This is a genomic window from Streptomyces sp. NPDC032198 (genome assembly GCF_040636975.1).
GTDB lineage: Bacteria > Actinomycetota > Actinomycetes > Streptomycetales > Streptomycetaceae > Streptomyces.
Genome location: NZ_JBEZVL010000011.1, coordinates 1 through 326,075 on the forward strand (window position 1 = coordinate 1; position 326,075 = coordinate 326,075).

At 70.4% G+C, this 326,075-nt stretch carries 276 protein-coding genes, 5 tRNA genes, 6 pseudogenes and 2 riboswitches; of the genes and pseudogenes, 96 read left to right on the forward strand and 191 right to left on the reverse strand.

The genetic code is table 11. The features are described from left to right. Positions 1-246: 246 nt before the first annotated feature. The 3 genes from AB0E78_RS27825 to thyX form a co-directional block, all read right to left on the reverse strand. Positions 247-1,932, reverse strand: coding sequence for a ribonuclease J (locus AB0E78_RS27825; RefSeq protein WP_361837798.1), 1,686 nt, complete (start codon positions 1,930-1,932; stop codon positions 247-249). Positions 1,933-2,087: 155 nt separating this feature from the next. After that, a complete protein-coding gene (gene dapA, locus AB0E78_RS27830; RefSeq protein WP_361837800.1) occupies positions 2,088-2,987 on the reverse strand; it encodes a 4-hydroxy-tetrahydrodipicolinate synthase in 900 nt (299 codons plus the stop codon). 190 nt (positions 2,988-3,177) lie between these two features. After that, positions 3,178-3,918 carry an FAD-dependent thymidylate synthase gene (gene thyX, locus AB0E78_RS27835; RefSeq protein WP_361837802.1) on the reverse strand — a complete coding sequence of 247 codons (741 nt, stop codon included), beginning with the start codon at positions 3,916-3,918 and terminating at the stop codon, positions 3,178-3,180. A 190-nt stretch (positions 3,919-4,108) separates the two neighbouring features. Between thyX and AB0E78_RS27840 the strand changes: the two genes are divergently transcribed. Both AB0E78_RS27840 and AB0E78_RS27845 read left to right on the forward strand, forming a co-directional pair. Next, positions 4,109-4,348 carry a hypothetical protein gene (locus AB0E78_RS27840; protein ID WP_361837805.1) on the forward strand — a complete coding sequence of 80 codons (240 nt, stop codon included), beginning with the start codon at positions 4,109-4,111 and terminating at the stop codon, positions 4,346-4,348. A gap of 159 nt (positions 4,349-4,507) precedes the next feature. Beyond that, the gene (locus tag AB0E78_RS27845) at positions 4,508-5,068 is read left to right on the forward strand and encodes a hypothetical protein (protein ID WP_361837807.1); all 561 of its coding nucleotides are present in this window, start codon (positions 4,508-4,510) and stop codon (positions 5,066-5,068) included. A 17-nt stretch (positions 5,069-5,085) separates the two neighbouring features. Here AB0E78_RS27845 and AB0E78_RS27850 read toward each other — a convergent pair whose 3' ends face one another. From AB0E78_RS27850 to AB0E78_RS27875, 6 genes are all read right to left on the reverse strand, one after another. After that, positions 5,086-5,538, reverse strand: a complete 453-nt coding sequence (locus AB0E78_RS27850) for a tetratricopeptide repeat protein (RefSeq protein WP_361837810.1) — start codon at positions 5,536-5,538, stop codon at positions 5,086-5,088. A 19-nt stretch (positions 5,539-5,557) separates the two neighbouring features. Then, positions 5,558-6,310, reverse strand: coding sequence for a 4-hydroxy-tetrahydrodipicolinate reductase (gene dapB, locus AB0E78_RS27855; RefSeq protein ID WP_361837813.1), 753 nt, complete (start codon positions 6,308-6,310; stop codon positions 5,558-5,560). 21 nt (positions 6,311-6,331) lie between these two features. Then, positions 6,332-7,711 carry a pitrilysin family protein gene (locus tag AB0E78_RS27860; RefSeq protein WP_361837816.1) on the reverse strand — a complete coding sequence of 460 codons (1,380 nt, stop codon included), beginning with the start codon at positions 7,709-7,711 and terminating at the stop codon, positions 6,332-6,334. Then, complete coding sequence (locus AB0E78_RS27865; RefSeq protein WP_361837819.1) at positions 7,708-9,924, reverse strand: polyribonucleotide nucleotidyltransferase; 2,217 nt, start codon at positions 9,922-9,924, stop codon at positions 7,708-7,710. The genes AB0E78_RS27860 and AB0E78_RS27865 overlap by 4 nt, the downstream gene beginning before the upstream one ends. 360 nt (positions 9,925-10,284) lie before the next feature. Beyond that, positions 10,285-10,572: a 30S ribosomal protein S15 gene (gene rpsO / locus AB0E78_RS27870; RefSeq protein ID WP_160507553.1), complete on the reverse strand. Its 288-nt coding sequence runs from the start codon at positions 10,570-10,572 to the stop codon at positions 10,285-10,287. Positions 10,573-10,803: 231 nt separating this feature from the next. Beyond that, entirely contained in the window at positions 10,804-12,279 is a 1,476-nt protein-coding gene (locus AB0E78_RS27875) for a PQQ-binding-like beta-propeller repeat protein (protein ID WP_361837822.1), read from the reverse strand. A 361-nt stretch (positions 12,280-12,640) separates the two neighbouring features. Between AB0E78_RS27875 and AB0E78_RS27880 the strand changes: the two genes are divergently transcribed. Then, the gene (locus tag AB0E78_RS27880; RefSeq protein WP_361837825.1) at positions 12,641-12,943 is read left to right on the forward strand and encodes a DUF397 domain-containing protein; all 303 of its coding nucleotides are present in this window, start codon (positions 12,641-12,643) and stop codon (positions 12,941-12,943) included. Between the two features lie 10 nt (positions 12,944-12,953). Here the strand turns inward: AB0E78_RS27880 and AB0E78_RS27885 are convergent. Further along, positions 12,954-13,364 (reverse strand): annotated as a pseudogene (locus AB0E78_RS27885) (type VII secretion integral membrane protein EccD); the annotation flags it as partial. Between the two features lie 98 nt (positions 13,365-13,462). Between AB0E78_RS27885 and eccE the strand changes: the two are divergent. The 8 genes from eccE to AB0E78_RS27925 all read left to right on the forward strand — a co-directional run bounded on the left by eccE (position 13,463) and on the right by AB0E78_RS27925 (position 25,982). After that, positions 13,463-14,635: a type VII secretion protein EccE gene (gene eccE / locus AB0E78_RS27890; RefSeq protein WP_361837828.1), complete on the forward strand. Its 1,173-nt coding sequence runs from the start codon at positions 13,463-13,465 to the stop codon at positions 14,633-14,635. After that, a complete protein-coding gene (locus tag AB0E78_RS27895) occupies positions 14,635-15,399 on the forward strand; it encodes a hypothetical protein (protein ID WP_361837831.1) in 765 nt (254 codons plus the stop codon). The genes eccE and AB0E78_RS27895 overlap by 1 nt, the downstream gene beginning before the upstream one ends. A 307-nt stretch (positions 15,400-15,706) precedes the next feature. Further along, positions 15,707-19,168: an SCO5717 family growth-regulating ATPase gene (locus tag AB0E78_RS27900; protein ID WP_361837834.1), complete on the forward strand. Its 3,462-nt coding sequence runs from the start codon at positions 15,707-15,709 to the stop codon at positions 19,166-19,168. A 757-nt stretch (positions 19,169-19,925) separates the two neighbouring features. Next, a complete protein-coding gene (locus AB0E78_RS27905; RefSeq protein ID WP_361837837.1) occupies positions 19,926-21,842 on the forward strand; it encodes an ABC transporter substrate-binding protein in 1,917 nt (638 codons plus the stop codon). A 3-nt stretch (positions 21,843-21,845) separates the two neighbouring features. Further along, positions 21,846-22,928 (forward strand): ABC transporter permease, encoded by a 1,083-nt coding sequence (locus AB0E78_RS27910; RefSeq protein ID WP_361837840.1) that lies wholly within the window; start codon positions 21,846-21,848, stop codon positions 22,926-22,928. Then, the gene (locus AB0E78_RS27915) at positions 22,925-23,860 is read left to right on the forward strand and encodes an ABC transporter permease (protein WP_361837842.1); all 936 of its coding nucleotides are present in this window, start codon (positions 22,925-22,927) and stop codon (positions 23,858-23,860) included. Before AB0E78_RS27910 ends, AB0E78_RS27915 begins: the two co-directional genes overlap by 4 nt. 29 nt (positions 23,861-23,889) lie before the next feature. After that, complete coding sequence (locus AB0E78_RS27920) at positions 23,890-24,915, forward strand: ABC transporter ATP-binding protein (protein WP_361838461.1); 1,026 nt, start codon at positions 23,890-23,892, stop codon at positions 24,913-24,915. Between the two features lie 50 nt (positions 24,916-24,965). Next, complete coding sequence (locus tag AB0E78_RS27925; RefSeq protein WP_361838464.1) at positions 24,966-25,982, forward strand: ABC transporter ATP-binding protein; 1,017 nt, start codon at positions 24,966-24,968, stop codon at positions 25,980-25,982. A gap of 68 nt (positions 25,983-26,050) precedes the next feature. On the opposite strand, the gene AB0E78_RS27930 is transcribed toward AB0E78_RS27925, so the two are convergent. From AB0E78_RS27930 to rimP, 10 genes are all read right to left on the reverse strand, one after another. Further along, positions 26,051-26,299: a hypothetical protein gene (locus AB0E78_RS27930; protein ID WP_361837845.1), complete on the reverse strand. Its 249-nt coding sequence runs from the start codon at positions 26,297-26,299 to the stop codon at positions 26,051-26,053. 111 nt (positions 26,300-26,410) lie between these two features. Next, the gene (locus AB0E78_RS27935; RefSeq protein WP_361837848.1) at positions 26,411-27,358 is read right to left on the reverse strand and encodes a bifunctional riboflavin kinase/FAD synthetase; all 948 of its coding nucleotides are present in this window, start codon (positions 27,356-27,358) and stop codon (positions 26,411-26,413) included. A gap of 115 nt (positions 27,359-27,473) precedes the next feature. Further along, a complete protein-coding gene (locus AB0E78_RS27940; RefSeq protein WP_361837851.1) occupies positions 27,474-31,067 on the reverse strand; it encodes a trypsin-like peptidase domain-containing protein in 3,594 nt (1,197 codons plus the stop codon). A 276-nt stretch (positions 31,068-31,343) separates the two neighbouring features. Then, entirely contained in the window at positions 31,344-32,252 is a 909-nt protein-coding gene (gene truB / locus AB0E78_RS27945; protein ID WP_361837853.1) for a tRNA pseudouridine(55) synthase TruB, read from the reverse strand. Next, on the reverse strand, positions 32,249-32,713 hold the full coding sequence (rbfA, locus tag AB0E78_RS27950) for a 30S ribosome-binding factor RbfA (RefSeq protein ID WP_361837856.1): 465 nt from the start codon (positions 32,711-32,713) through the stop codon (positions 32,249-32,251). Before rbfA ends, truB begins: the two co-directional genes overlap by 4 nt. 32 nt (positions 32,714-32,745) lie before the next feature. Further along, entirely contained in the window at positions 32,746-33,039 is a 294-nt protein-coding gene (locus AB0E78_RS27955) for a DUF503 domain-containing protein (RefSeq protein WP_361837859.1), read from the reverse strand. A 138-nt stretch (positions 33,040-33,177) separates the two neighbouring features. Then, positions 33,178-36,372 (reverse strand): translation initiation factor IF-2, encoded by a 3,195-nt coding sequence (gene infB / locus AB0E78_RS27960; RefSeq protein WP_361837862.1) that lies wholly within the window; start codon positions 36,370-36,372, stop codon positions 33,178-33,180. Between the two features lie 145 nt (positions 36,373-36,517). After that, positions 36,518-36,808 (reverse strand): YlxR family protein, encoded by a 291-nt coding sequence (locus tag AB0E78_RS27965; RefSeq protein ID WP_351165619.1) that lies wholly within the window; start codon positions 36,806-36,808, stop codon positions 36,518-36,520. Between the two features lie 102 nt (positions 36,809-36,910). Then, on the reverse strand, positions 36,911-37,909 hold the full coding sequence (gene nusA / locus AB0E78_RS27970; protein ID WP_361837865.1) for a transcription termination factor NusA: 999 nt from the start codon (positions 37,907-37,909) through the stop codon (positions 36,911-36,913). 2 nt (positions 37,910-37,911) lie between these two features. Beyond that, the gene (rimP, locus tag AB0E78_RS27975; protein WP_361837868.1) at positions 37,912-38,412 is read right to left on the reverse strand and encodes a ribosome maturation factor RimP; all 501 of its coding nucleotides are present in this window, start codon (positions 38,410-38,412) and stop codon (positions 37,912-37,914) included. 240 nt (positions 38,413-38,652) lie between these two features. Here rimP and AB0E78_RS27980 point away from each other — a divergent pair, with 240 nt between their 5' ends. From AB0E78_RS27980 to AB0E78_RS27990, 3 genes are read left to right on the forward strand one after another with little or no spacing between them, the layout of a single operon-like run. Continuing rightward, entirely contained in the window at positions 38,653-39,195 is a 543-nt protein-coding gene (locus tag AB0E78_RS27980) for a hypothetical protein (RefSeq protein ID WP_361837871.1), read from the forward strand. Beyond that, the gene (locus tag AB0E78_RS27985; RefSeq protein ID WP_361837874.1) at positions 39,192-39,659 is read left to right on the forward strand and encodes a ferritin-like domain-containing protein; all 468 of its coding nucleotides are present in this window, start codon (positions 39,192-39,194) and stop codon (positions 39,657-39,659) included. The genes AB0E78_RS27980 and AB0E78_RS27985 overlap by 4 nt, the downstream gene beginning before the upstream one ends. A gap of 35 nt (positions 39,660-39,694) precedes the next feature. Beyond that, the gene (locus AB0E78_RS27990; RefSeq protein WP_361837877.1) at positions 39,695-40,588 is read left to right on the forward strand and encodes an aminoglycoside phosphotransferase family protein; all 894 of its coding nucleotides are present in this window, start codon (positions 39,695-39,697) and stop codon (positions 40,586-40,588) included. Between the two features lie 104 nt (positions 40,589-40,692). Here AB0E78_RS27990 and AB0E78_RS27995 read toward each other — a convergent pair whose 3' ends face one another. The 10 genes from AB0E78_RS27995 to AB0E78_RS28040 form a co-directional block, all read right to left on the reverse strand. Then, positions 40,693-42,390 (reverse strand): proline--tRNA ligase, encoded by a 1,698-nt coding sequence (locus AB0E78_RS27995; RefSeq protein WP_361837880.1) that lies wholly within the window; start codon positions 42,388-42,390, stop codon positions 40,693-40,695. Positions 42,391-42,496: 106 nt separating this feature from the next. Beyond that, positions 42,497-43,042: a GNAT family N-acetyltransferase gene (locus AB0E78_RS28000; protein ID WP_361837883.1), complete on the reverse strand. Its 546-nt coding sequence runs from the start codon at positions 43,040-43,042 to the stop codon at positions 42,497-42,499. 105 nt (positions 43,043-43,147) lie between these two features. Beyond that, positions 43,148-43,996: a GNAT family N-acetyltransferase gene (locus AB0E78_RS28005; protein ID WP_361837886.1), complete on the reverse strand. Its 849-nt coding sequence runs from the start codon at positions 43,994-43,996 to the stop codon at positions 43,148-43,150. A gap of 241 nt (positions 43,997-44,237) precedes the next feature. Beyond that, complete coding sequence (ispG, locus tag AB0E78_RS28010; protein ID WP_361837889.1) at positions 44,238-45,395, reverse strand: flavodoxin-dependent (E)-4-hydroxy-3-methylbut-2-enyl-diphosphate synthase; 1,158 nt, start codon at positions 45,393-45,395, stop codon at positions 44,238-44,240. Positions 45,396-45,558: 163 nt separating this feature from the next. Next, complete coding sequence (locus AB0E78_RS28015) at positions 45,559-46,860, reverse strand: site-2 protease family protein (RefSeq protein ID WP_361837892.1); 1,302 nt, start codon at positions 46,858-46,860, stop codon at positions 45,559-45,561. Continuing rightward, complete coding sequence (gene dxr, locus AB0E78_RS28020; protein WP_361837894.1) at positions 46,857-48,113, reverse strand: 1-deoxy-D-xylulose-5-phosphate reductoisomerase; 1,257 nt, start codon at positions 48,111-48,113, stop codon at positions 46,857-46,859. The genes AB0E78_RS28015 and dxr overlap by 4 nt, the downstream gene beginning before the upstream one ends. Positions 48,114-48,223: 110 nt before the next feature. Next, positions 48,224-50,170 carry an acyl-CoA dehydrogenase family protein gene (locus tag AB0E78_RS28025; protein WP_361837897.1) on the reverse strand — a complete coding sequence of 649 codons (1,947 nt, stop codon included), beginning with the start codon at positions 50,168-50,170 and terminating at the stop codon, positions 48,224-48,226. Between the two features lie 244 nt (positions 50,171-50,414). Then, on the reverse strand, positions 50,415-51,860 hold the full coding sequence (locus tag AB0E78_RS28030; protein ID WP_361837900.1) for an aldehyde dehydrogenase family protein: 1,446 nt from the start codon (positions 51,858-51,860) through the stop codon (positions 50,415-50,417). A gap of 145 nt (positions 51,861-52,005) precedes the next feature. After that, entirely contained in the window at positions 52,006-53,592 is a 1,587-nt protein-coding gene (locus tag AB0E78_RS28035) for a PucR family transcriptional regulator (protein WP_361837903.1), read from the reverse strand. A 218-nt stretch (positions 53,593-53,810) separates the two neighbouring features. Next, positions 53,811-56,207 carry an ATP/GTP-binding protein gene (locus tag AB0E78_RS28040; protein ID WP_361837906.1) on the reverse strand — a complete coding sequence of 799 codons (2,397 nt, stop codon included), beginning with the start codon at positions 56,205-56,207 and terminating at the stop codon, positions 53,811-53,813. Between the two features lie 301 nt (positions 56,208-56,508). On the opposite strand from AB0E78_RS28040, the gene gabT reads away from it, so the two are divergent. Both gabT and AB0E78_RS28050 read left to right on the forward strand, forming a co-directional pair. Continuing rightward, positions 56,509-57,843, forward strand: a complete 1,335-nt coding sequence (gene gabT, locus AB0E78_RS28045) for a 4-aminobutyrate--2-oxoglutarate transaminase (RefSeq protein WP_361837908.1) — start codon at positions 56,509-56,511, stop codon at positions 57,841-57,843. Positions 57,844-58,222: 379 nt separating this feature from the next. Further along, positions 58,223-58,927, forward strand: a complete 705-nt coding sequence (locus tag AB0E78_RS28050) for a phosphatase PAP2 family protein (RefSeq protein ID WP_361837911.1) — start codon at positions 58,223-58,225, stop codon at positions 58,925-58,927. Here the strand turns inward: AB0E78_RS28050 and AB0E78_RS28055 are convergent. The 8 genes and pseudogenes from AB0E78_RS28055 to AB0E78_RS28090 all read right to left on the reverse strand — a co-directional run. Then, positions 58,915-59,919, reverse strand: a pseudogene (locus AB0E78_RS28055) (chitinase); the annotation flags it as partial. The gene AB0E78_RS28050 and the pseudogene AB0E78_RS28055 sit on opposite strands and share 13 nt — an antisense overlap. Before the next feature lie 270 nt (positions 59,920-60,189). Further along, positions 60,190-60,696, reverse strand: a complete 507-nt coding sequence (locus tag AB0E78_RS28060; protein WP_361838467.1) for a hypothetical protein — start codon at positions 60,694-60,696, stop codon at positions 60,190-60,192. A 150-nt stretch (positions 60,697-60,846) separates the two neighbouring features. After that, positions 60,847-62,265, reverse strand: a complete 1,419-nt coding sequence (locus AB0E78_RS28065; RefSeq protein WP_361837913.1) for an FAD-dependent oxidoreductase — start codon at positions 62,263-62,265, stop codon at positions 60,847-60,849. Between the two features lie 29 nt (positions 62,266-62,294). Beyond that, complete coding sequence (locus AB0E78_RS28070; RefSeq protein WP_361837916.1) at positions 62,295-63,098, reverse strand: ABC transporter permease; 804 nt, start codon at positions 63,096-63,098, stop codon at positions 62,295-62,297. Beyond that, positions 63,098-64,027: an ABC transporter permease gene (locus tag AB0E78_RS28075; RefSeq protein ID WP_361837919.1), complete on the reverse strand. Its 930-nt coding sequence runs from the start codon at positions 64,025-64,027 to the stop codon at positions 63,098-63,100. The genes AB0E78_RS28070 and AB0E78_RS28075 overlap by 1 nt, the downstream gene beginning before the upstream one ends. Next, positions 64,024-65,184 carry an ABC transporter ATP-binding protein gene (locus AB0E78_RS28080; protein WP_361837922.1) on the reverse strand — a complete coding sequence of 387 codons (1,161 nt, stop codon included), beginning with the start codon at positions 65,182-65,184 and terminating at the stop codon, positions 64,024-64,026. The genes AB0E78_RS28075 and AB0E78_RS28080 overlap by 4 nt, the downstream gene beginning before the upstream one ends. Positions 65,185-65,254: 70 nt before the next feature. Further along, entirely contained in the window at positions 65,255-66,499 is a 1,245-nt protein-coding gene (locus AB0E78_RS28085) for an extracellular solute-binding protein (RefSeq protein WP_361837925.1), read from the reverse strand. Between the two features lie 62 nt (positions 66,500-66,561). Next, positions 66,562-68,064: a gamma-aminobutyraldehyde dehydrogenase gene (locus AB0E78_RS28090; RefSeq protein WP_361837927.1), complete on the reverse strand. Its 1,503-nt coding sequence runs from the start codon at positions 68,062-68,064 to the stop codon at positions 66,562-66,564. A 176-nt stretch (positions 68,065-68,240) separates the two neighbouring features. Here AB0E78_RS28090 and AB0E78_RS28095 point away from each other — a divergent pair, with 176 nt between their 5' ends. Further along, complete coding sequence (locus AB0E78_RS28095) at positions 68,241-68,822, forward strand: NADAR family protein (RefSeq protein ID WP_361837930.1); 582 nt, start codon at positions 68,241-68,243, stop codon at positions 68,820-68,822. Between the two features lie 514 nt (positions 68,823-69,336). Here AB0E78_RS28095 and AB0E78_RS28100 read toward each other — a convergent pair. Further along, on the reverse strand, positions 69,337-69,786 hold the full coding sequence (locus AB0E78_RS28100) for a DUF4190 domain-containing protein (RefSeq protein ID WP_361837933.1): 450 nt from the start codon (positions 69,784-69,786) through the stop codon (positions 69,337-69,339). 520 nt (positions 69,787-70,306) lie between these two features. On the opposite strand from AB0E78_RS28100, the gene AB0E78_RS28105 reads away from it, so the two are divergent. From AB0E78_RS28105 to AB0E78_RS28115, 3 genes are read left to right on the forward strand one after another with little or no spacing between them, the layout of a single operon-like run. After that, positions 70,307-71,365 carry an adenosine deaminase gene (locus AB0E78_RS28105; RefSeq protein ID WP_361837936.1) on the forward strand — a complete coding sequence of 353 codons (1,059 nt, stop codon included), beginning with the start codon at positions 70,307-70,309 and terminating at the stop codon, positions 71,363-71,365. 20 nt (positions 71,366-71,385) lie between these two features. Further along, complete coding sequence (locus AB0E78_RS28110; protein ID WP_361837938.1) at positions 71,386-72,084, forward strand: glycerophosphodiester phosphodiesterase; 699 nt, start codon at positions 71,386-71,388, stop codon at positions 72,082-72,084. Positions 72,085-72,113: 29 nt separating this feature from the next. After that, entirely contained in the window at positions 72,114-72,281 is a 168-nt protein-coding gene (locus AB0E78_RS28115; protein WP_361837941.1) for a hypothetical protein, read from the forward strand. Here AB0E78_RS28115 and AB0E78_RS28120 read toward each other — a convergent pair. Then, positions 72,268-72,936, reverse strand: coding sequence for an NAD(P)-binding domain-containing protein (locus tag AB0E78_RS28120; protein ID WP_361837944.1), 669 nt, complete (start codon positions 72,934-72,936; stop codon positions 72,268-72,270). The two genes, AB0E78_RS28115 and AB0E78_RS28120, sit on opposite strands and share 14 nt — an antisense overlap. Before the next feature lie 88 nt (positions 72,937-73,024). Between AB0E78_RS28120 and AB0E78_RS28125 the strand changes: the two genes are divergently transcribed. Together AB0E78_RS28125 and AB0E78_RS28130 are read left to right on the forward strand one after the other, a co-directional pair. Continuing rightward, on the forward strand, positions 73,025-73,441 hold the full coding sequence (locus AB0E78_RS28125; protein ID WP_361837946.1) for a helix-turn-helix domain-containing protein: 417 nt from the start codon (positions 73,025-73,027) through the stop codon (positions 73,439-73,441). Between the two features lie 188 nt (positions 73,442-73,629). Continuing rightward, positions 73,630-74,847: a serine hydrolase domain-containing protein gene (locus AB0E78_RS28130; protein ID WP_361837949.1), complete on the forward strand. Its 1,218-nt coding sequence runs from the start codon at positions 73,630-73,632 to the stop codon at positions 74,845-74,847. Here AB0E78_RS28130 and AB0E78_RS28135 read toward each other — a convergent pair. After that, on the reverse strand, positions 74,834-75,508 hold the full coding sequence (locus AB0E78_RS28135; RefSeq protein ID WP_361837952.1) for a class F sortase: 675 nt from the start codon (positions 75,506-75,508) through the stop codon (positions 74,834-74,836). The two genes, AB0E78_RS28130 and AB0E78_RS28135, sit on opposite strands and share 14 nt — an antisense overlap. Next, complete coding sequence (locus tag AB0E78_RS28140) at positions 75,505-76,317, reverse strand: hypothetical protein (protein WP_361837955.1); 813 nt, start codon at positions 76,315-76,317, stop codon at positions 75,505-75,507. Before AB0E78_RS28140 ends, AB0E78_RS28135 begins: the two co-directional genes overlap by 4 nt. Before the next feature lie 149 nt (positions 76,318-76,466). On the opposite strand from AB0E78_RS28140, the gene AB0E78_RS28145 reads away from it, so the two are divergent. Beyond that, positions 76,467-76,943: a hypothetical protein gene (locus tag AB0E78_RS28145; RefSeq protein WP_361837958.1), complete on the forward strand. Its 477-nt coding sequence runs from the start codon at positions 76,467-76,469 to the stop codon at positions 76,941-76,943. A 23-nt stretch (positions 76,944-76,966) separates the two neighbouring features. Here AB0E78_RS28145 and AB0E78_RS28150 read toward each other — a convergent pair whose 3' ends face one another. From AB0E78_RS28150 to AB0E78_RS28160, 3 genes are all read right to left on the reverse strand, one after another. Beyond that, the gene (locus AB0E78_RS28150; protein ID WP_361837961.1) at positions 76,967-78,157 is read right to left on the reverse strand and encodes a spermidine/putrescine ABC transporter substrate-binding protein; all 1,191 of its coding nucleotides are present in this window, start codon (positions 78,155-78,157) and stop codon (positions 76,967-76,969) included. Positions 78,158-78,313: 156 nt separating this feature from the next. Next, a complete protein-coding gene (locus tag AB0E78_RS28155) occupies positions 78,314-80,965 on the reverse strand; it encodes an MXAN_6230/SCO0854 family RING domain-containing protein (RefSeq protein WP_361837964.1) in 2,652 nt (883 codons plus the stop codon). A 191-nt stretch (positions 80,966-81,156) separates the two neighbouring features. Then, positions 81,157-82,596: a gamma-aminobutyraldehyde dehydrogenase gene (locus AB0E78_RS28160; RefSeq protein ID WP_361837967.1), complete on the reverse strand. Its 1,440-nt coding sequence runs from the start codon at positions 82,594-82,596 to the stop codon at positions 81,157-81,159. A 161-nt stretch (positions 82,597-82,757) separates the two neighbouring features. Between AB0E78_RS28160 and AB0E78_RS28165 the strand changes: the two genes are divergently transcribed. The 6 genes from AB0E78_RS28165 (at position 82,758) to AB0E78_RS28190 (ending at position 88,800) form a co-directional block, all read left to right on the forward strand. Beyond that, on the forward strand, positions 82,758-83,270 hold the full coding sequence (locus AB0E78_RS28165) for an Lrp/AsnC family transcriptional regulator (RefSeq protein ID WP_249592806.1): 513 nt from the start codon (positions 82,758-82,760) through the stop codon (positions 83,268-83,270). Then, on the forward strand, positions 83,255-84,634 hold the full coding sequence (locus AB0E78_RS28170; RefSeq protein WP_361837971.1) for an aspartate aminotransferase family protein: 1,380 nt from the start codon (positions 83,255-83,257) through the stop codon (positions 84,632-84,634). The genes AB0E78_RS28165 and AB0E78_RS28170 overlap by 16 nt, the downstream gene beginning before the upstream one ends. 236 nt (positions 84,635-84,870) lie before the next feature. Next, positions 84,871-85,755, forward strand: coding sequence for an ATP-binding cassette domain-containing protein (locus AB0E78_RS28175; RefSeq protein WP_361837973.1), 885 nt, complete (start codon positions 84,871-84,873; stop codon positions 85,753-85,755). Further along, complete coding sequence (locus tag AB0E78_RS28180; RefSeq protein WP_361837976.1) at positions 85,737-86,951, forward strand: hypothetical protein; 1,215 nt, start codon at positions 85,737-85,739, stop codon at positions 86,949-86,951. The genes AB0E78_RS28175 and AB0E78_RS28180 overlap by 19 nt, the downstream gene beginning before the upstream one ends. Positions 86,952-87,116: 165 nt before the next feature. Then, on the forward strand, positions 87,117-87,521 hold the full coding sequence (locus AB0E78_RS28185) for a VOC family protein (RefSeq protein ID WP_361837979.1): 405 nt from the start codon (positions 87,117-87,119) through the stop codon (positions 87,519-87,521). A gap of 109 nt (positions 87,522-87,630) precedes the next feature. Continuing rightward, on the forward strand, positions 87,631-88,800 hold the full coding sequence (locus tag AB0E78_RS28190; protein ID WP_361837982.1) for an LOG family protein: 1,170 nt from the start codon (positions 87,631-87,633) through the stop codon (positions 88,798-88,800). 265 nt (positions 88,801-89,065) lie between these two features. On the opposite strand, the gene AB0E78_RS28195 is transcribed toward AB0E78_RS28190, so the two are convergent. The 4 genes from AB0E78_RS28195 to rlmN form a co-directional block, all read right to left on the reverse strand. Then, positions 89,066-90,145 carry an ABC transporter ATP-binding protein gene (locus tag AB0E78_RS28195; RefSeq protein WP_361837984.1) on the reverse strand — a complete coding sequence of 360 codons (1,080 nt, stop codon included), beginning with the start codon at positions 90,143-90,145 and terminating at the stop codon, positions 89,066-89,068. Further along, entirely contained in the window at positions 90,145-91,755 is a 1,611-nt protein-coding gene (locus AB0E78_RS28200) for an iron ABC transporter permease (protein WP_361837987.1), read from the reverse strand. Before AB0E78_RS28200 ends, AB0E78_RS28195 begins: the two co-directional genes overlap by 1 nt. A 68-nt stretch (positions 91,756-91,823) precedes the next feature. Then, a complete protein-coding gene (locus tag AB0E78_RS28205; RefSeq protein WP_361837990.1) occupies positions 91,824-92,918 on the reverse strand; it encodes a thiamine ABC transporter substrate-binding protein in 1,095 nt (364 codons plus the stop codon). Positions 92,919-93,001: 83 nt separating this feature from the next. Next, positions 93,002-93,119, reverse strand: a riboswitch (TPP riboswitch). A 54-nt stretch (positions 93,120-93,173) separates the two neighbouring features. Further along, positions 93,174-94,280, reverse strand: coding sequence for a 23S rRNA (adenine(2503)-C(2))-methyltransferase RlmN (rlmN, locus tag AB0E78_RS28210; protein WP_361837993.1), 1,107 nt, complete (start codon positions 94,278-94,280; stop codon positions 93,174-93,176). 149 nt (positions 94,281-94,429) lie between these two features. Between rlmN and AB0E78_RS28215 the strand changes: the two genes are divergently transcribed. Next, a complete protein-coding gene (locus tag AB0E78_RS28215) occupies positions 94,430-94,888 on the forward strand; it encodes a hypothetical protein (RefSeq protein ID WP_361837996.1) in 459 nt (152 codons plus the stop codon). Positions 94,889-94,974: 86 nt separating this feature from the next. Here AB0E78_RS28215 and AB0E78_RS28220 read toward each other — a convergent pair whose 3' ends face one another. The 5 genes from AB0E78_RS28220 to rpsB all read right to left on the reverse strand — a co-directional run bounded on the left by AB0E78_RS28220 (position 94,975) and on the right by rpsB (position 99,644). Next, complete coding sequence (locus AB0E78_RS28220; protein ID WP_361837999.1) at positions 94,975-96,066, reverse strand: phosphatidate cytidylyltransferase; 1,092 nt, start codon at positions 96,064-96,066, stop codon at positions 94,975-94,977. Between the two features lie 41 nt (positions 96,067-96,107). Beyond that, the gene (gene frr, locus AB0E78_RS28225; protein ID WP_361838002.1) at positions 96,108-96,665 is read right to left on the reverse strand and encodes a ribosome recycling factor; all 558 of its coding nucleotides are present in this window, start codon (positions 96,663-96,665) and stop codon (positions 96,108-96,110) included. A 150-nt stretch (positions 96,666-96,815) separates the two neighbouring features. After that, positions 96,816-97,577: a UMP kinase gene (gene pyrH / locus AB0E78_RS28230; protein WP_361838005.1), complete on the reverse strand. Its 762-nt coding sequence runs from the start codon at positions 97,575-97,577 to the stop codon at positions 96,816-96,818. A 186-nt stretch (positions 97,578-97,763) separates the two neighbouring features. Continuing rightward, the gene (tsf, locus tag AB0E78_RS28235) at positions 97,764-98,600 is read right to left on the reverse strand and encodes a translation elongation factor Ts (RefSeq protein ID WP_361838008.1); all 837 of its coding nucleotides are present in this window, start codon (positions 98,598-98,600) and stop codon (positions 97,764-97,766) included. A 93-nt stretch (positions 98,601-98,693) separates the two neighbouring features. Beyond that, the gene (rpsB, locus tag AB0E78_RS28240) at positions 98,694-99,644 is read right to left on the reverse strand and encodes a 30S ribosomal protein S2 (protein ID WP_361838011.1); all 951 of its coding nucleotides are present in this window, start codon (positions 99,642-99,644) and stop codon (positions 98,694-98,696) included. 290 nt (positions 99,645-99,934) lie between these two features. Here rpsB and AB0E78_RS28245 point away from each other — a divergent pair. Further along, positions 99,935-100,519, forward strand: a pseudogene (locus AB0E78_RS28245) (M23 family metallopeptidase); the annotation flags it as partial. 175 nt (positions 100,520-100,694) lie between these two features. On the opposite strand, the gene AB0E78_RS28250 reads toward AB0E78_RS28245, so the two are convergent. The 18 genes from AB0E78_RS28250 to proS form a co-directional block, all read right to left on the reverse strand. Then, complete coding sequence (locus AB0E78_RS28250; protein WP_361838470.1) at positions 100,695-101,252, reverse strand: helix-turn-helix domain-containing protein; 558 nt, start codon at positions 101,250-101,252, stop codon at positions 100,695-100,697. Between the two features lie 131 nt (positions 101,253-101,383). Continuing rightward, complete coding sequence (gene whiG / locus AB0E78_RS28255) at positions 101,384-102,229, reverse strand: RNA polymerase sigma factor WhiG (protein WP_361838014.1); 846 nt, start codon at positions 102,227-102,229, stop codon at positions 101,384-101,386. Positions 102,230-102,557: 328 nt separating this feature from the next. After that, positions 102,558-103,724 carry a DNA-processing protein DprA gene (gene dprA, locus AB0E78_RS28260; RefSeq protein ID WP_361838017.1) on the reverse strand — a complete coding sequence of 389 codons (1,167 nt, stop codon included), beginning with the start codon at positions 103,722-103,724 and terminating at the stop codon, positions 102,558-102,560. Further along, positions 103,721-105,340 (reverse strand): YifB family Mg chelatase-like AAA ATPase, encoded by a 1,620-nt coding sequence (locus tag AB0E78_RS28265; RefSeq protein ID WP_361838020.1) that lies wholly within the window; start codon positions 105,338-105,340, stop codon positions 103,721-103,723. The genes dprA and AB0E78_RS28265 overlap by 4 nt, the downstream gene beginning before the upstream one ends. Then, complete coding sequence (locus tag AB0E78_RS28270) at positions 105,340-105,717, reverse strand: YraN family protein (protein ID WP_361838023.1); 378 nt, start codon at positions 105,715-105,717, stop codon at positions 105,340-105,342. Before AB0E78_RS28270 ends, AB0E78_RS28265 begins: the two co-directional genes overlap by 1 nt. A gap of 106 nt (positions 105,718-105,823) precedes the next feature. Next, the gene (locus AB0E78_RS28275; protein ID WP_003965949.1) at positions 105,824-106,132 is read right to left on the reverse strand and encodes a DUF2469 domain-containing protein; all 309 of its coding nucleotides are present in this window, start codon (positions 106,130-106,132) and stop codon (positions 105,824-105,826) included. A 55-nt stretch (positions 106,133-106,187) separates the two neighbouring features. Further along, entirely contained in the window at positions 106,188-106,706 is a 519-nt protein-coding gene (locus AB0E78_RS28280; protein WP_361838026.1) for an NUDIX hydrolase, read from the reverse strand. Beyond that, the gene (gene lepB, locus AB0E78_RS28285; RefSeq protein WP_361838029.1) at positions 106,696-107,463 is read right to left on the reverse strand and encodes a signal peptidase I; all 768 of its coding nucleotides are present in this window, start codon (positions 107,461-107,463) and stop codon (positions 106,696-106,698) included. The genes AB0E78_RS28280 and lepB (AB0E78_RS28285) overlap by 11 nt, the downstream gene beginning before the upstream one ends. Positions 107,464-107,543: 80 nt before the next feature. Then, positions 107,544-108,515 (reverse strand): signal peptidase I, encoded by a 972-nt coding sequence (gene lepB / locus AB0E78_RS28290; RefSeq protein ID WP_361838031.1) that lies wholly within the window; start codon positions 108,513-108,515, stop codon positions 107,544-107,546. Further along, complete coding sequence (gene lepB, locus AB0E78_RS28295) at positions 108,400-109,485, reverse strand: signal peptidase I (RefSeq protein WP_361838034.1); 1,086 nt, start codon at positions 109,483-109,485, stop codon at positions 108,400-108,402. The genes lepB (AB0E78_RS28290) and lepB (AB0E78_RS28295) overlap by 116 nt, the downstream gene beginning before the upstream one ends. After that, positions 109,478-110,197, reverse strand: a complete 720-nt coding sequence (gene lepB / locus AB0E78_RS28300) for a signal peptidase I (protein WP_361838037.1) — start codon at positions 110,195-110,197, stop codon at positions 109,478-109,480. The genes lepB (AB0E78_RS28295) and lepB (AB0E78_RS28300) overlap by 8 nt, the downstream gene beginning before the upstream one ends. A 45-nt stretch (positions 110,198-110,242) precedes the next feature. Further along, complete coding sequence (gene rplS / locus AB0E78_RS28305; protein ID WP_160507458.1) at positions 110,243-110,593, reverse strand: 50S ribosomal protein L19; 351 nt, start codon at positions 110,591-110,593, stop codon at positions 110,243-110,245. 132 nt (positions 110,594-110,725) lie between these two features. Beyond that, positions 110,726-111,547, reverse strand: a complete 822-nt coding sequence (gene trmD, locus AB0E78_RS28310; protein WP_361838040.1) for a tRNA (guanosine(37)-N1)-methyltransferase TrmD — start codon at positions 111,545-111,547, stop codon at positions 110,726-110,728. After that, a complete protein-coding gene (gene rimM, locus AB0E78_RS28315) occupies positions 111,547-112,125 on the reverse strand; it encodes a ribosome maturation factor RimM (protein ID WP_361838042.1) in 579 nt (192 codons plus the stop codon). Before rimM ends, trmD begins: the two co-directional genes overlap by 1 nt. 141 nt (positions 112,126-112,266) lie before the next feature. Further along, the gene (locus tag AB0E78_RS28320; RefSeq protein WP_030361979.1) at positions 112,267-112,506 is read right to left on the reverse strand and encodes an RNA-binding protein; all 240 of its coding nucleotides are present in this window, start codon (positions 112,504-112,506) and stop codon (positions 112,267-112,269) included. Positions 112,507-112,508: 2 nt separating this feature from the next. Then, positions 112,509-112,946, reverse strand: coding sequence for a 30S ribosomal protein S16 (gene rpsP / locus AB0E78_RS28325; protein ID WP_361838045.1), 438 nt, complete (start codon positions 112,944-112,946; stop codon positions 112,509-112,511). A gap of 208 nt (positions 112,947-113,154) precedes the next feature. Then, entirely contained in the window at positions 113,155-113,751 is a 597-nt protein-coding gene (locus AB0E78_RS28330) for a hypothetical protein (protein ID WP_160507454.1), read from the reverse strand. 271 nt (positions 113,752-114,022) lie between these two features. Next, on the reverse strand, positions 114,023-115,438 hold the full coding sequence (gene proS / locus AB0E78_RS28335) for a proline--tRNA ligase (RefSeq protein ID WP_361838049.1): 1,416 nt from the start codon (positions 115,436-115,438) through the stop codon (positions 114,023-114,025). 227 nt (positions 115,439-115,665) lie between these two features. Here proS and AB0E78_RS28340 point away from each other — a divergent pair, with 227 nt between their 5' ends. Beyond that, positions 115,666-116,529, forward strand: coding sequence for an SAM-dependent methyltransferase (locus AB0E78_RS28340; RefSeq protein WP_361838052.1), 864 nt, complete (start codon positions 115,666-115,668; stop codon positions 116,527-116,529). 62 nt (positions 116,530-116,591) lie between these two features. On the opposite strand, the gene ftsH is transcribed toward AB0E78_RS28340, so the two are convergent. From ftsH to AB0E78_RS28370, 6 genes are all read right to left on the reverse strand, one after another. Next, a complete protein-coding gene (gene ftsH / locus AB0E78_RS28345) occupies positions 116,592-118,532 on the reverse strand; it encodes an ATP-dependent zinc metalloprotease FtsH (protein WP_361838055.1) in 1,941 nt (646 codons plus the stop codon). Positions 118,533-118,636: 104 nt separating this feature from the next. Then, on the reverse strand, positions 118,637-120,193 hold the full coding sequence (gene ffh, locus AB0E78_RS28350) for a signal recognition particle protein (protein WP_361838058.1): 1,557 nt from the start codon (positions 120,191-120,193) through the stop codon (positions 118,637-118,639). A 324-nt stretch (positions 120,194-120,517) separates the two neighbouring features. Continuing rightward, positions 120,518-122,977 carry a [protein-PII] uridylyltransferase gene (locus AB0E78_RS28355; RefSeq protein WP_361838061.1) on the reverse strand — a complete coding sequence of 820 codons (2,460 nt, stop codon included), beginning with the start codon at positions 122,975-122,977 and terminating at the stop codon, positions 120,518-120,520. Between the two features lie 74 nt (positions 122,978-123,051). Further along, the gene (locus AB0E78_RS28360; RefSeq protein ID WP_249587501.1) at positions 123,052-123,390 is read right to left on the reverse strand and encodes a P-II family nitrogen regulator; all 339 of its coding nucleotides are present in this window, start codon (positions 123,388-123,390) and stop codon (positions 123,052-123,054) included. Next, entirely contained in the window at positions 123,387-124,751 is a 1,365-nt protein-coding gene (locus tag AB0E78_RS28365) for an ammonium transporter (protein WP_361838064.1), read from the reverse strand. Before AB0E78_RS28365 ends, AB0E78_RS28360 begins: the two co-directional genes overlap by 4 nt. 301 nt (positions 124,752-125,052) lie before the next feature. Further along, entirely contained in the window at positions 125,053-126,528 is a 1,476-nt protein-coding gene (locus tag AB0E78_RS28370) for a hypothetical protein (RefSeq protein ID WP_361838067.1), read from the reverse strand. Between the two features lie 423 nt (positions 126,529-126,951). Between AB0E78_RS28370 and AB0E78_RS28375 the strand changes: the two genes are divergently transcribed. Then, complete coding sequence (locus AB0E78_RS28375; RefSeq protein WP_361838070.1) at positions 126,952-127,614, forward strand: bifunctional DNA primase/polymerase; 663 nt, start codon at positions 126,952-126,954, stop codon at positions 127,612-127,614. Between the two features lie 83 nt (positions 127,615-127,697). Here AB0E78_RS28375 and ftsY read toward each other — a convergent pair whose 3' ends face one another. Then, positions 127,698-128,906 carry a signal recognition particle-docking protein FtsY gene (ftsY, locus tag AB0E78_RS28380; protein ID WP_361838073.1) on the reverse strand — a complete coding sequence of 403 codons (1,209 nt, stop codon included), beginning with the start codon at positions 128,904-128,906 and terminating at the stop codon, positions 127,698-127,700. 198 nt (positions 128,907-129,104) lie between these two features. Between ftsY and AB0E78_RS28385 the strand changes: the two genes are divergently transcribed. Both AB0E78_RS28385 and AB0E78_RS28390 read left to right on the forward strand, forming a co-directional pair. Then, on the forward strand, positions 129,105-130,559 hold the full coding sequence (locus AB0E78_RS28385) for a cytosine permease (protein ID WP_361838076.1): 1,455 nt from the start codon (positions 129,105-129,107) through the stop codon (positions 130,557-130,559). Between the two features lie 91 nt (positions 130,560-130,650). Next, positions 130,651-131,631, forward strand: a complete 981-nt coding sequence (locus AB0E78_RS28390) for an LLM class flavin-dependent oxidoreductase (RefSeq protein WP_361838079.1) — start codon at positions 130,651-130,653, stop codon at positions 131,629-131,631. A 44-nt stretch (positions 131,632-131,675) separates the two neighbouring features. Here the strand turns inward: AB0E78_RS28390 and AB0E78_RS28395 are convergent, their stop codons facing one another. From AB0E78_RS28395 to AB0E78_RS28410, 4 genes are all read right to left on the reverse strand, one after another. After that, the gene (locus AB0E78_RS28395; RefSeq protein WP_361838082.1) at positions 131,676-133,103 is read right to left on the reverse strand and encodes a sugar porter family MFS transporter; all 1,428 of its coding nucleotides are present in this window, start codon (positions 133,101-133,103) and stop codon (positions 131,676-131,678) included. A gap of 218 nt (positions 133,104-133,321) precedes the next feature. Beyond that, positions 133,322-136,882 (reverse strand): chromosome segregation protein SMC, encoded by a 3,561-nt coding sequence (gene smc / locus AB0E78_RS28400; protein ID WP_361838084.1) that lies wholly within the window; start codon positions 136,880-136,882, stop codon positions 133,322-133,324. 302 nt (positions 136,883-137,184) lie between these two features. Beyond that, positions 137,185-137,388: a hypothetical protein gene (locus tag AB0E78_RS28405; RefSeq protein WP_135333243.1), complete on the reverse strand. Its 204-nt coding sequence runs from the start codon at positions 137,386-137,388 to the stop codon at positions 137,185-137,187. A gap of 383 nt (positions 137,389-137,771) precedes the next feature. After that, positions 137,772-138,053, reverse strand: coding sequence for an acylphosphatase (locus tag AB0E78_RS28410; protein ID WP_361838089.1), 282 nt, complete (start codon positions 138,051-138,053; stop codon positions 137,772-137,774). 132 nt (positions 138,054-138,185) lie between these two features. Between AB0E78_RS28410 and AB0E78_RS28415 the strand changes: the two genes are divergently transcribed. Both AB0E78_RS28415 and AB0E78_RS28420 read left to right on the forward strand, forming a co-directional pair. Further along, a complete protein-coding gene (locus AB0E78_RS28415; protein ID WP_361838092.1) occupies positions 138,186-139,124 on the forward strand; it encodes a CAP domain-containing protein in 939 nt (312 codons plus the stop codon). 84 nt (positions 139,125-139,208) lie between these two features. Beyond that, entirely contained in the window at positions 139,209-139,613 is a 405-nt protein-coding gene (locus tag AB0E78_RS28420) for a helix-turn-helix domain-containing protein (RefSeq protein ID WP_361838095.1), read from the forward strand. Here the strand turns inward: AB0E78_RS28420 and mutM are convergent. The 9 genes from mutM to AB0E78_RS28465 all read right to left on the reverse strand — a co-directional run bounded on the left by mutM (position 139,583) and on the right by AB0E78_RS28465 (position 148,760). Then, positions 139,583-140,446, reverse strand: coding sequence for a bifunctional DNA-formamidopyrimidine glycosylase/DNA-(apurinic or apyrimidinic site) lyase (gene mutM, locus AB0E78_RS28425; protein ID WP_361838098.1), 864 nt, complete (start codon positions 140,444-140,446; stop codon positions 139,583-139,585). The genes AB0E78_RS28420 and mutM overlap by 31 nt on opposite strands. A 101-nt stretch (positions 140,447-140,547) precedes the next feature. Beyond that, positions 140,548-141,408 carry a ribonuclease III gene (gene rnc, locus AB0E78_RS28430; protein ID WP_361838101.1) on the reverse strand — a complete coding sequence of 287 codons (861 nt, stop codon included), beginning with the start codon at positions 141,406-141,408 and terminating at the stop codon, positions 140,548-140,550. Between the two features lie 7 nt (positions 141,409-141,415). Then, positions 141,416-141,589 carry a 50S ribosomal protein L32 gene (gene rpmF, locus AB0E78_RS28435; protein ID WP_003965982.1) on the reverse strand — a complete coding sequence of 58 codons (174 nt, stop codon included), beginning with the start codon at positions 141,587-141,589 and terminating at the stop codon, positions 141,416-141,418. 2 nt (positions 141,590-141,591) lie between these two features. After that, positions 141,592-142,236 (reverse strand): DUF177 domain-containing protein, encoded by a 645-nt coding sequence (locus AB0E78_RS28440; protein WP_361838472.1) that lies wholly within the window; start codon positions 142,234-142,236, stop codon positions 141,592-141,594. Between the two features lie 170 nt (positions 142,237-142,406). Then, positions 142,407-143,477 (reverse strand): ATP synthase F0 subunit B, encoded by a 1,071-nt coding sequence (locus AB0E78_RS28445; protein ID WP_361838104.1) that lies wholly within the window; start codon positions 143,475-143,477, stop codon positions 142,407-142,409. A 110-nt stretch (positions 143,478-143,587) separates the two neighbouring features. Continuing rightward, positions 143,588-144,067 carry a pantetheine-phosphate adenylyltransferase gene (coaD, locus tag AB0E78_RS28450; RefSeq protein ID WP_361838475.1) on the reverse strand — a complete coding sequence of 160 codons (480 nt, stop codon included), beginning with the start codon at positions 144,065-144,067 and terminating at the stop codon, positions 143,588-143,590. A gap of 26 nt (positions 144,068-144,093) precedes the next feature. Next, a complete protein-coding gene (rsmD, locus tag AB0E78_RS28455) occupies positions 144,094-144,687 on the reverse strand; it encodes a 16S rRNA (guanine(966)-N(2))-methyltransferase RsmD (RefSeq protein WP_361838107.1) in 594 nt (197 codons plus the stop codon). Between the two features lie 95 nt (positions 144,688-144,782). Next, positions 144,783-147,002, reverse strand: coding sequence for an ATP-dependent DNA helicase RecG (gene recG, locus AB0E78_RS28460; protein ID WP_361838110.1), 2,220 nt, complete (start codon positions 147,000-147,002; stop codon positions 144,783-144,785). A gap of 57 nt (positions 147,003-147,059) precedes the next feature. Then, entirely contained in the window at positions 147,060-148,760 is a 1,701-nt protein-coding gene (locus AB0E78_RS28465) for a DAK2 domain-containing protein (RefSeq protein ID WP_361838113.1), read from the reverse strand. Positions 148,761-148,978: 218 nt separating this feature from the next. Here AB0E78_RS28465 and rpmB point away from each other — a divergent pair, with 218 nt between their 5' ends. Beyond that, positions 148,979-149,164: a 50S ribosomal protein L28 gene (gene rpmB, locus AB0E78_RS28470; protein ID WP_160507429.1), complete on the forward strand. Its 186-nt coding sequence runs from the start codon at positions 148,979-148,981 to the stop codon at positions 149,162-149,164. 271 nt (positions 149,165-149,435) lie between these two features. On the opposite strand, the gene AB0E78_RS28475 is transcribed toward rpmB, so the two are convergent. After that, a complete protein-coding gene (locus AB0E78_RS28475) occupies positions 149,436-150,404 on the reverse strand; it encodes a thiamine-phosphate kinase (protein ID WP_361838116.1) in 969 nt (322 codons plus the stop codon). 209 nt (positions 150,405-150,613) lie between these two features. On the opposite strand from AB0E78_RS28475, the gene AB0E78_RS28480 reads away from it, so the two are divergent. Together AB0E78_RS28480 and AB0E78_RS28485 are read left to right on the forward strand one after the other, a co-directional pair. Further along, complete coding sequence (locus tag AB0E78_RS28480) at positions 150,614-150,847, forward strand: Lrp/AsnC ligand binding domain-containing protein (protein WP_351165332.1); 234 nt, start codon at positions 150,614-150,616, stop codon at positions 150,845-150,847. Between the two features lie 20 nt (positions 150,848-150,867). Beyond that, positions 150,868-151,356 carry a DUF3515 domain-containing protein gene (locus AB0E78_RS28485; protein ID WP_361838119.1) on the forward strand — a complete coding sequence of 163 codons (489 nt, stop codon included), beginning with the start codon at positions 150,868-150,870 and terminating at the stop codon, positions 151,354-151,356. 16 nt (positions 151,357-151,372) lie between these two features. On the opposite strand, the gene AB0E78_RS28490 is transcribed toward AB0E78_RS28485, so the two are convergent. Genes AB0E78_RS28490 through AB0E78_RS28500 form a run of 3 tightly spaced genes read right to left on the reverse strand, consistent with a single transcriptional unit; the run spans position 151,373 to position 154,375 of the window. Beyond that, entirely contained in the window at positions 151,373-152,551 is a 1,179-nt protein-coding gene (locus AB0E78_RS28490) for a D-alanine--D-alanine ligase family protein (RefSeq protein ID WP_361838122.1), read from the reverse strand. Positions 152,552-152,585: 34 nt separating this feature from the next. Further along, the gene (locus tag AB0E78_RS28495; RefSeq protein WP_361838124.1) at positions 152,586-153,596 is read right to left on the reverse strand and encodes an NAD(P)H-dependent glycerol-3-phosphate dehydrogenase; all 1,011 of its coding nucleotides are present in this window, start codon (positions 153,594-153,596) and stop codon (positions 152,586-152,588) included. Beyond that, positions 153,593-154,375, reverse strand: a complete 783-nt coding sequence (locus AB0E78_RS28500) for a lysophospholipid acyltransferase family protein (RefSeq protein WP_361838127.1) — start codon at positions 154,373-154,375, stop codon at positions 153,593-153,595. Before AB0E78_RS28500 ends, AB0E78_RS28495 begins: the two co-directional genes overlap by 4 nt. 211 nt (positions 154,376-154,586) lie before the next feature. Here AB0E78_RS28500 and cofC point away from each other — a divergent pair, with 211 nt between their 5' ends. Then, the gene (gene cofC / locus AB0E78_RS28505; RefSeq protein WP_361838129.1) at positions 154,587-155,222 is read left to right on the forward strand and encodes a 2-phospho-L-lactate guanylyltransferase; all 636 of its coding nucleotides are present in this window, start codon (positions 154,587-154,589) and stop codon (positions 155,220-155,222) included. 13 nt (positions 155,223-155,235) lie between these two features. Then, the gene (locus AB0E78_RS28510; protein ID WP_361838132.1) at positions 155,236-155,439 is read left to right on the forward strand and encodes a hypothetical protein; all 204 of its coding nucleotides are present in this window, start codon (positions 155,236-155,238) and stop codon (positions 155,437-155,439) included. An 85-nt stretch (positions 155,440-155,524) separates the two neighbouring features. On the opposite strand, the gene AB0E78_RS28515 is transcribed toward AB0E78_RS28510, so the two are convergent. The 4 genes from AB0E78_RS28515 to leuC all read right to left on the reverse strand — a co-directional run bounded on the left by AB0E78_RS28515 (position 155,525) and on the right by leuC (position 158,887). Next, positions 155,525-156,205: an HU family DNA-binding protein gene (locus AB0E78_RS28515; protein ID WP_361838135.1), complete on the reverse strand. Its 681-nt coding sequence runs from the start codon at positions 156,203-156,205 to the stop codon at positions 155,525-155,527. Between the two features lie 173 nt (positions 156,206-156,378). Continuing rightward, a complete protein-coding gene (locus tag AB0E78_RS28520; RefSeq protein WP_361838138.1) occupies positions 156,379-156,615 on the reverse strand; it encodes a hypothetical protein in 237 nt (78 codons plus the stop codon). A 239-nt stretch (positions 156,616-156,854) separates the two neighbouring features. Next, on the reverse strand, positions 156,855-157,448 hold the full coding sequence (gene leuD, locus AB0E78_RS28525; RefSeq protein WP_361838141.1) for a 3-isopropylmalate dehydratase small subunit: 594 nt from the start codon (positions 157,446-157,448) through the stop codon (positions 156,855-156,857). 5 nt (positions 157,449-157,453) lie between these two features. Beyond that, positions 157,454-158,887: a 3-isopropylmalate dehydratase large subunit gene (gene leuC, locus AB0E78_RS28530; protein WP_361838144.1), complete on the reverse strand. Its 1,434-nt coding sequence runs from the start codon at positions 158,885-158,887 to the stop codon at positions 157,454-157,456. 181 nt (positions 158,888-159,068) lie between these two features. Here leuC and ndgR point away from each other — a divergent pair, with 181 nt between their 5' ends. Then, a complete protein-coding gene (gene ndgR / locus AB0E78_RS28535) occupies positions 159,069-159,785 on the forward strand; it encodes an IclR family transcriptional regulator NdgR (RefSeq protein ID WP_053137572.1) in 717 nt (238 codons plus the stop codon). 118 nt (positions 159,786-159,903) lie between these two features. Here ndgR and AB0E78_RS28540 read toward each other — a convergent pair whose 3' ends face one another. Then, positions 159,904-160,362 (reverse strand): DUF4188 domain-containing protein, encoded by a 459-nt coding sequence (locus AB0E78_RS28540; protein ID WP_361838478.1) that lies wholly within the window; start codon positions 160,360-160,362, stop codon positions 159,904-159,906. A gap of 122 nt (positions 160,363-160,484) precedes the next feature. On the opposite strand from AB0E78_RS28540, the gene AB0E78_RS28545 reads away from it, so the two are divergent. Continuing rightward, a complete protein-coding gene (locus tag AB0E78_RS28545) occupies positions 160,485-161,147 on the forward strand; it encodes a MerR family transcriptional regulator (RefSeq protein ID WP_361838147.1) in 663 nt (220 codons plus the stop codon). A 68-nt stretch (positions 161,148-161,215) separates the two neighbouring features. Here the strand turns inward: AB0E78_RS28545 and AB0E78_RS28550 are convergent. From AB0E78_RS28550 to AB0E78_RS28590, 9 genes are all read right to left on the reverse strand, one after another. Continuing rightward, positions 161,216-161,288 (reverse strand) — tRNA-Glu (locus AB0E78_RS28550). Positions 161,289-161,328: 40 nt separating this feature from the next. Next, positions 161,329-161,400, reverse strand: a tRNA-Gln gene (locus tag AB0E78_RS28555). Positions 161,401-161,428: 28 nt separating this feature from the next. Further along, a tRNA-Glu gene (locus AB0E78_RS28560) sits at positions 161,429-161,501 on the reverse strand. Positions 161,502-161,563: 62 nt separating this feature from the next. Next, a tRNA-Glu gene (locus AB0E78_RS28565) sits at positions 161,564-161,636 on the reverse strand. 21 nt (positions 161,637-161,657) lie between these two features. Next, positions 161,658-161,729: transfer RNA gene (locus AB0E78_RS28570), tRNA-Gln, on the reverse strand. Between the two features lie 87 nt (positions 161,730-161,816). Next, positions 161,817-162,542 (reverse strand): HAD family hydrolase, encoded by a 726-nt coding sequence (locus AB0E78_RS28575; protein WP_361838150.1) that lies wholly within the window; start codon positions 162,540-162,542, stop codon positions 161,817-161,819. 68 nt (positions 162,543-162,610) lie between these two features. Then, positions 162,611-164,092, reverse strand: coding sequence for a glutamate--tRNA ligase (gltX, locus tag AB0E78_RS28580; protein ID WP_361838153.1), 1,482 nt, complete (start codon positions 164,090-164,092; stop codon positions 162,611-162,613). Continuing rightward, the gene (locus AB0E78_RS28585; RefSeq protein WP_361838156.1) at positions 164,085-164,873 is read right to left on the reverse strand and encodes a fumarylacetoacetate hydrolase family protein; all 789 of its coding nucleotides are present in this window, start codon (positions 164,871-164,873) and stop codon (positions 164,085-164,087) included. The genes gltX and AB0E78_RS28585 overlap by 8 nt, the downstream gene beginning before the upstream one ends. A gap of 140 nt (positions 164,874-165,013) precedes the next feature. Next, positions 165,014-165,214: a hypothetical protein gene (locus AB0E78_RS28590; RefSeq protein ID WP_361838480.1), complete on the reverse strand. Its 201-nt coding sequence runs from the start codon at positions 165,212-165,214 to the stop codon at positions 165,014-165,016. Positions 165,215-165,789: 575 nt separating this feature from the next. On the opposite strand from AB0E78_RS28590, the gene AB0E78_RS28595 reads away from it, so the two are divergent. The 8 genes from AB0E78_RS28595 to AB0E78_RS28630 all read left to right on the forward strand — a co-directional run bounded on the left by AB0E78_RS28595 (position 165,790) and on the right by AB0E78_RS28630 (position 176,425). Beyond that, on the forward strand, positions 165,790-169,695 hold the full coding sequence (locus tag AB0E78_RS28595) for a nitrate- and nitrite sensing domain-containing protein (protein ID WP_361838159.1): 3,906 nt from the start codon (positions 165,790-165,792) through the stop codon (positions 169,693-169,695). Next, positions 169,696-170,115 carry a roadblock/LC7 domain-containing protein gene (locus AB0E78_RS28600; RefSeq protein WP_098244998.1) on the forward strand — a complete coding sequence of 140 codons (420 nt, stop codon included), beginning with the start codon at positions 169,696-169,698 and terminating at the stop codon, positions 170,113-170,115. A 119-nt stretch (positions 170,116-170,234) separates the two neighbouring features. Then, on the forward strand, positions 170,235-170,639 hold the full coding sequence (locus tag AB0E78_RS28605; RefSeq protein ID WP_160507411.1) for a DUF742 domain-containing protein: 405 nt from the start codon (positions 170,235-170,237) through the stop codon (positions 170,637-170,639). Then, complete coding sequence (locus AB0E78_RS28610; protein WP_361838163.1) at positions 170,620-171,204, forward strand: ATP/GTP-binding protein; 585 nt, start codon at positions 170,620-170,622, stop codon at positions 171,202-171,204. Before AB0E78_RS28605 ends, AB0E78_RS28610 begins: the two co-directional genes overlap by 20 nt. 446 nt (positions 171,205-171,650) lie before the next feature. Then, positions 171,651-174,749 carry a nitrate- and nitrite sensing domain-containing protein gene (locus tag AB0E78_RS28615; RefSeq protein ID WP_361838166.1) on the forward strand — a complete coding sequence of 1,033 codons (3,099 nt, stop codon included), beginning with the start codon at positions 171,651-171,653 and terminating at the stop codon, positions 174,747-174,749. Positions 174,750-174,759: 10 nt separating this feature from the next. Continuing rightward, positions 174,760-175,173: a roadblock/LC7 domain-containing protein gene (locus tag AB0E78_RS28620; protein ID WP_135330751.1), complete on the forward strand. Its 414-nt coding sequence runs from the start codon at positions 174,760-174,762 to the stop codon at positions 175,171-175,173. A gap of 93 nt (positions 175,174-175,266) precedes the next feature. Beyond that, positions 175,267-175,860, forward strand: coding sequence for a DUF742 domain-containing protein (locus tag AB0E78_RS28625; RefSeq protein WP_361838169.1), 594 nt, complete (start codon positions 175,267-175,269; stop codon positions 175,858-175,860). Next, entirely contained in the window at positions 175,841-176,425 is a 585-nt protein-coding gene (locus AB0E78_RS28630; RefSeq protein ID WP_190084708.1) for an ATP/GTP-binding protein, read from the forward strand. The genes AB0E78_RS28625 and AB0E78_RS28630 overlap by 20 nt, the downstream gene beginning before the upstream one ends. Positions 176,426-176,569: 144 nt before the next feature. On the opposite strand, the gene AB0E78_RS28635 is transcribed toward AB0E78_RS28630, so the two are convergent. Both AB0E78_RS28635 and AB0E78_RS28640 read right to left on the reverse strand, forming a co-directional pair. Next, complete coding sequence (locus AB0E78_RS28635) at positions 176,570-176,767, reverse strand: acyl-CoA carboxylase subunit epsilon (RefSeq protein WP_361838172.1); 198 nt, start codon at positions 176,765-176,767, stop codon at positions 176,570-176,572. 32 nt (positions 176,768-176,799) lie between these two features. Next, positions 176,800-178,395: an acyl-CoA carboxylase subunit beta gene (locus AB0E78_RS28640; protein ID WP_361838175.1), complete on the reverse strand. Its 1,596-nt coding sequence runs from the start codon at positions 178,393-178,395 to the stop codon at positions 176,800-176,802. Positions 178,396-178,730: 335 nt separating this feature from the next. Here AB0E78_RS28640 and AB0E78_RS28645 point away from each other — a divergent pair, with 335 nt between their 5' ends. Then, positions 178,731-179,357: a YceI family protein gene (locus tag AB0E78_RS28645; protein ID WP_361838178.1), complete on the forward strand. Its 627-nt coding sequence runs from the start codon at positions 178,731-178,733 to the stop codon at positions 179,355-179,357. Between the two features lie 100 nt (positions 179,358-179,457). On the opposite strand, the gene AB0E78_RS28650 is transcribed toward AB0E78_RS28645, so the two are convergent. Further along, positions 179,458-180,066: a TIGR03086 family metal-binding protein gene (locus AB0E78_RS28650; RefSeq protein WP_361838181.1), complete on the reverse strand. Its 609-nt coding sequence runs from the start codon at positions 180,064-180,066 to the stop codon at positions 179,458-179,460. Positions 180,067-180,147: 81 nt separating this feature from the next. On the opposite strand from AB0E78_RS28650, the gene AB0E78_RS28655 reads away from it, so the two are divergent. Next, complete coding sequence (locus tag AB0E78_RS28655; RefSeq protein WP_361838184.1) at positions 180,148-181,128, forward strand: SDR family NAD(P)-dependent oxidoreductase; 981 nt, start codon at positions 180,148-180,150, stop codon at positions 181,126-181,128. Between the two features lie 372 nt (positions 181,129-181,500). On the opposite strand, the gene AB0E78_RS28660 is transcribed toward AB0E78_RS28655, so the two are convergent. From AB0E78_RS28660 to ureA, 8 genes are all read right to left on the reverse strand, one after another. Then, positions 181,501-182,436 carry an alpha/beta hydrolase gene (locus AB0E78_RS28660; RefSeq protein WP_361838187.1) on the reverse strand — a complete coding sequence of 312 codons (936 nt, stop codon included), beginning with the start codon at positions 182,434-182,436 and terminating at the stop codon, positions 181,501-181,503. A gap of 96 nt (positions 182,437-182,532) precedes the next feature. Next, positions 182,533-183,891, reverse strand: a complete 1,359-nt coding sequence (locus AB0E78_RS28665) for a hypothetical protein (RefSeq protein WP_361838190.1) — start codon at positions 183,889-183,891, stop codon at positions 182,533-182,535. Between the two features lie 61 nt (positions 183,892-183,952). Then, positions 183,953-185,557, reverse strand: a complete 1,605-nt coding sequence (gene cimA / locus AB0E78_RS28670) for a citramalate synthase (RefSeq protein WP_361838192.1) — start codon at positions 185,555-185,557, stop codon at positions 183,953-183,955. Between the two features lie 365 nt (positions 185,558-185,922). Next, the gene (locus AB0E78_RS28675) at positions 185,923-187,221 is read right to left on the reverse strand and encodes a hypothetical protein (RefSeq protein WP_361838195.1); all 1,299 of its coding nucleotides are present in this window, start codon (positions 187,219-187,221) and stop codon (positions 185,923-185,925) included. A 249-nt stretch (positions 187,222-187,470) separates the two neighbouring features. After that, positions 187,471-188,016: a TetR/AcrR family transcriptional regulator gene (locus AB0E78_RS28680; RefSeq protein WP_361838483.1), complete on the reverse strand. Its 546-nt coding sequence runs from the start codon at positions 188,014-188,016 to the stop codon at positions 187,471-187,473. A gap of 133 nt (positions 188,017-188,149) precedes the next feature. Continuing rightward, entirely contained in the window at positions 188,150-189,163 is a 1,014-nt protein-coding gene (locus AB0E78_RS28685) for an agmatine deiminase family protein (RefSeq protein ID WP_361838198.1), read from the reverse strand. Between the two features lie 52 nt (positions 189,164-189,215). Then, on the reverse strand, positions 189,216-190,904 hold the full coding sequence (locus tag AB0E78_RS28690; protein ID WP_361838201.1) for an urease subunit alpha: 1,689 nt from the start codon (positions 190,902-190,904) through the stop codon (positions 189,216-189,218). Continuing rightward, positions 190,901-191,665 (reverse strand): urease subunit gamma, encoded by a 765-nt coding sequence (ureA, locus tag AB0E78_RS28695; RefSeq protein WP_361838204.1) that lies wholly within the window; start codon positions 191,663-191,665, stop codon positions 190,901-190,903. The genes AB0E78_RS28690 and ureA overlap by 4 nt, the downstream gene beginning before the upstream one ends. 162 nt (positions 191,666-191,827) lie before the next feature. Here ureA and AB0E78_RS28700 point away from each other — a divergent pair, with 162 nt between their 5' ends. Next, positions 191,828-193,270: a cytosine permease gene (locus tag AB0E78_RS28700; protein ID WP_361838207.1), complete on the forward strand. Its 1,443-nt coding sequence runs from the start codon at positions 191,828-191,830 to the stop codon at positions 193,268-193,270. Here the strand turns inward: AB0E78_RS28700 and AB0E78_RS28705 are convergent. From AB0E78_RS28705 to AB0E78_RS28715, 3 genes are all read right to left on the reverse strand, one after another. After that, entirely contained in the window at positions 193,251-194,027 is a 777-nt protein-coding gene (locus AB0E78_RS28705) for a class I SAM-dependent methyltransferase (protein ID WP_361838210.1), read from the reverse strand. The two genes, AB0E78_RS28700 and AB0E78_RS28705, sit on opposite strands and share 20 nt — an antisense overlap. A gap of 125 nt (positions 194,028-194,152) precedes the next feature. After that, positions 194,153-195,250, reverse strand: coding sequence for a branched-chain amino acid aminotransferase (locus tag AB0E78_RS28710; protein WP_361838213.1), 1,098 nt, complete (start codon positions 195,248-195,250; stop codon positions 194,153-194,155). Positions 195,251-195,495: 245 nt separating this feature from the next. After that, the gene (locus AB0E78_RS28715; protein ID WP_361838216.1) at positions 195,496-196,536 is read right to left on the reverse strand and encodes a 3-isopropylmalate dehydrogenase; all 1,041 of its coding nucleotides are present in this window, start codon (positions 196,534-196,536) and stop codon (positions 195,496-195,498) included. Positions 196,537-196,686: 150 nt separating this feature from the next. Between AB0E78_RS28715 and AB0E78_RS28720 the strand changes: the two genes are divergently transcribed. Beyond that, positions 196,687-198,294: a metallophosphoesterase family protein gene (locus tag AB0E78_RS28720; protein WP_361838218.1), complete on the forward strand. Its 1,608-nt coding sequence runs from the start codon at positions 196,687-196,689 to the stop codon at positions 198,292-198,294. Between the two features lie 20 nt (positions 198,295-198,314). Here the strand turns inward: AB0E78_RS28720 and AB0E78_RS28725 are convergent, their stop codons facing one another. Next, a complete protein-coding gene (locus tag AB0E78_RS28725) occupies positions 198,315-198,443 on the reverse strand; it encodes a hypothetical protein (RefSeq protein ID WP_344520127.1) in 129 nt (42 codons plus the stop codon). A 222-nt stretch (positions 198,444-198,665) separates the two neighbouring features. Then, positions 198,666-199,649 (reverse strand): LysR family transcriptional regulator, encoded by a 984-nt coding sequence (locus AB0E78_RS28730; RefSeq protein WP_361838221.1) that lies wholly within the window; start codon positions 199,647-199,649, stop codon positions 198,666-198,668. Between the two features lie 101 nt (positions 199,650-199,750). Between AB0E78_RS28730 and AB0E78_RS28735 the strand changes: the two genes are divergently transcribed. Continuing rightward, positions 199,751-200,752, forward strand: coding sequence for an NADP-dependent oxidoreductase (locus AB0E78_RS28735; RefSeq protein WP_361838225.1), 1,002 nt, complete (start codon positions 199,751-199,753; stop codon positions 200,750-200,752). 37 nt (positions 200,753-200,789) lie between these two features. Here AB0E78_RS28735 and AB0E78_RS28740 read toward each other — a convergent pair whose 3' ends face one another. After that, positions 200,790-201,323 carry a GNAT family N-acetyltransferase gene (locus tag AB0E78_RS28740; RefSeq protein WP_361838228.1) on the reverse strand — a complete coding sequence of 178 codons (534 nt, stop codon included), beginning with the start codon at positions 201,321-201,323 and terminating at the stop codon, positions 200,790-200,792. Positions 201,324-201,399: 76 nt separating this feature from the next. Here AB0E78_RS28740 and AB0E78_RS28745 point away from each other — a divergent pair, with 76 nt between their 5' ends. From AB0E78_RS28745 to AB0E78_RS28760, 4 genes and pseudogenes are all read left to right on the forward strand, one after another. Then, complete coding sequence (locus tag AB0E78_RS28745; RefSeq protein ID WP_361838231.1) at positions 201,400-201,999, forward strand: CDP-alcohol phosphatidyltransferase family protein; 600 nt, start codon at positions 201,400-201,402, stop codon at positions 201,997-201,999. Then, entirely contained in the window at positions 201,996-202,859 is an 864-nt protein-coding gene (locus AB0E78_RS28750) for a phosphatidate cytidylyltransferase (protein ID WP_361838234.1), read from the forward strand. Before AB0E78_RS28745 ends, AB0E78_RS28750 begins: the two co-directional genes overlap by 4 nt. A 311-nt stretch (positions 202,860-203,170) precedes the next feature. Beyond that, positions 203,171-204,310: pseudogene (locus tag AB0E78_RS28755) on the forward strand (lysophospholipid acyltransferase family protein); the annotation flags it as partial. Between the two features lie 88 nt (positions 204,311-204,398). Further along, positions 204,399-205,106: a nitroreductase family protein gene (locus AB0E78_RS28760; RefSeq protein ID WP_361838237.1), complete on the forward strand. Its 708-nt coding sequence runs from the start codon at positions 204,399-204,401 to the stop codon at positions 205,104-205,106. Here the strand turns inward: AB0E78_RS28760 and AB0E78_RS28765 are convergent. After that, complete coding sequence (locus tag AB0E78_RS28765; RefSeq protein WP_361838240.1) at positions 205,085-206,221, reverse strand: alkene reductase; 1,137 nt, start codon at positions 206,219-206,221, stop codon at positions 205,085-205,087. The two genes, AB0E78_RS28760 and AB0E78_RS28765, sit on opposite strands and share 22 nt — an antisense overlap. Before the next feature lie 57 nt (positions 206,222-206,278). Here AB0E78_RS28765 and AB0E78_RS28770 point away from each other — a divergent pair, with 57 nt between their 5' ends. After that, positions 206,279-206,647 carry a MerR family transcriptional regulator gene (locus AB0E78_RS28770; protein ID WP_361838243.1) on the forward strand — a complete coding sequence of 123 codons (369 nt, stop codon included), beginning with the start codon at positions 206,279-206,281 and terminating at the stop codon, positions 206,645-206,647. A gap of 117 nt (positions 206,648-206,764) precedes the next feature. Further along, on the forward strand, positions 206,765-207,646 hold the full coding sequence (locus AB0E78_RS28775; protein ID WP_361838245.1) for an alpha/beta hydrolase: 882 nt from the start codon (positions 206,765-206,767) through the stop codon (positions 207,644-207,646). Between the two features lie 82 nt (positions 207,647-207,728). Here the strand turns inward: AB0E78_RS28775 and pruA are convergent, their stop codons facing one another. Together pruA and AB0E78_RS28785 are read right to left on the reverse strand one after the other, a co-directional pair. After that, positions 207,729-209,360 carry an L-glutamate gamma-semialdehyde dehydrogenase gene (pruA, locus tag AB0E78_RS28780; RefSeq protein WP_361838248.1) on the reverse strand — a complete coding sequence of 544 codons (1,632 nt, stop codon included), beginning with the start codon at positions 209,358-209,360 and terminating at the stop codon, positions 207,729-207,731. Between the two features lie 41 nt (positions 209,361-209,401). Next, entirely contained in the window at positions 209,402-210,328 is a 927-nt protein-coding gene (locus tag AB0E78_RS28785; protein WP_361838251.1) for a proline dehydrogenase family protein, read from the reverse strand. Between the two features lie 179 nt (positions 210,329-210,507). Between AB0E78_RS28785 and AB0E78_RS28790 the strand changes: the two genes are divergently transcribed. After that, the gene (locus tag AB0E78_RS28790) at positions 210,508-211,677 is read left to right on the forward strand and encodes a helix-turn-helix domain-containing protein (protein ID WP_361838254.1); all 1,170 of its coding nucleotides are present in this window, start codon (positions 210,508-210,510) and stop codon (positions 211,675-211,677) included. Between the two features lie 430 nt (positions 211,678-212,107). Here AB0E78_RS28790 and AB0E78_RS28795 read toward each other — a convergent pair whose 3' ends face one another. Beyond that, entirely contained in the window at positions 212,108-212,704 is a 597-nt protein-coding gene (locus AB0E78_RS28795; RefSeq protein WP_361838257.1) for a TetR/AcrR family transcriptional regulator, read from the reverse strand. 97 nt (positions 212,705-212,801) lie between these two features. Between AB0E78_RS28795 and AB0E78_RS28800 the strand changes: the two are divergent. Beyond that, positions 212,802-214,354, forward strand: a pseudogene (locus AB0E78_RS28800) (MFS transporter). A gap of 95 nt (positions 214,355-214,449) precedes the next feature. Here the strand turns inward: AB0E78_RS28800 and serA are convergent. From serA to AB0E78_RS28830, 6 genes are all read right to left on the reverse strand, one after another. Beyond that, on the reverse strand, positions 214,450-216,054 hold the full coding sequence (gene serA / locus AB0E78_RS28805; RefSeq protein WP_361838260.1) for a phosphoglycerate dehydrogenase: 1,605 nt from the start codon (positions 216,052-216,054) through the stop codon (positions 214,450-214,452). Positions 216,055-216,284: 230 nt separating this feature from the next. Beyond that, on the reverse strand, positions 216,285-217,283 hold the full coding sequence (gene ilvC / locus AB0E78_RS28810) for a ketol-acid reductoisomerase (RefSeq protein ID WP_344522960.1): 999 nt from the start codon (positions 217,281-217,283) through the stop codon (positions 216,285-216,287). Positions 217,284-217,392: 109 nt separating this feature from the next. After that, positions 217,393-217,920 carry an acetolactate synthase small subunit gene (ilvN, locus tag AB0E78_RS28815; RefSeq protein ID WP_361838263.1) on the reverse strand — a complete coding sequence of 176 codons (528 nt, stop codon included), beginning with the start codon at positions 217,918-217,920 and terminating at the stop codon, positions 217,393-217,395. Between the two features lie 29 nt (positions 217,921-217,949). After that, positions 217,950-219,797, reverse strand: a complete 1,848-nt coding sequence (locus AB0E78_RS28820; protein WP_361838266.1) for an acetolactate synthase large subunit — start codon at positions 219,795-219,797, stop codon at positions 217,950-217,952. Between the two features lie 233 nt (positions 219,798-220,030). Then, positions 220,031-222,910, reverse strand: coding sequence for an EAL domain-containing protein (locus tag AB0E78_RS28825; RefSeq protein ID WP_361838485.1), 2,880 nt, complete (start codon positions 222,908-222,910; stop codon positions 220,031-220,033). Positions 222,911-223,349: 439 nt separating this feature from the next. Beyond that, positions 223,350-224,300 (reverse strand): 2-hydroxyacid dehydrogenase, encoded by a 951-nt coding sequence (locus AB0E78_RS28830; RefSeq protein ID WP_361838269.1) that lies wholly within the window; start codon positions 224,298-224,300, stop codon positions 223,350-223,352. A gap of 96 nt (positions 224,301-224,396) precedes the next feature. Here AB0E78_RS28830 and AB0E78_RS28835 point away from each other — a divergent pair, with 96 nt between their 5' ends. Then, on the forward strand, positions 224,397-225,389 hold the full coding sequence (locus AB0E78_RS28835; RefSeq protein WP_361838272.1) for an aldo/keto reductase: 993 nt from the start codon (positions 224,397-224,399) through the stop codon (positions 225,387-225,389). 89 nt (positions 225,390-225,478) lie between these two features. Continuing rightward, positions 225,479-226,654, forward strand: coding sequence for a PQQ-dependent sugar dehydrogenase (locus AB0E78_RS28840; RefSeq protein WP_361838275.1), 1,176 nt, complete (start codon positions 225,479-225,481; stop codon positions 226,652-226,654). Positions 226,655-226,672: 18 nt separating this feature from the next. Here AB0E78_RS28840 and AB0E78_RS28845 read toward each other — a convergent pair whose 3' ends face one another. The 17 genes from AB0E78_RS28845 to AB0E78_RS28925 form a co-directional block, all read right to left on the reverse strand. Beyond that, positions 226,673-226,945 (reverse strand): DUF6191 domain-containing protein, encoded by a 273-nt coding sequence (locus AB0E78_RS28845; protein WP_361838278.1) that lies wholly within the window; start codon positions 226,943-226,945, stop codon positions 226,673-226,675. 79 nt (positions 226,946-227,024) lie between these two features. Then, a complete protein-coding gene (locus AB0E78_RS28850; protein ID WP_361838280.1) occupies positions 227,025-230,180 on the reverse strand; it encodes an AAA family ATPase in 3,156 nt (1,051 codons plus the stop codon). Between the two features lie 77 nt (positions 230,181-230,257). Continuing rightward, the gene (locus AB0E78_RS28855) at positions 230,258-230,446 is read right to left on the reverse strand and encodes a hypothetical protein (protein ID WP_361838283.1); all 189 of its coding nucleotides are present in this window, start codon (positions 230,444-230,446) and stop codon (positions 230,258-230,260) included. Positions 230,447-230,743: 297 nt separating this feature from the next. Continuing rightward, on the reverse strand, positions 230,744-231,364 hold the full coding sequence (locus AB0E78_RS28860; protein ID WP_361838286.1) for a hypothetical protein: 621 nt from the start codon (positions 231,362-231,364) through the stop codon (positions 230,744-230,746). Between the two features lie 35 nt (positions 231,365-231,399). Continuing rightward, positions 231,400-232,002 carry a GNAT family protein gene (locus AB0E78_RS28865; protein WP_361838289.1) on the reverse strand — a complete coding sequence of 201 codons (603 nt, stop codon included), beginning with the start codon at positions 232,000-232,002 and terminating at the stop codon, positions 231,400-231,402. Then, positions 231,971-234,244 (reverse strand): MMPL family transporter, encoded by a 2,274-nt coding sequence (locus tag AB0E78_RS28870; protein ID WP_361838292.1) that lies wholly within the window; start codon positions 234,242-234,244, stop codon positions 231,971-231,973. Before AB0E78_RS28870 ends, AB0E78_RS28865 begins: the two co-directional genes overlap by 32 nt. A 213-nt stretch (positions 234,245-234,457) precedes the next feature. Further along, positions 234,458-236,593 (reverse strand): phosphocholine-specific phospholipase C, encoded by a 2,136-nt coding sequence (locus AB0E78_RS28875; protein WP_361838295.1) that lies wholly within the window; start codon positions 236,591-236,593, stop codon positions 234,458-234,460. 144 nt (positions 236,594-236,737) lie between these two features. Beyond that, entirely contained in the window at positions 236,738-237,991 is a 1,254-nt protein-coding gene (locus tag AB0E78_RS28880; protein WP_361838487.1) for an SLC13 family permease, read from the reverse strand. 238 nt (positions 237,992-238,229) lie between these two features. Continuing rightward, complete coding sequence (gene gatB / locus AB0E78_RS28885) at positions 238,230-239,741, reverse strand: Asp-tRNA(Asn)/Glu-tRNA(Gln) amidotransferase subunit GatB (RefSeq protein ID WP_361838297.1); 1,512 nt, start codon at positions 239,739-239,741, stop codon at positions 238,230-238,232. 16 nt (positions 239,742-239,757) lie between these two features. After that, positions 239,758-240,000 (reverse strand): hypothetical protein, encoded by a 243-nt coding sequence (locus AB0E78_RS28890; RefSeq protein ID WP_361838300.1) that lies wholly within the window; start codon positions 239,998-240,000, stop codon positions 239,758-239,760. Further along, entirely contained in the window at positions 239,997-241,502 is a 1,506-nt protein-coding gene (gene gatA, locus AB0E78_RS28895; RefSeq protein WP_361838302.1) for an Asp-tRNA(Asn)/Glu-tRNA(Gln) amidotransferase subunit GatA, read from the reverse strand. Before gatA ends, AB0E78_RS28890 begins: the two co-directional genes overlap by 4 nt. A gap of 6 nt (positions 241,503-241,508) precedes the next feature. Beyond that, positions 241,509-241,805, reverse strand: coding sequence for an Asp-tRNA(Asn)/Glu-tRNA(Gln) amidotransferase subunit GatC (gene gatC / locus AB0E78_RS28900; protein WP_016642027.1), 297 nt, complete (start codon positions 241,803-241,805; stop codon positions 241,509-241,511). A gap of 120 nt (positions 241,806-241,925) precedes the next feature. Then, a complete protein-coding gene (locus AB0E78_RS28905) occupies positions 241,926-244,322 on the reverse strand; it encodes a bifunctional diguanylate cyclase/phosphodiesterase (RefSeq protein ID WP_361838305.1) in 2,397 nt (798 codons plus the stop codon). Positions 244,323-244,571: 249 nt separating this feature from the next. Further along, a complete protein-coding gene (gene ligA / locus AB0E78_RS28910; protein WP_361838308.1) occupies positions 244,572-246,755 on the reverse strand; it encodes an NAD-dependent DNA ligase LigA in 2,184 nt (727 codons plus the stop codon). A gap of 30 nt (positions 246,756-246,785) precedes the next feature. Continuing rightward, positions 246,786-247,781, reverse strand: a complete 996-nt coding sequence (locus tag AB0E78_RS28915) for a methionine synthase (protein ID WP_361838311.1) — start codon at positions 247,779-247,781, stop codon at positions 246,786-246,788. Next, on the reverse strand, positions 247,778-248,467 hold the full coding sequence (locus tag AB0E78_RS28920) for an SDR family oxidoreductase (protein WP_361838314.1): 690 nt from the start codon (positions 248,465-248,467) through the stop codon (positions 247,778-247,780). The genes AB0E78_RS28915 and AB0E78_RS28920 overlap by 4 nt, the downstream gene beginning before the upstream one ends. Before the next feature lie 31 nt (positions 248,468-248,498). Then, on the reverse strand, positions 248,499-249,044 hold the full coding sequence (locus AB0E78_RS28925; RefSeq protein ID WP_361838316.1) for a TIGR00730 family Rossman fold protein: 546 nt from the start codon (positions 249,042-249,044) through the stop codon (positions 248,499-248,501). Between the two features lie 80 nt (positions 249,045-249,124). Between AB0E78_RS28925 and AB0E78_RS28930 the strand changes: the two genes are divergently transcribed. Continuing rightward, positions 249,125-249,466, forward strand: coding sequence for a DUF427 domain-containing protein (locus AB0E78_RS28930; RefSeq protein WP_361838319.1), 342 nt, complete (start codon positions 249,125-249,127; stop codon positions 249,464-249,466). Positions 249,467-249,505: 39 nt separating this feature from the next. On the opposite strand, the gene mnmA is transcribed toward AB0E78_RS28930, so the two are convergent. After that, on the reverse strand, positions 249,506-250,642 hold the full coding sequence (gene mnmA, locus AB0E78_RS28935; protein WP_361838321.1) for a tRNA 2-thiouridine(34) synthase MnmA: 1,137 nt from the start codon (positions 250,640-250,642) through the stop codon (positions 249,506-249,508). A gap of 61 nt (positions 250,643-250,703) precedes the next feature. On the opposite strand from mnmA, the gene AB0E78_RS28940 reads away from it, so the two are divergent. Next, positions 250,704-251,381, forward strand: coding sequence for an N-acetylmuramoyl-L-alanine amidase (locus AB0E78_RS28940; RefSeq protein WP_361838323.1), 678 nt, complete (start codon positions 250,704-250,706; stop codon positions 251,379-251,381). 7 nt (positions 251,382-251,388) lie between these two features. On the opposite strand, the gene AB0E78_RS28945 is transcribed toward AB0E78_RS28940, so the two are convergent. From AB0E78_RS28945 to AB0E78_RS28960, 4 genes are all read right to left on the reverse strand, one after another. Then, positions 251,389-252,678, reverse strand: coding sequence for a cytochrome P450 (locus AB0E78_RS28945; RefSeq protein ID WP_361838326.1), 1,290 nt, complete (start codon positions 252,676-252,678; stop codon positions 251,389-251,391). Positions 252,679-252,894: 216 nt separating this feature from the next. Next, a complete protein-coding gene (locus AB0E78_RS28950) occupies positions 252,895-254,058 on the reverse strand; it encodes a cysteine desulfurase family protein (protein WP_361838329.1) in 1,164 nt (387 codons plus the stop codon). Between the two features lie 48 nt (positions 254,059-254,106). After that, positions 254,107-254,412, reverse strand: a complete 306-nt coding sequence (locus AB0E78_RS28955) for a DUF4190 domain-containing protein (RefSeq protein WP_361838332.1) — start codon at positions 254,410-254,412, stop codon at positions 254,107-254,109. Between the two features lie 77 nt (positions 254,413-254,489). Then, positions 254,490-254,645, reverse strand: coding sequence for a hypothetical protein (locus AB0E78_RS28960; protein WP_361838335.1), 156 nt, complete (start codon positions 254,643-254,645; stop codon positions 254,490-254,492). A 159-nt stretch (positions 254,646-254,804) separates the two neighbouring features. On the opposite strand from AB0E78_RS28960, the gene AB0E78_RS28965 reads away from it, so the two are divergent. Together AB0E78_RS28965 and AB0E78_RS28970 are read left to right on the forward strand one after the other, a co-directional pair. Beyond that, positions 254,805-255,434: a TetR family transcriptional regulator gene (locus tag AB0E78_RS28965; protein ID WP_361838337.1), complete on the forward strand. Its 630-nt coding sequence runs from the start codon at positions 254,805-254,807 to the stop codon at positions 255,432-255,434. Positions 255,435-255,531: 97 nt separating this feature from the next. Next, positions 255,532-256,374: an alpha/beta hydrolase gene (locus AB0E78_RS28970; protein WP_361838338.1), complete on the forward strand. Its 843-nt coding sequence runs from the start codon at positions 255,532-255,534 to the stop codon at positions 256,372-256,374. Here the strand turns inward: AB0E78_RS28970 and AB0E78_RS28975 are convergent. Then, a complete protein-coding gene (locus AB0E78_RS28975) occupies positions 256,334-257,323 on the reverse strand; it encodes a YafY family protein (protein WP_361838341.1) in 990 nt (329 codons plus the stop codon). The two genes, AB0E78_RS28970 and AB0E78_RS28975, sit on opposite strands and share 41 nt — an antisense overlap. A 52-nt stretch (positions 257,324-257,375) precedes the next feature. Here AB0E78_RS28975 and AB0E78_RS28980 point away from each other — a divergent pair, with 52 nt between their 5' ends. From AB0E78_RS28980 to AB0E78_RS28990, 3 genes are all read left to right on the forward strand, one after another. Then, positions 257,376-258,281, forward strand: a complete 906-nt coding sequence (locus AB0E78_RS28980; RefSeq protein ID WP_361838343.1) for a LysR substrate-binding domain-containing protein — start codon at positions 257,376-257,378, stop codon at positions 258,279-258,281. Positions 258,282-258,395: 114 nt separating this feature from the next. Further along, positions 258,396-258,965 carry a cysteine dioxygenase family protein gene (locus tag AB0E78_RS28985; RefSeq protein WP_361838346.1) on the forward strand — a complete coding sequence of 190 codons (570 nt, stop codon included), beginning with the start codon at positions 258,396-258,398 and terminating at the stop codon, positions 258,963-258,965. After that, positions 258,965-260,002 (forward strand): putative sulfate exporter family transporter, encoded by a 1,038-nt coding sequence (locus AB0E78_RS28990; protein ID WP_361838348.1) that lies wholly within the window; start codon positions 258,965-258,967, stop codon positions 260,000-260,002. The genes AB0E78_RS28985 and AB0E78_RS28990 overlap by 1 nt, the downstream gene beginning before the upstream one ends. 492 nt (positions 260,003-260,494) lie before the next feature. Here AB0E78_RS28990 and AB0E78_RS28995 read toward each other — a convergent pair whose 3' ends face one another. The 11 genes from AB0E78_RS28995 to AB0E78_RS29045 form a co-directional block, all read right to left on the reverse strand. Next, positions 260,495-261,364: a thioesterase family protein gene (locus AB0E78_RS28995; RefSeq protein WP_361838350.1), complete on the reverse strand. Its 870-nt coding sequence runs from the start codon at positions 261,362-261,364 to the stop codon at positions 260,495-260,497. Positions 261,365-261,424: 60 nt separating this feature from the next. Beyond that, on the reverse strand, positions 261,425-262,093 hold the full coding sequence (locus AB0E78_RS29000; RefSeq protein WP_361838353.1) for a trimeric intracellular cation channel family protein: 669 nt from the start codon (positions 262,091-262,093) through the stop codon (positions 261,425-261,427). Between the two features lie 45 nt (positions 262,094-262,138). Beyond that, entirely contained in the window at positions 262,139-263,530 is a 1,392-nt protein-coding gene (locus tag AB0E78_RS29005; protein ID WP_361838356.1) for a M1 family metallopeptidase, read from the reverse strand. A 108-nt stretch (positions 263,531-263,638) separates the two neighbouring features. Further along, positions 263,639-264,850: a dipeptide ABC transporter ATP-binding protein gene (locus tag AB0E78_RS29010; protein WP_361838358.1), complete on the reverse strand. Its 1,212-nt coding sequence runs from the start codon at positions 264,848-264,850 to the stop codon at positions 263,639-263,641. Positions 264,851-264,885: 35 nt separating this feature from the next. After that, a complete protein-coding gene (locus AB0E78_RS29015; protein ID WP_361838361.1) occupies positions 264,886-265,983 on the reverse strand; it encodes an ABC transporter ATP-binding protein in 1,098 nt (365 codons plus the stop codon). After that, the gene (locus AB0E78_RS29020) at positions 265,980-266,981 is read right to left on the reverse strand and encodes an ABC transporter permease (RefSeq protein WP_249592822.1); all 1,002 of its coding nucleotides are present in this window, start codon (positions 266,979-266,981) and stop codon (positions 265,980-265,982) included. The genes AB0E78_RS29015 and AB0E78_RS29020 overlap by 4 nt, the downstream gene beginning before the upstream one ends. A 118-nt stretch (positions 266,982-267,099) precedes the next feature. Beyond that, positions 267,100-268,869: an ABC transporter substrate-binding protein gene (locus AB0E78_RS29025; protein WP_361838365.1), complete on the reverse strand. Its 1,770-nt coding sequence runs from the start codon at positions 268,867-268,869 to the stop codon at positions 267,100-267,102. 102 nt (positions 268,870-268,971) lie between these two features. Further along, positions 268,972-269,976 (reverse strand): ABC transporter permease, encoded by a 1,005-nt coding sequence (locus tag AB0E78_RS29030; protein WP_361838367.1) that lies wholly within the window; start codon positions 269,974-269,976, stop codon positions 268,972-268,974. 354 nt (positions 269,977-270,330) lie between these two features. Further along, positions 270,331-271,104, reverse strand: coding sequence for an enhanced serine sensitivity protein SseB C-terminal domain-containing protein (locus AB0E78_RS29035; RefSeq protein WP_361838369.1), 774 nt, complete (start codon positions 271,102-271,104; stop codon positions 270,331-270,333). Between the two features lie 174 nt (positions 271,105-271,278). After that, positions 271,279-272,082 (reverse strand): enhanced serine sensitivity protein SseB, encoded by an 804-nt coding sequence (locus AB0E78_RS29040; protein WP_361838372.1) that lies wholly within the window; start codon positions 272,080-272,082, stop codon positions 271,279-271,281. Between the two features lie 60 nt (positions 272,083-272,142). Further along, positions 272,143-272,817, reverse strand: coding sequence for an AAA family ATPase (locus AB0E78_RS29045; RefSeq protein WP_361838490.1), 675 nt, complete (start codon positions 272,815-272,817; stop codon positions 272,143-272,145). Between the two features lie 153 nt (positions 272,818-272,970). Beyond that, positions 272,971-273,076: riboswitch (glycine riboswitch) on the forward strand. Between the two features lie 156 nt (positions 273,077-273,232). Between AB0E78_RS29045 and gcvT the strand changes: the two genes are divergently transcribed. From gcvT to AB0E78_RS29065, 4 genes are all read left to right on the forward strand, one after another. Beyond that, a complete protein-coding gene (gene gcvT / locus AB0E78_RS29050) occupies positions 273,233-274,414 on the forward strand; it encodes a glycine cleavage system aminomethyltransferase GcvT (protein WP_361838374.1) in 1,182 nt (393 codons plus the stop codon). A 58-nt stretch (positions 274,415-274,472) separates the two neighbouring features. Continuing rightward, positions 274,473-274,853 carry a glycine cleavage system protein GcvH gene (gcvH, locus tag AB0E78_RS29055; RefSeq protein ID WP_361838376.1) on the forward strand — a complete coding sequence of 127 codons (381 nt, stop codon included), beginning with the start codon at positions 274,473-274,475 and terminating at the stop codon, positions 274,851-274,853. A 30-nt stretch (positions 274,854-274,883) separates the two neighbouring features. Continuing rightward, positions 274,884-276,143, forward strand: coding sequence for a serine hydroxymethyltransferase (glyA, locus tag AB0E78_RS29060; RefSeq protein ID WP_361838379.1), 1,260 nt, complete (start codon positions 274,884-274,886; stop codon positions 276,141-276,143). A 171-nt stretch (positions 276,144-276,314) separates the two neighbouring features. Then, positions 276,315-277,685, forward strand: a complete 1,371-nt coding sequence (locus AB0E78_RS29065) for an L-serine ammonia-lyase (RefSeq protein WP_361838492.1) — start codon at positions 276,315-276,317, stop codon at positions 277,683-277,685. Between the two features lie 18 nt (positions 277,686-277,703). On the opposite strand, the gene AB0E78_RS29070 is transcribed toward AB0E78_RS29065, so the two are convergent. Beyond that, positions 277,704-278,363 carry a GNAT family N-acetyltransferase gene (locus AB0E78_RS29070; protein ID WP_361838381.1) on the reverse strand — a complete coding sequence of 220 codons (660 nt, stop codon included), beginning with the start codon at positions 278,361-278,363 and terminating at the stop codon, positions 277,704-277,706. 81 nt (positions 278,364-278,444) lie between these two features. Here AB0E78_RS29070 and AB0E78_RS29075 point away from each other — a divergent pair, with 81 nt between their 5' ends. After that, positions 278,445-278,657, forward strand: coding sequence for an EF-hand domain-containing protein (locus AB0E78_RS29075; RefSeq protein WP_361838384.1), 213 nt, complete (start codon positions 278,445-278,447; stop codon positions 278,655-278,657). Positions 278,658-278,724: 67 nt separating this feature from the next. On the opposite strand, the gene AB0E78_RS29080 is transcribed toward AB0E78_RS29075, so the two are convergent. Then, complete coding sequence (locus AB0E78_RS29080; RefSeq protein ID WP_361838387.1) at positions 278,725-279,522, reverse strand: ATP-binding cassette domain-containing protein; 798 nt, start codon at positions 279,520-279,522, stop codon at positions 278,725-278,727. Then, a complete protein-coding gene (leuA, locus tag AB0E78_RS29085; RefSeq protein ID WP_361838390.1) occupies positions 279,519-281,300 on the reverse strand; it encodes a 2-isopropylmalate synthase in 1,782 nt (593 codons plus the stop codon). The genes AB0E78_RS29080 and leuA overlap by 4 nt, the downstream gene beginning before the upstream one ends. 219 nt (positions 281,301-281,519) lie before the next feature. On the opposite strand from leuA, the gene AB0E78_RS29090 reads away from it, so the two are divergent. Beyond that, a complete protein-coding gene (locus AB0E78_RS29090) occupies positions 281,520-282,212 on the forward strand; it encodes an FCD domain-containing protein (protein WP_361838392.1) in 693 nt (230 codons plus the stop codon). A 128-nt stretch (positions 282,213-282,340) separates the two neighbouring features. Here the strand turns inward: AB0E78_RS29090 and AB0E78_RS29095 are convergent, their stop codons facing one another. After that, positions 282,341-282,994 (reverse strand): MerR family transcriptional regulator, encoded by a 654-nt coding sequence (locus tag AB0E78_RS29095; protein ID WP_361838494.1) that lies wholly within the window; start codon positions 282,992-282,994, stop codon positions 282,341-282,343. A 171-nt stretch (positions 282,995-283,165) separates the two neighbouring features. Here AB0E78_RS29095 and AB0E78_RS29100 point away from each other — a divergent pair, with 171 nt between their 5' ends. Then, positions 283,166-284,155, forward strand: a complete 990-nt coding sequence (locus AB0E78_RS29100; RefSeq protein ID WP_361838395.1) for a hypothetical protein — start codon at positions 283,166-283,168, stop codon at positions 284,153-284,155. After that, positions 284,152-284,619 carry an ABA4-like family protein gene (locus AB0E78_RS29105; protein WP_361838397.1) on the forward strand — a complete coding sequence of 156 codons (468 nt, stop codon included), beginning with the start codon at positions 284,152-284,154 and terminating at the stop codon, positions 284,617-284,619. The genes AB0E78_RS29100 and AB0E78_RS29105 overlap by 4 nt, the downstream gene beginning before the upstream one ends. Here AB0E78_RS29105 and AB0E78_RS29110 read toward each other — a convergent pair. The 3 genes from AB0E78_RS29110 to AB0E78_RS29120 form a co-directional block, all read right to left on the reverse strand. Continuing rightward, the gene (locus tag AB0E78_RS29110; RefSeq protein WP_361838399.1) at positions 284,574-285,710 is read right to left on the reverse strand and encodes a CU044_5270 family protein; all 1,137 of its coding nucleotides are present in this window, start codon (positions 285,708-285,710) and stop codon (positions 284,574-284,576) included. The two genes, AB0E78_RS29105 and AB0E78_RS29110, sit on opposite strands and share 46 nt — an antisense overlap. Beyond that, positions 285,707-286,348 (reverse strand): RNA polymerase sigma factor, encoded by a 642-nt coding sequence (locus AB0E78_RS29115; protein WP_361838497.1) that lies wholly within the window; start codon positions 286,346-286,348, stop codon positions 285,707-285,709. Before AB0E78_RS29115 ends, AB0E78_RS29110 begins: the two co-directional genes overlap by 4 nt. A gap of 99 nt (positions 286,349-286,447) precedes the next feature. Continuing rightward, a complete protein-coding gene (locus tag AB0E78_RS29120; RefSeq protein WP_361838402.1) occupies positions 286,448-287,374 on the reverse strand; it encodes an AraC family transcriptional regulator in 927 nt (308 codons plus the stop codon). Between the two features lie 101 nt (positions 287,375-287,475). Between AB0E78_RS29120 and AB0E78_RS29125 the strand changes: the two genes are divergently transcribed. Both AB0E78_RS29125 and AB0E78_RS29130 read left to right on the forward strand, forming a co-directional pair. After that, complete coding sequence (locus tag AB0E78_RS29125; protein WP_361838404.1) at positions 287,476-288,495, forward strand: zinc-dependent alcohol dehydrogenase family protein; 1,020 nt, start codon at positions 287,476-287,478, stop codon at positions 288,493-288,495. A gap of 93 nt (positions 288,496-288,588) precedes the next feature. Continuing rightward, positions 288,589-289,257 (forward strand): annotated as a pseudogene (locus tag AB0E78_RS29130) (NAD(P)-binding domain-containing protein); the annotation flags it as partial. Between the two features lie 27 nt (positions 289,258-289,284). Here the strand turns inward: AB0E78_RS29130 and AB0E78_RS29135 are convergent. The 7 genes from AB0E78_RS29135 to AB0E78_RS29165 form a co-directional block, all read right to left on the reverse strand. Further along, complete coding sequence (locus tag AB0E78_RS29135; RefSeq protein WP_361838407.1) at positions 289,285-289,836, reverse strand: glycoside hydrolase family 25 protein; 552 nt, start codon at positions 289,834-289,836, stop codon at positions 289,285-289,287. An 86-nt stretch (positions 289,837-289,922) separates the two neighbouring features. Beyond that, positions 289,923-291,110 (reverse strand): hypothetical protein, encoded by a 1,188-nt coding sequence (locus AB0E78_RS29140; RefSeq protein ID WP_361838409.1) that lies wholly within the window; start codon positions 291,108-291,110, stop codon positions 289,923-289,925. Continuing rightward, the gene (locus tag AB0E78_RS29145) at positions 291,110-291,889 is read right to left on the reverse strand and encodes a polysaccharide deacetylase family protein (RefSeq protein ID WP_361838411.1); all 780 of its coding nucleotides are present in this window, start codon (positions 291,887-291,889) and stop codon (positions 291,110-291,112) included. The genes AB0E78_RS29140 and AB0E78_RS29145 overlap by 1 nt, the downstream gene beginning before the upstream one ends. Positions 291,890-292,305: 416 nt before the next feature. After that, positions 292,306-292,809, reverse strand: a complete 504-nt coding sequence (locus AB0E78_RS29150; RefSeq protein ID WP_249587637.1) for an ATP-binding protein — start codon at positions 292,807-292,809, stop codon at positions 292,306-292,308. A 275-nt stretch (positions 292,810-293,084) separates the two neighbouring features. After that, entirely contained in the window at positions 293,085-293,855 is a 771-nt protein-coding gene (locus AB0E78_RS29155; RefSeq protein ID WP_361838412.1) for an enoyl-CoA hydratase-related protein, read from the reverse strand. A 42-nt stretch (positions 293,856-293,897) separates the two neighbouring features. Further along, a complete protein-coding gene (locus AB0E78_RS29160) occupies positions 293,898-295,142 on the reverse strand; it encodes an Ig-like domain-containing protein (protein WP_361838414.1) in 1,245 nt (414 codons plus the stop codon). Between the two features lie 157 nt (positions 295,143-295,299). Then, entirely contained in the window at positions 295,300-296,499 is a 1,200-nt protein-coding gene (locus AB0E78_RS29165) for an Ig-like domain-containing protein (protein WP_361838416.1), read from the reverse strand. Between the two features lie 221 nt (positions 296,500-296,720). On the opposite strand from AB0E78_RS29165, the gene glgX reads away from it, so the two are divergent. The 3 genes from glgX to AB0E78_RS29180 all read left to right on the forward strand — a co-directional run bounded on the left by glgX (position 296,721) and on the right by AB0E78_RS29180 (position 301,959). Continuing rightward, the gene (gene glgX / locus AB0E78_RS29170; protein ID WP_361838419.1) at positions 296,721-299,054 is read left to right on the forward strand and encodes a glycogen debranching protein GlgX; all 2,334 of its coding nucleotides are present in this window, start codon (positions 296,721-296,723) and stop codon (positions 299,052-299,054) included. A gap of 77 nt (positions 299,055-299,131) precedes the next feature. Beyond that, a complete protein-coding gene (locus tag AB0E78_RS29175; RefSeq protein ID WP_361838421.1) occupies positions 299,132-300,070 on the forward strand; it encodes a LysR family transcriptional regulator in 939 nt (312 codons plus the stop codon). 518 nt (positions 300,071-300,588) lie between these two features. Then, positions 300,589-301,959, forward strand: coding sequence for an alpha-lytic protease prodomain-containing protein (locus AB0E78_RS29180; protein WP_361838424.1), 1,371 nt, complete (start codon positions 300,589-300,591; stop codon positions 301,957-301,959). A gap of 75 nt (positions 301,960-302,034) precedes the next feature. Here AB0E78_RS29180 and AB0E78_RS29185 read toward each other — a convergent pair whose 3' ends face one another. From AB0E78_RS29185 to AB0E78_RS29200, 4 genes are all read right to left on the reverse strand, one after another. After that, positions 302,035-302,664, reverse strand: a complete 630-nt coding sequence (locus AB0E78_RS29185; protein WP_361838426.1) for a response regulator transcription factor — start codon at positions 302,662-302,664, stop codon at positions 302,035-302,037. Continuing rightward, the gene (locus AB0E78_RS29190) at positions 302,657-303,892 is read right to left on the reverse strand and encodes a sensor histidine kinase (protein WP_361838500.1); all 1,236 of its coding nucleotides are present in this window, start codon (positions 303,890-303,892) and stop codon (positions 302,657-302,659) included. The genes AB0E78_RS29185 and AB0E78_RS29190 overlap by 8 nt, the downstream gene beginning before the upstream one ends. 67 nt (positions 303,893-303,959) lie before the next feature. Then, entirely contained in the window at positions 303,960-304,736 is a 777-nt protein-coding gene (locus AB0E78_RS29195; RefSeq protein ID WP_361838429.1) for an ABC transporter permease, read from the reverse strand. Beyond that, entirely contained in the window at positions 304,733-305,635 is a 903-nt protein-coding gene (locus tag AB0E78_RS29200) for an ABC transporter ATP-binding protein (RefSeq protein WP_361838432.1), read from the reverse strand. The genes AB0E78_RS29195 and AB0E78_RS29200 overlap by 4 nt, the downstream gene beginning before the upstream one ends. A 207-nt stretch (positions 305,636-305,842) precedes the next feature. Between AB0E78_RS29200 and AB0E78_RS29205 the strand changes: the two genes are divergently transcribed. The 5 genes from AB0E78_RS29205 to AB0E78_RS29225 all read left to right on the forward strand — a co-directional run bounded on the left by AB0E78_RS29205 (position 305,843) and on the right by AB0E78_RS29225 (position 315,054). Then, complete coding sequence (locus AB0E78_RS29205; protein WP_361838435.1) at positions 305,843-307,852, forward strand: ABC transporter ATP-binding protein; 2,010 nt, start codon at positions 305,843-305,845, stop codon at positions 307,850-307,852. Then, positions 307,849-309,789: an ABC transporter ATP-binding protein gene (locus AB0E78_RS29210; RefSeq protein WP_361838438.1), complete on the forward strand. Its 1,941-nt coding sequence runs from the start codon at positions 307,849-307,851 to the stop codon at positions 309,787-309,789. Before AB0E78_RS29205 ends, AB0E78_RS29210 begins: the two co-directional genes overlap by 4 nt. 176 nt (positions 309,790-309,965) lie before the next feature. Then, on the forward strand, positions 309,966-310,619 hold the full coding sequence (locus AB0E78_RS29215; RefSeq protein ID WP_361838440.1) for a DUF4232 domain-containing protein: 654 nt from the start codon (positions 309,966-309,968) through the stop codon (positions 310,617-310,619). A gap of 387 nt (positions 310,620-311,006) precedes the next feature. Beyond that, entirely contained in the window at positions 311,007-313,064 is a 2,058-nt protein-coding gene (locus AB0E78_RS29220) for a M4 family metallopeptidase (RefSeq protein ID WP_361838443.1), read from the forward strand. Between the two features lie 355 nt (positions 313,065-313,419). Continuing rightward, the gene (locus AB0E78_RS29225; protein ID WP_361838446.1) at positions 313,420-315,054 is read left to right on the forward strand and encodes a M4 family metallopeptidase; all 1,635 of its coding nucleotides are present in this window, start codon (positions 313,420-313,422) and stop codon (positions 315,052-315,054) included. 114 nt (positions 315,055-315,168) lie between these two features. Here the strand turns inward: AB0E78_RS29225 and glgP are convergent, their stop codons facing one another. After that, positions 315,169-317,799, reverse strand: a complete 2,631-nt coding sequence (gene glgP, locus AB0E78_RS29230) for an alpha-glucan family phosphorylase (protein ID WP_361838448.1) — start codon at positions 317,797-317,799, stop codon at positions 315,169-315,171. 266 nt (positions 317,800-318,065) lie between these two features. On the opposite strand from glgP, the gene AB0E78_RS29235 reads away from it, so the two are divergent. Further along, the gene (locus AB0E78_RS29235; RefSeq protein WP_361838450.1) at positions 318,066-320,561 is read left to right on the forward strand and encodes a protein kinase; all 2,496 of its coding nucleotides are present in this window, start codon (positions 318,066-318,068) and stop codon (positions 320,559-320,561) included. A 91-nt stretch (positions 320,562-320,652) separates the two neighbouring features. Next, complete coding sequence (locus AB0E78_RS29240) at positions 320,653-322,935, forward strand: protein kinase (protein WP_361838452.1); 2,283 nt, start codon at positions 320,653-320,655, stop codon at positions 322,933-322,935. A gap of 12 nt (positions 322,936-322,947) precedes the next feature. Here the strand turns inward: AB0E78_RS29240 and AB0E78_RS29245 are convergent, their stop codons facing one another. Continuing rightward, the gene (locus AB0E78_RS29245; protein WP_361838454.1) at positions 322,948-323,394 is read right to left on the reverse strand and encodes a nuclear transport factor 2 family protein; all 447 of its coding nucleotides are present in this window, start codon (positions 323,392-323,394) and stop codon (positions 322,948-322,950) included. Positions 323,395-323,691: 297 nt separating this feature from the next. Between AB0E78_RS29245 and AB0E78_RS29250 the strand changes: the two genes are divergently transcribed. Both AB0E78_RS29250 and AB0E78_RS29255 read left to right on the forward strand, forming a co-directional pair. Continuing rightward, positions 323,692-324,912 carry a S8 family peptidase gene (locus tag AB0E78_RS29250; protein WP_361838456.1) on the forward strand — a complete coding sequence of 407 codons (1,221 nt, stop codon included), beginning with the start codon at positions 323,692-323,694 and terminating at the stop codon, positions 324,910-324,912. A gap of 345 nt (positions 324,913-325,257) precedes the next feature. Further along, a partial coding sequence (locus AB0E78_RS29255) for a maltotransferase domain-containing protein (RefSeq protein WP_361838458.1) occupies positions 325,258-326,075 on the forward strand: 818 nt, incomplete at its 3' end.

Consider the following 326,075-nt stretch of genomic DNA (forward strand, 5'->3'; position numbering starts at 1 on the left):
CTCTTTCGTGTCCGATTTCCTCGGTGCCTTTCCGGTTCCCGCTCCGGCCTTTCGGCTTTCGCGTTTCCCTTTCCGGCGAGTCCGACTTTATCAGAGATTCTGAGTCGGAATTCCCCCGCCCTCTTTGGGTTGCTCCGAGCACGTGAGTGCCGGGTGCTTCCCGTTCAGGCGGAGACGTAAACGTACTGGAGCGGGGCGCCCCGATGCAAATCGAGGCGCCCCGCTCCAAGTTCACGCAGTGTCGGGTCAGACCTCGACGACCACGGGAAGGATCATCGGACGTCGGCGGTAGTTGTCCGAGACCCACTTGCCCAGCGTGCGGCGGATGAGTTGCTGCAGCTGGTGGGGCTCGACGACGCCGTCCTGCGCCGACTTCTCGAGGACCTCCTGGACCCGCGGCATGACCGCGGAGAACGCCGAGTCGTCGATGCCGGAGCCGCGGGCCTGGATGTGCGGGCCCCCGGTGATCTTGCCGGTGCTGGAGTCCACGACCACGAAGACCGAGATGATGCCCTCGTCTCCGAGGATCCTGCGGTCTTTGAGGGAGGACTCCGTGACGTCGCCGACCGAGAGGCCGTCGACGTAGACGTATCCCGCCTGGACCTTGCCGACGATCTTCGCCTTGCCCTCGACGAGGTCGACGACGACGCCGTCCTCGGCGATCACGATGCGGTCGTGCGGAACGCCGGTGAGGGCGCCCAGCTCGGCGTTGGCGCGCAGGTGGCGCCATTCGCCGTGCACCGGCATCAGGTTCTTGGGCTTGCAGATGTTGTAGAAGTACAGGAGCTCGCCGGCCGACGCGTGGCCGGAGACGTGCACCTTCGCGTTGCCCTTGTGGACGACGTTCGCTCCCCAGCGGGTCAGGCCGTTGATCACGCGGTAGACCGCGTTCTCGTTGCCGGGGATGAGCGACGACGCCAGGATCACCGTGTCGCCCTGGACGATGCGGATCTGGTGGTCACGGTTGGCCATCCGGGACAGGGCGGCCATCGGCTCGCCCTGGGAACCCGTACAGACGAGCACGATCTGGCTGTCGGGGAGGTCGTCGAGCGTCTTGACGTCCACGACGAGGCCCGGCGGGACCTTCAGGTAGCCCAGGTCCCTCGCGATGCCCATGTTGCGGACCATCGAGCGGCCGACGAAGGCGACCCTGCGGCCGTACTCGTGGGCCGCGTCCAGGATCTGCTGGATGCGGTGGACGTGGCTGGCGAAGCTCGCGACGATGATCCGCTTCTGGGCGCCCGCGAAGACGCCCCGGATCACGTTCGAGATGTCGCGCTCCGGCGGGACGAAGCCCGGGACCTCGGCGTTCGTCGAGTCGGAGAGAAGGAGGTCGATGCCCTCCTCGCTCAGCCGTGCGAACGCGTGCAGGTCCGTGAGGCGGCCGTCCATCGGCAGCTGGTCCATCTTGAAGTCGCCGGTGGCGACCACCATGCCCGCGGGGGTGCGGACGGCGACGGCCAGGGCGTCCGGGATGGAGTGGTTGACCGCGATGAACTCGCAGTCGAACGGACCCAGGCGCTCGCGGTCGCCCTCGACGACCTCGAGCGTGTACGGACGGATCCGGTGTTCCTGCAGCTTCGCCTCGATGAGCGCGAGGGTCAGCTTGGAGCCGATCAGCGGGATGTCCGGCTTCTCGCGGAGGAGATACGGGACACCGCCGATGTGGTCCTCGTGGCCGTGCGTGAGCACGATGCCGTCGATGTCGTCGAGGCGGTCCCTGATGGACGTGAAGTCCGGCAGGATCAGGTCGATTCCGGGCTGCTCCTCCTCGGGGAAGAGCACTCCGCAGTCGACGATCAGCAGGCGACCGTTGTACTCGAAGACGGTCATGTTGCGGCCGATCTCACCGAGGCCGCCGAGCGGGGTGACCCGCAGGCCGCCCTTCGGGAGCTTCGGCGGGGCGCCGAGTTCAGGATGCGGATGACTCAAAAGACTCTCCTCACCACACGCGCCACGTACCTCCAGGGCACGTGGCGCGCATGACGTTCGTGCAGTAGCAGTTGTTTGTGTGTGTGCAGGACCGTGTCAGTCGATGTCAGTCGATGTCCTGCGGTGTTTCGCGTATTCAGTTGTGAAGTCTGTGGTTAGAGCTGTACCCCGCCGGCGGCGAGATCGATCTTGAGCTGGGCCGTCTCGTCGGGCGACAGTTCGACCAGGGGCAGCCGCAGCGGTCCCGCGGGGCGTCCCTGCAGGGTGAGCGCCGCCTTGGTAGTGATCACGCCCTGCGTACGGAACATGCCCGTGAAGACCGGGAGCAGCTTCTGGTGGATCTCGGTGGCCTTCTGTACGTCACCCGTGTTGTACGCGTCGATCATCGAGCGAAGCTCGGGCGTGACCACGTGGCTGACCACGGAGACGAAGCCGCAGGCGCCGACGGAGAGCAGCGGGAGGTTCAGCATGTCGTCGCCGGAGTACCAGGCGAGGCCGGAGCGGGCGATGGCCCAGCTGGCGCGGCCCAGGTCGCCCTTGGCGTCCTTGTTGGCGACGATCCGGGGGTGCTCGGCGAGGCGGACGATCGTCTCGGTGTTGATCGGTACGCCACTGCGCCCGGGGATGTCGTAGAGCATGACCGGCAGCTCGGTGCTGTCGGCGATCGCGGTGAAGTGCCGGAGCAGGCCCTCCTGCGGGGGCTTGTTGTAGTACGGCGTGACCGTCAGGAGGCCGTCGGCGCCGACACGCTCGGCGTCGCGGGCGAGCTCGATGCTGTGGCGGGTGTCATTCGTGCCGACGCCCGCCACGACGTGGGCGCGGTCTCCGACTGCTTCCACTACGGCTCGTACGAGCTCGGCTTTCTCCGCGTTGCTGGTGGTCGGGGACTCGCCGGTGGTGCCATTGATGACGAGGCCGTCATTGCCTGCGTCCACCAGGTGGGCAGCAAGCTGCTGCGCGCCGTCGAGGTCGAGTGCGCCGTCCGCCGTAAAGGGCGTGACCATGGCGGTGAGGACCCTCCCGAAGGGGGTCTGCGGAGTGGAGGTCGGAGCCATGGGTAACACGCTACTCGCTGCTCAGCGCGTGGTCCCCCCTCGGGGGATGTGTGCGGACCTGACAAGTGAGGAGCCCGGCACTGCCTGCTCGGGGGTTCAAGCAGTGCCGGGTCCGTTTGATCAGGCTAGATGAACTTCTCGAAATGCCGCAATACGGACACCTCGCTCAGCCCACCCGTACACCAGTGCCTTACGGAGCCACACGGCCGTTCTTGTTGAAGGCGGCGTGCGTGAGCGGCATCAGCCGGGCCCACTCCTCTTCCATCTTCTCGCCGACCATCTCGATCTCCCGCTGCGGGAAGGACGGGACCTTGGCGAGCTCGTGCTGCGTGCGCAGACCGAGGAAGTGCATCAGCGAACGGGCGTTGCACGTCGCGTACATGGACGAGAAGAGGCCGACCGGCAGGACCGCGCGGGCGACCTCGCGGGCGACGCCGGCGGCGAGCATCTCCTGATACGCCTCGTACGCCTGGCGGTAGGAGTCCTCCATGACGCGGCCCGTGAGCTCCTGTTGGGCCTGGGTGCCCTCCACGAAGACGTACTTCCCGGGGCGGCCCTCCTGGACCAGCTTGCGGGACTCGTCCGGGACGTAGAACGTCGGCTGGAGCTCCCTGTAGCGGCCCGATTCCTCGTTGTACGACCAGCCCACGCGGTGCCGCATGAACTCGCGGAAGACGAAGATCGGGGCACTGATGAAGAACGTCATCGAGTTGTGCTCGAAGGGGCTGCCGTGCCGGTCCCGCATCAGGTAGTTGATCAGGCCCTTGGAGCGCTCGGGGTCCTTCTGGAGCTCCTCCAGGGACTGCTCACCGGCAGTCGAGACACGCGCGGCCCACAGGACGTCGGAGTCGGTCGCGGCATGCTTCACCAGCTCGACGGTGACCTCGCTGCGGAAGCTGGGCTTGAGGTCTTCGGTGGGGGTCTCGCTCACTGGCGGGGTCCTTCCATGTGCATCACTCGGGCGGCGCCCACTCTATGGCCAGGCACTGACAATCGGCCGTTCGGTGCCCCGCCACGACATTCTTCGGCGAATTTGGCGAAACCGGGCACCGATCGGCCGTTTCGAGCGTCTGTCTAGGTAACAGAGTTCAGTTCGAGTCGCGTGAGGAGAAACGCACCCCATGTTCCGTCGGCGCGAGCCAGTCCCGTTCGCCTTCATCGCCGAAGCCGACAAGTTCCGCAGCAATGTCACTCCCCCTCCCCGGGAGCGCGCCACGGCCAGTCAGGTCGTGGGTCGCACCCTGGTCGGTCTGGTCGTGGTCGCAGGGCTCGCGGGATCCATGCTGTTCGGCATGCCCGCCCTGTCACCCGATCAGGCACCCACGCACCACCAGCAGTCCGAGGCCTCGGACGGTCGATGACGACCGTCCAAGCCCTCCGAATCTCCCTCACCGCCCCGGACCCACTGCCCTGAAAGGCGTGGAAGGTACCCCCATGGCCCCCCGTGGGTGGTAGGCGGGTGCAGGGCTCGGTAGCCTCACCGGGCACAGCCCGTGCGTGGATCGAGTGAGGATTCAGTCGTGCCCCTGCCCTTTCTGACGGCGGACCGCGCCTTTGACGAGACAGCGGACGACGCCGCGCTGCCGTTCGACGACCGCGACCACTGGCGCCGGCCCTACCGGCCCGGCCCGTGGCGGGTGGGGGCGGCCGCGCTGCTTCTGCTGCTCGCCTCGTTCGTCCTCGTCGCCGCCGTGATCATCGCGTTCGCGGACTCACTGGCGGGTGCCGCGATCTGCGCGGGGCTCGCGGTGGCCGTCATCGTGAGCGCGCTGCGGCTGCTGCGGATGGGCACCTGGGTGAGCGCGCACGGACTGCGTCGGGTGGCCTTCCTGACGACGCAGACCGTGCCGTGGGCCCAGGTCGTGGCGGTGCGTACCGCGCAGCAGCCCGTGCGGTGGCTCGGGCTGCCGCGCACCGTGCAGGGGCAGGCACTCATCCTCGTACGCCGGGATCAGCAGGCCGAGGGGCAGCCTCCGCTGCTCACCGACCGCAATGCCGACTTCCTGGCGCGGTACGAGGCGTTCAACCGGGCGGCCGACTCCATCGAGGTCTGGGCCGACGAGTACCGCCGTACCGCCTGATCGCCTGGTTCAAAACGCTAGACGTTCACCGGCCTGCCCGCGTGCAGCGCGATCGCGCGCTGCATCGCCTTTCGCGCGCGCGGGGTGTCCCGGGCGTCGTGATAGGCGACGGCGAGGCGGAACCAGCAGCGCCAGTCGTCCGGTGCGTCCTCGGTCTCCGCCTTGCGCCTCGCGAAGACCTCGTCGGCCGAGTCACGGTCGATGCGGCCGCCGGGCGTGCGCCTCAACTCGTCGACCGGCAGGCCGCCTTCGGCCTCCAGCACGGCGGCGAGGCGGTTGGCGCGCTGGACGAACTGGGTGTTCTTCCAGAGGAACCAGACACCGATGAACGGCAGGATCAGCACCGCGACACCGAAGGTGACGGTGAGCGCGGTGCCGTGCTGTATCAGGAGCACGCCCCGGCTGCCGACCAGGACGAAGTAGACGACCAGGACGGCAGCCGTGACGGCGTAAGTGATCTTTGCTCGCATGAGGGTCAGCCGGTCCGCGTCAGTTCAGGTCCAGGAAGTGTTCCAGACCGAACGTCAGGCCCGGAGTGCTCACCACACGGCGTACGCCGAGCAGGATGCCCGGCATGAAGCTGCTGTGGTGCAGCGAGTCGTGCCGGACCGTCAGGGTCTCGCCCTCGCCGCCCAGCAGCACCTCCTGGTGGGCCAGGAGGCCGCGCAGGCGCACGGAGTGCACCGGCACGCCGTCGACGTCCGCGCCGCGCGCGCCGTCGAGCGCTGTCGAGGTGGCGTCGGGCTGCGGGGCGCTGCCCGCTTCCCTGCGGGCCTCGGCGATGAGCTGGGCCGTGCGCGTGGCAGTGCCGCTGGGGGCGTCGGCCTTGTTCGGGTGATGCAGCTCGACGACCTCGACGGACTCGAAGTACGGCGCCGCGATCTGCGCGAACTTCATGGTGAGGACCGCGCCGATGGAGAAGTTCGGGGCGATCAGGACACCCGTCTTCGGCGAGGCGTCCAGGGAGGCACGCAGCTGCGCGAGGCGGTCGTCGGTCCAGCCCGTCGTACCGACCACGGCGTGGATGCCGTGCCGGACGCAGAAGTCCAGGTTGTCCATCACCGAGTCGGGGTTGGTCAGTTCGACCGCGACCTGGGCGCCGGTCTCCACCAGCGTGTCCAGCGAGTCGCCCCGGCCCAGTGCGGCGACCAGTTCCAGGTCGTCGGCGGCTTCGACGGCTCGGACGGCCTCGGAGCCGATCCGGCCCTTGGCTCCGATGACCGCCACGCGCAGCTTGCTCATGTGCCTGATTCCTTAGGGGAGTTAGGAGACCGCTTCGTGCAGGCGGGCGGCCTGCTTGTCCTTGAGCGGGCCGATGGCCGACAGCGACGGGCGGTGGCCGAGGACCTCGCGGGCGACCTCACGGACCTCGTCGGGGGTGACCGCCGCGATCTTCGCCAGCATGTCGTCGACCGACATCTGCTCGCCCCAGCACAACTCGCTCTTGCCGATACGGTTCATCAGCGCCCCGGTGTCCTCGAGGCCCAGGACGGTGGAGCCCGCGAGCTGGCCGATCGCGCGGCCGATCTCGTCGTCGGTCAGGCCGTTCTGCGCGACCTGGTCGAGTTCGTCGCGGCAGATCTTCAGCACGTCGTGCACCTGGCTCGGGCGGCAGCCCGCGTACACGCCGAAGAGGCCGGTGTCGGCGAAGCCCGAGGTGTACGAGTACACGCTGTAGGCCAGGCCGCGCTTCTCCCGGACCTCCTGGAAGAGGCGCGACGACATGCCGCCGCCGAGGGCGGTGTTCAGGACGCCCATGGCCCAGCGGCGCTCGTCCGTGCGGGCCAGGCCCGGCATGCCGAGGATGACGTGGGCCTGCTCGGTCTTGCGGTTGACGACCTCGACGCGGCCCGCCGTGCGCAGGGAGCGAGATCCCTGGCGCGGGATCATCGGGGTCGCGTCGGTGCGGTGGAGGGCGCCGGCCTTCTCGAAGGCGGCACGGACCTGGCGTACGACCTTGTTGTGGTCGACGTTGCCCGCGGCCGCGACCACGAGGTGGGTCGGGTCGTAGTGCTTCTTGTAGAAGCGGCGGATCCGCTCCGCGGTGAGGGCGTTGACCGTCTCCTCGGTGCCGAGGACGGGGCGGCCGAGAGGGGTGTCGCCGAGCATCGTGTGCGCGAACAGGTCGTGCACGCAGTCGCCCGGGTCGTCCTCGGTCATCGCGATCTCTTCGAGGATGACGCCGCGCTCTGCGTCGACGTCCTCCTGGAGGATCAGGGAGCCCGTCAGCATGTCGCAGACGACGTCGATGGCCAGCGGCAGGTCGGTGTCGAGCACGCGTGCGTAGTAGCACGTGTACTCCTTCGCCGTGAACGCGTTCATCTCGCCGCCGACCGCGTCGAGCGCGGCCGAGATGTCGAGGGCGCTGCGCTTCTTGGTGCCCTTGAAGAGCAGGTGCTCCAAGTAGTGCGTGGCGCCGTTCAGGGAGGGCGTCTCGTCGCGCGATCCGACGTTCGCCCAGATCCCGAAGGTCGCGGAGCGTACGGAGGGCAGGGTCTCGGTGACGACGCGGAGGCCGCCCGGCAGCGTCGTACGGCGGACCGTGCCGATGCCGTCCTTGCCCTTGAGCAGGGTTTGGGTACGGGCGACGGCCCGCACCTCCTCGGAGGTGCGGGCCGTCGTCGTGGTGCTACGCGACGTCACTTGTCGGTGTCGTCCTTCGTGTCGTCGCCCTCTTCACCCTCGATGACGGGGATGAGGGAGAGCTTGCCGCGGGAGTCGATCTCGGCGATCTCGACCTGGACCTTCTGGCCCACGCCGACGACGTCCTCGACGTTCTCCACGCGCTTGCCGCCGGCGAGCTTACGGATCTGCGAGATGTGCAGCAGACCGTCCTTGCCCGGCATGAGCGAGATGAACGCGCCGAAGGTCGTCGTCTTCACGACGGTGCCCAGGTAGCGCTCGCCGACCTCCGGCATGGTCGGGTTGGCGATGCCGTTGATCGTGGCGCGGGCGGCCTCGGCCTGCGAGCCCTGCGCGGCACCGATGTAGATGGTGCCGTCGTCCTCGATCGTGATGTCGGCGCCGGTGTCCTCCTGGATCTGGTTGATCATCTTGCCCTTCGGGCCGATGACCTCACCGATCTTGTCCACCGGGATCTTGACCGTGATGATGCGCGGCGCGTTCGGGGACATCTCGTCCGGAACGTCGATCGCCTCGTTCATCACGTCGAGGATGTGCAGACGCGCGTCACGGGCCTGCTTCAGCGCGGCGGCCAGGACCGAGGCGGGGATGCCATCGAGCTTGGTGTCGAGCTGGAGCGCGGTCACGAACTGCTTCGTACCGGCGACCTTGAAGTCCATGTCACCGAACGCGTCCTCCGCACCGAGGATGTCGGTGAGGGCGACGTAGTGCGTCTGGCCGTCGATCTCCTGCGAGATCAGACCCATGGCGATACCGGCGACGGCGGCCTTCAGCGGCACACCGGCGTTGAGCAGCGACATCGTCGAGGCGCAGACCGAGCCCATGGACGTCGAGCCGTTCGACCCGAGGGCCTCGGAGACCTGACGGATCGCGTACGGGAAGTCCTCGCGCGAGGGGAGAACCGGCACGATCGCGCGCTCGGCGAGCGCGCCGTGGCCGATCTCGCGGCGCTTGGGCGAACCCACGCGGCCGGTCTCGCCGACCGAGTACGGCGGGAAGTTGTAGTTGTGCATGTAGCGCTTGCGCGTCACCGGGGAGAGGGTGTCGAGCTGCTGCTCCATGCGGAGCATGTTGAGGGTGGTGACGCCCAGGATCTGGGTCTCGCCACGCTCGAACAGCGCCGAGCCGTGCACGCGCGGGATGGCCTCGACCTCGGCGGCGAGCGTACGGATGTCCGTGACGCCACGGCCGTCGATGCGGACCTTGTCCTTGATGACGCGCTCGCGGACGAGCTTCTTCGTCAGCGCGCGGTAGGCACCGGAGATCTCCTTCTCGCGGCCCTCGAAGGCCGGGAGGAGCTTCTCGGCGGCGATCTCCTTGATGCGGTCCAGCTCGGACTCGCGCTCCTGCTTGCCGGCGATGGTCAGGGCCTGGGAGAGCTCCGACTTCACGGCGGCCGTCAGGGCCTCAAGGACGTCGTCCTGGTAGTCCAGGAAGACCGGGAACTCGCCGGTGGGCTTGGCGGCCTTGGCGGCGAGGTCCGACTGGGCCTTGCAGAGCGCCTTGATGAAGGGCTTCGCGGCCTCGAGACCGGCGGCGACGACCTCTTCGGTCGGCGCCTCGGCGCCGTCCTGGACGAGCTGGATGGTCTTCTCGGTGGCCTCGGCCTCGACCATCATGATCGCGACGTCGCCGTCCTCGAGGACGCGACCGGCGACGACCATGTCGAAGACGGCGTCCTCGAGCTCGGTGTGCGTCGGGAAGGCGACCCACTGGCCCTTGATGAGCGCCACGCGCGTGCCGCCGATCGGGCCCGAGAAGGGCAGGCCGGCCAGCTGCGTGGAGCAGGAGGCGGCGTTGATCGCGACCACGTCGTACAGGTGGTCGGGGTTGAGCGCCATGATCGTCTCGACGATCTGGATCTCGTTGCGCAGGCCCTTCTTGAAGGAAGGACGCAGCGGGCGGTCGATCAGGCGGCAGGTCAGGATCGCGTCCTCGGAGGGGCGGCCCTCACGACGGAAGAACGAACCGGGGATCTTGCCGGCGGCGTACTGCCGCTCCTCGACGTCCACCGTCAGGGGGAAGAAGTCGAGCTGGTCCTTGGGCCGCTTGGAAGCGGTGGTGGCCGACAGCACCATGGTGTCGTCGTCCAGGTACGCGACGGCGGAGCCTGCGGCCTGCTTGGCCAGGCGGCCCGTCTCGAAGCGGATGGTGCGGGTGCCGAAAGTGCCGTTGTCGATAACAGCCTCGGCGTAGTGGGTCTCGTTCTCCACTGTTCTCCTACGTGTCTACGTTTCGTCTTCTCGCCCCTGGGCCCGTGTGGCCCGGGAGCGGCGCCCCATGCGTCCTTCGTGGACGGGGACTGTGTGGAGAAGCGCGCCGTGTGTGCGGGCCGGTCTTCGATCGAAGCTCCCGGGGTTTCTCCCGGGAGCCACTACCGAAGATCGGCGGCGGCTTGGTGCGCCTCTCCTTCGTGGGGTCCTACTGGGTGTCCCCCGGGCGCTGGACCATGGTGATCCCTACCCGCGGGGACGTGCTTATGTCACCAGACTACAAAGCGTCGGTGACAACGCGCACGTACAGCAAAGGGAGCGGCCCCCTCTTACGTGGGAACCGCCCCCCTTCACGATGTCTTACTTCGCGCCCGCCGCACCGCGACGGATGCCCAGACGGTCCACCAGCGCACGGAAGCGCTTGATGTCCTTCTTGGCCAGGTACTGCAGCAGACGGCGGCGCTGACCGACCAGGATCAGCAGACCACGACGGGAGTGGTGGTCGTGCTTGTGGGTCTTGAGGTGCTCGGTCAGGTCCGAGATACGGCGGGAGAGCATGGCGACCTGGACCTCGGGGGAGCCGGTGTCGCCCTCCTTCTGGCCGAACTCGGTCATGATCTGCTTCTTCGTAGCGGCGTCGAGCGACACGCTTACTCCTCGTAGTCTTTTCGTGGCCATCGAGTGCCCCTGGTCTCAATCGCAGGGGAGCTTCCGTAACTCGGGAGGCGAGGTCCGCTGGGGCTGTCTCCAGGTCCTTGGTCAGGGTCTTGACCTAGGGGGTCTGGGGGCGCTTACACATACGGCCGTTACACAGGGTACCAGTCGGGTCGTGGACAGCTGACAGGGCTCCTGTCCAGTCCGCACGCCGCTTCGGGCGCTTCAGGCGCCTTCGACTCCCAGCACGCTGAAGGCCATGCCCTTCCAGGGCCCGCTGTCCTCCGCGGACAGTTCCCTCGGGGCGAAGAAGACCCGGCCATGCTCAACGATGATCTGGCTCTCCTCCGGATTCTCCATCCCGATGCGGTCCGGCATACCGAAGAGCAGATACGGGGTCTCCTCGCCCCTACGCGGGTCAAGGCTCACCACGGCGGCCGGTGAGACGCCGTCGTCGCTCGGCCGGAACGCGAGCAGTTTGCCGCCACTCACCCGCAAGGGGTACATCGGGCGGTCCGGCTTCGAGTCGAATTTCTTGACCGTCTTCCCGGTACCGAGGTCGTACGAGACGATCCAGTTGTCCGCGGGCGAGCCCTTGGAGGCCGCCAGGAACAGCTGTTCCCGCCCGACCGCGATCGCGTCACACGTCTCGACGGCCCCGAAGGGCGATTTCCCGCAGTTGTCGAAGAAGCGGCCTTCCGGCATGTCGATCGTGGCCCGGTAGTCGCCCCGGTCATCGAGGGTGATCAAGTTTGTCACGGCGGTGCCGTCGGTCGAGACGGCCAGCACCGCAGGGTCGGACGACACCAAGTAGACGCGCTCGACCCCGCGCGCCACCTTGTAGGTCCACTCCGTCTTGCCCGTCCGGGGCCGCACCTTCTGCACCTTGAACTGGGGCTCCTCGATGTCCCCGCACTGGACGAGGGCAAGAAGGTCGCGCCCGCCCGCAAAGCCGAGGTCCCGGCACTCCGCCGAGGGCGCACCCGTCCACAGCTGCCGCCCGCGTTTCATGTCGTACGCGACCGAGCCCTGGCCCCATGCCACGGCGACCGTGCCGCGCGTCATGGTCACGTTGGTGTTCTGCGCGAACGCTCCCTTGGCGTCGGGCAACTTCATCTGCCAGAGCTTCTCGCCGGTGTTCAGGTCGAAGAAGGCCAGCTCGTTGCAGAGGTGCTCGTCGGGCTTGTCGGCCTTGGGGCTCTTGCCCTTGGCTTTCTTCCCCTTGCCCTTCTTGTCCTTCTTGCCCTTGCCGCCCTTGTCCTTCTTGCCCTTCTTCTTGTCCTTGCCCTTGGCGTCCTTGGGCTTGTCGCTCTTCCCCTGGAGGAGGACAGCCGTGCGTCCGTCGGCGGTGACGTGGCGGGTGGTGTCGCATATCGGGCCGGTCAGCTCGGTGGACCAGTCTTCCTCGAACGTGCCGAACTTGAAGCCCTTGAGCGTGCTGCCGGTTCCCCGGACGAAATTCTTCTCCGTCGCCCACGCGCCGGGCGCGTGGACGGTCTCGCGCCCGAACCTCTTCTTGAACTCTTTTTCGTTGTGGTCGACGGCGAGGTTGCCCTCGGGGCTCCGCGGGACCTTCTCGACGGTGTCCCGGATGTCGTCCGGTGCCTGCCGCACGGCGGCCGGCTTCTTCGGCTGCGGCTGATCGCCGTCGGTCACCGCCCAGACGACACCGCTGCCCACGCAGAGAACTACTGCCAGCACAACGGCCAGCGCCCTCGCGCGACGCTTCTTGTTCTCCCTCTCCGCGCTCAGGACGGACTGAGTGAAGGCGGAATGGGGCGGGCCGGGACTCACGTGGCAGGGCCTTTCTGGCGTCGAGGGATGTCGTGACGTGCGAAGTCGGGGGTGCTTTTGCGGGTGAACTCACCGCAAAAGCCCACTGGTTCAGGTTCCGCACGATGCGCGCGTCACCTTATCTCCGCGCTTTCGCCATCATCCGTTCAGGGTTGAGGGACCGCGACCGGGACCCCAGGTGACGAGGCCATTGCGCTGCGTACCTTCCGGCCCGCCAAGTAGTCTGAGCCAACGGTTGGTTCGCTCAGGTGGAAGGGGCCGTCGCGCAATGGCCGAGGCACAGCACGAGGACGTCCAGGCTCGTAAAGAGCGCGAGAAGAACGAGCTCTACGCTCTCGACATCTCCGGCGTGGAGTGGCACAGCGCGCCGGGCGCCGAGGCACACGAGGAGCGGGTCGAGATCGCGTACCTGCCGGACGGCGCCGTGGCCATGCGGTCGTCACTCGATCCCGAGACGGTGCTGCGATACACCGAGGCGGAATGGCGGGCCTTCGTACTCGGGGCGCGGGACGGGGAGTTCGATCTGGAGCCGGCGGCGGGCGAGGACAGCCGGGACGCGGCTGACGCATAGAGCGCAGCTGTCAGCTGGTCAGAGCTCGCGCCGAGGCGTACACGTCGAAGACAGCCAGGGTCAGCGGGACCAGCGTCAGCAGGACGAACCCTTCAGCGATTTCCGTGAAGCGGCCCCAGAAGGGGGTGACGCCTCGGCGCGACGTGATCAGGCCTACGGCGGTGACCAGTGCGGAGGCGACCGCGATCGCCGCGATCAGCCACAGAGTCTGGACGTTGAGAGCCGAGCTGTCGCCAAGCAGGGCATCACGCATCAGCGCGTGCGGCGGGTTGAGGCAGAGGCCGAGTCCGAGCAGCACGAGCGCCGCCAGGCCCGCGGCCAGCGTCGAGGCGACCTGAGCCGTGTAACGGAAGAGCTGGGCGCGCATCAGCATCGCGATGCCGGTGGCGAGGGCAAGCAGCTGCCCCCAGCCGTCGTCCGAGAGGGCATGCAGCGCCCGATGATGCCGACGCGTCGTCGCCCCGAGGGCCCGTCACCTTTCATCTCCGGGCGCGCCCGGCACAGTTCGGCTCGTTTCGCTTGCAACGGCTTGTACTCATCGAGGTAGCGGCAGCCCTCCTGCTGGCCGCCTGGGTGATCGACCCGTTGGCCGTCGTGCCGACCGCTGTCGTCGCCGTCGTATTGGTGCTGCTGACAGTCGTACGCCGTCGTGGCCGTGCGTGGCACGAATGGTTCGGCACCGCGCGGGCATTGCGGGCACGCAAGCGCCGGGCGGCGCATGCTCCGATACCGCCGGGCACGGAACCTGCGTTCGCCCCGGCCGTCGAGTGCGACCCCGCCCTGCGTACGCATGTGTACGGAGACCGGGACAGGCGGCAGGTCGGGATGGTCGGGGACGGGACGTTCGTGACCGCCGTGCTTCAAGTGGAGTCGGACGCCACGGCGTTGCGGGCCGAGCGTGGGCGCCACCCACTGCCGGTGGGGCTCGTGCGCGACGCCCTGGAGGTGGACGGCATCCGGCTCGAGTCGGCGCAGATCGTGCAGCACACCCAGCCGGCCCCCGCCCTGCATCTCCCGCAGCAGTCCGTGGCCGTCAGCAACTACGCCCCCCTTCAGGCCCAGACCGGAGCTCCCGCCGTACGGATCACCTGGGTTGCCCTGAAGCTCGATCCCGAGCTCTGCCCCGAGGCCGTCGCCGCGCGCGGAGGTGGGCTCGTAGGCGCTCAGAAGTGCGTGGTGCGCGTCATGGACCAGCTTGCGAGCCGGCTGACGGGGGCCGGTTTCCGGGCCACCGCACTGTCCGAGGAACAGTTGGCTGCCGCCATCGCCACATCGGCGGGCGCGAACCCGCTGGTCACCGCAGAGGCCGGACGGACCGGGCTGCCAGAGCGCAGAACGGAGGAGTCCGCACGCGCATGGCGCTGCGACAACCGACGTCACACCACCTACTGGGTACGGCGCTGGCCGCAGTTGGGGAGCGCGGGCGGTTCCTCGCTGCCGCAGCTCGTCGCGCTGCTCACCGCCGTCCCGACGCTCGCCACGACGTTCAGTCTCACCCTGCGCCACGGCGAGCGGCAGGAAGTGTCGCTGTGCGGACACGTGCGGGTGACCGGGCGCAGTGATGCGGAACTCGACGCCGCCAGGCGCGCGTTGGAGCAGGGGGCCAGGCGCGCCGGTACGGGGCTGGTCCGGCTCGATCGCGAACAGCTGCCCGGCATGCTCGCCACTCTGCCGCTCGGAGGCGCTCGCTGATGGCCGTCACGAATCCGACCACTCCAGCTGCGCCTGCCACTCCGGGCGAAGGGTTCCGCACCTCACTGCGTAGTGGGTTCGGCCTGCTCGGACCGCGTCACCGTCGCCATACGCTCTCCGCCGAGCAGGTGGACGCCCTGGCCTTGCCGATCGGTGACGACGGCGTCGTGATCGGCGTGGACGCGCAGGGCCAGCCCTCGGTTCTCGGCGTCAACCGCCCGACTCCGTACGACGTACTTCTCATCGGAGGGCTGTGGACAGCTCAGGTCATCGCGCTGCGGGCTGCCGCGACGGGGGCTCGGGTGGCCGTGGAGACCGGTCGGGCGGGGTCCTGGGCCCAGCTCGTGGAAGCCCTCGGCGTGGGGCCGAGCGGGATGTCGGTGCATGACGTGGGGCGGGTGCCTCCGCAGGGTGCCTCTGCGGGGAGTCCGGTGCTTGTGGTGCGGGACTGTGGGATGCGGCCGCCCCGCGGGCGGGTGGTGTCAGGGCCCTGGCAGTCGGTTCTGACCTTGCTGCCGTACCTGAGTCCGGTCGCGCCTCGGCTGATTCGACAGGCCCGGCTCGTCGGCGTGCAGCGGGTCTCACCCGATGAGGCGGTTCAGATCGGGCGGTCCGTGGGACTGCCGCGCGCTGACGTCGAGGCATTGCCGACGCTCTCCGACGGGGTGACGTTGTGGTGTGCCGATCGTGACCGGCAGTACGTGATGACACAGGCTACGGACGCCGAGACCGGATTGTTGGGTACGGCGCGGAGGATGGATTGAGCGGACGGGCGGTGTCGGTCGACCGAGCGATTTAGCTTGCGTTTGACGCTTGTTGGTTGATTTGTCCGTCACCGTTTCGCATATGGGGATCACTCCTGTGGGGAGCGTGACGGAAAGGACAGTATTCGTGGGGTGGGCTGCCCTGCCGTGCTGGTGGTTTTGGTGATTAGGCTGGGACAGGGCGCGACTCCAGAACCCGCGAGTGGGTCGTTCGCGTCCCAACGGGGAGAGCCATGGCGGATCGGACGACAGAAACGGTCGCCCTCCCACCACGGCACGAGGGTGCTCGACCACATCAGGAGGCATTGTGAACAGCGATCGGGACGAGATCCGCGGGGGCTGGGATTCACCCGTCGATGATCAGTCCGACGCGGAGTCCGCTGCCGAGACGACGGGCGAGTTCACCATCGACTACGCCCCGCCCGCCTGGTACACGCAGAACGCGTCGGGCAGTGCGGGTGAGACGCCCTCGGCGCCGCCCGCCCCGCCGGTCTCGCCTGCCTCGCCTGCTCCGCCTGCACCGGATTCGGCTGCGCCCTCGTCCACTCCGGGTTCGTCGGGTGTGCCGGCCTCGCCGTTTGCTGCTGCTCCGGGGCCCGTCTCTCCGCCTGCCGCTCCGGCCGAGCCGGTGGCGCCGCCGTTGAGCCCGCCTACCGGGCCTGTTTCGCCCGCTCCTCCTGTGGGGGACGCGTCGCCTGCTCCTACTGCCCTGCCGAAGCTTCCCGTGAGTGGTGGGTTCCAGCCTGCCGTTCGCGACAGTGACGATGTGGACTCCGAGACGTCCGGTGAAGCTCCTGTTTCGTCCGGGGCCTCCGACTGGAGTGGGGCTCTTGCCGGGCCTTCCGCCTCGGTTCATGTGACCGGCGTGGTGCCCAAGAACGAGGTCGATGCTGCTCTCGCCGAGGCGGAAGCCGAGGCGGAAGCGGCGTCGGAGGCAGAAGCCGACGTTGCCGTCTCTGAGGAGTCCGGCTCCGACACCCCCGACAGCTTCGGAAACGGCGATCTCGAGAGTGGCGCCACCATGCGTTTCTCGTCTCACGCCCTGAAGCGCGAGATGCGGGAGATCGAGGAGCGAGCTGCGGCCGCCCGTGAGGACGCGGACGACGCGGATACGGGTACCGATACTGACCCGGTTGTCAGTTCAGGTGTGGATGCCGGTTCTGGTGCCGCTGTCGATGGCGACGATGACCTTGATCCTGACCTTGCGGATGTTGCTGTTGCGCCTGAGAGCAGCCGTGACTCCGAGCTTGGTTCCCTTGCCCTTGATGGCGACTCGTCTGAGGACATCGCTTCTGTCGATGCCGGGCCCGATGCCGACGTCGTCGCCGATGAGGACGTAGACGCGCAGGACTCCGTTCCTGCCGATCCTGCCGATCCTGCCGATCCTGCCGATCCTGCCGATCCTGCCGATGAGGTGCAGGACTCCGTTCCGCCTTCGTGGACTCCGCCGCCGGCGCCGCAGGCCGGGCTTCCTCCCTTGCCGCCCGCCTTCCAGCCCGCGGCTCCGACCTCCGCGCCGCAGTGGCCCGTGCCGACACAGAGTTCGGCCCCTGCCCCTGCTCCTGCTCCTGCACCTGCACCTGCACCTGTGCAGCCGCAGCAGCCCGAGCCTGTGCAGGCACAGGCTCCGCAGTCCGCGCCGGTTCAGCCGCAGGCTCCGCAGCCTGGGCCCGGCGCCTGGCCCTCGCCCACCGGGCCCGTCGCTCCTGTCACCCCGGCCCCCGAAGCTCCGGCGCCGCCGACCGGTTACGGGTTCCCGCAGCCTGGGCAGCCGTATCAGCCGCCGCAGCCGCAGCCGGGTCAGCCATACCAGCCGCCTCAGCAGGGCCAGCCCAGCGTGCCCGCCCCCGCGGCGCCCGTTGCCCCCAACCCGCCTGCCCCGGCCAGCGGTTACGGCTTCCCCCAGCAGGGCTCCGTCCCCCAGCCGCCCGCCGGTTACGGCTTCCCTCAGCCGAACCAGTCGGGTCAGCCGAACCAGCCGGGTCCGCAGGGCCAGCAGCCCAACCCGCAGGGTCAGCCTCCCCAGCAGAGCAACCCGCCTGCTCCGGCCAGCGGTTACGGCTTCCCCCAGCAGCCCGCGCCCCAGGCGCAGCAGCCGCAGCCCCAGCCGCCCCAGGCCCCGCAGCCGCTTCCGGCCCAGCAGCCCCAGCCGCAGCAGCAGCAAGCGCCCCAGCCGGGTGGGCAGCCGCCCATCGACCCCCGCACCGGGGCCGCCTGGCCGCAGCCCGTGCAGCATGATCAGCGGGAGCGGACCAACCCCGGGGCGCCCCTCGGTTACACCGCCGCCGTCGAGCTGTCGTCCGACCGGCTGCTGCGTAACAACAAGCCGAAGGCCAAGAGCAGTCGGCCCGCGGCCGGCGGGTCGCGGTTCAAGCTCGGCGGGAAGAAGGAAGAGGCCGAGCGGCAGCGGAAGTTGGAGCTGATCCGGACTCCGGTGCTGTCCTGCTATCGCATCGCCGTCATCAGCCTCAAGGGTGGCGTGGGGAAGACCACCACCACTACCGCGCTCGGGTCGACGCTTGCCACCGAGCGGCAGGACAAGATCCTTGCCATCGATGCCAACCCCGACGCCGGTACGCTCGGGCGTCGCGTGCGCCGCGAGACCGGGGCCACGATTCGTGACCTCGTGCAGGCGATCCCGTACCTCAACTCGTACATGGACATCCGGCGCTTCACCTCGCAGGCCGCGTCCGGGCTCGAGATCATCGCCAATGACGTCGATCCGGCCGTCTCGACGACCTTCAACGACGAGGACTACCGGCGCGCCATCGATGTACTGGGGAAGCAGTACCCGATCATCCTGACCGACTCCGGTACGGGGCTGCTCTACAGCGCCATGCGGGGCGTTCTTGATCTTGCCGATCAGCTGATCATCATTTCTACGCCGTCCGTCGATGGCGCAAGCAGTGCGTCCACGACCTTGGACTGGCTGTCGGCCCATGGGTACGCCGATCTGGTCTCGCGGTCGATCACCGTCATCTCCGGGGTGCGTGAGACCGGGAAGATGATCAAGGTTGACGACATCGTTTCGCACTTCGAGACGCGATGCCGGGGTGTTGTCGTCATTCCGTTCGATGAGCATCTTGCTGCTGGTGCCGAGGTCGATCTCGACATGATGCGGCCGAAGGTGCGGGAGGCGTACTTCAATCTCTCCGCGATGGTTGCGGAGGACTTCGTGCGGGCTCAGCAGCAGCAGGGGCTCTGGACTTCGGACGGTAATCCGCCGCCGGTCGTGGCTCCGCCCCTGCCGGGGCAGGGGGGTTACCCCGGGCAGCAGGGGCCTGGGCAGCCGCAGCCTCAGGGTGGGCAGCAGCAGCCGCCGCCGGCTCCGTACGGGGGGCAGGCTCCTTATCCGGGGCAGGCGCCGCAGCCTGGGCAGGTGCCTCAGCCTGGGCGGCCGTATCAGCAGCCTTACGCTCCTCAGCAGCCGCAGCCGCAGCCGCAGCCCGGTGGGCAGCCGTATCCGCAGCAGCCGGGGGCCCCGCAGGGGTGGCAGAACGCGGCTCCTCCGCAGGGGCCTGGGGCGCCGGGGCCTGGGCAGCCGTTCCAGGTTCCTCAGGGTCAGCCTCAGGCGCAGCCGGGGCAGTTGGCTCCTGGGCAGCCTCAGCCTCAGGGTGGGCAGATGCCGCCGCCTGTTCAGCCTGGGCAGCCGTATCAGCCCGGGGCTGCATATCAGCCGCAGCCTGGGCAGCCTGTCCCTCCGGGGGGTCCGCAGGGGACCGTTCCGTCGGGTGAGCAGCCTTCGGCGCCGGACGTGCCGCAGCAGTAGCCTTCGTCTCCGCCGATCTTGGACGGGGCCCGCACCTACTCCTGGTGCGGGCCCCGTTCCGTTTTCCGGGCACCCCGCAGCGGCGCTGACGAACAGGCTTTCCCTCCCACCCACCCGATTACCCCGCAGCGACCAAGCGGATAAGCAAGGGGGACGGGGCGCAGGCGGGGGATGGGGCGGGGCGCAGGTGGGGGGATGGGAAGGGGTGCAGGTGAGGGGGTGGGAACGGGCGCAGGCAGGAGTGGGGTGCAGGCAGCGGGCGCGGGCTCGGTTGCAGGCGGAGGCGCGGGTACAGGCCCAGGCACGAGCCCAGTCGCACGCAGAGACACGCCACCGGCGCAGGCACGGGCCCAGTCGCACGCAGAGACACGCCACCGGCCCAGGCACGAGCCCAGTCGCACGCAGAGACACGCCACCGGCCCAGGCACGAGCCCAGTCGCACGCAGAGGCACGGCACAGGCCCAGGCACGAGCCCAGTCGCACGCAGAGGCACGGCACAGGCGCGGGTTCGGTCGCCGCGCGTGCGGTGTCCCTCACCTGCCCCTCCCCCCACCGCCACCCCCCGACCAGCCACGCTTCACAGGTCTTGACCAATGCGGATGAATTACGGGTCAACTCGTTATTTCCGCAGGCCACATGGGGTTCACCTGCCGTTGACTGACGCAGACTGGCGCTGGTAGACACACACATCAACCAGCTGGCGTTCCTTGATCAACTAGCCATCTCTGCGCGAGCGATGACGCGAGGTCACCGACCCATGGATACACAAGATCAGCACGGCAGAACACGGTCTCACCCCCGGTCTCACCCCAGCTCCCTCCCCGCCACCCCGGCGGCGCCCCCGAAGGCCCGGACCCGCACTCGCGTCCTCCTGGCCGCCGGAGCCGCCGCCTTCGCCCTCACCGCGGGCCTTGCCACTCCCCTCAACCCGGCCCCCGACCAGGCCGAGGCCAAGGCGGACGGCAAGAAGACCCTGACCGTCGCGGTGGCCCAGAGCGTCGACTCGCTCAGTCCCTTCCTCGCCCAGCGGCTGCTGAGCACCAGCATCCACCGCCTGACGTACGAGTACCTGACCAACTACGACGCCAAGGACAACCACGCGATCCCCGGCTTCGCCACCAAGTGGGAGCCCTCCGCGGACAAGCTGACCTGGACGTACACCATCCGGGACAACTCGAAGTGGTCGGACGGCAAGCAGGCCACTGCCGAGGACGCCGCCTGGACGTTCAACAAGGTGATGTCCAAGGAAGGCACCGCCACCGCCAACTCCGGCTTCGTCGCCAACTTCAAGAAGGTGACCGCGCCGAGCCCCACCAAGCTCGTCATCGAGCTGAAGAAGCCGCAGGCCACCATGGCCGCCCTCGACGTGCCGATCGTCCCGAAGCACGTGTGGGAGAAGGTCGATGACGTCAGCAAGTTCAACAACGACAAAGACTTCCCCATCGTCGGCAACGGGCCCTTCGTCCTCACCGACTACAAGACCGACCAGTACGTGAAACTGAAGGCCAACAAGGACTTCTGGCGCGGCGCGCCCAAGTTCGACGAGCTGGTCTTCAAGACGTACAAGGACCAGGACGCGGCCGTCGCGGCGCTGAAGAAGGGCGAAGTGTCCTTCGTCGCCGGTCAGCCCGCGCTGACGCCCGCTCAGGCCCGCGAGCTCAAGGGCACCGAGAACGTCAAGGTGAACGAGGGGCCGGGGCGCCGCTTCTTCGCCCTCGCCACCAACCCCGGCGCCCAGACCCGCGACCGCAAGAAGTTCGGTGACGGCAACAAGGCCCTCCTGGACAAGAAGGTCCGCCAGGCGCTCTTCCTCTCCGTGGACCGTGAGGCGCTGGTCGACAAGGTCTTCCAGGGCCAGGCCGTCGAGGGCGAGGGGTACATCCCGCCCCGCTTCTCCGAGTACGCCTGGAAGCCCTCCGCCGAACAGAAGCTGTCGTACGACCCCAAGAGGGCGGCCCAGCTCCTCGACGAGGCGGGCTACAAGAAGACCGGCGACGGCAAGCGCGTCGGCAAGGACGGCAAGCCGCTCGACTTCCGCATCCTCTGCCATGCCACCGACCCGAACGACAAGGCCGTCGGGAAGTATCTGAAGGAGTGGTGGGGCGACCTGGGGATCGGGCTCAAGGTCAACTGCCTCGATGACGTGTCCGTGCCCTGGTACGCGGGTGAATACGATCTCGCGTTCGACGGCTGGTCGGTCAACCCCGACCCGGACTTCGTTCTCGGCATCCACGCCTGCGCCGCGCTCCCGGTGAAGGCCAAGGAGAGCGCCGCGACCGACAACTTCATCTGCGACAAGAAGTACGACGAGCTCTACAACAAGCAGCTTGCCGAGTACGACCCGGCCAAGCGTGCGGAGACCGTCAAGGAAATGCAGTCCTGGCTCTACGACTCCGGGTACATGAACGTCCTCGCGTACCCGAACGCCGTCGAGGCCTACCGCACCGACCAGATCAAGTCCATCACCACCATGCCGACGGCCGCCGGCAACATCTACGGCCAGGACGGTTACTGGTCCTGGTGGTCAGCGGTGCCCGCGGATGGGAAGAGTTCCTCCAAGGATGGGAGCTCGACCGGTGTCATCATCGGTATCGCCGCCGCCGCGGTGGTGCTCGTCGGCGGCGGAGTCCTGTTCGCCCTGCGCCGCCGTTCGACCGCAGAGGACCGCGAGTAACGCATGACCGCTGACAGCAATCCCGCACTGCTCGACACCGAGGGCACCGCGGTGACCGACGATCCGGCGTTCGCCGGGCCGTCGGCCCGCGGGCCCCGGGCCCGCAACACCCGCGCCTATCTCCTGTACGTGGCGGGCAAGCTGGGCGGCGCCGCCGTCTCGCTGTTCGCCGTCCTCGTCACCAGCTTCTTCCTGTTCCGCCTGATCCCGGGCGACCCGGTGAAGCAGATGACGGGCGGCAAGCGCGTGTCGGCCGAACAGCTGGACGCGATGCGCAAGGAGTTCGGCCTCGACCAGCCGGTCATGACGCAGTTCTTCGACTACTGCGGCAACGCGCTGACCGGCGACTTCGGCACTTCCTACCAGTTCCACACGCCGGTGATGGACAAGATCACCGACGCGCTGCCCGCGACGCTCCTGCTCACCGGCACCGCGTTCGTGCTCTACACCCTCATCGGCATCTGGCTCGGCACCCGCACGGCCTGGCGCAACGGACAGCTCGGGGACCGCGTCCACACCGGCCTCGCGCTCACCCTCTACTCCGTGCCGTCCTTCTGGCTCGGGCTTCTCCTCATCATCACCTTCTCGGTGGGGGTCGGACCGATTCCCGGTCTCTTCCCGACCGGCGGGCTCGAATCGGGTGGCGAGACGGGCATCGCGTACGTCCTCGATGTCGCGCACCACATGGTGCTGCCCGTCATCACCCTGGTGGCGGTCGGATACGCGCAGACACTGCTGGTCATGCGCTCGTCCCTGCTCGACGAGATGGGCAGCGACTATCTGACGACCGCCCGCGCCAAGGGGCTGCGCGACGATCTCGTACGCCGCCGTCATGCCGTCCCGAACGCGATGCTGCCCACCGTCACGCTGATGTTCGTGAACCTCGGCACGGTGGTGGCGGGCGCGATCCTCGTCGAGACCGTCTTCTCCTGGCCGGGACTCGGCGGGCTCTTCTACGCCGCGCTCAGCGTGCCCGACCTGCCCCTCGTCCAAGGCCTGTTCTTCATCTTCTCCGCCGCGGTGATCCTGATGAACACCCTTGCCGACGTGATCTATCCGTTGCTCGATCCCCGGGTGGGCCGATGACGACCGAATCCGCACCGACCAGCCCGCCGACCACCCCGCTGAAGAGCGCGCGGGCCCTCGCCCGGGCCCGCAGACGCCACTCGGCCGCCCGTTTCTGGCGCGAGTACCGCACCCACCGGGCCGGACTCTTCGGGCTCGTGGCGCTCGTCGTCATCGCGCTCATCGCCGTCTTCGCGCCGCTCCTGGTCGGCTCGGACGCGCAGAGCGTGACCGACGCCCCGGGCGAGCCCATGGAATCGCCGAGCGGCGAATTCCCGCTCGGCACCGACCAGTTCGGGCGGTCCCTGCTCGGTCTGCTTGTGTACGGCGCGCGGATGTCGCTGACCGTCGGGCTGCTCGCCGCCGTCCTCTCGGTGACCATCGGCACCCTCGTGGGAATCACCGCCGGGCACTTCAAGGGCTGGTACTCGACGGTCATCATGCGCGTCACCGACTGGTTCCTGGTGATGCCGACACTGGTGCTCGCCATCGCGCTCGCCGCGGTGATGTCAGGATCGATCTGGACGATCATCCTGGCGATCGGCGTGACGACCTGGCCGACGACCGCCCGCCTGGTCCGCGCCCAGACACTGGCGGTGGAGTCACGTCCGTACATCGAACGCGCGCAGGCGCTCGGCGGCGGCCACGGCCACATCATGACCCGGCACGTCCTGCCCAACGTCATGCCGCTCGTCCTCGCACAGACCACCCTCGTCATCTCCAACGCCATCCTCACCGAGGCGACGCTCGCCTTCCTGGGCCTCGGCGACCCCACGGGCGTCTCCTGGGGCGGGCTGCTCCAGGACGCGCGCGAGGCGGGCGCGGTCAGCGCCGGTGACTGGTGGTATCTCGCTCCGCCCGGACTGGCCATCGCCGTCGTCGCGCTCGCGTTCACGCTGTGCGGACGCGCCGTGGAGTCCGTGCTCAACCCCAGGCTGGGGGTCTCCCGTTGAGTGATCCGACCGAGGTGACGGAGACCGGCATGCCGGAGAACGACGCGCCGGAACATCGCCTGCTCGACGTACGCAATCTCGAGGTGACGTACGCGTCCGGGGCAGCCGCCGTGCGCGGCGTGAACCTCTCGGTCGACGCGGGCCAGAAGCTCGGCGTCGCGGGCGAGTCCGGCTGCGGCAAGTCCACGCTGGCGCTCGCGCTGCTGCGGCTGCTGCCCGCCGGCACGAAGGTGACCGGCCAGGTCCTGCTCGACGGCGAGGACATCCTCACCATGAAGTGGGGCCAGGTCCGCGCGGTCCGCTGGGCGGGCGCGTCGATCGTCTTCCAGGGCGCGATGCACTCGCTCAACGCGGTGCACCGCATCGGCGACCAGATCGCCGAGCCGATCCTGCTGCACAAGAAGGCGACGCCGGCGGGGGCAAAGAAGAAGGCCGGGGAGCTGCTCGAACAGGTGGGGCTTCCGGCTGCTCGCGCGCAGGCGTATCCGCACGAGCTGTCGGGCGGGCAGCGGCAGCGCGTGATGATCGCGATGGCGCTCGCCTGCGATCCGCGCCTGATCATCGCCGATGAGCCGACGACGGCCCTCGACGTGATGATCCAGGCTCAGATCCTGCGCCTGATCGAGCAGTTGGTGGCCGAGCAGGACCTGGGCCTGATCATGATCAGCCATGACCTCGCGGTGCTCTCCGACACCTGCGACCGGCTCGCGGTGATGTACGCGGGCCGTGTCGTCGAGGAGGGCCCGGCCTCCGAGGTCTACGAGAACGCCCGGCACCCGTACGGGAAGGCCCTCTCCGCGGCCTTCCCGCGCATCGGCGACACGGCGTCCCGCTTCGCGCCCCGCGGCCTGCCCGGCGACCCGCCGGACCCGTCCCTGCTCCCCACGGGCTGTACGTTCCACCCGCGCTGCACGGTGGCCCTCGACTCCTGCACCACGGAGGACCAGGCGCTGCGGGACGCGGGCCCCCGGCACCGCGCGGCCTGCGTGCACGCGGGCGCGCAGCTTCCGGCACAGCCGACGTCGGCGCCGGCGACGGCGGAGCGGACGCCGTGAGCACCGACCCCGTGGGCACCGACCGATCACGCACCGAGGAGCGGCGACGCATGACCACCGAGGATTCCCTGCTGTCGGCCGATGCCCTGCTGTCGGCGGGCGACCTGCACATCACGTTCCCCGGCCGCCGTGGCGCGCCGCCCGCACGGGCCGTGGACGGCGTCGACCTCGACATCAGGCCGGGCGAGATCGTGGCCCTGGTCGGCGAGTCGGGCTGCGGCAAGACGACGCTGGCCCGTTCGCTGCTCGGCCTGGTCGCGCCCACGTCGGGCAGCGTGACCTTCGGCGGCAAGCCGCTCGACTACTCGGGCCGCGCCCTGAAGGCGTACCGCAAGCGCGTCCAGCTCGTGCTCCAGGATCCCAGCGGTTCGCTGAATCCCCGTCACACCGTGTACGAGGCCGTGGCGGAGGGCCTGCGCATCCACGGGTACGGCGGCGACGAGCAGGCCACGGTCGCCGACGCCCTGTCACGGGCGGGGCTCCGGCCGCCCGAGCGGTTCTTCCTGCGCTATCCGCACGAGCTGTCGGGCGGCCAGCGCCAGCGCGTCGTCATCGCGGGGGCGCTGGTCCTGGAGCCCGAGCTGATCGTCGCGGACGAGCCGGTGGCGTCGCTCGACGCCTCCGTACGCGGCGAGATCCTTGCCCTGCTGCTGCGTCTGCGGGACGAACTGGGGCTCTCCGCCCTGGTGGTGACGCACGACCTGGGGCTCGCGTGGAACATCGCGGACCGGGTGGCGGTGATGTATCTGGGCCGGATCGTCGAGACGGGGACGGTGGAGGAGGTCCTGACGTCACCTCAGCATCCGTACACCCAGGCGCTGTTGTCGGTGCTGCCGGAGGCTCCCGGTGACCCCGTGATCCTCACCGGCGAGCCGCCGGACCCGTCGCGCATCCCGGGCGGCTGCCGGTTCCACGCACGCTGCCAGGTACTCGCGTCGGGCGAGGCGGAGAGGGCGGGGGTGGCGGACCGCTGCCGGACGGAGGATCTGCCGGTGCTGTCCGGCGGCGGCGAGACGCAGGTGGCGTGCCACTGGGCGGCGGTCAACGTCGGGGCGTCGGGCGTCTGAGGCACATCGCGACGGATCGTGGGCGACCACCGACCACCGACCACCGACCACCGACCACCGACCGGCGATCAGCGACTCCGTGAACCGAACGCCCCTGCTTCGTCACGTACTTGCGCGGCCATTCCGGACCCGTGCAAGTACGGCTGCCCGCTGCTGATCAGCGAGGCCCGGGGCGCGTTGTGCGAGTTCTCGTGCGTCTCGTCCGCGTGCGCCGCGCCGGAACACAGGACGGACGGCACGGCCAGGACGGACGGCACGGCCGCCATCGCCGCGATCAGCGCCCAGCGGGATGTCGCCTGCACCCAACTGCCGTTCACTGCAGCCTTCTTGGCCCGCTCGCCGTGGCCAACCCCCGCACGATCAGGAAGGCACCGACGATCATACGAACGGGTCGTCGGACCCCCCGGGGCCATACGTCGCCCGTGCCGCTACTCGGCGGCCTCGATGAGGTCCCGGGCCTTCTTCACGTCGTCCGCGATGGCGACGAGCAGCGAGTCGATCGAGTCGAACTTCGCCTGGCCCCGCACGAAGGCGAGGAAGTCCACGGCCACGTGCAGCCCGTACAGGTCGAGCCCGATGCGGTCGATCGCGTACGCCTCGACGGTCCGCTCCGTGCCGTCGAACTGCGGGTTCGTCCCGACGGAGATCGCCGCGGGCATCGCCTCGCCCTGGGCGTGCAGCCACCCGGCGTAGACGCCGTCGGCGGGGATGGCGGTGTGCGGCAGCGTCTCCACGTTGGCGGTGGGGAAGCCCAGTTCACGCCCGCGCTGCGCGCCGCGCACGACGACGCCCTCGACGCGGTGCGGGCGGCCGAGGATCTCCGCGGCGCCCTCCACGTCACCCTCGGCGACCAGGCGCCGGGTGAGGGTGGAGGAGAAGGGCTCGCCGCCCCCGGCCGCACCGCTCACGAACAGGTCGATGACATCGACCTCGTAGTCGTACGTGGCGCCGAGCTCGGTCAGGAAGGCGACGTTGCCCGCGGCCTTGTAGCCGAAGCGGAAGTTGGGGCCCTCGACGACCAGGCGCGCGTGCAGCTTGTCGACCAGGACCTTCACGACGAAGTCGGCGGGCGACAGCTTCGAGAACTCCTTGGTGAACGGCAGGATGAGCAGCGCGTCCACGCCCAGCTCCGCCATGAGTTCGGCGCGCCGGTGGTGCGGGGCGAGCAGCGGCGGGTGGCTGCCCGGGCGCACGACCTCGGAGGGGTGCGGGTCGAAGGTGACGACCACGGCGGGCACGCCGAGCTCACGGGCGTGTGCCACCGCACGGCCGATGATCAGCTGGTGTCCGCGGTGTACGCCGTCGTAGGAACCGATGGTGACGACGCTGCGCCCCCAGTCCTGGGGGATGTCCTCCAAGCCACGCCAGCGCTGCACTGTCTTTGCTCCTCGCCGAACCTGTGTACGTGTGTGTACGTCCCATTGCCGATCGCGCAGGTCTAAGACTGCCATGCCCGCGCCATCGGGATCGCATCGGAGGGGGTGGCGGGGGTCACGCCGGGACACGTACTCCCGCGAGGTTCTCGATCATGCGGCGGGAGCTGGGGCCGACGAGGGCGGACCAGTCCTGCGGGGCCGCGCAGATCCACCTGGCCACCTGTGTGGAGAAGCCCGGCACGGAGCGGGCCAGCTCGACCAGGCGCCGGTCGAAGCAGGTCGCGCCTTCCGGGGTGCGGACGAGCAGCGCGCCGGTGCGGTGCACCAGCTCGCGGACCCGCTCCTTGTCCTCGCCGCCCGCCACGGCGCAGAGCACGGCGTCCAGGACTTCGGGGTCCCGTTCCTGGGTGAGCAGCGCCTCCAGGAGCTCGGCGCGCAGGGCGTGCGAGGCGTCGGTCCCGGGGGCGGCGACGGCCGTGGCGAGAGCGGCGCGCACCGGCGGCGGGCGGTGCCGCAGGAGGCCCGAGACCAGCGGGAGGAGGATTGCGCGTACGCCGGGCCCTTGTTCGAGGCGCAGGTCGAGGTACGCGGCCACGTGCCCCGCCAGGTCGGGGCGCAGCTCCAGCACGTCGCGTACGAGTTCGGCGACCCGCCTGGCCGGCACGGGGGCCGTCACGTCGGCCAGGGCGCGAAGGATCTCACCGGGCGCGGGGCCGGGGCCGTACAGCCGGGTCCGGAAGGCGGCGAGCACCTGCTCCGGGTGCGTGTCGAGGGCGGCGGCGAGGGCGCTCGCGGGGAGCTGCGGGTCGCCGGCGGTGAAGCGCTTCAGGGCGGGTGGCAGGTGGCGTGCGCGAGTCTGCGGGTCGCGTACGAGGAGGGCGAGGGCGGCGCCGTGCAGCGAGCTGTCGGCGGTGCGGGCCAGCAGGGCGAAGGCCGCGTACCGCAGGAGCCTGCGGTCGGCGTCCGTCGTGGCGTGCGGGGCGGCGCGCAGGCCGTAGGCGACGGCGGCGACGTGGCGCGCGGGGTGCGGGTCGTGGACCCAGCGGTCGACGGCCCGGCAGATGGCCGACGGCTCCTCCTCCGCGAGTGCGGCGAGCAGTTCGTCGGCCCGGGGGTGGGCGCAGTCGACCAGGATCTCGGCGAGGTCGTCGATGGCGCGGTGACGGTGGGTGTGGAGGAGGGCCTGGGCGGCCGACGCGACGGTGGCGTGCGGGGTGGCTTCGAGGGGGCGTTCGTCGCTGAACCAGCGGGTCAGTTGTGGCTGCACGGTGGCGGGGTCCTCGGCGAGGAGTTCCGCGACCGCGTCGAGGCAGCGGGCCTGTGGGGGGCCGGGAGGGGGGTCGTGGATCACCGCGGTGCGCAGGAGGTCGAAGCGGTCGTCGTCGCTAAGGGGTAGGCCCAGCCAGAAACCTGGGTTGTACGTGCCCTGCCGGGCGAGGTCGGTGAGCAGCTCCAGGTAGGGCTTCGCGTCGCCCACCCGGGAGAGGGTCTCCTCCAGGAGCCGCCCGGCCCACCACAGGGCATCCTCCTGACCCCTGACCTCAGCCCCCGCCTCGCCCTGGCCCCTGGCCCCCTGCCCAACCTCGCCTGCCCCCGGCAGCGGGCTGCCTTTCGCCGCGTCTCGCTGGCCCCTGGCCCCCTGCCCAACCTCGCCTGCCCCCCGCAGCGGGCCGCTTTTCGCCGCTTCGCGGCGGGTCTCCCTCCCACCCACCCGATTGCCCAAGCTCTCCCCCACAGCCCCCACAAACCCCACCAACTCCCCCAACCGCTCCCCCAGTTCCCCCGCCCCCCGCTGCCGCCCCAACAACAGCAGCGCCTGGATCACCGGGCCGATCCTGTGCCTCGGTACCGGCAGTGACAGCGCGGGGGGTGTGGAGCCCGGTGTGGTGGGGCCGTGGCGGTGTACCAGGGACCACAGTGCGCCGTCCACGTCGAGGTGCATTCCCTGGATCCAGTCCGCGAGCTCCTCGTGTGCGAAGCGGTAGCCGTCCCCGGCAGGGGCGAGGAGGCCCTCCGTGAGGACCGCGGAGGCCCAGCCCGTGCCCCACGGGAAGATCTCCTCGAAGGACGCCCGGTCCAGCTCCCCCTGCCCCGGCCCCAGGCACCGCCGCGCAGCCTCGTGCACCTGGCCGGACACCTTCGCCGCCAGGCGCCGTACAGCCGTGCCGCGCAGGCCGTTCGCCGCCGCGAGCCGTACCGCCACCCGCAGGCACAGCACATCCAGATAGGCCTCGAAGATCTCGTCCCGGCCCGGGCAGCCCGGCGGCGGGTCCTCCGGCAGAGCCGCCCGCACCTCGGCGAGCAGGCGCAGCGCGAGGGGGTGGCGCGCGTCGGCCGTGGCGAGCGCTCCGTCCGGGATGCCGTACCGCGCGCGGGCGGTCCGTGCCTGCCGCTCGGGCAGATCCCCCAGGTGTACGCACCCCGGGAGCAGCTCCTCGGGGAAGTGCGCTCCCGCCTGTTCCCAGTACTCCGCGCGGCAGGCCACGACGAGCCGCGCGCCCGTGTCCCGCAGCCACGCGGCCGTCCCCCTGCTCCACTCCGCGAGGCGGTGCGCGAGGACCGGCGGCATCTCCTCGGGGCCGTCGAGCAACAGCAGCAGCGCCCGCCCCTCGTCCCGCACGAGCCGCGCGACCCGCCCGGCGGAGATGTCCCCGAGCCCGTCGTCCGCTTCGGCGAGCGAGCCCTCCGAGCCCTCAGAGATCCCCGGGGCCCCTGAGACTCCCGAGCCCCCCGATGCTTCCAGGATCCGGCCCGCCCGTTCCAGCGCACGCTCCACCGCGTCGCCCACGTCCGTGTCCGTGCCCTGGAGATCGGCGCCGCGCAGCCACAGCGTGGGCGCCGGTTCGGCGCCTCGGGCACGGCATGCGGCGAGGGCGGCGAGTTCCGTCGTCCGGCCGGTGCCGGGAGCGCCGACCAGGCCGAGCACCTGCGCGGGCCCGGCGGTGAAGCGGGCCAACTCCGCTTTGGTGTCCGGGCGTTCGACCGGTTCGAGGAGGGCGGGGCGCGGGCCGTCGGAGCCCAGCGAGGTGGCCGCCAGGTGCAGCGCGCCCGCCAGGTTCAGGTCGCGGCCGTAGGCCGGAACGGTCGCCGCGTTGCGTGCGAGGAGCTCGGTGAGCGGCCCGCCCGGACCGGCGGCTGCCGCCTCCCGCAGCTGCACGGCGAACCCCGCCGCGCTGTGCTCGCCGTGCAGCGCGGTGCCCAGGACGGCGAGCACGGCCCCCGATGAGGCGTCGACGACCGGGCCGCCCGCGGCCCCGCCACCGAGCCGCAGCGCGTCGGAGCCGTCCGTGCCGATGGCGAGCTCCATCGCCGCGTCGATCAGATGGAAGCGGTCCGTCGCCGTGTACGTGACGGATGCGGGGCCAAGGACCCGCGCCTCGCGCCGGCCGCGCGCCATGATGCGTACGTAGGCGCCCACGGGGATGGTGTCGCGGACCGTGACGGGCAGCGGCCGCAGCTCAAGACCCTCGGTGCGGACGAGGGCCAGATCGGTCTCGGGGAGGGCCACCACGGCATCGGTGCCGACCACGCAGACGCGCTCCCCCGCCGCGTGCAGCACGAGCCGCGCGAGGCCGTCGACCGCTTCATGGCTGGTGATCACCGTGCCGTGGTCGTCGGCGGCGAAGCCCATGCCCCGTGGCCGCCCGGCCAGATCGCAGATCCGCACGAGGGCACCGTCGAGCGCCGTCGGGTCGCCCTGTCCCGCCATGCCCGAACCTCCCGCGACGCCCCGTCCCTCTGACGGTAGGTCGGCGGTGATCAGCGGGACAGAACGCGTCGCGAACGCGCCCCCTTCTGCCCCCTCGGTTCACTCCGAGCGCCTGCCCGATGGGGTGAATCGGCAGGGCGGGATGGATACATCTTGGGGTGGGGGGATTCGCCGTGGAGCGGCGTGCGGCCACGCGCACAGCTGCCGCCGCTCCACGACGGAGATCCGACGCACGGGAAGACGGGGCTCCGGCGTACGTACGGGAAGGGTGAGGGCTCAGGCGAAGACGGCCAGGCTCTTGGCCTTGCCCTTGAGCTCCTCGGCCAGGACCAGGAACCGGCCCTCCGGATCGAAGACCGCGACGGCGCCGACCCCGGCGTACTCCCCCGGCATCTCGATCCGTACGCCGTTGAGCAGCAGCCGTGCCCGCTTCTCGTCCACGTCCCAGCGCGGGAAGGCGGCCGTGGCCGCGTCCGCCACCGGCATCACCGTCAGCTCCTCCTGGAGCTGGTCGATGGTCTTCGCCGCGTCCAGCTTGTACGGGCCGACGCGGGTGCGCCGCAGGGCCGTCAGATGGCCGCCGACCCCGAGGTCGGCTCCCAGGTCGCGGGCGAGGGCGCGGATGTACGTGCCCGACGAGCAGACGACGGAGACGACCAGGTCGAGGACGGGGGTGCCGTCCTCGGCGACGGCGTCCCTGACGTCGTACACGGTGAAGGCGGAGATCTTCACCGGCCGGGCGGGGATCTCGAAGTCCTCGCCCTCGCGCGCTCGCGCGTACGACCGCTTGCCGTCGATCTTGATGGCGCTGACCTTCGACGGCACCTGCATGATGTCGCCGGAGAGCTTGGCGATGCCCGCGTCGATGGCGTCGCGCTTGATGCCCGAGGCGTCGGCCGACGAGGTGAACTCGCCTTCTGCGTCGTCCGTGACCGTGTTCTGGCCGAGCCGGATCGTGCCGAGGTACTCCTTCTCCGTCAGCGCGAGATGGCCGAGGAGTTTGGTCGCCCGCTCGACCCCGAGGACGAGCACGCCCGTCGCCATGGGGTCGAGGGTGCCCGCGTGGCCGACGCGGCGGGTCTTGGCGATCCCGCGCATCTTGGCGACCACGTCATGCGAAGTGAAGCCGGACGGCTTGTCGACGATGACAAGTCCGTCCGGCGTCTTGTTGCCGGTGTTGCTCATGCCGAGGCGTCGCCGTCCGTCTCGTCGCTGTCGTCGTCCGCTTCCGGCTTGCGGTACGGGTCGGCCCCGCCGGCGAACTCGGCGCCCGCGGACACCTCGCGCACCTTCTCGTCCGACATCCGGGCCTTGTCGAGGAGGTCCTCGATGGCCTTGGCGTTGTCCGGGAGCGCGTCCGCCACGAAGGTGAGGCTCGGGGTGAACTTCACACCCGCCGCCGCACCGACCGCCGAACGGAGGACGCCCTTGGCGCTCTCCAGGCCGGCGGCGGCTGCCGCGCGGTCCTCGTCGTCGCCGTAGACCGTGTAGAAGACGGTCGCCTCCCGCAGGTCACCCGTCACCCGGGTGTCCGTGATGGTCACATGCGTACCGAGCCGCGGGTCCTTGATCCCGCGCTGCAGCTTCTTGGCAACCACCTCTCGGATGAGGTCCGCCAGCCTTTTCGCCCGCGCGTTGTCGGCCACTGCTCCGTCTCCTTCTTCGCCTTGCTGTGCAATCAGTCTTCGTCGCCGTGGAGCCTGCGTCGAACGGAGAGCAGCTCCACCTCGGGACGGGCGGCGACCAGGCGCTCGCACCGGTCCAGTACGTCGGTGAGGTGCCCCGTCTCCCCGGAGACCAGCGCCAGGCCGATCTCGGCCCTGCGATGGAGGTCCTGGTTTCCGGTCTCCGCCGCGCTCACCGCGTATTTGCGCATGAGTTCGGCGACGATCGGGCGGACGACGGAGCGTTTCTCCTTCAGCGAGTGAACGTCGCCGAGGAGCAGATCGAAGGACAGTGTCCCCACATACATGTGTGTCCGGATGTCCCGCCGGTTCGGGGTCGTGCCCCGCCGCCACTTGGCAGGGACACAAGAACCGTACACGGAACGGCCGGGGCCGATCGACGGGATTTACCTCCCCTCGACCGGCCCCGGTTCGAGCTGCGTTGATCAGCCGCGAGGCTTCTCGCGCATCTCGTACGTCGCGATGACGTCGTCGATCTTGATGTCGTTGAAGTTACCGAGGTTGATACCGCCCTCGAACCCTTCGCGGATCTCGGTGACGTCGTCCTTGAAGCGGCGCAGACCAGAGATGTTGAGGCTCTCCGCGATGACCTTGCCGTCGCGGATGAGGCGCGCCTTGGTGTTGCGCTTGACCTCGCCCGACCGGACCAGGACACCGGCGATGTTGCCCAGCTTGGACGAGCGGAAGATCTCGCGGATCTCCGCCGTGCCGAGCTCGACCTCTTCGTACTCCGGCTTGAGCATGCCCTTGAGGGCCGCTTCGATCTCTTCGATCGCCTGGTAGATGACCGAGTAGTACCGGACGTCCACGCCTTCGCGGTCGGCCATCTGCGCGGCACGACCGGCCGCACGGACGTTGAAGCCGATCACGATCGCGTCGGAGCCGGTCGCCAGGTCGATGTCCGACTCGGTGACCGCACCCACGCCGCGGTGCAGGACGCGGATGTCGACCTCTTCGCCGACGTCGAGCTGGAGCAGCGAGGACTCGAGAGCCTCCACCGAACCGGACGCGTCGCCCTTGATGATGAGGTTGAGTTCCTGCACCAGACCGGCCTTGAGGGCCTCGTCCAGGTTCTCCAGGGAGAACCGAACACCCTTCCGGGCGAAGCGGACGTTGCGCTCACGGGCGGCACGCTTCTCGGCGATCTGACGGGCCGTACGGTCCTCGTCGACGACCAGGAAGTTGTCGCCGGCACCCGGGACGTTGGTGAGACCGAGGACGAGGACCGGAGTCGACGGACCCGCCTCTTCCACGTTCTCGCCCTTGTCGTCGAGCATCGCGCGGACTCGGCCGTACGCGTCGCCGACCACCATCGTGTCACCGACGCGGAGGGTACCGCGCTGGACCAGGACGGTCGCGACGGCGCCGCGGCCCTTGTCCAGGTGGGACTCGATCGCAATACCCTGCGCGTCCTGCGCCGGGTTCGCGCGCAGGTCGAGCGAGGCGTCCGCGGTCAGGACCACGGCCTCCAGGAGGGCCTCGATGTTCTCGCCCTGCTTGGCGGAGATGTCGACGAACATCGTGTCGCCGCCGTACTCCTCGGCCACCAGACCGAACTCGGTGAGCTGACCGCGCACCTTGGTCGGGTCGGCACCCTCGACGTCGATCTTGTTGACCGCGACCACGATCGGCACGTCGGCCGCCTTGGCGTGGTTCAGCGCCTCGATCGTCTGCGGCATCACACCGTCGTTGGCCGCGACCACGAGGATCGCGATGTCGGTGGACTTCGCACCACGGGCACGCATGGCGGTGAACGCCTCGTGACCGGGGGTGTCGATGAAGGTGATCCGGCGGTCCTCGCCGTTGACCTCCGCGCCGACCTGGTACGCACCGATGTGCTGCGTGATGCCACCGGCCTCGCCCGCAATGACGTTCGTCTTGCGGATCGCGTCCAGAAGGCGGGTCTTACCGTGGTCGACGTGACCCATGACGGTCACGACCGGCGGACGCGCGACGAGTGCTTCCTCGCCGCCCTCGTCCTCGCCGAACTCGATGTCGAAGGACTCGAGCAGCTCGCGGTCCTCCTCCTCGGGGCTGACGATCTCGAGGACGAAGTTCATCTCGTCCGCGAGCAGCCTCAGCGTCTCGTCCGGCACGGACTGCGTGGCCGTGACCATCTCGCCGAGGTTCATCATCACGCCGACGAGCGACGCCGGGTTGGCGTTGATCTTCTCGGCGAAGTCGGTCAGCGAGGCACCACGGGACAGGCGGACAGCCTGGCCGTTGCCCCTCGGCAGCATGACGCCGCCGACCGACGGAGCCTGCATCGACTCGTACTCCTGGCGCCTCTGCCGCTTCGACTTGCGACCACGACGGGCGGGCCCGCCGGGACGGCCGAACGCACCCTGCGTGCCACCACGGGCACCGGGACCGCCGGGACGACCGCCACCGGGGCGACCGGCGAAACCGCCGCCACCACCGGGACGACCGGCGAAACCGCCACCGCCGCCGCCACCACCGGGACGACCGGCGAAACCGCCGCCGCCACCGGGACCGGCCGGACGGCCTGCGAAGCCGCCGCCACCGGGACGACCGCCGCCGCCCGGGCGACCGCCGCCGCCACCGGGACCACGGCCACCGCCGGGGCCACCACCGGGACGCGGACCGGCAGCGGGACGCTGCGGCATCATGCCCGGGTTGGGACGGTTACCGCCGCCACCGGGGGCGCCGCCGGGACGCGGGGCACCACCCTGCGGGCGAGGCATGCCGCCGGGGCTGGGGCGAGCGCCGCCCTGACCCTGCGGACGAGGAGCACCCTGGCCGCCCTGGCCCTGCGGGCGCGGGGCGCCGCCGGGACCGCCGGGGCCACCCTGGCCGCCGGGACGCGGGGCGCCGCCCGGACGGGGCGCCTGCGGGCGCGCCATGCCGGTGGAGCCACCAGAGGTGAAGGGGTTGTTGCCGGGACGCGGTCCTGCCGGACGGCCACCGGGGCGCGGGGCGCCACCCTGGCCGCTGGGACGCGGAGCGCCGCCCTGACGGTCGCCGCGGTCGCCACGACCCTGGCCACCCTGACCCTGACCACCCTGGCCGGGGGCCGGACGGCCCGCGGGCTTGGGGGCACCCGGGCGAGCGCCCGGACGGGGGCCTGCCGGCGCCGAAGAGGCGGCAGGGGCAGCCGGAGCGGCCGGCGGAGCGGTGAACTCCGGGGCGGCCGGAGCCGGGCTGACCGGTGCGGCGGGCGCGGCCGGGGCAGCCGGAGCTGCCGGGGCGGCCGGAGCTGCGGGCGCCGGCTTCGGCGTCGGCGGCTTCGGACCCGGACGCGGGCCGGGAGCGGCCGGGGAGGCCGCGGGCTTGTCGGCCGCGGCGGCGGGCTTGGCCGCCGGCGGCTTCGGCGCGGCCGGACCCGGACGGGCGGCCTGCGCGGGAGAGGGGGACGCCGAGCCCGAGGGGGCCGGCGGCTTGGGGGCGGCCTGCTTGCGCGGCGCCCCGGGCTTGGCGGCGGCGGGCTTGCCGTTGCCACCACCCTGGTTCAATGCGTCAGTCAGTTTGCGTACAACGGGCGCCTCGATCGTCGAGGACGCCGAACGTACGAATTCACCAAGTTCTTGGAGCTTGGCCATGACGACCTTGCTCTCTACGCCGAACTCCTTGGCGAGCTCGTATACCCGGACCTTAGCCACTTCGCTCCTTTTAGGTCCGGGTTACGCCGGACCGTCGCTACTTCATGGGCGTACTCATCGCGTGCTCATCGAGTGCTCATCGCAATCTCGACCTACTTCCAACTCGCGGAATACCAGGGCCGCGCGGGGTTCCGCGCGACCTTCCTTACGGTGTTGCCTGCTGGGCAACTGTCTCGACGACTCGGCGCAAGTCCGCCGTGTCGAGCGGGCCCGGGGCCCGGAAGGCCCTCGGGAACGCCCTGCGTCGGACCGCCAGGTCGAGACAGACCGGAACGGGGTGGATATACGCACCCCGGCCGGGCAGCGTACCGCTTGGATCGGGGGCGCAAGCGCCCTCTTTCGCCACGATGCGCAGCAGATCGCTCTTGGCCGCTCGCTCCCGGCACCCCACACAGGTGCGTTCAGGGCATGCGCGGGCTTGCGTCCGGCCAGACACGATTAAGTCTACCTCCCCGCACCGAGCTCACCCCTTTGGGGCAAAAATCGAACGGTTGTTGTCTTGATCAGTACGGCGATCAGCGGTCGACCGGCACCCCGATCAGCCCTCCGGGGAGTCCTGCGGCTGCTCGGTGTCCGGACGGATGTCGATGCGCCAGCCCGTGAGCCGCGCGGCGAGGCGGGCGTTCTGGCCCTCCTTGCCGATCGCGAGGGAGAGCTGGTAGTCGGGCACCGTGACCCGCGCGGAACGGGCCGAGAGGTCGACGATCTCCACCTTGCTGACCCGCGCCGGGGAAAGCGCGTGGGCGACCATCTCGCCCGGGTCGTCCGACCAGTCGACGATGTCGATCTTCTCGCCGTTGAGCTCGGCCATGACGTTGCGCACACGCTGGCCCATGGGACCGATGCAGGCGCCCTTGGCGTTGAGCCCGGAGCGGGTGGAACGGACCGCGATCTTGGTCCGGTGGCCGGCCTCACGGGCGATGGCCGAGATCTCGACCGACCCGTCGGCGATCTCCGGCACCTCGAGCGCGAAGAGCTTCTTGACGAGGTTCGGGTGCGTGCGGGACAGCGTGACCGAGGGGCCGCGGACACCCTTCGCCACCCGGACGACGTACGAACGAAGGCGCAGGCCGTGGGCGTACTCCTCGCCCGGGACCTGCTCCTGCACCGGCAGGATGGCCTCGAGCTTGCCGATGTCGACGAGCACGTTCTTCGGGTCGCGGCCCTGCTGGACGACGCCCGTGACGATGTCGCCCTCGCGGCCGGCGTACTCCCCGAGCGTCGCGTCGTCCTGGGCATCGCGCAGACGCTGCAGGATGACCTGCTTGGCGGTCGTCGCGGCGATCCGGCCGAAGTCCGACGGGGTGTCGTCGAACTCCTTGGCCTCCTGCCCCTCTTCGAGGTCCGCCGGGTCCTCCGTCGCCCACACCGTCACATGGCCGCTGTCGCGGTCCAGCTTCACGCGGGCGCGACGGAAACTGCCGTCGGTGCGGTGGTAGGCGATGAGGAGGGCCGACTCGATCGCCTCGACCAGCAGGTCGAAGGAGATCTCCTTCTCGCGGACCAGACCCCGCAGGGCACTCATGTCGATGTCCACGGCTACGCCTCCTCTTCCTTCTTGTCCTTGCGGCTGAACTCGACCTCGACGCGCGCCTTGGCGATCGCGTCGAAGGTGAGCCTGCGGGCGGTGGGCTTGCGCCCCTTCACGCCCGGTACTTCAAGATTCACGCCTTCGTCGTCCACCTCGAGGATGCGGGCGATCAGATCGTCGCCGCCCTCCGTCAGCTGGAACTTCACCAGGCGGCCGACGGCGCGCAGATAGTGGCGGTGCTCCGTCAGCGGGCGCTCGGCGCCCGGGGAGCCGACTTCGAGGGTGTACTCCCCCTCGCCCATCGCGTCGCTCTCGTCGAGCTTCTCGGAGATTTCGCGGCTGATCTCCGCGATCTGATCCAGGTCCACGCCGTCGTCGGAGTCGATCACCACACGCAGCACCCGACTGCGTCCCACCGAGGCCACTTCGATCTCTTCGAGATCCAGTTCCTTCGAGCTGACGAGCGGTTCCAGCAGTTCTCGCAGCCTCTCGCTCTGGGTGGTGCTCATCCGGGTGACTCCTCGGCCGCGTGTGCTGTTGTGGGATCGTTCGCGTGTCAGGTCAAGGGTATCCGGTCCCGAGGGGTGTTGCCGCCCGCCGTCCGGCCGCGGCACGGCCCCGTCCGACCGGCACCGAGCCGCTCACGCGTACGAGGGCAGGCCGCAGGTACGGTGATCACCGGGCTCGCGCCCGGCTCGCCCACCTTCTGACTGCCTGCCTTTCTGGCCTTCCTGCCGAGGACGTCTGCTGTGCCGTCGTATCCCACCCCCTCGCACGCCCGCTCGGGGCCGCGCCGCAGGAGCCTGCTGACCGGGGCCGCCGGAGCAACCGGGGCCGTACTGCTCTCGGGCTGCTCGGACTCCTCGTCCACGGACGAGGACGAGGAGTCCTCCGCCGCCGCACGCCTGCGCGCGCGTGCCGCCCTCGACAGCGGTGAGCTGCTCGGGCACTACGACGCCATCCTCGCCGCGCATCCCTCGCTGGCCGGACGGCTCGATCCGCTGCGGGCCGAGGTGAAGCGGCACAAGGCGGTCTTCGCCGAGGGATCCGCTCCCCCGAGCCCCTCGGCCTCGACGGGCTCCGCCTCCCCCTCCGCGTCGCCCTCCCGGAAGCCCGCCGTCCCCAAGGACGAGAAGGACGCGGTGCGTGAGCTCGCCAAGGCCGAGCGAGAGCTGGCCAAGCGGCGCGGGAGCGAGCTGCTGGACGCGCCTGCTGAGCTGGCCAGGCTGCTCGCGTCGGTGGCGGCCGCGGGAGCCGCGCACGCGTATCTGCTGACGGAGGGCGACAAGTGAGCGATTCCAAGGACGAGTTGCGCGCGGTGCAGGCCGCGCTGGGTGCCGAGCACGCCGCCGTGTACGGCTTCGGGGTCGTCGGCGGCCGGATCGGCGAGGGCCGCAGGGCGGAGGCACGCACGGCGTACGACGCGCATCGCGCCCGGCGCGACGCGTTGCAGCGCGCCGTGCGCGACCTGGGCGGCGAGCCCGAGCCGTCGGCAGCCGCCTACGCGCTGCCCTTCGCCGTACCGGACTCCGCGGCCGCCATACGGCTCGCCACGGAGCTGGAGGAGCGGGTCGCGGGGGTCTACTCCGATCTCGTACGGGCTTCCACCGGCGCCCGGCGCGGCAGCGCGGCGGAGGCGCTGCGGGAGGCGGCGGTCCGTGCGGCGCGGTGGCGCGGCGGGAGCGTAACCTTCCCTGGTCTCGCAGAGCGGGCCGCCGGGTCGGACACCTCCGCACCGGCGGGACCCAAGGCGTAGGCGCTCACGACCGCCAGGAAGGGAACACCTCGCGCATGGCTTTCGAACCGCCCCGGCGCCTCGTCACCGCACTCGGCGAGGCGGCGCAGGACGGCGACGACTGGCTGGAGAAGCTGCCCGGAGCAGCCGAACAGGCCGTCGCTCTACGCGAGTTGACCGTAGAGCGGGTGCACGTGCCCGGTGGGCGCAGCAGCCTCGTCATCCTGGTGCGCCTCGCCGACGACGCGCCCGCGGTGCTGAAGCTGGTGCCGCCGAGGTCGCGGCCCGAGAGCGAGCGCGCCGCGCTCGCGCACTGGAACGGGCTCGGTGCCGTACGGCTGCTCGACCCCTCTGCCGCGGACGGCGCCCTCCTCCTGGAGCGGCTGCACCGCGATGTGTCGGTCCGTTCGCTGCCCGAGGCCAAGGCACTCCTGGAGGCGGCGGGCACGCTGCGCCGGCTGTGGGTGGAGCCGCCCACCGGGCACCGCTTCGAGACGGTCGCCGAACGGACGGGGCGGCAGGCGGACGCGATGCGGGCCGCATCGGACGGGGACGTCGCGCCGCTGGTGGACGCCGCGCTCGCCGCGCGGGACGAGCTGCTGGCCGGGGACGCGGAGGTGCGGCTGCTGCACGGCACGTTCCGGCAGAGCAAGGTGCTTCAGGGCGACCGCGTGCCGTGGCTGGCCGTGGGGCCCGACCCGGTGGTGGGCGAGTGCGCGTTCGACCTGGCCCGCCTGGTGCGGGACCGGGTGGAGGACCTCATCGCCTCGCCCTCGGGGGCGTCGATCACCCGGCGCCGGGTGAAGAAGCTGGCCGAGTCGCTGGACGTGGACCAGGAGCGGCTGCGGGGCTGGACGCTGTTCCGGGCCGTGGAGTCCGGGGTGCGGGCACGGCGCGTGGGGCGGGAGCAGGACGCGGAGCTGCTGCTGGAGTTCGCGGGGTGGCTCTAGCCGGCGCGGGCGCCTCGCGTTCCGCCATCACCGGCTCCGCCGAGTTCGTCCTCGAACGCCGGACGGGCTGAATCCTCAGCCCGTCCGGCGTTCGAGCATCGGGCTCAGGCAGTCAGCCGCGCGATCGCCTCGGCCACGGTGAGCTCCTCGCGCTCGCCGGTGCGGCGGTCCTTCAGCTCCACGACGCCCTCGGCGGAACGGCGTCCCGCCACCAGGATCTGCGGGACACCGATCAGCTCGGCGTCCGTGAACTTCACGCCGGGCGAGACGCCCGCCCTGTCGTCGACCAGGACCCGGACGCCCGCCGCGTTCAGCTGCTCGGAGACGTCGAGCGCGAGCTCCGTCTGGAGCGCCTTGCCCGCGGCCACCACGTGGACGTCGGCGGGGGCGATCTCCTTGGGCCAGCACAGGCCCTTGTCGTCCGCGGTCTGCTCGGCGAGCGCCGCCACCGCGCGCGAGACGCCGATGCCGTACGAGCCCATGGTCACGCGGACCGGCTTGCCCTGCTGGCCCAGGACGTCGAGCTGGAAGGCGTCGGCGAACTTGCGGCCGAGCTGGAAGATGTGGCCGATCTCGATGGCGCGGTCCAGCTTCAGGCCGGTGCCGCACTTGGGGCAGGGGTCGCCCTCCTCGACGACCACGACGTCGAGGTAGTCGTCGACCTCGAAGTCACGGCCCGCCACGACGTTCTTCGCATGCGTGTTGATCTTGTTCGCGCCGGTGATCCAGGCGGTGCCCGCCGCCACCCGCGGGTCGGCGATGTAGCGGACCTTGTCCAAGCCCTGCGGGCCGACGTAGCCACGTACGAGATCGTCGCGGCCCTCGAAGTCCTCGGCCGTCACCAGCTCCACGACGGCGGGCGCCAGGTGCTCGCCGAGCTTGCCGAGGTCGACCTCGCGGTCGCCGGGGACGCCCACGGCGACGATCTCGCCGTCGACCTTGACCAGGAGGTTCTTCAGGGTCGCGGAGGCCGGGACGCCGAGGTGGGCGGCGAGCGTCTCGATGGTCGGCGTGTCGGGGGTGTCCAGCTCCTCGACGGGGCCGTGCGCCGAGCCGTCGGCGGCCTCCGTGACGACGAAGGAGACGGCCTCCGTGTTGGCCGCGTAGTCGCACGCGGGGCAGTCCACGAAGGTGTCCTCACCGGCCGGCGCGGGCGCCAGGAACTCCTCGGAGGCCGAGCCGCCCATCGCGCCGGAGACGGCGGAGACGATGCGGTGGTCGAGGCCGAGACGCTCGAAGATCTTGATGTACGCGGCGCGGTGCAGGGCGTACGACTCGGCGAGGCCCTCGTCCGTCGTGTCGAAGGAGTACGAGTCCTTCATCTGGAACTCGCGGCCACGCAGCACACCGGCGCGGGGGCGGGCCTCGTCGCGGTACTTCGTCTGGATCTGGTAGAGGATCACCGGCAGGTCCTTGTAGGACGAGCACTGGTCCTTGACGATCTGGGTGAAGATCTCCTCGTGCGTCGGACCGAGGAGGTAGTCGGCGCCCTTGCGGTCCTTGAGGCGGAACAGCAGGTCGCCGTACTCGTCGTAGCGGCCCGTCGCGTCGTACGACTCCTTGGGCAGGAGCGCGGGCAGGAGGACTTCCTGGGCGCCGATGGCATCCATCTCCTCGCGCACGACGTGGGTGATGTTCTCCAGGACCTTCTTGCCCAGGGGCAGCCAGGACCAGATGCCTGCGGCGGTGCGGCGGACGTATCCGGCCCGGACGAGCAGCTTGTGGTTGAGCGTCTCTGCGTCCGCCGGGTCGTCGCGCAGTGTCTTGATCATCAATCGGGACATGCGCTGGACCTGGGCCATGGTGAACTCCTGCGAAAGGGGGTCCCCCCTGCTCGAGCTGAGCCGAGAGCTTGGGGAAGGGTGATGGCAGGAGGTTAACCGGGGCCCGGGCGCGGGCGGAAATCGGTTAGGCACCCGACCGCTTCAGCGGCAGGGGCGCGCCCATCACCGCGTACGGCTTCTGGGCGCTGGGGAACTGGACGTTGCGGGCCAGGTCCGCGTACCCGAGCGAGCGGTAGAGGCCGCGTGCGGGGCTCTCGATGTCGATCGCGGAGAGGATCGAGCGCGGCTGGTCCACGGTGTCCGTGATGGTGGTGATGAGGGTGCGGCCGACTCCGCGGTTCTGGTAACCGGGCTGCACATGGAGCTCGGTGATCACGAAGGAGTCGTCGAGCCAGTCCTCCACGCCGTGGACCCGCAGATACGGCTCGACGACCGTGGACCACCAGTGGCCGCGGCTGTTGGGCATGCCGTAGACGAAGCCGACGAGCCGCCCCTCGGGGGTGGTGGCGCCGAGCGCGCGGGCGCCGGGGTAGGTGAGGTGCCGCAGCACGATCTGGCGCCGCACGGTCACCTCGTCGTCGCTGAGCCCGAAGGCGTGGGCCTGTACCCGCAGCGCTTCGTCCACGTGCGTGGCGAGGTCCATCGGCCCGATCACGACGTCGTCAGTCATGCGCCGAACTTTAACTCGCGGACGGGGGTGCGTGAGGAGTGCGGTGTGAGACGCACAGGGGCCGGAACCGGACGTGAACCGGACGGGAACCTGACCGGAACCGGACTAGAACAGGACGCTCATGAACGCCCCGACCTCCTGGAACCCCACCCGCCGGTACGCCGCCCTGGCCGCGGTGTTGAAGTCGTTGACGTAGAGGCTGACGACCGGGGCGACGTCCGCGAGGGCGTACCGCAGGACGGCCGCCATGCCGGGTGCCGCGTAGCCCTGGCCCCGGTACTCGGGGGCCACCCAGACGCCCTGCACCTGACAGGCGTGCGCGGTGGCCGCGCCGATCTCGGCCTTGAAGATGACCTTGCCGTCGCGGTCGAGGCGGGCGAAGGAGCGGCCCGCGCCGACGAGTTCGGCGACCCGCGCCTGGTAGAGGAGGCCGCCGTCGCCGGCGAGCGGTGAGATGCCGACCTCCTCGGTGAACATCGCCACGCACGCGGGCATGATCGTCTCCATCTCGTCCTTGCGGACACGACGGACGTACGGGTCGGGGGCGATGTCCCGCGGGAGGCGGTCGGTGACCATCAGGGGCTGCTGGGCACGGACCTCGCGGGCGGGGCCCCAGGACGGTTCGAGCAGCCGCCAGAGCTGGGCGGTGGGCTCGGCGGGGCCGACGATGGAGGAACAGCGGCGGCCTGCCCTGCGGGCGCGGTCCGCGAAGGCGCGGACGGCTCGCGGGGTCGCGCAGATGGGGACGAGGTTGGCGCCCGCGTAGCAGAGGGACTCCAGCATTCCGTCCTGGTACCAGCCCCACATCTCGCCGCCGAGCCGCCACGGGTCCAGGCCCGCGACGCGGACCCGCGAGGTCACGAAGGCGTTGGCCACCGGCTCGCGGTCGAGCACTGCGAGCGCGGCGTCCAGGTCACTCGGTTCGAGGACCCTGGTGGTGGTCTGAGTCAACAACGGGGCGTCTCCATCACTCCCTGCGGGCAACGACAACCAGTCGAACACCCTGCTAGCGTCGCCGCGTGCCCTCAGGGCGGCGGTCAGGGCTTGCCCGTCGCGTCACTGCGAGAAGCCCCTCGGGGCGGAGTCACACGGTCTGCTGATCTCCGTACTTTAACCGGAGATGCCGAGTAGCACCGCACGCAAGGGACCGGGCGCCACCTCCGGAGGGGCCCGGTCCCTTGCGTCATGTCAGGCGTCAGCCCGCGATGGCCACCGACGGCTCGCCCGAGGGGACGCCGTCCTTCTCCATCTGCTCGGCGATCTTCATCGCCTCTTCGATCAGCGTCTCGACGATCTTCGACTCGGGGACGGTCTTGATGACCTCGCCCTTGACGAAGATCTGGCCCTTGCCGTTGCCGGACGCGACACCGAGGTCGGCCTCGCGGGCCTCGCCGGGGCCGTTCACGACACAGCCCATGACGGCGACGCGGAGCGGGACCTCCATGCCGTCCAGGCCCGCGGTGACCTCTTCGGCCAGCTTGTAGACGTCGACCTGGGCGCGGCCGCAGGAGGGGCAGGAGACGATCTCCAGGCGGCGCGGCTTGAGGTTGAGGGACTCCAGGATCTGGATGCCGACCTTGATCTCCTCGACCGGCGGGGCCGAGAGGGAGACGCGGATCGTGTCGCCGATGCCCTCGGAGAGCAGCGCGCCGAAGGCGACCGCCGACTTGATCGTGCCCTGGAAGGCCGGACCGGCCTCGGTCACGCCGAGGTGCAGGGGGTAGTCGCACGCCGCCGCGAGCTGGCGGTAGGCGTTGACCATGACGACCGGGTCGTTGTGCTTGACCGAGATCTTGATGTCCCGGAAGCCGTGCTCCTCGAAGAGCGACGCCTCCCACAGGGCGGACTCGACGAGGGCCTCCGGGGTGGCCTTGCCGTACTTCTTGAGGAGGCGCGCGTCCAGCGAACCCGCGTTCACGCCGATCCGGATCGGCGTGCCCGCGTCGTTCGCGGCGCGCGCGATCTCCTTGACCTTGTCGTCGAACTGCTTGATGTTGCCCGGGTTCACACGGACCGCGGCGCAGCCGGCGTCGATCGCGGCGAAGACGTACTTCGGCTGGAAGTGGATGTCGGCGATCACCGGGATCTGCGACTTCCGCGCGATCGTCGCGAGGGCGTCCGCGTCGTCCTGCGTAGGACACGCCACCCGCACGATCTGGCAGCCGGACGCCGTGAGTTCGGCGATCTGCTGCAGCGTCGCCCCGATGTCGGACGTACGCGTCGTCGTCATCGACTGCACCGACACAGGTGCGTCCCCGCCGACGGCGACCGTACCGACCTGGATCTTGCGGCTGACACGGCGGTCGGCGAGCTTGGTCGGTACGGACGGGATTCCGAGAGAAACGGCAGTCATCTGGCGTGCATCCCCAAGGTGTGGATCAAGGTCCCGAGATCGGCGGGCTCCAGGCTTCGAGATTACGGCACCCCGCGGGGCCCGAGCACATCCCGTCCCCAAGTCCACCCAATGGTGGGCGACCGGACACATAGAGTGCCCGGCCGCCGCAAACTTCGCATTACTACGAGATTCTTACCGGGTTAACTACATCCGCGATCAGCACGAGAATCGTGAAGCAGATGAAGATTCCGGCCACCACATAGGCGACGGGCATCAGCTTCGCGACGTCGAAGGGGCCCGGGTCGGGCCGCTTCAGGAGCTTGGCGGCCTGGCGGCGCACCGACTCCCACAGCGCCCCGGCGATGTGCCCGCCGTCGAGCGGCAGCAGCGGCAGCATGTTGAACAGGAACAGCGAGAGGTTGAAGCCCGCCACCAGGAACAGCATCATCGCGATCTGGTTCTCCGGCGGGATGTCCAGCGTGAAGACCTCGCCGCCCACGCGGGCCGCGCCGACGACGCCCATCGGGGAGTCCTGCTTGCGGTCGCCGTCCCCGAAGGCCGCGTCCCACAGGTCGGGGATCTTGGACGGCAGGGCGATGAGCGACTCGACGCCGTTCTCCATCATGTCGCCCATGCGGTTCACGGAGTCGCCGAAGCCCTGCTGGACGATGCCGGTGGCGGGGGTGAAGCCGAGGAAGCCCGCGTAGACGTACTTCCCCTGTACGTAGCCGCCGTCGCCGTCCGTCTTGCTGACCTGGTTCTTGATCAGGTTGGCGTGCAGGTCGACCCGCTTGCCGTCGCGCTCGACCGTGATGGTGGCCGGACCGATGGTCTCGCGGATCTTGCCCTGGAGCGCGGACCAGTCGTCGACGGGCTTGCCCTGGAAGGCCACGATCTTGTCGCCGAGCTTCAGTCCCGCCGCCTTGGCGGGCGCGACCGTGTCGCCCTTCTCGCACTTGGAGCGGTTCTCGCTCTGCTGGATGACGCAGTCGGAGACCTTGCCGACGGACGTCGTCTGCGTGCTGATGCCGAAGGTCATCATCACGCCGAGGAAGATCGCCACGGCGAGGATGAGGTTCATGAACGGGCCCGCGAACATCACGATCACGCGCTTCCACGGCTTGCGCGTGTAGAAGAGCCGCGTCTCGTCGCCGGGCTTCAGCTCCTCGAAGGCTGCCGACCGCGCGTCCTCGATCATGCCGCGCCACGGGGACGTCGAGCGTGCCTCTATGCGGCCGTCCGGACCCGGCGGGAACATGCCGATCATCCGGATGTACCCGCCGAGGGGGATGGCCTTGACGCCGTACTCGGTGTCGCCCTTCTTGCGCGAGAAGATCGTCGGGCCGAAGCCGACCATGTACTGCGGCACGCGGATGCCGAACAGCTTGGCGGTCGACAGGTGGCCCAGCTCGTGCCAGGCGATCGAGAACAGCAGCCCGACCGCGAAGACGACTATGCCGAGGATCATCATCAGGGTCGTCATGCGCGGGCCTCCGCGGTCGCCTTCGCCGTCAGTTCACGGGCCCGGGCACGCGCCCAGGTCTCCGCTTCGAGGACGTCCGCGACGGTCAGGGAAGTTCCCGCGGCCGGTGTGCCGTGTTCGGCGACGACCTTCGTGACGGTCTCCATGATCCCGTTGAAGGGCAGGGCGCCGTTCAAGAACGCGTCCACGCACTCCTCGTTGGCGGCATTGAACACCGCCGGGGCCGTACCCGCGAGCTTCCCCACGTGCCGGGCGAGCCCGACCGACGGAAAAGCGTCGTTGTCGAGGGGGAAGAACTCCCAGCTGGAGGCCTTCGTCCAGTCGAAGGCGGGGGCCGCGTCCGGCACCCGCTCGGGCCAGCCGATGCCGATGGCGATCGGGCCGCTCATGTCGGGCGGCGTGGCCTGGGCCAGCGTCGACCCGTCGGTGAACTCGACCATGGAGTGCACGTACGACTGCGGGTGGACGACGACCTCGATGCGCTCGAAGGGGATGTCGTAGAGGAGGTGCGCCTCGATGACTTCCAGGCCCTTGTTGACGAGCGTCGCCGAGTTGACGGTGATGACCGGGCCCATGGCCCAGGTGGGGTGCGCGAGCGCGTCGTCCGGTGTGACGTTCGCCAGATCGGCCTTCGTACGTCCCCGGAACGGACCCCCGGAGGCCGTGACGACCAGCTTGCGCACATCGGCGCGGGTGCCCGCGGCGAGCGCCTGGAAGAGCGCGGCGTGCTCGGAGTCGACGGGGATGATCTGCCCCGGCTTGGCGAGCGCCTTCACCAGCGGGCCGCCGACGATCAGCGACTCCTTGTTGGCGAGCGCGAGGGTGCGGCCCGCTTCGAGCGCCGCGAGGGTGGGCGCGAGCCCGATGGATCCGGTGATGCCGTTCAGGACGGTGTGGCACGGCGAAGCGGCGAGCTGCGTGGCCGCGTCGGGCCCGGCGAGGACCTCGGGCAGCGGCTCGTCGCCGTACTGCCCCTTCAGCGCCTCGCGCAGCGCCGGTACGACGTCCTCGCGGGCCACGGCCACGGTCCGTACCCGCAGCCGCCTCGCCTGCTCGGCGAGCAGCCCGACGCGGCCGCCGGCGGCGGAGAGCGCGGTGACGCGGAAGCGACCGGGGTTGCGCAGGACGAGATCGATGGCCTGGGTGCCGATCGACCCGGTCGAGCCGAGGATGACGATGTCCCGCGGACCGTCCGTGACGACGGGGTCGAAGACGAGATGCGGGTCGGCGAGGGGGGCTGGACTGTCGCTCATCCCCCCATTCTTGCCTGGGCGGCGGTGTGAGGAGACACTGCGCCCCGATCCGGTCGGCCGGAATCGTGTTCCGGGGCGTTCCCGCGAGGGGGAACGCCCCGGAAAGCACGTCAGCGGATCGGCCGGTGGACGTTCTCCCGGGTGCTGGGGCCCGGTGTGGCGTCCGCGATCCAGGGGCCTTCGCCGCTGGGGTCCACGACGCCCGACTCCAGCCAGGTGTACATACCGTTCAGGACGCCCTTGACCACCTTGCGGTCGACGTCGTCCGTGTTGGTCCACAGGCGGTCGAACAGCTCGTCGACGCGGATGCGGGACTGGCGGCAGAACGTGTCGGCCAGCTGGTAGGCCTCGCGGCCGTGGTCCTCCGTCGTCCGCAGGAGCTCGGCACGTACGCATGCCGCGCTCATCGCGAAGAGTTCGGCACCGATGTCGACCACGCGGCCCAGGAAGCCCTGCTTGGTCTCCATCTTTCCCTGCCAGCGCGACATCGCGTAGAACGTCGAGCGGGCCAGCTTGCGGGCGCCCCGTTCCACGTAGCGCAGGTGCGGGGAGAGGTCCGCGTGGCCGGCGGGGTGGAACTCGGCGTACGAGCGCGGGAGCTGGCCCGGGCCCGTGACCAGTTTCGGCAGCCAGCGTGCGTAGAAGCCGCCTGCCCGCGCGCCCGCCTTCGCCTTGTCGGACAGGGACTTGTCCGGGTCGATCAGGTCGCCCGCCACCTTGAGGTGCGCGTCCACCGCCTCGCGGGCGATGAGCAGGTGCATGATCTCCGTCGAGCCCTCGAAGATGCGGTTGATGCGCAGATCGCGCAGGACCTGTTCGGCCGGGACCGCGCGTTCGCCGCGGGCCGCGAGGGACTCCGCGGTCTCGAAGCCGCGGCCGCCGCGGATCTGCACCAGCTCGTCCGCCATCAGACAGCCCATCTCGGAGCCGTACAGCTTGGCGAGCGCCGCCTCGATGCGGATGTCGTTGCGGTCCTCGTCGGCCATCTGGGAGGAGAGGTCGAGTACGGCCTCCAGGGCGAAGGTCGTGGCCGCGATGAAGGAGATCTTCGCGCCGACGGCCTCGTGCAGCGCGACCGGCTTGCCCCACTGCTCCCGCGCGCCCGACCACTCACGGGCGATCTTCAGGCACCACTTGCCCGCGCCGACGCACATCGCGGGCAGCGAGAGGCGGCCGGTGTTGAGGGTGGTCAGGGCGATCTTCAGGCCCGCGCCCTCCGGGCCGATGCGGTGCGCCGCCGGGACGCGGACCTGGTGGAAGCGGGTCACGCCGTTCTCCAGGCCGCGCAGGCCCATGAACGCGTTGCGGTTCTCGACGGTGATGCCCTCGGCCGCGGCCTCCACCACGAAGGCCGTGATGCCGCCCTTGTGTCCCTCGGACTTCGGCACGCGCGCCATGACGACCAGGAGGTCGGCGACGACACCGTTCGTCGTCCACAGCTTCACGCCGTCCAGGACGTACGAGTCGCCGTCCGGGACGGCCGCCATCGCCATGCGGGCCGGGTCGGAGCCGACGTCCGGCTCGGTCAGCAGGAACGCGCTGATGTCCGTGCGGGCGCAGCGCGGCAGGAACTCGTCCTTCTGCTCCTGGGTGCCGAACTGCTTGAGCGGCTGCGGTACGCCGATCGACTGGTGCGCGGAGAGCAGCGCGCCGATCGCCGGGTTCGCGGAGCCGACGAGGGCCAGGGCCTTGTTGTAGTACACCTGCGTGAGGCCGAGCCCGCCGTACTTCGTGTCGATCTTCATGCCGAGGGCGCCGAGCTCCTTGAGCCCGTTGAGCACCTCGTCGGGGATCTTCGCCTCGCGCTCGATGCGCGCCGAGTCGATCTTCGTCTCGCAGAAGTCGCGGAGCTTGGCGAGGAATTCCTCGCCGCGCCGGGCGTCCTCGTCGGCGGGCAGGGGGTGCGGGTGGATCAGGTCGAGCCGGAAACGCCCGAGGAAGAGTTCCTTGGCGAAGCTGGGCTTGCGCCAGTCCTGCTCGCGGGCGGCCTCGGCGACCTGCCGGGCCTCGCGCTCGGTGACGGACGGACCGGTAGGTGGTGTGGTTGGTGCGGGCATTGAGGAGCTCACCTCGCCGCGGAGTGGGGCCGGTCGGCTCCGATTGACCCGATCTCGACCCGGTCGGTTACTGACTGGTGCTACTCGATCGTATGGATCGTATGTACCCGATTCGCCCCCAGCCCACCAGTCCTCGCGCAGCGTTCGGCCCACCGGGACGCGTGGGGCGCCCGCACACGAGAACGGCCGGAGCCCCCGCACAGTGGGCTCCGGCCGTCCGGTCCGAGAAGTGACCGGAAGTGACCTACAGGTCGAGGCCCGTCAGGACCATGACCCGCTCGTACGTGTAGTCGTCCATCGCGAAGCGGACGCCCTCGCGGCCCACGCCGGACTGCTTGACGCCGCCGTACGGCATCTGGTCGGCGCGGTAGGACGGCGCGTCGCCGATGACCACGCCGCCGACCTCAAGGGCGCGGTGGGCGCGGAAGGCGGTCTGCAGGTCGTGCGTGAAGACGCCCGCCTGGAGGCCGTACTTGGAGTCGTTGACGGCGGCGAACGCCTCCGCCTCGCCGTCCACCTTCTTGATCGTGAGGACCGGCCCGAAGACCTCCTCGACGGCGATGGTGGTGCCGGCCGGTACGTCGGCGAGGACGGTCGGCGCGTACGAGGCGCCGTCCCGCTTGCCGCCCACGAGGAGCTGCGCGCCCGCCTGGACGGCCTCGTCGACCCAGGACTCGACGCGCTTGGCGGCGTCCTCGTTGACGAGCGGTCCGACGTCCGTCTTCGGGTCGGACGGGTCGCCGGTGACCTGGGCCTCGATGGCCTTGAGGACGCGCGGCACGAGCCGGTCGTACACGGAGGCGTCGGCGATGACGCGCTGCACCGAGATGCAGGACTGGCCGCCCTGGTAGTTGGAGAACGTCGCGATGCGCGAGGCCGCCCAGTCCAGGTCCTCGTCGGAGGAGAAGTCGGACAGGACGACGGCGGCGCCGTTTCCGCCGAGCTCCAGGGTGCAGTGCTTGCGCGGCACCGAGTCCAGGATCGCGTAACCGACCTTCTCGGAGCCGGTGAAGGAGATGACGGGGAGGCGCTCGTCCTGGACGAGGGCGGGCATCTTCTCGTTCGCGACCGGAAGCACGGACCAGGAACCGGCCGGGAGGTCGGTCTCGGCGAGCAGCTCGCCGATGAGGAGACCCGAGAGCGGGGTCGCCGGCGCCGGCTTGAGGATGATCGGCGTGCCGGAGGCGATGGCCGGGGCGATCTTGTGGGCGCAGAGGTTCAGCGGGAAGTTGAACGGCGCGATGCCCAGGACGACACCCTTGGAGAAGCGGCGCGTGAAGGCGAGACGTCCCTGGCCACCTGCGTCGGTGTCGAGGCGCTGGGCCTCGCCGCCGTTGAAGCGGCGGGCTTCCTCGGAGGCGAACCGGAAGACGGAGACGGCACGGCCGACCTCGCCACGGGCCCACTTGATCGGCTTGCCGTTCTCCGCGGAGATGAGCTGGGCGATCTCTTCCGTGCGCTCGACGAGCCTGCGGCTCACGTGGTCGAGGGCGGCGGCCCGCACGTGCGCCGGGGTCGCGGCGAACTCGTCGCGCACGGCGTACGCGGCGGCGACGGCTTCCTCGACCTGGGCGTCGGTCGGTACGGACGCCTTGCCGACGACCCGTCCGTCCCACGGCGATGTGACGTCGAGAGTGGTCTCACCGGTGGTCTGGCGACCGGCGAGCCAGAAGGCGTGGATGGAAGTCATGTCGATTCCCGGCCCTTCCGCGAAGGTGTGTCTTGGGGGGTACGTTCCCCACCGTAGGGGCGGCAAGGGCGCGGGACGTTTGTCCGACGCGGAGTACTGACCCTTGGGGCCGCGCCGCTTTGGCAGGGGAACGATTCCCCCGCAGCTACTCCGTACCGCTCGATGTCGCCTTCAGGGACAGCCACAGCTCCATGCGGACGTCCGGGTCGTCCAGGGAGCGGCCCAGGATCTCCTCGACCCTGCGCATGCGGTAGCGCAGGGTGTGGCGGTGGACGCCCAGGTCGGCCGCCGCCGCGTCCCACTGGCCGTGGCGCGAGAGCCAGGCCCGCAGCGAGGCGATCAGGTCGCCGCGGCCGGTGGCGTCGTGCTCGTACAGGGCGCGCAGCAGACCGTCGGCGAACGCCCGTACGGCATCGTCGGCGAGCAGCGGCAGGACCGAGCCCGCCGCGAGGTCCTCGTGCTCGACCAGCGCACGGCCGCGGCGCCGGGCGATGGACAGCGCCTGGTCCGCCTGCTTGTACGCCGTGGCCGCCGCGATCGGTCCGGCGGGCGCGGAGAGGCCGAGGAGGAGAGCCGTCCCGTCGCCCGCACCGCCCTCCGGCGCCTCGGAACGCCCTGCCTCCAGCGTCTGCGCGTACGCGACGCAGGCCGCCGCGCCCGCGCCGCCGTCCACGACGAGCAGCACGAGCCGCTCGCCGTAGGGGACGACGAGGAGTGCCTCACCGGCGCGTGCCGCGGCCGACTCGACGGCCTCGGTCAGACCGGCGAACGGGTCGTCGTCCTCCGGGGCGGAGGCGGGCACCTCCGCGACCACCAGGCGGAACGGCGCGTCGAGCAGGCTGCCGTACAACTCCCCCGCCACCGTGCGGGCATGGTCCGGCTCCCCCGCGAGCAGCATCCGCAGCACCGCGGAGCCGACCCGCGCCTCGGCGGCCTGCAGCGAGCGGTTGCGCTCCGTGGTGAGGGTGAGCAGCGCTATGGCGGAGTGCAGGGCGTACCGCTCGGCGGTGCCGAGGGTGGAGGCCGTGCCGACGGCGAGCGCGGCGCGGGGCCGCCGTCCCGTGCCGATCGAGTGCAGCTCCACCCGGTCCTCGGCGCCCGCGACGACCGCGCTCGCGGGTGCGGCCCGGTCCCGCAGGCGCTCCACGTCGGTGGTGAGCCTGGCGGCCCGGCGGGACGCCCACTCGGGGGCCGTGGCGACGACGGCGCCGGACGCGTCGTACAGCGCGGCCCAGCCGTCCACCTGGCCGGCGAGCGCGCCGAGCAGCCCTTCGGGGCCATCGCTCAGTGCCTGCTTGGTCAGCTCGCGCTGGGCCGCGAAGCCCGCCGTCACCGCGCGGTACTGGTCGGCGGCGATGGCCGCGGAAACCGCCTTGCTGATCGCGAGGAACGGGGTGCGCCGGGGCACCTCAAGGAGCGGAAGCCCTTCGTCCGCGGCGGCCGCGACCAATGCCTCCGGAATGTCCTTGTAATGCACCCCGACCGCGAACCCGAGCCCGACGACGCCCGCCGCCGCGAGCCGCTTCACGTAGCGGCTCATGGCCTCCGGGTCCTCCGCGTCCAGCTTGAGCGCGGTGATCAGGAGGAGCTCGCCGCCCTCCATGTAGGGCACGGGGTCGGTGAGCTCACTGGCATGCGCCCAGCGCACGGGCGCGTCCAGATGGTCCTCACCGGCGCGCACGGTGAGCTTGAGTGCGGAGTGGTGGACGAGGGAGGCGAGCGTGGGCGGCATGGGGCCTTCAGGTCTGGTCAGCAGGTCAGGGCGGCAGGTCTGGCAGCGGCGGTGGGCGCGCGTCCCGGTCGGCCATTGAATCCCGGACGAGATGTGGATCTTTTGGCCGGTACGTATGAACGACCTGTGTCGATTCTGCCTCACCGTACGGTACGTACGGGACCGAATTCCCCGTACGTACATCCCTGCCTGCGCCGCCGCTGCGTACGCCCGGGTGGCTATCCCCGAAGGTCCACCAAAAGGGGTGGCGCGTGCTCGCCCCGTACGTCCGTCAGGGAGAGCACCGCGTGGCCCGGGGGCAGCGAGTGGGCCAGGTCGGAGGCGGACCAGCGCTCGCGTTCGACCTTGCGTACGGTGACGGCGTCGGTGGTGACCGCCTTGCCTGTGACGAGCTTGCGCAGCGAGTGCAGCGCCCGGGTCATCGGCTGGTCGGCGAAGACCGTGTGCTGAGCCACTTCCTTGGTCTCGATCCACTCGGTGCCCCAGGCCTCGGTGAACCGGCGCCCGTCCCAGGTCGTCACGCCGGAGAAGGCCATCCGGCAGCCGACCGCGGCGTAGAGCGGTCCCTGGAGCGGCTCCGGCACCTCGCCGATGGTGCGCAGACCGAGCACGACGCCCGCGTTCAGCGACCGCAGCCGCTGAATGGCGCGCACGCTCTCGGGGGTGAGGGTGCGGGCGGCGTCGTCGAGGATCAGGCACGCGAAGTGCGGCCGCCGGGCACGGCCGCGCGCGACGTACGAGAACTGGGCGAGCAGCAGGCGGGCCAGGAGCCGCGACGCCTCCTCGTGTCCGTGTTCGGGCAGGTCCACCCTGACGCGGAGCGGGTGGTGGGCGACGGCCCGCATCGAGAAGGGGTGCCCCTCGCCGCTGGGGTCGAAGAAGTCGGCGAAGGCGGGGCGGTCGAGCAGGGCGAGCCGGTCGGCCAGGGCGGGGCCCGGGTCGTTGGGCGAGCCGGACTGGCGGACGCGGGCGTCGAGTTCGCGGCGCATGGCGGTGTGTTCGTCGGCGGCGAGGCCCGCACGGAGGGCGTCGAGCGCGGCCGGGTCCCCCTCCAGCAGTTCGCGCAGCACGGGCACGGACGGGAAGCGGTCGTGGAGGCGGCGGTAGGGGCCGAGGAGTTGGGCGAGGGTGGTGGCGGCGCGCCGCGTGTCCACGGCTTCGAGGTCGCCGACGAGCCCTTCGGCGAGGAAGGCGGCGGCCTCGTCCGGGTCGTCGCAGTCCGCGTACAGGTCGAGGTCGTGCACGGACGCCGGATCGCCCGGCCTGGCCACGACGTCGTACGCGCTGTCGGGGCCGAGCGCCGTGCCCGCGGCGCACACGACGACGACCGCGCACTGCCCGGTCAGGGCGCCCAGGGCGAGCGACTCGGCCACCGGCCGCATGAGCCGTCCGGTCTTGCCCGCACCGGACGGACCCACCGCGAGCAGCGAAGTGCCGAGCACGGCGGGGTCGAGCGCGGCTCCGGCGTCGCGCACGGCGTAGGGATTGCGCTCGTCCTTCGCGAAGCGGCCGATCTTGACCTGGCCCACGAGCAGGTCGTGGACGGCGCTGCGGGCGGGCAGATCACGCTGACCCGAGGGGTGGGTCCAGGAGGCGGCGCCGTGCCGGGCGACCGTGTCCACGAAGGTGGCGAGCGCGCCCGGGTCGGGGGCGGCGGTGCGCCAGGCGTGGGCCACGCGGGCGCAGTCGACGTCGTTCATGCGTCCGCTGACCAACTCGGCGGAGAGCAGGTCGGCGGCCTTGTCGTGTCCCGCCGCGCGCAGTTCGGGCCAGTGGCCGCGCGCGGGAGCGCCGGCGGGGCGCGGCGGGGTGGCGCGGGGGCGTGTCGTCGCGCGCGTCGCGGTCCTGGCGGTCGTGGCGTCGCGGATCGCCTCCCACCATCCGCCGATCCGGGCGAAGGGCCACAGCACCGCGAGGGTGATCAGGATGTACAGGCTGTCGGTGAGCACCTGCGAGGTGAAGACCTCGTAACCCCCCGCGATGAGTGCGACCAGGGAGAAGACGGGGTCGACCACGGGCAGCGGGCGCGCGTCGAGCCCGAAGGCGCTCGGCCAGACGAAGATCAGGACACCGACCGCGGCGACGGAGGCGACCACGGCGCGGGAGGGCTGCGGGCGCCGCACCACGAAGTGCCGGATCGAGTCGGGCCAGGCACCGAGCCGTCCGACGGAGTACAGCACCGCGCCGAAGACAAGACCGTTGTAGACGATCCGGGCGTCCTCGGCCTGCCGCTCCTTGGGCTGCACGCTGCCGGCCCACCACCAGTCGCCCGGCGTGAACAGCTTGAGCAGGGCCCACTGATAGGGGATGTTGCCCTGCCGCCACAGCGACCAGAACAGCAGGCCGAGCACGGCGGAGATCACCATGCCGACGATCAGCCGCCGGTTGACGCCTTCGCTCTCGGCCTCGGGCGCGGGGGCCCGGTAGGCGTAGCGCCAGATGCCGGGAGCCACCTCGGGGCGGGGCGTGGCGAGCCAGTCGGCGACGGAGGGGGTGCTGTCGGCGCCGGGTGCCCGCCGGGGCATCGGCGGCGCCGCGGGGACGGCCGGCCCCGCCGGACGCGGCACCGGTGTGGCGTGCGTACCGCGAGCGTCGTGCGTGCCTTCGGAGTCCATGGCCCTTGCCCCCTGACCTGCCGGTCTGTCGGTTCAGCCGTCAATCTAGTGCCCCTGCAGGGGGAGTTCACCGGATACGCGCCCGGGACCTGCGGGAACACCCTGACGTGCGCGGGGCGCCGATGGGGACGAAAGCCGCACCCCGCCCACGGGCCGCTATGTCCATCACGGACAACCGCCACGCCGAAAAACTCCCCCGTGGAGCATGCCCGCCCCCACGCTCCGCCCCTAACCTGCGAAAGAAAGCAGCAACGAAAGCCAGTATCGAGCGTCCGCCTCGCCCCACCCCCAGGAGCACCCCATGACCGCACTTCCGCAGGAGCGCCGCGTCGTCACCGCCATTCCCGGGCCGAAGTCCCAGGAGCTGCAGGCCCGCCGTACCGCCACGGTCGCCGGCGGCGTGGGTTCCGTGCTGCCCGTCTTCGCGGCGCGCGCGGGTGGCGGCATCATCGAGGACGTCGACGGCAACCGCTTCATCGACTTCGGCTCCGGCATCGCCGTGACGTCGGTCGGTGCCAGCGCCGAGGCCGTCGTACGCCGGGCGACCGCGCAGCTCGCCGACTTCACGCACACCTGTTTCATGGTGACGCCGTACGAGGGGTACGTCGCCGTCGCCGAGCAGCTCGCGGAGCTGACGCCGGGTGACCACGCGAAGAAGTCCGCGCTCTTCAACTCCGGCGCCGAGGCCGTCGAGAACGCCGTCAAGATCGCCCGTGCGCACACCAAGCGCCAGGCGGTCGTCGTCTTCGACCACGGCTACCACGGCCGTACGAACCTGACGATGGCGCTGACCAGCAAGAACATGCCGTACAAGAACGGCTTCGGGCCGTTCGCCCCCGAGGTCTACCGCGTCCCGGTGGCCTACGGCTACCGCTGGCCGACGGGCGAGGAGAACGCCGGTCCCGAGGCCGCCAAGCAGGCCATCGACCAGATCAGCAAGCAGGTCGGCGCGGAGAACGTCGCCGCGATCATCATCGAGCCGGTGCTCGGCGAGGGCGGCTTCATCGAGCCCGCGAAGGGCTTCCTGCCGGAGATCGTGAAGTTCGCCAACGACAACGGCATCGTCTTCGTCGCGGACGAGATCCAGTCCGGCTTCTGCCGCACCGGCCAGTGGTTCGCGTGCGAGGACGAGGGCATCGTCCCCGACCTGATCACGACGGCCAAGGGCATCGCGGGCGGCTTGCCGCTCGCCGCCGTCACGGGCCGCGCCGAGATCATGGACGCCGCGCACTCGGGCGGCCTCGGCGGCACCTACGGCGGCAACCCGGTGGCCTGCGCCGGTGCGCTCGGCGCCATCGAGACCATGAAGGAGCTCGACCTCAACGGCAAGGCCAAGGCCATCGAGGCGACGATGAAGGCCCGCCTGAACGCCATCGCGGAGAAGTACGACATCGTCGGCGACGTCCGCGGCCGTGGCGCGATGATCGCCATCGAGCTGGTCAAGGACCGCGCCACGAAGGAGCCGAACGCCGAGGCGACGGCCGCGCTCGCCAAGGCCTGCCACGCGGAGGGCCTGCTCGTCCTCACCTGTGGCACGTACGGCAACGTCCTGCGCTTCCTGCCGCCGCTGGTCATCGGCGACGACCTCCTGAACGAGGGCCTGGACATCATCGAGGCGGCGTTCGCCCGCGTCTGATCACCTCCCCACGGACGTGCTCAGCGGAGCCGGGATCACCCCAAAGGGGGAAGATCCCGGCTCCGTATGTATGCGCACATGCCCTGACGTGTGTGTACGGCGCGCGGTGCGAGGCCCGTGACCTGGAGTGACCGTCAGGGCGTGTGAAGAAGGTGTGCGGGACCCATGCCGGGTTGCCGTTCCGCCTGTCGGCCCGTCACCACCTGACGTACGGTTTCTGCAGATGAGAGAAACACCCCGCCCACAGGGGACTGTGGGCGACACCGGGACGGAGCCTCCCCAGCCCCGTCTTGGTCGTGCCCTCGCGCACACACCCGGAGTCACTGGCTCCGGAACTCCTCACCGATCGGACGGCCGCCCGCCCCAAACCCCCCGGGGCGTGCGGCACACCGGTCAGGACGGCCACCTCGGAACTACCCCCCCTGTTCCGGGGCGGCCGACCACTTTCCTCTTCGGCCTCTGCGCGCTGCTCTTCGCGCTCATCACCTGGCAAGTGATCGCCGACGGCCCCCTGCGCGACGCGGACGAGCGGCTCGGCCCCTGGATCACCGGAAGCCGCCTCCCGGACGGCGCCGCCGAGTTCCTCGCCGATCTGGGTGGGGTCGCCGTCGCCGTGCCGTTCCTCGCCGCCGCCATCGCCTACACGTCGTGGCGCGGCCACTGGGCCGGTACGTTCCGCTGGTGGCCGGCCCCGGTCGCCGCCGCCGTGGCCATGGCCGCGGTCCCGGCCCTCGTGATCCCGCTCAAGGAACTCATCGGCCGCACCGGCCCGCCCGGCATGGACGGCACCGGCTACTACCCCTCGGGCCACACCGCCACCGCCCTGGTCGCCTACGGCGGAGCGGCCCTGCTCCTGCTGCCCCACCTGCGCGGCACCTACGCCCGACGTGAACTGATCATCGCCTGCGCCCTGTTGAACCTCGCGGTCGGCCTCGGCCTGGTGCGGCGCGGCTATCACTGGCCCCTGGACGTGGTGGCCAGCTGGTGCTTGTTCGGGATGGTGCTGCAGGGCGTGGCGCTAGTGGTGGCGCGGTACGGCCGACCTCCCACGCCCTGCGAAACGGACCCGGCTCAGCCGAAGTAGCCGTCGAAGTTCTTTGAGAACTCCCCGTTGTTGTAGCGGTCCCAGTTGATCGACCAGGTCATCAGGCCGCGCAGGGCCGGCCAGGTGCCGTGGGTCTTGTACGTCCCGCAGTTGGTGCCCTTCGTCAGGCAGTCCAGGGACTTGTTGACCTCGGTCGTGGGGACGTGGCCGTTGCCCGCGTTCGTGGATGCGGGCATGCCGATGGCCACCTTCTCCGGGGGCAGCGCGGGGAAGACGTTGTTCGTGTCGCCCGCCACCGGGAAGCCGGTGAGCAGCATGTCGGTCATCGCGATGTGGAAGTCCGCGCCGCCCATCGAGTGGTACTGGTTGTCGAGGCCCATGATCGGGCCCGAGTTGTAGTCCTGGACGTGCAGCAGCGTGAGGTCGTCGCGCAGCGCGTGGATGACGGGGAGGTAGGCGCCGGCGCGGGGGTCCTGGCCGCCCCACTTGCCCGTTCCGTAGAACTGGTAGCCGAGCTGCACGAAGAAGGTCTCGGGGGCCATCGTGAGCGTGAAGCCGCTGCCGTACTTGGCCTTGAGGGTCTTGACCGCCGCGATGAGGTTCACGATCGACGGGGTCTTCGGGTTCTTGAAGTCCGTGTCGTCGGCGTTCAGCGAGAGGGAGTGGCCTTCGAAGTCGATGTCCAGGCCGTCGAGCCCGTACTCGTCGATGATCGCGGAGACCGAGGAGACGAACGTGTCGCGGGCCTGGGCGGTGGTCAGCTGGACCTGGCCGTTCTGGCCGCCGATGGAGATCAGGACCTTCTTGCCCGCCGCCTGCTTGGCCTTGACCGCGGCCTTGAACTCGTCCTTGGACTCGACGCCGGGGCATTCGGTCCGCGGACAGAGGTCGAAGCGGATGTCGCCGGAGGTGGCCGACGTCGGTTCGCCGAAGGCGAGGTCGATGATGTCCCAGCTTTCGGGGACGTCCGCGAGGCGGGTGTAGCCGGACCCGTTGGCGAAGCTCGTGTGGAGATAGCCGACGAGGGCGTGGCCGGCTGCCGCCTTCGGCGCTGGAGCCGCCGAAGGGCCCGCCGAGGCCTCGGTGGCCAGCAGGCCGGATGCGGCGAGCGCGCAGGCCGTGGCCGCGGCCACCGTGAGACGTCTGATGCGGCGCGTGAGGGGACGCGGCGAGGAACGGTCCACAACTGCCTCCGGGCATGGGGGGATAGGAGGGTGGGCCGTTCAATTTGGTCCAGACCAATCAAGTTGTCAAGGTCTCGTCAAGGCCTGGTACTCGGCTGCTCCCGATCTCTTCCCGACCTACTCCTGCGGCTGCTCCCCGTCCCTGGGCGCCAACTGCGCCGCCGCCTCGTGCATCGCGAGTTCGAGAAGTGCCGGATCCGTCAGCGTGCCCGAGCCGTCGGGCGGGACGAGCCAGCGGACACCACCCGTGGAACGCCCCGGGTAAGGGACCACGATCCACGTGCCGCTGCCCGCACCGCGTACGCCCGTACCGATCCAGCGGGCCACCGTCCCCGCCGGGACGAAGAACCCCATGCGGGAGTCGCCGAAGTCGGCGAGCACGGGGCCCGGACGGTCGACGCAGCGGGTCAGTACGTCGAGCGTGGGATAGCCGAGCTCGCCGGGAAGGATGAGTACGTCCCAGAGCCTGCCCGCGGGCAGGAGCGCCACCCCGAGGGGGTTGCGCTCCCATTCCCAGCGGCAGGCGTCCGGATCCGGCGCCACCGACACCAGCCATTCGACCGCCGACTTCGCTCCCGAACCCGAGCCCGATCCAGAACCCGACCCCGAGCCCGATCCAGTCATGCCAGTCATGGCGGGACCTCCCTCTTCCTGTGCGGCAGTTGTGCCTGTCACAGGAGAGAGGGAGGTCGGGCCGCAGCATTACGCGGGTTCCGGGAACTTGTTGACGAAGAGTCGACAGGAGGCCGTCAGAGCCTGAAGAACCCCTACTGGTCAGCTGTCGAAGCCGAGGCCCAGCTTGTCCATCGTCTTCAGCCACAGATTGCGCCTGCCGCCGTTCTCGTCCGCACGCGCGAGGGACCACTTGGTCAGGGCCACGCCCGTCCACGCGAATGGCTCGGGCGGGAACGGCAGCGGCTTCGTGCGCACCATCTCCAGGGACGTACGCTCCGTGCGCTCGCCCGAGAGCAGGTCCAGCATGACGTCGGCGCCGAAGCGCGTGGCCCCGACACCGAGGCCGGTGTAGCCCGCCGCGTACGCGACGCGGCCCGCGTGGGCCGTGCCGAAGAACGCCGAGAAGCGCGAGCACGTGTCGATCGCGCCGCCCCACGCGTGCGTGAACCGGACGCCCTCCAACTGCGGGAAGCAGGTGAAGAAGTGGCCCGCCAGCTTCGCGTACGTCTCGGGGCGGTGGTCGTGCTCGGCGCGCAGCTTGCCGCCGAACGGATAGATCGCGTCGTAACCGCCCCACAGGATGCGGTTGTCGGCGGAGAGCCGGAAGTAGTGGAACTGGTTGGCGCTGTCGCCCAGGCCCTGGCGGTTCTTCCAGCCGATGGCCGCGAGCTGCTCCTCGGTCAGCGGCTCCGTCATCAGCGCGTAGTCGTAGACCGGGACCGTGTAGGCGCGGACGCGCTTGACCAGCGAAGGGAAGATGTTCGTGGCGAGCGCGACCTGCCGGGCGCGGATCCGGCCGTAGGGGGTGCGTACGGCCATTCCGGCGCCGGACGAGACGAGTTCGAGGGCCGGCGTGTGCTCGTAGACGCGTACGCCCTTCTCCAGGCAGGCGCGCTTGAGACCCCAGGCCAGCTTCGCCGGGTGGAGCATGGCGACGCCCTCGCGGTCCCAGAGGCCGCCGAGGAAGGTCGGCGAGTCGACGTGCTCCCGCAGGGCGTCCGCGTCGAGCAGCTCGGAGCCGTCCGCGAGGCCGTGCTCCGCCATCTCCTCGTACATCTCGCGCAGTTCGGCGAGCTGGTGTGGCTGGGTGGCCACGTCGATCTCGCCGGTGCGCTCGAAGTCGCAGTCGATGGAGTAGCGCTTGACGGCCGCCTCGATCTCGTCGAGGTTGCGGGCGCCGAGCTCCTCCAGCCTGGCGATCTCGTCCGGCCAGCGGGACAGGCCGTTCGCGATGCCGTGGGTGAGGGAGGCCGCGCAGAAGCCGCCGTTGCGGCCGGAGGCGGCCCAGCCCACCTCGCGGCCCTCGACCAGGACCACGTCGCGGCCCGGGTCGCGTTCCTTGGCGATGAGCGCGGTCCACAGGCCGCTGTAGCCGCCGCCGACGACGAGCAGGTCGCACTGCACGTCACCGGTGAGGGCCGGTTCGGCGCGTGGCTTGCCGGGGTCGTCCAGCCAGTACGAGACCGGCTGGGCGTCGGAAAGGGACTTGGTCCAACGGGTCATGGCGCTTGGGGCCATGATTTCCACTCCTTCGGAACGGCCGGGTATTACCGGGCCTGCTTGTTGCGGCGCTTGGAGACGATCATGCCGCCGAGCACCAGGAGAACGGCGACGAGGAACATCGCCGTACCGATCACATTGATCTGAACGGGCGTACCGCGCTGCGCCGATCCCCAGACGAACATGGGGAAGGTCACGGTGGAGCCCGCGTTGAAATTCGTGATGATGAAGTCGTCGAAGGAGAGCGCGAACGCGAGCAGCGCGCCCGCCGCGATGCCCGGTGCGGCGATCGGCAGCGTGACCCGGACGAAGGTCTGCACGGGGCCCGCGTAGAGGTCCTGCGCGGCCTGTTCCAGGCGCGGGTCCATGGACATCACGCGCGCCTTGACGGCGGTCACCACGAAGCTGAGGCAGAACATGATGTGGGCGATGAGGATCGTCCAGAAGCCGAGCTGCGCGCCCATGTTGAGGAAGAGCGTGAGCAGCGACGCGGCCATGACGACCTCGGGCATCGCCATCGGCAGGAAGATCAGCGAGCTGACCGCGCCGCGCGCCCGGAAGCGGTAGCGGACGAGCGCGAAGGCGATCATCGTGCCGAGCACGGTCGCGCCGATCGTCGCCCAGGTCGCGATCTGCAGGCTCAGCGAGAGCGAGCCGCACATGTCGGCGACGCCGCAGGGGTCCTTCCAGGCGTCGAGGGAGAATTCCTGCCAGGCGTAATTGAAGCGCCCCTTCGGCTTGTTGAAGGAGAACACCGTCACGACGACATTCGGGAGCAGCAGATACGCGAGCGTCAGCAGACCCGCGATGACGACGAATTTGCCGCGGAGCCAGCGGAAGAAGGCAGCCATCAGACGAGATCCTCCGTCCCGGACTTGCGGATGTAGAAGGTGACCATGACGAGGATGGCCGCCATGAGAATGAAGGAAAGGGCCGCGGCCGTCGGATAGTCCAGGATGCGCAGGAATTGCGTCTGGATGACGTTGCCGACCATGCGGGTGTCGGTGGATCCGAGCAGATCCGCGTTCACGTAGTCGCCCGCCGCCGGAATGAAGGTGAGCAGCGTGCCGGAGACGACGCCCGGCATGGAGAGCGGGAAGGTCACCTTGCGGAAGGTCGTGGACGGCTTCGCGTAGAGGTCGCCGGCGGCTTCGTGCAGGCGGCCGTCGATGCGCTCCAGGGAGGTGTAGAGCGGCAGGATCATGAACGGCAGGAAGTTGTACGTGAGTCCGCAGATCACCGCCAGTGGAGTGGCGAGGACCCGGTCGCCGTCCGTCACGCCGAGCCAGCTGGTGACGTCCAGGACGTGCAGCGTGTTGAGGGCGCCCACGACGGGGCCGCCGTCCGCGAGGATCGTCTTCCACGCCAGCGTACGGATGAGGAAGCTGGTGAAGAACGGCGCGATGACCAGGATCAGGATGAGGTTGCGCCAGCGGCCCGCGCGGAACGCGATGAGATACGCGAGCGGATAGCCGAGCAGCAGGCACAGGATCGTGGCGGAGCCCGCGTACATCACCGAGCGCAGGAACTGCGGCCAGTAGTCGTTCAGGGCGTCCCAGTAGGTGGCGAAGTGCCAGGTGACCTTGAAGCCGTCTTCCAGGGAGCCGGTCTGGACGGACGTCGATGCCTGGTAGACGAGCGGCAGCGCGAAGAAGACGACGAGCCAGAGGATGCCGGGGAGCAGCAGCCAGTAGGGGACGAGGCGGCCCCGCTTGCGGATCTTGCGCGGCGGCTCGTCCGGCTCCTGCGCCGGGGGCGCCTTGGTGAGGGTGATCGTCATGCGGAGGCGTCCTCCTCGACCTTCTCGACGCCCGCGTCGATGTCCTGGGCGGCGTCCAGGCCGAAGGTGTGCGCGGGGTTCCAGTGCAGGACGACCTCGACGCCGGGGACGAGGCGGGTGTCGCGCTCGATGTTCTGGGCGTAGACCTCGAAGTCCTCGCAGAGCGGGCTGTTGACGACGTACTGCGTCGATACGCCGATGAAGCTGCTGTCGGCGATGCGGCCCGTGATGCGGTTGCGGCCCTCGGGGATCTGCCCGGCCTCGTCGGCGTGCGTGAGGGAGATCTTCTCGGGGCGTACGCCGAGGATGACCTTGCCGCCGGTGGTGGTGGGCGCGGTACATCGGGCGGCGGGCAGGATGAGCTTGCCGTCGCCGGCCTTGAGGGTGAGGTCGTCGCCGCTGCGGCCCGCGATCTCGGCCTCTATGAAGTTCGAGGTGCCGAGGAAGTTGGCGACGAAGGTGGTGCGGGGGTTCTCGTAGAGGTCGGCGGGGGCGCCGAGCTGTTCGACCTGGCCCGCGTTCATCACCGCGACCTGGTCGGCCATCGTCATGGCCTCCTCCTGGTCGTGCGTGACGTGGATGAACGTGATGCCCACCTCGGTCTGGATGCGCTTGAGTTCGAGCTGCATCTGGCGGCGCAGCTTCAGGTCGAGTGCGCCGAGCGGCTCGTCGAGCAGGAGCACCTTGGGGTGGTTGATCAGGGCGCGGGCGACGGCGACGCGCTGCTGCTGGCCGCCGGAGAGCTGGTGCGGCTTCTTGCGGGCCTGCTCGCCGAGCTGGACGAGGTCGAGCATGTCGCCGACCTTGCCCTTCACGGACTTGATGCCGCGGCGGCGCAGGCCGAAGGCGACGTTCTCGAAGATGTCGAGGTGCGGGAAGAGCGCGTACGACTGGAAGACCGTGTTGACGGGCCGCTTGTAGGGCGGCAGCGCCGTGACGTCCTGCTCGCCGAGGTGCACGGTGCCCGAGCTGGGCTCCTCCAGGCCCGCGATCATGCGGAGGGTGGTGGTCTTGCCACAGCCGGACGCGCCGAGCAGCGCGAAGAAGGAGCCCTGCGGCACGGTGAGGTCAAGCGGTCGGACGGCCTTGAAGGAGCCGTACGTCTTGCTGATCCCGGTGAGGCGGACGTCGCCGCCGTGTTCTGTAGCAGTCGTCATGGTGCGTCCAGGGGGTCGAGGGGGCCGAAGAAGTCGAGGGAAGAGTGGTGAGTGGTCAGGAACCGAGTGGTCAGGCACCGGTCAGCTTGGCGAACTTCTCCTCGTACGCCGTCTCTTCCTTCGGCGTCAGCGAGCGGAACCCGTGCGACTTCGCGGCCATCTCCTTGTCCGGGAGGATCAGCGGGTTGTCCGCGGCGTCCTTGTCGAGCTTCGCGAGCGCGGGCCGTACGCCGTCCACGGGACAGACGTAGTTGATGTAAGCGGCGAGGCGCGCGGCGGGCTCGGGCTCGTAGTAGTAGTCGATGAGCCGCTCGGCGTTGGCCTTGTGGCGCGCCTTGTTCGGGACGAGCAGGTTGTCCGTGGACGTGATGTAGCCCTGGTCCGGGATGTGGAAGTCGATGTCCGGGTTGTCGGCCTTCAGCTGGACGATGTCACCGGCCCAGGCCAGACACGCGGCGAGGTCGCCCTTGTCGAGGTCCGAGGTGTAGTCGTTGCCCGTGAAGCGGCGGATCTGCTTCTTGTCGACGGCCTTCTGCAGGCGGGCGATGGCCGCGTCGAAGTCGTCGTCGGTGAACTTCGAGGGGTCCTTGCCCATGTCGAGGAGCGTCATGCCGACGCTGTCGCGCATCTCGGAGAGGAACCCGACGCGCCCCTTGAGCTTGGGGTTGTCCAGGAGCTGCGACACGGAGGTGATCTCTTCGCCGTCGGTCGCCTTCTTGTTGTACGCGATGACGGTGGAGATGCCGGTCCAGGGATACGAGTAGGACCGCCCGGGGTCCCAGTCCGGGTTGCGGAACTGGGCGGCCAGGTTCGTGTACGCGTGCGGCAGGTTGGCCGGGTCCAGTTTCTGGACCCAGCCGAAGCGGATGAGCCGGGCCGCCAGCCAGTCCGTGACGCAGATGAGGTCGCGTCCGGTGTCCTGGCCCGCCGCGAGCTGCGGCTTGATCTTCCCGAAGAACTCGACGTTGTCGTTGATGTCCTCGGTGTACTTGACCTTGATCCCGGTGCGCTTCGTGAACGCGTCCAGGGTGGGGCGGCGTTCGTCGTCGTCGACGTCCATGTACTCGGTCCAGTTGGAGAAGGTGATCTGCTTCTCCTTGGCCGAGTGGTCCTCGGACGAGACGTCGCCCTGGCCCTTGCTCGCGGCCGGGATCCCGCAGGCGCTGAGCGCCCCGAGACCGCCGACGGCGAACGCGCCGCCCGCCGAGGCCCGCAGCATGGACCGGCGGGTGAGGGAGGCCCTGCCGTTCCTGAGGCTGCGGTGCATGGCGGCCAGTTGGGCCGGGGAGAGGCGGTTGGGCTCGTACTGCTCCATGCGCGTGGTTGCCCTTTCGGGAGGATGGGCGGCCGCTGGTCGGACGGCCTTCCAGCTGTCGGCTATCGGTCCCCGAAGATCGTGCGGTGCCAGTCCTTGCGGACGACCGCCGTGTTGTCGAACATGACGTGCTTGATCTGCGTGTACTCCTCGAAGGAGTAGGCGGACATGTCCTTGCCGTAGCCGGATGCCTTGTATCCGCCGTGCGGCATCTCGCTCAGGATCGGGATGTGGTCGTTGACCCACACGCAGCCCGCCTTGATCTCGCGCGTCGCCCGATTGGCGCGGAACACGTCACGGCTCCAGGCGGAGGCGGCAAGGCCGTACGGAGTGTCGTTCGCGAGCCTGATCCCCTCCTCGTCGGAGTCGAAGGGCAGCACGACAAGAACAGGCCCGAAGACCTCGGACTGCACGATCTCGCTGTCCTGCGCGGCGTCGGCGATGAGGGTCGGCCTGTAGAAGGCACCGGGGTGGTCGAGTGCCTCGCCGCCGGTGACCACGCGCGCGTAGGAGCGTGCCCGGTCGACGAAACCGGCGACGCGGTCGCGGTGGACGTGCGAGATGAGCGGCCCGAGGTCGGTGTCCTCGGCGAAGGGATCACCGAGCCGGACACTCTCCATGAGCTCGGCGACCCCTTCCACGAAGGCGTCGTAGAGCGGCCGTTGCACGTACGCGCGCGTGGCGGCCGTGCAGTCCTGACCTGTGTTGATGAGCGCGCCGGCGACCGCGCCGTGCACGGCGGCTTCGAGGTCGGCGTCGTCGAAGACGACGAAGGGTGCCTTGCCGCCGAGCTCCAGGTGCAGCCGCTTCACGGTGGCGGTGGCGATCTCGGCGACGCGCTTGCCGACGCCGGTGGACCCGGTGAAGGAGGTCATGGCCACGTCGGGGTGGCCCACGAGCCGCTCGCCCGCGTCGCGCCCGGCCCCGCTGATGATGTTGACGACGCCGTCCGGGATGCCCGCCTCGGTGGCGGCCTGCGCGAAGAGGAGCGAGGTGAAGGGGGTGAGCTCGGCGGGCTTCAGGACGATCGTGTTGCCCGCGGCGATGGCGGGAAGCACCTTCCAGGCGGCCATCTGGAGGGGGTAGTTCCAGGGCGCGATGGACCCGACGACACCGATGGGCTCACGCCGTACGTACGAGGTGTGGTCGCCGGAGTACTCACCGGCCGACTGCCCCTGGAGGTGCCGTGCCGCCCCGGCGAAGAAGGCGGCATTGTCGACAGTCCCCGGTACGTCGAACTCCCGGCTGAGCTTGATGGGTTTGCCGCACTGGAGTGACTCGGCCTGCGCGAACTCCTCCGCGCGCTCGGCCAGTACGCCGGCGAAGCGGTGCATGGCGTCGGAGCGCTCGCCGGGGGTCGCGCCCGCCCACTCGGGGAAGGCGTGCGCGGCGGCGGCCACGGCTGCGTCGACGTCCTTCTCGCCCGCGAGTTCGTACCGGTGCACCTCGTCACCGGTGGCTGGGTCGACGACGGCGTGGGAGCGCCCTGAGGTGCCCTTGGTCAGCCGTCCCGCGATGTACTGCGCGCCTTCCGCGAAGTGGTCCTGCGCCTGGAAGTTGTGCATGACGCTCTCCTCCGCCGTCGTCCCCGTCCCAGGGGGTCGGCGTAGCTCCAGATCGATTTGAGTGCCGATCCTGACAGAGCAGTGGTACTCCAACAAGTGATTCCGTTGTTGCCTTTTGGTTACGCGACGGAATCTGTCGACCAGGTGTCGAGTCCTCCTGGAAAACCCAGGACGGAATGTCAGTGGTGCGTGCCAGACTCGCGTGCATGACGAAGATCGACTCGGTGGACGCGCTGGTCGGGGCCGTGCGGTCAGGCGAGCGAGTGAAGTATCTGCACTTCTGGGGCCACCGTCCACGGCAGGACGGGACGCTCGGTCCGAGCTGCCTGAGCCAGTGGTGGCCGTCGCCGTTCACCGTGGACGGGGTGGAGTACGGGACGGCCGAGCACTGGATGATGGCCGCCAAGGCGCGCCTCTTCTCCGACGCGGAGGCCGAGACCGCGGTCCTTGCCGCGCGTACGCCCGCCGAAGCGAAGAATGCGGGGCGCCTGGTGCGGGGCTTCGACGAGACGGTATGGGAGCGCGAGCGGTTCGGCATCGTGGTCGAGGGCAGCGTGCACAAGTTCGGGTCGGCCGACGCCCTGCGTTCGTTCCTGCTCGGCACGGGGGCACGGGTACTGGTGGAGGCGAGCCCCCTGGACCGCATCTGGGGCATAGGCCTGCCGGCCGACGACGAGGGGGCCCAGGACCCGGAGAGGTGGCGGGGCCCGAACCTGCTGGGCTTCGCCTTGATGGAGGCACGGGAGCGGCTTCGCTGAGGGGGGCGGGGGGCCTTGGCTGCCGGGGGCGGCTTTGCTGACGCGGGGGCGGTCCCGGCTGGGGGCCTCCCCTGCCGGGGGCGGCTTCGCTGACGCGGGGGCGGTCCCTCTGCCGGGGGCTTCGCTGCCGCGGGGGCTGCGTTGCTGAGGCGGGGCGGTCTCCCTGGCGGGGGCTTCGCTGCCGCGGGGGCTGCGTTGCTGAGGCGGGGTGGTCTCCCTGGCGGGGCAGCTTCGCTGGCGCGGAGGTGATTGCCCTGGCGTGGGAGCGGCCTCCCGGCTGGTCAGCCCTCCGCCCTGGACCGCCGCTTCGCGGCGGATTCTTTCCCGCCCACCCGCCCTGTCACCCCGCATCGGGTGAGTTCCTTCGCCCACCCTTCACCGCAGGGCAAACGGGTGGGTGGGCGGGGAAAGATCCGCCGCGAAGCGGCGGTACTGAAGGCGCCCGGAAGCAGCAGCGCTGCGGGCCCCCCGAAGCGGCAGCACTGGAGGCGGCCCCTGCTAGGAACCGCCGAGATCAGGAGCGGGCGGCGGCCTGCGTCGTCGAGTGGCCGGGGGTGCCCGAAGCCCCGTCCTCCTCGAACGCATCGTCCGGCACCACGATCAGCACGACCAGCAGCGCCACCCCCAGGACGATGCCCGCGATCCCGCAGATGATCCCGGCCAGCGCCTGCCCGGGATTCGTCGCCTCGCCGCGCCGCGCCCTGCCCCGCCCGATCGCCCCGAAGATGATCGCGAGGATGCCGAGCACGATCGCCAGGGGCCACAGGCAGAAGACGGCGGCCGAGATGATCCCGAGGACGAGGGCGGTCACGCCCATCCCGTTGGCGGGCGCCATCGGCATCGCGGACCAGCCGTAACCGGGAGGACCCTGCACCTGCCCGCCCTGCTGCCCCGGGTAGCCGGGATAGCCGTACGGCCCCGGAGTGCCTTGGTGAGCCGGAAACCCGGGGTAGCCGTAAGGCACCTGCCCAGGTCCCTCGGGCCCGATCGGGGGCGGCGGCACAGGCTCCCCAGCACCAGCGCCAGCACCAGCCCCCGGCTGAGGCGGGGCAAAAGGCCCCAGCTGCCCCGAAGCCATCGTCGACTGATCATGCACGGACGGCGCGGACCACCCCGAGGACTGCCCCATAGGCCCCACAGGCCCCGCAGACCCCGTAGGCCCCACATCCTCCGGCGGCGCCCAAGGATCCCGCTTCTCCAGCGACGGCGGCAGCGGCGGCGGCAGCGGCGCAGGCCCGGACCCCGCCCCCGAGGCCCCCGGGCCCCCGGAACCGCCCGCCGAGGACACCCCCGGCGCCGCTTCCTCCTCCGGCGGAGCCCAAGGGTCCCGCCCCTCGGGCGCATCGGAACCCTGGGACATGCCGCGTCACCTCTTTCGTACGTTCCGTCATGCTACGGCCACCGCTCACGCCCGAAGGCACGCCACTTACGATGATCCCCGACCCACCGATCAGCCGATCAATTCCGTTCCTGGGGAGGAAACCGTGACCGATCCGCGTACAGCAGGCCAGCAGCACGACCCACATGCCTTCATCGCCGGACTGCCCAAGGCAGAACTGCATGTGCACCACGTCGGCTCGGCATCCCCCCGCATCGTCTCGGCCCTCTCCGCCCGCCACCCCGACTCCAAGGTGCCCACGGACGTAGAAGCGCTCGCCGACTTCTTCACGTTCACGGACTTTGCGCACTTCGTCCAGGTGTATCTCTCGGTCGTGGACCTGGTCCGCACCCCCGACGACGTACGCCTGCTCACGTTCGAGATCGCCCGTGACATGGCCCGGCAGAACATCCGCTACGCCGAGCTGACCGTCACCCCCTACAGCTCCGTGCGCCGCGGCATCGACGACCGCGCCTTCATGGACGCCATAGAGGACGCCCGCAAGGCGGCCGAGGACGAGCTCGGTGTCGTACTGCGCTGGTGCTTCGACATCCCGGGCGAGGCGGGGCTCGAAGCCGCCGAGGAGACGGTCCGGCTCGCGACCACCGACAAGCTGCGCCCCGAGGGCCTGGTCTCCTTCGGGCTCGGCGGGCCCGAGATCGGCGTGCCGCGACCGCAGTTCAAGCCGTACTTCGACCGCGCGATCGCCGCCGGCCTGCACTCCGTCCCGCACGCGGGCGAGACCACGGGCCCGCAGACGATCTGGGACGCCCTCACGGACCTGCGCGCCGAGCGCATCGGCCACGGCACCAGCGCAGCCCAGGACCCGAAGCTGCTCGCCCACCTCGCCGAGCACCGCATCCCGCTCGAGGTCTGCCCGACGTCGAACATCGCGACGCGCGCCGTCGCCACCCTCGACGAGCACCCGATCAAGCAGTTCGTCGCCGCCGGGGTGCCGGTCACCATCAACTCCGACGACCCGCCCATGTTCGGCACCGACCTCAACAACGAGTACGCGGTCGCCGCCCGCCTCCTCGACCTCGACGAGCGCGGCATCGCGGACCTGGCGAAGAACGCCGTCGAGGCGTCGTTCCTCGACCCGGCGGGCAAGGCGAAGATCGTCGCGGAGATCGACACGTACACGCGGACCTGGCTCGCCCCCTAGCACGGCACCACAATGGGCCCATGCGCACCGTGACAGCCGTGGCCCATCGAGGCGATCCCTACCGCGTCCGCGAGAACACCCTCCCGTCCCTGCGCTCCGCGCTCGACCAGGGCGCGGACGCGGTGGAGATCGACGTCCGTCTCAGCCGTGACGGCGTGCCCGTCCTGCTGCACGACGCGTCCCTCAAGCGGCTGTGGGACCTCGACCGCCCCCTGTCCGCGCTCTCCGTGGACGAGTTGCGCGGCCTCACCGAGGACGGCGTACCCACTCTCGAAGAAGCCGTCGCGGCGACCGAGGGCCACCGGCTCATGGTGGATCTGCCGGGTGCGACCCCCGCGTCCGTCCGTACCGTCGTCGGCGCCATCGCCGACTGCGGGGCGGCCGAGCGCACGTACTACTGCGCGGGCGCCCGGACGATGCTGGCGGTGCGGGCCGCCGATCCCGCCGCCGAGATCGCCCTGACCTGGACGTCCCTCGCCCCGCCCCGCGCCGGTGTGCTCGACGCGATCAGGCCCCGCTGGCTCAACTACCGCTTCTCGCTCCTGAACCGCGATCTCGTTAACCGGGTACAGCACGAGGGGCTGCTCGTCTCGGCCTGGACCCCGGACACGAAGCGCTCGATGCGCCGCCTCATCGACATCGGCGTGGACTCGATCACGACCAACCGCGTCGACACGCTGCACGCGCTGCGCGGTGTGTCCGACAGCGCACTCTCGTAGCCGGGCGGTCACTCAACTAGCTTGTGGGCATGGGGAACAGAGACGACGACAGGCGGGACGAACCGCTCTTCGTGTACGAGCGTGACGCGCGGGGCCATCGGAACCACCGGCTCAATCCACGGCATCCGGCGGGATTCATGCTGACCATCGCGCTGGTGGTCGGCATCGTTCTCGTCCTTCTTCTCATGGCGACGTGAGGGCTGCCCGCCGAGGGTCGCCGGCCGCGAAGGCCAGCGGTGGTGCGATGGCCTGCGCGTCCGCCCCCTCCCGCACCCACAGCGCGATGAACAGCGCCGCCGTCGCCTCGACCAGGCCGGCCCGCTCCAGACCGCCCGCGGTGACCGGCGTGCAGCCGACGTCCTTCACCAGCTCCCGTACGAGATCCAGCGCGCCCGCGTCGTCCCCGCAGACCGGGACCGCGAGCGGCCGGCCGTCGAAGACCGGCGGGTCCATCCGCCACACGTCCTCGTGGCAGAGGTTGAACGCCTTGACGACGTGGGCTCCGGGCGCCGCGTCGGCGAGCCGCCGCGCGGCGGACGGACCGCCCTCGGTGAGCAGGACGAAGCCCGGCCCCACGGGATTGGAGCAGTCGATCAACGCCCGCCCGCGCAGGGCGGCTTCAAGTCCGCTCACCACATCCACGCCCGCCTCGTAGGGCAGGGCGAGCAGTACCGCGTCCCCGGACTCGGCCGCCGCGCGGGGCGTCCCATGCCCTGCCGCGCCCATGCGGGCGGCGAGCGCCGCCGTCCGGCTCTCGTCCCGTCCGCCGATCACCACCTCGTGGCCCGCGCGCACCCAGTGGGTGCCGAGCGCGTCCGCCATGTTGCCCGTACCGATGACGCCGATCCGCATGGCTGTCCCCTCTCGTGTCCTCGCGCCCCGGGCTTCCGGGCCGCGCATGGGAACGACAGTAGGAAAGCGCTCGGGCACCATTCGGTACGTGACGCACACGACGAAGATGACGCAGACGGCGGACGCGGTGAACACGGCGAGCGCGGCGAACACGGCGGACGACGGGCTGCTCGCCGACTGCCGGGCCCGGCTCGCCTTCGATCTGCTCGCCAACACCTGGAACGCCGTGACGCTCTGGGCCCTGCGGCACGGACCGCGCCGCCCGGGTGAACTGCGCGGCCGGATCGGCGGCATCAGCCCCAAGATCCTCACCGAGACCCTGCGCCGCCTGGAGTACAACGGCCTGGTCGCACGGCAGTCGTACGCGGAGTCGCCGCCCCGCGTCGAGTACGAACTCACCGCCCTGGGGCGTACGTTGCTCGACCCGATCGAGGCCTTCGGCGCCTGGGCCTTCGACCACGGCGACGAGGTGATGGCGGCACAGGAGCGCGCGGACGCCCCTTAGGGGGCGGACACCCCTTAGGGAGCGGACACCCCTTAGGGGACTACCCCGGCAACCTCCCTGACGAGCAAGGCAGTTGTCCCTCAGAGAACACCGGGCCCCGCCCCTCCCCAGTGAGGATCCAGGGCACCCGCCCGATCACCAGGATGGGAATCACCAGCACCCCATCGCGCCCATCCTGGAGTCACGCCGTGCAGTTCCGCGCCCGTACCGCCCTCGCCGCCGCCCTCGTCCTCGGCCTGACCGGCGCCGCGACGGCCCCGGCCCTCGCGCACGCCCCGGCCGCTCAGCACGCCACCGGGGACCCCGCTCCCGACGGAAGGCCCAACGGCAAGGCCCTGCGCGAGGCGATCAAGGGGCTCCCGAACGCCGACGCGACCGCCGCCCTGGTCCGCGTGGGCGGCTCGGACGGAACCTGGCGCGGAAGTTCCGGCGTACACGACCTGGTCACGGGGCGGAAGGCCGACCCTCACGGGCGCTTCCGCGCCGGGTCGACCACCAAGATCGTGACCGCGGCCGTGGCGCTGCAACTGGCCGCCGAGGGCAAGCTGGACCTCGACAAGCCGGTGCAGCACTACATGCCGGACCTGTTCCCCAAGCAGAACCCGAAGCAGGGGCCGGGGTCGGGGCAGGGACCGGGACAGAAGCCGAAGTTCAAGCCCATCCCCGTCCGCAGCCTCCTCAACTACACCAGCGGCCTGCGATCGGGCGACGGCTTCGACGACGAATACGCCCACCGCTACGACACGTTGGACTACCGCAAGGTCGTCGCGTCGGCCATCTCCAAGGGCCCCGAGCACGACCCCGGCGACGAGCAGCACTACCGCAACATCGGCTACACGGTGCTCGGCATGCTGATCGAGAAGGTCACCGGCGACACGTACGCCCACCAGGCCGCCCAGCGGGTCTTCAAGCCCCTGCGCATGCGCGACACGTACTTTCCCGGCGCCGACCCGCGCATCCACGGCCCGCACAACCGCGGCTACCAGAGCATGAAGCAGCCGGACGGCAGCACCCGGCTCGTCGACGTCACCGAGTGGAACCAGTCGGACCGCTTCGCGGCAGGCGACATGATCTCCTCCACGGCCGATCTGGAGGTCTTCACACAGGCGCTGTTCGGCGGAGAGGTCGTGCCCCGGGCCCAGTTGAAGGAGATGTTCACGCTGCCCGAGCTGGCGCCGGGCGTCCCCGACGCCGTCTTCGGCGCGGGGCTCCAGCGGATGGAACTCGACGACGACACGGTGGTCTGGCTCAAGACCGGTGCCCGTTACGGCTACTCGAACATGATCGCCTCCACCGAGAACGGCTCTCGGAGCCTCGCCTACTCGGTCAACGCGACGGACGCCAAGGGCACGGGCATGAACCCGGTCGCCGAGCGGATCGCGCTGGCCGCGCTCAGCCAGGGCTGACCCCCGTCATGCTCGCGAACACCGTCACGTTGTTGGGGTAGTAGTGCCGGTCCGCGTCGAAATCGCCGCCGCAGGTGATGAGGCGAAGCCCCGCGTGGTCGATGTTCTTGTAGACGTCCAGGGTCGGGAATTCCTTCTTCGGGTATTCCTCGACCCTGTCCACGGTGAAGGTGGCCGTCTTCCCGTCCTCGCGTGTCACCTCCACTGTGTCCCCGGCCTTCATCGTCTTCAGCTTCTTGAAGACGGCGTCCTCGCCGTTCCAGGTCACGTGTCCGGCGATCACCGCCGGGCCCCGGGAGCCGGGGGTGGGGCCCGGTTCGTACCAGCCCGCCAGATCGGGGTCCTTCGGCGTCGTCATCGCCCCGTCGCCGCCCTGGCCCAGCGGCTCCAACGCGCTCGACACCCCCAGGGAGGGGATGGCGACCCGCTGCGGAACCGACCGGTCCAGGGCCGCGGGGGCCGCCTTGCCCGATCCCGTCGACGGCGTGGGGGCGGCCGTCGTGCCGTCTCGCGCCGCGCTCTGGCGTGGGGCCGCGGGCGAGGCAGCCGGGCCCTCCTGACCCGCGCAGGCGGTGAGCACCAGAGCGGCCGCGACGGCGGCGACCACGGCGGCGGAGGCGCGCCGGACCCCGGTCCACATGCGCCAGGCCGAGCGGCTCACGCGGCGTCACCGTTCCGCACGGCCACGGCGGCGATCTCCCTGCGTCGTCGCCTGAGAACCAGCACGCCGGCGGCCATCGCCGCAGCGGCCCCCGCGGCCCCGGTCACCACACCGGAGGACTGACGGCCCTCTCCCCCACCCCCGGTCTCCACCCCACCGACGGGGACGGACCCGACCGCCGCGCCCTTGACCACACCGCAGTTGGTCGGGGCGGTGGCCTCCTGGGGAAGCTTCGGGTCGAGTTCGCTCTTGCCGGCGCCCTCGAAGTCGTACTTGCCGTTGTCGTTGCGGTCGACGCCGTGCTGCACGATGTGCAGGTCCTTGATGTGGTCGACCACGTCCTGCCCCACGGTGATGGTCCGCTTGTAGGAGACCTTGCCCTGCGCGTCGGCCACCGGCATCCGGTCCACGGCGAGCCCGCTGCCCGCGTCGGTGCCCCCTGATTCCGTGAGCGAGATATTGATGTCGCCGTAGTGGACGGTGGCCTCGGTGTTGTCGAGGATGCCGTCACCGTTGGTGTCGTCACCGTCGTCCGGGCACTGGAAGTCGTGCCCGTCGGTGGACCCGTGCAGGTGCTGCGCCGACGGCTGTCCCGGCACCATGCCCTCGGACTTGATCCACACGGTCAGCGCGTTGCCACGCAGGCTCAGAAGGGCTGTTCCCGAGGAACCGGAGTCGTTCAGCTGCGCCAGGTCGATCTGGTAGGCGGGAGGGTCCGCCGCGAACACCGGGGACGCGAGGGCCACGGTGAGGAGGGCGGCGGGCAGAGCGGAAAGCCCCACGAGAAGGCCGGTTCGCTTGATCATCAAGTTCGTCCTTTTCCGCGGCACCCGAACAGGAAGGCCGCACGAGCCATGCAGTTACCTATGAAACGGAACGAGACTCATGGGTGTTCAAATCGAGCACGGGCATCTACCCGCCCCCTGCTCGCATCCGGGCACAGGAAGGAGGAAGGGCCATGGCGGCCAAGTGGAACTGGGAGAGCGGCGAGGGCCTGCTGGGCCTGGACGACCCCGCCGAGTGGGACGCGGCCTACGACCGCGGCGAACGAAGCCTCGGCACGGCAGCCATCGGCCTCGCCTTCAACTGCCCCCTGACCGAGGCCTCCCCCCGCATAGTCCGGGCGATGCACCTCCCGGACCACGGCCAGCGAGGCTTCGGCTTCACCGCGGCAGGCGCCGCGGCCCGCCTCAACGGCGCACTCACCCCGGAGCTGTACGCGGCACTACGCGCCGAGGGCCCCGGTGGCTTCGCCGAGCACGCCCTCAGGGACACCCTGGGCTTCGTACCGTTCCGACGGCTTCCCCCATGGTTCAAATGGCAGACGGTACGCATGACCGTGCAAGACAAGCTGACGTACTGGTGGATGCTCCGAGAAGACGCAACCGACACCGTCCGGAGGACGTTGCGCCGGCGGCCTTGGCGCCGGTCCTGAACAGCGCGGCCCCCGAAGCCCCCCTACAACCCCGCGATCGCGTTCCACCGCTTTGCGAAATCCGTGCGTTCCTCCGACGTGATGTCCCGTGCGATCGCGAGCCGTTTGCGCATGGTGTCGTCCGGGAAGATCAGCGGGTCCTCGGCCAGGGCCGCGAGGTCCTTGTCCTTGGAGGAGGCGAGGACGTCGCGGGCCGCGGGGACCGGGCAGACGTAGTTGACCCAGGCGGCGAGCTCGGCGGCGACCTCAGGCTCGTAGTAGTAGTCGATGAGCCGTTCCGCGTTCTGCTTGTGGCGGGCCAGGTTCGGGATCATCAGGGATTCCGCCCAGAGTTCCGCCCCTTCCTCGGGGACGACGAACTCGATGTCCGGGTCGTCCGCCTGGAGCTGGATGACGTCCCCGCTGTAAGCCTGGCAGGCCAGGACGTCGCCGCTGGAGAGGTCCTTGATGTAGTCGTTGCCCGTGAAGCGGCGGATGTGCTTCGAGGCGACCAGCTTCTCCACCCGGTCGCACACCCGGTCGAAGTCGGCGGCCTTCCACTTCGTGATGTCGACCCCGTCGCCCTGCATCAGCAGCGCGAAGGACTCATCGAGCCCGGACAGCAGCGTGATCCGGCCCTTGAGATCGTCGGCCCACAGGTCGGACACCTGCTTGATCTCCCGGCCCAGCCTGCGCTTGTTGTACGCGATGCCGGTGATGCCCGACTGCCAGGGAACGGTGTGCCCCCGCCCCGGGTCGAAGTGCGGCGAACGCAGCAGCGGGTCCAGGTACTTGGTGACGTTCGGCTGCCTGGCCCTGTCCATCTCCTGGACCCAGCCCAGGCGCACGAAGCGCGCGCACATCCAGTCGCTGATGACGATGAGGTCGCGGCCGGTCTCCTGGTGGTTCATCAGGGACGGGCTGATCTTGCCGAAGAACTCGTCGTTGTCGTTGATCTCCTCCGTGTAGCGGACGTCGATGCCGGTCCGCTTCTCGAAGGCGTCGAGCGAGGGCCGCTTCGTCGAGTCATCGTCGTCGGTGTCGATGTACAGCGGCCAGTTCGCGAAGGTCAGCGACTTGTCCCGGCGCGAACGGTCCCCGGCGGCACGCTCGCCGGGCCCTATGTACGCGGCGGGCACGCCGCAGCCCGCGAGCGTGCCGACGGCCGCCCCGCCGCCGATGGCACGCAGCAGGGACCGGCGGGAGACTGAGGAGGCACTGGGGTTCGCTCGCACCCCGGCAGCATGCGCCTGCGTGTCACGTACAGGCAATGGACGCTGCGTCGAGCCGAGCGGTCGGGAAGCGACACCCTGTCGATCGCCCGCCTACGTACCCGCCTACGTACCCGCCTACGTAACGGACGGCAGCCGCGGCCGTCCGGCTACCGCCGCTCACACCGGCGCCAGCCACCCCGCCAGATCCCCCGCGGTGATCCGCTCCAGCACAGAGGCGTCGACCGGGCCCGGGTAGAGGCGATACACCGTGCCCGACGTGACCCCGTCCGTGCCCTCCAACTCGCCGTGCAGTAGCGCCAGTAGAGCGCGGCGGCCCGCCAGCTCCGGCTCGGGCTCCGCGCGCAGCTCGTCCGGCTCCCAGCCGTCGCGGACCCGCAGCGCGAAGTCGGCGCGCGGCTCGTCCCCGGCCCGGCGGTAGCCCCACAGGACGTGCCCACGGCCGCGCACGTACACCGGGCCGTCGGTGCGCGCCGCCGCCGTCCAGCAGGCGAGGTCCCACAGGGTGGCCCGGCCGCGCGGCTGGAAGGTGTCGAGCAGGTCGTTGCCCATGCGGCCCAGCTGCTTGCGGTAGCGCCACACGGCGTGGTTCCCTTCGCCCGTGGCGAGGGTGACGTCGGCCCACCAGGCCTGCCGCGTCCGCAGGTCGACGATCATCGGCACGCGCAGCGCCGCGTCCCCCGCGAGGTCGAAGCGCTGCCGGACCGTGCGCGGGTCGTACTCCGCCCGCTTCCCGCCACGTACCGCCATGAACCCCGCGAAGGCGTCCGGGAGTTCATCGAAGGGCACGTTGTTGTACGAGAGGACCGCGGGCACCACGAAGCGCACCCCCACGTCGGCGAGGCGCGGCAGGTTCAGGTCCAGATACTCGGTGGCGCCGTGCGGGGCGGGCGCCGACGTCAGGTCGCCGGAGTGCCGTGCGGCGCCGCCCGCGTACGTGAGGTGCGTGTAGTCGCACAGGCCGATGAAGCGCCACAGGTCGTCGTAGAGCGCGACGGACAGGTCGAGGTCGACGCGCACGCCCTTGGGCTGTAGCCAGTGCAGGAAGAGCCGCACGGTCTCGCTGTCCGCGGGCATGGGCAGCGAGCTGCCGCGCGGCACCGCGACCAGCGAGGCCGCCGACGCGCGCTCGGCGAACGGCACCGGCAGATCGGCGAGCGCGGCGTCGAGGACGGCCACGTCGTACCGCTCGCTCTGTCCCGCCCGCTCGCCCTCAACCGCCCGCTCGCCCCGCCCCGCGGCGAGCCGCCGCACCGCCTCCGCCTCGATCAGCTCACCGGCACGCCCCGCCACCCGGGACGGCAGCGGCGGCCGGTCGTCGTCGACCGCGTACGCCCGGGTGATGCGCCCGCGCGGGAAGAAGACGCGGCGGTGCCCCGGCACGGCACGGACCTTCATGCGGCCGTACGCACCGAGCAGCGGCCCGGGAGCGGTGTGCGGCAGGGCGTCCGCGAGCGCCTCGCCGACCGCGTCCGGCAGGGTCTCGGCGCCCGACCGGGCGAGCAACAGGTCGAGGCGGCGCAGGAGTTCACCGGGGCGCTCGCGCAGCAGCCCGGCCGCGGCCGTGGTGTCCCAGCGGCCGATGGCCTCCTCGACGCGCCCCTGCCAGGTGGAGATCCGCAGCCGGTCGCCCTCGATGCGGACGTCCTCGTGGCGTGCGGCCTCGGCGAGCAGCACCTCGGAGAGCGCGGTGTCGCCGATGCGGGTCCCGCGCAGGACGGCGAAGGCGAGCGCCACGCGCGCGTGCCGGTGTGCCTGCTCGAAGGGGTGCAGGATTTCCCCGACCCGCTTCCAGGCACGCGGGTTGCGGGCCATGTCCTCGGCGAGGCGGCGGAGGTCGAAGCCGTCCAGCAGGGCGAGGAGTTCACGGCGGACGGGACGCGGGAGCCCGCGCAGCCGCGGCAGTTCGAGCAGGTCGGGATCGCCCCCGGACCGTACGACGAGGATGCGCAGCACGTCGGTGGCGGTGTCCGCGTACGTCCCGACGAGCGCGCGCACCTCCGGCACGTCCACGTCCAGCAGCGGCGCGAGGGCGAGGGCCTTGCTCTCGCGCAGGGGGATGGCGGCCGGGAGCCGGTCGGCGGCGTCGGCCGGGTCCAGGTGTCCCAGGAGCAGCACCAGGTCGTCGTGGTCCTGGGGGTTCAGGGGCGTACGGCGGGCGAGCAGGGCGGCGAGTTCGGCGGCGGCGTCGCCCGGCGCGGCCAGGGTCAGCGCGCGCAGGATCTCGCCGCCGTCACCGCCGAGGCCGGCACCGGTGTCGAGCCACGGGTCGGTGGGCCCGTCCGTCTCGTAGCGGTTCTCGCAGACCGGGCAGGCGTACCAGACGCAGCACAGGTCGCAGCAGCCCGTGTCCAGCTCCTTGCGGTGGCAGTCGTCGCACAGCAGATGCGCGCAGGGCGCGAGCGCGCGCACGCGTGCCTTGGTGCCCGCGCAGTTCATGCAGGGCTGGTGGGGCTGGGCGGCGAGGTGTTCGACGATGAGGGCGGTGTAGCGGTCGTACGCGGGCTGGTACGGGATGTCGTCGGGGAAGCGCTGGAACAGCGGGGCGTGATGGCGGTCGGAGCCCATCAGCGCGTCGACGTCGGCGATCAGCTTCATGCCGGTCGCGGCGAGGTCGGGGACGGAGAGCGCGGTGAGCGCGCGGCGCAGCGGAACCGTCAACAGGTGCCCGCGGTCGGCGAGTTCGGCCTCAAGGACGACCACGGCGGCATCGGTCTCGGCGGACCGTCCGACAGCAGGACCGGCGGGAACGCGCACGCTCTGCCGGCGGCGCAGCAGCAGCCCGGCGAGGTCGTCGGCCGTCGTCATCATCAGGTCCCACCCCCGTAGGTACAGAAAGGCGGGAGCGGGGAGTGGGTGCGCTACGGATCTTTTGCAGAGATGAGTAAGAAGGAAGCACACCACGGAGCCGCCCCCGCGTACACAACGGTACGCGGGGGCGGAAAGGGCGTCACACGATTAATGCCGGGGTGCCCGGCGGCGAGCACCCCGGCGTACGCGAACTAGTCCTCGATGGACGTCATCACGTGCTTGATGCGCGTGTAGTCGTCGAACCCGTAGGCCGAAAGGTCCTTGCCGTAGCCGGACTTCTTGAAGCCGCCGTGCGGCATCTCCGCGACCAGCGGGATGTGCGTGTTGATCCAGACGCAGCCGAAGTCGAGGACCTTGGACATGCGCATGGCGCGCGAGTGGTTCTGCGTCCAGACCGAGGAGGCCAGGGCGTAGTCCACGCCGTTCGCGTACGAGACGGCCTGCGCCTCGTCCGTGAAGGACTGGACGGTGATGACCGGCCCGAAGACCTCGTTCTGGATGATCTCGTCGTCCTGCTTGAGCCCGGAGACGACGGTCGGGGCGTAGAAGAAGCCCTTCTCGCCGACGCGTCGGCCGCCCGCCTCGACCTTGGCGTGCGCCGGAAGGCGGTCGATGAAGCCGGAGACCTGCTTGAGCTGGTTGGCGTTGTTGAGCGGGCCGAAGAGCACGTCCTCGTCGTCCGGCTGGCCGGTCTTCGTGTCGGCCGCGGCCTTGGCGAGCGCGGTCACGAACTCGTCGTGGATGGACTCGTGGACGAGCACGCGCGTGGCGGCCGTACAGTCCTGGCCCGCGTTGAAGAAGCCCGCCACGGAGATGTCCTCGACGGCCTTGGCGATGTTCGCGTCCTCGAAGACGACGACCGGCGCCTTGCCGCCCAGCTCCAGGTGGACCCGCTTGAGGTCCTTGGACGCGGACTCGGCGACCTGCATGCCGGCGCGCACGGAACCGGTGATGGAGGCCATCGCCGGGGTGTGGTGCTCGACCATCGCGCGGCCCGTGTCACGGTCGCCGCAGACGACGTTGAAGACGCCCTTGGGGACGATGGAGCCGATGATCTCCGCCATCAGGACGGTCGACGCGGGGGTCGTGTCCGAGGGCTTGAGGACGACGGTGTTGCCCGCGGCGAGCGCCGGGGCGAACTTCCATACGCCCATCATCATCGGGTAGTTCCAGGGCGCGACCTGCGCGCAGACGCCGATCGGCTCGCGGCGGATGATGGAGGTCAGACCCTCCATGTACTCGCCGGCGGCGCGGCCTTCGAGCATCCGGGCCGCACCCGCGAAGAAGCGGATCTGGTCGACCATGGGCGGGATTTCCTCGGACCGCGTGAGCCCGGTCGGCTTGCCCGTGTTCTCGACCTCGGCCGCGATGAGCTCCTCGGCGCGCTCCTCGAAGGCGTCGGCGATCTTCAGCAGGGCCTTCTGCCGCTCGGCGGGCGTCAGGTCACGCCAGGCGGGGAACGCGGCGGCGGCCGCCTCCATGGCGGCATCGACGTCGGCCTGCCCGGACAGCGGGGCGGTGGCGTAGGACTCGCCCGTGGCGGGGTTGACCACCTCGGTGGTCCGCCCGTCGGCGGCGTCCCGGAATTCGCCGTTGATGTAGTTACGCAGACGGCGCAGCTCGGTGGTCACGTCCGGCCCTCCAGTCAGATGTCCAGTGGATGAGACACCCACCCTAGTCGGTGTACCGACGCTTTCAACATACCCAGCGGCCCAGAACTGCGAAATCCGTGACGATTGAAGCTCCAGACAACGAATTACATCGATCTGACCTTGCGGAACCGACGAGTCCTGTGCACCATGGGGTCGTGGCCAGTCGCAGCGCAGATTCCAGCAGTTCCCGACAAGGGAACGGTTCTTCGTCCATCGACGCCGTCTCCCTGGCGATCATCGAACAGCTTCAGGAGGACGGACGCCGTCCGTACGCCGCCATCGGCAAGGCCGTGGGCCTTTCCGAAGCGGCCGTGCGCCAGCGCGTCCAGAAGCTGCTCGACCAGGGCGTGATGCAGATCGTCGCCGTCACGGACCCGCTCACCGTGGGGTTCAGGCGGCAGGCAATGGTCGGCATCAACGTCGAGGGCGATCTGGATCCGGTCGCGGAGGCGCTGACGGCCATGGCCGAGTGTGAGTACGTGGTCATGACCGCGGGCTCCTTCGACCTGATGGTGGAGGTCGTCTGCGAGGACGACGACCACCTTCTCGAAGTGATCAACAAGCGCATCCGCGCCCTCCCCGGCGTGCGCTCCACCGAGAGCTTCGTCTACCTGAAGCTCAAGAAGCAGACCTATATGTGGGGAACCCGATAGCCGTGAGCAAGGACCTCAGCCAAACCGCGTACGACCACTTGTGGATGCACTTCACCCGCATGTCGGACTACGAGAACGCACCCGTGCCCACCATCGTGCGTGGCGAGGGCACCTACATCTACGACGACAAGGGCAAGAAGTACCTCGACGGCCTCTCCGGCCTGTTCGTGGTCAACGCCGGTCACGGTCGTCACGAGCTCGCCGAGACCGCGTACAAGCAGGCTCAGGAGCTGGCCTTCTTCCCGGTGTGGAGCTACGCCCACCCGAAGGCCGTCGAGCTGGCGGAACGTCTGGCCAACCACGCGCCCGGCGACCTCAACAAGGTCTTCTTCACCACCGGTGGCGGCGAGGCCGTCGAGACCGCGTGGAAGCTGGCGAAGCAGTACCACAAGCTCACCGGCAACCACACGAAGTACAAGGTCATCTCGCGCGCGGTCGCCTACCACGGCACCCCGCAGGGCGCCCTGTCCATCACCGGTCTGCCCGCGCTCAAGGCCCCCTTCGAGCCGCTCGTCCCGGGCGCGCACAAGGTGCCGAACACGAACATCTACCGCGCCCCGATCCACGGCGATGACCCCGAGGCCTTCGGCCGCTGGGCCGCCGACCAGATCGAGCAGGAGATCCTCTTCGAGGGTCCCGAGACGGTCGCCGCCGTGTTCCTGGAGCCGGTACAGAACGCGGGCGGCTGCTTCCCGCCCCCGCCCGGCTACTTCCAGCGCGTCCGCGAGATCTGCGACAAGTACGACGTGCTGCTCGTCTCCGACGAGGTCATCTGCGCCTTCGGCCGCCTGGGCACGATGTTCGCCTGTGACAAGTTCGACTACATCCCGGACATGATCACCTGCGCCAAGGGCATGACCTCGGGCTACTCCCCGATCGGCGCCTGCATCATCTCGGACAAGCTCGCCGAGCCGTTCTACAAGGGTGACAACACCTTCCTGCACGGCTACACCTTCGGCGGCCACCCGGTCTCGGCCGCGGTCGGCATCGCCAACCTCGACATCTTCGAGAAGGAGGGCCTGAACCAGCACGTACTCGACAACGAGGACGCGTTCTACCAGACCCTGCGCAAGCTGCACGACCTGCCGATCGTCGGCGACGTCCGCGGCAACGGCTTCTTCTACGGCATCGAGCTCGTGAAGGACAAGGCCACCAAGGAGACGTTCAACGACGAGGAGACCGAGCGCGTCCTGTACGGCTTCCTCTCCAAGGCGCTGTACGAGAACGGCCTGTACTGCCGCGCCGACGACCGTGGCGACCCGGTCGTCCAGCTCGCCCCGCCGCTGATCTCCACCCAGGAGACCTTCGACGAGATCGAGGGCATCCTGCGCCACGTCCTCACGGAGGCGTGGACGAAGCTCTGATCCACGGAGGTCCGCGTGGATCCACAGGGAAGCACGACGTCCCTCAGGGATCCATAGTGTGATCGAGTGATCAACACCGGCCCCGGGGGCGCCCGTTCGAGTGAGAACGGGCGCCCCCGGGCCGCGTCGTTTCCAGGCAGCGCGGCCTGGATCCCTAGCGTGCCCAGTGACCGATCGGCCCCGCCTTCGTTCCCCCGTACGGGGGAGGCAAACTGATCTGAACCGAGGTGTACGTGATGGTGGCCCCGCCGGACAACGACGTGCTGTGGGCACGCGCCCTCCACGTCTCACACAACGGCTCGCCCGCGCTCACCGGCGTATCGCTCGGTGTGCGCGAGGGCGAGATCCTCGCCGTCACCGGCCCGCGCGGCAGCGGCAAGACGACCCTGCTGCGCTGCCTCTCCGGCCAGCTCCTGGCCCAGCAGGGCGAGGTCTGGTTCAACAGCACGCCGGTGCACACGATGGGGCCGGTGGTCCGCGAACGCCTTCGCCGCGACCGCTTCGGCTGGATCGACCCGGAGCCGCACCTCGTGCCCGAGCTCACGGCCTGGGAGAACGTCGCGATGCCGCTGATGCTGCGCGGCACGTCGCACAAGGTCTCCAGGAGTTCCGCCCAGGAGTGGCTCGACCGCCTCGACATCGGTGACTGCGCCCGCAAGCGGCCGCACGCGCTGCTCCAGGCCCAGCGCCAGCGCATCGCCATCGCCCGCTCCCTGGTCACGATGCCGTCCGTGATCTTCGCCGACGAGCCGACCGCGCCGCTGCACCGCGCCGACCGCGCCCACGTCCTGCGCACGCTGACGACCGCGGCCCGCTCGCACGGCATCACGGTCGTCCTCGCCACGCACGACGCGGAGGTCGCCGCCCTCGCCGACCGGACGGTCACGCTGCTCGACGGGAGGCGCGTGAACACGGTGCACCTGCCGGGATCGGGTGGGCTCGCGGCGAGGGGCGGGGCCGAGGGTGGTGCGGGCAGCGCGGGCGCCGAGGGTGGTGCGGAGGCCGGAGAAGCCGCGGATGGCGGGGGTGGCAGGGGTGGCGGGGGTGGCTCCGCTTCCGCTTCCGCCGAGGGCGATTCCGACGATGCGGAAGGCCGGGCAGCGTGCTCGCTCTCCGTCTAGCCCGCGGGGCTCATCCCCTGGTCCAGCTGCGCAGGCTGCTCGTCGCCGCGGCGTCGGCGGGCACCGGCTTCCTGCTGCTGTGCACGCTGGGGTACGCGATGGGGCACCCGGACGCGTCCGGCGGGGCCGTGCTGCGGCTCGCCTGGTGCGCCGCGCCGGTCGCCGCCACCGTGTACTTCGCCGTCACCGTCGCGCGCACCGACCCGTCGACCAGGCCGCGCTCCGGGCTCTCCGCGGTCGGGCTCGGTCCGGCCAGGCTCTCGGTGCTCGCCGCGATCTCCACGGCCGTGGCGTGCACGCTCGGCTCGATGGTCGCGCTCCTGTTCTTCCTGCACCTGCGGGGCGATCTGACGGGCCTGCCGTTCGACGGAGCGTCAGCGGGCCTGCTCGCCGCCGGGCAGCCGCTGCCCATCGGCGCGGCGCTCACCCTGCTCGCCCTGGTCCCGCTGACCGCCACCGCGGCCAGCGCGGCCGTACTGCGGCCCAGGACCGCCAAGCCGGGCGGCAAGCCGGGAGCCAAGTCCGGCGCCAGGTCCGGTGCGCGCGACGGTGCCGGGCAGGTGGAGCCGGCGGACCCGAACGCACCCGCCGCCCCGCCGAGCGGACTGCCCTGGGGGGTCGCGCTCCTCGCCGCGGGCCTCGCCGTCGAGACGTACGCGAGCCGCTCCCCCGGCGCCTCGGACCTGAGCATGCCGGGCGGCCTGACCGGCAGCCCCGCGGGTGTGCTCGCCGGATGGGCGCTGACGGCGCTCGCCCTCGCCCTCGCGGGACCCGGCCTCACCCATCTCTGCGGGCGGATCCTGCAGGCGGTCAGGCCCGGCGCGATGCGGCTCCTTGCCGGGCGTGGGCTGCAGGAGGAGGCCCGACGGATCGGGCGGCCGCTCGGGGTGCTCTGTGTGGTGGGCTCCGCGGCGTACGCGGCGCTCACGCTCTACTCCGGTGACCGGCCGGACATCGGCCCGCTGACCACGCTCGGCTCGCTGCTCGTGGCGGGCTGCGCCGTCCTCACCCTGGCCACGGCCGCGATCGAGGCCAAGCACGCGCGCTCGGACACGACATCGGCGCTGCTCCAGCTCGGAGCTCCGGCATCGATGCTGCGCGGCACCGCCGCACTGCGGGCCGGCGCGCTCGCGGCCGTGTTCGGCCCGCTGACCTGGGTGGTCGCGCAGCTGGCGGCGCTACCGCTGGCGGGCTGAGAGCCCGCGCCCGGCACGCGGAGGGAGGCGGCCGGCGTCCCGGCGAGCTGAGGCGAAAAGAAAATCCGCGACAAGCGATGAGTTCCGCGTCGAACGTACGTCTACCCCTCCGTAAGACACGGGACGCACGCACCACGCTGAACTCACCGCAACGGGAGACACCTCATGTACCAGCAGATGATCTTCGTGAACCTCGCCGTGAACGACGTCGACAGCTCGAAGAAGTTCTTCACGGAGCTCGGCTACACGATCAATCCGCAGTTCACGACGGACGACTGCGCCTGCGTCGTGATCAGCGACACGATCGTCGCGATGATGCTGAGCAAGAAGCACTACCAGCAGTTCACGGAGAAGCAGATCGCGGACCCGAGGTCGACCAGCGAGACGCTGCTGTGTCTGAGCGCCGAGAGCCGCGAGAAGGTCGACGAGCTGGTCGACAAGGCGCTGGCGGCCGGCGGCACGGCGGGCAAGACACAGGACTACGGCATGATGTACGGCCGCGCCTTCGACGACCTGGACGGCCACACCTGGGAGATCATGTGGATGGACCCGTCCGAGGTCCAGGGCTGAGGGTCCGCGGGGCTGCGGTCCGCGGGGCTGGGGTCCGCGGGCGTGGAACCGGGATGCGCAGCTCTGGGCTGAGGTTCACCGCCCGGCATCGCCTGCTTAGCATGGGCGAATGCAGCCGACTCCCGCATCCGCATCCGCGTCCACGACGTCCGCGTCCGGCACCGCGCCCTCGCCCCAACTGCCGGGCGGTGACCGCGAGATCGAGTCGCTGGAGGAGTTCGACGAGGTCGCGGCGAGCGGCTCGCTCGCCGGGTGCCGCGTCCAGGCCATAGACCTGACGGCGCGTACGTCCGCGTTGCGGGCCTGCGACGCCACGGGCGCGGTATTCCTCGGCTGCCCGATGGAGCAGGACGCGGTGGACGCGATGCGGGCCGCCGGGGCGCTGGTGTTCCCACCCGTACCCGGCCTGCCGTTCGACCCGTACCGCGGCCTGCTCTACACGCCGGAAGAACTCTTCGCGGGGCTCTCCGACGGTGGGTACGAGGCGACTCCTGACGCCGGTGCGTACGCGTGGTTCCAGGAGACCAAGGCCGACGGCGACGTCTTCTCCTCGATGCTCCGCGCGATCCACGACGACTCGATCTCGGACGCACTCGACGAACTGCTCGTCAGCGCGCGGGTGGTGGGCGTGATGGGCGGCCACGCGATGGCCCGCGGCACCGCGGAGTACGAGGGTGCGGCCCGGCTCGGCCGCTCGCTCGCCCGCGCCGGGTTCACGGTCGCCACCGGTGGCGGTCCGGGCGCGATGGAGGCGGCGAACCTGGGCGCGTACGCGTCCGTCTTCCGCGACGAGATGCTGGACGAGGCGCTCGAACTGCTCGCCAAGGCGCCGTCCTTCAGCCCGTCGATCGCCGAATGGGCGCGGGCGGCCTTCGACGTCCGCGAGCGGTGGCCGTCCGGCGGCGCGTCGGTGGGCATCCCCACGTGGTTCTACGGCCACGAGCCGCCGAACGCCTTCGCCACGCACCTGGCCAAGTACTTCGCCAACGCCACCCGCGAGGACGGCCTGCTGGCCCGTTCGAACGCGGGCGTGATCTTCCTCCCCGGCGCGGCGGGCACGCTCCAGGAAATCTTCGACGCGGCCACCCCGAACTACTACGAGTCCCGCGGCGAACCGGCCCCCATGATCCTGGTCAACCACGACCACTGGACGAACCACCTCCCGGCCTGGCCCCTGCTGCAGGCGCTGGCGCGGGGCCGCACGATGGAGTCGAGGATCGCGCTGGTGGACAAGGTGGAGGACGCCCCGGCCACCTTGGCATCACTCCCGACGGACTGACGTCCTGTCCTATCCAGCCCCCCGCCCGGGGGGCTTTTCCGGCCCGTCCGGTGAGCTTTGCAGCCCGTCCGGCGTGAGCTTCTCCAGCCCGTCCGGTGAGCTGTTCAGCCCGTCCGGCGTTTGAGGACGAACTCGGCGGAGCCGGTGAACAGCGACTTCGGCGCACTGGCGGTCGTACTCCCCTGTCTTCATGGGCCGAACCCTAGGCACACCCCGCAGACACCCACACCTCAATACCGCCCGCCCACCCGCACCCCGCCCCGCCTCAGCCCAGAACCACGACATCCCCCGCGTCGAACGCAACCCCCACCGTCTCCCCCACCCCAGGCGCATCCCGCAACGCACAGGCCGCCTCGAGCCGCGGCCCCTCCGCAGGCTCCAGGTGAACGGCGACATGGGTCCCCCGGAACGTCCGCGCCGTCACCACGCACCGCAGCCCCTCGTCCGCGCCCACGAGCCGCACCCCGGCGGGCCGCACCAACACCCGGCACCGCCCATCCCTCACCCCCTCCGAGGCCCCCGCGACCGGCACCGGAATCTTGCCCCAGATGGTGTCCGCCACCTCCCCCGCCACCGTCGCGTCGACGACGTTGTCGAAGCCGAGGAACCGCGCCACGAACTCGTCCGCAGGATGCCGCCAGACCTCAAGGGGCGTACCGGACTGGGCGATCCGCCCGTCCCGCATCACCACGACCCGGTCCGCGAGCGCGAACGCCTCACCCTGGTCGTGCGTAACCGCGAGGACCGTCGTACCCAACTCGTCGAAGAGCTCACGGAGTTCGACGACAAGGCGTTCCCGCAGCGAACGGTCGAGCTGCCCGAGCGGCTCGTCGAGCATCAGCAGGCGCGGCCTGGGCGCGAGCGCACGCGCGAGAGCGACCCGCTGCTGCTCCCCGCCCGAGAGCGAGGCGACGGCCCGCCGCTGCGCACCCGGCAGCCCCACGAGTTCGAGCAACTCGGCCACCCGGTCGGCCTGTTCACCCCGCGATACGCCGTGCATCCGCAGCCCGAAGGCCACATTGCCCGCCACATCCCGCTGCGGGAAAAGCTGGTGATCCTGGAACATCAGGCCGACGCCCCGCTTGTGCGCGGGCACCCCCCGCTGGTCCCGGCCGTCGAGCAGAACCTGCCCGCCGTCGAGTTCCTGGAGCCCGGCGACGGCCCGCAACAGCGTCGACTTGCCACTGCCGCTCGGCCCGAGCACGCACACGATCTCGTGCTCCTCGACGTCAAGCCCGACCCCGTCGAGCACGGCCCGCGCCCCGAACCGAACGGTCGCATCAGCCAGAGTCAGCAGCCCCGCACCCTGCCCCGACCCCACACCCACACCCACACCCACACCCATCAGAACTCCCCAGTCGTGCGGTCGGTACGGAGGCGTTCGAGCAGTAGCAGCGACACCGCGCACACCACCATCAAGATCGTCGAAAGTGCCATCGCCTGCCCGTAGTTGAGCTCACCGGCCCGCCCCAGGAGGCGGGCCACGGCGACCGGCAGGGTCGGGTTGTCCGGCCGCGCGATGAACACCGTCGCGCCGAACTCCCCCAGGGACACGGCGAAGGCGAACCCGGCGGCGATCAGCAGTGCCCGTCTCACCATCGGCAGATCGACCTCACGCCACGCCCGCAGCGGCGACGCTCCGAGCACGGCGGCCGCCTCGCGCAGGCGTCCGTCCACCGCGCGCAGGACGGGAAGCATGGTGCGTACGACGAAGGGCACGCCCACCAGCGCCTGCGCGAGCGGCACCAGGATCCACGTGGACCGAAGGTCCAGCGGCGGCTTGTCCAGCGTGATCAGGAACCCGAAGCCGACCGTCACCGCGGACACCCCGAGCGGCAGCATCAGCAGCGCGTCGAAGCCGCGCACCAGGCGGCCGGCCCTCCGGGTGAGCGCCGCCGCCGCGAGCCCGCCGACCACCAGGGCGATGGCGGTGGCGGCGAGCGCGTACTGGAGCGAATTCCACACGGCCTCGATCGGCGGGACGAGGAAGGCCCCGCCCTCCGCCGATGTCAGTTCCTTGTAGTAGGTGAAGCCGTAGCCGTCGGGGGTGCTCAGTGACCGCTCGATCAGGACCCCGAGCGGCAGCAGGATCAGCACGGCGATGGTGAGCATGACCCCGCCCAGCAGCGCCCACTGCCCCGCGCCGCGCGGCCGCCGCGCCACCCCGGACGCGTCGACGAGCTTCAGCGCACTCTCCCGCCTGCGCACCGTCCACGCGTGCACGGCGAGGATCAAGCCCACCGCCACGAACTGAACGATCGTCAGGACGGCGGCCGTGGACAGGTCGAGGAGCTGGGCGGTCTGCCGGTAGATCTCGACCTCGAGGGTCGAGTACGCGGGCCCGCCGAGGATCTGCACCACACCGAACGAGGTGAAGGTGAACAGGAAGACCATGAGCGAGGCGGCGGCTACCGCGGGCCCGAGCGCGGGCAGCGTCACGGTCCGCCACGCGGTCCACCGCGAGGCGCCGAGCATCCGCGCGGCCTCTTCCTGGCGCGGGTCGAGCTGCGACCAGAGCCCGCCCACCGTCCGTACGACGACGGCGTAGTTGAAGAAGACGTGCGCGAGCAGGATCGCCCACACAGTCGTGTCGAGGCGCACGCCCCACATCTCGTCGAGCAGCCCGCCCCGGCCGAGCAGCGCGAGGAACGCGGTCCCGACGACGACCGTCGGCAGCACGAACGGCACCGTGACGACCGCCCGGAGCACCTGCTTGCCCCTGAACTCGAAGCGCGCGAAGACATACGCGCCGGGGAGCGCGATCAGCAGCGTGAGCGCGGTCGACGCGAGCGCCTGCCAGGTGGTGAACCACAGCACGTGCCGGACGTCGGACTGCCCGACGACCTCCGCGATCCGCCCGAACTGCCACGCCCCGCCCACCTTCAAGCCGCGCGCGACGATCGCGGCGACCGGATAGGCGAAGAAGACCGCGAAGAACGCGACGGGCACGGCCATCAGACCGAGCCGCGCCGCGCCCCCGCGCGAGCGCCCCTTACGGGAAGCGCTCCCCTTAGGGGATCCGCTTACTTCAGTACGAGCGAGGTCCACGACTTGACCCACTGATCACGGTTGTCGGCGATCTTCTTCGGGTCCATGGTCTCCGGGTCGTCGACCTTCACGCCGTGCTTGACGAACAGCTCGGGCAGCTCGGTCTTCTCCCGCACCGGGTTCACGAACATGTTCAGCGGCATGTCCTTCTGGAACTCGGCGCCGATCAGGAAGTCGAGCAGCGCCTTGCCGCCCTTCTCGTTCTTGGCGTTGCTGAGCAGACCCGCGTACTCGACCTGCCGGAAGCAGGTGCCGGTCGCGACGCCGGTCGGCGCCTGCTTGGGCTGCGGCTTGGCGTAGAGCACCTCGACGGGCGGCGACGAGGCGTACGAGACGACGAGCGGCCGGTCGCCCTTGGCCTTCTTGCCGCCGGCGGACCCGGAGAACTCTTCGTTGTAGGCCTGCTCCCAGCCGTCGACGACCTTGACGCCGTTGGCCTTGAGCTTCTTCCAGTAGCCCTGCCAGCCGTCGTCGCCGTACTGCGCGGCGCTGCCGAGCAGGAATCCGAGGCCGGGCGAGGAGGTCGAGGCGTTCTCGGTGACCAACAGGTCCTTGTAGGCGGGCTTGGTCAGATCCGCGAAGGACTTCGGCGGCGCCAGCTTCTTGTCGGCGAAGTACTTCTTGTCGTAGTTGACGCAGATGTCGCCGCTGTCGACGGGCGTCACCCGGTGCTTGTCCCCGTCGACCCGGAACTCCGGCCCGACCTTCTCCGAGCCCTTGGCCTCGTACGACTGGAAGAGACCGTTGTCGAGCGCGCGCGAGAGCAGGGTGTTGTCGACGCCGAAGAAGACATCGCCCTGCGGGTTGTCCTTGGACAGGATCGCCTTGTTCACGGCCGCACCGGCGTCGCCGTCCTTCAGCACGTTGACCTTGTAGCCGGAGCTCTTCTCGAACGCCTTCAGTACGTCCTTGGAGACGTTGAAGGAGTCATGGCTGACGAGCGTGACGCTCTTGGAGTCGGCCTTGTCGCCGCTGTCCGACGAGCTGCCGCACGCGGAGAGCGCGACGAGCCCGATGCTCACCGCGACCGCGGTGACCGTGACCTTCTTGGTGGTGCTCACTGAGTTCATTCCTCCTGGAGTGACCAGGAAGAGACGCGGCCCTGCCCGCGGAACAGACCGGATCGGACCGGTCCGCGGGCAGGGCGCAACAGCTTGAGTGATGTCCGAACTTCCTACCCGGAATGACCCGGGCAAGGTTCAGAGGGTCTGCGGCCAACCTGTCCTTGGCTGCCGCACTCTCAGCGCTGTGGCGCTCCCCTGTCGGAATATGAAGATGTGTTCCGGCTATGAAGATGTGTTTCGGCCAGCCTATCGCCCGGCGGGCTAGCGCTCCGACGCGGCGAGCTGACCGCACGCCCCGTCGATCTCCTGGCCACGGGTGTCACGAACCGTGACGGGCACGCCATGGGCGGCGATGGCGTCCACGAAGGCCTTCTCGTCCTCGGGCCGCGAGGCCGTCCACTTCGACCCGGGCGTCGGGTTCAGCGGAATGAGGTTCACGTGCACGGGCTTGTTCTTCAGCAGCCGCCCGAGGCGGTCACCGCGCCAGGCCTGGTCGTTGATGTCGCGGATCAGCGCGTACTCGATGGAGAGGCGACGCCCCGACTTGGCGGCGTACTCCCACCCGGCGTCCATCACTTCACGCACGTTCCAGCGCGTGTTGACGGGTACGAGGGTGTCGCGGAGCTCGTCGTCGGGCGCGTGCAGCGAGATGGCGAGGCGGCACTTGAAGCCCTCGTCGGCGAACCGGTGGATGGCGGGCACCAGACCGACGGTCGACACGGTGATGCCACGCTGCGAGAGGCCCACACCGTCCGGCTCGGGATCGGTCAGCCTGCGAATCGCCCCGGTCACCCGGTTGTAGTTGGCAAGAGGCTCGCCCATCCCCATAAACACGATGTTGGAGAGCCGAGCGGGCCCTCCAGGGATCTCCCCGTCCCGCAGCGCGCGCATCCCGTCAACGATCTGGTGCACGATCTCGGCGGTCGACAGATTCCGGTCGAGCCCGGCCTGCCCGGTGGCACAGAACGGACAGTTCATCCCACACCCGGCCTGCGACGAGATGCACATCGTCACGCGGTCCGGATAGCGCATGAGCACGGACTCGACGAGCGTCCCGTCGAAGAGCCGCCACAGCGTCTTGCGCGTGGTGTCGTCGTCACAGCTGATGTGCCGCACCACGGACATCAGCTCGGGAAGCAGCGCCTCCTGAAGCTTCTGACGTGAACCGGCGGGAATGTCGGTCCACTGCTCCGGGTCGTGCGCGTACCGCGCGAAGTAGTGCTGCGAAAGCTGCTTGGCGCGAAACGGCTTCTCGCCGGCAGCGGCAACGGCTTCCTTGCGCTCGGCGGGCGTGAGGTCGGCGAGATGCCGCGGCGGCTTCTTGGCTCCGCGGGGCGCGACAAAGGTGAGTTCTCCGGGTACAGGCATGGTCCTTCCAGTGTCGCAGACGATGAGAGCCCTCCCCTGTCCACCCACGGCGGCGCTGAGAACCGGTCGGCCGAAGGTCTGTCATGTGCCTGACATAGATCACTAGAGTCTTCCCTGACAACATCAACTTCGCTGGAGGTAATCAGCACGTGTTGAATCAAACGGGGAAGGCGCTCTTGATCGGCGCCACCGCGGCGCTCGCCGTGACGACCGCGGCACCGGCCCACGCCGGGACCGGGGTCCGGGCCGCGGCGGTCAGCAAGCACCAGGAAGTGCGCTGCGTGAAGCAGAGCGGCAGGACCTGCGCTTACTCGGTCTCCTTCTTCTACTGGAACAAGAAGGGGTCCACCAAGCGTGGCCTGAACTACGTCCAGTCGGCCAGGTCTCCGTACAAGGCGGGTAAGGCCCGCTGGCTGTACAAGCAGCCGGGCGGCTCGACCCACGTCGGCAAGAGCTGGCGCAAGGCCCACTCGGTTCCGCACGGCAACGCCGCCGAGGTCGAGTGGGGCAAGGTCGGGACCACCACGGGGCCCAAGCTCCGCAAGGGCACGCTGGTCTGTGTGCAGTGGAAGAACCTCTCGCAGAAGGCGTGCCACAAGCTGAAGTAAGCGGCGTACGGCACACTGCGCGCGGCATGCGAAAAGGGGCTCGCCGTCCAGCTGGACGGCGAGCCCCTCACGTACACAAGCGCAGGTCAGCCGGACCCGACGAAGATGACCAGCAGCAGCCAGACCACCGGTGCGGTCGGCAGCAGTGAGTCGAGGCGGTCCATGATGCCGCCGTGTCCCGGCAGCAGCGTGCCCATGTCCTTGATGCCGAGGTCACGCTTGATCATCGACTCGCCCAGGTCCCCGAGCGTCGCGCTCGCGGCGACCGCGAGGCCGATGAGCAGCCCCTGCCACCACGTGCCGCCGTCGATCAGGAACTCCATGCACAGCGCGCCACCCGCCATCGCGAACGTCACCGCTCCGACCAGGCCCTCGCGGGTCTTGCCGGGGCTGATGCGCGGGGCGAGCTTGTGCTTGCCGAAGCGCCAGCCGATCGCGTACGCCCCGGTGTCGCTGACCACGGTCAGGAGCAGGAACGTGAGCACCCGCATCGCGCCGTCGTCCGCGGTGAGCATCATCGCCACGAACGTGGCGAGGAACGGGACGTAGAACGCCGCGAAGACGCCTGCCGTGACGTCCTTCAGATAGCCCTCGGGCGGCTCGGTCATCCGCCAGACGAGCACCGCGAGCGCGGTGAGCGCCATGGCGACCCAGGCGCCCTCGGGCCCACGGACGTATCCGGCGACGACCATGGCGGCGCCGCCCACCGCCAGCGGGACCAGCGGCGCCTTGATCTCCTTGCGCTCCTGGAGCCGCGAGGTGAGCTCCCAGAGGCCGACCACGACGGCGACCGCTATGACGCCGATGAAGACGGCCTTCACGATGAAGAGCGACGCGATGATCACCGCGCCGAGCCCCACGCCGACTCCTATGGCCGCCCCGAGATCACGGCCCGCGCTCTTCTTCTGCGGCGCTTGAGGCGTCTGAGACACCTGTGGTGCCTGAGGCGTCTGAGGCGTGCGCGGCGCCTCGGGGGCGGGCTGTGATGCGCTGGGCATGGGCTCCTGGGGTACTTCAGGCATGTCAGGCACGATGGGCATGGGCTGCGTCTCTGCTGGATACAGGGCGTCATGCGCATCGTACGCGGGACCTGCCGGGGCAGCCCCTTGAGCAGGGCCCTGGTCGGGCGGCCCCCAGTACCCGGCTCTGGGAGGCGCCCCCCAGGAAGAGTCGTTCACGGATCGGATTCCTCAGTCCTCAGACTTCGAGCCCTCAGCCCTCAGACCTCGAGCAGCTCGGCTTCCTTGTGCTTGAGCAGCTCGTCCACCTGAGCGACGTACTTCGCGGTCGCGTCCTCGAGCTCCTTCTCCGCGCGACGGCCCTCGTCCTCGCCGATGTCGCCGTCCTTGATCGCCTTGTCGAACGTTTCCTTCGCCTTGCGGCGGATGGAGCGGATCGAGATCTTGGAGTCCTCGGCCTTGGTCTTGGCGACCTTGATGTACTCCTTGCGGCGGTCCTGCGTCAGCTCGGGGAACGTCACCCGGATGATGTTTCCATCATTGCTGGGGTTGACGCCGAGGTCGGAGTCGCGGATCGCCTGCTCGATGTTGCGCAGCGCGCTCTTGTCGAACGGGGTCACCACGGCCATCCGCGGCTCGGGCACCGAGAACGAGGCCAGCTGATTGATCGGCGTAAGGGCGCCGTAGTAGTCAGCCACGATCTTGTTGAACATCGCCGGGTGCGCACGGCCTGTGCGAATCGCGGCGAAGTCCTCCTTGGCGACCACGACGGCCTTCTCCATCTTCTCCTCGGCCTCGAGGAGGGTCTCTTCGATCACCACTTGCTCCTGCGTGTTGTGAGTGGGCTGGGGCGCCCCCACACGGTGAAGTAGGGGGAGTCCATGGGGTGTCGGCTGCGTCGCGTCTCTTTCCCTGCACCGTGTCCGACCGGCAGGGCTTTGTCCATCCCTCGGAGGGCGTCCCCGAGATCAGGCGCGGGTGCCCCCGTCGCCCACGAGTGTGCCGATCTTCTCACCCTTGACGGCACGCGCGATGTTTCCGGAGGAGAGCAACTCGAAGACCAGGATGGGCAACTTGTTGTCGCGGCACAGCGTGATCGCGGTCATGTCGGCGACCTTCAGGTCGCGGGTGATGACCTCGCCGTACCCGAGCGCGTCGTACTTCACCGCGTCCGGGTTGGTCTTGGGGTCGGAGTCATAGACACCGTCGACGCCGTTCTTGCCCATGAGCAGGGCTTCGGCGTCGATCTCCAGGGCGCGCTGCGCCGCGGTCGTGTCGGTGGAGAAGTACGGCATGCCCATGCCTGCGCCGAAGATGACCACACGGCCCTTCTCCAGGTGCCGGACGGCGCGCAGCGGGATGTACGGCTCCGCGACCTGACCCATCGTGATGGCGGTCTGGACGCGGCACTCGATGCCTTCCTTCTCCAGGAAGTCCTGCAGGGCAAGGCAGTTCATGACCGTGCCGAGCATGCCCATGTAGTCGGAACGGGCCCGGTCCATGCCGCGCTGCTGGAGTTCGGCGCCACGGAAGAAGTTGCCGCCACCGATGACGGCCGCGATCTGGGCTCCGTCCCGGACGACCGCGGCGATCTCCTTGGCGATGGCGTGCACCACGTCGGGGTCGACGCCAAGGCCGCCCCCGCCGGCGAATGCCTCACCGGAGAGCTTCAGCAGGAAACGACCGGCGACTTTGTCGTCACCACTGTTTGTGTCGGCCTTGGTGGTCATGGAGTTCTCGCTTCTTTTTGCTCGGCGCACATACGAAGAAGGCCACTGCCGGTGGGGTGTTGTTCGCATCCCATGCTCGGCAATGGCCTCCTCGTCAGATCCTGCGGTCGTACGTCGCGTACTGCGTGGGTACGCGGGCGACCGCTGTCGACCCTAGCGGGGTCTACCGTCGATCGCGGTACGGACTCAGATGCCGACCTTGATGCGCGAGAAGCGCTTCAGGGTGACACCGGCCTCGTCCAGAACCTTCTGGACGGACTTCTTGTTGTCGAGCGCGTACGGCTGACCGAGGAGGGTGGCCTCCTTGAAGAAGCCGTTGACGCGACCCTCGACGATCTTGGGCAGCGCGGCCTCGGGCTTGCCCTCGGCGCGGGTGGTCTCCTCGGCGACGCGGCGCTCGGACTCGACGACCTCGGCCGGAACGTCCTCACGGGAGAGGTACTTCGGCGCGAAGGCGGCGATGTGCTGCGCGATGCCCTTGGCGAGGTCGGCGTCCGCCTTGTCCAGCTCGACCAGGACACCGATCTGCGGGGGCAGGTCGGGCATGGTGCGGTGCATGTACGCCGAGACGTACGTGCCCGCGAACTGGGCGAAGCGGTCGAGGACGATCTTCTCGCCGAGGTTGGCGTTGGCCTCGTCGACGTACGCCTGGACGGTCTTGCCGGACTCGATCTCGGACGCGAGCAGCGCCTCGAGGTCGGCCGGGGACGTCTTGGCGATGTGCGCGGCCAGCGAGTTCGCGACGGCCTGGAACTTCTCGCCCTTGGCGACGAAGTCCGTCTCGCACTTCAGCTCGACGATGACGCCGGAGGTGTTGTCGTCGGCGATGAGGGAAACCACGGCGCCGTTCTCGGCGGAGCGGCCCTCGCGCTTGGCGACGCCCTTCTGGCCCTTGATGCGCAGGGCCTCGACGGCCTTGTCGACGCTGCCGTCGGCCTCGTCGAGCGCCTTCTTGCAGTCCATCATGCCGGCGCCCGTGAGCTCACGGAGCTTCTTGACGTCAGCGGCGGTGTAGTTCGCCATGATCCTGAAATTCTCTTTCGGAGGTCTGAAAGATCTACGGGTGAACGGCGGGGGCCTGCTGGCCCCCGCCGTCAACTACCGAACCTGTGAAGGTCAGGCCTGCTCGGTCTCCGCGGCGGGGGCCTCGGCGGCGGCAACCTCGGCGGGGGCCTCGGCCTGCTCGGCGTCGGCGGCCTTCTCCGTCTCGGCGGACTTCTGAACCTCGGCCTCTTCGGCCTTCGGCTCGTCGGCCTTGGCCTCGTCAGCCTTGGGCTCGTCGGCCTTCTTCTCGCCCTCGAGCAGGTCGCGCTCCCACTCGGCGAGCGGCTCGCCGGCGGCCTTCTCGCCCGGCTTCTGGTCGCCCGTGGCCACGCCGGAACGGGCGATGAGGCCCTCGGCGACGGCGTCGGCGATCACGCGGGTGAGCAGGGTGACGGAGCGGATCGCGTCGTCGTTGCCCGGGATCTTGTAGTCGACCTCGTCGGGGTCGCAGTTGGTGTCGAGGATGGCGACGACCGGGATGTTGAGCTTCCGGGCCTCGCCGACCGCGATGTGCTCCTTCTTGGTGTCCACGATCCAGACGGCGCTGGGCACCTTGGACATCTCGCGGATACCGCCGAGGGTCTTCTCCAGCTTGGCCTTCTCGCGGGAGAGGACGAGCAGCTCCTTCTTGGTGAGGCCGGACGCGGCCACATCCTCGAAGTCGATCTGCTCGAGCTCCTTGAGGCGCTGCAGGCGCTTGTAGACGGTCGAGAAGTTGGTGAGCATGCCGCCCAGCCAGCGCTGGTTCACGTAGGGCATGCCGACGCGGGTCGCCTGCTCGGCGATGGCCTCCTGCGCCTGCTTCTTCGTGCCGACGAACATGACCGTGCCGCCGTGGGCGACGGTCTCCTTGACGAACTCGTAGGCGCGGTCGATGTACGACAGCGACTGGAGCAGGTCGATGATGTAGATGCCGTTGCGCTCCGTGAAGATGAAGCGCTTCATCTTCGGGTTCCAACGACGGGTCTGGTGACCGAAGTGGACGCCGCTTTCCAGCAGCTCCCGCATCGTGACGACGGCCATGGCCGTACTCCTTGGTGTTCTCGGTTGTGCCGCGTCCGCCGGATGGCGGTCGCGCCTGACGCCCGCGATGCGCCGTGCCACAAAGGACCGAGAGGCGCTGGCATCCGGCTTTTGAGGGCCTGATGTCGGGGCGTGCGAAGTCGACCCGGTGACCCGGATCGCCACAAGAAGTGTACGGGACCCGCGAGGCAGCGGGTGACGCCGCTGTCCACAAGCGGCTGGTCATCCACAGATCCGCGCCATGATCCCCGCGGAACGGCCCGGCGCGGGACGGTTCTGCCATGTCTCACATGCGACGAGGGGTACGGCAGAGGCGGCGGATCGGGCTGAGCTTGGTGGTGCTGACCGTGGTGGTGATCACGGCGGGGGTGCTGCCGGCTGGGGCTGCTGGTGCTGGTTCTGGTACTGCCAGGGAGCCGGTGCCGAAGGTGGCGGGGGTGTGGCCCGTGGGGGTGCGGCCCCCTGTCGTACGGGGCTGGGAGCCCCCGGCGACGGAGTACGGCCGGGGGCACCGGGGCGTGGACCTCGGGGCGCCGCCGGGCTCGGTGGTCCGGGCCGTGGCTGCGGGCAAGGTCTCCTTCGCGGGTCGGGTGGCCGGCCGGGGAGTGGTCGCGGTGGAACTGACGGGCACGGGTGATCCACCGCTGCGCACGACGTACGAGCCGGTGCGGGCCACGGTCAAGAAGGGCGCCGAGGTGACGCCGGGCGAGGCGCTGGGGGTACTGGAACTCCCCAGGACCCACTGCGCGAGCAGCTGCCTCCACTGGGGCCTGCTGAGGGCCAAGACATACCTGAACCCGTTGTCGCTGCTACCACCATGGCTGCTGCGCCGCGGAACGTCCCGCTTGCTGCCGATGACCGACGTGCCGCTGCCGCGGGTGTTGCCGTGGGCGTGGGGGGGGTGGGCTCCGGGCGGGGCTGGGCAGGGGCACGTACTGCCCCGCCGTGGGTGCGAGGCGCCGCTGCGGGTGCACAACACACTGCTACGGGCGCACAGCGCCCCGCTGCGAGCACGCGGCATCCCGCTGCCCCGCTTCGGTGAGCGAGGGTTCAGCCCCGGACGCCCCGCAGGGCCATGGCGACGGCTGCCTCGGTGATGGCGGAGGGGTCCTCCGCGGCGCCCAGCTCGATGCGCCGCACGGCCGCGTCCACGACGCCCTGGAGGAGCATCGCCGCAAGCCGGGGCTCCGCGTGCCCGAGCTCGCGCAGCGCCTCGCCGATCATGGCGACGAGCCCGCCGTGCGCGGCCCGGATCTTCTCCCGCGCGCCCGCGTCCAGCTCGGCCGCGGAGATCGCGACTACGGCCCGGTGGCGCCGGTCCCCCACCAGGTCGAGCTGTCGCCGGACGTACGCCTCGACCTTGCCCTCGGCGGAGTCCGCCCCCTCCATCGCGGCGGAGACCTCCGCCGCCCAGACGGGGAAGTCAACCTCGCACAGCTCTTCCACGACCGCGGCACGCGACCGGAAGTACTCGTACACGGACGACCGTGCGAGCCCCGTGCGTTCAGCGAGGGCGGGGAAGGTCAACGCCTCCGTACCGCCCTCGGACAGCAGGGACCGCGCAGCGTCCAGCAGGGCGCCGCGCTGCATCGACCGGTGCTCGGCCACAGAGGCCGCTCGAATCCTTGGCACGCCCTCCACTCTACGGACGTGGCCGCCAGGACGGGAGTCGATCCACCCCCTGGAACCCGGCGGCCGTGCCGCACGGCACAGGCCGGGGCAGGGACGATTCAGCGCGCTCAGCGGCCGAAACTCGCCAGCTTCGCCCGCAGCTGCAGCACGGATTTCGTGTGGATCTGGCTCACCCGGCTCTCCGTCACCCCGAGCACGTTTCCGATCTCGGCGAGCGTCAGTCCCTCGTAGTAGTAGAGCGTGACGACCGTCTTCTCGCGCTCCGGGAGCGTATTGATCGCGCGCGCGAGCAGCCGCCTGAGTTCGCGGTCCTCGGCGACCTCCACGGGGTTGTCGGCCGCGGTGTCCTCGAGGGTGTCCATCAGGCTCAGCCGGTTGCCGCCCTCGCCACCGACGTGCAGCAGCTCCTCCAGGGCCACCACGTTCGCCAGCGACAACTGGCTGAAAATGGTGTGGAGTTCCTCGACGGCGATGCCCATCTCGTGGGCGACCTCGTTCTCCGACGGCGTGCGCCGCAGCTGCGCCTCAAGCGTGGCGTAGGCCCGCTCGACGTTGCGTGCCTTCTGCCGCACGGACCGGGGAATCCAGTCGAGCGCCCGGAGTTCGTCGATCATCGCGCCCCGGATGCGGGTGATCGCGTACGTCTCGAACTTGATGGACCGCTCGATGTCGAACTTCTCGATCGCGTCGATCAGCCCGAACACCCCGGACGACACGAAGTCCGCCTGCTCGACATTGGGCGGAAGCCCCACGCTGACCCGGCCCGCGACGTACTTCACCAGGGGTGAGTAGTGCAGGATCAACTGCTCGCGCAGCCGTCCGTCCCCCGTGTCCTTGTACGACCGCCACAGCTCGTCCAGCGACGAGGGGGCGGGGGGCCGCTCCCGCTCGCCGCTACGGGCAGCGGGCGGAACCGCCGCCGCCCGATCGGACCCTGAGGTGTGCTGGGGCATGTGTTGCCTTGAGCCGTTCTGCCGTGAAGTGGTGAGGTCGTGCGGGCCGATGGATTCGCCCGCGCCCGGGAGGTGGTGAGCTTGCGTGAAGTGAATGAGGTTGTCCGTCTGCTTGCCTGTGGTTGCCTGTCCGCGTCGGAATCCTTGTGAGCGTAGCGTGACTGGAGTGTCGCAGTGTGCGAACAGTAAGGGATCCCGCGTACGCAGATACGTTCCGCTGGCCGCCCCACCGAGCACCTCCCGTCGCCGTGCGTGACGACCGCAAAGCGTCAACTGCGGCCATTCCCAAGGCCATCGGGGGTTCATCCAGACGGCCGAACACGTTCGGTCACGGACCCTCCCCCTTTGGCGAGACCGACACAATCGCCTGGCGTGTCAACTGCCAGCCGTCGCCGTGTCGTTCGACGAACCCGAGAGAGCGCAACTCGTACAGCCGACCGATCGCCACGTCCACCACCGTGCCCGCTCCGAGCGCGATCTCCCGGGGCGACGCGCTGCCCCGGGCGGGCAGCGCCGCCAGGACGCGCGCGGCATCGGGGGCGAGCAGATCGCGCGGTACGACGGGGCCGTGCCGCTCCGGGGCCAGCTCGCCCATGTCGCCCACCAGCTCGACGATTTCCGCCGCGTCGGTCACCAGGACTCCGTCCCGGCGCAACAGTTCGTGCACCCCGGCGGAGAGCCCGCTCGTCGCGGGGCCCGGTACCCCCATCGTGAACCGTCCCAGCTCCCGCGCACTGCGCGCCGTGGCGAGCGCACCACTGCGGTAAGCGGCCTCGACGACGACACTCCCCCGGGTCAGAGCGGCGATCACGCGGTTCCGGAGGATGAATCTGCTCGGTGTGGGATGGTCCCCGGGCGGCAACTCCCCCACCAGCAGACCCTGTTCCGCGATCCTCCTGAGCAACTCGGCGTGTCCTCGCGGATAGGCCCGGTCGACCCCGCACGCGAGCACCGCGACCGTGGCCCCGCCGGCCCCCAGCGCTCCCCGGTGCGCGGCTCCGTCCACTCCATAGGCGCCGCCCGACACGACCACCCAGCCCCGCTCGGCCAGCCCCGCGCCGAGCCCGGCCGCCATATGCGCCCCGTACTCCGTGCAGGCCCGCGCGCCGACCACCGCCACCGACCGCAGCGCCCAGATCCGCAGGCTGGGCTGCCCCCGCACCCACAGCCCCACCGGCCGCGCGTCCCCGAGGTCGTCCAGCTGGACGGGCCACTCCGCCTCCCCCGGGCACACGAACCGCACCCCCGCGTCCCGCGCCACCGCCAGGTCCCGCTCGGGCCGCGCGTTCGTGGCCCGCGCCCGCAGCCCTTCCCACCGGGCCGGTGTCACCCTGTCGAGCCGCTCCTCCCCCTCGGCCAGCCGTCGCACCACTTCCACGGCCCCGGCCTCGCGCAGCCACCGCCCGCCCACCTCGTCCCCCGGTTCGAGGATCCGGGTCAGCGCGACCCTCGCCAGCCGCTCTTCCTCCGAGGAGGGGTCCGCAGCCTCGGTCATGTCAGCGCCCCGATCGCCATCGGAACGCCCCGCGACACCCCCGTACGCAGCTGCAGCGCCAGGGCGACGTCCTGAGCTCCTGGCCGGTCACGGCCTGCCAAATCCGCGACGGTCCAGGCGACCCGCAGGACCCGGTCGAGCCCCCGGGCGGTCAGGAAGCCACGCTCCAGGTCGAGTTCGGCGGCGTCCAGGGCACCCGGCTCGGCGGGCCACCGTGTGCGCAGGGCATGGCCCGGCACCTCGCTGTTCGTCCGCCAGCCGGTGCCGGCCAGCCTGGCCGCGGCTCGCTCCCGCGCGCCGCGCACCCGGTCGGCGACCGTCTGTGTGGAGTCCCCCGGAGTGCCGTACCCGGCCAGCTCGGATCGCGTCACCGGCTCCACCTCTACTTTCAGGTCCACCCTGTCGAGCAGCGGGCCCGAGAGCCGCGCCTGATAGCGGCGGATGACGGATGCCGGGCATTCGCAGCCGTCGCCCAGCAGGGTGTGCCGACCGCAGGGACAGGGATTGGCCGCGAGCACCATCAGGAACTTCGCGGGCAGTCGCACCACTCCCGCGCTGCGAGCGATCACCACATGGCCCGACTCCAGGGGCTGGCGCAAGGAGTCCAGGGTCTGGGTGCTGAATTCCGGCGCCTCGTCGAGAAAGAGCACGCCACGATGAGCCAGCGACACCGCCCCCGGCCGTGCGATTCCCTTGCCGCCGCCCACCAGCGACTGCATCGTCGCGGAGTGGTGCGGCGCGCAGTACGGCGCGGTGTCCACCAACGGCTTGCCCGGCGGCAGCATGCCCGCCACGGAGTGGACGGCCGTCACCTCCAGGGACTCCTCCCGGGTCAGCCGGGGCAGGATCGCCGGCAGCCGCTCCGCGAGCATCGTCTTCCCCGCGCCCGGCGGGCCCTGCAGAAAGAGGTGGTGCCCGCCCGTGGCCGCCACCTCCACGGCGGTCCGGGCGGAGGTCTGTCCGACGACGTCAGCGAGGTCCAGGGCGAGGGCGTCGTCCAGACCGCCGCTGAGCCCCGTGCCGATACCGGTCCCGGGCACACAGAGCCCCGCGAGCATCGGGTCGGGCCGCCCCGGCACGTCGGGCTCCTCCTCCGGCACCGGCTCATCGGTCAGCACGGCGATCAGCTGCCGCAGGCTGCGCACCCCGAGCACCGAGACCCCCGGCACCAGCGCCGCCTCGGCCGCCGTGCACTCCGGTACGACGACTTGCTCATAGCCCGCGTCCGCCGCCGCGAGGACCGCGGGCAGCACGCCCCTGACCGGCCGCACCCGCCCGTCGAGTCCCAGCTCGCCGATCATCACGATGTCGGTGAGGGTCCGCGGATCGATCCGCTCGGCCGCACCGAGCACCGCGCAGGCCACCGCGAGATCGAATCCGCTGCCGCTCTTGGGCACCGAGGCCGGGCTGAGGCCCACTGTGAGCTTCTTCTGGGGCCACTCCCCGCCCGAGTTGACCACGGCGGCCCTGACCCGGTCCTTGCTCTCCGTGAGGCTCTTGTCCGGGAGCCCGACCAGCGTGAACGCCGCGACGCCCGGCTCCAGATCGGCCTGCACCTCGACGACCACGCCTTCGACGCCGACCAGAGCCACGGAACACGTACGCGCGAATCCCATCAGGCCACCCCCCGCGCGTGCTCCACGACGGGGGCGCCACGGCGTGGGATGAGCACGCCGACCAGGTCGATGCGCACACCGCCGGGTGGTGGGCCGCCGCGCTCCTCGATCCAGCGCTCGGCGAGCCGCCGCAGCCGCTCCGCCTTGGCCTGGCCCACGGCCTCCATCGGGTGCTGGAAGATCCCCGGGCCGACCAGGCGGGCTCTGCGCGTCTTGACCTCACAGACGACGAGCGCCTCGCCGTCCAAGGCCACGATGTCGATCTCGCCGGTTCTGCCGCCGCGCCAGTTGCGCTCCAGAACCGTCATCCCGGCTTCGCCCAGCCGCCTCGCGGCCAGATCTTCGCCGTACCGCCCGACTGCCCCACGTGCGTTCATGTCGGAACCACCTCCGACACCCACACTGGGACTCAGCCCCGGACCTTGTGGATCTTGGTGGACGACTCACGCGTTGTGGATAACTCGCTCACCCGTGCCGGTGAACTCAGCCGCCCGGCAGCTCAAGATCGCTCTTGTTGAGCTCCTCGATATTTACGTCCTTGAACGTGAGGACGCGTACCTGCTTCACGAACCGTGCGGGCCTGTACATGTCCCACACCCAGGCATCCGCCATGGATACCTCGAAGAAAACCTCACCCTGGACGGAGTGCACCTGCATCTCGTAGTCGTTGGTGAGATAGAAGCGCCGTTCGGTCTCGATCACATATTTGAACAGACCGACGACATCGCGGTACTCCCGGTAGAGCTTCAGCTCCATCTCGGTCTCGTACTTCTCGAGGTCCTCGGCGCTCATGGCATGTTCCCCTTCAGCCGTGCGTCCCCCTATTGTGCGTCAGCCCCTGAAGCCTCTACACGATTTCCGTGTCGAGCGTCTCGGGCCGGCTCGGAGGACCCTCGTCGAGCAGCCTGCGAAGCAACTCGGCGAGCCTGGTCGGATACACCGTCTCATGTGCCTCGGTCAGTTCCTGGCACGTCCACCAGCGCGCTCCCGCGACACTCCGTCGTTCCAGCTCCGTCAGCCCAGTGGCCTGCGTGTACGTCTGAGACGTACGCGCCAGGAAGTACCGCTCGTCCTGGTCCCAGCGCCGTCCGGCGAAGGGGAAGGAGCAGAGGCGCTGCCACAGGGCAGGACCGAGCTCGACCTCGGAGATGCCCGTCTCTTCCATCAGTTCTCGCCGCGCGGCCTGTTCATGCGTCTCGTCGCCCTCCAGACCGCCGCCCGGCGTGAACCACCAGTCGTCCGCCGTGTCCTCCGGCTCGTGGCCGTGCAGCAGGAGGATACGGTCCTGCGGATCGAGCAGCACCACCCGCGCGACCCTGCGCGGCGCCTTCGGCTCCACCCCAGGCCGGGACTGCTCAGCCGACATGGGCGCTCTCCCCCGAGCGGTCGCGGCTCTGCGGACGCTCACGCCCGCGCCGCATCCGCTTGGCCACCGGGCCATACGCGGCGCCGCCCAGGACCAGGACGGCACCGGCCACCACGGCCCACACCATGAGTCGCACGGGCCCGGGCTCGGAGATTCCGCCCGGCATGTCCGCGAAGCCCGCGGGCCGCTCCAGCGTCCCGAGCCTCTCCGTCGGCCAGGCCACCGCGTCGACCCGGCCCTCGACCGCACCGCGCGGCACGGAGCCGTGGTTGGAGTCGCCCAGGTGCACGCTGGAGTCCAGGGAGCCGCTGCGCTCGTCACCGAGCAGGAAGAGGTTGCCCTTGGGGACCGTGGTGGCCGGGATTCCGGTGGCCGCGGCGCCCTCACCCTCGGGAAGATACGGTTCTGCGACGGGCTTGCCGTTGACCATCAGCTTGCCGTCCGTGCAGCAGGAGATCCGGTCTCCGCCGACGCCGACCACACGCTTGACCATCGGCAGGTCGCCCCAGCTCGCCTGCCGGAAGACGACGACGTCGCCCCGGCGCACCTCGCTGCCGTCTATCCGCTCGGCGAGGACCCGGTCGCCCGCGCCGATCGTCGGCGTCATCGACCCGGTGGGCACGGTGTACGGCTGGTACAGGACGGCGCCCCAGATGAAGCCTCCCAGGAAGAGCACACAGCCAAGGGCCACGGCCAGTCCCGACAGCACGCTGCCGAGCCGTCCGTGGCCCTCGTCCGTACGTGGTGTCCTGCTCATCCCAGTGCTCCCCCATATCGGAGACGACCCCGCGCCCCTACGAACAGGAGCACGGAAGATCGGTGATCTGGGACGGCACCCTACCCGGCGGTACCTCCGCCAGAAACCCTCGCGGCCTGGGCAGCGGCCACCGTGAGCCGACGCCTGCGCCAGAGCACGACCGGCACCGCACCCGCGAGGCCGAGGGCCGCGGGCGCCGCGCTCATCGCGGCGTTGATGCCCTGCTGGTCGAAGGTGTCCGGCTTGGGCAGCGTCGCCCAGCGGGTGGGCGGCCAGGCGATCACGATGGCGCGGCCCACGACGTTGTCCACGGGGACGGCGCCGCCGCCGGGCTGGTTCTGGTGGTAGCGGGAGTCCAGCGAGTTCTGCCGGTGGTCACCCATGACCCAGATTTTGCCTGCGGGGACGGTGACCTTGAACTGGCCGCCCTGGTCGTCGACGCTGCACGGGGTGTTGCCCTCGAAGACGTACGGCTCGTTCAGCGCCTTGCCGTTGACCTTCACCGGGCCGGTGCCCTTGCACTCCACCGTGTCGCCGCCGACCGCGATGACCCGCTTGATCAGGTCCTTCTCGTCGGCGGACGGCATCAGCCCGACCCAGCCGAGGACCCGCTGGATCGCGTTCGGGTCGGGCGTCGGCTCACCGTCGAGCCAGTGGCCCGGGTCGTTGAAGACGACGACCTCGCCGCGCTCCGGCTCCGAGCCGAACCACGGTGTCAGCTTGTCGACCAGGACGCGGTCGCCCTTCTGGAGCGTGTTCTGCATCGAGTCCGAGGGAATCGAGAACGCCTGCACCAGGAAGGTCTTGATCACCAGCGCCAGGATCAGCGCGATGCCGATGAGGAGCGGCAGCTCCTTCCAGAAGGAGCGGGGCTTCTTCGCTCCCTTGGCGGGCTTCCCGTCCGTCTCATCGGGTGCGGGACGGGCGCCCGCGGTGTCATTCCCGGGGTTCACGCCGTCCGGCGCGGCCCCGGGTTCCGGCTCGTCTGATCGCCCTGGCTGCTCCTCGGGCCCACCGTGCCCGGACCGTGCGCCGACCGCCACATCCCCCACATCCACTCCTCAGTCCGTGCCGCTGCCCGCTCCTGATGCGATGCAGGCCCACCACTCCCATAACGAGCGGGAGTTCCGCAGGGGTCGGGAGTCCGGTCAATCCGTATCGATCGCCGGGGGCCAGCCTATGCGACGCCCCGAGGGCGGTGTCCGACCCCGCACGCGCGTCGGGCACAGAGGCGTACGTATCGGGCTCTTCCAGCTTGCGCCAGTGGTCGAAGGGCCACGCGATGACGAGCGCCCGCCCGACCACGCTGTCCTCGGAGACGGTGCCGCTGAACTTCTCGGTGCGGTGGAAACGGGAGTCGGCCGAGTCGGAGCGGTGGTCACCCATGACGAAGAGGCGCCCCTTGGGGACCTTCACCTCGAAGTTGAACGATGAGGGATCGTCACCCGGGTTGATGTACGGCTCGGTGAGCGGGACTCCGTTGACCGTGAGCTTCTTGTTCTTGTCGCAGCACTTCACGGTGTCGCCGCCGACGCCGACCACGCGCTTGATCAGGTCGCGTTCGTCGTCGGAGGGCAGCAGCCCGATGAAGGTGAGGCCTTCCTTGACCTGCTTGACGCCTACGGGGTCGTCCTTCTTCTTGGCCTGCTCGTCCTTGAGCCAGTCGCCGGGGTCCTTGAAGACGACGACATCGCCGCGTTCGGGCTTGGCACCGAACCACGGGGTGAGCTTGTCGACGAGGACGCGGTCGCCGATCTTGATCGTCTGCTCCATCGAGCCCGAGGGGATCACGAAGGCCTGCACCAGGAAGGTCTTCAGGACCAGGGCTATCAGCAGCGCGACGCCTATGAGGAGAGGTATCTCCTTGATCGCCGAGCGTCGCCTGCGCCGCTTGACCTTCCGCGCGAGCTTGCGCCGCTCGGCCCTTCCGGGCAGTACGGGGCCGGTGGTGGGCCGGGAGCCGGTGGGCAGCCGGGTGTCGGTCCGGTGACTGGCGGCCCGGGTCCGCCCGCGGTTACCCATGCGCGCCGCCTGGTGCCGGCACGCGCGCGTAGCTGTCGGGACGCTCCAGGGAGGTCCAGTGGCCGATGGGCCAGGCGATCCAGTCGGCCCTGCCGATCACGGAGTCGACGGGGATCATGCCGCCGCCTGGCTGGCCCAGGTGGTCGCGGGAGTCGCTGGAGTGGCTGCGGTGGTCACCGAGCACGAACAGGGTGCCTTCGGGGACGACCGCGACGAAGCGCGCCTTTGAGGGGGTGTCCCCCGGGTACAGGTACGGCTCGTCGACGGGCTCGCCGTTCACCTTGATCCTCCCCCGCTCGTCGCAGCAGACCACCCGGTCTCCGCCCACCCCTGCGACCCGCTTGATGTAGTCGGCATCCCCGAAGTAGCCGCTGCCGTCGAAGACGACCGCGTCACCTCGCTGCGGCTCGGAACCGAAACGGTACGCCAACTTGTTGACGAGTACCCGGTCTCCGACCCGGAACGCGGGCTCCATGGAGGTGCTGGGGATCTGGAACGGCTGCATCACGAAGGTGCTGACGAGCAGCAGGGACACCATGCAGATGAGCAGCGTCAGGGTGATCCTGCCGCCGGGCACCCAGGACACGAACGACATAAAAGCGGAGCGCGACCGGTCCTCCGTCCCCTCGGACCCTCCGTCGCGCTCGGCGCTCGGGGAGTCGGTGGGTGGGGAGGAGCGGTCGCGCTCCATGTGCTGTGCTTCGGTGTCCATCGGGGCCAGATGCTATCCGGCTCCGCTGTGGACCCGTGCGCGAGCTCAGTTGTCGCGCTTCTCCTTGATCTTCGCGGCCTTGCCGCGCAGCTCACGGAGGTAGTACAGCTTCGCGCGACGCACGGCGCCACGGGAGACGAGCTCGATCTTCTCGACGATCGGGGTGTGCACCGGGAAGGTGCGCTCCACGCCGACGGAGAAGGAGACCTTGCGGACCGTGAAGGTCTCGCGCACGCCGGCACCCTGGCGACGGATGACTACGCCCTTGAACTGCTGCACACGGGAGCGGTTGCCCTCGATGACGCGCACGTGGACGTTGACGGTGTCACCCGGACGGAAGGCCGGGATGTCGGTGCGCAGCGAAGCGCTGTCGACGGAGTCGAGCAGGTTAGCCATGATCGTCTGCTTTCTTCACTGATGCCACAGGTCATCAGCGGGAAGTTCGTGATGAGGATTCGATAGCTGTTCGCGTCGGGCGGGCGTCTTTCCCCCTGTGGCAGGGGCGCACGCTGGACGTACAGCAGCGGCCTATTGTTCCACGGCCTCGGGGTCTCGCCCAAATCGGCCGTCGGGGCCCGGCCGCCACCCCAGGATCGAGAGCATCTCGCGGTCCTTCTTGTCGAAGGCGGCGGGGTCGCAGCGCTCGATCAGATCGGGCCTGGTGCGGACCGTGCGCCGCAGCGCCTCGTCCCTGCGCCAGCGCGCGATCTTGCCGTGGTGACCGCTGACGAGCACGTCCGGAATGCCGTGACCGCGCCACTCCGGAGGCTTCGTGTAGACGGGGCCTTCGAGGAGGTTCGCCATGGCGCCGGGTGCGAAGGAGTCGTCGCGGTGGGACTCGGCGTTCCCGAGGACTCCGGGCAGCAGCCGGGCCACTGCCTCGGTGACGACCAGGACGGCCGCCTCGCCGCCCGCGAGGACGTAGTCGCCGATCGACACTTCGTAGACCGGCATCCGGGTCGCGTACTCGTCGATGACGCGGCGGTCGATGCCCTCGTAGCGCGCGGGCGTGAAGACCAGCCAGGGCCGCTCGGAGAGCTCGACGGCGAGCTCCTGGGTGAAGGGCCGCCCGCTGGGCGTGGGGACGACCAGGACGGGCCCGTGGGCGCCCGCCTCATAGCCGTCGGCGAGCGCGTCGTCGAGGGCCGCGCCCCAGGGCTCGGTCTTCATGACCATGCCGGGGCCGCCGCCGTAGGGGGTGTCGTCGACCGTGTTGTGCCGGTCGTACGTCCACTCCCTGAGGTCGTGCACGTTCACGTCGAGCTGGCCACGCGCGCGTGCCTTGCCGACGAGGGAGACGTTCAGGGGCTCCAGGTACTCGGGGAAGATCGTGACGACGTCGAGCCGCATCAGGCGCCGTCCCCCGAAGGAGCCTTGTCCGAAGGAGACTCGTCGTCCCTGGCGGACGCGATCTCCGCGCGGTCGTCGATCAGGCCGGGCGGCGGGTCGATGATCGCCCGCTGCTCCTCCAAGTCGATCTCGGTGACGATCGACTCCACGAAGGGGATCATCACCTCGCTGCCGTCGGGCCGCTCCACGATGAACAGGTCCTGCGAGGGCAGGTGCGAGATCTCGGTGATCCGGCCGACCTCGACGCCCTCCTTGGTGACGATGTCGAGGTCCATCAGCTGGTGGTCGTAGTACTCGTCCTCGTCCTCCGGAAGCTCTTCCGGGTCGATCTCCGCGATCAGCAGCGTGTTGCGCAGCGCCTCGGCGCCCGTGCGGTCGCGTACGCCCTCGAAGCGCAGCAGGAGGCGGCCGCTGTGCACCCGGCCGGTCTCGATGGTCAGCGGCCCCGTGGAGGCGGGGTCGGTGGCGAGGACGGCGCCGGGCCCGAGCCGGAGCTCCGGCTCGTCGGTGCGCACCTCGACGGTGACCTCACCCTTGATGCCATGGGCGCGGCCGATCCGCGCGACTACCAGCTGCACTGCTCTCTCCTGTCATGTGCCTACGGAGGGGTCCCGTCGGCGACTACAGACGCCCGCGGACGTACTACGGATGCCTACAGACGACTACGGGCCGAGGAAGGCCAGAAGCCCTCCCCGGCCCGTGCCGGTGCTACCTGTGGTTCAGTGAACCTGGTCCACGTCGACGAGGTCGACGCGGACACCGCGGCCGCCGATGGCGCCCACGACGGTCCGCAGAGCGCGCGCGGTACGGCCGTTGCGGCCGATCACCTTGCCGAGGTCATCCGGGTGAACCCGGACCTCGAGCACACGCCCCCTGCGCAGGTTGCGCGAGGCGACCTGCACGTCGTCGGGGTTGTCGACAATGCCCTTCACGAGGTGCTCGAGAGCCTCCTCGAGCATGCTCAGGCCTCGGTCGACTCGGTGGGCGCGGCCTCGGCCGCGTCCGCCTTCTTGTCAGCCTTCTTGGCCTTCTGGGTGATGGCCTCACCCTTGGCGTCGTCGCCCTCGAGGCCCTTGGTGAAGGCCTCGAACGCGGCGCGCTTGTCCTTGGGCTCCGCGACGAGCAGCGGCGCGGGGGCCGGAAGGCCCTTGTGCGCCTGCCAGTCACCGGTGAGCTTCAGGATCGCCATGACCGGCTCGGTCGGCTGAGCGCCGACGGAGAGCCAGTACTGCGCGCGCTCCGAGTCGACCTCGATGCGCGACGGGTTCTGCACCGGGTGGTACAGGCCGATCTCCTCGATGGCCCGACCATCACGGCGGGTACGGGAGTCGGCGACGACGATGCGGTAGTGAGGCGAACGGATCTTGCCCAGACGCTTCAGCTTGATCTTGACTGCCACTGGAGTGGTGTCTCCTGGTCTTGACGTGGTTGGGCACAACGAGATGCCACGTGGGGTTGCGGTACTCGGGGTGCCCGATGGACGCGTCAGCCGGAGGCGAGAGGGTTCCTATGCGGCTGTCGAGTACAGCTAGCCATTGTGCCATACGTCGGCGGGGCGTCCGAAACCAGTCCGGGCGCCCCGGGCGACGCAGCTCCAGCTCAGCCGGTCACCGGGCCACGGCGCCTACCACTTCCGGGATACGGAAGGGCTTGCCGCAGCCGCCGCAGACGATGGGCGCCTGGGCGAGCACCGAAGGGACCACGCGGACGTTGCGTCCGCAGTCGCAGACCGCCTTGACCCGGACGCCGCCCCCGGAGGAGCCGTGCCGGGCGGCCGGGCCCCGGAAGCTGCGTGCCGTGTCGGCGGCGGTCGCCGCGGTGTGCGCCTTGAGGGCACGCTGGAGCCGCTCGATCGTCGGGCGGTAGCGCTTGCGCGCCTCGGGGTTGAGCGTGACCAGCGAGAAGCCGCTGCTGGGATGCGGCTCCTCGGGGTGGTCGAGGCCCAGTTCCTCGGCGATCGCGAGGAATCTGCGGTTGTGATAGCGGCCCGCGCGTGAGGTGTCGCGTACGCCGCGTGACGCGGCGATGCCATGGACTGCCTCGTGGAGCAGTCGCTCGAAGGAGAGTTCGGCGCCGCAGGCGGACGACGACTCTCCGATCAGGGATTCGGGCGCGGCAAGATCGGGCAGCTCGGGGTGGTGCCGCTGAATATCGGCCCACGCCTGTGCCAGCTCTGCGGCGAGAACAGGTGGTGTCGTGCTCACGTCGTGAACAACGAGCCGGAATGCCCAGGGGTTCCATTCCGGGGCATCCCAAATAATTTGCACGTACCCGTCAGTTGCCCTTGATGTGCCATTGATGCGTCCGGACGAGGGCGGGTGCGCTGATCTGCCCAGAAGCCTCGCAGCTCGTGGCAAGCCGGTACGTAGTAGCGCGTACGCGCCCGCGCGTAGAGGAACTGCGCACACCCGAGCTCGTGTCAACCGGCAGGCGTACGAGCCGGGATCGAGCGCACCGCTACCGGAGGAGCGCTCGTCAGTAGGCGCGGGCCACGACAGCGACGTTACCCGGGGTCTCGTCGGCGTCCGGCACCGCCCCGTCCTCCGTGACCAGACACCGTACGGACACCGAGTGTTCCGCGAGCTCCGCCTCGCCCTCCGGGCCGAGCGTGGCCCAGGGGATGCGGGCCCAGCCGCCGGCGGCCGTGGCCTCCACGGCCTGGCCGACGGTGGTGACGTCCGAGGTGCGGGACTCCCGGCGCTCGCGGGCCTGATCGAGAAGCAGCTTCTGGTCCTCCTCGAGGACGGTGGGCAGCAGCGTCGCCAGCGAGTCGATCGCGACCGGCTCCTTGCCTCCCCTGATGCGGCGGGCCAGCATCGCGGTGCCGTTCTCCAGGTCGCGCGGGCCGACCTCGACGCGGACCGGCACTCCCTTGAGCTCCCAGTCGACGGCTCGACGCCCGAAGGGGGTGTCCGTGCGGTCGTCGACCTGGACGCGCACGCCCGCGGCCTTGAGGCGGTCGCCGATCTCGCGGACCGTGGCGAGCACCGCGTCGTCGCCCTTGATGGCGAGGACCACGGCCTGGACCGGCGCGAGGCGCGGCGGGACCCGCAGTCCGCTGTCGTCGCCGTGCATCATCACCAGGGCGCCGATCATGCGCGTCGTACTGCCCCAGGAGGTCTGCCAGACGAGCTCCTGCTTGCCTTCCCTGGAGAGGTACTGGGTGTGGAAGGCCCTGGCGAAGTTCTGACCGAGTTCGTGACTGGTGCCGAGCTGGAGGGCCTTGCCGTCGCCCATCATGCCTTCGAGCGTGAGGGTGTTGATGGCGCCGGCGAAGCGCTCCCGGGCGGTCTTGCGGCCAAGCACGAAGTCCATCGCGAGGACGTCCCGCATGAAGGCCCCGTAGACGTCCTTGTGGATGCGGGCCGCGAAGTCGCGTGCTTCCTCGTACGTCGCGTGGGCCGTGTGGCCCTCCTGCCAGAGGAACTCCGACGTGCGCAGGAAGAGCCGGGGCCGCAGCTCCCAACGGACCACGTTCGCCCACTGGTTGATCAGGAGCGGCAGGTCACGGTAGCTCTGCACCCACTTGGAGAAGTACTCGTTGACGATCGTCTCGGAGGTGGGGCGGATGACGACCGGCTCCTCGAGCTCCTTGCCCCCGCCGTGCGTGACGACGGCCAGTTCGGGGGCGAAACCCTCGACGTGCTCGGCCTCGCGGGTCAGGTACGACTGCGGGATCAGGAGGGGGAAGTACGCGTTCTGGGTGCCCGTCTCCTTGATGCGCGCGTCCATGTCCTGCTGCATGCGTTCCCAGAGACCGTAGCCGTACGGCCGGATCACCATGGTGCCGCGCACCGGACCGTTGTCGGCCAGCTCGGCCTTGTTGATCAGGTCCTGGTACCAGCGCGGAAAGTCTTCCGCCCGGGGCGTGAGAACGGGTGCCTTAGCCATGGCGCGCATGGTACGGCGAGCCTCCCGAGAGCGTGAATTGAATTGTTCCCGGGTCCTCCCAGGGGGCGCACGACGGTGGCACACAAGCATTGCCCCACAACCTCTGGACGCCGCGACGGATGCGGAGTTCTCTGGCATACGGGGGGAGTGCGAGCGCACTGCATGGGCGCGGACGAACCGTTTGAATACGACACTCCAGCAACTCTCGTCGGATTGGGGCGCTTTCGATGACACCTACACTCGCGCAGTCGCACCTCCCCCGCGCGGGCTCGACCCCCCGCGGCGCGGACCGGTGCGCACGCGCGCGTGACTGGGCGGAAATCCAGGAACGGATGCTGGTCCCGCTCTATGAAGCGGTGTACGAACGACTCGACGTCGGCAGCGGAACACGGCTTCTCGGTCTCGGCTGCGGTTCCGGGCTCGCCCTCCTGATGGCGGCTTCCCGGGGCGCTTCGGTGACCGGTGTCGACTGCTCGGCACCCGAACGGCTCGCCCTGGCACGCGAACGCCTGCTGCCGGACGCGGGCTCGGACGAACGGCCGCACGGCGGCACCCGGCTCGTCGAGGGCGGCCCCGCCGACGTCGCGGGGCCGGACGTACCCGCCTTCAGCATGGTGACCGCGTTCCAGCCGATCGGCTGTGTGGCGGGCGACTCCGAGGGCCTCTCCGGCCTTCTGGAGGCCACCGTGGCGCTGACCGGGCGCGGCACCCCCGTGGTCCTCGCGGGATGGGGTCCGCCGGAGCGCTGCACGACCTCTTCTGTACTGAAGGTGGCGGCCAAGCTCGCCGACCCGCTCCGTAGTGCGGGAAGTTGGCGCTCCGCGCTCCGGGACGACCTGGAGGAGGTCGCCCAGCGGGCGGGCCTCAAGCCGGACGGCTCGGGGCGCGTCGCGTGCCCGTTCGGGTACGCGGACACGGACAGCGCGGTGCGCGGTCTGCTCTCCACCGGACTGTTCGACGCGGCGGTGGGCGCGACGGATCAGGTTCAGGTCGACAAGGAGCTGACGGAGGCCCTGCACCCGCACAAGCGGCGGGACGGGACCGTGTGGATGCCGAACGTCTTCCGCTACTTGATCGCGCGTACGCGGTAGCGGGCCGGCTCCCGCCCGGCGCCGTCCGCAGGCGGTCGGGGCCGTTTCGCCCGCGAAGAGGGCTAGCCGGCGTCCTTGGTGAGCCGTGTGACGCCGGCGACCCGGTAGGCGGCCTCCTCCTCCAGGGTCTCGTTCTCCAGGAGCGCGGCGGCCAGGGCGTCCAGCTGCCCCCGGTGGTCCGTCAGCTGCCGGCACGCGATCTCGTAGCACTCGTCGACGATCCGCCGCATCTCGTGGTCGATCGTGTCGAGGGTGGCCGGGGCGGCCGAGAGCCCGTACGCCTGTTGGGCGTCGCTCGGCAGCGCGGAGAGCCGGCCCACGCGTTCGCTCATGCCCCAGCGGGCGACCATGCCGCGGGCGATGTTGGTGACCTGCTCCAGGTCGTTCTCGGCGCCCGTCGTGACGACGCCGAAGACGACCTGTTCGGCCGCCATGCCGCCCAGGGCGCCGATGATGCGGCCGCGCAGATACTCCTCCGTGTACGCGTACTTGTCGGAGTCCGGGGTGGAGAGGGTGACGCCGAGCGCGCGGCCCCGGGGCACGATGGTGATCTTCCGGACAGGGTCGGCGCCGGGCTGCAGCATGCCCAGCAGGGCGTGCCCGCTCTCGTGGTACGCCGTGCGGCGCCGCTCCTCGTCCGGCATGACCAGCGGCCTCTCGGCACCGAGCTGGACCTTTTCGAGCGCCTCGGAGAGGTCGGCCTGCGTCACTTCCCTCTGCTTGCGCTTGACGGCGAGCAGCGCGGCTTCGTTGGCGAGGTTGGCGAGTTCGGCGCCGGTCATCCCCGGTGTCGTACGGGCGACCTGGGCGAGGTCGGCGTCGCCCGCCATCGGGATCTCACGGGTGTGGATCTTGAGGATGGCCTCGCGTCCGCCGCGGTCGGGCGGGCTGACGGTGACGACCCGGTCGAAGCGTCCGGGGCGGGTCAGGGCGGGGTCGAGGATGTCGGCGCGGTTGGTGGCCGCGAGGACGATGACGCCTTCGGAGCCCGAGAAACCATCCATCTCGGTGAGGATCTGGTTCAGCGTCTGCTCACGTTCGTCATGCCCGCCCATCCCGCTGCCGCCGCCACGCGCCCGTCCGATGGTGTCGATCTCATCGATGAAGATGATGGACGGCGCGACTTTCCTGGCCTCGGCGAAGAGTTCACGTACGCGCGAGGCGCCGACGCCCACGATCATCTCGATGAACTCCGAGGCGGACGCCGAGAAGAAGGGCACCCCGGCCTCACCGGCGACGGCCCGTGCGAGCAGCGTCTTGCCGGTGCCGGGCAGGCCCGCGAGCAGCACGCCCCGCGGCATCTTGGCGCCCATCTCGCGATAGGCGGCGGGATTCTTCAGGAAGTCGACGACGTCACTGAGCTCGCCCTCGACCTCGTCGATGCCCGCCACGTCCTCGAAGGTGGTGCGCTTGTCGCCGGGTTCGAGCTCCACCGGCTTCGGTGGCGCCTTGCGGCCCAGCATCCCGCCCGCGCCGCCGCCCATGCCCGAGCTCATCCGCCGGGCGATGAAGATCCACAGGAAGACCAGGAGCAGCATCGGGGCGAGCGAGATGAGCAGGTTGGAGAGGAAGCTGCGTTCCTGGACGACGGGTTCGGCGGTGACGGTGACGTCGTGCTTGGTGAGGTCGTCCCAGAGCTTGTCGTCGGCGAAGGCGGGGCGCTGAGTGGTGAACTTGGTGTACTTCCCCTTCTCGTCGCCCGGCTTCTCCTGCTCCTTCTTGAGCTGCCCCTGGATCGCGTCGCCCTTGGAGTAGATCTTCGTGACGTTCCCGGAGTCGACCTGCTTGCTGAACTCCGTGTACGAGATCGTCGGCTCGTCGCCGTCGTTGAAGAAGGACAGGACGAGGTTGGCGATGAGATAGACGATGAGCGCGGTGAGGATGAGTCCGCCCCACCCGCCCGGCATCTTCTTCTTCGGCGGCGGCGTGGGCTCGGGCGGCGGTGCGCCCTCGGAGCGCCACGGCTGGTCGGGCGCCCGGCGCGGCGGCACAGGGTTGCTCATATTCGGACGTTACGACACAAACAGGGGCTGGGCACCTGCTCCGAAAACGCCTGGGGCGCCCCTCTCGGCAGAGGGGCGCCCCAGGCGGCGTACGGGATGAGGTGTCAGCCCATGAACTTCTTGAACTCGTCCGGCAGCTCGAAATTCTGCCCCTGCTGTCCGGCGGGGAGGCCCAAGGCGCCGCCTTCCTGACCGGCCTGCTCGCGGCGGGCGGCGGCCTCCTGCTCCTCCTGCTTGCGCTTCATCGGGTTGCCCGACTTCCGCTTGCCCTTGGCCTGCTTCTGCTTCTTCTTCTGCTTGCCCGGGCCGCCACCCATGCCCGGCATCCCGGGCATACCCGGCATTCCGCCACCTTGGGCCATCCGCGACATCATCTTGCGGGCCTCGAAGAAGCGCTCGACCAGGTTCTTGACGGCGCTGACCTCGACGCCGGAACCCTTGGCGATACGAGCCCGGCGCGAGCCGTTGATGATCGCCGCGTCCGCACGCTCGGCGGGCGTCATCGACTTGATGATCGCGGCGGTGCGGTCCACGTCCCGCTCGTCGATGTTGTTGATCTGGTCCTTGATCTGCCCCATGCCGGGCATCATCCCGAGCAGCTTGCTGATGCTGCCCATCTTCCTGACCTGCTCCATCTGGGCCAGGAAGTCATCGAGCGTGAAGTCCTTGCCGCCCTTGCTGCCCTGCAGCTTGGCGGCCATCTTCTCGGCCTCTTGCTGGGAGAAGGTCTGCTCGGCCTTCTCGATCAGCGTGAGCATGTCGCCCATGCCGAGGATGCGGGACGCCATGCGGTCCGGGTGGAACGCGTCGAACTCGTCCAGCTTCTCGCCGTTCGAGGCGAACATGATCTGACGGCCGGTGACCTGCGCGATGGAGAGCGCGGCACCACCGCGGGCGTCGCCGTCGAGCTTCGACAGGACGACGCCGTCGAAGCCGACGCCGTCGCGGAAGGCCTCGGCCGTGTTGACGGCGTCCTGACCGATCATGGCGTCGACGACGAAGAGGACCTCGTCGGGGCTGACGGCGTCGCGGATGTCCGCGGCCTGCTGCATCAGCTCCTGGTCGATACCGAGGCGGCCGGCGGTGTCGACGACGACGACGTCGTACTGCTTGGTCCTGGCGAACTCGATCGAGTCCTTGGCGACCTTGACGGGGTCGCCCACGCCATTGCCCGCCTCCGGCGCGAAGACGCCGACGCCGGCGCGCTCGGCGACGACGGAGAGCTGGTTCACGGCGTTGGGCCGCTGCAGGTCACACGCAACGAGGAGCGGGGAGTGGCCCTGCCCCTTCAGCCAGAGGCCGAGCTTTCCGGCGAGGGTGGTCTTACCGGCACCCTGCAGGCCCGCGAGCATGATGACGGTCGGCGGGTTCTTCGCGAACCGGAGCCGCCGGGTCTCGCCACCCAGAATGCCGACGAGTTCCTCGTTGACGATCTTGATGACCTGCTGGGCGGGGTTCAGGGCCTGGGAGACCTCGGCCCCGGTGGCGCGCTCCTTGACCTGCTTGATGAAGGCCCGGACGACGGGAAGGGCGACATCCGCCTCGAGCAGGGCGATGCGGATCTCGCGCGCCGTGGCGTCGATGTCCGCCTCGGACAGGCGGCCCTTGCCCCGGAGGTTCTTGAATGTCGCTGCGAGGCGGTCGGAGAGAGTGTCGAACACGGCGGTCGCGAATCCTCGGGTCGAAGGGGGCGCCCCCCGCTCGCGCGGAGCTGAGCGTGGGGGAGGGCGGATGGGTCGCCCTCCAGGGTATCCGCACCACTGGGCGCTTGGGTGCGCAGCGTCCGGGCGGGACTTCCACACCCTGCGGCGGGGCGTTCCCCTGCCGCAGTCCCGCGTGCCGGGGGCAAGCCGCGCGCCCCTCCCTCGTGGCCGGTCGCCCTGCGTCCGCCTTCACACCGAACAAGCCTTTCCCACCCACCCGATCGCCCCGGGGCGCCGGGGGTGGGCAGGAAGTGCGTACGGCATCGGGGCGGGTGGGGGCAACTACCCCCTCAACGCCTCCTCCACGGCCCGGGCCACCCCCGCCGCCCGCTCCCCCGGCAAAGGTGCTCCCGAGTCCGTCACGTAGAACGCGTCCACCGCGTTCGCGCCCAGCGTCGACGCGTGGGCGCTGCGGACCTCTACCCCCGCCGACTCCAGCGCCCGGCCGATGCGGTGCAGCAGGCCCGGGGCGTCCTGGGCCCGCACCTCGATCACCGTCGCGAGGCGGGAGCCCGCCGATGCCACCGTGACGCGAGGCGGTGGCGCGACCGTGCCCCGGCGCCTGGGGTACGCCGCGTCCCGTTCGGCGAGGCGCCCCGCGATGTCCAGCGAACCCTCCAGGGCCCGCACCAGATCCGCCCGCAGTCGCGCGGCCTGCGGCAGCGACCCGTACTCCGCGGCGACCCACCAGTTCAGGAGCAGCACGGAGCCATCGCCCCCGGTGGGCACCCCCATCCCCCGGAACTCCGCGGTCCGCACCGCGAGCCGGTGCATGGCGAGCACCCCCGCGACCGCGGACAGCACGCCGGGCTGTTCCGGCACCGCGATGACCAGCTCCACGCCCAGCGGCTCAGGGCCCCCGGACGCCTCCGAAGCCGCGTCCCCCGGCCCCTCCGTCTGCGCCCGCAGCGCGAGCACCGGCCCACCCGTGCGGAACGCCTCCACCGCGAGCCGCTCCTGCTCGGCGGTCGGAGCGACGTCCTCCGTGCCCTCCGGCTCGTCCCCCGACAGCACCGCCCCGACCCGCTTCACCAGGTCGGCGACGAGCGAACCCCGCCACGTGGACCAGGCCGCGGGCCCGGTGGCCAGTGCGTCCGCCTCCGTCAGGGCGTGCAGCAGTTCCAAGGTCCCCGCCGAACCCACCGCGTCCGCGACCGACCGCACCGTGGCCGGGTCATCGAGGTCACGCCGCGTGGCCGTCTCGATCAGAAGGAGGTGGTGGCGCACCAAGGTCGCGAGGACGGCCACGTCCCCCCGGTCGAACCCGATCCGGGCGGCGACGTCACGGGCGATGATCTCCCCGGCCACCGAGTGGTCCCCCGGCCAGCCCTTCCCGATGTCGTGCAGCAGCCCGGCCACAAGCAGCAGGTCGGGCCGACCCACCCGGCGCGTCAGCTCGGCCGCCTGCACCGCCGTCTCCACCAGGTGCCGGTCGACCGTCCACGTGTGGACGGCATTGCGCTGCGGCCGGCACCGCACCCGCTCCCAGTCGGGCAGCAGCCGGGTGATCAGCCCCTCGGCCTCCAGCGCCTCCCACACCTCGACCGTCGGACGCCCCGCTCCGAGGAGCGTCACCAGCTGCTCCCGGGCCTCCGCGGGCCACGGCGTGGGCAGCGGCCGCACCGCGGCGGCCATCCTGCGCACCGCGTGCAGCGACAGCGGCAGCCCCGCCTGGGCCGCAGCCGCGGCGGCCCGCAGCGGCAGCACGGGATCCCGCTCGGGCCGGGCCGCCCGGGCGAGGACGACCTCCCCGTCCTGTTCCACGACCCCCTCGGCCAGCGGCGACCGCTCGGCCGCCGCCCCCTTGCCGCCGCCCAGCATGGCCCGCAGCCGGGGCCGCACGGACCGGGACCGCAGCACCCGGCCCACCTCGCGCCACGTCACATCACTCGCGTACGAAACGGTGCGCGCGGCCTCGTACACCTGTCGCAGCAAGGTGTCCGCGTCCAACAGGCCCAGATCGGCGGCGACTTGATCCTGCTCCTGAAGAGCGAGCCGGTCCGTGGCGCGCCCCGTGGTCAGATGCAGCGCGTCCCGCACGTCCAGCAAACGACGCCGGGCATCGGCGAGCCCCTCCCGCGGCGCGTCCGCGAGCCACGAGGCGGCGACGGCCCGCAGCGCGGTCGCGTCCCGGAGGCCACCCCGGGCCTCCTTCAGGTCCGGCTCCAGGAGATAGCTCAACTCCCCCTGCCGCTCGGCCCGTTCCTCGCACAGCTCGCGCAGCTCCGGCAGCCGCTTCGGCGCGAGGTTCCGCCAGTCGGCGAGCACGGCCGTACGCAATCCGGCGGTCAGCCCGAGATCGCCCACGACGTGCCGCGCGTCAAGCAGACCCAGCTGCACCTTGAGGTCCTCGCCGGCGGTCTTGCGTGCCTCCGCGGGCGTACGCACGGAGTGGTCGAGCGCGAGCCCGAGGTCCCAGATGGGGTACCAGATGCGGTCCGCGAGGGCCGCCACCTCGCCGGCGTCCACGCTGCCGTCGTGCAGCAACAGCAGGTCGAGATCGCTGCGCGGCGAGAGCTCGCCCCTGCCGTACCCGCCCACGGCCACCAGTGCGGCCCCCCGCGGCGCACCCGCGGCCGTGAACAGTCCGGTCAGCCAGTCGTCCGTGAGGTCGGCGAGGGCCGAACGGCGCGGCGGCCCGGACTGCGCCTCCCCTTGAAGGAGGCGCAGCCGGGCCGCCGCATAGCCGCTGGGTCCGGAGTCTTCCGAGTCCGATTCACCACGTACATCCACACTCGTCACCCAGCAGCTCCTGTCAGTCCCGCTCAGTCCCGCTCAGTTCCGCTCAGTTCGCCCAGCCCTGGTCCGACCCGGGCTCAGAGCGCATCCGGTCCGCGCTCGCCGGTCCGCACCCGGACCGCCGTCTCGACCGGGACGCTCCAGACCTTGCCGTCCCCGATCTTGCCGGTTCGGGCGGCCTTCACCACGACATCCACGAGTTGTTCGGCGTCGTCGTCCTCGACCAGGACCTCGATCCGGATCTTCGGCACGAGGTCGACGGTGTACTCCGCGCCACGGTAGACCTCGGTGTGACCGCGCTGGCGGCCGTAGCCGCTGGCCTCGGTGACGGTCAGGCCCTGGACTCCGAAGGCCTGGAGGGCCTCCTTGATCTCGTCGAGCCGGTGCGGCTTGACGACCGCGGTGATGAGCTTCATGCGTCCACCCTCTTGTTCTTCTCGTTCGCAGCCTTGCCGGCCTCCTGGACCGGGCCCGGCACAGCGGCGGTACGGGGCGCCGTGCCACCGCCCGCGCCGCTGAAGTCGTACGCGGTCTCGGCGTGCTGCACCTGGTCGATGCCCCCGACCTCCTCGTCCTCGCTGACCCGCATCCCGATGGTCTTGTCGACCAGGAAGGCGAGGATCGCGGACGCGATCATGGAGTACGCGAGGACGGCGCCGACTCCGGCGGCCTGCTTGCCCAGCTGATCGAGGCCGCCGCCGTAGAAGAGGCCCTTGGCGTCGGACTGGACGCCACCGGTGGCGAAGAAGCCGACGAGCAGCGAGCCCACGACACCGCCGACGAGGTGGACGCCGACGACGTCGAGGGAGTCGTCGTAGCCGAACTTGAACTTCAGGCCGACGGCCATGGCGCAGAGCAGACCGGCGATGGCACCGATGGCGATCGCGCCGAGCGGCGAGCAGGAGCCGCCGGACGGGGTGATCGCGACGAGACCGGCGACGGCACCCGAAGCGGCACCGAGCGTGGTGAACGCGCCGTGCCGGATCTTCTCGTAGGCGAGCCAGGCCAGCATGGCCGCGGCGGTGGCGACCTGCGTGTTCAGGAACATCATCGCGCCGACGCCGTCGTCGTTGCCCAGCCACGATCCGGCGTTGAAGCCGAACCAGCCGAACCACAGGAGTGCGGCGCCGAGCATGACGAGCGGCAGGCTGTGCGGCCGCATCGGGTCCTTCTTGAAGCCGACGCGCTTGCCGATGACCAGGATCACGCCGAGCGCGGCGGCACCGGCGTTGATGTGCACGGCCGTGCCACCGGCGAAGTCGATGACGCCGAGCTCGAAGGCCCAGCCGCCCGTGCCCCACACCCAGTGCGCGACCGGGAAGTAGACGACCGTGGCCCAGAGCGCGACGAACAGCGCCCAGGCGGTGAACTTCACGCGGTCGGCGAGCGCGCCGCTGATCAGCGCGGGCGTGATGATCGCGAACATCAGCTGGAAGACCGCGAAGACGTAGACCGGGATGGTGTAGCCGTCCCACAGCTCGGTCAGGCCTATGCCGCTCAGCCCGACGTAGTCGGACGACCAGCCGAAGAGGCTGCCGTGGTCGGTGCCGAACGCGATGGAGAAGCCGTACAGCACCCAGAGGATGGTGACGATCCCCAGACTGATGAAGCTCATCATCAGCATGTTCAGCGTGCTCTTGACGCGGACCATGCCTCCGTAGAAGAAGGCGAGTCCCGGCGTCATGAGCATCACCAGGGCGGAACAGATGAGCATGAACCCTGTGTTGGCGGCAGACAGCTGCGGGGCGTCTGCGGCGATCGTGATGCCTGGGGGCATCGGCGTCTCCTCGTCGTCGTATGCGGCCCGTGCGGGCGGGGCAAGAGGGGGTGGGCCGTTATGCGCCATGAGATTGGCCCAGCGCCGTTTCGGGGGGCGCCCCTCGATGTTTCGCCGCAGTGACGAAGAGGTCGTGCGTGTTACGCGTCCATGAACTGCCGGGTCAGGCGGGGCGCGATTTCATACCCTGCGCACACAACGCAAACCGACCGCGGCGGCCATCCGATTGACCTGGCGTGGGGGAGCCGAGTCGGGCAGTTCGGGATGGACCGGCCGCGGCCGGAGTTCTGGTGGGGCGCCGTCAGACCGCCTCCGCGGTTTCCGGCATGTCGATGGCGAGCTGGTCGGTCAGCTGCACGACCTCGGCGAGGTCGCCGAAGTCCCGCACGGCGGTGTCCACGGTCTTGCGGAGGCGGGTGTTGACCCGCTCGGAGCGGACCTTCTTGGCGATGGTGAGGGCCTCGTGCGCGAGGACCGTGCTCTGCTCGGGCTCGCGCTGGAGCAGGTGGACCGTGGCCATCCCGATGAGGTTCAGGGCATACGAACGCTGGTGCTCGGAGTCCTTGCCGAAGAGGTCGACGGCGCGCTCCATGACGGGCTCGGCGAGCGAGGCGTACGTGGGGCTGCGGCCCGCCACATAGGCCAGGTCACGGAACGAGTGGGCGTTCTCGCCGTTCAGCTCGGCCTCGGAGAAGAAGCGGATCCAGTCGGGCTCGGGCTCGTCGAAGTCGGCGGCGTCGGCGAAGGTGTCCTCGGCCATGCGCACGGCCCGCTTGCACTTGCCGGGCTGGCCCATGCTGGCGTAGGCGCGGGCCTCCATCGCATACAGCATGGCCTGGGTGCGCGGGCTCGCGCAGTCACGGCTGCCGTACTGCGCGAGATGGATGAGTTCGAGCGCGTCGTCGGGCCGCCCGAGGTGGATCATCTGGCGGCTCATGCTGGAGAGGATGTACGAACCGAGGGGCTTCTCGCCGGCTTCCTTCGCGGCGTGCAGGGCCAGCACGAAGTACTTCTGGGCGGTGGGCTGGAGCCCGACGTCATAGCTCATCCAGCCGGCCAGTTCGGCCAGCTCGCCCGCGACCTTGAAGAGCCGCTTGGACGTGGCTTCCGGCTGGGGCTCCTGCAACAGGTCCGTCACCTCGTGCAGTTGGCCGACGACCGCCTTGCGCCGCAGTCCGCCGCCGCACTGGGCGTCCCACTGCCGGAACATCACGGTCGTGGACTCCAGGAGGTCGAGCTCCGGTTTGGAGAGCCGTCCGGGCCTGCGGGACGGGACGGGCGGCTCCGGGTCGCCGACCGGGGACGTCGGCCCCGGGACCAGCCAGCGCTGCATGGGCTCGATGAGGGAGGGGCCCGCGGAGAGCGCGAGCGAGGTGCCGAGGAAGCCGCGCCGGGCCAGCATCAGGTCGCTGCGCGAGAACTCGCTGATGAGCGCGACGGTCTGGGGTCCGGTCCAGGGCAGGTCGACGCCCGAGACGGAGGGCGACTGGTGCGCGGCGCGCAGCCCGAGGTCCTCGACCGCCACGACGCAGCCGAACCGCTCGGAGAACAGCTCGGAGAGGATGCGCGGGATGGGCTCGCGAGGATTCTCGCCGTCCAGCCAGCGGCGCACCCGGGAGGTGTCGGTGGAGATGTGGTGCGCACCCAACTGCCGGGCCCTGCGGTTCACTTGGCGCGCCAGCTCGCCCTTCGACCAGCCACTGCGCACGAACCAGGAATTGAGCAGCTCGTTGGGGCGCTTCTCAGCGTTCGCACCACTTCCGCCATTGCCGCCCACTGGAACGCCCCCATCCCTCAAGACACTTATCGCGCGGTCTCACGCCAAGCCCTACCAGAATGCCGCGCGGTGCGGCTCTCCGTCCGGAGAACGTCACCCATCGAACAGGAAACCGACTTGCCTCCGGCATACCCACGAGTGCACGGCATTCGAGGTCCGTGTACTGAAAGTAATCCTACGATCACCCCTCCGGCGAGGGCGATCGCGGAAACGCCACCATTCGCCACCCCTTCGAATGAACTCCTGCCCCGCGACAAGCGATTGACTTGACAGTGGACGACCGAAGGTAGGCGGAAGGGAGCACTTGGGGGCGTGAATGTCAGGGCGCACCCCCCTGGGACCGCCGGGCGACCGCACAAGAACGCAGGGTCACGATCCGATTCCGTCACGTAACCACACTGCGCTCGACCCGTTGGAGGGGGCATGGGCTTCACGATCGGCGGCATCCGGGGAACCGACAAGCCTCGCACCGGTTCACGGCGGCGCGGCCGCACGTCGGACTGCACAGCGGTGGCCGAGTACACCGGGCTGTGGGGATGGGCCGCGGTCCCCGGTGCTCGCGCCCTGGACGGCCGCTGCTCCTGTGGTGCGGCCGCCTGCGCGGCCCCCGGCGCCCACCCCCTGGAGTTCGCGCCCGAGGTCCCCGCCGGGGCGACGCTCGACGAAGTGAGCGAGGCCTGGGCGCAGTTCCCGGGCTCCGCCGTACTGCTGCCCGTGGGCCGCGCCTTCGACGTCATCGAGGTGGCCGAGGCGGCCGGACGCAGGGCGCTGGTCCGCCTGGAGCGCATGGGCCTGCCGCTGGGCCCGGTGGCGGCGACGCCCGACGGCCGCGCGCACTTCTTCGTCGCCCCCGGCGCCGCCGTCGAACTCCCCCAGCTGCTCTACCGCATGGGCTGGGACGACGCCGGCATCGACCTGCACGGCCTGGGTCCTGGCACGCACGTCACGGCCCCGCCGTCCGACCGCGGGGGCCTCGGCCCGGTCCGCTGGCTCCGCCCCCCGGACCTCGACTCGGCGACCCATCCCCCGCAGGCACGGCTCGTCCTGGGGACCCTGGCGTACGTGGCCCACCGCTCACCGGCGTAGTCACCGCCCGCACACGGAAATGCCCCACCCCGGCTGCACCCCGGGGTGGGGCATTTCTTCGCGTACGGCGAGAAGGCGGCTGCCTACTCGCCGATCAGCGCGTCCACGAACGCCTCCGGCTCGAACGGCGCCAGGTCGTCCGCGCCCTCGCCGAGGCCGATCAGCTTCACCGGCACGCCCAGCTCGCGCTGGACCGCCACGACGATGCCGCCCTTGGCCGTGCCGTCCAGCTTCGTCAGGACGATGCCGGTGATGTCCACGACCTCGGCGAAGACCCGCGCCTGCACCAGGCCGTTCTGCCCGGTCGTGGCGTCCAGGACGAGCAGCACCTCGTCCAGCGGCGCGTGCTTCTCGACGACGCGCTTGACCTTGCCGAGCTCGTCCATCAGGCCGGTCTTGGTGTGCAGGCGCCCCGCGGTGTCGATGAGGACGACGTCGGCGCCCTCCGCGATGCCCTCCTTGACCGCGTCGAAGGCGATCGACGCCGGGTCGCCGCCCTCGGGGCCGCGGACCGTGCGTGCGCCGACGCGATCGCCCCAGGTCTGCAGCTGGTCGGCGGCGGCCGCGCGGAACGTGTCGGCCGCGCCGAGGACCACGGAGCGGCCGTCGGCGACCAGGACACGGGCGAGCTTGCCGGTGGTGGTGGTCTTGCCGGTGCCGTTCACGCCGACGACCATCACGATGCCGGGCGTCTCCAGGCCCGACTCGGTCTTGACCGTGCGGTCGAAGTCCGGGCCGACCAGCGCGACCAGCTCCTCGCGCAGCAGCGTGCGCAGGTCGTCCGGGGTGCGGGTGCCGAGCACGCGGACGCGCTCGCGGAGCCGCTCGACCAGTTCCTGGGTGGGGGCGACGCCGACGTCGGCGGTGAGGAGCGTGTCCTCGATCTCCTCCCACGTGTCCTCGTCCAGGTGCTCGCGGGAGAGGAGCGTGAGCAGCCCCTTGCCGAGTGCGTTCTGCGAGCGCGAGAGACGCGAGCGCAGCCGGACCAGGCGACCTGCCGTGGGCTCCGGGGTCTCGATCTCCGGTGCGGCCGGTTCTTCGACGACCACGGGGGCCGACGCCGACGGCTCGGCGAGCGGGAGTTCCACCTCCTCGATCGTGCGGCGCGGTTCGTCGCGCGGCGTCTCGGCCTCGTCGCCGACGTGCGGCTCGGCCGGAGGGGCGGTGATGGTGGGCGTGGACGACGGGGCCTGCGGCGGCAGCTGCTTCTTCTTGCGGCTGCCGATCACGAGCCCGCCGAGCGCGCCGATCACGACCACGGCGATGACTACAGCAAGGATGACGATTTCCATAACTCACCCAGTATCAGCCATGGGGGCAACAGGGGCCCAAGCTGTAGCTTCCTCCAAAGAACATAAGCTCATAGAGGGCACTACTCGGACTAAAGTACGATGGAGCTCTCCGCATCAACGCGCGTAGAGTCCAACCCGATCACCCCCACGGACGGATCGCGGCGTTGCGATCCGAGCGAGAGGCACGGACCCCACCCCATGAGCACCACCGCCGAAAACGAAGGCGCCCTGGAGACACGCGGCCTCGAGCCCGTCCCCGACTCCGAGCGCACCGGCCGGACCCGCGAGCTGTTCCCCACCTGGGTGGCGGCCAACATCAGCGTCCTGCTGCTCACCATGGGCGCCGGTCTCATCGTGACGAACGGCCTGAACTTCTGGCAGGCCCTGGTGGTCGCCCTCGTCTCGCCCCTCCTCAGCTACGGCCTGGTCGGTCTGATCTCCATCGCGGGCAAGCGCGGCGGCTCCCCCGGCATGACGCTCTCGCGCGCGGTCTTCGGCCAGCGCGGCAACCTCTTCCCGGGCGCACTGATCTGGGTCGCCCGCTGGGGCTGGGAGACGATCAACGCGGTCACGGGCGCGTACGCGATCATCACCGTCCTGGACATCTGCTTCGGCGTGAAGTCCAGCAAGTGGCTGACGGTCGTGACGCTGATCGCCTTCGTCGCCTGCACGTTCGTCATCAGCGGCCTGGGCCGCAAGGTGCTGCACGTCTGCAACACGTGGGCGACGTACCTCTTCGGCGCGTTCAGCGTCCTCGTGCTGGTCTACCTGGTGGCCAACACCCCCTGGTCGGACGTCTTCTCGCAGTCCGCGGGCTCCACCGCGGCGATGGTCGCGGGCGTCGGCGTGATCGCCGCGGGCGGCATCAGCTGGGTCCCCACGGGCCCCGACTTCACGCGCTACCTCCCGCGCAACGCCTCCGGCAAGGCTCTGGTGGGCAACGCGATCGGCGGCGCCGGCATCGTCGTCGTCCCGATGGTCCTGATGGGCGCCGTCATGGCGGTCAGCACGCCGAGCCTCTCCAAGGCCTCGGACCCGGTCTCCTTCCTCGGCCAGCTCCTGCCGACGTGGATCGCGGTGCCGTATCTCGTGATGGCCGTGATCGGCATGCTGCTGATCAACTCGATGTCGATGTACTCCGCGGGCTTCACCGCGATGACGCTCGGCATCAAGGTCCCGCGCGCCTGGGCCGTCTCCATCAACGCCATCATCAGCCTGGTCTTCGGCTACCTCCTGATGAACGTGGCCACCAGCTTCATCGGTTCGTTCATCTCCTTCCTGACGCTGCTCGCGGTCGCGTTCTCCGCCTGGATCGGCGTCTTCGGCGTCGACATGCTGAGCAGGAAGACGTACGACGCCGAGGCGCTGATGGACACCAGGCGCACCAGCGCGTACTGGTACAAGGCGGGCTTCGCCTGGCAGGCCATGAGCGCGTGGGCGATCGCCCTGGTGATGGGCCTGCTCTTCACGAAGGTCGACTGGTTCAGCGGCCCGCTCGCCACCTCCTGGATCGGCCGCAACGGCCTGGGCTGGCTCGCCACGATCCTCATCGCCGCCGCCCTGTACGCGGTTCTTCCGAGGACCCCGGCCGCCGTGACTCCCGAGAGCCCGAAGGGCAACGGCGAGGGCGAGACCGAGCTGGTCTCGGCCTGATCCGGAGCAACTGCCCCCGGACACTGGTCATCTGACACTGCGTCATCTAACGTCCCTCTTCGCCCGCCCATGGTGAAGGGGGACGTTTTCCATGCCCGTCACAGTCGTACGCTTCAACCTCGTCGATCCGGATGCGACGCCCGGCTCCCTGAGCGACCGCTACAAGGCCGCACTGGAGATGTCCACGTACGCGGATGACCGGGGCATCTCCACCGTGCAGACCGAGGAACACCACGGCGTCGGCAACAACTGGCTGCCCTCGCCCTTCACTTTCGCCGGCGCGGTCTTCGGCGCGACCCGGCGCATCGCGGTCACGGTCTCCGCGATCATCGGCCCGCTGCACGATCCGCTGCGGCTCGCCGAGGACATCGCCGTACTCGACCTGCTCAGCGGCGGCCGTCTCGTCACGGTGGCGGGGATCGGCTACCGGCCCGAGGAGTACGAGGCGTTCGGCGTCGACTGGAAGCGGCGCGGAAAGCTCCAGGACGAGCTCCTGGAGACCCTGTTGCAGGCGTGGACGGGCGAGCCCTTCGAATTCCGCGGCCGCACCGCGCGCGTCACCCCGCGTCCGTACACCCAGCCGCATCCGATGCTCCTGGTCGGCGGCTCCTCGCAGGCGGCGGCCCGTCGCGCGGCCCGGCTCGGCCTGCCGTTCTTCCCCAGCGCCCATCTGCCGGAGCTCGAGGCCTACTACAACGAACGCCTCGCGGAGTACGGCACCAAGGGCTGGACCATGATGCCCGCCGCCGAGACGCCGCTGCTGCACATCGCGGACGACCCGGACCGCACCTGGGCCGAGCACGGCGAGCACTTCCTGCACGAGGCCCGTACGTACGCCTCCTGGCAGTCCAAGGACATCCGCTCAGCCGTGAAGTCCGGCGCCACCACGGTCGAGGAGCTGCGCGCCGAGGGCGTCTACCGCGTCCTGACGCCCGACGAGTGCGTGGCGTACGTGCAGGACGGTGCCGCCAATCTCGTGCTGCATCCGCTCTCCGGCGGGATGCCGGTCGACGAGGGATGGCGCAGCCTGCACCACTTCTGCGAAAACGTACTGCCCCGGCTCAAGGAATAGGTCCTTGAACCGGGGCAGCTTCCTCAGAGGAGGGGCAGCGGGGATTAGCCCATCTCCTCCAGGGTCTTGCCCTTCGTCTCCTTGACGAACTTCATGACGAAGGGGATCGAGATCACGGCGAAGGCGCCGTAGATGATGTACGAGCCGGTCAGGCTCCACTCGGACATGCTCGGGAACGTCTTGGTGATCGCGAAGTTCGCGAGCCACTGGGCCGACGCGGCCACACCGAGGGCGGCGGCGCGGATCCGGTTCGGGAAGATCTCACCGAGCAGCACCCAGACCACCACGCCCCAGGAGAGGGCGAAGAAGAGCACGAAGGCGTTGGCGGCGATGATCGCGGTCAGGCCCTGCGCGTTCGGCAGCGAGACGTTGTCGCCGGAGCCGGTGCGGTACGAAAACGCCCAGGCGCAGGTGAAGAGCGCGAGCGCCATGCCGGCGGAGCCGATGATGGCCAGCGGCTTGCGGCCGATGCGGTCGACGAAGACCATCGCGATGACCGTGCCGATGATGTTCACGATCGACGTCTCGAACGAGTACAGGAACGAGCTGCTCGGGTCCTTGCCGATCGACTGCCACAGCTGGTTCGAGTAGTAGAAGATCACGTTGATGCCGACGAGCTGCTGGAACACCGAGAGGCCGATGCCGATCCAGACGATCGGCAGGAAGCCGACCTTGCCGAGCAGGTCCTTGAACGAGGACTTGTGCTCGCGGCGCATGCCCTCCTCGATCTCGGAGACGCGCGCGTCCAGGTCGATGTTGGTGCCCTCGACCTCGCCGAGCACCTTCTTCGCCTCGACGTTGCGGCCGACCGAGATCAGGAAGCGCGGCGACTCGGGGATGGCGAAGGAGAGCAGCCCGTAGAGGAGGGCCGGGATGACCATGACGCCGAGCATCAGCTGCCAGGCCTCCAGGCCAAGGAGCTCGCCGCGCTGGTCGCCGTCGGCGACGTTGAGGATGCCCCAGTTGACCAGCTGGGAGACGGCGATGCCGATGACGATCGCGGCCTGCTGGAAGGAGGCGAGGCGGCCTCGGTACGCGGGCGGGGCGACCTCGGCGATGTAGGCCGGGCCGATGACGGACGCCATGCCGATGCCGATGCCGCCGATGAAGCGCCACATCGTCAGGTCCCACGCCGCGAACGGCAGGGCCGATCCGACGGCGCTCGCCGCGAAGAGGACGGCGGCGATCTGCATGCAGCGGATGCGGCCGATGCGGTCGGCGATCCGTCCGGCGATCGCGGCACCGACGGCACAGCCGAGCAGCGCGGTCGCGATGATCCAGCCGAGCATGTTGGCGTCGACGTCGAAACGGTGCTGGATGGCGACGGTGGCGCCATTGATCACCGAGCTGTCGTAACCGAAAAGGAAGCCACCCATCGCGGCTGCCGCCGTAATGAAGATGACATGGCCGAGATGGTCCGGGTGGGCCTCTCTGCCGTGGCCGGGCTGCGGCGCCTTCGTTGTGCTGGTCACATGGACTCCTCGGGCCACCGGCAGCATCGCCGGGGGTGGGGGTGAGCACTTCAAGTGGCGCACAACTTCACGCCGCCCACCACCTGAAGGTAAAAGCAACGTTGCAGAGACTATGCCTTCAAGTTTCGAAGTCAATACCTGGGTTCCTGTGAACTTCAGGCACCCGTAGGGAGTGGTTCGTTCAAGTCTTGAAGTTATGAAGGACGGCCCGTGAAGGGCTACCGAAGCCGCTGGCTGATCACCTTTGAGACGCCGTCGCCCTGCATGGACACGCCGTACAGCGCGTCGGCGACCTCCATCGTCCGCTTCTGGTGCGTGATCACGATGAGCTGCGAGGCCTCCTGCAGCTCCTCCATGATGCGGATGAGCCGCTGCAGGTTGGTGTCGTCGAGCGCGGCCTCGACCTCGTCCATCACATAGAAGGGACTCGGCCGTGCCTTGAAGATCGAGACGAGCAGCGCGACGGCGGTCAGCGACCGCTCACCGCCGGAGAGCAGCGAGAGCCGCTTGACCTTCTTGCCGGGCGGGCGGGCCTCGACGTCGACTCCGGTGGTGAGCATGTTGTCGGGGTCGGTCAGGATGAGCCGCCCGTCGCCGCCCGGGAAGAGCCGCGAGAACACGCCCTCGAACTCACGGGCGGTGTCCCGGTAGGCCTCGGTGAACACCTGCTCGACGCGCTCGTCGACCTCCTTCACCACTTGCAGGAGGTCGGCCCGCGTCTTCTTCAGGTCCTCCAGCTGCTCGCTCAGGAACTTATGGCGCTCCTCCAGCGCGGCGAACTCCTCCAGGGCCAGCGGGTTCACCTTCCCGAGCTGCTGGTACGCCCGTTCGGCTGACCTCAGCCGCTTCTCCTGCTCACCGCGGACGTACGGCACGGGCCTGTTGCGCGGGTGCTCCGGGTCCTCGGGGAGCTCCTCGCCCTCGGCCGCGGGGGAGGGCGGCACGAGCTGGTCGGGGCCGTAGTCGGACACGAGTCCTGCCGGTTCCACACCGAGTTCCTCCAGTGCCTTGGACTCCAGCTGCTCGATCCGCAGCCGCTTCTCGGCACCGAGTACCTCGCCGCGGTGAACTGAATCCGTCAATGTGTCGAGTTCCGCCTTGAGGTCACGCCCCTGGCCCCGCTCGGCGGTGAGATCCCGCTCCCGCACTTCCTTGGCGCGCTCGGCGGAGGCACGTTCCTCCTGCGCCCGTACGAGGGAGACCTCGACGTGCGCGAGCAGCTGCCGCGCGCCACGGGCGACGGCCTCGGCGACCGCGGCCTCGTGCCGCATCCGGGCCTTGCGCTGCTCGGCACGCGCGCGTGCCTCGCGTTCGGCGCGTGCGGCCCGGTCGAGCGAGTCGGCCCGTCCCGCCAGGCCCTTGACCCGCTCCTCGTGCGTACGCACCTGGAGCCTGGCCTCCATCTCGGTCTGCCGGGCGTTGGCCCCGTCGGCGGCCAGCCGGTCGCGTACCGAGGTGTCGGGCTCCTCCTCTACCGGCGCCTCTTCCGCGACGGCGAGACGCTCGGCCAGCTCCTCGGCGTCCTCGACCGCCTTGTCCAGCGCCTCCTGCGCCTTGGCCGCGGCGGCCGCACTGCGCTCCGCCTCGCCCGCGGCGCCACGCGCCTGCCCGGCGAGCGCGCCCAGCTGCTGGGCCACGGCTGACTTCTCCCGGTCGGCGGTGCGCCTGCGCTCCCCCAACTCCTCGACGAGCGCGGCGACTTCCTTGCGGCGCTCACCGGACTCCTGCTGTACGCGGGCCAGCTCCTCGCACTGGGCGGCGAGTTGCTCCAGCTCGGCGGCCGCCTCGTCGACGGATGCCTGCACTTCGAGGAGGCTCGGCGCCCCGGCCGAACCGCCCTGCGCGAAGTGCGCCCCGAGCAGGTCGCCTTCGGCGGTGACGGCGGTGAGCTCCGGGTGGGCGTAGACGAAGTCCTCGGCGTCCTCAAGGGTGCCGACGACGACGATGCCCCGCAGCAGCCGCCGCACGGCGGGCATCAGATCCTCAGGACCGCGCACCAACTCGGCGGCGAGGGGCGGCCCTTCAGAACCACCGGTCCGTACGTCGCGCTCCCCGTCGGGCGCCCCCGTGAGCAGCAGCGCGGCCCGTCCCGCGTCCTGCTTGCGCAGCAGCCGGATGGCCTCCGCCGCCGATGCCGGTGTGGTCACCGCGATCGCGTCCGCCGCGGCGCCGAACGCCGCCGCGATCGCGACCTCGTACCCCGGTGCGATCGAGAGCAGCTCGGCCGCCGGACCGAGGAGTCCCGTGAGGCGGTCCTTGGCGGCGAGCAGCGCCCCCGAACCGTCCTTGCGGCGCAGGCCGAGCGCGAGCGCCTCGTGCCGGGCGGCGACCGCGGCCCGCTTGCGTTCGGCGGCGGTGGCGGCCTCGCGGGCCGCGGTCAGCGCACCCTCGGCCTCGGTGAGGGAACGCTTCGCCTCGTCGTGCCGTTCGCCGAGCTCCGCGTCACCGGCGTCGAGCCCGTCGACCTCCGCCTTCAGCTGCTCGTACGCCTCCTGGGCGGCGACCGCGCGCTCTCCCGCCTCGTCACGCGCCACGGCGAGCCGGTCGATCTCGGCCTGCGCGGAGCCCGCCCGCGAGCGCGCGGCGTTGACCTGGCCGTGCAGCCGGGCGAGCCCTTCGCGCCGGTCGGCGATGGCCCGTGCCACGTCCTTGAGGCGGCGCTCCTCGACCGCGAGCTCCCGCTCCAGATCGGCACGGTGGCCGACCGTGTCCTCCAGGGCGTGCTCCGCGGCCTCCAGGGCAGCCGCGAGCTCCGCCTCCTGCTCGCGGATCCGGGCGGCCTCGCGCTCCATGTCCTCGGGGTCACGGCCGCGCCGCTCCTCCGGGGGCGCCGCGGTCGCGCTCTTGACCCGGGCGTCGGCGAGGGACACCGTGCCGCGCACCCGCTCGGCCAGCTGCGACAGCTCGTACCAGGTCTGCTGCGCCCGCTGGAGCCGCGGGGTGAGGCGGCGCACCTCGTCCTCCAGCTCGGCCTCCCGCTGGAGCGCCTTCTTCAGCGCGGCCTCGGCGGTGTCCTTGCGCCGCTTGAGCTCCGCCTCGTCGGCGACCTCGGTGCGCAGCGCGTCCCGCAGGCGTACGAGGTCGTCGGCGAGCAGCCGCAGGCGGGCGTCGCGCAGATCGGCCTGGATGACGGCGGCCCTGCGCGCCACGGCCGCCTGCCGGCCGAGGGGCTTGAGCTGACGCCGCAGTTCGTCGGTCAGGTCCTGCACGCGCGCGAGGTTGGCCTGCATCGCGTCGAGCTTGCGCAAGGCCTTCTCTTTGCGCTTGCGGTGCTTGAGGACGCCCGCCGCCTCCTCGATGAAGGCGCGGCGGCCCATCGGGTCGGCGTGCAGGACGCCGTCGAGCTGGCCCTGTCCGACGATGACGTGCATCTCGCGCCCGATGCCGGAGTCGGAGAGCAGTTCCTGGATGTCCAGGAGGCGGCAGGTGTCCCCGTTGATCTGGTACTCGCTGCCGCCGTTGCGGAACATGATGCGCGTGATGGTGACTTCGGCGTACTCGATGGGCAGCGCGCCGTCGGAGTTGTCGATGGTGAGGGACACCTCGGCCCGGCCGAGCGGCGGGCGCCCGGTCGTGCCGGCGAAGATGACGTCCTCCATCTTGCCGCCGCGCAGCGACTTGGCGCCCTGCTCGCCCATGACCCAGGACAGCGCGTCCACGACATTGGACTTGCCGGAGCCGTTCGGTCCGACGACGCAGGTGATGCCCGGCTCGAACTTCAGCGTCGTCGCCGACGCGAAGGATTTGAAACCGCGCAGTGTCAGGGCCTTGAGGTGCACGCCGCCGGACTCTACCTCCCACCCGTCTCCCGCCACCGCCCTTCCAACGGGGCGCTGCGCGCCGTACCTTTCCTTCAACCGTTTCACCCAGGAACATGCAGGGCACATCAGGTGTAACGGAAACGGCTGCACGGCGACAAGAAAGAAGGGACGCCGAAGCGTCCCTTGCAGATCTGGACAAGCGGCTGACATGGGCAGCCCGACCACGTGCGTTAACAGGCATCCCACCGACCCAAGAGTGCGTGACGCGATCAGGCGTTACGCGTGGTCGTGTGAGATGAGCGCCTTGCTGAAGGTGGTGGTCAGGTGAGCGCAGGCTCCGCCTGGGGTACGTCGATGCTCTCCAGGAGCGATTCGTGAGAAGCGGCAGCCGCGAGTGCGTCGTTCTCGGCCTGGATCTTCACGAGCTCAGATTCCAGGTCCTGGACGCGCTGCTGGAGCCGTCGCATCTCGGCGAGAAGTCGCGGGTCGGAACCGCCGACGTAACCGAGAAGCGCCTTTGCCATGATGGATGGTCCTCCACAATGAGTGACCGACCGAAGCGGTGTGGGTCGTGAGGGAATCGCACCCGCGGTGCTTGGCACTCGTTGTTCGTGCTGGGTCTTGCTGGCCGTTCTCACATGCCAAACAGCTAAGGTGCGCGGGGCTTCCAGAGTCTCACCAAAAAGTTTGACGGTCAACACGATCACGCCCTGTATTGGCGGGCAACCCGGGGGTCTGCGGCCGTTGGAACGGCGGCGCTGCCTCTGCTGCGGGGCCCTGGGGGCGTGTCGATCATCCTTCACCTGGGAGCCTGCCACGACGGACCGTTCTTGGCAACCACCAGGCCTTTCCTGCCCCGGGCAGTTGCCAATACCCCACGGGGGCGGGTCCGGCCGACGGGTCTTCGTCAGCGAATCGCGAATGTGTCGTAGATGCCGCGCGGAGTGTCCCAGATCTCAGTGACGCCGTCGACGCGGCCGGGTGTGTCGCCCGTGCGCAGCCAGTCGAGCAGCCCCTGCGCACCCGCGCGAGGCCCCTCGGCGACGACCTGTACGCGGCCGTCCTCCAGATTGAGAGCAAAACCACTCAGGCCCCCGATCTCCAGAGCCTTGGCCCGCGTGAACCAGCGGAATCCCACGCCTTGCACCTGGCCACGCACCCAGGCCGTGACTCTGACTTCTTCGTTCATGGGTGCACGCTAACCGGCCAATTGCTCTCGTAGCACTTCGTCCCCATGCGCCATCGCGTACAGTCCCGACACGATGAGCCTCACCCGTATGGGTGAGCCACGTTGACCGCTGAGGACGAGGAAGGCCAGGAGATGGGACGCCACCGACGCTCCGGCGCAGGGGCAGCCGCCACCGGCCGCGCCACTGGGGTCTCCGACACATACGCGGGCGGCCACGCCGGCGTCCCGGAGCCCCGCCCCGCCACCCTGTCGCACCGCCGCAAGGGCCGTGCCGCACCGGTGCGCACCGGCCTGCTCGGGGTCTCGGCAGCCGTGGCGATGGGCGCAGTGGCAGTCGCCTCCGGCCTGGTTCCCGGCGCCGACAACTACTCCCTGGGCGGCGGTGGCGACTCGAACAAGGTGCGCGCCGCCAGCTCCCCCAGCGAGGTGTCCCCCCAGGGCGGCGACACCGGCACCGCCGACCGCGAGACGGCACCGCCGAGCCGCGGCTCGGACCGCCCCGACGCCCCGGCCCCCTCCTCCCCCTCGCGGCCCGCCGAGAAGCCCTCGGCCGAGCCGTCGAAGAAGCCGTCGTCCAAGGCGCCCGCGCCCGAGACCGGCGAGAAGAAGAAGACGACGCCCCCGCGCCCCTCGCGCACCCCGTCCGAGAAGCCCAAGGCCCCGCCGGCCACCAGCTCGAAGTCGCCGTCCGCCGAGAGTATGGCCGAGGCCACGGTGCTCACCCTGGTCAACCAGGAGCGGGCCAAGGTGGGCTGCTCCCCCGTGAGCGGCGACAGCGCGCTGGCCTCGCTGGCCGGGGACTTCAGCTCGGACATGGCCGAGCGCGACTTCTTCGACCACACCGACCCGGACGGCGCGACCCCGTGGGACCGCGCGGAGAAGGCCGGGATCTCGGATCTGGGCGGCGAGAACATCGCCCGGGGCCAGGCGAACGCGCAGTCCGTGATGGACGCCTGGATGAACAGCCCCGGCCACCGCGCCAACATCCTGAACTGCGACTACAAGACCCTGGGCGTCGGCGCGCACTTCGCGCCGGGCGGCCCGTGGTGGACGCAGGACTTCGGCTTCTAGGACAGCGGGTCGCGAGCCGGACCTGCACTAACTGCGGGTTAGCGCACCCCGTGGGTTAGCGCTGTGCAGGAGTATGCTGTCCGCATGGATTCCACCGCTCAGGACCGGGCCGAGGCCGAGGTCGCGTTCGACGTGTTCTCCAGGCAGTGCGTTTCCCGCGGCACTCTGGAGCACGTCACCGGACGCTGGGGCGCACTCACCCTGGGCGCGCTGCACGACGGCTCGTTCCGTTTCAACGAACTGCGCCGCCGGGTCGACGGCGTGAGCGAGAAGATGCTGTCCCAGACGCTGCACGCGCTGGAGCGCGACGGCCTGGTCCACCGCGATGCGCAGCCCACCAACCCGCCGCGCGTGGACTACCGGCTCACCCCGCTGGGACGGGAGATCGCCGACCGCCTGATGAACCTCATCCACTTCGTGGAGGGCCGGATGGACGGCGTACTCGAAGCGCGCGAGCGCTACGACAAGAGGGTGGCCGGCGGCCGCTGACAGCGCGGGCAGAAGTAGCTGGAGCGGTTCATCCAGGGGCGCCGGCGCATCGCGGTACCGCAGCGGCGGCACGGCTCGTCCTCACGTCCATAGGCGTCGAGCGACCGCTCGAAGTACCCGGACTCGCCGTTCACGTTCACGTACAGGCTGTCGAAGCTCGTGCCCCCGACGGCGAGGGCCGCATTCATCACATCCCTTACGTGGCCCAGGAGTTGGGCCGTGCGCGGGCGCGTGAAGGTGGCGGTGGGGCGCTCGTAGTGCAGCTTCGCCCGCCAAAGGGCCTCGTCCGCGTAGATGTTGCCGACGCCGCTGATCAACGACTGGTCGAGCAGGGCCCGTTTGATCGTCGTACGACGGCGGCGCAGCGCGGCATGGAAGGCCGCGTCGTCGAACAGCTCGTCCAGCGGGTCACGCGCGATGTGCGCGATGACGTCCGGCAGTCCGTCCGGGGTGTTCTCGTGCAGCGAGAGCCCGCCGAAGGTCCGCTGATCGACGAAGCGCAGCTCGGTGCCGAGATCGTCGGCGAACCGCACCCGGATCCTCAGGTGCTTCTCGTCGGGCGCGTCCTGGGGCTGGACCAGCAACTGCCCGCTCATGCCGAGATGGGCGAGGATCGAGGTGTCGCCGTCCTCGACGGGCAGCCAGAGATACTTCCCTCGCCGCATCGCCGTACCGACCCGGTGGCCCTTGAGGCGGAGCCCGAAATCGTCACCGCCCGCCAGATGCCGCCGCACGGCACGCGGATGCAGCACCTCGACATCGGCGACGGTGCGATGAGCCACCCACCGCTCAAGACCACGCCGGACGACTTCGACCTCGGGCAGCTCGGGCATGGACTACTCCGGGGCGATCGAATGGGCGGGAATGCCGCGACGCGGCGAAATGCTTGGTGCCGGCCACCCCAAGGGCGACCGGCACCAAACAGTAAAGCGTGTCAGGCTGACGGGGCTTCGGCGCCCCCGTCAACCTGCGCGGTAGCGGTAGCAGGAGCAGCGGCGGCGAGTTCCGCCGCCTTGATCCGCTCATCCGCGGCAGCGCTGATCTCGCGCCAGGCGGACTCCGCGGCCTGCTGCTCCGCTTCCTTCTTGCTGCGGCCGGTGCCGGTGCCGTACGAGACGCCTCCGACGCGGGCGGCAGCAGTAAAGGTCTTCTCGTGGTCCGGGCCGCTCTCCGTGACGAGATACTCGGGAACGCCGAGGCTCTCGGTGGCGGTGAGCTCCTGGAGGCTGGTTTTCCAGTCCAGGCCCGCGCCCAGGTTCGAGGACTTCTCGATCAGCGGGTCGAAGAGCCGGTGCACCAGCTCGCCCGCCGCGTCCAGACCCTGGTCCAGATAGACCGCGCCGATCACCGCTTCAAGGGTGTCGGCGAGGATGGATGCCTTGTCCCGGCCACCCGTACCCTCTTCGCCCCGGCCGAGCCGGATGAAGGAGCCGAGTTCGAGGCCACGACTGACCTCCGCCAGCGCACGCGAATTGACCACCGCGGCCCGCAATTTGGCCAGCTGGCCTTCAGGCAGGTCGGGGTGGGTGCGATAGAGCGTGTCCGTGACGACCAGACCGAGCACCGAGTCCCCGAGGAACTCGAGCCGCTCATTCGTCGGCAGACCGCCGTTCTCGTACGCGTACGAACGGTGGGTCAGTGCACGCACCAGAAGGGCGGACTCGAGTTTGTACCCGAGCCGCCCTTCCAAAAGCGTGTGGGACGAGGCCGTGTTTTCCGCCTGCTTCTTGGCGTTTGCAGCCTTTTCAGCGTTGGCGTCTTCCGCCATTTTTTGGCTAGACACGGTGCCTCTCACCAGCCGCTCAGACCTCGAGGACCTGGCGCTTGTTGTACGTGCCGCAGCTCGGGCACGCGATGTGCTGCAGCTTCGGCTCCTGGCAACGCTCACACGAAACCAGAGTGGGGACCGCAGCCTTCCACTGCGACCGGCGGTGGCGCGTGTTGCTGCGCGACATCTTCCGCTTCGGAACAGCCACGGCTACTTCTCCTGCTTCTCGTCGACGCCGGCTTCGGCGCCGCTCACGTCGTCCTTCTCGCCGTCCTGGATGGTCCCGGCGAGTCCCTGCAGTGCCGCCCAACGAATGTCGACGGCATCATGGTGGTGGTCCGGGTCGTCCGCGAGCCGTGCCCCGCACTGGGAACACAGGCCCGGACAGTCGTCCCGGCACACCGGCTGCATCGGCAGTGCGAGCACTACCGCGTCACGCAGCACGGGCTCGAGGTCGAACAAGCCGTCCTCGAGATAGAGCCTGTCCTCGTCGTCCTCGGCGTCGTCGGCCGGTTCCGCGGTGCGGCCCCGGTCGTCGGCGTCAGGGTACGAGAACATCTCCTGGAAGTCCGCTTCCACGTCAAGCTTCAGCGGCTCCAGACACCTTACGCACTCCCCCTCGGCCGACGCACGGGCGGTACCTGTGACAAGCACCCCGTCCATGACCGACTCAAGGCGGATCTTCAGCTCGACCGGGGCGCCTTCCGGCACTCCGATGACCCCGTCGATGCCGAAGGCACCCGGAGAACCGGGGGCCTCGACGTCACGGGTCAGCCGCTGCAGCGCACCGGGACGCCGACCCAGCTCGTGTGTGTCGAACACGAGAGGGTTGCGGTGGTCAAGGTGAGCACTCAGGGCTTTTCCTGCTTTCGAATCCTGGAAGTTCAAGGAGGGCCGCCCCCGTCGTGAGCTGTGCTCACTAGCCGGGCAGCCTGGATCGCGGACGTACGCGCGACCGAAGAGCCAGGATACTGGACCTTTCGCTCTCGGCCCAATCCGGTCCCGGAAGGGCCGTGGGCCGGGCGCTAGCGGCCCTGTTCGTACTGGCGGAGCTGCTCCGCCGTGATCATGCCGGTGTCGAAAAGACTGGTCTCGTCCAGCACGCCGGGGGCCGGGTGCTGATGCTGCTGCTGCGGCTCTCCGTACCCCTGCTGCTGGGTCTGGTCGTACCCCTGCTGCGGGTATCCGTACGGATCCTGCTGCTGATAGCCGTACGGGTCCTGCTGGGCGTACTGCTGCTGGTAGGCGTACTGGTCCTGCTGCTGGTAGCCGTACGGATCCGGCTCCTGCTGGGGCGGCGCGTACGGCTGCTGTTCCGGGATCTGCGGAGCCGCCTGGGGCGGCTGCGGGGCCGCGGGAGCGGGCGCCACGGCAGCCGCGGCGGGGTCGGTGAGGCCCGCGAGGTACTCGGCGTCCGTGGTGTGCGCCTGGGGGCCAAGGCCATCGGCGAGACCCGCGAGGTCGTCGGCGGGCGCCCGGCCGTGCAAGGTCTGCCGGCCGCGGCCGACCGCCTCCAGGGTCTTGGCGAGGACGGCCTCGAAGGCGCCGAGCTTGGCGTCGACGTAGGCGTCCGCGTCCCGGCGCAGCGTCTCGGGGTCGTGGCTGCGCTGCGGGGCGTCCTCGTCCTCGTAACCCTGCTCGTCGAGGCCGGGGCCGGTGCCCAGGAGCTTCTCGCGGCCGCGGCCGACGGAGCCGAGGGTCTTGGTGAGGACGACCTCGAAGTTGGCCAGCTTGCTGTCCACGTAGTCGTCGGCCTCGACACGGACCTCGTCGGCGGCCTGCCGGGCCTCGGCGAGGATGCGCTCGGCCTCGCTCTGGGAGTTGCGGGCGACCTCCGTGTCGGAGATCAGCGAACCCCGCTCGGCGTGCGCGGTCTCGATGATCCGGTCCGCCTCCTGGCGGGCCTGCTCGACCAGCTGCTCACGGCCGCCGATGAGCTCCTGGGCCTGGGCAAGGGAGCCGGGCAGTGCCTGGCGCACCTCTTCGAGCATCGACAGCAGATCGGCGCGGTTGACCACGCACGAGGCCGACATCGGCATGGACCGGGCACTGCCGACCGCGTCGACGATCTCGTCGATCTTCTTCTGCACGTCCACCGTGTGCTCGCCACTCTCTACAGCTGGTTGGAGACGGACGGCACGACTGTAAGGCCAGTCGGCCGCCGTCCGACACCGGGTGACGGACTGTCAGTACGCCCGGCGGTCCGTCACTTCTTGCCGATGCGCTCCACCAGCGCCTCGTGGACCACCGGCGGCAGCAGGTGGGTCACGTCGCCGCCCCAGGCGGCGACCTCCTTGACCAGCGAGGAGGACAGGAAACTGTAGGTGGGGTTCGTGGGCACGAAGAGGGTCTCGACGCCCGAGAGGCCGTTGTTCATCTGGGCCATCTGCAGTTCGTAGTCGAAATCGCTGACCGCGCGAAGGCCCTTCACGATGGCCGGGATGTCGCGCTGCTTGCAGAAGTCGACGAGAAGGCCGTGGAAGGCCTCGACCTCGACGTTCCCGAAGTCGGCGGTGACCTCACGGATCAGCTCGATCCGCTCGTCGATCTCGAACAGGCCCTTCTTCGACTGATTGATCATCACCGCGACGTGCACCACGTCGTACAGCTTGGAGGCGCGGGCGATGATGTCGAGGTGTCCATTGGTGATGGGGTCGAATGACCCCGGACAGACGGCGCGGCGCAACTGAAGTCCCTCGCTCTCCGGTCCGGTCATGGCGCGATCACTGAGTCGTCGCACGTAGAGGCGGCGCGACCGTACCAAAACGTGCCTTCGCCGTAACGACGGGACCTCAGTGCCTCGAAGCCGTCGGGCCAGCAGAATTCTCCGCCTCTGGTACTGCGTTCAACGGTGACGAGCGCATCGTCCGTGAGCCAGCCCCCCGCGCGGAGTGTGAGCAGGATCTCCCGAAGATCGTCATCGGTGACGACGTACGGAGGGTCGAGAAAGACCAGGTCGTACGGGGTCGCGGGGGCGCCGCCCTGGACGATCTGTGCCGCTTTGCCCGCCCTGACCTCGGCGCCGGGCAGGCCGATCGACTTCACGTTCTCCCGGACGGTGCGCACCGCGCGGGCGTCGGCCTCGACGAGCAGGGCGTGGCCGGCGCCGCGCGAGAGCGCCTCGAGGCCGATGGCTCCGGACCCGGCGTACAGGTCGAGGACGCGGGACCCGTCCAGCGTGCCCTGCAGGGCCTGCCAGGTGGAGAACAGGCCCTCGCGTGCGCGGTCGGTCGTGGGCCGGGTGCCGGTTCCTGGCGGGACGGCGAGGCGACGTCCGCCGGCCACACCGGCGATCACGCGGGTCATCTGAGTCCTTGTCGGTGAACGAACGTGCGGGAAGATCCGGCCTCAGTCTCTCAGCCCCTGGGCCCCTCCTGCCTGTCAGCCCTTGTCGCCCCTTGTCACCCCTTGTCGAGGTACTGCTCGCGCTCGTCGTCCAGGAGGGCGTCCAGGGCGGTGCGCAGCTCGGGCAGGTGCTCCAGATCCGGGTCGGCCGAGACCACCGCGACGGCCTCCTCGCGGGCCTCGGCGATGATCTCCTCGTCCTCGATGACCGCGAGCATGCGCAGGCTGGAGCGGACACCGGACTGCGCCTGGCCCAGTACGTCGCCCTCGCGACGCTGCTCCAGGTCGATCCGGGAGAGCTCGAAGCCGTCCAGCGTCGCGGCCACGGCTCCCAGGCGCGCGCGGGCGGGGCTCGCCTCGGGCATGTCGGTGACCAGGAGGCAGAGGCCGGGGGCCGCGCCACGGCCGACGCGGCCGCGCAACTGGTGCAGCTGCGATACGCCGAAGCGGTCGGCATCCATGATCACCATGGCGGTGGCGTTCGGGACGTTCACGCCGACCTCGATGACCGTCGTCGCCACCAGGACCTGGGTCTCGCCCGCGGCGAAGCGGCGCATCACCGCGTCCTTGTCGTCCGGCTGCATGCGGCCGTGCAGGACCTCCACCTTGAGGCCTTGGAGAGGGCCCTTGGCGAGCTGCTCGGCGACCTCGATGACGGCGAGCGGGGGCCGCTTCTCGGCGGTCGCCTCCTCCTCGGCCTTCTTCTTGGCCTTCTTCGGGTCAGCGGCTTCGTCGACGTCATCGCCGATGCGCGGGCAGACCACGTACGCCTGATGGCCGTTCTCGACCTCCTCGCGCACGCGCTCCCACGCGCGCGCCAGGAAGTGGGGCTTGTCCTCGGCCGGCACGACATGGCTGGCGATCGGCGAACGGCCCGCGGGGAGCTGGTCGAGGACCGAGGTCTCCAGGTCACCGAAGACGGTCATCGCGACCGTGCGCGGAATGGGCGTGGCCGTCATGACGAGCAGGTGCGGGGGCTGCTTGCCCTTGCCGCGCAGGGCGTCGCGCTGCTCGACCCCGAAGCGGTGCTGTTCGTCGACGACGACCAGGCCCAGGTCGTGGAACTGCACCTTGTCCTCGATCAGCGCATGCGTGCCGATGACGATCCCGGCCTCCCCGGTGACCAGGTCCAGCAGCGCCTGACGCCGCGCCGCCATCCCCATGGAGCCGGTGAGCAGCGTGACCTTGGTGGCCTGGTCCGAACCGCCGAGCATGCCCCCCTCGGCCAGCTCACCCATCATCTCGGTGATCGAGCGGTGGTGCTGCTGGGCGAGGACCTCGGTGGGCGCGAGCATCGCGGCCTGCCCACCCGCGTCGACGACGGCGAGCATGGCGCGCAGGGCGACCATCGTCTTGCCCGATCCGACTTCTCCCTGGAGGAGGCGGTGCATCGGGTGCTCGGTGGCGAGGTCGTCGAAGATTTCCTTGGAGACCTTTTCCTGGCCCTCGGTGAGGGTGAAGGGCAGCTTGGCGTCGAAGGCGTCGAGCAGGCCGCCGTCGCGGGGGCGGCGGGCGATCGCGGGGAGTTGCGCGTCCGCGTACCGGCGTCTGGCCAGGGCCACCTGGAGGACGAAGGCCTCGTCCCACTTCAGGCGGTCGCGGGCCGATGCGATGTCCGCCTTGGTGTGCGGGCGGTGGATCTTCAGGAGCGCTTCGGGGAGCGGGATCAGCGCCCGGCCGTCGCGCAGGCTCGGCGGCAGCGGGTCGACGGCCTCCTGGGCGCTGGGCAGGACCGCGTCGACGGACTTGGCGATCTTCCAGGACTCCAGCTTGGCGGTGGCGGGGTAGATCGGGATGAGGGCGCCCGCCCAGGAGTCCACGGCCTCTTCGGCGCCGCCGGGGGTGTCGGGGTCTCCCTTGAGGAGTTCGTACGCCGGGTGCGCGAGCTGCATCTTGCGGTTGAAGACCGATGCCTTGCCCGCGAACATCGCGCGGGTGCCGGGCAGCAGATCCTTGTGCGGCTTGTGGATGCCGCGGCCGAAGAAGACCAGCTGGAGCTGGCCGCTGCCGTCGGTGATGGTCACTTCGAGCCGCTGACCCCTGCCGCCGTTGAACGTCAGGATGCGCGCCGTCGCGACCTGGGCGACCACCGTGACGTGCTCGTCCAGCGGCAGGTCGGCGAGGCGTGTGAGCTCGCCCCGCTCCGCGTACTTCCGCGGATAGTGGTGCAGCAGGTCGCCGACCGTGTGCAGGTCCAGGTGCTCGGCCATCACCTTCGCGGTGGCGGGACCGACCACTTTCTTCAGGGGTTCTTCGAGCGCGGGCACGAGATCCATTGCACACCACGCCACTGACAATTCGCCGTACGTCCCTGAAATCCGCTGCTCAGGCGGCTACTCCACGCCGATCAGGAGCAGCGCCGACTGGCGTCCACCGCGGTAGACCACCGTGTCGACCGCCAGATGCACCTCGCGCACATGCTTCTCCAGGTCGTCGCCGAGGCTGTCCGGCACGTCGTCGCCGAGCACCAGCGTGACCATCTCGCCGCCCGCGGCCAGCATCCGGTCGAGGACGGACCGTGCGGTGCGCGTGGTGTCGTCGCCGATCAGCGCGACATCGCCGTCGATCAGGCCGAGGACGTCCCCGGCCTGGCAGATACCCGCCATGGTCCACGACTGCCGCTCGGCGACGGCCAGTTCGGCGTACCGCGTCGCGCCGGCCGCCGAAGTCATCGCGACGACGTCCTCGTCGAAGCGGCGGTCCGGCTCGTGCACGGCGAGCGCCGCGATGCCCTGGACCGCGGACCGGGTGGGGATCAGCGCGACCCGCACCCCTTCGCTACGGGCCTGTTCCGCGGCGGCGGCAGCGGTGTGGCGCAGCTCGCCGTCGTTCGGCAGGAGCACCACCTCGCGCGCGTGGGCGCGCCGGATCGCGTCGACGAGCTCTCCGCTGGCGGGCGGCTCTCCGGGGCGCGTGGGCACGGTGGTCGCCCCGGCATCGGCGTAGAGCCCGGCGAGCCCCTCCCCCGGTACGACGGCGACGATCCCGCGCTGCACCCGCTCCCGGGGCGGCTGCGCGGCACCCGCGGTGTGCGCGTCGCCCACCCCGAAGTGGGTGATGCGGATGCGGTGGGGCCGCCCCGCCTCGACGCCCGCCTCGATCGCCGCACCGGCGTCGTTCACATGGACGTGGACGTTCCACAGTCCGTCGCCGCCGACGACCACGAGGGAGTCCCCGAGCCCGTCCAGCCGCGTCCGCAGCCGCGCGACGGCCGTGTCGTCGGCCTCCAAGAGGTAGATGACCTCGAAGGCGGGGGCCGCGCCACCGGCCGGGACGTCCTGGCACTCGACGGCCTCCGCGTCGGCGAGCACACCGTCCGCGGCCTCAGCGGCCCTCAGCAGCGGGGACGCGGCCCTCCGCGGCACCGGCTCGCCCGACAGGGCCCCTACGAGCGCCCCGAGTACCGCCACGAGCCCGCGCCCCCCGGCGTCCACCACTCCCGCACGGCCGAGCACCGCGAGCTGTCCCGGAGTCGCGTCCAGGGCCCGGCACGCACCGTCGTAGGCGGCCCGCGCCACCGCCCCGCAGTCGCCGTCGGCCGGAGCGTCGACGCCCGAAGCGGCGTCGGCGGCGGCGGTGGCCACCGTCAGGACCGTGCCCTCCACGGGGTGCGCCACCGCCTGGTAGGCCGCCTCGGCGGCCCGGCGCAGCGCGAGGGCGAGCGCCCTGCCGTCGGCGTGATCAGTGTCACGGTCGACACCGAGGACCTGCGCCATGCCCCGCAGCAGCTGCGACAGGATCGTGCCGGAGTTCCCGCGGGCCCCGATCAGGGCGCCGTGTGCCATCGCCCGCACGGCCTCGGCCAGGGTGGGGTGGGTCGGGTCCAGGCCCGTGAAGGCCGCGTCGACCGCCTGGGACGCCGATTCCACGGTCAGATAGAGGTTCGTTCCGGTGTCCCCGTCCGCGACCGGATAGACGTTGATCGCGTCGATCTCCTCGCGGGCCCCTCCCAGGGCGTCCAGGGCGAGGCCGCACCAGGCGCGCACCGCGACGGCGTCGAGGTTCTGCGGCACCTGCTCGCCTCCTAAGGGCATCCGGAATGGACGCAGCGTAGACCGGGAAGGGCGAAAGGCCCGGGGCGGGGCCGGGGCGAGACATGGTAGTTTCGTTCTATCGAAGCAGTCGTTGTATGCTGCTCCGGTTGCCCGACACACATCGGGCCATTCCTCCTGGCAACGCCACCCACGATCATTGCACTGATCCCGGCATGCCGGGATTACCCGTAAGTGCATCTGAAGTCTTGGAGTGACCCGTGGCTGCCAACTGCGACGTCTGTGGCAAGGGGCCGAGCTTCGGCAACAACATCTCGCACTCTCACCGCCGTACGTCCCGTCGCTGGAACCCGAACATCCAGCGCGTTCGTGCCGTGGTCAGCGGGACGCCGAAGCGGCTCAACGCCTGCACCTCGTGCATCAAGGCCGGCAAGGTCTCGCGCTGACGCAATTCCCCAAGCTCTTAACGAGCAGGGGATGCCCCACTGCGCGGCCACCTAGCTGGTTGCTGAAAGAGCCGGTCCCCCTCGGGGGACCGGCTCTTTCGTGTGCGCAGTACTTACTGCCGAAGTACTTACTTCCCCCGGAACCGCCGGAACCGCCACCCATGATCCACCGGAAGATCCCAAGCGCCTTGCACGCCGAGGGAGTTCTGGATGCCCGCTCCGCCGCCGGAGTCGGAGCCGGCGACGGTCAGGACGCGGGGTGGCGCGTCGGTCACTCCATGTCGCCGTTGTCGCCGAAGTGGTCCCATCCCTTGCTGGTCCAGGGCGCCCCGTCAACCGTCACCTGGGGCAGGGCGGAGGGGTTGAGGACCTCTCCGATGACCTTCCAGCGGGCGGGCAGCTTCACGTCCGGCGGGAACGTCGCCACGATCGCGTGGTCCTCGCCGCCGTTGAGGACCCACTGCAGCGGGTCGACGCCGACGGCCTGGCCGATGTCGTTCATCTGGGAGGGCACGTCGACGTCTCCGGAGCGGATGTCGATGCGCACCTTGCTCGCGTCGGCGATATGGCCGAGGTCGGCGATGAGGCCGTCGCTCACGTCCGTCATCGAGGTCGCGCCGAGGCCTGCCGCCGCGGGGCCCGCGTGGTACGGCGGTTCGGGCCTGCGGTGGGCCTCCACGAAGGCGCGGGGCGAGCGGAAGCCGCGCGAGAGCACCGCGTGCCCGGCGGCGGACCAGCCCAACCAGCCGGTGACGGCGACGACATCGCCGGGCTCCGCGCCCGCGCGCGTGACGGGCTCGTGGTTGCGCAGATCGCCGAGCGCGGTGATCGCGACGGTGATCGTGTCACCGCGTACGACATCGCCGCCCACGACGGCCGCTCCCGCGACCTGGCATTCGTCCCGCAGACCGTCCATGAGCTCGGTGGGCCAGCTGGCGGGGAGTTCGGCGGGCACGACCAGGCCGAGGAGGAGCGCGGTCGGCACGGCGCCCATGGCAGCGATGTCCGCGAGGTTCTGCGCGGCGGCCTTGCGGCCCACGTCGTACGCGGTCGACCAGTCGCGGCGGAAGTGCCGCCCCTCGAGGAGGATGTCGGTGCTCGCCACGACCCTGCGGTCGGGGGCCGACACGACGGCGGCGTCATCGCCCGGGCCGAGCCGGACGGCCGGGGTGGTGGTGAGCCGAGAGGTGAGTTCCCTGATGAGCCCGAACTCCCCCAACTCGCCGACGGTTCCCTTCACCGGGACTCACCATGCCCTTTCACGCTGCTCGGCTTGCGGTCGCGAGCCGTCACTGTCATAGGTACGGTCGATATGACCGTCAACTTCTGTTGCCCGTCCACCGCGATGTGCGCGCCACAGCTCCCCCGGGTCTCCCCGCAGGAAGCGGCGACGCGGTACCGTGGCGTCCCTTCTCCCCACATGATCCTCGTGGCCGCCCTGGAGGTTCCGTGGTACAGGCGTACATCCTGATCCAAACAGAGGTCGGCAAAGCGTCGACCGTCGCCGAGCTGATCGCCAAGATCCCAGGAGTGATCCAGGCCGAGGACGTGACCGGACCCTACGATGTCATCGTGCGCGCCCAGGCGGACACGGTCGACGAACTCGGCCGCATGGTGGTCGCCAAGGTCCAGCAAGTGGACGGCATCACCCGGACCCTGACCTGCCCCGTCGTGCACCTCTAGCCCCCGTCTACCCTTGGCCGGTGAAGATTTCCCGTCGCCGGCGTCGCTGCCTCGTCCCAGCTCCCGTGCTCGCACTGCTGATCGCGTCCGCGGGCTGCTCCTCAGCAGACGAAGCAGTGAAGGCTGCGGTTCCCACCCCGGACGGCAAGGTCACCGAACTGTGCCGAAACCTGGACGAGCGGCTGCCGAAGAAGGTGGACGGTCTGAAGCGTGCCGATCCCGAGCCGAAGTCGGAGTTGACCGCCGGGTGGGGAGACCCGGCGATCATACTGCGCTGCGGTGTCGCCAGGCCGCCCAAGATGAACGATCCCGAGGCCGATGCCGTGACGGTGGACGGCGTCAACTGGCTGCTCGACGAGCAGGACGACGGTTCCTTCCGCTTCACCTCCACGCTGCGCAAGGCGTACGTGGAGGTCACGCTGCCCAAGGAGCGCGCGGGGGACGGCGTGAGTCCGCTGACGGACTTCGCCGCCCCCGTGAAGAAGGCCATCCCCAAGGGGATCGCGTAGGTCGCGTTACCGAGGGCTAGCGCAGCCCCGTGGAGCGGTTGAGCGCTGCCTGGACGAGGCGGTCCACCAGCTCGGGGTAGCTGACGCCGCTCGCTTCCCACATCTGCGGGTACATCGAGATGGGCGTGAAGCCCGGCATCGTGTTGATCTCGTTGATCACGAACCCGTCCTCGGTGAGGAAGAAGTCCGCGCGCACCAGGCCCTCGCAGGACGTGGCCTCGAAGGCGTCGACGGCGAGCCGCTGGATCTCGGCGGTCTGCTCGGGCGTCAGCGGGGCGGGCACGATCCCGGGCGTCGAGTCGATGTACTTCGCCTCGAAGTCGTAGTAGTCGTGCGACTGCACCGGCGGGATCTCGGCGGGCACGCTCGCGCGCGGCCCGTCCTCGAACTCCAGGACCCCGCACTCGATCTCACGGCCGCGCAGGAGCGACTCGACGAGGATCTTGGGGTCGTGGCGGCGGGCCTCCTCGATCGCCTCGTCGAGGCCCTCGAAGGAGTCGACCTTCGTGATGCCCATCGAAGAGCCCCCGCGTGCGGGCTTGATGAACAGCGGCCAGCCGTGCTCGCCGGCGAATTCCGCGATCTTCTTGCGGGCGGTCTGCTGGTCGCGGTCCCACTCGCGCGGACGGATCACCAGGTACGGGCCGACGGGCAGCCCGAAGGAGGTGAACACCCGCTTCATGTACTCCTTGTCCTGGCCGACGGCCGAGGCGAGCACTCCGGCGCCCACGTAGGGCACTCCGGAGAGCTCCAGGAGTCCTTGGAGGGTGCCGTCCTCGCCGTACGGGCCGTGCAGCATCGGGAAGACGACGTCGACTTCACCGAGCGCCTTGGGCACCGAGCCCGGCTCGCTGTAGACGACCTCGCGGTTGCCGGGGTCCAGCGGCATCACGACGCCCCCGTCGGCCGACTCGGCGAGCGCGTCGACGTTGGGCACCTGCCGTTCGGTGATCGCCATGCGGTCGGGATCGTCGGCGGTCAGGGCCCAGCGGCCGTCCGTCGTGATGCCGATGGGCAGGACGTCGTACTTGGTGCGGTCGATGGCGCGCAGCACGGCGCCCGCCGTGACGACCGAGATGCCGTGCTCCGAGCTGCGGCCGCCGAACACGACGGCCACACGCGGCTTGCGGAGCGGCAGCTCAGAGCTCTGCTCGGGGCGCGGCTCGGGGCTCTGGGGGAGGTTCTCGCTGCTCATATCGGCTTGAGGGTACCCGGTGGCCCGGGCAGAGTCAGCGGCGCTCGGGCTTGGCGCTGCGCGACATGAGCTCCTTGAGGGCGACCACCGGCGGCGTGCCCTCGTGCACGATGCCCACGACCGTCTCGGTGATGGGCATGTCGACGCCGTGCCTGCGGGCCAGTTCAAGGACCGACTCGCAGGACTTGACGCCCTCGGCGGTCTGCTTGGTGACCGCGATGGTCTCCTCGAGCGTCATGCCCTTGCCGAGGTTCGTGCCGAAGGTGTGGTTGCGCGACAGCGGCGACGAGCAGGTCGCCACCAGGTCGCCCAGGCCCGCGAGTCCGGAGAACGTCAGCGGGTCCGCGCCCATGGCCAGGCCCAGTCGGGTGGTCTCCGCGAGGCCGCGGGTGATGAGCGAGCCCTTGGTGTTGTCGCCGAGGCCCATGCCGTCCGCGATGCCGACGGCGAGACCGATGACGTTCTTGACGGCGCCGCCGAGTTCGCAGCCGACGACGTCCGTGTTCGTGTACGGGCGGAAGTACGGGGTGTGGCAGGCGGTCTGCAGGCGCTGCGCGATCGATTCGTCGCGGCAGGCGACCACGGCGGCGGCGGGCTGCCTGGCGGCGATCTCGCGGGCCAGGTTGGGGCCCGTGACGACGGCGATGCGGTCGGCGGCGACCTTCGTGACGTCCTCGATGACCTCGCTCATCCGCATCGCGGAGCCCAGTTCGACGCCCTTCATGAGGGAGACGAGCACGGTGTCCGGGGCGAGCAGCGGCGCCCACTGGGCGAGGTTTCCGCGCAGCGTCTGCGAGGGCACGGCGAGGACGGTGAAGTCGGCGCCGGCGGCGGCCTCGGCCGGGTCGGTGGTCGCCCTGACGTTGTCCGGGAGTTCGACACCGGGGAGGTAGTCCGGGTTGCTGTGCGAGGAGTTGACCGCGTCGGCGAGTTCGGCGCGCCGTCCCCACAGGGTGACGTCGCACCCCGCGTCGGCGAGCACCATGCCGAAGGCGGTGCCCCAAGAGCCCGTTCCGAAGACGGCGGCCTTCACCGGGGTCGTCACTTGCTGTCCTCCGTGGTGTTCTCGGGGCTGTTCTCGGGGACGCTGCGGTCCGCCGCCTTGCGGCGTTGCGCCAGCCGCGCCTTGCGCGGGTCGTACGGGGTGTCGGGGGCCTTCTCCTGCCGGATCTCCTCAAGGAGTTCGGTGACCGCGGCCATGATGGTCTCGGTCACCTCCCGCAGGACCTCGGGGGTGGGTTCCTTGTCGTGGAAGCGCGAGAGGTCGACCGGCTCGCCCGCGAGCACCTGGAGCTTCTTGCGCGGGAAGAGGCTGAGCTTCTTGCTGTACGGGGGGAGCGCGAGGTTGGCGCCCCACTGCGCGACAGGGACCACCGGGCACTTGGTCCGCAGGGCGACCCGTGCGGCGCCGGACTTGGCCGTCATCGGCCACATCTCGGGGTCCCGGGTGAGGGTGCCCTCGGGGTAGAACGCCACGCACTCGCCGCGCTCGATCGCGTCGACCGCGGCACGGAAGGCGTCGAGCGCGTTCGTGGTCTCGCGGTAGACGGGGATCTGGCCCGTGCCCTTCATGACCTTGCCGACGAACCCGTCCTTGAAAAGGCCGTCCTTTGCCAGGAAACGCGGCACTCGTCCGGTGTTGTACTGAAAATGTGCGTACGAGAGCGGGTCGATATACGAGTTGTGATTCACGGCGGTGATGAATCCACCGTCGGCCGGAATGTGTTCCATTCCCCGCCAGTCCCGCTTGAAGAAAACCACCAGCGGCGGTTTGGCGATGACCGCCGCCAGGCGGTACCAGAAGCCGATTCTGCGGCGGGACACTCGGACACCTTCCTCCATGAACCTGGTCGGCCGCACAAGTGGCGCCCCAGGCTGCCTGTCTGTCGAGAACACCGTACGCCCACCCGTCTCCCACCACCGCCCCTGTAAAGAGGCGCTGCACGCCACCCCTTCTGGCCCCGGAACCCGGCCCCGGTAGTGCCCCGCTCAGCAGGTCACAATGGGCCCGACGCGAAGGACGGAGCCGCCACCCGTGCAGTGGACCCTGGTGATACCCCTGAAACAGCTGGAGCGCGCCAAGAGCAGGCTCACCGCCACCACCGGCGACACGCTCCGCCCGGGCCTCGCCCTGGCCTTCGCCCAGGACACCGTGGCCGCCGCGATGGCCTGTCGGGCGGTGCGGGATGTGGTGGTCGTCACGGACGACGGCCTCGCCGGGCGCGAGCTGGCGGCCCTCGGGGCCCGGATCGTCCGTGACGAGCCCGTGGGAGGCCTCAACGCCGCTCTGGCGCACGGAACAGGTGTAGTACGCACCGAACGGCCCGAATCGGCCGTCGCGGCGCTGAATGCCGATCTTCCCGCACTGCGCCCCCTGGAATTGGCCCGCGTGCTCGACAGCGCGGCCCAATTCCCCCGCTCATTCCTTCCTGATGCCGCAGGAATCGGTACGACACTGCTGTCGGCTGCCCCCGGCGTGGAATTGCGCCCCGCATTCGGGGCGGCGTCCCGTTCCCGGCACACGGCCTCGGGGGCGGTGGAACTTCCGCTCGACGGTGTCGACTCCGTACGCCAGGACGTGGACACCGGCGACGACCTGCGGACCGCGCTCGCGCTGGGCGTGGGGCCGCGCACGGCGACGGCTGCCGCACGGCTGCTGATCGCCGACTGAGTACGCTTCCCCCATGCAGGCGACCGCGTACACGTACGACTCCGAGACCCGCAGCGGCAGCGTGCTGCTCGACGACGGCACTCCGGTGCCCTTCGACCCCCCGGCGTTCGACGCGGGCGGCCTGCGGCTGCTCAGGCCCGGCCAGCGGGTGCGGATCGAGGTCGAGGGAGAGGGCGAGCAGCGCCGCGTCACGCTGGTGACGCTCCAGACGTTCTGAGCCGGCCCTCCGCAGGGCCCCGCACACGCCGCGGGCCGGGCTCCCGGTGGGGAGCCCGGCCCGGCGCGTGAGTGCCCTCGTGCCCTTACTTCTTGCGGGCGGTCGCCTTCTTGGCGGTGGTCTTGCGCGCCGTCGACTTCTTGGCGGGCGCAGTCTTCTTGGCGGTGGCCTTCTTGGTGGCCGGCGCGGTCTTCTTGGCGGTGGCCTTCTTGGCGGGAGCGGCCTTCTTGGCCGTCGCCTTCTTGGCCGTGGCCGCCTTCTTGGCCGTCGCCGTCGCCTTCTTGGCGGTGGTCTTCTTGGCGGTCGCCTTCTTGGCCGTCGCCGTCGTCTTCTTGGCGGTGGCCTTCTTGGCGGTGGCTGCCTTCTTCGCCGTCGCCTTCTTGGCGGTGGCCTTCTTGGCCGCGGCCTTCTTGACGGTCGCCGAAGCACTGCCGCCCGAAAGGCTGCCCTTGGGCGCCTTCTTGACCGCGACGTCGTTCTTCGGGAGCTTCTTCGAGCCGCTCACCAGGTCCTTGAAGCCCTGACCGGCGCGGAAGCGCGGAACCGAGGTCTTCTTGACCCGAACGCGCTCCCCGGTCTGCGGGTTGCGGGCGTAACGGGCCGGACGGTCAACCTTCTCGAACGAGCCGAACCCGGTGACCGAAACACGGTCTCCGCTGACCACGGCACGGACGACTGCGTCCAGAACCGCGTCCACGGCGTCGGCGGCCTGCTGGCGGCCGCCCACCTTGTCGGCAATCGCTTCTACGAGCTGCGCCTTGTTCACGTCTTCCCCTTCGGAGACCTCGCCCGAGCGTATTCGCCAGGCTTTTTCGCACGTTAGGCAGATATATACCGCAAATCAAACACGAAACGGGCTAATCACCCTTGTGCCGCAACGAACTCGGCTGTCCATGAGTTCCTCGAGGGTTCCTCGAAGGGCCGTTTGAGCCTTGTGGCTCAGGCGTCTTCGGGGAATCGGCCCTCATCAGCCTGGTCGAGGGACTCCTTGAATCGCTCCAGACGCCTTGCCGCATCGGCGAGATCGTGTTTGGCCGCGGCCGTAATGACCAGCAGCTTCCGGGTCAGCGCCATCCGTACGCCCTCCGGGACTTGCAGTGCACGCACTCGTGAGTGCGCTTCCTTCAGTTGGTCCGCAACAAGCCCGTAGAGCTCGAGTTGGCTGTCACGTTCCATGCACCGATTGTGCCATCTGGGGCGAGTTGTCGCCTCCGCAGGGGGTAACTACCCACATCCGGCGCCCTCCTGAGGGTACCCGGTCAGAGCGAGTACAAGGGGATTTCAAGCCTCTTCTGCCGTCCGAATCAAGGGAGTTGAGACCACCCGTTCAGGTCATCGGGCACCCCGCCGGGCCCGGACACAGATGTACCCCCAACCGTCCACGATTGGGGGTACACCGGGGTGTTGCGGGGGCGTCAGACCTGCACGGTCCGCGGCTTGTGCGAGCGTCGCTCCGCCTCGTACGCGGCGATGTCCGGCTCGTTCTGGAGCGTGATGCTGATGTCGTCCAGGCCGTTCAGGAGACGCCAGCGGGCGTTCTCGTCGAGCTCGAAGTCGGCGGTGACGCCTTCGGCGCGGACTTGGCGATCCTGCAGGTCAACGGTGATTTCGGCCTGCGGGTCGGCCTCCGTCAGCTCCCAGAGCGCGTCCACGACCTTCTGGTCGAGCACGACGGTGAGCAGGCCGTTCTTCAGCGAGTTGCCGCGGAAGATGTCGGCGAAGCGCGAGGAGATGACGGTCTTGAAGCCGAAGTTCTGCAAGGCCCATACGGCGTGTTCGCGCGAGGAGCCCGTTCCGAAGTCGGGACCGGCGACCAGGACCGTGGCGCCCTGGCGTTCGGGCTTGTTCAGGATGAACTCGCCGTCCTTGCGCCAGGCCTCGAAGAGCCCGTCCTCAAATCCGTCCCGGGTGACCTTCTTCAGCCAGTGGGCGGGGATGATCTGGTCGGTGTCCACGTTGCTGCGGCGCAGCGGAACGGCCCGGCCGGTGTGCGTGGTGAATGCTTCCATGGCTGTCAGACTCCGGCGGTGACGGGGGCGTCAGGGGCATCGGTCAGGTCGGCGGGCGAGGACAGGTGGCCCGTCACCGCGGTGGCGGCGGCGACCTGCGGCGACACCAGATGGGTGCGGCCGCCCTTGCCCTGCCTGCCCTCGAAGTTGCGGTTGGAGGTCGACGCGGAGCGCTCGCCGGGCGCCAGTTGGTCGGGGTTCATGCCCAGGCACATCGAGCAGCCCGCGTGCCGCCATTCGGCGCCCGCGGCGACGAAGACCTTGTCCAGGCCCTCCTCGATGGCCTGCAGGGCGACCCGGACCGAGCCGGGGACGATCAGCATCCGTACGCCGTCGGCGACTTTGCGGCCCTCGACGATGGAGGCGGCCGCACGCAGGTCCTCGATGCGGCCGTTGGTGCACGAACCTACGAAGACGGTGTCGACCTTGATGTCGCGCAGCGCCTGCCCGGCGGTCAACCCCATGTATTCCAGGGCCTTTTCGGCGGCGAACCGCTCCGACGCGTCTTCGTACGAAGCAGGATCGGGGACGTTCGCCGAGAGCGGCGAGCCCTGGCCCGGGTTGGTGCCCCAGGTGACGAACGGCGCGAGCTTGGTGGCGTCGATGTAGACCTCGGCGTCGAAGACCGCGTCCTCGTCCGTCTTCAGGGTCTTCCAGTACGCGACCGCCGCGTCCCACTCCTCGCCCTTCGGGGCGTGGTCGCGGCCCTCGATGTAGTCGAAGGTGGTCGCGTCGGGGGCGATCATGCCCGCGCGGGCGCCGGCCTCGATCGACATGTTGCAGATGGTCATGCGGGCTTCCATCGAGAGTTTCTCGATGGCGGAGCCGCGGTACTCCAGGACGTAGCCCTGGCCGCCGCCGGTGCCGATCTTGGCGATGATGGCGAGGATCAGGTCCTTGGCCGTGACACTGTCGGGCAGTTCGCCGTCGACCGTGATGGCCATCGTCTTCGGGCGGGCCATCGGCAGCGTCTGCGTGGCCAGGACGTGCTCGACCTGGGAGGTGCCGATGCCGAACGCCAACGCGCCGAAGGCGCCGTGCGTGGAGGTGTGGGAGTCGCCGCAGACCACGGTGGTGCCGGGCTGGGTCAGGCCCAGCTGCGGGCCCACCACGTGGACGACGCCCTGCTCGACGTCGCCCAGCGAGTGCAGGCGTACGCCGAACTCGGCGCAGTTCTTGCGCAGCGTCTCCAACTGGGCCCGCGAGACGGGGTCCGCGATGGGCTTGTCGATGTCGAGGGTCGGGGTGTTGTGATCCTCGGTGGCGATGGTGAGGTCGAGGCGCCGCACCGGGCGTCCCGCCTGGCGGAGGCCGTCGAAGGCCTGCGGGCTCGTCACCTCGTGCAGCAGGTGCAGATCGATGAAGAGGAGGTCGGGCTCGCCTTCGGCGCGCCGGACGACGTGGTCGTCCCAGACCTTCTCCGCGAGTGTCCTACCCATCGCTTTCCCTCCGACCGGCTGTGTTGGCGCCGGCCCAACTAGAGAATTGTTCGTCCACGCCCGTACCCCTCGTGCCGCGCGTGGGCCGCTTTCCGTTGGTCCGCGGATCGCACTCACAGGGTGACGTGTTCCATGGAAAATTGAACTTGCGTTTCACAGAGTGAGACGCGAGTATCGACGCATGGACAACTCTAGCGGCGTCGGCGTTCTCGACAAGGCGGCTCTCGTCTTGAGCGCCCTGGAGTCCGGTCCGGCCACCCTCGCGGGGCTGGTCGCGGCCACCGGACTCGCACGACCCACGGCACATCGTCTCGCCGTGGCACTGGAACACCACCGGATGGTGGCGCGCGACATGCAGGGCCGTTTCATTCTCGGCCCGCGGCTCGCGGAACTCGCGGCAGCGGCCGGCGAGGACCGTCTGCTCGCCACGGCGGGCCCGGTCCTCACGCATCTGCGCGACGTGACGGGCGAGAGCGCGCAGCTCTATCGCCGGCAGGGCGACATGCGGATCTGCGTCGCCGCGGCCGAGCGCCTCTCGGGCCTGCGGGACACGGTCCCCGTCGGCTCGACGCTCACCATGAAAGCGGGCTCGTCCGCGCAGATCCTGATGGCCTGGGAGGAGCCGGAGCGCCTGCACCGCGGCCTCCAGGGCGCCCGCTTCACGGCCACGGCCCTCTCGGGCGTACGGCGCCGGGGCTGGGCCCAGTCGATCGGCGAGCGTGAGCCGGGCGTCGCGTCCGTCTCCGCCCCCGTGCGCGGACCCTCGAACCGTGTGGTCGCCGCCGTCTCGGTCTCCGGACCGATCGAGCGCCTGACCCGCCACCCGGGCCGGATGCACGCGCAGGCCATCATCGACGCCGCCGGGCGCCTGTCCGAGGCCCTGCGCCGCACGGGCTGACCCGCACGCACCACTCCCGGACAGCACGCAGAACGCCCGAGGGGCCGCCTCAACGCCGCGGCGGCCCCTCGGGCGTTCTTTTCTTGTCCCCTCCGGCCTGTCCCTCAGGCTTGTCCCCTCAAGACACCTTGAGGCGGTCCGCGGCCCTGTCTCCCCTGCGACCCACCGGCACCACGCCGACAGCCGCACCCAGGCCGAACTCCGGCATGTTGATGTAGACCGCCTCATGGGCGCCCTCGGGCACGACATACGTCTCGTGCCAGAAGCCGACCTTGCCCTTGCCCTCCCGCACCCGCCGGTTGAAGGCGGCCCAGGCGGGGCGGTGCTCCTTGTCCTGCGCGGACGCGTAGGCGAGCAGCTTCTCCGAGGACTCCCAGTACTGCACGACGTACAGGACCCGCGTCCCGCCGAACAGCAGCTGGTAGCCCAGCATCCCGCTCTCCCGGTCCTTGGACAGCTCCCTGAGCATCCTCGGCATCGCCCGGAAGACGGGCCACCAGCTGCGCACAGCGCGGAAGTTGTTGATGCGCATCCCGATGTTGAAGACGGTGACGCCGCCCTGCGCGTCGGCGGTCATGCGCCCTTCGATCGGCTTGCTGCTCACGATGGTTCCCCCTCCAGAGAGCGTTGGATAGTTTCGCTATCCATGATTGGATAGTGCCACTCACCAAGTGGATACGCAAGAGGGGACGCGAGCCGATGAGACTGGCGGAGCTGAGCACGCGCAGCGGGGTCTCGACGGCCACGATCAAGTACTACCTGCGCGAGGGCCTGCTCCCGTCGGGCCGCCGCGTGAGCGCGACGCAGGCCGAGTACGACGAGAAGCACCTGCAGCGGCTGCGCCTGGTGCGGGCGCTCATCCAGGTGGGCCGGGTGCCGATCGCGTCCGCCCGGGAGGTGCTCACCGCCCTGGAGGACGACTCCCTGGACCACAACTCCCGTCTGGGGACGGCGGTCTACGCACTCCCCCACGGGCCCGAGCCCGTCGAGGGCGATCCCGCGACGGAGGCGGCGGAGCGAACGGTCGACGCCCTGCTGGAACGGATCGGCTGGCGGTACGGCCAGAGTTCGGGTCCTCGATCACCGGCGTACGGCATGCTCGTGACCGCGGTCGCGACGCTCGCCAGGCTCGGATACCCCTGCGCCGTCGACGACTTGGCGCCGTACGCGCGCTCGGCGGGCCAACTCGCCGTCGCCGACCTGGATTTGGTGGAACGCTTCGAGTCCCCCGACGAACAGTTGGAGGCGGCGGTCGCACTCACCGTGCTGTACGAGCCGGTCCTGCTGAGCCTGCGCAGGCTCGCCCAGGCCGAGGAGTCCAACCGCCGCTACGGGCAAGAGGGTTCACCGGAGCAGACATGACGGCGGACACGACTGGCGGGCACGACGAAGGGGCCCTCCCTTACGGGAAGGCCCCTTGTCCATTCGCGTACCCCCGACCGGATTCGAACCGGCGCTACCGCCTTGAGAGGGCGGCGTGCTAGGCCGCTACACAACGGGGGCTAGCTTGTCCTGCTGTACTGCTTTGTCCTGTCGTGCTGCGCTGGGCTACCAGGACTCGAACCTAGAACAACGGAACCAGAAACCGTCGTGTTGCCAATTACACCATAGCCCACTGTGGTCTAGACCAGCCAGACCCTGCGTACCCCCGACCGGATTCGAACCGGCGCTACCGCCTTGAGAGGGCGGCGTGCTAGGCCGCTACACAACGGGGGCCCTAGCGATCCTGCATCGGCTGCAGTGGGTGCGACCCGGACTGCTTCCATGGGAAGGATCTGTACCCCCGACCGGATTCGAACCGGCGCTACCGCCTTGAGAGGGCGGCGTGCTAGGCCGCTACACAACGGGGGCGTTGCAGATAAGCTCTGCGAGCTGGCCTACCAGGACTCGAACCTAGACTAACGGAACCAGAAACCGTCGTGCTGCCAATTACACCATAGGCCATCGATACGCAACCCCTTGCAGGAGTTTTGCTCGACTTGCGCTTCCTGTTCGGACCTTTCGGCCTTCTCGGGCGGCGCAGGAAGAACATTACCCGACGTTGGACGGCGCTCCAAAACGGGTATCGGCGCGGAGCAGCGGGGGGAGCTCGGAGAGGCACGTGATGCGGTGCACGCCCGACGGGCCTTCCTGCGCCGTGCTGTTGCGGTCGAGCCAGATCCCGAGGAGACCCGCGTCGCGCGCGCCCCTGGCGTCGATCTCCGGCTGGTCCCCCACGTAGGCGATCTCGTCGGGCCGCAGCCCCATCGCCGTGCACACCGCGAGGAATGCCTCGGCCGCGGGCTTGGAGACGCCGAGTTCGGCCGCGCAGAGGACCGCTTCGAAGCGGTCGCGCACGCCGAGGGCGCGCAGCTTGCGGTCCTGGACGATCAGGGCGGAGTTGGAGAGGACCGCGTGGCGGTAGTCGCCGGCGAGGGCGTCCAGGGCGGGGACGGTGTCGGGGAAGAGGGTCCAGGCGGATTCGTAGTGTGTGAGGTATCGCTCGAACCAGGCGTCCGCCTCCTGGTCGGTCAGCACGGCGTCCAGGAAATCGCGTACGCGGTCGCGGCGCTGGGCCTCGAACTCGATCCCGCCTGCGCTGAAGCGTGCCCAGTGCCGCTCGGTGACCTCTTTCCACAGGGCGAGGGCCCGCTCCGCGGTCTCGTACCTCTCGATGAGCCCTTCGGCGGTGAGGTGCGCGTGCATGCCGGTGGTGTCGGCGTGCGCGTAATCGAAGATCGTGTCGTCGATGTCCCAGACCACGGCTTTGATCGGCATGTCTTCGACGGTATGCGAAGGACCCGGGAGCCGTTGGGGCTTCCGGGTCCTTCGTGTGTGCTGTGCGGCTACGCGGCGAGCTTCGACAGGGCCGCGTCGATGCGGGTCAGGGACTTCTCCTTGCCCAGGATCTCCAGGGACTCGAAGAGGGGCAGGCCGACCGTGCGGCCGGTGACGGCGACGCGGACCGGGGCCTGGGCCTTGCCGAGCTTCAGGCCGTGCTCCTCGCCGGCGGCCAGGACGGCCTCCTTGAGGGACTCCGGGGACGTCCAGTCGGCGGCGTCGAGCTTGGCGCGGGCCGTCGTCAGGAGGGCGGCGGGGTCGCCCTTGCCCATGGCCTTCGTCCAGGACGCCTCGTCCTCGACCGGCTCCTTGAGGAACAGGAAGTCGACGTTCTCCGTGATCTCGGAGAGGACCTTGATGCGGGTCTGCGCGTGGGGGGCGATGGCCTCCCAGGCCGCCTCGTCGAAGTCCTCGGGCGCCCAGTTGGCGTGCGGGGCCTTCAGCCAGGGCTCGCAGGCCGTCGCGAACGCCTTCACGTCCAGCATGCGGATGTGGTCGGCGTTGATCGCCTCGGCCTTCTTCAGGTCGAAGCGGGCCGGGTTGGCGTTCACGTCCGCGAGGTCGAACTTGGCGACCATGTCCTCGATCGAGAAGACGTCCTGGTCCGCGGAGAACGACCAGCCCAGGAGGGACAGGTAGTTCAGCAGGCCCTCGGGGAGGAAGCCGCGCTCGCGGTAGAGGTTCAGGGACGCCTGCGGGTCACGCTTGGAGAGCTTCTTGTTGCCCTCGCCCATGACGTACGGGAGGTGGCCGAAGGCCGGGGTCTCCTTGGCGATGCCCAGGTCGGCCAGGGCCCTGTAGAGGGCGATCTGGCGCGGGGTCGAGGAGAGCAGGTCCTCGCCGCGCAGGACGTGGGTGATCTCCATCATGGCGTCGTCGACCGGGTTCACCAGCGTGTAGAGCGGTGCTCCGTTGGCGCGGACGATGCCGTAGTCCGGGACGTTCTCCGGCTGGACGGTGATCTCGCCGCGGACCAGGTCCGTGAACGTGATCGCCTCGTCGGGCATGCGGAAGCGGACGATGGGCTTGCGGCCCTCGGTGTCGTAGGCGGCACGCTGCTCGGCGGTCAGGTCGCGGCAGTGGCCGTCGTAGCCGGACGGCTTGCCGGCGGCGCGGGCGGCGTCGCGGCGGGCGTCCAGCTCCTCCGTGGAGCAGTAGCAGTAGTACGCGCGGCCCGCGTCCAGGAGCTTGGCCGCGACATCCTGGTAGATATCCATGCGCTGCGACTGGCGGTACGGCGCGTGCGGGCCGCCGACCTCGGGGCCCTCGTCCCAGTCGAAGCCCAGCCAGCGCATCGAGTCGAGGAGCTGCTCGTACGACTCCTCCGAGTCGCGAGCCGCGTCGGTGTCCTCGATGCGGAAGACCAGGACGCCCTCGTTATGCCGGGCGTAGGCCCAGTTGAAGAGAGCGGTGCGGACCAGACCCACGTGGGGGTTGCCGGTCGGCGAGGGACAGAAACGTACGCGTACGGGAGTCGCGTTAGCCACGCTTGATCACCTTGTTGGTGAGAGTGCCGATGCCTTCGATGGTGACGGCGACCTCGTCGCCGACGTTGAGGGGGCCGACCCCTGCCGGGGTGCCCGTGAGGATGACGTCGCCCGGGAGCAGCGTCATGGCCTCGGAGATGTGCACGATCAGGTCCTCGATGGAGCGGACCATGTCGGTCGTACGCCCCAGCTGGCGCTGCTCGCCGTTGACCGTGCACTGGATGGTGAGGTCCGAGGGGTCGAGCTCGGTCTCCACCCAGGGGCCGAGCGGGCAGGAGCTGTCGAAGCCCTTGGCCCTGGCCCACTGCTTCTCGCGCTGCTGGACGTCACGCGCGGTGACGTCGTTCGCGCAGGTGTAGCCGAGGATGACGTCACGGGCGCGCTCGCGCGGGACCTCGCGGCACATGCGGCCGATGACCACGGCCAGCTCGGCCTCGTAGTGCACCTCCTGCGAGAAGGAGGGGTACGCGATGGCGTCGCCGGGGCCGATCACCGAGGTGGAGGGCTTGAAGAAGGCGACCGGGATGTCGGGGACCTCGTTGCCGAGCTCCGCCGCGTGCTCCGCGTAATTGCGGCCGATGCCCACGACCTTGTTGGGGAGCACCGGGGGCAGCAGCCTGACCTTGCTCAGCGGGACCTTCGTGCCGGAGAGCTCGAAGTCCGCGAACGGGATGCCCTTGATGATGTCGAGGACGAGCCCATCGGTCGTTCCGGGGGCACTTTCGCCCTCGACCGCGCCGAAGGCGACGTTACCGTCGATGGAGAACCTGGCGATGCGCAAGAGCGGTGCCCTTTGCTGGAGGGAGAGTCTGACACCCCAGGCTAACGTGGCGTCGTACGGCCAGGCCTCCTGCGCCCCGCGGCTTCGCCCCCCCCGTCAATCGCGCTGCGCGCTCGTCCTCAAACGCCGGCCGGGCTGCATTACACGCCGGCCGGGGTGAACTCCTCCGGGGCGTCCATCAGGATCGTGCGCTTCGGGTTGGCCGTCACCGTCGGGAGTTCCGTCGCGTGGTCCGGCTGCTCGGCGGCCGGGGCGACCTCCTGTGCGTCCGTGAGGTGGGCGAGGGTGGTGCGGCGCGGGTTGGCTATGTTGCGGAACATCGCCGACTTCACAGTCTTCATCTGCTGTTCGGGCCCTGTCAGTTGAGGCGTCCTGGGGAGGACGCGGGTTGTCGGATTCGCCATCCCTGTAAAGCGTCAGGCTAAACATCCAATTCCCGGCCAAAGCCCGGATGAGGCCCTGATCTTGATGTGAGTTTGCTCACGACGGAGCGGGCAAATAGGTCAATTCCGGCTCGTGGAGGCCTTGTTGGAATCGGACATTGCGCCACTGAAGCCATCATTCCGCTCCCGATCATGAACACTGGGACACCCCCTACCCCTGGCTTTCCTGGGTGCAATCGACCGTTTTGCCCCGGATCACTTTCTACGTCTCGTGACGCGCCACTCACGCCTAGTCACGGAGGTCGCGACGCGACACACGGGCCTTGTTGGAGATCCTGCACTGTGCTGGAATTCCCGGGACCGCCGCGGGATCGAACCGGCGCGCAGGGGCGCAACGCAGCGCCGAGTGGCGGCGGGAAAGGGGAGCCAGCGCCGGTCACTCACGACCACCATGGGGCGCTCTGCGCCCCACGACGCCGACACCGTCCCGCCGTTTGTGCGGAGGGACGCCTGGTCCAGAGGTTGCGACGCTAGTGCAGGGACGTTTCAAGAGGGATGGCAGCAGCGCTGCGGCAGAGCCGGAGCGCGGCGGGACCGACCGCGGCTCCTCGGCCCAGCACGCCCAGAACCCCGGGCAGGCACCGTCCGGCGACAACGGCCGCGGGGCCGCCGGCGGCGTGAGCCTGCCCACGGCCACCGCGACATCGGGCGGCACGACGGGCACCGTGAAGGCGCCCACCGGCCCCGGCTCGCGAATAGCCCTGCGCAACTGGCGCATCTCCACCCGACTGGTCTCGCTGCTCGCGCTCCCCGTGATCACCGCGACCTCCCTCGGTGCGCTTCGCATCAACGAGTCCATGGACGAGATCCAGCAGCTCAACAACATGAAGCTGCTGACCGACATGACCAAGCGCGCCACCGAGCTGGCGTCCGCGCTCCAGGAGGAGCGCGACCGCTCGGCAGGCCCCCTCGCGCACGGCGCGAACGCATCGGACTACGTGGTCAAGGGCTCCCGGCAGAAGACCGACCGCGCCTACAACCGCTTCCTGCAGGAGACGCAGGACCTCGACAACACGGACGGCGACAAGGGCCTCCTCGGCGTCCGCGCCAACACCGTCGAGATCACCCAGCAGCTCCAGCAGATCAACAAGGTCCGCAAGGACGCCTACAAGGACGCGAACTCCACCTCCCAGACGGTGGACGCCTACAGCCAGCTCATCGACCAGCTGCTCTCGCTGTCCTCGGACATGGCGCAGGCGACCAGCAACCCGGACATGATCCAGCGCACCCGCGCCCTGACGGCCTTCTCCTCCGCCAAGGAGTACGCCTCGGTCCAGCGTGCCGTGATCGCCGCCTCGCTTCCCGCGGGCGACAGCACGTTCGGCAAGATCTCCGAGACCGACCGCCGCTACGGCTGGTCCGCGCTCGACAAGGAGAACTCGAAGCTGGATGCCTTCAAGGGCATCTACGCCGGAAACCCGGACGAGCTGACCAAGCCCATCGACGGCGGCAACTCCTCCATCAAGGGCGCCGACTCCTACGCCAAGCGTGTGCTTGAGCAGGAGGGCGGCATCAAGCTCCAGGACAAGCGTTCGTACAAGGACTGGGTGGACGCCGACACCACCAAGATCGACGCGATGTCCAAGATCGAGCTCACGCTGCTCAACGAGATGGAGCAGAAGGCCCGCGAGCTGCGCAACGAGTCCGAGCAGGCGGCCATCCTCAACGGTGCGCTGATCCTGCTCGTCCTCGGTGTCTCGCTCGTCGGCGCCTTCGTCGTGGCCCGGTCCATGATCCGCTCGCTGCGGCGCCTCCAGGACACCGCGACCAAGGTCGCCCAGGACCGGCTGCCCGAGCTCGTCAAGCAGCTCTCCGAGGCCGACCCGCAGGACGTCGACACCTCCGTCGAGTCGGTCGGTGTGCACTCCCGGGACGAGATCGGCCAGGTGGCCGCGGCCTTCGACGACGTGCACCGCGAGGCCGTCCGCCTCGCCGCCGAGCAGGCGCTCCTGCGAGGCAACGTCAACGCGATGTTCACCAACCTCTCGCGCCGTTCGCAGGGCCTCATCCAGCGTCAGCTCTCGCTCATCTCCGAGCTGGAGTCACGTGAGGCCGACCCCGACCAGCTCTCCTCGCTGTTCAAACTCGACCACCTCGCGACCCGCATGCGCCGTAACGGTGAGAACCTCCTCGTTCTCGCCGGTGAGGAGCCCGGCCGCCGGTGGACCCGGCCCGTCCCGCTCGTCGACGTGCTGCGTGCCGCCGCGTCCGAGGTGGAGCAGTACGAGCGCATCGAACTCTCCGCGGTGCCGACGACCGAGGTCGCCGGACGCGTGGTCAACGACCTCGTGCACCTGCTCGCCGAGCTCCTGGAGAACGCGACGTCGTTCTCCTCGCCGCAGACCAAGGTCAAGGTCACCGGTCACGCGCTGCCCGACGGGCGTGTGCTGATCGAGATCCACGACACCGGCATCGGCCTCTCCCCCGAGGACCTCGCCGCGATCAACGAGCGGCTCGCGTCGCCGCCCACCGTGGACGTCTCGGTCTCGCGCCGCATGGGTCTGTTCGTGGTCGGCCGTCTGTCGCAGCGCCACGGCATCCGCATCCAGCTCCGTCCGTCGGACTCCGGCGGCACCACCGCGCTCGTCATGCTGCCCATCGATGTCGCCCAGGGCGGCAAGAAGGCGCCGAACAAGCCCGGTGCGCCCGGTCCCGGCCAGGGCGGTGGCCCGGTCGCCGCGCAGGCCTCGGCCGGTGCCGCGGCCGCGCGCCGTGGAGTCGGTGCCGGAAACGGCAACGGGAACGGGAACGGTGCGCCCAGCTCAGCGGGACGGCTCGGTGCCGGTCCGCCTCGTGGTCAGGTGACCGGGACGGGTCCGCGCGCCGCGCTGCCCTCGCGTGACGCGGGGCCGCGAGCCGGTTCGCCGTCCGCTCCCGCGGGCCCCGCCGGCCAGCTGCCTCCCCGGCAGGGACCGCCCGGACAGGGCTCCGGTGCCCCGGCCTCCACCGGTGGCAGCCTCTTCGAGGGCGGCCAGGGCGGCCAGGGCGGACAGGGCGGTGGCCGCGGTCAGGCTTCCGCGCCGCAGCCTCCCGTACCCCAGCAGCGGACGAATCCGGTGCACCCCGCAGGACCCGCGAACGACTCCGGGGACCAGGGGCGCAGGCCGCAGCTGCCGCCGCGCGGTGGTCCGCGTGCCGAGCTTCCCGGGGGCAACCCGCAGCCGCGCGTGCCCAGTTGGAGCGACGAGAACGCGCAGCCGCAGATCTCCCGCGAGCCGTTCGACACCCCGCGTGGGCACGAGGAGCCGGAGTCCACCGGACAGTTCCCGCACCCCTCGGCCGGCGCAGCCGCGCAGGGCCCCGGTTCGACCGCCGAGTTCCAGCGGCCCGACTTCAACGGGCCGCCGCCCGGCACGGGCTCGCCGCAGAACGCGGGCCAGCAGGGTGGGCAGGGCCAGGGTCAGGGTCAGCAAGGCCAGCAGGCCACCGGTCAGTTCGTCCGCCCGGACGTCTTCGGCGGCCAGGACAACTCCTCCGGCACGGGCCAGTTCCAGCGCCCCGGCACCAGCGCCCCCGGCTACAACGGCGGGGCGCCCGGCGCCGGTGCGCCGCAGCAGCGCGGTGGCCGTGACGCGGGCGACATGCCCCGCCGTGGTCAGGGTCCCGGTCAGGGCCAGGGTCAGCAGGGCCCCGCCGGTCAGGGGCAAGGTCAGGGTCAGGGCGGTCCGCTCGGCATCCCGCCGGTGCCGCAGCAGCCCTCGCAGACTCAGCAGAACCAGCTGCCGCAGCAGCCCGCGCAGCCGGAGGGCCTGCCGCCCGCCGGTCCCGGCGACGGCCGTACCCCGCTGTTCGACACGCTGGAGACCAACTGGTTCCAGCAGCAACAGCAGCAGCAAGGGCACCAGGGTCCGCAGGGCGGCGACCGCTCCCCCGCGCCCGGCGCGCCCGAGCAGCAGCAGCCCCAGCGGCCGCAGCGACCGCACTCCTCGTCGCCCTCCGCGCCTCTCCCGTCGAGGCCGGGGACGCAGGGCTCGCAGACACCGCAGCAGCCGCAGCACCCGGCCGCGCCCCAGCGCCCGTCCGGAGCACCCGCCCCCGCGTCCAACGGAACCGGCGGCGGGAACATCAACAGCGTCACCAACGGCAGCGCCTCCTCCTGGCGCACCTCGCCCAACGACGAGCTGGGCCGCCAGGCCGAGCGCGTCCGGCAGCCGTCCGCCGGTGGCGTCACCACATCCGGCCTGCCGCGCCGCGTCCCGCGAGCCAACCTCGTCGCGGGCACCGCACAGCAGCAGCAGGACAGCACAGGTCCGCAGGTCTCGCGTGCGCCCGATGACGTGCGCGGCCGGCTGACGAATCTCCGTCGGGGCATCCAGCAGGGTCGCCAGGCCGGTACCGGCCAGACCGGCAGCTTCCCCACTCACCAGCAGGAGCGTTAGTTGAGTCCGAGCCAGGCGGCACAGAATCTGAACTGGTTGATCACGAACTTCGTGGACAACACCCCCGGGGTGTCCCACACCGTCGTGGTCTCCGCCGACGGCCTTCTTCTGGCGATGTCCGAGGGCTTCCCGCGTGACCGCGCCGACCAGCTGGCCGCGGTCGCGTCGGGTCTGACCTCCCTCACCGCCGGGGCCTCGCGGATCTTCGAGGGCGGCGCCGTCACCCAGACCGTGGTGGAGATGGAGCGGGGGTTCCTCTTCCTCATGTCGGTCTCCGACGGTTCGTCCCTCGCCGTGCTCGCGCACCCCGAGTGCGACATCGGCCTCGTCGGCTACGAGATGGCACTGCTCGTCGACCGCGCGGGCGCCGTCCTCACCCCGGACCTCCGGGCCGAACTGCAGGGCAGCCTGCTGCACTAGCTCTCTCCATCGGCCGCCCCACCGACCGAACGTACTGACCACCGTCCGGCCAACCTGGTGCCCCCCACCGGCTCTATCAGACGGCACGCAGACCACCTGCTGTCCCGCCCGGAGGATCCATGACCCCGCCCAACGCCTCTCACGATCCGTACGGCTCTCAGGCGTCGTACGGCTATGAAGGCGACCAGCCGCTGGTGCGTCCTTACGCGATGACCGGCGGCCGGACCAGGCCCCGCTACCAGCTCGCGATAGAGGCGCTGGTGAGCACGACGGCCGACCCGGCGCAGCTGATGGGGCTGCTCCCCGAGCATCAGCGCATCTGCCACCTCTGCCGCGAGGTCAAGTCGGTGGCCGAGGTGTCGGCCCTGCTCTCCATGCCGCTCGGCGTGGCCCGGATCCTCGTGGCCGACCTGGCCGAGGCCGGGCTCGTCGCCATTCACCAGCCCGGCGGCGACGAGAACGCCGGCGGTCAGCCTGACGTGACACTGCTCGAAAGGGTGCTCAGTGGACTTCGCAAGCTCTAGCAGCGGCGGCTCGGGCCGCTCCACCACCAGCGCGAAAATCGTGGTGGCGGGCGGCTTCGGCGTGGGCAAGACCACGTTCGTCGGAGCGGTCTCTGAGATCAACCCGCTGCGCACCGAGGCCGTCATGACGTCCGCCTCCGCGGGCATCGACGACCTCACCCACACCGGAGACAAGACCACCACCACGGTGGCCATGGACTTCGGCCGCATCACCCTGGACCAGGACCTGATCCTGTACCTCTTCGGTACACCCGGTCAGGACCGCTTCTGGTTCATGTGGGACGACCTCGTCCGCGGCGCCATCGGCGCGGTCGTGCTCGTGGACACCCGCCGTCTCGCCGACTGCTTCCCGGCCGTCGACTACTTCGAGAACAGCGGCCTGCCCTTCGTCATCGCCCTCAACGGCTTCGACGGCCACCAGCCCTACACCCCCGATGAAGTGCGCGAAGCTCTCCAGATCGGTCCCAACACGCCGATCATCACCACCGACGCCCGACACCGTGCGGACGCAAAGAGCGGCCTGATCACGCTGGTCGAGCACGCACTTATGGCACGACTCAAGTAGACGAGGCAGTACGGCAGTTACCGTAGATTCCACAGAGCGGTCTGTGTCCTTTGACACGGGTGGCCGCTCTGTTCATAACGTTTCGACAGAGAATTCGCCCGGGCGCCGACACGCGTCGCGGTCATTCGGTGTCGCTGCGCGCACGAGAGCCCCGCCTTTTGGCGGGGCTCGCTCTTTTTGACCGTTTTATCTGAGGCTTACACCACTCGGAACTTGCGCTTCCCACTGTTTGGTAGAGGACCCCCTGACGTGCTGGAATGCGCTGAACTGCCCAGTAGCACGGGCCTTGGAGACGACAGCGGGACCGGTGTAGGTCCCGCCGCCGAGAGGTTGTTGGTCGAGTGAGGCGAAGCAAGCCGAGCCCCGCACCGCCGCATACGCGGGATACGCGGGGCAACTTCACCCCGCCGCCGCGCACAGCGGCGTCCCCCACCGATGTGCAGGGCATGGAGCCGCCGGCGCCCACCGGCGGCAGAATGTCCCCGCGCAACTGGCGCGTGCCGACCCGACTGAACGCGATCCTCCTCATACCCGTGCTGGTCGGCCTCGTCATGGGCGGCTTCCAGGTCAAGGGCTCGATCGACACCTGGAGCGAAGCCCAGGACGCCGAGCACACGGCCCGCCTCGTGCAGGCCTCGCTGAACTACGGCAACCGCCTCATCGAGGAGCGCGACCTCTCCGCGGCCCCGCTGCTGCGCGGCAAGAAGAACGACCCGGTCGTCGTGAAGGCCCGCAAGGCCACCGACAAGGCCGCTGACGAGTTCGACGCCGCCGCGGAGAACATGCCGCAGAAGGAAGGCCTCAAGCGCCGCCTCGACGGCTTCCACAAGGTGGAGCCGGGTCTGCAGGCGCTGCGCCAGGCCGCGTACACCTCCAAGCTCTCCGGCGCGCAGACCGAAGAGGGCTACGTAGCCATCCAGCACCCCCTGATGGAGTTCGCCAACGAGCTCGGTCTGGGCACCGGAAACATCACCAGCTACGGCCGTACCGTCTACGCGATCTCGCTGACCAAGGCCGCGCTCTCCCTGCAGCGCTCCCTCGGCACGCACCTGCTGGTCAAGCCCGGCCCCACCGCCACCAGCCTCGCCAAGCAGCGGGTCGCGATCTCCTCGTACGCCTACCTCGAAGGCATCGCCATCGAGGAGTACACGGGCGGTGGCACCCCCGGTGACGTCGCCAAGCTGGAGGCCGCGAAGAAGCAGCTGAAGGCCGACGGCGAGAAGCAGGCCAAGCAGGCCGCGGCCGCCGCGAAGGCAAAGGGCGAGACGTTCGTCCCGCCGCCGTCGTCCGAGGCGATGGTCGCCGCCATGGCGCAGCTGCAGTCCACGCAGCCCAGCGCCCGGGTGGCACTGGCCGGCAAGGGCATCACCCCCGAGGCCTGGTGGGCCACCACGTCCGCCAAGTTCGACGCGTACCGCACCATCGAGTCCGACCTGGCCGACAAGGCCGTGACCGAGGCGTCGGACATCGCCGCTGACGCCCAGCGCAACGCGTACATCACCGGCGCCATCGTCGTGATCGCGCTGCTCGCCGCCTTCATCCTGGCCGGGCTCATGGCCCGCCAGATGTCCCGCGCGATGCGCCAGCTGCGCACGGCCGCCTTCGGCATCGCCGAGCAGCGCCTGCCGATGCTGGTCGACCAGCTCTCGCGCACCGACCCGGGCCGCGTCGACACCCGCGTACAGCCCATCCCGATCTCCTCCACGGACGAGATCGGCGAGGTGGCACGCGCCTTCGACCAGGTGCACCGCGAGGCCGTCCGGCTCGCCGCCGAGCAGGCCCTCCTGCGAGGCAACATCAACGCGATCTTCACCAACCTCTCGCGCCGCAACCAGTCCCTGATCGAGGGCCAGCTGACCCTCATCACCGACCTGGAGAACAACGAGGCCGACCCGGACCAGCTGGAGAGCCTCTTCCGCCTGGACCACCTGGCGACCCGTATGCGACGCAACGGCGAGAACCTCCTGGTCCTCTCCGGCGAGGAGCCCGGCCGCCGCTGGGACCAGCCGGTCCCGCTGGTCGACGTGCTGCGCGCCGCCTCCTCCGAGGTGGAGCAGTACGAGCGCATCGAGCTCTCCGGTGTCCCCGAGGCCGAGATCCACGGTCTCGCCGTGACCGACCTCGTGCACCTGCTCGCCGAGCTCCTGGAGAACGCCACCACGTTCTCCTCGCCGCAGACCAAGGTCCGCGTGACCGCGACCCGTCTTCCCGACGGCCGCATCATGATCGAGATCCACGACAAGGGCATCGGCCTCACCGCCGAGGACTTCGCGGACATCAACCACAAGCTGGCCAACCCGCCGACGGTGGACGCCGCGATCTCCCAGCGCATGGGCCTGTTCGTGGTCGGCCGCCTCTCCGACCGGCACGGCATCCGCGTCCAGCTCCGCCCCTCGGGCGAGCAGGCCGGCACGACCTCGCTCGTCATGCTCCCCGACGGGATCACGCACGGTGGCGGCGGCGAACACCAGCTGCCCGACTCCGAGTTCACGGTCTCCTCGATCATGCCGGAGCAGCACGCCCCGGAGCAGCCCGCCTTCCACCACGAGCCGATGCGCACGGCGGCCGAACTGGGCTTCGACGACAGCCGTTACAACGGCGACGCCGCCGACTCCCAGGAGCTCGACCCCGTGGGCCGCTCGCTGATGCGTGAGGAGCGGCGTGCCGCCCTGGAGGCGCAGGCGCAGTCCGGCGACGGACGTCCGCTCTTCCGTGACGAGAGGGAGCCGCAGCAGCAGGGCTTCGACCAGCAGCAGGGCGGTTACGACCCCGCGTACGGTCAGCAGGCCCCGGCGTACGACGAGTACAACCAGGGCCAGGGCGCGCAGCCGGCGTACGACGACGCGTACTACCCGGCGCAGGACGGCTACCAGGACGCCCCCTATACGGAGGCCGGTCACGACGATCACGCCGCTCGTACGGGTGCCGTGTCCGAACCGTTCGTGGCCTATCCCGACCGCTCTCACCAGGACGACTGGCCGACGCGTGACGGTTACGACGACAACTCGGGTGCGTATCGGACCGAGTACTCTCCGGAACCGGAATCTGGCCCGGTGGCTCCCGCGAACGGCGCCGAGCGCGTAGGCTTCGAGCGTCCCGGACCCGGCCCGTCCGCAGTCCACGACACGACCGCCGCGGGTCTCCCGCGCCGCGGGTCCACCGGTGCGACCGGCAGCGGCCCGGCCCCGGCAGACACCGGAAACGGCGGTGCCGGACTGTTCGGCGACGCCGGGAACGGCGACAACGACAGCAGCCGGCGTTCGTCCAACGACGACCGCTGGCAGCGCGCCGAGTCGCTGAAGGAGCCCAAGGCGGGTGGCGTCACCCCGTCCGGTCTCCCGAAGCGGGTGCCCAAGGCCAATCTGGTCGAGGGCACGGCGGAACAGACCCCACAGGGAGGCCCTCAGGTCTCCCGCGACCCCGAGGACGTTCGGGGTCGGCTGAGCAACCTGCGCCGCGGCGTCCAGCGTGGACGCAACGCAGGCAGTGACACCACGAATGGCCAGGGCTTCGGCTCTGACAGCACCTACAACCAGGAGCGTTAGTGTGAGCCCGATGAGCCAGGCGGCGCAGAACCTGAACTGGTTGATCACCAACTTCGTGGACAACACCCCTGGGGTGTCCCACACGGTGGTGGTCTCCGCCGACGGACTCCTTCTGGCGATGTCCGAAGGCTTCCCCCGCGACCGTGCCGATCAGCTCGCGGCCGTCGCATCCGGTCTGACCTCCCTCACCGCCGGGGCCTCCCGGATCTTCGAGGGCGGTTCCGTGACCCAGACCGTTGTGGAGATGGAGCGAGGATTTCTCTTCCTTATGTCCATCTCCGACGGCTCTTCGCTGGCCGTACTGGCCCACCCAGATGCGGACATCGGTCTCATTGGGTACGAGATGGCACTTCTTGTCGACCGTGCCGGCACCGTACTCACGCCCGACCTGCGTGCGGAGCTGCAGGGGAGCCTTCTCAACTAGTAGACGTACGGTGCGTTTTCGCGTCCCGTGGCCGTAAGGTTTCGGGACGCGGCTCCAGAATGATGGTGCCCGGCACAGTCGGAGGAGGAGTACGTGGCAGGCTCAGGAACACCCCCGGACGGTTCGTCATCGGCCAACTGGTCGCCTGGTCACGGCCAGGGTCAGGGACCGCACGACGGGGCACCCAACCGTTACAACTTCCCCTCCGCGCCCAGCCAGCACCGCAGGCCTTACCAGCAGCCGCAGCAGCCGGGCCCCCGCCAGAGCCCGTACGAGCAGCCTCATACCCCCAGGATCCAGCCAGTGCAGCCACAGCGACGCGCCCCTGAACCGGCGCCCGCCGCGAGCAACCCCCTGGTGCGCCCGTACGCCATGACGGGCGGCCGCACCAGGCCCCGTTACCAGCTCGCCATCGAGGCGCTGGTGCACACCACCGCACAACCGCACCAGCTCCAGGGCCAGTTGCCCGAGCATCAGCGGATCTGCAATCTGTGCCGCGAGATCAAGTCAGTCGCTGAGATCTCGGCACTTCTCTCCATTCCTCTCGGCGTCGCCCGGATCCTCGTAGCCGACCTGGCGGAGGCCGGACTTGTCGCCATCCATCAGCCGGGCGGCGACGAGTCCGCCGGCGGCCAGCCAGACGTGACACTGCTCGAAAGGGTGCTCAGTGGACTTCGCAAGCTCTAGCGGCGGAGCAACAGCCCGCTCCACCACCAGCGCGAAAATCGTGGTGGCGGGCGGCTTCGGCGTGGGCAAGACCACGTTCGTCGGAGCGGTCTCTGAGATCAACCCGCTGCGCACCGAGGCCGTCATGACGTCCGCCTCCGCGGGCATCGACGACCTCACCCACACCGGAGACAAGACCACCACCACGGTGGCCATGGACTTCGGCCGCATCACCCTGGACCAGGACCTGATCCTGTACCTCTTCGGTACACCCGGTCAGGACCGCTTCTGGTTCATGTGGGACGACCTCGTCCGCGGCGCCATCGGCGCGGTGGTCCTGGTCGACACGAGGAGGCTCGCCGACTGCTTCCCCGCCGTCGACTACTTCGAGAACAGCGGCCTGCCCTTCGTCATCGCCCTCAACGGCTTCGACGGCCACCAGCCGTACACGCCGGACGAGGTGCGCGAAGCTCTCCAGATCGGGCCGGACACGCCGATCATCACGACGGACGCGCGGCACCGCGCCGACGCGAAGAGCGGCCTCATCACGCTCGTGGAGCACGCGCTGATGGCACGGCTGCGCTAGCGGCTTCTGACTTTACGTCGATGGGCCTCGCACTCTCAGGTGGTGCGGGGCCCATCGTGTTTCTCTGCGGGCGCGTCCGCAGCACGGCACAGGGCCCCGCACCAGTAGTGGTGCGGGGCCCTGTCAGTTGCCGTGCGGCGGGGCTCAGCCCTGCCAGCTGTGCGGGGCGCGGAAGCCCGGGGTGCGCTCCAGGCGGCGCCAGCCGGCCCTGTCGCGGCCTCGGCGGGGCGTGGGCGCCTGCGCGGTGGCGGCGGCGCTACGGGCCAGCAGGATCGCGGTGATGGCGGCGACCTCTTCGGGCTCGGCGTGGCCCTTCTCGACGCGGATGTCGGGAGTGTTCATGTGCAGCGTTCTCCTTGTGGGCTACTGCAGGATTACTGCGGGGGGTTGCCGTGCTTGCGGGACGGCAGGTCAGCGTGCTTGTTGCGGAGCATCGCGAGGGAGCTGATGAGCACCTCGCGGGTGGCGGCGGGGTCGATGACGTCGTCGACCAGGCCTCGCTCCGCGGCGTAGTAGGGGTGCATCAGCTCGGCCTTGTACTCCTTGACCATCTTCTGCCGCATGGCCTCGGGGTCCTCGGCCGCCGCGATCTGCCGGCGGAAGATGACGTTGGCGGCGCCCTCGGCGCCCATCACCGCGATCTCGTTGGTGGGCCAGGCGTAGGTCAGGTCGGCGCCGATGGACTGGGAGTCCATGACGATGTACGCGCCGCCGTAGGCCTTGCGCAGGATCAGCGAGATGCGCGGCACGGTGGCGTTGCAGTAGGCGTAGAGGAGCTTGGCGCCGTGGCGGATGATGCCGCCGTGCTCCTGGTCGACGCCGGGCAGGAAGCCGGGCACGTCAAGGAGGGTCACGATCGGGATGTTGAAGGCGTCGCACATCTGGACGAAGCGGGCGGCCTTCTCGGAGGCCTCGATGTCCAGGACGCCGGCCAGGGACTGCGGCTGGTTGGCGACGATGCCCACCACCTTGCCGTCCAGGCGGGCCAGGGCGCAGATGATGTTGCGGGCCCAGCGCTCGTGGACCTCCAGGAAGTCGCCGTCGTCGACGAGCTCCTCGATGACCTTGGCCATGTCGTACGGGCGGTTGCCGTCCGCCGGGACCAGGTCAAGCAGGACGTCCGAGCGGCGCTCCGCCGGGTCGTCGGACTCGTGGGTGGGCGGGTTCTCGCGGTTGTTGGAGGGCAGCATCGCGATGAGGTAGCGGACCTCGGCGAGGCAGGTCTCCTCGTCGTCGTAGGCGAAGTGGCACACGCCCGAGGTCTCGGCGTGCACGTCCGCGCCGCCCAGACCGTTCTGGGTGATCTCCTCGCCGGTCACCGCGCGGACCACGTCCGGGCCGGTGATGAACATCTGCGAGGTCTCCCGCACCATGAACACGAAGTCGGTGAGCGCCGGGCTGTAGGCCGCGCCGCCCGCGCACGGGCCGAGCATCACGCTGATCTGCGGGATCACGCCCGAGGCCTTGGTGTTGCGCTGGAAGATCCCGCCGTAGCCGGCGAGCGCGGAGACACCCTCCTGGATACGCGCGCCGGCGCCGTCGTTCAGCGAGACCAGCGGGGCACCGGCCGCGATGGCCATGTCCATGATCTTGTGGATCTTCGTGGCGTGCGCCTCACCGAGCGCGCCGCCGAAGATGCGGAAGTCGTGCGCGTAGACGAAGACCGTGCGGCCCTCGACCGTGCCCCAGCCGGTGATGACACCATCGGTGTAGGGCTTCTTCGCCTCCAGGCCGAACCCGGTCGCCCGGTGCCGGCGCAACTGCTCGACCTCCTGGAACGACCCCGCGTCGAGCAGCAGCTCGATCCGCTCACGCGCGGTCAGCTTGCCCTTGGCGTGCTGGGCCTCGGTCGCCTTCTCACTCGGGCCACGCAGCGCCTCCGCACGGATCGCGTGCAGCTCTGCCACGCGCCCACGCGCGTCGGTGGGCTCGCCCTCGGGAGAAGAAGCGGTGTCGTCCAAAACGGTCATGTAGTGACCTTACGAAGGGGGCCCATAGAAACGGACCGTCGACTTTGAACAGTCTCCGGCCCGTTTTCCTGGCACCCCCGAACAGAAGCTCACTCCAGTGCGCCCGAAGTGACTGCTCAGAGCCATGTCCGGCTGTAGGGATTCCACAAAGCGTCACGTGAGAGACACCTCACAGTCGGCTCTCCTCTTCGCGTGATCGCGGCAACACGCTCCGCTTTATGTTGAATATTGAACCGAATCGCGTTAGAGTCAATCTCGTTGAACATTCAACAGACAGATCCCCCGTAGCTCGCAGCTCGGCCTCCCCGGTCGCAGCTCGTCCCCTAGGAGCAGTCATGGGTCTCTTCGGCCGCAAGAACGAAACCGACACCGCAACCGCCACTGCCACCGCCACGACGAACGCCCCGGTCAACCCCGAGCTGGCGGCCCTCACCGGTGAGTACGCGATCGACCCCTCGCACACGTCGATCGGCTTCGTCGCCCGCCACGCGATGGTCACGAACGTCAAGGGCTCCTTCACCGACGTCGCCGGCACGCTGCACCTGGACGGCACCGACCCGTCAGCGTCGACGGCTTCCATCGACGTGCAGATGGCGAGCATCGACACCGGCAGCGCCGACCGTGACGGTCACCTGAAGAGCGCGGACTTCTTCAAGATCGACGAGTTCCCGGAGATGACCTTCCGCTCCACCAAGGCGGAGGCCCTTGGCGGCGACGACTACCGCATCACCGGTGACCTGACGATCCTCGGCACCACAAAGCCGCTCTCCATCGACCTCGAGTTCAACGGCTCCGCCACGGACCCCTTCGGGAACGAGCGGGTCGGCTTCGAGGGCAAGGCGGAGATCCTGCGCTCCGCGTGGGGCCTCACGTGGAACGCGGCGCTGGAGACGGGCGGGGTGCTCGTCTCGGACAAGATCAAGCTGAGCTTCGACATCTCCGCGATTCGTTCTGGCTCCTGAGCCTTGGGCCCTTCTCCGTGCCGCCGCTTCGCGACGGATGCTTCCCACCCACCCACCCACCCGATTACCCGGGGTGGGTGGGTGGTCTCGTTGCAGCCGGTTACGCCCAGTCGGGGCTGCGGCCGAGGTAGCGCAGCAGTTCGGCGGCTTCTCCCTTCGCCGGGCCGCCCTCCTCTTCCGTCAGTGCCGGGGCGAAGGCGAAGCCTCGTACGGGCTCGACGATTTGGCGGGCCACCTCCAGGAGGGGGCGCGCCAACTCGGGTGTGAGCGGGGAGGGTTGGCCGGTGGCCACTGCCATGTCCCACGCGTGGACCGCCGCGTCGAGGGCGCAGGCACCCACGCCCAGGGCGGCCGTCATGGTGCCGGGCGGCAGCGGCACCCGTACCTCTTGGGCCGTCGCGTCGACCTTCGCCCACGCGTCGGCCGCCGCGGCGAGCGCCGGTTCCAGTACGGCCCGAGGGGAGTCCGTCAGCTTGCCCGAGGGTGCGAAGGGGTTCTCCGCGGGGCCGGGGCCTCCGGTGAGGGACGAGGCGTAGCCGAGCTGGTCGCCCGCCGCGTGCTGCAGTACCTGGGTGACGTTCCACTCCGCGCAAGGCGTCGGGCGGTCCCAGTCCCCGTCGCTTACCCCTCGGACGGCAGCACGGAGTGCCGCGTGGGCGCTGTCGAGCAGGGGCCAGGTGGTGGTGTTGTTCGTGCCGTGCTCGCTCATCTCGTCCCGCTTCCACTCTCGGGATGTGCCGGACCAGCTCACCTTGCCCTAGAGCGCGGTCCAGCTTCTAGCGTCGGGCGCATGACCACACAGAAGCACCAACAGCACCGGATCGGCAGCGGGTTCGGCGCCCTGAGCACGGCGGACGACGTGCTGGACGGCATCGACCTCTCGGGCAGGACCGCGCTGGTCACCGGCGGCTACTCGGGGCTCGGCCTGGAGATCACCCGGGCGTTCAGCCGGGCGGGCGCGCACGTCATCGTCCCGGCGCGCAGGCCCCGTGTCGCCGAGGAGGCCCTGCGGGGCACCGAGCGCGTGGACGTGCGAGGCATGGATCTTGCGGACCAGGACAGCGTCCGGCACTTCGCCGAAGGCGTCCTCGCGTCGCACCGCACCCTCGACATCCTCGTCAACAACGCGGGCGTGATGGCCTGCCCCGAGACCCGCGTCGGCCCGCACGGCACCTGGGAGTCCCACTTCGCGATCAACCACCTGGGCCACTTCGCCCTGGTCAACCTCCTCTACCCGGCGCTGCGTCACGGCACGGCACGGGTGGTGTCCGTGGCCTCCTCCGGCCATTTCCTCTCCGACATCCGTTGGGCGGACCCGCACTTCCGCGAGGGGTACGACCGTTGGCTCGCCTATGCCCAGTCCAAGACGGCGAACGCGCTCTTCGCCGTGCACCTGGACTCCCTGGGCGCCGGAGGCAGCGGGCCGCGGGCCTTCGCCGTCCATCCCGGCAGCATCCTCACGCCCCTCCAGCGCCACATCCCCCGCGAGGAACAGATCGCGCAGGGCTGGGTGACCGCCGACGGCACACCTGCGCAGGGCTTCAAGACCCCGGCGCAGGGCGCGGCCACCGCCGTGTGGGCCGCCACGTCACCGCTGCTCGACGCCCATGGCGGCGCGTACTGCCAGGACTGCGATGTCGCGGAGCCCGCCATGACGGAGGACATGCTGATCGGCGGCGTCAAACCATGGGCGACGGACCCCGAGGCGGCGGCCCGCCTCTGGCAACTGTCCGCCGGACTCACGGGGTTGGGGGCGGGGCTGACGGCGTGATCGGGCAATCGGGCCGGGTGAGCCTGCCTTGCTGTCTGGCACCATTGCGGGCATGAGCCCCGACCCGCACCAGTGGATCACCATCGCCGCGTACGAGAACGTGCGCGGCTGCCCGGCGCCGTTGGCCGCTGTCCGCGCTTGACTGCGTGAGCGGGGCATCGACTGGATGCCGTTCGCGCCGGACGAGATGTACGGGGACCTCATGTGCGGCCCCGGGCCCGACGGCCACTGGCACGGCTCTTACGTGATTCACGTGTGGGCCGACGCGCTCCGCCCGCTGGGCCTGCACCCGAGTCAGCCCACGTCCCGCGTCGTCGGCCCCTCGCCACCGCGGTGGTGGCACGCGGCGGCGGAACGGCGCGGCGCGAGACCCTAGGGCCGGACGGACGCGGTGTGGGTCAGGATCGCTTCCGCGAGGGGGCCCTGGACCGCCGGGGGCAGTGCGTGGCCCATCCCCGGGATCTCCACCAGGTGCGCGGTGCCGCCGCCGACGACCTGGGCCAGGTGGTGCGGATGCGGGGGCGGGAACACCGGCTCGGCCGGGGCGGAGACGACGAGCGTGGGGACCTTCGTCTCGGCCAGTGCGCCGGTGCGGAGCATGTGGGAGTCGTCGGCCCGGGCGTGCGCCGTCGAGGCGGTGTGGGTGCCGGTGTGCTCGATGATGCGGCGCTCCAGGTCACGGAAGTACGCGTCGTCCGCATCGTTCACGCCGTCCGCGTCGAGTTGGCGGCCGTTCAGGACGCGCCAGTGCTCCACCCTGCGGTCCAGTTCGGCCTCAAGGCCCGCGTCCTCCACCGGGCGGGACCACAGCTCCAGGACTTCCGGGGCTATCCCGGGGAGTTCGGCCACGGGGACCTCGGTTCCGTCCGGGGCCGCGTACGGGGTGTCGCTGAGCGCGCAGGTGCCGATCAGCGTGGCGCTGAGGACGCGCTCGGGATGGTCGGCGAGGACCAGCTGGGTCAGCATGCCGCCGAGGGACATGCCTACCAGATGCGCGCGCTTCACTCCCAGGGCGTCCAGGACCGCTACGACGTCCTGCGCCAAGTCCGTGATGGGGTAAGGGTGTTGGTCGAAGGTGGAGGTGGAGCGGCCCGTGTCCCTGTGGTCGTAGCGGATGACCTGATGCCGGGTGGCGAGATCGTCGGCCAAGGTGTCGGGCCAGCCGAGACCGGAGGCCTGGGCGCCCATGATCAGGAGCAGGGCGGGGGCCTCGGGGTCACCGCGCCGCTCCGTCCACAGCTTGGTGCCGGGGGCGACTTCGACGTACTGCTGCTGACGTTGCCGCTGCCATTGCTGCCGTTGCCGCATGGGGATACCTCCAGGGTGACGCATACCTAACGGGACGAGACGTATCGTCTCGTGAGCTGGGTGAAACGTCAACCCTGCCTGGCCCCGCCCCCGGCCCTAGAACCCGCCCCCGAAGTCCCCGCCACCGCCGAAATCGCCGCCGCCCCCGAAGTCGCCGCCCCCTCCGAAGTCCCCGGGGTCGAAGTCCGAGCCCGAGTAGTCGCCGCCGTCGTAACCGGCGCCGCCGCCGAAGTCCCCGTACCCCGAGCCGTAGTCCGCCGCGTACGCCGGGCTTGCCATCATTCCGCCCAGCATCGTGCCGACGAGCAGGCCCGGCAGCAGGCCGCCGCCGAAGTAGCCGCCGGCCCAGGGGCCGTAGGCGGGGCCCGCCTCCCAGTACGGGCGGCGCTCCCCCGAGTCCGTGGCCACCGTCCGCGACATCGGCTCCTCCCCGTCCGCGAGGCGCGTCGCGTCCGCCAGGCACACCGGGACCGTCCGCTCGGCCCCGCCCGGCGGCGCCCACGGGGCGTCCTTCACCGAGGGGCCGTGGCGCGGGTCGAAGAAGCACGGGGCGCGGCGTTCCGGCAGCGGCCGTCCCTCCCGGCGCGCGGCCAGCAGGGCGAGCGAGAAGCGGCCGTCCTCCAGGGACTGGGTGACGGCCCGCACCTGCTCGGGCCGCTCCGCAGCCGCCATGAACGACTTCGCGTTCTCGTACGAGTCGAGGGCCCGTTCGTAGTCCGCGCGCATCGCGTCGTCCGCTCCCGCCTCTGCGGGGTGGAAGTCGAGCCGGTCAAGCTCCTCGCCGTACGCCGTGATGTCCTCGTCCACCACGACCCGCAGCTTCTCCAGCGCGGCCCGCTGCTCCTCGGCCTTCCGCCGCCGGTTGCGCCGGACCACCGCGTACGTGACCGCGCCTCCCGCGACCAGCACCGCGCCGATGCCGATCAGCGCACCCGTGGACGAGTCATCGCCGGAACCGGAGCCGCCCCAGGAAGCGGGCGCCGTGCCGCGGGCGTCCTTCACCGCCTGGTCGACGAAGGCGTTGAGCTGGGTGTTCGTGTCCGCCACGCCGCCGTAGGTCGTGACGATGTTGGAGACGGCGGCGTTGCTCAGGACCTGCCGGTCGGCCTTCGCGTCGAACCTGTCACCGAGCCTGATTCCGTACACGCCCGTCACGCCGGTCTCGGTGCGCAGCTTCTGGAAGAGGTCCTGGCGGGGGAAGTCGGTGGGCAGCACCGCCACGAACACGGGCTTGTCGGCGTCCTTGATCTTTTCCGCGAGGGCGTTCGCCTCGACCCCGGACAGCTGGTCCGAGGCGGCCGGATCCACGTACACCGGGCTCTTCTTCCAGGCGTCGGCCACGGCCGGGACACTGGTGGCGGCCGCGGCCCCGGGCGCCGCCGTGAACGACACGGCACCCAGGGACACGAGGAGCCCGGACAGCGCGACAAATATTCGCTTCGCCCCAATACTCATACTTCGAAGCTAACTCAGTCGGGCCCCCGACGGCGGTCGACGACCGCCTCCGCCGGACGTCCTACTCGACCGGCTCGACGCCCGCCCGCAGCAGTCCGTAGGTGTACGCGTCTTCCAGTGCCTGCCACGACGCAGCGATGACGTTCTCCGCGACGCCCACCGTCGACCACTCGCCGTCACCGTCACTGGTGGAGATCAGTACCCGGGTCGTGGACGACGTGCCGTGCTTGCCCTCCAGGATGCGGACCTTGTAGTCGACGAGCTCCATCTTGGCGAGCTGGGGGTAGATCCGCTCCAGGCCGACCCGGAGCGAGCGGTCGAGCGCGTTGACCGGGCCGTTGCCCTCCGCCGTGGCGACGATGCGCTCGCCCTTGGCCCACAGCTTCACGGTGGCCTCGTTCGCGTGCGTGCCGTCGGGCCGGTCCTCGACGATGGCCCGCCAGGACTCGACGCGGAAGTAGCGCCGGGCGCGGCCCTCGACCTCTTCGCGGAGCAGCAGCTCGAAGGACGCGTCGGCGGCCTCGAACGTGTACCCCTTGAGCTCGCGCTCCTTGACCCGCTCGACGACCCGGCCCACCAGCTCCCGGTCGTCGCCCAGGTCGATCCCGAGCTCCTTGCCCTTGAGCTCGATGGAGGCGCGCCCCGCCATGTCCGAGACCAGCATCCGGATGCGGTTGCCCACCAGGTCCGGGTCGATGTGCTGGTAGAGATCCGGGTCGACCTTGATCGCGGAGGCGTGCAGGCCCGCCTTGTGGGCGAAGGCCGAGACGCCCACGTACGGCTGGTGCGTGGAGGGGGTGAGGTTCACGACCTCGGCGATGGCGTGCGAGACGCGGGTCATCTCGCGCAGCGCGCCCTCGGGCAGGACCTGCTTGCCGTACTTGAGCTCGAGGGCGCCGACGACGGGGAAGAGGTTGGCGTTGCCGACCCGCTCGCCGTAGCCGTTGGCGGTGCACTGCACGTGGGTGGCGCCGGCGTCGACGGCGGCGAGGGTGTTGGCGACCGCGCAGCCGGTGTCGTCCTGCGCGTGGATGCCGAGCCGGGCGCCGGTGTCCGCGATCACGGTGCCGACGATCGCCTTGACCTGGGCGGGGAGCATGCCGCCGTTGGTGTCGCACAGGACGACGACGTCGGCGCCCGCCTCGGAGGCCGTGCGGACGACGGATTTCGCGTACTCGGCGTTGGCGCGGTAGCCGTCGAAGAAGTGCTCGCAGTCGACGAAGACGCGCCGCCCCTGGTCGCGGAGGTAGGAGACGGTGTCGCGCACCATCTCCAGGTTCTCCTCCAGGGTCGTGCGCAGGGCGAGCTCGACGTGCCGGTCATGAGCCTTGGCGACCAGCGTGATGACCGGGGCGCCGGACTCCAGCAGGGCGTTGACCTGCGGGTCCGATGCCGCCGAGCCACCGGCGCGGCGGGTGGCGCCGAAGGCGACGAGCTGGGCGTGCCGGAAGGTGATCTCTTGCGATGCGCGGGCGAAGAACTCGGTGTCGCGGGGGTTGGCGCCCGGCCAGCCGCCCTCGATGAAGCCCACGCCGAAGTCGTCCAGGTGCCGGGCGATGGTCAGCTTGTCCGCGACGGTCAGGTTGATTCCCTCACGCTGTGCTCCGTCGCGCAGCGTGGTGTCAAAGACGTGGAACGAATCGTCGGGTGTGCTGGTTTCCGTCATGCTGATCTGGCTCCTGTGTCGGATCTCGGTCTACCGGAATGACCGGCTCCACCGCCTCAATGATCCCTCGCGCTCCGCGTCCGGCTGATGTTGGGCCTGGAAACGAAAAAACCCCTCGTGGGTACGAGAGGTTTGCGCGCGGGTCGAGAGACGACGGTGTCCGCCCGTACATGGTGGTACGAGACGGTCACTGCGGACCGGCGCGCCTGCTGCCAATAATCATGGCGAACGAGAGCACGGTCGCAGCCTGCCACAGCCCGCACACACCGCGCTGCCCCGTCTCACGATGCGGGCGCGCCTGGACGGTCCGAGCACCACGACGCGGGCGGCGCGTGGATGCGCCGCCCGCACGCCGTAGGGCCGTGTCAGCGCACGTGACGCACGAAGACGTCCCGCGCGCCATTGGTGTCGTCCGGCACCAGATTCGTGGCGTCCGAGGTGAACGCGACGGTCCGGGCGTCCGCACTGAGCCCGTAGTGGGACACGGCGGAGTCGGCGTCGCCGCCGCCTTGCGGCACGTCCACGCGCTGGTTCTTGCCGGTGCGCAGATCGCGTACGTAGAGGGAGGCGCTGCCGGGATCGCCGGCGACGAGACCCGAGGCGCTGGAGACGAACACGACGCGGCGGCCGTCCGGGGTGATCTTGGCCTCGATCGAGTTGCCGTCCGGCTGGCTGCCGTCGGCGGCGTACACGATCCGCTCGATGACGTCGGTGCGCAGGTCGATGCGGAAGACGTCGTACTTCTCGTTCGTGTCGCCGGGGACCAGGTCGCCGGAGCGCGCGGTGAAGACGCCGTACCGCCCGTCCCTGGTCAGCGAGTTGACACCGACCTCGCGGTCGGCGCCGGACGGCGTGAGGTCGAGACGCCTGCTCTGGCCGGTCTTCCTGTCGTAGAGGTAGGTGCGCCCGTCCAGGCCGGGGCGCTGCTGGCCCATCGAGTAGGCGATGTGGCTGCCGTCGGCGCTCACGGTGAACTGCGAGATGAAGTACGAGGAGCTGGCCGCGCCGGTGACGATCTCGCTGATCCGCTTGGTGGTCCCCTTCTCGCGGTCGCGGACGTACACGCCGCTGTTCATCCCGTCCACGTAGTCGCCGTTGTCCTTGAGCGACGAGACGAACGTGACGTACCGGCCGGTCTCGCTCGTCTCGGCGGCCGTCGTGCTCTGCCCCTCCACCGGCTTGTCCGCGTCCGAGAGGCTGACGAGCTCGGTCCGCTTCGTCTTGAGGTCCCGCACATAGATGCCGCTGTAGTACTCGCCTTCTTCGTACGTGACGGCGGCGAACGTCACGTAGCGGCCGTTGTCGCTGATGGTCGGCCGCTGGCTCACGAAGTCGGTGAACTCGGCGCCGGAGTCCTGCACGCTGACCCGTTCGACCGTGCCGTGCTGGAGGTCGCGTACGTAGACGTCGGGCCAGGTGTCGGTGTCGCCGGGCGCGAGGTTCTTCGCTTCCGAGGAGAAGACGACGTACCGCCCGTCGGCGCTGACGTCCGGGTACTCCGACGCCCCGTCGGCCTGCGCTCCGTCCCCCGCGACGCTGACCCGCTCGGTGCGGGGCGTGTCGGCGGCGCCGGGTGCGGCAAGGGCGGCGGGCAACGTTGTGGCCGTGACGGCCGCGACGAGTGCGGCGGCCGTCAGGGCGGCGCGGCGCTTGGTGCTGTGCATGGTCAAATCCCCCGTGTTTTCTCGGTGTTGATGGCATTCGTGGCGTGCGGGGCCGGTGCCTGGCCACTGCGTGCAATGTCTGTGATGCGCGAGATGGCCCGATGGTTGCGGTGCGCCGCCGGGTCAGTGGATGTGGCACAGGAAAACCACCAGGAGGCGCACAATACGCAGAAATGCGTACAGCCTGGACGGGGGTATTTGAGTCCTACGGGTTCTACGGGCCGTACAGGTCCCCCAGCCCCCCGGGTCCTATGCGCCGGAGGTGAGCGCTCCGTCCAGGAACTCCCGTACGTGCGCGAGGATTTGTTCGCGTCCTGTGCCGCGCAAGCCGATCGCCACATGGATGGAGAACCCGTCGAGCAGCGCCCGCAGCCGGGCCGCGAACCGGTCGGGGTCCAGGGCCCCGAACTCGCCCCGCGACACCCCTTCGGCGAGCAGCGCCACCAGGTCGCGGTGCCAGGCGCTCTCGATGGCGACCTGCCGGTCGCGCTCGTCGTCGTCGGCGTTCAGCGAGCGGTTCCAGACCTCCAGCCAGAGCGTCCAGTGGGGGTCGCCGGGGGCGTCGGGGACATACAGGTCGACGTACGCGTCGAGCCGCTCGCGGGCCGTGCCCTGCCGGGCGAGCAGCCGGCCGCGCTCGGCGCCGAGCGCGGACTCGCTCCACTCCAGGGTGCGCAGGAGGAGCTCGTCCTTGGTGCGGAAGTAGTAGAGGAGGTGGCCGCTGCTCATGCCGACCTCACGCCCGAGCGCGGCCATGGTCAGCTTCTCCAGGCCGCGCTCGGCGATCATCTCCATGGCAGTGGCCAGCACGTCCTCGCGCGGTGGTGCGTTCTTCCGGCGGGCGGCCTGGGCCACGGGGACTCCTGCGGTTACTTGTCCGACGCCAGATCTTCTGAGGTCGGGGCTTTCGACGCCAGACCTTCTGACGCTAGATCTTCGGCTGCTGCTGGGTGATGCAGTGGATGCCACCACCCCCGGCAAAGATCGTACGGGCGTCCACGAGCGTCACGGTCCGCTCCGGGAAGAGACGGCGGAAGATGCCCGCCGCGATCTCGTCGCGCGGGTCGTCGAAGGCGCACAGGACGACGCCGCCGTTGCAGAGGTAGTGGTTGATGTAGGAGTAGTCGACCCAGCCCTCGTCGTCGGTGAGGACGGTCGGCGCGGGCACCTCGACGATCTGCAGGGCGCGGCCCCGGGCGTCGGTCTGCCCGCCGAGGACCCCGATGATCTCCTTGCTGACCTCGTGGTCCGGGTGTGCGGGGTCCTGCTGCGAGTGGACGAGGACGACGCCGGGCGCGGCGAAGGCGGCGACGATGTCGACGTGCCCCCGGGTGCCGAACCGGCCGTAGTCACCGGTCAGGCCGCGCGGCAGCCAGATCGCCTTTCGCGTGCCGATGCGGGCGTGGACCGCCTCCTCGGCCTGCTCGCGGGTGAGGCCGGGGTTGCGTCCCGGGTCGAGCTGGACGGTGTCCGTCAGCAGGACGGTGCCCTCGCCATCGACGTGGATGCCGCCGCCTTCGTTGACCAGGGGCGAGGAGTGGACGGGCACGTTGGCCAGGTCGGCGACATGGCGGGCGATCTTCGCGTCGTGCTCCCAGCGGGCCCAGTCCTGGCCGCCCCAGCCGTTGAACACCCAGTCCACGGCGGCCAGTTGATCGCCGTCGCGTACGAAGGTGGGGCCGATGTCCCGCATCCACGCGTCGTCCAGATCGCGCTCGACCAGCTCGATGTCCGGGCCGAGGAGCGCGCGGGCCGACTCGCTCTGGCCGGTCCCGACGACCATCGTGACGGGTTCGAAGCGGCGTACGGCACGGGCCACGCCCGCCCAGGCGGCCCGGCCCTCGGCGAGCTCGCGCTCGTCCGTGAAGGTGGGGTTGGGGCCCGGCCAGGCCATCCAGGTGCGCTCGTGCGGGGCCCACTCGGCGGGCATGTGGAAGGTCATCGTGATTCCTATGGAGAGGACTGGCGGAAGCTGGAGAGGACTGGCGGAAGCGCTACAGGAAGTAGAGGCGGTTGAGCGAGACGGAGTCGGCGGGCTCGGACCTGACCGGGTCACCGTCGAGCGTGACCAGGCCGGAGCGCTGGTCGACGTCGATGGAGCCGGTACGGGAGTTGAGCCGCAGGTCGGCGGGGCCGATACCCCGGGTGCCCCGCACGGCGACCCGGCGCCGCCGGGTGGGCATCTGGTCGTTGCCCTGGTCGACGGCGGCCTGCGCGACGAAGGCCACCGAGATGTCGGCGGGCGTCGCGCCGTACGAGCCGAACTGCGGCCCGAGGACGAGCGGCTCACAGGTGTCGGTCGCGGCGTTCGGGTCACCGACGACGCCGTACGCCGGGAATCCGGACTTCAGCACCAACTGCGGCTTCGCGCCGAAGAATTCGGGCCGCCACAGGACGACGTCGGCCATCTTGCCGACCTCGATGGAGCCGACCTCGTGGGCCAGGCCGTGGGCGATGGCGGGGTTGATGGTCAGCTTGGCCATGTACCGCAGGACGCGCGCGTTGTCGTCGGTCTCACCGTCCCCGTCCATGGGGCCGAGCTCCGCCTTCATCTTCCCGGCCATCGCGAAGGTCCTGCGTACGGTCTCGCCCGCGCGCCCCATGCCCTGCGCGTCGGACGAGGTGATCCCGATGGCACCCAGATCGTGCAGCACGTCCTCGGCGCCCATCGTCCCGGCCCGGATCCGGTCACGGGCCATGGCGGCGTCGCCGGGCAGGTCGGTCTTCAGGTCATGGACCGAGACGATCATCCCGTAGTGCTCGGCCACCGCGTCGCGCCCGAAGGGCAGCGTGGGGTTGGTGGAGGAGCCGATGACGTTCGGCACGCCGGCCATCTTCAGCACGTTCGGGACGTGCCCGCCGCCGCAGCCCTCGATGTGGAAGGCGTGGATGGTGCGGCCTTCCAGGACCTTCAGGGTGTCCTCGACGGAGAGACACTCGTTCAACCCGTCGCTGTGCAGGGCCACTTGGACGTCATGCTCTTCGGCCACCCGAAGTGCGGTGTCCAGTGCGCGGGTGTGCGCGCCCATGTCCTCGTGCACCTTGAAGCCCGAGGCGCCGCCCTCGGCGAGCGCCTCGATCAGCGGGGCGTCGTGCGAGGACGAACCCCGGCCCAGGAAGCCGATGTTGACGGGCCAGGCGTCGAAGGCGTTGAACGCGTGCTTCAGCGCCCAGGGCGAGTTGACCCCGACACCCCACACGGGCCCGAATTCCTGGCCGATGATCGTGGTGACCCCGGAGGCCAGCGAGGCCTCCATGATGCGCGGCGACAGCAGATGGACGTGGGTGTCCACGGCACCGGCGGTGGCGATGAGTCCCTCGCCCGAGACGATCGACGTGCCGGTGCCGACGACGACGTCGACGCCGTCGAGGGTGTCGGGATTACCGGCCCGCCCTATGGCGTGGATCCGGCCTTCCCGGATTCCGATCGACACCTTGCGGATGCCCTGCACCGCGTCGATGACGAGCACGTTGCTGATGACGACGTCACAGGTCTCACGGACCGCGGCGGCCTTCAGGTGCAGTCCGTCGCGGGCGGTCTTGCCGAAGCCGGCGAGGAATTCGTCGCCGTACTTCTGCGCGTCGGACTCCACCCGGACGGTCAGGCCCGAGTCGCCGAGCCGGACGCGGTCGCCAGCGCGGGGGCCGTGGGTGGCCGCGTACGCGTAAGGATCGATGCTCATCGGTCAGCCCCTCCGTCGGCTCCTCGGCCTGTTCCTCTGTCTGCTCCTCCGTCGGCTCCTTCGCCTGCCCCTTCGCCTGCCCCTTCGCCTGCTCCCAGGTAGCCGCAGGCCACGGCCCTGCGCAGGGCCTCTTCCTTGGCGCCGGGTGCGTCGAGTGGGCCGTCCACCAGACCGGCGAAGCCGATCGCGATCCGTTCGCCGCCGATCGGCACGAGCCCGACCTCGACGCTCTCGCCGGGGCCGAACCGCACGGAGGACCCGGCGGGCACCGCGAGCCGCATGCCGTACGCGGCGGAGCGGTCGAAGTCGAGCCGGGGGTTGGCCTCGAAGAGGTGGAAGTGCGAGGTCACGGAGACGGGCACGGTGGCGGTGTTGTGCACGGTGAGCGTCACGACGGGCGCGAGCTCCGCGTGCTCAGGTCCGGGCAGCAGCGCGCCCGGGGCCGCACTGCCGAGGCCCTCCCCGATCGGCTGCGAGACGACCGCGAGCCGGGAGCCGTCGTCGAAGACGGCCTCCACATGCACCTCGGTCACCACGTCCGCGACGCCCGGCAGGACGTCGTCGGGCCCGAGGACCGAGCGCGCCCGCTCGATCGCCTCGGCGAGCCTGGCCCCGTCGCGGGCCGCCTCGCACACCGTGTCCGCGATCAGCGCGGTCGCCTCGGGGACGTTGAGTCTGAGGCCGCGCGCCTTGCGGGCCCTGGCCAGCTCGGCCGCCCCGAAGAGCAGCAGCCGGTCGCGTTCCGTGGGGGTAAGCCGCACGCCACCACACCTCCATCGTTTGAACACCACTCTAACCACGAGATCCACGCAACGGAAGCATTGACGTACGAGCTGGGGTCAGGTCACATTGAGCGGCACTCAAACAGTCGAACGGCGGCCTGTGTGCGCAGGCCGCCACGATCGAGCGTCAGGGGCACCCTCATGCCGATAGAACAGCGCGGAGTCGACACCATCCCGGACGGGGAACGCACCAGCGGTCCCCGCGATCTCATCTCGATCCTGCTCGGCTCCAACCTCTGCCTGGGAGTGATCGTCTTCGGCTGGCTGCCGGTGTCGTTCGGCCTCGGCTGGTGGGCGTCGGTCACCTCGGTGGTGGCGGGCACGGTCATCGGCACGGCCCTGACCGCACCGCTGGCCCTGGTCTCGCTCCGCACCGGGACCAATCTCTCCACCTCCTCCGGGGCCCAGTTCGGCGTGCGGGGCCGCCTGGTCGGCTCGGTCGTCGGCCTCCTGCTCTCCCTCGGCTACACCGCGCTGACCATCTGGATCGGCGGCGACGTGATGGTCGGCGTCCTGCACCGCCTGACGGGGCTCCCGCCGAGCGGCCTCTCGTACGGGATCGTGTACGCGCTCCTTGCCGCCGCCACGGTGACGGGCGCGGTGTACGGCTACCGGGTACTGCTGCGCCTGTCACGCGTCCTCGCGGTCGGCATGACGGCCCTGCTGATCCTCGGGGCCGTGGCCTACGCCCCCGACTTCACGACGTCGGCACTGCCCGACACCGGCGGCTACCTCCTGGGCTCGTTCTGGCCGACGTGGCTCCTCTCGCTCGTGGCGGCGGGCCTGAGCGGCCCGATCGCGTTCATCACGCTCCTGGGCGACTACACGCGCTACGTCTCCCCGACCCGCCACAGCTCGCGGACGGTACTGCGGGCGTCCTGGGCCGGACTGCTTGCCGGGCTGCTCGTGCCGCAGCTCTTCGGTACGTTCACGGCGTACGCGGCGGGTGCGGCGCTCGACTACGCGGGGCCGCTGGTCTCGGCCTCCCCCGCCTGGTACCTGGTCCCGCTCCTCCTGGCCGCGTCCGCGGGCTCGGTGGGCAACGCGGGTCTGATGCTGTACTCGATGGGCCTTGACCTGGACGCGATCCTGCCGCGCGCGTCGCGGGCCCGCGCGACGTACACGGTGGCAGTGGTCGCCGCGGGGTGCGTGTTCGTGGGGCACTACGCGTGGGAGGCGCAGGACGCGATGACGTCCTTCGTCCTCCTTCTCACGGCGATCGGCACACCGTGGGCGGTGATCACCCTGATCGGCTTCGCGCGCTGCGGGGGCGTGTACGACGCGGAGGCGCTCCAGGTCTTCAACCGCCGTTCCAGGGGCGGGATCTACTGGTACCGGTCGGGCTGGAACATCCCGGCGACGGTGAGCTGGGCCCTGGGCGCGGCGGTCGGTCTCTCGGCGGTCTCGCTTCCCTCCTACGAGGGTCCGCTGCTCTCCCTCACCGGCGGGGTGGACTGCAGTTTCCTGCTGTCGGGTGTGGTGGGCGGGGTGGTGTACGTGATCCTGGAGCGGAAGCGGGCGCCTGCGCCGGTGGCCGCGGAGGGCACGGAGGACGGTGCGGCGGTCAGCGTGCCGACGCCGTGATCAGCTCGTGCAGGTACCGCTTGGTGATGGAGCCGCCGTAGGTCCCGTCGATCAACTCCCTTACACATCCCAGCAGTCCGGCCCGGGTCTCCTCGTCGAGAGCGCGGTGTCCCGAGTAGGTGCGCAGGACGTCGAGGTACTGGTCGGCGGTGTACGTGATGTCCCGCGCGAAGCGCCGGACGGTGACGGGGCCGAGCCCGTCCGCGCGGTCGAACTCGCCCGTATCGGCGTGGACTTCGCTCTCCGGGGTCAGCCGCAGGCCGGGCTCGGTCGCGTCGGGGTCCCAGCGCTCGTAACAGCGCTGGACCTCGATCCAGAACTCCGCGCTGCCCCCGGCGACATGCTCGGTGGTGACCACGGCCAGGGTCCCGCCGGGCCGCAGGGCCTCCCTCGCCCTGGCCACCCGCACTGCGGGGTCGAGCCAGTGGAAGGCGGTAGCGCAGACCACCAGGTCGTACGGCTCCTCCGGCAGCGGCCAGGTCTCGAACTCGCCCACCTCCACGTGGGCCCGCGGATACGGCGCGAGATTGCGCCGGGCCACGGCGGCGAGGGCGGGGCCCAGCTCCACGGCGGTGAGAGCGCTGCCGGTCCGCGCGAGCGGCACGGTCAACTGCCCGGTGCCGGGAGCGATTTCGAGCACGCTGCTGCCGGGACCCAGGTCCGCCTGCCGGACCAGTGCCTCCACCAGCCCGTCGGGATACCGGGGCCGAACCCGGTCATACAACTCGGCATCCCCATCAAAGATCCCACGCAACATCCCCCCACTGTCCCACCACACCCCCTCCGAGCGGCCCCGCAGCCGTCCGTAAGGAGCAGCGCACAGGCCGGGCCCGGAAGAAGCACTTCCGGGCCCGGCCTTGAGTCACGTAGAGCTGCGAGCCCTCAGCCGAGGTCGTGCATCCAGCCGTGGCGGTCCTCCGCCGTGCCGCGCTGGACATCGAGCAGCGCCTCGCGCAGCTTCATCGTCACCGGGCCCGGCCGGCCGCCGCTCTGGGTCCACTCGCCCGAGCGGCACTTGACCGTGCCCACAGGCGTGATCACGGCCGCGGTGCCGCACGCGAAGACCTCCGTCAGGGTGCCCTCGGACGTGTCCGCCTGCCACTGGTCGATCGACACCCGCGCCTCCTCCGACTTGTAGCCGAGGTCACGGGCGACCGTCAGGAGCGAGTCCCGGGTGATGCCCGCGAGGAGCGAGCCGGTCAGCGTCGGCGTGACGATCTTGTCCCCGTACACGAAGTACAGGTTCATCCCGCCGAGTTCCTCGACCCACTTGTGCTCCACGGCGTCCAGGTAGGCGACCTGGTCGCAGCCCTTCTCCGCGGCCTCGGCCTGCGCGAGCAGGGACGCCGCGTAGTTGCCGCCGGTCTTGGCGTCGCCCACGCCGCCGGGGACGGCGCGCACGCGGTCCTCCGACAGCCAGATGGAGACGGGCTTGACGCCACCGGGGAAGTACGCGCCCGCGGGCGAGGCGATCACGATGAACAGGTACTCGTTGGCCGGCTTCACGCCGAGCCCGACCTCGCTCGCGATCATGAACGGGCGCAGGTAGAGCGACTCCTCGCCGCCGTGCGCCGGCACCCACGCCTTGTCCGCCTTCACGAGCGCGTCGCACGCCTCGATGAACGTCTCGACCGGCAGCTCCGGCATCGCCAGGCGCCGCGCCGACCGCTGGAAGCGCTCGGCGTTGGCCTCGGGGCGGAAGGACGCCACCGAGCCGTCGGGGCGGCGGTAGGCCTTCAGGCCCTCGAAGATCTCCTGCGCGTAGTGCAGAACGTTGGTCGCCGGGTCGAGGGAGAGCGGCCCGTACGGCACGAGCTGGCCGTCGTGCCAGCCGCGGCCCTCCGTCCACTTGATCGTCACCATGTGATCGGTGAAGTGGCGACCGAACCCGGGGTTGGCCAGGATCGCCTCGCGCTCCGCCTTCGACAGCGGGCTGGAGGTGGGCTTGAGCTCGATCGTGGGTGTCGGCGTCGTCGTCATGAGTACTAGTCCTTCACGGTGTGATGGTGACGGACCGCGCTCACGCCTGTACTTCTCGTACTAGGACGTCCGAGTAACCCTGCATTCCGCGGCCCCACGTTCGATTATCGCTCGCGGGGGGCCGAGGAAGAAACAGCGTGAATGCGGCCCAGGTGTCGATGGTGGCACCCGGAGCCGCATACGAGAAGCCGCCGGGTGGTGAACCAGACCCGGCGGCTTCTGTGCCAAAAGGATGAGCTGCCGGGTCAGCCCGCTACTCGTACGGCGAGCGCGTCGCCGATCTGCTCGGTGGTGCGGACCGTGTCACCGCGCTCCGCCAGGTCGGTGGAGACCGCGGTCTCGATGCGCGCCGCCTGGTCCTCGTAGCCGAGGTGACGCAGGAGCAGTGCGACGGACAGGACGGTGGCCGACGGGTCGGCCTTGCCCTGGCCCGCGATGTCCGGCGCCGAGCCGTGCACGGGCTCGAACATCGACGGGAACTCGCGGCTCGGGTTGATGTTGCCGGAGGCCGCGACGCCGATGCCGCCGGAGACGGCCGCGGCGAGGTCGGTGATGATGTCGCCGAAGAGGTTGTCGGTGACGATCACGTCGAAGCGGGCCGGGTCGGTGACGAGGTAGATCGTCGCGGCGTCGACGTGGATGTAGTCGGTGGTGACGTCGGGGAACTCCTTCGCCACCTCGTTGAAGACGTTCGTCCAGAGGTGACCCGCGTAGGCGAGGACGTTGTTCTTGTGGACCAGCGTCAGCTTCTTGCGGGGGCGGGCCTGCGCGCGGGCGAAGGCGTCACGGACCACGCGCTCCACACCGAAGGCGGTGTTGACGGAGACCTCGGTGGCGACCTCGTGCGGGGTCCCGGTGCGGATCGAGCCGCCGTTGCCCGTGTACGGGCCCTCGGTGCCCTCGCGTACGACGATGAAGTCGATCTCGGGCTCGCCCTTGAGGGGGGTCGCGACACCCGGGAGCAGCTTCGACGGCCGCAGGTTGACGTGGTGGTCGAAGAGGAAGCGGAGCTTCAGCAGGAAGCCGCGCTCCAGGACGCCCGACGGGACCGACGGGTCACCGATCGCGCCGAGGAGGATCGCGTCGTACTGCTTGAGGGCATCGACGTCGGCGTCGGTGAGGGTCTCACCGGTCGCGTGGTAGCGCTTGGCGCCGAAGTCGAACTCCTTGGTCTCCAGCTTCACATCCTGCGGGAGGACGGCATTGAGGACCTTGAGCCCCTGGGCCACGACTTCCTGGCCGATTCCATCACCGGGGATCACTGCGAGATTGATGCTGCGAGACATGCGAGCACCCTACTCGCCGTCCCAGGGGATGACACGCGTAGTCCGACATGCGGACACTCCTGGTCACGCCACTGGGGCGCCATCGCATGGCCACCCGCTCTTCATCCTCAGGTCCGGCGGGAGTTGGAGGTCACTGGGAAGTTTCCTGCCATGGACACTCCCCATGTCGGCATACCCGAGCGGCTCGCGGCCGGGATGAGCATGCCGGAGCAGCACGAGTACCTGCGCGCGAAGTTCTCCCGGCGCAGAGTCCTGGCCGGCTCGTTCGCCACCGCCGGCACCGTCGGCGGCATCGGCCTGCTCGCCGGCAGCTCGGGCAGCGCCCACGGTCAGAGCGCGTCGGCGTCGAGCCCGCTCACCGCGGTCACCGCACCGTCCTCGCCCGCCGCCCCGGTCAAGGTCGACGGCCGGATGGTGGCCCCCTTCGCCCGGCATCTCGCCTTCGGGGCCGACCCGAAGACACAGATGCGGGTCTCCTGGCAGGTGCCGTTCGCGGTGAAATCCCCGTATCTGCGGGTGGGTCCGAAGCCCTGGGAGCTGAGCCGGAAGATCGAGGCGGAGGTGCGCGATCTGCACACCCCGTCCCTGTCGAAGAAGCTGCCCAAGGTCGAGCAGTACTACCTGCACGCGGCGCTCGACGGCCTGCGGCCCGGCACGACGTACTACTACGGCGTCGGCCACGACGGCTTCGACCCCGCCTCGCCCGAGCGGATGGCGACGATCGGCTCGTTCCGCACGGCCCCGGCGACGCCGGAGACGTTCGTGTTCACGGCCTTCGGCGACCAGGGCGTGAGCTACGACGCGCTCGCCAACGACCAGTTGATCCTGGGCCAGAACCCGTCCTTCCATCTGCACGCGGGCGACATCTGCTATGCGGACAGCACCGGGCACGGGAAGGAGTCCGACACGTACGACGCGCGGGTGTGGGACACCTTCCTGGCGCAGACGGAGTCCGTGGCGAAGTCGGTTCCGTGGATGGTGACGACCGGCAACCACGACATGGAGGCGTGGTACTCGCCGAACGGCTACGGCGGCCAGTCCGCCCGCTGGTCGCTCCCGGAGAACGGCTTCGACCCGAAGAGCGCGCCGGGCGTCTACTCCTTCACGTACGGCAATGTCGGCGTCGTCGCTCTCGACGCGAACGACGTCTCGTACGAGATCCCCGCCAACAAGGGCTATACGGACGGCAAGCAGACCGCCTGGCTGGACAAGCGTCTGGGCGAGCTGCGCGCGGATGACGCCATCGACTTCGTCGTGGTCTTCTTCCACCACTGCATGTACTCGACGGCGACGCACGCCTCCGACGGAGGGGTGCGCGACGCGTGGCTCGGGCTGTTCACCAAGCACCAGGTGGACCTGGTGATCAACGGCCACAACCACGTCTACGAGCGGACCGACGCGGTCCGGAACGGCGAGGTCGGCAAGCCCGTGCCGGTCGGCGCGTCAACCGATCCGACGCGCGACGGCATCGTGTACGTCACCGCGGGCGGCGCGGGCAAGGACCTCTACAGCTTCCCGGCGGGCGTGCAGGACAGCTTCGAGGGGAACGTCCACGACCGGGATGCGATCGCGTCGTTCCACTGGACGAAGGCCCGTCGACCCGACCCGGACACGGTGGAGTGGTCACGGGTGCGCTACACCGGCTTCTCGTTCCTCGCGGTGGAGGTGTCGGCCGGTGCGCACCCGAAGCTGACGGTCTCCGCGCTCGCCGAGAGCGGAGAGCGCGTGGACCACTTCGAGGTGGTGCGCGGTAAGTAGGGCTTGGGGGCGCGGGCGGGTCAGTGACCCGTCTCGCCGCCGTTGTCCCTGCGGTCGAGGGCGCGCTGCAGCGCGGCTGCGGCGTTCTTGCGCTCGGAATCGGTCTTGCGGGAGGCGTGTCGGACTCGGCGTGCGGTCGTCTCGGCCATGAGAGATCCACTCCTTGAGGGAAGGGCAGGCTGATTTCGAGACTCCCCCACTGCCTAATGGGCGTGGGGAGACCCCCAAGGCGGGGAGCTGTGGAGCAGCAGGGGTTGCCTGCGTGGGGCTCCAGCTCACGACCGCCATTCGCTTGATCCAGCGAGACGTTCGGCTCCTACAAAGCTAAGCGAGGACGGAGCGTCTGTCTCCACAATTACTCGGACTTCCTACTATCTGAGACGGGCTTCGTCCCCTGCCCCCTGACTGGCGGCTCTGAGCTCGCGGATCAGGGCGCGGACGGCGACGGTGGCGGCCAGCTCGGGCGTGGTGACGTAGCCCACGGAACGTGACGGGCGCTCCGGACCGAGATCGGTGATCTCGATTCCGCCCGGTGCTCCGTTCAGGGAGAGCGCGGGCATGATCGCCATACCGAGACCCCTGCTCACCATCGAGAGCACTGCTCCGTCGTCCTCGGTGAGCACGGTCGCCTTGGGGATCCAGTCCTGCCCGGCCCACCACGCCCGGGTGTAGGAGCCGCAGTTCTCGTGCCAGTCCACCAGCGGCAGGGACCGCGGGTCGGGGTGCCCTGCCGGGTGCACCAGTGAGTAGGGCTCCTCCACGAGTACGTCGCCGATGAGCCCCGCGGGCACGGGCGAGGTCGCCCCGATCGTCGCGATGCCCACGTCCGCGCGCCCCTCGGCGACCTCGCCCGCGGTGCCCGCGCCGAGTTCGCGGACCACGCGCACCTGCGGCTCGATGCCGGGGTGGCGGGCGGTGAGGCGTTCCAGGACGGGCGGCAGCAGGTGCAGGGCCACACTGCGGAAGGCGGCGATACGCAGCGGTCCCGCGACCGTGCCCCGCTCGGCGCCGCGGGCCTCGGCGGCCAGGGCGTCCAGGAGCCGCAGGACGCGCCGGGCGTGGGCGGCGGCGGAGGCACCGGCCGCGGTCGGCGTCGCGCCCTTGCGGCCCCGCTCGAAGAGCACCGCTCCGACCTTGCGCTCCGTCCCTCGGATGGAGTGCGAGACCGCGGACTGGGTCACCCCGAGCACCTTGGCCGCCGCCGAGAAGCCGCGCTCCCGGTCGACGGCCACCAGGATGCGCAGCTCGTGCGGGGCCAGGTCGGTGGCGGCGGCAGTCCCGTTCGCGGTGCCGGTCGCGCCGTACGTGGCGGTCCTGTTCGCGTTGCCGGTCGTGCCGTCCGTGGGAGCAGCCATCGGGGGTCTCACCTGCTTCTATGAGGGCTCTTCATGGGTCGGGCCGTTCCATGAGCGCAACCCTCTCCCCTGCCCCCGCATTCCTCCGTACGGTCACCGCCATGACCGAGACCGCACTCACCGTGCACCAGACCGCCCGCCCCCACGGCTTCCCCACCCCCGGCCACTTCGCCTTCGTCGAGTCCCCGCTGCCCGAACCGACACCAGGCACCGCCCTGGTGGAGAACCTCTACTGGTCGGTGGATCCCTACCACCGCGAAATGATGGACGGGGACTTCGCACTGAACGCACCCCTGGAGGGCCGCACCCTCGGCCGTGTCGTCGAGTCCCGCGACCCCGCGCTCCGCGAGGGCGACATCGTCTTCCACCGGCAGGGCTGGCGCACCCACACCGTCGTCACCCCCGGCGAGGCCCGCGCCGTCCCCCACTTCGACGGCGTACCGCTCTCCGCGCACCTGAGCATCCTCGGCGGCACCGGCCTGACCGCGTACGTCGGCCTCACCCGCATCGCCGAACTCCGCGAGGGGCAGGACGTGTTCGTCTCCGCGGCGGCGGGCGGCGTGGGCACGGCCACCGGGCGGCTCGCCAGGCTGATGGGCGCGGGGCGGCTCGTCGGCAGCGCGGGGACGGCGGCGAAGGCCGCGTATCTGACGGAACACGTCGGCTACGACGCGGGCTTCGACTACCACACGGGCGCGACGGCCGAGCTGCTCGCCAAGGCGGCACCCGACGGGATAGACCTCTATATGGACAACGTCGGCGGCGAGCACCTCGAAGCCGCGATCTCCTCGCTGCGCGCGTACGGGCGGATCGTGCGCATCGGCACGATGACCCAGAAGAACAGCACCGACACGCCGTACGCCCTGCGCAACCTCCCCGACATCGTCGAGAAGAGCCTGCGCATGGAGGGCTTTCTGGTCAGCAATTACCGCGACGTGCAGGAGGAGTTGAACGCGTTCGTGGTGCCGCATCTGCAGAGCGGGCGCATCGGCCTCGACGAGACCGTGGTCGACGGCTTCGGCGGCATCGTGGACGCGTTCCTGGGGATGCTGCGGGGCGAGAACCTGGGCAAGATCATCGTGCGGGCGGCCGGAGCCGTGTAGCCGCGGGCTCGCTCAGCGGCCAGAACCCGCTCAGCGGCTAGAAGATGTCTCCGTCGCGCCAGTCGATGAGGAGTTCGTGCACCGGGTCGAGGGCGGCGCCCGCTCCCCAGAGCAGCGGGGGTTCCTCGTCCGGCATGGGGACCACGCCCTCCGGGCCGAGGGTGCCGACCGCGCCCTTCCACTCCCGCCAGCCGCGTCCGAGGTAGAGCCGCTGCCCCGCGTCCGACGCCGAGAGGGCGCCCAACGCGTACGCCCGGTCGATCACCTGCTCCAGGGCGGCCATCACCTGCCCGCCCAGGCCCTGCCGCTGCCGGTCGGGGCGGACGGCGACCGCTTCGACGTAACCGATGCGCAGCGAACGGCCGTTGTGCAGGATCCTGCGCTGGACCACGGAGCCGTGCGCGAGGAGAAGGCCGGAGCCGTCGTGCACCAGGGCGTGCATGCCGCCGAGGCCGTGGTCCCAGTCGTGATCGCTGAAGTCCCCGTCGAACGCCTCGTCCATCAGGGCGCGGGCCGCGCGGAGTTCGGCGGGATCGAGATCGCAGGTATGGGCGGTGCGCAGCGTGGTCACCCGTCCACCGTACTCAGGGCATATCTGAGTACGCACCCCGATTTGCCCGCGGCCGGGCCGCGGCAGAGTCGGTGCCATGAACGGCCTCTACGCTCTCAAGCCCTGGTACGCGGACCGGTTGTCCGGCGTACGCGGCGCGCTCGCCCGCCGCGAGGTGTCGCCCGACACCCTCACCGTGGCCGGTGTGCTCTGCGCGGCGGGCGCGGCGGCGTCACTCGCCTGGCTGCCGGTGCCGCTCGCGGCGCTCCCGGTGGCCGTGCTGCTGGCCGCCCGCCTCGCCTTCGCGAACCTCGACGGGGCACTGGCCCGCGACACGGGCCGCATGACGCGGCGCGGCGCGCTGATGAACGAACTGGGCGACCGCGCCGCCGACTTGCTGGTCATGGCCGGCTTCCTGACGCTGGCCCCGCTCTGGCTGGTGGCGACGGCGGGGCTCGCGGCGACGCTGCCTTCGTGGGTGTCGCTCGCGGGTGCGGCGGCCGGTGCGCCCCGCCTGAACGGGGGCCCGGTCGGCAAGACGGAGCGCTGCGCCCTGGCCGTCCTCGCGGCGGCTTCGGGGTGGGCGGTGCCCGTGCTCGCGGTGATCGCGACGGGCTCCGCCCTCACCGCGGGGCTGCGGCTCGGGCGGCTGTGGCGTGAGCTGGGTACGACCGGCACGACGCGGGGCGAGCGATGAGCGCCGCGTTCATCGCCGGGGAGGCCGCGGGGCGGGCCCTGCCCGTGGTCGCCGGGGTTCTCGGCGCGGGCGGGGTGGCGGTCGCCGCGCTGCCCTCGCGGGTGCGGATGCGGGGCGAGCTGCGCAAGCGGTGGCGGACCTGGGCGCTGGCGGCGCCGCTGTTCCTCGGGGCGTTCTTCCTGGGCCGGGCGGGGGCGTTCGCGCTGGCCGCCGGGCTCGGGGTGGTCGCCGTGGGCGAGTACGCGCGGATGGCGGGGCTGCCGCGGGGCGAGCGGGCGGTGCTCGGGGTGGCCGCGGTGGCGGTGCCGGGGGTTGCCTGGGCCGCGCCCGCAGCGCTCGACCTCCGGACGGCGGGCGTGCTGCTGATCGCCGCCGCTGGTGCGGCCCTCTTCTGCGGAGACGCCGCGCAGGGTTTCACCCGGGCGAGCCGGACGGTCTTCGGGCTCCTGTGGATCCCGGTCTCGCTGAGCGGCCTCGTCCTGCTCGGCGACACGGCCGTGGCGGTGGGCGTCGCGGTGGCGTTCGGGGACGTGGGTGCGTGGTGCGGCGGTACGGCACTGGGCCGCAGGGGGCTCCTGTCCCGGCCGCTCTCACCGCTCTCCCCCAACAAGACATGGGCGGGCGTCGCGGGCGCGGCTGCCGCGACGGCCGCCGCGCTGGCCGCGGTGGGCGCGTTCTCCCTGCTCCTGTGGGCCGCGGTGCTGGTGGGCTGCGTGCTCGGGGATCTCCTGGAGTCGATGGTCAAGCGCGAGGCCGGAGTAAAGGACGCGGGCAGCTGGCTCCCGGGATTCGGCGGCTTGCTCGACCGCATCGATTCACTGCTGGTCGCACTGCTCCTGACGATGGTGGTGACGCTGTGAGGATCCGTACGAGGACACGTTCCGTCGATACGAGCGCGACGGGGCATCCAGCCCGCCCGGCGGTTCAGGACGAGCCCGGCGGAGTCAGCGAGCGGCAGCGCCCGAAGCGGGGCGCGGCTGGTCGCCCTGCTCCTGACGATGGTGGTGACGCTGTGAGGGTTCGTACGGGGACGCGTTCGGTCGACACGAGCGAGGCGGGGCATCCAGCCCGCTCCACGCTCAACGGGCCGGGCCAGCCAGCCCGTCCGGCGGTTGAGGGCGCGTTCGGCGGAGCCCGTGTCAGGCGGGGGCCGAAGCGGGGTGCCGCGCGGGTTCGGCGTGGTCTGTGGTGGGCTCTCCTTACGCTCACCGGTGGTGTCGAGCGGCGCGGGCAACTGCCGCCCGGTGGCTGCGTGGTCGTGGCGAACCACTCGTCCCACGCGGACACCGCGGCCCTGCTCGCCGCACTGGACGCACGGCACTCCCCCGCGATCGGCGCGGCGGCCGACTACTGGTTCGCCTCGCCCTGGCGCAGGCGGATCTGCAGCCGCCTTGCCGCGGGGTTCCCCGTGCGCCGTACCGGGGGCGGCATGGACGACCTGCTCTCCAGGGCGGACGGCCTGCGCGCGGGCGGAGCCGTGGTCCTCTTCCCCGAGGGCACCCGCGCCCGGGCCGGTGAGCTGGGCGCCTTCCACAAGGGCGCCCTGATCCTGGCCCGGCACGCGGACGTACCCGTCGTCCCGGTGGCCATCGCCGGCACGGACCGCCTCCTCCCGAAGCACGGCAGGCTCCGCCCCGCCCTGGTCCGGGTCGCGGTGGGCGAGCCGCTGCCCGCTTCGGCCACCCCGGAGCAGGCCCGCGACGCCGTGGCCGCACTGCATCGGCGTACGGCCGAGGAACCCCTTCGCGACTCCGCCGCGCGTAAGCGGATCGCCGCGGTCGCAGCCTCCCGCTGGGGCCTCGCCGCCGCCTTCGCCTGGGCCTTCGCGGAGGCGCTGAGCTGGCCCCTGATGCCGGAGCTGTTCCTGGCGATCGCCTGCGTCGCGGTACCGCGCCGGGCCCTGAAGCTGTCCCTCATGGCGCTCGCGGGCAGCCTGGCAGGCGGCCTCCTCGCCCTCCAACTGGCCGCTTCCGGCGTGCAGTTGCCGCACCCCCTGACCACGGACCGGATGCGGGCCGAGGTGCGCGCCGAACTCGGCGTCGAGGGCGCGGCAGCCGTCCGCCACCAGCCCTGGAACGGCATCCCCTTCAAGGTGTACGCACGCGAGGCGGGCCGCGCCGACATCGCACCGCAGCACTGGCTGGCCCAGTCAGCGCTCTCCCGCGGCTCCCGCACCCTCACGGTGGGCCTCGCCTTCGGGGCCTTCGGGTTCCTCGCCCACCGGCTGCGCAGGCTCTACGGCCTGTACCTGGGCCTGCTCGCGGGAGGCTTCACCATCGGGCTCTCACTCATCGTGGCGGGCTGGAGCTGAGGAGAACCCCGTCCCCGCCACGCCCCCCGCGGCCGGAATTGGTCTGCACCATGGCGCCGACACCACCACCCGCAGCAGAATCGGGCCCATGTCTGAGACCGAGCACCAGCAGGAATGGACCCCCATCCACGGCGAGCCCTACCGCTCCACGCCCTACCGCCCCGAGCGCATGCCCGAAGCCCAATCCCTGGCGCAGGCAGCCGAGTTGCGCGAGCGCATGAGGGAGCGGCGGACGGTGCGGCAGTTCGCGCCCGACCCCGTGCCCGAGCAGGCCGTGCGGGACGCCATCGCGTGCGCGGCGACAGCACCTTCCGGTGCGCATCAGCAGCCGTGGACGTTCGTCCTCGTACGGGATCCCGAGGTCCGCCGACGCATCCGCGAGGCCGCCGAACACGAGGAGCAGATCTCGTACGACGGGCGGCTCGGCGAGGAGTGGCTCGCGGCGCTGCGTCCACTCGGCACCGACGAGACCAAGGCCCATCTGACGGACGCGCCCGCGCTGATCGTCGTCTTCCAGCAGCGGTACTGGCTCGGGGATGACGGCACCAAGCACAAGCACTACTACGTCGACGAGTCGGTCGGCATCGCCGTGGGGATGCTGCTGTCCGCGCTGCACCTGTCAGGCCTCGCGGCGCTGATCCACACGCCGAGCCCGATGCGGTTCCTGTCGGAGGTCCTTGGCCGTCCCGCGAACGAGAAGGCGTTCGCGGTGATCCCCGTGGGCTATCCGGCGCCGGACTGCCAGGTACCCGACCTCGTACGGAAATCGCTGGATCAGGTGCTGGTGGAGGTCTGAGCGAAGGCCTGCGCGGAGACCAACTCGCTCTCCAGGGACGGGTAGTCGGTGTATCCCTCGGCCCCGTGGGTGTAGAGGTGCGCCGCGTCGATCTCCTGGAGCGGCGCGTCCACCGCGAACCGCTCCGGCAGGTCGGGGTTGGAGATGAAAGCCCTCCCGTACGAGACGAGGTCGGCCCGGCCGCTGACGAGGACCGCTTCGCCGGCCTCGCGTGTGGTCGGGTCTCCGTTCTCGCCGACGTTGGCGATGAGGGTGCCGTGCCAGTGGGAGCGCAGGTCGGTGAGGGCCGGGTAGTCGGCGTTGTCGGTGAGGTGGAGGTAGGCGAGGCCCAGGCCGTCGATCTCGTCCAGGAGGGCGCGGTAGACGGGACCGGGGTCCGCCTCCGCCATCTCGAACTGCGGGTTGCCCGGGGAGAGGCGCAGGCCGAGGCGTCCGGCACCGATGGCGTCGGCGACGGCGCGGGTCACCTCGACGGCGAAGCGGATGCGGTCGGCGATCGAGCCGCGGCCGTACTCGTCGTCGCGGACGTTGGTGTTGTCGGCGAGGAACTGGTGGATCAAGTAGCTGTTGGCGCCGTGCAGTTCGACCCCGTCGAAGCCTGCCGCGATGGCGTTGCGGGCCGCGGTGACGTGATCGCGTACGGCGGTGTGGATCTCGTCGCGGGTCATCTCGCGCGGGACGACCGGATCGGCCTTCCCTCCGCCGCTGACGTGGACGCGGCCCGGGACGAGCACCGCGGACGGCCCCGCGGGAAGGTCGCCGTCGATCCGGGCCAGGGGGTGCCCCTTGCGGCCGCCGTGCATGAGCTGGGCGTAGATCCTGCCGCCTGCCTGGTGCACCGCCGCGGTCACCGCGCGCCAGCCCGCGATGTGGGCGGGAGTCTCGAGCCCCGGGATGCGCCAGTCGCTCTGTCCGCTGCTCGCGGGCCAGATGCCCTCGGTGACGATGAGGCCCGCGCTCGCACGCTGGGCGTAGTGGTCGGCGACCACCGGCAGCGGGGTGCCGTCGTCGGCGGCACGGTGGCGGCTCATGGGCGCCATGACGATGCGGTTGGGCAGCCGCAGGCCGTGGGCGGTGGGCGCGGAATACGGTGTGAGGAGCTTGATGTTCGTCATGCCGGAACGGTAGAAGCTGACACCGGTGTCAGATTCAAGTGCGGAGGGTCGCGGGACATGAGAATCGGCGAGCTGGCGAAGCGTACCGCTGTGAGCGAGCGGTCCCTGCGCTACTACGAGAAGCAGGGCCTGCTGTACGCGGACCGCACGCCGGGCGGCCACCGCGACTACCCGGAGACGGCGGTGGACCGGGTCGTCCACATCCAGGAGCTGTTCGCGGCGGGTCTGTGCAGCGCGAAGATCGTGCAGCTCCTGCCGTGCATGCGCGACCAGGACGGCGGCCCGTCGCAGACGGCCACCCCGTGGCTGGTGGAGGAGCTGTCGGTGGAGCGGGCCCGGATCGACGGCATGGTCGAGGAGTTGCTGCGGGCCAGGGACGTCCTGGACGAGGTCATTTCCGCGGCGGCGGGCAAGACCAACGCCTGACCGCCACCGGACACCCCCGCACACAACCTAACCCCCTAAACGTCCTTGACTGGTTACAAGGCCCCGTGCTCTACTCAACCCACAAGCAACCACCAAAACGCGCTTGAGGGGTTAGACATGAGCAACAGGACCCACTATCGCTCCACCACCGTCCGGGGCCACGAGATCGCCTACCGCGAGGCGGGCCCCGCCGACGCCCCCGTCCTCCTCCTGCTGCACGGCTTCCCCACCAGCTCGCACATGTTCCGCGACCTCATCCCGCTCCTCGCCGACCGCTACCGCGTCATCGCCCCCGACCACATCGGCTTCGGCCGCTCCGCCACTCCCCCGGCACAGGAGTTCACGTACACGTTCGCCGAACTGGCCGCCATCACCGCGGAGTTCACCGAACAGCTGGGCCTGACGCGCTTCGCGCTCTACATCCAGGACTACGGCGCGCCCATCGGCCTGCGCCTGGCGCTCGCGCACCCCGAGCGCGTCACCGCGATCGTCACGCAGAACGGCAACGCCTACGAGGAGGGCCTGGGCACCGAGGCCTGGGCGCCCGTCCTCGCGTACATCGCCGAGCCGAACGAGAAGAACGCCGCGGCCGTACGGGAGATCCGCTCCCCCGAAGGCATCAAGTGGCAGTACACGCACGGCGTTCCCGACCCGACCCTGGTCAGCCCGGACGCCTGGCTGCACGACACCGCGCTGATGGCGCGCGAGGGCCAGGACGAGATCCAGCTGGCGCTGATGGGCGACTACGGCAGCAACATCGAGCTGTATCCCGCGTTCCACGAGTACTTCCGTGCGTCCCAGGTCCCGCTGCTCGCGACCTGGGGTGCCCACGACGAGATCTTCGTGCGGGACGGCGCCCTCGCCTTCCTCCGTGACCTGCCGGAGGCCGAGGTGCACCTCCTGCCCGCCGGCCACTTCGCCCTGGAGACGCACGCGGGGCAGATCGCCGGTCTGATCGACGGCTTCCTGGCACGGCGCCTCGGCGGCCCGGCACGATGACGGGAAACAGCACCGCCTCCGACCGGGGTGGGGCCCAGGTCGGAGGCGGGATTCAGGGAGGGGCGTCGAGCCCCTGGGGGCGTCAGCCCATGTGCGGGTAGCCGTACTCCGTCGGCGGGACCAGCGTCTCCTTGATGGCGCGGGTCAGCGTCCAGCGCTGCAGGTTCTGCGGGGCGCCCGCCTTGTCGTTGGTGCCGGAGGCACGGCCGCCGCCGAAGGGCTGCTGGCCGACGACGGCGCCGGTCGACTTGTCGTTGATGTAGAAGTTGCCCGCCGCGTAGCGGAGCTTCTCCATCGTGTACGCCGCCGCGGCGCGGTCGTTGGAGATGACCGAGCCGGTGAGGGCGTAGTCCGAGGCCGACTCCATCTGGGTCAGCATCTCCTCGTACTTGTCGTCCTCGTAGACGTGGATCGCGAGGAACGGGCCGAAGTACTCGGTCGTGAAGACCTCGTTGGCCGGGTCGGAGCACTCGACGACGGTCGGACGGACGAAGTAGCCGACCGAGTCGTCGTACGTGCCGCCCGCGACGATCGTGCAGGTCGGGTCGGCCGCGGCACGGTCGATGGCCGCCTTGTTCTTGGCGAACGCACGCTCGTCGATGACGGCGCCGATGAAGTTCGACAGATCGGTGACGTCACCCATCTTGATGCCGTCGACCTCGGCCGCGAACTCCTCCTTGAAACCGGAGTTCCAGATCGAGGCCGGGACGTAGGCACGCGACGAGGCGCTGCACTTCTGGCCCTGGAACTCGAAGGAGCCACGGGTCAGCGCGGTCTTGAGGACGGCGCGGTCCGCGGACGGGTGCGCGACGACGAAGTCCTTGCCGCCCGTCTCGCCGACCAGACGCGGGTACGTGCGGTAGTTGGCGATGTTCTCGCCGACCGTCTTCCACAGGTGCTGGAAGGTCGGGGTGGATCCGGTGAAGTGGATGCCCGCCAGGTCGCGGTGGGTCAGGGCCACCTCGGAGACGGCGATGCCGTCACCGGTGACGAGGTTGATGACGCCCTTGGGAAGACCGGCCTCCTCAAGGAGCTGCATGAGCAGCACGGCGGCGTGCGTCTGCGTCGGGGACGGCTTCCACACGACCACGTTGCCCATGAGGGCCGGGGCGGTGGGGAGGTTGCCCGCGATGGCGGTGAAGTTGAAGGGGGTGATCGCGTAGACGAAGCCCTCGAGCGGGCGGTGGTCCAGGCGGTTCCAGACGCCGGTCGAGTTCGCCGGAGGCTGCTCGGCGAGCAGGTCACGGGCGTACTTGACGTTGAAGCGCCAGAAGTCGACGAGCTCGCAGGGCGTGTCGATCTCGGCCTGCTGGGCGGTCTTCGACTGGCCGAGCATCGTCGAGGCGGCGAGCGTCTCGCGCCACGTCGTGGAGAGCAGCTCGGCGGCGCGCAGGATGATCGCGGCGCGGTCGTCGAAGGCCATCGCGCGCCACGCCGGGGCGGCGGCGAGGGCGGCGTCGATCGCGTCCTGGGCGTCCTGCCGCGTGGCGCCGCGGCCGTTGCCGATGACGGCCTGGTGGTTGTGCGGCTGCACGACCTTGAAGGGCTCACCGCCACCGAGGCGCTTGACGCCACCGATGGTCATCGGCAGCTCGATGGGGTTCTCGGAGAGCTCCTTGAGCTTGGTCTCGAGGCGGGCGCGCTCCGGGGAACCGGGGGCGTAGCCGTGCACCGGCTCGTTGACCGGCGCGGGGACCTGGGTCACAGAGTCCATGAGTTCCGTATCTCCTTAAGGGGGGTCGGGGGAAAGGGAGCTCAGCCCTTGGTGAGGATGGAGCGGGCGAAGAAGAGCAGGTTGGCCGGCTTCTCCGCGAGGCGGCGCATGAAGTATCCGTACCAGTCGGTGCCGTAGGCGGTGTACACGCGCATCCGGTGGCCCTCGGCCGCGAGCCGCAGGTGCTCGTCGCTGCGGATGCCGTACAGCATCTGGAACTCGTACTCGTCCAGTTTGCGCCCTGCGCGCCGTCCGAGCTCCTGCGCGATGGAGATCAGGCGCGGGTCGTGGGATCCGATCATCGGGTACCCGTCGCCCTCCATGAGGATGCGCATGATCCGCACGTACGCCTTGTCGATCTCCGCCTTGTCCTGGTACGCGACCTCGGCGGGCTCCTTGTAGGCGCCCTTCACGATGCGTACGCGGCTGCCCGCGGCGGCCAGGCGGCGCGCGTCGTCCTCGGTACGGAAGAGGTACGACTGGATGACGCAGCCGGTCTGCGGGAAGTCCTTCCGCAGCTCCTCGTGGATGGCGAACATCGAGTCGAGGGTGGTGTGGTCCTCGGCGTCCAGGGTGACCGTGGTGCCGATCGCGGCGGCGGCCTCGACGACCGGGCGGACGTTGGCGAGGGCGAGCTCGTGGCCGCCTTCGAGGGACTGGCCGAACATGGACAGCTTCACGGACATCTCGGCCTTGGCGCCAAGACCCAGGTCCTTGAGACGCCCGACGAGCTCCAGGTAGGCGTCGCGCGCGGCGGCGGCCTGCTCGGGCGTGGTGATGTCCTCGCCGACGACGTCGAGGGTGACCTCGAGGCCCTTGTCGGCGGCGTCCGTGATGATCGGCACGACCTGGTCCACGGTCTCACCGGCGATGAAACGGCCGACGACCTGCTTGGTGCCCGGCGCAGCCGAAACGAATCGGCGCATCTGGTCGCTGCGCGACGCGGCGAGGATCACGGGACCCAGCACGGGCACCTCCACGGAGAGTAGAACGGGGCCGTACCTGGCCATGCGGAACGAACCGGTACGGCACGGAGAACCACCGTGAAACTTAAGGATCCCTCCGATCCTGGGCCATCGACACCTGTCACGCATCCGTGCCCTGGATCTCAGACATCTGTCTGAAGGCAGGGGCGAACTACGTCAGAATGGACAGCGTGAAAGGCGATTACCAGGAACTGGTCGATGAGATCTCGGCCCTGCTCGGCGCGCCCGCGACGCTGGAGAACCGCGATTTCGAGCTGATCGCCTTCGGCGCGCACGACAGCGGCGGCGACAGCGACTTCGACGCGGCGGCCCTGGACCCGGTGCGTACCCGCTCGATCCTCACGCGCCGCTCCACGGCCGACGTGCGCACGTGGTTCGAGGGCTTCGGCATCACCCGCGCGACGGCCCCGGTCCGCATCCCGCCCACCCCGGAGGCGGGCGTCCTCCGCGGGCGGATCTGCCTTCCCGTACGGCATCGGGGGTTCGCTCTGGGCTACGTATGGCTGCTGGACGACGAGCCGGGGCCGACGGACGCCCAGCTGTCCGCGGCCATGGAGGTCGCCACCCGCATCGGCGCGCTGCTCGCCGACGAGGTGCAGGCCGGCGCCGATCTGACCCGGGAGTTCCGTGCCGTCCTGACCGCCGAGCGCGGCTGGCAGCGGGACATGGCCGTGGCCGACCTGCGCACGGCGCTCGGCCCGCGCGGCGAGGGCCTGCACGCGGTGGTCTGCGTGGCCCCCTGGCCCTCCGCCGACCCCGACTCGGCCCCTTCGGTCCGTACGGTGCAGGGGGCGACCGCCCTGTGCACGGTGCCGTGGGGCACGGCGGGCCAGAGCCTGGCGGTCCTGGTCCGGCTGCGCTCGGCGGACGTGCTCACCCCGGCGGTGTCGGCGGCCACCCGGCTCCTGGAACCGGCGAAGAACGCGGCGGCGGGCATCGCGAACGCCCGGCACGGTCTCGACGAGCTCGGCGCCGCCTGGTGGGAGGCGTCGACGGCGGCCCGCGCGGCCCGCGCCGAACCCCGCTTCGCGCCGGTGGCCCAGTGGTCGGAGGTCGGCCCCTACCGACTCCTGACGTCCCTCCCCGCGGAGGCCACCGAGGACCCGGTGGCCCGCGCGCTGCTCTCCCCCGCCCACCGCGAACTGGCCCGCACCGCCGAGGTGTACCTCGACTGCGCGGGCCAGGCGGGCCGTACGGCCGCGGAGTTGGGCATCCACCGCCAGACGCTGTACTACCGCCTCTCGCGCGTGGAACAGCTCACGGGCCTCGACCTGGACGAGGGCGAGGACCGGCTGCTGCTGCACATGATCCTGAAGGCGTCACGACTGTAAGAGCCCGGCCACAGAAGCCGATCGGCGTGATCATTACCGGTACCGTCTTGCCCGACCACGCAGACAACTCCACAGGGGAGAGCGAACACCCGATGAGGTTCAAGTTGTTGGGCCCCGCAGTCGCCGCCGCCGCTCTCGTCGGCACCACCCTCAGACCGTGAAGGTGCGCACCCACGCGAAGCTGTCCGCCACCGCCCGCGGCCAGTGAAACAAGGGGAAGAAGGGCTTCCTCTGCAACGACGGCAAGTCGATCACGGGGCAGAAGTACACGCTCTGCGGCAAGACGAGCACCAAGTGGCAGTACGGCATCACGGACGGCACGAACGTGAAGGGCTACGTTCCCGAGGCGTGCCTCAAGTGGGCCATCGGCGGCTGATCCGACGCGGATCCACCGTGGTGCGGGCGGCGCGATGCCGCCCGCACCGGCATGTCAGGCCCCGGACATCCGCCCCATCACGCGCCGCATGCCCTCGGTGAGCTGCTCGGCGGTCGTCGCCGACTCCGGGTCGAAGAGCCACTGCACCATCAGGCCGTTGAGCAGCGTCGTGTAGAAGCGGCCTTCCGTCTCCACCAGGTCCTGCGGGATGACGCTCTCCTCGATCCCGGTGAACAGCGCGGCGAGCCCGCTGCGCCCTTCCCCCTGCGCCTTGACCAGCAGGTCACGGACCCCGGCGAGGCGCTCCCCCTGCGTGATGACCTCGAAGGTCAGCATCCAGATGGAGCGCGACTGGGGGAACCCGCGCAGGATGTTCGCCCAGACCTGCTCGAACCGCTCCAGCGAGCCGTCCCGCGGGCCGTCCCCCTTCGCCCCGCTGTCCCCGGCCGGAGCCTCGTCGAAGCCGTCGGCCTTCTCGACCAGGGCGATGAACGCCTCCACGAGCAGGGCGTCCTTGGAGCCGTAGTGGTAGCCGATGGACGCGAGATTCGTCCCCGACTCCTTCACGATGTCGCGGGCCGTCGTACGCACGAACCCCTTCTCCAGCAGGCAGCGCTTGGCGCCTTCGAGCAGATCCTCACGGTGTCCCATGCGGGCCAGCGTACCCCCGATCCATACGTTCGTCCCAGACCGGCGTTTTACACAGCCGTACTAGACATACGTTTAAGACGCTCGTACAGTCCTCGGCATGACGAACTCGACGCACGAACAAGCGAATTCGGCGGTCCCGGAGCACGCGGGCCGCAAGGAGTGGACCGCTCTCGCCGTCCTGATGCTGCCGCTGCTGCTGGTCTCGATGGACGTCTCGGTCTCTACTTCGCGATCCCGGCGATCAGCGCCGACCTGGCGCCGAGCGGCACCCAGCAGCTCTGGATCTTCGACATCTACGCGTTCGTGCTCGCCGGGCTGCTGATGACGATGGGGTCGCTCGGCGACCGGATCGGCCGCCGCAAGCTGCTCATGTTCGGTGCCGCGGCATTCGGCGCGGCCTCCCTGACCGCCGCCTACGCCAACAGCGCCGAGATGCTCATCGCGGCCCGCGCGGTCCTCGGCATCGGCGGCGCGACCCTGATGCCGTCCACGATGGCGCTCGTCCGCACGATGTTCCGCGACGCCGGACAGCGCGCGAAGGCGATCGGCATCTGGACCGGCGTGATGGTCGCCGGCGTCGCGCTCGGCTCGGTGATGAGCGGCGTCCTCGTCGAGTACTTCTGGTGGGGCTCGGTCTTCCTGGTCAACCTGCCCGCGATGGTGATGCTCCTGGTCCTCGCGCCGGTCCTCATCCCGGAGTCCAAGGACCCGAAGCCGGGCCGCTTCGACCTGCTGAGCGTGCCGCTGTCCATGGCGGCCGTCCTGCCCGTCGTCTACGGCCTCAAGGAGATCGCCGCCGAAGGACTCGCCCCCTCGTACGTCGCCTCGCTCGCCGTCGGTCTCGTCTTCGCCGCCCTCTTCGTCCACCGCCAGCGCACCACGGAGTCCCCGCTGATCTCCCCCGCGCTGTTCCGCGGCCGCGGCTTCGCCCCCGCCGTGCTCCTGAACCTCATCTCCTCGCTGGCGATGATGGGTTCGGCCTTCTTCACCACGCAGTACCTGCAGTCCGTCCTCGGCATGAGCGCCATGGAGGCCGCGCTGTGGGCGCTGCTCCCCTCGGTCCTCATCGGCTTCGCCGCCCCGGTCGCCACGGCCCTGGTGCAGCGGGGGATGAACCGCGCCTACGTCGTCTCGTCCGGCTTCGCCGTCTCGGCGTGCGGGTTCGGCCTGCTGACCCTGACCGGCACGGACTCGCTGTGGACGGTCCTCGGCGCCGCCGGGCTCATCGCCTGCGGCGCCGTGATCATCGGCTCCCAGCTCACCGACCTGGCCCTCGGCTCGGCCCCGGCGGAGAAGGCGGGCTCCGCCTCCTCGCTCCTGGAGACGGGTCAGGAGTTCGGCGGCGCGCTCGGCATGGCGCTGCTCGGCTCCATCGGCAACGCGGTCTACCGCGACGAGATCCCGGACGCGGCCCCGGCCGAGGCCCACGAGACGCTCGGCGGCGCGCTCGCGGTGGCCCGCGAGATGCCGGACAAGGCGGCCTCGGCCCTGGCCGACACGGCCCGGGAGGCGTTCACGAGCGGCATGCATGTCGCGGCACTCAGCGGGGCGGCGGTACTTCTGCTCGCGGCAGCCCTGTCGGCGGTGACCCTGCGGAAGATCAAGCCGGCGAAGACAACGGAGCCCGAGCCCGAGAAGGTACTGGTCTAGGACCGCAGGACAAACGCCGGGCGGGCTGGAGAATTCCAGCCCGCCCGGCGTTTGAGGGCGAAGCCGGTGATGACGGCGCCCGAGGCTCTGGAGCCCTAGTCCGTGAGGTTCACCGCACGCGCGGACTCCGCACCGATCTCAGCGGCCAGCTCGTTCAGCACCGACTGCGGCACCGTGTCGTCCACCGTCAGGACGGCAAGCGCCTCGCCGCCCACGTCGGCGCGAGCGACCTGCATGCCGCCGATGTTGATGCCCGACTCGCCGAGGACACGGCCGACGGTGCCGACGACACCGGGACGGTCCGCGTAACGGAGGACGACCATGTGCTCGGCCAGGGCCAGGTCCACGTCGTACTCGCCGATGGCGACGATCTTCTGGAGGTGCTTGGGTCCGGCCAGCGTGCCGGAGACCGAGATCTCCTCGCCGCCGGTCAGCGTGCCGCGCACCGTGACCACGTTGCGGTGGTCCGGGGACTCCGAGCTCGTGGTGAGGCGGACCTCGACGCCACGCTCCTGGGCGAAGAGAGGCGCGTTCACGTACGACACGGTCTCGTCGACGACGTCCTCGAACACGCCCTTCAGCGCGGACAGTTCGAGCACCTTCACGTCGTGCTGGGTGATCTCGCCGTACACCTCGACGTCGAGGCGGGCCGCGACCTCGCCCGCGAGGGCGGTGAAGATCCGGCCGAGCTTCTCGGCGAGCGGCAGACCGGGACGCACGTCCTCGGCGATGACGCCGCCCTGGACGTTCACCGCGTCCGGGACGAGCTCACCGGCGAGTGCCAGGCGCACCGACTTGGCGACGGAGACACCGGCCTTCTCCTGCGCCTCGTCCGTCGAGGCACCGAGGTGCGGCGTGCAGACGACCTGGTCGAACTGGAAGAGCGGGGAGTCCGTGCAGGGCTCCTTCGCGTACACGTCCAGACCGGCGCCCGCGACGCGGCCCTCCTTCAGCGCCGAGTACAGCGCCTCCTCGTCGACGATCCCGCCGCGCGCGGCGTTCACGATGCGGACGGCGGGCTTGACCTTGTGCAGCGCGTCGTCGCCGATCAGACCGACCGTCTCGGGGGTCTTGGGCAGGTGCACGGTGATGAAGTCGGAGACCTCGAGCAGCTCGTCGAGCGTGAGGACCTTGACGCCCATCTGCGCGGCACGCGCGGGCTGCACGTACGGGTCGTACGCGACGACCTTCATGCCGAAGGCGCTCATGCGCTGGGCGACGAGCGCGCCGATGCGGCCGAGGCCGACGACACCGAGGGTCTTCTCGGCGAGCTCGACGCCCGTGTACTTGGAGCGCTTCCACTCGCCGGCCTTCAGGGCCTGGCTGCCCTGGGGGATGTTGCGCGCGGTGGCGATGAGCAGACCACAGGCGAGCTCGGCTGCGGTGACGATGTTCGAGGTGGGCGCGTTCACCACCATGACGCCGGCCTTGGTGGCGGCGGAGACGTCCACGTTGTCCAGGCCCACGCCCGCGCGGGCGACGACCTTCAGCTTCTTGGCGGCCGCGATGGCCTCGGCGTCGACCTTGGTCGCGGAGCGGACCAGAATCGCGTCGACGTCGGCGATGGCCGGCAGCAACTCGGCGCGGTCCGCGCCGTTGCACTGACGGATCTCGAAGTCCGGGCCCAAGGCGTCGACAGTGGCGGGCGACAGCTCTTCAGCGATGAGTACGACCGGTTTGCCGTTGGCAGCAGTGCTCACGTGAGTCCTCACAAGTCCAATGCGGACGGCCGTCCCGACGGCCGCATGCGGTGGAGGGTGCTAGCCGCGTGGAAGACGCACGACGCTGTGGGCCTGACGCGTTTGTTGAAAGCAGTGTAGTGGCGCGGCGGAGGCCGTCTTACGCCTCCGCGGAAGGATCACTCGTCCGTGGCTGGACGAGGTGGACAACGCCGGAGGGAGATCACTCCCTCCGGCGTTTCCGAAGTGCCTCAGGCCTCTTCGTTGACCCACGACATGAGCTTCCGCAGCTCCTTGCCGGTGGTCTCCAGGAGGTGGTTCTCGTCCTGGGTCTTGTACTCGTTGTACTTCTTCAGACCGCCGTGGTACTCGTCCATCCACTGCTTGGCGAAGGTGCCGTCCTGGATCTCGGTCAGGACCTTCTTCATCTCGGCCTTGGTGGCGTCCGTGATGATGCGGGGGCCGGTGACGTAGTCGCCCCACTCGGCGGTCTCGGAGATCGACCAGCGCATCTTCTCCAGGCCGCCCTCGTACATGAGGTCCACGATGAGCTTCAGCTCGTGGAGGCACTCGAAGTACGCGATCTCCGGCTGGTAGCCGGCCTCGGTCAGCGTCTCGAAGCCCGCCTTGACCAGCGCCGCGGTGCCACCGCAGAGCACGGCCTGCTCGCCGAACAGGTCGGTCTCGGTCTCCTCGGTGAAGGTCGTCTTGATGACGCCCGCACGCGTGCCGCCGATGCCCTTGGCGTACGAGAGAGCCAGCGCGAAGCCGTTGCCGGTCGCGTCCTGCTCGACGGCCGCGATACACGGAACGCCGCGGCCCTCCTCGTACTGACGGCGGACGAGGTGGCCCGGGCCCTTGGGGGCGACCATGCAGACGTCGACGCCCTCGGGGGCCTTGATGAAGCCGAAGCGGATGTTCAGGCCGTGACCGAAGAACAGCGCGTCGCCGTCCTTGAGGTTGTCCTTGATGGACTCCTCGTAGACCTGGGCCTGGATCGGGTCCGGGACCAGGATCATGATGACGTCGGCCTCGGCGGCGGCCTCCGAGGGAGTCACCACGCGCAGGCCCTGCTCCTCGGCCTTGGCCTTGGACTTGGAGCCCTCGTGCAGACCGACACGGACGTCGACACCCGAGTCACGGAGCGACAGCGCGTGGGCGTGGCCCTGGCTGCCGTATCCGATGACCGCGACCTTGCGGCCCTGGATGATGGACAGGTCGGCGTCGTCGTCGTAGAACAGCTCGGCCACTGGAAATCTCCTATGTGTGCTGGTGTTGCGACCCACCGTACGGCGGGCGAAGGGAAGAAAGTTTTCAGGTCTCGCCATGCGGGCGGGACCGGCGGCTCGTCCGGCTGGTTCAGGCCGAGCGGTCGAGCGCCCGCAGGCTGCGGTCCGTGATGGAGCGGGAGCCGCGGCCGATCGCGATGGTGCCGGACTGGACGAGCTCCTTGATGCCGAAGGGTTCCAGCATCTTGAGCATGGCCTCCAGCTTGTCGCTGGATCCGGTGGCCTCGATGGTGACCGCCTCGGGCGAGACGTCCACGGTCTTGGCGCGGAACAGCTGGACGATCTCGACGATCTGTGAACGCGTCTCGTTGTCGGCGCGGACCTTGGCGAGGACCAGTTCGCGGCCGACGGCCGCGGACGGTTCGAGTTCGACGATCTTCAGGACGTTGACGAGCTTGTTGAGCTGCTTGGTGACCTGTTCGAGCGGCAGGTCCTCGACGTTCACGACGATGGTGATGCGTGAGATGTCGGGGTGCTCGGTGACGCCCACGGCAAGGGAGTCGATGTTGAAGCCGCGGCGGGAGAACAGGGCGGTGATCCGGGCGAGGACACCGGGCTTGTTCTCGACCAGGACGGAGAGCGTGTGCTTGGTGGACATGACTCTTGGTCTCTCTTTCGCTCTCGGTCTCAGTCGTCTTCGTTGTCGCCGAAGTCGGGGCGGACCCCGCGGGCGGCCATGACCTCGTCGTTCGAGGTGCCGGCGGCGACCATCGGCCAGACCTGGGCGTCCTCGTGGACGATGAAGTCGACCACGACGGGGCGGTCGTTGATGGCGTTGGCCTCGGCGATGACCTTGTCGAGGTCCTCGGGGCGCTCACAGCGCAGCGCCACGCAGCCCATCGCCTCCGACAGCTTCACGAAGTCCGGGACGCGGGTGCCCTTGTTGGGGCCGATGTCCTCGGGACCGCTGTGCAGCACGGTGTTGGAGTAGCGCTGGTTGTAGAACAGCGTCTGCCACTGGCGGACCATGCCGAGGGCGCCGTTGTTGATGATGGCGACCTTGATCGGGATGTTGTTCAGAGCGCAGGTGGTCAGTTCCTGATTGGTCATCTGGAAGCAGCCGTCGCCGTCGATCGCCCAGACCGTGCGGTCGGGCCGACCGGCCTTGGCGCCCATCGCGGCCGGGACCGCGTACCCCATCGTCCCGGCGCCGCCGGAGTTCAGCCAGGTGGCGGGCTTCTCGTAGTCGATGAAGTGGGCGGCCCACATCTGGTGCTGGCCGACGCCCGCGGCGAAGATCGTGCCCTCCGGGGCGAGCTTGCCGACGCGCTCGATGACGTGCTGCGGGGAGAGCGAACCGTCCTCGGGCTGGGTGTAGCCCAGGGGGTAGGTGTCGCGCCAGCGGTTGAGGTCGGTCCACCAGGCGGTGTAGTCGCCCCGCACCCCGGCGGTGTGCTCGGCCTGGACCGCCTGGATCAGGTCGGCGATGACCTCGCGGGCGTCTCCGACGATCGGCACGTCGGCGGCGCGGTTCTTGCCGATCTCGGCCGGGTCGATGTCGGCGTGGACGATCTTCGCGAAGGGCGCGAAGCTGTCCAGCTTGCCGGTGACGCGGTCGTCGAAGCGGGCTCCGAGGGCGACGATCAGGTCGGCCTTCTGCAGCGCGGTGACGGCGGTGACCGCTCCGTGCATGCCCGGCATTCCCACGTGCAGCTCGTGACTGTCGGGGAATGCGCCGAGCGCCATCAGTGTGGTGGTGACGGGCGCTCCGGTGAGTTCTGCCAGGACCTTCAGCTCGGCGGTGGCCTGGGCCTTGATGACGCCGCCGCCGACGTAGAGGACGGGCCGCTTGGCGGCGGTGATCAGCTTGGCGGCCTCGCGGATCTGCTTGGCGTGCGGCTTGGTCACCGGGCGGTAGCCGGGCAGGTCCTGGGTGGGCGGCCACTGGAAGGTGGTCTGCGCCTGGAGGGCGTCCTTGGCGATGTCGACCAGGACAGGGCCGGGGCGGCCCGTGGAGGCGATGTGGAAGGCCTCCGCGATCGTCGCCGGGATGTCCTCGGCCTTGGTGACCAGGAAGTTGTGCTTGGTGATCGGCATCGTGATGCCGACGATGTCCGCCTCCTGGAAGGCGTCCGTGCCGATGGCCTTGGAGGCCACCTGGCCGGTGATCGCGACCAGGGGCACGGAGTCCATGTGGGCGTCGGCGATCGGGGTGACGAGGTTGGTGGCACCGGGGCCGCTCGTCGCCATGCACACCCCGACCTTGCCGGTGGCCTGCGCGTATCCGGTGGCCGCGTGGCCGGCGCCCTGCTCGTGCCGGACCAGGACGTGACGGACTCGGGTGGAGTCCATCATCGGGTCGTACGCGGGAAGGATGGCACCGCCGGGAATGCCGAATACCGTGTCGGCCCCGACTTCCTCGAGAGAACGAATGAGGGACTTCGCACCCGTGACGTGCTCGACGGGGGCGGACTGCTGTCCTGAGGATCGGGGCCGCGGCTGCGGATGGTGGGCCCCGGTGGCCTGCTCGGTCATCGGCATTCTCTTCTCGAAGCTGAGGGTTTTTGCGGGGTGTTTGCGGGGATTTGGCAGGTGCCGGTGCAACAAAAAACCCCTCGTGCCGTGAGGCAAGCGAGGGGAGCGCGTCGGAGCGGGTGCAGGGATTCCGGTGTTCGGACCGGTGAGTCCCAGCTTCAGCCGACGCGCTTTCCAAGTACGAGAATTCGGGTGCGCATGGCATTGACCCTCTCCCCGGCGCACTATGCCTGTCAAGTAGGTGGGACGGGGGTCTCATTATGTGAGCGGACGAAGGATGGGACACCTCCCCCGAACGCCACCGGGGGGCCGCCCGCAAGGACCGGCTCCGCGGGCCCGTGCGGCAGCGGATACCGCCCGAGCGACAGCGCACGGCGCAGGCGGTACTCGTCGAGCGGCCCGGAGAACGCCATGCCCTGCCCGTGCGTGCAGCCCATCGCGCGCAGGGCGATGACCTGCTCCGGAAGGTCGACGCCGTCGGCCACCGAGCGCAGCCCCAGATCGGTGGCGATGCGCAGCAGACCAGAGGTGATCTTGTGCAGCCGCGCGGACTCGACGACACCCTCGATGAGACTGCGGTCCAGTTTCAGTACGTCGACGGGGAGCCGCCGCAGCGCGGTGATGGCGGCATAGCCGCTCCCGAAGCCGTCCAGGGCGATGCGTACGCCGAGTCTGCGCAGGGAGGTCAGCCGGCGCTCCAGGTCGTCCAGGGACACCCGGGGGTCGCTGTCGGCGAGCTCGATGATGAGCGCCCCCGAGGGCAGCCCGTACCGGGTGAGGAGCGCCTCGATGGAGCCCAGCGGCATGGAGCGGTCCAGGAGGCGCCGCGCGCTGATGCGGACGGCGACGGGCGTCGCATGGCCCGTACGGCCGCGCTCGGCGGCCTGCTGGACGGCCTCTTCGATCATCCAGCGGCCGAGCTCGGCGGTCCGGGCACCCTCCTGGGCGTCCGAGCTGTCGGCCACGCGCAGGAACTCGGCGGGCGTGAAGAGGATGCCCTGCGCCGAGCGCCAGCGCGCCTGGGCGGCGACGGAGGTGATCCGTCCGTCGTCCAGGGAGACCACCGGCTGGTGGAGCAGCGCGAACTCACCGTCGTGCAGCGCGGTGCGCAGCCGTGTCGCCAGCTCGGCCTTGCGGACGACGTCGGCCTGCATCTGGGGTGCGTACAGCTCGACGCGGCCCTTGCCCGCGGCCTTGGCGCGGTACATCGCGAGGTCGGCGTTGCGCAGCAGCTCGCCCGCTCCGATGCCCGGTTCGGCGAAGGCCACGCCGATGGACGCCGCCACGCGCACGTCGTTGCCGTCGATCGCGTAGGGCTGGGAGAGGGTGATTCTGAGACGGTCGGCCAGCTCGTAGATGTGCTGCTCGCGTGCGGCCTGGTCGCGGGTGCCGTCGCCCACGATGAGCGCGGCGAATTCGTCGCCGCCAAGCCGGGCCGCGCAATCCCCGGACCTGACGGCCTCCTGAAGGCGGCGGGCCGCCTGGATCAGGAGTTCGTCTCCCGCTTGGTGGCCGATGGTGTCGTTGACCGCCTTGAAGCCGTCCAGGTCGATGAAGAGCACGGCTGTGCCCCGGTCGGTGACCCGGCGCCCGGTGAGCGCCTGTCCCACCCGGCGGGTGAACAGGGCGCGGTTGGGCAGATCGGTGAGCGGGTCGTGCTCGGCGTTGTGCTGTAACTGCGCCTGGAGCCGGACCCGTTCGGTGACGTCGCGGCTGTTGAAGATGAGGCCGCCCTGGTGGCGGTTGACCGTCGACTCCACGTTCAGCCAGTCGCCGTCACCGGACTTGAAGCGGCACTCGATGCGGGTCGTGGGCTCTTCGACGGGGTTCGCGGTGAGGAATCTGCGGACTTCGTGGACGACGCGGCCCAGGTCCTCGGGGTGCATGAGCGAGGCCAGTTCGGAGCCGACGAGGTCGTCGGCCTCTCGGCCGTAGACCCCGGAGGCGGCCGGGCTGACGTAGTGGAGTATGCCGTTCGGAGCGGCGATCATGATGACGTCGCTCGAACCCTGGACCAGGGAGCGGAAGTGGTTCTCCTTCTGGGCCAGTTCCTGGGTGAGGGTGATGTTGTCCAGGAGCATGATGCCCTGGCGCACGACCAGGGCGAGCACGACCGTGCCCGCGGTGAAGAGCACGACTTCGTCGACGCTGCGACCGCTGAGCACGTTGTAGAGAATCCCCAACGTGCAGACGGCGGCGGCCAGATACGGCGTGAGCGCCGCCAGCGATCCGGCGATCGGACGGGTGGCGGCGGTCCGCGCGTCCTTGGGGGCGGCGTCGTGCTGCACGCGCGCGTGCTGCTGCGTGTCGTCCGCGTGCTTGTGCCAGGGGGCCGCCCAGGGCGCGTACGCGAGGAGCAGGGAGCCGGCGAACCAGCCCGCGTCCAGCATCTGCCCCGAGCGGTAACTGGCGTGCAGCAGGGGCGAGGTGAACATCGCGTCGCACATGACGGTCAGCGCGAGGGCCCCGATCGCCGTGTTCACCGCCGTGCGGTTGGCGGAGGACCGTCTGAAGTGCAGCGCGAGGACCATGCTGACCAGCGCGATGTCAAGAAGCGGGTAGGCGAGGGAGAGCGCGGCGTGCGCGACGCTCTGGCCCTCGAACTGTGCCGTGTGCGCGAGCGCGAGGCTCCAGGAGAGCGTGAGAAGTGAGCCGCCGATGAGCCATGCGTCGAGCGAGAGGCAGACCCAACCGGCCTTGGTCACCGGGCGCTTGGCGAGCACGAGCAGGCCGATGATGGCGGGCGGCGCGAAGCAGAGGAAGAACAGGTCGGCGAGGCCCGGACTGGGCACCGGCTCCTCGAGCACGACCTCGTACCAGCCCCATACGCCGTTGCCCAGGGCCGCCATCGCCGAGGAGAGCGCGAACAGCAGCCATGCGGGTCGAAAGCGGCTGCGACGGGTGCGTGAGTAGCGGAAACAGGAGACCGCGGCGGTCGCCGCCGCGATGCTCAGACCGAAGTCGCCCATGATCAGGGCGGCCCGGGAGGATCCCCAGCCGAGCGCGGCCCCGGTGGCGTACCCGCCGCAGACCACGAGGAGTGCGATCTGCGAGACCATGCCCGCGCCGCCGCCGGAGACGGGACGCCGGGTCAGGGGCGCGCGTGGAGGCATCGGCGCCGTCAGACCTCCGCCGCCCTCCAGGGCGGTGGCGGGTGACGGGCGGGTGCTCACCGTGCCGCCCTGATCCGTGCCGCGTCCGTGTCCGTCCGCCTCTCGTGACCCGTCGACTCCGGAACGTCGTGTGCGCGATCGGTACGCGTCCGGCTGTGGGCCGGTGCGTGTGAGAGTCGTCGTCGGCGGCCTCGCCGCGTCGGATGGTTCGCCCATTGGCCGTCCATCGCCCGTCGCCCCCCTCGCGTCTGATGTCTCGTCCCCGGCGCCGACGAACTGTCCACGGCGCAGCCCCTGTCGGGACGATACACCAGTCTCGTCACTCAGGGACATAGCTTCTCTACGCTCCGTAACGGCCGGAAGGGTTGCGAACACGGGGCGCACACAAACAGGTGCGGAGTGTGCTCGAACGATCCCTGAGCGACCGGGGCTTGGTGTGCTACTCGGTCGTCAGGACGACGTTGTCGAGGGGTTCCCCGGCGGCGTATCGGGTCAGTTGCGCGGCGAGCAGGCGCTTGGCGCGGGGCAGGAAGGCGGAGGTCGATCCGCCCACATGCGGGCTGATGAGCACTCCAGGAGCCTGCCACAGGGGGTGACCTGCGGGCAGCGGTTCCGGGTCGGTGACGTCGAGGGCGGCGGTGATCCGGCCGCTCTCGAGCTCGGCCAGGAGCGCCTTGGTGTCGACGACGGGGCCGCGCGCGACGTTCACGAGCAGCGCGCCGTCCTTCATGCGGGCCAGGAAGTCGGCGCCCACCAGGCCACGGGAGGTGTCGGTGAGGGGCGTGGAGAGGATGACCACGTCGGCGTCGGGCAGCAGAGCGGGCAGTTCGGCGAGCGGGTGCACGGGGCCGCGCTCCGTGGCACGGGCAGAGCGCGCGACGCGCGCCACCCGCGCGCACTCGAAGGGGGTGAGCCGGTCCTCGATGGCGGAACCGATCGATCCGTACCCCACGATCAGCACGGACTTGTCGGCGAGCGCCGGGTAGAACCCGGACCGCCAGTCCTCCTCCCGCTGCCCCTCCACGAATCGGGGGATGCCGCGCAGGGACGCGAGGATCAGGGCGAGCGTCAGCTCGGCCGTGCTGGCCTCGTGCACCCCCTTCGCGTTGCACAACTGCACTCCGGGCGCGAGGAACTTGAGCCCGGACTGCATCTGATCGACCCCCGCGGAGAGTGTCTGTACGGCACGCACGGACGTCATCTCCGGCAGCGGCCGTACGGCGATCTCCGGCCCCTTCAGATAGGGCACCGCATAGAAGGCGCAGTCCGCGGGGTCCGCGGGAAAGTCCGGGCCGCCGTCCCAGAAGCGGTAGTTGATCCCGGCGTCGGCCGCCGGGGGCAGGCCTTCGATCTCGTCCGCGGCATAAGGGAGCCATACATCAGTCGTCATGGTCAGGAGGCTAATGCGCGGAGGCCGCACGCCGCGTAGGGGGAGGCAGAGGTTACGTTGGGGGCCGCTCGGACATGAGGTGGAGGGCACGGCCAGGTGGACCGCAGAACGATCGGCGCGGCAGCGCTCGGGGTGGGTGCGGTCGGGCTCGGCTGCATGCCGATGAGCTGGGCGTACACCGGCTCACGGCAGCGGGGCGAGGAGTCGCTGCGCACCGTGCACGCCGCGCTCGACCAGGGCTCTACTCTGCTGGACACGGCGGACATGTACGGGCCGTTCACCAACGAGCTGCTGGTGGGGCGGGCGTTGAAGGAGCGGCGCTCCGAGGCCTTCGTGTCCACCAAGTGCGGGCTCCTGGTGGGCGAGCAGCACATCGTCGCCAATGGCCGCCCCGGCTATGTGAAGCGGGCCTGCGACGCGTCGCTGCGGCGGCTGCAGACCGAGACGATCGACCTGTACCAGCTCCACCGCGCCGATCCCGAGGTGCCCGTCGAGGAGACCTGGGGCGCGATGGCCGAGCTCGTCGCCGCGGGGAAGGTGCGGGCGCTCGGGCTGTGCGCGGTGGGGGCCCGTGCCTCGCGGCGCGAGGGCAGGGGGCTGCACGAGGGAACGATCCGGCAGCTGGCGCGCATCCAGCAGGTCTTCCCGGTCAGCGCGGTGGAGGCCGAGTTGTCGGTGTGGTCACCGGAGGCGCTGGAGACGCTGCTGCCGTGGTGTGCGACGCGCGGGATCGGCTTCCTGGCGGCGATGCCGCTGGGCAACGGTTTCCTCACCGGGACGCTGACGCCGGGGCAGGGCTTCGAGCCGGACGACGTGCGGGCCCGGCACCCCCGTTTCACCGCCGAGATGATGGCGGCCAATCAGCCGCTGGTGGTGGGCCTGCGCCGGGTGGCCGAGCGGCACGGGGCGACCCCGGCGCAGGTGGCGCTGGCGTGGGTGCTCGCGCAGGGCCGCGACGTGGTGCCGATCCCGGGGGCCAAGCGGGAGCGCTGGGCGGTGCAGAACGCGGGGGCGGCGTCGATACGGCTCACCGGGGCGGACCTGGCGGAGATCGCCGCGCTGCCGTCGGCGATGGGCTCGTGGGAATGACGTCCGCGGTTCGGTGAAGCGGGGTGGGAACCTGAGGGGACCGAGCGGTGTATGAACAGTAGAAGCGCTGCGTCGAAGGGAACCTGATCGTGCAACGACCTGCTGTCACGGCCGCATTGGCCGCCACCGCCCTGGTGCTCACGGTGCTCACGGCCGGTTGCTCGTCCGGGGACTCGGACGCGCCGGACAACGGGAAGAGCGCCGAGTCGAGCCCCGCGCCGTCGGACGGGGCGTCCACGGGAAAGCCGCGCGCCGGCGACGCCCCGCCGGAAAAGGGCTCGGCGTCGGTCTCCAGGACGCTCACCGAGGACCTGAAGTCGCCGTGGGGCCTCGCACCACTCCCCGACGGGGACCTGCTGGTGTCCTCGCGCGACGAGGGGACCATCACCCGCGTCGACGGCAAGACGGGCAAGAAGACCGGCCTCGGCTCGGTCCCCGGCGTCTCCCCCGCCGGGGAGGGCGGCCTGATGGGCCTGGCCCTCTCCCCGTCGTACGCATCGGACCACATGGTCTACGCGTACTTCACCACCGAGTCGGACAACCGCATCGCCCGCATGCTGTACGACGAGAAGAAACCCTCCGGCCAGCAGCTGGGCGCGCCCGGCACGGTCTTCAAGGGAATCCCCAAGGGCACGGTCCACAACGGCGGCCGGATCGCCTTCGGCCCGGACAAGATGCTGTACGCGGGCACGGGCGAGACAGGTGACACGGGCCTGGCCCAGGACAAGAAGTCGCTGGGCGGCAAGATCCTCCGCCTGACCCCGGACGGCGACCCGGCCCCCGGCAACCCCTTCGGCGACTCCCCCGTCTATTCGTACGGCCACCGCAATGTGCAGGGCCTGGCCTGGGACGAGGAGAAGCGGCTCTGGGCGGCGGAGTTCGGCCAGGACACGTGGGACGAACTGAACGAGATCAAGGCCGGCGACAACTACGGCTGGCCGGAGGTCGAGGGCAAGGGCGACGAGGACGGCTTCCACGACCCGGTGGCCCAGTGGAAGACCTCGGAGGCCTCCCCCAGCGGCATCGCCTACGCCGAGGGCTCGGTCTGGATGGCGGGCCTGCGCGGCGAGCGCCTCTGGCGCATCCCGGTCCGCGGGGTGGACGGCACGGTGGAGCCCCAGGACTTCCTGAAGGGTGAGTACGGCCGCCTGCGCACGGTCGTCGCCGCGGGCGGGGACAAGCTGTGGCTGGTGACGAACGAGACGGATTCCCGGGGCACCCCGGAGAAGGGGGACGACAAGATCCTTGAGGTCACGGTGAAGTAGGGCTGCCGGACCGGCGGGCTACTTTCCGGGCGAGGGGTGGCGGTCGGGGCCGGGCTCGGGCCCAGGCTCCGCGTCCGGGTCGCTATCGGCGCCATCCGGGTCGGCGGCGGTCGATTCCGCCTCTGCCTCCGCCTGTTGCGGCACCCTCACCACCACCTTGCCCGAGGTGAGGTCTATCGGGCCGCGGCCCGGGTCGCCGTCGGCCACGTCGACCCGGCTAAGCTCCAGCCGCTTCTGCTCGTCGTCCGTGTGTTTGCGGCCGGGCTGGAAAAGCTCCATCGGGTTGAACACTGCGCCTCCTGGCGGACGGGTTCCTCCTACCAGCGTAAGCGAGTGCCTCCGGAACCCACCGGAGCCGGGAAAGCGCAGGTCAGCCGGTGGGCTGGGAGTGGTTCGACGGGGCGCGTTCCGCGGGGAACAGGCGCAGGCGGTGGGCCAGGGCCGCCGCCTCGCCCCGGCCGGCGACGCCCAGCTTGGCGAGGATGTTGGAGACGTGGACGCTCGCCGTCTTCGGGGAGATGAAGAGCTCCTCGGCGATCTGGCGGTTGCTGCGGCCCGCGGCGACGCGACGGAGCACGTCCCGCTCCCGGCTGGTGAGGCCGAGCGCCTCGGCGGGGTCGACGGGGGTGAGGTGGGCGCTCGGGGTGGCCCGGTCATGGTGGTTCAGGGTGAGGCGGGCGCGCTGGGCGAGCCCCGAGACCGACTCGGCGAGGGGCCGGGCGCCCAGGCGCTCGGCGGCCTCATGGGCCTGTCGCAGCAGCTCGGCGGCACGCTCACGGTCCGCTTCGGTGCCGACACCCGTGGCGGTCGCCAGGAGGGACTCGGCGAGGCGGAGACGGGTGCGGGCGAGGTCGTAGGGGCGGTCGAGGGGTTCGAACGCGGTGACGGTGGCGGACCAGTCGGCGGGGGTGTCACGGTCCTCGGCGCGCAGGAGCTCCGCGCGGACCCACTGCTCGTGGGCCACCCAGACCGGTACGGGTGAGGGGAGGTTCTTAGCGGCCCGTCGGATGCTGTCGATGGCCTCGGCCCGGCCGGGCTCGGCGGCGGGCAGGCCGCGCGAATCGGCCTCCGAGGTGGCGGCGGCGAGCAGCAGGGGCCAGGTGTAGCGCTGGCTGCCGGGCGGGAAGCCCGCGGCCAGGGCCGCTTCGAGCTCGGCGCGGGCCGCGGCGACACCGGCGGCGCGGTCGGGGTCGCCCGCGGCGATGCCGAGGGCGACGGTGGCCATGGGCTGGGTGTGCTGCGGCATGAGGTCGCGGGTGCCGTAGTGGCCGCGGGCCTTGGCCAGTTGGGCGGCGGCTTCGGTCAGGTCGCCGCGGCCGACGGCGACGTAGGCGAGCTGGAGGGCCGCCCCGCCGCGGGGCTTGATGCTGAGCGCGCCGCGGCGGGCCGCTTCCGAGGCTTCGACCGCCTCGTCCCAGCGGCCCAGGGAGACGAGGGACTCCGCCTTGTTGACCTGGACCCAGCTCTCGGTGTCGGTGAGTCCGTACTTCCGGCAGAGCGCGAGGCCCTGGTCGCCGATCTCCAGGGATTCGAGGGAGCGGCCCGCGCCTTCGAGCACGGAGGGCAGGTTGACGTGGATGTGCGGGATCCGGGAGACCAGACCGGGCGGTGCCATGCAGCGGTCCCTGACCGCGAACATCTCCGCGAGCCCCTCCTCGACGTCGCCCGCGTCGACCAGGAGGCCGCCGAGGATGAGCCGGGCGTTGAGTTCGATCTCCTCGGCCTTGACCATCCGGGCGTACTCGACGGCGCGTTGGGCCGCCGTCAGGGTCTTTTCGCCGGGGTTGTGGAGCATGCCCCAGGAGGCGACGTTGGTCAGCACCTCCGCGTGCACCTCGGACGGCGGCAGGCCGCGGACCAGTTCCTGCGCGGTGGCGATCTCCGCCCAGCCGTCGCCGCGGCCGAGCGTCTGGGTGAGCCGGGAGCGCTGGATCCAGAACCAGGCGGCGCGCAGCGGGTCGGGATCGTCCTCGAGGAGCCGCAGCGCACGCTTGGTGATCTTCAGGGCGCGTTCCCGCTCCCCGCAGAGGCGGCCGGCGACGGCGGCCTCCGCCATGAGGTCGAGATAGCGCAGGGGGGTGGTGGCGGGGTCGCAGCCGCTGGGGGTCCCCCCACGCCCTTCAGGCGGTGGGGGAGGGTAGACCTCGGCGTAGTCGAGGGGGCGCAGTTCGAGGCGTATGTCCTCGGGGGCGTCGTCCCAGAGCTCCATCGCCCGTTCGAGGAGGCGCAGTTGTTCGGAGTACGCGTAGCGGCGGCGGGCCTCGACGGAGGCCCGCAGGACGGCGGGGAGCGCCTTCGCCGCGTCGTGCGCGTGGTACCAGTAGCTGGCGAGCCGGGCGGCGCGCTGGTCGTCGGCGACGAGTGAGGGGTCGGCCTCCAGGACCGTGGCGAACCGGCGGCTGATCCGGGAGCGCTCACCGGGCAGCAGGTCGTCACCGACGGCCTCGCGCACCAGGGAGTGCCGGAAGCGGTAGCCGTCGCCGTCGGGCGACGGCAGCAGGATGTTGGCCCCGACGGCGGCCCGCAGCGCCTCGATCAGGTCGTCCTCCGCGAGCCCCGCGACGGCGGCGAGCAGCGGATACTCGACGTTCGAGCCGCCCTCGGCGACGATCCTCGCCACCCGCTGGCTGCTCTCCGGCAGCTCCTCGACGCGTACGAGGAGGAGATCGCGCAGGGAGTCCGTGAGGCTCGCGCAGCTGCTGCCGTGCGAGGCGACCGCGAGTTCCTCGACGAAGAAGGCGTTGCCGTCCGATCGGTCGAAGATGTCGTCCACCAGGGACTGCGCGGGCTCGGCGCTGAGGATCCCTGCCATCTGCCGGCCCACTTCGCCCTTGCTGAAGCGGGACAGTTCGATGCGCCGCACCGTGCGCAGGCGGTCGAGCTCGGCGAGGAGCGGGCGCAGCGGGTGGCGGCGGTGGATGTCGTCGGCGCGGTAGGTCGCGACGACGACGAGGCGGCCGCTGCGCAGCGTGCGGAAGAGGTAGGCGAGGAGGTGGCGGGTCGAGGCGTCGGCCCAGTGCAGGTCCTCCAGGGCGATGACCACCGGGCGGTCGGCGGCGATGCGCTCCAGGAGGCGGACGGTCAGCTCGAAGAGGCGGGCCATGCCCTCTTCGTCGTGGTGCGCGTCGGTGCCTCGGCGTCGCTGCGGGGCCTCGCCCAACTCGGGCAGGAGCCGGGCGAGTTCGCCCTCCTGGTCGGCCGCGGCGGCGTCCACCTCGTCGGGGAGCTGGCGGCGCAGGGAGCGCAGGGCGCTGGAGAACGGGGCGAAGGGCAGGCCCTCCGCGCCGATCTCCACGCAGCCGCCGAGCGCGACGACGGCGCCTTCGGCGCAGGCCGCCGCGGCGAACTCCTCGATGAGGCGGGTCTTGCCGACGCCCGCCTCGCCGCCGAGCAGCAACGCCTGCGGCTCGCCCGTGCCGGGGGTCGTCCCCTTGGCACGGGCGAGCGCGTTGTTCAGAACGCCCAGTTCATCGGTGCGACCGACGAACACGGGGCTTACGGACCTGGTCTCCACAGCGGTGAGCATCGCACAGGGTGCGGGCCTGGTGGCAGCGGATATGCCGAGGGCCGAGACAGGCGCTCCGGCCGATGCTCCCGCTCCCATCACGCGGCCCGGGTGAAGCGGTTCCTCCACGGGGCCGGGCTCACCTGCCCCTCGGTGTCGTGGCGGGCCGATCGGCGCTCGGCGCGGGCCGCCGCCTTGGCCGCACGGGCCTCGCGCAGGAGGCGGCGGCGGTCGGCCTCGCGGGCGAGGTCGGCGGCGCGGAGCTGGTGCATTTCGTACTCGAACATGAGAACTCCCTGACTTCTGGCTTGCGGCCTGCGGCCTGTCGCTTCTGACTTCGGTTTCCGGCTTCGCAGTTCGTGATCCGCTGTTCGCGGCTCCCGTTCTGCGATGCCTTTACTTTCGTCTGCCAGGCAGGGGTGGCACATCGGGAGAGTGCCGCATGTTGAGGGGGCGGGGGGCCTTAGGGGCGTCTTAGGGGTCCTTAGGCACGCGCCGCGGACCTACGGAAAACGCCGGAGGGGCTGCTCGCGCAGCCCCTCCGGCGTTCTGAGTACCTCTGAGTACCCCGGTCCCGCCTGCCATCAACTGGTCGACGGCAGCCCGAAGATCAGGTCCGAGTACTTGGCGATGGCGAGCAGCAGGCCGATGACGCCCAGGGCGACACCCGCCCAGGCCACCGACTTGATCCACGGCGCCTGCACCTGGTCCGGCGACCCGAACGCGGGCCTCACCAGGACGACGAACCCGACGACCAGCGCGGCGAGCGCGAAGGCTCCGGCGATCAGCGCCGTGATCTGCCAGGAGTCGCCGTACAGCGCTTGGATCTGGTCGGCCACGCTCGCCGACTGCTTGGTCTCCAGCTGTCCGACGATGTTCGAGCGTGCGGCGGCCACCGTGCCGAGCCAGCCACCGGAGAGGCCGATCAGACCGAGAGCGGCGGAGACGACGGCCGCCGCGCCCTGGAACACGCCACTGGACTTGGCCGGAGCGACCTCCTCGACCACGACGAGCTCATCGGCGTCGTCGGTGTCATCGGCGTCGTCGACCTCGACGGCGTCATCGGCCGCCGCGGTCTTGTCCACCTTCACGGCGTCCGCCTTGGTGGCGTCCGCCTTGGTGGCCTCCTTGCTCTCCGCGGCCTCCGGCTCTGCGGGCTTCGCGGCCGCCTCGGCCGCGATCTCGTCCTCTGTCTTAGTTCCCATGCCCCGCACCGTACGGACGGAGTCTGAGAGCTTTCTTAACGAGCCGGATCCCGGTCCGTCGAACCCCCGGCGCCCGCCGCTTCACGGGCCTCGCGCGCCTTCCGCCACTCCGGTGCGAGCACCGACCACACCTCCATGTCGTGCCGCACCCCCTGCCAGGGGAAGCACTCCCGCAGCACGCCGTCCTTCGTCATCCCGAGCCGCTTGGCCACGGCGATGCTGGGGCCGTTCGCCGTGGAGGCCAGCCACTCCACGCGGTGCATGCCGCGCTCGTCCACCGCCCAGTCGATGAGGACCCGGCTCGCCCGGGTGATCAGACCTCGCCCGGCGGCCGAAGGCTCCAGCCAGACGCCGAGCTCGCAGCTCTCCATGGCCGTGTCGAAGATCCGGAAGAGCACTCCGCCGACGAGCGTGCCGTCCAGCCAGATGCCCCAGAGGCGGCCCGTGTCGGCGGCCTGCTTGTCGGCGTACGTCTGGAGCAGCTTCCGGGCCGATTCGAGGTCCTTCGCCAGCACGGTCAGCGGCACCCACGGCCCCGCGTACTCCCGCGCGCGCTCGACGTGCGCGAGGAACTCCGGTGCCTGCCACGGCTCGATGGGCCTCAGCTCAGCGCCCTCGCCCAGCGATATCGCGAACATCCCGCTCCTCCAGTCCGTCCGGCACGGCGTCCGAGTCGTCCCCCGTGCCCCGTCGTCCCGGGATCCTCGCACTCACGGCGGCCGTACTCGAACGACTTTCCGGGGGCTCGATGCTGATGCGCGGCAGCCAGCGGTCCAGGCCGCGCGGCAGCCACCAGTTGGCGCCGCCCAGCATGTGCATCAGGGCCGGCACCAGCAACGTACGCAGGACGAACGCGTCGAGCGCGACGGCGGCAGCGAGGCCGATGCCGAACATCGCGATGACCCGGTCGCCGCTCAGGACGAAGGCGAGGAAGACCGAAATCATGATCACGGCCGCGGAGTTGATCACACGGCTCGTCTCGGCGAGGCCGACGCGGACGGCCCGTCGGTTGTCGCCGGTCTCCAGCCACTCCTCGTACATCCGGCTGACCAGGAAGACCTGGTAGTCCATCGAGAGCCCGAAGAGGACCGACACCATGATCACGGGCAGGAAGGGTTCGATCGGGCCCGCAGAGCCAAGGCCGAGCAGCTCGCTCCCCCAGCCCCACTGGAAGATCGCGACGACGACCCCGAAGGCCGACGCCACCGCGGCCACGTTCATCGCGGCGGCCTTCAGTGGGATGCCGATGGACCGGAAGGCGAGCAGCAGCAGGACGCAGCCGAGGCCGATGACCACGCCCACGAAGAGCGGCAGCTTGCCGACGATGATCTCCGCGAAGTCGTCGTAGCTCGCCGTGACACCGCCGACCTGGAGGTCGAGCGAGGTGTCGGCCGCGGCCTTGGGGAGCACGTCGTCACGCAGCCGGTCGACGAGATCGCTGGTCCGCTCGGACTGGGGGGACGAGTCCGGTACGACGGTGATGTGGGCGGCGGTGCCGTCGGCGTCGTACGTGACGGGGCTGACGGAGGCGACGCCCTTGGTCGATTCGAGTGTGGGGCCGAGGTCGGTGAGGGCGAGCCGGTCGCCCGCTCCGTGGACCTCCGTGACGAGGGTGAGGGGGCCGTTCACACCGGGGCCGAAGCCGTCCGCGAGGAGGTCGTAGGCCTGCCGTGTGGTGGCCGACGCCGTGTTGTTGCCCTGGTCGGAGGTGCCCAGGTGGAGGGAGAGCGTGGGCAGGGCGAGCAGCGCCATCACGGCGACGGCGACGCCGCCGAGCAGCTTCGGGTGCCGCTCCACGAAGGCGGACCAGCGGGCGGCGAGCCCGGTGGGCAGCTCCGGGGCCGGGCCGTGCTCGGCCAGGGCGTGCCGTTCGCGGCGGCTGAGCGCGCGCGGCCCGATCCAGGACAGGAGGGCGGGCAGCAGGGTCACCGACGCGGCGACCGTGAGGAGCACGGTCAGCGATCCTGCGATGGCGACGCCGTTGAGGAAGCTGAGCCGCAGGATGAGCATGCCGAGCAGCGCGATGCACACCGTGGCGCCCGCGAAGACGACCGCGCGCCCGGTGGTGACGACCGCGCGTTCGGCGGCGACGGCCACCGGAAGGCCCTGTTTGAGGCCCTTGCGGTGCCGGGTCACGATGAACAGCGCGTAGTCGATGCCGACGCCGAGTCCGATCAGGGTGCCCAGCATCGGCGCGAAGTCCGCGACGGTCATGAGGTGCCCGAGCAGCACGATGCCCGCGTACGCCGTGCCGACCGACACCAGTGCGGTGGCGATGGGCAGGAGCGACGCGGCGAGCGAGCCGAAGGCGAGGAAGAGCACGACGGCGGCGACGGCCACCCCGACGATCTCGGCGGTCTTCGCGCTCTTGGACTCGGTGAGGCCGACGGCGCTGCCGCCGAGCTCGACCCGCAGGCTGTCCGAGTCGGCGGTCTTGGCGGTGTCGACGAGGGCCTGCGCGTCCGCCTTGTCGATGGCGTCGGCCTGCTCATGGAAGGTGACGGTCGCGTACGCGATGCGTGCGTCGGCACTGATCTGTGCGGCGCCGCGCTCCCCGTACGGGCTGCCGACGGAGGCCACCGCGGGCATCTTCTCGATCGTGGCCAGGGTGTCGGTCATCGTCTGCTCGACGTCGGCCGCGCGCACCGTCGTGCCCGCCTCGGTCCGCCAGACGACGGTGTTGCTGTCGCCGCCGAGGCCCTCGAATCCCTCGTTCAGGAGCTGGGTCGCCCGGCCGGACTCGGTGCCGGGCACCTCGTAGTCGTTCGAGTACGCGGATCCGGCGAGGGCCGCGGCGCTCGCGGCGCCGCCGAGAGTGAGGAGCCAGAGCAGTACCGCGAGGAGGCGGTGCTGAACGCACCACCGTGCGAGTGCTGCCACTGACCGGCTCCCTGGGGTGGTTCGTGGATCTTTATCGGGAACAGTCTTGAATGACCTGAACAGCCCGCAAAGAACGCATGAGCGATGACATAAGCGCCAGAGATACTTTGACAGGAGCTGGAGATCGTTGGTCCGGTTCGTGGGCTTCCTCACAAGGGCACAAAGGGTGTGCGAGGCCCCACCGGGACCTCGCACACCCTCAGAACGGGGGCTTCAGCCCGATACGCTCGCGCGTCCGTTCTCTATGTGGCCCATCAGACGCCGCCGAAAGGCCGTGTCGCCCGCGGCCGTCACCTGGATGTCGTACCAGCCGTGCTCGTCGTCCGTGTGCCAGGCGACCGTGCGACGGCTTCCCGCCTTGACTCGGACGGTCCTCGTCCGCTTCCGGGCGTCGTCCTCGTCCACGTATCCGACCGGCTTGACGGTGTAGACGAGCTCCTTGCGGCCCCGGTTGGTCAGGGTGAGGTGGAGCTCACGCCGGCCCTTTCCGTGACCGGACCGGCCGATCTCGGACGCGAGGCCCGCTGCGCCGTCCTTGCCACCCGCGAACTCGCGCCGGAAGCCGTTCGGCCCGGTGACCGTGAAGGCGTACGCGTCCTTGGCCACCGGCACGGACCAGCTGCCGTCCCGCTGTACGTCGATGTGCTGCGGGGCGGCGAACTCACCGGCGTACGGGTAGAGCGCGAAGTGCGCGCTGGAGCGGCCGTCGTTGCGCAGACGCACCTGGAGCGCGCCGTTCTCCCCCTTGGCGTCCGGCTTGACGTACGCGTCGGGCTGGTAGGGCAGCGGGCGGGCGCGGCGGGTGCCGGGCTCCTGGACCGGCATGGACTGCTTCAGGGGCGGCTGCGGGGACCAGCGGCCGCTGAACTCCGGGATGGCGCCGGGCTGTTCGACCTCGGGCTGCCGGTGGCCGCGCCGGAAGTCGAAGGCGCCGGTGAGGTCGCCGGTGACCTTGCGGCGCCAGGCGCTGATGTTGGGTTCCCGCACCCCGGTCCACTTCTCCAGGAAGCGCACGACGGAGGTGTGGTCGAAGACCTCGGAGGTGACGTAGCCGCCGACGGTCCAGGGCGAGACGACCAGCATGGGGACGCGCACGCCGAGGCCGGTCGGCTTCCCCTCCCAGCGCTCCTCCTGGTCCTCGGGGGACGCGGTGCCGGGCACGGGCGGAGGGACGTGGTCGAAGAAGCCGTCGTTCTCGTCGTAGTTGATGAAGACGGCGGTGCGGCGCCAGACCTCGGGGTGCGAGGCGAGGGCGTCGAGGACCTTGTAGACGATGGTCGCGCTGTGGATCGGCGAGGAGACGCTGGGGTGCTCGGAGTCCAGGGCGGACGGCACCAGATAGCTGACCTTGGCGAGCTTGCCGCCCGCGACGTCCTGAGCGAACCGCTCGGCGAGCTTGCCGGTGGGCACACGGCGCAGCCCCCGCTCGAACAGCGACTTCTCCGCCTTGGTGAGGGTCGCGACGCCCTCCTCCAGGGTGGCGAGCAGCTTCGCGCGCTCGGCGTCGTCCTTGGCGTCGCGCACCTTGGCGTAGAAGGCCTCCATGAAGGTGAGGCCGGTCTTGGCGAGGACCTTGCGGGCGATGGCCTTGAAGGTGGTGAAGAACTCGATCTGGTTGTCGGTGAAGTTCTCCCACTCCGTGTACGTCTGCCAGCTCACGCCCGCCTTCTCGAGCCGCTCGGCGTACGTTCCCCAGTCGTATCCGGGGTGCTTGCCCTCGTCGTAGGCGTCGTTGCCGACGGCGCGCTTGCCGTTCGCCTCGTAGCCCGTCTTGCCGCTCCACAGGTGGTTGCGGTTGGGGCTGGTGGAGGTGTGGATGGACGAGTGGTAGGCGTCGCAGACGGTGAAGGTGTCGGCGAGTTCGTAGTGCAGCGGGATGTCGTCACGCGTGTAGTACGCCATCGTGGCGGCGGTCTTGGCGGTGATCCAGCCGTCCGACCAGCCGTCGCGCCAGGCCTTGGCGCCGCCGCTCCAGGAGTGGTCGAGGGCGCCGATGTACTGCAGGTCCTTCTTCTGCGCCGCGGCGGCCTCGCGGACCGGGAAGGGCAGGACGGTGCGCAGGGCGCCTGGCTGCTCGAACACGGACTTGCCGCTCGGGAGTTGGACGGCGTTGCGGTCGCCGAAGCCGCGTACGCCGCGCAGGGCGCCGAAATAGTGGTCGAACGACCTGTTCTCCTGCATCAGGATGACGACGTGCTCGATCGAGTCGAGCCCGCCGTCTCCGGGTCTCGGCCGGTCCTGCGCCAGTGCCAGTTGCAACGACGGCGGCAGGAAGGATCCGACGGCGGCGGCGCCGACCGCGCCACCGCCGACCGCCATCAGTCGCCTGCGGGAAATCTCCGGGGACACGTCACGACCTCCAGTCGACGGCCAATGGTTCTCTGCTGATCCATTGACCTTCTCGGCCGGGACGGTAGTGAAGTCTGGTTTCCCTGTGAAGACTTGGGGACGAAGTCGACGTGAACGGATGTGCTCGGCGGTCCGCGAGAGGACTCAGAAGCCGAGCAGCAGCCCCGCCCAGAGGGCCACCGTGGACGCCGCGAGCGTGGCGGGCACGGTCAGCACACCGAGCAGGCTGAACGTCCGCAGGTCGGCGTCCGTGCCGTGGTCGTGCAGGATGCGGCGCCACAGAAGGGTGGCGAGCGAGCCGACGTACGTCAGGTTCGGGCCGATGTTGACACCGATGAGCGCGGCGAGAACGGGACCCGGGCCCGCGGGGGCGACGGCGGGCAGCAGGGCGAGGATCGCGGGCAGGTTGTTGATCAGGTTGGCCAGCACGGCGGCGACGGCCGCCACGGCGAGCAGCGCGGGCAGCGAGGCGCCGTCCGGCAGGAGCCACTCGATGCCGGAGCCGAGGCCGTTGTCGACGACCGCCTTGACGACGACGCCGAGCGCGAGCACGAACAGACAGAACAACGGGCTCGCGGAGCGGACGATCCCGGTGGCAGTCGTACGTTTCCGCAGCAGCGCACGGCCCGCGAGCACCGCGGCTCCGGCGAGGGCGGCCCACAGGGGTTCGAGCCCCACGAGCGAGGTGACGACGAATCCGGCGAGCGTGAGACCGAGGACGACCAGGGTGAACACGGGCACGGGGGTCGGCTCGGTCTCCTTGGGCTCAAGGGCGCCCGCGTCCAGATCGGCCGCGAAGTACCTCCGGAACACCATGTACTCGATGCCGATCGCGGCCAGCCACGGCACCGCCATGAGCAGCGCGAACCGGGTGAAGGTCAGCCCGCTGGCGGTGAGCGCGAGGAGGTTGGTGAGGTTGGAGACGGGCAGCAGGAGCGACGCCGAGTTGGCGAGGTGGGCGGTGGCGTAGACGTGCGGCCGGGGCCTGGCGCCGACGCGGGCCGCGGTGGCGAAGACGACCGGGGTGAGCAGGACGACGGTGGCGTCGAGGCTCAGCACGGCGGTGACCACGGCGGCCACCCCGAATACGCCGCCGAGCAGCGCCCGGGTCCGTCCACCGCAGAGCCGGGCGACGAGATCCCCGGCGGCGGCGAAGAGCCCGTCGTCGGCGCAGAGTTGAGCGAGGACCAGCACGGCCGCGAGGAACCCCACCACCGGCAGCAGGCTCTGGACCTCCGCGAGCGCGTGCTCCGGCGAAACGGCCCCGAGCACCACGACGATCCCGGCGGCGGGCAGCGCGGCGGCGGCCTCGGGCCACTGCTTGGGCCGTATGACGGCGAACGCGAGCACGGCGAGAAGCAGGCCGACGGAGAGGATCTCGGCGGTGACGGTGTTCAGGGGGACGCTCCGTGGCCCGGTGGGGCGGGTGGTTCGGCGGGACGGGCGCTCCCCAGCGTATGGGGGGCGCCGCGCGACATCGCGGCAGGAACAGCGGCCACACCGGACAGCACCCCGCCCACCCACTCGATTACCGCGGGGCAATCGAGTGGGTGGGCGGGAAGAATCCGCCGCGAAGCGGGCGGTTCGGGAAGCACCCCGGCGGCGGCCAGGACACTGCTCCGGGCCGGCGCAGCGACTAGCCCTCCACGCCCAGCTTCTCCAGGATCAGTTCCTTGACGCGGGCCGCGTCGGCCTGGCCCCGGGTGGCCTTCATGACCGCGCCGACCAGCGCGCCCGCCGCGGCGACCTTGCCGCTGCGGATCTTGTCGGCGATGGCGGGGTTGCCCGCGATCGCCTCGTCCACGGCGGCCGTCAGGGCGCCCTCGTCCGAGACGACCTTCAGGCCGCGCTTCTCGACGACCTCGTCCGGCGTGCCCTCGCCCGCGAGGACACCCTCGAAGACCTGGCGCGCCAGCTTGTCGTTCAGGTCGCCCTTGGCGACGAGCTCGGCGACCCGGGCGACCTGCACCGGGGTGACCGGCAGCTCGTCGAGCGCCTTGCCCGTCTCGTTGGCGTTGCGGGCCATCTCGCCCATCCACCACTTGCGCGCGGCGGCCGAGTCGGCACCCGCCTCGATCGTGGCGACGATGGGGTCGACCGCACCGGCGTTCAGGATCGACTGCATGTCGTGCTCCGAGACACCCCACTCCTCGCGGAGGCGGTTGCGGCGCACGCGCGGCATCTCCGGGAGACCGGAGCGCAGTTCCTCGACCCACGCACGGGCCGGGGCGACGGGGACGAGGTCGGGCTCCGGGAAGTACCGGTAGTCCTCGGCGTTGTCCTTGATGCGGCCCGACGTCGTGGAGCCGTCCTCCTCGTGGAAGTGACGGGTCTCCTGGATGATCGTGCCGCCCGAGTTCAGCACCGCGGCATGGCGCTGGATCTCGAAGCGCGCCGCACGCTCCACGGAACGGAGCGAGTTGACGTTCTTCGTCTCCGAACGCGTGCCGAACTCCTCGCGCCCGTGCGGGCGCAGCGAGAGGTTCACGTCGCAGCGCATCTGGCCCTTGTCCATCCGGGCCTCGGACACGTCGAGCGCCTTGATGACCTCGCGCAGTTCGGCGACGTACGCCTTGGCGACCTCGGGGGCACGCTCGCCCGCGCCCTCGATCGGCTTGGTGACGATCTCGATGAGCGGGATACCGGCGCGGTTGTAGTCCAGGAGCGAGTGCGACGCGCCGTGGATACGGCCCGTCGCGCCACCGACGTGCGTGGACTTGCCGGTGTCCTCCTCCATGTGGGCGCGCTCGATCTCCACGCGGAAGACCTCGCCGTCCTCCAGCTGGACGTCGAGATAGCCGTTGAAGGCGATCGGCTCGTCGTACTGGGAGGTCTGGAAGTTCTTCGGCATGTCCGGATAGAAGTAGTTCTTCCGGGCGAAGCGGCACCACTCGGCGATCTCGCAGTTCAGCGCGAGACCGATCTTGATGGCGGACTCGACGCCGATCTCGTTGACCACCGGCAGCGCGCCGGGGAGGCCGAGACAGGTCGGGCAGGTCTGGCTGTTGGCGTCCTGCTTGAGCTCGGTGGAGCAGCCGCAGAACATCTTGGTCTTGGTGCCCAGCTCGACATGGACCTCAAGGCCCATGACGGGGTCGTACGTCGCGAGGGCATCCTCGTACGACACCAGGTCAGTCGTGACAGTCACGGTGAAACTTTCCCTCTCAACCCAGCAGGACGTCGTCGTCGCCGAGCTTCTTCAGCTCGCGATAGAGCAGAGCAAGACCGGTGACGATGGCGGCGGCGGAGACAGCGGCGTCGATGAGCCGGAGCGTGTCGTTCTCCTTGCGGGCCAGCCTGGCCTGCTTGACGACGGAGATCGCGCCGAAGGCGGTGGTGCCCATCGACAGGTACGCGCCGGGCTTGGACTTCTTGAAGCCCTGGGCCTTGGCAGTCATGGGACTCATAGTGACGGTGCCTCCTCAAGCAGCGGGTGACCCCACCTTTCCACGAAGGCGGCCTCTACGGCAGCGCCGACCTTGTAAAGACGGTCGTCCTTCATGGCGGGGGCGATGATCTGCAGTCCGACGGGCAGGCCGTCCTCCGGCGCGAGGCCGCAGGGCAGCGACATGGCGGCGTTGCCCGCCATGTTCGACGGGATGGTGCACACGTCCGCGAGGTACATCGCCATCGGGTCGTCGGCGCGCTCGCCGATCGGGAAGGCGGTGGTGGGCGTCGCGGGCGAGACGATCACGTCCACCTGCTCGAAGGCCTTCTCGAAGTCCTTCGTGATCAGGGTGCGGACCTTCTGGGCGCTTCCGTAGTACGCGTCGTAGTAGCCGGAGCTCAGGGCGTACGTGCCCAGGATGATGCGGCGCTTGACCTCGTCGCCGAAGCCGGCCTCGCGGGTCAGCGCGGTGACGTCCTCGGCGGACTTCGTGCCGTCGTCGCCGACGCGCAGGCCGTAGCGCATGGCGTCGAAGCGCGCGAGGTTCGAGGAGCACTCGGAGGGCGCGATCAGGTAGTACGCGGAGAGCGCCAGGTCGAAGGACGGGCAGTCCAGCTCGACGATCTCGGCGCCGAGCTCCTTGAGCAGGGCGACCGACTCCTGGAAGCGCTGGACGACACCCGCTTGGTAGCCCTCGCCCGCGAACTGCTTGACGACGCCGACGCGCATGCCCTGTACGGAGCCGTTGCGGGCCGCGTCGACGACCGGCGGGACCGGAGCGTCGATGGACGTCGAGTCGAGCTCGTCGTGCCCGGCGATGACCTCGTGCAGGAGCGCGGCGTCCAGGACCGTGCGGGCGCAGGGACCGCCCTGGTCGAGGGAGGACGAGAACGCGACCATGCCGTAGCGCGAGACGCCGCCGTAGGTGGGCTTGACGCCGACCGTGCCGGTGACGGCCGCGGGCTGGCGGATGGAGCCGCCGGTGTCCGTGCCGATGGCGAGGGGGGCCTCGTACGAGGCGAGGGCGGCGCTGGAGCCGCCGCCCGAGCCGCCGGGGATGCGGGTGAGGTCCCAGGGGTTGCCGGTGGGGCCGTACGCGCTGTTCTCGGTGGAGGACCCCATGGCGAACTCGTCCATGTTGGTCTTGCCGAGGATGACGACGTCGGCGGCCTTGAGGCGCTTGGTGACGGTCGCGTCGTACGGCGGGATCCAGCCTTCGAGGATCTTCGAGCCGACCGTGGTCGGAACGCCCTCGGTGGTGAAGATGTCCTTGAGCGCGAGCGGCACGCCGGCCAGCGGGCCGAGCTTCTCGCCCTTCTCCCGCTTGGCGTCGACGGCGCGGGCCTGCGCGAGGGCACCCTCACGGTCGACGTGCAGGAAGGCGTGCACCTTCTCGTCGACGGCCTCGATGCGGGCGAGGTGGGCCTCGGTGACCTCAACGGCCGTCAGCTCGCCGGAGGCGACCTTCGCGGCGATCTCGGCGGCGGTGAGCCTGATGATGTCGATCTTGCTGTCCGTCATGGTGGGTTAGTCCTCCCCCAGGATCTGCGGCACCTTGAAACGCTGCTGCTCTTGTGCCGGGGCGCCGGAGAGCGCCTGCTCGGGGGTGAGCGACGGACGGACCTCGTCCGCGCGCATGACGTTCGTCAGCGGCAGCGGGTGGGAGGTCGGCGGTACGTCTTGGTCGGCGACCTCGGAGACGCGGGCGACCGCGCCGATGATGTCGTCGAGCTGTCCGGCGAAGTGGTCGAGCTCTTCGTCCTTCAGCTCAAGACGTGCTAGGCGGGCGAGGTGGGCGACCTCCTCGCGCGTAATGCCAGGCATGCGGCGATCCTCTGGGGGTGAGTGTGTGATGTGTGGCCCCAATCCTATGGGGCCACACCCCGTGCCCGTGAAACGGATTCCCTCCGCGGGGCCCGATCGCCTCCCCGCGGGGCCGCCCGGCTACTTCGCGATGTCGGCCCCGGCCTCGGCAGCCGCGGCTGCCGCAGCCTCCTCGGCGGCGACGTCCACCGGTCGGCGCCAGCCGCGGGAGCCCCGGGCCCGCAGCCAGGCGGTGGTCTCGTCCGGCGGCATCGCGGCGGCGACCAGCCAGCCCTGCACCGCGTCGCAGCCGAGGTCGCGCAACCGCTCCCACGTCTCGTCGTCCTCGACGCCCTCGGCGACGACGAGCAGGCCGAGGGAGTGCGCGAGGTCGACCGTGCAGCGGACGATCTCCGCGTCCTCGTTGTCCACGGCGAGGCGCGCCACGAACGACCGGTCGATCTTCAGCTCGCTCACCGGCAGCCGCCGCAGGTGCACCAGGGAGGAGTACCCCGTGCCGAAGTCGTCGAGCGACATCTTGACGCCGTGGCCGGTCAGCCCGGCCAGGGTGTCCGCGGCGCGCTGCGGGTCCTCCAGGAGGACGTGTTCCGTTATCTCCAGTTGGAGCGCTCCCGCGGGCACGCCGTGCCGCGCCAGACGCGCCGCGACCGCACCGGCGAAGCCGGGCGTGTGCACGTCACGCGGCGACACGTTCACCGCGACGGGGACCTTGAGCCCCATCGCCTGCCACTTCGCCACCTGGCAGAGCGCCGTCTCCAGGACGTACTCCGTCAGGTGCGGCATCAGACCGGACGACTCGGCTATGGCGATGAACTCGTCCGGCGGCACCTTCCCGCGCTCGGGATGCACCCAGCGGACCAGCGCCTCAAGCCCCGCGACGCGGCCGTCGAACTGGACCTTCGGCTGGTAGTGGAGCTCGACGTCGCCCGCGTCGAGCGCCCGCCGCAGATCGCCCAACAGGCCGAGGCGGTCGGGGGTGTTGGAGTCCCGCTTGGATTCGTACACCTCGACGCCCGTGCGGTCCCGCTTGGCCTGGTACATCGCGACGTCCGCCCGCCGCAGCAGCCCTTCGGCGTCCATGGCGTGGTCGGGGAAGACGGCGAGACCGGCGCTGGCCTCCAGGACCAGCGACAGTCCGTCGAGGTCGAGGGGCGAGCCGAGGGCGGCGACCAGCGAGCGTGCCACGCGGGTGGCGGACGTCGTGGAGTCGGCGACGGGCAGCAGGACGGCGAACTCGTCGCCGCCGAGCCGTGCGGCCTCCGCGCCGCGCGGCAGGGCGAGCCGCAGCCGGTCGGCGATCTGCAGCAGCAGACGGTCGCCCGCGAGGTGGCCGAGGGTGTCGTTCACCGAACGGAAGCGGTCCATGTCGATCAGCATCAGGGCGGAGCGCGCCCCGATCCGCTCGGCGTCGTCGAGGGCCGTCCAGGTCCGCTCCAGGAGCCACTGGCGGTTGGGCAGGCCGGTGAGCGGGTCGCGCAGTTGCTCCTCGGCCCTGGCCCGCGCGATCCACAGCGTCGAGTCGAGCGCGACGAGGGGGATCGCGAAGAGCGGCAGCAGTATGGGCGTCGAGGCGGCGACCACGCAGATCAGCGGGGCGATGCCGAGCAGGGCGACGCCGACGAGGCCCTGGCGGACCAGGGCCGTTCGGGTGACCGTGGGCAGGGCGCCGGTGCGCGGCGCGTGGACGTACCAGAGCAGGACGCGGGTGACGACGAGGTACGCGGCGGCGGCGAGCGCCACCTCGGGGGCCGAGTACAGGTCCCAGGTCTCGGGCAGCCAGGGCGAGTCCGTCGACGGGGCCGTGCCGAACGCGGCCATGGCGAGCGCGCCCGCGCCGATGCCGAGGATGTCGACCGCGCCGTGCAGGACGCCCTGGCGCCAGCGGTGCCGGCGCGCGACGCCGACCAGGACGACGACGGTGAGGCTGACCATTCCGGCGGGCACCCAGCCGTACAGCAGGAGGACGGCGACGGTGAGGGCGCCGCCCGAGCCCGTGCCGCCCCACCAGCGGTCGCGGCCGAGTGCGACGAGGTGGCCGACGATGAGGCCGGTCAGGACCGCGAGGGACCAGCCGACCGTGCCGGAGGGAAACAGCGCGCTGCGTCCGGTGAACGCGAGGAAGAAGCCCGTGCCGAGCAGCACCGCGGCGATCGTCACGACGGCAACCGGAAGCACCGGCCAGGGATCGCGCTCGCTGGAGGCGTCGTCCGGGCCGTGCGCCTCGGCGCCGCGCCAGAGCGGCCTGCGCCGCCCCTCGACCCCGGTCTGGGTGGAACAGGGACCCGCGTCCCTGCCGCCCGACGTCTCACTCACGCCGAGTTCCTGCGTGCCGTACGCGCCAACGGTGCTCCAGGCCCGCTCACGTCGCTCAACCGCGGTGCTCGGGACGGCGGGGCGCGCGCTCTCGGCTTCGCGTGCCTCCCGTTCCGCTCTGCGTCCGCTGAGCCACGCGTACGGTCCGCGCCGCAGGCGCGCGCGCAGCCGGGAGTCCGGTGCGGCGCTCTCGGTCGGTTCCATTCCCGTCCCTCTCACAGCCGGCGGTGCCCACGCCACGCGGACCTGCTCCAGAAGTCAGCCGCGTCTGAAACTCCTTCCCCGTGCTCCCGGTGAGCAGGGGATACCCCAATCGCAGCGGGGCACGGCAGGCGCACACCTCAACAGTAGGCCGCAGAAGGCTTCCACGGGCAGCGGTCCACAACGGTTGCCCGAATGCGACCCGGCCACCCGTATGCATCTGGTATGCGCTGAACGGGTGGCCTTCAACCGCTACTCCTCGGTCGGAAGCGCAACTTCCGCTGCCGCGTCCGGTCCCTGTTCCAGCAGGACGGCGAAGCCTTCCTCGTTGAGAACCGGAACCTTGAGTTGCATCGCCTTGTCGTACTTGGAGCCGGGATTGTCGCCCACCACCACGAAAGCCGTCTTCTTGGAAACGGAACCGGTCACCTTTGCTCCGCGGCTCTGCAACGCATCTTTTGCGCCATCCCGCGTGTGGTGCTCAAGCGTTCCCGTCACGACGACGGTGAGGCCTTCGAGCGGTCGCGGCCCCTCGTCCTCTCCCCCGCCCTCTTCCTCCATGCGGACCCCGGCCGCGCGCCACTTGCGCAGGATCTCCCGGTGCCAGTCCTCCTCGAACCACTGCTTCAAGGAGGCGGCGATGGTCGGTCCCACTCCCTCGACGGCGGCAAGATCCTCCTCGGTGGCCTGCTCGATCCGGTCGACGGACCGGAACTCGCGGGCCAGCGCCTCCGCGGCGACCGGGCCCACGTGGCGGATGGAGAGGCCCGTGATGACGCGGGCGAGCGGGCGCTCCTTGGCCGCCGCGATGTTCTCCAGCATGGAGAGCGCGTTCTTCCTGGCCTCGCCCTGCTGGTTGGCGAAGACCGTGGCGATCTTCTCCTCGCCCGTCTTCGGGTCCCGCTTGGGCAGACCGCTGTCCTGGTCCAGGACGTACGCCTTGATCGGCAGGAGCCGGTCGATGGTGAGGTCGAAGATGTCGCCCTCGTCGAGGACCGGCGGCTCGGAAGGCTCCAGGGGCTTGGTCAGGGCGGCTGCCGCGACATACCCGAAGTTCTCGATGTCCAGGCACTTGCGGCCCGCGAGATAGAAGAGGCGCTCGCGCAACTGGGCCGGGCACGACCGGGCGTTGGGGCAGCGGAGGTCGATGTCGCCCTCCTTCATCGGCCGCAGCGCCGTCCCGCACTCGGGGCACTCGGCGGGCATCACGAACTCCCGCTCGGTGCCGTCCCGCAGGTCCACGACGGGGCCGAGGATCTCCGGGATGACGTCGCCCGCCTTGCGCAGGACGACCGTGTCGCCGATGAAGACGCCCTTCTTCTTCACCACGTCCTGGTTGTGCAGGGTCGCGAACTCGACCTCGGACCCCGCGACCGTGACGGGCTCCACCTGGGCGTACGGCGTGACGCGGCCGGTGCGGCCGACGCCCACCCGGATGTTGACCAGCTTGGTGTTGACCTCCTCGGGGGCGTACTTCCAGGCGATCGCCCAGCGGGGGGCGCGCGAGGTCGAGCCGAGGCGGCCCTGGAGCGGGATCTCGTCCAGCTTCACGACGACGCCGTCGATCTCGTGCTCCACGGAGTGGCGGTTCTCGCCGAAGTACGTGATGAAGTCCCGGACGCCGTCGAGGCCTTGGACCACCTTGTTGTGCTGGGCGGTGGGCAGGCCCCACTCCTTGAGCAGGTCGTACGCGTGGCTGAGGCAGTCGATGTCGAAGCCCTCGCGGGCGCCGATGCCGTGCACCACCATGTGCAGCGGTCGCGTCGCGGTGACGCGCGGGTCCTTCTGGCGCAGTGAACCCGCCGCCGCGTTGCGCGGGTTGGCGAAGGGCTTGTCGCCGGCCTCCACCAGGCGGGCGTTCAGCTCCTCGAACTTCTCCATGGGGAAGAAGACCTCGCCGCGGATCTCGACGAGGGCGGGGACGGCGTCGCCCTTGAGGCGGTCCGGGATGTCCGCGATGGTGCGGACGTTCGGAGTGATGTCCTCGCCGGTGCGGCCGTCGCCCCGGGTGGCCGCGCGCGTGAGCTTGCCGTCCTCGTACGTGAGGTTCACGGCGAGGCCGTCGACCTTCAGCTCGCACAGGAAGTGGTGGTCGGTGGTGCCGACCTCCTTGCCGACGCGGTCCGCCCAGGCGGCGAGCTCCTCGTCGTCGAAAGCGTTGTCCAGGGAGAGCATCCGCTCGCGGTGCTGGACCGAGGTGAACTCGGTCTCGTACGCCCCGGAGACCTTCTGGGTGGGCGAGTCGGGCGTGCGCAGCTCGCTGTACTCGTCCTCCAGGGCCTCGAGCGAACGAAGGAGCTTGTCGAACTCGGCGTCGCTGACGACCGGTTGGTCGTTCACGTAGTACCGGAAGCGGTGCTCCTCGATCTGTTCGGCCAGCTGGGCGTGCTGATCCCGTGCCTCGGCGGGCACAGAGCCTTGCTGTTCGACAGCCACCGTTTCGTCCTCCCGTTACGTCATACCCAATTACTCAGGGTTGTCCGCGAGTGATCTCGCCGCCCTGGCGCAGTGGGCGAGCACCGCGCGTGCGTACGCGGGAGAAGCCCCCGCGAGTCCGCACGACGGAGTGACCACGACCGACTCCGCGAGTGAACCCGGATTCAGCCCCAGCCTGCGCCACAGCGTCCTGACACCCATGACGCTACCGGCAGGGTCTGACAATGGGCCGTCCACTCCCGCCGCGACACCGGCGAAGAGCTTCGTGCCGCCCTCGACCGCCTCACCGATCGCCTCGTCGTCACGCTCGGTGAGCAGCGAGAAGTCGAACGAGATCGCGTCGGCACCCGCACGGCGGAGCAGCGCGAACGGCACGTCGGGCGCGCAGGAGTGCACGACGGAGGAGCCGTCGTGCACGCCGAGGACCTCCCGCAGGGTGCTCTCCACGAGCTGCCGGTCCACGGCGCGGTGGGTGCGGTACTCGCTCGCGGTCTTGATGTGCCCGCGCAGCACCGAGAGGAGCGAGGGCTCGTCGAGCTGGAGCACGATCTGGGCGCCGGGGATCCGTCGGCGTACGTCCGCGAGGTGGGTGCGCAGGCCTTCGGCGAGCGATCCGGCCAGGTCACGGCAGGCGCCCGGGTCGGAGAGCGCGGCCTCGCCGTTCCTCAGCTCCAGGGCGGCGGCCAGCGTCCACGGCCCGACGGCCTGCACCTTGACCGGGCCCTCGTACCCCTGGGTGAACTCCTCCAGGGCGTCGAGGTCTTCGCCGAGCCAGGCCTTCGCGCGGCGCGTGTCGCGTCCCGGCCGGTCGCCGATCCGCCAGCCGCTGGGCTCCACGCGCGCGTAGAGCTCGACGAGCATCCCGGCGGTCCGCCCGATCATGTCGGCGCCCGGCCCCCGCGCGGGCAGCTCCGCCAGATACGGGAAGTCCTCGAAACTGCCGGTGACGGTCTTCGCGGCCTCGCGGGCGTCGCCGCCCGGCATGGACCCGATGCCGGTGGCCGGGCCCCAACTGATCGCGTTCACTGTCCCGGCCGCACCGTCAGGTCGTTGACCTCCGCGTCGCGCGGCAGGTCGAGGGCCATCAGGATCGTCGTGGCGACCGACTCCGGGTCGATGAAGCGGGAGGGGTCGTACGTCTTGCCCTCCTGCTGGTGGACCTTGGCCTGCATGGCGCTCGCCGTGCGGCCCGGGTAGACGGAGGTGACCCGGACGCCGTTCGCGTGCTCCTCGGCGCGCAGCGAGTCGGCCAGGGCCTTGAGTCCGTGCTTGGAGGCGGCGTAGGCGGACCAGTCGGCGTGGGCGCTCAGGCCCGCGCCCGAGTTCACGAAGACGACGTGGCCCTGGGCGACCCGGAGTTGGGGCAGGAAGTGGCGGGTCAGCTCGGCGGGGGCGATGAGGTTCACGTTGAGCTGGTGGCGCCAGGACTTGGGGGTCAGGTCACCGACCCGGCCCAGGTCGACGACGCCCGCGATGTGGAGCAGGGAGTCCACCCGGTCGGGCAGCGACTGGTGGCCGAAGGCCCAGGAGAGCTTGTCCGGGTCGGAGAGGTCGCCCACGAGGGTGGCCGACCCGGGGAATTGTGCCGCGAGTTCCTTGGCGCGGCCCGCGTCCCGTGCGTGCAGGACGAGGGCGTCGCCGCGTGCGTGGAGGCGGCGGGCGACGGCCGCGCCGATGCCGGAGCCGGCCCCGGTGATCACATGTGTTGCCATGCGCCCATCGTCGCACCCCGGCGGACGCGGATCACCGCGTGCCCATGCACTCCTCCAGGTAGGCGAGGGCGCCGACCGGCTCCTCGGCGAAGAAGACGAGACCGGTCAGCGGCACCGGCAGGAAGCCCTCGTCCTCCATGCGCTGGAACTGCTCCTTCAGGCCGTCGTAGAAGCCCGCCGAGTTCAGCAGGACGACCGGCTTGGTGTGCTTGCCGTGCTTCTTGAGTTCGAGGATCTCGGTGGCCTCGTCCAGCGTGCCCGTGCCGCCGACCATGATCACCACTGCGTCGGCCTTCTCCAGGAGCAGCGCCTTGCGCTCGGCGAGGTCGCGCGCGATCACCATCTCGTCGGGCGCCGTGACGGCCCGCGCCTTGGCGGCGAGGAAGTCCACCGAGACCCCGACGAGCCCGCCCCCCGCCTCGTGCACCCCATCGGCGACGACCTTCATCAGGCCGCTCTCCGAGCCGCCCCACACCAGGGTGTGGCCGCCCTTGCCGAGCAGCTCGGCGAATTCACGCGCGGGGCGCGTGTAGCGGTCAGGGAGGTCGGCGGCGGAGAGGAAGACACAGATATTCATGGCTTCACCGTACGATCCGGCACAGACTGGGTGGGACGCGGCCGTTCACAGAGCCTGATCGCTCACAGAAGGAGACCCCGGTGACAGCAGGACACAAGATCACCATCGAGCAGGGCACCGATCACGTACGGGTGGTGCGCGACGGCCAGGTCGTGGCCGACAGCAGCCGCCCGCTGCTGCTGCGCGAGACGGGCTGCCCGGTGCGCTACTACCTCCCTCCGGAGGATGTGCGCACCGATCTCCTGACCCCCTCGGACACGACGACGTACTGCCCGTTCAAGGGAACGGCGTCGTACTGGTCGCTGGCGGGCGCCGAGGACGGCAAGGACACGGTGTGGGCGTACCCGGAGCCCAAGGACTCGGTGGCGCAGATCAAGGACCACTTCTGCTTCTACGAAGTAGAAGCAGAAGCAGCCGAGTAGCAGCCGACTAGTAGAGGCGGCAGCAGAAGGCGGGAGGCCCTAGGCCGCCGCCGTCGCCCTCTCCGTCGTCGCGATCGTGGCCGAGCCGACCACGCGCGTGCCGTCGTAGAGCACGATCGCCTGGCCGGGGGCCACGCCGCGGACGGGCTCGTCGAAGGAGACCCGCAGCTCCGAGCCGTCGACCAGCTCCGCGCGCACCGGCGTCTCTCCTCCGTGCGCCCGCAGCTGGGCGGTGTACGTGCCGGGACCGGAGGGGGCCGCGCCGCACCAGCGGGGCTTGATCGCCGTCAGGCCCGTGACGTCCAGGTCGGCCGCGGGGCCGACCGTCACGGTGTTGTTCACCGGGGAGATGTCCAGGACGTAGCGCGGCTTGCCGTCGGGGGCCGGGGTGCCGATCCGCAGGCCCTTGCGCTGGCCGATGGTGTAGCCAAAGGCGCCCTCGTGGGTGCCCAGCTTGTTGCCGTCGGCGTCGACGATGTCGCCCTCCGCCTTGCCGAGGCGGTCCGCGAGGAAGCCCTGGGTGTCCCCGTCGGCGATGAAGCAGATGTCGTGGCTGTCGGGCTTCTTGGCGACGGCCAGGCCGCGCTCCTCGGCCTCCGCGCGGATCTCCTCCTTCGTGGTGAGCGTGTCACCGAGGGGGAACATGGCGTGGGCGAGCTGACGGTCGTCCAGGACCCCGAGGACGTAGCTCTGGTCCTTGGCCATGTCCGAGGCGCGGTGCAGCTCGCGCGTGCCGTCGTCGTTCACGACCACCGTGGCGTAGTGACCGGTGACGACCGCGTCGAAGCCGAGCGCGAGGGCCTTGTCCAGGAGCGCGGCGAACTTGATCTTCTCGTTGCAGCGCAGGCACGGGTTGGGGGTGCGCCCCGCCTCGTACTCGGCGATGAAGTCCTCGACGACGTCCTCGCGGAACCGCTCGGCCAGGTCCCAGACGTAGAACGGGATGCCGATGACGTCCGCGGCGCGGCGGGCGTCGCGGGAGTCCTCGATGGTGCAACAGCCTCGCGCGCCCGTGCGGAACGATTGTGGGTTCGCCGAGAGTGCCAGGTGCACTCCGGTCACGTCGTGGCCGGCTTCGGCGGCACGCGCGGCGGCGACGGCGGAGTCCACGCCGCCCGACATGGCGGCGAGTACGCGAAGGGGGCGGGGGCGCTGCGGGGTCCGGTTCTCAGTCATAGCTCTAACAGGGTACGGGCCCGCGGGAACCAGCCGCCCGTGAGTAAGCGTTGACGATCACATGGGGGAAGAACAGGACTCGACGGCGGAGCGCGAGCAGGGGCGCCGTGGCGTGAACCGGCGGACGCTCCTGATCGGTGGCGCCGCGGCGGCCGTCGGCACGGCCGCGCTCGCGTCGGACAAGCTGAGCCGCCTGTGGTGGCGCCTTCCCGGCGTCGTCAAGAAGCGCAAGGAGGGCGAGGTCGATGCCCGGGGCGCGCAGTGGATCGCGGCGTCGGACTACAACTGGCGACGGGCGGACCGGCCCGACGACTACGACATAGACATGGTCGTCATTCACGTCGTGCAGGGCGGGTACGCGACGGCGCTGAGGGTCTTCAAGGACCCCGCGCACGGTGCGGCGGCCCATTACGTGGTGCGCAAGGACGGTCACGTGGCCCAGATGATCCGCGAGCTGGACGTGGCGTTCCACGCGGGGAACAAGAGCTACAACGAACGGAGCATCGGCATCGAGCACGAGGGCTTCGTCGACAAGAAGTCCTCGTTCACCGACGCCATGTACGCGTCGTCGGCGCGGCTCACCGCCGGGATCTGCAAGCGGTACGACATCCCGGTGGACCGCGAGCACATCATCGGGCACGTGGAGGTGCCCGGCACGGACCACACCGATCCGGGGCCGCACTGGGACTGGGACCGGTACATGAAGCTCGTCAAGAAGGCCCGCACCGCCCTCGCGTGACCTCCTGCTAGCGCAGGTGCACCGGCAGCGACTCCACCCCGTAGACGATGGACAGCTTGCGGAAGACGAGCTCATCGGGCTCGACCGCGAGCCGCATCTCGGGGAAGCGCTTGACCAGGGCGGGGTAGGCGGCGCGCAGCTCCATGCGGGCCAGTTCGGCGCCGATGCAGCGGTGGATGCCGTAGCCGAAGGCGAGGTGGCCCGAGGCCTTGCGGTGCGGGTCGAAGCCGCCGCCGTCGGGGGTGTACTTGGCGTCGCGGTTGGCGCCGCTCAGGGAGCACAGGACCAGGTCGCCCTTGGGTATGCGCACCCCGGCTATCTCGATGTCCTCACGGGCGAAGCGCGGGAAGGCCACCTGCACGACGGTGAGGTAGCGCAGCGCCTCCTCGACGAAGGGGGCGGCCGCCGCGTCGTCCTCGCGCAGCCGCGCCGCGGTCTCCGGGTCCCGCAGGAGCAGCAGGGAGCCGAGGGCCACCATGCTGGCGGTCGTCTCGAAGCCGCCGGTGAGGATGCCGTCGGCGAGACCGGCGAGCTCCTCGTCGTCGACGGTGTCGCCGTGCTCCTTCACGATCATGCCGAGCAGTCCGTCGCCCGGGTTCTCGCGCTGCTTCTTGACGACGTCCCGGAAGTAGGAGAGCGAGGCGGATATCGCCCCGAAGGGAGCGGTCGCCCCGGCGAAGAGGTCGAAGCGCTCCATGGCCAGCTGCTGGAAGTCGTGGCGGTCCTCGTAGGGCACGCCGAGCAGTTCGCAGATCGTCAGCGAGGGGATCGGCAGCGCGAAGGCCTGGACGAGGTCGACGGGCCCTTCGGCGGCCTCCATGGCGTCGAGCCGCTCCTCGACGATGGCCTCGATGCGGGGCGTGAGGCGGCGCAGCCTGCGCATCGTGAACTCGGGCGTGAGGATGCGGCGCAGATGCGTGTGGACCGGGGGGTCGCTGAAGCCGAGGCCGCCGGGGTGGTGGTCGTCGACGACACCGGCGTTGCCCGCGAGGTTCGTGAAGTCGTTGCTGAAGCCGTCGGTGGCGCCGAGGACGGCCTTCACCTCGTCGTATCCGGTGACCACCCAGGCGTCCATGCCGAACGGCAGCGGCACCTTGGATATCGGCTGCTCCGCCTGGTGCTCGGTGAGCCGGGCGACCGGGTCGAGTCCGTCGCGGCGCATCGGCGCGAGCAGGGGCTCGGGAAGGCGTGAGATCGCGGAGGCGCTGATCCCGTTCTTCTGGATCCTGGAGAGGTAGATGCGCCCGAGCCGCGCGGCTATGCGAGAGCGGAGGTTCGCCTTCAATGTGAACTCCATGAGGGGGTTGTCGTGCAGCCCCGAACGCGCGGAGCGGAGTCGCGAGCGGCAAGCATAGATCGGCGGACTGTGGGCCTCGTAGCCCACTCCTGTGCCTGTCCGCCCGATAGCGGCCGAAACCGGCATCAACTCTGGCCGGCCGCACACCAGTCCGGAGTCACTCTCGTCACATACCGGCCCGAACCAGGACCGACTTGTCGCCGCGAGGGGCCTGCCTCAGCTCAGGCCCGCCGTCCGCGCCCGTTCCACCGCCGGGCCGATCGCCTGCGCCACGGCGGTCACGTCCGCCTTCGTCGAGGTGTGTCCGAGGGAGAAGCGGAGCGTGCCGCGCGCCAGGTCGGGGTCGGTGCCGGTGGCGAGCAGGACATGGCTGGGCTGGGCCACGCCCGCCGTGCAGGCCGAACCGGTGGAGCACTCGATGCCCTGCGCGTCGAGCAGCAGAAGGAGGGAGTCGCCCTCGCAGCCGGGGAAGGTGAAGTGCGCGTTCGCGGGCAGCCGGCCGACCGGGTCTCCCCCCAGGATCGCGGCGGGCACCTCCGCGCGCACGGCGGTGATCAGCTCGTCCCGCAGCGCCCCGATCTCGCGGGCGAACCACTCGCGCTGCGAGGCGGCGTGCTTCCCGGCCACGGCGAACGCGGCGATCGCCGGGACGTCGAGCGTCCCGGAGCGCACGTGACGCTCCTGCCCGCCGCCGTGCAGGACGGGCACGGGGCTGTACTCACGGCCCAGGAGCAGCGCCCCGATGCCGTACGGACCGCCGATCTTGTGTCCGGAGACGGTCATCGCGGCGAGCCCGGACGCACCGAAGTCGACGGGCACCTGACCGAAGGCCTGCACCGCGTCGGCGTGCAGCGGGATGCCGAACTCCCCTGCCACATCGGCGAGTTCACGGATCGGCTGGATGGTGCCGATCTCGTTGTTGGCCCACATGACGGTGGCGATGGCGACGTCGTCGGGGTTGCGCGCGATCGCCTCGCGCAGCACCTCGGGGTGCACGCGGCCGTACGCGTCGACGGGGAGGTACTCGACGGTGGCGCCTTCGTGCTCGCCCAGCCAGTGCACGGCGTCGAGGACGGCGTGGTGCTCGACGGGGCTCGCGAGCACCCGGGTCCGCGCGGGGTCTGCGTCGCGTCTCGCCCAGTACAGGCCCTTCACGGCGAGGTTGTCGGCCTCCGTGCCGCCCGCGGTGAAGACGGTCTCGCTGGGGCGCGCGCCGAGCGACTCGGCGAGCGTCTCGCGGGCCTCCTCGACGGTGCGTCGCGCCCGGCGCCCCGCGGCGTGCAAGGAGGACGCGTTGCCGGTGACGGCGAGCTGAGCGGTCATCGCCGCGATCGCCTCCGGGAGCATCGGAGTGGTCGCTGCGTGGTCGAGGTAGGCCATGGTGGGCACGATTCTACGAGCCTCGCGGGGCCCCGCGTCCAAGCGGTGTCAGCCGGCGAGACCCCACGACACGGTGTTGTCCATGGACATCAGCACGCCGAGGACGACGAGATCGGCCACACCGAGCCCGAGTCCGAGCATCGCGCGGCCCTTCCGGGAGGTCCCGCGCAGGAGCGCGATGCTCGCGAGGACGATCGCGATCGGGCCGAGGAAGAGGTTCAGGACGAGCAGCCCGAGCAGGCCGAGGACGAACGACGCGACGGCCATGCCGTCGGTGTCACGCCGGCCGGTGGGGACGGGGGCGGCTGAGGTGGTGGTGGCCTTGGACCGGGGGGCGGTGGTGGTGAGTCCCATGGTGCGACTCCTTTCAGGGGCCGTACGGATCAGGTGCGAAGGAAGTGCGGATCAGGCGCCGATCAGGCGTGACGCGCTCAGGAATGGTGGCGCGTGTGCCGCTCGCGGACCGCGAACACCATCAGCCAGACGCCGATGACGGCGGCGGCGACGAGGGAGACGGAGAGGGGCGCGTGGGCCACGGCGCCCAGGGCGACGCCGAGCAGCAGGAGGGCGGCTACGAGAAACAGCATGGGGCACCTCTCTTGTGAGGGTCGGCTGATCTTGTGAGGGTCGACGCGAGGGTTGACCGGAGCTTTGGGTGAACGCTTGTGGTAACAACTGTTCACTGATTTAGAGCGTACCGCGTCTCCGGCTTCCCAATCCCGGAGAACAGTTGTTAACTGCATGGCATGAGTCACACTCTCGGCATCCGGCAGGCCCAGAAGCAGAAAACCCGGCAGGCACTCCTCGACGCGGCACTCCAGCTGCTCGCCGAGCAGAGCCTGAGCAGTCTGGGTCTGCGCGAGGTCACCCGTGCCGTGGGCGTGGCTCCCACCGCCTTCTACCGGCACTTCCGCGACATGGGCGACCTGGGTGTGGCCCTGGTCGAGGAAGCGCTCGGCAGCCTGCACACCACGCTCGTCGCCCTCCTCGCGGCGACCGGCGACGGTGACGGCGAGGAACGCATCGCGGCCACGGTCGAGTTGATCGTCGCCTATGTGCGCACGCACCCCGCACACGTCCGCTTCATCGCCCGCGAGCAGCACGGCGGGGTACAGGCCGTACGGTCCGCGATAGGCGATCAACTCACCCTGTTCGCCGAGGAGGTGAAGGACCAGTTCGCCCAGGAGCCCGAGTCGGCGGGCTGGGACCCGGAGGACCTCCTGATGCTGGCCAGGATGTACGTCGACCACATGGTGCTGACCGCGTCCGCACTCCTGGAGGCGGCGCCCGGCACCGAGGAGCGGGTGGCGGCCAGCGCGCGCAGGCAGCTGCGCCTGGTGTCGCTCGGGCGGCACCACTGGCTGGACGAGCAGTGACCCGGCAGTGACCCGGGAAGCGGCACAGACCCTTCCGGCCGCCCTTGCCCGGCCATACCCCTCGACTCTCACGTAAGGAGCTACTAGCCTTACGGTCATGACGATCGACGACGACTGGACGCTCGACCAGACCTTCATGGGCCCGACCGGAGCCGTCCGCTGGACCGCCCTGGGCGCCGCGGACGCACCGCCCGTCGTCCTGGTCCACGGCACCCCCTTCTCCTCGTACGTCTGGCGGGGCGTGGCCCGCGCGCTCTCCCGCGAGCACCGCGTGTACGTGTGGGACCTGCCCGGCTACGGCACCTCGGAGATGCGGTCCGGGCAGGACGTGACCCTGGCCGCGCAGGCCCGCGTCCTCACCGAACTCCTCGCGCACTGGGGACTGGCCGAACCGGCCGTCGTGGCCCATGACTTCGGCGGCTGCGTCGCCCTGCGCGCCCACCTCCTGCACGGCGCCCGCTACGAACGTCTCGCGGTCGTCGACCCGGTGGCACTCGCACCCTGGGGCTCCCCCACCTACCGCCTGCTCGGCGCGCACGCCGACGTCTTCAGCCAACTGCCGCCCGCCCTGCACGAGGCACTCGTGCGCGAGTACGTCGCCTCGGCGAGCCACCGCGGCCTGCACCCGGCGGTACTCGACCGCCTGGTCCAGCCCTGGTGCACCCAGGAGGGCAGGCCCGCGTTCTACCGGCAGATCGAGCAGAACGACCAGCGGTTCACCGATGAAGTCCAGGGGCGCTACGGGGAGTTGGCGCTGCCCGTCCTCATCTGCTGGGGCACGGAGGACACCTGGATCCCCGTGGAACGCGGCCACGAGCTCGCCGAGCTGATCCCCGGAGCCGAGCTGCGCCTGATCGAGGGCGCGGGACACCTCGTACAGGAGGACGCGCCGGCCGAGCTCACCGGCGAGCTGAGCCGCTTCCTGCGTACAGCTCGCTGACCGCGGCGGCGGCGTCCGCCAGCTCGGCACGCACCTCGGGCGGCGAGAGCACCTCCACGCTCGCGGCGAACGGGAGCAGCGTGCGGGCGTCGCCGATGACGCCGAACCCGAGCCGGACGGTGATCCACTCGCTCGTCCCGTCGTCCTCGGGAGGGGCGCTGACGAAGTGCCCCTTGAGACGCAGGAACTGCGCGAACCGGTCTCGCGCCACCCGCGCCGTCACGTCGACGCCGACCGGGCGGTCCTCGACCTGCCGCTTCAGCACGCCCCACACGTCGGCGAGTTCGACGCCGGGCCTGCGCTGCACGGGTGCGTCCGTGAGGGTCGCCGCCCGTACGCGGTCGGCGCGGAAGAGCTGCGGGGCGCCGCGCCGGTCGGCGACCAGATACCAGACACCCGCCTTGGAGACGAGGCCGTAGGGGTCCACGGTGTATGTGCGCGGCTCCGCGTCGCCGCTGTGCCGGTAGCGCAGGCGCAGCCGCCGGTCGGAGAAGACGGCGTCCTGCAGTACGTCGAGTCCGCCGGTGACCGGATCCGATCCGCGGGGCCCCGGCATCCAGCGCGCCGAGTCGACGAGGATGCGGCGGCTCGTCAGCTCGGCCGCCGGGCGGTGCGGTGCGGGCAGCGCCGCCATGACCTTGCGCAGCGCGGAGCCGATAGCCTCGTCGAGCCCGAGCGCCGCGTGCGCGCCCTGCGCGGCCAGGATGAACAGCGCCCGCGACTCGTCCGCGGTGAGCCCCGTGACGTCCGTGCGGAAACCGGGCAGGAGCGCGATGCCGCCGTGCCGCCCGCGCTCGGCGTACACCGGGACGCCGGAGGCGGAGAGCGCCTCGACGTCGCGGTAGATGGTGCGCACCGAGACTTCGAGGCGGGCGGCCAGTTCATGGGCGGGGACCTGCCCGCGGGTCTGGAGCAGCAGCAGGATCGAGAGCAGCCGGTCGGATTTCACGCAGCCAAGGATGGCCTGTCGGCCCTCTCCGGATCATGCATATGATTCAGGCGTGTTCGATTCCCGGCACATCAGGTCATTCCATGAAGTGGTCCGGACCGGCTCCTACTCCGCCGCCGCCCGCTCGCTCGGCTATACGCAGCCCGCGATCACCCAGCAGATGAAGGCGCTCGAACGGTCCGTCGGCACGGTCCTGTTCACGCGCGTCGGCCGCAGGATGCGGCTGACGGAGGCGGGTGAGGCGCTGTCCCGGCACGCGGGGATCATCCTCGGCAACATCGACGCGGCCCAGCAGCAGATGAACGCCATCACGGGCCTGCGCACCGGCCGCGTCCGCATCTGCGCCTTCCCCAGCGCCAACGCCACCCTCATCCCCGAGGCCCTGTCACGGCTCGCGAAGAGCCATCCCGGCGTACGCGTCGAGCTCCAGGAGAACGAACCTCCCGAGTCGCTCCAGCGTCTGGTGGACGGCGACTGCGACGTCACCCTGGCCTTCCACTACCCCGGCCTGCACGAGGACGTGCCGGACGAGGTGGTGGAGATCCCGCTGATGGAGGACCAGCTGACGGTCCTCATGCCGTCCCGGCATCCGCTGGCCCGGCGCCGTTCCGTCCGGCTCGTCGACCTCGCGGGCGAGCGCTGGATCGCGGGCTGCCTGCGCTGCCGCGCCAACTTCCTGCACGAATGCGCCGAGCAGGGATTCGCGCCCGACATCGCCTTCACCACGGACGACAACCTCGTCATCCAGAGTCTGGTCGCCGAGGGGCTCGGCATCGCGATGATGCCGGGGCTCGTCCTCAACTTCCTGCGCCACCGGGACGTGACGGGCCGCGCCCTCGATCCGGCGTCACGCCGGCAGGTCTCCGCGTACGCGCTCCGGGAACATCTGCGGATTCCCGCGACGGCGCTGGTGCTGGACGAACTGAAGGCGGTCGCGGCGAACCGCGTGGGCTGCTGAGCCACCCCCTGCCCCCCCCGTCCCCACCCCGGCCTCCCATCCATAAGCAAAAGTTGGGGAAGCGCTTAGAAACTGTCGTTGGACGTGATGGAAGAGCGGCAGGACGCTGCCCTTATGAGCACCTCCACCACCGCGTTCCGCGCCGCCCGCACCACCGGGCGCCTGGACATCCTCGTCTCCGGCGTGCGCGAGGCCGTCGGGCGGGGTCTTCCGCCGGACCTGACGGCGTACCTGGTCGGCGAGCGGCTCGCGCCGCAGCTGGGCGCGGCCGATCTGCTCACCGACGAGCAGCGTGCGGGCGACCCGGAGCACTACCGGCAGCATCTGCTGCACGCCGAGCACGACGGCAGCTTCTCCGTGATCGCCGTCGTCTGGCTGCCGGGCCAGCGCACGCCGGTTCACGACCACGTCTCCTGGTGCGTCTCCGGCGTCCACGAGGGCGCGGAGCACGAGCGGCGCTACCGGCTGATACCGGCGGCGTCCGGCTCCCCCGCGCGGCTCGTCGCCACCGAGGACCTCGTCAACGAGCAGGGCACGGTGGCCGCTTTCGCGCCGCCCGGCGACATCCACCGGGTCTGGAACGCCGGTACGGAGCGTGCCATCTCGCTCCACGTGTACGGCGCGGACATCTCCCGCCTGGGCACCAGCGTGCGCCGGGTGTACGACCTGCCGGCCGACCACTGATGGCGCTCCTGGGGCAGCGCCATCAGACCGCCCCCGTGACGCCTCCCGGCCCCCGCCCGCTGCCGGGCCTCGCCCTCGCCGCGCTCGGTGTCGTGGTGGCCTGGGCGATCCACGCCCTGATCCCCGCCGTGCCGATGCTGACGGCGGCCGTGGTGCTCGGGCTAGCGGCGGCGCACGTGCCGGGCGTACGCGCTGTCGTACGAGGCCGGGGCAAGGCGGGGCTGTCGCTCGCCGGGAAGCGGCTGATGCGGGTCGGCGTCGTCCTGCTCGGCCTGAAGCTGAGCCTGGACGACGTCCTCGGCCTCGGCTGGGCGACCGTGGCGATGGTGCTCGGGGTGGTCGCGGCGACGTTCTTCGGGACGTGGTGGCTAGGCCGCCGGATGGGCCTGCCCGGCGACCAGCCGCTCCTGATCGCCACCGGCTACTCGATCTGCGGCGCGTCCGCGATCGGCGCGGTCAGCGAGGTGACCGAGAGCGAGGAGCGGGACGCGGCGGTCTCGGTGGCGCTCGTGACGCTGTGCGGGACGCTCGCCATCGCCGTACTGCCGCTGCTACAGGGGCCGTTGGGGCTGAGCGACGCGGAGTTCGGGCAGTGGGCCGGGGCGAGTGTGCACGACGTGGGCCAGGTGGTGGCCACCGCGCAGACCGCGGGGCCGGGGGCGCTGGGGGACGCGGTCCTCGTGAAGCTGATGCGGGTGGCGGTGCTCGCGCCGCTGGTGGCGGCGGTGGGTCTCTCCGTGCGAGCACGCTCAACGGCCCGCGAAACGGGAAAGCGCCGCCCGCCGGTACTGCCGCTGTTCGTGGCGGGCTTCTTGGGGATGGTCGCGGTACGGAGCTCCGGCTGGGTGCCGGGGACCGCGCTCGACGTGGCGGGGCACGCACAGGAACTGCTCCTGGCAGCAGCGTTGTTCGGCCTGGGCGCAGCGGTGGACCTTCGGTCACTGACCCGAACGGGGGGCCGGGTGGCGGCACTGGGGCTGTGCGCGTGGGTGGTGGTGGCGGGGGTGTCATACGTGGGGGTCATGGCGACGGCGTAGGCATCGGGGCGACGGCGGGGGCGCCAGCCGAGCGGGACAGCGAGGGCAAGGCGGCGGGCACTGGCCGGGCGTGGGCACGGCCCAGGCAACGGGGCGATCACTACCCAAGCCGGGCGGCACGGCCGCGGCTCAGGGACAGCCATCTCGACGTCATGGCGGCTGCCCAGGCGCGGCACTGCCCCGGGGCGCGGCCACCATGCGAGGCGGGCGGGTGCCAGCCGGGCGGCACGGCCGCGGCTCAGGGACAGCCATCTCGACGTCATGGCGGCTGCCCAGGCACCGCGGTGGCGGCACTGGCCCGGGGGGGGGCGGTAGGGGCCTGTCCGGCGCCGACCCGGCGGACAGGCCCCTGGCTGTGGGGGGGAATTGCTCGTCGCCCGTGTGCTGCGGGGTGATCGGGTGGGTGGGTGGGAGAGATCCGTCGCGCAGCGGCGGTTCAGAACAGGGCAGCGGCGGCGGCAGCGGCCGTGAAGGAAACGCGGCAGCCGCCGTTCAGGAGAGGCGGACCCGGGCCAGCTGGCGCGACTGGGCGACCAGGCGGTCCCCGCTGTCCCAGACCTCCGCGTCCTCCTCCAGGAACCCGCCCGCGAGGTTGCGGGTCGTGATCGAGACCCGGAGAGGACCCGGCGCGGGCTTCGCGCGGACGTGCACCGTCAGCTCCACTGTCGGCACCCAGCCGGAGAGCCCGATCTCGAAGGCCGTCGGCGGCAACGCGTCCACCGCGAGCAGCAGCGACAGCGGATCGGCGTCACGCCCGTCCGCGAGGCCGAACCAGGCCCGCATCTCCCCCTTGCCGGAGGGCTGGCCGAGGGCCCACCCCAGGGTGGACGGGTCCAGCTTCAGGAAGAGCCGGTCACTGATCGCCGAACTGCCGGGCACAGGGCGGTGGTCCGGGGCGTCCTGCGGCCCGAAGCACTGCTCGATCGGCGGCAGCGCGGGCGGCTTGGCCGTCGTACGGACGTCGTCGGGGAGCCCCGCCAGATCTCCGTACGAGGCGAGCACGCGGATCCGCTCGACCTCGCGCCCCTCCTCGTCGTACTGGAAGAGCGAGGCCTGCCCGGTCGACAGGGTCCGCCCGGCGCGTGCCGTGTCCGTGCGGATCACGGCGGGCCCGGGCTGGGACGCCGTGAGGTAGTGCGCGGAGACCGTGAAGGGGTCCGCGTGCGGCAGGGCGTCGGCCAGCGCACGGCCGAGGACCGCGAGGAGATAGCCGCCGTTGACGGCGTTGATGATCGTCCATCCGGCGGAGAGCTCGATGTCGTAGACACCGGGCTCCCGCCGGGTGACCGCGGTGTCGCGGTCGAACTCGCTGTCGCCGATGCTCGCGGGCACCGCTGCCGGGATGGATGCTGCCTCTGCCATACCGGCAACGTACAACAAGAAATTACTGAGCGGTAGCTTTTTCTGCCGGACCGGCCCGCGTCAGGCCGCGTCCTCCACCTCCACCGCGGTCGACCGCCGGTGCCAGGCCCGCGGCGCACGCCAGTGGTAGTGCAGCGCGAGCAGCCGCAGGACGAAGGTCGTGATCACCGCGAGGCCGCTGGTGAAGGCGTTCACCATGTCGTACTTGATGCAGAGCGCGACCATCGCGGAGCCGACGATCGCGGGCACCGCGTACAGGTCCCGGTCCCAGCGCACCAGCCACGGCACCTCGTTGGCGATGATGTCGCGCAGCACGCCGCCGCCCACCGCCGTGGCGAGCCCCAGGGCCGCCGACGCGGTGAGGCCGAGGCCGTAGTCGTACGCCTTGGTCGTGCCGGTGACGCAGAAGAGGCCGAGGCCCGCCGCGTCGAAGACGTTCACCGCGAGCTGGGTGCGCTCCACCTCCGGGTGCAGGAAGAACACCAGGAGCGCGGCGAACAGCGGCGTGATGAAGTAGCCCAGGTCGACGAAGGCGGCGGGCGGCACCGCCCCGATGACCACATCCCGGATGAGCCCTCCGCCCAGCGCGGTGACCTCGGCGAGCACGGCGATGCCGAAGACGTCGAAGTTCTTGCGTACGGCGAGCAGCGCGCCGGAGATCGCGAACACGAAGATCCCGACGATGTCGAGCGCGTGCTGGACGGAGGGACTGAACAGATCCTGGATCACGCGACATTCTTACCTGCCCGCCGCGGCGGGCCCGGCAAGGGGCCGCTACAGGGCGGGCTTGCCCTTCGTGAACAGCCACGTCTGGAACAGCGAGTCGAGCTGCTTGCCCGAGATCTTCTCGGCGAGGCGGATGAAGTCGGCGGTCTTCGCGTTCCCGTACCGGTTCTGCTCGGTCCAGGCCGGGAGCAGCTTGAAGAACGCCTTGTCGCCGATGCGCTCGCGCAGGACCTGGAGCGTCATCGCGCCGCGGTTGTAGACGGCGGAGGCGAACATGGTGTCGCGCTGCGGGTCGCCGACGACGGTCTGCCAGAAGGCGGAGTCGGCGGGGCGTGAGTTGTAGCCCGCGAGGAAGGCGTCATGGGCGGACTGGGTGCCCTTGTGCTCGCTCCACAGCCACTGGGAGTAGGTGGCGAAGCCCTCGTTGAGCCAGATGTGCTTCCACTTCTCGACCGAGATCGAGTCCCCGAACCACTGATGGGCCAGCTCGTGGGCGATGGTCGACTCGCTGCGGATCGCGGAGTAGACGGGCTTGGTCTGGGTCTCCAGGGAGAAGCCCGCCTGCGGCATGTCGTCGACGATCGCGCCGGTCTCCTCGAAGGGATAGGGACCGAAGATCTTCGACCAGTAGTCGGTGACCTCGGCGGTGACGCCGTACACGTCGACGTTGTTGCTGTTCTCCAGTACCGGGTCGATGGCGACGTAGATCGGGGTGCCGGCCGGGGTCTTGCCCTGCTTCACGTCGAACTTGCCGATGGTGGCGGTCGCGAGATAGGTCGCCATGGGCTTGGTCTCGCGCCAGTGGGCGACGGTCTGTCCGCCCTTGGTGGAGGTGCCGACGAGCCGGCCGTTCGAGACGCCCGTCAGGCCCTTGGGCGCCTTGATGCGGATGTCGAAGGCGGCCTTGTCCGACGGGTGGTCGCTGGACGGGAACCAGGTCGAGGCCGCGTTGGGCTCGCAGGCGACGAAGACGCCGTCGGTGGTCTTCATCCAGCCGTAGTCGGAGCCGAAGACGATGGGGCCGCTCAGCGGCTCGGGCACGCCGCCGTAGGTGACGGTCACGGTGAACTTCTTGTTCTTGTCCAGGTGGTCGCGCGGGCTGATGCGGATCTCGTCGCCGTCGCGGGTGAACTTCGCGCGTCTGCCGTTCACCTCGATTCTCGTCACCTCCAGCTTCTGGAGGTCGAGGTCGAACGAGGACAGGTTCTGGGTGGCGCGTGCGCTGATCGTGGTGCGGCCGTCGAGGCGGTCGGTGTCGGGGTTGTAGGCCACGTCGAGGCCGTAGTGGCTGACGTCGAACCCGCCGTTGCCGAGCTGCGGGAAGTACGTGTCGCCGACGCCGTCGGAGCCCGGGTGGGGTGCGGGTGCGGCGGCTATCAAGCAGAAGGAGGCGGCGGCGGTGGCCAGCGCCCCCAGACGTGCCGAACGGGAGAGTGCCATGAGTCATCCCTTAGCGCGTGTTCCGATGAAACGGACACGCAGACTCTGCACTCTCCCGTATGGGCGTGTACATGACTTGGTGCCTGATTTTTACCAAGTCATCAGGTGCTACTGGTCAGTTGACGCCTGACCCTTGCCTTCCGCTTCAGGAGCGGTCTTCGCCTCAGGCGCGGTCTTCGTGACGGTCTTCTTCGGAGCCGCGGCCTCCTCGGCCGTCTCCTCCGCCTTGCTCACCACCGACACCACGTCGATCGCCTCCTTGGCGACCTGCAGCAGCTTGGTGTCGCCCGGCTGCTGGTCCTCGGCGTTCTCCGGGTGGTGGCACGCCACCTGGTGACCGGAGGCGAGGGGGATCAGCGGCGGCTCGGTCTTCGCGCAGATCTCGGTCGCCTTCCAGCAGCGCGTGTGGAAACGACAGCCGGTGGGCGGGTCGATCGGCGAGGGGACGTCACCGCGCAGCAGGATGCGCTCGCTCTTGACGCCACGCCGCTTGGGGTCGGGCACGGGCACCGCGGAGAGCAGCGCCTTGGTGTACGGGTGCATCGGCGTGGAGTAGAGGTCCTTGCGGTCCGCCAGCTCCACGATCTTGCCCAGGTACATCACCGCGATGCGGTCCGAGACGTGCCGGATGACCGAGAGGTCGTGCGCGATGATCACGTACGTGAGACCGAGCTCGTCCTGCAGGTCGTCCAGGAGGTTGACCACCTGCGCCTGGATAGAGACGTCCAGGGCGGAGACGGGCTCGTCGGCCACGACCAGCTTGGGCCGCAGGGCGAGCGCACGCGCGATGCCGATGCGCTGGCGCTGACCGCCGGAGAACTCGTGCGGGTAGCGGTTGTAGTGCTCGGGGCTGAGCCCCACCCGCTCCAGCATCTCCTGCACGTGCTTGCGCAGGCCGCCCTCGGGCTTGACGCCCTGCAGCTTGAACGGCGCACCGACGATCGTGCCGATGGTGTGCCGCGGGTTCAGCGACGAGTACGGGTCCTGGAAGATCATCTGCACGTCACGGCGCAGCGGCCGCATCTTGCCGGTGTTCAGGTGCGTGATGTCCACACCCTCGAACTCCACGCGGCCCGCGGTCGGTTCGAGCAGACGGGTGATCAGACGGCCCATCGTCGACTTGCCGCAGCCCGACTCGCCCACGACACCGAGCGTCTCGCCCGGACGCACGTCGAAGGAGAGGCCGTCCACGGCCTGCACGGCCGCCACCTGGCGCTGCAGCAGCCCCTTCTTGATGGGGAAGTGCTTCACCAGGCCTTCGACCTTGAGCAGCGGCTCGGGCGACTCGGAAGAGCCCTTCGTCTGCGCCGGGATCGTCATCTCCTGGCCCTTCGCCTGATCTTTCGTGTCGTCTTTCACAGCTTCGGCGCAATCTCTTCGGTCCAGATGCGGGTGCGCTCGTCCTGCGACATGTGGCAGGCGGTGAAGTGCCCCGGCGCGACCTCGTGCAGGTCGGGGCGCTCACGGCGGGTGATCTGGTCCTTGGGGATGTCGGCGTACGGGCAGCGCGGGTTGAAGGCGCAGCCCGTGGGCAGGTTGATCAGGCTGGGCGGGGAGCCCTTGACCGGCACGAGACGGTCGGTCTCCTCGCGGTCGATGCGCGGCATCGAGCCCAACAGGCCCCAGGTGTAGGGGTGCTGGGGTTCGTAGAAGACCTTCTCCGCGGTGCCGCGCTCGACGCAGCGCCCGCCGTACATCACGAGCAGCTCGTCCGCCATCTCGGCGACCACGCCCAGGTCGTGCGTGATCATGATGACCGCGGAGCCGAACTCCTTCTGCAGATCCCGGATGAGGTCGAGGATCTGCGCCTGGACGGTGACGTCCAGGGCGGTCGTCGGCTCGTCCGCGATGAGCAGTTCGGGGTTGTTCACCAGGGCCATCGCGATCATCGCGCGCTGGCGCATGCCGCCCGAGAACTCGTGCGGGTAGCTGTCGACCCGCTTGTCCGGCTGGGGAATGCCCACCCGGTCGAGCATCTCGATGGCGCGCTTGCGGGCGGCCTTCTTGTCCACGTTGTTGTGGACCCGGTACGCCTCCATGATCTGCTTGCCGATGGAGTAGTACGGGTGCAGCGCGGACAGCGGGTCCTGGAAGATCATCGCCATGTCGCGGCCGCGCAGCTTGCGCACCTCGTTCGGGTCCGCGCTCAGCAGCTCCGTGCCGTTCAGCCAGATCTCGCCCGACAGCTGCGCCTTGCGGGCGCCGTACTGCCCGGCGGTGTGCAGGCCGAGGATGCCCAGCGAGGTGACCGACTTGCCGGAGCCGGACTCGCCGACGATGCCGAGGGTCTTGCCCTTCTCCAGCTGGAAGCTGAGCCCGTCGACGGACTTGACCAGGCCGTCGTCGGTCGGGAAGTGCACCTTGAGGTCGCGCACCTCGAGGAAGGCGGTGGGAGCGACCGAGTCAGCGACGGGTTCTCCGACCGCCGCCCCGGTCTTGTGCAGTTCGGTCATCCCAGCCTCACTCGCGGGTCGATGACGGCGTACAGAAGGTCGACGACGAGGTTGGCCAGCGCGATCGCGAGCGACGCGCACAAGGTGACGCCGAGGATCACCGGCAGGTCCTTGTTGCTGATGGCCTTGACCGCCTCCAGGCCGAGCCCCGGCAGGTTGAAGGTGGACTCGGTGAGGACGGCGCCACCGAGGAGCACACCGAGGTCGAGGCCGAAGACCGTGAGGATCGGCGTCATGGCGGAGCGCAGCGCGTGCCGTCTGATGACGACGGCCTCGCCGAGCCCCTTGGCGCGCGCGGTGCGGATGTAGTCCTCACCGAGCACTTCCAGCATGGTGGCGCGGGTCAGTCGCGCGTACATGGCGGCGTTGAGGAACGCGAGCACGATCCACGGAAGGATCAGCGTCTCGAACCAGATGTTGATCGGATCGTCCGTGGTGAGGGTGTCCTCGATCTTCACCCAGCCGAGGGTGTGGACGAAGAGGCCCATCGCGATCATGCCGGTGAAGAAGATCGGCAGGGAGACGCCGCCGAGGGCGGTGATCATCGCGGAACGGTCCCAGATGGTGCCCCGCTTGAGCGCGGAGAGCACACCGGTGGCGACACCGGCGACCAGCCACAGCACGCACGCGCCGGCGGCGAGCGCCGCAGTGACGGGCAGGGCGTCCTTGAGGGTCTCCCAGACGGGCGCCTCGGTACGGAAGGAGTATCCGAAGCAGGGGGCCGGGCAGTGGGTCACGTCGGCCCCGTTGGCGTAGTCACGCCCCATCGGGATGCCCTTGACGAAGTCCCAGAACTGGACGAGCAGAGGGTCGTCCAGTCCCAGTTTGATCCGGATGCCCGCGAGCTGCTCGGCTCCGGACGACTTACCGGCGAAGAGGACGGCGATGTCCTGTCCCGCCCACTTGGGCAGCATGAAGAAGACGGTGAAGGTCGCGAGCAGTACGACCAGCACCATGACGACGACGGCGATCAGGCGCCGGATGAGATAAGCAAGCACTGTGCGCGGCCCGGCGGTGGCCGGGACCCCCTTGTGAGGAGTCCCGGCCACCGCCCGGGGCCATCACCTGCCCTTCGGACTGGCGGGATTCGGCGGTGGGTCTGCCTTGCGGCGGGGACTACTTCTTGTCGTTCACACCGAGCGAGATGTAGTCGTAACGACCGCTGTAAGCGGCGGACGAGTAGACGTTGGTCGCCCGCGAGGAACGCCAGCTGATGTTCTTCTCGTAGATGAAGGGCATCCAGTACGCCTTGTCCACGATCTCGTGGGCGAGGTCGGTGTAGATCTGGCCGGCCTTCTCGGGGTCTACCGTGGCGATCGCGTCGTCGAAGTACTTGTCGATCTTCGGCTCGTCGATCTGCGACTCGTTGTAGTTGCCGTTCTCGTTGATGAAACGGCTGTCGAACAGCGGCTGGGCGTAACCCTGGCCGGTCGGGAAGTCAGGACCCCAGCCCGCCATCGTCATGCCGATGCCGCGCTTCTTCACCACCGCGGGAGAGCCGGTGATGCTGGAGGAGTCGGCGCCGTCGATCTGGTCGACCTCGGCGTTGATGTTGACCTTCTTGAGCTGCTCCTGGAGCGCCGTGGCGGCGTCCACCTCACCCGGCTGGTTGGTGCGGGCCGAGATCTTGGTCGAGAAGCCGCCCGGCTTGCCGCAGTTCTTGAGCTCTTCCTTGGCCTTGGTGGCGTCCGGCTTGCCCTTGCGCTTCAGGATCCCGTACGGGTCGTAGTCGTCGTGGCCCTTGATCGACTTCGGGAAGACGTTGGTGGCGATCTCACCGGCGGCGACCGGGCCACCACGGGTCTTCTGCAGGCTCGCGAAGTCCGTGGCGTAGAAGACGGCCTTGCGGCAGGCCTCGTTGTCGAACGGCTTCGTCTTGGTCACAAGGGCGACGTAACGGACGAAGTCCGTCTGCATGTTGTCGACGTTGTCCTTGTGGTCCTGAATGGCGGTGGTACGACCCGACTGGGTCATGCCCGTGCCATTCATGTCGATGTCGTAGTCACCTTCCATCAGGCGCTTGTCGTTCTCTTCGAGGTTCGCCGAGATGGTGACCGAGATCTTGTCCGGCAGCGCGGGACGGATCGGGTCGGACGACTTCTTCCAGTTCTTGTTGCGGACGAGCGTGATGCTCTTGCCCGCGCTGTAGTTCTGGAACTTGTACGGGCCGGAGGAGAACGGGCGCTGGGTGTACTTGGCGCCGGTGTCCTCGGACTGCTTGACCGGGGTGCCCGACGGCATCGCGAGCATCTGCTCGAAGTCGCCGTTCTTCTTGGGCAGCTTGAAGATGATGGTCTTGTCGTCAGGCGTCTCGATCGCCTTCAGGCCCAGCTTGTCCTTCGACTTGTCCTCGTAGGGGCCCTTGTACTCGCCCTTGGGGTCAAGCGTGGACTTCAGGTAGCCGGGACCACCGGTGATGACCTTGGTCGCCCAGATGCGCTCGATGCCGTACTTGATGTCCTTGGAGGACATCTTCGAGCCGTCTTCCCAGGTCAGACCATCACGCAGCTTGTACGTGTAGGTCTTGCCGTCGTCGCTGATCTTCGCCGTGGACTCGGCGAGGTCGGGGACGAGCTTGTTGGACGCGGCACCCGGCTTGGTGTCGTACGTGATCAGCGTGCGGGTGTAGTACCGCATGAAGTCCCACGTCATGCCGTAGTACGCGCGCTGCGGGTCGGCCGAGTCCAGGTCCTGCTTGGCGATGAACTTGAGCGTTCCGCCCTTCTTCGCCGACTTGTTCGCGACCTTGCCGATGGCGGCGTTGTAGCCGGCACCCTTGCTGTCGTCGTCGTCGCTGCCGCCGCCGCACGCCGTGGTGGTCACCAGCGCCGCCACGACGAGGGCCGCGCCTGCGGTCAACCGTCGTCTAGAGGAACCTGTGGGCATTTCTCGCATCCTCCGAGATTCGCGGTCCTTGGCTTTGACTGCCTTAAGAACCATGGGAAGAGCCACCTGACGCTGCGGCAGGGGCAAGCCAGTTGAAGCTGTTTACCGAGTTCCCTTGGGGTCCAGGGCGTCGCGCAGCCCGTCACCGAAGAGGTTGAAGGCAAGCACGGTCACGAAGATCGCCAGGCCGGGGAAGACCATGAACATCGGGTCGTGCTCGTACGTCGCGAGGGCGTCCCGGAGCATGCCGCCCCAGGAGGCCGTCGGCGGCCGTACACCTGCGCCGAGGAAGCTGAGCGCCGCTTCGGTGAGGATGTTGGTGGGGATCATCAGGGTCGCGTACACGGTGATCGGCGCGACCAGGTTCGGCAGCAACTCACGGAAGAGGATGTGCCGTTGACCGCCGCCGAGGCTGCGGGCCGCCTCCACGTACTCGCGTTCGCGCAGCGAGAGGGTCTGGCCGCGGACGATGCGTCCGACGTAGGGCCAGCCGAAGAAGCCGATCACCAGGATCAGTACCGCGATGCGGACGCCGCTGCCGGTGAGACCGAGCAGGTCGTCGGGGAGGACGGAGACCAGGGAGATCACGAAGAGCAGCTGCGGGAAGGCGAGCAGCACGTCCATGACCCGGCTGATGAGCGCGTCGATCCAGCCGCCGAAGTAGCCGGCGATGATGCCGAAGAAGGTGCCGAGCACCACGGCCACCACGGCGGCGAGGAACGCCACCAGCAGTGAGATCCGGGCGCCGTAGACGATCCGGCTGAAGACGTCGCGGCCCTTGTTGGGCTCCACTCCGAAGAGGAAGTCCCAACTCATGCCGCCGAACGCGCCCTTGGGCAGGTTCGTCAGGTCTTCCAGCTCGTCCTGATGGAACTCGTTGGGCGGGTGGCCCAGCAGGGAGACGATCAGGGGCGCGAAGACGGCGACGAGGACCAGGAGGATCACCGTGATGCCACCGGCCAGGGCGACCTTGTCCCGCTTCAGGCGGTTCCAGGCGATCTGCTTGAGGGACCGCCCCTCGACCTTCTTCACCCCTGCACCAGCTGCGGGAGCGACGTCCGCTGTCGGGTCCGCGTCCGCAGGTGTGTCATGCAATGGTGCCGTCATCGTGGCAGGGACCCCTCTCAACCGGTGGTGACCGGCCCGCACTTGCCGCTGTAGCGACGTGATCAGTCCGTCGTACACAGGGGCGAAGCGCCCCTGGTGCGGGAGTCTTCATCGCCGTCGCGATCTGTTACCAGACTTGACGGGGAATGGATGCGCAACCGTGATGCTGATCGAGGTGTTCCGTTATCCGGACGCAGGTGAACGAGGGTCGAACACGGGGCAGTTGGGTCGCAATGCGCCACGGGAGCCCATAGGGCCCCTCCACCATCAGAACGGACATCGTGACGGTCAGGGCAGGTATACGAGCCGCGGTGGCCGGTTCAGGGCCTTCTCGGTGAGGGTCACGGCGCTGATTCAGTACTGCGCGGGGTAGCCGTAGCCCCCCGCGGGGGCCGGGGCCGGCTGGGCCTCGCGGTCGTAGAACGGGCGCGCGTTGGCGTGCAGCCACATGGCGACCGGGTCGTACCCGTCGGACATCGCGACGGTCGATACGGGCAGACCGTCGGGGACGGCGGCGATCGACTGCTGCATCATCGTGCGCACCCCGTCGACCGATCCCGGCGAGGTGTCGTACACATCGAGACCGATGGCCAGATACGGGGCGCCCAGCGCGGGCTGCACCCAGGCGCGGCGCAGCGAGCGGACCGCGGGGGTGCGGTGCGCGTTCTGCGTGAGCAGGGCGTAGAACTGGGGGATCTCGATGGCCGGCTCGGTGAGCCTCAGCGGTCCCGCGGGCAGCAGGTCGAGGCCCGTGGCGATGCGCCGCAGGTCGAGCCAGGGGATGCCCACGCCGCCGCCGGGGGCGTGCGGATTGAGCCAGAGGCCGTAGTGGTCGGGGTAGAGGGTGCGGGAGATGTCGAGCCCGCTGACCACTTCGTACGAGCGGTTCCAGCCACTGGCGGAGAGCTCCTGGGCGGAGGTCACGCACGGCGCGTACCCGAGGCCCTCGACCTCCATGTTCCCGTACTGGGCGTCGGGGGATCCGGCCTGGCCGTGCCAGAGCAGCATCCACACCTGGTCGGCGGCGAGCGCCCGCAGGAGCGCCTCGTAGGCGTCATAGCGCCCTGGTGTCACCTGGCGCAGCATGTGCTCGACCTGCCCGGCCGCAGCCGTGCCCGACGCACTCACCCTTAACCGCCCCTTCGCGATGACCCGCTGACCCGGTGGACCTGGAACCTGAACCTGATGAACCCGGGCCGACCGGCAGGGCCGTGCCCCGCCCGGGTCATGAAACCAGCTTAAGCGGCGATCCTGACACCGACTTGACGTACGGCACCCTCACACGCGTACCTGCACATGTCCTTACGCATGTCCGTGCTCGTGCCCCCGGGTCCGGCCGAAGAAGGGCCGGACCCGCTCGCGCATCCAGTCGCCGACCGGGTCCTGGGCGACGTCGAGCAGCACCAGGTTCACCGGCCAGGACACCGGGGCGTGGCCGAGGGCCCGGCCCACGGCCTCCATCGGCAGCTCGCGCGCGTTGCCCTCCCAGGAGGTCAGTTCGACCCCGATGAACAGCGAGGGCGCGTCGCCCTCGACGCTCGCCAGGCAGCGGCGGGCGCTCAGGACGACCCCGGTGGCCTCGAACTCGCGGGCGGCGGCGGACAGGAAGTCCACCGGGTCGTGCTGCCAGTCCGGTTCGAAGAGGCGTACGCGGCCGCCGGTCGCCGGGCCGTCCAGCGGGGTGCGGCCGGCGCGGCAGAGCTCGGCGACGGCCGGGGGCGGCAGCGGCACACCGACCGTGCCGTCCGGATTGACCGCGATGCCCATTTGCGGGGGGAGGCCGCGGGCGAACTCCACGGCGGGCGCCACGGTGCAGCCCATCCGGCCGCCGGTGGCCTGCTGGAACTGCTGCTCGGAGCTGAAGACGGGGACGTAGGCCTGGCCGTCGATCTCCAGCGTGGGCAGGTCCAGGGTGCCGCTGTCCGGTGCCCCGCCGTTCGGCAGCGGGACCCAGACGCGGCTGCGGCCGAGCACCTCGACGATGCGGGCTCCCGCGGACGCCGTACCGGCCCCGGGGGCGCCCAGGGAGGCCGCGAGCACCTCTTCGAGTTCGTTGCCCGGCCATCCTCCGTACGGATGCGCGTGCGCCTGCGCCGGAATGTCCATCTCTTCAACCCCTGCTCGGTCCCGCTCTGCCTGCGGCACGACCCTAACGTGGCGGGCGGCTCAGCTCCCGAAGCCGATCCCCCGCAGCACCCCGGCCGCCGTCCGGTCGAGCAGCACGGCCGAACCGCAGCCGCGCGGCAGATCGCCCCGCTCGGCGGCGCCGACGAGCCGGCCGACCGTCCTGCGGTGCCGTGCGAAGGCGTACCGCGACACGCCGCGACCGCGCGCGAGCTGGCCCTCCCTGGCGGTGTCCGGCTCCACGTCGAGCAGCAGCAGGTGCAGGGTCGTGCCGCGCCGCGCGGCCTCGCGGGCCAGCCAGCGGCGCACCCAGGCCTGCGTGCCGCAGTCGTGCACCACGACGCCTTCGCCGGACCGCAGGGCCCTGCGCAGACCCGCGTAATGCGCGAGGCGCACCAGGGGGCGGTACACCGCGTACGGCAGGAGGCCCGGCATGCGCAGGGCCCAGCGGTCGCGGGTGTCCTGCGAGTCGATGCGGGGGCCCGAGACGGCCCTGCGCATCAGCGTGGACTTGCCGCTGCCCGGCAGCCCGGAGACGACGATCAGGTCGCCCGCGCCGAACGTCAGCCGGTGCGGGCTGTGGCCGGACCGCTGCCGCAGGTCGCGGACGACGGCCGTGGACAGGGAGCCGTAGCTCTCTTCTGCGGGGGCGGCGGCCTGTTTGGGCAGGGCCACCCCCGTGTTGGTCGCGTAGACGCTCGTCCTGCGCACCGTGATCGGCCTCCCCATAGCGGTCACGTACCTGCTTCCCGCAGCTTCCCCGGCAAGTGTAAAGAGAAGGTAATGCGGCACAACAGCATTACTGGACTGCCACTGCCCTGTTACGGAGGCGCGTGCAATGATGTGCGCGCAAACTCCATACAGGCCGTTTGAATCCGCGCGGGAGAGTTCCCGGTAGCCGTCGTACGACGCACCGGGGCGCCGAAGGAGCAAGTCCCTCCCTTGAATCTCTCAGGCCCCGTACCGCGCGGGCGAGGCACATCTGAAAAGCGGGCCGCCTGCGCGGCTCCACCCAAGGTGCAAGTCATGACCTCCTGTACGAGACGTACGAACGGGTCGTGGTGAACCTCTCAGGTTCCGATGACAGATGGGGAGGATCGACCTCGCCCGTCATGCCCTGGGAGTTCCCTTTATGAGTACCGCCCCCCGTCTGACAGCCCTCGATGCCGTGCATCGGGCGCTGGGCGCGACCATGACCGACTTCGCGGGCTGGGACATGCCGCTCCGCTACGCCAGTGAGCGCGACGAGCACAACGCCGTGCGCACCAAGGCCGGTCTCTTCGACCTCTCCCACATGGGCGAGATCACGGTCAGCGGACCGCAGGCCGTGGATCTCCTGAACTTCGCGCTGGTCGGCAACATCGGCTCCATCGGTGTCGGCCGCGCCCGCTACACGATGATCTGTGCCGAGGACGGCGGGATCCTGGACGACCTGATCGTCTACCGGCTCGGTGACGCCGAGGCCCCGGAGGCCCCGGAATACATGGTCGTCGCGAACGCCTCGAACGCGCAGGTCGTGCTCGACGCGCTCACCGCGCGCGCAATGGGGTCTCCCCTGCTCGAGCGAAGCCGAGAGCTTGGGGAAGGCTTCGACGCCGAGGTCCGCGACGACCGCGACGCGTACGCGCTGCTCGCCGTCCAGGGCCCCGAGTCCCCCGGCATCCTGAAGTCAGTCACGGACGCCGACCTGGACGGTCTGAAGTACTACGCGGGTCTGCCCGGCACGGTCGCGGGCGTGCCCGCGCTGATCGCCCGGACGGGCTACACCGGCGAGGACGGCTTCGAGCTGTTCGTCGCGCCCGGCGACGCAGAGAAGCTGTGGGGCGCGCTGATGGAGGCGGGCGCGTCCGTCGGTCTGGTGCCGGCCGGGCTGTCCTGCCGTGACACGCTCCGCCTGGAGGCGGGCATGCCGCTGTACGGGCACGAGCTGACCGCTGAGCTGACGCCCTTCGACGCGGGCCTGGGCCGGGTCGTGAAGTTCGAGAAGACCTCGCAGTCGGAGAACTTCGTGGGGCGCGCGGCGCTCGCGGCCGCCGCCGAGCGCGCCGAGACCGCTCCCCCGCGCAAGCTGGTCGGCCTGATCGCCGAGGGCCGCCGCGTCCCGCGCGCGGGCTTCCCCGTGGTCGCCGACGGCAAGGTCATCGGCGAGGTCACCTCCGGCGCCCCGTCCCCGACGCTGGGCAAGCCGATCGCCATCGCGTACGTCGACCCGGCGCACGCGGCCCCCGGCACCGAGGGCGTCGGCGTGGACATCCGCGGCACGCACGAGCCGTACGAGGTCGTGGCGCTGCCGTTCTACAAGCGCCAGAAGTGACACCCCGCACAACCGCCTCGTCCACCAGCACTCCCCCGCGTACAGGAGAATTCAGGTCATGAGCAACCCCCAGCAGCTTCGTTACAGCAAGGAGCACGAGTGGCTCTCGGCCGCCGACGGTGACGGTGTGGCCACCATCGGCATCACCGAGCACGCGGCCAACGCCCTCGGTGACGTCGTCTTCGCCCAGCTCCCCGAGGTCGGCGACACGGTGACCGCGGGCGAGACCTGCGGCGAGCTCGAGTCGACGAAGTCCGTCAGCGACCTGTACTCGCCGGTGACCGGCGAGGTCGTCGAGGCGAACCAGGACGTCGTGGAAGACCCGTCGCTGGTCAACTCCGCGCCCTTCGAGGGCGGCTGGCTGTTCAAGGTGCGCATCGCGGGAGAGCCGGACGATCTGCTCTCCGCCGACGAGTACACCGCGTTTTCCGGCAGCTGAAGCCTCCTAAAGACCCCTAGGGACCACCTGATGTCGCTTCTCAACACCCCTCTTCACGAGCTGGACCCGGACGTCGCCGCCGCCGTCGACGCCGAGCTCCACCGCCAGCAGTCCACCCTGGAAATGATCGCCTCGGAGAACTTCGCTCCGGTCGCCGTCATGGAGGCCCAGGGCACGGTCCTCACCAACAAGTACGCCGAGGGCTACCCCGGCCGCCGCTACTACGGCGGCTGCGAGCACGTCGACGTCGCCGAGCAGATCGCGATCGACCGGGTCAAGGAGCTGTTCGGCGCCGAGTACGCCAACGTCCAGCCGCACTCCGGCGCCTCCGCCAACCAGGCCGCCCTCTTCGCGATCGCCAAGCCCGGCGACACGATCCTCGGCCTCGACCTGGCGCACGGCGGCCACCTCACCCACGGCATGCGCCTGAACTTCTCCGGCAAGCAGTTCAACGTGGTCCCGTACCACGTGGACGAGGCCGGTCTGGTCGACATGGCCGAGGTCGAGCGCCTGGCCAAGGAGAGCAGCCCGAAGGTGATCATCGCGGGCTGGTCCGCCTACCCGCGTCAGCTGGACTTCGCCGAGTTCCGCCGGATCGCCGACGAGGTCGGCGCGTACCTGTGGGTCGACATGGCGCACTTCGCCGGGCTCGTCGCCGCCGGTCTGCACCCCAACCCGGTGCCGTTCGCGGACGTGGTCACCTCCACCACGCACAAGACGCTCGGCGGCCCGCGCGGCGGCATCATCCTGGCCCGCAGCAAGGAGTTCGCGAAGAAGCTGAACTCCGCGGTCTTCCCCGGCTTCCAGGGCGGCCCCCTGGAGCACGTGATCGCCGCGAAGGCCGTCTCCTTCAAGGTCGCCGCCTCCGAGGAGTTCAAGGAGCGCCAGCAGCGCACCCTGGACGGCGCCCGCATCCTGGCCGAGCGCCTGGTGCGGGACGACGCGAAGGCCGTCGGCGTCGACGTCCTGTCCGGCGGCACGGACGTGCACCTGGTCCTGGTGGACCTGCGCAACTCCGAGCTCGACGGCCAGCAGGCCGAGGACCGCCTCCACGAGGTCGGCATCACGGTCAACCGCAACGCGATCCCGAACGACCCGCGCCCCCCGATGGTCACCTCGGGCCTGCGGATCGGTACGCCCGCGCTCGCGACCCGTGGCTTCCAGGAGGACGACTTCCGTGAGGTCGCCGACATCATCGCCGAGGCGCTGAAGCCGGGCTTCGACGCGGAGTCGCTCAAGGCCCGGGTCTCGGCCTTGGCAGCCAAGCACCCGCTGTACCCCAACCTGTAGCAGTTTCGTACGCTTTACTTCGTACGATTCTTCGGGGCACCGCGCACACTGGACAGTGAGGACAGTGAGTGTGGTGCCCCGGCTCATGCCCCGCTTTCGCAGTTCTCTTTCGTAGTTCTCTGCACCACCCCGGCAGACAACGGCGTCTACCAACCACCATTGGAGTTTCTCGTGGCCCTCTCGGTCTTCGACCTGTTCTCGATCGGCATCGGCCCGTCCAGCTCCCACACGGTCGGTCCCATGCGCGCCGCCCGCATCTTCGCGAGCCGCCTCAAGAACGAGGGCCTGATGGCCCACACCACCGCCATACGGGCCGAGCTCTACGGCTCGCTCGGCGCGACGGGCCACGGCCACGGCACCCCGAAGGCGGTCCTGCTCGGCCTGGAGGGCGAGTCCCCGCGCTCGGTCGACGTCGAGTTCGCCGACGACCGTGTCGAGCAGATCAAGAGCACCGGACGCCTCAACCTCCTCGGCATGCACGAGATCGACTTCGATTTCGACGAGGACCTGGTCCTGCACCGCCGCAAGGCCCTGCCGTACCACGCCAACGGCATGACGATCTTCGCGTACGGCCATGACGGCGGCCTCGTCCTGGAGAAGACGTACTACTCCGTGGGCGGCGGCTTCGTGGTCGACGACGACGCCGTGGCCGGCGAGAACCCGATCGTGCCGGACGACACGGTCCTCAAGCACCCCTTCCGCACCGGCGACGAGCTGCTTCGCCTGGCCGACGAGACCGGCCTCTCCATCTCCGCGCTGATGCTGGAGAACGAGAAGGCGTGGCGCACCGAGGAGGAGATCCGCTCGGGTCTGCTCGACATCTGGGGCGTCATGCAGTCCTGTGTCTCGCGCGGAATGTCCCGCGAGGGCATCCTGCCGGGCGGCCTCAAGGTCCGCCGCCGCGCGGCGAACTCGGCCCGCCAGCTGCGCGCCGAGGGCGATCCGCTGGCCCGCTCCATGGAGTGGATCACGCTGTACGCGATGGCGGTGAACGAGGAGAACGCGGCGGGCGGCCGTGTGGTCACCGCCCCGACGAACGGCGCCGCGGGCATCATCCCGGCCGTCCTGCACTACTACATGAACTTCATCCCCGGGGCGGACGAGGACGGCGTGGTCCGCTTCCTGCTCGCGGCCGGCGCGATCGGCATGCTCTTCAAGGAGAACGCCTCGATCTCCGGCGCCGAGGTCGGCTGCCAGGGTGAGGTCGGCTCCGCCTGCTCGATGGCGGCCGGCGCTCTCGCCGAGGTGCTCGGCGGCAGCCCCGAGCAGGTCGAGAACGCGGCCGAGATCGGCATGGAGCACAACCTCGGCCTGACCTGCGACCCGGTCGGCGGCCTCGTCCAGATCCCGTGCATCGAGCGCAACGGCATGGCGGCCGTGAAGGCCGTGACCGCCGCGAAGATGGCGATGCGCGGCGACGGCACCCACAAGGTGTCCCTCGACAAGGTCATCAAGACCATGAAGGAGACCGGCGCCGACATGAGCGTGAAGTACAAGGAGACGGCGCGGGGCGGCCTCGCGGTGAACATCATCGAGTGCTGAGCCCTGCCCGGGGGGGCGTCAGCGTGCGAAGAACAGCGCCTCCGCGCCCACCGGCCGGTAACCCGCCGCCTGGAACGCCCGCACGCTGCGGGCGTTCCCGGTGGACTGCTGCGACCACACGTGGGAGCCGGCGGGCACCAGGTGCCGGGCGGCTAGCGCCAGCGCCCTGCCGAGCCCCCGGTGGCGTACGTCCTCCCGCACCTCGATCGCCGTCTCCCATCGCCCGGTGAGGCCGCGCCCGAGCACCAGCACGCCACCGGCATCGGAGGCCCACACCCGTACCTCGTCGCGGCGCTTGCGGGCCCGCGCGACCCGGGGGTGGTCGGGGTCGTCGATCTCGCGCAGTCCGAGCTCCGGGTCGGGGCCGCCCGGCAGCGCGTCGGCCACGGTCATGAGGTCGGTGGTGTCCGTGGCGCGTCCCGTGCGCTCCATGAAGGCGGCCAGGAACCGCGGGTTCATGGTGGCGGCCAGCGGGTCGCAGTCGAGCGCGGCGAGGGTGGCGTGCACCCACCGCGGGTCCTCGTCCGTGAAGACCACCGAGTGCGCGGTGAAGGCGATCACGCCCGCGTCGCGGTGGCGGGGCTGCGGCACGACGGTGGTGGTGCCGTCGGGCGGCGGGAAGTGCCCTTGGGCCGCCGCGTCAAGGATCGCCCCGAGCGTGGAGGGGGTGCTGGCCATGGGCGTACTCCTTGTGATCGCGTCCCCGGACGGCCGATACCCTAACCCCCGTCAGTAGTGCACGAAGAAGGGGTGGATCCGGTGGCGGACATCGAGGAAGCGCGCAAGACGTTCGAGCGGTTCGACGCGGACGGCGACGGCTTCATCACGGCGGCCGAGTGGAAGTCGGCCATGGCGCAGATGGGGGACTTCTACGTCACCGAGACGGTGGCCGAGGCCGTGATCGGCACGAAGGACACCGACAAGGACAAGCGTCTCTCGTTCGACGAGTTCTGGGCGAGCCTGAACAAGTAGAAGAGGTATGCGGAAGGGGCCCGGCACGCGCGTGCCGGGCCCCTTCCGCGTACTCAGGGTGGCGTGCTCAGTGCGGGCGGCGCGCCGCCCGGACGCTCCAGCGCCCCTCCGTGCGCTCCAGCCGCACCGGGTGGTCGAAGCACTTGCTGATCTGGTCGCTGGTCAGTACGTCGTCCACGGCGCCGGAGGCGAGCGCGCGGCCGTCCCTCAGGAGCAGTGCGTGCGTCGTACCGGCCGGGAGCTCCTCCAGGTGGTGCGTGACCAGGACCGTGGCGAGCTCGGGGTGGCTCTCGCGCAGGGTGTCGAGGCTGTCGAGGAGGCGTTCGCGGCCCGCGAGGTCGAGCCCGGTGGCCGGTTCGTCGAGCAGGACGAGCCGCGGCCGGGGCATCAGTGAGCGTGCGATCAGGGTCCGTCCGCGCTCGCCCTGGGAGAGCGTGGGCCAGCGCGCGTCCGTGCGGTGCGCGAGGCCGAGCATCGTGATCAGCCGGTCGGCCTGCTCCTCCTGCCCCGGCGTGGGACGCCAGCGGGGCAGCGGTTCCACGCTGTTGGTGAGCCCGGTGAGGACGACGTCGCGGACCCGCAGGGGCGAGCGGAGCGGATGGCGCGGGTTCACATGACCGACGTACGCGCGCAGGTCGCGCAGGTCGACGCTGCCCAGGCGGCGGCCGAGCACCTCGACCGTGCCGTGCGTGGGGTGGGTGACGGCACCGCAGAGACTGAGCAGGGTCGACTTGCCCGCGCCGTTCGCGCCGAGCAGCGCCCAGTGCTCGCCGGGGCGGACGGTGAGGGTGACGTCTTCGAGGATGGGGCGCCCTTCGCGGACGACGGTGACGGTGTCGGCGTGCAGGAGCGGCCCGGCGGTCATCGGGTGACCGCCGTCCGGTTGACCGCCGCGAGCACGGCCCGCACGGACGCGGTCAGGACCGAGGTGTCCAGGCCCGCACCCCAGCGCACGACGTCACCCACGCGGCACTCCACGTACGCGACGGCCTCGCTGGCGCCGCCCGCCTCGGTGGCGTGTTCGGAGTAGTCGAGGATGCCGACGGTGATCCCCGCGGCGGCGAGCGCGTCGACGAAGGCGGACAGCGGGCCGTTGCCCGCGCCTTCGAAGTCGCCCGTGCGGTCGCCGGTCCGGAGGGTGCAGACGAAACGGTGGGCGCCGTCCGGGGCCCGGTCGGTGGTCCAGGAGCTCAGCCCGACCTCGCCGCCGCCCTCCTCCCCCGGCGCGACGTAGGTCGCGCGGAACAGCTCGTACAGTTCCTTCGCGGTCGCCTCCCGGCCGCTGTCGTCGGTGGCCTCCTGCACCACGCGCGAGAAGTCGGGCCGCATGCGCGAGGGCAGGTCGAGCCCGTGCCCGGTCCGCAGGAGGTACGCCATTCCACCCTTGCCGGACTGGGAGTTGACGCGGATGACGGCTTCGTAGCTGCGGCCGATGTCCGCCGGATCGATCGGCAGGTACGGCACATCCCAGGGCGCCGCGCTCTCCGCGACCCCCAACTCGGCCGCCCGGCGGGCGTGATGGGCGAACCCCTTGCTGATGGCGTCCTGGTGGGTGCCGGAGAACGCGGTGTGGACGAGGTCGCCCGCGTAGGGGTGGCGGGGGTGCACGGGCAGCCGGTTGCAGTGCTCGACGACTTCGCGCACGCCGTCGATGTCCGAGAAGTCGACCATCGGGTCGACTCCTTGGGCGTACAGGTTCAGGGCCAGGGTCACCAGGTCCACGTTGCCGGTGCGCTCGCCGTTGCCGAAGAGGCAGCCCTCGACGCGCTGGGCCCCGGCCAGGACGGCGAGCTCGGCGCAGGCGACGCCGGTGCCGCGGTCGTTGTGCGGGTGTACGGAGAGGATGACGGAGGCACGCCGGGCGAGGTGCCGGTGCAGGTACTCGATCTGGTCGGCGTACACGTTCGGGGTCGCGATCTCGACTGTCGCCGGCAGGTTGTGGGTGACGGGACGGTCGGGGCTCGCGTCCCACAACTCGGTCATGTGGTCGCAGAGTTCGAGTACGTAGTCGGGCTCGGTCAGGTTGAAGGTCTCCGGGGAGAACTGGAACCGGATGTCCGCGCCCGGCCGCGCGTCGGCCAGGCGGGCCATGTGGGTGGCGGCTTCCGTGACGACGTCGCGTACCTGCGCGCGGGAGCGCCCCAGCACGACGTCACGCCAGACCGGCGAGGTGGGGATGTAGAGGTGCACGACGGCGCGGGGCAGCCCCTCGATCGACTCGAAGGTGCGGTCGATGAGTTCGGTCTTGGCGGGCGTGAAGACGACGACGCTGACGTCATCGGGGATACCGCCGCTCGCGCTCAGTGCGGCGAGGTCACGCACGAAGTCGAAGTCCGCGCGGCTGGCCGACGGGTAGCCGACCTCGATCTCCTTGAATCCCGTCGCGACGAGCAGATCGAAGAAGCGCCGCTTGCGGGCGGGATCCATCGGCTCGGCGAGCGCCTGATTGCCGTCGCGCAGGTCGACGGGGACCCAGAGGGGGGCGCGCTCGATGCGGGCACTGGGCCAACTGCGCTGCTGAGAGGGGACGTTGACCCGGTCCTGAAAGGGGCGGTAGCGGTGGTACGGCATGGGGCTCGGGCGCTGCGGATTCCAGTCGTACGCGGGGATGTCCGTGGCGGCGGAGGCTTCGGTGGCGCTCATGGAAACGGTGTTCCTTCTGCTCGCGGTCAGTGGCCGACCGGCAGCACGGCACCCCGCGGCGGGGTGCCGGTCGCTTCAGGCCCCGCCGCGGCAGCCGAGAAGAAGGAGACCGCAGAAGATCATGGGGCTACACTAGACACACCTCAGCTCCTCAGACAAGTACTCCTCAGACAAGCACTTCTCAGATGAGTTCCCCAAGTGCCCCGGAAAGGTCCCCGGATGCCGCTCGGCTCCCTGCGCCCCAGCCCTTTGGTCGAACAGGCCACCACGCGCCTGCGCGAACAGATCACCGGTGGCCAGTGGCCCGTCGGCAGCAAACTCCCCGGCGAGACGACCCTGGCCGCGGAGCTGGGCATCGGCCGCTCCACCCTCCGTGAGGCGCTGCGCTCCCTGGCCGGGGCGGGGCTCGTCAAGGCCCGGCAGGGTGCCGGTGTCTTCGTCATCGCGAAGGAACCGCTCGCGGACTGGCCGACGCGGCTGCGGCGGGCGGCGGTGTCGGACGTGTACGAGGTGCGGATGCTGGTGGAGGTGCAGGCGGCGCGCCTCGCGGCGATGCGGCGCACCGACGAGGACATCGCGGCGATGCGGGACGCGCTCGAAGGCCGCAGGGCCGCCGCTTCGGCGAGCGACGCCGCGTTCGTCGACGCCGACATCGCCCTGCACGCGGCGGTCGTGGCGGCGGCCCGCAACCCCGTACTGACGGATCTCTTCGCCGAGTTCGCCCCCGCGCTGCGGGAGGGCCTGATCGACCTGCTCGACCTGATCGACGTACGCACGGGGGAGAAGAACCACGGCGACGCCTCCCACGCCGCGCTCGTGGGGGCCGTCGAGGCGAGGGACGCGGAGGAAGCGGCACGCGTGGCACAGGCCGAACTCCAGGACACCCTCGGCCGGTTGCTCGCACGCGGCTAGCACGCGCCAGGCGCACGACCGGAGGGTCACCCGAACCCGGACCGACACCCGGACCCCCGCCGGAGCACCCGACGGACCACCGCCCGGACCCTCCACCACGACCGGGCAGCCGCCCGCGCCCCGGCTCCCTAGCGACCCTCGTCCCGCCCCGCGCCGTCGGTCCCGTACAGCCGTGCCGACGCGTCCACATGTGCCATCCGGCGGATCGCGTTGAACACCGCCTCCCCCAGCACCGTGCCGATCACCACGCTCTCCACCAGGTCCTCGACCGCCACCCGCCGGTCCACGTAGCCGAGGTCGGCTCGGGCGACCCTTTCGGCGGCGTCGGCGTACTCGTCGAGCATTTCCGTGAACGCTCCGTGGCCGACGCGCCCCATGGCGGCGAGGGCCCGTGACAGGTCGGCCGCGGCGGGGTTCGACTCGTGGGTCCGCCAGCCGCGGCGCGCGATGAACTCCGTGACCGCGGCCTGCGCGGCCACCGCCTCGGCGTCGTCGTCGGCGTCCCCCGCCGAACCGAGCCGGTCCGCGGCGGCGCCGAGCACCTTGTGCAGCGGGCGCCCGGGGTCGTCGACCGCGCCGAGCACCTCCGCGATCGCGGACACCTTCAGGCCGCCCACCTCCAGCAGCGCGCGGATGAGGCGCAGCCTGCGTTCATGCGTCTCGCCGTAGTGCGCCTGGTTCGGGCTGCTCAACTCGCCGGGTGGCAGCAGCCCTTCACGGACGTAGTACTTGATCGTCGGCACCGGCACACCGGTCCTGCGGCTCAACTCGCCAATACGCACGGCCTGCCCACTCTCCTGTTCGCGCCCCGCCCGCCACTCTGCCATCGGCCGCGCCCTTGCCATCCCTGACCCCCATCATAGATAGTGGCGCTATCGGATAGCAGAAAGCGCCACTATCCATTTACCTCGCATAGGTACTGCATAGGTACACGTACAAACAGGGGGATTTTCATGCCTTTATGGCGTTCATGGCATCGGCCGCTCCTCGCTTTCGCCGCGTCCATGGCGGTCCTGGCCGTCGTGTCCGGCGTCGGCCTCGTCGTCGACGACCGCGTCCTGACGGGGGCACGGATCTGGTTCAAGCCGTTCAAGTTCGCGGTCTCGTTCGTCGCCTACTGCCTCTCGCTCGCCTGGATGCTGTCGCTGCTCGACCGCGGCAGGAAGGCGGGCTGGTGGGCGGGCACGGTCGTCGTCGTGTCGAGCCTCGTCGAGATGGCGCTCATCACGACGCAGGTGGTGCGGGGCAAGCGCAGCCACTTCAACCACACGACGCCGTTCGACGAAGCCCTGTTCAACACGATGGCCGTCACCGTCGTCATCCTGTGGCTCGGCACCCTGGTCATCGCCGTCCTGTTGCTGCGCGCCCGGATCTCCGACCGCGCGTCCGCCTGGGCGATGCGCAGCGGAATCGTCCTCGCGCTCGCCGGGGCCGCCATCGGGTTCCTGATGACCCAGCCGGCGCCCGGCCAGAAGAGGGGCTCCTCCCCGATCGTCGGCGCCCACAGCGTCGGCGTACCGGACGGCGGCCCCTCCCTGCCGCTGACCGGCTGGTCGAGCACGGGCGGCGACCTGCGGATCCCGCACTTCGTCGGTATGCACGCCCTGCAGCTGCTCCCGCTGCTCCTCATGGGCCTCGCGGCACTCGCGACGCGCCCCCGCTTCGGCCGTCTTGCCGACGAACGGGTGCGGCTGCGGCTCGTGCTCATCGCCTCGGGCACGTACGCCGCCACCTTCGCCCTGGTCACCTGGCAGGCCCTGCGCGGCCAGCCCCTCAACCACCCGGACGGTGCGACGCTGACGGCGGCGGCACTGATCCTCGCCGCCACGGCAGCGGGCACGTACGCGACCTGGCGTGCGGGTGCCCCAACTTACCTCTGCATCAGGCCAGTTGAGGCCCCCGAGCGCGACGACGACACCGAGAACAAGGAGCTTGCGGCATGACCGGATTCCTCTTCGAGCTCACCTTCTGGCTGGCCGCCCCGGTCTGGCTGCTCATGATCTTCGCCCCGGGGTGGCGGACGACCGCCCGCGTCGCCGCCTCGCCCCTCACCGTCGTACCGGTCCTCGGCGTCTACATCGCCATGGCGCTGCCCGTCTTCCCCGAACTCTGGGCCGCCGTCAGCAGCCCGGACATCGACGGGTTCCGTGAGCTGCTCGTCCTCGCCGACGGGGCGGGCGCGATCTGGGCCCAGGTCATCGCCTGGGACCTGCTGATCGGACAGTGGATGTACCGGGAGGCCCGCCGCGTCGGCATCCACCCGCTGGTGATGGGGCCGCTCCTGTTCCTGACCATCCTCCTCTCGCCGTTCGGGCTGCTGCTCTTCCTGCTGCTGCGGAGAGTGCCGGGGATCGGGAGCGATCAGCCCCGGCCGGTGGCGGACTTGGCGGGCTTGAGGCCGCGCTGATCGACGACACCGCGCTCCAGGACCGCGCTGCTGCCGTAGACGACCTCGGGATTCCCCGCCTTGCCCGGCTTGCCGCCCGGCTTGTGGTCCTTCGTCATGTAGCCGCGCGAACCGAGGTAGGTGAAGGTCTTCTTGTCGAAGATCCATTCGCTGCGCGTGGCGAACGCCGACTCCTCGATGGTGATGCCGATCCCGTGCCGGCCCGCCGCGTCCACCGCGTCGGGCACCTCCACGACGCCGGGGAGCTTGGCCACCGCCTTGTAGAGGGCGGCGGCGTTCTCCGGCGGCATGACCGACCCGCCGACGAGGCCGCCGATCAGCTCGAAGACGGCCTGCGCCTTCGTCTCCCGCTCACCGGTCACGTCCGCCTCGGCGTACAGCTTCTTCAGCAGGGCGTCGGGATCGGTGGGCAGCGTGGCGAGCCAGTCGTACGTCGGGCGGTCGAACCCCTCCGGAACGGCACCGCTGTCATCCGAACCGTCCACGGCGGACGTCTCGATCGGCACGTCCTGCCCGGCCATCGGAGCGCCCTTCCCGCTCGTGCGGATCATGCCGATGTCCGTGACGGGGGCAGGGTTCTGGGACAGCCAGGTCTCTTCCTTGTACAGGGGGCCGAGCTTCACCGGACCGTCGAGCTCGCCGTCGTTGGACTGGACGAGACTGCGCAGGTAGACGAACTGGCTGTCCTTCACCGGCTTCGTGCCGGACTTCAGGGACGCGGTGGCGATCCGGTCGAGCGTGACGGTCGCAGCGGGGGTGGCACCCCGTCCGGCGCCCATGTCGCGTACGCCGCCGGTGCCGCCGGAGGGCAGCGTGGCGGCCAGGATCCCGGCCACCGCGAGCGCGCCCGCGGCAGGCATCAGCACCGCCGGACGCAGCAGCCTGCGGCGGGACGGCGCGGGGGCGGGGGCGGGGGCGAGGATGGAGTCAGGGGCGGTGTCGTGGTCGATCTGCTGCATCAGGGCGTCCTTGTGGTGAAGATGACGACCCGGCGGAAGTTCCCATTCGTCCTCGCCCGACTCCGGCAGCAGCCCGGCCAGTTCCCCGGCCTCGGCTGCGGCCTCTCCCCGAGAGGGGGTGGCGGCGTTCATCGGAATTCCTCCCGCAGGGGCAGGGCCGCGAACGCGGCCTCACTCTCTACCTCTCCGCGGCCACGGAGCGGTTCCGTCACGTTCTTCACCTTCGGCGCACCCGTCACATCCACCCCGTCCTCGCTGAGCTTCCGCAGCCGCGCCCTGGCCCGCGAGAGCCGCGACCGCACCGTGCCGACCGGAACGCCGAGTGCCTGAGCGGCCTGCGCGTAGTCGAGCCCCGACCACACGCACAGCACGATCACCTCACGCTCCGGACGGCGCAGCCGCCGCAGTGCGCCGTGCACCGCCGCCAGCTTGCGCGCGTCGTCCATCCGCCCCGCCGACTCCTCCGCGAAGTCCGCCACTTGGGGCGGCGACGGCTGCCGGGACAGGAAGGCCAGCCGTCTGCGCAGGCCCCGGTTGGCGTTCTGCGCCTTGTGCGTCGCGATGCCGAGCAGCCACGGCTTGAGCGAACCGTCGCCCGGCTCCAGGCGCTCGCGGGTGCGCCAGGCCGCGAGGAAGGTCTCGGACATGACCTCCTCGGCGGTCGACCAGTCGCCGGTCAGCCGCAGGGCATGGTTGTAGACCGTCCGCGCATACGTCTCGTACAGCTCACCGAACGCCTCCCGCTCGCCCGCCCGGATACGCGCATGGATGCCGTCTCCCAGATCTCCCAGTTCAGTACGCCTCACACCACGTATCTCTCCGCGACCACCGACGGGTTCCTGTGCCCCTCGTCACACCACCCACCCCGGCTAACCGGCGGCCCGCAGCCGCCGGTACTGCCCCGGAGCCACCCCGAACTCCCGCTTGAACGCCTTGGAGAAGGCGAACTCGGAGGTGTAGCCCGCCCGTTCGGCGACCTGCCGCAGCGGCAGGTCCTCCTCGCGCAGCAGCCGGCCGGCCGACGTCATCCGCCACCACGTCAGATACGCGAGCGGGGGCGTCCCCACGGTCGCCGCGAACCGGCGGGCGAACGCGGCCCGCGACAGGCCCGCCCGCGCACCGAGCTCCTCGACCGTCCAGGGCCGCGCGAGGTCGTCATGGATGGCGTGCAGCGCGGCCCTCACCGCCGGGTCCCGCAGGGCCGCCGCCCAGCCCACCGGGTGTCCGGTGGGCTGCTCCCGGAGCCACCAGGCGCGCAGGATGTAGAGCAGCATCGTGTCGAGCAGCGCGGGCACGACCGCGTCGGACCCCGGCTGTGTGTCGGCGAGTTCGGCGCCGAGGAGCTCCACCGCGGCCCGCAGCGAGGCGTGCTCGCCGACCCTGGCCGGCAGGTGCACCACCTCGGGCAGGTGGGCGAGCAGCGGATGGGCGCGTGCCTTGTCGAGCTGATAGGCGCCGCAGAGCAGCACCGTGGCGGCCCCCTCCCCCGCGCTCCGGGACACCCTGGGCCAGCGCCCGTCCGCTGCGAGCGCGAACTCCTCCAGGGGTACGCCGGGCGCGCTGGCCAGGCCGTGCCCCCGCCCGTGCGCGAGGAAGACCACGTCGCCGGGCCCGAGCGCCACCGGCTCCGCGCGCTCACCGGCGGGCAGCAGCCAGGCCGAGCCCTGGAGGACGACATGGAACCCGGCGCCGTTCGACGGGGCGAACCCGATGCCCCAGGGGGCGTTCTGGTACGTACGGGAGGAGTGCGGGAGGCCCGTCCGCATGGCGGCGATCGCGTCACTGAGTACGTCCATGTCCGAACCGTAGCCCTTGGCACGGGCAGCGAGACGTACGGACAGAAAAAAGAGATCGGCAGGCATGGAGCATCTCGCACGACACACGTAGCGTCGTCGGCATGACAACTCCCCGCACCACGACCGGCGTTCGCACCGTCCTCTTCGACGAGATCGGCGGCCCCGACGTCCTCACGATCCATGCCCTCGACCTGGCGGCCCCCGGCCCGGGTGAAGTCCTCGTCCGCGTCGAGGCGTTGGGCCTCAACCGCGCCGAAGCCCTCTTCCGCTCCGGGGGCTACTACTACCAGCCGACCCTCCCCGGCTCGCGGCTCGGCTACGAAGCCGCCGGAACCGTCGAGGCGACCGGCGAAGGAGTCACCGCATTCGCCGTGGGCGACACGGTGTTCACCGGCCCCGGCATCGAGATGAGCACCCAGGGCGTGTACGCCGAGCGCGTCGTGCTGCCCGAGTCCGCCCTCGTGCCGCGCCCCGCCGAGGTGGACGCGGTCACCGGGGCCGCCGCCTGGCTGACGTACACCACGGCGTACGGCGGCATGATCGAGACCGGCGGTCTGCGGCCGGGAGACCACGTCCTGATCACCGGCGCGTCCAGCGGCGTCGGCACGGCCGCGATCCAGGTCGCCCGGCGGATCGGCGCCGTCCCCCTCGCCACCACCCGCACCGAGGCGAAGAAGCAGCAGCTCCTGGACCTCGGCGCGGAACACGTCATCGTCACGGACGGCAAGAACACCGAGGACGTCGTGAAGGAGACCAGACAGGCCACCGGCGGGCAGGGAGTGGAGTTGATCTTCGACGCGATCGGCGGCCCCGGCTTCCGCGCGCTGGCCGAGGCGCTCGTGCCGGACGAAGGCACCGTCGTCGCCTACGGCTGGCTCGACCCCCGCCCCGCGGAGCTGCCGCGGGTCGCGGGCCTGACCATCCACTTCTACGCCAACGCCACCCTGACCACCTCACCCGGCGGCCGCCGCCGCTCCACGGCCTTCCTCAACCAGGGCTTGCGCGACGGCACGCTCCGCCCGCCGGTGGCCGAGGTCTTCGACGGCCTCGACCGCATCCAGGACGCGCACCGCCTGATGGAGTCCAACAGGCACTTCGGGAAGATCGTGGTCACACTCTGAGGGGGCCCGACCACCGAGCCGGAATACTTCCCCTGTTCCGGAGGTTGGCTCCGCTACGAGAGCGCTACGACATCGGCGAACCACCCCCCGGAAGGGTCAGTCATGAAGATCGGCATCATCGGAGCGGGCAACATCGGCGGCAACCTCACCCGCCGCCTCAGGGCCATCGGCCACGACGTCTCCGTCGCGAACTCCCGTGGCCCGCAGACCCTCACCGCCCTGGCCGAGGAGACCGGCGCCACGGCGGTACCGGTCGAGGAGGCCGCGCGCGGCGCCGAGGTCGTCGTCGTGACGGTCCCGCTGAAGGCCGTACCGAACCTGCCGTCCGGCCTCCTCGACGGCGCCGCCGAGAACGTCGCCGTCATCGACACCGGCAACTACTACCCGCAGCAGCGCGACGGGAAGATCGCCGAGATCGAGGAGGGCCTGACCGAGAGCCGCTGGACCGAGCGCCAGATCGGCCACCCGGTGATCAAGGCCTTCAACGGCACCTACGCCCAGGACATCCTCGACAAGCCGCAGCCCAAGGGCGCCCCCGGCCGCGTCGCCCTCCCGGTCTCCGGCGACGACGAGGCCGCCAAGAAGGTCGTACGCGACCTGCTCGACGAGCTGGGCTTCGACACCGTCGACAACGGCGGTCAGGACAACTCCTGGCGCCAGCAGCCCGGCACCCCGGTCTACGGCCTGGCGAAGGACGCCGAGGCGGTCACCAAGGCACTGGCCGAGGCCTCCCCGGAGCGCACGGCGGAGTGGCGCGCCTGACCGCCACGGGCCGCACTGCGGGGGTGACTACGGCTCGGCCCACTCCCGCAGCGCGTCCTCGTCCTCGAAGTTCGCGACGTTCTTGTCCAGTGGCGTCGACGTGTACTGGTGGATGCGCCACTTCGCCTGGATGCGGGGCTTGCCCGCCGAGACGTAGTCGGCGATCCAGAGGGCGTCGCCCGCGTACGACGTGCGGTCGTGGTTCAGCCAGAAGTCGCGGTTCGTGTAGAGCAGCACCCGGTGGTCGGGGCGCAGGCGCTTCACCTCGCGGATGAAGCGGTCCTTCTCCGCGTTGCTCGCCCGGGTGTGCTCGCCCGTCCACTCCCAGTCCACCGCGAGCAAGTCCCCTGATTTCTCAGGGGACTTGTTGACGAAGTACTCCGCCTGGGCCGTGATGTTCCCCGGCCACAGGAAGTGGTAGAAGCCCACCACGCATCCGCCGTCCCGTGCCCGCTTCACCTGTGCGGTCAGTCGTGGATTGACGTACGAACGGCCCTCTGTCGCCTTGATGATGACGAAGGATATGCCGTCCGTGTCGAACGTGGACTGGTACGAGCTGACGTCGATGCCTTTGAGCACGGGCAGCCTCCTGAGCGGCAGAGGGGAGGTCGGCGGAATCTACCCTTGTGGTGCCCGGTGGCCGTGATGGTCAACCGTTGAATGACTCAGCGGAAGATCCCGGTGTGCCCCAGTGAATAGCGGCCGGGCTGCGGGTACACCGCGAGCCCGTGCGGGCCGTTGCCGACGGGGATGCGGGCGGTCTGGACGCCGGTGCGGGTGTCGATGGCGTACACCTCGGAGTCGTAACGGCCGGAGAGCCAGAGGGTGTGGCCGTCCGCGGACACCCCGCCCATGTCGGGGCTGCCGCCCTGGGGGAGCTTCCACTTCTTGGTGAGTCTGTTCTTGGGGAAGTCGAAGACGGAGATGGTTCCCTCGCCGCGGTTGGACACGTACATCTCGCGTGAGTCGCGGCTGACGTACAGGCCGTGGGTGCCCTTGCCGGTCGGCAGGAGCTTCGGCTTGTCGAACTTGTCGCCGCTCAGGACCCACATGCCGTCGGCCATCATGTCGGCGACGTAGAAGGTCTTGCCGTCGGGCGAGACCTTCACGTCCTGCGGCATGGCGCCCTCGAAGGGCAGCTTCTGCTGGCCGACGACCTTCATCTTCTCGGTGTCGACCTTGAGGAGTTCGCCGGAGAACTCGCAGGAGACGATGAAATAGCGCCCGTCGGCGGAGAAGTCGGCGTGGTTGACGCCGTAGCAGCTGACCGGTTCGGTCTTGACGGTCTTCATGGTGTGCGGGTCGCGGAAGACCAGCTCGCGGTCCATCGAGGCCATCACGATGGCGTACTTGCCGTTGGGCGTGAAGTAGAGGTTGTACGGGTCGTGCACGTCGACCGGCTTGCCCGCCTTGCCGGTCCTGGGGTTGATGGGCGTGAGCGTGTGGCCGCGGTTGTTGTTGACCCAGAGCGTCTTCATGTCCCAGGAGGGCACGACGTGCTGCGGCTGGACGCCGACGTCGATCGTGTCGATCACTTCGTACTTCTTGGGGTCGATGACCGAGACGGTGTTGGAGCCGGTGTTGGGGACGTAGATCCGGGACGGGAAGTCCTTGACCACCGGGGAGAGTCTGCCCGGTCGGTCGGCCGCGTAGACGTCCTTCGGATCGAGGACGGGCGGCATGCCCGGCAGGCCCGGCGCGGCCTTGGTCCTGGCGGGCTTGTGGATGCCCTGGGTGCTGAGGGCTTCGTCCGCGTGGTCGTCGCTTCCGCAGCCGGCGAGCGCGGCGGCGACGACGGCTCCGGCGGCGATGACCGCTCCGGTGCGCCGGGTGAGGTTCAGGTGCGGGGTCATCAGGTCAGCAGCTCCGTGGTCGTCACGGCGCGCAGGCCGCGGTGGTCCAGTTCTTCCAGGACGGCGGGGAGGGCGGCGACCGTGTCCGCGTACCCGAAGTGCAGGCTCACGACGGAGCCCGCGCGCACCTCCGAGGTGATCTTGCGGGTGACGGCCTGGGCTCCCGGCGAGGTGAAGTCGAGGGAGTCGACGTCGTACGAGAGGACGTGCGGGTAGCCGGCGCGGCGGGCGAGGCCCGCGACGAGGGGGGTCGCGGTCTCGGCGCGCGAGGGGCGGAACCAGGTGCCGATGGAGCCGGTGAGGCGGCGCAGCCGGTCGGCGCACCCGGTGATCTCCGCGTAGGCGTCGGCCTCCGGCATGGCGTTGATGGTGCGGTGGTGCTGGGTGTGGTTGCCGAGGTCGTGGCCGCCGTCGAGGATGCGGCGGGCGAGCCGGGGATGTTCGTCGAGCCAGCTGCCGACGGCGAGGACGGTGATCCTCGCGTCCGCCTTCTCGGCGATGGTGAGCAGGGACCGCGCGATGGCCGGGTCGCCCTGGCCGTGGAAGGTGAGGGCGACCTGGGGCCGGCCGCGGGGGCTGTGCGCGATCTGGTCGGGGAGGCCGGGGAAGCGGCGGGGGGCGGGGGCGGCGCGGGGTGCTTTCGCGGCGGGGGGCCTGGCGGGCGCGGTCCGGTGCGCTGCGGGGGCGGATCCGGAGGCGGCGCAGCCTGCGGTGAGCGCGCCCGCGACGGCCAGTCCGGCGCCCGCGCGCAGGGCTCCACGGCGGTCGGTCTCGGTCACCTGACCATTTAATGGGCAAAGAGGGTAAAAGCCGCTGATTGCCCGCGCGCAAACCGTGCGGGTCGGGGCAGCGGGGGCGACTGGCCACCCGACCACCCCTTGCGGAACACCTGTCACAGCCGGAACTTAACCAGTGTTTACCAGGCAGGTGTCCCAGCTCACCAAGGATTCACCTGTGAACTGTCGGAGTTTGCACCCTTATGACCGGATAGGGGCTTTTGGATCAGTGGCCCCCGTCTGCCATAGTCGAAGCCACGACCCCCATTGACCCGGGCTCAGGTCGTCATCAGCGCCCGTGGACCACACCCCTTCGTCCACGGCGCTCCGCGCAGGCCCCCGCAGCGCCGTACGCCGGCGACCGGGGGCTTTCGCGTGTTCCCGCCCACTCGCTGCCGCAGATTCCCGGCCGCCCGTTCTCAGCGGTCGGCGACCCGCATCTCGAACCAGGTCGTCTTGCCGCGCGGCAGCAGATCGACGCCCCACCGGTCGGAGAGCTTGTCGACCAGGAAGAGGCCGCGGCCACTGAGGTCGAGTTCCTGGACGGGCATCAGGCAGGGCAGTCCGCGCGAGGGGTCGCGCACCTCGATCCTGATCCAGCCGCGCCGCCGCATCATCCGCAGCCCGAAGACACGGGCGCCGGTGTGCCGCACGGCGTTCCCGACGAGTTCGGAGGTGAGCAGGACCGCGTCCTCGGTCAGCTTCGGCGAGAGTCCCCAGTGCCGGAGCACCACGACCTGGGTGAGCCTGCGCGCGATGGCGGCGGACTCCGGGCGCGACGGCAGCGGAACCTCCGCGTCCGTCGGATTGCCGAACAACTCCAGCGCTTTCAGCGCGTGTTCGTCCTCGACCGCCGGCGACCAGCGCGCCGCGGTCGCACTCCCGTGTCGCCGCGGCTGTTCGATACCCTCCAGCCCCGCCATGCCCCCCATCATGGCCGCACGGAACGGATTCCGGGGCCGTTCCGACGGAATAAGCCCCCCGGAACCATCCGTTCCGGGGGGCTGGGTAGGCATATGCCAGTGGCAGTCAAGCCCTGGCGACACCCCTGCTGACCTGCGATGACTACCCGCTTACAGGTGATCACTCAGGGCCGCGGAGAAGGCAGACTTAAGGGTCTCTTAAGGCGCGCATAATCCGCTCCTTCGGGGGACACTTTGGCTGACGTGGCCTCAACTGATCGCGCCACGGGGGAACTTCAGAGGAACTTTGCCTTGCCCGGACCCTCCTCGACGAAGCTCCGCATGCCCCGCTCGCGGTCCTCGGTGGCGAAGAGACCCGCGAACCAGGTGCGTTCCATCGCGAGCCCGGTGTCGATGTCCGTCTCCAGGCCCGCGTCCACGGACTCCTTGGCGGCGCGCAGCGCGAGCGCGGGCCCCTGCGCTAGCCGCGCGGCCCACTGGTGCGCCTGCTCGTACACCTCGGCGGCGGGCACGACCCGGTCCACCAGACCCATGGTGAGCGCCTCGTCGGCCTTGACCATGCGGCCGGTGAAGATGAGGTCCTTGGCCTTGGACGGGCCGACCAGCCGCGCCAGGCGCTGGGTGCCGCCCGCGCCGGGGATCAGGCCGAGCAGGATCTCCGGCTGGCCGAGCTTGGCGTTGTCCGCGGCGATGCGGAAGTCCGCGCAGAGCGCCAGCTCGCAGCCGCCGCCGAGCGCGTAGCCGGTGACGGCGGCGACGACGGGCTTGGGGATACGGGCGACCGCGGTGAAGGAGTCCTGCAGGTCCCTGGACCGCGCGACCATCGCCGCGTGGTCCATGTCCTGCATCTCCTTGATGTCCGCGCCCGCCGCGAACACCTTCTCGCCGCCGTAGACGATCACGGCGCGTACGTCGTCGCGCCGGGTCGCCTCCTGGGCCAGCTCCTTGAGCCGGTCCTGGAGGGCGATGTCGAGCGCGTTCATCGGGGGGCGGTCGAGGCGGATCGTACCGACGCCTTCGGCGACTTCGAGATGCACAGATGTCATGCGGGGCACGTTAGCCGTGCCCCGCACGACCGTGGCGACCGGTCAGGCCTTCCACTTCTCCCAGGACATGTTCCAGCCGTTGTAGCCGTTCTCGGGCTGGATCGTCTTGTCCGCGGAGTTCTTCACGACCACGACGTCACCGATGAGGGAGTTGTTGAAGAACCATCCGGCGGGCGTCTTCTTGCTGTAGCCGCCGCGCACGTCGCTCAGGCCTATGCAGCCGTGGCTGGCGTTCGTGTTGCCGAAGGCGCCGCCCGACCAGTAGTTGCCGTGGATGAACGTGCCCGACGTCGAGAGGCGCATCGCGTGCGGGACGTCCTTGATGTCGTACTCGCCACCGAAGCCGACGGTCTCGCCGTTCATGCGCGTGACCTGGAGCTTCTCGCTGATGACCATCTGGCCGTTGTACGTCGTCGTGCCCGGCGCGCCCGCGGTGATCGGGATCTTCTTGATCTGCTTGCCGTCCCGGACGACCTTCATCTGGTGCGACTTGGCGTCGACGGTGGAGACCTGGCTGCGGCCGACGGTGAACTTCAGGGTCTTGGCCTGCTCGCCGTAGACCCCCGGCCGGCCCTCGACACCGTCGAGGTTGAGCTTGACGGTGACCTTCGTCCCCGCCTTCCAGTACTTCTCCGGACGGAAGTCGATGCGGTCGTTGCCGAACCAGTGCGGCTCGACCGCCACGGACGGCTCGGTCTTGACCTCGATGGCCTTCTCGACGGCCTCCGGGTCGGTGATGCCGCGCGAGAAGTGGACCGAGAACGGCATTCCGACGCCGACCTTGGAGCCGTCCTCAGGAGTGAACTGGCCGATGAAGGTGTTCTTCGGCGTCAGCGTCGTGAACGACGTGTCCTTGGCGGATTCACGCCCCTCGGAGTCCTTGGCTATCGCGTGGACCTTGTACTTCGTGGAGGCGGCGAGGTGATGCGCCGGCGTCCAGCTCGCGCCGCCCGACGTGATCTTGCCCGGGACCGGATTGCCCTTGCTGTCCTCGACCTTGACCTGCGACAACTTGCCCTTGTCGGCGGCTATCTTCAGGGCGCCGCTGGTGGCCACCGAGTCGGCGCCGTCCTTCGGGGCCACCGTCACCACTGCCGTCGACGGCGCGTTCTTGTCGCCCGCCTTGTCCTTGCCGTCGCTGCCCGCGTCCGAGCCGCCGCCCCCGCCGCATGCCGTGACCAACAGCAGCGTCACACCCGATGCCACCGCAAAGAGACCCTTGGTCCCCCGTCGTCGTGCGCGCCCCCGCGCACCAACCGACGTCCCCGATATCGGTCGCCCGTTCAAGATGTGTCTCCCCTCGCACGGCCTGGTCAGGCCCGCACCCCAGTGCCTCAGCGCGCACAGACACGCGCCTGCGCTAGATAACCACACGGCCCTGACCGATGACTCCCCGCCAATGTCACTGTTCAGTCCCAACTGCGCATGTGGTGCGGGCCCTGGCTCAGCGAGCGTCCGCGGGCTTGCTCTCCGGCTCCGAGCCGGGCGGCGCCGTCCACTCCTTCCACCCCATGTTCCAGCCACCGAGCCCGTTGTCAGGAGCGACTTTCTTGTCGTCGCTGTTGACGACTTCCACCACATCGCCGATCAGGGTCCGGTCGAAGAACCACCCCGCCGGGGTCTGTGAGCTGCCGCCCTTCACGTCACGCAGGCCCACGCAGCCGTGGCTGACATTGGTGTTGCCGGGGGCGTCCGGCGACCAGTAGTTGCCGTGCAGGAAGGTGCCGGACGTCGTCAGACGGATCGCGTGCGGCACGTCGGGGATGTTGTACTCGCCGCCGAAGCCGACGGTGCGGCTGTTCATCCGGGTCACCTCCAGCATCTCCGTGACCACCATTTTCCCGTTGTACGTCGTGGTCTTGGGGGCGCCCGCGGTGATCGGGACCGTGGAGAGGACCTCGCCGTCGCGGCGTACCTCCATGGTGTGCTCGGCCGCGTCGACCAGGGAGGTCTGGCTGCGGCCGATCGTGAAGGAGAAGCTCTTGTCCTGCAGGCCGTAGACGCCGGGGGCGGCCTCGACGTCCCGCAGGCGCAGGCCGACGGTGACCTTCGTGCCGGGCTTCCAGTACTTCTCGGGGCGGAAGTCCAGGCGGGTCTTGCCGAACCAGTGCGGCCGTACGTCGACGGCGGGCTTCGCGGTGACGCTGATGGCGCGCTGGACGGCCTGAAGGTTCTCGATCTCCTGGTTGAACTCCAGGGAGACGATCATTCCGGTGCCGACGGTGGAACGGTTCTCCGGCGACACGTAGCCGATGAACCGCTCGTCGGGGACCTGCGTCGTGAACGTCGTGTGCCGGGCGGAGCGGCGGCCGTGGCCGTCCAGGGCGACGGCGTCCACCGAGTACTTCGCGGCGAGCGCGAGACCACCGTCGTCCAGCGGCTTCCACGTCATGCCGTCCTCGTCGATGTGGCCGGGGACGTTCTGCTCCCGCGCGTCCTGCACCCGCACGACCTTCACCGATTCGAGGCGTCCGTCGGGGACCTCGACCTGGAGCTGTTCCTCTCCCTTGACCCCCTTGCTGCCGTCGTCGGGCGTCACCCGGATCGCGTCGGCGGGCGACCGCGGCTTGCCCATGATGCGGTCGATGCCACCGCCGTCGCCGCTGCATCCCGCGGCTCCGGCCAGCAGTCCTGCCCATGTCACTACGGCGGCCAGCGCGGCCCCTGCGCGCCGAGCGCGCCTCGCTACCTGTCTCACGTCCGTCCCAACGACCGTCCCCCTCCTGGGGAAACGTGAGTGCGACGCACACGCTGGGCAGAACAGTGGGGAGGACGGCACGGGCCCCGGGGTCCGCAGGTTCCGTCCGGTCGGGTACGCCCACGCCGCCGGGACGCGGCAGGGGTCGAGCCGCAGGAGGCGAATGGGTGTCCAGCGCAGCCGAACAGGAAGCACTCCGGGGTGGGCGGCGCGGGACGGACGCGGCCGCGGGGAACGGGAAGGCCGTCGTGAACGGGACGTCCACGCGGCCGGAGGCGCGCGCCGCGCCGCGGGCGGCTTCGGTGGCGCGCGCCCGGCCCGCCTGGCCGGGGGCGCCGACGCCGCTCGGCGCCCGGTTCAGGGTGGGGCCCGACGGGGTCGCGGGCACCAACTTCGCGCTGTGGGCGGGGGGTGCGGAGGCCGTCGAGCTCTGCCTGTTCGACGAGCGGGGCGTGGAGACGCGGACGTCGCTGACGGAACTGACGCACGAGATATGGCACGGCTTCCTACCGGGCGTCCGTCCGGGGCAGCGCTACGGCTACCGCGTGCACGGCCGCTGGGACCCGTGGACGGGCGCCCGCTGGAACCCGGCGAAACTGCTCCTCGATCCGTACGCGCGTGCGGTGGACGGCGACTTCGCCGAGCACGGTCTGCCGCCCGAGGTGTACGGGCACGTGCGGGACTGGCCCCAGCAGCAGGTGGCCGACACGGTGCGGGACGACCGGGACTCGGCGCCGTTCGTCCCCAAGGGTGTGGTCGTGCACGACGACGCCCCGGACGACGAATGGGCCGACGACCGGCGCCCGAAGACGCCGTGGGCGGACTCGGTCATCTACGAGGTCCACGTACGCGGCTTCACCAAGCTGCACCCGGGGATTCCGGAGAACCTGCGGGGGACGTACGCGGGTCTGGCGCATCCGGCGGCGATCGGCCATCTCGTGCGGCTCGGGGTGACGGCGGTGGAGCTGCTGCCCGTGCACCAGTTCGCCCATGAGGACCATCTCCTGCAGCGAGGCCTGCGGAACTACTGGGGCTACAACTCGATCGGCTACTTCGCACCGCACGCGGGGTACGCCGCGTCGGGGACGCGGGGCGAGCAGGTCGGCGAGTTCAAGCGGATGGTGCGGGCGCTGCACGAGGCCGGGATCGAGGTGATCCTGGACGTCGTCTACAACCACACGGCGGAGGCGGGCGAACTGGGCCCGGTGTTCTCGCTCAAGGGCATCGACAACCGCGGCTACTACCGGCTTCAGCCGTCCGACGCGCGGCGTTACGCGGACTACACGGGCTGTGGGAACACGCTCCAGGTGGTGCAGCCGCACGTGCTCCGCCTGATCACGGACTCCTTGCGCTACTGGGTGACCGAGATGGGCGTGGACGGGTTCCGCTTCGATCTGGCGGCGGCGCTCGCGCGTTCGTTCCACGACGTCGACATGCTCTCCCCCTTCCTCGCGGTGATCGCGCAGGACCCGGTGCTGCGGCGCGTGAAGCTGATCGCCGAGCCGTGGGACGTGGGGTCCGGCGGCTACCAGGTGGGGGCCTTCCCTCCGCTGTGGACGGAGTGGAACGACCGCTACCGGGGTGCGGTGCGGGACTTCTGGCGAGGCGCGCTGCCCGATGTGCGGGATCTGGGCTACCGGCTCTCCGGGTCGAGCGACCTGTACGCGTGGGGCGGACGCCGTCCGTACGCGTCGGTGAACTTCGTGACGGCGCACGACGGGTTCACGCTGCGGGACCTGGTGAGTTACGAGCGCAAGCACAACGAGGCCAACGGTGAGGGGAACAGGGACGGTTCGGACGACAACCGCGCCTGGAACTGCGGCGTGGAGGGCGAGACGGGGGACGAGCGGGTGACGGAGCTGCGACGGCGCCAGCTGCGCAATCTGCTGACGACGCTGCTGCTCTCGACGGGGGTGCCGATGCTCGTGGCCGGGGACGAGATGGGGCGTACGCAAGGGGGCTCCAACAACGCGTACTGCCAGGACAACGAGGTCAGCTGGGTGGACTGGGGGCTGCTCGACGAGCCGGGCTGGGGCGCGCTCTTCGACCTGACGTCCCGGCTGATCGCGCTGCGGCACCGGCATCCCGTGCTGCGGCGGCGGGCCTTCTTCTCCGGCCGTGCGCATTCGGCGGACGGGCTGCGGGACCTGGCGTGGTTCACCGCGCGCGGGACGGAGATGACGGAGGGCGACTGGTACGCGCCGGCCGCGACGCTCGGCATGTATCTGTCCGGCCGTGACATACCGGGCCGTGACGCTCGGGGCGCACCGGTCGTCGACGACAGCTTCCTCGCGATCCTGCACGCGGCGGACGGTGCGAGCGGCTTCGTGCTGCCGGGGGCGCCTTGGGCGCAGGCGTACGAGGTGGTGGTGGACACCTCCCTGGAGGAGCAGGGCGCCGCCCCCTGCACGGTCCTGCGCGCCGCCACGACGGTCACGGTGGCGGGGCGGTCGGTGCTGTTGCTGCGGGTGCGTGAGGGGGTGGCGGGGAGGGGCGGGTGACGTGAGCGCGGCGCGGCGGCCTCATTGGTCCGAACCTGCCCATTGCCGCGCTTCCCCGTGCCGGTCAAGCTCGGGTGATGGACCTGGAGTTGAGGCACCTGAAGACGATCCGGGCGATCGCCGACGCGGGCAGCCTGACCAAGGCCGCCACCGCGCTCGGGCTCGCGCAGCCCGCCCTGAGCGCACAGCTCAAGCGGATCGAGCGCGCCTTGGGAGGGGAACTCTTCGAGCGGGGGCGGCACGGGGTGCGGGCCACCGCGCTCGGGGAGTTCGTGCTGGCCCGTGCCCGGGTCGTGCTTCCGGCGGTCAGCGGCCTGCGGGAGGAGGCGCTGCGGTTCGGCCGGGCCTGGGAGGGCGGCGCCGGTTTCCGGCTCGGCGCGACGCACGGGCCGCTGCTCGGCGCGCTGGTGGACCGGCTCGCCGCCGCGCACCCGGGGGCGCGGGTGACCACCCACACCTCCTGGTCGGAGCGGGAGATCGCGTCCCGCACGGCCGACGGGCGCCTCGACTTCGCGCTGGTGGGGACCTGCGGGGCGAGCGCGCCGCCGGAGAGCGAGCTGCTCGTGTGGCGGGAGGTCGCCCGTGACCCGGTCTTCGTCATGCTGCCCACCGGGCACCGGTTGGCGGCCCGCGGTGAGATCGGCCTGGTCGAGCTCGCGGACGAGGCGTGGACCGACGTGCCGGGCGACGGCTGCTTCGCGGACTGCTTCACCGCGGCGTGCGCCCGCGCGGGGTTCACGCCTTCCTCCGTGTACGAGACGGACGTGGCGTCCTGCGTCCATCTGGTCCAGGTGGGGCGGGCGGTGGGGCTCTGCCGGGCGACGTTCCCGCCGACGCCGGGCCTGGTGACCCGGCCGCTCTCCGGGGCGCCGCTGTACTGGCGGCACCTGCTCGGCTGGCATCCGGCGTCCCCGGCCCAGGACACCGCCCCCGCCGTCTACGCCCAGGCCCGCACGGCCCACGCCGAAGCAGCGGCCCGCAGCGAAAGCTACACGGCATGGCTGGCAGCACCTTGACCACAGCTCCCGTGAACGCCGGGCTGCGGCTTCCGTGACGCAGGCCCGCAGCCTGCCTCAGCAACGCCCCGCGCCTCACGACCACCCACCCGCAGCCTTCATGCGCACCGCGACCGGCCTCCCATGCCGCGACGCGCGGCGAGAGCCGCACGGCGTGGCTCGCGGGGCCCTCGCCACAGCCTCCGCGAGCGCCGACCCGCCTTCCCTGAGCGCCGGGCCGCGGCTCCGTGAGCGCAGGCCCGCAGCCTGCCTCAACATCGCCCCGCGCCCCGCGCCTCACGACCACCCACCCGCAGCCTTCACGAGCACCGCCACCGGCCTCCCATGCCGCGACGCGCGGCTTGGCTTGTGGGGGTCTCGTCGCAGCCTCTCTGAGCGTCGCGGGCGGGCTTCCATAACGTTGGGGGCGGGGGTCGGATGACAGCTACTGGGGGGCAGTTGAGGGTTCTACGGTGTGGGCGATCCGCTGGCCGTCCCCCTCACCGGTCCGCTCGGCCCTCGTACCGAGGAGATGCCCCATGCCCCCCATCCACCCCAGACGCGCCGCCGCCGCGTGCGCCGCGCTCGCCGCGGCCGGCGCCCTGGCCCTCGCGGGTCTGCCCGGCACCGCGAGCGCCCAGGCCGACCCCGCCGCGTCCACTGTGCCCTCCCCCGCCGAGACCGCCGCCGTCGACAGGACATCGCCCGAGGTCCTGAAGGCCATGCGGCGGGACCTCGGCCTCACGTCGGCGCAGGCCGAGGCCCGTCTGGTCAACGAGGCCGAGGCCGGCGCCGTCGCGGGAGCCCTGCGGGCCGCGCTCGGCCGTGACTTCGCGGGCGCCTGGGTGCACGGCGCCACGTCGGCGCGGCTCACCGTGGCGACCACCGACGCCTCGGACGTCCCCGCGATCGAGGCCCGGGGTGCGCGGGCCGAGGTGGTGCGGCACTCTGCCGCTCAACTGGACGCGGCAAAGAGGCAGTTGGACCGCGCCGCGAAGACGGCGGCTACGCGCGACGCTCCCGTCTGGTACGTCGACGTACGCTCCAACGCGGTCGTGGTGCGTGCCGTGCGGCCCGCCGCCGCGAAGTCCCTCGTCTCCGCCGCGGGGCTCGGCCCCTCCCTCGTACGCGTCGAGAAGACCAAGGAACGGCCGCGCCCGCTCTACGACCTCGTGGGCGGCGAGGCGTACTACATGGGCGGCCGCTGCTCCATCGGCTTCCCGGTCACCAAGGGCACCCAGCAGGGCTTCGCCACGGCGGGCCACTGCGGGCGGGCCGGCACCGCGACCAGCGGCTACAACCAGGTGGCCCAGGGCACGTTCCAGGCCTCGATCTTCCCCGGCAGGGACATGGCCTGGGTCGCCGTCAACTCCCAGTGGACCGCCACCCCGTACGTGAAGGGCCAGGGCGGGCAACGGGTCGGCGTCGGGGGCTCCACACAGTCCCCGGTGGGTGCGTCGATCTGCCGTTCCGGCTCCACTACGGGGTGGCACTGCGGCACGATCCAGCAGCACAACACCAGCGTCACCTACCCCGAGGGCACCATCAGCGGCGTGACGCAGACGACGGTCTGCGCGGAACCCGGCGACTCGGGCGGCTCCTTCATATCCGGCAGCCAGGCGCAGGGCGTCACCTCGGGCGGCTCGGGCAACTGCTCCAGCGGCGGGACGACGTTCCACCAGCCCATCAACCCGCTGCTCCAGCAGTTCGGACTGACGCTGAAGACGACGGGTGGCGGTGACCCCGGCCCCGGTGATCCCGAGCCGGGCGGCACGTGGGCCGCGGGCAAGGTCTACGCCCCGGGTGACTCGGTCACCTACGGCGGTACGACGTACCGCTGCCTGCAGGGACACCAGGCGCAGGTCGGCTGGGAGCCGCCGAACACTCCCGCGCTCTGGCAGACCGTCTAGTCGCTCGTCCGTTGGCTGCGGGCCGTCCGTGGCTGGTCGCGCAGTTCCCCGCACCCCTGCGGGGCCCGACCGGCGTCAGCCGAGAATTCCTCTGCTGTACGCCGTAGCCACCGCCGCCGCGCGGTCCTTGACGCCCAACTTGCCGTAGATGTGGGTGAGATGCGTCTTGACCGTGGCCTCGCTGATGAAGAGTTCGACGGCGATCGCACGGTTCGACGTGCCCTTGGCGACGAGCGCGAGCACCTCCCGTTCGCGGGTGCTCAGCGGTTCGTTGCCGGGGGCACGCACGCGTGAGACGAGCCGGGATGCGACGGCGGGCGAGAGGACCGTGCGGCCCTGGGCCGCCGCCCGGACCGCGGTGAACAGCTCGTCGCGCGGCGCGTCCTTGAGGAGGTAGCCCGTCGCGCCCGCCTCGATCGCGGGGATCGTGTCCGAGTCCGTGTCGTACGTGGTGAGGACCAGGACGCGGGAGCGCGAGCCGCGCCGGGCGAGCTCGGCGATCGCGTCGACGCCGTTGCCGCCCGGCATGCGCAGGTCCATCAGGACGACATCGGGGTCGAGGCGCTCCACCAGGGCGACGGCCTCGACGCCGTCGGCGGCCTCGCCGAGCACCTCGAAGCCGGGGGCCGACTGGAACATGCCGCGCAGGCCGTCGCGTACGACGGGGTGGTCGTCGACGACGAGCAGAGTGATCAGGTCATCCATGGCGGACCAACGGTACGCGAGCCGAGAGAGCGGTGCCCTGACCCGGTTCCGATTCCACGGTGAACGAGCCCGCGACGCGTTCGGCGCGGGCCCGCATGCCGTCGAGGCCGAAGCCGCCGGAGCCGCTGCGCTGCACCAGGGCCAGTGGGTCGAAGCCGCGGCCGTCGTCGCGCACGTCCAGGGCGACCTCGCCGTCCATGTACGAGAGGGTGACGCCGAGGCGGGTGGCCGCCGCGTGCCGCGAGGCGTTGGACAGGGCCTCCTGGACGATGCGCAGGAGCGTCGCCTCGATCTCCTCGTGCAGCGGCTCGGCGGTACCGGTGACCGTGAACTCGGCGCGGACGCCGGTGCGTTCGGACCACTCCGTGACCGTCTTCTTCAGCGCCTCGGGCAGCGCGTCGTGCTCCAGGGCCGTCGGGGAGAGGTTGTGGACGGAGCGGCGGGCCTCGCCGAGGCTGTGCCGGGCCAGGTCGGCGGCGCGGCCCAGGTGCTCGCACGCCAGCCCCTCGTCGCCCGCGTTCGCGACGACCTGGAGCTGGGCGATGATGCCGGTCAGGCCCTGCGCGATGGTGTCGTGGATCTCGGCGGCGAGCCGCCGCCGCTCGTCGGCGACGCCCGCTTCCCGCGCCTGGACGAGGAGCTGGGCGTGCAGGGCGGCGTTCTCGTCCATGGCCTGCTGGAGGGCGTTGTTCGTGCGCTCCAGCTCCAGGATGGTGGCGGCGGCGTCGAGGGCGCGCTGCTCCTCCTGCGCCGCGAGGTGGGCGAAGACCATGAGCAGCGCGACGTTCACCGCGAACAGCCCGCCGAAGACGACCCAGCCGAGCTCGCCGTCCGGCGGAAGCCCGCCGGACTGGGAGCCGGACATGGTGACGGCGGTGAGGAGGAGACCGAGCTTGACCAGGCGCGGGGGCAGCAGCCGCTCGGCGCCGAAATAGCCGACGACGGCGTAGAACGCGAAGAACGGGTTGAGCCAGGTGAGGACGAAGGCGATCGCCCAGCGCAGGAGGTAGTAGACGACGGACGCGGGCGTGGGTTCCGGCCGTGCGGGGGCCAGCGCGCCCCACCCGAGCTGGAGCACGAGGCCCGCGGCGACCAGCGTCCCGGCCACGTACCAGTCGCCCCGGTCCATGCCGACCACGCCGCCCGTCGCGACGGCCATGAGCAGCCCGAAGCCAAGCAGGACGTAGGGGCCCCAGCGGTGGAACAGGCCCCACCGCTGTTCGATCATCTTCGTGGCGTCCGCCGTGCTCGTACTCACCGCCCCAGTGTCCTCGACGAGCCACGTCACGTGCGGATCACTCCCACCTGAACCAACGCGATGCCCCGGCCGTCAGGGCCACGGTCCACAGCGCGAGAACGCCCAGGTGGACCAGGCCGGGCCAGTCACCGGCGGCGGCGTCGCCGAGCGCCTGGGACGCGGCGCCGAGCGGGGTGGCCTCCACGATGTGGGCGAGCGTGTCCGGCATGGCCTGCACGGGCAGCCAGACGCCGGCGCTGAACATCGTCGGGAAGAAGACGGCGGAGCCGATGGCGGTCGCGGCCTTCGTGGTGCGGGCGAGCGCCGAGACCAGGGCGCCCAGGGCGAGCCCGCACAGGATCGCGAGGAGCAGCGCGAGGACGTATCCGAACGCCTGGCGCGGCAGCGGCACGTCGAAGACGGCGCGTCCCACGGTCAGCGAGAGCAGTGCGGAGACGAGGGCGGCCGCGCCGTGGATGCCCATCTGCGCGCCGAGCACGGCGGCGGGGCGTACGGGCGTGGCGGACATGCGGCGCAGGATGCCGCGTTCGCGGTAGCCGGTGATGAGCGGCGGCATGGCCTGCAGGCCTGCCATGATCAGCGAGAGCAGCACCGTCACGGGCACGTACGCGTCGATCATCCTGAGCCCGCCGAGCGAGTCCGACGGCTCCCGGAAGTCGGGGATGGAGCCGAGGATCACCAGCAGGATCGTGGGAAAGGCCATGATCCAGAAGAGGGCGCCGGGCTCGCGGCGGAAGAGGCGCAGCTCCGCCTTGAGGACGGCGGCGAAGGCCCCGTCGGTCCGGCCGGGGTGAGGGACCGTGGCGGTGGTCATGCCGATGCTCCCGTCAGATCGAGGAACGCGTCGTCCAACGTGGCGTCGGAGACCCGGAGTTGATGGGCGGTGATGTGGTGCCGGGCGAGCAGCGTGATGGCGGCGTTGACGGTCTCGTCGGTGCCGTTCAGGGTGTAGCGGCCGTCGCGCTGGTCGACGGAGATCACCCGGGGCAGCGCGGCGAGCTCGCGCTCGTCGAGCGGCGCGGACGGCGTGAAGGACATGACGGTCGATCCCGCGGCCCGGCTGATGAGGCCCGCCGGGCTGTCCAGGGCGGCGATCCGCCCGTGGTCGATGACCGCGATGCGGTCGCAGAGGCGCTGGGCCTCCTCCATGAAGTGCGTGACCAGGAGGACGGTGACGCCGCTGTCCCGTACGTCCTCGATGAGCTGCCAGGTGTCGCGGCGGGCACGCGGGTCGAGCCCGGTGGTCAGCTCGTCGAGCACGACGACCTTCGGGTTCCCGATCAGGGCGAGCGCGATGAACAGGCGCTGCTTCTGGCCTCCGGAGAGCTTGCCGAAGCGGCTGTCCAGCTTGTCGGTCAGGCGCAGGCGTTCGGCGAGGGGGCGCCAGTCCGCGGGGTTCGGGTAGAACGCGGCGTACAGCTCCAGGGCCTCGCGCACCGTGAGCTTCGGCTGCAGCTCGCTCTCCTGGAGCTGGGCGCCGAGGATCCGGGTGACGCGGTCGTGGTCGGCGACAGGGTCGAGCCCGGCGACGCGGACGGTTCCGGTGTCGGGGACGCGCAGGCCCTCGACGCATTCCACGGTGGTGGTCTTGCCGGCGCCGTTCGGTCCGAGGACGCCGAAGATCTCGCCCTCCTCGACGGCGAAGGAGACCCCGTCGACGACGGTCCGTCCGCCGTAGGCCTTGCGCAGGTCGTGCACTTCGATGATGGGCATGGGTCGAGCCTCGCCGGTGGGCGGGGGCCCGGGCATCGCCCATCGCGCTCGAAGGGGCATCAGCCGATCGGTTGATGGAGGGGTACGACTTCGCCGGTGCGGGCCGGCCCTGGGGGGTTGCCGACCTGGTCTTAGGACCAGGGGACGAGCGGGGACGGGTCAAAACTCGGTGGGCTCTGTCAGTCGCCATCCGTAGGCTCGCTCATGATGCCGAAACCAGATGCACCGACCAAGGACCCGGCCCGGGAAGGCTCCGCGGCACGGACGCTGCTGCGACTGTGGCCGTACGTCCGCCCCGTCCGAACCCGCCTGTTCAGCGCGGCATTTGTCGCCATCCTCGCCTCCTGTACGGGGCTGGTCTTCCCCCTCGTACTGAAGTGGCTCGTGGACGGCCCGGTGGCGGACCGGGACCTCGGCGGGGTGTGGCTCGGGGCCCTGCTCCTGCTGCTGCTCGGCGTCGCGGAGGCGCTGCTCTTCGGTCTGCGGCGATGGCTGGTGGCACGGCCGCTGGCCTCCGTCGAGGCGGCGATGCGGGCGGATCTCTACCGCCATCTGCAGCGGCTTCCGGTGGCCTTCCACGACCGCTGGGCCTCGGGCCAGCTGCTGTCGCGCGGCACGACGGACCTGATGCTGCTGCGGATGTTCCTCGCCTTCCCGCTGACGTTCCTGATCGTGAACGGGACGACGATCGTGGTCGGCATGGCCATCCTGGTCGCGCAGGACTGGGCACTCGGTCTGGTGCTGCTCACCCCGCTGGTCCCGCTGGTGATCGTCTGCGCGTACTACGAGGGCCGGTACATGGCCGTGGCGCGGCGGGCCCAGGACCAGGTCGGCGATCTGACGACGGTCGTCGAGGAGAGCGTGCTCGGCATCCGCATCATCAAGGGCTTCGGCCGCCACCGCAGTCAGGCGCGCGCGTTCCACGAGCTCTCGCACACGCTGCGGGGCACGGAGCTGGCCAAGGCGCGGCTGCTCGCCGCGATCTACGCGGTGATCATGACGCTGCCGGAGGTCGCGATCGGTGCGGCGCTCGTCCTGGGGACGGTGCGGGTGGCGGACGGGGACCTGTCGACGGGGACGCTGGTCGCGTTCCTCTCCACGGCGCTGGCGCTGCGCTGGCCGGTGGAGTCGATCGGGTTCCTGCTCGCGATGAGCCAGGAGTCGGCGACGGCCACGGAGCGGTACTTCGAGGTGATGGACGCGGAGCCGGAGTCTTCGGCTGCCGTCACCTCGCCCGGGGGCGACTCAGGGCCCGGCTCCGGCTCCGGCTCGATGGAAGCCGGGCTCCGCTTCCACGGTGTGGAGTTCCGTTACCCGGATGCGCCGTCCGACGCGCCGCCCGCGCTCGACCGGATCGACCTGCACATCCGGCCCGGCGAGACCCTCGCCCTCGTCGGCGCCACGGGCAGCGGCAAGACGACCCTGACGGCGCTGGTGCCCCGGCTGCACGAGGTAAGCGGGGGCCGCATCACGCTGGACGGCGAGGACATCGCGGAGATGGACCGCGAGCGGCTGCGCACGCTGGTGGCGGTCGCCTTCGAGGAACCGACGCTGTTCTCCGCGACGGTGGGCGAGAACGTCCTGATGGGCGCCGAAGAGGCCGCGGGCGACGTGGAGTTGGAGCGGGCCCTCGACATCGCCCAGGCCGACTTCGCGCACGCGCTGCCGCAGGGCACGGCCACGCAGGTCGGCGAGCAGGGCCTGAGCCTCTCCGGCGGCCAGCGCCAGCGTCTCGCGCTGGCCCGCGCGGTGGTCGGCACCCCCAGTTTCCTGGTCCTCGACGACCCGCTCTCGGCGCTGGACGTCCACACGGAGGCCCTGGTCGAGGCCGCTCTGCGCCGCGTCCTGAAGGACACGACGGCCCTGGTGGTGGCCCACCGCCCGTCCACGGTCCTGCTCGCCGACCGCGTCGCGCTGCTCTCCGACGGCCGCATCACCGCCATCGGCACCCACCAGGAACTGCTGCGGGGGAACGGCGAGTACGCGTGGCTGATGTCGGGGGCGGGGGCCACTCCCACGACGGGGGAAACGGGCCCGGCACCCGAGGCGGAGCAATGGGACCCGGCGTCCGCGAGGGGACATGCAGGCCGCACGCCATCCGCCGGAAAGCCAGACGCGCGGCTCACCCCCACGCCAAAAACACAAGCGGACCGGCCGTCCGCCGACCGGCAGACGGAGGCGGGCGTCGCGTCCGCGGAAGGGGAGGGCGCACGATGACCGCGTCGACACCGGCGTCACGGACCTCGGGGCCGGACGAGGAGGAACGCCTCTCACCGCCGGACAGCGAGGCGGGCGGTGAGCGGGTTTGCCCGGGTGGGAGGGCCGGGGGCGACCCCGTAGACCCCGTAGACCCCGTCGATCACTTCGACAAGGACAGTCTTCCCGCTGCCCCCGGGGCCACCTCCACCCTGCTGCGTTCCTTGCTCTCGCCGCTTCGGGGGCGGGTCGTCCTCGCCACCGTGCTGCTGCTCCTGCAGCAGGCCGCCGTGCAGGGCGGTCCGCTGCTCGTCGCGTACGCCATCGACAGCGGCGTGCCCGCGGTCCGGGCCGGCGACTACGGGCCCCTCGTCGTCATCGGCATCGGATATCTGTTCTGCGCGGGAGCATCCGGCGCGTTCCAGTACGCGTTCATCGTGGCCTCCGCCCGCGTCAACCAGGACGTACTGCTCGATCTGCGCGGGCGCATCTTCCGGCACGCGCAGGCCCTCAGCGTGGACTTCCACGAGCGGTACACCTCGGGGCGGCTCATCTCCCGGTCCACCACCGACGTGGAATCCCTGCGGGAACTCCTCAGCGAGGGGCTGCAGGAGCTGATCACCGTCATCCTCTCCTTCGTCTACATCTCGGCGATGCTGCTCTGGCTCGACCTGAGCCTCGGCGCGGCGGCGGTCGCGTCGTTCGTGCCGCTCTACCTCCTCGTACGCCGGTACCAGCACCGCGCGGGCCCCCTCTTCGGGAAGCGGTCCACGGCGATCGCCGCCGTCATCGTGAAGTTCGCCGAGACGATGAACGGCATCCGCCCGGTCCGCGCGTTCCGCCGCGAGCGCGCCAACGAGGCGGAGTTCGCCGTGCTCAACCACCACCACGAGCGGTCGAACGGCGACGCGATGCTGGAGATGGCCCGCTACGTGGTCGGCTCCCGGCTCGTCGCCAACACCGCCGTCGCCGGCATCGTCCTGTGGGGTGCCTACCGCGTCACCGACGGCACCCTCGCGCTCGGCGTCCTCGCCGCGGCGGTGCTGTATCTGCGGCGCCTGTACGACCCGATCGACCGGCTCGGCATGTTCCTGAACTCCTACCAGTCGGCCGCCGCGTCCCTGGAGAAGGTCGCCGGGCTGCTCGCCCAGACCCCCTCCGTGCCCGAGCCGCATCCGGACCGCGCGGTGCCACTGCCCGCCCTCGCCTCCGAACACCCGGGACGCGAGGTCGACTTCGACGGAGTGCGCTTCGCCTACCGGACCGGCGGCGAGGTCCTGCCCCGCTTCGACCTGACGCTGCCCGCCGGGCAGACCGTCGCCGTCGTCGGCTCCACCGGCGCGGGCAAGTCGACGCTCGCCAAGCTGCTCGCCCGCTTCTACGACCCGACGGAGGGCCGGGTCCTGCTCGACGGGGTCGACCTGCGGGATCTCGCCAACGCGGAGCTCCGGCGCGGCGTCGTCATGGTCACCCAGGAGGCCTTCCTCTTCTCCGGGACCGTCGCCGAGAACATCGCCATCGGCCGCCCGGACGCCACCCGCGAGGACATCGAGCAGGCGGCGAAGGCCATCGGGGCGCATGACTTCATCGTGTCCCTGCCCGACGGCTACGACACCGACGTACGCAAGCGGGGTGGCCGTATCTCCGCCGGTCAGCGGCAGTTGGTCGCCTTCGCTCGGGCGCTGCTCGCCGACCCGGCGGTGCTGATCCTCGACGAGGCGACCAGCTCGCTCGACATCCCGGGCGAGCGGGCCGTGCAGCGCGCCATGCACACGGTGCTGCGCGGGCGCACCGCCGTGGTGATCGCCCACCGGCTCTCCACGGTGGAGATCGCCGACCGGGTGCTCGTGATGGAGGACGGGCGGGTGGTCGAGGACGGCACTCCGGCCGAACTGATCGCGGGGAGCGGCTCGTTCGCTGATCTGCACCGGGCATGGCGGGACAGCGTGGTCGGTTAGCCGTCGCCGTCCCGCCGACGCGACGCAACGCGACGCGACGCAACACGACGCGACGCGAGCGTTAGCGGGACGTCAGCAGGGCGTGAGCGGGACGCCAGTGGGTGCGGCCACATTGGTGTCCACAGCGGGAACGACCAGCAGGCCCCGCACCCACCACCGCACGGGGGAACCTCAGCATGCGTACGAACCGGATCCGCGCCGCCGTCCTCGCCGGCAGCACCGCCGCGCTCGCCCTGTCCCTGATCGCCTGCGGTGGCTCCGACGACTCGGGCGACAACGCCTCGAAGGGCGGTGCGAGCAGGACCGTCGCCACCGCCGACGGCTCGAAGAGCTCCGAGGGGACGGTGACCGTGACGACGGACGGGCCCGGGAAGAACGGTGGCGCAGGCCACGCCAAGCAGACCAAGCCGTGCAAGGGCGACGAGATGTCGTACTCCGTGGTGCACCGCTTCCCCTCGGAGCAGGGCGAGCACCTCCTGGTCACCGCGACGAACGCCGACTCCACGTCCTGCTGGATCACTTCGATGCCGTCGGTGATGCTCGGCAACACCTCGAAGGTCGTGCCGCACTCCGCCAAGGACGCCCCCGGCGGCTCCTCGCAGATCACGGTCGAGCCCGGCGGCAAGGTCTACTCCGCCATCGCGCTCTTCACCGTCGGCGGCAGGACCCACTCGTCGACTGACCTCTCCCTCGCCCTGAGCGACCGGACCGGCTACACCGGGCCCGGCACCGAGACGAGCGCCCTCGACGGCAAGGGCGCACAGTCCGAGTTCACCTGGTCCGACGCCGAGGTCACCAACTGGAACACCGAGAAGCCCTACAACTTCTGAGCGCGGACCCCGCCTCGACCGGTTCCTCAACCCAACGGATTCCGGCAGGCGTTGGGGTGCGGAATCAGCCACGCCGCTCAGGGCCCCGGTGACCGGCTCTCCTCGAACAATGCGAAGCTCTTGACCTTGAGCGACCCCTCCGTATATCGAACGTGCCCCACCGGGCAGCGGACCAGTTCCGGCCAACTCTTGACGCACCCCTGACAAACAGAGCGCGCCGGTGCCACTCTTCCCCTCGATTCCCAGCTCCACCTGGATCCACTTGGATCCGCCTCGCTCCACCCTTCGTAATCCCAGCTCCACGTTCTGCCTTGTTCTGCCCGGACGGCACGACCGCGCCGCCCGGTCCCCCTGGCCGCGTAACCCACGGCCACGCAGAAGGAGTCCGTGTTGAGAAGCACCTCTCACAGACCTGCCTCCCACCGACGCGCCACCGCCGCCGGCGCCCTGACCGCCGTCGCCGCCCTCGTGGCGGTGGCCTTCCAGACGGGCCCGGCATCGGCCGACGGCCCCGCGATATCACCGGCCAAGACCTCGGCCGCCGGAAAGATAGGCAAGGCCGACCCCGGTTCCCTGCCCGTGAAGCTCAGTCCCGCCCAGCGTGCGGCGCTCCTCAAGGACGCCAATGCCACCAAGGCGGACACGGCCAAGGACCTGGGGCTCGGCGCAAAGGAAAAGCTCGTCGTCCGTGACGTCATCAAGGACGCCGACGGCACGACGCACACCCGTTACGAGCGCACCTACGAGGGCCTGCCGGTCCTCGGCGGCGACCTGGTGGTCGACGAGGCGAAGTCCGGGAAGACCGAGGGCGTCATCAAGGCCTCGAAGAAGCAGCTCAAGGGCGTCGACACCAGCGCCGACGTGAAGGCCGCGACCGCCGAGAAGCAGGCGCTCGCAGCGGCGAAGGCCGAGGGGTCGAAGAAGACCGACGCGGACCGCGCGCCGCGCAAGGTCGTCTGGATGGCCAAGGGCGAGCCGACTCTCGCGTACGAGACGGTGGTCGGCGGGCTTCAGCACGACGGCACCCCGAACGAGCTGCACGTCATCACGGACGCGGCCACCGGCAAGAAGATCTTCCAGTGGCAGGGCATCGAGAACGGCACGGGCAACACCCAGTACAGCGGTCAGGTCACCGTGGGCAGCGTGCAGTCGGGGTCGAACTACACCCTGACCGACACCGCACGCGGCAGCCACAAGACGTACAACCTCAACCACGGCACATCCGGCACCGGCACGCTCTTCTCGGGCCCGGACGACGTGTGGGGCAACGGGCAGGCCTCCAACCTGGAGACCGCGGGCGCGGACGCCGCCTACGGCGCCCAGCTCACCTGGGACTACTACAAGAACGTGCACGGACGCACCGGTATCCGCGGTGACGGCGTCGGCGCGTACTCCCGGGTCCACTACGGCAACAACTACGTCAACGCCTTCTGGGACGACGGCTGCTTCTGCATGACGTACGGCGACGGCTCGGGCAACTCCAAGCCGCTGACGTCCATCGACGTGGCGGCCCACGAGATGACGCACGGCGTGACGTCGGCCACCGGCAACATGCAGTACAGCGGTGAGTCCGGCGGCCTGAACGAGGCCACCTCCGACATCTTCGCGGCGGCCGTGGAGTTCAACGCCAACAACCCGCAGGACGTGGGCGACTACCTCGTCGGCGAGAAGATCAACATCAACGGCAACGGCACCCCGTTGCGCTACATGGACAAGCCCTCCAAGGACGGCGGGTCCAAGGACTCGTGGTACTCGGGCATCGGTGGCATCGACGTGCACTACTCGTCCGGTGTCGCCAACCACTTCTACTACATGCTGAGCGAGGGCAGCGGCGCCAAGGTCATCAACGGCGTCTCGTACGACTCGCCGACCTCGGATGGCCTGCCTGTGGCCGGAATTGGTCGCGACAAGGCCTCGCTCATCTGGTACAAGGCGCTGACGACGAAGTTCACCACGACCACCAACTACGCGGCGGCCCGTACCGGGACCCTCGCGGCGGCCGGTGAGCTGTACGGCACCACCAGTGCCGAGTACAAGGCGGTGGGCGATGCCTGGGCCGCGGTCAACGTCGGCACGCGCGGCGGCCCCGGCGGCGGCACGGACTTCGAGAACACCGCGGACGTCGCCATCCCGGACAACGGGGCGGCCGTCACCTCGTCGGTCAACGTCACCGGCCGCACGGGCAACGCACCCTCGACCCTGAAGGTCGGCGTCGACATCGTCCACACCTGGCGCGGCGACCTGGTCGTCGACCTGGTGGCCCCGGACGGTTCCACGTACCGCCTGAAGAACTCGAGCGCGTCGGACTCGGCGGACAACATCCAGGCGACCTACACGGTCAACGCCTCGTCCGAGGTGGCCAACGGCACCTGGAAGCTGAAGGTCCAGGACGTGGCCGCGCAGGACACCGGCTACATCAACAGCTGGAAGCTGACGTTCCCGTAAGCCCTGACCGGGCTTGAAGAGGGCACATGCAGACTGCGCCGCTCCGGGTGGTTCAACTCCCCCGGGGCGGCGCACCCATGTGTGCCCATGTACGCCCGCGTGTACGCCCGTGCGTACGCCCGTGCGTCCTGCTGTTGGGCTCCCCGGCTGCGTAACACGCCGTTCGCATTGCGTACATGGACCATCGCTCAACGGACGATTTCTGGCCAACCTGTGGCTAGGGGACTGACATGCACCTGCCTCAACTGGCACTGTTCCCTCGCACGCCACAACTGAACATCAGTACACCCGCACCGCATCTTTCAGCCCGGGCAGCTCCCCAACGCCGTCCGGGCCCCCCACAGAAGGAGCATGCGTGACCCCCCACATATCCCGGAAGCGCTCAACGCTGGCCATCGCCACCGCCGTTGCCGCCGGAGCACTTCTCGCAGGCGGTCTGGCCACCGGGGCCTCCGCGCAGTCCGACCAGGCTGCCGCGCCCGCCGGATCGCAGATCGCGCTCTCCTCCACCGCCCGCGCCGGCCTGTTGCAGGACGCGAACGCGGACAAGGCCGCCACCGCCGAGAAGATCGGTCTGGGCGCCAAGGAGAAGCTCGTCGTCCGTGACGTCGTCAAGGACCGCGACGGCACCACGCACACCCGCTACGAGCGCACCTACGACGGCCTGCCCGTCCTCGGCGGCGACCTCGTCGTCCACACCGCGAAGAGCGGCTCGGTCAAGAGCGTGACCAAGGCGGCCAAGGCCACCATCAAGGTCGCCTCCACCTCCGCGAAGGTCGGGGCCAAGTCGGCCGCGAAGTCCGCCGAGTCGACCGCCGCCAAGTCCGGCGACACCAAGAAGGCCGACGCGCAGACGACGCGCAAGGTCGTCTGGGCCGCGTCCGGCAAGCCGGTCCTCGCCCACGAGACCGTCGTCACCGGCGTCCAGAAGGACGGCACGCCCAGCAAGCTGCACGTCATCACCGACGCGGCCACGGGCAAGAAGCTCTTCCAGTACCAGGCCATCGAGAACGGCGCCGGGCACAGCCAGTACAGCGGCGACGTCGAGATCGGCTCCAAGAAGGGCTCCAGCGGCTTCGATCTGACCGACGACGCGCGCGGCGGGCACTCGACGTTCAACCTGGACCACAGCGAGAGCGGCGAGGGCAAGCTCGTCACGGACGACGACGACACGTGGGGCAACGGCAAGGCGGACGACGCCCAGACCGCCGCCGTCGACGCCGCCTACGGCGCCCAGCTCACCTGGGACTACTACAAGAACGTGCACGGCCGTGAAGGCATCAAGGGCGACGGCAAGGGCGCGACCTCGCGCGTCCACTACGGCAAGGCCTACGTCAACGCCTTCTGGGACGACAGCTGCTTCTGCATGACGTACGGCGACGGCGAGGGCGACAAGAAGCCCCTGACGTCGATCGACGTCGCGGGCCACGAGATGTCGCACGGCGTCACCGCGGCCACCGCCAACCTGGAGTACAGCGGTGAGTCGGGCGGCCTGAACGAGGCGACCTCCGACATCTTCGGCACCTCGGTCGAGTTCAGCGCCAAGAACAAGGAAGACGTCGGCGACTACCTCATCGGCGAGGAGATCGACATCAACGGCGACGGCTCGCCGCTGCGCTACATGGACAAGCCCTCCAAGGACGGCCAGTCCCTGGACAACTGGAGCGCGGACGCGGGCAACACCGACGTCCACTACTCCTCCGGCATCGCCAACCACTTCTTCTACCTGCTGTCCGAGGGCAGCGGCGCGAAGGAGATCAACGGCGTCAAGTACGACTCCCCGACCGCCGACGGCTCCAAGGTCGAGGGCATCGGCCGCGACAAGGCCGAGAAGATCTGGTTCAAGGCCCTGACGTCGTACTTCACGACGACGACGGACTACAAGGCGGCCCGTGAGGGCACGCTGAGCGCCGCGAAGGACCTGTTCGGCGCGGACTCGGCCGAGTACAAGGGCGTCGAGGCGGCCTGGACCGGCGTCAACGTCAAGTAGTTCCTCGCACCACTAGCAGCAGCTCACGCACGACCAGCTCGACCAGCACGACCAGTCGGCACCCGGGGTTCGCACTTCCCCCGGGTGCCGCTCGTCGTCGTACCGCCGGCCGCCTTACCGCAGCAGCACCCCCGCCGCCTCCCCCGTCCCCTCCGAAGGCACCGCCACCAGGCCCAGCTCCGCGCCACTCGCGAGGAGTCGGTGGGCCGGGAGGATGCGGACCGTGTAGCCGAAGGGTCCCGTGCGGTCCAGGGCCAGGGGGCCCTCGTAGAGGCGGCGGCCCTCCGCGTCGGGCCCGCCCACGGGCTTCAGCGGCACCGGGATCGCGTCGGCGATGACGTCCTCGGGGTCGACGCGGCCCGCGATCGTCTGGACCTCCACGTCGTCCGGAGTCAGCTCGCCCAGATGTACGCGCACCCGCAGCGAGAGCGTGGCGCCCAGTTCGGCGGTGGCACCGGTCGCCGACGCCTCGACGTGGTCGACGGCGACCCGCGGCCAGGCGGCGCGCACCCGCGCCTTCCACGCGGCCAGCTCCCCCGCGGCGTCCACGCCCAGCGTGCGGTGCGCCCGCGCGGCGGGAACGTACAGCTGCTCCACGTAGTCCCGCACCATCCGCCCCGCGAGCACCTTCGGGCCGAGCCGGGTCAGTGTCCTGCGCACCATCTCGATCCACCGGTCGGGAAGGCCCTCAGGGCCCCGCTCATAGAAGCGGGGCGCGATCCTGCGCTCAAGGAGGTCGTACAGCGCCGCGGCCTCCAGGTCGTCCCGCCGGTCATCGTCCGTCGCGGCCCCGTCCGCCGTGGGGATCGCCCATCCGAAGTCCGGCTCGAACCACTCGTCCCACCAGCCGTCGAGCACCGACAGGTTGAGGCAGCCGTTCAGGGCGGCCTTCATCCCGCTCGTGCCGCACGCCTCCAGCGGACGGAGGGGGTTGTTCAGCCACACGTCGCACCCCGGATACAGCTTCTGCGCCATCGCCATGCCGTAGTCCGGCAGGAACACGATCCGGTTGCGGACCCTCGGATCGTCGGTGAAACGCACCAGTTCCTGGATGAGCCGCTTGCCGCCGTCGTCCGCCGGATGCGCCTTGCCCGCCACCACGATCTGCACGGGCCGTTCCGGATGAGTGAGCAGCTCCATCAGCCGGTCCCGGTCCCGCAGCATCAGCGTCAGGCGCTTGTACGAGGGGACCCGGCGCGCGAAGCCGATCGTCAGGACGTCGGGCCGCAGCACCTCGTCGATCCAACCTAACTCGGCGCTCGCAGCGCCCCGTTGGCGCCACGACGCGTAGAGCCGCTGCCTGACCTCCGTCACGAGCTGGCCGCGCAGTTCGCGCCGCAGCTCCCAGATGTCCGCGTCCTGGATCTCGGCGACCGCGTCCCAGCGGTCGGAGCCGCCCACCGACAGCGCGTCCTCGGTCCGCTGGGCGCCGATCTGGCGGGCGCCGAGGCGGAAGACCTCGGGGGCCACCCAGGTCGGGGCGTGCACGCCGTTCGTGACGGAGGCGATCGGCACCTCCTCGGCGTCGAATCCCGGCCACAGGCCCGCGAACATCTCGCGGCTCACCTTGCCGTGCAGGGTGGAGACGCCGTTGGCGCGGCGCCCGAGCCGCAGGCCCATCACCGCCATGTTGAAGAGGTTGGGCTCCCCGCCGGGATAGGTCTCCATGCCGAGCCGCAGTATGCGTTCGACGTCGATGCGGGGCAGTTCGGCCTCGGGACCGAAGTGCCGGGCGACGAGCTCACGGTCGAAGCGGTCGATCCCGGCGGGCACGGGGGTGTGGGTGGTGAAGACGGTCCCGGCCCGCACCGCTTCCAGCGAGGCATCGAACTCGACGCCTTCCAGGGCGAGTTCATGGATGCGCTCAAGGCCGAGGAAGCCCGCGTGGCCCTCGTTCGTGTGGAAGACCTCGGGCTCGGCGTGCCCGCTCAGCCGGCAGTACGTCCTGATGGCGCGCACCCCGCCGATGCCGAGCAGCATCTCCTGGAGCAGGCGGTGCTCGCTGCCGCCGCCGTAGAGCCGGTCGGTCACCTCGCGGGCCGCGGGGTCGTTCTCCTCCACGTCCGAGTCGAGCATGAGCAGCGGTACGCGCCCGACGACGGCCTGCCAGACGTGCGCGCGCAGCGAACGGCCGCCGGGCAGCGCGATCGCCACCAGGCTCGGGGTGCCGTCGGCCTCGCGCAGGAGGGAGAGGGGCAGCTCGTTCGGGTCGAGCACCGGGTAGGTCTCCTGCTGCCAGCCGTCGCGGGACAGGGACTGGTGGAAGTAGCCGTGGCGGTAGAGCAGCCCGACCCCGATGAGCGGGAGCCCGAGGTCGCTCGCCGCCTTCAGGTGGTCGCCCGCGAGGATGCCGAGCCCGCCCGAGTACTGCGGGAGGGCGGCGGTGATGCCGAACTCGGGCGAGAAGTAGGCCACGGCACGCGGCAGTTCACCGCCACGCTCGGCGGACTGCGCCTGATACCAGCGGGCCCCGGTGACGTACTCCCGGAGCCCGTCCGATGCCTCGGCGAGCCGCCGCAGGAAATCCCCGTCCCCGGCCAGTTCGGCGAGCCGCGCGGGCGGCACGCTCCCGAGCAGCCGTACGGGATCACAGCCCGAGGCGGTCCACTGCTCGGGGTCGACGGACTTGAACAGGTCACGGGTGTCCGGGTGCCAGGACCAGCGCAGGTTTCGCGCCAGCTCCGAAAGCGGAGTGAGAGGTTCGGGAAGGGCGGGACGTACGGTGAATCGACGGATGGCCTTCATCAAGGTGCACCTCTGCCGGAGCGTCTGACGGGGCGTGTGCCGGGCTTTCGTACCTCACGTATCGCCGTGCCGCACCGACGTTAGCGCCGCGCCGCTCCTGTCACCACGGCGCACAGGGCGCGCGTTCCGTGGCGGGGGTAACGTGGCGCGGCGGGACAGAAGTTGGCAGGGGCACGCACAGGCATGCGGGTGCACGGGTACACAGGGGGACGGGGCGGATGATCGGCCAGTTGCGGGATACGTCGCCTCGGCGGATCGGACCGTATGTGACGCTCGCCCGGCTCGGGGCGGGCGGCATGGGCGAGGTATTCCTCGCGCGCCCCGACCGGGCCACCGGGTTCGGACCCGGGGACCTCGTCGCCGTCAAGGCCATCCGGAACGAACTGGCGACGGACCCCGTGTTCCGGCGGCGCTTTCGGCGCGAGGCGGAGGTGGCGGCCTCCGTCGACAGCCCCTTCGTGGCGCGGCTCGTAGCGAGCGAGGCCGAGGGTGACGTGCCGTGGCTGGCCACCGAGTACGTTCCCGGGCCCACCCTTTCCGAGGCCGTGCGCCGGAGCGGGCCGCTGCCCGCGGGTGCGGTCGCCGCGCTCGGCGCGGGCGTGGCGCGGGCCCTGACGGTGGTGCACGCGGCGGGCGCCCTGCACCGTGACCTCAAGCCGGGCAACGTACTGCTCGGCCAGGACGGCCCCAAGCTGATCGACTTCGGCGTGGCCCGCGTGCAGTCCGCCACGACCATGACCGGCTCGGGCCTGCTCGTCGGCACGCCGGGCTTCATGTCGCCGGAGCATGTGGCGGGCGGCAGACACGTGGTGGCGGCATCGGACGTCTTCTGCCTGGCCTCGGTACTCGCCTACGCGGCGACGGGACAGGACCCCTTCGGGGACGGCCCGATGGCCGCGGTCCTGTACCGGGTCTCGCGGGCGGAGGCCGAACTCGACGCCGTGCCGCCCGAGTTGCGGGACGTCCTTTCGGCGTGCCTCGCGCGGGACCCGGCCGAGCGGCCGGGCGCGGCGGAGGTCGCCGACCGGCTCGTACGGCTGCGGGACGCGGCCACGGGCGCCGAGTGGCCGCAGGCGGTGCGGGAGGCGGTGGCCGAGGCGCGGCGGGACGTGGAGCAGCTGTGCGCCTCGGGGCAGCCGCTGCTTCCGGTGCCGCTCTGGCCGGAGCCGGAGGCCGGGCCCCCGGCGACGGCCCAGGGCAGCCCCGCCACGGCGCCCGGCGATCCGGTCAGCGCTCCCGGGATACCCGCGTCGCCCGCCCTCATGGGCGTGCACCAGCTCCCGACGATGAGCGGATCGCTGCCGCCCACGGCCGCACCCCGCCCCCGGCGCCGTATCCCGCGCGCGCTCCTCGGCACGGTCGCCGCGGCCGTGGTGGTGGGCGCGCTCGGCGGTGCGCTCGCCGTGTGGGGTCCGTGGCGTGACGCGTCCGCGGGCGGCGGCTCGGCGGGGTCCGGGACGGTGGACCCGGGTCCGACCGACCCCGCCGCCGTCAAGAAACTGGCCGGGCGGGCCGGGGTCGACGCGGAGGGCACGGCGGACCGCTCCGGTGTCGTGGACCAGGTGGCCGCGCAGCGCCCCAAGGGCTGGAAGAAGTGGCAGGCCAAGCTGAGCCACGCGCCCATGAGCTGCGCCGCCGATACCGAAGCCATCGTCTGCCTGCTGACCAACGGCACGTACGAGGCGCTGAGCGCGAGCAGCGGGAAGCGGTTGTGGAGGTCCGTGAAGGTCGATCCGGAGGAGGGGGTGGGCGAGGCGTACTACGGTCCTGGCGGCGCGTTCTTCATGCCCGGCGACGGCCTCGAACCACAGGTGCGCGGCGGCAAGGCGGTCATCGCCCACGACGACGTCCTGCAGGTGCGCGACTCCACGACGGGTGAGGTCCTCTGGGACGCCCCGAGCCCGGACGGGGCGGGCGCGTTCACGCTGCGGCCGCTCCTGGACGACGACGTCCTCCTGGTCGGCGCCGAGGAAACGTACATGCACAGGGGCGCGAGGGCGTCCCTGCACGCGTACGACATCGACGGCGGAAAGCCCTTGTGGGACGAGGATCTGGGCAAGCCGCTGGTGGCCCAGGCCGACTTCCACCGGTACAGCATGCGGGCCCTGCGCGACGGCGTCGTCTACGTGGACGAGAAGGACGGCCTCGCGGCGTACGACGCACGGACCGGCGATCTTCTCGGGCAGTCCAGGAACGAGTGCGGGGTGGTGCTCGCGGGCCAGAACGAGGTGCTGTGCACGGCCTCCCCCGGCGGCGGCTCCGATGACGGCACGCCGTCACCCCGCGTGCAGGTGCTGCGGCTCGACCCCCGCACCCTCAAAGAAGCCCGCAAACCCTTCCGCTACCCCACGCCCAAGGGCTACGCGTCGGCCCCCGGCCCGACGGCCACGGACCGTGCCCTCGCCGTCGCCGTGGATCCCGCACGGCACAGCGTGATCGTCAACGACAAGAGCACCGGGCTCCTCCGCCGCTCGGCGAAGCTCCCCAAGGGGAACGTCCCGTCCTCCGCGCCACTGGTCGTCGGCGGTCGCATCGTCTACGCGGACAGCGGCGCGCTCTACACCATGCCGCTCGGCACCGGCGGCGGAGGGACCGTGCGGCACCCCGTGCCCGGTGCGCCCGGTGACCGCGCGGAAGCGCCGCCGAACGTCAACGGCACCGTCGTCGCGGAGATGCTGCGCGCGCCGACCGTGCTGGCACTCGGCGGCGTCGCGCACGTCGTCTACGACGAGGGCAAGATCTCATCGGTGGAACTGCCCTGACGGCACGTCACCCTCCCCCTGAATCCCCATCGGCCTGAACCCCCACCGAACTGACCAACTGCCGTGCAGACGAGTCGAGTCGAGGAATCGCATGCTCACGCCCCTGCCGACCGGCGCCGCCCGCCACATCGGCCCCTACCGTCTCCTCGCCCGGATCGGTGCGGGCGGCATGGGCGAGGTCTTCCTGGCCCGGCGGGGGCAGGGGCGGCTCGTCGCCGTGAAAGCGGTACGGCAGGGGCTCGACCTGGACCTCGACGACGCGTTCCGGGTCCGCTTCCGGCGGGAGATGGCGGCGGCCCGAGCGGTCACCGGCCCGTTCACGGCCGCCCTCCTGGACGGTGACGCGGATGCCCCGCTCCCCTGGCTCGCGACGGAGTACGTGCCGGGCCCCTCCCTCGCCGACACCGTCGCCCGCTGCGGTCCGCTCCCGGTGGCGGCGGTCCGCGCACTGGGCGCGGGGCTCGCCCGGGCGCTCACGGCCGTGCACGCGGCGCGGGTCCTGCACCGTGACCTGAAGCCCGGCAACGTCCTCCTCACCCCCGACGGCCCCCGTCTGATCGACTTCGGCATCGCGCAGGCCTTCGAGGCCACGGCCCTGACGATGACGGGCGTGCTCGTGGGCACGCCGGGATTCATGGCTCCGGAGCAGATCGAGGGTTCGCACGCGGTCGTGCCCGCGTCGGACGTCTTCTCACTCGGCGCGGTCCTGTGCCACGCGGCGACGGGCCGCGGCCCCTTCGACGACCCGGAGCTCGCCTCGGTCGTCTTCCGCATCGCGCAGGGCGACGCGGACCTCTCCCGGGTCCCGGACGAACTGCGGGGCCTCATCACCGAGTGCCTCGCCGCCGACCCCGCCCGGCGCCCCGCTCCGGCGGCGCTCGCCGAGCGCCTGGAGACCCCCGGCACCGCCCGCTTCCCCTGGCCGTCGGAGGTGCTTTCGCTGTTCGCCGAGTACCGCTCGGCCGCGGCGCAGTTCGAACCGGGCGCCCCGTACGTCCCCACCATGCCGGGCGAACCGCCAACGGCCCCGGCGGCTCCGGCGGCTCCCGGCCCGGCGCCCGCACCCCGGCGGCGGCCCTGGCAGTGGATCGTGGCAGCGGGGCTGGCCACGGCGGCGGTGACCGCGGCGGCGCTCGTCCTGCCGGACGCACCCGCCGACCCCGCCGACCCCGCGGAGAACTCACCGGCAGCCGCATCGGCAGAGCCCCCGGCGACGAAGTCTCCCGCCGGGGGCTCTGCCACCTCCTCGCTCGTCAGGACATACGGAAGGGGCCACTCCGGCGAGTTGGGCGCATCCGCCGTCACGCCCTCCGCGCTCCCCGGCGGCTGGCAGCCCTGGTCCCGCAAGAAACCGGAGGTCGCGGACGACAGGGGAACCGGCTGCGTCCTGGCCCGCTCGACCCTGGTGTGCCGTGACGGGCGGGGTGCGGCCACCGCACTCTCCGCGGCGACCGGCGAGGACCGCTGGACAGCACCCGGCTTCCCGGGAAAGCCGTCCGGCATCCAGGAGAGCCCTCCCGAGACCGACGGTGAGCGCGTCTTCGTGCCCAGTGAACTGGGCGTGACCGGCCTTGACCTGGAGCATGGCGATGAGCTGTGGCGCCGCGCGGCACCGCGGCACACGCGGCTGATCTCCATGGCGTACGCCCGGGGCGTGCTCTTCACGGCCGAGGTCAAGTCCGCCGGGCCCTCCGGCCCCCGCACGACCACGCTGCGCGCTCGCCGCGCGAAGACCGGCGGTCAGCTGTGGGAGACGGCCGTCGACGCCAAGGCCGTCGGCAGACTGCTCGTCCAGGGCGGCACGGTGTACACGGCGCTGGAGTCGGGCGGAGCCCTCGCGCTGTCCGCCGGGAACGGCGACGAGAAGGCCAAGGTGTCCGGGCCCCGGTGCGGAGATCTCATGGGCCACGACGGGGCGGTCCTGTGCTGGTCCGCGCGGCGGGGCGGGGTGAGCGACCTGGACCCCGAAACCCTCGCGGTCCGCCGCGTCGTGGGCGCCTCCAAGAGGCCCGACGTGGCGCCGGTCATCGGCGCGGCGGGCGTCCTGGTCGTCGCCAACAGTTCGCACACCGACATCACCACCCCGCGCTTCACCGCGTACGCGTGGAAGTCCGGCAGGAAACTCTGGGACCTTCCGGCACGCGGCAAGCCCACCGCCCTCGCACTCGCCGATGACCGGCTCCTGGCAGCGGGCACCTACGAGATCTACACCGTGCCCCTCGACGGCGACGCGGGGGACGTCACGCAACGGACGGTGCCGCTCACTGACACGACCAGGCTCGACGGCGTGGAGCTCAGCACTCCGCTCTACCTCGGTGGCGCCGTCTTCGCCGAGTCCTCCGAGGGCCGCCTCGTCTCCGGCCGCGCCCTCTGACCCTCTGACCCCTCAGGCCGTCGCCGTCGCCGCCACGATCGCCGCCGTGTCCCAGTAGAACGGCCGCACCTCCGTGATCCGTCCGTCCCGTACCGCGATCGTCTGCAGTACGGGGAAGGCCAGTTCGCGCCCCGTGGCACGGGCCCGCGCGTGGACCTGGGTGTGGACGACCGCCGTCTCGCCCGTGGCCAGGAAGCGCTGCTCGCCGATCTCGAAGGTCTCCCAGGTCGCGGCCATGGCGAGGAAGAAGCGGGTCATGCCATCGTGGCCGCGCCAGGTACCTCCGTACGGGAGTGCCTCGGCCTGGTGCATCACGACGTGCGGGGAGAAGTAGGGGGCGAGCAGGTCGAACGAGGCCCTGCCGGGGCCGCCGGCCGCCAGGTAGCGGGACTCCGCCTCGTACATGCCGGTGAGGACGGACACGGAGTCCGGTGCGGCAGCTTCGCGCTGGGTGGTCATGCCGTCAGCGTGACGGCTCCGGCGCCCCTGGACCGGCGGAAAACGGACGTCGACGTACCGGCGGTCACCCCGTGGTCCCGCACCTAACGCAGGCATCCCGAATCCGTCCGGAAATCGGCGCAACCCTCACAGCACCCCCACGGGCGGTATGGCCGATTCCCCTACGCCGTGTGGTCTTGTAGGCCCTCACGCCGCACGAGAGGCTGCCAAGTGGCGCTCGTGGAGGACACGGGGAATCCGGCACGGACCACTCCAACTCCGCGAGTCGCACGTCAAGTTGGGGAGGGAAACCAGCGTATGACTCTGTCGCGAACGAAGCGTCTGCGGTGGGCCGGGGCCGTTACCGCCGCCACCACCGCGGTGGTGCTTTCGGCCACCACGCTGCCAGCACACGCCGCTCCCGCCGATGCCGATGCCCCCCTCGGGGAGATACTCGGAGCCGGTGAGCCCGGTTCCATCAGCGGGAGTTACATCGTCACGCTCAAGGACGGGACCCAGGCCCCGTCCGACGCGGGCCAGGGCCTCGCCACGAAGTACGGGGCGAAAGTACGTCACACCTACAGCACCGCGCTCAACGGCTATGCGGTGAAGGCCGGTTCGGACCAGGCCAAGAAACTCGCGGGTGACCCCGGAGTCGCCTCCGTCGTCCAGGACAGCACCGTGTCCCTGGACCGAACCCAGCAGGATCCGCCCTCATGGGGCCTCGACCGGATCGACCAGAAGAGTCTGCCGCTCGACAAGTCCTACGCCTCGCCCGCGTCGGCGGGGAAGGGCGTGACGGCGTACGTCATCGACACCGGCATCCGCACCTCGCACCAGGACTTCGGCGGACGTGCGAGCAGCGGCTGGGACTTCATCGACGGCGACGCCACCGCGCAGGACGGCAACGGACACGGCACCCACGTCTCCGCGACCGTCGCCGGCCAGAGCCACGGCGTCGCCAAGGAGGCGGACGTGGTGGGCGTCCGGGTACTCGACGACGCGGGGTCGGGGACGACCGCGCAGGTCATCGCGGGCATCGACTGGGTGACGAAGCACGCGAGGAAGCCCGCCGTCGCCAACCTCAGCCTCGGCGGCACGGCCAACGTCCAGTTGGACGCCGCCGTACGCAACTCCATCGCGTCCGGGGTCACTTACACGGTCGCGGCGGGCAACGACGGGCTCCCCGCGTTCCTGTTCTCGCCGGCCCGCGTGAAGGAGGCGGTCACGGTCGGCGCGACCGACGTGAAGGACGCCAGGGCGAGCTTCTCCAACTGGGGAGGCGGCGTCGACCTGTTCGCGCCGGGCGTCGGCATCACCTCCGCGTGGAACACCGACGACAGCGCCACGAACACCATCTCGGGCACGTCGATGGCCTCACCCCACACGGCGGGCGCGGCGGCGCTCTACCTGGCCGACCATCCGTCGGCGGCACCGGCCGCGGTGAGCAAGGCACTGACCGACCGGGCGGTGCCGGGCAAGGTGACGGGCGCCGGTCTCGGCTCCCCGAACAAGTTGCTGCAGGTCAACAACCCGTAGAGCACGGCACAGCACAGGACCGGCCCCGCCGCACACGGCGGGGCCGGTCCTGTGCGTGCGGGCGCGGCCTTGCCTCTGGAGCCATCCCGAAGCACCCTCGATACGGAACCGGTCATGTATGGGGCCTTACGCACCAGTAGTTAACAAAGCGCCGGATTGCCCACCCGAAGTCGGTGGGAAGGCTCCCCCGGTACGCACCCGGCTCAGTACGGTCAGTCACGACTCGGCACGGCGGTCACGGCAGTCACGGCTCAAGCACGGCTCCCTCAAGTGCGCCACGCAGTAGCTGAACCCCTCCACACCCCCCGTATCCGCCCCACTCATGTAACGCGGACAGGAGCGGTAATGCCCTCAACACGCCCGTCGGCGACGCCCTCGGGAAAGGCCCCCACAAGGGCGCCCAAAACGTCGGCACCAGAGCAGAACCCACTGCAGGAACCCCGACAAGAACCGCAGCGGGACGCGCGCGAACCACAGGCTCCACCCCCGCGCCCCGGCCGGCCGGACACCCTCACCGGCCGCATACCCATCCTCGACATCGCACCCCTCGTCCACGGCGGGCGGCGGCCCGCCAAAGCCGTGGCGGGCGAGACCTTCCAGGTCACCGCCACCGTCTTCCGCGAAGGACACGAGGCGGTCGCCGCCAATGTCGTCCTGCGCGACCCGCAAGGGCGCCCCGGAGCGTGGACGCCCATGCGTGAGCTGGCCCCCGGCACCGACCGGTGGGGCGCGGACGTCACACCGGACGCGGAGGGGAACTGGACGTACACCGTCGAGGCGTGGGGCGACCCCCTCACCCAGTGGCGGCACCACGCGCACATCAAGATCCCGGCGGGCATCGACACCGAACTCGTCCTGGAGGAAGGCGCCCGCCTCCACGAACGCGCCGCCACCGGAGCCCCGGCGGGCGATGACGCCGTCCTGCGCGCCGCCGCCGAGGCCCTGCGCGACACGGAACGCCCCGCCGCGGCCCGCCTCGCCGCCGCCCTCACCCCGGAGGTGGACGCGGTCCTCGCCGGGCATCCGCTGCGCGAACTCGTCACGGAGTCACAGCACTTGCCGCTGCTCGTGGAGCGGGAGCGGGCGTTGTTCGGGTCGTGGTACGAGTTCTTCCCGCGTTCGGAGGGTGCCGTCGTCCGGGAGGGCGAGCCCCCGCGCTCGGG

Excerpts from the sequence above, each read along its gene's own strand:
- lepB (WP_361838029.1), bottom strand. The coding sequence starts at position 107,463 with ATGAGCAGGACACCACGTACGGACGAGGGCCACGGACGGCTCGGCAGC.
- AB0E78_RS29030 (WP_361838367.1), bottom strand. The coding sequence starts at position 269,976 with ATGACGGCACCATTGCATGACACACCTGCGGACGCGGACCCGACAGCG.
- AB0E78_RS28575 (WP_361838150.1), bottom strand. The coding sequence starts at position 162,542 with ATGCCGATCAAAGCCGTGGTCTGGGACATCGACGACACGATCTTCGAT.
- AB0E78_RS28605 (WP_160507411.1), top strand. The coding sequence starts at position 170,235 with ATGACCCCGCCCAACGCCTCTCACGATCCGTACGGCTCTCAGGCGTCG.
- AB0E78_RS29015 (WP_361838361.1), bottom strand. The coding sequence starts at position 265,983 with ATGACCGAACTGCACAAGACCGGGGCGGCGGTCGGAGAACCCGTCGCT.
- AB0E78_RS28280 (WP_361838026.1), bottom strand. The coding sequence starts at position 106,706 with ATGTCGGCTGAGCAGTCCCGGCCTGGGGTGGAGCCGAAGGCGCCGCGC.
- AB0E78_RS28075 (WP_361837919.1), bottom strand. The coding sequence starts at position 64,027 with ATGACGATCACCCTCACCAAGGCGCCCCCGGCGCAGGAGCCGGACGAG.
- AB0E78_RS28905 (WP_361838305.1), bottom strand. The coding sequence starts at position 244,322 with ATGGAACCGACCGAGAGCGCCGCACCGGACTCCCGGCTGCGCGCGCGC.
- AB0E78_RS28645 (WP_361838178.1), top strand. The coding sequence starts at position 178,731 with ATGGGTCTCTTCGGCCGCAAGAACGAAACCGACACCGCAACCGCCACT.
- AB0E78_RS28705 (WP_361838210.1), bottom strand. The coding sequence starts at position 194,027 with ATGTTGCGTGGGATCTTTGATGGGGATGCCGAGTTGTATGACCGGGTT.
- AB0E78_RS28190 (WP_361837982.1), top strand. The coding sequence starts at position 87,631 with ATGCAGCCGACTCCCGCATCCGCATCCGCGTCCACGACGTCCGCGTCC.
- AB0E78_RS28995 (WP_361838350.1), bottom strand. The coding sequence starts at position 261,364 with ATGGCAGAGGCAGCATCCATCCCGGCAGCGGTGCCCGCGAGCATCGGC.
- AB0E78_RS28540 (WP_361838478.1), bottom strand. The coding sequence starts at position 160,362 with ATGACCGCCGACGCGCAGGGCGGCGTCACCGTCTTCAACATCGGGATG.
- AB0E78_RS28270 (WP_361838023.1), bottom strand. The coding sequence starts at position 105,717 with ATGAACGCACGTGGGGCAGTCGGGCGGTACGGCGAAGATCTGGCCGCG.
- AB0E78_RS28340 (WP_361838052.1), top strand. The coding sequence starts at position 115,666 with ATGACACCTACACTCGCGCAGTCGCACCTCCCCCGCGCGGGCTCGACC.
- AB0E78_RS28950 (WP_361838329.1), bottom strand. The coding sequence starts at position 254,058 with ATGGCCTACCTCGACCACGCAGCGACCACTCCGATGCTCCCGGAGGCG.
- AB0E78_RS29245 (WP_361838454.1), bottom strand. The coding sequence starts at position 323,394 with ATGACCACCCAGCGCGAAGCTGCCGCACCGGACTCCGTGTCCGTCCTC.
- ftsY (WP_361838073.1), bottom strand. The coding sequence starts at position 128,906 with ATGGAAATCGTCATCCTTGCTGTAGTCATCGCCGTGGTCGTGATCGGC.
- AB0E78_RS28410 (WP_361838089.1), bottom strand. The coding sequence starts at position 138,053 with ATGAACGAAGAAGTCAGAGTCACGGCCTGGGTGCGTGGCCAGGTGCAA.
- rlmN (WP_361837993.1), bottom strand. The coding sequence starts at position 94,280 with ATGCCTGTACCCGGAGAACTCACCTTTGTCGCGCCCCGCGGAGCCAAG.
- AB0E78_RS29040 (WP_361838372.1), bottom strand. The coding sequence starts at position 272,082 with ATGGACATTCCGGCGCAGGCGCACGCGCATCCGTACGGAGGATGGCCG.
- AB0E78_RS27940 (WP_361837851.1), bottom strand. The coding sequence starts at position 31,067 with ATGGCGGGACAGGGCGACCCGACGGCGCTCGACGGTGCCCTCGTGCGG.
- dprA (WP_361838017.1), bottom strand. The coding sequence starts at position 103,724 with ATGACCGAGGCTGCGGACCCCTCCTCGGAGGAAGAGCGGCTGGCGAGG.
- AB0E78_RS28590 (WP_361838480.1), bottom strand. The coding sequence starts at position 165,214 with ATGAAGACTGTGAAGTCGGCGATGTTCCGCAACATAGCCAACCCGCGC.
- AB0E78_RS28725 (WP_344520127.1), bottom strand. The coding sequence starts at position 198,443 with ATGGCCGAGACGACCGCACGCCGAGTCCGACACGCCTCCCGCAAGACC.
- dapA (WP_361837800.1), bottom strand. The coding sequence starts at position 2,987 with ATGGCTCCGACCTCCACTCCGCAGACCCCCTTCGGGAGGGTCCTCACC.
- AB0E78_RS29125 (WP_361838404.1), top strand. The coding sequence starts at position 287,476 with ATGACAACTCCCCGCACCACGACCGGCGTTCGCACCGTCCTCTTCGAC.
- AB0E78_RS28855 (WP_361838283.1), bottom strand. The coding sequence starts at position 230,446 with ATGTTCGAGTACGAAATGCACCAGCTCCGCGCCGCCGACCTCGCCCGC.
- gatA (WP_361838302.1), bottom strand. The coding sequence starts at position 241,502 with ATGACGGACAGCAAGATCGACATCATCAGGCTCACCGCCGCCGAGATC.
- AB0E78_RS28770 (WP_361838243.1), top strand. The coding sequence starts at position 206,279 with ATGAGAATCGGCGAGCTGGCGAAGCGTACCGCTGTGAGCGAGCGGTCC.
- AB0E78_RS29215 (WP_361838440.1), top strand. The coding sequence starts at position 309,966 with ATGCGTACGAACCGGATCCGCGCCGCCGTCCTCGCCGGCAGCACCGCC.
- AB0E78_RS28660 (WP_361838187.1), bottom strand. The coding sequence starts at position 182,436 with ATGCGGCAACGGCAGCAATGGCAGCGGCAACGTCAGCAGCAGTACGTC.
- AB0E78_RS28745 (WP_361838231.1), top strand. The coding sequence starts at position 201,400 with ATGAACGGCCTCTACGCTCTCAAGCCCTGGTACGCGGACCGGTTGTCC.
- AB0E78_RS28730 (WP_361838221.1), bottom strand. The coding sequence starts at position 199,649 with ATGGCTGCTCCCACGGACGGCACGACCGGCAACGCGAACAGGACCGCC.
- AB0E78_RS28890 (WP_361838300.1), bottom strand. The coding sequence starts at position 240,000 with ATGAGTCCCATGACTGCCAAGGCCCAGGGCTTCAAGAAGTCCAAGCCC.
- AB0E78_RS29185 (WP_361838426.1), bottom strand. The coding sequence starts at position 302,664 with ATGGATGACCTGATCACTCTGCTCGTCGTCGACGACCACCCCGTCGTA.
- AB0E78_RS28110 (WP_361837938.1), top strand. The coding sequence starts at position 71,386 with ATGCGCACCGTGACAGCCGTGGCCCATCGAGGCGATCCCTACCGCGTC.
- AB0E78_RS27895 (WP_361837831.1), top strand. The coding sequence starts at position 14,635 with ATGGCCGTCACGAATCCGACCACTCCAGCTGCGCCTGCCACTCCGGGC.
- AB0E78_RS28765 (WP_361838240.1), bottom strand. The coding sequence starts at position 206,221 with ATGACGAACATCAAGCTCCTCACACCGTATTCCGCGCCCACCGCCCAC.
- AB0E78_RS28520 (WP_361838138.1), bottom strand. The coding sequence starts at position 156,615 with ATGGAACGTGACAGCCAACTCGAGCTCTACGGGCTTGTTGCGGACCAA.
- AB0E78_RS28545 (WP_361838147.1), top strand. The coding sequence starts at position 160,485 with ATGAGACTGGCGGAGCTGAGCACGCGCAGCGGGGTCTCGACGGCCACG.
- AB0E78_RS28920 (WP_361838314.1), bottom strand. The coding sequence starts at position 248,467 with ATGGCAACACATGTGATCACCGGGGCCGGCTCCGGCATCGGCGCGGCC.
- AB0E78_RS28200 (WP_361837987.1), bottom strand. The coding sequence starts at position 91,755 with ATGGCCGTGCCCGTCGCGTTCTTCGCGGTCTTCTTCGCCTATCCGGTC.
- AB0E78_RS28420 (WP_361838095.1), top strand. The coding sequence starts at position 139,209 with ATGGATTCCACCGCTCAGGACCGGGCCGAGGCCGAGGTCGCGTTCGAC.
- AB0E78_RS28175 (WP_361837973.1), top strand. The coding sequence starts at position 84,871 with ATGGTGGCCCCGCCGGACAACGACGTGCTGTGGGCACGCGCCCTCCAC.
- gabT (WP_361837908.1), top strand. The coding sequence starts at position 56,509 with ATGACCGCACTTCCGCAGGAGCGCCGCGTCGTCACCGCCATTCCCGGG.
- AB0E78_RS29010 (WP_361838358.1), bottom strand. The coding sequence starts at position 264,850 with ATGACGATCCCGGCGCAGACGAAGGGCTCTTCCGAGTCGCCCGAGCCG.
- AB0E78_RS27920 (WP_361838461.1), top strand. The coding sequence starts at position 23,890 with ATGCCGGAGAACGACGCGCCGGAACATCGCCTGCTCGACGTACGCAAT.
- AB0E78_RS29240 (WP_361838452.1), top strand. The coding sequence starts at position 320,653 with ATGCTCACGCCCCTGCCGACCGGCGCCGCCCGCCACATCGGCCCCTAC.
- AB0E78_RS28195 (WP_361837984.1), bottom strand. The coding sequence starts at position 90,145 with ATGGGTGTGGGTGTGGGTGTGGGTGTGGGGTCGGGGCAGGGTGCGGGG.
- AB0E78_RS29080 (WP_361838387.1), bottom strand. The coding sequence starts at position 279,522 with ATGACCGCCGGGCCGCTCCTGCACGCCGACACCGTCACCGTCGTCCGC.
- AB0E78_RS29195 (WP_361838429.1), bottom strand. The coding sequence starts at position 304,736 with ATGACCACCGCCACGGTCCCTCACCCCGGCCGGACCGACGGGGCCTTC.
- lepB (WP_361838037.1), bottom strand. The coding sequence starts at position 110,197 with ATGGACACCGAAGCACAGCACATGGAGCGCGACCGCTCCTCCCCACCC.
- trmD (WP_361838040.1), bottom strand. The coding sequence starts at position 111,547 with ATGCGGCTCGACGTCGTCACGATCTTCCCCGAGTACCTGGAGCCCCTG.
- AB0E78_RS28145 (WP_361837958.1), top strand. The coding sequence starts at position 76,467 with ATGGCGGCCAAGTGGAACTGGGAGAGCGGCGAGGGCCTGCTGGGCCTG.
- rimP (WP_361837868.1), bottom strand. The coding sequence starts at position 38,412 with ATGAGCACCACCCAGAGCGAGAGGCTGCGAGAACTGCTGGAACCGCTC.
- pyrH (WP_361838005.1), bottom strand. The coding sequence starts at position 97,577 with ATGACCACCAAGGCCGACACAAACAGTGGTGACGACAAAGTCGCCGGT.
- AB0E78_RS27995 (WP_361837880.1), bottom strand. The coding sequence starts at position 42,390 with ATGGCCCAGGTCCAGCGCATGTCCCGATTGATGATCAAGACACTGCGC.
- AB0E78_RS28000 (WP_361837883.1), bottom strand. The coding sequence starts at position 43,042 with ATGACTGACGACGTCGTGATCGGGCCGATGGACCTCGCCACGCACGTG.
- AB0E78_RS28015 (WP_361837892.1), bottom strand. The coding sequence starts at position 46,860 with ATGACGACCCTGATGATGATCCTCGGCATAGTCGTCTTCGCGGTCGGG.
- AB0E78_RS29120 (WP_361838402.1), bottom strand. The coding sequence starts at position 287,374 with ATGGACGTACTCAGTGACGCGATCGCCGCCATGCGGACGGGCCTCCCG.
- AB0E78_RS28860 (WP_361838286.1), bottom strand. The coding sequence starts at position 231,364 with ATGGGAACTAAGACAGAGGACGAGATCGCGGCCGAGGCGGCCGCGAAG.
- lepB (WP_361838034.1), bottom strand. The coding sequence starts at position 109,485 with ATGGGTAACCGCGGGCGGACCCGGGCCGCCAGTCACCGGACCGACACC.
- AB0E78_RS29100 (WP_361838395.1), top strand. The coding sequence starts at position 283,166 with ATGCCTTTATGGCGTTCATGGCATCGGCCGCTCCTCGCTTTCGCCGCG.
- leuA (WP_361838390.1), bottom strand. The coding sequence starts at position 281,300 with ATGAGCGCCACCGAAGCCTCCGCCGCCACGGACATCCCCGCGTACGAC.
- AB0E78_RS29175 (WP_361838421.1), top strand. The coding sequence starts at position 299,132 with ATGGACCTGGAGTTGAGGCACCTGAAGACGATCCGGGCGATCGCCGAC.
- glgP (WP_361838448.1), bottom strand. The coding sequence starts at position 317,799 with ATGAAGGCCATCCGTCGATTCACCGTACGTCCCGCCCTTCCCGAACCT.
- gcvH (WP_361838376.1), top strand. The coding sequence starts at position 274,473 with ATGAGCAACCCCCAGCAGCTTCGTTACAGCAAGGAGCACGAGTGGCTC.
- AB0E78_RS28025 (WP_361837897.1), bottom strand. The coding sequence starts at position 50,170 with ATGCCCGCACCAACCACACCACCTACCGGTCCGTCCGTCACCGAGCGC.
- AB0E78_RS27915 (WP_361837842.1), top strand. The coding sequence starts at position 22,925 with ATGACGACCGAATCCGCACCGACCAGCCCGCCGACCACCCCGCTGAAG.
- rplS (WP_160507458.1), bottom strand. The coding sequence starts at position 110,593 with ATGGCTAACCTGCTCGACTCCGTCGACAGCGCTTCGCTGCGCACCGAC.
- AB0E78_RS28715 (WP_361838216.1), bottom strand. The coding sequence starts at position 196,536 with ATGTCTCGCAGCATCAATCTCGCAGTGATCCCCGGTGATGGAATCGGC.
- AB0E78_RS28120 (WP_361837944.1), bottom strand. The coding sequence starts at position 72,936 with ATGCGGATCGGCGTCATCGGTACGGGCAACATGGCGGACGCGCTCGGC.
- AB0E78_RS28720 (WP_361838218.1), top strand. The coding sequence starts at position 196,687 with ATGGACACTCCCCATGTCGGCATACCCGAGCGGCTCGCGGCCGGGATG.
- AB0E78_RS28760 (WP_361838237.1), top strand. The coding sequence starts at position 204,399 with ATGTCTGAGACCGAGCACCAGCAGGAATGGACCCCCATCCACGGCGAG.
- AB0E78_RS28990 (WP_361838348.1), top strand. The coding sequence starts at position 258,965 with ATGGCGCTCCTGGGGCAGCGCCATCAGACCGCCCCCGTGACGCCTCCC.
- ndgR (WP_053137572.1), top strand. The coding sequence starts at position 159,069 with ATGGACAACTCTAGCGGCGTCGGCGTTCTCGACAAGGCGGCTCTCGTC.
- AB0E78_RS28155 (WP_361837964.1), bottom strand. The coding sequence starts at position 80,965 with ATGATGACGACGGCCGACGACCTCGCCGGGCTGCTGCTGCGCCGCCGG.
- mnmA (WP_361838321.1), bottom strand. The coding sequence starts at position 250,642 with ATGACTGAGAACCGGACCCCGCAGCGCCCCCGCCCCCTTCGCGTACTC.
- AB0E78_RS29200 (WP_361838432.1), bottom strand. The coding sequence starts at position 305,635 with ATGCCCATCATCGAAGTGCACGACCTGCGCAAGGCCTACGGCGGACGG.
- AB0E78_RS27910 (WP_361837840.1), top strand. The coding sequence starts at position 21,846 with ATGACCGCTGACAGCAATCCCGCACTGCTCGACACCGAGGGCACCGCG.
- ispG (WP_361837889.1), bottom strand. The coding sequence starts at position 45,395 with ATGACTGCCGTTTCTCTCGGAATCCCGTCCGTACCGACCAAGCTCGCC.
- dxr (WP_361837894.1), bottom strand. The coding sequence starts at position 48,113 with ATGAGCGACAGTCCAGCCCCCCTCGCCGACCCGCATCTCGTCTTCGAC.
- AB0E78_RS28620 (WP_135330751.1), top strand. The coding sequence starts at position 174,760 with ATGAGCCAGGCGGCGCAGAACCTGAACTGGTTGATCACCAACTTCGTG.
- AB0E78_RS28820 (WP_361838266.1), bottom strand. The coding sequence starts at position 219,797 with ATGACCGAGCAGGCCACCGGGGCCCACCATCCGCAGCCGCGGCCCCGA.
- AB0E78_RS29205 (WP_361838435.1), top strand. The coding sequence starts at position 305,843 with ATGCCGAAACCAGATGCACCGACCAAGGACCCGGCCCGGGAAGGCTCC.
- whiG (WP_361838014.1), bottom strand. The coding sequence starts at position 102,229 with ATGCCCCAGCACACCTCAGGGTCCGATCGGGCGGCGGCGGTTCCGCCC.
- AB0E78_RS28360 (WP_249587501.1), bottom strand. The coding sequence starts at position 123,390 with ATGAAGCTCATCACCGCGGTCGTCAAGCCGCACCGGCTCGACGAGATC.
- AB0E78_RS29180 (WP_361838424.1), top strand. The coding sequence starts at position 300,589 with ATGCCCCCCATCCACCCCAGACGCGCCGCCGCCGCGTGCGCCGCGCTC.
- AB0E78_RS27955 (WP_361837859.1), bottom strand. The coding sequence starts at position 33,039 with ATGTATGTGGGGACACTGTCCTTCGATCTGCTCCTCGGCGACGTTCAC.
- AB0E78_RS28795 (WP_361838257.1), bottom strand. The coding sequence starts at position 212,704 with ATGGGACACCGTGAGGATCTGCTCGAAGGCGCCAAGCGCTGCCTGCTG.
- AB0E78_RS28665 (WP_361838190.1), bottom strand. The coding sequence starts at position 183,891 with ATGAGTATTGGGGCGAAGCGAATATTTGTCGCGCTGTCCGGGCTCCTC.
- AB0E78_RS29155 (WP_361838412.1), bottom strand. The coding sequence starts at position 293,855 with ATGACATCTGTGCATCTCGAAGTCGCCGAAGGCGTCGGTACGATCCGC.
- AB0E78_RS28655 (WP_361838184.1), top strand. The coding sequence starts at position 180,148 with ATGACCACACAGAAGCACCAACAGCACCGGATCGGCAGCGGGTTCGGC.
- AB0E78_RS28790 (WP_361838254.1), top strand. The coding sequence starts at position 210,508 with ATGGACAGCGTGAAAGGCGATTACCAGGAACTGGTCGATGAGATCTCG.
- AB0E78_RS28850 (WP_361838280.1), bottom strand. The coding sequence starts at position 230,180 with ATGCTCACCGCTGTGGAGACCAGGTCCGTAAGCCCCGTGTTCGTCGGT.
- AB0E78_RS28635 (WP_361838172.1), bottom strand. The coding sequence starts at position 176,767 with ATGAACACTCCCGACATCCGCGTCGAGAAGGGCCACGCCGAGCCCGAA.
- AB0E78_RS29250 (WP_361838456.1), top strand. The coding sequence starts at position 323,692 with ATGACTCTGTCGCGAACGAAGCGTCTGCGGTGGGCCGGGGCCGTTACC.
- leuD (WP_361838141.1), bottom strand. The coding sequence starts at position 157,448 with ATGGAAGCATTCACCACGCACACCGGCCGGGCCGTTCCGCTGCGCCGC.
- AB0E78_RS28735 (WP_361838225.1), top strand. The coding sequence starts at position 199,751 with ATGACCGAGACCGCACTCACCGTGCACCAGACCGCCCGCCCCCACGGC.
- AB0E78_RS27880 (WP_361837825.1), top strand. The coding sequence starts at position 12,641 with ATGGCCGAGGCACAGCACGAGGACGTCCAGGCTCGTAAAGAGCGCGAG.
- AB0E78_RS28865 (WP_361838289.1), bottom strand. The coding sequence starts at position 232,002 with ATGTTCGCGATATCGCTGGGCGAGGGCGCTGAGCTGAGGCCCATCGAG.
- AB0E78_RS28700 (WP_361838207.1), top strand. The coding sequence starts at position 191,828 with ATGCCGATAGAACAGCGCGGAGTCGACACCATCCCGGACGGGGAACGC.
- AB0E78_RS28675 (WP_361838195.1), bottom strand. The coding sequence starts at position 187,221 with ATGCACAGCACCAAGCGCCGCGCCGCCCTGACGGCCGCCGCACTCGTC.
- AB0E78_RS28955 (WP_361838332.1), bottom strand. The coding sequence starts at position 254,412 with ATGGGACTCACCACCACCGCCCCCCGGTCCAAGGCCACCACCACCTCA.
- dapB (WP_361837813.1), bottom strand. The coding sequence starts at position 6,310 with ATGAGCAAGCTGCGCGTGGCGGTCATCGGAGCCAAGGGCCGGATCGGC.
- AB0E78_RS28095 (WP_361837930.1), top strand. The coding sequence starts at position 68,241 with ATGTCAGTGGTGCGTGCCAGACTCGCGTGCATGACGAAGATCGACTCG.
- ilvN (WP_361838263.1), bottom strand. The coding sequence starts at position 217,920 with ATGTCCACCAAGCACACGCTCTCCGTCCTGGTCGAGAACAAGCCCGGT.
- AB0E78_RS29190 (WP_361838500.1), bottom strand. The coding sequence starts at position 303,892 with ATGATCGAACAGCGGTGGGGCCTGTTCCACCGCTGGGGCCCCTACGTC.
- AB0E78_RS28680 (WP_361838483.1), bottom strand. The coding sequence starts at position 188,016 with ATGGAGATGATCGCCGAGCGCGGCCTGGAGAAGCTGACCATGGCCGCG.
- AB0E78_RS28825 (WP_361838485.1), bottom strand. The coding sequence starts at position 222,910 with ATGCCTCCACGCGCGCCCCTGACCCGGCGTCCCGTCTCCGGCGGCGGC.
- rsmD (WP_361838107.1), bottom strand. The coding sequence starts at position 144,687 with ATGACCCGCGTGATCGCCGGTGTGGCCGGCGGACGTCGCCTCGCCGTC.
- AB0E78_RS27850 (WP_361837810.1), bottom strand. The coding sequence starts at position 5,538 with ATGCGAGCAAAGATCACTTACGCCGTCACGGCTGCCGTCCTGGTCGTC.
- AB0E78_RS28490 (WP_361838122.1), bottom strand. The coding sequence starts at position 152,551 with ATGAGCAGCGAGAACCTCCCCCAGAGCCCCGAGCCGCGCCCCGAGCAG.
- AB0E78_RS28205 (WP_361837990.1), bottom strand. The coding sequence starts at position 92,918 with ATGAACTCAGTGAGCACCACCAAGAAGGTCACGGTCACCGCGGTCGCG.
- AB0E78_RS28830 (WP_361838269.1), bottom strand. The coding sequence starts at position 224,300 with ATGACGACTGATGTATGGCTCCCTTATGCCGCGGACGAGATCGAAGGC.
- AB0E78_RS29110 (WP_361838399.1), bottom strand. The coding sequence starts at position 285,710 with ATGAACGCCGCCACCCCCTCTCGGGGAGAGGCCGCAGCCGAGGCCGGG.
- AB0E78_RS28390 (WP_361838079.1), top strand. The coding sequence starts at position 130,651 with ATGCCCGTCACAGTCGTACGCTTCAACCTCGTCGATCCGGATGCGACG.
- AB0E78_RS28650 (WP_361838181.1), bottom strand. The coding sequence starts at position 180,066 with ATGAGCGAGCACGGCACGAACAACACCACCACCTGGCCCCTGCTCGAC.
- gcvT (WP_361838374.1), top strand. The coding sequence starts at position 273,233 with ATGAGTACCGCCCCCCGTCTGACAGCCCTCGATGCCGTGCATCGGGCG.
- AB0E78_RS28405 (WP_135333243.1), bottom strand. The coding sequence starts at position 137,388 with ATGGCAAAGGCGCTTCTCGGTTACGTCGGCGGTTCCGACCCGCGACTT.
- AB0E78_RS28685 (WP_361838198.1), bottom strand. The coding sequence starts at position 189,163 with ATGACCTTCCACATGCCCGCCGAGTGGGCCCCGCACGAGCGCACCTGG.
- AB0E78_RS28065 (WP_361837913.1), bottom strand. The coding sequence starts at position 62,265 with ATGGCCCCAAGCGCCATGACCCGTTGGACCAAGTCCCTTTCCGACGCC.
- AB0E78_RS28970 (WP_361838338.1), top strand. The coding sequence starts at position 255,532 with ATGACGATCGACGACGACTGGACGCTCGACCAGACCTTCATGGGCCCG.
- AB0E78_RS28940 (WP_361838323.1), top strand. The coding sequence starts at position 250,704 with ATGGGGGAAGAACAGGACTCGACGGCGGAGCGCGAGCAGGGGCGCCGT.
- ftsH (WP_361838055.1), bottom strand. The coding sequence starts at position 118,532 with ATGAGCAACCCTGTGCCGCCGCGCCGGGCGCCCGACCAGCCGTGGCGC.
- AB0E78_RS28085 (WP_361837925.1), bottom strand. The coding sequence starts at position 66,499 with ATGGAGCAGTACGAGCCCAACCGCCTCTCCCCGGCCCAACTGGCCGCC.
- AB0E78_RS29150 (WP_249587637.1), bottom strand. The coding sequence starts at position 292,809 with ATGGCGGGGCTGGAGGGTATCGAACAGCCGCGGCGACACGGGAGTGCG.
- AB0E78_RS28365 (WP_361838064.1), bottom strand. The coding sequence starts at position 124,751 with ATGCCCCCAGGCATCACGATCGCCGCAGACGCCCCGCAGCTGTCTGCC.
- AB0E78_RS28275 (WP_003965949.1), bottom strand. The coding sequence starts at position 106,132 with ATGAGCGCCGAGGACCTCGAGAAGTACGAGACCGAGATGGAGCTGAAG.
- AB0E78_RS28035 (WP_361837903.1), bottom strand. The coding sequence starts at position 53,592 with ATGCCGCCCACGCTCGCCTCCCTCGTCCACCACTCCGCACTCAAGCTC.
- AB0E78_RS27925 (WP_361838464.1), top strand. The coding sequence starts at position 24,966 with ATGACCACCGAGGATTCCCTGCTGTCGGCCGATGCCCTGCTGTCGGCG.
- leuC (WP_361838144.1), bottom strand. The coding sequence starts at position 158,887 with ATGGGTAGGACACTCGCGGAGAAGGTCTGGGACGACCACGTCGTCCGG.
- AB0E78_RS27840 (WP_361837805.1), top strand. The coding sequence starts at position 4,109 with ATGTTCCGTCGGCGCGAGCCAGTCCCGTTCGCCTTCATCGCCGAAGCC.
- AB0E78_RS29105 (WP_361838397.1), top strand. The coding sequence starts at position 284,152 with ATGACCGGATTCCTCTTCGAGCTCACCTTCTGGCTGGCCGCCCCGGTC.
- AB0E78_RS29025 (WP_361838365.1), bottom strand. The coding sequence starts at position 268,869 with ATGCCCACAGGTTCCTCTAGACGACGGTTGACCGCAGGCGCGGCCCTC.
- truB (WP_361837853.1), bottom strand. The coding sequence starts at position 32,252 with ATGAGCAACACCGGCAACAAGACGCCGGACGGACTTGTCATCGTCGAC.
- recG (WP_361838110.1), bottom strand. The coding sequence starts at position 147,002 with ATGGATCTCGTGCCCGCGCTCGAAGAACCCCTGAAGAAAGTGGTCGGT.
- AB0E78_RS28080 (WP_361837922.1), bottom strand. The coding sequence starts at position 65,184 with ATGACGACTGCTACAGAACACGGCGGCGACGTCCGCCTCACCGGGATC.
- AB0E78_RS28965 (WP_361838337.1), top strand. The coding sequence starts at position 254,805 with ATGAGTCACACTCTCGGCATCCGGCAGGCCCAGAAGCAGAAAACCCGG.
- AB0E78_RS28465 (WP_361838113.1), bottom strand. The coding sequence starts at position 148,760 with ATGCCCTTAGGAGGCGAGCAGGTGCCGCAGAACCTCGACGCCGTCGCG.
- AB0E78_RS29070 (WP_361838381.1), bottom strand. The coding sequence starts at position 278,363 with ATGGCCAGCACCCCCTCCACGCTCGGGGCGATCCTTGACGCGGCGGCC.
- AB0E78_RS28510 (WP_361838132.1), top strand. The coding sequence starts at position 155,236 with ATGCAGGCGACCGCGTACACGTACGACTCCGAGACCCGCAGCGGCAGC.
- AB0E78_RS28985 (WP_361838346.1), top strand. The coding sequence starts at position 258,396 with ATGAGCACCTCCACCACCGCGTTCCGCGCCGCCCGCACCACCGGGCGC.
- AB0E78_RS28925 (WP_361838316.1), bottom strand. The coding sequence starts at position 249,044 with ATGAATATCTGTGTCTTCCTCTCCGCCGCCGACCTCCCTGACCGCTAC.
- AB0E78_RS27905 (WP_361837837.1), top strand. The coding sequence starts at position 19,926 with ATGGATACACAAGATCAGCACGGCAGAACACGGTCTCACCCCCGGTCT.
- AB0E78_RS28185 (WP_361837979.1), top strand. The coding sequence starts at position 87,117 with ATGTACCAGCAGATGATCTTCGTGAACCTCGCCGTGAACGACGTCGAC.
- AB0E78_RS29210 (WP_361838438.1), top strand. The coding sequence starts at position 307,849 with ATGACCGCGTCGACACCGGCGTCACGGACCTCGGGGCCGGACGAGGAG.
- AB0E78_RS28070 (WP_361837916.1), bottom strand. The coding sequence starts at position 63,098 with ATGGCTGCCTTCTTCCGCTGGCTCCGCGGCAAATTCGTCGTCATCGCG.
- AB0E78_RS28375 (WP_361838070.1), top strand. The coding sequence starts at position 126,952 with ATGGGCTTCACGATCGGCGGCATCCGGGGAACCGACAAGCCTCGCACC.
- AB0E78_RS28750 (WP_361838234.1), top strand. The coding sequence starts at position 201,996 with ATGAGCGCCGCGTTCATCGCCGGGGAGGCCGCGGGGCGGGCCCTGCCC.
- AB0E78_RS28060 (WP_361838467.1), bottom strand. The coding sequence starts at position 60,696 with ATGACTGGATCGGGCTCGGGGTCGGGTTCTGGATCGGGCTCGGGTTCG.
- AB0E78_RS28775 (WP_361838245.1), top strand. The coding sequence starts at position 206,765 with ATGAGCAACAGGACCCACTATCGCTCCACCACCGTCCGGGGCCACGAG.
- AB0E78_RS28030 (WP_361837900.1), bottom strand. The coding sequence starts at position 51,860 with ATGACTTCCATCCACGCCTTCTGGCTCGCCGGTCGCCAGACCACCGGT.
- AB0E78_RS29005 (WP_361838356.1), bottom strand. The coding sequence starts at position 263,530 with ATGGCACTCTCCCGTTCGGCACGTCTGGGGGCGCTGGCCACCGCCGCC.
- AB0E78_RS29090 (WP_361838392.1), top strand. The coding sequence starts at position 281,520 with ATGCCGCTCGGCTCCCTGCGCCCCAGCCCTTTGGTCGAACAGGCCACC.
- AB0E78_RS28040 (WP_361837906.1), bottom strand. The coding sequence starts at position 56,207 with ATGGACTCCGAAGGCACGCACGACGCTCGCGGTACGCACGCCACACCG.
- mutM (WP_361838098.1), bottom strand. The coding sequence starts at position 140,446 with ATGCCCGAGCTGCCCGAGGTCGAAGTCGTCCGGCGTGGTCTTGAGCGG.
- AB0E78_RS28945 (WP_361838326.1), bottom strand. The coding sequence starts at position 252,678 with ATGGAGTTCACATTGAAGGCGAACCTCCGCTCTCGCATAGCCGCGCGG.
- AB0E78_RS28640 (WP_361838175.1), bottom strand. The coding sequence starts at position 178,395 with ATGACCGTTTTGGACGACACCGCTTCTTCTCCCGAGGGCGAGCCCACC.
- pruA (WP_361838248.1), bottom strand. The coding sequence starts at position 209,360 with ATGGACTCTGTGACCCAGGTCCCCGCGCCGGTCAACGAGCCGGTGCAC.
- AB0E78_RS28090 (WP_361837927.1), bottom strand. The coding sequence starts at position 68,064 with ATGCACAACTTCCAGGCGCAGGACCACTTCGCGGAAGGCGCGCAGTAC.
- AB0E78_RS29140 (WP_361838409.1), bottom strand. The coding sequence starts at position 291,110 with ATGACCCCGCACCTGAACCTCACCCGGCGCACCGGAGCGGTCATCGCC.
- proS (WP_361838049.1), bottom strand. The coding sequence starts at position 115,438 with ATGGCTAAGGCACCCGTTCTCACGCCCCGGGCGGAAGACTTTCCGCGC.
- AB0E78_RS28690 (WP_361838201.1), bottom strand. The coding sequence starts at position 190,904 with ATGAGCATCGATCCTTACGCGTACGCGGCCACCCACGGCCCCCGCGCT.
- tsf (WP_361838008.1), bottom strand. The coding sequence starts at position 98,600 with ATGGCGAACTACACCGCCGCTGACGTCAAGAAGCTCCGTGAGCTCACG.
- AB0E78_RS28960 (WP_361838335.1), bottom strand. The coding sequence starts at position 254,645 with ATGCTGTTTCTCGTAGCCGCCCTCCTGCTGCTCGGCGTCGCCCTGGGC.
- AB0E78_RS28115 (WP_361837941.1), top strand. The coding sequence starts at position 72,114 with ATGGGGAACAGAGACGACGACAGGCGGGACGAACCGCTCTTCGTGTAC.
- cimA (WP_361838192.1), bottom strand. The coding sequence starts at position 185,557 with ATGACGGAAACCAGCACACCCGACGATTCGTTCCACGTCTTTGACACC.
- AB0E78_RS28385 (WP_361838076.1), top strand. The coding sequence starts at position 129,105 with ATGAGCACCACCGCCGAAAACGAAGGCGCCCTGGAGACACGCGGCCTC.
- gatC (WP_016642027.1), bottom strand. The coding sequence starts at position 241,805 with ATGCCTGGCATTACGCGCGAGGAGGTCGCCCACCTCGCCCGCCTAGCA.
- AB0E78_RS28320 (WP_030361979.1), bottom strand. The coding sequence starts at position 112,506 with ATGCTCGAGGAGGCTCTCGAGCACCTCGTGAAGGGCATTGTCGACAAC.
- AB0E78_RS28615 (WP_361838166.1), top strand. The coding sequence starts at position 171,651 with ATGGAGCCGCCGGCGCCCACCGGCGGCAGAATGTCCCCGCGCAACTGG.
- AB0E78_RS28265 (WP_361838020.1), bottom strand. The coding sequence starts at position 105,340 with ATGGGATTCGCGCGTACGTGTTCCGTGGCTCTGGTCGGCGTCGAAGGC.
- AB0E78_RS28415 (WP_361838092.1), top strand. The coding sequence starts at position 138,186 with ATGGGACGCCACCGACGCTCCGGCGCAGGGGCAGCCGCCACCGGCCGC.
- glyA (WP_361838379.1), top strand. The coding sequence starts at position 274,884 with ATGTCGCTTCTCAACACCCCTCTTCACGAGCTGGACCCGGACGTCGCC.
- AB0E78_RS28710 (WP_361838213.1), bottom strand. The coding sequence starts at position 195,250 with ATGACGACGACGCCGACACCCACGATCGAGCTCAAGCCCACCTCCAGC.
- AB0E78_RS27990 (WP_361837877.1), top strand. The coding sequence starts at position 39,695 with ATGGCTTTCGAACCGCCCCGGCGCCTCGTCACCGCACTCGGCGAGGCG.
- rpsB (WP_361838011.1), bottom strand. The coding sequence starts at position 99,644 with ATGGCCGTCGTCACGATGCGGGAGCTGCTGGAAAGCGGCGTCCACTTC.